Source organism: Staphylococcus sp. FSL K6-0223, from assembly GCF_038008285.1.
Genome location: NZ_JBBOYX010000002.1, coordinates 1 through 461,373, shown reverse-complemented (window position 1 = coordinate 461,373; position 461,373 = coordinate 1). Strand labels below are relative to the sequence as shown.

Here is a 461,373-nt window from a genome sequence, read left to right as displayed (position 1 = left end):
GCATTAAATGATAAAATAAAGTTTAATAATATTAACTAAAGTAAGCGCAAGGGATTTATGTCTATTTAAAAGAATCAAAATAGGACTTAATGATTTAAATTAGTATATTTATTAAGTTTTTAGATTCTAAATGGGAACATAAATCTCTTGATGCGTTAAAGAGAATAAATTTATTAAGATGAGAGGGATTCAATTTGCAAGATTTCGATAATTTGATTCCTGGCTGGTTTAAATCTTTTGTTCAGGTCGGGAATGATTTGATTTGGTCGCAATATCTAATTGGACTTTTATTAACTGCAGGCTTTTTCTTTACTATAAGTTCTAAATTTGTTCAATTAAGAATGTTACCTGAAATGTTTAGAGCGCTCACTGAGAAACCTGAAACGCTAAGTAGTGGTAAAAAAGGTATTTCGCCTTTCCAAGCATTTGCTATTAGTGCTGGATCTCGTGTAGGTACTGGTAATATTGCCGGAGTATCTACAGCTATTGTATTAGGTGGACCTGGTGCAGTATTTTGGATGTGGATTATAGCTTTTATTGGTGCGGCTAGTGCATTTATGGAAGCAACATTAGCTCAAGTATATAAAGTGCATGATAAAGAAGGTGGTTTCCGTGGGGGACCAGCATACTATATTACTAAGGGTCTCAACCAGAAATGGTTAGGTATCGTATTCGCAACATTAATCACCATCACATTTGCATTTGTATTTAATACTGTTCAATCTAATACAATTGCAGAGTCATTAAACACACAATATCATGTTAGCCCAGTTATCACTGGTATTATATTAGCTGTAATTACTGCAATTATTATTTTTGGTGGCGTAAGAAGCATCGCAACATTATCATCACTTATAGTACCTATTATGGCAATCATTTACATAGGAATGGTTTTAGTTATCTTGTTATTAAATATAGATCAAATAGTTCCAATGATTGGTACTATCATTAAAAGTGCTTTCGGTTTACAACAAGTGACTGGTGGTGCTGTTGGTGCAGCGATTCTTCAAGGTATTAAACGTGGCTTATTCTCAAATGAAGCAGGTATGGGTTCTGCACCTAATGCTGCAGCTACTGCTGCTGTCCCACACCCTGTTAAACAAGGTTTAATACAGTCACTAGGAGTATTCTTTGATACTATGTTAGTTTGTACAGCAACAGCTATCATGATTCTTCTATACTCTGGATTAAAATTTGGTGAAAGTGCACCTCAAGGTGTAGCTGTAACTCAATCAGCTTTAAATGAACATTTAGGTTCAGCAGGTGGTATTTTCTTAACAGTGGCTATAACTTTATTTGCTTTTTCATCAGTTGTAGGTAACTATTATTACGGACAATCAAATATTGAGTTCTTATCTAAAAACAAAGCCATTTTGTTTGTATTTAGATGTTTAGTAGTTGTGTTAGTATTCATTGGAGCAGTTGCAAAAACTGAAACAGTTTGGAGTACTGCAGACTTATTTATGGGTCTAATGGCCATAGTTAATATTATATCTATTATAGGATTGTCCAATATCGCTTTCGCTGTAATGAAAGATTATCAACAGCAACGTAAAGAAGGTAAGAAACCTGTATTTAAACCTGAAAATCTAGAAATTAATTTATTTGGTATTGAATCTTGGGGATCTCAAGCTAAAATACCACGTAATGATAAATAATATAGTTAGAGTAACGACTTGACGCAAGATTGCCTCTCAAGTCGTCTTTTTTTAAATTACATGATTTATATTCGTTAGTATGAATGTAAATATCAACACTTTAGTAACTCGCTTTTCATTTTTAAAAAATAGAATTATAATCTTACTAATGATAAGAGAAAGGTGATTATAATGGGGAATTACGAAATAACGAAAACACTAAATAACAACGTCCTCATATGTAAAAGTAATAATCATGAAGTTGTGTTAATTGGCAAGGGTATTGGTTTTAATAAAAAAGTGGGAATGATGCTTGATGAGAATGCTTCAATTGAGAAAGTATATAAATTAGAACAGCAACAGCAGAAAGAACATTATAAAACGTTGGTCGAGATGGGGGAAGACCATGTTGTCCAAGCTGTTATCGAATCGGTCAATATGATTTCTGAGACCTCGATTCGAACTGATGATAAAAGCTTAGTTGTTGCTCTTACAGATCACATTATCTTTGCATATAAAAGACTTAAGCAGAATCAAGTTATTTCTAACCCATTTGCAATAGAGACGCAACATCTATATAGTGATGCATATCAAATTGCTAAGCGTGTCATTGATAAATTGAATCAGACGTTAGATGTTCGATTCCCTGAAGATGAAATTGGTTTTATAGCTTTACATATTGCTTCTAATTCTGAAGATTTATCAATACATGATATATCAGTTATCAATAAATTAATTAATAAAAGTATGACGATTATTGAAACAGATCTTAATCATGAAATTGATAAAACAACAACGCAATACCAACGTTTTATCAGACATATACAGTTTTTAATATATAGATTAACTAAAGGGGAAAATGTGGATGCGCAAGACAATTTTATCTTAATGGTTAAAAATCTTTATCCACAATGTTTTAATACGGCTTATAAAATTTTAAAAATGATACAACGTCAGTTTGAAGTAATTATCAATGAGTCCGAAATTGTATATCTTGCGATACATATACACCATTTTGAAGCTCAAATTAAAATTGAATAATATGTAACGTTTATTATTCGATTGTGTTTGGGTAAAAATGATTAACTTTATTCATTTTGTGTTATCATAAATATTGTATTTTTAAATATTTTGTTTATGAGTCTAAATTATTTTAAATCATAATTTTATTTGATTTATAAATGTGAGGTATGGTGATCTTGATGTCAAACGAAAATAAATCTAGTGAAAAGAAAAAACATATATTTAGTTTTTCTGAAACAAGATTTATGAGATTTTTAGGTGGCAATGATCTTATATATGGTTTAGTTGCACTTGTTTTATTAGGTATTGTAATCTTTATTTTCGATAAAGTTTCCTATGTATTTGAACCATTTATTATTATATTTAATACAATTGCTGCACCTATTATTGTTTCATTAATCTTATTCTATCTATTTAATCCATTAGTTAACTTAATGGAGCGTTATCGAATTCCAAGACTGTTAGGTATTACGATTATTTATGTAGCAGTTGTGGGAATCATTACATTAATTGTTAATTTACTTATTCCTATCATTGGTTCACAAATTGAAGGATTAATTAAAAACTCTCCGCATTATTTAAATAAAATTACTCAATCAATTGAGAAGATAACTACTAACTCTTTCTTATCTAGTTATATGAGTCAAGTTAATGACTGGTTAGAATCAGCTCAGAAAAAAATTCCTTCGATGTTATCAGAGTACTTTGATGGATTTGGGCCTAAGCTTGCATCTTTCGCTGAAGCCGTTTCAAATGTTGGTGTTGTCATAGTAACGACGCCATTCATATTATTCTTTATGCTAAAAGATGGTCATCGTTTTAAAGATTATACAACAAAAATTATGCCACCTAAATTTAGAAAGGATTTTCATGATTTACTTGAAAAAATGAGTGTTCAAGTAGGTTCTTACATTCAAGGTCAAATCATCGTTTCTTTCTGTATAGGTGTATTACTATTAATTGGATATTCAGTTATCGGTCTTAAATATCCTTTAGTATTAGCGAGTATTGCAGCAGTCACAAGTGTTGTTCCATACTTAGGACCAACGATTGCAATTTCACCAGCTATTGTAATTGCGATTATCACATCACCTTGGATGTTACTTAAATTAGTTATCGTTTGGACACTTGTTCAGTTCTTTGAAGGGCACTTTATTTCTCCAAACGTTATGGGTAAAACACTCAAAATACATCCATTAACAATTATCTTCATTTTGCTATGTGCTGGTAATTTAATGAATGTCGTGGGTGTAATTATTGGTATTCCATTATATGCGGTACTTAAAGTACTAGTATCTCATATATTCTTACTATTTAAACGAAGATATAATCGTTACTATGGTGAAGATGCTGGAGATTATAGTATTAAACAAGAAGAAGAAATTACAGATTAATATTTATAGAATCCCCTTGAATAGGGGATTTTTTTTGAATATTTTTGTTTTAAGTTAATATTCAATAAATAGCTCTCATTTATGCTTACATTTCCCATAAATGAGAGCTAAAATTATGTGTCTAAGTCAGAGAAATATTTTTAGCATTACAATAATGTTAGGTACTTATCTATCAATATATATTCTATAAAACCTTTCTTTATGATATATTTTTGTCATGTAATAGATTTAAATTAGAATTGAAGTGAAAAAATGACGCAAGAAGTGAAAAGTAAATTATTATCTATTTTGAAATTTATCTTTGCCACAGCGTTATTTATTTTTGTCATTTTCACATTGTATCGTGAATTAGCTCATATTAATTTTAAAGACACTTTGATGCAATTTGGCAAAATAAATAGATTGTGGCTTGTTTTATTATTTGCAGGTGGGGGAGCATCGCTCATTCTTTTGTCACTATATGACATTATTTTAGTGAAATCGTTAAAGCTTAACATGTCAGTGACTAAAGTATTAAGAGTTAGTTATATTATCAATGCTCTCAATGCTATCGTAGGTTTTGGTGGCTTTATCGGTGCAGGAGTCAGAGCCTTCGTTTATAAAAATTATACAGATGATATTAAGAAACTCGTACATTATATTTCGATTATCTTGATTTCAATGCTCACTGGACTTAGTCTCTTGTCCATATTAGTTGTTCTACACGTTTTTAACGCTTCTCATATGATGGATAAAATTACATGGGTACGCTGGATTTTATATGTTGTAGCACTATTTTTACCTGTATTTATCATTTATACTGTCGCTAAACCAGCGGATAAATCTAATCGTTATATGGGAGTGTATTGTACACTCGTATCTTGTATCGAGTGGATGGCAGCAGCTACTGTTCTTTACTTTGCAGCACTTATCGTAGGTATTCATGTATCATTTATGACATTTATCGGCATCTTCGTGATCGCGGCGTTATCAGGGTTAGTTAGTTTTATTCCTGGTGGTTTTGGTGCCTTCGATTTAGTTGTTTTACTAGGACTTAAATCTTTAGATGTTTCAGAAGAAAAAATATTATTAGCATTACTTCTATATCGATTTGCATATTACTTTGTTCCAGTCATTATTGCACTTATACTATCTACATTTGAGTTTGGAACAACTGCTAAAAAATATCTTGAAGGTTCGAAATATTATGTTCCTGCTAAGGACTTTACATCATTCTTGATGTCCTATCAAAAAGACATTTTAGCTAAAATACCTTCATTTTCACTCGCAATATTAATATTTTTAACTAGCATCATTTTCTTCATTAATAATTTAACGATTGTTTATGATGGACTATATGATGGAAATCACTTTGCTTATTATTTAACTTTATCTATCCATACGAGTGCTTGTTTATTATTAATTTTGAATGTGAGAGGTATTTTTAAACAGAGTCGTCGTGCGATTATTTATGCGATGATTTCTATTATTTTAATTGCGGGAGCTACAATTTATACTTACGCATCTTTCTTATTGTTAACTTGGCTTGTAGTCATGTTTATTTTATTAGTTTTAGCTTATCGTCGTGCTCAAGTGCTTAAGCGTCCGTTCCGTTTTAGAAAATTAGTTCTCATGCTTATACTCAGCGTGATTGTTTTATATCTAAATCATATTTTAATTGCGGAAACATTATACGCATTAGATATTTATCACATTGAAGTAGATACATCATTATTAAGATATTACTTCTGGGTTACTATTTTAATTGTGATTATTCTGGTTGGTCTCATTGCATGGTTATTTGATTACAAATTTGACCGTCCTCATCAAATTACAGATTTATCAATATGTGAAGCTATTATTCATGAATATGGTGGTAATTACTTGAGCCATCTTGTTTATAGTGGTGATAAAGATTGTTTTATCCATGAAAATGAAAAATCATTCCTCATGTATCGTTATAAATCTAATGCCTTAGTTGTATTAGGAGATCCTATAGGCGATGCAAATACGTTTGAATCATTGTTAGAATCATTCTATCAATATGCAGAATATAGAGGTTACGACATTATTTTCTATCAAGTTAGTGATAATTATATGCCTTTATATCATCATTTCGGGAATCAATTTTTCAAACTAGGTGAGGAAGCTATTATTGATTTAACATCATTCACTACTTCAGGTAAAAAGCGTCGTGGCTTTAGAGCTACACTCAATAAATTTAATGATTTAAATATTTCTTTTGAAATTATTGAGCCACCATTTTCACAAGATTTCTTTAACGAACTCAAATATGTTAGTGATAGATGGTTAGATGGTAGAAATGAAATGCACTTCTCTGTAGGTCAATTTACACAACCATATCTTTCTAAAGCGCCTATAGGTGTAATGAGAGATGAACATGGTAAGATGATTGCATTCTGTAGTTTAATGCCTACGCACTTTAATGATGCAATTTCTGTCGATTTAATTCGATGGTTACCAGAGCTCGATCTACCTTTAATGGATGGACTGTATTTACACATGTTGTTATGGGGTCAGGAAAAAGAATATAAAGCCTTTAACATGGGAATGGCCACACTCTCTAATGTTGGTACTTTACATTACTCTTATTTAAGAGAACGTTTAGCAGGGCGAGTCTTTGAACATTTTAATGGATTATATCGTTTCCAAGGTTTAAGACGTTATAAAGAAAAGTATAGTCCTAACTGGGAACCAAGATTTTTAGTTTATCGTAAAGATAGCTCTCTATGGGAGAGTATGTTGAAAGTGATGAGAGTCATTCGACATAAATAAAAATAATAGCGATAGTACTGAATTGCAACATTCAGCACTATCGCTATTTTTTGTCCATTATTTATAATAATTCGCTCTATCTTGTTGTTCTTTAGCGTAACGTTCGGGATTCTTTTTATAGAAATCTTGATGGTATTCTTCAGCTTCAAAGAAAGTTGAAGCGGGTAAGACTTTTGTAGCTATTGCTTTGTCTGCATTTAAAGTATCTTGAAGTGCTTCAATATATGATTCGGCAGATTTCTTTTGATCTTCATTAGAGTAAAAAATGGCTGTTTGATATTGGGAACCTCTATCTTGAAACTGTCCATCTTCATCTAGTGGGTCGATTACTGAAAAAAATATTTCCAATAGTTTATGATATGAAAAAAGTGCTACATCATATTCAATTTTTACTGTTTCATAATGACCAGTGTTACCACTTTTAACATCTTCATACGTTGGATTCTCTGTATGTCCCCCCATGTAACCAGAAGTTACTTTTTCGATACCGTCAAATGTATCAAAAGGTTTGGTCATACACCAAAAACAACCACCGGCAAAGTATGCCGTATTAATATTCATTTATGACATCCTTTCATTGGACCTTAGTACCATTTATTAAAAAAACTCTTGCAATTTGAATACTTTTTATATAACGTTAATACATATTAATTATAGTATATAGATATGTAATTTTGAAGATATAAGGTAGGTAAATATGACAGAACAGAAGGAACATAGAGAAACAGAGTATCGACGTCACACTGGCACAACATCGACACCTTCTAGGCGACGAAATAAAAAAAGACTACGCAAATTACCTTTTATCATTTTAATCATTCTCATCATTCTTATTTCAATAATTGTCTATATCACTCATCAATATAATAGTGGTATGAAGTATGCGAAAGAGCATGCTAAAGATGTAAAGATGCATCAATTTAATGGAGCCGTTAAAAATGATGGCAAAATATCTGTATTAGTACTTGGAGCAGATAAAGCTCAAAGCGGTAAATCTCGTACAGACTCAATTATGGTTGTACAATACGACTATATTAATAAAAAAATGAAAATGATGTCTGTAATGAGAGATATTTACGCAGATATCCCTGGTTATGATAAATACAAAATTAATGCAGCTTATTCACTTGGTGGACCTGAGTTACTAAGAAAGACACTTAATAAAAATTTAGGCATCAATCCTGAATATTATGCGGTAGTAGATTTCACTGGATTTGAGAAAATGGTTGATGAACTTGAACCTAATGGTGTACCTATAGACGTAGAGAAGGACATGTCTGAAAATATAGGTGTTTCATTGAAAAAAGGTCATCATAGATTAAATGGTAAAGAGCTATTAGGTTATGCGAGATTCCGTCACGATGCTGAAGGAGATTTCGGGCGTGTTCGCCGTCAACAACAAGTTATGCAAACTTTAAAACAAGAGTTAGTAAATTTTAATACCGTTGCAAAACTTCCAAAAGTTGCAGGTATTTTAAGAGGATACGTTAATACTGATATGCCTAATTCAGCTATTTTCCAAACTGGATTAAGCTTTGGTATTCGTGGTGATAAAGATGTTAAATCACTAACTGTACCTGTTAAAAACACGTATCAAGATATTAATACTAATAATGATGGTAGTGCGCTTCAAATTGATAAAGAAAAAAATAAAAAAGCAATTCAAGACTTTTTCGATGATTAAAACTAAGATGATTAGAAAAAATAAGTGATAAATTAATTGAATCCCTGAGATGATAGCTTCTATGGTAAATAGCTTTCATTCCAGGGATTTTGCGTTTTATTGATCTGATTTTCTTACTCCACCAACGGCGTAATGGCTCTTTTTCATTTCTTCGATTACGACGTGGATGGCCTCTTTGTTTGCTCCAGTAGTTTTTTCTACTGCATTTGTAACCTCATTCACTAAATCTTTTAATTGATCATCTGTACGTCCTTCTAATAACTTTACATTTACGATTGGCATATCATGCATCCTCCTTAATTAATTAGAAATGTCTTCTTTAGTATATCACGAAATTAACGATAGAGATTTAAATTAAATAGAACATTCGTTCTTGTTTGTATTGAATAAGAACACGTGTTCGTATATAATAGATTTCGTAAGGGAGGCATAGTTATGTATGACTATAATCTATTAGAGGATAGAGATGTATTATGCATTGATCAGAAGAGCTTTTTTGCGAGTGTGTCATGTATGGAGAAGGGCTTGGATCCTTTAGAAACCAAGTTAGCAGTAGTAGCTGATACGAAAAGGCAGGGGTCAGTAGTGTTAGCTGCTACACCGAAATTGAAAGAAATAGGTATAAAAACGGGATCTAGATTGTTTGAAATACCACACCGAAATGATATTTATATCATTAACCCAAGTATGAGAAAGTATTTAAATGTTTCTGTTGCTATTTCAAAAATTGCACTACGTTATGTACCACCTGAAGACTTACATCAATATAGTATTGATGAATTTTTTATGGATGTCACAGATAGTTATCATAGGTTTAGTTCTACAGTTTATGCGTTTTGCGAACGATTAAAAAAAGAGATACTGGAAGAGACAGGTATCCATTGCACTGTTGGTATAGGTTCTAATATGTTATTAAGCAAAATAGCAATGGATATAGAAGCAAAGCATACAGAAGATGGAATTGCAGAATGGCGTTATCAAGATGTACCTGATAAGTTATGGCCTATTCAACCGTTAAGAGATTTCTGGGGTATTAATAAACGTACTGAAGCGAAATTAAATAAGAGAGGGATATTTACAATTGGCGATTTAGCACAATATCCTTATCGCTATTTAAAGAGAGATTTTGGTATTTTAGGTGTAGATATGCATTTACATGCTAACGGTATTGATCAAAGTAAAGTAAGAGAAAAATACAAAGTAACAAATCCTTCAATATGTAAAAGTCAAATTTTGATGAGAGATTATCGATTTGAGGAATCAAAAGTAGTCATGCAAGAGCTCATTGAAGATGTAGCAAGTAGATTAAGAGCACAGAAAAAATTAGCGCGTACGATACATTTTTCATTTGGTTATGCCGATGATGGAGGTGTACACAAGCAGTATACTTTAGAAGATCCTACAAATTTAGAAAGAGATATTTTTAAAGTGATTAATTATTTTGCGAATCGATTATGTGATAAAAATGCTTTGTATAGGACACTAAGTGTATCTTTAACACAGTTTGTAGATGAACAAGATCGACAGTTAAATTTATTTATTGATGAGTATGAGCGTAAACGAGATGAAAAACTAGCTAAAACAATTGACCATTTACACCTGAAATATGGTAGAGGTATCGTTTCTAAAGCGACATCTTATACTGAAGCAGGGACTAAGCATGGTCGATTAGGACTTATGGCTGGCCACAAAATGTAGGTGATTAACGTTAAAAATTTAGAAATAATCCCCTAAAGCGATGATTGATGTGTTATTCATCACACTTTAGGGGACTTATATTATTCAATATAGGTATCGAAATTTTTTAAAGCTTTGATACCACGTTCTCGATCTTCAGGATTTTTAAAGCTTATTTGCAATGCACCATAGATATCTTCACGGACTTCTAAAATTTTAAGGTTGCTTATAGAAATATTATGTAAACTTAAAATATGTGTAACTTTGCTTATCATACCCGGTTTATCCGGAATGTCTACATATAGATCATACGCCACAGATAGGGCACCTCGTTGTTTAGCGGGTAGGCGATCACGATAATTTTTAGCTTTAGCAAAGAACTCGTAAATGTTTTCATCATTGTTAGAATTTATCATCTTTTCAAATGCTGTAATTTGATTTTTTAGTTCGTTTAACAAAGACAAAATATGCGTTTGGTTATTTAAAGTGATATCTTTCCACATTTGAGCATTACTACTGGCAATTCGCGTAATATCTCTAAAACCTCCAGCAGCTAATTTTTCTACTAATTCATGGTGATTTATATGATTGGCACTCAAGTGTACCAAGCTAGATGCGATAATATGAGGGACATGACTAACTACACCAGTTACAAAATCATGTTCATCAGCATTCGTTGTAATAAACTTAGCTAAAGTATGCTTGAATAAATTTTGTAAATATTGAGCTGCTTCTTGATTTTCTTTTTCATTAAATACAAGAATGTAATAGGCGTTTTCAAATAAATGCTTTTTAGAGTTTAATACTCCAGATTTATGACTTCCTGCCATAGGATGACCACCAACTAAATGAATATAGCTATCTAGTAGTTGTTGTTCAAAAGTTTGAATAGTAGATTTAGTGCTTCCGGTATCGGTCACTATCAAATGAGGCTTGGTTTTATAATTGGGAAGTTCTGATAAATACTTAATTGTTTGTTCTACAGGCGTTGCATAAACAATGACATCAGCTTTTTCAACTGCAGTTTTGTAATCATTTATTTTTTTATCAATAATACCAATGGACAATGCTTTATCTAACTGTGTTTCATTAGCGTCATAAGCCATAATTTGTACGTCGGAATTATAATATTTTAAATTACTAGCTAAACTACCACCAATAAGACCAAGGCCAACAAATAATATGTGTTGCATAAACAATCACCTTATTTCGAAATTTTCAGAATAGTATTATTGTAAATGAGAGAAGAAAAGTAAGCAATACTCTAAAATAGTAATCTATAATTGTTAGAGTAAGAAGGTGGTTTAGTTTAAAATAAAAAGTGATTTAAGAAAAAGGGGGATAATATGAGCGGAATTTTAGAAACTATAAAAACATTAACTGAAATCAATAGCCCATCTGGTAATGCTGACGAAGCGATTAATTATGTCAAAAACTATGTTGAAGATCTAGGTTATCATACAAAAGTTACTAATAAAGGCGGACTCCTTATTACTGTTGATGGTACAAATGAAAATAAACAGCGGTGTATAACAGCACATGTTGATACATTAGGGGCAATGGTTAAAGAGATTAAAGAAAATGGCAGATTAGCTTTAGACTTAATAGGTGGATTTCACTTCAATGCTATAGAAGGTGAGTATTGTGAAATTCAAACCCAAACCGGTCAAACATTTTCAGGAACAATTTGTCTACATGAAACGAGCGTACATGTTTACAAAGATAACCATAATATTCCAAGAGATAAAGAGCATATGGAAGTAAGAATTGATGAAATAACTCATAATGCTCAAGAAACAAAAGATTTAGGCATAGAAGTAGGTGATTTCATATCATTTGATCCTAGAACAGTTATCACTCAATCAGGATTTATTAAGTCTAGACATCTAGATGATAAAGCGAGTGTCGGAATGATTCTAGAACTTTTGAAAAAGCTCAAAAACGAAGGTACAAAATTACCACATACAACACAATTTTATATTTCTAACAATGAAGAAATAGGGTATGGTGCAAATTCAAGCATTTCAGAAGATATTGTCGAATTTATAGCTTTAGATATGGGAGCGCTAGGGGATGGTCAATCTTCTAATGAATATACTGTTTCAATTTGCGCAAAAGATGGATCTGGTCCATACCATAAAGCACTAAAAAATCATCTAATTAACCTTTGTAAAATTAATGACATACCATACAAAGTAGATATTTATCCATATTATAGTTCAGATGCTTCAGCAGCTCTAAAAGCAGGAGCTGATATTCGTCATGGTTTATTTGGAGCAGGTATTGAATCCTCACATGCAATGGAGAGAACACACTTAGATTCGATTAATGCCACTCAAGAATTACTTTATGCTTATTGTTTGTCGCCCATCAATGAATAAAAAATCAAGTTTATATTGACAAAGTTAACATTAATATGTATGATACTGAATAATTAGAAAAATCAGACAATTTGAATGAATAAGTAGTTATTGCATGTTGTAGCACTAAGAAAGCTAATGGTTGATGTAAATTAGCACAATGCAGTAAACGAATTGGGCTTTCAAATTACAATTAAATAATTTAAAAGTGAACAAATAAAATTGTTAACTAAGGTGGCACCACGGTAACGCGTCCTTATTGCGAGATAAGCGTTATTGTGGTGTTTTTTAAGCAAAATGTAGTATTTAAAGAATAGGTAGCAACAGAAAGTTAGTGGTTGATGTAAACTAACACCTACTTTGAAGAAATTGGGTTTTGTGAAATAAAAAATAAATACAAAGAGTGAGTTTTGAATATTACGAATATTCGGCTAATTAAGGTGGTACCACGCGTCAGCGTCCTTATTCATAAGGAGGCTGATTTTTTAATGGAAAGGAGAAGAAATATGGATGTAGTTTATAGAAAGTTAAATGCGCTAATGACGCCAGAAGCTTTAGCACAATTAGGAGAAGCAAAAATTATATTTGAAAGTACAAATCAAGATAAATTAAAAGGAAGATACTCCATCGTTGTCTTAGAAGACTATGGTTCAGTTACTCTTGATAATAATCAATTAATTATTAATACAAAAGAAAAAATAAAAGTGGTGAATGAACATCCGTATGATTATTTAAAAAGTTTAGTCAATCAGTACTACGCGAATATTGCAGATGATCAATTGAAGCATTTACCTTTTATTTCAGGTTTTATAGGGACATGTAGTTTTGATCTTGTAAGGCATGAGTTTCCTAAACTTCAAGAAATTGAATTAGATGATCACCGGGATCATGACGTTAAATTTTATCTGGTAGAAGATACTTATGTTTTTGATCACTATAAAGATGAGTTGTATGTGATTTCAACAAATTTATTCTCAAATACTTCTAAATCTCAGTTGGAAGCAAAAGTTAAACAAAGAATTGATGATTTAAAAAACATCAATTTAGCTCATGAAAGAATAAAGTTGAAACAACCTGAACGACAAATTGAGACAAATATAGGAGAACAAGAATTTTTAAAAATAATAACAGAATTAAAAAAGAAAATCGCAGAAGGGGATATGTTCCAAGTTGTGCCTTCAAGAATTTATTATTACAAGCATAACTTTGTAACTCATTTGCATCAATTAAGTTTTCAACTTTATCAAAAGTTAAAGAGACAAAATCCTAGTCCCTATATGTATTATATGAATAAAGATATTCCTATAGTCGTAGGCAGTTCACCTGAAAGTTTCGTTAGAGTTAAAGATGGACTGGTTTATACCAATCCAATAGCTGGAACTACTAAACGAGGTGCTAATAAAAATGAAGATAAGAAAAATAGTCACGCTTTACTAAAGGACGAAAAAGAGATAAGTGAACATAGTATGCTTGTAGATTTAGGTAGAAATGATATTCATAGAATTAGTAAAGTAGGAACTTCTAAAATCACGAAGTTAATGGAAATTGAGAAATATGAACATGTCATGCACATAGTGAGTGAAGTCGTAGGTGAATTAAAGGAGAATTTATCTCCAATGAGTGTCATTGCAAGTTTATTACCCACAGGTACAGTATCGGGGGCGCCAAAATTAAGGGCCATTCAAAGGATTTATGAAGCTTATCCGTTTAAACGAGGGATTTATAGTGGGGGAGTTGGCTACATCAATTGTAATCATAATTTAGATTTTGCGCTTGCTATACGTACTATGCTCATAGACGACAAACAAGTAAACATTGAAGCAGGTTGTGGTGTAGTTTATGATTCCATACCTGAGAAAGAACTCGAAGAAACTAAACTGAAAGCAAAGAGTTTACTGGAGGTGACTCCATGATTTTAATTATAGATAACTATGATTCTTTTACTTATAATCTCGTAGATATAGTATCAAAACAAGCAGATGTGATTGTTAAATATCCTGATGACAGTGAAATTTATGAACTCAAAAATATTTCAGGAGTTATTATTTCTCCAGGTCCAGGGAATCCATTAGATAATAATGTATTGATTGAATTAATTGAATATTTTGAAAACAAACCGATACTAGGTGTCTGCCTAGGATCACAAGCATTGACTTGTTATTACGGTGGAGAAGTTATTCAAGGACTAAGAATTATGCATGGTAAAGTGGATGATTTAGAAATAGTGAAATCAACACCTTTGTACCAAGGTTTACCTAATCATTTTAAAATAATGCGATATCACTCATTAATAAGTAATCCTAAAACATTTCCATCCGCTTTAGAAATTACTGGTCAAACGATAGATTGCATACAGTCATTTCAACATAAATACAAAAAACATTATGGAATCCAATATCATCCTGAATCCTTTGCAACAGAACATGGAGAAAAAATAATTAACAACTTTGTAAGACTAGCAATGAAAGGTAGTTAAAAAATGAAATTATTAAAAGATATTGAAGATAATAGACAGTTAACGGAAGAACATATGAAGGAATTTATCGATATTCTTCTTAATCCAAATGTGAAGGAAGACAATAAACTTAAGTTATTAAAGTCTTACACTAAAAAGGAAATGCAACAAATTGAACTAACCTATTTAGTTAAACATCTTATAAGCACAATGTATCCAGTTCAACCCTATTATGATGGAGCGATGTGCGTTTGTGGTACTGGAGGAGATGGTTCAAACAGTTTCAATATATCAACAACAGTAGCATTCATTGTAGCAAGTGCCGGCGTACCGGTAGTTAAACATGGCAATAAAAGTATCACATCGCATTCAGGTAGTACTGATGTTCTTCAAGCAATGGGGATTCAAACAAGTGAAGTAGCTAGTGTGATAAAACAATTAGATACAAAAGGTCTCTCTTTCATTAGTGCCACTGATTCTTATCCAATTATGAAATACATCCAACCCATTAGGAAGCAGATAAAGTCTCCAACAATATTTAATTTAGTAGGGCCTCTTATCAACCCATTCAAACTTACTTATCAAGTGATGGGTGTCTATGATGTTACACAACTAGGTAAGATTGCTCAAACTATCAAAGATTTAGGTAGGAAGAAAGCTATTGTCGTTCATGGTGCAAATGGTATGGATGAGGCAACGCTATCGGGAGACAATATCATTTATGAAATTAACCAAAACAAGCCAATCAAACAGTATACAATTAATGCTAAAGATTATGATTTAACTATTGCTGACAATGACGCACTCAAAGGGGGAACACCTGAGGAAAATAAAAATATAGCCATAAATATATTAAATGGAAACGATCAATCGAGTAAAAGAGATGTCGTTATACTCAATGCAGCAATTGCTTTATACGTGGCTGAAAAAGCAAAAGATATTCACTCTGGTATTAAACTAGTTCGTCATCTTATAGACAGTGGTCAGGCTATGAAACAGTATTTAAAGATGGGGGTGTGATGATGACGATACTTCATGAAATAGTTAATTATAAAAAGTCACTACTTAAAGAGGGATATTATCAACAAAAATTAGAAGAATTAGAATATGTTGATGTTTCTAGTAAGAAGAAATTAATAAATGCATTGAAAAATGAAAAAAAGTTATCGGTTATTGCTGAGATAAAGTCTAAAAGTCCAACGCTAAAACAATTACCTCATAGAAACTTAATAGATCAAGTAAAAGAATATGAATTATATGGTGCAAATGCAATTTCAATCTTAACAGATGAAAAATACTTTGGTGGTAGTTTCGAAAGATTGAGTGAACTCACCGTCGAAACATCTTTACCAGTACTGTGTAAAGATTTTATAGTAGATAAAATTCAAATTGACGTAGCTAAAAAAGCAGGTGCTTCTATTGTTTTGCTTATTGTTAACATTCTCACAGACAAAGAGTTAAAAACTTTATATGATTATGCAACAGAACTTAACTTAGAAGTTTTAGTTGAGGTACATGATAGAAATGAATTAAATAAAGCACATCAATTATCGCCAAAAATAATTGGAGTTAATAATCGAGATTTGAAACGGTTTGTTACTAACGTGGAACATACGAACCAAATTTTAAAATTTAAAAAGAAAGGATTTCATTATATTTCAGAAAGCGGTATTCATAGTACTCATGATGTTGAGCACATTTTACAGTCAGGTATAGATGGCCTACTAGTGGGTGAATCATTAATGAAATGCAACGACTTAAGTCAATTTTTACCAAGCTTAAAAATGGAGAAGATTCATCAATGATTTTAAAATTTTGCGGGTTTAAAAGTGAAGAAGATATCGAAAAGGTTAAAAATCTAAATGTTGATGCAATAGGGTTTATCCATTTTCCTAGAAGTAAACGACACGTGAGTATGAATCAATTAAAATTACTGTCCAAACGAGTTCCAGACCATATTCATCGCGTGGTAGTCTTGGTAAATCCAACATTAGACTTAGTTAAGCAAGTCTTCAATGAAACTAATATCAACGTAATACAACTTCATGGAAGGGAGTCTATTCAATTAATAAAAGCAATTAGAAAGTTAAATCCTACGATTAAAATTTTTAAAGCAATTCCTGCTGATAAATATTTAAATAGAAATATTGAAAAATATGAGAAAACCGTTGATTTATTTATTATTGATACACCATCTCAAAATTATGGTGGAACAGGTGATACATATGATTGGAATGTGCTTAGTAATATTCGGAAATCACGTTTTTTAATAGCTGGCGGGTTAGACATAAATCATATTAGTAAACTAAAATACCTTAAATTAGGTCAGAGTGGTTACGATATTGCTAGCGGGATTGAGACAGATAATATTAAAGATTTAGCAAAAATGACGCAAATTATAAAAATAATTAAAGGAGATGAAAGAAATGAACATACAAACAGAAGCTGACGAGCTAGGGTTTTTCGGTGAATATGGTGGCAAGTATGTCCCTGAAACACTGATGCCTACAATCATAGAACTCAAAAAAGCTTATCAACAGGCTAAACAAGACGAATCATTCCAAGAGGAGCTCGCAAGTTATTTAAAAGACTATGTCGGAAGAGAAACACCACTTACTTACGCTAAATCATTTACCGAAGATTTAGGAGGAGCCAAAATATATTTAAAACGTGAAGACTTAAATCATACTGGGGCACATAAAATTAATAACGCTTTAGGTCAAGCATTGTTGGCGAAGCGTATGGGAAAAACAAAATTAGTTGCTGAAACAGGTGCTGGGCAACATGGTGTGGCGAGTGCCACAGTAGCTGCTTTATTCGATATGGAGCTCATCGTTTTTATGGGAAAAGAAGATGTTAAAAGACAACAATTGAATGTATTTAGAATGGAACTTCTAGGCGCAAAAGTTGTTTCAGTAGAAGAAGGACAAGGAACATTGTCAGATGCTGTCAATAGAGCTTTAAAATATTGGGTAAGCCATGTAGAGGACACACATTATTTATTAGGTTCAGCCTTAGGACCTGATCCTTTTCCTACAATGGTTAGAGATTTCCAAAGTGTGATTGGAAACGAAATAAAAAGACAAATTAATCAAAAAGAAGGGCGTTTACCAGAGGCTATAGTTGCATGTGTAGGTGGGGGTTCTAATGCGATAGGAACCTTCCATCCATTTATTAATGATGACGTAAAACTTTACGGGGTTGAAGCTGCAGGTAAAGGAGTTAACTCAAATAAACATGCATTAGCTATAGGAAAGGGAAAACCTGGTGTTCTACATGGATCTAAAATGTATCTTATTCAAGATGAGGATGGACAGATAGAGTTAGCCCATTCAATATCTGCAGGACTAGATTACCCAGGAATAGGTCCGGAACATTCATATTATAATGATATTGGTAGAGTGAAATATGTAAATGCCTCTGATGAAGAAGCCATGGAAGCTCTAATAAGATTCTCTAGAGCTGAAGGTATTATTCCTGCAATTGAAAGTGCTCATGCGATTAGTTATGTTGAAAAGTTAGCTCCAAAAATGAGAAAAGATGAAATTATTGTTATTACTGTCTCTGGTAGAGGGGATAAAGATATGGAAACAATTAGAAAATATACTGAAAGTCGTGGTGATATAGATGAGTAAGTTATTTATTCCTTATATAATGGGAAATTTAAAGTTTATTGAGAACTTAAAGATACTAAATGAAGCAGGTGCTGATATTATAGAAATTGGTGTTCCTTTTTCAGATCCAGTAGCGGACGGTTCAACAATCATGAATGCTGGAGCAAAAGCCATTGAAGAAGGCGTGAATATTAATTTTATATTTGAACAGCTAATTAAAAATAAAGAGACTATAACTTCTAAATATGTTTTAATGACCTATTATAATATTATCTCATCATTTGGGGAGAATGAATTTTTAAATAAATGTGAGGAAGCAGGTGTATATGGTTTAATCATTCCAGATTTGCCGTTTGAACTAACCCAAAAGTTTAAAAAAGATTTCCCTAATGAGAAAGTTAAATTAATCTCACTTATAGCAATGACTACTTTTGAGGAAAGAATTAAAAATATTGCTAAAAAGGCAGAAGGTTTTATTTACACGGTTACGATGAACGCTACTACTGGAGAAAATGGTCAATTTCACCCTGAATTAAAAAGAAAAATCGAATTAATTAAAGGTGTCACAGATGTACCTGTGGTTGCTGGATTCGGTATTAGAAATCAAGAACATGTGAAAGATATTGGACGTATAGCAGATGGCGTTGTCATCGGCAGTGAAATTGTAAAAAGATTCGCTGAGAGTGATCCTAGTGAGATGTTTCAATTTTTAAGAAGCATAAGAAAGACACTCGATCAAATTTAAAATGGCAGTTAATAGGTTGGGATAAATGGGTGTTCCAACCTTTTTTAAATTTTGAGGGGATAGCTATATTAAATTTATATTTGAATATTTCATAGCTAATCAGGGTAAATTAATTTTATAACAAGTTAAAGAGGTGAAAGTGAATGAGTAAAAAAGTATTATTTGTTCTAACTAGTACGAGTCAGTATCCTGATGGTACGGAAACTGGTTTATGGTTAGAAGAAGCCGGAGAACCTTATGATATTCTTAGAAACGAAGGGATTGATGTTGATATAGCGTCAATCAAAGGTGGTAAGGTTAACTTAGACCCTAACTCCACTTCAGATGAGTTATTAAACAAATATACTTCATTTACTTCGCAGTTAAATCATACACCAAGTATTGAAGACATTGATGTTGATGAGTATGAAGCAATTTATTTACCAGGTGGTCATGGCACAGTTTTTGATTTTGCTAATAATGAAAAATTGGCAAATATTTTAGTACATTTTAGAGACCATGATAAAATTATTTCATCAGTTTGTCACGGACCAAGTGCATTTGTTGGTGTTAAAACAAGTAATGGTAAATATCTTGTTGATGGTATACGCTTAACCGCTTTTACTGATAGTGAAGAAAAAGCAATGGGACTGGAAGATAAAGTACCATTTTTAACGCAATCTAAATTAGAAGAACAAGGTGCTCATTTCATTACAAGTGATGATTTTACTTCACATTTAGAAGAGGATCGTAAGTTTATTACTGGTCAAAATCCTCAATCAAGCGAAGTCATTGGTAAAGCACTTGTAAATGCATTAAAATAAAACTGGTTACAAAATAATATGGGCTCAAACCTTTGTTTAGTCCATATTATTTTTTACATAATTATTCAAATCTAAAGTTGATTACCAATTTAGTGCAATTTTTAAATTAGTTAATATTTTAGTTTTGGGTTTAACTATTGTATACTTGTTAAGATTAGAAGTATAGATAACATATATAATCATAAAGTTACATATAATGTATATTTAACAACAATCTATCATACTTAATGTTAAATAAAGAGAGTTATAAAGAGATTAATAGGAGTTATGATAATGAAGTTTACGAATTTAACAGCCAAAGAATTTAGTGACTTTACTGATCAAATGCCTTATAGCCATTTTACTCAGATGGAAGGTAATTATGAACTTAAAGTTGCTGAAGGAACGGATTCACATCTTGTAGGAATTAAAAATAATGACAATCAAGTGATTGCTGCATGTTTATTAACTGCTGTACCTGTAATGAAAATTTTTAAATATTTTTATTCAAATCGCGGGCCAGTAATTGATTATGATAATAAAGAACTTGTTCACTTTTTCTTTAATGAACTAAGTAAATACGTAAAAAAGTATAACTGTCTTTATCTAAGGGTTGACCCTTATCTTCCATACCAATACTTAAATCATGATGGTGAAATTATTGGAAATGCTGGCCATGATTGGTTTTTCAATAAAATGGAAGAATTAGGATTTGAACATGAAGGCTTTCATAAAGGCTTCCATCCTATATTACAAGTAAGATATCATTCTGTTTTAGATTTAAAAGATAAATCATCTAAAGATATTCTTAAAGGAATGGATAGTTTAAGAAAGCGTAATACTAAAAAAGTACAAAAAAATGGTGTTAAAGTTCGTTTCTTATCCGAAGATGAATTACCTATTTTCAGATCATTTATGGAAGATACTACTGAAACGAAAGAATTCGCCGATAGAGATGATAGTTTCTATTATAATAGATTCAAGCATTTCAAAGACAGAGTGTTAGTGCCATTAGCATATATTGATTTCGATGAATATATCGAGGAACTTAATAATGAAAGAGATGTTCTCAATAAGGATTTAAATAAAGCGCTTAAAGATATTGAGAAGAGACCTGACAATAAGAAAGCTTATAACAAAAAGGATAATCTTCAACAACAATTAGATGCAAATCAACAAAAAATTGATGAAGCTAAAAATTTACAACAAGAACATGGTAATGAATTACCTATTTCAGCAGGATACTTTTTCATTAATCCTTTTGAGGTTGTATATTACGCTGGTGGTACTTCAAATCGTTATCGTCATTATGCTGGTAGTTATGCAATTCAATGGAAAATGATAAACTATGCTTTAGAACATGGTATTGATCGTTATAATTTTTATGGAGTTAGTGGGGACTTCAGTGAAGACGCTGAAGATGTAGGAGTAATTAAGTTCAAAAAAGGCTATAACGCTGATGTTATTGAATATGTAGGTGATTTTATAAAACCAATCAATAAACCTATGTATGCAATCTATAACGCACTTAAAAAGTTAAAGAAATAGATTTTTTAGGAAGGGAATTATCTAATTATGAAATTTACAGAGTTAACAGTTAAAGAATTCGAAAACTTTGTACAAAATCCATCATTAGAAAGCCATTATTTTCAGGTGAAGGAAAATATTGCTACGCGTGAAGCAGATGGATTCCAAGTTGTATTATTAGGTGTTAAAGATGATGACAATAGAGTAATTGCAGCAAGTCTTTTCTCTAAAATTCCTACAATGGGAAGTTATGTATATTATTCAAATCGTGGTCCAGTTATGGATTATTCAGATTTAGGTTTAGTTGATTTTTATTTAAGAGAATTGGAAAATTATCTACACCAACATCAATGTTTATACGTAAAATTAGATCCTTATTGGATATATCAAGTTCATGATAAAGATATCAATCCTTTAACTGAGAAGAACGATGCTTTAGTTAACCTCTTTAAATCACATGGTTATGACCACCATGGTTTCACAACTGAATATGATACTTCTAGCCAAGTACGATGGATGGGCGTTTTAGATTTAGAAGGTAAGACACCTTCTTCACTGAAAAAGGAATTTGATAGTCAACGTAAAAGAAATATTAATAAAGCGATAAACTATGGAATTAAAGTAAGGTTTCTTGAGAGAGATGAATTTGATAAATTCTTAGATTTATACCGCGAAACTGAAGCTAGAACAGGCTTTGTATCTAAAACAGATCAATATTTCTATAACTTCATTGATCACTATGGTGATAAAGTTCTTTTACCATTGGCCTATATAGACTTAGATGAATACATAGAAAAAGTTCAACATTCTTTAAATGATAAAGAGAATCGTCGTGATGATATGATGGCTAAAGAAAATAAAAATGATAAGCAATTAAGAAAAATTGCCGAATTAGATAAACAAATTGAGCATGACAAAAAAGAATTACTAAATGCTAGTGAGATTCGTCAAACTGAAGGATCCATTCTAAACTTAGCAGCAGGTGTATACTTCGCTAATGCATATGAAGTCAATTATTTCTCAGGAGGTTCTTCAGAAAAGTTCAACCAATATATGGGACCTTATGCAATGCATTGGCATATGATAAATTATTGCTTCGATAATGGTTATGCAAGATATAACTTTTATGGTTTATCTGGTGACTTTACTGAAGATAGTGAAGATTATGGCGTTTATCGCTTCAAGAGAGGATTTAATGTTCAAATTGAAGAATTAATTGGCGATTTTTATAAACCAATTAATAAAGTGAAATATTGGTTATTCACGACATTAGATCGTATACGTAGTAAGGTTAAAAAATAAATATCTATATTTGAGAGCATATTGGGATAGAGCCAATATGCTCTTTTACCATATTAGAGAAGGGTTGGAAAACTCTAACTGGTTAGTGTAGGTAGAATATAAATCTTAGTTGTCGAAATAATGTTGTTCCCTACACATTTAATAATAGCATATTATTTTTATTGCACAATAATGCTCTTAGATTAATTTTAAATAAAGTTTTTATATCTATAAGAGTTACTATTATTATAATCGTTTAAATAAAGAGAGAATGACAAATTTGAATGATGAAGTTTTTATAAAAAGCTAAAAATGAAGATTATACAACTGATCTTTTCTAAATTTTTTTAGAAGTTTGTTAATTTAATCGACAGTATACTAAAGATATTTAAAGCGAAGTATAGTATATAGGTGATTATAAAAGTATTATGTAAACTAAATATATATATTTGCTTTTAAAAACAATTAATTAAGGAGATTTCATCTAATCTAAAGCACCTCATAACAAGTGATTGAGAGGCAATTTTGGTCATACATCAATTAAAAAAGTGATATTAAAGTTTGTTTCAATTAAATACAGCAAATTTATGGTGATTATTATCCAACAATGGCTTGTAATTTAGCAAATTAAGTATATAAACAAATGTATATATGCGCGCTGGGATGTTTTTAATCTTTTAGTTTACATAATATATATTATAGGAAGTTATGTGTATTTGTTCAGGGGACCTTACCTGTTGTCTATAAAATATTACTTACTCGCGTTATTTGTTGTTTAACTATTTGTGTTATTTCTCTATTGTCTTACATTATTAATAAGCTAGATTACAATCATTACTCAATGCATATGTTTCTAAAATCTCATCCATTATGATATTAGTTAATAGAAATTGCAACTATATATTTATTCACACTTATAAATCTAATGAGTAGCTATAGTTAATCATTTTGATGTATTTTGTATGCTATACTGAATTCATTATTACTAAATTTGGAGTGACTCGATAATGAATTTTATTTTTGATATAGATGGTACAATTTGTTTTGATGGTCATCATGTTGACCAATCTATTAAACATCGGCTTGTAAAACTCAAAAATGCTCACAATAATGTAATATTCGCATCTGCACGTCCTATAAGAGATTTGCTACCAGTAATTCCTGAATTTGCGGATTATACTTTAATTGGTGGAAATGGAGCTATTATTTCTCAAAACGGACAAATCGAAATCATTTCGGAAATAGACGTTCATGATATCACGCTTATCAAACAAATCATTAAGCAATACAATTTAACGTATATCATTGATGATAAATTCAATTACTCGACAAATCTAAATGCTAATACTGAATTATATCAGCGTATAGACCCTAATCGTACGGCACAATCTTTACATATGGATGCTATAAAGGATCCGATTAAGGCTATACTTTTAAATATTAAATCTGAAGAATTTGCTACTATTGCTAATACTTTAGAAACTGAATCTAATGGAGTTGAGCTTATACACCATTACAATGAGTCATATATTGACGTTACTGCTCAAGGTATAGATAAGCATACGACGATTCAGTACATATTAGGTGCTGATGCGGATTATATCGCATTCGGCAATGATCATAATGATATACATATGTTAAATAATGCTTCTCATGGTTATTTCGTCTCAAATGCTAATGTAGAGTATCAATCTTTTTTAAAGAACCCTAATATAGAAGTTATAAATAATACTAATGAAGCAATTTGTAATGTCTTAGATAAATATCTTTAGGAGGTATTAATCGTAGAACATAAAAATCAATATAAAACTCCCCACTCAATATCAAGCATGTATTAAGCGGGGAGTTTCAATTATTCAAATGTTTCAATTAATAATTTAGTGTACTCATTACGTTCAGAATCAAACAATTCATTTGTTTTGAAATCATCAACAATTAATCCATCTTTTAAAACGATAATTCGATTTGTTAAACGTTGCAACACTGATAAATCGTGTGATATAACAATCATCGTTTGAGGTATGTCAATTTCGGATTTCAATAAGAAATCAATTACCTTTTGTTCTGCGATAACATCAAGATTTGATGTTATTTCATCGCATATCAAGATGTCTGGTTGAGCTAGTAAAGTTCTTATAATGTTTAATCTCTGTAATTGACCGCCGCTTACCTCATTGGGATACTTTTGCAACAATTGATGAGATAAGTGAAAAGCATCTAAATGATTTAAAATTTGTTCTTTTATAAATGAAGATTTAACTTTATTGTAATAAATAAGGGGCTCCTCTAATGATTGTTGAATTGTATAGTGTCTATCAAAACTTTCAAATGCATGTTGATATATAGGCAATACACGTTTGGAATCTACATTAACTTTACCTCTTATAGATTTGATTTCATTTAATATTAGTTTAACTAGGGTAGTTTTACCTGCCCCGCTCTCACCTAGAATACCTACCTTTTCATTTTCTTTAATGTCTAAATTAATACCATTAAGTACTGGATGATTTTTACTATATTCATAATAGACGTTTTGTAATCTTATCATTATTCATTTATCTCCCTTTGACTCAAGGTATTTCTGTTTTCTAATAATTGTTTCGTATAGGAATGAGATACTCTATTTTCTAAGAGGTTGCCAACTTCACCAGTCTCTACCACTTCCCCATGCTTCATAACAGTAAAATAATCTCCATAACGAAGGACATGATTCATATTATGTGTAATAAGGAGTACCGTATTATGATGATCTTTGACAATGTGTTGAAGCAGTTGCATTATTTTATGACCATTAACCACATCTAATGAAGCTACAGGTTCATCTGCGATAATGAGTTTAGGATCTAGCATTAGTACACTAGCAATATATACGCGTTCTAGCTGACCACCTGAAAGTTCAAAGCTATATTTTTTTATAATATTAGAATCATCTAAATTCACCCATTTTAATGCATTCTTTATCTTTTCTAATGCTTCAGGACGACTTGCATCATAGTGAGTACGGTATATTGCGATGAGTTGTTTTTCTAAACGAGTATGTTCGTTAAAGCTTTGAGCATAATTTTGAGAAATATAACCAATGTCCTTACCTAAAAATTTTTTTATGTCAAGAGCCTCATTATTCTCAAATTGATATTCCGTAAAACTCATATCAAGACCTTTAGGTAAATAATTTAACAGTGCTCTAGCTGTGAGACTTTTACCTGCCCCACTTTCTCCAATAATTACATTTAAGATTCCTTTGCGGACATCTAAATTTAGGTTTTTAATTAAACTTGTACCATTTAGATCGCTAATGTTAAGATTTTTAATTTTTAAAAGAGTCAAACTCGGCACCTCTCTTCTCTAATAAGCGGTCTCGAATTGCATCACCAGTAAGATTGAATAACAATATTGTGATTGAAATAAGTGTGGCTGGTGCAATAATCATAATAGGATGAGACGTGATGAAATTTCGTCCTGCTTGCAGCATAGCTCCCCATTCAGGAGAAGGCGGTTGTGCCCCTAATCCTAAGAATGATAGCGAACTAATGTATAATATATTTTTACCGAAATCAACTACCATAATGACCAAAATAGATGGTATGACCTTTGGTAATAAATGTTTAAATAAAATATTAAAAGTTGAAACATTGAATAGTTTAGCCATTTTGATATAGGAATAAATCATTTCAGAATTAACAATCCCTCTCGTTACACTTGTATAATTCATCCATTTAATAAGTGTAATCGCAATGACTAAATTCCATATACTTGGATGAAAAAAGCTTGCTAAAGCAATCATTATGACAAACTCTGGAATACTTAAACCGATATCGATAATCCTCATAATGATTGAATCAATAATCCCTTTTTTATAGCCTGCCAAAAGACCCAATGGCACACCTATTAAAATAGTAAAAAGTAACGTAAGTAATGTAATGAATAAAGTTGTACGAGCGCCTATGATAAGACGGCTAAACAAATCGCGACCATAATCGTCAGTACCTAATAAATGTTTGAAGCTTATAGGTTTAAACGTCTCTGATAAATGAACATTGAAAGCTGCGTCTGGACTTACAAATAATTGTAAGACAATGATTATAAAGATATAAATACCAAACACATAAAAAATATAATTACGGTTGGCTAGTTTACGCTTCATGACGATCACCTTCTTGTCTATGCTGGCTTTGGCGAGAGGATTTGAAAATATTTATTCCATCTTTAGAGTTATAACGTTGTTTAGGATCCATCATCAAACTTAAAATATCCGCAATCGTATTGATAATCACTACGAAACAGCCTATAAATAAAACGCAACCTTGTATTAAAGGATAGTCTCTTGATTTGATGCTATCTACTAAAATGTAACCTAAACCTGGAATATCGAATAAGTTTTCAATGACTACAGTGCCCCCTATTAAACTACCTACTGATAAACCTAATAATGGGATAATGGGAAGTAATGAAGGTTTAAAGATGTCGTTAAATAAAATATAACGTTCTGACATGCCTCGTAACCTAGAAGCTTCCACAATTGGACTTTGGTATTGTTCTAATAAATTAGATCGAATGAGTCGAATATAATATGCACACATTCCAATGCTCATTGTAAGTATAGGTAATACATATATGGCTATAGACCCCTCTTCCGATGTTGGTAAGAGATTGAGTTTTTGATTAAAAATAAATAATAAAATTAATCCAATAAAAAATGAAGGTAAGCTTACCGAAAGAGAAGTAAAAATACGTATCAAGTGATCTAAAGTTTTGTGATAGTTTAATGCCGCAAAAATACCTAATGGTATAGAAATAAGCATAGATACAATTAGAGTGCCAAAGGTAATAATCAATGTTGGGCCAATATAACCTGCGATTTCTTGTGTTACTGGTTCATTAGTTTGAAAACTTGTACCTAAATTGAAGTGTAATACATGACTCATCCAGTGCCACCACTGAACAAATATAGAGTCATTTAAACCTAATTTCTGTTCTGTTGCTTGAATTTGGGATTGAGAAACCTGAGTTGTATCAAGATGAAGGATTTTATTAACAGGATTACCTGGTGATAATTTCATCAGAATAAATGTGAGCGTTGTGATTACGAACAGAACAATCATCATTTGCAATATTTTGGAAATGATTGTTTTAAACATCATAGAAGCATCCTTCCACTTTAAATGAATTAAATATTTATATAATAAAATTTAACATTAAATTGTTTTTGTTATCATCTTTCTATTATAGTAGTGATTTTAAAAAAATAATAGTAAGAGCGTTAAATAAAAAAGACTCAACACTTTCGAATTACCAAATGTGCGGAGTCTTTAAAAAATTTTATTTACGAAAACGATGTCTCGACTTTTTAAAATCGTCATCATCTTCATATTTACGAATTTCTTTCTCAAGTTTATTTTTCTTACGCTCACGTCGCCATTTACGAGTAAAGAACCACAATAAGAAACTTATGATTAAACTCATTATAGCTAAAAAGGCAGCATAACCTAATAAAGGTTGATAAGAAATATCATGGAAATTTGGAATAAAGAATGCTAATAATGCTAAAACTACAAACGTGATGATTGCGGACGAAAACCATTTATGTAAAACAAGAGTACAGAATACTGTTAACAAAATCATTGCTAAGATAGTAATCCATAAATAATTAGGCATATCAAAAATTGTCATTATACTATCTCCTCGTTCTCTAATTAATAATAATTTTATTATACTATTGATGTGCATTAAACTACTCAGGCTCAAGTAGGAAAGTTTTATAAATCACGCTTAATTCTAACCTATTCATGATACAAGATTAAATATTTAATTCCCTGCTTATATATTAGATAAACAAACAATTAGATAACCACATGAAATGTTATTCTGAAATGAGTTTTGTATAATATAAGTAATTCTAATTTAAGGAGTGTGTGACTGATGACACAAGGTCTACCTTTAAGAAAAGATGTTCCAAAGCAAGAAACATGGGACCTCAAAGATCTTTTTATTAATGATGAAGCATTTTATGAAACTTTAAATCAAGTATTTAAGTCTTCTAAAGAGTTTAATTCTAAATATAAAAATCAACTTACTAACATTGAGAATGTCGAACGAGCGTTGAAAGATTATGAGGACATTCTAATTCAATTAGATCGCCTATATAATTATCCTGAATTAAGAGTTAGTGTTGATACTTCTAATGAAGAAGCACAAAAAGTAAATGCTAAACTTAATACGATGTCTGGAAAAATTGCTGGTTTATTATCATTTGTAGATTCAGAAATCTTGGCATTATCCGAGGAAACGTTAAATGAATTACAAGAAAAAACTAATTATCCTCACTTTATTAAGAGATTACATGATAGAAAGCCGTATCAATTATCAACTGAAGTAGAACAAGTACTTGCCACATTAACACCTACCTTAAGAAGTCCGTTTGAATTATATGGCACTACTAAAAGTTTGGATATAGACTTCGAGACATTTGAACATAATGGTGTTACCTATCCATTGGATTACGCAACTTTTGAAAATGAATACGAAGATCATCCAGATAATGAATTTAGAAGAAAGAGTTTTAAAACATTTAGTGATGCTATACGTAAATATCAAAATACAACGGCAGCTACATATAACATGCAAGTGCAACAAGAGAAAATTGAAGCGGATTTACGTGGGTATGACTCCGTAATAGATTATTTACTTCAAGAACAAGAAGTTACGCGTGATATGTTTGACCGTCAAATTGATGTCATTATGAGTGATTTAGCTCCTGTAATGCAGAAATATGCTAAACTCATTCAACGTGTACATGGTCTTGATAAAATGCGCTTTGAAGATTTGAAAATATCTATTGACCCAAGTTATGAACCTGATATATCTATTGAAACTTCAAAAGAATATATTTATGGAGCGCTTAACGTTTTAGGTGATGATTATGTAAATATGTTAGAAATTGCTTACAATAATCGTTGGATTGATTTCGCACAAAATAAAGGTAAAGAGACAGGCGCTTATTGTGCGAGCCCTTACTTTACGCACTCTTATGTGTTTATCTCTTGGACAGGCAAAATGGCTGAAACTTTCGTTCTTGCTCATGAGTTAGGTCATGCAGGACATTTTAAATTAGCACAAGACCATCAAAATTTACTGGAATCTGAGGCATCAATGTACTTTGTTGAAGCGCCTTCTACAATGAATGAAATGTTAATGGCTAACTACCTATTTAACAGTAGTAATGATCCTAAATTCAAACGTTGGGTGATTGGTTCAATTCTATCAAGAACTTATTACCACAATATGGTAACGCATTTATTAGAAGCTGCATATCAACGTAAAGTATATCAATTAGTAGATGAAGGAGAATCACTCACAGCTCCGATCTTAAATAAAATTATGCTAGATGTGTATGAAACATTCTTCGGTAATGTGGTGGAAATGACTGATGGTGTTGAACTAACATGGATGCGTCAACCACATTATTATATGGGATTATATTCATACACATACTCTGCTGGTTTAACTATTGGTACAGTTGTATCTCAAAAAATTAAAAATGAAGGTCAACCAGCTGTAGATAACTGGTTAAATACATTAAAAGCTGGCGGTAGTATGTCTCCAGTTGAATTAGCTCAAACTGCCGGTGTTGATATCACTACTGAAGCTCCATTAAAAGCTACAATAAAGTATATCTCAGAGTTGGTGGATGAATTAGAGAGATTAACAGATGAAATTGAAGCTTAATAAAGAATAATTGAATATGAAAAATCGCCCCTACAGGATATAATTTATCCAATAAGGGCGATTTTTTTATTAGTCAAATGTATCGTAATGCTCTCCGGTTAAATAATAATAGACACTTTCGGCTATATTACTAATATGATCTCCAATGCGTTCTAAGTGTCGAGCAGCTAAATGTGCTTGACCTGCAACGAATGGATCATTATCAATTAAGTATGTTGTGTTAACGATATTAATGTATAAATCATCAATGTCTTTATCTCTTTCAATAATTTCCTTAATTAATGTTAAATCCTCGGTTTTAACTGCTGTATTTAAGTCTTCTAGCATAAGCATTGCTAACTTACCCATCGTCTTTAAACGTGTAAACACATAATCATCGTTAATCTTCACTCTTAGACGTATATGTGCGATGCTTGCAGCATTGTCCCCCATTCTTTCAAAGTCAGTAGAAATTTTTAATGCTGCCATCATCATGCGTAAATCAGTAGCAATAGGTTGCTGTTTAGTGATTAACATAATGACTTTTTCATTAATCTCATAATCTAATTGATTAATTTCCTTATCTTTCTCAATGGTTTCTCTAGCAAACGTTCTTTTTTCTTCACTTAACGACACTAATGCATTTTTGATATTAAAATAAACACGAAGGCCAAGACGACGTAAATCTTTGATTAACTCATCTAGCTGACCTTCGTATTTATGTCTAATGATTGCCATATATAATTATCCGAAACGTCCTGAAATATAATCTTCTGTTTGTTTATCAGAAGGATTAGAGAAGATTTTATCAGTGTCGTCGTATTCGTTTACATAACCATTAAGGAAGAATGCTGTTTTATCAGATACACGTGCAGCTTGTTGCATGTTATGTGTAACCATAATAATTGAATAATTTTGTTTTAAGTCTTGTACTAATTCTTCAACTCTTAAAGTTGAAATTGGGTCTAATGCTGATGTTGGCTCATCCATTAAAATTACATCCGGTTCAATTGCTAGGCATCTAGCGATACAAACACGTTGTTGTTGCCCCCCTGATAAGCCATAAGCATTAGTGTGTAATCTATCTTTCAATTCATCCCATATTGCAGCGCCACGTAATGATTTCTCTACAATTTCGTCTAAAACTTTTTTATTTTTAATACCATGTGTTTTAGGACCGTAAGTAATATTATCGTAAATTGATTTAGGGAATGGGTTCGGTTGTTGGAAGACCATTCCTACATTAGTTCTTAGTTTCTCTTTAGAATATTTAGCATCAAAGATGTTTTGATCGCGATATAAGATTTTACCAGCTGTTTTAACAGAAGGTACAAGCTCAACCATACGATTTAAAGTTTTGATGTATGTTGATTTACCACAACCTGATGGTCCGATAATTGCTGTTACATTATTTTCTAAAATATCTAAGTTAATGTTTTGTAACGCATGATTTTCACCGTACCACAAATCTAAATTTTGAGTAGAATATACGATGTTTTTTTGACTATCAGGTGTCTTGTCTTTTTTATCATTTTCAGTAGTAATAATCGTAGACACAGAGCCATTATTTTTCTCTGTTTGCTCATTTAATTTATTTTTTTCTGCGACTTGTGAATTAGCCATAATTAAAAACTCCTTCTATATATAGTCGAGGCTTTATACGTATCACCCTCGACTATTTGAATAACTATTTCCCTATAAGTTTAATTAATATTTTTTACTGAATTTATTACGTAAAAGAATTGCTACTGCATTCATTGCTAATAAAATAATTAGTAAGACGATAATTCCTGCTGATGCAACATTCTGGAATTCAGCTTGAGGCATTTTAGCCCAAGTGTAAATTTGAGTTGGAAGTGCAGAGAATTGATCTAATAAGCCAGAAGGTGTAGCTAAAAGAATAGTTGGGATACCAATAACTACTAATGGTGCAGTTTCACCTAATGCACGAGATAACGATAAGATAAACCCAGTTAAGATACCAGGTAATGCTGCAGGTAATACGACTCTTCTAATCGTTTGCCATTTATTAGCACCTAATCCAAATGACGCTTCTCTCACCGAACCAGGTACAGCTCTAATAGCCTCTTGACTTGAAACGATGATAACTGGAAGAATCAATAATGACATTGCCAAGGCAGCTGCTAAGACACTATTACCCATACCTGCTGCTCCAACGAAAAGTGTGTAACCTAATAAACCAAATACGATTGAAGGTACACCAGCTAAGTTTGAAATACTTATTTTTACAATACTTGTAAAAATATTGTCCTTTGCATATTCTTCAAGATAAATCGCTGTACCAATTCCAAGAATGATAGTAATTGGAATAATAGTAACAATTAACCAAATGGATCCAACCAATGCACCTTTAATACCGGCATCTGCAGGTGTTGAGGATGAGAAATTCGTAAAGAATTCAGGTGTTAAATGTCCTGCCCCTTTAATAATTGTTTGTGCTAGTAAAGCAACTAATACTACGAGACCGATGACTGTGCATAGAAAAAATAATCCTTTAAATATTTTATTCTTAGTACCACGAGTAGAAATGTTTTTATCTACCTTATTTTTATCTATTAACGCTTTATTAGTAGGATTTGTTGTTGAACTCATATTAATACTCCTCTCTGAATCGTTTTGAAATCCATTGTGAAAGTAGATTCATTATTATAGTGAAGATAAATAGAGTAAATCCTACCGCATAAATACTGTAGTAGATATCTGAGCCAAATGGCGCGTCACCAGTTGCAACTTCAACAATATAACCAGTCATTGTTTGAATGGAACTAGTTAGACTTAATGAAGATGTAGGTGTACTACCAGCTGCTAATGAAACAATCATAGTTTCACCAATCGCTCTTGAAACACCCAATACAATTGATGCGACAACACCTGAAGTGGCTGCAGGTAAGACAACTTTAGTAGCAACTTCAAATTTAGTTGCACCAAGACCATAAGCGCCTTCACGTATTTTATTAGGTACAGAAGACATTGCATCTTCACTCAAACTTGTAATAATAGGCACGATCATAATACCAACAACTATACCGGGACTTATAGAGTTGAACTCGCCTAAACCAGGAATAATACTTCTTAAAATTGGTGTTACAAAAGTTAAGGCAAAGAAACCGAATACTATCGTAGGTATACCTGCTAATATTTCTAGGATTGGTTTGATGATACGACGTGTTCTATCACTTGCATATTCATTAAGATAAATTGCAGCGCCTAGTCCAATTGGAACTGATACGATAGTTGCAATGAAAGTAATTTTTAATGTACCTATAATCAATGCCCAAATGCCATATTCAGGATTTGAACCCGTAGGATTCCACGTTCCTGTTAAAAAGAATTTAGAAAATGGTACACGTGTAAAGAAAGTGATTGTCTCAGTGAGTAAAGTAAATAAAATAGCAATAGTGGTTAAGATTGAAATAGCTGAAATAATACCCAAAATGATAGGAACGATTTTATCACTTGCCCCACCCTTTTTAGCATTATTCTTGGCTATCATTTCTCTAACATTTGTTTGTGAAGCCATGTAAATCCCTCTTTCTAATTTCTCCCAAAATAATTTAAAAAAGATTGGGAATTACTTTAGAGAATGATGAGTTCAAATGAATCAATTGTTTATAAAAACTCAATAATCTTCCCTGAAGAAAAAAGTACAGACAAAGTGGTTGTTCTCCACTTTGTCTTATACTTTTGCAAATTCCCAACCCTTTTATATTAAGTACACTAATTTTTATTTTTTGTCGTCTGATTTTTTATCTGATTTCTTGTCAGATTTTTTATCAGATTTTTGATGTTTATCTAAAAACTTATTTAACTCTTTTAATTGAGATTTATAAGTTTTCTTAGGAGCAGCTACTTCATCTTTAGCTTCAGCAGATTTACCTTCATCTTTAAGAACGAATTTCATGAATTCAGACATTACTTTGTTATCTTTTAATGATTTATCTTTAACGTAGATGAATAATGGTCTACTTAAAGCATATGAACCATTTTTGATTGTTTTCTTAGTTGGTTCAGTTAATTTGCCGTTATCATCTTTGATCTTAACTTCTTTTAATTTGTCTTTATTTTGTTCGTAGAACGCATAACCGAAGTAACCAATACCTTCTTTGTTTTTAGTTACAGAGCTAACTAATTGGTTAGTATCAGCATTTTTCTCAGCCTTGATATCTTGTTTGTTCATTACTTCCTCTTCGAAGAAGTCGTATGTACCATGACTTGAGTTAGGTGATACAGCATTGATTTTTTTGTTTGGCCATTTAGAATTTACATCTTTCCAAGTTTTAGCTTTTCCAGAATAAATATCTTTTAATTGAGATTTAGTTAATGATTTTACGAATTTATTATCTTTATTTACTGCGATAGTAACAGCATCTTGTGCAATTTTAAATTCGTGGTATTTAATACCTTTATCTTCTAATTTTTTCTTTTCTTCGTCTTTAATAGGTCTTGAAGCGTCTGAGAAATCAGTTTCGCCAGCAATGAATTTTTGGAATCCAGCACCTGTACCAGCTTGTCCAGAAGAAATTTTAGCGTCTTTGTGATTTTTCGCCCATTTTTCATTTAATTTTTCGACGATAGGAGCTACAGTAGATGAACCTTCACCTTTTGCAGAACCTTTAAGATCACTTCCGCTACCAGAACCTCCATTATTACCGCCGCAAGCGCCAAGTAAGAATGAAGCACCTAATACAGTAGTACCGACTAATTGCCACTTTTTCATTGAAACATCCTCCTAGTATAAATAACCCTAATGTTATATGTATTTCTTACAGCTTTTATAATACATACCTTTTGTTAATTAAAAATAGAGTAATTGTAAATCTTTTGTTAAGAATGTTTAAAGGTTGGTATAACGTGCTTTATAGAGGTATAGATGAAGTTTATATTTTTGAAAAATTACTTTAACTCATAAATACAATAGTTGTTATTTAGAAAACATACGGGTGTGAGTGTGTATAGTGGCAATATCACAAATTAAAATTTGTACTTAGATAGTCAGACAGATCACAAGCCCCCCGATTATTAATGATGTTTTATACTTAATTCTCTATTTAAAATAATTCGATAAAAAAAGCTTATTCCTAGAATTTTAGGAATAAGCCTTCGCATAAGATTTGAATTTTTCTAATTCTATTCTTAAATTAACTATATTAAAGCATGTTGTGTATCAATCAGTACTGAGTAACATATACTTCTTACTCTTCTACTCTACTCCAACCTTTTTTAGTAAGCGTGATTTTACCAGTTTCAATGTTAATTATTTTCTTCTTATATAAATGACCAATAGCACGTTTGAATGAACCTTTACTCATATTGAACACTTCTTTAATGGCTTCAGGACTGGATTTATCCCAAAATGGTAATTCGCCATCATATTCTACGAGTAGATCGAAAATAACTTGTCCATCATCGTCTAAACGTTCATGAGCTAGCGGTAAGAATGAACCATTGAGTTCACCTTTATCATTATGTCCGATGATACGCACTTCAACTTTCTCTCCTAAACGAGGTTCTTGCTTACGTTCAGATTCATGGACGAAAATTTTGTAGCCATCTTCACTCAATAAGAAACTTCCTACTCTTAATAAGCGATATGCTCGAGCTTCAATCATTTCATTTTGTTTACTTTCATCTATTACTGGTGTGAACATACCTTCAACAATTGTTTCACTAGCGAGGCGTCCAAACATTTGATTGTTACTATCAATTCTTAGAGTAACAAGGAGATAATCTCCAGCTTGAGGCCATAATTCTTTGATTTTTGGTAGGTCTTCCCATGGAACTAACACTTCACGAGGAAGCCCTACATCAATACGTGCGCCGTCACGGTCAGTTTTTAAAACTTTTGCAAAATCATATTTATCTTTGGTGATATCAGGCATATTTTGAGTTGCAAATAATTCACCTGAACGGTTTGGATAGACAAAGAAGCTATACTCTTCCCCTATTTCAAATTCGTCTTCATCGGCTACTTCTGATTGATTAAGTTTAACTTGTTCCCCATTGGGCCCCTTTAATAAATAAGTTGAGCCTTGTAAGCCCTCAACTTCTAAAAATTCTATTGAACCTACGATATCTTTATCTAATGCCATTATTTTCTCCTTATACTAATGTAATTTCTAAATTTTATTATTGTTTCTTCTATATAAATAGTTATTTTCAAAATTAAAATAAATGATTCACTACGATAAAATTCCTTTTAATTATAACATGAGTCACTTATTCTATCATTACTATGTCAACGTGGTCGAAACTCCTACTATTATATGATATAATTTCTCCGTTAGAATAACGATAAAGGAGCAAATGCATGTTACAAGTAACTGATGTAAGTTTACGTTTCGGAGATCGTAAACTATTTGAAGATGTAAATATAAAATTTACTGAAGGTAATTGTTATGGCTTAATTGGTGCTAATGGTGCTGGTAAATCAACATTTCTTAAAATTTTATCTGGCGAAATTGATTCGCAAACAGGTCATGTTTCATTAGGAAAAGATGAACGTCTAGCAGTATTAAAGCAAGATCACTTCGCATACGAAGATGAACGCGTATTAGATGTCGTAATTAAAGGACATGAGCGTTTATATGAAGTTATGAAAGAAAAAGATGAGATTTATATGAAGCCAGATTTTAGTGACGAAGATGGTATTCGTGCTGCAGAACTTGAAGGTGAATTTGCAGAAATGAATGGCTGGAACGCAGAAGCCGATGCTGCTAACCTACTTTCTGGTTTAGGTATTCAAGCAGATTTACATGACAGAAAAATGTCTGAACTAGAAAACAATCAAAAAGTAAAAGTATTATTAGCGCAAAGTTTATTTGGCGATCCCGATGTACTTCTACTAGACGAGCCTACTAACGGTTTAGATATCCCTGCAATTAGCTGGTTAGAAGATTTCTTAATTAACTTTGAAAATACAGTTATTGTTGTATCCCACGACCGTCACTTCTTAAATAACGTATGTACGCACATTGCTGACTTAGATTACGGTAAGATTAAACTATATGTAGGTAACTATGATTTTTGGTATCAATCAAGTCAGTTAGCCCAAAAAATGGCTCAAGAACAAAATAAGAAAAAAGAAGAAAAAATTAAGGAATTACAAGATTTCATTGCACGATTCTCTGCGAATGCTTCTAAATCAAAACAAGCTACAAGTCGTAAGAAACAATTAGAAAAAATTGAATTAGATGATATTCAACCATCTTCAAGAAGATATCCATATGTTAAATTTACTCCTGAACGTGAAATTGGAAATGATTTATTAACTGTTGAAAATCTATCTAAAACAATTGACGGCGAAAAAGTATTAGATAATGTTTCATTCACAATGAATCCTAACGATAAAGCTATTTTAATTGGTGATAGTGAGATTGCCAAAACAACATTGCTTAAAATTTTAGCTGGTGAAATGGAACCAGATGAAGGAACATTTAAATGGGGTGTGACTACTTCCCTTAGCTACTTCCCTAAAGATAATTCAGAGTTCTTTGATGGTGTCGACATGAACTTAGTTGATTGGTTAAGACAATATGCGCCTGAAGATGAACAAACTGAAACATTTTTACGTGGTTTCTTAGGTCGTATGCTATTTAGCGGAGAAGAAGTTAAGAAGAAGGCAAGTGTTCTATCCGGTGGCGAAAAAGTTCGTTGTATGTTAAGTAAAATGATGTTATCAAGTGCTAACGTTTTATTACTAGACGAACCTACAAACCATTTAGACCTAGAAAGTATCACTGCAGTTAATGATGGATTGAAATCATTTAAAGGTTCTATCATCTTCACTTCATATGACTTCGAGTTCATCAATACAATTGCAAACCGTGTTATTGATTTAAATCAACCAGGTGGTTTATCTAAAGAAGTTCCTTATGAAGAATATCTTCAAGAAATTGGTGTTTTACAAAATAGTTAATAAATTTTCTTTTACTCTAGAGCATCTTCATGATTCTCTAGAGTTTTTCTTTTGGAAATTGATATTTAAGCAATCAATAATAAAGTTTTATTTATAATAAATCACAAATTGTGTTATCTTACTCTTAAATTTTCAGTATATTTTTAAAAATCTAACATATTGGTTTACAGAGATATACACTCTATGTATAATAAACTCATATCAATTGAATAAGATTTTGATGAGGAGCATCAATCATGAGTAAATTTTAGTATTTTGTCTGCTAACAACTAATTTTGAAAGGGTGCGATGCCGAAACAATTCATAATAGCAGTTATGAGTCGTTGGACTTTTTGGTTAAGAGCTGAAAGTTTGTCATTATTACTAAATAATGGAGTGCATCACTTGTACATAAATGTAGAGCAAGTTCGCGCATTCCGAACTTGTTCTTTTTTTATATCGTGTGAGCCTCCCCTAATTTTAGGAGGACTGAAATTGAACAGAAGTGTTTTGAAATTTGGCGGGTCTTCCGTCAGTGATTTTACAAAGATAAAAAATATTGCTGAAATGCTTAAAACACGAGTTGAACAGGGAGAAGAATTAATCGTTGTAGTTAGTGCAATGGGTAAAACAACTGATCAATTAATGGAAAATGTGTCAACGTTGACATCTACACCTAAAGATCAAGAACTTGCCCTACTACTTACTACGGGTGAACAACAGACAGTCTCCTATCTTTCAATGGTACTTAATGATATTGGTGTAAAAGCCAAAGCAATGACTGGATACCAAGCAGGTATTAAAACGATTGGTCATCATTTGAAAAGTAAAATTGCAGAGATTAATCCAGATACATTTAATCAAGCATTTGAAAATAACGATGTACTGGTAGTAGCTGGTTTCCAAGGTATAAATGATGAGTTTGAGCTTACTACTTTAGGTCGTGGAGGTTCTGATACTACTGCAGTGGCTCTAGCAGCAAGTAACCAAATCCCTTGCGAGATTTATACTGACGTTGATGGAGTTTATGCAACAGATCCAAGAATATTAAGTCATGCTAAGCGTTTAGAATACGTGTCATATGAAGAAATGATGGAAATGAGTGCGCTTGGTGCTGGAGTACTTGAAACTAGAAGTGTTGAACTTGCTAAAAACTATGAAATCCCCCTTTATTTAGGGAGAACTTTATCAAATGTGAAAGGAACGTGGATTATGTCTAGATCAGATTTATTAGAGAAAAAAGCTGTTACAGGAGTAGCTTTAGATACGCATATGATGCACGTCACAATTAGTTATCCCCTACCTGACAATCGATTATTAACTCAGTTATTTACTAAATTAGAGGAAGGTTCTGTCAATGTCGATATGATTTCGCAAATCGTTAATCTCGAAGGATTACAGCTATCATTTTCGATTAAAGATAGTGACGTTAATCAAATTTCATCTATATTGGAAAATCTATCCACTCACTTTGAAGCCTTAGATTATAAAATCAATGAAGAATACGTCAAAATTTCGTTAATTGGATCAGGTATGAGAGATATGTCTGGAGTAGCATCTAAAGCATTTATCACTTTAATCAATTCTGAAATTCCATTCTATCAAACAACGACTTCAGAAATTAGTATTTCATATGTTATTGATGCAGAAAATGGTCAAAGAGCGGTAGAAGAATTATATAACGCATTCGATATCTAAAATTGATATGATATATTTATAAAGAATTTTCTTAAAATTAACAATATTACAAATGGAGTGACTTTATTATGACAAGATTAGCAGTAGCCGGAGCAACAGGATTAGTAGGAACAAAAATGTTAGAAACATTGGATCGTAAGAATATTCCTTTCGATGAATTAGTACTCTTTTCATCAGCACGTTCAGCGGGTAAGGAAGTAGAATTCCAAGGACAAACATATACTGTTCAAGAGTTAACAGATGAAGCAGCAAGTGAACACTTCGACTACGTGTTAATGAGTGCTGGTGGAGGTACAAGTGAACATTTCGCCCCACTATTTGAACAAGCAGGTGCTATCGTCATTGATAACTCTAGTCAATGGAGAATGACCGAAGATGTAGATTTAATTGTTCCCGAAGTGAATGAACCTAAACTAACTCGTGGCATTATTGCTAATCCTAACTGTTCAACAATTCAATCCGTAGTGCCACTTAAAATTTTACAAGATGCATATGGCTTAAAACGTGTTGCTTATACAACATATCAAGCGGTTTCAGGCTCAGGTATCAAGGGTAAAAGAGATTTATCTGAGGGGCCTAATGGAAAAGTTCCTGAAGCGTACCCTCACCCTATCTATAATAATGTGTTACCACATATTGATGTTTTTCTTGAAAATGGCTACACCAAAGAAGAGCAAAAAATGATTGATGAAACAAGAAAAATTTTAAACGATAAAGACCTGAAAGTTACAGCTACTTGTGTACGTGTACCAGTGCAAGACAGTCACAGCATTGAAATTGACGTTACTTTAGATAGAGAAGCTAACGTTAAAGATATCCAAAACCTTTTCGACCAAGATAGCAGAGTTGTACTTGTAGATAACCCTGAAAACAATGAATACCCATTAGCAATTCACTCTACAGGTAAAGACGAAGTCTTTGTAGGCCGTATTCGTAGAGATGATTCATTAGATAACACTTTCCATGTATGGTGTACATCAGACAACTTACTTAAAGGTGCGGCATTAAACGCAGTTCAAGTATTAGAGCAAGTTTTAACTATGAAAGGAGAACGATAATATGACACACATGTTTGAAGGCGTTGGCGTAGCTCTAGCTACACCATTTACTAATAATGAAATTGATTTTGACGCATTAGAAAGACATGTAAAATTTTTATTAGAAAATAACACACAAGCGATTATAGTTAATGGAACAACAGCTGAAAGCCCTACTTTAACAGATCAAGAAAAAGAACAAGTACTTGAAACTGTAATTAAATTAGTTGATAAACGTGTACCTATCATTGCTGGAACTGGTACGAATAATACTCAGAAATCAATTGAAGCCTCTAAAAGAGCTAAAGAAATTGGTGCTGATGCAGTGATGCTTATTACGCCCTATTATAATAAAACAAACCAACGAGGATTAATTAAACACTTTGAGACTATCGCAAATGAAGTAAAATTACCGGTTGTACTTTATAACGTACCATCACGGACGAATATGACGATTGAAGCAGAAACTGTTGAAACATTAAGTCACAACCCTTACATTGTTGCACTTAAAGATGCAACGAATGACTTTGATTATATGGAAGAAGTTAAAAAACGCATTAATGAAGATGAATTTGCATTATATAGTGGCAATGATGACAATGTTGTTGAATTCTATCAACGTGGAGGTAAAGGTGTTATCTCAGTTATTGCAAATGTTATCCCTCAAGAATTTCAAGATTTATACGATGCTAAACAAAGTGGAGAAAATATTTCAAGTCAATTTGAACCTATTGGGCAATTATTAGACTCATTATCTGTGGATGTTAACCCTATTCCTATTAAGGCACTAACGGCACATTTAGGTTTTGGTAATTATGAATTAAGATTACCACTTATCCCATTAGATGACGCAGAGCGTAATGTATTAGAGCAAGCTTATGATCAGTTTAAAGCAGGTGAACATTAATGAAGATTTTACTTATAGGCTATGGAGCGATGAATCAACGAGTTGCTAGACTAGCTGAAGAAAAAAATCATGAGATTGTAGGAGTCATAGATAGAACTCCTAAAGATTCAACACCATACAAGCATTACAATAGTATAGTTGAAGCTCAAGACGTTGCTGATGTAGTGATTGACTTTTCAAACCCTGAATTATTAATACCATTACTAGATGAGTCATTCAATTTACCGTTAGTTATTGCTACAACTGGTGAGAAAGATACGCTCATTCAAAAGCTACAATCATTAGGTCAACATATGCCTGTATTCTTTAGTGCAAATATGAGTTATGGTATACACGCCCTTACTAAGATTTTAGAAACTGCCGTACCCCTACTACAAGACTTTGACATTGAATTAACTGAGGCTCATCACAATAAGAAAGTAGATGCTCCTAGTGGTACATTAGTTAAATTGTATGATGTGATCAAAGAACTTAGAGACCAAGTAACGCCAGTATATGATCGTCATGAGAATACTGAGAAACGTACGAAAGATGAAATTGGTATTCATGCTGTGCGTGGAGGAACAATCGTTGGTGAACATGATATTTTATTCGCTGGCACAGATGAGACAATCACTATTTCTCATAAGGCACAATCTAAAGACATTTTTGCAAATGGTGCCATTGGTGCCGCTGAAAAGTTAATTCATAAAGAAAATGGATATTATACTTTTGATAATTTATAAAAGTAAACAAAGGAGAGGTTTAAATTATGGTACAACATTTATCAGCTCAAGAGATTATTCAATATATCAGTGATGCAAAAAAATCTACACCTTTAAAAGTTTATGCGAATGGTAATTTTGAAGGCGTAACTTTCCCAGAAAGTTTTAAAGTATTTGGATCAGAACATTCTAAAGTTATCTTTTGTGAAGCGGATGACTGGAAACCCTTCTATGAAGAAAATAGAACAAAAATTGAAGATTTAGAAATTGAAATGGATCGACGTAATTCAGCGATTCCGCTTAAAGACTTAACAAATACAAACGCACGTATTGAACCGGGTGCATTCATTCGTGAACAAGCGATTATTGAAGATGGTGCTGTAGTTATGATGGGCGCTACAATAAATATTGGTGCAGTAGTTGGTGAAGGCACAATGGTTGATATGAACGCAACGCTTGGTGGTCGTGCAACAACTGGTAAGAATGTACATGTTGGTGCAGGTGCTGTATTAGCTGGAGTAATTGAGCCCCCTAGCGCCTCTCCAGTGGTAATCGAAGATAATGTCTTAATTGGTGCTAATGCAGTTATTCTTGAAGGCGTTCGCGTTGGCGAAGGTGCTATTGTTGCTGCGGGTGCTATTGTAACTCAAGATGTTCCAGCTGGTGCAGTTGTAGCTGGTACCCCTGCTAAAGTAATTAAACAAACATCTGAAGTTGAAGACTCTAAACGTGAAATTGTCTCAGCGTTAAGAAAGTTAAATGATTAATAGCTAGTATGTTTTAATCATTTTCAAATAAATGAATGTTGAAGGTTGAAGCAAATGATGATGTTGAACACTCTTATATGTAGGTTCGCACGTTTGTTTCACCTTTTTATTATAACTAAGTAAAAAAGCGTCATCATTACATAATGAATTAAAACAATTTCATATAAGGGATGATTAATATGAGTGAATTAGAATTTGTAACAAAACATAGAAGACATTTACATCAATATCCAGAATTAAGTTTACATGAGTTCGAAACAACGAAGTATATTAAAGAATTTCTTGATAAATTAGGCGTTGAATATGATTGCCCTCTTGAAACCGGTGCAATAGCCTATTTAGAAGGTCAAAGTAATCATACGATAGCATTTCGTGCTGATATCGATGCTTTACCAATATTTGAGGAAAATGATATCGACTATCGGAGTAAAACGGACAATGTGATGCATGCATGTGGTCATGATGGTCATACAACAGCATTAATGTTATTTGTAAAACGTTGCAAAGCGATGGCGGATAAAGGTGAACTTCCCCACAATGTTGTGTTTATCTTTCAGCCTGCTGAAGAAACTGGTGGTGGTGCTAATCGCTTAATTAAAGCAGGCGCCTTTGAAAAGTACCCTATCGAAGCAGTATTTGGTATTCATGTGAACCCATTCGCTGAAGAAGGTAAAGTAGTGATTCGTGATGAAGAAATCACTGCAAGTGCGACTGAGTATCGCTTTTATTTAAATGGTTTATCAAGTCATGTGGCTGATAAAGAACAAGGTCATTCATGTGGTGAAGCGTTACAACATGTCTTAGCACAAGTAGGACAAATACAACAGTACCATCTTAATGGTTTAAAACGTAATATAGTTCATATGGGACATTTTGAAGCTGGTGAAGCTATAAATACAGTGCCGAGTCATGGTTATCTTGAAGGTACAATACGCACGTATGATGTAGATGACTTAACTGTGGTTAAACAACAAATGTATAAAATAGCAGAAAGTGTCCAATTACTATTTAATGTAGATTGCCAAGTAAAATTTGAAGAAGGCTATCCTCCTACTATGAATAGTCCTGAACTTCGGGAAAGTGTAGAACAAGCCTTAAATAAGGCTAATCTAGAAGTCATTGATAAACCTACCCCATTCTTATTTGGAGAAGATTTTAGTTTTTATGGACAACAATTAGCTCCTGCATATTTTGTATTTGTAGGCACTCAGAATAAAGCTAAAGGTTATGTTACAGGTTTGCATACCTCTCATTTAAATTTTGATGAAAAGATTTTAATTGATGTAGCAAATTATTATGAAGAATTATTAAGAAATTACAAAGAGGTGTAAGTCAATTGACAGCAATTTGGTCAGTAGATACAGAAGTGTTTTATCAGAATGCTGTAAAAGTTAGAAATGAACAATCAATAATGGCAGTAGTAAAAAATAACGCTTATCATTATGGATTAGAATTTTCAGTTAAAGAGTTTTTAAAAGCAGGCATTCAAACATTTAGTACAACATCATTAAAAGAAGCTATCCGTGTGAGAGAAATCGCACCTCATGCAACCATATTCCTAATGAATGCTGTGTATGAATTTGATACAGTAAGAGAGTATGAAATTCATATGACACTACCCTCTTTAACTTATTATTATGAACACAAAGAGGATTTAAGAAATATACATGTGCATTTAGAATTTGAAAATCTTTTACATCGCTCAGGTTTCAAAGATTTAGAAGAGTTGCATGAAGTTTTAGAAGATCATGCTCAAAATAAAAGTGATAACAAAATGATTATTTCTGGTATATGGACTCACTTTGGATATGCTGATGAGTTCGATGTTCCAGAGTATGATATTGAGAGACAGGCATGGTTAAATGTTCTAAATACTTTGTTGGATGAAGGTTACTCATTTGATTTGATACATGCACAAAATAGTGCAAGTTTTTATCGTGAAGGTCAAGTAGTCCTTCCTCACCATACCCATGCACGTGTAGGTATTGCACTTTATGGTTCTAGACCTTATAGCAAATTAAAAGAATCTGAAATTCAACAATCCTTGACAGTTAAAGGTAATGTGATTCAAGTTCGTGAAGTTAATGCTGGAGATTATTGCGGATATAGCTTCGCTTATGAAGCTACTAAGAATCAAACACAATTGGCAGTGGTTGATATTGGGTATGGAGATGGCATCCTCAAATCCAGAGCTCAACATGAGGCGATTATTAATGGTAAACGTTATCCGATTAGAGCGCTAATGATGAGTCATATGTTTGTTGAAGTGGATGATGAAGTTCATGCACAAGATGAAGTAGTATTATATAATAACGATATACGCATCGATGAATTTACTTTTAAAGGTGTGGGCGCAAACTCTGAACAATTAAGCGCTATGAATCATGATTCTCTAATAAAGGAGTACATATAAATGGTAGTCAAATATAATGAGTATGGCGAATTAACAATGGGAGGTACAAGTTTAAAGACTGTAGCTCAAAGCTTTGGTACCCCTACTATCGTATATGATGAAGATCAAATTCGTAATCAAATGCGCAGATATCATAGTGCATTTGAGAAAAGTGGTTTAAAATATAATATTTCTTATGCTTCTAAAGCATTTACTTGTATTCAAATGGTTAAATTAGTGCAAGAAGAAGATTTACAATTAGATGTGGTGTCTGAAGGAGAACTTTATACTGCTCTAGAAGCTGGTTTTGATGCAAACCGTATTCACTTTCACGGTAATAATAAAACTAAGCGAGAAATTCAATACGCATTAGAAAATAATATCGGGTACTTTGTTATAGATGCATTAGAAGAAATTGATTTAATTGATAAATATGCAAGTGATGAAGTGAATATCGTATTACGTGTTAATCCTGGCGTGGAAGCACATACACACGAATTTATACAAACTGGTCAAGAAGATAGTAAGTTTGGTCTATCAATTAAACATGGATTAGCTCTAGAAGCTATTAATAAAGTAAAAGCTTCTAAACACTTACAATTAAAAGGTGTTCACTTCCATGTAGGATCTCAGATTGAAGGTACCGAAGCTATGATAGAAACTGCTAAGCTTGTGCTTCATTGGTTATCTGAAAATGAAATCAAAGTAGAATTACTTAATTTAGGTGGCGGTTTCGGTATCAAATATGTTGAAGGTGATGAAAGTTTCCCTATTGAAGAAGGCATTGCAGAAATTACTGATGCAATTAAAGAAACTGCTCATTCACTTAATTATGAAGTGCCTGAAATTGGTATAGAGCCTGGTCGTTCAATTGTTGGTGAAGCAGGAATTACTTTATATGAGGTCGGTACTATAAAGGAAATACCTGAAGTGAATAAATATGTTTCAGTTGATGGAGGTATGAGCGATCATATCCGTACAGCCTTATATGATGCTAAATATCAAGCGTTATTAGTTAATCGTAATGAGGAAGCAGATGATACTGTGACGATTGCAGGTAAACTATGTGAATCCGGTGATATTATCATTAAAAAAGCTAAGTTACCCTCCTCTATTAAGCGTGGAGACTATTTAGCAATTTTATCAACTGGTGCATATCATTATTCAATGGCATCAAATTATAATCAAATGCAGAAGCCATCAGTATTCTTCTTAAAAGATGGAAAAGCACGTGAAGTGATAAAGCGTCAGTCACTAAGACAATTAATAATTAATGATACGAAATGATAGTAAAAATGAGCAAGCGAAACTCACTTACTATAATATAATTTTAATTTAATGAAAGATGAATTTTAAAACGCCTTGGATAGATGTTATCTCAACTTTTCCAAGGCGTTTTAAGTTCTATTGAAATGAACAAGATTTAAAATTGAATTTTCCTGAATATCGTAATTGCTAAAACATTAAAAATAATTATATAAACAACAGTAATAGTGCTCATTGCTAATAAGCTGAAAATGAAATCTTTATCGGTATTTAAATTTGTAAAATTTGAAGGGAAAAACTTGATTTTATTAATATTGTCTGTAAGCTTTATGACTACATAACATAAAATCATACTGATTATAGTTATCCCAGAATTAAATTTTACAGAAAAAATAACTACATAAAAGATTAAGAATAAATCTGTTAAAAAGATTCCAAGAAGATTTAAGATTAGAGTTTGATTTAATTTATAGTTATTTAACATAAAAGAATGAGAGGAGTATTGATGGTTGTTAACATAAAACAAATAAACTACTAACGTTGATAATAGTAAAATGGATAAGAATATAAAATAACTAGAAATAATAGATGTTAATTTAGAATTAAAAATTTTGTAACGACTTTGATCCTTGTAAAATAAAAGTCTTCCGGTGCTAATTTCGCTATAAAATAATAATGAAGCTAAATATCCTACAATTATAAGTGATATCATTGCTTTTTGCTGGGTGTCATATATTGCGATAAATAGTTCTAAAAAGCTTACGCTATTTTTTTGAGTTGCTGATAATGAAAGGAAATTACTATTAAGTAATTCAGCTAGAAATATCAAAAGAGGATAAAGTCCGATGAGGTAAAGCAACCAAGTTGCACGAATTTTTGAAATATATAAGAAGTTAAATTTAAACATAATATTACCTACTCTTTATAGAAATATGAAGATAAGAGATTGTCATTACTCTCTATTTTAATTAAGGGATTTTTACCTACTAATTCGAGTAAATTTGTAAGATTTACTTCTTCATCCTTATTAATAATTGTTATTAGATTGTCCTCTATACTTTTGATGAATTTGAAATTAGCTTTTAGTTCCGAAGCATTGCTTATAGAATTCTTGAATATTAACTTTTGAGTGATTATTTTATTCTGTAAGTCAATTTCTTTAATTTTACTGTTTTCTAATAATAGAAATCTATCACAAAGACCTTCTAATTCTTTTAACTGATGGCTAGATATTAAAAATAAAGTGTTTTTTTCTTTTGAAAACTTTTCAATTATATTGTTTAATTCTCTCACGCCTAACGGATCTAGACCTAAAAATGGCTCATCTAATACAGCTACTTTTGGTTGAGTAATTAAACATATAGCTAAACAAAGCCTTTGTTTCATTCCATACGAATAATTTTTTACTTTCTTTTCATTATTTTCTAAATCTACTATATTAAGTATTGATTGAATTTCATTCATATAGTTAATCTTATTATTAATCTTTAGATAATTTTCAATATTTTGCCTTGCATTTAGCTCAGGATAATATATTTGTCCTATCATGAACGAAAAATCTTTAATCATATTGTGAGAGTTATGTATATCCATATTGTTGAAATAAACATTTCCTTTAGATGGAAATTGAGTTTTAGCTATAAGTTTCATTAATGTTGATTTTCCAGCCCCATTTGAACCTATAAGCCCCACCTTCTCACCTGCAGATAATTTGAAATTTACATCACATAATACTTCTTTTTTCTTAAAAGATTTATATACATTTTTAAATTCTAGCATTATTTTCACCTCTTTTATGTTTAATAAAAACTACAATCAATTGAGGCATTAAGTAAACAAAAAATAAGAAAATTATCTGAGATAATTCAAGCATATTTGGAGATATTTTAATTTCTATATCACTACTAGTGATTTGTGCTCTATCGATGTAGGATAAATAGCCATCAAGATGCATTATATATATACTATAAATAATGTAATAAAATAGGTTTAAAATTACATTTAACGATAAAAATAATTTCATTTTTGAAGTGAAAAAAATTAAGATAGTCGATGTAATAGTTGGTATTAAAATAATTAACAAATTTGCCAAGTAAACATCAATATGTAATTCTAAAAGGGCTAAAATTGAGAAAAACGTAAAGTTTAAAAATAAGGATAATAATATCGATTTCATGATTTTCACCTCATTACTACAGTTAAAATATTATATATCCAATGAATTATAATTGAAAAACTAATTTTGAATTTATATCTTATAAAATACAAAATTATACTTGAGGGAAATCTTATTAATAGATTAGATATCAACGACTCATTAAGATGTAAGATTAATGCAAATAGTAGAGAACCAATAAAAATAGTAATTTTTAAATTGAAGCTTTTCAGCAAAATGTTAAATATTACTTCCCTAAATAAAAATTCTTCCCCTAATGCTATAAAGAAATAAAATGCAATTAACTGATAATCACTAACATATACTAATAAAATTAATAAGACTATAAAATATGAAAGTAAATTTTTTTTAGATAACAATTTAAGGGGATTAGTTTTATAATTAAATATTGATGAAAGATAAGTAGGTATTATTATAAAACTTAATATAATAGCAAGATTCAATGATAAATATTCGAAATATTCAGATATATTCAAGTATGTTATTATACTTATGCTTATATTTAATACAATTACACTAATGATAATGATGCTTATTGATATGAATAAATTAATCAGCTTAAAATTTTCAATTTTAAGATTTACCATTTAATGAAACGACCACGGTAACCAAAATAAAAACGACCAATTGAAACTTGTAATAATTTAAAAGGATTTGGCATAATATTGTCTCCTTTCTCCTACTTATCACTTAAATTATAAAAAAAATTGATTAATAAATCAATAAAAATTATATTGCAGACTATATTATTGTAAAGATGTTTTGTTTCTTTTTGTGCATAAAAAAAGAAAGAAATTAACATCAATTTCTTTCTGAGCTACTGTATGTATTGATATAAAAAACACCCTACATCTTGGTAAGGTGTTAGTTAAAGTCAATAATTATAATCTATTTATTATAGTTTAACAACGTTTGCAGCTTGAGGACCGCGATCGCCTTCAACTACTTCAAATTCAACTGATTGACCTTCTTCTAATGATTTGTAACCATCTTGGTTGATTGCTGAGAAATGTACGAATACGTCGTTTTCTCCTTCAACTTCGATGAAGCCGAAACCTTTTTCAGCGTTAAACCATTTAACTGTACCTTGTTTCATATTTCTGAAACCTCCAAGACTAAATTCTTTCAATATGCGTTATTCGCATATTACAAAAAATACGTGTGCTTATATGTATGATAAATCCAAATATTCTTTGCAATATGGAATAAAACAATTGCTTAATAATCATTATAGTTTAGTCATAGCTAAATTGCAATACAATTATAGAAAATTATCATTTAATCAATTTTTGGAAGATTAAAATAAACCTCATTATTTTTTAAAATAATAAAACTATAAAATATTTGTAAATCTTCATCGCAATCTTCGCAAAAATTTAAGTCACAGTTGTTATAGAAAGCATAAATGTTATGTTTACCTACTACATAATTATCGAAACAATCCTTACAGTCTTGAAGAAGTTTTGTGTATTTTTCAAGCATTTCTTCGTATGTGTTGAAGTTTAGTGTTTCGATAACTCTTTCAGGCCAATCACTAAATAGCCACCAACCTTCGTAGTCAGCTCTCATTTTTGCAACTGTCCACATGTTTAAAATCCCCTTCCACGGTTAAACCTTTAAACTTAATTGTAACTTTTCAGAATTCAAAATCAAGTTTCAAGACTCATACTTTTGGCCGATAAATCATATAGCAAATATTAGTTTTTTACAACTAAAGTACGTATAATGAAGTTATGAGGTGATATTATGGAACGTAAACATATTCAAGTTTTTGGAACTGTTCAAGGTGTGGGCTTCAGATATTATACTGAACGCATTGCTAACCAATATCATATTAAAGGTACAGTCCAAAATGTTGACGATTATGTAGAAATATATGCTCAAGGTGAAGATAAGGAATTAGAACAATTTATTCAATCTGTAATTAAAGGTGCTTCACCTGCGTCATCAGTAACCGATTATAATATTAAAAATCTAGATATTGATGACTCATTAACAGAATTTAAAACTATATAGACTTTAATATAAAGGAAGATGACATTTGAGATATAACATTTCACGTTTATTTGGAGTGTTAGTAGGCATACCAGTAGCATTTATTGTTTGGATGGTTACTGTTTTCGCATGGGATTTATCATTCCTGATTGATGCTATCGTTGGTGCAGGTGGTTTTCTATTATCGTACTTCCCTACTCAAAGGCTTACTTCACGCAAATATCTTAATGAAATCGGATTGTCACGTAGAGATTATAGATATGTTAGAACTCAGCTTAATCAAGCTCAATTAAAAATTAGAACTATTTTAAAATCATTTATGAACATCAGATCTATAAAAGATTTTAGACAAGTTAATGATATTTACCGTATATCACGTTCTATATATACAAGTATCAAACAACGTCCGGGTATGTTTTTCAAAGTAGAGGGTTTCTTCTATTCTCATCTAGATAATGCTCTGAATCTAGTAGATTCTTATACTCGCCTTTCAAGGATGCCACGTAAATCAAAAGAAGAAAAACAAAAGCTTGAACAGACGCGTATTACTCTAGATGAAGTTAAACGTACACTAATTGCTGATTTAAAAAGATTAAATGAAGAAGATTATGAACGATTAGATGTTGAAATGGAATTAAACAAATTAGAACAAGAACGTCGCAAAGATGTATAAGAGAAATGGAGAGATGAATGAGATGACGCATGAAATTAATAGCAATCAATCACATCCACTCGATCAATATATTGAAGATAATACAAATACTAATCCTACAGTAGCTCAAGACTTCAACCCTCAATTTAGTGATGAGGACAAGAAAAAAATAGAAACAATTAGTCAACAAATAAAGCCTTTAGACCATGATGGCTTATTACAGTTTGGTACTAACTTACAACAAAGTATGTCTCAATTTTCACATCAAATGCTAGATGAAGTTCAATCTAAAGATATGGGGCCTGTTGGAGATTCATTAAGTCAATTAATGGGCAAATTAAAGTCAGTTAATCCTAATGATTTAGATCCAAATAAACAATCTAAACTTAAACGTATATTTAGAAGAACAAAAGCTTCAATTAATGAAGTCTTTTCAAGAATGCAATCAGTAAGCTCTCAAATTGATCGTATTACGATTCAACTAGACAAACATAAAGGGAATCTAACTAAAGATGTTGAATTATTAGACGGTTTATATGATCAAAATAAAAAATACTTTGACGATGTAACTTTATATATTGCTGCTGCACAACGTAAGAAACAACAGATTCAATCTGAAACAATACCTGAACTACAAGAGAAAGCTCATAACTCAGGAAATCAAATGGATATTCAAGCTGTGGCGGATATGGAACAATTTGTAGATCGTTTAGATAAACGTATTTATGACTTACAATTGTCTAGACAAATTGCTATTCAAACAGCTCCTCAAATTCGTATGATTCAAAACGTGAATCAAGCATTAGCTGAAAAAATTCAAAGTTCAATTCTCACAAGTATTCCTTTATGGAAAAATCAAATGGCAATTGCCTTAACCTTAATGAGACAACGTAATGCAGTTTCAGCTCAGCGTGCCGTAACAGATACTACAAATGATTTACTCACTCAAAATGCTTCAATGTTAAAGCAAAACGCTATTGAAACTGCCACTGAAAATGAGCGTGGCATCGTTGATATTGAGACTCTGAAAACAACTCAAAATGACATTATAGAAACAATTGAACAGACATTACAAATCCAACAAGATGGTCGTCAAAAGCGACAAGCAGCTGAAAAAGAGCTTAATGGCTTAGAAAACGACTTGAAGCAACATCTATTATCAATGAGAAAAGAATAATAATTGAAAAAGGCACTCGTATTCTTTAGTGATGGTTAAAATCACTTATGGTACGAGTGCCTTTATATATATTTAAGTTTTAGTTGTTATTATCTTCTTTTTGATAAACTATAAAATCTTGTTTAACGAAATATGAAATAATATAACCCAAGATGGTTGCTATTACCGCGATTGGAAACCATTCAAGTGAATGCTGTTTAAGTGGTAAATGGTCTATAAATGAAATTTTAAACCATCCTTGAGTAGTAATAAGACTTAATATAGATTCTATTGCAACAATAAGCAATGGAATTTGTTGCGCAATTGGTTTGGTCGGTATAAATCGAGCCACTAATATTAGTAAAACAACTGTTATAGCTATTGGATATACAATACTTAATACAGGTACTGACATAGATATAACTGAATTTAATCCTTGATTGGCTATGATAAAGCTTATTAATGTAAATAATATTACATAAACTTTATAAGAAATTTTAGGGAAAACTCTGTGGAAATATTGACTTACTGAAACAATAAGACCACAAGCTGTAGTGATACAAGCTAATGCAACGATAATTCCTAATAGATATTTACCGAAGGTACCAAATCCCTTCGCAGCCATAGTAGTTAGTAAGTATGTACCAACATTTTGATCATTAGCAGTGAGTTCTTTCATCTTTCCTGAAGTAATATGCATATGATTTCCAATGAATCCTAATGAAATATATATAAAGATTAAAGCTGTAGCAGCAATAAGTCCTGCTATCACTGTTTGCTTAAATATTTTATCAGAATGTTTAATTCCGGTAGCTTTAATAGCGTTAACAACAATCATTGAAAATGCAATTGCAGCGATTGCATCCATTGTTAAATAACCTTGAGTAAACCCTTGTGAAAAACCGGTAAAACTTGAATGGAATAATTTTGTATTACCTTCTCCGGGAGCATTACTTCCAAAGTCTATAAATCCTTTTATAATCATAGCTAATATAGTTATTAATAACAATGGAGTTAACAATGAACCAATGCGATCTATCATTTTATTAGGATTAAGACATAAATAAAGCACAATTAAGAAGTAAATAATAGTGAAAATTAATAATGCTATATTCCCATTAGTGTTAGCGATTGGCGTGACAGTCATTTCAAATGAAGTCGAAGCTGTACGCGGAATCGCGAACAAAGGTCCTATTGTTAAATAGATAACAATTAAAAAGATTAAAGAGAATTTTGGTGAAATTTTATTAAAAGCACCGATATATCCTTGATGATCTAGTGCCCCAACAACGACACCTAGTAATGGTAAACCAATACCAGTTAGTGCGAATGCGAGTATAGCTGGCCAAAGGAAATGTCCACTATCAAGGCCTAGATTCGTTGGAAAAATAAGGTTCCCTGCGCCAAAAAACATAGCGAACAAAGTAAAACCTATAATCCAAGTGTTTTTATTCATAATGCTGCTCCTTTTTATCTAATAATGCAACATTAAACATTCTATCATAATCAGGAATTATAAGTCTATATAATTTCAGAAAATTTAAAAACTTATACAAATTTAATTTGTGATTATTTAAAAGATAAGGTTGAATGTCATTTATCAACTATTAAATACATACAATTAATTTTGATGTTTAATTAGTGTGATTATTAAAATGATTTAAGTAAAAGTTTCTTCAATAATGGAGATAATAGACTTGGCAAGTGTTCAACGCCTTCTACAAATATTGAGAATTGTCCATAAATATTATGAATCGTTTGTTCAATATCTTCAGTAATAGCTTCTTGACTCAGAAATACATTAAAGACTTCAATACCAAATTTACGAGCAGTTTCTACGGCTTCATACGTATCTATAATGCCATCTTGGCTATAGTTAAATGCAGATGGTTCTCCATCCGAAAATACAATTAAAAAACGTTGTTGATGACTACGTTGTAGTAGTCTTTCACTAGCTATCCGAATAGCTACACCATCACGATTATCATCTTGAGGTTCTAAAGACATGATACGTGGGCCTTCTTTTTCAAAAATTGAATAATTATAATTGATAATTTCATCTATAATATTTGGTTGTTCACGATCATCTGCTTCGAATGCATCCTCATTAAAAGCTAAAATTTCGTGTTTAATGTTTAACGATTTCAAAGTTTCATGGAATAGTACAACGCCCTTAATGGTCTCATCCATTTTATCGTGCATGCTTGCAGACGCATCAACTAACAATGTGAACGTTGCATCAAATGTTTTACTTAAATCCTGCTTTTTATAAAATAATTTATATTGATCATCGATAAACCAATTGATTAAATCTTTTTGAAGACGCCCTTTAGTTAGATTATGACGTTCATCTTGATGCTCTCTATCGATTGTCTTTTTAATGATTTGAATAAGATCCTTGATTTCAAATTGAACATCATTTTTAGAATGTTGATAGTCTAAAATATGTTGCGGTTGGATGTTTGGAACCTTCCATTCAACTTTTACATTTTTATTAATTCCTTCTAGTGCAAATGCTTGATTCTGACCTATGAAACCACCTTCATCATGGTCTAAAGTATTCTGAGAGCCCTTGCCTTTCTTAGTCATCATATCTGTCATATCGTCTGTGGAATCCCCTTCACGAGCAGTATCATTATCAGCTATCACTTCGCTGTTTTCTCCTTCGTGAAGTTCCATCTCTAAGTAGGCGCCACCTTTAGTTTCGCTATCCGCTGCTTTAGTTTCAGCTTCAGCTGTTTCAGCATCTTCTTCAGATTGATGTTTATCGTTACCATCTGTATTACTCGCGTCAGTTCTTTTCAAGTCCTCAAAGGTGGTTGCTTGAATATCTTCATACAGTTTATGAGGTAAATAATAATATTCATTTAACATATCTTCTTTAAGCAAATCATCTACCTGATACATTATACGTTCAGCCAGATACATGTTATCTTCTGAGGTTTTGTTTTGGAAAATATTTGGCAAATACTGATACATATTCACTAGTACATCATCAAATGTCGGATGAATTGATGGTACGTCATAGAAGTTTTGACTAAGAAAAGCACGTTCTAAATTGAGAAATAGCAAATCTGTGAATACAGTTTTAGTTTTATAAACATTGATTTGTGAATCAGTAAAAGCTAACCGAGTATCCAAGCGTAGATCTATATACTTAGCAGTGCTAGGACGTTCTTTTCGAATAAGTTCAAGAATACGTACATCTTCAAGTAACTTAAATAATTGATGGAAAAATTTAGTATGATGAAAATCATCATTATGTAAAACATGATTAACAATGTCTATATCCATATGTTGATATCCATATGCAGCGAGTAAAACATCAGTTTTTAAGCCGGCTTGCTCAATATGATGCGGACGGTGTGACCAAAACCAACTTGTAATTAGGGTATTGCTGAAAGGATTGTAAAAAGGAAACTTTTGTATTTTCACTTGTGTTTGTTCATTTTTTAATAATAGACGAGCTAAGTCTTGTAACATCATTACCTGCTTAGCATCTAACTGTTCATCGTTGAATTTTATAAAACGATCACTCATAAGTATCCCTCTTTAAAAATTTAACTCAATCGCATTAATAATTGCTTGTTGTTCACGCTCATCTTCTAATTTATCGATAATTGTTCTTTTAATTGCACGTTCGATTGGAATCACTGTAGCTAAATCACTTAAATCTATGAGGGCACGAATACTAGCAGCTTCCTCAGAAATTTGTCCTTGTTTAGTCATTGTTCTTAAGTCCTCATTAAATTTAATGATTTGTTCAATTACTTTGTCATCCTGTAATCGACTTTGTTCTTTTATAACAGTCTTTAAAATATCTCCATCTATATAATCTACTTCTATAACGATAAAACGGTTTTTAAGTGCCTCATTCATTGGTAATGTGCCTACGTAACCTTCATTAATTGCTGCTATCACATTGAAGCCAGGTGCAGCTTTAATGACCTCACCTGTATATGGATTAGTAATTTGACGGCGATAGTCTAAGACACCATTAAGAATCGGAAGCGTTTCTGGTTTAGCCATATTAATTTCATCGATATATAAAATGTGTCCTTGTTTCATAGCTTTAATTACAGGCCCATCAATGAAGACAATTTCTTGTTGCCCCTCTTCGTTAGTTTGAATTGTCTTGAATCCAAGCAAACTTTCAGTATCTAAATCGACAGAACAGTTAACCTGATGCATTGGACGTCTAACTTCATCGCTTAACGTTTCAGCAAGTTTTGTTTTTCCTGAACCTGTAGGCCCCTTAAGTAAAATATTCTTATTTAATTCAAATAGAACTTTCGCATCTTTAAATACTGATTCATCAGAATTTTTATAAATTGATTTAGTCATAATTTCCCGTCCTTTATGTATAAAAAGAGACTAAGACAATTAAGTCATTATTGACCTGTCTTAGTCTTATTAATAATTAAATACACGTACTGTTACTTTACGTAATAAAACTTAAACTTCTTTGAAGTAATCTTTATAATAGCCACCTACTAAACCAGAATTATCAACGATTTGATAATACTCTTCGGTTTCATTAACAACATCATATTGTTTACCTACAGTCAGCATATCAGCAACTGTAAATTTCTTCGCATCTGTATTCGTAACTTCTACCTTTTTAATAGGTGTACGTTCTTTCCAAGTTTCATGTAACATTGTATAACCTTCCTCTATTTAAAAATGATTTACTTTTCAAGGGTGAAAATAAATGAAATACCACTACTTTCGGTGATTCTTAACGATTCAGATTCCTCTTGTTCCAAAGTTTGATATGGTATTCCTATTTCATCTAATTGTTCTTTGGCTTGAACAAATTCATTTCGGTGATGTGTAGAAAATTCAACTTGTTCAACTGGTCCATACTCTGAAAGTTGTATTTCCTCATGTGCTTGGTATAGGTGTAATTCTCCGCCTAAGCCACCTTCTCCAATTTTGAAAACTTGGATATTTTCATTAGCATCTTCACTTGGTAAATATTCAGCAAATAAATCTAATCCAAATACTCTCGTTAAAATTGATGTAGTGATTGATAATTCATTGACTTTAAGAATAACTGGTCCTAAACCTTGAATTTGGTGAAGAGGATTTACAGAACTATCAAAAGATGGCATACCTAGCCCGACTCCAGTATTGTGTTCATTGGAGTAGATATCATAAGTTTGATGATTATCATCTTCAAAACTAAAATGTTTATTGCCATTGAGTTCAGTAAATGAGCTATAATTAATATTATGATTTGAAAGTATGTTTTGATGCTCATCTAGCCCTAAATCAGATGGTGTACGTAGTCCTATGCTATCAATATGTTGATTGCTATAGTCCTTATTAGGTATTTCAACAAAGTGAATGCGAGTACCTGGACTTAAGTTAGCATCTCCAAATCTTAAAGCATTTTCATTTTTATCGGAATATTGTAATCCTATAATATTTCCAAAAAGTTCTTTCGTTTTAGACAGGTCACTTGTTCCTATAGTGACACTTCTAAGTCCGCTCATAAACTGACACCCCTAGTTTTTGTCTTTACAATCCTTATTATAACGTATTTTAATGTGAATGAATATGATGAACCCTCATTCTATTTGAGTTAATTTATGATTCAGTGTTGTCATTAATTTGAAAGTTATCATTTCGCATTGGATAAAATATTTGTATATATTAAAATATAATAAAAGACATGTATAAGGAGGCGTACATATGTCTAATTTGTGGATAATATTTGCGATTACAGTTTTAATAGCTGTTTATTCAGGTATACAGGTATTTACTAATTTAAATAATAAGCAGAAGCCTAGTTTTAAATATTTCACAATTGCATTTATTGTTTGTGTCATTCTTGCAATTATTGAAATCATATTCCTAGCTCGATAATTAATAATAGCGTCCTAACCTATTTGGTTAGGACGTTTGTTTTTGATCTAATTTAGAAAAGATGATGAGATTGAGTATGAATAAAATGATAATGTATATTAACGTCCATAAAGTTAGTAATAAAAGCACATCATAATTGGGGTTGTCAGAATGATACAACTTTATTAAATCACCTATTGGTGGTATGAGCCATAAAATATATTTAATAAATGGATATGATTGTATTAAAATCGGACGTAATATACTTACGACTCCAATTAGACTAATAAGCAACCACATGTATTTTTTAGAAATTACATTAAGATTTTTAATTAAAGTAGAAATTAAAATACACATCATACATACAATAAGATGCAAAAGTATGGCTAATACACCCTGTTTAAAAGAAATGTGATTTTTGAAACTGCCTAATAGTAACGGATATATTATTGAAAATACAATTAATACACAATTAATTAAAAATATAAATAACCATTTAGCTATGAGATATTTGAGTTTAGATTCTAGTTGTATAAATAATAAGTATTTTTCATTTAATGACTCTAAATTTAATATATTTAATGTTAACCAACATGTAATGATAAATAATCCTAAACAGCTAGATGCATAGCTAGATAATATAGGTTGTTCATTATATAAATATTGAAGAATAATCCAAATTACAAAAATCATCATTGGAGGTATAAATTGGTATGAGCGCAAGTAATTTTTAAACTGATATTGTATAAAAGCAATCAAAAGTGGTTCACATCCTTAATTTCAATGATCTCGCACTGATGAGTAATTAATTGCATTAGCAATTCATTTAAATGTTGCTGATGCGTTTTTATATACACCTTATTGTTTTCAGTATTAATGTTTGTAATATTTTTATAATTAGTTAAGCGTTTAGTAATATTTGAGTCATAGTTAATGACTATAACTTTAGCAGAAGTATTAGAAAGATTATTTTCTACTTTGAGATTACGAAATTTACCGGTCTCAATATTCAACGTATGAGTGATGATATGGTTGTGATGATGAAATTCATGAGAAGTCATGATAACAGTAGCAAATAATTTTAACTCAGCTAAATATTTTAATAGAAAATCTGTTGTCTCTTGATCTAATCCAGAAAATGGTTCATCTAATATATATATGTCTGCACTTTTAGTGAGGCATTGTATAATATTTACTTTCTGCTTAGTACCTTTAGAACAGTCTTTTAATTTACGATTTAAAAATGGAGTAAGATTTAAATGTTCGATAAAATAATAAACTTGCTTTCTTGACTGTTTATATGAGTTAAATTTTGATAAGAATCTCAAATATTCCCTGATAGTTAAATTTAAGTTTCCAGGAAAAACATCTATTGCATAACTGACACTTCCCGAAATGAATAATGATCCTTCATAATGATTAATTAATCCAGTAATTATTTTTAACGTGATACTTTTTCCAGAACCATTATGTCCCTCGATTAAAGTTATTGAATTCTTAGGAATATTGAAATTAATATTATGGATAATCATATGATTATTTATCTTCTTATTTATATGATGCCCTTCTATTATGTTATAAGACATATTAAACTCCCAATAATTGTGACTTATCTTTATTTCTATATATCTTAGCATTAAACATAATAAACTAAATCATACTTGAGTTATATTCAAGTAAAAAATACAACGACGGTTAACGACGTTGTACAACCAAAACAAAGTATGCAATTTAATTAGAAATATCCCTCAATGGCTTTATACATTACAGGACGTTCCCCTATTTTTTCAACAATATTTACAAAAATTAAATCATTTAATAACTTTCTTGTTGTTTGACTCGTAGTATTTAAATATTTTGAAAGCTCTTGTACCGTTATATAATCCTCTGAAGAAAAATATTGAATTTGAGCAAGAATGAACATTATAATTTTATGTTTTTCAGATAAAGTTGTTAGTTTAGAGTCTCCATTAATTTTTGTTAGCGTAGTCTAATTGAGTTTTTTTAATTTCTAAATCTTCAATCAAATTTTCTTGCCCCTCTTTAATAAAGCTTAAAAAGTTGTTAATAAAGTAATTGAGTTCGCCTTTATTTATTACACTATTCGTTTTGTCAAACATATCATAGTATGTTTTTTTATTATTTTCTATCATGCTTGATAGTGAAATTGCTGTTAACTCATCATATTCTTTGCTTAAGTACAAACTATTCATAAAGCGTGATGTACGTCCATTTCCATCGTAAAACGGATGAATATAACCAAAATAATAATGTGATATAGCAATTATTATAATAGGAATGATTCTATTAGGCATATTTAAGAAATTTAATAATGATTGCATGTGATTTACAATTTTACTATGCGGAGTAATACCTTCATGAATAACTTTATTTGTAGAGGTAACAACACTCACTGAATTATTTCTAAATAACTCGCCATCGGGTTCATCTTCAGGATTGACTTCTTCATCTGCAATCATCTCATAAATAGTTTTAATATCTTTTGGTACTTCGGGAAGGTTATTTTTACCATATAATATACCAAAATAAGAATTTAACATATTTTTAAATCTTATATCTTTTTTAGGATTTGCCTTAAATTCTCTCATACTTCTCACAATTTCTTGTTTATTACTTTTAATACCATCTATTTGATTAGTGGAATACAATTCATTAACGATGATATCTCGATGTAGTGACTCAGTAGCTACATTCGGTAAAGTGTTAAGTAAATTAGTGAAATTCGAGTTATTCTTTTCAATCGAAGAAACTAAATTTATTATTTCTGATGTAGGAACATAATATAAATTAAAGTATTCATTATGTTTATAGGGCTTAATTTTAAGATCTAAAACTTCCACATTAGGTGATTCTAATCTTTTCTGATATTCGTTCTCATGATCTTTAGAAAACTTATAAAAATTTTTATACATTAACTCCAAAATGATCACCTCATAAGTTATAGTTTCATATAATTCTATCGCTTAAATTAGTCTGATACTATAATTATATTTTGAAATGCTAAACTTTTATTCTATGTTGAAGTAAAACGCGAAATGAAATATAAAATAGCTAAAAAAATACAACGGTGTCAAACACCGTTGTATGAGTATTAATAGATTGTATTAAGTTCAGAATTATGATTCTAGTAGTAAATCTTCTGGATTTTCAATTAATTCTTTGATTGTTTTTAAGAATCCAACTGCTTCTTTACCATCAATGATTCTGTGGTCATAGCTTAACGCTAAGTACATCATTGGACGATTTTCGATAGTATCTTTGTCAATTGCAATTGGTCGAGTAATGATTGAGTGCATACCTAAGATAGCAGCTTGGCTACCGTTGATAATTGGTGTACTCATCATTGAACCGAAGATTCCACCATTAGTGATAGTAAATGAACCATTAACCATATCGTCTAGGCCTAATTTTTTATCACGTGCTTTAACTGCTAAGTTCGCAATTTCTTGTTCAATTTCAGCAAAGTTTTTCTTATCACAATCTCTAACGAATGGTACTAATAAACCATCATCAGTAGATACGGCAATACCGATATCATAGAATTGTTTTGTAATCATATCTTCGCCGTCAATTTCAGCGTTAACTTCTGGATATTTCTTAAGCGCTGCGACTGCTGCTTTAGTGAAGAATGACATGAAACCAAGTTTAGTACCGTCATGATCCTTCATAAATTGTTCTTTTTTACGTTTACGTAATTCCATAACATTAGTCATGTCAACTTCATTGAATGTAGTTAACATTGCTGTTTGGTTTGACACTTCTAATAATTTTTTAGCAGCAGTTTTCTTACGACGAGACATTTTCTCACGTATTACTGGCTTAGACGGATTATCGTTAGATTTTTTAGAGCCACTATCTTGTGATTTGCTTTCGCTTTGAGATGGTTGGCTAGCTTGTTTTTGACTGTTATCAACGTCGTCTTTTCTTAAAACGTCATTTCCTTTACCAGAAACTTCGCTTAAATTAACACCGTTTTCGCGTGCATGACGACGAGCAGAAGGTGTAGCATTTACACGTTGATTACTGCTATCTTGATCGTCTTGTTTATTATCTGAAGATGATTGTGATTGTTGTGATTTATCTTGAGATTCACTAGCATCTTTAGATTCTTCTTTTTGTGGAGTTTCATTTGAAGAACCACTTGATGCGTTACCACTGCCTTCACCAACTATCGCTACAGCTTGACCTACTTCAACTGTATCTCCTTCTTCAGCTAATTGTTCAGATAGTACGCCTGCTTCCTCTGAAACTACTTCAACGTTAACTTTATCTGTTTCTAATTCTAAGATAGCTTCACCTTTATCGACGCTATCTCCAACGTTTTTTAACCATTCTGCAATGGTACCTTCTGTGATTGATTCAGCTAATTCTGGAACTTTTACCTCTGGCATACTTTATTTCCCCCTAGTTAATTATTAATGCTACTTTCAATAATTCTGTTTTGAACAAGTTTATGAATTTCTCCATCACCTTCAGCAGGTGCTGCCCTTTGTATTCTACCATGATAGCTAAGGTCATATCTATCAGCAACAAGTGCTCTAAGATAAGGATAAACGAATAACCATGCACCTTGGTTTTTAGGCTCTTCTTGAACCCATGATACTTCTTCAAGATTTGGTAATGATTCAAGTACTTCTTGAATTTCTTCTTCAGGGAATGGATATAATCTCTCAACTGCAACAATTAAAGTAGATTCGTCTGGATTTTTCTCTAAATGTTCTTTTAAGTCTATAAACATTTTACCTGAAGCTAAAATCACTTTCTTAACTTTTTCTGCATCATGTTCTTCGGTGATAATAGGTTTGAAACCACCAGAAGTAAATTCATCGATAGGTTTAGCAACAGTTTTATTACGTAATAAACTTTTCGGTGACATGACGATTAATGGTCTCATTTCTTGAGAATCAAGACTTGCTGATTGAGCACGTAATAAGTGGAAGTAGTTACTTGAGCTAGATAAGTTCACTACTGTGCTATTATTTTCAGCGGCAAGTTGTAAGAATCTCTCTAAACGAGCTGAAGAGTGTTCAGCACCTTGACCTTCATATGAATGAGGTAAGAATAATGTTAAGCCTGAACGTTCTCCCCATTTGGCACGAGAACTAGATAAGAAGTTATCAAAAATCATTTGTGCCATGTTAGAGAAGTCGCCGTATTGTGCTTCCCAAATGTTAAAGCTATTTTTATTTTCAACATTATAGCCATATTCGAACCCAACAACTGCTGCTTCTGAAAGCGGTGAGTTGTGAATTTCAAACGTCGCTTGCTGATTTGGGACATGATGTAATGGAGTGTATGTGTCGCCATTCTCTTCATCATGCAACACAGCGTGTCTATGACTGAAAGTACCACGTTCACTATCTTGACCAGTTAAACGAATTGAAGTGCCATCTTGTAAAATAGTTGCAAAGGCAAGTTGTTCTGCTTGAGCCCAATCAACTAAGCCGCCTTCTTTTTCAAATGGTTCTCTACGTTTTTCAAGTACTTTGTTCAATTTTTTAAGAACGTGGAAATCTTCAGGATAAGTTAGCATAGCGTCATTAATCTCTTTTAAGTGATCAAATGAGAAGTCTTTGTCATCACTTTGCAATGGCAATTGAAGTGACTCAGGTTTTTCCATGTCTGGATTATCCATCTTATCAGACTTATCAATTTTATCATGCGCTGCACGCATTTCTTTTTGAACACTATCAATAACGTCATTCATTTCGTCTTCAGAAATGATGCCGTCTTCAACTAACTTTTTACCATAAAGTAATTCAACTGATTCATGTTTACGAATATTATGGTAAGGAACTGGGTTTGTAATTGAAGGCTCATCCATTTCATTATGACCATAACGACGATAACCAACTAAATCGATAACAACATCTTTATGGAACTCTTTACGGAATTCCATAGCGATATCAATCGCTTCAATTGTTGCTTCAACATCATCTGCATTAACGTGCAAGATTGGAACATCGTACCCTTTTGCAACGTCAGTAGAATATGTTGTTGAACGGCCGTCAGTAGGTTCAGTTGTGAAGCCAATTCTATTATTAGTAATAATGTGTAATGAACCACCAGTAGTATACCCTTTTAAGCTACCTAAGTTCATTGTTTCAAAGTTAATACCTTGTCCTGGGTAAGCAGCATCACCATGAATGATAATTGGCATGGCTTTATGGAAATCAGTTGAAGGAGAACCTGCTTGATGCGTCTCATCTTGTGCAGCACGTGTTCTACCTTCAACAACTGGAGCAACAATTTCCAAGTGACTTGGGTTGTTAGCTAAAGAAATACGTTGTTCAGTGCCATAAGAATCTGTTGTCTTCACGCCACCTAAGTGATATTTTACGTCTCCAGTCCAACCTGAAGTAAGTTCTAAGCTACCGTCTTCTGGTAAGAATTTCATCGGATCTGTATGCATGAATTCTGAAATCATCATTTCGTATGGTTTCTCAAGTACGTGAGTTAATACGTTTAAACGACCACGGTGAGCCATACCGATTTGTATATTTTTAATTCCCTCGTTACCCGCTAAAGTAATTGTATGCTGAAGCATTGGTACTAACGTGTCTACCCCTTCAATTGAGAAACGTTTTGCACCTACAAAGTTTTTGTGTAAGTATTTTTCAAATCCTTCAACATGTGCTAATTTTTTGAAAAGTTCTTTTTTCTGATTATTGTTTAAATTCGCTTTATAAGGCGTTTCGATACGTCTTTTCAACCAAACTCGCTCTTTGTTGTTATTAATGTGAGTGTACTCAAAAGCAATTGGTCCTTTATAGCGTTTTTCCATACGAACAATCGCTTCATAGGCATTGTCATAAATATCTTCAAAGTGTTCTGATACAATACCAGCTGATATTTGTTCCAAAGTTTGTTGATCTAAATCAAAATCTTCAATTCCTAATTTAGGGACATGTTTACGCTCTGGAGGATTAACTGGATATATGCCTGCTTTTAAATGTCCGTATTGTCGAATGTTATCAATTAAGCGCATTACACGTTTAATAGTGCTATCTCCCGCTTGTGAACCACTTCCTCCAGTGGCCGGTTTAGCCTCGACATGAGCTTCACCTGTTTTAATTGTACTAAATAAGACTTGTAAATCTTCTGGAACTGATGATGGATCTTGTAGGTAATCATCATACAAATCTAGCATTAAACCGAGATTTGCACCGAAGTTTACAGGTGCCTCTGTAACTTCTTTTTTGTCCTTAGTCATTTTTACACCCTCCACAAAAATGTTGAAACGCTTACAAGATAATAATAGCATTATTTCAAATTTTGTTAAAGTGCATTTACCTATTAATATACAAAAAGCAGAACCAAATATAGATCGGTTCTGCGTTATTTTGAAAATTGCATTGAGTTGCGTATTTGAAGTTGTATTTTATACCAATTTTTAGCAATCTAAATTCTCTAATTTCTTTTAAATTCATACGATTCTAACCTTACTTTATAAAGGGAAATTAATCTTAAATGTCGTAAATTTTTGAACTTCACTTTCTACCTGGATCGTACCACCATTTAATTGCACAATTTTCTCAGCGATTGATAAACCTAAACCATTTCCGCCCTGACTACGGGCACGAGATTTATCAACTCTGTAAAATCTATCGAAAATGAAATCTAAATCTTGTTTAGGAATACCCATGCCGTGGTCTGTAATTTCGATACTGATGACTTTGTTCTTTAGCGAGGTATTGATCATTATATATTTATTATCAGTATCATACTTCATTGCATTATCTAGGAAAATAAGTAGTAATTGTTCAAATTGATGTCTATTCATTTTCATTTGTATTGGCTTATTGGACAAGTGCGTTTCAAATTGGTAATCAGGATGTAAATGTCTTAATGACTTCACGCGTGATTGAATCTCATTGTTAATGTCTACATTTTCAGCTTCAAGAACATGACTATTCACACTATCTTTAGTCAATAAGAGTAATTCTTCGACAAGTTTAGTGATTCGATTGACTTCCTCTATAGAAATATCTAGAGATTCTTCAAGAATTTCGGGATCTTTCTTCCCCCATCTCTGAATTAAGTTGAGGTGACCTTGAATGATTTGTAAAGGTGTTCTTAATTCGTGAGAAGCGTCTTCAACAAATTGTCGTTGCTGGTTAAATGATTCTTCAATTTGGTACATCATGTCGTTAAATGTAACGATAAGATTATCTGTCTCTTCGTAATTAGTTGTTAATTCTAGTTTCTTTTGGAAACCATCGCGCCTAATTTGATTCATCTTGTTCGACATTGTCACAATGGGTTTTGTGATTTGAGATGAGAAGATATAACTAATTCCAGCAGTTATCACAGTAGCGATTAAACCAAATGCTAAAGCTACTATATATAGTGAACGTACAAGATTGTCATAATTTTGTAGAGAATGTACTAGTACACTGTATCCATTAAAATCTTTCGAATGAATGGGTTCAGTGATTACTAAGTAATTAATGCCATGACTATTATAGATGTTTATACGTTCTGGATGGTTCATATCAAATTTCTTATTGTAATTAACGATATTGTCATTTGATGTTTGAATTAACTTCTTCCCTTTTTCATCATATATAATAACTTCTTGAAAGTTTTCTAATGAAGCATTTAAATCAAGTGCTGATATTTGAGCCAAAGATTTAGAATGAAATAAATTCGCAATATCAGTAGAACTTCTCTCAGCTTCATCAAGTTCGCTATTTCTAAGAGTATCTTTTAAGAAAAAAATAATAATTAAGCAAAATAGTAATATAGTGGTAAACGTAATGAGTGTCGTTATGATCATCCATTTATATTTTAATTTACGACGTTTGATCATCTAATCACGTATCCTACGCCACGTACAGTTTCGATAGATTTCTCCTTATTAAAAGGCTTTAATTTATTGCGTAAATATCGAATGTAAACATCAACAACATTTGTTTCTACTTCGCTGTTAAATCCCCATACGTGGTCTAAAATTTGCTCACGCTGCATCACGTGATTTCTATTTTCAGCTAAAACATATAACAAATCGTACTCCGTCTTCGTCAGTTCTAGTTGAGTACCATCTACAGTCACCTTGAAGGCATCTTTATCAATAATAATGCCGTTAATATCGATAACATTTTTCTGAGGTTGTCTACGTAAAATAGCTCTTATACGAGCGAGCAACTCTTCAATATCGAATGGTTTGACGATGTAATCATCTGCACCATAATCTAATCCGGCTACTTTATCATATGTTTCACCTTTAGCAGTAATAATGATGATAGGTGTTGATTGTTCTTGGCGAATTTGTCTACAAATTTCTAAGCCATTAATATTAGGTAACATTAAATCCAATATAATAAGATCATATGATTTATTAAGTGCTTTATCTAAACCCGTGCGTCCGTCATATTCTATATCAACGTTGTAATCTTCATGTTTAAGTTCAAGTTCAATAAATCGAGCAAGATTCTGCTCATCTTCTACGATTAAAATATTTGTCATATTTGCACCTCATGCTACATCTTAACTAATCCAGTATGAATGAAAAAGATGTAATCCCTAATTGTTATGAATTGTTAATAATTAATCTATATTTACTTGATTCATTTTACCACATATCAATTGTAATTGATGAAACATTATAATGAGGTTATGGCTGAAAATGATAGCTTTCCAACATTGTTATGACAAGGGTTTTATACATTAATAAGGAATTTATAGAAAAAGTTTATATTTCTAATTGACAATGATTCTCAATCGTGTATAATACTAGTTGAAAATGATTATCAATACCGAATAGAACATTCCCCCCCCACATACATTTCGTTCTTATTGGATTGGTCATTTTCAATTATCCCCTTTTATATGCCCGTAAAAGACTAACGTTGAGAAACAACGTTTCAATAAAGCAGTAAACCTTTGACACTTGAGGTTTACTGCTTTTTAGTTGCTCTTTCGCTTTAGCGATTAGAGCAACTTATACTTGAGCAAAGCCTCAAGTGTTACAAAAGATATTATCGCTTTAGCGATTAGAGCAACTTATACTTGAGCAAAGCCTCAAGTGTTACAAAAAATATTATCGCTTTAGCGATAAGCTTAACTAATATTTTAAATTTGTAACCATGATTTATGATTAAAATGCTCCATATCCTGTGGCTTAGCGTAATCAGAAATCATATAATCAATCTCACTAAATTCACTAATACGATACGATGCACGAGCATCTCGTTTACTACTATCTGCTAATAAATAACTTAATTGACTTTGTTGAATCATAATTTGACTGACGTGTGCTTCCTCTAAATCAAATTCATAACAATCGTTCTTATCAAATGAACCACATGAAATAAAGGCTTTATCAAATTTGAAACGTTGTAATAACTCGTTTGTTAAATGCCCCTTCACTACATCTTGCTCAGTATTTGTCTTACCTGCGAGCATAATAATTTCGCCTTGAATACGTTGCTCCTCTATTGCACGATTCAATTCATTTGCAATCTTTAGGGAATTAGTGATTATAGTAGTTTGTATAATATCATTTAAATACTGAGGAATTCGACCTGTTGTCGTCCCACCATCTATAACCACGATTTCTCCAGATTGAATTTGTGAAGCTGCTTTTTTTGCTATTCTTTCTTTCACATTTGATTGTTTCTGCCATTTATTCGCGTATGATTTCTCCTTGTTAATATGATTATATTTAACTGCCCCACCGTGCGTGCGATTAATAAGTTTGTCATATTCTAATGTTTCTAAGTCTTTTCTCACAGTTTCAGGTGTGACTTGTAAAAATAATGCTAAATCTTTAACAGCAACCTCACCGTACTGATCAACACGTTTACGTATAAGGTTTAATCGTTCTTTTCTCTTGTACATTGTTATCTATACTCCTATCTGCTTCATGCGTGCGTGCCATTTATCATTTCGCCATCTGAAATACATGATGATAAATCGCAGCGCTTCATCTGCAATACTCACTAGAATAATACCGGTGTAACCAAACCCCAAATGAATGCCTAATAGAAAGCTTCCAGGCAACAGTAACAACCAAGTAGTTATGATATTGACTGTAACAGGAAAACGCACATCCCCAGCTACATTTAATAAATCTACGATTAAATTATTAATTGCACGAATCGGTTCCAATCCTATAAGAATAACTAGATAGTAGATAATTAAATGGTATGTTTGAACATCATGTGTAAGCCATCTACCGACAGCGACGAAACCTACTAAAACGCATACCATGATAATTAAGGATTGAATCACATTAAACCATATACTTCTTAACACAGTTTTCTTTAGTACACTATAGCGATGTCTAGCTATAAAATGGCCTAAATAAATTTGGCATGCAGCGCTAAATGCCATCGCACAACTGAAAGATAAACCACTTAACACAGTTGCAACAGATTTAGCTGAAATAACTTGTGTTCCTAACATTGCTATAAATGCTGTCGTAAATGTTTGTGCAAAGTTATATGAAATTTGCTCGCCAGCACTAGGTATACCTAATGTTGAAACTTGATAAAGTATTTTAAAATTAATTTTAAAGTAATGCAGTTTCGGTCTGTAAATTTTTAAAAGTGCTATGAATGCTAAGAGACAACCAAGCAGACGGCTAATGGCTGTAGCATAAGCAACTGCTAATACAGGATTACCTACCAAATCTGGAATTATAAAAAGTACGAAAGCATTTAGAATGATATTAGTCAAATTACTAATTACTGTGATGCGTGTAGCAATCGCAGCATAATTCATAACACGAAGTACGGTGCCTATATACATTTGAGTTGAGGTCAAAGTTAAGACACTCAATATAACTAAACCAAATTGATAAGTTAGATTAAATATGTCCTTAGGTACTTGAAAAAGATGTAATAATGGTGAAAACACCATACCTACAACTAATGTAAATACAATCGAAACGATGATATTGAAAAGAAGATTGTGATAAATTTCTTTTGAAATCATTGATGTTTGGTGTGCTTTTAAATGAACAATACGAATATTAGTTCCCACGTGAATGATTGTAATAAGAAACGTAATGAGCATTAATATTTGACTCGTCATTCCAGATGCTGCAACTGCATTCGTACTATAACTGTTGAGCATTAATGTGTCAGCTTGCCCCATGAGAAGTATGAAAAGTTGTTCAATAAGTATAGGTACATATAAAGATCTAAATGCGCCTTTAGTAACGATCATCAAATTCTAATACTTTCGATTTAAATATTTCATGAGGTTGTAATTCTATTAATCGTGCACCACGTTGTAAGTCACCATAAGTGTTATAGCCGCCGACGCGACCAAAACTTAGACGAATTCCATATAAGTTAATAGTGAAATCATTATCATGATCGTGACCACAGAACATCCCTTCAATATCTCCATTTAATAGCATTTGACTAAATAATCCAGAATTAATTTTTGAGCAAGCAATAGGTTCATTAAATATGCCATGGAATTCCTTGATATTCTCTACTTCTCGATATTCCTGTAGAGGAATGTGTGTAAATAGTAAATTATGTTGAAAGCTACGTTTGTATTGTGACTGATACGCTTCATAAGTCTCTTTAAGCCAGTTAACGTGCTCAGGTCTGATAAAGTCGTAATCACCTATGCCAAATGGGTTATAATCCCCTCCGTCAATCACATAAAGAACGTGTGTAAGTGTATCTTGAGAGCTTACTTCAATAGTATAAGCTTCTTTATCATCAATAATTAAACTATGATGTTTTTGAACATAATTTTTAGAATATTGTTCTTCTATGGCGCGTAAATCACCCCGTTTAAGATGTCCTTCAGTGTCATGATTACCAAATGTTGTTGCAATTTGAGTATCAAATTGATTTAAATATTCGATAAGTTCTTTATAAACTCGACCAGAATCAATGACTCCTTCAGACCATATTTGATCACCAGTTAATACAGTGATATCGGGACGATAATGTGTCATCATATGTTGAATCAAATCATATGTTTTTTGATCTTTGGCGTCATTATGTGGGCCAATGTGTAAGTCACTTAATTGTAGGATTTTCGTCATTTTTTAAATCTCCTTTACTCCTTAGTTGAACCTATATTGATTCCTTTTACAAAATGTTTTTGAACAAATGGGAACAAGAATAATACTGGAATTGTTAACAACACTATCATTGCCATTTGCATAGAATCACCAGTAATTGTTACTTTATCCAACATTGCATAAGAACCTGATTTCTGTTTAAGTGCTTCAGCAATTGCGGCTTGCTTAGTGAGCATATCCTGTAATACTGTTGCTAAAGGTTTTAAATTTGGGTTGCGTACGAAGAATGCGCCTGTAAACCAGTCATTCCATTGACTCACAGCATTAAATAAAGTAATTGATGCGACAACCGGTTTACTCATTGGAAGGACTATTTTCCAAAAGATTTGAAAGTCATTACAACCATCTACCCTCGCAGCTTCGATAACACTTGTTGGTAACTGATTAAAAAATGTACGCATGATTAAAATGTTATAAACACTATAGAGTGAAGGTAAAATATAGACCCAGAAAGTGTCTGTTAAATGTAATTGATTTAATAAAATGTATAGTGGAACTACTCCAGCACTAAATAACATCGTAAATACTAAGAAGAATGAAATGATTCTTCGGAATGGCAGTGTTTTTATTGTTAAGACATACGCTGCCATGGCGGTTAATATCACGCTTAAGATTGTACCTATGACAGTTTTAGCTACACTAATAAACAATGCATTCAATAATGTTCCTTGTTTAAATATTTCTTTAAAATTATCTAGCGAAAACTTACGAGGAAAGAATGTGATACCACCTTTTTGCGCATCTACACCGGAATTAAATGCTAAGGCAAAGATATTGATTAGTGGTAATATAATAGTAATAACTAAACCTATTATGATAATTAATGAAATGATGCGAATGACAATAGCACTTTTATCTTGGGATATTTTCATTGTCTAATACACCTCTTAGTAAATAATTTGCGTTCCTTTTTTATCTCTTTGATTTTCTACATAACGTTCAAACTGATTTAAACCAGCTTCGTTCAAGCGTTGTTTCGCACTATCGATTATTTGCTTGGCTTCTTTGTCAGTTCTTGAATAATAAGCGCGTTTAATTGCGTCGCTATAATCATCAAGTGCTACCTCTAAATCTTCACCATACTCATATTTAGATAAGAAAGATTTTACTGTTAGACCATTAACAATTTTTGCGTGCTTTTGGCGTTCGTCATAATGCCACATATCAGCAATCTTTTCAGGTGTGGTTTTGCTTGTTTTAGTATTATCGCCGTATTCGATTTCACCAAAGTCAGCTTTATTATCTATATCTGTATAACCAAGATGATCAGCCCAGTATGAACCTGCGCCTCTGAAACCACGTTTTTTCGCTTTGTCAGGGTCGTTTTTGACTTCTTTTAATACTTCTGGTTTGACGTGTGGGTTGCCTTTTTTATCTAATGTGTAATCACGACCTTTAATGCCATATTGTCCTAATAATTTACCTTCACGACTAGCTAAGAAATCAGCAAGTTTAACTACGTCCTCTGGATGTTCAGTCGTACTTGGGACAGCCCATCCGTTTGCACCAGATTTATAAGGTTTCTCAACTCTAAATTTACCTTTGACTGTATTGAGTGGGCCAAGAGGTACATATTTCATGTTTTGATTTTCAGTGACGTAATTATGTAAATCTGAAACTATGCCCCATGAACCATTAACAAGTCCTTCTTTCGCTTTGTTCTCTTCCATTGTGTAAAATTCTTTCGTCATGAGTCCTTTTTGCATTAATTCTTTGACATATCTTACTCTTTTAAGTGGATAATCAGTTTGAGATTCGTGAACAATCTTTTTCCCTTTGTTTAAAAATTTCTCATCTGACTGTCCAGTCCATACGAGGTCGTTGTAGAATTTAGTGCGATCGTCGCCTCCCCAAGCTGTAGGACCAATTGGTGTAATTTCTTTACCATTATCATCTTTAAAGTGATGATCCTTCATTTTTTGTGCTAGCTTTTCTACATCTTCGGAAGTTTTAATTGATGAAGGCTTAATATGAAGTTTATCCATAATATCTTTACGAACGTAGGGGCCTCCTACTGTGCGACGTTCTTCTTGACCTGGATGACGATTGATACCCATATGTACAAGGTAAGTGCCATCCATTTCTTTGTTGAACATAATATTATCTTTTGTATCTTTAGGAAGGTAGCCTTTCTTAAAATATTTACTATAGATTTTTGTGTTTTTAAGCATCTTTGTAAGATCAGTGAGTCGACCTTGTTTAGCTGCTTTATTTAGAACTTTCATTTCAGGGCGTCCACTATCGTCTAAGTAATAAACGATGAAGTCAGGTAAATCACCAGAAGCGAGACCTGATGTTAAGGCTTCAGTCGAATCTTCATTTGAAACTGTCTGTAATTCTAAAGTGATTCCGGTTTTTTTCTTTAGTTCTTTAGCAACCTCTTTATTCATCTTCGGAGAGGCATCATTATCACTTTGGAAGACTAAACCTTTTAATTTTCTATCAGCAATCCATGTATCTGGCTTCCCTTTGGCATCTGCTTTTCTCTTTGCTTCATCTTGTGATTTATCTTTGCCACACGCCGATGTGAGTATCATTACCGCAATAAGTAAGATGAGTATTGATTTTCTAAACATGTACATTCTCCTTAATATAATGAAGTATCCAGTTTTTTATCGGCAAATCTATTGATAATGACGACCGCGATTAGACCAATAACACCTTGTAAAAGTCCTATAGCTATGGCGTAACTGAAGTCTCCCTGTTCGATTCCCGTGCGTATTACAAAGGTGTCTAATATTTCTGATACACTCGCATTTCCAGGTGTCTTGAGTAAATAGATTTGATCAAAGCCAGCTTTTAAAATATCTCCTAATGAAATAATAAATAGAATAACTATTGTAGGCGTGAGCATTGGTAAAGTAATATGTATAATTTGTTTGAAGCGGTTCGCCCCATCTATTGCTGCTGATTCGTAAATTTCAGGGTTGATGCTCATGATTGCAGCAAAATAAATGATGGAGTCCCAGCCGACATTTTTCCAAATATAACTAGAAAACATGATGGTATGGAAATATTCAGGGTTCATCATAAAATAAGTTGAGCCATCACCACCGAATTTGTGAATAAGTTGATTCATTAAACCATCATCTGGTGCGAGTAACTTCTTGAATATACCTATCACAACGACCCATGATAAAAAGTGAGGTATATATAATATTCCTTGGAATAGTCCTCTGATTTTACCTAATTTAGAATCTTTAATTTCATTAAACATAATGGCTAAAATGATAGGAAAAGGAAGAGCTAGAATGAGCTTCATTCCACTGATAACAAGTGTATTTATAATGATTTGTACACATCTTGAATCAGTGAAGAATCTTTGGAAGTAGTGTAGCCCTTTCCAATCACCACCAATAATACCCGTATCAAAACGGAAATCTTTAAACGCTAAAATTAGACTTGTCATAGGTATATAATTGAAAATAAGGAAAAAAAGTAAGCAAGGTAAAATCATAAGATATAAAACTTTATGTTCCCACATTCTTTTGAGCAAAGATTTTTGATAAGTGGATTGAATTCCATGTTGCTTGATTTTACTCACGATACAACCTCCTCTTTCATTCGTTCACCTGACTCAGAATGGAAATAATGTGCATCTTTCGAATGAATGCCGAAAGATACGTTTTGTCCTAATTCAAAATTAAGGTTACTATCTACAGCGGCTACAATTTTATGATCGTCATGATGACAATGGAGTAATTTGTAAGAGCCCGTCAATTCGACTAAATCGATTTTTAAATTTGTGAGTTGAATAGGATATGCACGCGTATCATCGTTAGTAATGAGATGCAAACCTTCAGGACGAATACCAAGTCTACATTGTGAATGTGACGAAAGTTGTACTACAGATTGATCAGCAACTTTTTGAGCGTCGAAATACCATGCGTCCATATGATAAGTTAACGGGATAATATTCATCGAAGGGCTACCTATAAATGTTGCAACAAATTCATTCACTGGGTGACGGTAGATTTCTTCTGGCGTGCCAATTTGTTGAATTTCACCTTGATTTAGTATCACAATGCGTGAGGCCATCGTCATTGCTTCCGTTTGATCATGTGTGACATAGATTGTTGTTGCATTCATTTCTTTATGTATTTTAATGATTTCGCTTCTCATGTTACTTCTTAATTTGGCATCTAAATTTGAAAGTGGCTCATCCATTAAAAAGATTTGGGCGTCTCTCACTATTGCTCGTCCTAACGCTACACGTTGACGTTGGCCTCCGGATAATGCTTTAGGTTTACGTTGAAGAAGATTTTCTATTTCTAATATTTTGGCAGCATCTTGAATTTTCTTATCATAAACTCTCTTCTTAATACCACGCATTTTTAATCCAAATGCTAAGTTTTTATAAACAGTCATATGAGGATAAAGTGCATAATTTTGAAACACCATAGCTATATTACGATCTTTAGGTTGTAAATCATTAATCACTTTATCGTCGATGCTAATTGTTCCCTTACTAATATCTTCTAGACCTGCTATCATACGTAAGGTCGTAGACTTCCCACATCCCGATGGTCCAACAAATACAACAAATTCGTTGTCATGAATATCTAGATTAAAATCTTTAACTGCGTGACTACCATTTTCATAAACTTTGTTTAAATCCTTGATTTGTATCATGTCTTTGCTCCTTTGAAGATGTAATCGCAAATTCAGTATAAGAGTTTTCTATTAAAGGAAACTTTTTTCAAAATTAAGTTTTCGTAAATCAAAAATTTTTGTTTATTATTTTTCAAAAACAAAAAGACTATAAACACTTATATAAAAGCATTTATAGTCTATATTGATTCAAAAATAAAACAAAGATATTTATATTAGATAAATATTATTTACATTAAAATTACATTCAAGAAGGCATAAATAAATTCTCATTCAAACACAAAAAAACCACTGAAATCTTCTTTTTAAGAATCATTTCAGTGGTTAGGTTATTATTTGTCGTGCAAGGTTTATATGGCGAGTTGTTTCTTTAGGATAAGTGTCGATAGTACAATACAAAAGGCGCCACCAATAATACCTGCAATAATATCAGTAGGATAATGAACGCCTAAATAGACTCTTGATGTTGAAATTAATAATATGAATAATGCACTTAATCCTATTAACACACCTTTAGAAATACCTGAATCATGGCGATTTAAAATGTAAATGATGCTTCCAAAGTATGAGGTTGCGCCCATTGCGTGACCACTAGGAAAGCTAAATCCAGAAATATCAATTAAACGTAGGAGTGTTGGACGTTCTCTGTCGAAGATATTTTTAAGGACAGGATTAAGTATGCTTGAAAGACCCATTGCTATAGCAAAGAATAATGTTTCAATTTGATAACGTTTTAACATCAAATATGCCACAAGTGTGAGTGATAGACATAACATGGCCCAAACTTCACCAATTTTAGTCGCACCTAGCATAATTGATGTAGTGATAAAACTCTCTGATGCATAAATAAAATCATAAACCTCATTATCAATCCACTTTCCTAGACGAGATTCATGGAAAAATGCGATTATCCCAAAAACGAGTGTGAAAACAATGAGTAATGAAATGCGCGTCCAACGGTTCATGCTTGGTGCCCCCTACTTATTTAATGCATCATGTACAATTTTATCAAATAAATCTTCTTTAGTATAACTTTCTTTATATGTTTTCATTTGTTTAATGATATCTTCACGATTTGTTTCAATATCATTTAACTCTTGTAATAAACCTACTTGAGTTAGTTCATCTTCAAGTGTATATCGGCCATAGCCTTTCGATGAAAAGTTTTTAGCGTTATCTATTTGGTCTCCACGAGATTGATCTAAACCTAATGGGATTAATAACATAGGTATTCTTAATGTTAAGAATTCATAAATCGCATTTGCACCGGCACGACTTACTACTGTATCTGTTATAGCTAATAAATCAGTTAAATCATCTTTAACAAACTCATATTGAACATAACCTTTTTTATCAATAGTGTTATCAACCAGTCCTTTACCAGTTAAATGGATAATTTGATAATCATGTAATAAGGCCTCTAGATTTTCACGAATTGTTTCATTGAGTTTCTTACTACCAAGACTACCACCCATGACGAGTAAGACCTTTTTATCTGTGTTAAAACCGGTTAATTGATAACCACGTTCTTTATTACCTTGTTTCAAATCCTCACGAACGGTTGCGCCAACAAAGTCAGCTTTGTCTTTAGGAAGATATTGAAGTGTATCTTCAAATGTCGTATAAATTTTTTTAGCGAATTTAAGTGCGATTTTATTCGCAAGTCCTGGTGTTAGATCAGATTCGTGGATGATTGTAGGTATTTTTAGTGAGCGGGCTGCAATGACCACAGGAACGCTTACGAATCCGCCCTTTGAAAATAATAAATCAGGTTTATGTTTTTTTAGAATTTTACGTGCATCTAACACGCCTTTTAATACTTTAAAAACGTCTTTAGCATTTTCAAATGATAAATAACGACGTAATTTACCACTAGAAATAGGATAGTATTTTATATCTGGTAGTTGAGATTCAATCATCTCTCTTTCAATTCCTTGTTTAGAACCGATATAAAACGCTTCATGACCTTTTTCCACAGCAGTAGGAATAAGACTCAAGTTAACAGATACGTGTCCTACTGTTCCTCCACCGGTAAATGCAATTTTCGACATAGTTACAACCTCTATTCCTATATTTTTTTATAATAAGCGTAAAATGGTGCGCCTCTATCGAAAGGATGATAATCCATTTCTGCTTCTCCAGCTTTAGTAAATCCAAATTTCTCAAAAAGATTTTGCGCGGGTTTATTTAGCGCAAACGTGTCAGTAAGAATAACATGTATGCCATGTTCCTCTGTTAAATCTACCGCAAATTGGAAAAGTTCAGTTGCTGCACCTTTATAATCTTTTGATCCAGCTAATCTATGGATAACATAAGCACCTTCACGATTAACTGGCCATTCAATGTCATCATACCACTCTGATTGTGTTTGGTCGATAACAATAAAACCGTAAATTTTACTATCTACATCCAATACAAAAAGTGTTTCGGTTTCGATGTCTTTCTCAAAATGTTCGGTTACAGGGTATTTATCGTCCCATTGATTATTATTAAATTCTTTCATTTTTTCTTTTGCTTCATCAACGAGTTTTTCAATTACAGGTAAATCATTTTTTGTTGCTGTTCTAATCATCTTGCCAAAACACCTCTTTTTTATAGTATTAAAAAAATGATACGCCCCATTTCTTATATAATTTAACAAATGAGGCGTATTTTAAACTTATATAACTAAAGTCGCTAACTATTATATAGATTGTGTTAAATAAATGAGCGATACATTCTCTCTAATAGTACTTTAAGTCATATAAATAAGATTTAATCAAACCTATATTTACTTTTCAAACAATATCTTACTTAAGTTTTTTAAGTAATTTGTCTAATACAGTATCATGTTTATTTGACTTTTCAACTAATTCTTGAGTGAATTTATCATTTGTCGTTTTATCAAATTTTCCAGTTACTTCCAAATGATTGTCTTTCTGGAAGGATTTAATTGCAGATTCTAATTCTGAATCAAATTGGTTAGACTCATTATTCACTTTATAACCTAAGGCTGTGAGTCCAATTTTCATCGTTTTAACATTCTTATTCTCGTCACCTAAATGATAAGTTTTATTATTAGGTATGACGTTAAGAGATTGATATTTAGGTGTAGCTATTTTAGTGTCCGGTTGAATACCTTTACCATGAATATAATGGCCATCAGGTGTTAACCATTTCATTTCAGTATATTTTAGTAATGAACCATCACCGAATTCACGTGTAGTTTGTACAATTCCTTTACCAAATGTTTTAGAGCCATAAACCTTAGCTTTATGATAATCTTTCATAGCACCTGTAAAGACTTCTGATGCACTTGCTGAACCATCATTTACTAAGATAGAAACATCCATATCTTTTGCTTGTTTCAACGAATCATTTGATGTTTTCAATTGCTCCTTATCATCGCCTTTTTCTAATTGAACAACTGTTTTTCCTTTATCAATAAAGATGTTGGCCATTTTAACAGCTTCGTCTAGAAGACCACCTGGATTGTTACGTAAATCTAATACTATTTTACGTACACCTTGTTTGTGTGCCTTGATAATTGCAGATTTTAATTCTCCAGATGTATTACTTTGGAATTTATTAATAGTAAAGACACCAACGTTGCCTTTTTTCTCGTATTCGACACTCTTAACATGAATCGTATCACGTTTAATTTTAATGTCTTTTTCTTGAGAACCTCGTTTGATAGTTAAAGTTACTTTAGTACCTTTTTTACCTCTGACTAGTTTTACGACTTGGTCTAATGGTTTGCCTTCAACAGATTTACCATTAACTTTCGTTACGACATCTTTCGGTTGTATTCCTGCTTTTTCAGCTGGTGAGTCTTTCATTGGACTGGTAATACTAATTTGATCATTTTTCTTCTGCATTTCTGCGCCAATACCAACGAAATCTCCTGACACACCTTCATTGAATTGTTTAGTTTCCTCAGAAGTCATATATTCTGAATATGGATCCTTTAATTCTTTAACCATTCCATCAATTGCTGATTGTGTTAATTTATCTGAATCTTGCTTTTTATAATAATCTTTATTTAGCGTCTTATATACATATTCTATCTTTTTTAAATCTGCACGTTGATCTTTATTGAGTCCGCTCATCTTATGACTAATCAATATCGTCGCGGCCACAGTGATTCCTGCTGTTATTAAAATAACTCCAAGAAGAATCAACAGAAACTGCCAAAGTTTAAATCTCACTTGTTTGTTTTTATTTTGAGAATTTGATTGACTTTCGTCGTCTTGTTGTTGTGCATCATTACGTTCTGAATCATTACTCACTTTATCACATCCCTTGTACTTGTTAATTTTATATTAATCATTATGTATATGCTCTTAGTTCTCCCTTTTTTATGAAAATGAAGTTAGAAAATATATAAAATAGACAACTTCTCCAACTGTGAAGCAAATTAAGCGAGGACTACTCTTCATTATTATATAACTATGTTTCATATACATGAGTCGTAAGATGTATCTTAAATTAATTTGAAAAATTGAGAATCATGCTAACATATGTAAATGATGGCTTTAATTTATATACAAAATCAAACAAAAATGTGGGAGTGAAATAGTATTCAACTTTAATCGTTTGAACACAAAGTTCACTCCCTTTTTTTATTAGTAAAAACTTTGTTTAATTTTAAAATTTTAACCATTCAGTATACTCTTCGTATAAATCATCAAAGACATACATGGGTACAGTAAACTCACTTTGAGTTTCAATGTACTCTGAAAGGACGTTGAAGTCATCTTCATGTTTAGGAAATGCAAGGTCATCAAAGATTTGCTCAGCTAATTCCCCTTTATCGTCTTTACGACCACGAACAGTCATAACAAATTGATAGAATGAGTAATTTTTAACCATTAGCTTACAGTCACATCAATAACTTGAGTCTCGCCTTTAACAACTGCTTCTACATCTTCTAAATGAATAGACTCAGTTTGGTCAGAATTTGTGATAATAATTGGTGAAATGACTGATTTAGCATTATTTTTAATATATTCTAAATCAAAACGAATAAGTGGGTCGCCTACCTTCACAGTGTCACCACTTTCGACTAATACTTCAAAGCTTTCACCATCAAGTTGAACAGTATCTAGACCAATGTGTACGAGTAGTTCTAATCCATTGTCTGCTTTAAGTCCTACAGCGTGCTTAGTTGGGAAGACATTGTCGACCTTGCCTTCAATTGGTGCAACGACTTCACCTTCTGTAGGATTAATACCAAAACCCTCACCCATCATTTTTTGTGCAAATACAGGGTCAGGAATATCTTCAATTTTCACATATTCACCTGTTAACGGTGCGTATATTTTAATATCTTTATTGATTTCTTTGCCTTTTCCGAATAATTTTTTAAACATTGTTGTTCACTCCTATTTTTCAAAGTGTGGAATTAAATCACCATATCCAAGTTCTTCTAACTTTTCATATGGAATAAATTGAATAGCTGCTGAATTAATACAATAGCGTAGACCACCGGTTTCCTTCGGACCGTCATTGAATACATGTCCTAAATGACTATTAGCATCTTCAGAACGTACTTCAGTTCTTATCATACCAAAAGATTTATCAACGAGTTCAATGATTTCATCATCATTTAATGCTTTGGAGAAACTTGGCCAACCACAGTTAGATTCAAATTTTTCTTCTGATGTGAATAAAGGTTTACCAGATAATTTATCAACATAAATACCCTTATCAAAATGATTCCAATATTCATTTTGGAATGGTGGTTCTGTGCCATTTTCTTGAGTGACAAGATATTCCATTTCATTCAATTCATCTTTATTTTTCTTAATCATTTTGAGGCCCCCAATGTGATTCTATAAATGCTTTTCTGCCAGATCCACGTTGGTATTGCTCATAATGCAATGGATTTTTCTCATAATAGTCTTGGTGATAATCTTCAGCAGGATAGAAGTTTTTATAAGGTTTGATTGGTGTGATGACAGGTTTATTAAATATACCTTGCTCATCAATTTGTTGTTTTTTCAATTCAGCTGCCTTTTTCTGATTATCATCATGATAAAAGATTACTGGCTGATAACTTTCACCCCTATCGAAGAACTGACCACCATCATCTGTGGGGTCGAATGTTTTAAAGTAAACATCTAATATATTTTCGAAGGAAGTAATTTCAGGATCGTATTCAATTTGTACAGCTTCAACGTGACCAGTTTGATTCGTACAGACTTGTTCATAAGTGGGATTCTCAACGTGACCACCACTATATCCTGAAACGACAGATTTTATTCCTGGGTAAGAAATAAATGGTTTTACCATACACCAGAAACAACCTCCTGCAAGCGTTGCATATGCCATAGTAGTACCTCCTTAAGTTGTCTCTTTTTTAATAATTTACGCTAAACACCATGTAATTTAAAGTATTTTACTCAACATTAAATAGCTAGAGTTTATCCTAAAGAATTAATCTCTAAGTACAACTAGACCAATAGCACCTTGACCTGTGTGAGTTGAAATAACTGGAGTTGTGACGTTGACATCAAATTGATCAAAATGAAAAGCATCGCTAAATGACTTTTTGAGTTTATCAACAAATTCAATCACATTCGCATGAGCAACACCTATTGATTTAACATTATGATTTTCAATAAATTCAGTTATTTCTTTCTTTAAATATTGAATGCTAGATTTTTGAGTTCTAGCATTATGAACAAGTTCTAATTTTCCCTCATTTAATGTACCTATGGGTTTGATCTTCATAATATTCCCTATTAAACCTTTAGTTTTACTTATACGTCCTCCCTTAATAAGTTGATTCAATTGTCCTATGACTACGAAAAGTTGAATATTATCGCGTAGTTTGTCGACACTTTCAATAATGTTAGTTGTAGGTGTTCCCTTTTCAACTAAATCAACGATGTGCTCAATTTGATAACCTAAGCCATATGAGATTGATTTAGAATCGATAACAGTAATTTTACCGCCTACCATTTGACTAGCTTGAACGGCAGTATTATAAGTACCACTCAGACCTGAAGATAGATGTATGCTAATAATCTCTACATCCTCTTTAATTAACTCTTCATATTTTTCTATAAATTTACCGATGGGCGGTTGACTCGTTTTGACGTCTGCATCTGCCTCGATATATTCAATATATTCTTTAGAAGAAATGTCTACTTGATCAGTATAAGAATTACCATCAATAGTGATACTTAAAGGAATAACGTGAATGTCATGTTTCTTTAAGTATTCATGTGATAAATCAGAGGTGGAATCCGTGACGATAACTTGTTTAGTCATAAATAGCCTCCTATTGGTCATTTCTGCGCACTAAATGTAAAAATGTATGCGGAATAGTATTTTTTTCGTCTAATTGTCCTTCAACAGAACTCTCAACTTCCCAATCTTCAAATGTATAAGGAGGGAAGAATGTATCTCCTTGGAACTTACCGTCGATAACAGTGATATACATGTCATCAACTTTATCTATCATTTCTTCGAAAAGTGTTTGTCCACCAAAAATAAATACTTGTCCAGGAATATCATTAATTTCTTCAATAGAATGAATGACATCGACACCTTCGTGTTTAAATGAAGGATTATTTGTTAATACAACATTTCGTCTATTAGGTAAAGGTTTCCCAATAGATTCGAAAGTTTTTCTACCCATTACCAATATGTGACCAGTTGATAATTGTTTAACGTGTTTTAAATCATTTGGAAGGTGCCAAGGTAATTGATTTTGATATCCGATAACTCTTTGTTTGTCATGTGCGACGAGGATGGATAAAGTCATCGTCTTCCCCCTTTCTTATGGTAAATATGATTAGATTTCTATATCTTTATTTATAAAGTAAGTCAATCTATACCGCTATAGGTGCTTTGATAGCAGGGTGTGATTCATAATCCACAATTTCTAAATCTTCATAGTTGATATCGAAAATGGATTTGTCTGAATTTATCTGTAAAGTCGGTGCTTTGTAACTCTCACGAGAAAGTTGAGTTTCAATAGCTGACATATGGTTTGAATAAATATGTGCATCTCCGAAGGTATGAACAAATTCACCTACTTCAAGTTCACATTCTTTTGCGATGAGATGAGTAAGTAAGGCGTAGCTCGCAATATTGAAAGGTACACCTAAGAAAATGTCAGCACTACGTTGATAAAGTTGGCAACTTAACTTACCATCTTGGACGTAAAATTGGAACATAGTGTGACATGGTGGTAGTGCCATGGTCTCAATCTCTGTAGGATTCCACGCAGACACAATATGACGGCGAGAATTAGGATTTGTTTTAATTTGCTCAATTACTGTTTTTAGCTGATCGAAGTGATTACCATCTTTATCTTCCCAGTCTCTCCATTGTTTACCGTAAACATTACCTAAATCACCATATTGACGAGCAAATTCATCATCATTTAGAATACGTTCTTTAAATTTTTTCATCTCTTCTTTATATTGCTCATTAAATTCTGGATCTTCTTGAGAACGATGTCCAAAGTTAGTCATGTCAGGTCCTTGATAGTCTTCAGAATTAACGTAATTTTCGAAGGCCCACTCGTTCCATATATTATTATTATATTTAAGTAAATATTGTATGTTTGTATCACCTTTAATAAACCACAACAATTCTGTAGCTACTAATTTAAATGAAACTTTTTTAGTTGTTAATAAAGGGAACCCCTTTGATAAATCAAATCTTAATTGATGACCAAACTTAGAAATTGTACCAGTATGAGTACGATCATCACGTTGATTACCTATTTCTAATACCTCTTCGCATAAGCTATGATACGCTTTGTCGAATGGATTATACATATGTACAGCTCCTTTAAGTAAATCACTTTATTTTAGTTATTATTAATAAATTATATTACTGAATATTATACTAGAAATCATTAACTGTTGATAGGGAGAGCTATTTAAGATGACAAATTTCTTTTTTTGGATAAAAAAACCGAGTTACATTGTGAAATGCTGTAACTCGGGTATGTATAATTAAAAATTACTGGCAATGGTCATCAAAAGCGTCTTTTAAATCCATTGCGATATCGTTAATATCTCTGCCTTCAATATGTTCACGTGGAATAAAATGAACTAAGTTTTGCCCTTTAAACAAGGCATATGAAGGACTAGAAGGCACTTGTTGGATGTATTCACGCATTGTTTGCGTTGCTTCTTTATCCTGACCTGCAAAAACAGTTACTTTATTTGTGGGTTTCACTTCGTTTTGTTCAGCAACCGCTACAGCAGCTGGTCTAGCTAATCCTGCTGCACAACCACATGTTGAATTAATAACAACAAAAGTTGTTTCATCATCTTTTACGTTATTCATGTAACCCTTCACATCGTCACTAGTTTCTAAACTTTTGAAACCATTTTCAGTAAGTTCAGAACGCATTTGTTGCGCTAATTCTCTCATATAAGACTCATAGCCGTTCATATTAACACTCCTTGATACTTCTTTTGTCATTTATTATTAAACATTAAATAAGTTATCTTTTCCGATTAGCAATTTGTTTCCAAACTGAACCTAAAGCCTCATCTCCGTTTTCTATTCTAGAGATAGCCATTTCTATTTGAAGTTTGACTTCATATGCTGAATCGTCTGCATGTGCTTTTAGTGATGCCAATTGTTCCTCATTACCCTCATCAAAAATAAACATCGCTGCACGCCATCTTACAATTTTTTGAGGGTCATCAAGCGCTTTTACCATTTCTGGTAAAGCTTCTTTGAAACCTAAGTCACTAAGGCAATCGCCAGCAGTTCTTCTTACAGCTGGACTTTTGTCGTGAAGACCTTGATAAATATAAGGTAAAATTTTAGGATCTTCAATCATCCCTAGTAGCACAACAGCTTCACGTCTTAAAGGGATTTTCTCTTCATTAAGTGCTGTTTCTAACAAAGGGATATCATCAAATGTAGGTGTTGGAAATGCCTTAAGCATTCTGAGACGTGCTTTCCAATCTTGTGCTGACTCATACTCATCCAATGTGACATGTTGATAATGTTGTTCTGGAACTATAATATCAGTTTCAAGTGCTTCTTTAACTAGCGAATCAAGGCGTTCTTCGGGATAAAGTGCGATAACTTCTTCGTAAACGCTCTCCATTACTTCTTCCACATTACCATATCGAATGCCGAAATCTTCCCATTTTCTCAAGAATACTACATTATCATTTTCTTTTTGGGCTTCTAGCATTTTATCGATATAAATTTCTGGTAATTGTTTACGTTGTTCATCTTTATTTGTTGTAATCTTAAGTTGATAAGGTATCCCTTTAAACATTAGAACTTCCGCACGAACTTCACCATAATGTTCGTCTGGTTGAGGTTCTTGATTATAGCTTGATTCATTATTAAGTGTTGAAGTGATTTGAGGTAAGACGTCTTCCCAATTGGCCTTTGGTTGTTTGTCTATTGCTAGGAAATCCATCACATAAAAGATGGATTTTACGCCTTCAAGTTTGAGAAGATCGTTAATAAATTGTGGTTGATTTTCTCTTACTTCAGTATAAGTATTGGATTGATTATCTTCTCTTTTTTCAGATAATACAATTTTCATTGTATTAGGACTAGGAGTAGGTTCTACACGAACAATCTCCATTTTTTAGCCCCCCTTTTAAATAAAACGTTTATATTAATGATTAAAAGCTGCTTGAATTTGTGGTAATAAATCATCCCAGTTTGCGTCATCTTCTTTGTCAACTGAGATGAAGTCCATCACATAAAAAAATAGATTTGACGCCATCGATATCGAATAATCGATTAATAAATTCTGGTTGCCCTTCTTTAGCAGAAGTATAAGTTGTTGAAGAATTATCTTGACGTGGTTCACTTAAAGAAATTTTCATAGTGTTGTGATTTGGTGTTTCTGAAATTGCTACGATTTCCATATTGGTGTCCTCCTATTGTAGCTCGTTCCCTATTTGTTTGATTTGTTTACCTACTGAACACTCATTAATGCAAAAATGATGCGCTTGTGTTTTACCTTGCGTTTTTCTGTTGTGCGCTTTTAGTGGGCATTGGTAACAATAAGTGTTCATGAGCTCGTCGATTTTAATAATCGCTTTTTGTTCTGAATAAGTGAGTATAGCCTCCACTTCCTTTAGCTATATACTTTATTAATGTTACATCTCTTATTTCACATGTTTGTATTATAGCATTGTTAGGGACGTATTTTAAAATAATCAATTTATATTTAATTATTGGAAGTTTGTTGCAAATGGTACTGAGAAAGAATGCTGATTGAGTTGTATGTATTATGTAAATTTTAGTAATGCTATTGCATATTTTTGTTTTTTAAAGTAAACTAATTAGGTTGTTTTTTCGCGGTTTCTAAACACCCGCTTTAACAAAATTTAGGAGGATGTAAGATGTTTAATGAGATTTTTGGTGTAGCTTCGTTTATAGTTACATTTATTTTAATGGTTCTCATGTATCGCTTTTTTGGGAAGCATGGTTTAATTGCATGGGTAGCAATGGGAACAATTATAGCGAATATTCAAGTCATAAAGACAGTTCATATATTTGGCATTTCGGCGACATTAGGGAATGTTATGTTCGCCTCTATCTATCTTGCAACAGATATATTGAATGATATTTACGGCAGAAAAGTAGCAAAACGTGCCGTTTGGTTAGGTTTTTCTTCAACATTAGTAATGATAATTGTAATGCAAATGTCTTTACACTTTATTCCTGCACCTGAAGATACTGCTCAAGGTGCGCTTAAAACAATCTTTGATTTAGTGCCTAGAATTGCTTTAGGTTCAATCGTTGCATATATTATCGGGCAACATGTAGATGTGTTTATCTTTTCAATGATTAAAAAGATTTTTAGCTCAGATAAAACGTTCATTATACGTGCTTATGGTAGTACGATTTTAAGTTCAATTATAGATACAGCATTATTTGTTATCATTGCATTTGCAGGTACTTTACCTAATATGGCTGTGTTCGAAATATTTATAACAACTTACCTACTAAAACTTATTTCAACTATATTCAATGTGCCTTTCGGTTACATTGCTAAATCTTTCTATCGCAAAGGTAAGATTCAAAAACTTGATGAAGGCTATTAATTCTTAGTCAACTTATTAAAGAACTAAGTTAATTGAGACTGTCGATAAAGTCTGCGGACTTTGTTGACAGTTTTTTATGTGCGCGTTTTTTCAGGATCTTGTCTCAAGATACAGATATAAAACAAGTCTTTAAAGGTAATCATTTTCAAGAAAAAAGTCAGGAAAGAAATGATTTGACCTGTCTATTTATAAATTTGCTACAATATAGTCAAACTTACAAACGAAGGTGTATATGAGATGGCAAAAATATACTTTGATTCGGCAACTAAAGGTAATCCGGGTAGAAGTGCATGTGCAGTTGTAATTAAAGAAGAATCTGAACGTCACGTTTTTACTCATGATTTAGGAGAGTTAGATAATCATAGTGCGGAATGGGCAGCAATGATTTATGCGTTAGAACATGCAAGAGAGCTCAATGTTAGAAACGCCCTACTTCATACTGATTCAAAATTAATTGAAGATAGTGTTAATAGTGGTCGTGTAAAAAATGCTAAATTTAAACCTTATTATGATAATATGGAAATTCTCGAACAAAGTTTTGATTTAATGTTTGTTAAATGGGTTCCTAGAGATAAAAATAAAGAAGCAAACCAGCATGCACAACAAGCTTTATATAAATTGATTAAATAAAAAAGAACAGGCTATAGGATTTCCTATAACCTGTTCTTACTTTAGAAGCGGTTATTTATTTTTTACTTTTTTGAACGCTTTTTGTTTTTAGTAGTACCTTTTTTTGACTTAGTATTTGAAGAAGGACGTTGGGTTTTATTTGTTTTTGCTTTTTTCGAAGAACATGTCTCTCTTTTTATCTGTTTATTCTCCTCTTTTTCTCTTTTATTTTTCACTACAGGAATTGCTTTTTTATTGTCTTCTTCAATAATAGTTTCTTCTTCTTTATCTTTTTTTCGTTTAGCTATAATCAATGGATCTACTTTTTTAGAATCGGAAATATGAAGGTTCTTCTTACCATTTAGTTTTTCTTCTTCCTCTTCTTTCTTACGTCTCTTAGCAAGCACTAGCCAGAATCCTGAAAGTAAACCAGTTAAAGTGATGAAGCCTACTGCTTTGCCAAAGTCATCAATTACTCGATTGAAGAAATTGTCACCGTGATGTTTAAGTTGTTTAGGGTCATCGTCATTATGTTTGTTTGTACCTGGTTTTATACCTGAGTGACTTAATACTTCTTTGTAAGATTCCGTTTGACCTATATGACTTTGTACATCTTTTTCTCTTAGACGGACGTCTTGTTTATAAGCGTTGTTAGCAGCGCGTTGTTGATTTGAAATTGAATCAAATGAACCTTCTAAACCTACTTCCATGATTTTACGAATACCATTCAGTAACGCGTCTTGGACTTCTTTGATTGTTTTAGCACGATGAATTGCATCCATAGTATCTAATTCTATTTGTCTAATACGATTGATTGCTAATTGTCTTTGGTATTGACTTGCTGACATATCATTAATAATTTGTTGAGTTCTATTATTAACAACGTTATTGAGTCTACGTTCAGCTTTATGTTTTTCACCGAGTAAATGAGCTTGTGCAATGATGTGATCGCGTTGCGCTTTGAAATCTTTGAGAATGCGTTTGAGTTCGTCTAGATCTTTTGCATTTTTAATCATGTTATTAACTTTAGATTCAAGATCTTTTAGTTGATGATTGAATTGAGCTTGTTCTTCAGGTGATAAATCAGAAATATGTTTAATTTCTTGTACACCTTCTTGTGTAAGTTTATTAACTTCAGCTTTATTAGCTTCTTTAGCTTTGTCCAATGTAAATTGTCTAGGATCAAAATGATTAATATCATTTAAATCTTTATTTTGATTATTTTCAACATCTTTTACATTAGTTGAATTGTTAATTTTATCAATAGCTTGATCTTTAAGTTTTTGAACTTCAGCTTTAGCTTGTTCTTTTTGCTGTTCGGTTAAAATTTTATCTTTATCAATTTCATCTAACTTTTGTTTAGTAGCTTGATCAATTTGTTGTGATGCTTCATCTTTTGCAACTTGAAGTTCTTTTTCAATAACATCTACAGGGACATCGACAATAACTGATGTATCGTTCGCAAGAGTCACTTCAACTTTCGCAGTTAGGTTATCTGCAACTTTATCTGTGTTAGGTAATGAAATGATTCTAACTTTAAGACCATCAGCTAAAGTCATGGCACTTTCAATTTCACTAAGTGTAATCGTAGCACCTCTATGCACGATGACTTTTCCTGTAACTAACGCATCTTGTAAGCTTAAATCAGGACGATGAAGTATTGATGGCTGTTGATCAGTATCCCATATTACAATTTTCGCAATGTGGTTAAGACTATCATCTTTAACTTTGTTAATTTGATCTACAGAATTAGAGTTCTCTATTTGTTTAATAGCCTCTTTTTCCGCTTTATTGATTTCAGCAAGTGCGTGTGCTTTTTGCTGGTCAGTCAAATCAGGATTGTTATTGATTGCATCTCGCTTACGTTGTGCTAAATCTTTAATTGATTGTTTAGCTTGTTCTTTTGCAGATATGATATCTTGAGTACCTTTCATTAATTGATCTGCTTTAGCTTTTTCATCTGCAACAGCTTGTTTATTAGTAGCACGATCAATCTCGTTTTTAATGTTCTCGATTGCATGATTTAAATCATCTTTGAGTTTCTCTTTTTCTTGATTAGATAAATTAGGGTTTTGATCAATATTATTCAATAAACCTTTTAATTTTTGATCGATATCATTATTAGCATCAATTTTAGCTTTTGGTAGTTCATCAGCATGCGTATGTTTAATAGCTGTTGTTCCTTCATTTTCAGCGTTATAAACGCCTATATTAGAACTTGCATGATCGATATCAGCATTAGCATGTTTAGCTGCATTCTCTACAGATTTAATAGCTTGTGCTTTTGATTCATCTGTAGCATTAGCATGATTGATTTCATCAAGTTGATGTTAAAGTGCATCGTCAATAGCTTTATGTGCAGCTTGTTGAGCATTTTTAAGGCGTTGTTCGCCATTAAGTGCGTCCTTAGCATCTTTAATCGCTTGAGTCATACCTTTAATAACAGTGATATCTAAGTTGTCGCCATCTTTTTTGTTTAAAACATTATTAGCTATATTTATCGCATTATCAAATTGTAATTTTAAATCTTCGTCTGCATTTTGATAATTAATACTATCTTTAGTAGATTGGTTTAATTGTGCAACGGTATCTCTAAGGTCTTTCATTGCATCATTTAGACTTGAAGCATTATCTACTATGTTTGTTATATCTTTAATATTATCAGATTTATTAATCTCATTTGTTAAATAATTGTTTTGAGCATTATTAAGAGTATCAAGTTGTTTTATAAATTGTTTAGATTTCTCTTTAGCTTCGGCAAGACGTTGTTCACCATTTAATGCATCTTTAGTGCTATCAATTGCTTGAGATAATCCTTGAATATCTCTTTCGTTGAGGTTGGCGCCTTTAGTTTTACTTAATGCTTCTCTAGCGTCTTTAACTGCTTTATTAAATTGACGTTTTAAATCATAGTCGGCATTAATGTAATTGATGCTTGATTTAACAGGATTAACTGTTTCTTTTAATTTGACTTTTAATTCTGACATAGAATTATTTAAATCTGATGCAGTAGAAACGATTTGCGATAAATCTTTTAGATTATCAGTATCATTTGCTTGTTTAATTGAGTCTACACGTTGAGCATTATTTAAATCTTTTAATTGATTAATAAATGTTTCAGCTTTAAATTTAGCTTTAGCAAGACGTTGATCACCATTTAATGCTTCTTTAGTATCTTTAATAGACTGAATGAAGCCTTGAACTTCTTCAATTGAAGCAGGTTTACCTGTAGCTTTAGACAATGTATTTCTTGCTTGTTGAAGCGCTTGATCAAATTGATTTTGTAAATCCTCGTCTGCATTGATGTAGTTAACACTCGCATGAACAGGTGTTGCATTACTTATTAAAGCATTGTGTAAATCTTCCATAGCTTTATTTAATTCAGTAACTTTCGAGATTGATTCAGCTAGTGAATTAAGATCTTCTGAATTAGTGATACTATTTTCAGCAACTTTACGTTGAGCATTATTTAAATTTGATAATGTTTGAACGTATTCTTGAGCTTTAGCTTTCGCTTTAGCAAGACGTTGTTCCCCATTGAGAGCATCTTTCGTATCTATAATTGCTTGTTTTAAACCGTCTACTTGATTTTCATCTAAGTCTTTACCTGTTGATTTGGCTAGGGCTTTTCTAGCGTTATTCAATGCTTCATCAAATTGATTTTTAAGATCGTTATCAGCATTAATATAATTTGAGCTCGCTTGAACAGGTGCAGCATTATTGATTAAGCTATCTTTTAATGCTTTCATAGCGTCGTCTAAGTTCATAGATTTGTTAATTAGACGAGATAATTTAGTTAATGAATCTGTACTTGCTACATCTTTGAGTCCATGAGTTAATTGAGCTTTATTAATGTGATTTAAACCTTCTATAAATTTATCTGCTTTCAGTTTTGCAGCTTTCAAACGTTCAATACCATTTAAAGCGTCTTTAGTTTCTGAAATTGCATCTTTAAGTGCGTCAACAGCTTCGAAATCTAGGTTTTGACCTTTAGTTTTATTAAGAACATTTCTAGCATTGTTAATCGCTTGTTTAAAGTTATCTCTTAATTGTGTATCTGCATTAATATAGTTGATGCTCGCCTTAGTTGGTGCATAGTTATCGATAATTGATTGAGCTAACTCGTGCATGATGTCGTTTAAGTTTGTTCCATCATCAACGATGTGATTAATTTCAATCAGATCATGAGATTGATTGATCTTATCTACTAAAGCGGTTCTTTGAGCATCATTAATTTTATCTAATGAATTAATGTAAGCTAAAGCTTTAGGTCTAGCCTCCACTAATCTAGCGATACCATTTAAGTCATTTTTAGCGTGGCTAATTTGATGAATTGCTTCTTCTATTTCTTGTTGTGTTGCATTTGTTTTAATTACGTTTTGAGCGTGCTCTAAAGCATCATCATATGCAGTGATTCTATCATCATCTGCTTGACGATAATTATCTCCATGCTCAACAGAATCAGCATCATCGATAAATTGTTTTAATTGTCCCATTGCTTTATTTAGAGCTTGGGCATTTGCTTTAGCAGTTGCTATTTCATCAAGTTTAGTAGCTTGTTGAACGTTATCTCTGGCTGTTTGTTGTTGACTCGCATTTAAATATTTAAGTTGATCGATATTATTATTTGCGTCAGTTTTAGCTTCTTGCACACGTTGATCACCATTAAGGTTTTCAGAAGCTTGATTAAGTTGATTTAGAACTTGCTCTACTTGTTCTTTATTAGCATCTGTACCATTAGTTTTATTAATTATAGCTTCTGCATTATTAAGTGATTGATTAAGTGTTTCTTTTCTATCATCTGAAGACTCAGTATAGTTAGGTGACGCTTTATCTATAATCACTTGTTGGGTTTTATCCTTAAGAGCTTTCATGTCGTTATCAAGATCTTTAGCTTGTTGGAGCAATTGTTTTACTTCTGTTCTTAAAGGCGCATTTTTAATCGCTTTAACAATTGATTGTTTTTGTGCGTCATTAAGGTTTTTCATATCATCAATGTCATATTGTGCTTTAGCTTTATCGTAGGCTAATTTTTCAGCGCCAAGTAGATTGTTCTCAGCAGCCAATACTCTATTTTTTATAATATCAACTTTATTAGGTTCTAATGTTGGATTAGTAGTTTGATTAATCAAATCTTTAGCTTCTGTTACTTTTTGATCATACTGGTCTTGGAATTTAGAATCCTCGTTTAAGTACTTACTACTATTTTTCACATTATTACTTTCAGCTACGACATTTTCTAAAGATTTCATTGCTTGATCAAGTGCTTGCGCGTTATTTAAGTTTTCTGCTACTTCACTACGAGTTTTAGAATTAGTATTTTTGTTAATGATTTGTTCGCGTTGTGCTGTATTAAGATGAGTTAAACCATTAATTGTGTTTGCAGCATCTTGTTTTGCTTGGGCAAGTTTTTGATCACAGGTTGCTTTGAGCAGCTTCAAGTCCATGCGTTAAGTTATTTATTACAGTTGGATCCATTTCAGGGTTATCCTGTCTATAAATAACTTTTTCTATGTTTTGAAGTGCTTGTTTATAAGCATCTTATTCAGGTTGATCTTCATTAATAAATTGGCTACTATTCAAGACATTTGTACTTTGATCGAAGACATTGTTAAGTGCATTCATAGCTTTATTTAATGCTTTCGCTTTATCTAGAGCTTGAGTCACTTCAGCTCTTGTATCTGCGCCATAGATTTGTTTAGCAATGTCGCCACTTTGAGGTGAAGTTAAACTTGATAATTTACGTAATTGTTTAGCAGCTTCGTCTTTGGCAATGTTAAGTTTATTTAGGCCATGAAGGTTATTTTTCGCATTTCGAACATTATCAATGGCACTTTGGATGTCGCTAACAGACATTGTTGGTTGAGTCATTTGATGCAATATATTCTCTACGTTTGTGACAGCATTATCATACGCCTGTTGTTCGGCAGGGTCTTCATTAATATAATCACTAGAATTTTTAACTTGATCTTTATCTTTGATACTATTTTCCAAAGCTTTCATCATGTTATTTAAAACATCTGCTTGTCCTATGATTTGTTGAACCTCAGCTCTAGTTGGTGCATTGTCAATTTGTTCATTAAATGCTTGTTGTTGAGCTGTGTTTAAATGATTCAATGTAGAAATAGTTTGATGAGCAGTTTGTTTATCTTCGTTTAGTAATTTTACACCATTTAAGGCGTCTTTAGCCTGATTAACTTGTTGAGTCAACTGTTCAATTGTGTCTTTATTTAATGTTGGATTGTGCTCATTGATAACACTTTCTGCATCAGTTACAGCATGATTATAAGCTTGTTGTTTATCTTCGTTTTCATTGATGTATCTACTTTCTTGTCTTACAGTCGCTTGATCTTGAATACTGTTTCTTAGTTTACCCATTGCATCATTAAGTTCTTGTGCAATATGCATTTGCTGAGTAACGTTATCTCTGGTTGTAGCTTTATTAATAAGTGCTTTTTCAGCATTTTTCTGAGGAGTGTTTAAATTACTTAAGCTATCGATAACGTTATTGGCATTTTCTTTAGCTACTTGTAATTTATGTTCTCCCTCAAGAGCAGCAACTTTTTGTTGTATTTTATTAATCGTATTTTCGATTTCGTCATTTGACATAGTAGGTTGTGTCGTTTGATCAATGATTGCTTGGCCCTGTGCAATAGCATCGTTATACGCTTGTTGCGCTGTACTATCTTCATTAACATAATTGCTAGTTTTTCTTACGCTATCTTGTTGTCCCACAATGTCTTTAAGTTTTTGCATTTCGGAATCTAAAGCTCTAGCTTTGTTGTAGACATTATTAACATCAGAAACTCTAGTTGCTTGTTGTATTTCATGTGTTAAAGCTTCTTTTTGAGCTTGGTTAAGATTATCTAAATGATTTACTGCATATGTTTGTGTGCGTTTATCATCATTAAGTACATGTTCGCCGTGAAGGTTATTCTTAGTTGTTTGAACATTTGAAGTATCACGCTCTATTACTAAAGGATCCATAGTTGGATTAGAAGTTTGATTAATAATTTGTTGAGCATGATCTACAGCATTGTCATAAGCATTTTGAATACTTGGTACTTCATTGATGTAATTGCTTGTTTGTTTAATATCATTAGCATCAGCAATACTGTCTCTTAATTTTTTCATTGCTGTATCTAATGGTTTAGCTTTATTAACTGTAGCAACGATGTCTGGTCGTGTTTGGGCTTGTTGAATTTCATGATTTAGCTCGTCTTTTTGAGCTTGGTTCAAGCTCTTCATTTGATTAATACGTTCAGTTGCTTGTTGTTTATCTTGTTCTAATTTTTGTTCTCCATGAAGATCATTTTTAGCAGCGTCTAGTTTTTGAGTAACTTCATTAATATTTTCTGGAGACATATTAGGGTTATCTTGTTGATCTACAATTTGTTTAGCTTGGTTTACATAGTTATCATAGTTTCCTTTTTGAGCTGTATCTTCATTAATGTAATTACTAGTTTGTTTTACAGTTTCATTGCCAGCTAATGCGTCTTCTAATTTTTTCATCGCATCGTTAAGTTGGTTGGCTAATTTAGCTACACTTTGAACACCAGGTCTCGTAGTTGCATCACGAATTTCTTCCTCAAGTTCTTGTCTTTGCGCATGGTTTAAATGCGTTAAATGATCTAAAGTATCTTTTGCATTTGTCTTATCAGTCGCAAGTTTTTGATCTCCATGTAAATTGTCTTTAGCTTGAGTAACTTCATTTACAATATTTTGAACATCACTATTGGATAATGTAGGGTCAGGATTGTCGTTGATAATGTTCTTAGCTTTTGTTACCGCTTGATTATAAGCAGCTTGTTGTTCAGGGTCTTCATTAATATATTTGCTACTATGAAGAACCTGTTCATTATCAGCAATTGAATCTCTCAGTGCTTTCATTGTGTTGTTAAGTTGTTTTGCATTTTCCAATACTTGAGCAACTTGAGTTTTAGTCGGTGCATTGAAAATGTCATCAACTAGCTTGCCATGTTGACCGTTAGTCAAATTGTTAAAGTTGTTTAATTGTGATGAGGCCTCTTTTTGGGCTTCAAGCAATTTATCGCTACCATGTAAATTATTAAGTGCTTGATTAACATTTGCTAAAGCTTTATCTATTTCCCCTTTGTCCATAGTAGGAGGTTGAGCATTGATTAAATCTTTAGCAGCTTGAATTGCTTTATCGTAGGCATCTTTTTGAGTAGGATCTTCATTAATATAATCACTACTTTGTTTAACGTTACTAGCGTTGTTGATAGCTTGTTGCAATTGTTTCATTGAGTCATTTAATTGATTAGCGTCGTTAATGATGTTATTCACTTGTGCTTTAGTTGACGCTTGATTAATCAATTCACGTTCTTTATCCTTTTGAGCCTCTGTTAGTCCATCTAATTTATCAATAGCTTGATTACCAGTTGTTTTAGCTTCAGTTAACTTAGCTTCCCCATTTAAGTTGTTTTGAGCATTAATGATAGTCTGAGTCGTTTTATTAATTACATCTTTGTTAAGCTCTGGTGGTTGTGATGTTGTAATAATTTGAGTACCTTGGTTGATGGCAGAATCATAGTTAACTTGATTAGTGTGATCAGCATTAATGTATTTACTTTCTGTTTTGACTTGATTTTCTTTATCTACTTCAGCTCTAAGAGATTTCATGGCTTCATTTAGTTCTTTCGCTTTTTGAAGTGCCTCTTGAACACCAGGTATAGTTTGAGATTGATTAACTAATGTTTTTTCTGCTAATACTTGTCCAGGATTAAGTGATTCTAATCGATCAATTTGACTATTAGCTTGATCTTTCGATTCTTGTAGTTTTTGTTCACCATGTAAAGCTTCACTTGCACTTTGTAATTGATTTAATGCTTGCTCAATTGTAGTTTTATCTAAAGTTTTATCAGGTACTGCATTAATGATATTCTTCGCTTTTTGTAAAGCATCATTATATGCATTTTGAGAGGCTGGGTCTTCATTAATATAGTTACTTGATTGTTTAATGCTATTCTCTAGATGAACTTCGTTCTCTAACTGATGCATCGCTTCATTTAATGCTTTAGCGTTATTTAAATCACTTTGAACTTCTGTTCTTGAAGGTGCACTATTAATTTCATTGTGCTCTGCTTGTCTTTGAGGGTCATTCAAGTTTCTTAATTGATCTATTTCGTTATTAGCATCTTGTTGAGCTTTTTGTAATTTTTGTTCTCCATGAAGATCGCCTTTTGCTAGTTCTATATTTTGAATAGCATTACTAATATCATTTTTACTTAATACATCAGTAGTATTTCCAATGATGATGTCTTGTCCGCTTTGAATAGCTTTATCATATATTCTTTGAATTTCAGGGTCTTCATTCAAATAATTGCTTTGCTTATGAACGCTAGGTTGTTGTTCAACTAATGATTTGAGTTTGCCCATTTCGCTATTAAGTTCATTTGCTTGGTTAACAATTTCTGCTACTTTTTGTTTAGTTGTAGCTTGATTAATTAAATTATTTAGAGCTTGTTTTTGTTTATCATTTAAGTTCGGTAAATGATTTATAGTTTCATTAGATTCATTTTGGCTTTGAGTTAATTTATCTGCACCATGTAATGCATCTTTAGTTTCTTTTACTTTTTGAGCAGCAGCATTAATTTCTCTTGGATCCATCGTTGGATCATTTTGTTGATTTAACAAATGTTCAGCATTACTCAAAGCATTATCATAAGCTATTTTCTTATCTGGATCTTCGTTAATGTAGTTACTAGAGTTAAGCGTATCGTTTTTGTCGGCAATACTTTGTTTCAATTCTTTCATTGCTTGATTTAAAACTTTAGCTTGTTCTAATTGATGTTCCACAGCTGTTCTAGTTTCAGATGCTTGAATATCCTGAACTTCTTTGGCAGTTTGAGCACGATTTAAGTTATTCAAACCATAAACATCATTTATTGCGTTGTTTTTGGCTTGTTGTAATTTTTGTTCTCCATGTAATCCATGTTCAGCGCTATTAATTTGTTGAATAACATTACTAATGTCACTTCCATTCATTGTTGGATCGTTATGTGCATCAATAATTGCTTGTCCTTTTTTAATAGCATTATCATAAGCTTCTTTTTGAGGTGTATCCTCGTTGATATAGTCACTAGTTTGTCTAATATTAGGAGCTTTTGCGACAGCTGCTTTTAATTCTTCCATTTCATTATTAAGGAATTTAGCTTCTTTTAATTTTTTACTTATCTCAGTTCTATGTGTTAACTGATCAATAGCTTCATCTAAGGCGTGTTTTTGAGAATCAGTTAAACCTGTTAAGTTTCCAATTTCTTGTTTAGCATTATTTTTATCGTCTTGAAGTTTTTGAGCTCCATTTAAAGCATGTTTTGCGTTCTCTAATGCTTGAGTAGCTTGATTAACACTTTGAGGATCCATAGTCGCATTAGTTTCAGTAATAATATTGTTGATATTATTAACAGCATTATCATAAGCGTGTTGTTGAGTAGAATCTGCATTTGTATAATCACTACTTTGTCGTACTTGATCTTGATCCTTAATACTAACTCTCATAGCCTTCATAGCGTTATTAAGCTCTTTAGCTTTTTGTAATTCTTGAGATAATCCATCTAATGTCGTTGCATTGTTTAAATTATCTTCAAGTTTTTTACGTTGCGGTTGATTAAGGCTATTTAATGTACCAAGTTCTTTGAGTGCCTCTTTTTGAGCAGCGTCAAATCTTGATTGACCATTTAATGCGTTTTGAGCATCATCAATTTTATTAATCAATTTTTGAAGTTTAAGATGATCTAATGTATCAGGATGATTATCTATTAATTCTTTAGCTTCTTTAATAGCATTATCATAAGCCTGTTTAGTAGCATCGTCAGCATTAACATAATTACCTGATTGGTGTACTATGCTTTGTTTTGCAATTTGATCTTTAATGTCTGACATATCACTATTTAATTGTTTAGCGATATCTAGTTGTTTTTTAACTTCGGCTCTAGTATCAGCGTTATCAATTAATGGTTTAAAGTGAGCTTTTTGTTCATTAGTTAAATCATTTAAATGATTTAATTGATCATTTGCTTCTTGTTTAGCTTGTTCTAATTTTTGCTCGCCGTGTAAATGATTAACAGCATTCTGGATGTTGTGAAGCGCATCATCAATTTTATTTTTATCTAATGTTGGATTAGAAGTTTGATTGATAATATCTTTAGCAGCGTTTATAGCGTTGTTATATGCTTTTTGTTGTTCAGTATCTTCATTCTCAAACTTACTACTAGATGTAATTGCTGGATCTTGATTAACTTGATCTTCAAGTTGTTTCATGGCATTATCCAGTGCTTTCGCTTCTTTAAGTTTTTCTGCTACTTGCTCTCTAGTTGTAGCGCCATCGATAGCTTGTTTTAAAGCATCTTTTTGTGGTTGATTAAGATGCGTCATATGATCAATTGAATTATTAGAAGTGTCTTTTTCATTTTGTAGACGTTGCTCACCATGTAAATTATCTGTTGCTGTTTTAATATTATTTAATGCTTTAATGATATCTTGTGGATTGATATTTGGATCATTAGTATTTTTGATAATGTCTTCAGCATGTTTAATCGCGTCGTCATATGCTTGTTTTTGAGCAGAATCTTCATTGAAATAGTTACTACTTGAATGAACGCTATCCTTAAGGGCAACTTGATTTTTAAGTTGTTCCATTGTGTTATTAAGTTGCTTAGCTTGTTCAAGTTCTTGTTTGATATCATCTCTACTATCAGAATGGTTAATTAATTCTTTAAGTTTCTCACGTTGGGCATCTGTTAAGTTAGTCAAATTATTTAGCTCTTTTGAAGCAGTAGTTTTATCTTGATTTATTTTTTCTACTCCATGAAGGGCTTGTTCAGCATTTTGTACAGCCTGAGTAGCTTGTTCTATAGTGCCTTTATTGAGTTCTGGATTTTGAGTCGCATTAATAATATCTTCAGCACGTTGAACAGCTTGATCATAATTTGCTTTTACAGTTGGATCTTCATTTAAATATTTGCTTTCGGATTTAACTTGATCTTGGTTAGCGATACTTTGTCTTAAAGCTCCCATAGCACGATCTAAATCTTGAGCAGTTTGCAAGTTTTGTTGAACTTGCTCAAGTGTAGGTGATTGATTAACTAATTGTTTCTCAGCAGTTTTTTGAGCGTTATTTAAATTAGTTAAGTTAGTTATGGTTTGATTCGCAGTATTTTGAGCTTCTTCTAATCTATGATCACCATCTAATGCAACTTTGGTATTATTTACTGTTTGTGTTGCTCTTGAAACATCGTCTTTATTAATAGTTGGCTGATTTGTACCATTAATGATGTCTTTAGCATGCTGAACAGCTAGATCATATGCTTGTTTTTTTGTTGGTTCAGCATTAATGTAGTTACCATTTGAAATAATTGTGGCATTATCTTTAATACTCTCTTTTAAAGCACCCATTAAACCATTTAATTCTTGAGCTGCTGTTACATCTTGATTCACATTCGTACGTGTATCTTGACTATCTATTATTGAATCTTCCATGTGTTTCTGAGCATCATTGAGATTTGGTAATTGAGAGATAGCTTGTTTAGCACGATCTTTATCTTGTTGTAACTTAGTATCACCATGCAAATTCGACTCAGCTCGTGTAACGGCGTTAGTTAAATTATTAATAGCGTTTGTATCTAATGTTGCTTGAGTTTCATCGATAACCTGTTGTGCATTGGTAACAGCGTTATCATATGCTTGTTGTTCAGGTTGATCTTCGTTTATATACTTACTACTATTTTTAATCTCTGCTTTATCTTTTATGCTTTCTCTTAAACCATGCATAGCAGTATTTAAAGTTTTTGAAGATTCAAGTAATTGATTAACCTCTGTACGAGTTGTTGCAGCTTTAACTTTTGCAATTTCCGCAGTTTTTTGTGGGTCATTAAGACTCGTTAAACCACTTATCTCAGTTTCTGCTGATTGTTGATCTTTTTTGAGTTTTTGAATACCATGTAAAGCATTTTCCGTATTATTAACAGTGTGAGTTAATTGTTCTATTTCTGCTTTATCTAAGACTGGATGAGTATTGTTATTAATAGTACTTTCAGCATTATTAACTGCATTATTATAATCACGTTGTTGAGTTGGATCTTCATTGATATAATTACTACCTTGTTTGACTTGGTTTGTATTTTGAATGCTATCTCTTAAAGCTTTCATCGCAGTATTTAATCCATTAGCTTGAGTTAATAGTTCTTGAACTTTAGGTCGAGTTTCTGCATTAGAAATGAGTTTATTTATTTCGCGTTTTTGACCATCGTTAAGACTAGTTAAACCATTTACATCCTGAGTTGCAGATTGTTTAGCTGAAGCTAATTGACTTACACCATCGAGTGCTTGTTGAGTTTGTTGAACACGTGTTAACGCTTGTTGAATTTTATCTTTATTTAATTCAACTTGAGGTGCGGCGTCAATGATGTTTTCAGCATTTTGTAGAGCTTGGTCGTAGGCGGAGATCTTTGTAGGATCAGCATTGATATAAGCACTACTATGTCTTACTTCATCTTTATTGTTAATACCATCTCTTAAGGCTTTCATTGCATCATTTAACGCTTTAGCAGATGCTAAATCTTGTGCAACGTCAGTTCTTGTTGTTGCTTGATTTACTTGATTCTTTTCAGCACTTATTTGTTGAGGATTTAAGCTCGTTAATCCCTCTATCTCCCTATTAGCATTTTGTTGATCAGTGTGTAATTTATTTTCACCATCTAATGCATTTTTAGTTGTGTTGATTTGGTTAGTTGCTTGTTCAATTTCACTTTTATTCATTACTGGATCGTGTGTTTTATTAATAATGTTTTGTCCAGCTCGAATAGCTGCATCGTAATTATTTTTAGGTTGTTGATCTTCATTGAAATAGTTACTTTGTTGATGAACTTGATTTTGTTGATTAACAGCATCTCTTAACAATTTCATAGCATTATTTAATTCTTTATCAGTAGTTAATTGTTGATTAACATCTGGAATTGTGGTTTGTGCTTGAATATTTTGGATTGCTTTTTGACGTTGTGCATCGTTTAATCCTGAGAGTTTATTAATTTCACTAATAGCATTATTTTTAGCATTGTCAAGAAGACGTGCTCCATGTAATGCATTTTGAGCATTAGTTAAGTTTTGAACTTTTTGTTCAATTACTGTTTTATCTAAAGTAGGCTTACTACTTTCATTAATGATTGATTGTGCTTGTTGAAGCGCTTGATCGTATGCGCTTTTATGTTCAGGAATCTCATTAATATAATCACTACTTTGTTTTACTCTAGTACTTTCGGCAACTTTATCTCTCAACTGTTTCATTGAGTTATTCAAAGCTTTAGCTTCGTTAAGTTGATTTGCAACGTCAGTTCTAGTAGTTGAACTATTTACAAGAGCCTCTTCTCCAGTTTTTTGAGGATCATTTAAATAACCTAATTGATTGATAGTTTGATTAGCTTCATTTTTAGCTTGTTGTAATTTATTAGCACCATGTAAAGCATTTTTAGCGTTATTGATTTGATTAATAGCTTGGTCAATTGTTGTTTTATTCATAATTGGATTTTGTTGACCGCTAATAATGTCTTCGCCATTATCAATTGCATTATTATAAGCATTTTGTTGAGCTGTATCTTCATTAATATAGTCACTTGAATGGTGAACTTGATCTTTAGCGTTGACCAAATTACGCAAAGTTTTCATAGATTGATCTAATGCTTGAGCTGCACTTAAAGTGCTAGAAACTTGGTCTCTAGTTTTAGCTGAACTTATAGTGTTATTTTCGTTGGATTTTTGGGCATTAGTTAAACCATTGAGATTGTTAATTGTTGCTTGAGCGTCTTGTTTAGCTTTAGCTAATTTAGTTTCTCCATTTAAGTTATTAATCGCTGAATTAATTTGATTAATAGCTTGTTGAATTGAATTTTTATCTAATTCAGGGTTCTGAGTTTTATCTTTAATTGCTTCAGCATTCGCTATGGCAGAAGTATAAGCGTTTTGTTGAGCTGTATCTTCATTTATATACTTACTACTACTTAAAACATTATTCTTATCATTTATAAGATTATTAAGTTGTTCCATCACTTTATTAAGTTCTTTAGCTTTACTTAATTGTGATGCAACCTCTGGTCTTTTTTGAACTCCATTAATCAATTCTTTTTCTTTAGTTCTCTGAGCATCTGTAAGTTGATTTAATGAATTTATCGTATTATCCGCATCTTCTTTAGCTTTACGAAGCTGAGATTCACCATCTAAGGCATTTTTGGTAGTTATAATAGCTTGTGCTTTTTGATTAATAATATTTGGATCTAAAGTCGCTTGTTTTTCATCAATAATACCTTTAGCTGTATTAATAGCATCTGTATAAGCTTGTTGTTTATCTGGTTCAGCATTAATGTAATTACTTTGAGTCGTTACATTAGCGTTATCAGTAATGTTTTGTCTTAGCGTATGCATTGCATTGTTAATAGTTTTAGCTTTTTCCAACTCTGATGATATCTCAGTTCGTGTATTAGAGCTATCTAATACGCCTTTAATAGCCTCTTTTTGAGGTGTGTTTAAATTAGATAATTTATTTAAAGAATTATTTGCACTAGTTTTATCAGCTTCTAATTTTTGTTCACCATGAAGTTCTGATTTCTTAGTATTAATATTATTTATTGCTTGTATAACAGTATTGTTATTTAATATTGGATCAGAAGTTTTATCAATGATAGTTTGTCCCTTAGTAATAGCGTTGTTATAGGCAGTTTTCTGAGGTTGATCTTCATTAATGTAGTTACTTGTTGATTGAACTTGACTTTGATCATTAACTAATGATTTTAAAGAGCCCATTGAACTATCTAGAGTTTTAGCATCATCAAGTTGTGTTTGAACTTCTGTGCGAGTGTTTTTGTTATTGATTAATGCTTTTTCAGCTGATTTTTGTGCTGGTGTTAAGTGAGTTAAATTATCTATTTCAGTGTCTGCATTATGTTGTGCTTCTTGTAATTTTTGTTGACCATGTAAATTATTTTGAGCTGTAGTCACAGCTTGAGCTTTTTCATTTACAGTGTTTACGTTCATAACAGGATTGCTTGATGCATTTATTAATGTCTGAGCATTTGTTACAGCTTGGTTATATGCTTCTTTAGGTTCATTATCTTCGTTGATATAATTACTACTTGCTTTAATATGATTAACATTATTTACGCTCTCGCGTAACGATTTCATAGCATTATTCAAGTTAGCGTAGTCTTGTAATTGGCTAGTAATATTTGATCTAGTAGTAGCATGCTCAACATTCTCTTTAGCTTTAGCACGTTGTGCATCATTCAAATATGTTAAACCATCAATTGCATTCTTAGCATTAGTTTTAGCTTCAGCTAGTTTATTATTACCGTTCAAATCATTTTTAGTTGAGTTAACTTTTTCAGTAATTTTACTTATCTCACTAGGGTTTAGTTGAGCATTATTTTTATTGGATTCATTAATGATTTGTTTAGCTTGATTAACTGCACTATTATAAGCGTCTTGTTTATCTTTATCCGCATTTATATAGTTGCCTTGTTGAATTTCACTATTGTTGTCTGCGACACTTTGTTTTAATCCGGTCATTGCTGTATTAACGACATTTGCATTGTCTTTAATATGATTAACTGATGTTATGTTATCTGAATGATTAATTTGATCAGTTAAAGCTTGGCGTTGAGCGTTATTCAAATCATGTAAATCACTTAGATGATTAATAGCTTGTTCTTTAGCTTCAGCTAATCTTTGTTGACCGTCTAACGCGTCTTTAGTTTGTTGTACCTTTTGAGCTTTTTGATTTACTACATCACTACTCATTGTTGGGTTATGAGTTTGAGTTAAAATCTCATTAGCTGAATTAACAGCGTCATCATAAGCTAGACGTTTATCATTTGATGCATCGATATAATTTTCAGTTTGTTTAACATTTTGATAATTAGAAATGCTGTCAGCTAAAGTTTTCATAGCTTGATTTAATATGTCAGCGTTATTTTGAATAGCTTTTAAGTCACGATAATTACCAGCGCTATTAATTTGTTGAATAAAGTCCTCTTTTTGTGGTGCGTTAAGATTTCCTTCACCATTGATATGTGTAATAAATGGCTGTCTATCTAAAACTAATTGGGATCTTGCGTTATCTAAAGCCTGTTGAATTTTACTTGTCTCACGTGCGGCTGCTCTAATCTCTGCTACTGTAGGACTTCCGCTTAATATACCTTTATCTTTATTTAATTCTTGTTTAGCGGCTTCTAATTTTTCATTATAGTTTTGTAAAGTTTGTGTAGTCATGCCCTCTGTATCAGTTTGCTGAGTGATGCTATTTTCAAGTGCTTGCTTAGCTATTTCGAGTGGATCTTTGTCAGGTATTAACGAATCACGAGCGTGATTTAGATTCTTAATGACTTGATTAGCATCTGCCACTGCTTGGTTGACTTGTTCTACTGTTAGAGTATCTGGGTGTCTTGTTAATTTATTGATTTTTGTTTTTTCACTAAGTGCTTCACTCAACGAATCATTAAAATCTTCAACTGAGTCGGATGTCATACCGTCAGTGTTAGTACCTGCGTCAATTGCTGTTTGAATATTTTTCATAGCTGTTTTTAAAGGTTGTATATCAACTTTAAGCGCTTGTTTAGCTTGAGTTAATTCATTATTAATTCGCTCTGCGGTTGCTTTATTAGTGTTAATAGCTTCAACATTAGGGTTGTTAGCAAGTACGTTATTAATAGTATTGATTTCATCTTTTGCTGCTTGTAGTTTTTGATTGTAGACTTGAACAGACTGCTTTGTCATACCCACAGTACTAGGGGCAGAATCGATATTGTTTTGTAATTGTTGTTTTGCTGATTCTAGAGGTTCTTTATTAACAGTTAAACCATTTATCGCTGATGATAAATTATCAAGTTTTTGGTTTACTTTTTCTATTTCTGTTGAAATCTCTTGATCAGTAGCATTACCATTATTAATTAAAGCTTGAGCTAAATTTGACTCAGTTTGAGCTTCTTGTTTGGCATGTTGATAGGCATTTACAGACTGTTGCGTCATACCTTCCGTATGAACAATTTCATTTATTTTATCTTCAAGTTTAGTTCTCGCTACTTTCAGTGCTTCATTATTTGCTAAAGGTTGAAGTTTATTAATCGCTTCAGTTAATTGTTGGTTAACTTGATTTACTTCTTGTAAAGCTTGATCCACTTCATTTACAGTGCGAATAGCCTTTTGAATTACTGTATTTGCATTATTTTTAGCAGCAGTAATTTGAGATTGTAATGCTTGCATCGCTTTATTATAAGATTCAATACTATTTGGTTTTTTATTGTTAGTATCACCTGTTCTATTCAATCCATTCAATGCATTTTGTAATCTACTTGTATCAGCAGTTAAATGTTGCTTAGCATCATTAAGTGCTTGCAATGCTTGATTAACTTTAGATTTTTCATCCGCAATTTGTTGAGCAGTAGCATCGCCATTATCAATTATTGAGTTTGCTTGGTTAATGGCACTTTGTGCATCAGCTCTTTTAGCATTGTAATTATTAATAGAGTCTTGAGTCATACCTGTAGTGCTAGGTTGATTATTAATCGCTTCCTGTAATTGATTTCTAGCAGTAACTAACTCACTATTATTAGCCTTGTTTTCTAGTAAATGTATTGCTTTATTCAACTCAGGTTGAACTGTATCAATTTCATTTAACGCATGATTCACTTGTTCTACTGACGGGTTTTCATTATCTAAAACTTGTTTTGCTTCATTTTGAGCTGCATTAATCTGATTTTGAATCTTAGCTTTAGCGTCTTGATACTTTTTAATGCTTGCAGGCGTTTTACCCTCAGTACTCACTTGTTCAGTTAATGTATTGTAAGCGGTTTGAAGTTCTGACTTATCAGCTCTCAAATCATTTTTAGCACTATTCAATGCTTGTAAAGCTTGATCAACTTTATCTTTTTCTGCTGAAATTTGTTGAGCAGTAGCATCGCCATTATTAATTACTTGATCAGCTTTTTGAAGTTCAGCTTGTGCCGCTTGTTTTTTGGCATTGTAATTTGTAATTGTTTGAGGAGTCATACCATGTGTTGGATCAGGTTGATTTAAAGCTGCTTGTAATTGATCTTTAGCAGTAACTAACTCACTATTATTAGCCTTGTTTTCTAATAAATGAATTGCACTGTCTAACTTGGGTTGAACAGCTTTAATGTTGTTTAATGCGTTATTAACTTGCGAAACGGTTGGGTTACTGTTATCTAAAACTTGTTTAGCTTCATTTTGAGCTGCATTAATCTGATTTTGAATCTTAGCTTTAGCGTCTTGATACTTTTTAATGCTTGCAGGCGTTTTACCATTAGTATCTATATTTTTGATTAACTGTTGATAAGCGGTTTGAAGTTCTGACTTATCAGCTCTCAAATCATTTTTAGCACTATTCAATGCTTGTAAAGCTTGTTCAACTTTATCTTTTTCAGCTGAAATTTGTTGAGCAGTAGCATCACCGTTAGTAATTACTTGCTCAGATTTTTGAAGTTCAGCTTGTGCCGCTTGTTTTTTTACATTGTAATTTTGAACAGATTGTTGAGTCATTCCAGTAGTTGAAGGAGTTGAATCAACAGCTTGTTGTAATCGTTGTTTAGCGTTAACTAGTTCGCTATTGTCTGCTTTTTGATGTAATAAGTTGACTGCTTTAGTAACTTCAGGTTGAATAGCTTGGATTTTTCTAAGAGCTTCCTTGACAGCATTAACTGTAGGGTTATCATTCTGAAGTATTGAATTAGCTTCACTTTTAGCATTGTTTATTTGTGAATTAATTTGTGCTATCGCTTTATTATATTCTTTAATACTAGCTGGTGTTTTATCAGAAGTATTAACAGGTTTTGTTAATTCATTATAAGCAGCTTGTAATTGAGATTTATCAGCTCTCAAATCATTTTTGGCTTTATTTAAAGCTGTAGTAGCCTCTTCAACTTTTGTTTTTTCATTAGAAATTTCACTGGCTGATGCATCGCCGTTTGCAATTACTTGATTAGCTTTTTGAAGTTCAGTTTGTGCCGCTTGTTTTTTGGCATTGTAATTAGCTATTGACTGCTCAGTCATACCTTCTGTTGAAGGGACTTGGTTTATAGCGTTTTCTAGTAGTTGTTTTGCATTTACAAGTGCAGAATTATTTTCTTTAGGTTGCAATAAAGCTTCAGCTTGATTTACTTTTGTTTGGACTGCATTAACCTTATTAAGTGCATTTCTAACTTGTTCAACTGAAGGATTATTATTATTAATTACACTATTTGCCTCAGCTTTAGCACTGTCTAGTTCATTTTTAAAGCCATTTAATTCTCGTTCATATCTTTCAACTGATGATGGTTTTTTATCTGTTAAGTTAACTGATTGATTTAAATGATTATAAGCATTTTCTAATTGAGTTTTATCTGCTCTTAAATTATTTTTAGCTTCTGTATACTCTCTTTCGGCTTGGTCAACTCTATTTTTAGCTTCAGTAATTTGTTGAGCAGTTGCATCCCCATTATTAATAACATTAGTGGCATTTTGAATCGCTTGTTCAGCTGCTTGATGTTTATTATTGAAGTTTTGAGTACTTTGTGCTGTCATACCATCAGTTGATACAGTTGTTTGTAATGTTCGTTGTAGTTGATTTTTAGCAGAAACTAATTCACTATTATCTGCTTTATTTTCTAGCAAGTTATTGGCACTAGTTATTTTAGGTTGAACAGCTTTAATTTTATTTAAAGCATCATTAACTTGCGAAACTGTTGGGTTACTGCTATCTAATACTTGTTTTGCCTCATTTTTAGCAGAATCAATTTGTGATTGAATTTTAGCAATAGCATCATTGTATTTATGAATACTAGCTGGTGTTTTACCCTCTGTGCTAATATGTTCAGTTAATTTGTTGTAAGCAGTTTGCAATTGAGATTTATCGGCTCTTAAACCATCTTTTGCATTATTTAAAGCTTGTAACGCTTGATCGACTTTAGTTTTTTCTGCAGCAATTTGTTGAGCACTAGCATTACCATCATCTATTACATGTTGAGCATTATTGAGTTCTGAACGAGCTGCTGCTTGTTTAGCGTTATAAATGTCTACAGTTTGTTGAGTCATTCCTGTAGTTGAAGGAACTTGATTTACGGCATTTTGTAATTGCTGTTTAGCTTGAACTAATGCAGTATTGTTTTCTTTATTTTGTAATAAAGCTTTTGCTTCATTAACTTTAGTTTGCATTTCTCTAACTTTACTTAATGCGTTTCTTACATCTGCTACGCTTGGGTTACTAGCTTTGAGAACATTATCTGCCTGTGCTTTTACATTATTATATTCATTTTTAAACTGATTAAATTTATTATTATAAGCTTCTATTGAAGCAGGTTTTTTATTATTTGTATCTGCCGGTTGAATTAATTGATTATAAGCGCTTTGTAATTCTTCTTTATTAGCTCTCAAACCACTTTTAGCGTCGTTTAGAGCTTGTAAAGCCTGCTCGACTTTAGTTTTTTCTGCAGCAATTTGTTGAGCAGTAGCATCGCCATTATTAATTACATTCTGAGCTTCTTGTATTTCGTTTTGAGCAGCTTGTTGTTTTGCTCTATATACATTAATACTTTCTTGAGTCATTCCTGTAGTAGAAGGAACTTGATTTACGGCATTTTGCAATTGTTGTTTAGCATTTACAAGTGCAGAATTATTCTCTTTATTTTGTAATAAAGCTTCAGCTTGATTAACTTTTGTTTGAACAGCATTAACTTTATCCAAAGCGTTTTTAACTTGTGAGACTGTAGGATTGTTATTGTTAAGTACACCATTAGCTTCAGATTTTGCAGCGTTTAATTCATTTTTAAAACCTTCTAAGGCTTGTTTATATCTTGTAACAGAAGACGGTGTTTTATCTGTTAAGTTCACTTGTTGATTTAAGTGATTATAAGCTGTTTCTAATTGAGTTTTATCTGCTCTTAAATTATTTTTAGCTTCTGTATACTCTCTTTCGGCTTGGTCAACTCTATTTTTAGCTTCAGTAATTTGTTGAGCAGTTGCATCCCCATTATTAATTACATTAGCAGCATTTTGGATCGCTTGTTCAGCTGCTTGACGTTTAGCATTATAATTTTGAGCACTTTGTTGAGTCATTCCATTCGTAGAGGCAGCTGGTTGTAAAACTTGTTGTAAATGATCTTTAGCTCTTACTAATTGACTATTATCAGCTCTATTTTGTAGTAAACTTTTAGCTTCATTAATCTTTGCTTGTGCTGCTTTAACTTGGCTCAAAGCGTTATTTACTTGTTGAGGTGTTGCAAATTCTGTATTAATAACTTTATCAGCTTCATTTTTAGCTTGATTAATTTGAGCTTGAGCTCGAGCCATAGCTTGGTCAAAGTTTCTAATACTAGCCGGTGTTTTATTTTCTTTACTGATAGTATCATCTAAGTGATTACGAGCATTAATTAATTCAGTTTTATTAACTTTTGTTCTAATAGTTTCTGTGATCTCTTGCGTACTACCATCATTATAGTTAATGGTTACAGGTATTTGAGTTGTACTTCCTCCTGCAAGGTGAGTGGGAAGTGTTGCACCCCTTTTAATTACTGCATTACGTTTATTGGCTACTTGAACAGCATTATTCACATCCTCATTACTTACATTTTGACCTTGTTCTTTAATGATTTCATTAATAACTACGGTGTGAAGTGGAGGTGCAGCTACTGTGTTAGTACTGCTGCTCTCAGTGTTTCCGCTTCCTGCTCTAGAGATAATTGTTACTTGTGATTCAGGTTTAATGCTATTGGCATTGAAAATAATTATTCCGTTGCTTTGATTGAAGGAAACATAGCTAGGTTTGTTAGTAATTGACCAAGTGCCATTATTATTATGAGTAACTGTAAATGATTTAGATAACTCATGGCTATTTTCTAATTTTTCTGTATAAGTAACTTCTACTTTAGCAGTTGGATTATTAGAATGAGCTCTATTATCTGGTGTTATTTCAAATGTACCGTTTTCCCATACTTTAGCACTTGCTTGCTCTGGCTGAGGAGCTTTTACAGTGAATAACCCGCTCTCTGCTGTTGGACTAATAGTTTCCCCAGATCCTTCAGTAGCTAATGCTTGAAGTGTGTCTCCTGTCGCGATAGCAGGTCTATTTATTAATATTGAACTACCATTATCGCTAGCCAATACTCCTCTTACATTTGGCTCCCCATTTTGAACAATCCATCGACCTTCATTATTTTTAATAAATGTTGTTAGTTTGTGGCCGTTTTTATTAATTACAATCTTATCTGCAATCGATTGAGTGTGAGAAGTTGTGCCTTCAATTGGTACTTCTATCACTGCACCTGGAGTTATGGTAACTTCTCCTGAATTAGATTCAGTGATAATTGCATTGTTAGGCTGAGCACTCGTTACTATGAATGTACCAGGTTGTGATTCTTGCCAAGGGTGACCACCAGCATCTAATACATCGTAAGTACCTGTCTTTACAAACGTTTGACTAGTATAAGCTAAACTTTGCCATTGTGAAGTATTTGAACCTGTAGTTTTAGGGTTCCAGTAAAATAAAAAGCCGTTTGTAGGTAAGTCGTCTCCATTTTCTAAATGTACATATTTTTTAACCCAAGTACCTCCAGGGAAGGTTTGGCCGATTTGAATTTTATATACTGAATTAGCAAAGTCAAATTTATACACCCATACTTTTACTGGTACTTCTACTGGTGTGTCAATACCTGGATAATGAATTAAAGCAGTTAAGTTTTGTATACCTGCAACATTTTTGTCTGGTTGGCGATTATCCTTCCAAGATGTTGTTGCTCCATATCTATTATTACCTTCAAAAGTTATATAGTTGTTTACATCAGTTCCTCGACTTAAATCAATGCCAAATTTATCTCTATTTGGTGTAACAGCAGATACTGTTGGATAAACCATTACTGGAATATTAACTGTTCGTGTACCTTGATGATTCGGTAAAGTGACATTTATAACTTTTTCTGATTCACCGATAGTATTTTTCCAAGTGTCAGGACTGTCGACCCAAGAGAACTGTGAACCTGATGGAGCATTACTTATAAAGTTATTAAAGTTATTAAAATTGAAATTAGAACCTTTTACAAATTTAATACCACCATTTTTAGCATGCATACCTTCTGTAACATTAACAGGATTACTAGCATCAGAGGTAACAGTAATATTCTCAGTCACATTATTTACACCATTACTAGTGACTTTTGCGTAAGTTAAATTATTTTCAGTAATTGAGACTTTTGCTGTTATATTACCTGTAGGTAATATGCCTTGAATAGTTACAGTAGCCACACCATTAGAATCTACTGTTTGCGTTGTATTTTGAATAATTGAACCATTAGATTGGTATAGAGATACATTAGCATTATTTGGTACGTTTCTAACTAAAATTTGCTGATGAGTTAATCCGCCTCTATAAATAACGCTATTACTATCTATGACTGGTTTGTTAGGTTTAACTTCGTAAAGTACTTTCACATTTTCTCTTTCGCCATTAGGATAAATGACTGTTGCAACTCGAGTAAATGCCCCAGGAGTTCTTGAACTTGGTGTTCCTAGGTTGTCTCCCCATTCAAAGTTCATACCTTGTGCCCATGAATGATTGAATGGTTGCACATATGAACCAGCAAAATCAGCATTATCTGGACGAAAAACAAATTGTCCATTTATCGTCGTTTCAAAAATCCTTTTAGGTTGAGATTTGACAATTTTATAGGAAGTACTTTTACGTATTGGCGTAGATTCTCCGTCAAATAAAATATCTGCTTCTAAATTTTGTTCGACGCCAATTTGATTACTATTTATATTTGGACCTCTATTATTAACCCAAGTTACTCTAGCTTCTATAGGACTACCATTTTTTTGTTTAAAGAAGTCTTTAGGGTTAGCACCTTTTCCTTCAGGGAAATTTTGGCCCTGTACAGTGTATCTAGGTTCTGCAAATATTTCCGGTATGATTTGTTTAATTAATACATTTATTTGAGAAGTCGTATTATCTGCATAAGTGATTGTAACTGTAACACTTGAATTATTATTTGTATTTGTGACGTTACTGACTTCTTTAGAACGAATTTCATTTTTTGGAGCTGTGACATAAGTTCTATTAGGTTCATTATTAGTAATTGTTAATGAATTAATTACAGTATTCTTTTCAGTTTGAGTTAAAGTGGTACCATTTCGTATACTACTAATTCTAATAGGGTTCTGAATTGTTGAACTACTAGTAACATGATATTTATCTTTTAAAGGTTTAATAAGCACATTAAATGATTGTTCTGTCTGATTATTACTTTTATCAGTGGCAATAACTTTTACTGCCTTAGTAGTTTGACTCGTTACATTAGGAGCTGTGCCTGTTATTTCTGTATTGCTGTTATTTTTTGACACTGCGATATCGCTAGTTTGCGGAATTGAGACTGATTGTACTCCATAATTATCTGTTACAGTCATATTATTTCTAAATGTTTCACCAGAAAAAACGACGTGGTTATTATAATTACCAAAGCTTATTACAGGTTTGACGTTATCACTTGGCACGAAATAAACATCTATTACATTATTAGTGACCTCCATGAGATTAGCAGAGTCATCTGTTGAATCTGTAATGTTATCAATATATTGTTTAGCTCCATATGGCGTTAGGACAAGTTGAGCTTTGTATATAACACCCATAACTCCATTGTTAGACCCATTTGCTTTAATAACTTTGTCGACATTGAATGCTTGAGCACCATTAGCAGCAGGTACTTCCCCACTTGAAACTTGAGAGTTTCTTTCATTATAAATGCTATTAGAGTGACTTACTTCAGCATTTTCAATTCCAGTACTAGCCTGAACTAAATCTAATACTTGTATTACTTGACCATCTTTAGTATAAAAACGCAAGTTATCTAAAGTATTGAGTTTAGTTGAGAAACCAGTGGTTTTATATTTAGGTGTCCCTCCAGCAATTGCTAAAGCCTTATCGTCACCTGATATGTCGTTTCTCAATGAAGGTATGCTTGTGCGAGCAGTTAATAAAGGCAATATTTGATTTAAAGTAATTGATGATCCTTTAGTTGCATCGTATCTATAAATAATCGATTTGTGATCTGGAGACCATGATAAACCTCCATCTGTATCACGGTGAGCTATTTTATCATTCGACCATGAGATAGTATAATCATCTCGAATATTTGTCCAACGTAAAAAGTTCATATCACCTGGATGTGATGTAAAAGTTTTATTATATTTATCTTTTCGAACTACAACATTTACAGTACTTGCACCACCACTAGTTGGGTTATTTACAGTAATATCACTAAGTTGGATGTCTAATCTTCGATTGGCTTCAACAAAAGCTTGTTTAACCTTGTTAACCTCTTCATCACTTAGTGTTGATGGATTTAATCGATAAACTCGTAAATTACCAGATGGCGCTATAACATCCACAGCTTTAACACGCAATGTAAGTGTTGTTGCATTTTGATTATATGCATTGACCGCTGTAATACTATAACTATGCGTTTCATTTCCAAAGTGAGCTATCTGATCGCCTGTTGGTAATGTGTCATTAGGGTACATAACTGTAAATGTCGTATTTGTTGGAATATCTTGACCATTACTCAATGAGAAGTACTTTCTCAAATCTCTTCCTATTTCATATCTTGAGCCTTTAGGTACGAATATTGTTGCAATTTTAGGGTCAGTGACATCTGTATCAGCATATATGTCTTTACGAATTGGATCATATGTGTAGATGTTACCAGCATTCACTGTCCCTTGAGACCCATCTTTATAATTCACAAGAATGTTACCGTTATCTTGAGGAACTAAAGGATTTGAGCTTGCTAAGTAAGTCGATTTGTTAGTATTTAGTCTTTGTAGTTTATCTTTACCTTGATTTTTTTCTTGTGTAGTAAAATTAGTAGGATTTACTACAAGAATTCTATTACCAGCAGACAAAGGAGTAAGTGGATAGTCAGTCGCTAAGCTCCCAACATTTACATTGATAGTTTTAGTTTGTTGGTTATTATCATTATCAGTAGCTGTTAATCTAAGAGAAATAACACTATTTAGAGCTTGACTATGACTGATAGTACCTGAAACTGTTAAAGTACCAGTTTCGTTATTAGAATTCTTAACAAAGGTCTGAGTCCATCCAGATGGTAATCCCTCTACACGTACTTGATTAAGTCCAGAACCTCCGTGATTTTCAGTTACAGGTATAGAGAATGAGACATGATTATCTCTATAATATTTTGCGTTTAATCCTACAGGTTCTCCAAATGTCGGAGGCGTGCTATCACTTGATAAAGTAATGATATTACTAAAGTTAGATTGAACATTCTCGTTAAAATAAGTGATAGCTTTTAATTCAGCAGCTCTTGGAAGACCTTGTATATAATCGCTAGCTGTAAAAGTAACCGTTCCAGTATGCGTAGCATCTGCACTTGCTATCACTGTATAGTTCTCAGGTTTAGTATAAGGATCTGAGAAAGGATCAGTTGAACCGTTTTGTCCTCCAACAACAAGTAAAACTTTAGCATTAGTTTCGTGTGGCACATTAGTAACTATAATTTCTGGTTTTTGACCTGCTTTGCCTCTAAGTTGCATTTCAGTTGTTTCAATTGTCGGAGGATTAGGTTTAGCACGTACTTCGAATTGTTCTTCTCTATCTCCTAATCTTACTGTAATAAAATAATCTCCAGGTGCTAATGTTCCGACTAAAGAGAAGTTTTTCTCGTTGGCATTATTAGTTTGACCTTTAGATTCTTCTAATCTCAATGTATTTGGGTAGCCATATACCGACCAAGTATTATCTCTAATAGGTTCATTACTTGTTAGTTGAACACGTATATCTTGTTGTTTAGGCGAATTATTATGCATATTTCCAGCCATAACTTCGTATACTGGATGACCAGCTTTTTTAGATTCTGAATAACTTTCAATACTTTGTCCTTCATTGTTATGCCAATAAGAAATCTTTTGTTTAAGAGCTGGTTTAACATACAAATTTACTGGAACTAGAGTTTCTGGGTTATGGTGACGATCTCGCGCGTTAAATCCAATCATTAGCTTAATTGGATTTCCTGTGCGAGCAGCTTCCTCCAGATTATTCTTTGAGAATGTACTCTAGATTTCAACTGGATTTAATTCATCTGCACCGAAAATGCGTACTTGGTCGTAAGCATCATTATATCGCATAAAACCAAAGATAGATCTACTTATATGTTTTACATAACTTAAAGGATCGTCGGCATAATCAATAGTATGATCTCCATCAGAGTCCAATATAGCTCGATCGGTATTTTTACCTATAGATGGATCATATACATACTTAGTATTACCTAAATGCATAGTACGATTTTTAACTTCTACGAGAGATTGAATACGATTTTGATATTCTTTCATTGGTTCAACATATAATTGGTTGTAATTAAATAATTGTCTAAATTCTAGTGCACGACCGCCTGCTGCATAATAAAGACGTTCTGTTGGGAGACCATTAGTTTTAAAGGAAATTCTATAACTTACGTCCCCTTTACCAATAAAGCTATATATTGAATCTAGACCTTGTCCTTGTTCAGGTTTCTCACCATTTAAGAAAGCAAAGTTTTCGTCACCATAATAGCGCGCTGTAGATGATGCACCATTTCGATTGAAATAAGAATTACGATCATATTTGTTGCTACCTCGAGCAAAATCCCAAAAGCTATTTATATGAACGGTAGGCGTATTATAAAATGGGTAACCATGAGCGGCACCATGTCTAAAATAATTAGCCACAGATGGTTTAATTCCATCAGCGGTTTGCCAAAATTTAGGCAGAGGTGCGCCTGAACCTGAGCCCACACCACCATAAGCTGTGCTTGTTCCATTTTTGTTTATGATAGAAAATGTAACTTGACCTACTGGTGTTTGGTCACGTGGGATTCCAAACCAATAAATCATATTTTCATGATTTGAGTGTCCTTTGTTAAATAGTATATCCCACTCGTAACCATCTTTAACCCTTTTAGCAGTTATATAAGCGATACCTTTGACATCTGATGCATGTAATGTGTTATAAGGTGTTGATGGTAATAGATAAGGCGCCCCTTTATTAGAAGCGTGTAAAAATGTTCCTATTGGATATCCTGAACCATCATCATCGCTCGATACATAATATTCAGTCCATGCATCTAAATAAGCTGAATTAGATTTACTACTAGCCCGATCTTTATTAACACTTCTAGTAGAACGGTTGTTTTTATTTATTTTAGTTGTACGCGTGGGTAGTGTACGAGCTAATTCAATCGCTTGTTCTAATTGTTGGTACATCAAATCAAGCTGTTTTGATTCAGGATTATCATTATTACCAAGAAAATCATTAAGTTTGTCAAAAGTAGCTTTAACTTTATTATATTCAATTGTATTAGCTTTATCAGTATCTATCATTCTATATTCATGATATGACGCATCATATAAAGCTTGTAGTCTAGTCTTATCTAAAGGCGGTTGAACAAGTTTTGGTTTGTTAGTATCTTCAACTTGTTTATTTTTTGAATCTTCTTTAGTAGATTGTTTATTGGTAATTGATTTTTCTTTTAAATTATCTTTTTGTTTTTCTTTATCATTTATTAAAGATTTTACAGCTTCTGTTTTTACCTTATGACTGTTTTTATCATTAGGATAGTTGGATGGTGAGTTCTTAGTATTTTCTTTCGCGCTCTTTTGAGTTTCATCACTATTGCTAATAGATGTTTGTACATTTGTTAAAAGCTCAGTATTATTTTCTGAAATTGTATAGACATCATTTTTATTTTGGTCAATTTTAGAGTTAGTTTGTTGTTTTGCAGTGGAGTCGTCTTCATCTCCATTTAGTGCTGTTTTTTTAACTATTGTAGCAGGTTGATCTGATTCATTTGCTTGAGCTTGATCCGTATTAAAACCAATAAATACCAGGGTTGCGATTACAGTCGAAAATGTTCCAATGGCATATTTTCTGATACTAAATTTCTGTAATTTATCTCGATTATTCAAAGCTATTGTTCACTCCTATTCTAGATGTTATGTCTTTGTTGTTTGATGTGATTTAATATATCGTGTGCTTGAAATTGACCATATTGACGATATTTAAAAAATGAAATGAATACCATTCAAAATGAGTTTAATAAAATTTAGAGCTAATGTCGTATTATCAAAATCATAATTTGAATGCGGCATGCTCACTCATCTATCGCAATAGAGTTTCGAACAATATTTTATTTGTTCTAAACAATAATATCACTTTATATAAAGAAAGTGAAATTAATTCACAATATTTATATAAAATAAATTTTATGTTGCGTAGATGATGGGTATAAAATGAAAAAAATAAACCAAATGGCTTTACGAATTAATTTCGATAAGTCCATTTGGTTTAATGATTAAAAGTTGCTTGCTAGATATTTTCCTGAAACATACAACTCATGTTCGTTACAAATTGAAAGTATTTCATTTAGTTCATGTGCGTATGCCATTTCATTAAAGAGCTGTTCTGATTTGAGTGGCACTTGAGTGTGAATTTCAGCTAATGATTTTGATAATTGTAAATTGTTCATGTTATCGTTAATTTTCTTTTGTTGCGCTGGTGTCAATGTAGATATATTTTGGATTACGTTTTCAACGCTATGATGATTTTGAATTAATTTGATAGCTGTTTTCTCGCCGATACCTTTTACTCCAGGATAACCATCTGCCGTATCTCCCATAAATGCTTTCACATCTATTAATTGTTTGGGTTCTAATCCGTATTCGTCTTTAAATCGATCTAGAGTATAGCGATTATAAATAGTAAATCCTTTTTTAGTAAGCCAAACTTCTACATTCTCATTTATACATTGGAGAATATCTCTATCTCCTGTAATGATAAAAACTTCATTGTTATCAGAATAACTGTGAGCGAGGCTCCCAATCACATCATCAGCTTCATAATTAGTTACACCAATATTTACAAATCCAAATTGTTGTGAGATTTCTTTAACGTAATCAAATTGTGGTATAAGTTCTGCTGGTGGTTCTGGCCTATTTTGTTTATACCCTTCAAACATTTCGTTGCGAAAGGTTTGTTGCCCCATATCCCAACATACTGCAACATGTGTAGGATTAATTTCTTTAATTGCACTGAAGATATGTCTTACAAAGCCTTGAACGCCATTTGTAGGAATACCTTTAGAGTTATACATAAATTGATTGTGTAGACTCGTTGCATAAAAATGTCTAAATAGTAGAGCCATTCCGTCCACGAGTAATACTCTATTTGTCATGATAGCGTCCTTCTTTCTTCTTATATGATTTCATCAAGTTGTTTAGATTTTGTTTCCAGTTGTTGGATGAGCGTATCATCTAATTTGAATGATAGTAATTCATCAATTTGTTCTTGAATTTGTTGCTCTAGTTGTTTGAATTGCGTTTCAGCTTGACGTGACATCTGCTGCACATAGTCGTTTAGTTCTTGTTTTAATTCACTCAAACCATCTTGTAACAATTCTAATGTTACATTTGAAATTTGTTCTTGGATATCACGCTGTGAATTAGGATTTAGTATTTTACGTTTTGTTAATTGCTTCGGTAAGGCTGCAATCATATCATTTAAATCTATTTTTAAAAATGGTGTTTCCTTTACATCAGGTTCTACATCGAATTGTGCTTTAACTAGAACGTGTATGTGATTCAATTTCTTGATAATTGGTGCGATTTGCTCTTCTAATTGTGAATTAAAATACTTTTTGATTCTTTCAGTAATTAATGATTGTTCTAAATATAATCGTTGATGAATTTGATCAAGATAAGTTTTAGTAGAAATCTTTTTCTCTTCATTAAAATCACTATTTTGAGTCATTTGACTGTTATAAACTGATTTCACTTCGTCTAATAATTGAAGATTGAGTCTATTGTTTAAATGATAGATTTGTTCATCAACTTCGTTATTAGTATGTTGCGATGTAGTATTGATCAATTGGCTATTAAGTCTATCTTGGTCTTTAATGTTTAATAATTTTTCTTGTCTAGCTTGTATTTGTTCCTTATTATTATGGAACTCTTCAATCATTTCTTTATAGGAATCATTCATTTGTTGAATTTGATGAACCATCTGTTGTTCTAAAATGGTTTTAGATTCGACATCAGCAAATCGCTGAACGCTATCGAGCAATTGATCTATACCTTGATCGCCCTCTTTTAAGCTTTTACGACTTGAAACGCTAAATATCTCAGAATGAAGGTTAACTTGTCCAAGTGCATCTGCAACATAATCACGCACTGCGTTGAGGTCGTCTTCGTTTTCAGCTAAATCTACTGCATTAATAACCATCTTGAATGCTTGATTCTCATTTAATTGATTCATCGCTTTCATGTGCTCGATAAACGCTTTATCGTTATCCGTGAATGAATGATTAAAATAACTTACGTAGAGGATTAAATCTGAAGAAGTAAGAATCTGCTCAGTTTCGTTAGTGTGTCGTTGATTATTAGAGTGAAGACCTAATGAATCGACGATAATTTTACCTTTTAACCATTCAAGTGGAAGGTTAAGATGCACGGTCTTAACGAATGTAGCGTATTCATCTTCTGCACTCCATTTTTTAACGTCTTCTTGAGAGACGGTATGCACTTCTCCCTCATTTAACATGTCTAGATACATATCATAATGTTTCTCAATGGCATCAATAAATGCGAGTTGATTCTTTTCAAGTTGTGTCTTAAGTTTCTTCAAATCACTGTTAATAAATGATTCTAGTGAATCATATGACGCATTGTAATATTCAAGAACATTGTTGACTTCATCTAGTAATTGCTCAGATGATTTTAAGGTGATTTGGCTGTCTTCACCGTATGATAATTCAGTTGTCGCTGCTGTTGTAGGATTTGGTGAACTTACTAAATATTGACCGCCTAATAAAGCATTGATTAAACTACTTTTTCCTGCACTGAAAGTTCCGAATACACCAATTTTAGTGATTTGATTATTGAGGCGATGCATTGTGTCTTTGATGTCCTTTTTCGTACGATCAAATAGAGGGACATCTTCGACTACTTGAAGTGCATTCTGAATATCAACTTGATTTGCTGTTTCTGCTTCATCATGGTTGACCTGTTCATGTTTGTGGTGGTAAGCCGTTGAATTTTCTTCTTTAAGTTCGAAATTTGCTTCAGTTCTTCCGATTAATTTATCCAGTGAATCATCTAAATGGATATAATAATGTTGATAATTATGAGTAGTTAACGATTCTCTTAAATTTTTCAACTCAATGAATTTTTCATATTCCTGTTTATCCTCATTATCTTCTGTTGTTAACTCGCTTGCTTGAGCGTGATTCACAGCATCTTTAAAGATAGGGTTTGATTCATGTTCAATATGTTTATTTAAAGCTTTCACTACTTCATCAGAGAATGTAAGAACATACGTATTGCTAATACTTGTCTGAGGTTGATATAAATCAGAAATTAATGATGGCTTTATAAGGTAATCTTGGTTTAGGATTTGATTATTAACTTCACTGTCATTTATAAAGCGTGTTAAGAATGACATGTCTTCTCGAAGTGGCTGACGTATTTGTTGGTTCACTTTATCTTGTAACGCGTCAGTAGCTTGATTCAGTCGTTGTTCCTGTTCTTCTTCTTTTTTCTTTTTCTTATTGAAAAGCCCGCCTACTTTAAAGTCTTCAGATTTACTTTCAAGATAAGATCTTAACTGTTCTCGCATATCATGTGTCATGATATAAGCGTTATCTAAAATATCTTTACGTTTCTGCTTTAAATAATTTAGTAATTTATCAGAGTCGTTTAATAGTTGAGCTTCTTCGCTTACTTCTTGATTTTGTTGAAACTTCATGTAAGCTTGCTCAAAGTCTTCCTCTTCGATATCAAGTGTATCGAGGATGTCTTGGATTTCATTTTGGATATAAGCAAGTTGTGCTTCAGTAATAAAATCGATAGTACGATTCACGTAATCTTCGACAGATTCTCGGTGATTATCCATTTGAACGAGGTAATCAGATAATTCATTAATTTGGTTCTCTGGATGCTCAAATTTAGATACATAATAAGTATCTGTTAATTCAATACCCCAATCTTTAATTGATTTCTCTACGCGTGATTTAAATGTATCAAATGATATTTCATCCTCATTATGTTTATCGATTTGATTAATGACAAACACGATAGGAATACCTACTTCATTAATACGTCGCATGAATTTAAAGTTTAATGCAGATTGCACGTGATTGTAATCTACAGTATAGAAGAGAATGTTGCTCGTATACATAAATTGTTCAGTACTAGACTGGTGTGTGGCAACATTTGAGTCTACGCCAGGTGTATCTTGTAGTGTGAAACCGTTGTTGAATTTATTTGATGGGAAGTTAATTTCTACTGATTCAACATCCACATTTTGACGATTCATTTGTTTCACATCATCATAAGTTTTTAATTTAGTGTATTGTTGGTCAGGTAAATTCGCGATGATTCCTGGTTCTTCAGCGACTGACACGACTGCAGTATTACTTGTTGTAGGTACTGGTGAGCTAGGTAAAATATTTTGTTCAAGTAATAGATTAATTAACGTTGATTTCCCAGCTGAAAAGTGACCTACGAAAGAAGCGGTAAATTGATTAAGATATACTTTTTTTATTACTTGGTTAATAGTGTTAACTAAAGCATAGTTGTTCGATTTCTCAACTTCTTTTTTCAACTTATATAAAATATCTAATTGTTCAGTGTTATCCATGTGTTTTGAATCCCCTTTAACTCCCTCAATATGTGATAGAGGTTTTTACTCTGATCATTATCAAAAGTGTAAGAAATTTATGTATATCAACTTCAAAAAAATTAAAAAAATTAGGTTAGTCTAGATGACAAACCCTAATTTTCAAAAGTTATGATATTTTAAATTTTATCACATAGACAAAGTAAAACCTATGTTTAAATAGCATATTTATTAATCAAACCATGCAGGTTTATCGCCTTCTGTTCCAGGTTTATTAACACCAATATTTTCTTTAGAATGTAGCTCTGGATTTTTAGCGATTTGAACAGCTAATGAAGCAACACTTTTACGTGAAACTTCTGTACCTTTGAATGTCTCATCTTTAGTAGTAACTTCAAAAACATTTTCATTTTTATCAGTTAACCAACCTGGACGGATGATAGTATAATCTAAATTTGAATTTTCAATAATGTCAGATGCTTTGCGATATAGATTTAATTTATCTCCAAATTGTTCTTTATTCCATTCGTTAAATTGTTCAGGTAATTCATTATAGATACCAGGTGCTGCCACAAATATTAAACGTTTAACATTCTTATTAGCCATAGCTTCAACAATTGTCTTAGCTTGTCTATCAAGTGATCCAGATAAACTTGCAAAGACTACATCAACTTCATCTAATGCTTGCTCAAGATCTTCTAAGTTTTTTGCATCGCCTTCATATACTGTTACACGGTTAGAAGCATAGTCAGGGATACGGTGCGCATTTCTTAAGAATAAATCTACATTAAAACTAGAGTTTTCAAGGAAAATTTTAGTTGCTTCGATAGACACTCTACCGTTAGCTCCGATGATTAATACTGTTTTCATATTTATAATCCCCTTTCTAAACATCTTCAATATTATATTTTTTAGTATTTTTAAAATTAAAACACTCCTATTCAACTGTACTATAGTCGAGATAAGAGTGCGAATGAATTGAATATTTAGGTTACTACTATTACACGGAAATAATAAAAAGTAAACCTTAATTTTTAAAATCGGGTTTTTTACCCCAATATTGATAATACGTACATTCAATATAACCGTTGAATAATTTACGACGTTTAGTTGCTTTACGGTTAACTAAGTACTCAAATTCCTTATTACTAGTTAAAATATATGTTGATAGGTAAGGGTGTTGCTTCATTAGTGAACCAATATAGCGATACATTTCTTCTACTTCTTCACGATCACCAATACGTTCACCATATGGCGGATTTCCTACTAATGCTACTGGTCCTTCTGAATCAATAGTTAAAGTATTAACGTCTTTAACATTAAATTGAATAATATCGCCCAGTCCAACTTCTTCAGCATTACGTTTAGCAATTTCTACCATTTCAGGGTCAATATCAGATGCATAAACTTCAATTTCTTTATCATAATCTGCCATTCTATCTGCTTCATCACGCAATTCATCATAAATATTTGGAGGCATAATATTCCATTCTTCAGATACGAAATCTCTATTAAATCCAGGGGCAATGTTTTGTGCAATTAAACATGCTTCAATCGCAATCGTACCAGAACCACAGAATGGATCAATTAGTGGAGAATCACCTTTCCAATTTGCTAAACGAATTAAACTAGCAGCTAATGTTTCCTTGATTGGTGCTTCCCCTTGTGCTAGACGATAACCACGTTTGTTTAATCCTGAACCTGATGTATCAATAGTTAATAAAACATTATCTTTGTGTATTGCAACTTCTACAGGATATTTTGCACCAGTCTCATTTAACCAACCTTTTTCATCGTATGCCTTTTTAAGTCTCTCGACGATGGCTTTTTTAGTAATTGCTTGGCAATCAGGTACACTGTGCAATGTAGATTTTACGCTTCGACCTTGAACGGGGAAATTACCTTCTTTATCGATAATTGTTTCCCAAGGTAGAGCTTTCGTTTGTTCGAATAAATCATCAAATGTTTTAGCATCAAAGCGCCCCATTACTATCTTAATGCGGTCAGCTGTACGTAACCATAAGTTGCATTTAACGATGGCTGCTTCATCACCTTCAAAGAAGATGCGCCCATTTTCAACCTGTGTTTCATAACCAAGTTCTTGTATTTCTTTAGCCACGACTGCTTCCAGTCCCATTGGACAGACTGCTAATAATTGAAACATTTCATTGCTCCTTTATTCGTATTGTGTTTATTTTACCAAATTCATCATCTTTTTTTAATATAAAGATAAACTCATTTTTATTTTTAGAAAATGATTAAACAAATAGCTTTCATGAGAGCATTTGCGCCCATAAATATAAACAATAAAAAAGCTCTCCATATATAAGGGAGAGCTAAACTAGTCGTAATATTTCTGTAAGCCATGTTCTGTACCGTTGTACTCATCACGTGTACTAGTTACACTGGTACGTCGGTGGTAACCATCTGTCTACATACTTTCACGCTCGTGTGAAAGTCGTCTCGTTTATACGTTGAATTCCGCTAAACAAGTGCTCCTACCAAATTTGGATTGCTCACTCGAGGGGTTTACCGCGTTCCACCTTTTATATTTCTATAAAAGCTACGTCACTGTGGCACTTTCAAACTATTCTAACCATATCATGTGACTTAGGTTATTTCGTTGCCGTCAAATTAATGCCTTGATTTATTGTTTCATCAAGCACGAACACTACAATCATCTCAGACTGTGTGAGCATGGACTTTCCTCTATATTGCTATAGCGATTACCCGAAATATCACTTTTGCGATTATAACACAATTTCATGTGAATAAGTAACAAAAATTTTTATTACTTACCGAAAACTGCTTTTTCTAAATTAGAAATACGTTTTAAAATATCCACATTGTTTGATGAGTTGTTGCCATTATTAGAAGAAAAGTTTTTATTTTCCTGTGGTCTTGTTGTAGCAACGCGAAGTCTTAACTCTTCAAGTTCTTTTTTTAATTTATGATTTTCTTCTGATAGCTTAACAACTTCATTATTCATGTCCGCCATTTTTTGATAATCTATAATAATATCGTCTAAAAAAGCGTCTACTTCTTCTCTTCTATAGCCACGAGCCATAGTTTTTTCGAAATCTTTCTCATAAATATCTTTTGCTGATAATTTTAATGAAACATCTGACATCTTTTATCCACCTCATTCGAAACTTTGATCTTGAGACCACTGCAAGTCGTTGATGAAGTCAGTGAGTTCATCAAACGTCACAATATCACAAGTATAGTTTGTTTTATCCATAAATTCAACTAACATAGTCTTGAAGAATTTAGGGCTTGCCTCTTGTTCTTCATCATAAATTAGAATGGTATAGTCGGTATGATCTAGCATGAATTGATCTGCTTGTTTAAACTGAAAAGGCCCTTGATAATCAGTATGATGAATACTCTCCGTAAAATCTGCTTGTTGAGCGATTGAAGCGTATTTAGCTTGGTTCTGTTCATTCCAACGATGCGTATGACCTAAGAAAGGTGTGATAATCCCTAATTTTAATTCTGGATAATCTTTCTTTAAGTCTAAAACAACCTCAGCTGTCCATAACTCAATACCCATTTGCCCTTGAATCAGTACCCATTCTAGACCTTCATCTAATAATTGTTCTAATTTATGAGATATAAACTTCTTTAAATATGAAACTTCTGGTGCATCATCTTTGAATATATTTAATTCAAAAGATTTGTATCCAGTAACATATACAGTTTTAACCATATTCTCCCTCATTAAACATGATACGTTAAAATATTTTTTAAATCATACTGTACGCTTTTTATTTTTTCTGTGAAAAGCTTTCTACTCGTACGTTTAAAATGACATTCTACAGATAGCGATTGAATGTTTGATATAAGTAAATTAAATTTTAATGGTGTCATATACGGCGTATTAATGATTTGTTGATAATAATTGTTTAATTCATTAAGTTTTGAATCAATCGAATGTGCATAAGGTTTTACTACCTTATAAAAGTCATAATCAACTTCTGAAGATTTTACCCTTTCAAAACGATGATTCATTTCATCAATATCCGAGATAAGTTGTTCTATTAGTTTTCGCATTAGGATGCCTCCTACAAAGTTAATTTAACACAATAAGAAAGCTTAAGTCATGCAAAGTATCATTCTTTCATTGATTAGACATGATTAAATTTATAAAGATTTTGTTATCGGTAAATTTGTTTTGAAAGATTTATGTTACTTTTATCATTTAAGTCTCGTTTAAATAACTATAATTTTAATAAATAATAAATTATAGATTACGTTTATCTTTCATTTATGAAAGAAATCGTGACAGAATAGGCTAATCACGTTAAAATAATGAATGATGTATGTTTGTTAAATAACATATACATTCAAATACTAGAGTTTGATTGAGTTTTTTCATTTACATATCTGAAGTTTTCTCATCAAACTTGTGTGGTGAATATTATGAATTATCCCAATGGTAAGCCATACTCAAAAAATAAGTCTTCGGACGGACGAAAGCCTTCACCCTTTTCAAGTAACATTGAATATGGTGGACGCGGAATGTCGCTTGAAAAAGATATAGAACAATCCAATACGTTCTATTTAAAAAGTGGCATAGCAGTCATTCACAAGAAGCCTACTCCCGTTCAGATAGTCAATGTTCACTATCCTAAACGTAGTAAGGCTGTGATTAATGAAGCTTATTTTCGTACACCTTCAACTACCGATTATAACGGCGTTTATAATGGGTATTATATCGATTTCGAGGCAAAGGAAACGAAGAATAAAACTTCTTTTCCCCTTAATAATATACATGCACATCAAGTTGAACATATGAAAAATACATATCTTCAAAAGGGAATTGTTTTTCTTATGATACGTTTCAAAACACTTGATGAAGTCTATATATTGCCATATTCTAAGTTTGAATTTTTCTGGGAAAGATATACTCAAGAAATCAAAAAATCGATTACAGTTGAAGAAATTCGGAAAAATGGTTACCATATTCCTTATCAATATCAACCAAGATTGAATTACCTCAAGGCAGTTGATAAGTTGATATTAGATGAAAGTGAGGACCGCGTATGACGGAAAATAAAGGGTCTTCCCAACCTAAAAAAAATAATAGTAAAAATGGTGGGAAGTCCGACGAACAAAAGAATAGGAATGTTAAGAGAACGATTATCAAGATAATCGGCTTTATGATTATCGCCTTTTTCGTTCTGTTGTTACTTGGTATCTTGTTGTTTGCTTACTATGCATGGAAAGCGCCAGCATTTACTGAGTCGAAACTAGAAGACCCAATTCCGGCTAAGATTTATGATAAGAATGGGGATCTAGTTAAAACGTTAGATAACGGTCAACGTCATGAACACGTCAACATTAAAGACGTACCAAAACACATGAAATATGCCGTTTTAGCAACAGAGGATAATCGATTCTATCATCACGGTGCGCTAGACTATAAACGCTTATTTGGTGCTATTGGGAAGAACTTAACTGGTGGATTTGGTGCTCAGGGTGCGTCAACTTTAACACAACAAGTTGTTAAAGATTCATTCTTAACACAACAAAAATCTATCGGTCGTAAAGCTCAAGAAGCTTACCTTTCATACCGTCTTGAACAAGAATATAGTAAAGATGAAATATTCCAAGTTTACTTGAATAAAATTTACTATTCTGATGGTGTTACTGGTGTCAAAGCTGCAGCTAAATATTACTTCAACAAGGACTTGAAGGACTTAAACTTAGCTGAAGAAGCTTATCTTGCAGGTTTACCACAGGTTCCTAACTTATATAACATCTACAATAACCCTAAAGAAGCGAATAGCCGTAAAGACACAGTGCTCTATTTAATGCATAAACATCACAGAATAACTGATAAAGAATATGCTGATGCTAAGAAACTTGATCTAAAAGCGAACTTAGTAGAACGCTCTAAGAAAGATCGTCAAGTGAACGCTAATAATAATGATTCAGAGTATGATTCTTACGTTAACTTCGTTGAATCAGAATTAATGAATAATAAATACTTCAAAGACAAGAACTTAGGCAACGTCCTACAAAGTGGTATTAAAATTTACACTAACATGGACAAAGACGTTCAAAAAACGCTTCAAGATCGTGTTAATAATGGTGGTTCTAACTACTATAAAAATGATGACCAACAAGTTGGTGCTACGATCTTAGATAGTAAAACTGGTGGTCTTGTAGCTATTTCAGGCGGACGTGACTACAAAAATGTCGTAGAACGTAACCAAGCTACAGATGCTCACCCTACTGGTTCATCATTAAAACCATTCTTAGCTTATGGTCCAGCTATTGAAAATATGCAATGGGCTACTAACCACGCAATCCAAGACGAATCTTCATATTGGGTTGATGGTTCAGAATTCAAAAACTATGACACTAAAAGTCATGGTAAAGTTTCTGCTTATGATGCTTTACGTCAAAGTTTCAATATTCCTGCTCTTAAAACTTGGCAACAAGTTAAGAAACAAGCAGGTAACGATGCGCCTAAGAAATTCGCTTCTAAGGTTGGCTTAGATTACAACAGTAAAATAGGTCCATCTGAAGTACTTGGTGGTTCATCTTCTGAATTCTCACCTACTCAATTAGCTTCAGCGTTCGCTGCAATTGCTAATGGTGGTACTTATAACAATGCTCACTCTATTCAAAAAGTAGTCACTAATGATGGTGACACTATTGAATATGATCATACTAGTCACAAAGCGATGAAAGATTATACAGCTTATATGTTAGCTGAAATCTTGAAAGGTACATTCAAAGCATACGGTTCAGCCTATGGACACGGTGTTTCAGGAGTTAATATGGGTGCTAAAACTGGTACTGGTACTTATGGTTCTGAAATTTATCAAAAATATAACTTACCAGACAGTGCAGCTAAAGACGTATGGATTAACGGATTCAGCCCTCAATATTCAATGTCAATTTGGATGGGCTTCAATAAAGTTAAACAATACGGTACTAACTCATTTGTAGGACATACTGAGCAAGAATATCCGCAACATTTATTCGAAGATGTAATGTCTGATATCTCTTCTAAAGATGGTGAAGACTTCAAGAAACCTAATGATGTTAATGGTAGTGATGCGGAAAACTTATCTGTTAAAGGTCACCCAGACAACGACACTACTAACCGTAGTGTTCACGGAGATAGTGATTCGTCATCAGGCAATAGCTCATCTTCAAACTCAGGCAATAGTTCTAGCAATAACAGTAGCTCTTCTCAAAGTAGCTCTGGTAACGCACTAACTCGTTTATTTAACTTAAATGCTATATTTGATAACAAAGCATCATAATTGATATAGCAAAGGTCCCAATTTCATGTTTTGAAATTGGGACTCTTTTTATATATTAAAAGAGTCAAATTGCATTGTTTGGGGAACTTCTTCCCTTTCATAACAATACAATTTGACTCTTATATTTTTAAATAGGCTTATTTAACGATTGCGCTTCTTCCTTATTTGATAAGAGGCATTCATTTTAATTAACTCACTTTTTAACGTTTTCATTTGTCTATATCCCATAAAATGATATTTTCTAGCAATCATATAATGATACCGTTCATCAAAATTCATAGGTACTACGGGATACTCATTTAAGTGATCAAAATTGATTTCACTGATTTCATTAATTTGTTTAAAGTAATTAAGTATCATCTCAAAATAATCATCAATAATAGGTCGAGCCTCTTGAGATTTTAACTTCTTCTGACTCGCTAACTTATCGAGTAGTGTTTCTAATTGTTCGAAATCATCTTTCTTAATCACTATAAATCACGCTTCCTTCAAACTAGCTTTATAACGTTTCTGACCTTCTCTACAATCATCTAATAAAGGACATATATCACATTTAGGTTTTCTAGCTAAACAATGATATCTTCCAAAGAAAATAAGTTGATGATGACTTCTATTCCATCTTTCGCGTGGGATGATATCACAAAGACGATCCTCAACTTGTCTAACATTGTCTTTCCATCGATTAATGCCTAGACGTTTAGAAACTCTTTCAACATGCGTGTCCACAGCTAAAGAAGGTTCTCCAAATGCTACACTCATCACCACATTTGCAGTTTTTCGTCCGACACCTGCTAAACTTTCTAATTCTTTGTGAGTCTCTGGTATACGTCCATCAAATTGATCGAGTAATGAACGACATAATTTTTTTATATTTTTCGCTTTATTACGATATAGTCCTATTGAACGTATATCATTTTGAAGCTCTTCATCGCTAACATTAAGGTAATCTTCCGGTGTTTTATACTTTTCAAAGAGTGAACGTGTCACACGGTTGACTAAATTATCCGTACATTGAGCTGACAGTAATACAGCAATAGTGAGTTCGAATGCATTATCATGCTTTAATTCACACTCTGCGTCTGGAAACATATTCGCAATGACATCTATCATTTCTAATGCTTTCTTTTTACTTATCATCTGGTTTCTCTCCATTTAACCAATCAAATTTAGGAACTTGTTTGACTACATGTTTCATTTTAGGTTGCTTCTGATTAAATTGTTCTCTTATTTTTTTGGAGTCATCTACTGTTTTAACATTGTTCTTCTTCCAATTTAACAGTATGCGATCTATATATTTAAAACTTAATTTGTTTTGACTCAGTGCTTCGTCTAATGCTGCTTGAATGACGGATAAATCATGTTGATCCACATCTATCCATTGGTTTAATGTTTCTATTTCGTAGGGTGAAAGTGGTCTCCCAAAGGATTGTTCCATCAATTGAAATAGCTGTTTAAATTGCTCTTTACTATCTTGCTCTTGGTTATTTAAATTTTGTTTCTTTAGTATTAGGCTTAATTTCTCATAAAAAGAGTCTAAATTCATATACTCAGTGAATTTACCTTCTTCGTCTTTACTCACATTTAATTCTAATAATTCGTGTTGTATTAAATTTTGTATGACGGCAGTGATTTCACGAGGTTGCATATGAGACCCTTTTTGAAGCAATTCTATAGAGGGCTGCTTATTAGATGTTTCTGATGCGTAAATCAATTTAATCAGAATCACTAAATCTTGTTCATCTATACCTAATTCCGCATAATGATCTAATAATTCTCTTCGAATTACGACAGGACGTGTTTTAAGTTGAAACAAATCCAAGTGTTTTCCCCTCCTATTTAAAATGAACGCCCAGCCGTATCAATTGACTGGACGTTTTGGCATCATTTGAAAATGAAGTTCTTATTTCACCTCTATTATGGGTATAAACGATTTAATAAACGTGGGAATGGTGAAGTTTCACGCACGTGTTCTACTCCTGAAATCCACGCAACTGTTCTTTCTAAACCAAGACCAAAACCACTATGTGGTACACTGCCATAACGACGAAGATCTAAATAATAACTGTAACTTTCTTCATCTAATTCATGTTCTTTAATACGTTGTTCTAATAAATCTAAATCATTAATACGTTCTGAACCGCCGATGATTTCGCCATAGCCTTCTGGTGCAATTAAATCAGCACATAATACTGTATCTTCATTGTCAGGGTTAGGTTGCATATAGAACGGCTTAATTTGAGTTGGGTAATTAGTTATAAATACTGGTAAATCATAATGATTAGCGATTGCAGTTTCATGAGGTGCTCCGAAATCTTCGCCCCACTCAATATCATCAAAGCCTTGTTCTTTTAAGAATTCAATCGCATCATCATATGAAATTCTTGGGAATGGTGTTGCTACTTTTTCTAACTTAGTCGTATCACGGTCAAGGGCTTTAAGTTCTAATTCACAATTTTTAAGTACTGATTGTACAACGTGAGTGACATATTGTTCTTGTACCTCTAAACTCTCAGCATGATTCGTAAATGCCATTTCTGGTTCAATCATCCAAAATTCAATTAAATGGCGGCGTGTTTTAGATTTTTCAGCACGGAATGTTGGGCCAAATGAAAATACGCGACCATGTGCCATCGCTGCAGCTTCCATATATAATTGACCACTTTGAGATAAGAATGCATCTTGGTCAAAGTATTTAGTATGGAACAACTCGCTTGTACCTTCAGGTGCACTTGCAGTTAAAATTGGTGGATCAATTTTAGTAAAGCCATTGTCGTTAAAGAATTCATATGTTGCACGAATAATTTCATTTCTAATTTTCATCACGGCATGTTGTTTCTTAGAACGTAACCATAAATGACGGTGATCCATTAAGAATTCAGTACCGTGATTCTTAGGTGTGATTGGGTAATCATGCGCTTCATGAATGACTTCAATTGATTTTACTTGCATTTCATAGCCTAAATCAGAACGATTATCTTCAGTGATTGTTCCTGTTACATATAATGAAGATTCTTGAGTAATCTCTTTAGCTAATTGGAAGGTCTCTTCATCAACTTCTGATTTCACTACCACGCCTTGCATAAATCCAGTACCATCACGTAATTGTAAGAACGCGATTTTACCGCTAGAACGTTTATTTGTTAACCAAGCACCAATAGTTACTTCTTGGTTTAGATGTTGTTTCGCCTGTTTAATCGTAGTCTTCATAACCAAACTCCTATTTTTCTATTCTTTTTAATACTTATTTATTTTAACAAAATCTTCTATTAACTTCTACATGTTGACTTCTGTGATTGCTTTCTTGAAAATGACTTCGCTACGTCAAATTAAACTCTATTTTCCTTTTTTAATTGATTTCTGAATGTGCCCTAGTAATTTATTGAATTGTTGAATATCCCCTTTTTTCTGGCGATAATTTTCCAAGGTTTGAGCAAAGAAATTCTTAAAATTACTATTGATTAAACGATCATCGAATGACACTATAAGCCCTTTATCATCCTCATTACGTATTAATCGACCTAAACCTTGTCTAAAGCGAGTGACAGCGTCTGGAAGGACGTAATCTTTGAATGTTGACGTAAATTCAGTGTCCATAAGCCAATATTTCGTATTGTGTTTATTCATAAATGGTAGCTTAGCTATCATGACACACTTAATACCATCAGCTTGAAAGTCGAAGCCTTCAAAGAATGTTGATGTACCTAACAAGATAGATTTTTCAAAGTTATTAAATTGTTGAACAATTTTATAATTTTGATTCTGTTGTTGAGTGAGTATCACGTAGTCCTCAAATGGTGGTAATTCGTTTAACATATCTTGAACCATATGCATCATCTTGTAACTTGTAAATAAGACGAGACATTTTGATTGAGTCATAGTGACATATTCGACAAGATAATCCACAATTGATGCCACGTAGTCTTCAATATTCTTATAATTATAAGAAGCTACATCAGTAGGAATAAAAACGCTCGTATTTTTAGAGGCTTTCATCGATGTCGATACTTCAAATGTATTAAATTCGGTATGATCGTTAAACCAATTCTTAAAGTTATCAAATGAATGATTGAAAGTTAACGTACCGGAAATAAAAGTGAGCGAATTAAATTTATCAAGAACTTGAGTTGTTAAAATATCTTTTACTGCTAAGTCTTTAACAAGCAAACGAATTGTAGACTTTTGAGTTAGATTTTTGATTGAAATATAACTTGTATGATTATCTTTTAAACTTTGCTCTATTTGTTTAAATCTATCGTTGAGATAAAGTAACTGTTTACGAATCGATTTAATTGTTTTATGGCTAATGCCATTAAAAATTTCCAACGTTTTATTTAGTTTATCAATGAGAGCGTGTAAATCTTTTAATATATTATCAGTCTCAAATTGGTAAACATAATGATACTTATGAACTTCATCGTCATAGACTTCAGATGACTGAATAATTTCATAAATCGTTGTAAATAAACGCTCATTCAAGTCATGGATGTCATTGATGTTTGATTTAAGTCCGAATACATCAATAGGTGCTATATCTAATTTCTCAAGAATACGTTGTTGTTCTAATTTGTCTATAGCTTTAAGTAGTTTTTCATTTTCGTTTCTACCGATTAAGCCTAATTGATATTTAATATCAGAATAGTTCAATTCATTAGTGACTTGATTTAGGGCATAATCTGGTAATCGGTGTGCTTCATCAATGATACAATCGTCGAATAATTGATATATTGAATTTTCTGCATCCGAATGAATTAAATGTGCGTGATTCGTAATACCGATTTGAATATTTTGAGCGTTACGTTTTATAAAATTGTAGTAATGGATGTCATGACGTACAGGAACGTAAGTTTCAATCTTTTGATCAAAATACATTTTCTGTCCGCCTTTTAAGTTTAATTCTTGGATATCACCTGTAGTTGTTTCTGTAATCCAAATTAATAATTGCATTTTTAGAATGCTAACTTCATAGTTATTAGTATCATCTTTTAAGATTTGACTAATTAAACCAAGTGAAATGTAATCATTTTTACTTTTAATCAGAGATGCGTTGATTTTAAATTTTAATGCCTCGTTTAATGCAGGAATATCTTTTTCAAGTAACTGACTCTGCAGTATTTTAGTATTTGTAGATATCATCACGTGTCGCCCAGTCTCAATATTGTACATGAGTGCTGCAAGTAAATATGCAAGGGACTTACCACTTCCTAGAGGCGCTTCAATCATTGCTTTATCACTATGCATCAGTTGATCAAGAATAATTTCTGAAAGATAAAGTTGTTGAGGACGATAAGTCATATTTAGAGCTTTCGTAGCTTTTTTATAAAGTGTTTTAAGAGAACCTTCAAACTTTGTTTGTGGACCTTTTAAATCTACTTGTTTACGATATATGATTTGTTCGAATTGACCAAATTGGTCATCCAAGGGTTTCGATTGATTTGTTCTTACCATTTCGAAAAGGATATTGTATAAATCATATTTAAGATTTTTACTTAAATAATAAAGTTGCTTTTGAGTATCTAAAGGTAAACTTTCAAACTTTTTGAAGGCCTTAATCATTAACTTTGCAGTCGTGGTAGCATCTTCATCGGCACGATGTGCTTTGTCTAAGGGTATATCATGTGCTTGAGCGAGCTCGCTTAATTGGTAACTTTTATCTGTTGGGAACGCGATTTTAAACAATTCAAGTGTATCCATCACTTTCTTAGGTTTGAATTGAATGTCACAGTTATTGAAAGCATTTTTAATGAAATTAAGATCAAAAGAAATATTATGTGCCACGAAAATGCAATCTTTAATTTGGTCGTAAATATCCTCAGCAACTTCATTGAAATAAGGTGCTTGAGCGAGCATATCCTCTTCAATAGATGTCAAAGCTTGAATAAATGGAGGAATTTCTAAATCAGTGCGAATCATTGAATGATAAGTATCAATAATTTTATGATTGCGTACGAAAGTAATGCCTATTTGAATAATTTCATCATAATCTAGTTGATTACCAGTTGTTTCTAAATCAACAACTGCATAGGTTGCAATTCCCATAACGCCCTCTCTCCTTGTCTTCAGTGTTTATAAATCTATATCTGCACTCATTAGTCGATGTAAATTCCCTTCGTCATCTTTCACAAGTAAGAAACCATCTTGGTCGATATCAAATGCCTCACCTATAAATTGGTGACCATTCTCGGTAAATCTTAATTGACGATTCCACATATTGGTTGCTGCAATATATTCTTCTCGAATCGTCTCAAATGGTTGCTCTAAGAATTGTTTATAACGTTTATTAATCTCATAGAGTAGTGTTTTTAGAAAATCATAACGATTTATTTTATCATCAGCATGCAACCTCATACTTGTTGCAATGTGACGTATTTCATCATTAAAGTCGTCCTCAACATGATTCATATTAATACCTATACCACATATAATTGCTTCTATAGCATCATAATTAGCTACCATTTCAGTTAAAAAACCACAAATTTTCTTTTTCCCAATGTAAATATCATTAGGCCATTTAATTGCTACACGATCATTAGAGAATTGTTGAATGGCATCCCTAATTCCCAATGCGATAAATAAATTAAATTTAGGAATCATTGCAAATGGAACATTTGGTCTTAATACTAGAGACATCCACAGACCTTTACCCTTAGATGAACTCCAATTGCGATTAAAGCGTCCTCGTCCTTCTGTTTGTTCATCACTTAAAATTAAAAATGATGATTTGTTGCCTACTAATGCTTTTTTAGCTTTAGTTTGTGTTGAATCAACTGAGTTATAAACTTCTATCTGATCAATTGAATCAAAATCTTTTACGATAGGTTGAACAATGCCACTGTACCATTGATCGGGGAGTGCATTGAGCTGATGACCTTTATGATTGACGGATTCGATGTCACAACCATCGTTTTTTAATTGATCGATAATTTTTTTAACGCCTGCTCGTGATATATTAAGCTGATCAGCTATAAATTGCCCTGAGATGTAATTTGGTTGATTCTCATATAACATTCTTACTACGTCTTGACTATACTTTGACATTCGCATCCACCCATTCTAGTATTTCAACTTTAGTATTCTTAATTTGTTGTGTGATAATTGCCACTTCAATTTGTCTTAACACATCTTTTAACCACGGTCCTGATTTCGTATTAAGGTGTTGGATAATATCACCACCATTGATAGCCATTTCCTTTCGATGATGGATAGGTAGCTGGTTATAAACTTCTTCAATAGAACGTTCATTTAAGATTAAAGGATTAGGTGTGTTAAGATTGTTTTTCTTGAGTGTTTCCTTAGTAGCTAATACATTTTTAATATTTTTTATGTCATTATCATAAATCACAATAATTAAATCCTGCTTAGATTGTACCTGTGGTAATGTTTTAATTAAATTCGCTAAGGTGTGAATTTTCGATTTTTCGTTATTGCTAATCTTTAGTAATTTAAGTGTATCAGTAATCGGTTGCTGAGCTAGCATGATAGCGATCCACATTTCAAATTCTAATGGTTCATCGATATGAACGCGTTGCATATTAAATGAATTAAAAAATGGAATGTGCTTAAAGGCATCTATCTCTTTCATTTGATTAAAACTTTGAGCAACATTGATACCCTTAATGAGTTTTTTTAGTTCAATAACAATGCGTTCTACAGATAGGTATTGAATATCAGCAATTTGCTTGCGCATCGCATCAAATGTATTGTCTACAATCTTAAAATTGAGTTGAGCTTGAAAACGTAGTCCTCGAATGATACGTAACGCATCCTCTTCAAATCGTTCACGAGGTTCACCTACTGTACGAATCAGCCGTTCTTTTAAATCGCGTTCACCCTCAAAATAATCATATGTTTTATAATTAGAATCCATTGCAATGGCATTAACAGTGAAATCTCGACGTTGTACGTCTTGGTATAAATCACGTACGAAGTGTACTTCGCTCGGTCTACGATGATCCACATAATCTTCTTCAGCACGAAATGTTGTTACTTCATAATTTTCATGATGATAAACGACATTGATAGTACCATGTTCCTTACCTATTGGAATGGTCTTCTCAAAAATATCTTCAATTTCATTAGGCGTTGCACTGGTAGTAATATCAATATCATGGATGTCTCGTCCCATGAGATAATCACGAACTGAACCCCCAACGAAGTATGCTTCAAATCCATGATGCTTAATATGATCTAATATTGGTTTGGCACGTTCAAATAACTCGTTACTCATCTTAATTTTCACCTTGTTCTAACATTTTTTTATAATAATGTTCATACTGATCAGTAATCAATTCTGAAGCAAAGCGATCACGAATATCTTCAAGCATTTTTGATTGCATTTGTTTATATAAATTGGGATCTTCTAAGAGCTGAATCGCATATTGCGCTGCTTGTTCACTGTCACCAATATTTACTATAAAGCCCGTCTCTTCATGCTTAATTACCTCTTTGATACCTCCAGCATTTGTACCAATTGGTAATACACCTGTCTTCATTGCCTCTAATAGAGTTAAACCAAAACTTTCTTTTTCACTTAAAAGTAGCACGAGATCTGATAGTTGATAAAATGCACTTACATCATTTTGTTTACCTAAAAATAGTACATGCTCTTCTACATTGAGTTCGCGAGCTTTTTGGCGCATATCTAGTAATTCTGGACCGTCTCCAAGTAATATTAGTTTACTAGGAATTCGTTCATGTACTTTGGCGAATGTTTCAATGATTGTATCAATACGTTTTACTCTTCGAAAGTTTGATACATGAATGAGTACCTTCTCTTCAGGTAATATGCCGTAACAATCCTTTAACTCTTCATTATGTCGTGTTGGGAATTCATTTTCACGAACAAAATTATAAATAGGTACAATTTCTTTATTTGTATCAATAATTTCATATGTTTGTTGTGCAAGAGAATGACTCACACTGGTAACAATGTCACTCTGTTCGATACCAAATTTAATAGCATTCTTAAGCGAATGATCATAACCAAGCACTGTAATATCTGTGCCGTGAAGTGTTGTCATGATCTTTACATCTTTGCCGGACATTTGCTTTGCTAAAATGCCACAAACCGCGTGTGGTACGGCGTAATGCATATGTAAAACGTCTAAATCGTATTCTTTAATGACGTCAGATATTTTAGTACTTAATGTGATATCATATGGCGGATATTGAAATACTGCATATTGATTCACTTCAACTTGATGGAAAGTAATATTCGGTAAAGGTTTACGTATTCTAAAAGGAATATTCGAGGTAATAAAATGAACGTCGTGTCCGCGTTCAGCCATCTTTATACCAAGCTCTGTTGCAATGATTCCAGAGCCGCCCATGGACGGGTAACAAGTAATACCGATTTTCATCTGTGCCCATCCTTTCTATATATTATTTTCTTTCGAAACGATATTTATCTCGTGTATTAAATTTCTCCATCGTTTCATTAAAACTTTCAGTCATATCTATATCTAGTGAATTAGCGATACATAATAATACAAATAAGTTATCCCCTAATTCAGCTTTGATGGTATTGTCAGCTTCAGAATCTTTTTTCTTCTTTTCACCATAATGATGATTAATTTCTCTTGCTAACTCTCCTACTTCTTCAGTCATTCTAGCGAGATTTGCTAGTGGTGAGAAGTAGCCTGCTTTGAATTGACCAATATATTCGTCAACTTCTTTTTGCATTTGTTCCATCGATTTCATTTTATGATATTCTCCTTTAATGCGTTTCTCATATAGTATATTACAATTTGTTAGTTGATGCATTTCAAGTGCAATAATAGAAACTGTAGATTTATGTTGAAAATAAAAAACCTGGTAAGTATTACATCTACATGTAATCTTAACCAGGTTTATAAAAAGTATTTATTAAATTATTCGCTTGATCTTGCAAGTAAAATGATACGTGCAAGTTCAGCTAATGCTACTGCTGTTGAAGCAACATAAGTCATTGCTGCTGCAGATAACACTTTCTTAGCGTGTTTGTATTCTTTCTCATTTACGATATTTAAAGCAGTGATTTGCTTCATTGCTCTTGAACTAGCATTAAACTCAACAGGTAATGTCACGATTGAGAATAATACCGCAAGTGACATTAATCCAGCACCAATCCATAATGCAGTTGAACCAAATGCACTTCCGAAAGCAGTTAACACGATACCTAACATGATAACCATGTAACTTAAAGAACTACCGATATTAGCAAGTGGTACAAGTGCACTTCTAAATCTTAATGGTGCATAACCTTGTTGGTGTTGAATTGCGTGCCCAACTTCATGGGCTGCAATTGCTGTACCAGCAACTGAAGGTCTATCGTAGTTTGCAGGAGATAAACAAACAACTTTTTTACTAGGGTCATAGTGGTCTGTTAAGAATCCGTCACCTTTAACGACATCAACATCGTAAATACCATTTGCATGTAGTATTTCTTCAGCAACTTCTCTACCTGTTTTACCACTAGTGGATCTCACTTGTGAATACTTTTCATAATTAGATTTAACTTTATGTTGAGCCCACATTGGGATGACCATTAATATTACGAAATATATAATCATAGATATTAAAGACATTAAACTCACTCTCCTCTAATATTATTTTACTGACAAAATAATGTTTAATCAAATGTTTTAACTTTCATAAAACGTTGTAAAACTAAGTATAAAATTAAGGCGCTTATACTCAGACATACTGATAATACTCCGATTTGAAATGTATGTGAAGCAATAAAGTCATAATAAGGAAATTGACCGAAACCATAATCGATTATGTCATTAATCAATACCCATATTAAAGCGACTAAGAACCCAGTCATTGTTACTTTGAAGCGTGGATAAAAATAGATAGCTTCAACGGCCATAATACCGTGGGATACAATTAACATAATACCGTTAATTGTCACTTCACCCTGCTCAACAAACATAAGAATATTCATGATAACTGCCCACACGCCATACTTAATTAAAGTTACAAAGGCTAGAGCATTTAAAATTGCGGAACGTTTGTTAAACAACATGAGCATGATAGATAAGCTTAGAAAAAGTGATGCTGTGGGGCTATCAGGTACAAATGGTTTAAAATAACATGGAGTAATATATAGTTGTCCACTATACCAATCATAGCCGTAAATCGTTCCTGCCACATTACATATAAGTAAGAAAATAAGCACCCATTTCCTATAAAGTGTCATTTCCCATATCCATTTATAGTCACTCATTGTTCTTCCTCGTACATAGCATCAACGTCTTTCATTTTCAATGCATTTAATATTTGTGTAAGTTGATAAAATCTTTCTGGTTCATTCATTTGTAAACTCAAATCAATATTTTCTTGTAAATTTTCAATCAAAGAAGATTGCTTTCTTTGATTCATTGAAATCGCATATAAATCTTGAACGTATGCGGAATAACTTGGTGAATGGATCAACTGTGCCAAGATTAAATCGTCGTAGCGAGGTTCATTCTTATGATTATCCGCAAAATGTATTTGAATATCTAGACGAATTGTATTATTAGCGATATATTCAAAGATTTCATTCGTGTTAATGTATGTTTGATCGTCTTTAGTAAATTGAATTGCAGAAGCATGTGCGTTTACTTCTGCAATTTCTAAAGTATGATGTTGTTTAATTTTTCCACTTACGAAATGAACAAGGTTCAGTTTGTCATGATTTGCTTTTAAGTAATTAAGTACCCAAACGGTAATGCGTGATTTGAAACGGTATTGAAATAGTAAATACTCCAAAAAGCTTTGCTTCATTCGTATGAGCGATTCATTCATTAGTATTCACCCACTTAAGATTGGATTCTCATAGCTTCATCATGCCAAGTTTCATTACTAGGGTCAATTTCTAATAATTTATCTAAAATTGATTTTGCTTTGTCTTTATGTCCAATTTCTAATAGATAGAAATAATAATCGCTTAAAAATTCAGACTGTGTATTTAATGTCGGGTATGCTAATTCGAAGAAATGTTGAGCTTCTTTATCGCGTTCTTCATGACCATAAGCATATGCTAAATGCCACATAAACACAGGGTCTAAGTCCTCCTCATCTACAAAGGTAAGAAGTTGAATAATTGCTTCATAATCTTCTTCATTTCGGTATAAATCACTTAATATTAGCAAAGGTTCATGATAGGCATTGTCGACTTCAAGTGCTTGTTTTAATAATTCAACACCTTCGTTCGCATCGCCATGCTCTATTTCTAAGCTACCTGTAGACACCATAAGCTCTTTGTAGAACTGACTTAGTCTAAGCCCTTCTTTACCTGTTTCAATCGCATCTGGGTAGTTCTTTTCATTTTCATATAATGATTGTAAGTAGAAATAACCTTGAATAAAGTCAGGATCTTTAGACAATAATGTCTTCATGATTTTTATCGCTTCTTGCGTTAAATCGTTCTTTTCATAGGCAATAGCCTTCTTAAAATAATCCTCAGAGTTCATTTCATCTTCACTGATTTCATCAAATAGTCCAATAGAATCTGTATAATTACCACTTTGTAAACTACAGTCGGCCATTCTTGAAAATAAATTAACGCCATTCACTTGATATTCGCCTGTCTCTAGTACTGTCTCATACTCAGTTGTAGCGCGTAAATATTGTCCATCAAAGTATAGTAATTCAGCTAAAGCGAAATGAATAATTGGGTCGTTAGGTTCAATTTCTAACGCTTCTTGAAGCTTATCAATGGCAACTTCCAACATATTAATTTGTTGATATAAATCAGCTTCTAGCATTAACTTTTCAGTTGATGTTTCAACTTCAGCTAAATATTCTAATGCTTCATCAGTTTGATTCTCAGACATTAATCCTTCAATAAAGTAAATAAGTAATTCACTTTCATCAGGATATTTATGATATAGCGTTCTAAACACTTCTAAACCTTGAGGTGTTAAACCGAAATTATATAATGTTTCGCCTAAGATAAATAACGCGTCATCGTTATTTGAACTTAATGCTTCGTTTACACGAGAGTCTAAATTCTCTAATTTTTGTAGATTGATATCGTCTATTAATTTATAGATATCTTCCATAATTTATTTTCCCTCATTTTCTAAAAGCTTTAATTTTGGTAAGAAACCTGGGAAAGATACATTAACAGCGTCAAATTGCTCTATTGTTAAAGGTTCAGAACTTAGTAACGAAGCTACAGCTAACATCATACCTATACGATGATCCGTTTGACTATCTACTGTTGCATTTGCTTTAAATTCAGAAGGATGTATAATCAATCCATCGTTTGTTGGTTGTAGGCTGAAACCTAGCATATTGAGCATATCAGCAGTTGTATCTATTCGATTCGTTTCTTTTACCTTTAATTCTTCTGCATCTTTGATAATACAAGTACTTGAAGCTTGAGTGCACAATAATGCGACCACAGGAAGTTCGTCAATCGCTTTAGGTACTATATCACCTTCAATAGTAATTGGCTTTAAAGTGGGGGTGTATTTAACTCGAATAGAAGCTGTAGGTTCAGCGTCGTGAGTCACGTTGTTTAATTCAATATTCCCCCCCATAAGTTCAACGATGTCTATGATACCTGAACGTGTCGGGTTAATGCCAACATTATGAATTGTAATATCGCTTCCAGGTGTAATTAGCGCGGCTACAATAAAGAACGCTGCTGACGAAATATCTCCAGGCACATGGAAATCCTGTGCTTTGATGTGTTGAATTGCATGAGGTGAAGTTCGAATCGTCTTACCCTCAATCTCTATTGGAATATTAAAATGTTCAAACATTGTCTCTGTATGATTTCTACTCACATCAATTTCAGTGACGGTTGTTGCTTCCTCTGAAAAGATACTCGCAAATAAAATTGCACTTTTTACTTGAGCACTAGCAACCTCCATTTGATATTCTATACCTTTAATAATAGATGGCTTAATAATTAAAGGGGTATAATTTCCTTCAATACCTGAAATATGAGCATTCATTTGTAACAATGGCTTTAGAACACGATCCATAGGTCTTTTACCAATAGAAACATCACCAGATAGTACGCTTTCAATTCCTAAACCACTAAGTAGTCCCGCCAATAAACGTGTTGTTGTTCCAGAATTCCCCGTATACAACACTTGGTGTGGTGTCTTAAATTGTTGATAACCAGGTGAATCAATAATGATTGTCTCTTCATGTTCAGTTATTTTAACACCTAATAACTCAAATATTTCCATAGTACGGCGACAATCTTCTCCAAGTAAAGGCTTATAAATTGTAGTTTGACCTGTCGCTAGAGATGCAAGCATGATTGCTCGGTGTGTCATGGACTTGTCTCCCGGAACTTCTATTTCACCCTTTAAAGGGCCATTGATGTCGATAACTTCACTATTAGTCATGTTTATCACCTACCTAAAATATGACTGTAATTGATTAAATGCTTTAAGATGTCTCGTTTTATCAACATGAAGTACAATAGGACTACCCCAATCTTGAAGTAAGACCATTTGAATACCTTCACTGTTATTTTTCTTATCAAGTAACATAAATTGATATGTGTCTTCAAAATTAAGCTTAGGGATAATCTCTAAAGGATAATTTAAACATTGAAGATAATTAATGAAATGTTGAATATCATATTCGGTATGCAACATTTGATTAGCTACAATAAATTGATAGAGTATGCCTATCATTACTGCATGACCATGTGGTATTTTATGTTCATATTCCACAGCATGACCAAAAGTGTGACCTAAGTTAAGAAATTTTCTCATACCTTTTTCTTTTTCGTCTTCAACAACGATGTGCAATTTCGTTTCTATGCCTTTAAATAAGTAGTAGTCTAGTTGATCTAAAGATTTTAACTGTTTATCAGAACTAAAATGTGCCTCTATATTTTGCGTAGCTTCCTTACCATTCAATAATGCATGTTTATAGACCTCAGCATAACCACTCAAAACTTCAGTATAAGGAAGCGTTTCTAAGAAATTTAAATCATAGATGACGGCTTTAGGTCGATAAAAGGCACCGATAAGATTTTTACCATTTTCTGAATTAATACCTACTTTTCCGCCAACACTTGAATCATGCGCGAGAATCGTTGTAGGAACTTGGATAAATCCTACACCTCTTAATAGAGTTGAAGCAATGAAACCGGCGAAATCACCTGTTGCCCCTCCACCTAAAGCGATAATACATGTTTGACGTGTTAATTGATGACTTAATAATGACTCCATTGTTTGATTGTACTGGGCAAATGTTTTAGTTTGTTCGCCAGCAGGAATGATAATTTTTTGCGCATGATGCTTTTTAGTTAAGGTATCTATTTTCTCTGAAAATTGGTGATACACATTAGCGTCAATAATGAAGAATACTTTGTCATAATCTTTGGTAAAAGAATCCAAGTATTCAATTGCATCGTGCTCCACAATAATTGGATAGTTGTTATTTTCATAAGTTGTTTCAAGTTTCATGTTATCACCTCTTAAGGATGGTGTATTTAAAATTCAATGTTTAACTGACGACGTTCTTCGATTTGTGATTTTAATTGATCGATGTGATTAGATTGGAATTCTTCCAGTAATGCTTTTGCCAATTCAAAAGCTACAACATGTTCACATACCACACTTGCAGCAGGAACCGCGCAACTATCAGAACGTTCAATCGTCGCTTTGAAGTCCTCTTTAGTATTGATATCTACTGAGTTTAAAGGTTTATAGAGTGTTGGAATAGGTTTCATTACTCCATTTACAATGATTGGCATCCCATTACTCATACCACCCTCAAATCCTCCAAGGTGATTCGTAGCTCTATAATAACCACTATCGCTATCGTAATGAATTTCATCTTGAATCTCACTACCTGGTTTTTCAGCGGCTTTAAATCCTTCGCCAAAACTAACACCTTTAAAAGCATTAATACTTACAACGCCTTGCGCGATGCGACCATCTAATTTACGATCGTAGTGAACATAACTCCCTACGCCAACAGGCATATTCTCTGCCATAACTTGAACTACACCACCAATTGAGTCGCCTTCTTTTTTTGCTTCATCAATTTTATCGCGCATTTGTTGTGCGATATCTTCATTAATTACACGTACATCGTTTTTGTCAATATTGGCTTTGAAAGTTTCAGTATCATAAAGGCCTTCATCTTTAACGCCACCTATTTCAACCACACGACTGTACATATGAATATCTAGTTGTTCTAAGAGTATTTTAGAGACAGCCCCTACAGCGACGCGTGCTGCGGTTTCTCTAGCAGATGAACGCTCTAATACATTTCTTAAATCACGATGATTATATTTCATTCCTCCAACCAAATCAGCATGTCCAGGTCTAGGTTTTGTAATGGTACGCTTCATGTATTCTCTTTCTTCATCGCTTATTGGTGCTACGCCCATAATTTTTCTCCAATGCGTAAAGTCATCGTTAGTCACGACTAAAGTAATTGGGCTCCCAAGCGTATAACCATTTCTTACTCCAGAAACAATTTCAATTGCATCCTTCTCGATTTGCATACGACGTCCTCGACCATATCCGCCTTGACGTTTAAACATTTCCTTATTAATATCTTCAGCTTTAATTTCTAAATTAGCTGGTACACCTTCAATGATGACTGTAAGTTGTGGACCATGTGATTCACCTGAAGTGAGGTATCTCATGAGCGCACACTCCTTTCTCTTCTTTAATGCATTAAATTGTAATATGTTTAATATATTATCATATTCATACACACAACATAAGTCTTGAACTTTAGCGTCATGTAACTTCATTGGTGAAAATAAAGAGAACCGATTTAACTTTCGCTAAATCGGTTCTTAGTGGATAAAATGAAATTCATTTATTTATATTTTTTATTCGTATAACCAGTCTTCTCTTGGTGATGTATAATCAGCAATTTCATTGCTATTAAACCATAAACTAATTTCACGTTGCGCTGATTCTACAGAGTCAGAACCATGAATAATGTTTCTTCCAACTGTTAAACCAAGATCGCCTCTAATCGTACCAGGTGCGGCTTCAGAAGGATTAGTACTACCGATAATGTGACGAGATACTGCGACAGCATCTTCTCCTTCTACAACCATCGCAAAAACAGGAGCTGAAGTTATAAATGAAATTAATTTCTCATAGAAAGGTTTACCTTCATGTTCACTGTAATGTTTCTCAGCTAATTCAGTAGGTACTTGCATCAATTTACCACCAACAAGTTTTAACCCTTTGTTTTCAATTCTTGAAATAATTTCTCCAATTAAATTTCTTTGTACTGCATCTGGTTTGATCATTAAAAATGTACGTTCCACTTTGCGTGTCCCCCCCGTGAGTTGTGTTTCATTCATTTTCCGAAATATGTATAGGCTTATTTCCTATCGAACAAGATAAGCTTTTATCCTGCCACCATTTCATAGTAACAGGATAGTGAAGCGCTTTCAATACTTTTCACAGAACTTACTTATTTCTACTGCCCATTTTTTTAATAAGTTTTTTAAATAAAGTTTTATTAGGACCTTCTTCTAATTCCTCAATTAAAGCAATTGCTTTATTTAAATACTTCTCACTTATTGCTTTAGATTCTTCAATGTTATCGGATTTTCGAATAGTTTGAATACATGTATCGAAATCAGATTGAGGACTTTGAGCATTTAAGTTAGTGATTTTTTGTTTGAAATCCTTATTCTTTCTCATTTCTAAAAGTACTGGCAAAGTAATATGACCGTTCATCAAATCGCTACCTACAGGTTTGCCCAATTTCTTTTCTGAGCTTGTGAAATCCAAAACATCATCAATGATTTGGAAACTCATTCCAATATAATGACCAATAAGTTTCAATTTGCGTATAGTTTCTTTAGAAGCACCAGAAGTAATTGCACCTACTTCAGTAGCTAATTGAATCAGTAAAGCAGTTTTACGATTAATACGACGCAAATAATTTGTAATATTTTGTTCGCTATTAAATTGATCTTGAAATTGAAATAACTCTCCCCTACATACGTCTACAATAGAGTTAGAAATAATAGAGTGAACGCGAGCATCTTTAATCTCAGATAGATGTTGAAGACCTAATGCAAGTAGGAAGTTTCCTGTTAATATAGCAGTGGTTTGATCCCATTTTTTAGAAATTGTGGGACGTCCTCGACGCTTGTCACTCTTATCAATAACATCATCATGGACGAGTGTAGCCATATGAATGAGTTCTAGTGCTACAGCCACACGATAGGTATCTTCTGAAGTACCTTCACTTGTGCCAAACTGACTGCTTAAAATTACAAAAACAGGACGTACTCTTTTACCACCTGAAGATAATAAGTGGAAAGAAGCCTCTTCTAGAGTTTGATCCGTACTTTGAATCGCACGTTCCAAACGTTCTTCAACTTTTTTTATTTCATTATTAATGTTTAACTTTGCCACGTTAATCACCTTTGGTAGAATCTTTTTCTTTATAGCCAAGGTGCATTGCAGCAACGCCACCTGTGAAGCTACGTACTGTTATATCATTAAATCCTGCTTCAAAGAATAAACGTTTTAACGTTTGCTTATCAGGAAAATTAAATGTTGATTGCTGTAACCATTCATACTCTTCTTTAGACTTAGCGAACATTTTACCGAATATAGGCATTACAAACTTGAAGTATAAGCTATAAACTTGTTTGAATAATGGTAAAGTAGGTTGACTTGTTTCAAGGCATACTACCATACCACCTGGTTTTAGTACACGGTGCATTTCTTGTAATGCAACAAGATAATCTGGTACATTTCTAAGTCCAAATCCAACTGTCACATAATCAAATGTATTATCATCAAATGGTAAGTTCATAGCATCACCATGAACAAGTTTCACATTGTTTAATGAAGATGTTTTTTCTTTTCCAACTTCTAGCATGTTCTCGCTAAAATCTAATCCAGTCACATGTCCCTTGTTGCCGACTGCTTTACTTAATGCGATTGTCCAATCAGCAGTGCCACAACAAACATCTAATGCTTGACTACCTTCTTTAACACGCATGTGTTTCATCACGTGTTTTCTCCAAACTTTGTGTTGTTCAAAGCTAATAATATTATTTAAACGATCATATTTCTGAGAAATATTTTGGAATACAGTATGTACTTGTTCTTTTTTTGCTTGATTTTCACCCATGTTAATTACCTCTTCTTTTTATATAGCTTTGATTAATTGTATTGAAATATTGGTCGATTGCTTGTTCATCATATTGATTTAAATATGAAGGATAATAGCCATCATCATTTTTAGTTAATTCATAGAATAAAGCGTACTTATCAACTTTCTTTCCAAAATGAGCAAGCGTAATATAAGGGAAAAGTACTTCAATATCAATGATAGCTTCACTTATCTCGTATTCTGACAATGTTTGCTGATGAAGTGAAGATTTTAATTCGTTTACTTTTACAATAGCTTCACTCATTGATAATTGATAAGAAAGATCATTAATTTCTGCTAATAACGTATAATAATGAGCACTTAGCAAATCTCCAATTAAAATTCCATTTTTAGATAAGTTATTCTTAGCAATATCATCTAGATGACTCATTGAAGTGTCAATAGTGAGGCAAGCAAGCTTAGCTTTTTCAGGAATAGAATATGAATCAAGTAAATTTCCTAAAGAAGAATTAATATGAATTGATTCGTAATCGTTTATACCTTTAAGCCTTTGTTCTATTTGTTTATTTAGTTTGCTTATTGTCGTTTCCATGTTCACACCTCACGATATTATCATAATAATATTAACATTATATGTATGAAATTAAAATCTATAGGAGTTGTTCTTTTATGTAAAACTCCATTTGTTTAAAAGTGTTAATGTAAATATTACTCTTAATGTTATATATGTAAAAAATTGGGGGGTAGAATAAAAAACTAATTCCTTTGTTAGGTTCATTATCCTACCCCTATTTAGTCAATTTATTTTATTTAAAAAGAAAATTAAGTATGTAAAAAAGAATACCTACTATTAAATAATATAAGGAATACATTAGTCTTCAACTAATGCATAAAACCAACTAATAACAACACAGTTGTAAAATGAACGCCTTAGTCTTTGACTAATGCATAAGAACACCTATTTATTTATAAAAAAGTAAAAGGATTACATTAGTCTTTGACTAATGCATAAAACCAACTAATAACAACAGAGTTGTTAAAGTTGGTCTAAAAAATAAAAAAAGCCCCTGTGGGGCTTTTTGTAAGTAAAATTATTTAACAGCATCTTTTAATGCTTTACCAGCTTTGAATGCTGGTACTTTACTTGCAGGAATGTCAATTTCTTTACCTGTTTGAGGGTTACGACCTTTACGAGCAGCACGTTCACGTACTTCGAAGTTACCGAAACCGATTAATTGTACTTTTTCACCTTTAGCAAGTGATTTTTGGATTGATTCGAATACAGCGTCAACTGCTGAACCAGCTTCTTTTTTAGTTAAGTCAGCTTGTTCTGCAACTGCATTGATTAAATCTGTCTTATTCATTATGAATTCACCTCCTGAGGTTTTATAATGATATATTAAATATCATTATGTTTTGACTTTAACACACTGATTACTGTCATCGCAACGATTTATGCGTCAGAAACATTGATTTTACGCGTTTCATGATGAATTTTTTGAATATTCCTTCTAAAAGTGTAATTATACACTTGTTATTCAGCTTTTTTATCTCTACCCATAAGCTCTTTAACGCTCTCATTAACAGGTACATCTTCAAATAGTACACGATATAATGCACTTGTAATAGGCATATCTACATGTTCTTTTTTAGCTAAATGATAAACAGATTTAGTCGTATAAACGCCTTCAACTACCATTTTCATTTCTTGTAAAGCTTCATCCATTGTTTTTCCTTGTCCTAATTTAAAGCCAAGCGTATAGTTTCGTGAATGTGTTGAGGTACATGTCACGATTAAATCCCCAATACCTCCTAATCCTAAGAAAGTCATTGGATCAGCACCTAATTTTTCTCCTAAACGACTAATTTCTGCTAAACCACGCGTCATTAGCGCAGCTTTAGCATTATCACCGAAGCCCATACCTGCTACAATACCGCTAGCAACGGCTATAATATTTTTAAGTGCGCCTCCAAGTTCAACACCCACCAAGTCATTATTAGTATAAACACGTAAATAATCATTCATAAATAGATCTTGGATTAAAGCACTGATTTTCTCATCCTTAGAAGATGCTGCTACAGTAGTGGGTTGTTTAATAACTACTTCTTCTGCATGACTTGGACCTGAAAGAACACCAATACCCGCATTGTGTTCTGATGAAATAGAATCATCTATCATTTCAGACACACGTTTAAATGTACCATTTTCAATTCCCTTAGCAACGTGTATAAATGTTTTTTTAGAAGTAAGCAGTTTATCAATATTAGTAGCTACTTCTCTCATTGCTTTCGTAGGTAGAGCCATTAGATAAACATCTGCATGTTGTGTTGCTTCTTCAAGATGAGTTGTTGCTTGAATCGTTTCATCTAATTTAGTATCTTTTAAATAATTTTTATTCATATGGTGCGTATTTAATTCGTTAACACTATCGTTGTTTTTTCCCCACATTAATACGTCGTGACCATTTTGGGCTAAAACATTAGCAAGTGCAGTACCGAAACTACCCATGCCAAAAACTGTTATTTTTGTCATAATTAAATCCCCTTTTTTAATTAATTTCTCTTTCTAGGAATAATATGGATTGGCGTTCCTTCGAAACCAAACGCATTTCTAATTTGATTCTCTAGATAACGTTTATATGAGAAGTGCATTAATTCTACATCATTAACAAAAACTACAAAGGTAGGTGGTTCTATTGCAACTTGTGTCGTATAGAATACATTTAATCTTCGCCCTTTGTCTGTTGGTGTTGGATTCATTGAAATTGCATCCGTTACGACTTCATTAAGTGTTGAGCTTTGAACACGTTTTTTATGATTTTCACTTGCCTCAGTTATGTATGGGAAAAGTGTTCTTAAACGTAAGCTCTCTTTAGCTGATACAAATGCAATTTGAGCATAATCCAAGAATTGAAATTCATTTCTAACATCTTCAGTGAACTTTTTCATTGTTTTGCTATCTTTTTCAACGGTGTCCCATTTATTTACAACAATAACAATTGCTTTACCTTCTTCATGAGCATATCCAGCTACACGTTTATCTTGTTCAATAATACCTTGTTCAGCATCGATGATGACAAGTACGACATTAGAACGTTCGATTGCTTTTAAAGCGCGTAATACTGAATACTTTTCAGTGGATTCATAGACTTTCCCCTTTTTACGCATACCTGCAGTATCAATAAGAACATAATCCTGTCCTTCATATGAATATTCAGTATCCACAGCATCTCTAGTTGTACCTGCAACATTTGAAACGATAACACGCTCTTCCCCTAGAATTGCATTAACTAAACTAGATTTACCAACATTTGGTCTACCTATAATAGAAAGTCTAATTGTATCTTCATCATAAGGATCTTCGGTTTCTTCACCAAAGTTCTCAACTACGGCATCAAGTAAATCCCCAAGTCCTAAGCCATGTGACCCAGATATTGGATAAGGATCCCCAAAACCTAATGAATAGAAATCATAAATATCATTACGCATTTCAGGATTATCTACTTTATTTACTGCTAATACAACAGGTTTCTTAGATTTATATAACATTTGTGCAACCATTTCATCACTTTGTGTAAGTCCTTCTCTTACATTCACCATGAAAATGATAACATCCGCTTCATCGATAGCAATTTCTGCTTGTGCACGTATTTGAGTTTGGAAAGGTGCATCCCCAATTTCAATACCACCCGTATCAATGATATTAAATTCATGAGTTAACCATTCACCAGAAGAATAGATACGGTCACGTGTTACGCCTGGGGTATCTTCAACAATCGATACACGTTCGCCCACTACTCTATTAAAAATTGTAGATTTACCAACATTAGGTTTGCCTACAATTGCAACTATCGGTTTAGTCATAAGGTAACTTCCTCTCTTTCTTAATCTCTATAATTTTATCACATGAATGCGCTTATTCAAAACTTCATTAGATGTTTATCGTCATGTATAAAGGGCTTTTTACAATTTTCATAAAAAATAAAACTCCAATTAATGTTCTAAGAACTACTTAAAGTTCTAAGACTTAATTGGAGTTTATAATATAAAATATACAAGAAAATTAATCGATAATATTAAAATTTAAGGTCTTTAAATTTATCTCCGAAAACATCCCCTAAAGTTGGGTTATCTTCATCATTATCATTTTCTAAATAAGATTGTGTTGTAGATTCATCACTTTCGATAACATCTTCTTTAGGTAATGTAGCTTTAATTGATAAAGAAATTCTTTCATTTTCTTCATCTATTCCTAAGATTTTAACGTTAACTTGTTGACCTGGTTCTAATTTTTCACTAGGTGAACCAATATGTTTATGGTCGATTTCAGAAATATGAACTAAACCTTGTACGGCAGGTGCAATTTCTACAAATGCACCGAAGTTAGCTAAACGTACAACTGTACCTTCAATAACGTCATCTTCGTGGAATTTACCTTTAATATTTTCGAAAGGTGTTGGTAAAGTGTCTTTAATTGATAATGAGATACGCTCAGAATCTTTTTCGACTGATTTGACTTTGACTTTTACATTATCACCTACAGATACAACTTGTTCAGGTGATTCAACATGTTCGTGTGATAGTTCTGAAACGTGAACTAAACCATCTACACCACCGATATCAATGAAAGCACCAAAGTTAGTTAAGCGAGCTACTTTACCGTCAATAACGTCACCTTCGCTTAATGAATCTAATAATGATGCTTTTTTAACATCATTTTCAGCTTGTTCTACAGCTTTACGGCTTAAAATGACTCTATTGTTTTCAGGATCTAACTCTTCCACTTTAATGCGGATAGTTTGTCCATCAAATACAGAGAAATCTTCAATGAAATCAGTTGAAATTAGTGAAGCTGGTACGAATCCTCTTTGACCAACATCTACGACTAATCCACCTTTTACTACTTCAGTAACTTCAGCTTCAATCACTTCATCATTATCAAGTTTTTCTTGTAAGAATTCATATGATTTTTCAGTTTCAAGCTGTCTCTTAGATAAAATATACGCGCCTGAGTCGTTTTCTTCATCGAACTCAATTTTAGTGACATAAGCTTCAACCTCATCACCGACTTTAACTACTTCACTTGGATTTTCGATGTGGTGAGTAGAAAGTTGGCTGATTGGGATGATACCATTAAATTTACCACCGTTGATGTGCACAACAACTTGTTTATCTTCAACTTGTTGAACCTCACCAGTGACTTTGTCACCTTCTTTAATATCATTAATCATTGATTCATTGAATTCTTCAGTCATCTTGTTTGCCTCCTTATACACTACATAATTATAACATCTTATAAACTGACAGAATTGTCAAGAAATTCTACTTTAAATATACTTTCTTATTCAAGTTAATCACTTAAGAAAGTTGACTGTCAGTCATAAGCCAACCACTTCATTTAATATTATGGCTTAGATTATGATTTAAATCTTTTAAATGCATCCATCAATTCCTTAATATTATTTCAATGATATCTACTTATTAAGATATGTTAAATTATAAATTTGAAAAAATATAGTTTGTAACTATTCACGGATGCAAATCTTATTTTCCAAGTTAATTATATAGAACATTAATACTTAGTTAAACTGATATGCTTAATAAAAAGACTATAATCATATACCAAGTGGTACATCAATTATAGTCATTAATAACTTATACTTATTTAAGATGATCTACCATAGATAAAATTTCGTTAGTTACTACTTCAATAGACTTTCCAGTTGTATCTAATGTGATTGCATCGTCAGCTTTCTTTAATGGTGAAATCTCTCTATTCATGTCGTAGTTATCACGATCTTCAATTTCTTGTTTTAATTGCTCTAGATTAGATTCAATACCACGTAATTCATTTTCCTTTTGACGACGTTCTGCTCTCTCTTCAACGGAAGCAATCATGTAAACTTTAAGTTCAGCATTAGGCAATACAACCGTACCTATATCTCTTCCATCCATAACAATCCCTTTTTTGGCTGCTAGATCTTTTTGAATTTGTACTGCAAATGAACGAACAGGTTCTTTTGAAGCAACGTAAGAAACATGATTAGTGACGTCATTTTCTCTCAAATAATCAGTCACATCTTTCCCATCTAAAATAATTCTTTGTCCTTTTTCTTTATCATAAGTTAATTCTAACTCAGTACTTTGAATTAACTCGTCAAAATTACTCGGTTTGCCATTTTGTAAGTATTTATATGTTATGGCACGATACATTGCTCCTGTATCAACATATATCATAGTTAAACGGCTAGCAACTTGCTTAGCAATGGTACTTTTCCCTGCAGCTGCTGGACCGTCTAATGCAATATTGATTGAACTCATTATTCATTAACCTTCCTTGTTGTTTTGTAAATATTATTTTATCATAAAAAAGTAAAAGATTAATAGGAGGAAAGACAATGAAAAAACTCCTTGTTATACATACTGGTGGCACTATTAGTATGTCACAAGATGCTTCAAATAAAGTTGTAACCAATGATGATAATCCTATATCAAAACATCAAGATATCATTGGTCAATACGCTCAAGTGGAAGAAACACATTTATTTAATGTTCCTTCTCCCCACATGACTATAGAAAAAGTTACTCAACTTCAACATAAAATTATTCAATGCGTTGAAATAAGTGAATATGATGGTTATGTTATTACTCATGGAACCGATACTTTGGAAGAAACAGCATTTCTACTCGACTTATTACTTGAAATTGAAGAACCTGTTGTTATTACTGGAGCCATGAGATCCTCTAATGAAATTGGTTCTGACGGTTTATATAATTTCATTTCTGCAATAAGAGTTGCTTCTTCTAATGATGCCTCAGGAAAAGGCGTAATGGTGGTCTTTAATGATGAAATACATACCGCTCGAAATGTAACCAAAACCCACACTTCTAATATCAATACATTTCAAAGCCCTAACCATGGACCTCTTGGGGTTTTAACAAAAGATAGAGTACAATTTCATCATCATCCCTATCGTCAATCTTCTTTTAAGATGATAAACCATCAATTGTATGTGCCCCTTATTAAGTCCTATATGGGAATGGGTAGTGACCTTTTAGAGTTTTATGCGAACCAAGGTGTCGACGGTATAGTCGTAGAAGCTCTCGGGCAAGGTAACTTACCCACTACATGTTTACATGGACTTAAGCAAATCCTTGATAATGACATCCCTATCGTTCTTGTTTCAAGATCGTTTAACGGTATTGTAAGTCCTGTCTATGCTTATGAAGGTGGCGGTGCTGATTTGTTTGAAAAGGGTGTCATATTTTCAAATGGATTAAATGGACCTAAAGCAAGACTTAAATTATTAGTTGGTCTAAGTCAAAACATGAATCATCAAAAATTAAAAAATTATTTTGAAGAATAATTTATAAAAAACGAGTTGTATGCCTCTAAGTCAAGGTATACAACTCGTTTATTTTATTATGACTCAAGTGGTGTTTGTTTTTTACTAAGTATACTTTGTGTAATAATGCCACCGTGGTATTTACCGTTTTCAATGAAGATAGTATTAGCATCATTACCCGCGGCAATGACTCCTGCGATATAGCAATTTTCAACGTTTGTTTCATACGTTTCACGATTGTAAACAGGTGCTGTACCATATTCATTAGTATTGATTTCTATACCAATAGATTCTAGGAAATTGTAATCAGGATGGTAACCAATCATTGCGAACACGTAATCATTTGCAATCTCAATTGTACGTCTATCCTTTTCATAAGTGACTGTATCTTCAGTAATTTGTGTTACATTAGCGTTAAATTCCATAGTTATTTTTTCATGGTTAACGAGTGATTCAAAATTTGGTAATATCCATGGTTTAATCGCTTTTGGATATCTTTCACCACGATAAATGACTGTTACATTTGCTCCAGCTTTTTCTAACTCTAAAGCTGCGTCTACTGCAGAATTTTTACCACCAATAATTACCACATTTTGATTGAAGTATGGGTGTGCTTCTTTAAAGTAATGAAATACTTTAGGTAATTCAGCGCCCTCAACCTCTAATTTATTATGTTGACCGTAATAACCTGTCGCGACAGTTAAAAATTTGCATTCATAAACATCTTTAGTTGTTGTAATGGTAAACTTATTATCAATTTTTTTAACTGTTAAAACTTCTTCAAATGGATGTATGTTTAATTGATGATGTTTAACAACTTCTCTGTAATAGACGAGCGCTTGATTTCGTCTCGGTTTACTTTCTTCGACAATAAATGGAATATCTCCGATACTCAACTTATCACTTGATGAAAAGAAAGTTTGATGAGTTGGATAATTGTAAATTGATTCTACAACATTCCCTTTTTCTATTACTAAAGTTTCAATCCCTTTTTTCTTCTGCTCTATAGCAGCGCTTAAACCGCATGGGCCACCACCAATTATAATGCTTTCAACTCTTTGCATGATTTGCCCTCCTTTAATCACCAAATTATTATATCAGTTATTAATGATTTTAGCTAAGCATGAAAAGAATAAAATTAAAAAAATTGAGTATATTCATGTGAATATAAATATAAAAAGATGAAGTTAAATTAAAAAACGTTCTCTTGGCAATTGCCGAGAGAACGTTTTTTATAGTGTGCTTTATGGTTTCTATTGAGGAATAACTAACGTTTGACCGTTATGAATGTCATTACTACTTAAACCATTAGCACGTTTGATTTTATCAACATTTTGCTGAGTACCCTCACCGTAATACTGGATTGCGATACGGTATAGGTTTTCTTTACCGTTTACAGTATGAGATTGTTGACCTTGGGTATTTTGTTGATTGTTATTGTTACCTTGTGTAGAGTTACCATTATTTTGTTGATTATTTTGTGTACCTTGGTTTTGGTTGTTAGCAGTACCGTTTTGGTTAGATGAATTATCTGTGCTATTTGCATTTTGATCTGAACCAGCAGCACCACCGTTAGCACTATTACCATTTTCATCTGAATTTGAAGCGCTATTATTTGAAGAAGCTTTATCTTTGTCGCTGTCTTTATTGCCATCTTTATTTTTATCTTTGTCTTTGTCTGAAGAAGCTTTATCTTTATCATTTGCCTTTTTATCAGAATCTTTCTTACTTTGGTCAGAAACTTTATTATCATCGTTTTTACTATTATTATGATTGTTTAATGCCATTCCACCAAAGATAGCAATTGCACCAAGTATAAGCACTGCAGCAATCAGTGGTAATAATATCTTCATAATTCCACCTTTTTTCTTATTGTCACGGTTATCATTTCTACGGTCATAATTGCGGTCGTCTCTATTGTTGTTTCTATCGTCTCTACGCCCATGGTCATGTTGATTGCGATTATCTTTATGTTTGTCATGTTCATGTTTTGCTAATCCAGCAGCTCCAGCGGCACCTGCAGCGCCAGTTCCAACAGCAGCAGCTTTTTTACCTTTACCAGATTTCTTATCATAATCTTTATTATCATTGTTACGTCGTTCATGATCGAAATCTTTGTCATGTTGGTTATTGCGTTTGTCATTAGTGTCATGATGTTGATCATGACTAGCATGTTTGTCTTCATGATTTTTATTTTTCTCATCATGGTGATGTTTAGCAACACCGGCAGCACCCGCAGCGCCAGCAACACCTGCACCTGCGGCAGCAGCTTTTTTACCTTTACCAGATTTCTTATCATGACGTTCTCTATCTTCATCAAAGTCTCGCTCTTCGTGGTCTTGTTGACGACGATGATTGTCATCAGTTAGATCATTATTATGACCTTCATTAACTTTAGGTCCAGGACGAGCACCTGCTTTTTTATTAGAATGTTGAGCAGCGTTACCAGTAGCTCCAGCACCTGCAGCTCCACCAGCTATAGTTGCATCTTTTCCGCTACCTAATCTATCATCTTGTGCACCTTGGTCTTCACGCACGTTATTACTTGAACGGTTTAAATTTTCATCATGATCGTGTTGACCGTGGTCTGTGCGAGATGCTGTGTCGTAATTATCGTTTTCACCATTATGTAATGATGCTTCATCATAGCGATCATCTAGTGAATTATTTTCATTCGAGTTGTCGTTACGGTCATCTTGTTGTTTATTATGATTAGTAGCAACATCACGACGTCTCTTACGACGTTGTGCGTTTCTAGGAGGAAATTGTTGATTTGATTTATCCTCAATATTTTCTTTTGATTCATCTTGCTGTTCATCGTTTACACGATTGTTGTGTTCTTCTGGATCAATAGATTGACGATTTTTTTCAAAATCATCTTTGAAACTATTATTAGACACAAACATCATCCTTTCTTTGTTTAAGTGAATTTAATAACGTTACATTTAATATACCCACGAATAAGTGTGAATATGTATGAAATTTAAAAATATTTAATACATTTAAATAAGTCTTACATTTTAATTATAGCTTGATAAAATTCTTTAAGTAAAGCGATAGCTAGCCTGAGAATGAAGATTGCCAATTTAGTCAGAAATAAATGATGCTTCATAATCATTTTAACTAGATATAATTATCTGAAGTTAATCTTCAAATAAGTTTTGCAATTTTTCTTTATAATTCATTTTCCTTTTTACTTTTTTGCGATTAAAAGTTTTTATTTCTTCCAATTCAGTATCATTGTCGCAACATCTTACAGGTTTATCCGGATGTTCACCAAAAAACTCGAGTAAATAATTACGGCGACATTGATCTAAATTTTTATAGCCTAGTATGCGCATGTATCCTAAACGTTTACGTTGAAATGATTTTTTAAATATTGATTTAAGGTCATTAATTGTAAACTGACGATATAACGTATCTAGAATATCCTTTTTAACGGGTGGTAAAAATTCACCTAATTCAAACATAGAGATATCCTCTTCAGTCATCATATCTGCAAACAATAAGGTTTCTAAAATGAAGCTATCATCGGGTTGATACAAACTAATGGCTTGACTCGGTTTACCATCTCTTCCTGCGCGACCAATTTCTTGTAAATAATTGGAAGGACTTGAAGATAAATGAAAGTGAATGACAGTTCGGATATCTTTTTTATTTATTCCCATCCCAAAAGCACTTGTGGCTACGATAATAGGTATATCATTATTTAAAAATTGTTGTTGAACAGTTTGACGTTCTTGATAACTCAAATCACCATGATAAATGCCCGTTAAGAATCCCGCCTCATAAATTAATTTAGCTAATTCTAGACATCTTTTCTTAGAGGAAATATATATAATCGTGGGTCCTGAATAGCTTAAAAAAGGTATGAGCCACTTTATTTTATCGTCATCATCGTTAAAATTCTTATGTTGTAAAGAAATGTTATCTCTATTCATACTCGTTTTAATGACATTTAAATCAATACTAAGAATATGTGATAAATCTTCTTCTAAATGTGGTGGAGCTGTCGCAGTTAACGCAAGTATACGCGCATTTTTGAAGTGAGAAGTGATTTGTCCAATAAGGGCATAATGTGGTCTAAAGTCATAACCCCATTCTGATAGACAATGAGCTTCATCTAGAACTATTAAACCAAAGTCTAAATGTGATATTAACTTGAAATTCTGTGGCTGTAATAAAAATTCGGGACTTAAATAAATGAATCGACTTTGTGAAATTTGATTAATATGGTTTCTCTTTTCGATTTCATCCATACCTGAATGTATATATGAGACGTGAGATTCACCATTAAGTTTCATTTGCATCACTTGATCATCCATTAAAGAAATTAACGGTGATATGACTAACGTTGGTTTCTCAATTAAATATGTAGGAAGTTGGTAACATAAACTTTTCCCGCTTCCTGTAGGTAAAATACCTAAGGTGTGTTTACCTGCTAATATGCTTTCAATAATCTCCTTTTGGCCACGTTTGAAAGTCTCAAATCCAAACCATTCTTTAAGTTTATCTTCTAACACGTAAGTCACCTCGCTCAATACCTACGATGATTAATTTTATTTGAAAATAAGTTAAGTCTTCAAATGCTTGTTTGTATTCTCTTAATCTTAGGCCTATGTGATGATCATAATATTGAATAAATTGATCAATTTCTTTTTGATTGACATAAGTGTTGTAATCATTCTGATAACCTTTAATAAATATTTCCAATACATGATCTTCAATAGTATTTATTTTAACGTTTTGATGTTCTGCTATTTCGTTCATATTCATACCGTGTAGTAATTTTTGATAACTTAGAAAAGTTTGATTTAACAACTGAGGTAAGATAATTGTGTGAGATAGTATAGGATAATTAGATTCGTCTTCAATCTCATCTAATAAATCTATCAGTTGATTCATCTCTAATTCAAATAGTTCAGATTGCTTTATATCCTCTATCAAACTAATTTGCTGACGAGTATACATAGGTTCCTCATACCCTTGTAGATAGTAATGTAGCACATTCTTATTATTGCGACGTTCTATTGCGTCGAATAGTGAATATATTTCTGATATAAATGACGCTTCCAATTGAGAGAGTTTGATATGATTATATAGCTGTTTCACTTTCTGTTGTACGTAAGTATTTTGAACTACTGGAATAAATTTAAAAGAATCTTCACGAGTATTCGATAATGTTTGGATAAGTAGTTGTATACAACTAAATGTTCGGGTTAAACTATCATATGTATATCGAGGATGCGTTTTGATATCTAATTTATGATTAAAATCATCCTTTTGTAGTATAAATCGCTCAAAAGTAGGATATTTTAAATTGGGTAAACTATGATATAATGACAAAAGTTGTTGGCTCGAAGCGTCAAAAAAAGTTTGATGAGACTTCTTGCCTATTAAAATATTATAAATACTTTTATTTGTTTTGTAGTTAAATGCATGATCAATAGCATAAGATAATATATCGTACAAATTAAACCCTCACTCTATAAAACGAATATATTGAAATGAAAAATGTCGATGTCTACAATTGTATTAGTAATACTAGTGTAGCATTTTTATCAAAGGAGGCGAATGAAAATGGCTAAATATACAATCGTTGATATGGATACTTGTATAGCATGCGGTGCATGTGGTGCAGCAGCTCCAGATATTTATGATTACGACGACGAAGGTATTGCTTTCGTAATCCTTGATGATAACCAAGGTACTGCAGAAGTGCCTGAAGAGTTATACGAAGATATGGAAGATGCACTAGAAGGTTGTCCTACTGATTCAATTAAAATTGAAGACGAACCATTTGATGGTGACGCGCTTAAATTTGAATAATAAATTGACTCGAATTCTTAATTATAATTGTTAGGAATTCGAGTTTTTATTTTTGATTACTACTTGCCTCATTTTTATTTAAGAATGATATCAAAAACGCTCTTGATACTAAGATATTTTGAGATAACTTAGAATCAAGAGCATTTATTTATTTTAAAATATTTTTTAGTCTTTTATATAGTAAAACAAAGATAATTGAAATGATGATACCTTTGATAATGTTAAACGGTATTACACCGGAAACAATTACAATTTTAAGATTCTTAACGACATCTCCTAAATTAAATATCATTCCATATAATGGAAGTAATACAAAGTAATTTAAGATACTAAGTACAATAGTCATTACAATCGTACCAACTATTAGACCATAAATTAAAGTGCGTGTTGAGCGTTTGTTTTTATATACATAATAAGCTGATAATAAGAAACTTGTCCCGGCTAAAAAGTTTGCTACAGGCCCAACAGGGTCTCCCATGTTAAATAAAAAGTTTAAGATATTTTTAATGAATGCGACAATAATACCTGCAATGGGACCTAATAAAAAAGTAGCAAGTAACGTTGGCACATCACTTAAATCTAACGTTAAGTATGGTGGTAAGAATGGTAGCGGAAACTTTATAAATGTTAATACAAACGCAACCGCACTTAACATACTTATAGTTATAAGACGTTTATTTTGTTGCATATTTAATTTTCTCCTTCCATTCATCTTGCTTAGAAAAGGAGGAAATTTGCACAACAAAAAACCTCCATCTTCTCCCATCCAGACTATACTGTCGGCTTCAGAATCTCACTGAATCAAGAAATAATATGACAACTACGTGTGTTATCGAATTATTTCGTCGCAGGCTTAAATTTACTGCCGGTTGGGAATTGCACCCTACCCCGAAGATGAATATTGATAATGTTTTTATTTAATTTTTATATTACACGATAAAGGTGATAAACTCAATGACTCTGCTTTCTTATCAAAAAATAAAATCGTTAGTATAAAGTACTTAGTTATTTATTATCAAAAAGATATTCGATCAATATAAAAGTGCTTCCTTTCATCAAATCATTCAATTGACCTAATTTTCTATAAACCAAAAATGAAACTTTAACGTTGATGTGAAGTTAGAACATATTAGAAACACAAAAATGCACCCCAAAAGTTAGAGTATATCTCCGACTTAATGAGATGCACATCGAATTCGTATTTTAAAATTTTGTTTACTCTGCTTCATTATTTTTAGGTTGAGGGAGCTTAATTATAAATGTGGTACCTTTACCGAGCTCACTTTTTACATCAATTTGTCCACCATGCTCTTCAATAATCATCTTACAAATAAAGAGACCTAAACCAGTTCCCTGCTTACCACGTTTACGTGAGGCATCAACTTTATAGAAGCGGTCAAACACTTGTTGTAAATGTTCTGGAGCAATACCTGTACCTGTATCGCTAATATATAAAATATTATATTGCTCATCTTTACTTGCAGTTACTGCAATTGTGTCACCTGGTTGTGTATATCTTGATGCATTATCAATGAGATTAGTTAAAACTTGATCCATTCGATCCATGTCATAATCCCATAGAAGATGATCATTGCCAGAGTTAAATTCCATCGTTAATCCTAAATCGTCTGCTTGCATACGGTATTTAGCTTTCATTTTATCTAAAAGATTTTTTATTGGTTGTACTTCTTTCTCAACAGATAGACCTTCAGCATCCATTCGTGCAACATTTAATAATTCATTAACTAGACGATTTAATCGCTTAGATTCATCTAATACAACACCAAGCGAATCACGAATTTCATCTGGTTCAGTGACTATACCATCAACAATTGATTCTGTATAACCTTGTAATAAGGAAATGGGTGTGCGTAATTCATGTGATACATTAGCGATAAAGTCTTTTTTCATTTGATCTAAATTATGTTCATTTGTCATATCACGAATAATCACTACAATACCACTTCTGCCATTCGGCTGAATACGATTGATATAACTTGTGATAAAGACGTAATAACGCGTACTAATTTCTATTTCGAGAAATTCAGTTCCTTTGGATTCAAACGTTTTTTCGATTTGTTGTTCGATTGATTCTTTTGAAAAATCATCAATAAAATGGATGATATCATCAGCCATTTTATTAGAAAAGATAACGACTCTTTGATCGTTTATACCTAATACACCTTCGACCATGGAGTTTAATAAACTGTCACGAATACTTTTAGATGATGATAAAGCGTCAATATGTTCTTGAATCTCGTAATTCATATTATTGAAAGCTCTTGATAAGTCGCCAATTTCATCTTTAGTAGAGACGGAAGATATTTGACTATAATCACCTTCAGAAACTTTTTGTGCTTGTGTCTTTAATTGTCTCAAGGGTTTCGTAATTCTGTTAGATAAGAAGAATGCAAATACTGTACTAGCTGCTATAAATATAATTGCAGTAATCAAAATGATAATAGTTATAGCATTATTTGTATCTTCAATAGATTTTAAGTCTTTATAAATAAACACGCCACTATGCTTACTACTAGCATCTTCTTGTGGTTTCATTGGATAACCTAATAGTATATATGATTGTGTATTACCGTTATTTTTAATTGTGACGTTTTGAGTTTCAAATTCGCCGTTATTGAAGACTCTTTTAAATTTAGGGCTCTTTTTAATTTCATTGAGCATTTGAGTTTTCGTATTATTATATGATGCGTGTGGTTTATCATTAAAATTATTCATAATGATTAAACCACCAGGGCCATCTACAAGTTTTTGACTGTTTTGAATAGCAAGTGATTTATTGTGAGATTTCTCAACGAGTGAACTAATTCTTTTGGCATCTTCTTTAATAGAATTTTCAGTTTCTTGCGTAAAATAATATTGAATAAAGGTAATTAAGGATACACTTAATAAAATTAAAACTGTCGCTACTATTAAAATAATAGTTAACCACAGTTTTATAACTACGCTATTTAGTCGGTTCATCACTGGCTTTGACCTCGAACTTATAGCCTACACCCCAAACAGTTTGAATCATTTGAGCTGCATCGTTAGATACACGATTTAATTTCTCTCTTAAACGTTTTACATGTGTATCTACTGTTCGCAAGTCGCCATAAAATTCATAATGCCATACTTCTTTAAGTAATTGTTCACGATCGAACACCTTATTAGGTGTCTTAGCTAGATATATGAGTAATTCATATTCTTTAGGTGTTAAATTAACTTGCTCGTTATCTGCAAGTACTCTATGTGCATCATTATCAATCACTAAATGATTGAATTCAATAATATCACGTGCATGTGGTTCGCTTTGTTCTGAGTTTGCAGATTGAGTACGTCTTAATAAAGCTTTAACTCTTAATACAACTTCTCTAGGTGAAAAAGGCTTAACAATATAGTCATCGGCACCGGATTCAAATCCTTCAACTCGGTTAGTTTCTTCTCCTTTTGCCGTAAGCATAATAATAGGTGTATCTTTGTGTTCTCTTAGTTTAGATGCGACTTCTATACCATCCATTTCTGGTAGCATTAAATCTAAAAGAATGCACGCATAGTTATTATCCATCGCAAGCTGATAAGCTTCCTTACCATCACTAGCTTCATGGATTTCAAAAGATTCTCTTTCTAAGTATAATTTAAGCAATCTTCTGATTCTGTCTTCATCATCAACGATTAAAATTTCGTTAGCCATATTACTTTTTACCTCCTACACATGCTGTTCAAATTCATTTGTTATTATAGCACAGGTTGAACATATTAAGTGACTGATAGTTAAAACTATGTGAAAAAAATCTCAATCTTATTGGTAAAAACATATTTTTTGTGTTTATTTACCATTTTCTGCTAAATGTCTTAACGTTTTCACCTCATGAGGGGTCAACACACGACCTTCTCCGGCATTTAAACCTTTCAAGTCTAAAGGACCAAATTGAATACGTGTTAATTTATTCACTTCATGACCAAAATATTCAAACATACGGCGCACTTGACGATTTCTACCTTCACTAATAGTAATTTCGACTAATGTAGTGTTTTTCTCTTTATCTTGTCTTTTTATTTTTACTTGAGCCGGTTGAGTGAAACCATCTTCTAATTCAATGCCTTGTTCTAATTCTTTAACTTGTTCTCTCATTAAATAGCCTTTTAATTTAGCAACATATTTCTTTTTAATGTGATAACGTGGATGAGTCATTAAGTTAGTGAATTCTCCGTCGTTTGTTAACAATAAAACACCTGATGTATCATAATCTAAACGTCCAACTGGATATATACGAGTTTCAATATCTTCAAAATAATCTGTCACAACTTTACGACCACGATCATCAGATACACTCGTAATAACTTGAGTAGGTTTATAAAATAAGATATACATTTTATCTTCTTGTTCTATTTTAATGCCCTCTACTTCAACTGTGTCTGAGTGAGACACTTTTGTTCCTAATTCAGTCACAACTTGTCCATTAACTTTGACTTTTCCTTCGGTTATGAGTGTTTCAGCTTTGCGTCGTGATGTATAACCACTATTCGCAATTCTTTTTTGTAGTCTCTCTAATTCTTTACTCATTTGAATCTCCTTTTTGATTAACTAAATTACTAAAGAATTCATCCATTTCAGCATCATCCTCTTCAGTCGTTGGTAATGACTCAAGACTTTCTATACCAAATACATTTAAAAATAAATCAGTGGTTATTAAATGATGACTTCTAGAATGATCGACATCTTTAGCTTCTACTAAACCTCTAGCTATAAGTGTTTTAACAGCGCCATCGGAATTAATCCCTCTTATCATTTCTATATCGCTACGAGTGAGTGGTTGATTATAAGCGATAATAGAAAGTGTCTCCATAGCTGCCTGAGATAACTTCATTTTAGATTTTTGTTCGATGAGCTGTTCAATATAAGACGATGCGTCTTTTTTCGTTGTTAAAACATATGTTGTACCAAATTTTTGGATAACCAAACCAGGAGATTGATAGGTATCGATTAACTGGTCGAGTTCATTTACATTCAACTCCAAAATTTCCAATAATTGCTTCTGCTCTAATCCTTCATCACCAGAAGTATATAATAAAGCCTCTAATATTCCTTGGTTATCCAATGTTGTAATTCACTCCTCTAATGATATCGATGTCCTCAAATTGATTGTTTTGATTAATATTGACGATACCAGATTTAGACATTTCTAATATAGCTAGAAAATGTGTTACTACTTGTTCTACTGGTTCGTGGAAAGTAAATAAACTAAAGAAATTAAATGATTCGTGCTCTTTTAGACGATTTGTAACTTGTTCGGTTGCTTGTTGAATTGTAAATGTCTCTTTTTTAATTTCTACAGATTTAGGAGTATTGAGTTCTACTCGATTTTTAACTCTTTGATAAGCTACGATGAGTTCTGTTAAATCTATAGTCTGATTTGGATCCCATGATTCATCAGTTTCCAAATGTGATAAATCAGTAGGATACTTCGTATAATAAAGTTCTCGTTGATCTTTCATATCATTAAGTATTTCAGTATATTCTTTATAGTTTTGATATTCAATTAAACGCCCTACTAAATCTTCACGGGGATCTTCTTCAATGTCATCTTCTACACTCGTTTGAGGTAGCAATAATTTACTTTTAATCATTAAAAGTTCAGAAGCCATGACTAAATATTCACTAGCAATATTAATTTCAAGTTGATTCATCGCATGAACATATTGCATATATTGCTCAGTTAAAGCTTTCATGGGAATATCATAAATATCTATTTCAAATTTCTGTATTAAATGCAATAACAAGTCTAATGGTCCGTTAAACGCATCTAGTTTTACTTCATACATCCTATCTACCTCAATCTCGTGTTGCATCTTTAGTGCATATTTCACACAAATATTATAGCATGAATACATATAACTTTTAAATTTTGGGTGGATTGCCATGGATGACGCGTTAATTCATTTCTATTATCAATTTCATAAGCATCAACATTATTTTTTATGTCATGATATTTTAGAAGAAGCTTGGAAATTAAATCCCTCTTTCTCTAAAAATGACGCGGTAGTGAGTTTAATACTATTTGCCACAGCTTGTTATCATTACCGCCGTGATAATATTAAAGGTGCTTTAAAATCATATAAAAAGTCACTGTCTGTTATTAAACAAGCAAAAGATAAAACTCAATTACATTTAAATATAGATGAGTATCAAAGCATGATTTTACATCAAATAAATTCTATTAAAGATCATCATGCATTTGTACCTGTCAAACTACCTATACACACATCATTTGAGAAAGTTATTAAACGTGTATATCAAGATTACAGTTTTACTCAATTTGTAATATCAGAGCCTTACATTGTTCATCATCATATAAAACGTGATCGAACAGAAGTTATACAAGCCCGTGAAGAAGCAAGACAATTACGTCGTTCACATACTCAACGGCCTTATAATACATTAAAAGACCAATAAACGTATGATAGCTACATTAAATCACTACGTTTATTGGTCTTTTAAATTACAATTAAGCTCTAGGATGAAATTGATTATACATTTTTCGAATTTGAGATTTTGATACATGTGTATATAATTGTGTCGTAGATATATCAGAATGGCCTAACATTTCTTGGACAGCCCTTAAATCAGCGCCATTTTCAAGTAGATGTGTAGCAAAGGAATGTCTTAACGTGTGAGGTGTTAATGTCTTGTTAATGTTCGCTTTAATACCATTCTGTTTAATCATCTTCCATATACCTTGTCGTGATAAAGGTTTACCATGCATATTAAGAAATAATACATGTGTGACAGTTTGTTTTAATAATTGAGGGCGAACTGTTTCAATGTATGTAGTTAAATACTCAATAACAGCATCACCTAAAGGAACAATACGTTCTTTATTTCCTTTACCAAAAACTCTGACAAAACCCATCATTAAATTGACATCTTCGACTTCTAATTGAATAATTTCAGAAACGCGCATACCTGTAGCATATAAAAGCTCTAACATCGTCCGATCACGATAACCATTATTCTTACTCAAATCCGGTGTTTCTAATAAATCCAAAACTTCCTGAACCTCTAATACGTCAGGTAGTTTTTTTTCGTATTTTGGCGTTTCAATTAACACTGTCGGATCTTTCGCTGCATATCTTTCTCTTAATGCGAACTGATGAAAGCTTCTAATTGTAGATATAAAACGTGCAAGTGATTTTGAGGATTGACCCAAATCTATTAAATGACCTAGACACTCTTGAATCACTTGACGATCCACGAAATCAATATGGGAAATTTTTCTTTCTTCAAGATATTCTTCATATTTTTTTAAATCCCTACGATAAGCGCCAATGGTATTACTACTCAAACCCTTCTCGATTTGAATAAAATTCAAATATTCTTCAATGATTGTATTCATATAAGCACCTCTATTGAAGCGGTGGCTTCTTTAAACTTATTAGATTGCGTTAGAATTTTTAAGTATATTTGTGAAAATAAACCCCTAATTAGCCTTTACCTTTCGCTTGGCAATCAGAACAAACGCCATGGAAAGTTAAACGATGGTCAAGTATTTTAAAGTTAAATTCATTTTCAACACGATTTTCAACTTCAGGTAGTAAATCTTCATCAATTTCATCTACCTTACCACATTCCATGCATACAAGATGATGATGGAAATGTTTAGCCCCTTCTTTACGTAAATCGAAACGAGCTACTCCGTCACCAAAGTTTATTTTATCAACGACTTTGAGTTCAGCTAACAACTCTAAGGTTCTGTATACCGTAGCTAAACCAATTTCAGGCGCTTTATCTTTCACTTTTAAATACACATCTTCAGCACTAAGATGATCTTTTTCATTCTCTATTAAAACTCTAACTGTAGCCTCTCGTTGTGGAGTTAATTTATAAGATGATTGTTGTAATTGTTGCTTCACGCGATTGAGACGTTCTTCCACGGAAGCCTCACTCCTCTACTAAGAATTATAATCATTTTAATTTAATCTATGATTCACTAAATAAAATATCAATATTCTCAATAAAAAGCAAGAGTTTACGCTAGTTATTTAGAATGATTATAATTTAATAATAGGTGCTGTAGAGCGATAATTGTTTTAGCATCCTCGAGTTCCTTGTTTTCTAACATAGATTTTACATTCTCAATAGATACCTTATGTAGTTCTACAAATTCGTCATCATCTAAATTCATTTCACCTTCAGACAACTGATCTGTAAAATAAATTGATAATTTCTCACTTGAAAAACCTGGAGATCCATACATATCTGTTACAAATTCTAGATTTGAAGCAATATATCCTGTCTCCTCTTGTAATTCACGTTTCGCAGCTTCTTCACGCTCTTCACCTTTTTCAAGTTTGCCTGCTGGTATTTCAAGCAAAGGTTTTTCAGCTGGCTTTCTAAATTGTTTAACTAATAGGACTTCGTCTTCAGGTGTTACTGCACACACTGCTACGGCACCATTATGATAAACTAATTCACGTTTAGATGTACTGCCGTCGGGTAATTCAACATCATGTAGTTCTAGGTCAATAATTTTTCCATTGTAAATGACTGTGCGGTCAATCGTTTTTTCGTTTAATCTCATATGTAAACACGTCCCTTTTATTTATATTTATAAATTGATAAACTGAATGCGTCAGTTAAAGTGTATCGAAAGGAGAATGGACATGCAAAAAAATATTTTAAAAAGTGGCATCGAAATTTCTGAACTTGGTTTGGGTTGCATGAGTTTAGGTACAGATTTTAATAAAGCGCAACCTATCATTGAAAGTGCAATCGAACAGGGTATTACATATTTTGATACTGCAGATATGTATGATCAAGGAATTAATGAGGAAATTGTAGGAAAAGCTTTAAAGAAATATCAAAATCGTGATGACATCGTAATCGGTACGAAAGTCGGCAATCGACTAACTGACGATGGAAACGTAACATGGGATCCCTCTAAGAAACACATTAAAGAAGGTGTGAAAGGATCTTTAAAACGTTTAGGACTAGACCATTTAGATTTATATCAATTGCATGGTGGAACAATTGATGATCCACTAGATGAAACTATCGGTGCTTTTGATGAATTAAAACAAGAAGGTATTATTAGAGCTTATGGTATTTCATCCATCCGTCCAAACGTTATTGATTACTATTTAAAACATAGTCAAATCGAAACTTTAATGTCTCAATTTAATTTAATAGATAATAGACCTGAAAGTCTTTTAGATACTATTCATGAGCAACAAGTTAAAGTGTTAGCGCGTGGACCAGTGTTTAAGGGATTATTAACCTCTAATAGTGTCGACGCATTAGATAAAAAGTTTAAAGATGGTATTTTTGAATATACTCGTGATGAGTTAGGTGAAACCATTGCATCAGTTAAAGAAATTGAAAGTAATTTAAGTGCCCTTTCATTTAAATATTTAACTTCTCATGATGCTCTTGGTTCAATCATCGTCGGCGCAAGTAGTGTAGAACAATTAGAAGAAAATGTGCGTAACTATTATAAGGATGTAAGTTTAGATCAAATTAAATCTGCGCGTGAACGTGTGAAGAATTTAGAATATACTCAACATCTAAAATAATGTATAAGAGAGTTTAAAATATAAAAGCTTTAAGATGATTTCAACATACTTGAAATGGTCTTAAAGCTTATTTTTGTTTACTCTGAAGCAAAAGTAGTATGAGTAGTCTCATTATAGATTTCTTGAAACCAATAAACATGTTCTTAATAAAAAGCCACCCATCTCAAAATAAGTTTCGGTCATTAAAATTGTTTGATGTAAACATGGGTCTTTTGAGTCGTCTTCGCATTCACTTCTATTCCAAGAATCTGATGTTGAATTACAAGTTGATAAAATTTTGCCTCAATATATTCAATTTCAGCATCACTAAGCGTGTTATAAAATTCAGTTCCAACTAAATATTCTAAAGTAAAACTTCTATTAATTGGTAGTCGTTTAGAATTAGCGATTGCTTTATTAATAATACCATCAATGCTACATATCATTTATAGCCCTCCCTTTTAAAAGGACTTATAGCAAGCCTGCTTCATAATTAATCACTATTCTTTGTTTTTAAATAAATTCGGTAAACAATTTTCCAGTGTTCTCGGTGCAAGTTGATATAATTTTAAAATATTATGCATCCAACCAGGTTGATTGATTTCTTTTTTATTCTTTAAAATTCCTAAAATGATGCGCTCGGCAAGTTGCTCAGCATCAATCATTATAAATTTATATTTATTAAAAAAAGCAAGTGACGGGTCTGCCTTTTTATGAAATGGTGTATCGATAGGTCCAGGATGTACTGCCATAATATGAAATTCAGGTTCTTCTAATCTCAATGCGTTAAGAACGGCAGTCAATGCAGCTTTAGAAGCTCCATAGTGTGCCGCGTTAGCTTGCGTAACAAAGGCCGCTTGACTTGAAATGCCGATAATATGTGCATGTTTTACTAACTTTGGTCGTAGAATTTGGTACATTAAATTAAAACTTACGAGATTAACGTCATATGTTTCAATGACTTCGTCTAAAGTATGGTTATTTATGGATTTAAAATAACCTAAACCTGAACTGTATATGAAACCATTGACTGGCGCTTTTATTTTTTCTGAGAGTTGGTAAATATCTTCTCGTTGTTGTAAGTCACATTGAATAACATTTATATTTTTAGAATGGCTTCTGAAATCAATTTGATTAAATTTAGAAATGTTTCTAGCTAAAACAGTGACATGAGCGCCTCTTTTAAGAAGTTGGTGAACGAGGGATAATCCAAGACCACTCGTTCCTCCTGTCACGATATAATGTTGTCCTATCATATTTAACATCCTTTTTGTACTAACAATGCATTTTATAAGGAAAATGAAGTAATATCATGCGTTTTTACGAGTTATATTACTTCTTATAGATATGTGTTACTATGTATTTATAATCTTAAGGCAATATAAATGATTAATCAAAAGAGATGAAGGTGATGTGGTTAAAATGAAACTTGTATTCTATGGTGCAGGTAATATGGCACAAGCTATTTTTACAGGAATTATTAATTCTAATAATTTAGATCCCAATGACATTTATTTAACAAATAAATCAAATGAACAAGCTCTGAAAGATTTCGCGGAAAGATTGGGAGTTAATTATAGTTATGACGATAAAGAATTATTGAAAAATGCTGACTACGTTTTTCTTGGAACGAAGCCACATGATTTTGAAGCATTAGCAGAAAGAATTAAAGATGATATTACTGATGATAATCGCTTTATTTCTATTATGGCTGGCCTATCGATTGATTATATTAGACAGCAATTAGATACGAATAACCCATTAGCACGTATTATGCCAAATACTAATGCGCAAGTGGGACATTCTGTAACAGGAATTAGCTTTTCAAATAATTTTGGACCTAAATCTAAAGATGAAGTTAATGAATTAATTAACGCATTTGGATCGGTTATAGAGGTTTCTGAAGATCATTTACATCAAGTGACTGCGATTACAGGTAGTGGTCCTGCATTTTTATATCATGTATTTGAGCAGTATGTTAAGGCAGGTACTGAACTAGGATTAGAAAGAGATCAAGTAGAAGAATCTATTCGTAATTTAATTATCGGGACAAGCAAGATGATAGAACGCTCTGATTTAAGTATGGAACAATTAAGAAAGAATATTACTTCTAAAGGTGGAACTACTCAAGCAGGCTTAGATGCCCTATCTCAATATGATATAGTATCAATGTTTGAAGACTGTTTAAGTTCTGCTGTTAATCGTAGTGTAGAATTATCAAATAAAGAATCTGAATAAATATGCTAAAACGCTTTTTCCCTTTCCCGGCTTGAAGGGTAAGGAAAAAAGCGTTTTTTTATATTCTATATGTCTCGAAATCTTTAACGAAATAAAATTGTGGAATCTGAGATTGATTGTTAATTTCTTTATAAATGGATTCTACATCTTCTAAGTTGTATCGATTGCTAATATGAGTAATAAGACTTTTACCAACATTAGCGTTCTTAATCAATTGAAAGACATCATCTATGTGGCTGTGATGATAATTGTTGGCAAGTGTCTTTTCACCTTCTATATAAGTAGCTTCGTGTACCATGACATCTGCGTTTTTAGCTAATACATATTCATTATCACAAGGTTTCGTATCTCCAAATATAGCAATGATTGGACCAGGTTTCGCTTCTCCTTTAAAGTCATCAGATTGGTACATCAAACCATTATGTTCAAATGTATCTTGTATTTTTACTTCTTGATATTTTGGACCAGGTTCTAACCCAATAGCTTTTAGAGCTTCCACATTAATTGTTCCTGGTGTGGTTGGTGCTTCTATACGATAGCCATAAGATGTAATACCATGATTTAACACTTCTGCTTGTACCGTAAAACCCTCATGATGATATGTAAATTGTTGATTAATTTCAATATATGTAATTGGGTAATTAAGATGTGATTCCGATAACTTCAAAGACGTTTCAATATAATTTTGAATTCCTTTAGGACCAATTAGAGTTAAAGGTTTATTCTCTCCGCCTTGGAAAGAGCGACTTGTAAGTAATCCAGGAAGACCAAATATATGATCGCCATGCATATGAGTAATAAAGATGTGATCAACTTTTCCTAACTTTATTGAATGATGTAGGATTTGGTGTTGCGTTCCCTCGCCAACGTCAAATAACCATACTGAATTTGAATATGGTTCTAAATTTAAAGCGATGGATTGTGTGTTTCTCTCTTTAGTCGGTAACCCTGCACTCGTACCGAAAAATGTAACTTCCATGCATGATCCTCCTCTTCTTTCATATATTCTATCATATGTCATCATATTTTCTATATGAAGAAATAAAATATAATCAATACATTGTGTTTAATCCTTATACTTGCTAATCACTTATATGTATTTGTATGGTAAAGATATATGGTTAAATAGGATATAATCATGATATGATTTTGTTAACATTAAAACAATGTACTTCATAGTGTTAGTGCTATTGGAATAATCATTTTCGAAAAAATAAATTGTGCTTAATTTCAAGCATATTTGATGACCATAAGTAATGATTATCATATAATATAATAATCTAGTATAATGATATATTTATTAAAAATGAAAGCATTGATACTAATATAAATCGGTGAGTCAATTGATATTCATCATATATCTATTTAAGAATTGAGGTTTTGATCTTGAGTACTAAAAGTAAACACATCCCTTGTTTAATAACAATATTCGGTGCCACTGGTGACCTTAGTCACAGAAAGCTATTCCCTTCTATATTTCATTTGTTCCAACAAGATAATTTAGATGAGCATATTGCTATCATTGGTATAGGTCGTCGTGATTATTCAAATGAGGAGTTTCGTGATCAAGTTAAATCATCAATTCAGAAACATGTTAAAGACACGAATAGAATTGATGAATTTATGAATCATGTCTTCTATCATAAGACGGATGTAAGTGATGAAAGAAGTTATGAATCCTTACTACAATTTAGCAATCAATTGGATAAAGAATTAGGTTTACAAGGTAATCGTTTATTCTATTTAGCGATGGCACCTCAATTCTTTGGAGTTATCTCTGATTTCTTAAAATCATCTGGCCTTACTAATACAAAAGGTTTTAAACGATTAGTGATTGAGAAACCATTTGGTAGTGATTTAAAATCAGCGGAATCATTGAATAACCAAATTAGACGTTCATTTAAAGAAGAAGAAATTTATCGTATTGATCATTATTTAGGTAAAGATATGGTGCAAAACATTGAAGTACTACGCTTTGCGAATGCCATGTTCGAACCCCTATGGAACAACAAATACATTTCTAATATTCAAGTTACGTCTTCTGAAATTTTAGGTGTTGAAGATCGTGGTGGTTATTATGAATCAAGCGGTGCTTTAAAAGATATGGTGCAAAATCACATGCTACAAATGGTTGCCTTATTAGCGATGGAAGCACCTATTAGCTTGAACAGTGAAGACATTCGTGCTGAAAAAGTTAAAGTTCTTAAATCATTACGTCAATTTAAACCTGAAGAAGTTAGAAAGAACTTCGTACGAGGTCAATATGGTAAAGGAACTATAGAAGGTAAAGAAGTTAAGTCTTATCGTGAAGAAGATCGTGTGGCTGAGGATTCTAATACACCTACATTTGTATCAGGAAAATTAACAATTGATAACTTTAGATGGGCTGGTGTTCCTTTCTACATTAGAACTGGTAAACGCATGAAATCGAAATCGATTCAAGTTGTTGTTGAATTTAAAGAGGTTCCTATGAACTTGTATTATGAAACAGATAAATTATTAGATTCTAATTTACTAGTCATTAATATTCAGCCTAATGAAGGCGTTTCGTTACATTTAAACGCTAAGAAAAATATTCAAGGCATCGATACTGAACCAGTTCAATTATCTTATGCTATGAGTGCACAAGATAAAATGAATACGGTTGATGCATATGAGAACTTGTTATTTGATTGTCTTAAAGGTGATGCTACTAACTTTACGCATTGGGAAGAATTGAAATCAACTTGGAAATTTGTAGACGCTATTCAAGATGAGTGGACTATGGTTGAACCATGCTTCCCTAACTATGAAGCGGGTACTAATGGTCCTCTTGAAAGTGATTTATTATTAAGTCGTGATGGAAATCACTGGTGGGACGATATTCATTAATTTACTGTGATAACGTAATAGATTTTTAATGATTGTTTAGAAAGTAATGTAAATTTAAGTGAATGATGGCGAACTTATTTATAGTATTGCACATAAGGTGTTCTTATCTAATGAATACTTAGCAAGCTATACCTTCAAGTCCGTTGTTGTTCACTTTTTTGATTTTAATTTTAAAATACTAAGGCTTTCAGATGTATCTTAGGTCAAAATAATGTACAATAATGATTATGATTCAAAGTAATTGGAGTGAAAGTTTTGGACGTTATCAAGCAAATACAACAGGCAATCGTATACATTGAAGATCGTCTATTAGAGCCTTTTAATTTGCAAGAACTCAGTGATTACGTTGGTCTTTCGCCATATCATTTGGAACAATCATTCAAAATGATTGTTGGTCAATCGCCAGAACAATATGCTCGCGCTCGTAGAATGACGATTGCAGCAACAGACGTCATGCACGGCGCAAGTCGTTTAATGGATGTAGCTAAAAAGTATAGATATGCTAATTCTAATGAATTTGCTAATGACTTTAGTGATTTTCATGGCATTTCACCTATCCAAGCCTCAACAAAAAAAGATGAACTTAAATTTCAAGAAAGATTATATATAAAATTGTCAACGACAGAAAGAGCTCCGTATACATACAGGCTTCAAGAAACAGAGGATATTTCGCTTGTTGGATACTCTAGGTTCATCCCTACTAAGGACTTATCTAATCCTTTTAATGTCCCTGATTTTTTAGAGGATTTACTGGTTGAGGGTCTTATTAAAGAACTTAGACGATATAATGATGTGAGTCCATATGAATTATTTGTCGTTAGTTGTCCGCTTGACCAAGGTTTAGAACTTTTCGTTGGTGTTCCTAGCGAACGTTATCCAGCTCACTTAGAAAGTAGATTCTTACCAGGACGGCACTATGCGACATTTAATTTACAAGGCGAAATTGATTACGCTACGAATGAAGCGTGGTACTATATTGAATCGAGCTTACAACTCACGTTACCTTATGAACGAAATAGTTTGTATGTTGAGGTTTATCCATTCGATATTTCATTTGACGACCCATTCACTAAAATACAATTATGGTTGCCTATTAAACAAGAAGCTTACGATTTTGATGAACTAGATTAAATTTGAAAATGACAAAAGGTAAAGTGATGTAAACTTTGAATGATACATCACTTTACCTTTTCTTTATGTGGAAGACTGTTGTTGCTCGTCTTCTCAAGTGGTGTTTAGACTTTAATGACAAACGCTTCATATGGCTGTATTTTGTCAAAGTCTATAACATGGCTACTATAGTTGTGAAGCATGACTTGCTGTTCATTTTCAATGAGATAAGGGACATTGAGTTTTGAAACTTGATCAGTAAGATTTCCTACTACAAGTACCTTCTTGCTATTCAATGTACGAGTGTATGCAAAGAGATTAGGATTGTCTTCATCCACTAAATTAAACTGTCCATAAGTGTATATTTCATCAGATTTTTTTAATTGAATTAAATCTTTATAGAATTGTAGTATTGATTGAGGATCATGGATTTGTTGTTCAACATTGATTGTTTTATAGTTAGGATTGACTGGGAACCACGGTGTGCCATTGGTAAAACCTCCGTTCGTTGATTGATCCCATTGCATAGGTGTTCTCGAATTATCACGATTTTCCATTTTATATTTATTTAAAAGCGCATTAACATCGCCACCCTGAGCTTTAACGATGTTGTATTCGTTTTTTACTGCAACGTCATTGAAGGTTTCTATACTATCAAATGGATAATTAGTCATACCTATTTCTTGCCCTTGATATATAAATGGTGTGCCTTGCTGTAAAAAGTATGTTACAGCATGACTAGTAGCAGATTCGTACCAATACTGTTTGTCATCTCCCCATGTTGATACACGACGTGGTTGGTCATGGTTTTCGATAAATAATGCATTCCAACCAACATCTTCTAAGCTTTTTTGCCAACGATTTAAAATAGTTTTGTAAGATTTTACATCAAATTTTGAATCTCCTGTACTCCATAAACCTAAGTGTTCAAATTGAAAAATCATATTAAATTTGCCTTCTTCTTCGCCAACCCATTCTTTAGCGTTATCAGGGTTTACACCATTAGCTTCACCTACTGTCATAATATCGTATTGACTTAGTGATTTATCCTTCATTTCTTGAAGCCATGGTTGGATACCAGGTTGATTCATATCAACATCAAAGGCTGGCGCATATGATTTTCCCTCTGGCAAAGGTAAATCTCCAGCTTCAAATGTCTTTTTGATATGAGTGATTGCATCAACTCTAAAGCCATCAATACCTTTATCAAACCACCAGTTCATCATTTCAAATACAGCATTGCGTACTTCTGGATTATCCCAATTCAAGTCGGGTTGTTTTTTACTAAATAAGTGGAAATAGTATTGGTTTGTTAATTCATCAAATTCCCAAGCTGATCCATTGAAGATACTCTCCCAATTGTTAGGCTCAGAACCATCCTCTTTAGGATCTTTCCAAATGTACCACTCTCTTTTAGGGTTATCCTTACTTGATTTAGACTCTATAAACCACGGATGTTCATCTGATGTATGATTTACAACTAAATCTAAGATTAATCTCATACCTTTATGATGGACTTCTTTAAGTAAACGATCAAAATCTTCCATGGTGCCAAATTCGTCCATGATAGCTCTATAGTCGCTAATATCATAACCATTATCATCATTAGGAGATTGATACATCGGGCTTAACCAAATCACGTCGATACCTAAATCTTTAAGGTAATCTAATTTTTCGATAACACCAGGCAAATCACCGATACCATCATTGTTACTATCATTGAAACTCCTAGGATACACTTGGTAAGCTACTGCTTCTTTCCACCATTTTCTGTTCATTTGGTTCACTCCTCATTCGTTATTGTCGTTTGTCTCTCTATAAAGTGGGTTGGATTGATACTTTCTTTTAATATACATTTGTAGTTTAACAATTTTATTATTCTTTGTGTGCATTTATGCAAGCGCTTGCATAGATATTGTAAATAGAGCCTCACTCCTTAAAATTAAAGTTTTGAGTGAGGCTAGTATCTTTATTTATTCAATATTGATAATTATTCTTCAACCCATTGTGTGTGGAATACACCTTCACGATCTTTACGTTCATAAGTATGTGCACCGAAGTAGTCACGTTGAGCTTGAATTAAATTTGCAGGTAAGTCTTCTGAACGATAACTATCGTAGTAGTTAATACTTGCTGAGAAACCAGGTGTAGGAACGCCATTTTGAACACCTGTTGCAACAACATCACGTAGTGCATCTTGATATTCAGTTACAATATTTTTGAAGTAAGGATCTAGTAATAAGTTTTGTAATTCTGAGTTATTATCATAAGCGTCTTTAATTTTTTGTAAGAATTGAGCACGAATGATACAACCCTCTCTCCATATCATAGCTAATTCGCCCAGTTTTAAATTCCATTCATGATCTTCACTTGCTTTACGCATTTGAGCAAAACCTTGTGCATATGAACAAATTTTACTCATATATAATGCTTTGCGAATCTTTTCTAAGAATTCTTCTTTATTACCTTCAAAAGAAGCTTTAGGACCATTCAATGTTTTAGAAGCATTAACACGTTCTTGTTTAATTGATGAAATAAAACGCGCAAATACTGATTCTGTAATAATTGTCAACGGTATACCTAATTCAAGTGCATTGATTGAAGTCCACTTACCAGTACCTTTTTGCCCTGCAGTATCAAGAATTTTTTCAACTAGTGCTTCCTTATCATCGTCTAATTTTGTAAAAATATCACCAGTGATTTCGATTAGATAACTTTCTAATTCACCAGCATTCCATTCTTTAAAGGTATTAGAAATTTCTTCATGAGACATTCCTAATAAGTCTTTCATCATCGCGTAGCTCTCTGCGATAAGTTGCATGTCAGCATATTCAATTCCATTATGAACCATTTTGACGTAATGTCCTGCGCCATTTGGCCCAATATAAGTCACACATGATGCACCATCTTTAGCTTTTGCAGCGATTGCATCAAGAATATCACTTACTTTATTATATGCGTCTTCTTGGCCACCTGGCATTAATGAAGGTCCAGTTAATGCACCTACTTCTCCACCAGACACTCCCATTCCGATGAAATTAACGCCACTTTCAGCAAGTGCTTTATTACGACGGATTGTGTCTTGATAGTTTGTGTTGCCTCCGTCGATTAATATATCATCATCATCTAGTAAAGGTAATAAGCCATCAATTGTTGCATCAGTAGCAGGTCCAGCTTTGACCATTAGTAAAATTTTACGGGGCTTTTCGAGTGAATTAACAAATTCTTCTAAAGAGTAAGTTGGGTGAATTTGTTTACCTTGTGATTCTTCAATCATTTCATCTGTTTTTTGTCTTGAGCGGTTATATACTGAAACACTATATCCTCGAGATTCAATGTTCCAAGCAAGGTTTTTACCCATTACAGCTAAACCTACTACTCCTATTTGTTGTGTCATATTACTTACCTCTCTTGTTCAAAATTTTCAATAATATTGTAACATAAAACGCATATTAACAATTACTAAAAGACTGTATTATTCGCTAACAAGTTCTATAATTTTTAAAATTTGACTTGCTAACATACATAAATCTTTAGTAGCGATACGTTCAGATGTTGTGTGGATGTTTTCATAACCTACTCCTAAAATAACTGAAGGAATTCCATATCTATTCATTATATTTCCATCAGAACCACCGCCAGCAATACAAGTATCACCTTTAAGTCCTAAAGCAACTGCGCTTGCTATTGCATATTTTGTCACGTCTTCATGATCTTCCACCTTAAATCCTGGATAACTTGTTTCTATTTCTACATGAGCTTCACCACCAAATTCTTTAGCAGTGCTCTCAAAGGTATCTTTCATATGTTGAACTTGTACTTCAATACTTTGGTCATTGTGAGATCGTGCTTCAGCTTCAAGAACAACTTCATCAGCAACAATATTCGTTGCTGAGCCACCATGGAATTTACCAATATTTGCAGTTGTTAAATCATCGATTTGGCCTAAATTCATTCTACTAATCGCTTTAGCAGCGATATTAATCGCACTAATACCTTTAGTTGGGGTACTCGCGTGAGCCGTTTTACCTTTAATGGTAGTATAAATCTTCATTTGTGTAGGGGCACCGACAACAGTTGTACCTACCTCTTTACTTGCATCAACGGCATAGCCAAAGTCTGCATCTAGTAATTGCGTATCTAATGCCTTAGCTCCCAATAAACCTGATTCTTCACCAACTGTAATGACAAATTGAATTTGTCCATGAGGTAAATTATGCTCATTTATCTGTTCGATTGTTTCGAGTATAGCAGCTAAGCCTGCTTTATCATCTGCGCCTAGAATAGTTGTACCATCAGAGTAAATGTAACCATCGTCTTTCACTTGAGGTCGTATATTTACACCAGGTACTACTGTATCCATATGACTAGTGAAATAAAGCTTTGGTATCTGTTTGTTTGATAAATTACTAGGTAAAGTACATATTAGGTTGTTAGCGCCTAATCCTTCTTGTTCTGAAGCGTTATCCTCCTTGACGATTAGCCCTAGATTTTCAAATTTTTCTTTAAGTATAGGTTGAATAGTTTGTTCATAACCTGTTTCTGAATTAATTTTTACTAATTCTAGAAAAGTATTCAATATACGTTCTTTGTTAATCATGAGTGCAAGTCCCCTTTCGTATATAAATATATTTTAACTGACTTTCAAGTTTATCAAAAATAAATTGATTGCTTTTTAGAATTAAATCATATAAGGTTACGATATATAGACGTATTTAAGTCGTTGTTAAACGATTTATATAAATATACGGAGGAATTAAGAATTGAATAATAAAGTTTTACGTATCATTATTATTGTTATGCTTGTAGCCGTAGTACTTGCATTACTACTTACAAGCTTGGCACCAGTTATGAACTAATAAATAAACCGTTACATTAAACTTATTTTGAAAAAAGTTCGATGTAACGGTTTGTTTTTCATATTTCACTATGCAATTTTAACGAACCAAATTGTGATTTGATATTTAAGTATTCTTCTAATTCATTTAATATCTGTATAACATTTGCTCGTGAATTTAATGCTTGATGTGTAGTTGGTAACGGTAATTGATCTAAGGATAGTCGAATCTCATAAAGTGAGTGAAGTCGCAATGCTGTATAATCGTTACTATTAACGTTGCTGCCTATTTCTGACATTAATTGAGATATTTTTTCAAGGATAGGGTCATCAGTAGAAATACTCTCTATAAGATGCGTCATTCTTTTTAATAACTCTACTTGTTCTTCTCTCATATCAAAGTAGTGATAGTAGGAGTTTTCATTTCTGACAAAATGATTTTTAACATCCCTAAAAGCTAAGGACTTTGCTTTCTTGATGTTCAATAGTAGTGCGTCGAATTTAATATCTAGTTGATCTTTGCGCATTGTACAAGCATGACTAAAAATAGTGAAAATATCTGTAATTTGATGTTCAATATCATTTTTATAACGTTTTAAATTTTTGTCTAAACTTGGCATCATGAGATTCATAATAAAGGCAATACCTAAACCTACTGTTAAAAGTAGTATTTCATTAATCATCAAGTGCCCATTAATTTCTTTAGCATTAAAAACATGTAATAAAATGACGCAACTCGTTATTACGCCTTCTTGAGCATTGAGAACAACTGTTAAAGGAATAAATAAAAGGACAATTAAACCTAAAACTAATGCATGTTGACCTAATAAACTAAAAATAGCTGAGCCTAAAAACAAAATTAATAAACATGAGACTAGGCGTGAAATAATAGCTTGTACAGAATGCATTTTAGTATGCTTGATACATAATACGACTAAAATCGCACTAGAAGCATAATTATCCAAACCTAGTAACTTACAAATTATGACTCCTAGCGTCATTCCTACTGCAGTTTTGAGAGTTCTAAATCCAATCTTATAAGGATTTAACTTTAACATGTGTTTTAGGCCTCTTATCTTTCTTCACAATATTTTTCGAATAAGCCTTGTAATTGGTTGATTACATCCATAACATCATGACCTTCAATTTGATGACGTTCTATCATTTCAGTAATTTTACCGTCTTTAATTAATGCAAAAGAAGGACTTGAAGGTGCATATCCTTCAAAATAATCTCTTGCTTGTTGAGTTGCTTCTTTATCTTGTCCTGCAAAAACTGTGACTAGTCGATCTGGTAATTTATCATAGTGTAATGCGTGAGAGGCTGCTGGACGTGCAATACCACCAGCACAACCACAAACTGAATTGACCATAACTAAAGAAGTGCCATCTTGTTTTAAAACACTATCTACTTCATCAGCAGTTGTTAATTGTTCATAACCTGCTTCTTCAATTTCATTACGTGCTTGTTCAACAACCCCGTTCATATATAAATCGAAATTTAAATCCATATTAGGTCACCTTTCATTTCATTGTTAATTTTAACTTCTTTTATTCTACTAATTAAAAGTATATTGTTCAACAAGCTTGATTAAGTATTCTCACTCATTTTCAAATAAAATAAACTGTCGACAATATCAATGAAGTTGTCGACAGTAATATATGGATATGTGAGATTGAAATCTTAATAGATATTTGTATTCTCAATAGAATATTGTTCAATACGTTTTTTAATATGATTCATAAATTGACCTGTTTGTAGTCCGTCAAGGATACGATGATCGATCGAAATACATAAATTAACCATACTTCTAATTGCAATCATATCATCTATAACAACAGGCTTTTTAACCACAGATTCCACTTGTAATATTGCGGCTTGAGGATGGTTAATAATTCCCATTGAAGACACTGAGCCAAATGAACCAGTATTATTTACTGTAAATGTGCCACCCTCCATATCTGCTTGAGTGAGTTGGCCATTGCGAGCTTTTGTAGCTAAGTCATTGATTTCTCTAGCAATACCCTTAATAGATTTTTCATCAGCATGTTTAATGACCGGCACATATAATTTATCTTTATCGGCTACAGCAATTGAAATATTAATATCTTTATGAATAATTATTTCATCACCTTGCCATGTGCTATTTAGTAAAGGATGTGCTTTCAAGGCATCAGCTACAGCTTTTACAAAGAATGCAAAGAATGTCAGATTATAACCTTCGTTTTGTTTAAATGTGTTTTTGTGATGATTTCTTGTTTTAACTAAATTCGTTGCATCAGCTTCTATCATCATCCAACCATGAGGAATTTCAGTAACACTTGTCACCATATTTTGAGCAATTGCTTTACGAACCCCTTTAACAGGAATTGTACTTCCTTGATTGTATGTTACACCGGACTCAGATTGACTTTGAGATTGTAAAGTTTGTTGAGATGATTGGTTGTTTTGACTCTGATTACTAGTGGAATTGCTAGTTGTATTTTCAATCATTTCAGGATTATTAATTACTTTTTCAATATCTTTTTTAGTGACACGTCCACTGAAACCTGTACCCACTACTTGAGTTAAATCGATGTTGTTTTCAGAAGCTAATTTGAAGACAACAGGTGAAAAACGACCATTATTTTTAGGTTGTAAAGATGAATCATTAGTATTTTCATTTATTTTAGATTGAGACAAATCATTTTTATGACTAGAAGATTGTTCTTCATAAGAATGATTTGCTTCTGTCTCACTATCTATATCATCTCTTTCTTCCCCTGTATCGATTTTACAAATTACTGCATCAACGCTTACTGTTTCTCCTTCATTAACTATAAGTTCGGTAACTTTACCTGAAACTGTAGAAGGTACTTCAGCGGTAACTTTATCTGTAATTACTTCACATAAAGGTTCATATTCTCCTACCTCATCGCCTACAGCAACTAACCATTGTTCTATTGTACCTTCATGAACACTTTCACCTAATTTAGGCATTTTAATTTCCAATTGATACCCTCCTTAGAATTCCGCTAATTCGCGCATTTTTTCTTGTATCTTTTCAGGACTCATCATTATTTCATTTTCTAGGACAGGTGAAAATGGCATAGATGGAACGTCGGGTGCAGCTAAACGCATAATCGGTGCATCTAGTTCAAATAAGCAATGTTCTGCTATAATTGCCGAAACCTCTGACATAACGCTACCTTCTAAATTATCTTCTGTAACGAGTAAAACCTTGCCGGTTTGTTTAGCACGATCAATAATAGTTTCTTTATCTAATGGATATACAGTTCTTAAGTCTACAACTTCAACATTAATACCGTCTTCAGCTAAAATATCAGCTGCTTGTAAACAATAATTAACCATTAAACCATAAGTGAAAACAGTGATATCATCGCCTTCTCTTTTTACATCTGCTTTTCCTAAAGGTACTGTATAGTAATCTTCTGGAACTTCTTCTTTTAAAAATCGATAAGCTTTTTTGTGTTCAAAGAATAAAACTGGATCATTAGATTCAATTGATGATAATAATAATCCTTTTGCATCATAAGGTGAAGAAGGAATTACTATTTTTAATCCTGGGGTTGAAGCGAAAATGCTTTCAATACTTTGTGAGTGATACAAACCACCATGAACACCTCCACCAAAAGGTGCTCTAATAGTTATAGGACAGCCCCAATCATTGTTAGAACGGTATCTCATCTTAGCAGCTTCACTTATTATTTGATTAGTCGCTGGTAGAATGAAATCCGCGAATTGAATTTCTGCGATAGGACGTTTACCCATCATTGCTGCGCCTATTGCAGTTCCTATAATATTTGACTCTGCAAGTGGGGTATCAATTACACGTTCTTTTCCATATTTTTCTTGTAAGCCTTGTGTAACGCCAAATACGCCACCCTTTTTACCTACATCTTCACCTAAGATGAAAGTATTTTTATTTTTTTCAAGTGCTAAATCATGAGCTTGGCGAATTGCTTCTAAATAGGATAATTTAGTCATTTTGTTGGCCCCCTTCATCATAAACGTGTGTATATGCTTCTTCGATTGAAGGATATGGAGCCTCTTCAGCGGCCTTCGTCGCTTTATTAATTAATTCTTTGTGTTCTTGTTCTAAATCAGAAAGCCATTGTTCATCTATAATCTCATTTTCAAGTAAGAAGGATTTAAATTTAATATTACAGTCTCCTTCTTTAAGACTATCACGTTCTTCTTGAGTACGATATTTATCATCGTCATCTGAAGAATGTGGTGTCATTCGAGAAGTAACAGCTTCTATTAAAGTAGCGCCTTCTCCATTTAAAGCACGATTTCGTGCTTCTTTCATAGCTTTATAAACAGCAATAGGATCATTTCCATCTACTTGTTCACCATACATACCATAACCTAAAGCACGATCAGAGAGTTTTTCAGCAGCATATTGTAATGAATCTGGTACTGATATAGCATATTTATTATTAATAATCACGCAGACAAAAGGTAAATCGTGCACACCTGCAAAGTTAAGACCTTCATGAAAGTCGCCTTGATTTGAACTTCCTTCCCCAACAGTTGCGGTAGCAATATTTTGTTTATTATCCATTTTTAATGCAAGGGCAGCACCTACTGAATGCGGAATCTGAGTTGCTACTGGAGAACTCTGAGATAAGATGCCTTTATCTTTATGACTAAAGTGAGATGGCATCTGTTTACCGCCGGAATTGATATCATCTCTTTTACCGAAAGCAGATAACATCGTGTCTAAAGGTGTTATTCCCATATAAGTAACAAATGCTAAGTCACGATAATATGGAGAAGAAATATCCCCTTCTTCCATAGCGTATGCCATACCAATTTGAGTGGCTTCCTGTCCTTGACCACTTACAACGAAAGGAATTTTACCTGCGCGGTTAAGAAGCCATAATCTCTCGTCTACCTTTCTTCCTAAGTCCATCCATTTATACATCATCTTGAGGTCTTCTTCAGTAAGGCCTGCTGACTTATAATCAATCATTATTTTACCTCCTACTATACGTGAATCGCTCTACCTTCAACTTTTAATCCTAATTCCATCAAAACTTCAGATAAAGATGGATGAGCATGTGTAGTTAATCCAAGTTCTAAAGATGAGCCATTCATAAATTGCAATAATGAAACTTCATTAATCAGTTCAGTCACATGAGGTCCAATCATGTTAAGACCAATGATTTCATCATTTTCTTTATTAATAATCACTTCGCAAAAACCATTTTGCTCACCAATATCATCAATCATCGCTTTCCCAATTGCTTTAAATGATACTTTATAAGCACGCGCTTTAATGTTTTGAGCTTTGGCTTCTTCAATATTTTTACCAATTGAAGCGATTTCTGGATATGTGTAAACACATTTTGGTACCAGGTCATAATTAACGGGTATAGGACGCCCATCAAACATGTGTTCAACTGCAACTAAACCTTCTTTTGAACCTACATGAGCAAGCTGAAGTTTACCTATGCAATCTCCTGCAGCATAAATATGCTTATCTTCAGTTTGTTGATATTCATTAGTGATAATATGTCCTGCTTTATTTGTTTTGATTTTTGTATTATTAAGACCAATATCTTGTGTATTTGGTGTTCTACCAACAGATATTAAAACTTTATCTACTTTAATTGCATTATTTTCAAAATAAATTGTAACACTATCATCATCTTTTTTAATACTATTTTCATCTAATTGGATATTCTCGTAGAAAGTTACACCTCTATGGGATAATTCTTTTTTTAATGATGAAGCGATTTGAGTACTTTCAGTTGGTAAAATACGTTCATTTGCTTCGATAACAGTAACTGAAGTTCCTAGGTCATTCATTAGTGAAGCAAATTCTAATCCGATGACACCACCACCTATAATCGCCAAATGTTCTGGTAAAGACTCAATTGAAAGGATATCGTCACTTGATAAAATACGTTCATGATCAAATTCAATAAATGGTAATGATTTCGGTGTAGAGCCAGTAGCAATTAATACAAATTGATTTGGTATTAAATCAGACTCACCATCTTCGTATTCCACTGAAATCGTACCACTTTGAGGTGAAAATATAGATGTTCCTAATATTCTACCAGTTCCATTATATATATCTATGTGATGGTGTTGCATTAACTGGTTTACACCTGTATGCATTTGATTCACAATATCATTTTTACGTTTTAAAATATTTTCAAAATTAACATTAAAATTACTTACATCAATACCAAAAGTACTAGCATTTTTAATAGTATGATGTATTTCAGCAGATTTTAATAAAGATTTAGTAGGTATACACCCTTTATGTAAACATGTGCCACCTAATAAAGATTTTTCAACTATTGCTACTTTCTTACCTAATTGCGAAGCTCTGATAGCAGCTACATAACCAGCAGTTCCTCCACCAAGGACGACTAAATCATATTGTTTTTCTGACATGGTCTTACTCCTTAAATATTTAGAAGACTAAATATGTCTGACATATATAATCAAGACATCTTAGTCCTCTAATAAAATTACTTATTTTAATATTGAATTACATATTGAACTAAAGGTGATGTAATTCAAGATGTTCTTATAAATTAATACTTTCCTATTTTACATCAATTCGGATAGTTATTAAATTTAAAAATTAATGACAAATTTTTAAGAATCGATTCATTATACTCTTTTATAGAAAAATTTTAAATGTGCTACTACTAAAATGGATAAAGATTAATCCCTGTGATTTTGAGCAATCATTTCTTTAGCGTTTTCTCTTGTTAAATCAGTAACACTAGCTCCGGAAATCATTCGCGCTACCTCGTTAATTCTATCGTCATCTAATAACTCTTTAACTTGAGTAGTTGTCCTGTCATCATGTGAGGCTTTACTTATTAGAAGATGATAATCACTCATTGAAGCAACTTGAGGTAAATGAGAAATACATATGACTTGTATGAATTGAGCTATGTCTCTCATTTTTTCAGCCATTTTCTGTGCTGCCTGTCCAGAAACACCTGAATCCACTTCATCAAATAGAATTGCTGTTTGGCCACGTGATTTAACAAATATGCTTTTTAATGCAAGCATTATTCGAGATAATTCCCCTCCTGAAGCAATTTTATTCAAGCTTTTTAAAGGCTCTCCTTTATTAGGGCTAATTAAAAATTCTACAAATTCGATTCCTTCGTAGTTAGGTTCATCAAGAGGTTTGAAAGATATTTCTAAATTTGCATCTTTCATTTGTAAATTTTGAATTTCAGAAACAATATGGTCACGTAATTCCCTAGCGACGCGTCGCCGTTCTTTTGATAATGCTTTACCTATATCAATTACTTCTTGATAAAGTTGGTTAATTTCTTCTCTTAATTGTGATGAACTTTGTTCATAGTTTTCAATTTTATTAATCTCATTCTCTAACTTACTTTGATAAGCAATGAGTTCAGGAACATCTTTTCCATATTTTCGTTTTAGGTTATTTAATAGATTCATCCTTGATTCAAGTTCATTTAATACTTGTTCATCAAATTCGGTGTTTGCCATTTCATCATATATATCATGTTTTGCGTCTTCAAGAACATAGTAGAATTGGTCAATATCTTCTTTCAATTTTTCGTATTTTTCAGGAACAATATCATTGATAGATTGAAGATGATTACTTAATTCGTATAATCGATCCGGAATAGCATTCTCATCTGTTAGTACTTGATGCGCATTATTCAATGCTAGGCTCAATTTTTCAGAATTCTGAATACGTTTAATATCAACTTCTAGTTGTTCTACTTCATCTTCTTTTAAAGAAGCTTCTGTAAGTTCTTCGAATTGAAATTTCATCAAATCAAGACGCTGTAGCAATGCTTGATCGGCTGATTCCAAATCTTCTAATTCTTTTCTTTTATCTTTATATTGATTGAAAATATTTTTATATTGTTGTAGCAAATCAGAATATTGATTTTCTGCATAATCATCGAGTAATTGAAGATGATATTTTTGCTTGAGTAATGATTGAGTTTCATGTTGTCCATGAATATCTAATAATTCTTGCATCACTTTTCTTAAATCTTGAAGTGTGACGATTTGATTATTAATACGACAAATGCTCTTACCAGAACTAAAGATTTCTCTCTTAACTAATAAAAAGTCTTCATCAATATCAATGGATAAATCTTCTAGAATAGATATTGCATCTTTGCTTTCATCTATATCGAATATACCTTCAATGATAGCTTTTTTCTCGCCATGACGCACATAATCAGAAGAAGCGCGCATTCCTATTAGCTGTCCAATTGCATCAATGATGATAGATTTACCTGAGCCTGTTTCGCCACTTAGAACTGTTAATCCATCTGAAAATTGTATTTCAAGTTTATCAATGATAGCAAACTGTTTTATTGATAAGGTTTGTAACATAAATTCATCGCATCCTTATAATAAATTAAAAATTCTAGTTTTTATCTCTTCACTTGCTTCTTCATTTCTACAAATAAGTAGACATGTATCATCGCCACAAATGGTACCAAGTACTTCATCCCAATCAATTTGATCAAGTATCGCTCCAATTGATTGTGCGTTACCTGGAAGTGTTTTAAGTACAAGTAAGTTTCCAGTTCCCTCTATATTTACAAAAGAATCCATTAAATATCGTCCTAATTTTTCTAAAGGATGATATTTTCTATCATTCGGTAAACTATAAACATATTGACCTGAAGGTGCGGGAACTTTAATTAATTGTAATTCTTTTATATCTCTTGAAACTGTTGCTTGTGTCACGTTTAAATCATATTCATTTAATCGTTTTACCAATTCATCTTGTGTCTCTATTTGTTCGTTCGAAATAATTTCTCTAATTTTTATATGTCTAACTGATTTTTTTGGCACAATAAACACCTCTAGTTACGAATATTTATACAATGATTTTAACACAAGCGACTCGTAACTACTACTAAACACTATTTAACTTTAACATTATTATTTTTTATCTTTGGCATGATAAAGGCATTTATTATAAAAATCCAAACTTTAACATGATAAATTAATTAATTGAATAAAAATTAGCGAATGAATATTTTTTGTATATGGAAAACAAAATATATATCAAATAATAAGGATTTGTATCTAAGGTTTCAAAATGAAAATGTAATAGCTAAAACAAATCTAAAATTTAGCCTATAAATGAACTAGAACTCATCCATTTATAGGCTATAAATTAAAATCTAAATATCTTTATTAAATTTAATGATCTCTATTGTAAAATAAATCAACAATTTTTATTAATTCTGAAGTTTGATATTGTGAAGATATATTATTCAGACATTCCAAAGCTTGATTCTTATGATATTCCAGTTTGTCTTCAGCACCCTCTTTACCTAATAAGGAAACATAAGTACTTTTATTATTCGATTCATCACTACCTACCGCTTTACCTATTTTTTTCTCATCGCCATAAACATCTAATAAATCGTCTTTAATCTGAAACATAAGTCCTAAATGTTTGCTGAATTCATTTAGATTGTGAGACGTCTTCTGATCTACTTGTGCAATATCTACAGCAGCCATTACTGCAAAAGTAAGAAGAGCACCTGTCTTTGCTTTATGAATAGACTCTAAAGTTTTTAAATCAACTGTTTGATTTTCGCTTTGCATATCTAATGTTTGTCCGCCAACCATACCGATATGTCCGCTTGCTTTAGATAATCGTTGTAAGACTTTTACTTTAACATTATCTTCAATTAAATCGTCATTTGAGACTAATTCAAATGCCTTTGTTAAAAGTGCATCTCCAGCTAATATTGCTTTCCATTCACCATAGACTTTGTGATTAGTTAGTTTACCGCGACGGTAATCGTCATCATCCATTGCAGGTAAATCGTCATGAATGAGTGAGTATGTATGAATCATTTCTAAAGCTAAAGCACTTTGAAATCCTTTATGATAATCTTCATTTAGCATATTTAATGTAAGTAATAATAATACAGGTCGAATTCTTTTTCCGCCGGCCTGAAGTGAGTACATCATGCTCTCTTCTAAATCGGTATTTAGATGAGATTCGGGAATTGCCTGCTTAAGATTAGTATTAACTTCTTCGATTAAATTACTCATTGTTAGCTTCTTCATTTTCTTGTTCCTCAGCTTCTTCTTGCATTAATTTGTTCACTTTTTTCTCTGCATCTTTTAAAGTTGTATCACAAGCAGTTGATAATTTCATTCCTCTTTGATATAAGTCTAGTGATTCCTCTAATGAAACAGTTTCATTATCTAATTTTTGAACGATATTTTCTAGTTCTTGCATCATTTCTTCAAAGCTTTGCTTTTCTTTACTCATCATTACACCTTACTTTCTTTACAGTAGCATCAACGTTGCCATCTTTCATGGTTAAAGTGATTGTATCATTCTCAGAAATATCATGTGTACTTGTAACTACTTTATCATCCTTATTTACAATCGCATAGCCACGTAACATTGTATTAGTAGGACTCAAATTATTTAGATTTTCAATTTTATTTTTTAAATCTGTTTTTAATTTTGATAATTCATTTGTTATTGCTTGAGTCATACGTTCACGATATTGGGACACATGCATTTTATCTTGAGAAATGTTGTTATTGAGTGTTTTTAAATTGAAATGTTGTTTCAATAGCTTGAGGTTTTGAGTATGCTTTTCAAGATATGTCGACATCAATTGCTTAAGTTGTTTTTCAAGGTCATCACGCTTTTGAATTTGTTGATCATACAATAGTGAAGGTTGCTTAAATTTATAATAAGAATTTAGATGATTTAATTGTTTCTTCTGTTGTTCGACATATTGTTTAATAAACCTAGTTAATGAAAATTGATATTGTTTAATTTGTTGCATTAATTCATATTGGTCGGGTGTTGCGATTACAGCAGCTTGTGTAGGAGTAGCTGCTCTAACATCAGCTACAAAATCACTTAAGGTAAAGTCAGTTTCGTGTCCTACAGCTGAAATAATTGGTGTATTACAACTATATATTGCTTTAACTACTTCTTCCTCATTAAAGTTCCATAAATCTTCAATAGAACCACCACCACGCCCAACTATGATGGTGTCTACATCAAGTGTGTCAGCATGTTCAATTTTCTCTATAATATCTTGTTTTGCTTGCGTACCTTGTACCAATGTACTGATGTGTATTTGTTCAACTAAAGGATATCGACTGTTAATTGTTGAATGAATATCTCTAATTGCAGCACCAGTACTAGCTGTTAGGACCGCAATTCTTTTGGGAAATTTGGGTATAGGTTTCTTAACGCTGCTATCGAAATAACCTTCTTTTGTAAGTTTCTTCTTAAGTTCTTCTAACTTTTGATATAAATTTCCAATTCCGTCAAGTTGCATCTTATTTACATAAATTTGATAGTTGCCCCTTCTTTCATAAACGGAGACACGAGCTTCGAGTAGAACTTCATCACCTTCTTTAGGTTCAAAGCCTAATTTAGAAGCATTACCTTTAAACATCATAGCGCTAATCACACTCTCTTTATCTTTAACGTTAAAGTATAAGTGTCCGCTTGAATGTTTCTTAAAGTTTGATAATTCTCCCTTTATTAAAACAGATTGCAAATGAGGATCTTGATCAAATTTATATTTAATGTATTTAGTTAAAGTAGTAACACTTAAATATTCAGTCATACATATCACTCATTTTAATTATTTATATTACTTAAAACACCATTAATAAATTTATAATGACCATCATCACTAAATTGTTTAGTAAGTTCAACAGCTTCATTGATGATAACTTTTTCAGGAGTGTCACTGTGTAACATTTCAAATGTAGCCATTCTTAAGATAATACGGTCAGATTTTAGTAAACGTTCAATTGACCAATCTTTTAAATATGGTTTAAACTTCTCATCTAATACAGCTTCATGATCTTTTACTCCTGTAACTAACCAGTTAATAAAATCAAAGTCTAAATCTGGATAATCATCTTTTATAAAGTTGATTGCTTCAGTGATACTTAAATCAGATTCTTTCATTTCTAATTGAAATAAAGTTTGAAAAGCTTGAATTCTTGATTCTTTACGACTCATATTTTACTCCTTCAAACGTATTTATATAATTAATGAGGCTGAAACATAAAACATTGTCTCAGCCATAATTAGCATATTGGTGAAAATGACTGAATTAAAATTTTTTAAGTTTTTTTCAATTCAAATCAGTCTAACCAGTAGGAATATCATAGAGTGTACTACATTTATAAGTGACGCTTTATTTTGAATTAGAATTTTAATAAATGCTACTTCTATAATACCTCTACTTTGTATTATTTATTTTTCTACTATAATTTGTGTAATATGAATGTTAATTTGTTTTGGTTCAATTGCTGTCATAGTTGTTATTGAATTAAAAATTGCAGATTGAATATTATTGGCTGTTTTAGAAATATTTACTCCGTGCTTTAAAGCACAATAAATATCAATGTATATACCATCATCTTTAGCCTCAATTTTTACATCTCTATAGAGGTTTTTTCGACTAATTTTCTCTAAATTCGTCTTGCTTAATTCAGCAAAATGGCCTGTGATTCCATCGATTTCTGACGTGGCAATACTAGCAATAACAGATAAAACTTCTGGCGCAATTTCAATTTTACCTAAATTCGATTGAGAATAATCTGCTACATAGACCATCCGATAACCTCCTATTGATCATCATCCATAATATTGTATTTTTCTAAGAATTTTGTATTAAATTCACCACTTCTAAAGATTTCATTATTTAGTAGTCTAAGGTGGAACGGAATAGTAGTATCTATTCCTAATACAAGATACTCACTTAGTGAACGAATACCAGTCATAATGGCTTCATCCCTAGTAGGTTCATGTACAATAAGTTTAGCTACCATAGAATCATAATATGGAGGGATTGTATAGTTAGTATAACATGCTGATTCTATTCTCACTCCAAAACCACCTGGTGCTAAATATTGAGTAATCTTACCTGGTGAAGGCATAAAGTCTTTATATGGATTCTCAGCATTTATACGGAATTCTATAGCATGGCCATTAATTGAAATATCCTCTTGTTTGAATGGTAAAGCTTCACCCATAGCTACTTTAAGTTGTAATTTAACTAAATCCACACCAGTGACCATTTCTGTAACAGGATGTTCTACTTGAATACGAGTGTTCATTTCCATGAAATAGAAATTATCATCATCAAGATCGTAAATGAATTCTATCGTACCAGCGTTCTCATAGTTAACTGCTTTAGCTGCTCTAACAGCCGCATTTCCCATTTCTTGACGTTTTTCTTCACTTAAAATGGGAGAAGGCGCTTCCTCAACTAATTTTTGCATTCTACGTTGAATCGTACAATCACGCTCACCTAAATGTATGACATTACCATAACTATCTCCGACAATTTGAATCTCAATATGTCTAAAGTTCTCAATAAACTTCTCTAGGTATAAACCACCGTTACCAAAGGCAGTTTCTGCTTCTTGTTGAGTCATACGAATACCTGTTTCAAGCTCTTTCTCGTCACGTGCAACACGAATACCTTTACCGCCACCACCTGCAGTAGCTTTAATTATTACAGGATAACCAATTTTTTTAGCTACTTTCTTAGCATCATCGATACTTTGGATAAGCCCTTCACTACCAGGTACGACAGGTACATTAGCTTTAATCATTTCTGCTTTAGCTACGTCTTTAATCCCCATTTTTTGAATAGATTCATAACCTGGACCAATGAATTTAAGTTGACATGCTTCACATAATTCTGCAAAGTCGCCATTTTCAGCTAAAAATCCATAACCAGGATGTACTCCGTCACAACCAGTAGAAGTCGCAATAGATAATATATTAGGTATGTTCAAATAAGAGTCCTTAGATAAAGTTGGACCGACGCAATATGCTTCATCAGCAATTTGAGTATGTAATGCATCTTTGTCCCCTTCAGAATATATAGCTACTGTTTGGATACCTAAATCGTGAGCAGCTCTGATTATTCGAACAGCTATCTCCCCACGGTTTGCGATTAATATCTTATTCATTATTTCACCTTAAATAACGGCTGGCCATACTCTACCATTTGTCCGTCTTCTACTAAGATTTCCACGATCTCACCTGATGTTTCAGCTTGAATCTCATTAAATAATTTCATTGCTTCAAGAATACATACAGTTGTGTCGTTTGAAACTTTATCCCCTACTTGAACATAAGCATCTTCCTCTGGCGAAGGTGATTTATAGAATGTACCAACCATTGGCGCATTAATCGTTTCGTAATTATCACTAGCAGATTCTTGAGTTTCTTCCCCTGATTGAGTAGTTGATTGAGGTTGTGGCGCTGCTTGTGGTTGAGAAATCTGTTGTGCAGGTTGTTGAGCTACTTGAGGTGTAATGATTTCAGTTTCTTTCTCTTTTTTAAGATTAACAACGCTACCTTTGTTATCCTCAATGTTAATTTCAGTTAAATTAGATTGATCAAGAATTTCAATTAATTCTTTTATTTCTTTAAAGTTCATTTCGTACTGACTCCTTAGGTTTGTTTTCATCTACCCGTCTATTTTACTTGAGTCATCCACTCAATTCAAGCATGTTCATATGATGAAACATAGATAACAGGCTTAGTGACTAATAATTTATAAAACAAAAATTGCAACAAACGGGTTTAGTAATGATTATTAATTAAATCAAGAAATATACTCAAATATAGATGCCATTATATTTCCCAGTAAGTTTGTAGCGATAATGATGCGAAGACGTTTGATTGCTTATCAAAATGATTCTGAGGTTGGGTAAATAGTGGTTCAGATTAATAATTCTAAGTTAAATTAAACTACTACATGAATTAAAATGTTCAGTGATGGATAAATTTTGATTTAATGTTACTTTTATTGAAGTAAAAGTCCAAAAAATATAACCCCCCTTAAGAATGCACACCAATTTCAATGTACACTTTAAGGGGGGATAGTTAATAAGTATAATTTGTCTAGCCTCTAGAAATGTAACTTCCGTCGCCAGTATTAATTACTAAAATATCTCCTTCATTAACGAATAAAGGCACGTTTAAAGTATATCCAGTTTCTACAGTAGCAGATTTTGTTGCGCCTGTTGCTGTATCACCTTTAATACCTGGTTCAGTTTCAGTTACTTCTAATTCAACTGTTTTAGGTAATTCAACTCCAATAATTTCTCCTTCATATGATTGAACTTGAACTTCCATATTTGCTTTTAAATAGTTTAATTCATCTTTTAAATAATCACCAGGTAATTCGATTTGATCGAAAGTTTCATTATCCATGAAAATATGATTATCTCCATCAGCATATAAATATTGCATGCGACGGTTTTCAATCATCGCCTGTTCAACTTTCTCTCCTGCTCGGAATGTTTTTTCTTGGATAGCACCTGTTCTTAAGTTTCTTAATTTAGAACGAACAAATGCAGAACCTTTTCCTGGTTTTACGTGTTGGAAATCAATAACTTTCCAAATTCCATTATCTACAGAAATTGTTAAGCCTGTTTTAAAATCATTTACTGAAATCATTCAGTCTCCTCCTCAATTATACGCGCTTACTCTAAAATAATAAGGTCTTTTGTGCATTTAGTAAAGACATCACAGCCATTTTCTGTGATTAATATATCGTCTTCTATTCTAACGCCACCAAGTCCATCGACATATATACCTGGTTCAATTGTTACACAATTATTAACTTTCAATTCACCTTCGCTATTCTTAGATAGCAATGGTCCTTCATGAATATCTAAACCTATACCATGTCCAAGAGAATGACCAAATTCCTTTCCATAACCATGAGACTCGATATAATCTCTTGATAAAGCGTCAGCTTGTTGAACAGTCATACCAGGTTTTATTTCTTCGATTGCCTTAATTTGAGATTGTAGCACGATTTCATATATTTCTTTCATCTTTGGATCAGGTTCACCTATAGCGAAAGTACGCGTTATATCGGAAAAATAACCACGATAGTACGCTCCAAAATCTAAAGTAATCATATCACCTTTTTCGATGCGTTTGTCACTAGCTACCCCGTGAGGTAATGCGCCTCTATAACCTGATGCTACAATTGTATCAAAAGATGGACCATCGGCACCTAATTCTAACATTTTACTTTCTAGGCGCGCTTTGATTTCTCTTTCACTCATACCCACTTTTGCTATTGATAAAATATATTCATATGTTTTATCTACAATTTCTGCTGCTTTTTTTATAAGTTGAATTTCTTCTTTATTTTTCACTTCTCTTATCTTATCAATAGCATCCCTAATACTAATCAAAGTAATTATACCTTTATTGAGTTCAACATATGTATCATAACTAATTAAATGTCCTTCAAAACCAACATTAGTTAACTTTTTACTTTCTAATATTTGTTTTATTTCTGAAATTAACCCACTTTGACGATTAATAATTTCAAATTCAGTTGCTTGATTAGTCGCTTGTTCAATATATCTAAAATCAGTTACAAGATAATTTTTATCAGGGGTTATTATCAAAGCGCCACTTGTTCCCGTAAATCCTGAAAGATATCTTCGATTAAAATCAGATAGAACAATAAGTGCATCCAAACGTTTATGTTCCAAGATTTCATGAACTTGTTTTAATTTATTCATTTGCATCACTCCTATGATAACGTTTGTACATTTTTATTTTATACATTAAAATGATAGCATAATTAATAACGATTATAATAGTTTTTGGTTTAGGGAGAATACAATGAAAAAATTTATATTAGTGCTAGGAGCATCTTGTTTGTTAGCAGGTTGTGGAAGTCAAAACTTGGCTCCATTAGAGGATAAGACTACTAAATTACGAGATGATAATCACCAACTTAAGTTAGATATACAGCAACTTAATCAAGATATAAGTAACCAAAAATCAAAAATTGCTGGATTAAAACAAGATAAAGAAAATAGTAAAAAGACATCCTCTAACAAATTGAAAATCAAAAATTTAAAAGCATCGTCCAATTATTATGATAAAGTAGCTGAGGCTATAGGAGATTATAAGAATATAGAGGCAGATGTTACAAAGAACAAAGGTAAAAAAGATATTCAAGATAAGTTAGATAAAATTACGAATAAAATTAATGAAGCCTTTTCAACTTATAAAAGTTCGGTTGACAATGATTCTGATTCTGAAGAAGATAAACAGAAAAGAAAAGAGATTAGCAAATTTGATAAAGATTTATCAGGTGCGATGGATAAAATAAGAAACGGCTATCAATCAAAAGACGCTAAACAAATTAAAAAAGGTCAACAAAAACTTACTACCGTAAGTTCAAATATTAGTAGTTAATAGGAGTTTTTAGATGCGTTATATCATCTTTTATATTATATTGGCTATTGCTGCTTTTGGATTAATAATGAATTTAGATGAATTTCTTTTTTCAATAATTAAGACTTTAATAAGTTTTGCAGTAGTAGCTTTAATCATTTATCTCATTTATTATTTCTTTTTCTTAACTGAAGATCAAAGGAAGTATAAGAGAGCTGCTCGAAAGTACAAACGAAAAAATAGAAAGCATTAAACAAAAATAGCATTGAAGTATGCGAATTAAACTTGACTTCAATGCTATTTTTATATTATTTACGAAACATCCAATCGTCAGAACGATATTTTTCTTCAAGTTCTTTTACCTCAGCAAGCTGTTGTTCTGATAATTCTAAAGGTTTGAACTCAATATTTAATCCAGTCTTGAACCCTTCTTCAAAGGCTTTTTCCATTTCACTTAAAGTAATATGAGTGTCAGAAATGTCATTAATTGCCACTGCTTTTTCAACGAAAGCTTCCTTCATTTTAGCTTTAAGTCTATCATTTTTGAAAATAAACATATCAAATAGTTCATCAATATCAATATCTTGTAAAATTGAACCATGTTGTAAAATGACGCCTTTTTGTCTTGTTTGAGCACTTCCTGCTATTTTTCTACCTTCAACGACTAATTCATACCAACTCGGAGCATCAAAACATACTGAACTTCTAGGTTGTTTTAACTTTTCTCGCTCTTCCTTTGAACGAGGAACGGCAAAGTATGTCTCAAACCCTAAATTTTTAAACCCTTCTAATAAACCTTGAGAAATCACTCTATAGGCTTCTGTAATTGTTGAAGGCATATTTGGATGGGACTCAGGAACTATCACGCTATAAGTTAATTCTTTATCATGTAAGACGCCTCTCCCCCCTGTTTGACGTCGAACTAAACCGAATCCTTTTTCATTAACCTTTTCAATATCTATTTCTTTTTGTAATCTTTGAAAATATCCAATGGAAAGTGTCGCAGGATTCCAAGTATAAAATCTTATAACAGGATCAATCTCTCCTCTAGAAACAAAATTAAGTAATGCTTCATCCATAGCCATATTATAGTATGGATCTTGACTTCCTGTATTAATAAAGTTCCAAGTTTCAGTCATAAAAAAACCCCTAACAAAATGTTTAAAGACTTAACTATTAAGTATATTTGTATATATCTAGTTTATATGATTTAAACATAAACTAACCCGAAAAAATATTTTGATAAATTGTCCTAACAGTCTTATAATTATAATATCGGTTAATTAGGGAGGATGCAAGATGGGTATCTCTTTGTACATTGCAATTGGAATCATCGTGATTATCATTGCGTATATGGTCATCCAACAAATTCTTAATAAACGAGCTGTTAAAGAATTAGACCAAAATGAATTTCACAAAGGCTTGAGAAAAGCTCAAGTTATAGATGTTAGAGAAAAAGTGGATTATGATTATGGTCATATTAATGGTGCGCGTAACATTCCAATCACAACTTTTAAACAACGTTACCAAGGTTTAAGAAAAGACCAACCAATTTATTTGTGTGATGCTAATGGAATAGCGAGTTATCGTGCTGCTCGTATATTAAGAAAAAATGGCTATAAAGATTTATACATGCTTAAAGGCGGATATAAAAAATGGACAGGTAAAATTAAATCTAAGAAATAATTTTACGACCATATCGTTTCGCCTAGTAATTTTCACCCTTGAAATGTTGTAATTTGAATTATAACTTTTTAAGGGTATTTATTATTGCAATAAAAAATAATATTTAGGCTTTAAAGATAATCTTTTGAAAAATAAGTTATTTATCTTAATAAGAGAAAAAAGCTCAATGATGTATTATAGCTTAAACATCATTGAGCTTTACTATTTTAAGTATAATTAATTTTCAATATTAATGTTCAATTGTTTTTTCTTGTTTTAAATCTTCGAATTTAAGAATTGGCTTACGTGCTGCAGTTGTTTCGTCTAATCTATCTATAATGGTTGTGTGCGGTGCTTCAAGCACTACATCAGGATTATCTTTCGCTTCATTAGAAATTTGTATTAGTGAATCTACGAAATGATCTAATGTTTCTTTAGATTCAGTTTCTGTAGGTTCGATCATCATTCCCTCTTCAACATTAAGTGGGAAATAAATAGTTGGAGGATGAACTCCAAAATCTAAAAGTCTTTTTGCCATATCTAATGTACGGACGCCAAATTGTTTTTGTTTCGTTCCGCTCAAAACAAACTCATGTTTACAATATTGGTCATATGGGATTTCAAAATGATCTTTTAGACGTGCTTTAATATAATTAGCATTCAGCACAGCAGCCTCTGAAACTTCTTTAAGTCCTTCAGCACCCATAGTTCTAATATACGTATAGGCTCTTAAATAAATACCAAAGTTACCATAGAATGGTTTAACTCTTCCAATTGAGTTTTCAATGTTATTATCATACTTATAGAACTCGCCATCTTTAATGACCATCGGCTTAGGTAAGTAGCTAGATAACTCTTTTACCACACCTACTGGTCCTGAACCAGGGCCACCGCCACCATGAGGTCCAGTAAACGTTTTGTGTAAGTTCAGATGAACTGCATCAAAGCCCATATCTCCAGGTCTAACTTTATCCATTATTGCGTTTAAATTTGCGCCATCGTAATAAAGTAGACCACCAGCTTCATGAACGATTTCTCTAATTTCCATAATATTCTTCTCAAATATACCTAATGTATTTGGATTAGTTAGCATGATAGCAGCTGTATTCTCATTTACAACTCTTCTTAAATCATCAATATCTACTTCTCCGCGCTCATTAGATTTAACAGTGACTGATTTAAATCCGGCAAATGAGGCTGAAGCAGGGTTTGTACCGTGAGCAGAATCAGGTACAATAACCTCATCTCTATGTCCTTGTCCATTATTCTCATGATAAGCTTTGAAAATCATGAGAGCTGTCCATTCACCGTGCGCGCCTGCTGCTGGTTGAAGTGTTACTTCATCCATACCTGTAATTTCTTTTAGCTCTTCTTGCAAACTATAAATAATTTCAAGTGAACCTTGAATGTGTTCTTCCTCTTGCAATGGATGAGATTCACTAAATCCAGGTATTCTAGCAACTTTTTCATTAACTTTAGGATTATATTTCATCGTGCATGATCCCAATGGATAAAAACCAGTGTCTACACCAAAATTTTTATTGGAGAGTTCTGTGTAATGTCGAACTAAATCTAGTTCAGCTACCTCAGGAAACTCGGCTTTATCTTTACGAATATATTTGTCATCTAATACAGAGGAAATTGTAATGTCCTCAATATCACTTTGAGGTAAAGAATACGCATATCTACCTTTTTTGGATCTTTCAAAGATTAATGGACTTGATTTACTAACCATTTAATTCACCAGCTTTCTGAACAAAATTATCAATTTCTTCTTTAGTTCTTAATTCAGTTACGGCAACTAGCATATGATTGTTGAAGTCATCAGAAACTTCACTTAAATCAAAACCACCAATAATACCTTGGTCAGCTAATTTTAAATTTACTTCTTTAATAGGTTCATCAAATTTAACTACAAATTCATTAAATGAATTACCATCTAATACCTCAAAGCCTTTATGTTTAAATAGTTGTTTAGCATAATTAGCATGTTTTAAATTTTGAACAGCAATATCATATATACCTTGTTTACCAAGAGCTGACATAGCAATTGAAGATGCAAGTGCATTAAGTGCTTGGTTAGAACATATATTTGAAGTCGCTTTATCTCTTCTAATATGCTGCTCTCTAGCTTGTAAAGTTAGTACAAATCCACGATTGCCTTCATCATCCTGAGTTTGACCTACTAAACGGCCAGGTACTTTACGCATTAACTTTTTAGTTGTAGCAAAATAGCCGCAATGAGGTCCACCAAATTGTGTAGGTATACCGAACGGTTGAGTATCTCCAACAACTATATCCGCTCCAAAAGTACCTGGTGGTGTTAAAAGACCTAAAGCTAGAGGGTTAGCATATACTATAAATAATGCTTTTTTATCTGCAATAAAACTATTTATTTTTTCAAGATCTTCAATTGAACCATAAAAATTTGGATATTGTACTGCAACTGCGGCAGTATCATCATCAATTGCTTGTTCTAATTTTTGTAAATCAGTTATTGTTCCATTTAAATCGATTTCAACTACTTCAAACTCTTTACGTGTTTTAGCGTAAGTATGTAAAACTTGTAAAGCTTGATAGTGTAAACCTTTTGAAACAACAACTTTTTTCTTTTTAGTCTGACTGAAAGCTAAAATACAAGCCTCAGCAAAACTAGTCATACCATCATACATAGATGAATTTGCAACATCCATATCTGTTAGTTCACAGATTAAAGTTTGAAATTCAAAAATTGCTTGTAACTCACCTTGAGAAATCTCAGGTTGATAAGGTGTGTACGCAGTATAAAATTCTGATCTAGAAATCATGGCATCTACAACTGCAGGAGCATAATGATCATATACACCAGCACCTAAAAATGAAGCGTGAGTTTCTTTTGTGATATTTCTATTGGCAAGAAGATTAAGTCTTCTTACTAAACTAGTTTCTGCCTCTCCCTTAGCAATATTTAAATTTCGATTTAATAAAATATCGGCTGGGACATCACCAAATAATTCTGAAATTGATTTTGCTCCAATAGTATCTAGCATTTCTTGTTTATCTTGATCTGTTAAAGGTATATAACGATGACTCACTATTTACACCCCTCCGTATTATTTAGTAATTTGATTTTTCTTAACAATTTTTGCTTTAACTTGGCGCTTACGAACTTGTATAAGCACTTCTTTACCCATTTCGAATGCATCTCTATTTATAATAGCTAGTGCGATAGATTTACCTGAAGAGGGAGATTGAGTTCCGGATGTTACCTCTCCAATGTGGTTACCTTCTAAATCAAATACTTCGTAACCTGTTCTAGCAATACCTTTACCTATTATCTCTAATCCAACAGTTCTTTTAGTGGAACCATTTTCTTTTTGATCTTTAAGAACAGATTTGCCAATAAATTCTTCTTCAATAAGAGGTTTAGCAGCAAAAGCAATACCTCCTTCATAAGGAGTAATAGATTCTGTTAAATCTTGACCATGTAGAGGTAAACCTGCCTCAAGGCGTAAAGTATCACGAGCACCTAAACCACAAGGAACAACGTCATATTCTAATAATTGATTCCAAATGTCTACTGTGTCTTCAGATTTACAATAGATTTCGAAACCATCTTCCCCTGTATAGCCTGATTGTGAAAGAATGATATTTTTATCAAAAAACTTCACATCTTGTTTAAATTCAAACATACTCATGTCACTAACATCCACATCAGTATGTTCATTCACAAGATGTCTAGCTTTTGGGCCTTGAATAGCAAGTTGACCATATATATTTGAAGAATTATTCACATTAACATCAAAATTACTACTTTGCTTAGAAATCCAATTAAAATCTTTATCAGTATTTGCCGCATTTACTATTAATAAAAAGTGGTTTTCTGCTAACTTGTATGTAACTAAGTCATCTATAATACCACCTTCTTCATTACATAAAGCTGTATACATTGCTTTAGTATCTGTAAGATTGTTAGCATCATTTGATAAAATATACTGAACAAAGTTAAATGCTTCATTACCAGTAATTTCTATCTCTCCCATGTGGCTTACATCAAAAAGACCAATTTCATATCTCACAGCGTTATGTTCTTTTTTAATACTAGTGAATTGAACAGGCATAGCCCATCCACCGAATTCAACTATTTTCGCACCATTATCAACGTAGTTTTGATATAAAGGTGTCTTTTTAAGTTCAGTTGTCATTAGAAAACCCCCTATTTTTAATAAAAAACAGGATAGCATAGAGCTACCCTGTTAAAATAATTCATCCAGGAACGCGTTACAGTATTATCCTTTTGCCTGAGAGTTTCGTTAAATAACTTGCACCTTCGGCGATAAAGCTAAATATTTACAATATTCTTAAATTAATTATTATGTAGATATGTTTTAGCTTTATTCTCTCTAATACTGATCAATCGCAAAATAATTTTTGTAAAATCTTTTCATATATTTCAGAAACAGTGAGTGCGCTATCCACCTTCATGAATGCGGTTTCATTATATCTTGAAACCCTTGAACAATACAAGGTATTTAATTGTTCTAGAGATTTATCTTTAGCATTGGGTCTATGAGGATCACTAACTATACGTCGATAAATAACATTGATATCACAATCAAGCCATATAACATTCTTTTCATTTTTAAGTAGTTTCAAAGAATCTTTATTTTCGATTATTCCTCCACCAGTAGATATAATTTCGAATGTATTCAAACACTTTTTTAAATACTTAAATTCTAAATCACGGAATTTTTGTTCTCCATGTTCCTGAAATATATCGGGAATTGATTTGTTTTCATTTCTCTCGATATATTCATCTAAGTCTACATAACTTAAATTTTGTAAATCAGAAAGATATCGTCCAATCGTCGTTTTACCAGTACCCATGAAGCCAACAAATATAATAGGTGCTTTACTTTTAATCAATCTAATCTACCTCTTTTTTAATGTTTTAACAATAACATCATCATAGTAAATATCTAAGTTATGTAATGTCTTTAATTTTAAACCATATTGAGTAATATAAAAAGATATAATTGATAAATAAAATGAAAAAATTACTACTAAATATAAACTAATGAACGCTTTTTGGCTATAAATGGAGGTTTTTCTTTTTATAATAGTTCGTATCTCCTTGCTTTATTTTTATTTTTAAAATATTATTGTTCGTCTTTATTATTTTGAAAGAAACTACATTGTTTAATAGAGTGATGTTACCTCTCTGATTGATATTTTTATATATTTTTTTATTATTATAGATATATCTAATTTCCTCATCCTTTTTTCTAATTTTGATTGTTGAATCATTATCTTTACTTGGCGAATACTTGGAAGTTTGTACATCTTTAAGAATATCTCTACAAAAAAATTCAAAGTCTAAATCATCATTATTTTTAGCTAAATGTAGGTAGTAAGAAGTGAGATTAATAATATTAGGTGTTAAAGAAAGACATAATAAGGTTACTGATAATGCGAAGAGTATTTCAACGAAAGTAAAGGCTTTAATTTTCAAATGAAACACATGTTTTAATGTTAAAGTCTCTATCTTTTCCACATATTTTCTTTTGATATAGTTGTATTTCATATTGATCCATTACAACTCCTTGTTTAAGTTGTTCCTTACTATATTTATTCAAGCTGGTAATAATAGACTTTTTAATTTCTATGGTTTTTAAATTATTATTATAGTTATTATTCATTGTGGAGAGTGTTGGTATCAAAATAAGTGTGATTAATCCGATGATTAGTAAACCTAATAAACTATCGAGTAATAATGAAGCTCTTAGTTTAAATTTTGACATATCTAATACGTCCTTTTTCAATATGTAAAATAATTTTATAGGTAGCTTTATTCATTGCAATTGTTAGAGAACCAAAACGGTTAATATTTCCTTCTCTATTGAAATTCAACGTATTAATTCTAGCAATATTAGTGATTTTACCGTGAGGGACTTTAAATTTATATTTGCTCCCTTTTTCTTCTACAACTTGGATAACATTTGAATTATTTGTAAAAACTAAGGCTATCGATCTTTGAGATGCAATTGCTTTAGATTTAAAGTAATTAAGTCTAGTAATGAATTGTTTAATTTCATGTTCTTCATTAATCATTTGTACGTTCATAAAACTTCTTGACCATAAAGTTGTCATTAATAAAACGCTAATGGTAAATAAGACCAACATCATTTCAATTAGAGTGAATGCACTATATTGTTTAGTTCGCAACAGCCTCACCATTTGAAATACTAATAGTTTGTCCGGATTTACAATTTTTCTGTCCTTCTTTTATAAAACCTTCAGCAATTAATTCTTCAATATTATTAGGGTTACGATTATGCTTTAATGTATATGCTTCAATTTGACTATTTACCATTTTTACTTGAGCATCACAACCAGTAGATTGGATATGTGCTGTTTGTTTGGCAATATTAGGTATAATTAAAATAAGTAATAAACTAATAATTAATAAAACAAGTAACATTTCAATTAAAGTGAAAGCTTTAGATTTTTTTAGTTTTTTTAATATTTTCATTAAGAGTCCTCCCTATTTGATGGTTTGCATTAGTTCAAACATAGGTAACATGATTACAAGATATAAAGAAACTATAAATAGACCTAATATAAAGAAAATGACTGGTTGAATAAATTTAGTTTGCTTGAGAACTTTATCTTCAAAATGATGTAGTAACATTTGGCTATATAACTTTAATTCAATATCTAGTTTTCCGCTTTTTTCACCTTGCTCAATAAATTTGATTAGATCAGGTTGAAAGCATTTTAAGCTATTTAATATAGACGGTAGTGACATCCCTTTATCAATACTTTTTAATAAGTAGTCACCTAAATATTTAAAAAATTCATTGTTTTGCTCATTTCTATATATATGAACAATATGTTGAAGGCTTATACCGTTTTTATAAAAAAGAGAAAGTTCATTAGATATTTGATAAGTTCTGAATATTTTATAGTAAGAATTGACAAAGGGGATTTTAACTATATATTTTATTTTTTTATTTATGGGAATTTTGTTTAGGAGTTTATAAATAATTATATATATCACAATTGAACAAAATGTAAGCAATAATACAAAAGCAGGCAACTTTGTAATGAAAACGGTAAGTATATTTTGTAAAGTAGATAGTTGAACATTCATAGTCGCGTATAATTGTTGAAATTGAGGTATCACAGTCATATTTAACACGATTAGCATGATTAGAAATATACTTATCAGCACTATTGGATATTGAATAGTTTTTAGAAATGCCTTTTTAGCCTTCAAGTTTCTTCTCATATATTCAATGGCGTCTGCCATTGCAACTTCTAAATTTCCATACTGTTCTGCAAATTTTACTTGAGTAAGTATAATTTCGGGGTAACCAATCATCTTCAATACTTCATAACATGTTCCACCTGCTTGAATAGATTCTATTATTATTTTACTAATGTTTTTATCTCTATATATAAAGTGTAAATTTAGAAATTGAAAGCTTTCATACAATGTGAATCCATGTTCAAATAAATGTTTTAGTCGTTGAAGTAGTTCAATGGATTGAGCTTCGGTAAGATTCTTTTTTCTGTTAGGTTTAAGTATACTTATTAACAACCTCTTCACAAATTACCCCTTCCTTAGATAGATTAGTTAGATGTGTAGCCAGCTTAGTGAAGCTATTTGGTAGTTCATGATTGTGTTCAAAAAAGTATTCTACTTGATTTTGGTTCATTACTTCACAAACTAATTCACGCGTATTAGTTTGTGTGGTGATAAGTCTTTGATTAGATATTAAATTTATAGATTGACATAATTCTTGCACTGTAACACCTATTTCTAGTAGACGAAGTAAAGCCCCTTTACAATCATTAGCATGTAAAGTTGTAAGCACTAAATGACCACTTAGACTTGCTTGTATAACACATTTAGCAATATAAGCATCACGAATTTCTCCAATCAAAATGACATCAGGGTCACATCTAAGTATGGCTTTAAAAGAGTTAGTATAATTTATCCCGGCCTTTTCATTAACTGAAATTTGAGTTATCCCATCTAATAATTGCTCAACAGGATCTTCAATTGAAATAACATTTAAATTTAAATTTTGATGGGCATGCATTACCATTTGATACATTAAAGTGCTTTTCCCAGAGCCAGTTGGACCACTAAAAAGTAATAATCCTTGTTTTTTATTCATTAAGTGCTTAAAATCTTTAAATTCATATGAGTCACGTCTTTGTTGGAAATATTGAGGTACGATTCTTATAACGCAACTTTCATTACCTAAAGATAAAGGTAGCGTAGAGATTCTTAAGTAATACATATTTTGCAATTTATAAGTATATCTTCCACTTTGGGCTAGCTGTTGGGTCGAAACATCTAAGCCTGATTTGAACTTCATATAAACAAGTAACTTTTTGTAAATAGCATGTGTCAGTGTATCGTAATTAATAAGTTGATCGTTGATTCTTAGTTTAATTAAAGTATGGTGCTCAGTAGGAATAAAATGTATATCACTTGCAGCGTGCTTTATAGCATAATTAACTATCTCTTGGAATAACATTTTCATAAAAATTCACCTCCTACATATATCAACGTAGGAGGTGAAATAATTACTTTATTTAATTAACCATTTAAAAAAGGGTTTAATTGTTCATCATCAACAGTAGTATATGGACCGTGACCAGGGAATAACGGTAAATCGCCTTCAAGTTCAAATATCTTATCTTTAATAGAATCAACTAATGTTTCGTAGTCCCCTCTATAAAGATCAGTTCTACCAATGCCATTATTAAATAAAGTGTCACCCACTACAGCAAATTCATCAAAAACGTAAGTTAAACTACCTGGAGAATGTCCTGAAGTGTGTAATACGTCAAATTTGAAGCCCTCAATCTCTTTTGATCCTTCTTCTAATTTTGAAGGTTTAGCATAGCTTATAACTTGAGGCATACCATATTGTTTAAATTTAGATGCACCATTTTTTTCTGGATCTTGTAAAAAATCAAATTCCTCTTGATGCATATAAACAGGAACGTCGTATTTAGAAATAATGTCATCTAAAGCACCAATGTGATCGTAGTGAGCATGAGTTAATAGAATCGCTTTCAATGGCTTATTAATTTGATTTAATTTTTTAATGATTTTATCACTTTCACTTGAAGGATCTATTAATATAACACTTTCTTCATTTTCAATGAAATATGCGTTTGTATCCACTAAACCTAAAGTTAGATTTGAAATTCTCATTATTGTTCACCACTATTATTTAAATGTTTTTGAACAGATTTGAGTTTATCATTCATCTTTCTTGATTTATCGCGACGATCATCAATTCGAATATTTGTACATACTCTGTCTAACCCTTTGTTGAAAGGTAATTCATGTATTGCTTGAATGACTTCGAATAGGTCCTTTAGATCACCTTCGATAAGTGTGTTCATTGGTGTTAGTTGGTAATCAATTTTACCTTCTTCTTTAAATTCATTAAGTTTAGTTTGTATTTCTGCTATATATTTGCTTACGCTAGGACCTTCTGTTCCTACTGGAATAACTACGACATCTACAATTGCCATTACTTAACACCCTCTTTATCTAGTACATATGTTTTAATTAATCCTGCGGCACCTGTGATTCCAGCATCATTTCCAAGTTGTGCTTGTACAATTTCTGTTTCAAATTGAGCTGGAGTAAATGTTAAATTGCGATATTCAGTTTTAATATTTTCAATTAGAATTGGTCCAGCTGTAGACATGCCACCACCTAGTACAATATATTTAGGATTACTAGTAACACTTATAATGCTACATAAATAACCAATATAATTTGCAACTTTTTCTGTAATAAATATACAGAATTGATCACCAGCTTTAGCAGCATCAAAAACAGCTTTAGCCGTTACTTTATTATCTTTTATTAATTGTAAAATTGAAGATTTAAAAGTAAGTTTAGGATAATAGAAATTTACTAAATTAACTACCCCAGTTGCGGATGCTACAGTTTCTATACAACCAGCTTTACCACAATTACAATTAAAACGTTGATCAAAATCTGCACGCATGTGGCCGATTTCAGCTCCTGATCCATTGTGACCATGTACAATTTCTCCATTTGAAATGATACCGCCGCCTAGTCCAGTACCTAATGTAATAGCAACAACATCATCTGAACCTTCGCCAGCACCTTTATGCTTTTCGCCTAACGCTGCAACATTTGCATCATTATCAACATAGACTGGGCAATCTACATATTTTTGGAATATTTCTCTAACATTAACGTTTCCTGTCCAATGCAAGTTTACTGCACCATTCACTACTCCAGTTTTGAAATTAACTGGTCCGGGCACCCCAATTCCTACTCCTTGAACATTAGTAAAATCATAGTTAAATTCTTTTACTTTCTCTACAAAAGAATCATAAATATTTTTCAGCAATAATTCACCTGTATGATCACTAGTATCTGTATGAATTGACCATTTATGTAATTGTTCTAGATGAGTATCAAAAATTCCCAATTTACAAGTTGTTCCGCCAATATCGGCCGCTAAAATAATATTTGTCATTTATGTTCATTCCTTCTCTGATTAATTATCAAAATACATTTTAGATATTCATCTTTAGATAATAGTTGAAAGTTATATAAAGATTTTACCTCTTGTAACATCATTTCATACATATCTTCTGGATCTTTAAAGTAAATGATGAAACCATATTTTTTTAGTAACTGTAAAACATCATAAAAGTTATTTATCTTTCGAGTCACTTGATTCACTCAACTCTTTTTGTAAATTTTTATAATTTGTATTACTAGGATCGCTCTTTGCAGCTTTTTTAGCATATTTCAATGCTTTTTTGTCATCACTTAATGAGCGATTTGCGATGGCTAATTCATAATTGAGTATACCAGAATTAGGATATTTTTTTATTCCTCTTTCCCATTCTGCGATAGCCTCAGATTGTGAGTCTTCAGTTGCTGTAATTAAACCGCTCAAATAATAGGTTTCATCATCAGCATAATTTTTATTTAATGTTTGGTTAACCACGTTTCTCGCTTCTCCGTAGTGACCACCTAGCATTTGATCTTTAATAAGTTTGTCATAAATATTGTCTTCTTTAATAGTAAATATTCTGATTTGTAATATAACAAATATTAATAGTAAAACAATTAATAATATCCAAAACAAATTACGATTTACATTAAAGTAATATCCTATAAGTGTAATTAAAAGTCCACCAATAAATCCACCTAAGTGAGCCATAATATTAATATTAGACATGAAAAGTGATAAACATATTAAAATTAGTAAGGCTATAAGTAATTGGCCAATAACTTTTCTATCAAAAGTCTTACTTAAGTACATTATTGCGAAAATTGAACCTATTAATCCAAATATTGCCCCACTCGCTCCTACTGAAATTGTGGAGGTATTAAATGATAAGGATACAAAATTACCAAATAATCCTGACACAAAATATATAACTAACATTCTCCAAGAACCCACTATTGATTCAACAATCTTCCCAAAAATGAATAAGGAAAGCATATTCATCAATATGTGTTCAAAATTAAAATGTAAAAACATCGAAGAAATAAGCCTATACCATTCTCCATGAACAACATTAAAATGTACAAGCCCACCTACTTCTAGTAATTTAACATCTGAGAATCGATTAAGATATAAAATCATACATAACCATATGATTACATTTGTGATAATTAAGACATATGTAGCCGGTGTGAATCTTTGCATGTGTCTATCAAGAGGATTATTGGTTAAAACTTTTCTTTTATAGTGAGAATAAGTCTTTTTATCCTCGTTGTTTACAAGCATTTTGTAAAGTACAAAATGTGGGGTAATTGCTTTTATATCTTTAACATTTCTAATAATGTGAAATTGAATTTTTATAGGATGACTCTCATTATTTTTTTCTTCTAGAAAGTCTTTATCAGTGAAATAATAAAAATTGAATGACTTTGGTTTAAAACCTATAGTTTGTTCTAATTGGTTAAAATTCTCTTTAACTTTAGACTTATCAAATCTGATTTCTTGTGAGGTAGTAACATCTCTTCTAAAAACCACTACAGATTTTTTTCTTTTATGTACTAGCCAAATTTCATTATTATCCTTTTCACTGCTTAACAAATCATAATTTAAATATCTAATCCAGTAGTATAAGGTTTTCCAATAAAGTTTATCGATAATCATTTATTCCTCCACTACATTATTGTTATATATAATTAGTTGATCAACGGGTTGATCGAATGATTCTTTATCAAATGTAGTAAGTTGAAAATCATATAGCAAGCTAACAGTTCGAGTTTTAAATTGAGTTAAAAATTTATCGTAGTAACCGCCACCGTAACCGATACGATAGCCATTCTCTTCAAAGGCAACACCTGGGACTACTAATAAATCCATGTCATTAGTAAGTTCAGTATTTGAAACAGCATGATAGATTCCTTTTTCATCTTTTTCAATATCATTAAGAGATAATAAGCGTTTGAATGTCATACGCTTATTTTTATAATCTGTCTCAGGTACGTAAACTTTCTTATCATTCATTATAGAGGACTCTATTAAGTGATAAGTGTCGACCTCATGTGGCATTGATAACACAAAACCTATTGATTTAGCATCTTGATAAGCTTGTGTATTAAATAATTCATTAGCTAACCATTGATCTGCAATACTTTTTTTATCTTTATTAAAACCTTTAAGCTTTTCAATTGTTGCTCGTCTTATATGTTTTTTACTCAACATTTTCACCCACTTTGTTCACCTCATATTATAACGTTAATCAATTATGATGTCATTAAGTTGAGATGTATTCTCAGCTATAAAAAAAGAAACCTCATGATTGAGGTTTCTTGATTAGTTAGATTAAGTTTACTTTAGATAAACCTAATTATTTAGTTTCACGGTGTAAAGTTTGTTTATTATCACGTGCACAGTATTTTTTCATTTCAATACGTTCAGGGTTGTTTCTTTTGTTTTTAGTTGAGATGTAGTTTCTATCTCCACATTCAGTACAAGCTAATGTAACGTTTACGCGCATGATTATTCCTCCTTACCTTTTCTAAATACGACCTTATCATTATACCAATTACATAAGTAATTGCAAAGAAGATTTTATTAATAATTTATTATCAAATCTAATTATCATTGTTATCAGCGTTGCTATTTTCATTAGTGCTTTCGTTTTGTTGTTTATTGTCAGAGTGAGATTCATCTTTATCATCTTTTTTGTCTCTGTCTCTGAAATAATAGTTGATAACATCTCGGCCTAGGTCTCCGCCATTTAACCAAGGCGGTGGTACAGGTTGGTTAGTATAAACAATAGAGAATGATAATTTAGGATCTTTAATTGGTGCATAACCAATATATGTTGAGTTAACTCTAGATTCTCCGTTTTGGAATACCTCTGCTGTACCTGTTTTACCTGCCGAAGGAACCACAGTATTTTTGAAACTAGCGTAACCAGTACCGTCTTTCTCATTAAACGCCATTTTAAATCCATCTTGTACTTCTTTAATTTCGTTTTCGGAGTTGTTCACTTTATTTAAGACGTTTCCTTTAATTTTTCGTTTTAATGGACCTAAATCATCTTTATTTGTAGATTCATGTATTGCAAGACCGATATGTGGTTGAATTCTATACCCATTATTAGCAATCGTTGATACGTATTGTGATAGTTGTAATGGCGTATATGTGTCATATTGTCCAATAGACAAGTCTAGGTAATTACCTGGATTATTAGTCAATGGTTCGATTTGTCCAGGAGTCTCGTTAGGTAAATCAACACCTGTTTTAACACCTAGGCCCACTTGATTTAATCCTTTACGCAATTTTTGTCCAGCTATCGCTATATTATTAGGTAGTGGCATACCTGAGAAATAAGGGTCTCCAGCTAATTTTAATGCTGTCTTAAACATATATACGTTTGAAGAGTGCATTAGGGCTTCTTTATCATTTATTGTGACTCTGCCATTTTTATTAAAGTATGATCGCTTAGTAAGACCTCCTTGGAATTTTAAAGGTTCATCAACCATTGTTTCTCCAACTTTAATTGCATGGTTTTGGTAGCCAGCTAATAAAGTTCCACCTTTGACTGAGGAGCCTACTGCATACTGAGCTGTAAAGTTACCAATATCAAAATCTTTTAACTTACCTTGTTTATTAATTTGTTTACCAGCCATGGCTAATATGTCACCATTCTTAGGATTTTGAACTACTATAAGTGCATTATCCATATCTTTAGCGCCTTGGCTTCTTAAAGTTGAAATTTCTTTTTCAAGTAAAGATTCAACTTTCTTCTGTAAATCGATATCAATAGTTAATTGTAAGTCATGACCTCTTGAACCTGGATTAATGACCTCTGAGTTTATAACTTTGCCTGATTTATCTGTCGTATATTTCATTTGTTTTTTAGTGCCTTTTAGAACATCTTCATATTGATATTCTAAATATGATTTACCTACTCTATCATTTCTTGAATATCCTTTAGATAAATACTGTTCTGTTAGTTCTTTAGGGATACCTTCTGTTGAAGTAGATACATCACCAAAAATTCCTCTTAGTGAGTCTCCATATGGATATTTTCTATCCCAATCCATTGAAGTATTTACCCCAGGTAATTTTGAAAGTTGCTGGGATACAGCAGCATATTCTTTTTCTGTAACGTCTTCATTTTTTATAGTTTGTGGATCTAAAGTAGATCCTGCGTTCATTTCACGATAAATGGCTAAAACTTGTAAATCTTTTTTACTAAGTTCATCTAATTGTTTTTTACCAATTTTGTCTCTTTGTTGATTATCATATTGTTCTTGAGTGATATTACCACTCTCTAACAATGACTGTTCTTTCTTCATTAATCGTTTTGCTTTCTCAGGATGTATTTGTACCCAGAAATCTTTTTTATCTCGTTCAGTAATTTTATCTGTATCCATTTTAATAAGTTCAGATAATTTTTTAGCAGTATCTAACATTTCTTGTTGAGTTGTTTTTCGATTTCGAGTATATGTAATTGCCATTTTTGAAGCATTGTCTACAAGGACTTTGCCATTTCTATCTAATATGCGGCCCCTCGGCACTGATTCGTTAACAGTTATGTTTTCATCATTCTTTATTAATTGTTTATAATGTGATCCTTGTGCTATTTGCAAATAACCTAACCTTAACACTAAAATTGCGAAGATTAACACGATAAAACCGAATACGAAATTAATCCTCTTATTCATGGTGTTTCTGGTTCTCTCATCATTTGATTTTTCTTTTAATCTTTTCAGCAAAACAACCTACCTCTATTCAACGTGTCTCATACAAATGATATATTATATTAGATTATTTTTCTATCATTTTGACAAAAAAATAACGGTCTCTAGATGAGACCGTAAACAAATGTGCAAAATTATTTTGCTGCTTTGTATAATTCGTCAACTTTTTCCCAGTTAACAACGTTCCAGAATGCACTAATATAATCTGGACGTTTATTTTGATATTTAAGGTAATAAGCATGTTCCCAAACATCTAAACCTAAGATTGGAGTTTTACCTTCAGTTAATGGGTTATCTTGGTTTGGAGTAGTAACGATTTCTAATTGACCGTTATTTACTACTAACCATGCCCAACCAGATCCAAAGCGTGCAGCAGCTTTATCTGCAAATTCTTTTTTGAATTCATCTAAAGAACCCCATTGTTCTTTAATTTTGTCTACTACTTCACCTTTTTCTTCAGAATTTGGTGATAATAATTCCCAGAATAATGAGTGGTTTAAGTGACCGCCACCATTATTACGTACTGCAGTTTGAATATCTGAAGGTACGCTATCTAAATTAGCAACAATTTCTTCGATTGATTTAGCTTCTAAATCTGTTCCTTCAACTGCTGAGTTTAATTTAGTTACATATGTGTTATGGTGTTTGTCGTGGTGAATTTCCATAGTTTGTTTATCAATGTGTGGTTCTAATGCATCATATGCATAAGGTAATTTTGGTAATTCAAAAGCCATAAATAATCATCCTCCTAAATTGTCTGTACAATTATCATAACAAGTAGCTTTAATAGCAACAATGAATATGCTTACATAGTAATTATGATATATAGCTACTAATTATTTTGTTACATCATTAGTATATCTCAGTTTAAAGCCATTTAAACATGAAAATTCTTAGAAACTAATTTTTCAGACCATTGGCCTATGTTTTAATAATCAAGTTTTTTGAAAATAAAAAAGCAACCCTTCTAAGGTTGCTGTGATATTTAAATCATAATTTATTCTATATTTAAGCATTTTTTTGACATGATTCACATACACCATACACTTCTAATTTGTGGGTATGAATTGCTACATTAGGTAAATATTGCTTTATTTGTTCAATTGGACAAAAGTCTATGACTTTAGTATCTCCACAATTTTCACAAATAAAATGATGATGGTGGTGGTTTGTGCAAGCTATTCTAAACTTCATTTCACCTTCTAACTCAGTACTCTCTATAATACCCAAATCTTTAAAAAGATGAAGATTACGGTATACAGTATCAAAAGATATACCGGGATAATCTTTATCCATTTTTTGTTGAATGTGCTTAGCGTTAAGATACTTATCCTCTTCAACGAATATATCTAACATGTCTTTACGTTTATCTGTATATTTTAATCCATTATCTTTTAAAATTTTAATAGCATCATTTGTATTCATTTGAAATTGCTCCCTTTTTAAACTTAACTTTTAACTTTTGGTAAGCCATAGTGATTATAAGCATGATTACTAATAATACTACAATAACACCACCAGGTGAAATGTTCATATAAAATGCAAGTACTAATCCCATTATTACGGATAACTCACCTAGCGCAACACTTAGTGCTATGAGCTGTTTAAAACCTTTAGTTATTCTCATTGAGATTGCTATAGGCAAAGTAATCAATGCACTAACTAGCAGAATTCCTACAACTCTCATTGAAGCAGATATAACCATTGCAACAATAATAATAAATAAGAATTGTATCCATTTTGGAATACCAATGACTTTACTATATTCTTCATCGAAAGATAAGATAAATAATTCTTTATAAAATAATATTATAAAAAATACAACTATAATTGCGATTACAATAATGGTAGTTAAATCACTTAAATTAACAGCGCTAATTGATCCAAAAAGTAATCCGACAATTTCTTGATTAAATCCATCTGCTAATGAAATAAAGATGGCACTCAGTGCGATGCCTGCACTCATAATAATAGGTATTGCTATTTCTTGATAATTTGAAAAAGATGTTCTTAGCTTTTCAATTAAAAGTGCACCTATAACAGCAAAAAGTATTCCAAACCACATGGGATTAACAAATGAAAGTGTAGGTAATATTGTAAGTAAAAACATACCAAAGGATATACCGCCTAAAGTGACATGGCTTAAAGCGTCAGCAATAAGAGATAGTCTTCTAACAACAATAAAAGCGCCAATTAAAGGTGCGATAAAGCCAATTAAAATACCGCTAATAAGAGAATATCTCATAAAATCAAAATTTAATAACGCATCAATCACAAGTTACACTCCTCAATAAATAATATATTTTTATCCAGTTTCAACATTTTCATTACAACAGTCACGATTGTGTTGATGATCAACAAATTGTATTGGATGACCATATATTTTTGAAATTTCAACTTCATCTAAAGATTTAAAATCTTCAGTTGTACCATGGAAATGAAGATGTTTGTTTAAGCAAGCAACTTCAGTAGCAGTATCAGCTACAACTCCGATATCATGCGTTACTAAAATAATAGTAATACCCTCTTTTTTTAGCGTATCTAATGTAGCATAAAACTCACTAACATGTTTGGCATCAATGCCATTTGTCGGTTCGTCTAAAACTAATACACTTGGATTAGATATTAATGCTCTAGCAATTAAAACACGCTGTTGTTGGCCACCTGATAACTCTGCAATGTTTTTGTTAATTAAATGTGCAATATTTAATTTTTTCAGCACTTGTTCAACTTTCTTATTATCTTCTTTATTAAATCTTTGAAACAGTCTTTTAGTCTTTGTTAGTCCGCTCAGAACAACCTCTTTCACACTTGCTGGGAACCCCGCATTAAAAGCTGTTGCTTTTTGAGAAACATAACTAATTTTCAATGAAGTTTTATTCCCTCTATACATTTTTCCTTCAACGAAAATCTCGCCTTTTTGTAAAGGTAATAGTCCAAGTATCACTTTCAATAAGGTGGATTTTCCCGCTCCATTAGGACCAACGATGGCTAGAAACTCACCTTTGTTGATTTTAATATTAATATTTTCAAGTACATGTTTATTATCAAAATAGTAGTTTATATTTCGTAATTCGAAAACTGGCGTTGTCATGTTTTCACCTCGCATAATACTATACAACTTCGTGAAAGTTATGTAAATAGTAATGTTTACGACTAAATAAAAGAAACGAGACAAAAATCATTCCAATTAATAGATGATTTTGTCTCGCCCTATTTATTTTTACCTAAAAGGTAAAAACGATTTATTGATTTAAAATTTTATTCTTAAGATCTGAATCAAATTTTTGTGCTTTTAACATTTCAATTTCGAATTTATACGGTGGTTTTTTATTTTTCTTATCCTCACCTACATATGGTGTTTCTAAAATTTTAGGTATATCTTTAAATGCGTCATGGTGGACAACATAATTTAGCGCATCGAATCCAATATGACCAAATCCTATATTTTCATGACGGTCTTTATGTGCACCGATTTCATTTTTACTATCATTCACATGTACAACTTTAATACGGTCTACACCAATAACTTTATCAAATTCATTTAACACACCATCGAAGTCTTCTTTGACATTATAACCAGCGTCATGGGTATGACATGTGTCAAAACAAATTGATAAACGATCATTATGTGTAACGCCATCAATAATTTGAGCGATTTCCTCGAACGAACGGCCTACTTCTGAACCCTTACCAGCCATTGTTTCAAGGGCAATTTGTACATCATTGTCATGAGTTAATACTTCATTAAGTCCTTCAATAATTTTTTTAATACCTACGTCGGCACCAGCTCCAACATGAGAACCAGGATGAAGAACAATATCTTTTGCGCCAATTGCTTGCGTGCGTTCAATTTCGTTTTGTAAAAAATCGACACCTAAGTTGAATACTTCAGGTTTAGTCGTATTTGCGATGTTGATAATATAGGGTGCATGAACAATGATATTAGATAAACCATATTCTTTCATGGCCTCATGTCCTTTTTCTATATTTAAATCTTCGATGCTTTTTCTTCTCGTATTCTGAGGAGCTCCTGTGTATATCATAAACGTAGATTCTCCAAATTTATGGGCTTCTTCTGCAGAGCCTTGTAACATCTTCTTACCACTCATTGAAACATGAGAACCTAATAGCATGTCATTCACCTATCCTTTATTGTTTTTACGTTTTTGTTTATTTTGTCTCTTACTATAAATCTTTCTTTCTTGGCGTTTCATTTTTTCTACTTCTTGCTTAAACTTTTTCTTATATCCTGGTTTAACTTTTCTTTTCGATTTACTTCGAACTTTATGCTTAACTTCATTTGTTAAGTGATCATCTTTTCGTTGTCTAGTGCGTCTTGTGTCGTGTGCTTTAATCGGTTTAAGTTCTCCATTTTTAATGTCCACATTTTCAAAATGATAGCCTTTATCTTCGATTAATGAAATATTGTGCTCTTCATCAGGGCTATAAAGAGTAATTGCTACTCCTTTATAATTACCCCTTCCTGTACGACCTACACGATGTGTAAAGAAATCAATATCATTAGGTACGTCGAAATTTATGACGTGACTTACCCCTTCAATATCGATACCTCTCGAAGCGAGATCACTTGCAATAACGTATTGGAAGTCTAAGTTTCTAATACGTTTCATTTGTTGTTTACGTTCTCTAGGTGTCAAACCACCGTGAATCATACCTACTTTAATACCTTCTTTATTTAGAGAATCTGCAAGTTCGTTTGCATTTTCTCTACTATTACAGAAAATAATACAAAGATATGGATTCAAAATATCTATTAGATTTAGCGTTTTATCTACTTTAGCAGTCCCTTTTGTAGGTATTAAATAAAATTCAATGTTCTTTTTATTATGAGACTTATGATCAACCTCAACGAATTCAGGTTGGCTTAAATATTTATTTAAAAATGGTTGCAATGATTTAGGAATCGTTGCACTAAATACAGCAATGTGCGCTTCATCATTTAATCTAGCTGCTATATAATCTACATCCTCGATTAATCCTAAATCAATCATTAAGTCAGCCTCATCAACAATTAAATTGCTGGCAAGGTGTGCATGAAGATGTCCGCCTTGAGCAAGGTCATTAATACGTGTAGGTGTACCAATAATTAATTGAGGTTGTCTATTACAGCGTTGTTTGTCTTTTTCAATATCTGTACCACCTATAAACAATTTAACGTTCACTTCTTGTTTAAATTTGCACAGGTGACTCGCTGCTTGGAATAATTGTTGAGCAAGCTCTCGTGTTGGTGCAACTACAATGGCTTGGGGTTCTTGAAGATCAACATCAATCATTTGTATTAAAGGTAATAAGAAAGAATGCGTCTTTCCTGTACCAGTTTGTGATTGACCTATTAAGTTAGTGCCTTTTAATATTCTTGGGATAATTCTATTTTGTATTTCTGTAGGTTTTTCAAAATTAAGATCTTGAACCGCTTTAATTAAACTTTCGTCTAAATTAAAATGCTCAAATGGATGTTTTGCCATGTTATGGCCTCCTTTAAAGTCTAATAAGCAATTTGTTATTTATAAGTAAAAGGATCAGTATCAATATTTGAGGCTTCGATAGGGAACATATCTTTATACTCAAATAACCAATCTTCTAGTAACAATTTTAACCCTTGCTTCATTACATATTCGCTGTAGTGGTTGATATCAAGTAGATTGACTCCTTGTATTTTAGCGTCTAATGCATCGTGATGTTTGATATCTCCAGTAACAAATACATCTGCACCATTACTGTGAGCTTCATACTCGAAACCTATACCTGAACCACCAATCATTGCAACTTTATTAATCACCGCGTCAGAATTACCAGTATATCTTAAACTATTAATATTTAATTTCTCTTTAGCGTAACTAGAAAACTCATCTAAAGTCATAGTATGAGGAAGTTCACCTATAATACCTAATCCAAATTCGCTTTGTTTTTGTAGTTTAATAAAATCATAAACAGGTGTTTCATAAGGATGATAGTTTATAATTGCTTGTTCTGAAATTTGCTTTTCATTTTCAGAAATCATAAATTCAAGTTTAATCTCATCTACATATTCTATACTATCAAGTTGACCAAGGTAAGGGTTAGCTTCTCCAACAGGTTTGAACTGTCCCTTTCCAGCACTTTCGAAGAAACAATATTCGTAATTCCCTTCTTTAGCTAAGCCGAGTTGGTTTAATTGGTCTTTAAAGTTTTCAACATTTTCTTTAGGAATAAAAGTTTGAACCTTATAATATGTCGTGTAACGTTGGTTAATCTGGTTAATGTTATTTAAATCAAGTGTATCTGCCAACATTTTATTGACGCCACTAGGATTTACATCTAAATTTGTATGCATTGCGATAAGATTAATATCATTTTGAATCAATTTGCGTATAATTTTGCCATAACCAGTTTGAACAATATTTTTTATACCTTTAAAGATGAGTGGATGATGTGCAATGATTGTATTGATATTTTTATCTATCGCTTGATTGACAACCTCTTCAGTACAATCTAAAGCGGTTAATATACCATTTACTTGTTGATTCTCATCACCGATTAATAATCCGACATTATCCCATGATTCTGCAGTGGAAAATGGGACATGATAATCTAAAATGGACATGAGTTTACTCAATTTCATTATCTAACACCTCTAGTATGAGATTTATTTCACTGTCAATTTCTTTTAGTCTCTCATGATGCGTTGATGAATTCAATTGTGACTTAATGTGATAAAGTGCTTCAAGTTCTCTATTCCATTTCTTGTAGAAATGTTCATTTTTTTCCTCTAATAAATACGGGCCAAATTTTTCTTCTTTTGTAGAAAGTGGCATTATAGATTGGTTAAATTCAGCAACTACAATTTCATAAATATGCCCTTTTTCTTCAAGGATAACCTCGTTTGTAACTTCATAATTCAGTGAAGTTAATACATTTCTTAAAACTTGTGTTTGGATGTTGCTCTGTAAAATAAGTCTTGGGTGATGTGCTAATTTTTCTTGACCTTCTTTTAAAATTTTAGCAATGAGAGGTCCTCCCATACCACAAATCGTTATATTATCAATTTCATCATCATGATTGATAACTGCTAAACCGTCTCCTAAGCGAACTTCAATCGAATCACCTAAGTTATTTTCAGCTACATTATTTAGCGCAGCTTTGTACGGTCCTTTGATGACTTCTCCAGCAATTGCACTGTTACATATCTTATTTTGGATGGCATAAATAGGTAGATATGCGTGGTCCGAACCAATATCAGCTAGCGTCCCTTCTTTTAAAAATGAACACACACGCAATAATCTTTGGTTTAAATTAATCATTTTTAAACTCCTCATATGTATTAAAAAAGAGCGGGATTGAATTCAGTATATTAAAAGTTGAATTCATTATCCCACCCTCTCAAGTGTGATGATCCAATTGGGCGAGGTAAAATTAATATGCATTAATTCATAGCTACTTCCCCAACATTATTATTTTAATCCATGAAATCTTTTAGTCTCTTACTACGACTAGGATGTCTTAGTTTTCTTAAAGCTTTAGCTTCGATTTGACGTATACGTTCACGTGTTACGCCAAATACTTTACCTACTTCTTCAAGTGTTCTTGTACGTCCATCATCTAAACCAAATCTTAAACGTAATACATTTTCTTCTCTATCAGTTAATGTGTCAAGAACATCTTCAAGTTGTTCTTTTAACAATTCGTAAGCTGCATGGTCTGATGGGCTTTGAGCTTCTTGGTCTTCAATGAAGTCACCTAAATGACTGTCATCTTCTTCACCAATTGGCGTTTCAAGAGATACAGGCTCTTGAGCAATTTTCAAGATTTCACGTACTTTTTCAGGTGGTAAATCCATTTCTTCACCAATTTCTTCTGGTGCAGGATCTCGGCCTAAGTCTTGTAAAAGTTGGCGTTGAACACGTATTAATTTATTAATTGTTTCAACCATATGCACAGGAATACGGATAGTACGTGCTTGGTCAGCAATGGCTCTAGTGATTGCTTGTCTAATCCACCAAGTCGCATATGTTGAAAATTTAAACCCTTTACTAAAGTCAAATTTTTCTACAGCTTTAATCAAGCCCATGTTACCCTCTTGAATTAAATCAAGGAATAACATACCTCTTCCTACATATCTTTTAGCAATACTAACAACAAGACGTAAGTTGGCTTCAGCTAGACGAGATTTTGCTACTTCATCGCCTTGTTCAATTTTTTTAGCTAACTCTATTTCTTCTTGAGCGCTTAATAAGTTAACTCTACCAATCTCTTTAAGATACATACGAACTGGGTCGTTAATTTTGACACCAGGAGGGGCACTTAAATCATTTGGATTTAATTTCTCATCTGTATCTGAACTATCTTTTTCATTAACAAGCGTTATATCATTATCATTCAGTTGATCGAAGAAATCATCCATCTGGTCAGAATCCATTTCGAAATTCTGAAGCTTCTCAGCAATTTCTTCATGACTTAAATGACCTTCTTTTTTACCCTTGTCAATTAATTGTTTTTTAACATCTTCTAATGTTAAAGTCGGATCAATTGTTTGCTTTTTAATTTTCACTTGGTTATCAGACATGAAAAGGCCTCCCGATTTTGATAAATACTGATAATCTCTCAATAACTATATATTATATCAATTAAATATGATTTGTATATTGTAAATTTTAAATTTATCACTTTCAATTAAGTCATTTAAACACTTTCAATAATGTGTAGTTATATTATTATTTTAATCTAAGTTTACTATTAAAGTTGTGACAATAATTTTCTACCCGTTCAACCTCTCTAGTAACCATTAGTTCAAATCTAATCATTAATTGTAAAAGTCTGACCTACTAAATTCTAATTAATAGATTTAGCTTAAAATTACATTCTATTTTTGTTTTTATCGACAATAAGTTGTAAGTAATACTTTTGTAATTCAACATCACCAATGCGAGATGCTTCCCTTAGTTTGTGATTTAATGATTCAATTGACTCATCATCATTATTATTAATAATTAGTATGTAGTCCTCTATTTCATTCTCGTAAGGTTCATCATTGAGGGTATATTGTTCAAGTTCAATAAATGCCTCTCTAAGCTCATTGGAATCAATGTATTGCATAACATCACTAATACTATAATTATCATGTTCTGAAAAATAGTCATGCAAAATATTAAATATACTCTTAAAATATTTATTTGTAAAGTCTTCATCACTAATTTTTTGATAATAATTTATAAAGGTATCCTTATCTTTCATAAAATGCTTCAATAGAGCTCTTTCAGCTTTTTCATGTTTAGTTAAATTATTAAACAATTGTGAATCAGATTGCGGAGAATATCCATATTCTGCTGGTGCTACTTGTGGCATATTGTTAGAACCAACTTCATGATAGATCATTTCTGGGCTCATATTGAATATATTAGCAACATCTTGTATTAACTTATTACGTAAAATTGTTGATTGAACTTGAGCGATGTCATGAGTTGCTTCTCTAAAATGTCTTTCATAAGCTAAATCATTATTATTAATTTCATCTTGATGTGACTCCACTTTAAACAGCACAAATGCCTTTTTATCCTTAGCAACAAAGTTTAAAAAAGCCTCATTTCCATATTTGCCAATGTATTCATCAGGATCCATACCGGATGGTAATTGAATCACATATACATTTAGACCTTGTTGTAATAAAGCTTGACCCGTTTTTAAAGTAGCCTCTCTACCAGCGTAATCTCCATCAAACATTAATGTAATGTTATTTGTTAATTTTTTTAGAAACGTCATATGTTCTTGGGACAACTGTGTACCCATACTCGCTACAACCTGTTTTAAACCAGCGTAATCTGATTTAATAACATCCATAAATCCTTCTAATAATACAATTTCGTCGTTTTGGCGAATCGATTTACGTGCTTTATCTAAATTATATAAGAGTCTACGTTTTTGAAAGATGGGTGTTTCAGGGCTATTCAAATATTTAGGTTCTTGGTTATTATATGTTCTTCCAGAATATCCAACTATTCTACCTTGAGCATTCTTCAAAGGAAACATGATTCGGTTTCTAAATCTATCATAGTAACTAAAATTTTCTTCATTTCGAGACAATAGACCCGCTTCGTAAGCTAATTCTATGTCATATCCTTTCTTCTCTAGAAAATCATGACAAAAATGAGAGCTATCTGGCGCATATCCAATTTGTCTCTGCTTGATGAGTTCGTCAGTAAAACCACGCTGACGCAAGTAGTTTAAAGCCTCTTCACCCTCAACAGTTTTCATCAAGGCATAATGATAGTAATCTTGAATTAACTCATGCATTTCTATCATTTTCAAATCGTCTGAAGCCATTTGAGATTGTTGATTATATTGAGTTTGCCCCACATCAACTTTAATATTTACACGTTCGCCAAGTTCTTTAACAGCTTCTACGAAAGGTATATCTTTAATCTCCTGTGTAAATTGAAAGACATTGCCCCCTTTTTTACAACCAAAACAGTGACAAATTTGTTTATCTTCAGATACTGTGAACGAAGGTGTCTTTTCATCATGAAAAGGACACAAGCCGATATAATTGCGTCCTCTTTTTTCTAATTTTACATATTCGCTTACTAAATCTAATATATCTGTTTTATCTTTAATTTCATTAATGACCGATTGATCTATACGCAAATGGAATCACCTATCAAATATTAGTCATATAATTATATCTTTTTTCTACGGAAAATGAAATCATTTCGATTTAGTTTCTTCAATTAAATGTATGATATCATTCGCTGTTTCTTCAATAGCTTTGTCAGTAACATCTATGACCGGACAACCTACTTTATTTACTAATTCATCAAAATAATTCAATTCTTCTTGAATACGTGCCTCTGTGGCATACCTAGCCTTATCTCCTAAACCTAATTGTTTTAATCTTTCCTTACGTATGCGATTTAGTTTCTCTTCACTTATTTTTAAAGCAATACATTTAGAGGTATCAATATCAAATAATGCATCAGGTGGAGTTACTTCAGGAACTATAGGTATATTCATCACTTTATAACTTTTATGTGCTAAATACTGAGATAATGGAGTTTTAGAAGTTCTAGAAATACCTAACAGAACGATGTCGGCTTTTGGTAATCCTTTTGGATCTTTTCCGTCATCATATTTCACAGCAAATTCAATTGCATCAATTTTTTTAAAATACGCATCGTCTAGCCTGTGAACTATTCCTGGTTCATAATATGGTGTTTCATCAATCGAATCCGATAACAAATCCATTAGAGGTCCCATAATATCGACAGATTTTAATGAAAATTCTTCGACTTTTGCAAGCATATATTTTTTAATTTCAGGTTTAACCAAAGTGTATACAATAATTGCATTGGTATCTCTAGCAACTTGAATAACTTCATCTACATGTTCAAATGATTCAATATAAGGATATCGAAGAAATTCATGTTTACATTGTTTAGGGTTAAATTGAGATACTCCTGCTCTTGCAACTAACTCTGCAGTTTCACCAATTGAATCTGAGGCTACAATTATCTTTATAATGTCCATGTATTTACCACCTATTCTTTGAATAATGATACGAATAATTTAGTTATAGTTGTTTTAGAGATTCGACCAATTACCTCGTATTTTTTATTGTCTTTCTTCCTTACAATTGGTAGTGAGTCAATCTCGTTATCTATCATTTGATTGGCAGCGTATATCACAAGTTCTTCCTCTTCTAAATATGTCACATGTGGCATTCTAGTCATATTTACACTGATAGGCATTGTATGTATATCCTCACCAATCATAGATGCTCTTAATAAATCTTTTCTAGAACATACGCCTACGAAGTCATTGTCATTATTAGTGATAAATAATGTCCCTGCATCTTCTAAAAATATAGTACATATTGCATCATAAACTGACATTTCTTCCTTAATGACAACTGGTTGAGACATATAATCTTTAACCACATATTGTCTCAATTGTTCATTAATAATTTTATTTTTCGATTTACCTGAATAGTAATAACCTACTCTAGGTCTCGCTTCTATAAAACCAGACATAGTAAGTATAGCTAAGTCCGGTCTTAACGTAGCTCTGGTTAAATTTAATTTTTCAGCGATATGCTCACCTGTGATCGGTCCTTTAGATTTGACAATCTCAATTATTAGTTCCTGTCTTTTACTAAGTTCTATAGGTCTTCACCCCTCTTGAATACTTTCTATTATAACTTTTATTATAAATTGCTACAAATACATATAAATACTTGCTATTAAAAATTCTTTCAATTAGAATAAAGTTAAAGCGAGTTAAGGATGGTGCGAGCTTAACAACTTATATTGGCGAATGACTTATTAATGAAATAAAAGCGAGTGTCTGCACTAATTTGGGTGGAACCGCGGGTTAAAAATTGTAAGTAACCATATTGTATTATGACAATACATATGATTAAAAATACTTTTTAAAACTCGTCCCAAGATAATAATACATTACTAATATGTATATATTGTCTTGGGGCGTTTTTTATGTCTAAGGAGAGTTAATTTATGGCAAAAGATATGGAAACAATTGTTCAATTAGCAAAACATAGAGGGTTCGTATTCCCCGGTAGTGACATTTACGGTGGTTTATCAAATACATGGGATTACGGACCATTAGGCGTTGAACTTAAAAATAATATTAAAAAAGCTTGGTGGCAAAAGTTCATCACACAATCTCCATATAATGTGGGTATTGATGCAGCTATTTTAATGAATCCAAAAACTTGGGAAGCTTCAGGTCACTTAGGCAACTTTAATGACCCTATGATTGATAATAAAGATAGTAAAATTCGTTATCGTGCGGATAAATTAATTGAAGATTACATGCAAAAAGAAAAAGGTGATGAAAACTTCATCGCTGATGGATTAAGCTTTGATGAAATGAAACAAATTATTGATGATGAAGGTATCGTATGTCCTGTAAGTGGCACTGCAAATTGGACTGATATTCGTCAATTTAATTTAATGTTTAAAACTTTCCAAGGTGTAACTGAAGATTCCACTAACGAATTGTTCTTACGTCCTGAAACAGCTCAAGGTATTTTCGTTAACTATAAAAATGTACAACGTTCAATGCGTAAAAAATTACCGTTCGGTATTGGTCAAATCGGTAAATCTTTCCGTAACGAGATTACACCTGGTAACTTCATTTTCAGAACAAGAGAATTTGAACAAATGGAGTTAGAATTCTTCTGCAAACCTGGTGAAGAAATTGAATGGCAAAACTTCTGGAAAACATTTGCAAGTCAATGGTTAAAAGATTTAAATATTAATGAAGAAAATATGCGTTTAAGAGACCATGATGCAGATGAGTTATCTCACTACTCTAACGCTACAACTGATATTGAATACAAATTCCCATTTGGTTGGGGCGAATTATGGGGTATCGCAAGCCGTACAGACTTCGATTTACAAAAGCATAGCGAACACTCTGGTGAAGACTTTAAATATCACGATCCAGAAACAAATGAAAAATATGTTCCGTATTGTATCGAACCTTCATTAGGTGCTGATCGTGTAACGTTAGCATTCTTATGTGACGCATATGAAGAAGAAGGTGTTGAAGGAAGTAAAGATGCACGTACTGTAATGCATTTCCACCCTGCCTTAGCACCATATAAAGCTGCGGTATTACCTTTAAGTAAAAAATTATCAAGCGAAGCGATTAAAATCTTTGAACAATTAAGTCAAAGCTTCTCTATTGATTTCGACGAATCACAATCAATTGGTAAACGTTACCGTAGACAAGACGAAATCGGTACACCATATTGTATTACATTCGACTTTGATTCATTAGAAGATAATCAAGTAACTGTACGTGACAGAGATTCAATGGAACAAGTACGTATGCCAATTTCAGAATTAGAAACATTCTTAGCAGAGAAAGTTAAATTTTAATAACTTATTACCTAATAATACTCTTACTTTGACACAATAAGTGTTTAGGTAAGAGTATTTTTATTACATAAAAAATCCACACTATTCCGTTTATCGAAATAAAACGGTTTAGTGTGGATCACTTTCTAATCTTTTAAGTTGATTAATTAATTTTTGACTCTTAAAAAACATACCAGCATATTCTCTATAGAGCATGATAATAAGTTCTGACATCTCATCTAAGATTTCTTTATGAATACTCAGTGAATTCATTTTATTGATAGGTAGTTTTTGTAGTATATCTAATAGATAAAGCGAGCGATTTGTTAATTTGAAAGCGTGTGAATCTTGATATAATACTTCTTCAGAGATTGCTCCATCGAATTTGAAACTATAACCTACTAATTTAGATTGATCTTCATTTCCAGTAATCACACACTGATTAAATGAAGCTGTAAATCCAAATTTAGACATACACTTCAATAGTACTACGATAGACATGAGTTGTGCTGATGTGCCCTCTGCTATCTTACTAAGTACAAAATATAGTAAGTCATAATTGTACTTCGAAACTTCATTTTCTTCCATAGATCTTTCAATAGTCTCTGTGCATAACGATGCATAACTACTTTCAAATAAATCAAGCTGTAATTCATAATGTTGATCAATCACATCTACAGAATTGAGTGTTCCCATGCCACGCCATTTATTATAAATAAATAAGCCATACACAAACATTTGTGTATGAGCTTGTAATCCAGATTTAACTTTTTTCGCACGTCGAGCCATCAAAGGTATTTTAGCGCCATATTCATTTAAAATTGTGATGATTTTATCAGATTCACCATAATCTACTGATTTGATTATGATGCCTTTTTGTTTCATTAACATGACTCATTCACCGACTCTCTATCAATCAATCTTGGTCTTCTACATAACCAATTTGTCGTATAAAGTTTACTTTATTTCTCCAATCACGTTGTACCTTGACCCAGAGTTCTAAGTAAACTTTAGATCCTAATAGCATCTCTATATCATGACGTGCACGTTTACCTACCTCTTTAAGTTTTTTACCACCTTTACCGATGACTATACCCTTTTGAGAATCACGCTCAACGTAAATTGTTGCTTCAACTCTAACTCTGTCTTCATCTTCTTTAATCATTCTATCAACATTAACGCCTATTGCATGAGGTATCTCTTCACTTGTTAAATGTAATATCTTTTCACGGATAATTTCGCTAACAACAAATTGTTCTGGGTGGTCAGAAATTTGGTCGTCAGGATAGTATTTCGGACCTACAGGTAAATAAGATTTCAACACATCTATAAAGTGATCTACATTCAATCCCTCAAGTGCTGAGATTGGTATAATTTCTGTGAAGTCCATATATTCTTTATATTTTTCAATTCTAGGCATCAAAGCATCCGGATGCACAAGGTCAATCTTATTTAATACTAAAAAGATAGGCGTTTTAACATTTTTAAGCATTTCCATGATATATTCATCGCCACGACCAATATCTTCGTTTACGTTAACCATAAACATAATTGCATCTATTTCTGATAGTGTATTCTTTGCAACTCTCATCATATAATCACCAAGTTTATGTTTAGGTTTGTGAATACCTGGCGTATCAATGAAGATGATTTGTGCATCGTCTCTTGTCATGACGCCTTGAATTTTATTACGTGTTGTCTGTGCTTTATCTGACATAATCGCAATTTTATGCCCTATTACTCTATTTACAAATGTAGATTTACCAACATTAGGTCGACCAATGATGGATACAAATCCTGATTTATGTTCTTCTGTCATTAATTTAAATCCTTTCCTGAAAATCCTAATGGTAATAATTCGTTTACAGTAGACTTAATCATTTCTCCTTTATGATTAGTCATATACACAGGCATATCATCATCGCAAAGTTCTTTAAGTACTTGTCTACAAGCCCCGCATGGTGAGGAGGGTTTATCCGAATCAACAGTAACGGTTATCGATTCAAAATCCCCTGGTTTGTATCCTTCTGAAATTGCTGCAACAAGACTTGAACGTTCAGCACAAATTGCCATGGAATATGCAGCATTTTCTACATTTGCTCCATGAAAAGTACGTCCGTCCTTAGTTCTTAAATAGGCACCAACTTTGAAGCGACTATATGGAGCATAAGCTTTACTTTGTGCCTCCCTAACTTCCTTAAAGTAATGCGATTGATAACTCATTTATTTTCCTCCCAAAAATAAACTTAAAATATGTGGTACAAAAACTATTAATCCAATACATAATGCTAAAACAGACACAATCACAACACTAAAAGCAGCGATATCTTTAGCGTGTTTAGCATATTCATGATAATCGGTTGTTACCAAATCAACCACAAATTCAATTGATGTATTGATAGCTTCTAGACTCAATACTAAAGCTATTGAGAATAATATAAACATCCACTCAGATTGATTGATATGAAAAATAAATCCCATAATAATAGCGATAATTCCTGCTAATATGTGAAGTAAGAAATTTTGGTCTTTTTTCAAAATGGCTGTAAAGCCATCATAAGCGTACTTGAAACGTCTCATTATTATGATTCTCTTGTTAAACCGTATGCATTAAGAATTGCATCTTGTCGACCAAACATTTCTTTTTCATCTTCATCTGTCATATGATCATATCCCAATAAATGTAAAAAACCATGTAAAGCTAAGAAACCTAATTCACGTTCAAAAGAATGTCCGTAATTTTCAGCTTGTTCATGTGCTACATCTGTACATATAATAATATCGCCTAAAACTCGAGGTATATCAAGTTCATTCATATCGATTTCTGGCTCGTCTTCTTCTAAAGCGAATGAGATGACGTCAGTGACTTTATCTTTATCTCTATACATTTTATTGATATTTTGAATTTCATCTTTATCTACAAATGTTACTGAAAGTTCAGCCTCACTATCAATATGTTCTTGTTTTTTAGCAAAGGTAAGTAATGAATCTATTTGTTCATACCATTCATTCTTTACTAAATCGGTATGGTCACTAAAGTCAATTGTAAACATTTACTCAACTCCTTCATAACGATCTATAATTTTACTTACAAGTGGATGCCTTACAACGTCACTTTGATCTAATTTCATAATACTAATTCCATTGACCCCATATAATTTTTTAATTGCTTCTTTTAAGCCACTTTTTACGCCTTTTGGTAGGTCGATTTGAGTTTGGTCACCTGTAACTACCATTTTTGAACCAAAACCTAAACGAGTTAGGAACATTTTCATTTGTGCGTGCGTTGTATTTTGAGCTTCATCTAAAATAACAAACGCATCATCTAATGTTCTACCTCTCATATAAGCAAGTGGCGCAATCTCAATAATACCCCTCTCTATGAATCTTTCAGTTTGCTCTCTGCCTAAAACTGTATTTAAGCCATCATATAGAGGACGTAAATATGGATCTACTTTTTCTTTTAGGTCACCTGGTAAGAAACCTAAAGATTCTCCTGCTTCAACGGCTGGCCTAGTCAATACGATACGTTTAACTGAACCTTTACGTAATTGTTTAGCTGCATATACAACTGCTAAAAATGTTTTACCAGTACCAGCAGGACCTATTCCAAATACTAAGTCATTTCTCTTCATAGCATTGATATACATACGTTGTCCCATTGTTTTAGCACGAATCGTTTTACCAAATGCATCTTTAGTAATCTCTTCATCATACAAATCAAGTAAATGTTGAATTGTATTATTGTCTGCCATTTTAATAGCAGCCTCTACGTCTTTAAGTGTAATTGTATTACCTAATTCTATAACTTTAAGTAAATTGGTGAGAACTAATTCTGCTTTTTCAACATGCTCTAATTTTTCGCCTTTAACAGCTATTTCTTGACCTCTAGCATGTATCACGACATCAAAATTTTCTTCAATAGTTTTTAAATGCTCATCATTATTTCCCATTAAAGCTTGTGATTGATTAATGTCGTCAATTTGAATTATTCCTGGCATAAACGCGCTCCTTTACAAGTTACAATAATAAGTTTTATTAGCTAAAAATTTTAGACTAATTTGTTATTTTTAATAAAAACAATATCCAAACACATTATATCATTCTTATTCATCTTAATGATGTGATTATGCTTTGCTTCAAAATTATTGAACAAATACTACTGAATATATATTATTTCTTACTAAAATTTTACTAAACTCATACTAATTAGACAAACTAAAAAGAGAGTAAAACAGTATTCAATATTTAAGCATGAATACATAGTTTTACCCTCTAATGTTAATATAATAGCTAATTCTTTAATTTTATTAAAAAATTTAAAGTTGCTTTGGTTTACTTAAAACTTCTGACCAAATCAGACCATTTATTACTTCATCTTTATCAAATTGAAAAGCAGAATGAGACATATTACGTTCAATGTTTTGAGAATTAAGTAATTGTTTTAAGCGATAACGTTTAGTTCTCTCTGATAAATACTTATCCTCAATGATGTCTCTTGCTTTTTTCTCAATCAATTCGAGTTGTTTTTCTTTTTCTCTATCAATTTCGTTGCGAACATTTTTTAAATCCTGAGTCAAATTGGACTCAAGTTCTTTTCTTAATTTTTCTGCACTTTCATCTCGTGAAGTTGAAGTAACAGGTTGAGGTCTAGGATTATCCTGGTTATATGGTGTTGGGTCAGGTTTAGGATGATTTTTGACTTCCGATTGTTTATGCGTTTCTTTAGACGATTTATTTTCTGTTTGAGAGTCAGCATCTTCATCTTCAAGGTTTTTACTTAAAGGTGGAAGCGTCTCTTCAAATTCTCTTCGTTGCTTTTTCTCGGGTTCATCATTTAACTCATCGTTAATTTCTTTAAATGTTTTTTCTAATTCTTCAAAGAAACCACCTTTTTTGGGTTGATTATCACCTTGCGTATTTTGAGGTGGCTTTTGATTTTGTCTGCTTTCATGACTTTTATCACGTAGCGCGCTAATACCGGTTACAATAACAGATATTATAAATATGATAATACCGATATTCATTTAATCACCTCATTATTTATTGTTCTGGTGATTCGTCATCATTCTGATCAGTACGTTTGTTAATAGCATTTCTCATGCCAGTATCTGCTTCAATATTTTTAAGATTATAATAATCCTTAACTCCAATATTACCTGATCTAAGAGCTTCAGCCATTGCTAATGGTACTTCTGATTCAGCTTCAACTACTTTCGCTCTCATTTCTTGTACTCGAGCTTTCATTTCCTGTTCAGAAGCTACTGCCATAGCACGGCGCTCTTCAGCTTTCGCTTGAGCAATATTTTTATCTGCAAGAGCTTGCTCAGTTTGTAAATCAGCACCGATATTTTTGCTAATATCTACATCTGCAATATCAATAGATAAAATTTCAAAAGCAGTACCTGAATCTAAACCTTTACTTAACACAGTTTTAGAAATATTGTCTGGATTTTCTAGAACCTCAGTGTGATGCTCACTTGAACCAATTGTAGAAACAATACCTTCACCTACACGGGCAATAATTGTTTCCTCTCCAGCACCACCGACTAATCTTGCTATATTTGCGCGAACAGTAATACGAGCTTTTGCTTTAACTTCAATACCGTTCATCGCTACACCAGCAATAAATGGTGTTTCAATAACTTTAGGGTTAACTGACATTTGAACTGCTTCGAGTACATCACGACCAGCTAAATCAATTGCCGCTCCTCGTTCAAATGGTAAATCAATATCTGCACGTTGTGCTGCGATATTTGCATCAACAACTCTATCAACATTACCACCAGCTAGGTAGTGTGACTCCAATTGATTTGTTGTTAATTTTAAACCTGCTTTATGTGCTTTAATTAAAGGTGCAATGACCTTTCTAGGTGAAACTCTTCTTAAACGCATACCTACAAGGGTACCAATACCTACGTGAACGCCTGCTGCTATAGCAGAAATCCATAATCCTATAGGTACAAAAGAAAATAGTATGAGTAAAGCTACTACAATAATTACAGCAATGATTATAAAACCAATACCAAACATTAAATCGCTCCTTAATTTTATTCTATTTCTCTCACAACTACACGCGTACCTTCAACCTCAAGAATTTTTACTTGTCTATTTCTTAAAATAAATGTGCCGTCTGAAACCGCATCTATTCTTTCATCGTCACAAGTAATAATCCCAGCAGGTCTAAGGTCAGTGATTGTTTGAGCAGTTTTACCTACAAGGTGAGAGCGGTCGTCATGTGAACGATAACCAGCCTCTGAATTTGTTGAATCTTTTAAGATCACTTTATCAAGAAATGGTATTTTCTTGTTGAAAATTTTCACTAATATCACCCATTCAATTATTGATAAAATTAACGCAACTATTACATTACCAAGCATGAGTATAATATTATTTCCTAGCATGATGATACTGAGAGTTATGAGTAGCATACCAATAATACCTATCACGGCACCAATGATAAACAGTTCTATAATAACTAGTATGACACCAATAGTAAACAATAATACTGATAAAACATTTACATCTCCATTGATAAGGAATCCTAAAAATAAAAGTAATAATGCTAGAGAAGCAATAATTCCAATCAAGTTAATGCGTTTTGAATATAATTGATACAAAAAGCCTAGGAAGATTATACACGTAAGAATTAGTGAAATAAAAGGTTGCGTAATAAAACTTGATAGATTATCAGCCCAACTATTTTCACTAGTGAATCTTGTAAAAAGCAACGTATGTATTAGATAGGAGTAATTCACTATTTCACCTCGCCCTCATATTAATTATACATGAAAACGCACCCATTATATAGTATTTCACTAATATATAAATTGGTAATTTGTAGCTTAACAATTTAATTTTATTAATTTTAATAATATTTGTTTATTTATCTGAAAAATGAAAAAGATTTAATTAATTGAGCAATACGTTTAAATAATTTTACGAGAATAATTAAAGTAGTTAGCATAGTATAAAAAAATACCCTAGTTCTAATAACTAGGGTATCTATTATATATAATTAACATTCGTGTTGAGGGAGTCAACAGAGCTATTAATTATTTGAATTTACGTTTACGTGCAGCTTCTGATTTCTTTTTACGTTTAACGCTTGGTTTTTCGTAAAATTCACGTTTACGTACTTCTTGAATTGTTCCACTTTTTGATACTGAACGTTTAAATCTACGTAAAGCATCTTCTAGTGATTCGTTTTTACGTACTACTGTTTTAGACATCTGTATTTCCCTCCCTCCAAATATCAACGGAACTTTATAGTCATCACATAGTAAAAACTATGCAACTATTAGTATAATATAACTCAAATAGGTGGTCAATTAGTAAAATTTACATTTTTTAAATATTTAGACAAGTACTTCTTCTTCAGATTTATTCGTAGCATGCTCAACTACTCTAATGGCTTTACCATCATTTAGAGGATAGTCAGCCTTAAGAATTTTTACTTTAACAATTTGTCCAATTAGTGATTCATCACCTTCAAATTGAACTTTCATATAGTTATCTGCATAACCTACCAATGTATTCGGTTCTTCGCCTTTTTCTTCAGGTATTACTTCAAGCACTTCATTTTCAAATTTAGAGGCATACTCTTTAGCAAGTTGGTCACTTAAAGCAATCAATTTATGCACACGTTCATTCTTAACAGATTCATCGATTTGATCGTCCATTCGAGCTGCTGGTGTACCGATTCTTGGTGAATATGGGAACACATGTAATTCAGAGAATTGATGTTTAACAATAAAATCGTACGTTTCTTGAAATTCTTCTTCAGTTTCTCCAGGGAATCCTACTATTACATCACTTGTTACAGCTAAGTCAGGCAATGCTTTGTGTAATTCTGTTAATCTCTCAGAGAAATGTTCCATAGTATATTTACGTCTCATACGTTTTAAAACTGAATCTGAACCAGATTGTAATGGAACATGTAAATGTCTTACTACTTTGTTTGAATTGCCAATAACCTCTATTACTTCATCAGTTAATTGACTCGCTTCGATAGATGAGATTCGGATACGCTCTAAGCCTTCAATTTCATCTAAATCTCTTAACAATTGCGCTAGATTATAATTTTTTAAATCTTGACCATAACCACCAGTATGAATACCAGTTAAAACAATCTCTTTATAGCCAGAGTTTACTAATTGTGAAGCTTGTTCTACAACTTTCTCAGGATCACGTGATCTCATCAAGCCGCGTGCCCAAGGTATAATACAAAACGTACAAAAATTGTTGCATCCTTCTTGGATTTTTAAAGAGGCTCTAGTTCTATCGGTAAAGTAAGGAACTTCTAGCTCCTCATATGTACGATTCTTCATTATATTACCAACACCGTTAATTGGTTGTCTCTCTTCTTGGAATTGATCAATATAGTCTAATAATTTATGACGGTCTTGAGTACCGACAACTACATCCACGCCAGGAATTTCCATAATTTCAGCTGAAGATGTTTGTGCATAACAACCTGTAACGCATACAACTGCTTCAGGATTTTGTCTGATCGCACGTCTAATAATTTGTCTACTTTTTTTATCTCCAGTATTCGTAACAGTACAAGTATTGATAACAAATACATCTGCATTTGTTTCAAAATCTACTCTATCGTAATCTGCTTCTTTAAATAATTGCCATATTGCTTCGGTTTCATAGTGATTGACTTTACAACCTAATGTATGAAATGCAACTGTTGACATCGTCTTCACCCCAATAATTCTTTTTCAAAACTCACTGCACTCAAAGCATATAGAGGTGCAGTTTCTGCCCGTAAAATACGTGGACCTAAGCCTACTAAAGTACTATTTTCACTGAATAAAGACACTTCTTTATCAGATAAACCGCCTTCAGGTCCAAATATCATTAAAACACGATCTTGTGTTTTAAATTGCTTTATAATTTGTTTAAAATGACTTAAATCACCATGTTTAGCCTGTTCTTCATATGCTATAAGAACATAGTCATAATGACTTATAATATCATAAATTTCCTGTAAATTCGACTTAAAATAAATATTAGGAATTGTTAAACGATAACTTTGTTCTGCAGCTTCTTTTATAATTTTTTGCCATCTTTCTAACTTTTTAGCAACTTTAGATTCATTCAATTTAACTACTGAACGGTCCATACCAACTGCAATAAATTCATTAGCGCCCATTTCAGTTGCTTTTTGAATCATCCATTCATACTTATCAGCCTTAATCAATCCGCTACAAATAGTGATATGTTGAGGTAATTCTGTATCAATGTTTTGTTTATCTTTTAACTCTAGTTCAACATAATTATCGTTTAAAGCTTTTATTTGACACTTGTACACTGTTTGATCTAGAAATGTAACGATAACTGAATCACCTTCACTATAACGCATGACATTTTTTATATGATGAATATCTTCTTTATTTTCAATAAAAAAGCGCTGAAGTTTATCAGCGCTTTGATTAATAAAATATCTTTGCAAATTAATCACTCACTTTCTGACCAACGATGCAGACCCAACCGTTGTCATGTTCTACAGAAATGATATTAAAACCAACACGCTTCATATGAGATTCTATCTCTTCATATTTTTCTTCTATAATACCTGAAGTAATAAAATATCCTTCTTCAAATAATGTATTATAAGCATCTTCTATCATTTCTTCAATAATGTGAGCAAGAATATTTGCAATAACGATATTATATTTCTCTTTTTCTTCTTTTAATAAATTACCGGGAACAGCTTCAATTGCGTCTTCACAACGATTCTTTTTGAAGTTCTCCTTAGCAACATTTACTGCCATTTCATCAATGTCTAATGCTTTAATTCTTTTAACACCAACGAGATGACTGGCAATACTTAATATACCTGAACCTGTTCCAACATCAATAATTGAATCAGTTGGTTGAACATATTCTTCAATAGCTTTTAAACACATACTAGTAGTTGGGTGGTCACCTGTACCGAAAGCCATACCCGGATCAAGTTCAATACATAACTCATCACTGTTTTCTTTTGTGTAAGTTTCCCAACTTGGAACTATGGTAAATCGATTAGAAGCTTTAAAGGGATGGAAATAATTTTTCCATTCATTCGCCCAATCCTTCTCCGCAATTTCCTTTTCTGAAAATGTAAGTACTTTTTTATCTAAATTTGATACATTTAAAATATTATTCTTAATACTATTTCTGAGTTCATCATTGAATGTAAGTTCATTAAAATAAGCTTTTAAACGAACACCACTACTAGGATAATCTTCAGGGTTTAATTCATAAATCTCACCAAATTTATCTGATGGTGGTGTTTCTAAGTCTCTTGAATCTTCAATGACTACACCATTAGAACCATGATCTTCAAGTATATCAGTTACTTCAAATTCAACATCGTGATTAACTACAATTGAGAGTTCCGTCCAATTCATTCTCTATTCTCCTTTGAAGAATCTTTTTGCTCTATCTTTAAAATTAGAAGGTTGTTCACTCACGTCTTCGCCATTAATTTCAGCAAATTCTTTCATAATTTCTTTTTGTCTATCGTTCATTTTAGTTGGAGTAACTACTTTAATATTAACGAATAAATCTCCATAACCATAACCGTGAACGTTCTTAATACCTTTATCTTTAAGACGGAATTGCTTTCCTGTTTGTGTACCTGCAGGTATTGTTAGTACTACATTACTATTTAAAGTTGGTATTTTGATTTCATCGCCTAAGGCAGCTTGAGGGAAGCTCACATTTAAATTGTAGTAAATGTCATCTCCATCACGTTCAAATGTATCGGAAGGTTGAACTCTAAACACTACATATAAATCACCGTGGGGACCACCGTTTACACCTGGTGAACCTTCACCAGCTAAACGAATTTGTTGTTCAGTATCTACACCTTCTGGAACTGTAACTTCTAATTTAACAGTTTTATTTTCAGTTCCTTTACCGTGACAAGTAGGACATGGCTCTTCAAATTCTTGACCACTACCTTCACATTTAGGGCAAACTTGTTCAGTTCTGACTCTACCTAAAATAGTATTTTGTTCGACGGAAACATGACCAGCTCCATTACAATAGCTACAAGTTTTTTTACTTGTTCCAGGTTTCGCGCCTTCACCATCGCACGTATGACATGTTACATCTTTTCTAATAGAAATTTCTTTTTTAGTACCAAAAACAGCTTCTTCAAAGGTAACAGTCATAGTATATTGTAAATCATCACCTTTACGTGGCGCATTAGGATCACGTTGTCTTGAACCACCACCGAAGAATGAACTGAAGATGTCTTCAAATCCACCTCCGCTAAATCCGCCAAAGTCTCCGCCACCGAAACCTTGACTACCGAATCCTCCTTGTGGGCCTTCATGTCCAAACTGGTCATAATTTGCACGTTTATTATCATCACTTAAAACTTCATAAGCTTCGGAGATTTCTTTGAATTTTTCGTCTGCGCCTTCTTCTTTATTAATGTCTGGATGATATTTTTTTGATAATTTACGATAAGCTTTTTTAATTTCGTCCTTAGAAGCGCTTTTACTTACGCCTAAGACTTCATAATAGTCTCTTTTGGCCACAACTATCTCTCCTTTTATACGTTTAACAAGATTAGTTTATCTGATTAATTCTTACTATCCAAATAAAAAGCCAAAGCCAATGTTCAATTGACTTTGACTTTTTTGGCTTAGTCATAAATTAAACTTATATACTAACTCAACCTAGAATTATTTTTTATCTTCGTCATCTTTTACTTCTTTAAAGTCCGCATCTTCTACAGTGCTGTCTTGAGAACCTTGTTCTCCTTGAGCTTGTTGCTGTGCTTGTTGAGCTTGTTCGTATACTTTAGCTGATAAATCTTGAACAACTTTTTCAAGTTCTTCTTTTTTAGATTTGATGTCTTCCATATCTTCACCTTCAAGTGCAGATTTAAGCGCATCTTTTTTCTCTTCAGCATTTTTCTTATCATCTTCACTAATATTGTCGCCTAAATCAGTGATAGTTTTTTCAACTTGGAATACTAAGCTATCAGCTTCGTTACGTAAGTCCACTTCTTCGCGACGTTTTTTATCTGCTTCAGCGTTTTCTTCAGCATCTTTAACCATGCGATCAATTTCTTCATCAGATAATGCTGAGCTTGATTGAATAGTGATATTTTGTTCTTTGTTAGTTCCTAAATCTTTAGCAGTTACATTAACGATACCATTTTTATCAATATCAAATGTTACTTCGATTTGAGGTACACCACGTGGAGCAGGTGGAATATCAGTTAATTGGAAACGACCAAGAGTTTTGTTATCTGAAGCCATTGGACGTTCACCTTGTAACACGTGAATATCAACTGCTGGTTGGTTATCAGCTGCTGTTGAATAAACTTGTGATTTAGATGTTGGAATAGTAGTGTTACGTTCAATTAATGTGTTCATGCGTCCGCCCATGATTTCAATACCTAGTGATAATGGTGTTACGTCTAGTAATACCACATCTTTAACATCACCAGTGATGACACCACCTTGGATCGCAGCACCCATAGCTACTACTTCATCAGGGTTTACACCTTTATGAGGGTCTTTACCTACTTCTTTTTTAACAGCTTCTTGTACTGCTGGAATACGAGTAGAACCACCAACAAGGATAACTTCATCAATATCAGAAGTTGATAACCCAGCATCTTTTAGTGCTTGACGAGTTGGTTCCATTGTTTTTCTAATTAATGAATCTGCTAATTCTTCAAATTTAGAACGAGTTAAGCTAATTTCTAAATGTAATGGACCACTTTCTCCAGCTGAAATAAATGGAAGTGAAATTTGAGTTTGAGATACACCTGATAAGTCTTTTTTAGCTTTTTCAGCAGCATCTTTTAATCTTTGTAGTGCCATTTTATCTTGAGATAAATCTACGCCATTTTCTTTTTTAAATTCTGAAACTAAGTAATCAATAATTACTTGGTCGAAATCGTCACCGCCAAGTTTATTGTCACCTGCAGTAGATAATACTTCAAATACTCCGTCACCTAATTCAAGGATTGACACGTCGAAAGTACCGCCACCTAAGTCAAATACAAGAACTTTTTGATCTTGTTCAGTTTTGTCTAAACCGTAAGCTAAAGCAGCTGCAGTAGGTTCGTTGATAATACGTTCAACTTCTAGTCCAGCGATTTTACCAGCATCTTTAGTAGCTTGACGTTCAGCATCATTGAAGTAAGCTGGAACAGTGATAACTGCTTTATCAACTGTATCTCCTAAATAACTTTCAGCAGTACTTTTTAAGTTTTGTAAAATCATAGCTGAAATCTCTTGTGGAGTGTATGATTTATCTTCAATATCTACTTTGTAGTCTGTACCCATATGACGTTTAATTGATTGAACTGTATTAGGGTTAGTGATTGCTTGACGTTTAGCAACTTCACCTACTTGAGTTTCACCATTTTTAAAAGCAACTACTGAAGGAGTAGTGCGTGCGCCTTCTGGATTTTGAATTACTTTTGGTTCGTCACCTTCTAATACGGCAACGCAAGAGTTTGTTGTACCTAAGTCGATTCCGATTACTTTACTCATAATAAAATTCCTCCAATATCATTTTGTAATTTTATACAATGTTTTTTCAATCAGTTTATTGATTTACTTTTACCATTGATGGTCTCAAGACGCGATCTTTTAGTTTGTAACCTTTTTGAAGTTCTTGAGTGATTTCCCCCGATTTAAAATCAGGATTATCATCTTGAACCACCGCTTGATGAAGATTAGGGTCAAATTCTTGACCTTCAGCTTCAATTTCTTCAAGACCATTATCTTTTAAAGCTCTAAGTAAACTTTCATGAACCATTTGGACACCTTTTTGTAGTGATTTAAATGATTCATCATCACCTTCAATTTGTAATGCACGTTCAATATTATCTATTGACGGAAGGATGTCAGTTAAAACACCTTGAGCTTGATAAGTTTTGTTAATTTGATTTTCATTTTGAATTCGACGCTTATAATTTTCAAATTCAGCGTACAATCTTAAATATTTCTCTTCATTATCATTTGCTAGCTTTTCTAATTCTTGAATTTTCTCATCTTTAGGATCTACATCCTCAGCTTGAACTTCTTCCTGAGAATCTTCTTGCAAATGATCTTCATTTACTTCACTATTGTCAGTATTTCCAGCTGAGTCTTGAGAATTATCAACCTTTTGAGTTTCTACATTCTCTTCTGAATTAACTTCTTCCTCAGTGTTATTCACTGATTGATCTTTTTCTGTCATTTTCTGACCTCCAATACAATTCTAATTACTACCATATTTGGTTAAGTAATTGAATTACATTTTGATAATGCATCGCAGTTGGTCCTATGACCGCAATTTGTCCTTTAAGTGATTCATCAACATGATACTGACTAGTAACTATGGAGATATCACTTAAGCTCTCATCAATTTCCTTTCCTATTCGAACATTGATTTGAGAAGTAGAAATATCATCTAAAAGTTCAGTTATTCTATTTGATTCAATGTACTGCAATATAGGTTGAATCGATGATACGTTAGTTTCGTTTAACGCATCAATAAGTTTAACCTTTCCACCCATGTAAATGCTATTACTTTGATTATTAATATGAATATTAATTAATTCAATCATCTCATTTACTAACTCTTGTTCATCACTAGAATTAACAAAACTTTTAATCTCGTGTTGCATATCTTGGTTATGTTTATTGAAATAAACAGTTAAAAAGTTAGCTATTCTGTTTAGATTGAGATGATTAAGTTGTATTTGAGTTACAACATGAATATTTTCGACATGTCCGGATGAAAAGACCATAACTAATATAACCAAATGACTATTGGCTTGAATCAAATGAATATTATTAATAATATCTTGATTGTGATTTGGACGTACAACCAACGTTGCATATTGAGATTTCATAGATAGTTCATTAGCAAAGTATGTCAATGCTGTAGAAATATCATAGTGATTCTCAATCAATAATTGATTTAAACGTTGAATTTTGTTTTGATTTTGATGAGATGTTTGTTCTAATAAACGATTGACATAGTATCTAAAACCTAATTCTGAGGGAGTCCTGCCAGATGAAGTATGCGTCTTCTCAATGAAGTTCATATCTTCAAGCTGTTTCATTTCATTTCTAATAGTTGCTGGGCTTACCTCTAAATTATGTCGGTGAATTAATGTTTTAGAACCAATCGGTTGTCCAAAATCAACATAATCTTCAACAATTGCATTAAGAATGCTTAATTGTCTTTCTGTAATCATGTTTTCACCTCATTAGCACTCTTTTCTCTCAAGTGCTAATTATAATTTATCAAAAAGGTCAAAGTAAGTCAATGTTAAAGCATTAAAATATCAAATTTTTTATACGTTGAGTAAAAAAGCCTCGAAAACCTCATTCCCAATGACTTTACCACGTTCAGTTAATGATATATAACCGCATTTATTTTCTAATAAATTTCGACTTATTAAATCCGTAATTGTTTGACCAAATACTTCTTCAATATTTATACCAAATTTTCTCTTAAATCTTGATATGCTAACACCTTGGTTCATTCTTAAGCCAAGAAACATCTCCTCTTCCATTCTCTCTTCAAAAGTTGGGGTGTTCTTTGTAAGTATAGGTTCTTCATTGTTATAAATAGCTTTAATATAATGATTAACTGGATTGAGATTGGTATATCTTACACCATCCACATAACCACTTGCTCCTGCACCAAAACCATAATATTCTTCATTAAGCCAATAGACTTTGTTATGAGTTGATTCGTGACCTTTTTTCCCGAAATTAGAAATCTCATACTGATTTAAATTAGAATCCTCTAATCGTTTCATCAAATATTGGTACATATCTGCCCCTAAATCCTCATTAGGAAGCTTTAAATGTCCTTTTCTATACATGTTGTAAAATTGAGTTTTTGGTTCAAGAATAAGACCATAGCTCGAAATATGATCAATATCCATTTCTAAAGCTAATTCTAAACTTTGTTTAAAATCTTCTAATGATTGCTGTGGTAAATGATACATTAAATCAAGGCTAATTGAATTAATACCTGCCTTGCGAGCGTTGTTTACAGCGCTATAGATATCATTAGTTTTATGAGTTCGTCCAAGAATTTCTAACAACTCCGGCTTAAACGTTTGTACTCCCATCGAAATTCTATTAACACCATATTTTTTTAAAAGTGCTACTTTCTCATAAGTTAATTCATCGGGATTAGCTTCAAATGAATATTCTCCATGAATAGTAAACGTGTTATTAATAGCTTTTAGTAGTTTTTCAAGTTGTACAATATTCAATGCAGTGGGTGTCCCTCCGCCAACATACATTGTCTCAAGCTTTCTATTATTTTCAACTTGCATTTCTTTAATGAGCGCATCTAAATATTCATCTACTGGCTGCTTATCTATAAAATACTTATTAAAATCACAATAAGTACAGATTCTTACACAAAATGGTATATGTATATAAGCACTTTTAACTGTCAAAAAATCCCCCCCAATTCACTAACGTAAAAAGAGCGGAAGTGAAATCAATTTCTTTATACAACGATTTCAACATCCCGCTTCAATGTTATTTAAATTATTATAAACTATTCATCTTCCATTTTAAGCACAGCTAGGAAAGCATCTTGAGGAATTTCAACATTTCCTACAGCTTTCATTTTTGCTTTACCTGCTTTTTGTTTTTCTAAAAGCTTACGTTTACGACTAATATCGCCACCATAACATTTAGATAAAACATTTTTACCCATAGATTTAATATTTGTACGGGCTATAATTTTTTGACCTATAGCTGCTTGAACAGGTACTTCGAACTGTTGTCTAGGTATAAGTGTTTTTAATTTTTCAACAAGTGCTTTACCTCTTTCATATGCAAAGTCTCTATGGACGATGAAACTTAAGGCATCCACTTTATCTCCATTAAGTAAGATATCCATTTTAACTAGATTACTTTCTTTATTTTCAATGAATTCATAATCAAATGAAGCATAACCTTTAGTATTAGACTTTAGTTGGTCAAAGAAGTCAAACACAACTTCAGATAATGGAATTTCATAAACAATATTTACTCTTATATCATCTAAATAATCCATATTTACAAATTGACCTCGCTTACGTTGGCATAGTTCCATCACTGCACCAACATAATCATTAGGTACCATCATTGTAGCTCTTACAAATGGTTCATAGATATGTTCTATTTTGTCTCTTTCTGGCATCTGAGCTGGATTGTCAACAGTAACTTCAGTTCCATCCTTTAAAATACATTCGTATATTACTGAAGGAGCCGTTGCAATTAATTCAATACCGAACTCTCTCTCAATTCTTTCTTGAATAATTTCCATATGCAACATGCCTAAGAAACCAGTTCTATATCCGAACCCTAACGCTTGTGAAGACTCAGGCTCAAAATCGAGTGAAGCATCATTGAGTTGTAATTTTTCTAACGCTTCACGTAAATCATTGTAATCTTTATTGTCTATTGGGAATAGACCACAATAAACCATTGGATTCATTTTTTTATAACCTTTGAGTGGCTTATCTGCAGGACGATTAGCTAATGTGATAGTATCACCTACACGTGAATCATCTACATTTTTAATACTTGCAATGATATATCCTACGTCTCCTACTGTTAATTCTTCAACAGGAAGCTGTTTAGGTGTATTAATGCCTACTTCTGTCACTTCAAATTCTTTACCTGTAGCCATCATTTTAATCTTATCCCCGGCTTTAACTACACCATCAATGATTCTAATAGATGAGATAACGCCTCTATAAGGATCATACTCTGAATCAAATATTAGAGCTTTTAAAGGTGCATCAGGATCTCCATCAGGAGCTGGTACAACTTCCACTATTTTTTCTAAAATTTCTTCTATACCGATATTTGATTTGGCACTAGCAAGTACTACATCATCTTGGTCTAAACCAATAACATCCTCTAATTCTTGTTTAACTCTTTCAGGTTCAGCTGCAGGTAAATCAATTTTGTTAACAACTGGTAATAACTCTAAGTCATTATCAAGAGCTAAATATACATTTGCTAAAGTTTGAGCTTCAATACCTTGAGCGGCATCTACAACTAAAATCGCGCCTTCACATGCAGCTAATGAACGCGACACTTCATATGTAAAGTCGACATGTCCTGGTGTATCTATAAGATGGAAAGTATATGTTTGACCATCTTTAGCATCATATTTCAAACGAACAGCATTTAACTTTATAGTAATACCGCGTTCTCTTTCAAGGTCCATGGAATCAAGTAGTTGATCTTGCATTTCACGTGTTTCAACTGATTTTGTATTTTCAAGGATTCTATCCGCTAACGTTGATTTCCCATGATCTATGTGTGCAATGATAGAGAAATTTCTGATATTTTCTCTTCTATTATAGCGTTCTTGCTTATCCATCTTATCCTTCTCACTTTCATAATATTAACCCGATATATGTATACATCTTTGATATGATAACGTTTTTAGAGGGTAATTGCAAACACTCTATCAAAGAGGTTAAGTTTTCATTTTCTATCGATTCTTATTTACCCTAACAATTTTAATTATATAGAGTTAAAACACACTTTCCAATAGTTAAAGTTACTAAACATGATTAATATTACGCATAAATAAATGATTGCACAAAGGTAAGACATTTGATAAAATATTTCTTGTTGTAATCAAATAAATTTTGATAAGTTAAGCTCATTTTTAGGAGGTGACAGAAATGCCAAACATTAAATCTGCAGTTAAACGTGTTAGAACAACTGAAACAGCTGAAGCACGTAATATCTCTAAAAAGAATGCAATGCGTACAGCAGTTAAACGCGCTAAAACAGCTATCTCTACTGATGCTGAAAACAAAAATGAATTATTAAGTTTTGCAATTAAACAAGTTGATAAAGCTGCGCAAAGCAACTTAATTCACTCAAACAAAGCTGATCGTATTAAATCTCAACTTATGACAGCTAACAAATAATTCAGTTTATTAAAAAAGATCAAGCATAGTGCTTGATCTTTTTTGTTTAATCATTAATCTATAAAGATAAAATTAATAATTCTAAAATTAACTGTTTGTCCATATAAGAAGATTTTAATTTATAATCGGTTTCTGCACATGAATCAATAATGTTTAATAAATCATTTAATTGATAGTATCGTGCTTGGTTTAGAGCAAGTTTCACTCTATACGGATGCGCACTAACTGTCTTCGCAATCTGCTGGCCACTGTACCCTTTTTGTTCTAAAATCTTAGATTGATAATATAATCTATAATTACTAGTTATTAAAGCTAAAAGTTTTATAGGTTCCTCTTTCATAGTAATTAAGTCATTCAATAATTGTATAGCCTTATCTTTTTTTCCTTTTTGAATATATTCAGTTAAAAGAAAAACGTTTTGCTCTAAGCTTCTATTTATAATTTGATTAACATCATCTTTATTAACTGTAGGTCTATCTCCTATATACAGCATAAGTTTCGAAAGCTCCTGTGAAACAATGTTGAAATTAATTCCTGTTAGTTCAATAAATAGATTTAAAGCATCTTGTTTAATATCTTTATAATTTTCGTGTAATTTATTTTGAATCCATTTTTTTATTTCTTCTTCAGACATTTGTTCAACTTTTTTGAGTTGCGCATTTTTTTTAAGTGATTTTGTTAATTTTTTACGTTCATCTAACTTATTTTGATAAACCTCAAAAAGAATCAGATTATCCCCGTCATATTTTTCTATAAATTCCATTAACTGCTCTGGATTATGATTGAGTTCCTTTGCACCTTTTTCACCTGTAAATATGTATGCATTTTTTACTACAATTGCTTTTTTATCAGAAAAAAAAGGCATAGTTAATGTTTCTTCAATGATGGGCGTTAGATCATTTTCATACATATTAAATTTAACGTAGTTAAAATCATCTTTTTCTTGTCCGAGATAATTATTTACTATTTCTGAACTTTTCTTCTCAACAAGTTCAGGTACTTCGCCATAGATAGTTACGATATTGTCGCTCATAAGTGCATCCTTCCTCTATATCTCATACTTTTAAATTATATCATTTTATTGAGTGACTTCTCTAGCGATAGTTTTTAGATGATCTTTAACATTCATCACATTTAAATGGTGTTTATCTATATTAATCGTCATTTCACCGTTTTGTTGCGTGTCATACACTAAGCTTCCATATCTCTTTAAACGTTCAATAACTTCGTCATTAGGTAATTTATATTTATTATGTTTTCCACTTGAAATCAAACTTAACCTTGGTTGAATTTTCTTAATAAATTCTTCAGAGCTACTTGTTCGACTACCATGATGTCCTACTTTTAAAATATCTATTGTAGGCAAATGATATTTCTTCAATAAAATATCCTCATTGTTTTTAGTGGCATCACCCATAAGTAAAATATTTCTATTGTTATATTTTATTAATGTAATGATTGAATACTCATTTTTATCGGAACTTGAGGATATAAATGTATCGTAAATTTCTAATTCAGTATCATCAATCTTTATTTGAGGTATATTTTTAGCTTCAATTATATTTATCCTTTTTTTCTTGCATTCTTTGTGAACTTGATTTAATAAATGCTTAGGAAAACCATCACTGTTTAATATTAAATTTTTAATTTTAACATGGTCTATGATATAAGGAAGTTCCCCCATATGATCCGCATGTGGATGAGTAATAATTAAATAATCAATCGTAGTAATTCCTCTTCGCTTCAAACTTGGGAGAATTTTGTATTTAGCAATATTATGATGTTTAAATTCAAAGTTTTCTTCTCCTTTCCCTCCAGTATCTATTAATACAGTTTTATTTGTATTACTTTTGAAAAGTATGCTATCCCCCTGGCCTACATCAAAAATTGTTAACTCTGCGTTTGAAGGTTTACTCAATGTAGATATTATTACTAAGGTAATTAAAAAGTATATTAGGGATTTAAAAATCTTTTTGTACGCTAATAAATAATAAGCAATCAATATATTTATTAACAATATTAGTAGATAAATTTCGCTTAAAGAAGGTATAAACCACTTATAATTATTAAATTTCAAAAAGAAGTGGAGTAATAAATCATGTATTTCATAAATTTTATTCATGTAAACATTTAGAATTTCAAAATTTGATACAATGTGAGTCATAATAAAAAAGAAAATTATTGAAGGAAAAAGTATGAAACTGTAGAAAGGCACAAAAACTAAATTCGAGAGGAAACCAATCCATTGAAATTGATTAAAATGATATGTACTTATAATAATAGAACTATATTGAGCTATACATGTAATGGCTAATATGCTTTGAAATGAAGTTAACTTTTTTAAATAAGGTTGTGATAGTAAAATAAAAAAGCAAATTAAGAAAGAAAATTGAAAACCTATATTATATACATAACCTGGATTGCTTATAAACATCATAATAAATATGATAGAAAGCAAATCAATAGAAGATTTTCTGAATCTTTTAGGAAGGATTAAAACTAATATTGCGATTGAAATTGCTCTTACTGCGCTGGGAACAAAGTCAGTATAAACAGCATATAGTACTAATACACTAATAATCATTGTTTTAATAATGACAAGCGGCGTGTTAAATCTCACTAAAAGTTGATGAATGAGAAGTATAATTGCTGCTACATGAGTCCCACTCACTGCTAGTAAATGATATATACCTATATCCTTCACTTTATCTCTATAATCAGCATTGATTAATAACGGATTACCTGTAATCAGTGCTAAAATTCGATTGGGATAATTTACACCTGAATGTTGAATCTTATCGATTATATAGTCTTGATGGAGATAAATGAATTTAAACCTATCATTAAAAGTACAAGAAGTTGTGTGAATTTCATTCAGTGTAATTGATGGAGGAACTTTATCAAACTTGAATTCCCCATTTATACTACAAGTGTGATGTTTGAGGGAGGTAATGTTTGTCTTATTATTGTTATTATAAAAGAAATTATAATTTTTACCTTTATAAACTAATATTCCAGTAATAAAATTATTTTGAACTTTAAGTGTTTTAAATTTTACGTAATCATTAACTTTTGGATTATACATTAGTATGCGTTGTTCATGGTCAACACGTTGGTTATATGTTTGAGTAATATAATTTGAAAAGAAAGGACACACAACAATAAGTAAGATTATTGGAAGTTTAAGTTTTTTGATGAAGATTAATAAGATTAAAAGGAAAAATAAAGAGATAGAGATAACTTTGAAATTCATCCAAAGTATCCCTACTAAAAATGATAGTGCTATGTATATCATTGATTACCCCTGTGTTAGATATTGAGCTACATATTCCGGTGTAAATGGAATTTTTTTATATTCAATACCAGATTGATTTAGTAACTTAATCGCATAATTATGATTGTGGTAATCTTCAGCATAATAAATTGTTTTAATCCCTGCTTGAATAATAGATTTAGTACAATTTAAACAAGGGAAATGTGTAACATATATTGTCGCTCCCTCTGTTGAAACGCCTTGTTTAGCACACTGAAGTAATGCATTCATTTCTGCATGAATTGTTCTGATACAATGTCCATCTTCTATTAGGCAACCTTCATCTATGCAGTGAACTTCACCGGCGACTGAACCATTGTAGCCTCCTGCTATAATTCGATTATCTTTAACAATAGTAGCTCCTACAGATAGTCTCTGACATGTTGATCTCAAAGCAAGTAAATGACTTTGAGCCATAAAATATTCTTCCCATTTAATTCGTTCCATGTAAAGGTGCCTCCTTATCTTGAATAACAATTAACATTTATAGCTTAATCATTTATAATTATAAATGCAATCATTGACCAGTTAAACAACAAGATGTTCTTTAAGTTTCTCAAATGTTTTTTCGCCAAATCCTTTAATTTTTTTCAAATCTTCTATATTCTTGAACCCTCCATTTTGCTCTCTATAATTAATTATTTCTCTTGCTTTAGAAGGCCCGACGCCTGGAATGCTTTTTAAATCCGTTTCAGTGGCATTATTCAAATTAATTTGTTTATTTCCCTCGTTTTGATTGATATTATTATTTGAAATATTATTTACCGTATTATATTGACTGTGTTCTCCCTTTTTGGGAACATAAATTAGCTTTTGATCTATTAACCTTTCAGATAAATTTATTTGTGATAAGTCTGCATCTTTATAGGGTTTAGCTTTATTAATTGCATCTATGACTCTTTCAGTGTTTGTCATCTGATAAACATTTGGATGTTCTACTGCGCCTTTAATATCTATAAAAATTTTTTCATTGTTGTTTCCTCTTTGAGATTGCCTTTCTTTTTCATTATTATCTTTGTTAGTTGAACTATATCTCTTGGAATTAATCTGTTTGCTATTAATCTCTTTGTTAAATTCATCCTCTTTGCTATTGTCTTCATAATGATTAAATAGACTTAAAACTACCATTGCTAAAACTACTAGACCTATAATTAAATAAATTTTCCATTTAATAATAAATTCAATATACTTATTTCCTTTGTTAAACAAAAAAATCACCCCTTCACACTTAATAACGTATGAACGAGTGATTTTACTTCTATTTATTTCATAATCTATTTTTTTACAACGAAAAATAATCGATCAGCATCTTCTTCTTTTTGATTAAAATCAAAATCGGTGAAAGTTTTAACTTCTTTAAAACCAGCCTCATTGAGTAACCGTTTATAAACATCTTCTTCATATGTGCGTTGATAATGGGATTCGTCAAAGCGTCGATAACTTCCATTATTATTTTGAATGAAAAAAGTCATTTCATGATAAACACTTAATGGTTCATTACCTTGAATTGCTTCCCAACCTAAGAAAACATTTTCGGTTTCATCAATATAACTTTGATTATTAAATAAAGTATTCATCTTATGTACAGTATGCACATCAAATAGAAATACTCCATCATCGGTTAAATGCTGGTAAACTTTATTAAAGGTTTCTTTAACTTCTTTACTTGAAGATAAATAATTCAGTGAATCACAAAATATTGTAATGATATTGAATTTTTGGTTCAACTCAAAACTTGTCATATCTCCTTCTAACCATCTAACCTCACTAGATTTCTGATTAGCGATAGTTAACATATCAACACTTAAATCCATTCCAATAACGTTGCCTAATGGAACCAACATATGCGTTAAATTTCCTGTACCGCAACCTAAATCTAGAATGTCATTAGATTCTCTCTTTGAAAAGGTTTGAACTATATTGAACCAAGCATCATATGGTTGGTCTTGAGTAAGCTGGTCATAGACCAAACTCATATCTTCGTATTGACTCATCTTTTAATAAGCAACCTGACCATATGACTCATACGGAGCATCTTGATATAATTTCTCGATATTATAATAATTTCGCTCATCCTTATGGAAAATATGAACCACAACATTAGCTAAATCAATTAATACCCATCTTGCGTCGTTATAACCTTCCATACGTTTAACATCAATACCTTGCTCATGAACAGCTTCTTTAACAGCTCTTGCAATGGATTGTACTTGTCGCTCATTGTTACCATGACACACAACAAAGTAATCAGTCATATCGCTGATACCTTGCATATTAAGAGAAATTACATCTTCTGCTTTTTTGTTTTCTGTCGCTTCGACAGCAATATTTAATAATTCTTCTGAACTCATTTAATCATCCTTTATTCTTTCGTCACTATAATTATAATAATTCAAGCATGCAATCGTAGCGCCATATACCGTAATGTCTTTACCGATTAAAAATAAAACTGTTCGCTTAGAAATTTCATAAATTGTTTTATCTAAGCTACCTTGATTGTATGCCATATCTCTAATTTCTTCAACTCCTGGGGTTTTTCTACCAGGTTCAATATAATCAGCAATAAAAATTAGCTTTTCTGTTTTAGTCATTTGCTGACGCCCAGTTGTATGATATTTTATAGCTAGTAAAACCTCTTCATCCTCAATGTGATAATCATGTTCCATGATTGCAGCGCAAACAGGTCCATGTAAGATTTCACTTCCATAACTAAGTAAGTCACTCTCTAATTCACATTGTCTAACAATCTGGTACATTGAACTTAAATCATCATATTTACAATAGTCATGTAAAACACCAGCTAATTCTGCTTTATCTTTATCTCCATCATATATTTCTGCTAATTTTACAGCTGTCTCAGCAACTCTAAGCGAGTGATTATAACGCTTCTCGGGCAATTTTTCTTTCACTAGCTTTTTAGCTTCACTAATTTCCATAAAGTCCTTCCTCCTCAATATAGTCCTCCACTTTATTAGGGACGAGTGCTTGTATAGATTTATGATTTTTAACACGGTCTCGAATCATTGTTGAACTAATATCAATACGAGGTATTTTAACCGATATCATACCAGTTTCCACACTTTGATAATCTGACTCACGATTAACTATAACGAAGGTGATCAACTTTTTTAATTCGTCAATTTTAAACCACTTATCAAGTTGCTCATATTGATCAGTTCCTATTACAAAATAAAATTCATCTTTAGGATTGTTACGCTTTATTTCAGACAACGTGTCATAAGTATAGCTTTGTCCTTTTCTATCTAATTCACTAGTACAAATTTTTCCAAAACCTAATTCCTCAATGACAAATTCAATCATCTTCATACGATAAGAAGCATCTAGGAAATCTTGATGTTCTTTCAACGGAGCCATGTAACTAGGTAAGAAATAAAATTCATCAGGTTGTAATGCATGGAACACCTCGCTAGCTACCACCATATGAGCGGTATGAATCGGGTTAAATTGACCGCCGTATAATACAATCTTTTTAGACATTAGGGTAAAACGATGTCTTTATTTTCTTGAGATTCTTTATAAAGTACAATCATTGACCCGATTACTTGTACTAATTCACTTTTAGTTGCTTGACTAAGTTCATTAGCTAATTCATTTTTATCATCAAAATTATTTTGTAATACATGTATTTTAATGAGTTCTCTTTTCTCTAACGTTTCATCAATTTGAGAAATCATATTTTCGTTAATTCCACCTTTACCTATTTGGAAAGTTGGATCAGTATTATGAGCTAAACTACGTAAGTATCTCTTTTGTTTTCCAGTTAACATTATAAATCTCCTTTTAATTTATCTAATACAGTATTTTTCATGATTTGAATATTAGGTTGTTCTCCTGTCCAAATTTTAAAGCTTTCAGCACCTTGATACACAAACATATCTAAACCATTATAAATGGGGTTACCTTTACTTTCAGCTTCTAATAAGATTGGTGTCTTATAAGGAATGTACACTATATCACTTACTAACGTATGAGGAGATAAATTTCTTAGATTTATCACACTATCATTGTTTTTATCCATCCCAGCAGGTGTTGTATTAATAACGATATCAAATTCATCCAAATACTTCTCAGCGTCATTTAGAGAAATAGCATTAATATCTAAATTCCAATCTTCAAATCTTGACATTGTACGATTAGCAATCGTTAATTTAGGTTCAACAAATTTAGTTAATTCGTTAGCAATTCCTTTACTTGCACCACCAGCACCTAATATGAGTATATAAGCATTCTTTAAATCATCATAAATTTGCTTTAAGCCAGTTACATAACCTATACCATCTGTATTATAGCCTATCCACTTACCATCTCTAATTAAAACAGTATTTACCGCACCAACTGTTTTAGATTGCTCATCTACCTCGTCTAGATAAGGTATTATCCGCTCTTTATGAGGGATAGTGACGTTAAATCCACTAAGTTTCTTTTCAGTAATGATGTCTCTAAGTAAGTGGAATTCGTCAATAGGAATGTCTAGTGGTTCATAGGTGTAATTTAAACTTAAATTTGAAAAGTTAGCACTATGCATTATAGGTGATAAAGAATGAGAAATCGGATGGCCAATTACTGCAAATTTCATTCTCAACCACTCCCTTTTATAAAATAGAATTTCTTAAAATGACGTCTACATTTTTGGGTACACGCACGATCACTTTTGCACCTTCGTCAATTGTGATAAACCCTAAGCCTGATATCATTACATCACGTTTAGCTTTACCAGTTTCTAATCTAACAGCTTTTACGTCATTTAAATCAAATTGACTTGCGTCATGTGGTGGTGTTAAAAGTGAACCCAATTGATTTTTCCATAATTCATTAGCTTTTTCAGTTTTTGTTCTATGGATATTTAAATCATTGGAGAAGAAACATACTAATGATCTTTTACCTCCAGATACATAATCAATTCTAGCTAAACCACCAAAAAATAATGTTTGTTCTTCATTTAGTTGATATACGCGTTGTTTTATTTCCTTTTTAGGCATAATAGTTTTTAATTCTTTATCAGAGACATAGTTTGTCATTTGATGCTCTTGTATAATACCAGGTGTATCATACATAAACGTAGTTTCATCAAGCGGAATATCAATCATGTCCAAAGTAGTACCTGGAAATCTTGAAGTAGTTACTACATCTTTTTCACCAACACTAATTTCAATTAATTTATTAATAAAAGTAGATTTCCCTACATTAGTCGTACCTACGACATAAACGTCCTCATTATTTCTTACTTGATTAATTGACTGCATCAACTCTTCAATGCCCCAACCTTTATCAGCTGAAATAAGTACAACATCATCGGCTTCTAAGCCGTATTTTCTAGCAGTTTTCTTTAACCACTCTTTTACACGACGCTGATTGATTTGTTTAGGTAGTAGATCAAGTTTGTTTGCAGCTAAAATGATTTTTTTATTACCTACAATACGCTTAATTGCATTAATAAATGAACCTTCAAAGTCAAAAACATCCACAACATTAACTACAATACCAGATTTATTAGAAAGACCAGTTAATAAATTTAAGAAATCCTCACTGTCCATCCCAACATCTTGAACTTCATTATAATTTTTTAATCTAAAACATCTTTGACATATAACATCTTCACGGAACATATTATGTTCAGGTACATAGCCTGGAGCATTTTTATCTTCTGATTGTAGTGGAGCGCCACAACCAATACATTTTAGTAATTCACTCAAACACTATTCCTCCCATTTGATATAACCTTTTTTTCTAAAATGATTTAATAAGCGTCTTTCAATTAGACGATTAAATTTAGTCACAAAGCCATCAGTTCTTTTAACTGGAACGACCATAATAGTATATAGTCCATTGCGATTACCACCGAAAACATCTGTAAGCATTTGATCTCCAATAACAACAGTTTCTTTAGCTTGTATATTCATTTGCTTAATAGCTTTTATAAAAGCTTTACCCATTGGTTTACGTGCTTTGAATATAAAATCTACTTCTAAATCTTTAGAAAAACTAGATACACGTTCTTCATTATTGTTCGACACAATTGTAATTGTAATACCAAGCTCACGCGCTTTAGAGAACCACTCTTTAATTCTCTCGGTAGGCTCTTTAACGTCCCAACCAACAAGGGTGTTATCTAGGTCTGTAATGATTCCTTTAACTCCCATACTCGCTAATTTTTCTATATCTATATCGAATACAGATTGTACGTATGCATTTGGCATAAATAAATTTTTAATAATACCCATTTTATAAATTCACCTTTACTTTTATAATGATTTAACTAACAATTCAACTGTCTCACTAGAAGAAATCGCAGCTTGACCTAAAAATTCTTCAAATGAAATATCTGCTTCTCCATTAGCTAAATCTGAAACTGCTCTCGTCACAATAAATGGAACGTTAAATTGGAAACATGTTTGTGCAATAGCTGTCGCTTCCATTTCTACTGCCATTGCATCTGGAAATTGTGATTTAATTTTATTTCGTTGTTGAGCACTACCAATAAAACTATCGCCACTAGCAATCATGCCAACTTTACCATTTAGCTGTTGCTGTTTTAATATATCAATTGTTTTTTCTAATAATTTTTCACCAGACTCATAACGCTCTGGCATTTGCGGGATTTGACCATAAGCATAACCAAATGCTGTTGCATCTGCATCATGATAAATGACTTCATTACTAACTAATACGTCACCCACTTTTAAACTCTCATCAAGAGCGCCAGCAGAACCTGTATTAATTACTATATCTGGATTGAATTTTTCAATTAATAAAGTCGTAGATATAGTAGCATTCACTTTACCTATTCCACTTTGAGTTAAAACAATGTCTTTATTATTAAGAGTACCAGTATAGAATTTTACGTGTGCCACACTAATTTCACTTAAGTCGACAATTTTATCTTTGAGTATACCTACTTCTTCTTCCATAGCTCCAATTATGCCTATCATTTCTATTTACACCTCATTTAAAAAGTCCTAGCACTACGTATTTTATCACATTTTAAAATTCATCACGATAGGATAAGTTAATTATCAATAGGGAGTTAAATAATTAAATTTTTAAGACTTTTTAATAAAAAAATACTTCACATCTTAACGACGTGAAGTAATAAAAAATATTTAACCTTTCCATAAGCTTGCTAAATCTTGTAGAGAGAAAATACCAGTGATAATCGTAACTATAACTGCTATGATTCCGAAAACAAGCATCCAAGTAGGATGTTTATAATCTCCAACAATAGATTTTTTACGACTAGCAATTAAGATAGCCCCTAGTGTGATTGGTAAAATCCAACCATTGATTGCTCCCGCAATTATAAGTAAACTTACAGGTTTACCAATGAATAAGAAAATTAATGTTGAGATAACTATAAACATAATGACTATTAAATTATTTTTATTAAATAAAGACTTATGTAATGTCTTTAAAAAGGTTGCACTTGTATATGCTGAACCGATAACAGATGACATCGCTGCTGCAAAAATAACTACACCAAATATATTTTTTCCTATTGGACCAATAGCGTGTTCAAACACTGAAGCAGGTGGATTTTCTGCACTTAACGTAACTCCAGTAACAACCACACCTAAAACTGCTAAGAAAAGTAAAGTTCTCATAACTCCTGTTGTTAAAATACCTGCAATCGCAGATCTGTTAACGAAAGGTAAAAACTCTTTACCTTTCATGCCAGAGTCTAATAATCGGTGTGCTCCTGCAAAAGTTATATAACCACCTACAGTGCCTCCGACTAATGTAATTATAGGTAAAATAAGTTTGATTGGATGTTCAGGTGCAACCATGTGTACTAATGCATCACCGTATGGAGGATTAGAAACTACCATCACATATGCAACGACCAAAATCATTACTACCCCTAGAATCATAGATACTACATCCATTATTTTTTGGCCACTTTTACTTACAAAGATTAAGATAGAGAATATTGCAGTTATAGCTGCACCCCATTTAACATCTAAACCAAACATTGCATTGAGTCCAAGACCTGCACCTGCAATATTACCTATATTAAATGCAAGTCCCCCAAATGCTATTAATATTGATATCACTGTGCCTAATCCAGGTACAACTTTATTTGAAACTTCTTGACCACGCAATCCAGTAACTACTAAAACACGCCAAATATTAATTTGAGCACCAATATCAATTAATATTGATATTAAAATAGCGAATGCAAAACTAGCATAAAATTGTGCTGTGAAAACAGCCGTTTGAGTAAGAAATGCCGGACCAATGGCAGAAGTAGCCATCAAAAATACTGAACCATATAATAAACGTCTATGACCTTTTGTAAATTTAAATTCTTTCCCACTTTGTTTTGTTTCTTGATTGTTGCTTTGTTTAAAATTTTCTCCCATCTCTGGTACCCCCTATAAGGATTGAATATCAATGCCTTCTTTCGTTAATTTTTTTCTGATTTGAGTTACAAAATCAAGTGCATGAGCACCATCACCATGGACACATATTGTATCGGCTTGTAAATCAATTTCTTTACCATTTTTACTAACAACTTTATTTTCAGTAACCATTTTTAACACTTGCTGTAATGCTTCATCCGTATTTGTAATTGTCGCATCTGATTCTTGACGACTTACAAGCTGACCATCATCTTCATAACGACGATCTGCAAAAACTTCTGAAGCAGTACGTAAACCAAGCGCTTCAGCTTCTGAAATTAACAATGTATTAGATAGTCCAACTAGCACTAAGGATTTATCGAAATCATAAACCGCTTGTGCAATAGCTTGAGCAATTTCTTTATTTTTAGCGCCCATGTTATATAAAGCACCATGAGGTTTAACATGATTTATACGAGTTCCATGAATTTTACAAAAACCATTCAAAGCACCTAATTGATAGACAACTAAATTGTAGATTTCTTTAGGTTTAATATCCATTTTGCGTCTGCCGAAACCTTGTAAATCAGGTAAACCTGGATGTGCTCCTATGCCTACACTATTTTCTTTAGCAAGTTGTATTGTCTCATTCATTACATTTTCATCACCGGCGTGAAAACCACAAGCAATGTTTGCCGAAGTAATTAATGGAATAATATCTTTGTCGCCACCAAATGAATAATTTCCAAATGCTTCACCTAAATCACAATTCAAATCGATTTGCATTATAAATCCACCCCTTTAATGATTTGATGCTTCTCTAAGAATTTAATATCAACTTCACTTGCATCACCATCTGCATATAACGGATAACTTAATACTGCGTATAAGAAATCTGCTGTTGTAGTGAAACCTTCAATAACCATTTCATCTAATGCTACTTTCAATTTATTGATAGCTGTTTGTCTATTTGAGTCTTTTACAATTACTTTTGCTACAAGTGAGTCATAATATGGTGATACTTGATAACCGGAATATAATAAAGAATCAACTCGAATATTAAATCCTTGTGGTAAATGTAATTTCTTCACTTTACCTGGAGTGGGCTGGAATTTCTTTTCTGGATTTTCAGCATTAATACGTGCTTCAATTACATGTCCGTTAAACACTATATCTTCTTGTTGGAACGGTAATTCACCATATTGCAATAAATATAATTGTGCTTGTAAAAGATCTCTATCTGCTCGCATTTCAGTAACTGTATGTTCGACTTGGATACGTGCATTCATCTCAATAAAGTAGTGAGCATCCTCTGTTACTAAAAATTCAATTGTACCAGCACTTCTATAATTAGATGCCTTTGCTACTTTAACAGCATCATTACAAATCCGTTCTCGTCTTTCATCTGTTAATGCAGCACAAGGTGATTCTTCAATAAGTTTTTGATTTTTTCGTTGCACTGAACAATCACGTTCACCTAAATGAACATAGTTATTTTTACCATCACCGATGACTTGAACCTCTACATGCTTTGCAACGGGAATAAAAGCTTCAACGTATACACGATCATCATTAAAATATTTTTGACCTTCACTTTTAGCTTCTTTTAATGATTTTTCTAATTGTTCAGGTTCTTTAACGATACGGATACCCTTACCTCCACCGCCACTTGCAGCTTTAAGAACAAGGGGGTATCCTATTTCTTCCGCGAGTTTTTTAATTTCATCAACAGATTCAACCTCGCCGTCAGATCCAGGGATTACTGGAACATTTGCAGCATGAACGGTCTGACGAGCTGTAATTTTATCCCCCATCATTTCCATTGTCTTTTTATTAGGGCCAATGAAGTGGATATCATTTTCTTCAACAGCTTCAGCAAAAGTAGTTGATTCAGATAAGAAACCGTAACCAGGGTGTATCGCATTTGCTCCGGTAATTTCTGCTGCTGAGATAATACGTTCTATATTTAAATAGCTATCTAAAGGATTAGCTTCTCCAATACAAATCGCTTGATCAGCTAAACTTACATGCAGACTATCTTCGTCGCCTTTGGCATAGATGGCTACTGTTTCGATTTTCATCTCTCTACATGCGCGAATAATCCTTACGGCTATTTCCCCTCTGTTTGCAATCAAACAACGATACATAAGTCTATTCCCCCTTACTTCACTTTGACTAATACTTGATCATATTCAACATTAGTACCATGTTCTACAACAATTTCAGTAACCTCACCACTCACGTCACTAGTGATTTCGTTCATTACCTTCATTGCTTCTATGTAACCAATGATATCTCCTTCTTTAACTTGATCACCAACTTTAATTTGGGGATCCGTTAATTCTTTACTATCTTGTAAGAAAAACGTACCAACCATAGAAGATTTAATTTCTTTGTCATCACTAGAATCTTGCGTTTGGTTGTTAGTATCTTGAGTTTCATTATTAGTTTGTGTCATTTTATTTGATTGTACATTTGCAGTTTGAGATAAACCTTGTGATGAATTACCCTCTGTGAAATCAAGTTCAATTTCATTCTCAAAGTCTTTATATTTAAACTTTTTTACATCATTTGATTTTACTAAATTTATAATTTCTTCTATTCTTTCAAGATTCATTATTATTTGTCCTCCTTAATTAGTGATGCTAATTTCTTAGAAGTGTTTCTTACATTGCTTAAATTAAATAATGGTTGTTCTGACACGTTTTTTAATTTTTGATCAAAATCATTTTCAAATTCTATTAATTGTTTAAACGCTTCTTCTGTAGATATCCATTCAAATCGAATAGTTTCTCCCGGTTTAAGTTGCGCTAATTTTTTTAAATCTAATTGAGTAACTGTAGCAATTTTAGTATAACCACCTACAGTTTGTTTATCATTTAAAAGAATAATTGGGTTTCCGTCATTAGGAACTTGGATGCTTCCTAAAGCTACAGGTTCAGAAATAATGTCAGCCGTTTTCAAAGGTGAAACGGATGGACCAACTAATCTGTAACCCATACGATCCGACTGATCTGAAACCTTAAATTCAGAATTGATAAATGTATCTACTGCTTCCTCTGAAAATGAACTAAATTGAGGACCTTTAATAACATGAATAGTATTATCCTCTACTAATGGTTTATAGTCGGTTGCTTTACCTAAATTCTCATTATAAGATGCATTACTTTGAGTAGGTATAATGTCATGCTTTTTAAGCGCTCGTCCTTCAAAACCACCAAGTCCACTTCTAGTATGAGTAGAATAACTCTCTGCAATCCTTTCTATTTTTAACGGATGACCAAACACAAGATATCCTCTCGCACCTTCAGTAACCTGACCGATTTCTAATACATCGTTAGTCTGTACTTTATATACTACTTGTGAATCAATGGAATTACCGTTTAATTTTGCATTGGATGTTCCACCGATAAATGCAAAAGTATTTTCTTTAAGAAACTGTACTTTAGGGCCAATAACAGTGTATTCAATCGCAGGTCCATCATTACCAATTAATTTTTGAGCCATTTTAAAACTATAAAAGTCTAAAGCACCAGCTCCGGAAAATCCTAAATCTTGATAACCTATACGTCCTTCGTCTTGGATTGTTGAAAATAAGCCAGGTTGTAAAATTCTAATACTCATCTTTATTTGTCACCCACTTATCTATATCAAATTTTCCATTTTCAATTTCCTCAGATATATTGTTATATTCATGTTGATCAATCTCATAAAACTGAATATAATCTCCAGCTTCATACATTGTCATCGGAGTTCGATTGAGATCAAAAACCTTAAGAGGTGTACGACCAATAATTTGCCACCCTCCTGGAGAGTCCATTGGATATAATCCCGTTTGATTATTGGCTATTCCAACAGAACCAGCCTCAATCTTAAGTCTTGGCTCAGAACGTCTTGGTGTATGTAAACGTTCGTCAAGCCCCCCTAAATAAGGAAATCCTGGCATAAAGCCTAACATATAAATAAGGTATGGCTGACGAGTGTGAATCTGTTTGACTTCTTCTTTAGTTAAATGATTATGTTCTGCAACTTCAGCCAAGTCAGGTCCATATTCCTCACCATATAAAACAGGAATTTGAATAATACGCTTATTTCGAGTTCTAGCATCTGACTCGTTTTGTAAGCGGTTAAGTTCTAAATTTTCTAACAATTCATTTCCTTCTATCCTCTTATTATCGAAGTATATTAGAATTGCTCTATAAGATGGAATGATTTCTGTTATCTCTGAATGATTCTGTTTCTTTATGTATTGTACTGTTGATTGAACGAGTTGGTAAGTGCTTTCACTAATTTCATTATCAAAATAAATCATCACAGTTTGTTCATTTATAATTTGAGTTTCCAACTTTAAAATCCCTCCCCTTTAAATTTTTAAGGATTTATTTGCTGTAACTATTTAATTGTATCATTGCAATAAAATGTTTGTTTAATAATTAATTCAAATTGTTAGTGATAATTACTAATAATTTGATATATAGAAATTAAGGTCTTTCAAAAAATATAGCATTTCTATTTCAAAAAATCGCTAATATTTATTTAATCATACATATTATTTTTTGTCATGATAAAAATGATGAATAACAAAAGGATTTTATCCTACTCATCTATTAAGAACTACATTTAATGGTGTAATGTTTCTTTAAAGCTAAAATTTCTATAATAATAACATAAAAAAGTCCAAGTCATAAAATATGACTCGGACTTAATACTAGAATTCATTAGTACTAGCAATTTTAAAATAAAATAATTAATTATTTGATATCAACGATTTTAACGTTCATTTCTCCGCCGTTAGGAAGAGGAACACGAACTTCGTCATTTAATCCTTTACCTATTAAAGCATTTGCCATAGGAGATTCATTTGAAATTTTTCCTTTGAATGCGTCAGCTTCAGCAGAACCTACTATTTGATAACTTTCTTCTTCATCACCTGGTAATTCAACAAAAGTGACTGTTTTACCAATTTGAACAACGTTATTATCACCATTATCTTCAATGATAAGCGCATTTCTAATCATATGTTCAATACGTTGAATATCTTGTTCGATAAATCCTTGTTCATCTTTTGCTGCATCGTACTCAGAGTTCTCTGATAAGTCACCAAAAGAACGAGCTACTTTAATTTTTTCAACAACTTCTGGTCTTTTAACCGTTTTTAATTCTTCTAATTCTTGCTCAAGTTGTTCATAACCTTCTTGAGTCATTGGGTATTGTTTTTGGTTTTCCATAATGTCATCTTCCTTTACTATAAGTTACTATTTTTTGCTAACGAGTGATTGAATCTTCGTAGTCATAATATCAATTGCGACCTTATTACTGCCACCTTCAGGTATGATTATATCTGCATGTTTTTTTGTTGGTTCAATAAATTGTTCATGCATTGGTCTGACTACATTTAAATATTGATTAATTACAGACTCCATAGAACGTCCACGTTCTTGAGTATCACGTGTAAGTCTACGTAAAATTCTTAAATCTGCATCTGTATCAACATAAATTTTTACATCCATCATATCTCGTAAAGTTTTATTTTCTAAAGCAAAGATACCTTCTACGATAATAACATCTTTTGGTTCAAATGCAATCGTTTCATCACTACGAGTATGTTTCGAATAATCATAAGTAGGAACTTCGATGGCCACACCATTTCTTAAATCTTTTAGATTTTGTATAAGTAAATCATTATCGAATGCGAATGGATGATCATAATTTGTCTCAAGTCTTTCTTCAAAAGTTAAATGAGACTGGTCTTTATAATAGTAATCTTGAGCTAAAAGTGCAACACTGTGGCCTTCAAGATTCTTCATAATTTCATTAGTAACAGTGGTTTTACCTGAACCAGAGCCACCAGCAATACCAATAATTGTCGTTTGATTCATTAGCCGATTTCCTTTCTCATCATGTTATTAGCATAAATAGGTTTGTCGACTTTAATTTGAACAATTTGCAGTGGATGACGTGCGGCATCTAAACTATTACCTTCCTCATCATAAATAGCATCAACAATTTGCCTGAAACTATCAATTTCAGGACCAAAGAATTCAATTTCTTGTCCTGGTTTGAAATGGTTTCGCTGTTGTATGGTAGCAAGTTGCGTTTGTTCATCATAGTCGAGTACTAGTCCGCAAAAATCGTAAGCTGATTTCTTAGATTGTTCTTCTCCAAACATTTGCTCTTCATATCCAGGTGTCCCTTGGAAGAAAGCTGGCGCTGTATCACGATTTGCGCATTTATCCAGTTCTTTGAGCCATTCAGGTTTAATCTTAAAATTCTCAGGATCCATAGCATAAGCGTCTATGACTTTTCGATAAACTGATACGACTGTTGCAATATAATGAATAGATTTCATCCTACCCTCAATTTTTAAAGAGTCGATTCCTAATTCCATCATTTGTGGTATAGATTCAATTAATTTTAAATCTTTTGGACTCATTGCAAACGGTGTAACATCTCCATCTTCATAAAATAAATCAAGTTCTCCATCATTATCTACTTGAAGTAAATCATAGTCCCAACGGCAACTTTGACAACAACCTCCACGGTTTGAATCACGAGCTGTCATATGATTACTTAATGTACAACGTCCTGAATATGCTATACACATTGCACCATGAATAAAAGCTTCAATTTCAATATCAACTTTTTCCTTCATTTCTTTCATTTCCATAGCGCCTGTCTCACGTGCTAACACAACACGGTCTAAACCTTCTTCTTTCCAAAATTCAACAGCTTTATAATTTGAAAGAGATTGCTGAGTAGATAAATGAATTTCAAGTCTTGGTGCGACCTCTTTGCATGTTTCTATGATTAATGGATCTGCTACAATAATTCCAGTTGCGCCTGTTTTATCTAATTGACGTAGATAGTCCTCTAATCCATCCATATTTTCATCATGTGCAATAATATTTGTTGTAACGTAGATTTTAGCACCATAACGATTTGCAAATTCTACGCCTTCAGCAATTTCATCCATAGTAAAATTATCTGCATTTGAACGTAAACCATACTCTTGACCACCTAAAAATACTGCATCAGCGCCATAATGTACAGCTATTTTAAGTTTCTCTAAATTTCCTGCTGGAGCAAGTAATTCTGGCTTTTTCATTTTTGGTTTCGAACTTGATTGAACTTCTTCTAGAGTTTTCATTATTAATGATAAGCCTCCCTTAGTAAACCGTTTGTTTATATAAGAAACCTTCATCGAATGGACGATGTTCAGGTTGAATTTCCTCTATAGGATCGACTAACATGAATTTTTCATCATCATATGCTTCAGGGTCTTCATTAAATAAGTCAATTGCTTCTCTATATTGCTCTGTTACTACATTGATATAGTCTTCTGATTGTAGAACGCCATCGATTTTGAATGCGTCAATTCCCGCTTCAAAAAATGGTTCTAATTCCTCGATTAAACAAATATCATTCGGAGACATAATATGCGTTCCATTATAATCTTCAAAAACTGGATATTTGTTATCGCGTTCTTCATCATATAAAAGTAAATCTTGTTGTGCATTATTGCGCTCAATCTTCATTTGTCTGTCTTGGAATGTATAGTAATTACCTAACAACATTCGTTTCGATTGAAACATGCATGTCATTCCATGTACTTGAACTTCGATTTCAACATTAGCATTCTTTTTAATATTAATCATCTCTTCTAAGCTAAGCTCTTTAGCTAAAACAGCTCTTGATGCACCCTTTTTCCCCCAATAATTACATTGGAAATAATTTGTTACTAATGCTCCAGCATCCCAATGTAAAGGGATAGGATTTGATTGTTTTTTAACAAACATTACTACTGCTGGATCACCGAAAATAATTCGATCCACTTGAATTTGATGTAAAAAATGTATGTAATCTTCTAAAGCATCTAAATGATAATTATGAAACAAACCATTGACCGCAGCATAAACTTTTTTATTGTTTCTATGTGCTATTTCAACAGCTTCTTTCATCATTTCACGATTAAATTCTCCTGGAAGTCTTAAACCAAATTTTTGTTCACCAATAACAAATGCATCTGCACCTTTTTCTATTAGTGTTTCCATATGAGTTATTGACTTAGGAGTAACTAATAATTCAACCATAGTCATTCTCCTTTAATTGATATTGCTATACCATCATCTATATTTAAAAAGTTAGTTGTATACCCTGATTGCTCCATTAACCACTGGTTATATTGTTGTACCTTTTTAACCATTTGACGAACATTTCTAGATCTCACAATGTCTATATTCGATACAAAACCGTGGTATAAGACATTGTCAGTTACTACAATCCCACCTTTTCTTAAAAGAGGCGTATATAACTCAAAGAACTTTTTGGATTGGGCTTTGGCTGCATCGATAAATATCATATCATATTCTCTATCATTGACTTGTTGGTATGTTTCTAGCGCATTACCTTCAATCAATCTTATTTGTTCATTGTAACCATATTCTTGAAAATAATTTCGCGCCAAAGCAATCATATCTTCGTTACGTTCAATGGTAGTTACATGTATATCATTTGCTACTGAAGAAAATTGCATTGAACTATAGCCAATAGCAGTACCAATTTCTAGAATGTTTTTGGTATGATTCATTCTTATTAATTGTTTAATCATATCTAAAGTTAATTTATCTACAATAGGAACTTGATTGTCTTCTGCATAAGGTCTTAAATTCTCTATGTTTGTATCTAACTTTTGATGTAATTGAGTTAAATAGTTTTGGTTCAAATCCATTTTGAAATAACTTCCTTTATTATAAAAACTAAAAAGATTTGTAGACATAAAATAAATCAGTCCAAAATTGATTATCATTTTAATCAATATAAATGACTGATTTCTATAATGGTGCTTCTATTTCTTTCATATTAGAAGTGAATGATCGTTTCATAGAAATTAACTTTACATATTTTACCATAAATTATTAATAAATATAAGTGCGAAATATGTGATTCAATTTATTTTAGTATGTTATTAAAGTAATTATAGTTTGAGTTTTTAATTTCGATATTACTAACTCGATTAAATAACAATAAATTAACTCATTTTTAATCAAAAAAGCTCTAAGATGTATACTAAAAACTTACATCTTAGAGCTATGAGTTTTAAACAATTAAAGCTTACATATTAATAATGAGATACTATTCATTAATCTCAGTATTTACAACCTCTTCAATCATATCCCATTCTTCATCTGTTTCGATAGGTACTAATTTACCACCATCTCCAGATTCATCAGGTTCATTAATCATAGGTACGAGTTCAATCATATCATCTTCATCAGATTGAGCACCTTCTTCGGCTAATACAACATATTCCTTTTTGAATTCAGGATGGTAAAATTCTAACATTTTACGATATAAAACTTCATTGCCGTCTTCATCGAATAAAGTTAATAATTCTTCTTCGTTATTAATGCTTAAATCTGATTCATGATTTTGTTCGTGGTTATGTTCTGTCATTTTTATATCTCCTTTATTGGATAGAGTCTAAATAGCCTTGTAATATAAACACAGCTGCCATTTTATCTATAACTTTCTTTCTCTTTTGCCTAGAAACATCTGCTTCTAGTAATGAACGTTCAGCAGCCATCGTACTTAATCGCTCATCCCACATTATAATTTCTATGGAAGGCAAGGCTTCTTGAAGTTTCTCTTTGTATTGTAACGAAGCCTCTCCTCGAAATCCAATAGAATTGTTCATATTTTTAGGTAATCCTATAACTACAGTACCGACTTGATTTTTTTTAATAATATCGACTAATTCTTCTATGCCTAATTCGTTTTGTTCTTCGTTGATACGGAGTGTGTCTAAACCTTGGGCAGTCCATCCCATTAGGTCACTTATAGCAATGCCAACAGTTTTGCTTCCTACGTCTAAACCTATAATTTTATGTTGTAACATTTTAATGGTCAGACTCTTTTAAATAATAAGAAACAAGTTCTTCCATAATCACATCTCTATCAATATGACGAATTTGATTTCTCGCTTCATTTTGGCGAGGAATATAGGCAGGATCACCAGAGAGTAAATAACCTACAATTTGATTTACTGCGTTATATCCTCTTTCTTCTAATGTACGGTGCACATTGTTAAGTACTGATTTGACATCTTCTTTTGGAATCTCTTCATAGTCAAATTTCATCGTTTTATCAAAGTTTTCCATATGTGACACTCCTTTTAATGCATATTATTATTCAAGTTAATTCTACAATATTATGAAATTAAGTTATAGATTTTTAATGTAATCTTTAATGAAGTGTAATGCTTCTGTTATGTTTTCAGGTTGTGTGCCGCCACCTTGAGCCATATCCGGACGACCACCGCCTTTACCACCTACGATAGGTGCCATGTTTTTTATAATGTCTCCTGCTTTAACTTGATCTGTAAGTGATTTAGGAACAGTAGCTATTATGGAAACTTTACCATCAACATTACTTGCTAACACAATAATCGTGTCTTGTAACTTAGATTTAAAATCATCCATCGTTGAGCGTATCGCTTTAGCGTTTGGAACTTCAACTTCAGTTGCTAATACTTTCAAGTCATTGATAACTTCAACTTGGTCTTCAACATTTCCCATTTTAAGAGAGGTGATTTCTTTGTTACGTTGTTCTAATTGTTTAAGTAATGATTTTTCTTCTTCTTGTAACTGAGTTACTTTACCAACTACTTGTTCATCTGATTTGACTTTAACATGATTTTTAATGGTATTAAATTTAGACTGAATATCTTCGAGATAAAGGAAAGCAGATTTTCCTGTTAACGCTTCGATACGTCTAACTCCTGCACCAGTACCAGATTCACTTACAATTTTAAATAAACCAATTTCTGCAGTATTACTTACATGAATACCGCCACATAATTCGATAGAAAATGGAGCCATATTTACTACTCGAACAATATCACCATATTTTTCACCGAAGAGAGCCATTGCCCCCATAGATTTGGCTTCATCTATACCCATTTCTTGAATACGAACATCAATGCCTCTCCATATTTCTTCATTCACTCTTCGTTCAACTTGATCTAATTCTTCTTGCGTCATTGGGCCGAAGTGCGAGAAGTCAAAACGTAATCGATCTGCTTCTACTAATGAACCTGCTTGGTTTACGTGATCACCTAATACTTCTTTTAAAGCAGCATGTAATAAATGCGTAGCACTATGATTCTTTTGAATTGCACGACGGTCTTCTTTATTAACACTAGCATCCACTTCTGCTCCAACTGTAGCTTGTCCATATTGCACAATACCTTTGTGTAGATTCTGACCATTTGGTGCTTTCGTCACTTCAGATACTGCAATTTCAAATTTATCATTTCCAATTGTACCTTCGTCTGCTACTTGGCCGCCACTGACAGCATAAAATGGCGTAGCTTTTAGTGTGAAATAAACAGTCTCTCCAGCTTCCACTGACTCGACTTCTTCACCATTGTATATTAAATGCGTGATTATAGATTGGTAATCAGTTGTTTCATATCCAACAAATGTACTATCATCAGTAATATTTTTTAGCACTTCACTTTGTATTTGCATAGATTGAGAGCTTTGACGTGCTTGTCTAGCACGGTCTCTTTGCTGTTGCATTTCATTTTCAAAAGTAGTCATATCAACTGATAAACCTTCTTGAGTTGCTAATTCTTCGGTTAATTCTACAGGGAAACCATAAGTATCATATAGTTTAAATGCATCTTCCCCTTTAATTTCATGATTGTCTTTTTTAGCTTTTTCAATTAACTGATTTAGAATTGATAAGCCTTCCTCGAGTGTCTCATGGAATCGTTCTTCTTCTGACTTAATCACTCGTTTTATAAAATCGGCTTTTTCTTTGACATTTGGATAATATGGTTCCATAATTTCAGCAACAATATCCACAAGTTTATACATAAATGGTTCATTAATACCTAGTGATTGACTAAATCTAACTGCACGACGTAATAAACGACGTAGGACATATCCACGCCCTTCATTTGCAGGTAATGCACCATCAGCAATTGCAAACGCAATGGTTCTAATATGATCTGCAATAACTTTAAATGCTACGTCTTGCTCTTCAACTTCTAAATATTTCTTTCCTGAAACATTTTCAACTTCATTTATAATAGGCATAAATAAATCTGTTTCATAATTTGTTCTGACATTTTGTGAGATTGAAGCCATACGCTCTAATCCCATGCCAGTATCAATATTTTTATTAGGAAGTGGTGTATACGTATTGTCTTTATTATGATTAAATTCACTAAATACTAAATTCCATACTTCTAAATATCTTTCATTTTCTCCGCCAGGGTACATTTCTTCAGCAGGATCATTCTGACCATATTCGTCACCACGATCATAGAAAATTTCTGTATTAGGTCCCGATGGCCCTTCGCCAATATCCCAGAAGTTACCTTCGATTCGAATAATACGAGTTTCATCTAAACCAATATCTTCATTCCAAATTTTATAAGCACCCGTATCTTCTGGATGAATTGTTACATATAATTTTTCTGGTTCCATACCCATCCATTTCTCACTAGTTAAGAATTCCCAAGCGAATTCAATTGCTTCTTGTTTAAAATAATCTCCAATTGAGAAATTTCCAAGCATTTCAAAAAATGTATGATGTCTCGCTGTAAAGCCAACATTTTCAATATCATTAGTACGAATGGCTTTTTGTGAGTTTACAATTCTTGGCTTTCTTGGCGTCTCGCGACCATCAAAGTATTTTTTTAGTGTTGCTACACCTGAGTTAATCCATAGTAATGAATCATCATCAATAGGTACAAGTGGTGCAGAAGGTTCAATCATATGACCTTTTTCAACGAAGAAATCTAAATATTTTTGTCTAATTTCACTAGCTTTTAAATTTTTCATCTATAGAACACTCCCTTGGGAAATAAGTATTTAATAAAGAAATACGAATTTTAACTTAATGATAATCACACGAAAAAAAAAACGTTCATCCACAAAGGGACGAACGTTATCGCGGTACCACCCTAGTTATAAGAAAAATAATAGTAGCTATAAAAGAAACTATTTATAACTTAATTAAATTTCTTACCACTTAAAATTACGTATTCTCTATGACATAAAGTAGCGTTCGGTAACATTGATTGTACTTTACACCAGCCAGTACATCTCTAAAATCAACATGTTACTTACTCATCTTTATGTGAACTTAAGTTTATTTTATTTATTTTAATGACGAATGTCAATGCTCGGCAAAATCGTAAGGCGTCATTTCTCCCATATTAATCATAGGATCAATTTTAAATATAGTGGTTTCACTAAGAACAATGTCATTATGTGGTGCGTCAGTTGTTGCGTTCTCTTCTTCAGTTTGTGTAGTATCATGTTTTTCAGTGCTATTTACAGATGAATGACCTGAACTACCTATAACTTCTTGCTCATCACCAAAATAAGATTTTAATAAGTGATTCAACTGAGTTAAACGTTCTTGGCCTTTTGTCTTCAGTCCTATATCAAATGCTTGGGGATCCCCAAGTAAAACAAGTGATTGCTTAGCACGGGTCAGACCCGTATAAAGGATAGGTCTTTGTAACATACGAAAGTATTGTTTAACTATAGGCATAATAACAATTGGAAATTCTGACCCTTGAGATTTATGAATAGATGTACAATAAGCATGAGTAAGTTCAAGTAAATCTTGTCGAGTAAAGGTAATTTCATTTCCTTCAAAATCTACTACTATTACATCTTTATTAAGAGCATTTTCTTTAGCCCAAAATATACCTACAATTACACCAATATCACCATTAAATATATTGTCATTAGGTCTATTGACCAACTGAAGTACTTTATCTCCTTTACGAAATACAACATCTCCGAATTCAATTTCACGACTATCTTTTTCCTTTGGATTTAAAATAGATTGTAATACTTGATTGAGACGTTTTATTCCTGCATTACCTTTATACATAGGAGCAAGGACTTGAATATCACTCATATTATACCCTTTACTCACTGCACTTTTAACTACTTTATCTACTACATCAGGTATTTGGTCTGAAGTACAGTTAATGAAACTGCGATCGTGAAAACGTTGAGTTATATCTATGGGTTCGCCTACTTTCATACGATGTGCTAAATCAACAATACTTGAGCCATCTTGTTGGCGATACACTTCCGTAAGATTAACACGCGGAATTCTTTTAGAATCAATGAGGTCTTTAAACACTTGACCCGGTCCAACTGAAGGGAGTTGGTCTTCATCTCCTACAAATACAATTTGAGCATCTAATGGAACAGCACTTAAAAATTGATGAAATAACCATGTATCTACCATAGACATTTCATCTATAATGATAAGCCGTGCATTAATTTCATTATCTAAAATATCTTCAGGTTGTGTTTCTTGATTCCAACCTATTAAACGGTGAATTGTCATTGCTTCTAATTCAGTAGATTCCTGAAGTCTTTTAGATGCGCGTCCAGTTGGTGCAGCAAGTACAACTGGATAATCATCCTCGTTGTAATCATCATAATCCAATGATAATCCATGTATTTCCGCATAAAGCTCTACGATGCCTTTAATGACAGTAGTTTTACCAGTACCGGGACCACCTGTAAGAAGCATCACTTTTGAATTGATTGCCGTCTCTAAAGCCTCTTTCTGTGAAGTTGCATAATTTACTTGATTTAGTGACTCAATTTCACCAATATGCATTTGTAAATCTGATTGTTCGATTTCTTTTAACTTTTTATTATTAGCTTGAATCCGATAAAGATTTTGAACACTCTTTAATTCCGAATAATACAAACTTGGAATTGAAACTTGTTCTTCGCTTTGAATCAATTTTTTCTCTTCAGAGAGTTGCTCAATCTTTTGCTCTAGCATTTTAGTAGAAATAACAACTTCAGAGCTATCGTTAAGCATAGTTTGCGTTGATTCAATCACATATGAATTAGGCAAATATGTATGTCCTTGTTTGATACATTCTTCTTCAAGTGTATAAAGCAATCCTGCTTTTAAACGCTCTTCAGAATCTGCTGCAATACCAATGTTTCGCGCTAATTGATCAGCTTTATTAAAACCTATTCCTTTAATATCATAAACGAGTTGATAAGGATTTTCGTCTAGTATTTTCAATGTATCTCCCATATAAAACTGATAAATTGCCATTGAAAGTTTAGGACCAAATCCTAAATCATGTAACCGAATCATTATTTTTTCTGATTCTTGATTCGAACTTATTTGTTCCGCAATCTGCTTTTGCTTTTTCTTAGGTAAACTAGGGACTTTTTCTAACACTTCAGGATTATTTAATATATCATTGATTGCATTCTCGCCTAATGCATTAACAATATTTTGAGCTGTTTTCTTTCCTATTCCTTTAAATAAATCACTAGATAAATAACTAATAATTGCATCTTTGGTTTGTGGAAGTTCCTTTTCAAAAGTTTCAGCTTCTAATTGTTTACCATAACGTGGGTGTTCGACAATTTGCCCTTTAAACGTATAGACGTCTCCTTCAACTACATTTGGAAGAAACCCTACAACAGTTGGCATGCTATCAAAGGACTCATTCGTTTCAATCGTGTCAACTTTAAGAACTGTATAGAAATTATCATTATTTTGAAATAATATAGCATCTACAGTACCTTTGATCATTGATTTATCAAAAAGTGTAGGGTCAGACATGTTACTCATCCTCTTTCATCGTCTTAAACGTTTTTAAAGCGTGTTGACTTAATAAATGCTGTTCATCAATAGAAACTGCTTGTTCAAAATAAGCAATAGCTTCATCAACATCTTCTTTTTTCATATAGCTTGCTAGGCCGAGATTATATATAGCATCTACATGTTTAGGGTCAATTTTTAATACGTGATTTAACTGATTAATGGCTTGTTCAAACATTTCGAGCTGGCATAAGACAAGTCCATATTGAAATTGAATCTCAACATCATCGTTATCGTCTTTTTCAGCTGCTGTCATCAAGAATGGTAATGCTTCTTTAAAAGCTTCTAATTGGTTAAATGACATTCCAATCATATAATTACAATCTACAGTAGCTACATTGTTTTTTAATGCCTTTTGATATAATTTAATTGCTTCTTTAAAGCGACCTTGATTATAGTAAACATTCGCTAAATTATAATATACAGCACCATTAGACGGATCAATAGTAATCGCTTTTTGGAAGAAACGCTCGGCTTTTTCTATTTCTCCTGCATCAGATAACACAATTCCTGCATTAATGTAGTTTTCAACTGCATTAGGATTTTCTTCAATATTTTCGAAAAGCGCTTTTAAAGCATCTTCGAACTTACCATCTTTAATATATTGATAAATCTGATTCTGTTCATGCATCATTCGTACCTCGTTTCTAAATAATTATAACATGTTAAAAAAATAAAAACCGTTAACCCAAAGATAGTCATCTTATGAATTAACGGTATTCAAGTTCACGGTTTAAACTACGTAACTAAGTTGACCTTCATTTTTGTATACATCATCTATAGTAGCTCCACCTAAGCAGACTTCTTCATTGTAAAAGACAACCGCTTGTCCAGGAGTAATTGCGCGTACAGGTTGATCGAAAGTTACACGAATTGAAGATTCATCCTCTTTTTTAACGAATACTTTTGTATCTTTCTGACGATAACGGAATTTCGCAGTACATTCGAAACCATGCTCTAAGTCAATTTCATTTTCATTAACAAATGAGAAATCTGAAGCGATTAAGTAATCACTATATAAAGCATCATGATGGAAGCCTTGCTCAACATATAATAAATTGTCATCTAAATTTTTACCTACAACAAACCATGGATCTCCATCTCCACCTATTCCTAAGCCATGACGTTGTCCTATTGTATAATACATTAAACCGCTATGTTGTCCCATTTTTTTACCATCTAATGTTACCATGTCACCTGATTGTGCTGGTAAATATTGCGATAAAAATTCCTTGAAGTTTCTTTCACCAATGAAACAGATTCCTGTAGAATCTTTTTTCTTAGCTGTAGCTAAATCTTGTTCTTCTGCGATTCGTCTAACTTCACTTTTTTCAATGTCACCAATTGGGAACATAACTTTAGAAAGTTGTTCTTGTGATAGTTGGTTTAAAAAGTAAGTTTGATCTTTATTATTATCTACACCACGTAACATTTCTACATGCCCATCCTCATGTCGACGTATACGAGCATAATGTCCAGTTGCGACATAGTCAGCACCTAATTTCAAAGCATGCTCTAAGAATGCTTTGAATTTAATTTCTTTATTACACATTACATCAGGATTTGGTGTGCGTCCTTTTTTATATTCATCTAAAAAGTAAGTAAATACTTTGTCCCAATATTCTTCTTCAAAGTTAACTGCGTAATATGGTATACCAATTTGGTTACATACTGCAATGACATCATTGTAATCTTCTGTGGCGGTACATACACCATTTTCATCAGTGTCATCCCAGTTCTTCATAAAAATACCTATAACGTCATAACCTTGCTCTTTTAATAGGTGTGCAGTTACTGAACTATCAACACCTCCAGACATACCAACGACTACGCGTATATCTTTATTTGACACTATGATTCCTCCTTAAATTTATGATAAATTTTATGAATTTCGGCTACTATATATTTAATTTGTTGTTCGTTCATTTGTTCATTAAAGCTAAATCTAACAGAATGTTTTGCACGTTCTTCATCTTCAAACATTGCTGCTAAAACATGTGACGGTGTTGTAGAACCTGCTGTGCAAGCTGACCCAGATGATACGTATACATTAGAAAGGTCTAGTAAAGTTAACATTGTTTCAACATCAATAAATGGGAAATAAAGATTTAAAATATGACCTGTTGAGTCTGTCATAGAACCATTAAGTTCGAACGGGATCGCACGTTCTTGCAAACTAACTAAGAATAATTCTTTTAAATTCATTAAATGAACATTATTTGCGTCACGATGTTGAACTGCTAATTCCAAAGCTTTAGTAAGTCCAACTATTTGAGGAACATTCTCAGTACCAGCTCGACGTTTCGTTTCTTGTTCCCCACCTAGCTGATTAAATTCAAGCGGAGTATGGTCCTTTACTAAGAGTATACCAGCTCCTTTAGGGCCCCCAAATTTATGTCCAGTTACACTCATAGTATCAATTTTGAAATCATGAAAGTCAATTTCTAAATGACCAATAGCTTGTACAGCGTCAACATGGAATAACGCATTAGTTTCAGCAATAATGTCCTCAATGTCATACATATTTTGAACAGTACCAACTTCATTATTAACAAACATAATTGATACAAGAATTGTTTTATCTGTGATTGTTTCACGTAATTGATCTAAATCAACCGCTCCAGTATCATCTACATCTAAATATGTTACGTCATAGCCTTCTCGTTCAAGTTGCTCAAATACATGTAAAACGGAATGATGTTCAATTTTAGAAGTAATAATATGATTTCCTAATTGTTCATTCGCTTTTACTAATCCTTTGATTGCAGTATTATTAGATTCCGTAGCACCACTTGTAAATATCACTTCATGAGGTTTTGCACCTAATAGTTGTGCAACTTTACGGCGTGATTGATCTAAATATTTACGTGCATCTCTACCTATTGAGTGAATAGAAGATGGATTACCATAATGTTCTTTATAGATTTCCATCATTGCATCAACGACTTCTGTTTTTACTGGTGTGGTCGCGGCATAATCTGCATAAACTTCCATGTGTGGACACTCCTCGTCATGTTATCAATGTTCCTATAATAGCACCAATACTTGCTTTTTTCTACCTTTCTGTTTATGGAAAGAATTCTTATTTCTATAATATTTTAACATCTTAAATAGTAATTTTTCGATGATTAATCTTTAATGAAACTCATTTTCCAAAAAGATGAAATCTTTCTATGCATGAGCATATAAATGTTGCATTCAATATTCAGTTGTTATACTTCAACTATTAAATTGTCATGAAAGGAAGCTATAAAATGAAAGATATTAAATTATCAGCATTAAATCTTGTACCTATTAGAGAAGGTCAAGAAGATAAAGACGCTATTAATGACATGGTTAAATTAGCTCAAGGTTTAGATGAATTAGGTTACGAACGTTATTGGATAGCTGAACATCACAACGCTCCGAATTTAGTTAGTTCTGCTACGGCATTACTTATTCAACATACTTTAGAACATACGGAAAGAATTAAAGTAGGTTCAGGTGGAATTATGTTACCTAATCACGCACCACTTATAGTGGCCGAACAATTTGGCACGATGGAAACACTTTTCCCACATCGCGTTGATTTAGGTTTAGGTCGCGCGCCTGGTACAGATATGATGACTGCTAGTGCATTAAGACGTGACCAACATAATGGTGTATACCAATTTCCTGAAGAAGTCGAACAACTAGAGAAATACTTCGGACCGGGGAATCAACAAGCATATGTAAGAGCTTACCCTGCTGTAGGTAAAAATGTTCCTCTATATATACTAGGCTCTTCAACTGATTCTGCTCATGTGGCTGCTAGAAGAGGATTGCCATATGTATTTGCCGGACATTTTGCACCTCAACAAATGAAAGAAGCTATTCAAATATATAAAGAGTTATTTGAACCTTCTGATGTGTTAAGCGAACCTTATGTCATTGTATGTTTAAATGTGATTGTTTCAGATACAGATACGCATGCAGAATATTTAGCAAGCACAATGGCTCAAGTAATGGTGAGTATTACAAGAGGCAGAATGCAACCTGTTCAACCACCAACTGATGATTTAAAAGGATTACTTACTCCGAGAGAATATGAACTAGCTAAACAACGTTTCAGTGGCTCTTTAATTGGCTCAGAGGATTCTGTTAAGCGTCAACTTGAAGGCTTTATAAAGGAATATGGAGAAATTGATGAGCTAATGGCAATAAGTTACATTTATGACCAAGATAAACAACTTGAATCTTATCAAAGATTACAAAAAGTAATTCAGTCATAATATAAAATAAAGGGAGGGCGTCTGCCCTCCCTTTATAACTGTATGGTTAAGACTTATTTGTCGTCTTTGTCTTTTTTGTCGTCGTCTCCGCCACCAGTGTATTCGTTAATTTTATCTTTTGCTTTGTTAACTTGTTCGTTATCGCTATCCTTGAATTTTTCTGCTGCTTCTTTTGCTTTATCCATGAAACTCATAAATAATAGCTCCTTTCGAATTTGAAAAATTATTTTTTGCTTATTAATAAGGTCACTCGCTTTATCTTTGACATTTACAACGAATTCATTCGTTTCGCCATAAGCACTATTTTACGGACCTTCACTTTCAAGTTCTCGGTTGATGGTAGCATTTCCAATTGACTCTTTGCATTAGCTTAAGTTTATTTAAACTTTATTTCGTCTGCCATACTTACTACCTCTTCGATGTATTAATTGTTATACCACTTGAAAATGAGGATAAACATTATTAATTAAATTTTTCTATAAAAATTTAGGATTTATGCGATTAATGAGTATAATTCTAACTTAAATAGATTACTAAAATGTTAAATATAGAACATATAGCCATCTAAATCTTCATTGGTTTCTTTATAATCAGCAAGATATTTTAAAGTTGTGTTATCTAACACGTCTCGAACTGAATCTCTCATTCTCAACCATAATTGTTTCTGTGCAGGTGGTTCAGATTCAATACTTTCTACAAACGTAATCGGACCTTCAAGTAAGCGAATAATATCGCCTGCTGTGATTTCATCAGCTGGTACTCTAAGTTGATAACCACCTTTAGCACCACGCACACTTCGAATTAATCCAGCATTTCTTAAAGGGCCGACTAATTGTTCAAGATATAAATCACTTAGTTTATTTTCTTCAGCAATAGACTTTAAAGATACACAACCTTGACCTTCTCTTTTAGCAAGAGAAATCATCAATGTTAATCCGTATCTCCCTTTTGTTGATATTTTCATTGTATAACCTCACTTAATTCGAATTATATATTCCCATTCTATCATTTTTTACGTTAAGATAATATTAGAAAGGTGTGACAAATGTGAGTACAGAACCTCTAGCGTCTCGAATGAGGCCTATGAATATAGATGAGATTATATCACAACAGCATCTCGTTGGTCCTAAAGGTATTATTAGAAGAATGGTTGAGACTAAACGACTTTCTTCAATGATATTTTATGGACCTCCAGGTATTGGTAAAACGAGTATTGCCAAAGCCATTTCTGGAAGTACACAGTTTAAATTTAGACAATTAAATGCTGTAACAAATACTAAAAAGGATATGCAAATGGTTGTTGAAGAAGCCAAAATGTCTGGCCAAGTCATCTTGCTACTTGATGAGATACATCGTTTAGATAAAGCAAAGCAAGACTTTCTTTTGCCTCATTTAGAAAATGGCAAAATTGTCTTGATAGGAGCCACAACGTCTAATCCATATCATGCGATTAACCCAGCTATTCGTTCTAGAGCTCAAATTTTTGAACTTTATCCTTTAGATGACCATGATGTAAGAATTGCACTTGATCGTGCAATTGAGGATAGTGATAGAGGTCTTAAAAGTTATCATCCTATTGTAGACGAAGATGCTATGGAGTACTTTTCCACTCAAAGCCAAGGTGATGTAAGAAGTGCTCTAAATGCTTTAGAGTTAGCAGTTCTCAGTGCAGAAGTAGTTAAAAACCAACGTCACATTACATTAGATGATGCTAAAGATTGTTTACAAAAAGGTGCTTTTGTGAGCGATAAAGATGGCGATATGCACTATGATGTAATGAGTGCTTTTCAGAAATCAATTCGAGGTAGTGACGTTAATGCAGCATTACATTATTTAGCACGACTTATTGAAGCTGGAGACTTACCTACAATTGTAAGGCGTTTATTAGTCATTAGTTACGAAGATGTTGGCCTAGCTTCACCCTCTGCGGGGCAACGAACATTAGCGGCAATTCAGTCAGCTGAACGTCTTGGATTTCCTGAAGCTAGAATTCCACTTAGCCAAGCTGTGATAGAACTGTGTTTATCACCTAAATCTAATTCAGGAATCACAGCTATAGATAGTGCTTTGAGTGATATCAGAAAAGGTTTAGTAGGACAAATACCAGACTATTTAAAAGATGGTCATTACTCTGGCGCTAAAGACTTAGGAAGATCAATAGGCTATAAATATCCTCACAATTATGAAAATGGTCACGTCGTGCAACAATATTTACCAGACAAACTTAAAAATAGAATTTACTATGAACCTAAAACAACGTCTAAGAGTGAGCAACAATTTAAAGATGTTTATGAAAATTTATTAAACAAAAAATAAAAGTTAGCTATATTCCAATAATAAGATAGTTGAATAGTAGTTATGTGCAACTTCTGTTCAATCTATCCTATGGAATATAAGCTAACTTTTTTGAGGTTACTGACCTTTATCTTTAATACGTCTAACTGGAATATCTTTTAAAATATCATTAATAACATAGCTTGCACATATGAGTCCGACCACACTTGGTACAAAGGCGTTAGATGAAGGTGGCATTTGACCTTTACGATTAATCGCATTTTTATCGCCAACAGTTTCTTTTACATCCTCACGAATCACAATTGGACTCTCATCAGAGAATACGACTTTGACTCCTTTTCTAATGCCTTGTCTTTTTAATCTATTTCTAATCACCTTGGCCATTGGATCTGTATGCGTTTTAGAAATATCTGCAATTTCAAAACGTGTAGGATCCGTTTTATTTGCTGCACCCATACTTGAAATCATATCAATTCCACGCTCTAGACATTCTTTCATAAGGTGTACTTTATAAATAATGGTATCACTCGCATCAATAAAGTAGTCTATATGATAATTATTAAAAATTTGTTCATAAGTTTCTTCTGTATAAAACATATGAAGCGACGTTACTTTACAATCTGGATTAATCAATTTAATTCGCTCTTCCATAAGCGTGACCTTACTTTGACCTATCGTAGATGTTAATGCATGAATTTGTCTATTAACGTTTGTAATATCAACATCATCTTTGTCAATAAGTATAATATGACCAATATTTGTTCTAGCAAGTGCTTCTGCAGCGAAAGATCCGACTCCTCCGATACCAAGAACTGCTACAGTTTTATTTTTTAATAAATCTAAGCCTTCTTGACCAATTGCCAATTCATTTCTGGAAAATTGATGTTTCATTCTGTACTCCTTTATCAAACTAAACCTTAATTAGCTTTTCATTTATATATGTATATTCATCATTGTAAAAATTCACATAAAAATACGCAAGACCGAAGTCTTGCGTATCGATAGAGTCCGTAGGTGCCGTAGTTGTAAATAGCTTGATCATTCGGCCTGCTATATACAGCTGGGTGCCCTGTTTCTCGTTTTGCAAGTCCTCCTATAGAGGCGTGTGCGCTGCGAGAAAACCTATTGGGCTCCCTGATCAAAGAGTGTTAGGCCCAAATAAAAAGCAAACTTACGTACACCACAGATGACTATCTTATGAAATAATCTTACCACAAATTCGAATTTAAAGAAATTTTTAAACTCAAAGTACCAACTTTTTTATGTCTAAATTTTTAACTTTAGTAAGCGGTATTGAGTTTTCATTTAGGTCCACATTGCTCGTAGAATTTCTTTTTGAAATTCTCTATGTTGGGGCCCCTTTGTCCCGACTTGCATTGCCCGAGGGATTTCTTATCGAAATCCTTTGTGTCGGGAGCCTAACCCCAACTTGCATTGCTCGTAGAATTTCTTTTTGAAATTCTTTATGTTGGGGCCCCTAGTGTCTGATTCGTAGTGAGAGTTCTTCTAGTTGTTTGTCTGATACTTCTCCTGGTGCATCTGTTAATAGGCATGTTGCTGATGCTGTTTTAGGGAATGCGATTGTATCTCTTAGGTTTGTTCTGTTAGTGAGTAACATCACTAGTCTGTCTAATCCTAATGCTATACCGCCGTGTGGTGGTGCACCGTATTTAAATGCATCAAGTAAGAAGCCGAATTGTTCTTTTGCTTGTTCAGTAGAGAACCCTAAAACTTCGAACATTTTTTGTTGTAATTCACCATCATGTATTCTTATTGATCCCCCACCAAGCTCATAACCATTTAATACGATATCGTATGCGTTTGCTTGAACATTTTCAGGTTCAGAATCTAGTTTCGAAATATCTTCTTGTTTAGGAGATGTGAATGGATGGTGTGCAGCAACATAACGTTTAGCATCTTCATCATATTCAAGTAATGGCCAATCAGTTACCCATAAGAAGTTTAATTTAGACTCATCGATTAATCCTAATTCTTTGGCCAATTTAATACGTAATGCTCCTAAACTTTGAGCAACCACACTAGGTTTATCGGCTACAAACATAACTAAATCACCAGGTTTAGCTCCAGTTAATGTTTTTAATGTTTCTACATTAGCATCTTCAAAGAATCTAGCGATTGGACCACTTAAGCCATCTTCGACTACTTTAACCCAAGCCAATCCTTTGGCACCGTAAATATTTACAAATTCAGTTAGTGAATCCATATCTTTACGTGTATATTGATCCGCAGCACCTTCAGCAACAATTGCTTTAATTTCGCCTTCATTTTCAACAGTATCTTTAAAGACTTTGAAATCCATGTCTTTACCTAATTGAGATACATTAATGAGTTCCATATCAAAGCGTGTATCAGGTTTATCTGAACCATATCGGTCCATAGCTTCAGCGTATGTCATACGTGGGAACGGTCCCTCTACATCGATACCTTTAACATCTTTAACAACTTTACGTAACATCTCTTCGCCCATTGAAATAACATCTTCTTGATCAACAAAACTCATTTCAATATCTACTTGCGTAAACTCAGGTTGACGGTCTGCACGTAAATCTTCATCACGGAAACACTTAACGATTTGATAATATTTATCAAAACCACTTATCATTAATAATTGTTTAAACAGCTGAGGTGATTGAGGTAAAGCGTAAAATTCACCTTCATGAACACGTGAAGGTACTAAATAGTCACGAGCACCTTCTGGTGTAGATTTAGTTAATACTGGCGTTTCTATATCGAAGAAGCCATTATCATCTAAATATTGACGAATTGAACGTGTTGTTTGATGTCTCATTTTGAAAGTTTGAGCTAATTCTTGTCTACGTAAATCTAAATATCTATATTTTAAGCGGATGTTCTCGTCTACATTGACGTTTTCTTCGTTAATTGCAAACGGAGGCGTTTCTGACTTATTAATAATCTCTATATTTGAAACTTGAACTTCTACTTGCCCTGTTTTAATTTTAGGATTAATTGTTTCTGGGTCACGTTTAGTAACAACACCTTGTACTTCTACAACATACTCAGAACGTACTGTTTCAGCTACTTTTAAGGCCTCTTCTGAAAAGTCCGGATTGAAAACGATTTGAACAATACCTTCACGATCTCTTAAATCTACGAAAATTAATCCTCCGAGATCACGGCGATTGTGTACCCATCCTTTTAAAGTTACCTTTTCATCTAATAAATCTTCTGTGACTAAACCACAATATGTTGTTCTCTTACTCAAAGTTATACTCCCTTTCTACTTTTTAAAATAATTAATTAACTGATCAAGTTGTATATTTTCTGACTCGCCTGTAGTCATATTTTTAATTGCAATGGAATTATTCTCAAGTTCTTGATCGCCAATAACAATTGTATATTTTGCATTTAATCTATCGGCTTGTTTCATTTGTCCTTTAATTTTTCTATTGAGATAATCTTTATCAGCTTTCACATCATTTTTTCTTAAGTCATTTAAAAGCTTCACTGCATAACGATCAGCTTCCTCACCCATCGTTACGATAAATAAATCAAAGTTTTCTTCAATATCTAACTCAATACCTTCTTCTTCTAGTGCAAGTAAGAGTCTTTCAATACTTAAAGCAAATCCAATACCTGTTTCACTTGGTCCATCTAATAACTGTAGTAAACCATTATAACGACCGCCACCGCATAATGTAGTGATAGCTCCATCATAGTTTGGATTATCCATCATAAGTTCAAATGCTGTGTGAGTATAATAATCCAGGCCTCTTACTAGATTTGGGTCTTCTACGTAAGGAATATTTAAGTCATCTAAATGATGTTTTACTTGTTCATAGTATGCTTTAGAATCGTCATTAAGATAATCTGTTATACGAGGTGCGGTTTTGATTGCTTCTTTGTCTCTGTCAATTTTACAATCTAAAATACGCATCGGATTTGTGTGCAAACGAGATTGGCAGTCTGAACAAAACGTATCAATAACAGGTTCAAAATGGTTAACAAGCGCTTTGTTATATTCTTTTCGTGATTCACTATCACCGATACTATTAATAACGAGTTTAAGATGTTTTAAACCAAACGATTCGTAAATGTGCATTACCATAGCTAAAACTTCAGCATCTATACTCGGATTTTCAGCACCAATCGCCTCTACACCAAATTGATTAAATTGACGATAACGTCCTTTTTGTTTACGTTCATATCTGAACATAGGACCGTTATAATATAATTTAACAGGTTGATTAGGATTACCTTGCATTTTATGTTCTATATAAGAACGAACAACCGCTGCAGTACCTTCAGGTCGTAAAGTTAAACTACGATCTCCTTTGTCTTTAAAGGTATACATCTCTTTTTGAACTACATCGGTAGAATCGCCAACACCTCTTGCGAATAGTTCAGTACTTTCAAATATAGGTGTGCGAATTTCTTTATAATTATATAATTCCATGAGTTCATCTAATTTATTCTCAATGTGGCGCCATTTGATTGAATCTTCAGGTAAGATATCTTGCGTGCCTCTTGGAATCTTTATCATATCATTGTCTCCTTTGTCGTTAGTTTCAGAATAGGTCATCATGACGACTAAGGTGATGATTATCCCCAATTAAGAAAATAAAAAGTCCCTTGTATAGTTTAAAACTATACAAGGGACGTAATAACCGTGTTGCCACCCTAATTGATCAGTCTCTTAATAAGAGCTTGACCCACTCAATACGCTTAACGTGCGTAAGCCGACATTAGTTTCCTAAAGTACCTCTTCTTGTGTTCAAGAATTAAACTACTCAGTACAATCTTACAGCCTAGGATTGTATTTCTGCGCAATACTTTGCTACCTTTTTCGTTTAATCTTCCAAGAATAATAATGGTTTTATTTATAAAGTTCATTAATTATGATAACGAGTTTTATTTTAATTTGCAAGTTCTATGATGAGAAATATTGTTTAAGACCATCAACTACTGCTTGCTCTACGACATGACGATGTAGTTGGTCTTTAATCATATTTTCATCGGTTGGATTACTAATATATCCGAGTTCTAACAATACAGCTGGCACATCAGTTTGTCGGAGTACTTGATAATTCTGTTGTCGCGCACCTCTATTAGTAAGCAAGGCTTTTTTTTGGATATTAGAATTTAATGTTTGAGCGAGCGATTCTTGATTATCTTGTAACCAATAAACGGTTGCACCGTTAGCATTAGAGGAATCTAAAGAGTCATTATGTATACTGATAAATGCGTCGCCTTTAATATTTCTATCATCTAAAGACACATATTTATCTGTGGTGCGAGTCATTTTGACTTTGGCACCTTCTTTTTCAAGTAATTTTTTAAGTTCTTTAGCAGTTTTCAAAGTGTAATTCTTTTCTAAACTTTTAGAGGGGGTGTTACTTGATGCACCCTGGTCACTACCACCATGACCAGGATCAAGTACAATTGTTTTACCTTTAAGAGGATTAGAAGCTTTAGAGTTGTCAGCATGTATATTTAAGTTAGTATGCCAACCGGCAACCCAGCCTTTTTCTGTTCCAGCCCGATTTTGGACTTCTATCCATTTACCTTGTTTATCTACTTTCTTAAAGCTATCACCTTTTTCAATTTTGTAAATGATAGGATAGGCTGCATTAGGACCTGTTCTTAATTCAGCATTTTCAGTGATTGTAATCTGACCAGTATCCTCATCACCTTGATTGAGAAACATAAATAACAAGATAATAAATAGAATGAAAGCTATGACTACTACAAGTGTAAGCCAATTTTTTAGGCCATGTCGTGTTAACCAAGCATCTATTTTGTTCATAGAATTTTTCCATCCTGTGATTCATAGATTATAGTAACAGGACCATCGTTGTTAATTTCAACATTCATGTGTGTACCAAATTCGCCTGTTTTAACAGTTAAACCGTATGATTCTAATTCCTCATTAAATCTTTCATAAAGTTGTTTCGCTTCTTCAGGGCTTTTTGAATTTGAAAATCCAGGACGATTACCTTTCTTAACATCTGCATAAAGTGTGAATTGAGATACAGATAAGATTTGTCCATCAACTTGTTGAATATTAAGGTTTAATTTGTCATTTTCATCTTCAAATAATCGAGCGTTGGCAATTTTTTTTGCAACGATTTTGATATCTTCTTCAGTAGAATCTTTGCCTACACCTACTAGTAAACAAAATCCTCTCTCGATTTCATTATCGATAGAATCATTTATTACTCTTGCATGTTTAACTCTTTGTACAATTATCTTCATTTCTTTTGCACCTCTAGTTCCAAACTCTCGATACTGTATATACGTCACCTAGTTGTTTTATCTTTTCAACGACGCGATAAACATCGTTAACATTTTTCACCATCACGCTAATATTTATCACAGCATTTTTGTCTACATCAGAACGACCTGAAACTTTAATTAAACTACCTGCTGTCGAATTAACAGCTTGTAGCACTTCATTAAGTAAACCATTTCTATCGTATGCTGTCACTTCTAAATCAACTTGATAACGTTGAGTTGAATCTTTTGATTTAACCCACTCTACAGAAATCAACCGGTCTGTCTCGTTTTTTATATTTGGACAATCTGTACGGTGAACTTTTATACCGTGACCTTTGGTGATATATCCTACAATATCATCACCAGGTATAGGATTACAACATTTTGACAGTTTGATAAGGACGTTTTCTAATCCTTCAACATAAACACCACTGTCAGTAATAATATCTTCTTTAATAGGAACTGATTTTGTAACTTCTTGGGCTTCATTTAAAGCTTTCTGTTTATCTAATATTCGTTGTTTTTCAGTTAGTTTATTAACAATTTGTACGGAAGTTACGCCACCAAATCCTACAGCCGCAAATAAATCCTCGTCGTTTGCAAAATGATACTTATCATTTACAACCTCTAAATTCTTTTCGGTTAAAACATCTTCAACACGGAATCCCTGTTCCTTAATTTCTGCTTCAACCATAAATTTACCTTTTTCAATATTTGAGGAGCGGTCTTGTTTTTTAAAGAAACTTTTAATCTTACTTTTCGCACTTGAAGATTTTACGATTTTCAACCAATCACGACTCGGTCCATATGAGTGTTTACTGGTACGTATTTCAATGATATCACCTGTTTGTAGTACATAATCAATAGGTACAATTTTGCCATTTACTTTTGCACCGATCATTTTATTACCTACTTCACTATGTATGGCATAAGCGAAATCAATAGGCACTGCTCCATATGGCAATTCAATAACGTCACTCGCAGGTGTAAACGCATAAACTTTGTCGCTTTGTAAATCGTATTTTAAAGACTCCATAAATTCTTGAGCATCAGTGGAGGTATGATCTGTTTCAGCTAGTTCTTTTAACCAATTAAGTTTGTTTTGGAAATCTTGAGTTTTCTCATTAACCGTTTTTCCCTCTTTATAAGCCCAGTGAGCCGCTACACCGTGTTCGGCAATTTCATGCATTTCATATGTTCTAATTTGTATCTCGAGTGGATCGCCATTAGGACCTACAACTGTAGTATGAAGAGATTGATACATATTTTGTTTTGGCATAGCTATATAATCTTTAAACCTACCCGGCATAGGTTTCCATAATGTATGAACAAGTCCTAAAATGGCGTAACAATCATTAATTGAATTAACAATGATACGTATTGCTAATAAATCAAAAATTTGATCAAATTGTTTTTTCTGTTTCATCATTTTACGGTAAATACTATAAATATGTTTAGGTCTACCATTAATCTCACCAGAAAGGTTCATTTTTTCCATTTCTGCTTCAATTTTGTTTATCGCATTATCTATATATGCTTCACGTTCACTACGTTTTTTCTTCATTAGATTTACAATACGGAAGTATTGGACGCTATCAATATATCTTAATGCTGTATCTTCTAATTCCCATTTGATTGTGTTAATACCTAAACGATGTGCAAGTGGAGCATATATCTCCAAAGTTTCCTTTGAAATTCTGACTTGTTTCTCTCTAGGCATTGCTTTCAATGTTCTCATATTATGCAGACGGTCTGCTAACTTCACTAAAATAACTCGAACATCTTTAGCGATGGCTATAAATAGTTTTCTATGGTTTTCAGCTTGTTGCTCTTCTTTAGAGCGATATTTAACTTTTTTAAGTTTTGTTACACCATCTACAATACGAGCAACCTCTTCATTGAACATATCTTTAACATCTTCAAATGTATAAGGCGTGTCTTCTATGACATCATGTAGGAAGCCGGCTACGATTGTAGGCCCATCGAGTCTCATCTCAGTTAATATACCTGCAACTTGAATAGGATGCATGATATAAGGTAAGCCATTTTTTCTAAACTGACCCTGATGGGCTTCATAAGCGATATGATAACTTTTAAGTACATATTCATATTCACTTGCCGATAAATATGATTTAGCTTTATGAAGAACCTCATCCGCACTATATGGATATTCGTTGTTCAAAATATGACACCCCACTCAAATTTATTACTATTTCATACCTTAGTATTTAAACGCTAAATAAGCGAGTTAATTTATTTGCTTTTATAGGTTTTTGATTTCGAAAATTAAAATATAATATATTTGTAAAATTCTGATTATATTAAATCTATGCCCTTATCTATACAATAAGTAATACTTACTTCCACTTTACTATAACTTTTACCCTAACTTAAATAAGGTAGTTCACTTTAATTTAAATAATAGTTCTATGATACTACAATTTTTTAAATAAATAAACGTGGGTAGACTTTAAAGCTTACAATCTATTTATTAAATTCCGCTAAAATAAGGTTACTTTCGCAAATATAAAAAAGCTATATCCTGTAATAAATTTTAAATAATACAAGATATAGCTTTGAACATAACTTTAGTTATTCATCATATGAAATAAGACTCATGACATCATAATCTTTTATCTTTTCAATACCATGTAGATATTTTAATTCGATAATAAATGCAATACCTACAACGATGCCACCTAATTTCTCTACAAGTTTAATTGCCGCTACAATTGTACCACCCGTAGCGAGTAAATCGTCTGTAATCAACACACGTTGACCTGGTTTAATCGCATCTTTGTGCATAGTTAAAATGTTTGTACCGTACTCTAAACTATATTCGTAACGAATAACCTCTCTAGGTAATTTACCTTCTTTACGCACAGGAGCAAATCCAATCCCCATAGAGTATGCCACTGGACAACCAATAATAAATCCTCTAGCTTCTGGCCCTACTACAACATCAACATCTCTTTCTCTCGCATACTCCACGATTTGATCAGTCGCGTATCCATATGCTTTACCATTATCCATAATTGTAGTTATATCTTTAAAACTTACTCCCGGTTTTGGCCAATCTTGAACTTCTGAGACATATTGTTTTAAATCCATTAAATTTCCTCCTAAATTTTAACTCAATTGAGACTTTATCCATTTCTTAATATTTGAAAAGTCATCGTACAGTAATCTTTTTTCTACTTCTATTCGAGATTGTCTTAATTGGTAAAGACGACTCGTCTCGATATCTTTTTTACTAGAGTGTGAATTTATTTTAATAAGACCATCCTTGTTGTAAATAAAATTAAGCTCATTAAAAACTTTAAGCATAAACTTTAATATTTCTGGCTTAACTTTTAAAAACTCACACAACATCATACCCTCTTTAGCTAAATTTGTTTCTTGTTTGTTAATTAAAGCTTTAAAACATTCTTTAAACAATGCTTTGCTTGGCATACCTTCAAAATAAATTGATTGATCATGTTGTAAAACAAGATAAAGCTGGGAAAATTGTAATTGTTTAAGCGTTTCTTCAATTTCATTCATTGTTGTAGGTAAATCTCTGAGAACTACTTTATCATATTGTGATTCTATAGTTTCACCATAATAATAATGATGCTCATTGGTTTTATCCTTTTTAGGATGAATCACATATGCTGTATTAGAATTATTTTCAGTGAATTGAAGATGCTTGCGTTTGCTTCGATAATCTAAGATTTGTATTGTTTCTGTAGCAATATCTTGAATAATTAACTGGGGTGATTGATTTCCATTCCATTCATTGATTTGAAGGTTACCTATTAAATTAAGGGGTTGCCCCATTTCGATTTCTTTAGCAAAATGTCCATAACTCCAGTAAAGTGCCGCTAATTGATTCTCTCCAAGTGCCACTTTTAAATGTTTACCTTCTTGGCCAATAGCTTTAATCGATTTAACATTTAAATCATTAACTTCAAATGTAGGACTATTAAAGTCTGTACCAAATGGACGCAATTTTTGTATATCTTGAATATTTTTAACAGTAATTTCACTTTCATTGAGCAGTACATCTACATGTTTACGTGGTGCTAAAGATGTTGATTCTGAAAGTTGCTTCATCCATTCGTTAAGACCTTTTCGTAGTTCATCAATATTTTCTATATCCATAGTCATACCAGCAGCCATATGATGACCACCAAATTTAGTAATTAAATCCTGATGAGCATTTAAAATTTCAAACATTGACACCTGGTCTATCGAGCGTGCAGAGCCTTTAGCATGATTCTGCTCTAAATCAATATTCAAGATTAGAGTTGGCAGAGCATAAGTTTCAACAATCTTAGATGCTACAATACCGAGTACTCCTTCATGCCAATTCTCTTTAGCTAATAATAAAAATAAATTTCCTTGTTGAACTTGTTCCTCAGCTAATGAAAGTGCCTCTTCAGTAATTTCTGCTACAATATCTTTTCTTTCTTGATTGAAATGCTCCACTTGTTCAGCTAAAAATTCTGCTTCCTCAAACTCATCTACCATTAATAATTCAGCAGCTAGTGATGCATCTTCTAATCTTCCTACTGCATTGAGTCGAGGTCCAATGATAAACCCAATCGTTTCTTCATTAATTTGATCATTATAACCTGCTTGTTTCAATATAGCATTGATAGAAACAGGCGTCTGTTCATTTAATATTTTCAATCCTCTTTTAACTATTGAACGGTTTTCATCTGTTAATGAAACTAAATCTGCAATCGTTCCTATAGCTGCTAATGCTATAAATTGCTGAGGTGGATGACTTAATAAAGCTTGCGATAGCTTATATGCCACACCAGCACCACAAAGATATTTAAACGGATAGTCAAAATCCGGGTGCATAGGATGTACAATGGCTAATGCTTCTGGTAAAGTACGTCCAATCTCATGATGATCTGTCACAATGACATCCACACCGAGGTCTTGAACCATTTTAATTTCATCATGACCTTGTATTCCATTATCCACTGTAATGATTAGTGAGATCCCCTCATCATATGCATTACGAAAGGCAAGTTCATTAGGTCCATAACCTTCAGAGAACCGATTAGGAATATACCATCCTACTTGAGCACCCAATTGCTGTAATGTATTAACAAGAATAGTTGTTGAAGTGACACCATCAGCATCATAATCGCCATAGACTAAAATACGTTCATTTTTATCAATAGCTAAATTTATGCGATCAATTGCTTTTTGCATATCACTTAATAACCAAGGATCATGGTCAAGTACTTTGTCTTCTAATACATCTAAAATATTATTTTCTTGAACTAGATTCTTGCTTTCCAAAACTTTTTTTACAATAGGTGAAAGTTTAAGTTTCTTAGCAAGATCATCTGTTATGTATTCAGTTGGCTGGGCTAAATCCCAATGATATCTTGATTTGATCATAACAATCGTCCTCATTTCCAAAAGTCATTATACCGAACTTTATTTAAAATAAAAAGTACAACCCGTTAAGGATTAAATAATTTCAACAAAAAACTGTCAATCAAGTATTAAATACTTAATTGACAGTTAACTAATAGATTAAACTAAGATTTTTTCATCATTTGATTTTTTCTCTTTATAAACCGTTAATTTACTGTTTGGAGATTTCTTCAATTGACGTTTTTTCATGATACCCCAAAGCGGTACGGCGATAAATACAGATGAGAACACTCCTGAGATTAAACCAATTAATAACGCTAATGAGAAGTTAAATATAGTTGGTGCACCAAAGATGAGTATAGCAACAACTACAACTACAACCGTTAAGACCGTATTAATTGAACGTGTCATTGTTTGTCTAATTGATCTATTAACAATATCGTCAATTTGCTCAGGTGACGTAACCACCTTAACTTTATGCAAGTTTTCTCGAACACGGTCGAAAGTAACAATTGTATCATTAATAGAATAACCTACAATTGTTAATACAGCTGCGATAAATGTTAAGTCAACTTCTAATCTAAATAAACTAAATACTGCTACGATTATAAATACGTCATGTAATAACGCAAGTACTGCAGATAAGCCCATTCGCCATTCAAATCGAAGTGATACATAAATAATAATACCTATTGAAGCTAGGATTAACGCTGTCATAGCATTTTTAGCGAGTTCTTGACCGATTAATGGTGATACTGAGTTAATTTGTGGTGTATCACCAAACTCTGATTTAATTTTATCACTTAGCTTATTATCTTCTGCTCTTGATAAATTTTTCTTGAATTGTACAGTAGCATTTTTATGACCGCTGCCATTAATTTGAACTTGATCTGGCGATAAGCCGACATCTTTAACAGCTTTTTCGACTTTACCTTGAGTGAGTGATTGATTTGTCTCAATATCTGCTCTTGTACCAGAAGAGAAATCAATACCTAAATTAAGTTTAAAAATTGATAAAATAACTAAACCAACTATGACGATTAAAATACTTAACGCGATAAGCGGTTTTGCTAACTTAACGAAATTCCACTTTTCAAATGATGTTTTAAGGTCATGAACATCTTTACCTTCATTAATGTCATGGCGATCTTTCTTCTTAACTCCAAATAACCAATATTTTTTCTTAAAGAAGTTAGATGATACTAATAATGATAATAGTCCACGTGACAAGAAGACAGCTGTAACGAATATCATTAGAATACCTAATAGTAACATCGTCGCGAAACCTTTAACTGAGCTCTCACCGAAGAAGAACAGCACAGCTGCAGCAATAACAGTTGTTAAGTTTGAGTCAAAGATCGTTAGGAATGAACTTTTGTTTGCTTTAGAATATGCCTGCTTGAGCGTTCGACCTATTCTTAGTTCGTCTTTAATCCGCTCATACATAATAATGTTAGCATCAACAGCCATACCTACACCAAGCACAAGTGCGGCAAGTCCCGGTAATGTTAACACACCAGAAATAAAGTTAAATGCAACTAATGTTAGGTAAATGTAAGTAGTCAATGCAATAATTGCTACTAAACCTGGTAATCTGTAGAAGCCTAGCATAAATAGATAAATTATTCCTACACCGATAAATGAAGCGAATATTGTTTTATCTAGAGCATCTTGACCAAATTGTGCGCCAACTGAATTAGAATAAATTTCTTTAAGATCTACAGGTAACGAACCGGCATTTAGTAATTCAGCGATTTGTTTAGCTTCTTTAACACCTTTTTTACCATTGAAACCACCGGAAATTTCGACGCTATCTGAATTAATTGGCTGATCTACGTTTGCGGCAGAAACATATTTAGGGTCTTTACCTTCTTGTTGCTTCTTAGCCTCTTTCTTGTAACTATCACCCTTTTTATAGTCCATCCAGACAACCATAACATTGTCACGTTTTTTTGAAATCTTTTCAGTAACCTTTTTGAATTTTTCTTTGCTTTTAACCTTAAATGTTACTGTTGGTTGATTAGTTTCTTGTTTAAATTCTTGTTTGGCTGAACCTTGTTTGATATCTGAACCAGACATTAAAACATGGTCTTGAGCGTCCCTAATTGTTAAATTCGCTTGCGTAGATAACAATTTACGTGCTTGAGCTTGGTCCTTAATACCAGCTAATTGAACACGTATACGGTTAGGATCTTCAATTTGAATTTTAGGTTCTGAAACACCTAGAACATTAACTCGGTTTTCGAGTGTTCTTGATGTTGCTTGAAGTGCTTTCTTGTCTATCTTTTCTCCTTTATCTAAAGGATTAACTTGATAAAGTACTTCGAAACCACCTTGTAAATCAAGTCCTAAATTAACATTTTTAACTACATTCTTATATGTAAGTCCCATTCCTGTAAAAAGAAGAGCCACAAGTAGTATGAATGCAATTAATCTACTAGTTTTCTTCACATGAACACCTCATTATTTACTTATGTATTTAGCATACTCGATGATTATTTTATCATGCAAGTTAAAATGATATTACGTTCACTTTAACGACCTATCTATATTAACATACTACACTCAATAGTGAAATTATTGGCTTAATTTATAACTATTAAACAAATTTAACATAATGATTTGTATATAAAAAAAGTGGAACTCCTTTTAAAGAGTCCCACTTTTAATTAAAACTGACCTCATATTATGAAGGGTCAACTTGTTTGATGGCTGGTTTCTCGAAAGTCATTTCCGTACCATGACCATTTACTGTAATGACAACTGTCGTTTCATCAACAGATTTAACAGTACCTTTAATACCGCCTATTGTAGTAACCTTTTGTCCTGATTCTACACGGCTAATCATTTCACGATGCTCTTTAGCACGTTTTTGTTGTGGTCTGATTAAAAAGAACCACATTAATACCAATAATAAAATTGGTAAAATCAATGATGTGAATTGGCCCATTGTTAAATTCTCCTTTTAAAAGTTCTTAGGGTTCTCTACATTTAATCCATACTGTTCAAAGAACGCATCTTTAAAGTCTAAAAGACGGTCTTCTCGAATGGCTTGTCTTATATCTTCCATTAATTTTAGCAGAAAATGTAAATTATGAATAGTAGTAAGACGGATACCAAAAGTTTCTTCCGCTTTGATTAAATGTCTAATATATGCTCTTGAATAATTACGACAAGTATAACAGTCACAATTATCATCTAATGGTCCAAGGTCATCTGCATATTTTGCATTTTTGATAACTACACGACCTTTTGAAGTCATACATGTACCATTTCGAGCGATTCTAGTAGGAAGCACGCAATCAAACATATCCATGCCTCTGATGCTACACTCTATTAATGCATCAGGTGAGCCTACCCCCATAAGATATCTAGGTTTATCTTTCGGCATAAATTGTTCGGTATGTTCAACCATGTCATACATAACTGGCTTCGGTTCTCCCACAGACAGACCTCCGATAGCATAACCAGGAAAATCAAGGTCAACAAGCTCTTTCGCACTTTGCTCACGTAAATCTTTGTATTCTCCACCTTGAATAATACCGAACAATGCTTGATCTTCGGGACGTTGATGCGCTTTTAAACATCTTTCTGCCCAGCGTGTGGTTCTTTCAATTGAGTTTTTAACATAATCGTATTCAGATGGCATGGGCGGACATTCATCAAACGCCATCATGATATCTGAACCTAAATCATTTTGTATTTGCATAGACTTTTCAGGGCTAAGGAAAAGTTTAGAACCGTTAGTATGATGTCTAAATTCAACGCCCTCTTCAGTTATTTTACGCAAATTACTCAAACTGAAAACTTGAAATCCACCAGAGTCTGTTAAAATCGGACCATCCCAATTCATGAATTGATGTAGGCCCCCAGCATGCTTGATGATATCATTTCCAGGTTGTAGCCACAAATGATATGTGTTGCCCAAAATGATTTTTGCTTCAATATCTTTAAGTTCTTCAGGGCTCATCGTTTTAACTGTAGCTTTTGTTCCCACAGGCATAAACATCGGTGTCTCAAATGAACCATGTGGTGTATGTACAATACCTAATCTTGCCCCTGATTGTTTACATGTTTTAATATGCTCATATGTTACCGCAGGCATACTTTAAACCTCACATTCTTCTTTAAATAATTAACATTGCATCTCCAAAACTGAAGAATCTGTACTCCATTTCTACCGCTTTATGATATGCATTTAAAATATTTTCTCTAGTACTAAATGCTGAAACTAGCATTACTAATGTAGATTTAGGTAGATGAAAATTAGTAATTAATCCATCAATCGCTTTATATTCAAATCCAGGATAAATAAATATATCCGTCCAGCCACTTTTTTCAACAAATTGCTCGTGGTCTCTTCTAATAGTTTCTAAAGTACGTGTAGATGTTGTTCCCACCGAAATTATTCTTTTACCTTTGGCCTTTGTTTGATTAAGTAAATCAGCAGTTTCTTGAGTCATTTGATAATATTCGCTATGCATTTCGTGATCATCAATGTTATCAACGCTAACTGGTCTGAACGTGCCTAACCCTACATGCAATGTTATAAAAGCGATATTGACCCCTTTTTGCTTAATTTGATTTAATAAATCATCCGTAAAATGTAACCCTGCAGTTGGAGCTGCAGCAGAACCACTTTCTTTAGCGTATACAGTTTGATACCTATCTGGATCATCAAGACGTTCTTTAATGTATGGAGGTAAAGGCATCTCACCAAGCTCATCAAGGCGTTCTTGTAAAATACCATCATAGTGTAGACGCATAATACGTCCACCTTGTTCTAATTCTTTAATACATTCAGCAACAATTTTTCCGTCGCCAAATGATAAGCGATTACCCACCTTGATTCTTTTAGCAGGTTTTAGCAATACTTCCCAATCGTTTCCCTCAATTTGAGTAAGCATAAGCATTTCTACTTTAGCGCCAGTTTCCTCTTTTAAGCCAAATAGTCTTGCGGGCATCACTCGCGTATCATTTAAAACCAGTGTATCTCCAGGATTTAAATAATCAATGACATCTTTAAAATGGAGGTGAGTCATTTTACCAGTCTCTCTTTGAAGCACAAGCAAACGACTTTGGTCTCTATTTTTTAAAGGTGTTTGAGCTATTAAAGATTCTGGCAAATGATAGTCAAATTCTTCAATATTCAACTTACTCCCTCTTTTCATTCGTATTATTAAAATGCTCGTAAGCGAAAGGCGTCGCTTTTCGTCCACGTGGTGTTCGCTCTAAAAAGCCTTTTTGTATTAAAAATGGTTCATAAACATCTTCAATAGTAATGCGCTCTTCACCTATAGATACAGCAATTGTATCTAAACCAACAGGGCCACCATTATATTGATTGATAATACAGTTCATCATTTTATGATCTATATAATCTAAACCTTCTTTATCAACTTGAAGTAATTGTAATGCTCTTTTTGTTGTTTCAATATAAATTTGATCATCTTCATTGACTTGCTGAAAGTCTCTAACACGTTTCAATAAACGATTTGCTACTCTTGGTGTACCACGAGAACGTCGAGCTAATTCTAAAGCACTCTCTTCATCAATACCAGTACCAAGTACATCTGCAGTTCGAGTAATTATTTCTTTGAGATCATTTTCGTTATAATACTCAAGTCTCAAGTGCACCCCAAATCTATCTCTTAACGGTCCTGTTAAACTACCTGCTCTGGTTGTAGCACCGACTAGTGTAAATGGTGGTAAATCTATTCTAATACTACGTGCCTCGTCACCTTTACCAATAATAATATCTAAAAAGAAATCCTCCATTGCTGGATAGAGTACCTCTTCAACGACACTACTTAATCTATGAATTTCATCTATGAAAAGCACATCACCTGGCTGTAGTCCTGATAGAATTGCAGCTAAATCTCCAGGTCTTTCTAATGAAGGACCTGAGATTGTACGTATATTAACTTCCATTTCATTAGCTATAATATTTGAAAGTGTTGTTTTACCTAATCCTGGTGGCCCGAATAAAAGCACATGATCGAGTGGTTCTTCTCTTAATTTAGCAGCTTTAATGAACACTTCTAAATTACTTTTAATAGAGGTTTGACCAATATATTGTTTGAGTTTAGTTGGTCTCAATGATAATTCGAAATCTGAATCTTCATTATGAAATTGTTGATCGACCATTCTTTTATCCATATTCGTGCCTCCATAAGATACATACTCTATTTATTAAGAAACTAACGTTTGTAAGCCTAATTTTACAGCTTCGTCTACACTAGATACACTTTGCTTGTTTAACACTTTTTCAACCTTAGAAAGTTCACGTTTTGAGTATCCTAATGCTTCTAATGCTAACATAGCTTCTTTAACAACTTGACTTTGTTCATTATTATTAACATCGACTTGAAGCAATGATTCTGAATCTTCCTCAGTAATGGTGACTTTACCTTTTAAATCTAATACGATTTGTCTGGCCGTTTTTTTACCAATGCCAGGGAACTGAGTTAGATAAGCATCATTTTCATTTTCAATTGCCCTTTTCACTTCATTTGGAGAACTAGCTGCTAAAATAGCTAAAGCTGACTTGGGACCAATTCCCGTAACTTTAATTAAACTATGAAACATATCTTTCTCTTCTTCACTAATGAATCCATACAACAATTGTGCATCTTCTCTAACAATCAAAGAAGTGAAAATTTGTACATCTTGATTTAAATATTTTTGAAAACGATAAGAATTAGGTGTTTGAATTTCATAACCTATTCCTGAAGTTTCAACCACTACATGAGTTGGAAATAATTGCGTTAATGTTCCTTTTACATAAGCATACATGTTGGCACTCCCTTTACATACTCATACTAATTAACTCAACTTTTGAAACATGTTCTATTTCTCTAAGTGTATTGACTACATCATCTATTGAGAGATAGGATGATTGAGCGTTAAGTGATAAAGTAATCGTAGCTTTATCTTCCATAGGTACACTTTGGTGTATCGTTAATACAGATAATTGAAGTCTTGAAATTGTATTTAGTACTTGTGCTAACATTCCTACTATATCATTAACATATAAAATGAGTGTAAACTCCCTATGATCTAGCATCTTTTCATCTACAGGAAATATAGTTTCCCTATATTTATAAAAGGCACTACGGGATAAGTTGAACTGTTTAACTGCATCATAAATGGACAATTCAGGATTGTTTTTTAAAGCATCTTTAACTTTCAAAGTTTTAACAACAGATTCTGGTAATACATCTTCTCTAATTAAATAAAACTTTCTATAGTCTTTATTGTCCATAGTCTACACTCCTATTCGACAAATTCAAATTCCCCACCTAGAATTCTAACGATATCTCCATTGCTACATCCTCTTTCTCTTAATGCATCATCAATACCCATTGAACGCATTTGTCTTGCAAATCGACGTACGGCAGGATCACTATTGAAATCAGTCATTTTGAACATTCTTTCAATTGCATTACCACTTACTACATAAGCACCATCGTCGTCTCTAGTAATTGTAAATGCATCTTGGGAAGGCGTGTGTTTATATAAAACACGATTGACGCCTATATTTTCATCTTCTTCAACTGAGAAGTCAACATCTTTAACTTCTTCTAGTTTATCAGCAATGAGATACAACAATTGATCTATGTTATCTCGTGTGATAGTTGATACCGGAACAATTGTAATATCTTCGCCAACTTCTTCTTTAAAAAGTTCTAAATTATCTTTAGCGTCAGGAATGTCCATTTTATTAGCCACTACAATCTGTGGGCGATCTTCAAGTCGTTGCTTATAATTAACAAGTTCTTGATTGATGATTTTATAGTCTTCAATAGGATCTCTTCCTTCAGAACCACTCATATCTATCATGTGAACAATCACTTTAGTTCGTTCTACATGTCTTAAAAATTGTTGACCTAGACCAACGCCATCTGAAGCACCTTCTATAAGACCAGGTAAATCAGCCATAACAAAACTTCTACTGTCTGGCGTAGAAACTACACCTAAGTTTGGCTTAATCGTAGTAAAATGATAAGCTCCGATTTTAGGTTTTGCTTTTGAAACAATAGATAATAACGTAGATTTACCAACACTAGGGAAACCAACTAAACCGACATCCGCTAATAATTTAAGTTCTAAGGTTACATCTAGTTCCTCACCGGGCTCACCATTTTCGCTGAAATCAGGTGCTGGATTACGTGGAGTAGCAAAACGTGAGTTACCACGACCACCACGGCCCCCTCGTGCAACGATAGCTCTTTGACCGTCTTCAACTAAGTCAGCTAAAACCTCTTCAGTTTCTACACTTTTAATAATTGTACCTGGGGGTACTTTTAATACTAAATCTTCAGCATTTTTACCATGCATATTGCTACTTTGCCCATTTTCACCTTTTTTAGCTTTAAAGTGTCTTTGATATCTAAAGTCTAAAAGTGTTCTTAAACCTTCATCTACTTCAAATACAACTGAGGCACCTTTACCACCGTCACCTCCAGCTGGTCCACCAAAAGGTACATATTTTTCTCTTCGATAAGCAGTGATTCCATTGCCTCCATCACCTGCTTTGAGAGATATTTTGACTTGATCGACAAACATACATCTCACCTCTTTTACTCTGGATTTTTCATCCTTATAATTATATCATTATCCCTATTTATAGAAAAATTTTTAATGTGTATATCAATTTAAACAAAAATAAAACACCAGAAGCATTCACTTCTGGTGTTAACTAGACAAAATTATTCAGCAACTGCGTATACAGAAACTTGTTTTTTGTCGCGACCTTTGCGTTCAAATTTAACAACGCCGTCGATTTTAGCGAATAATGTATCATCGCCACCACGACCTACATTTTCACCAGGGTAGATTTTAGTACCACGTTGGCGATAAAGAATTGAACCACCTGATACATATTGACCGTCAGCACGTTTAGCACCTAAACGTTTGGATTCAGAGTCACGTCCGTTTTTAGTAGAACTTACCCCTTTTTTAGATGCGAAGAATTGTAAGTTTAATTTTAACATCGGGATACACCTCACTTATAATTTAATCTGATATTCTCATTATATTCTTCTTCAATTGTTTGTAAAGAAACTAACATCGCTTGAAGAATTAATTGCGCTTCTTTGTTATTAGTATCAACACTTCTTATATGAAAATGACCACCATCATCATCGTAATCGATGTCAGGCTTTTCTGATGTCAATCCCATAATTGCGTTCACACTACCAAATAAAACTGCTGAGGCACCAGCACAGACAATGTCATGACCATATTCACCATGATTCGCATGACCATCCATGATCACATCTGTGACTTTGCCTTCATCATCAACTGTAATATCAACAGTAATCATAAAATTATGCGTTAATTTTATCGATAGTTAATTTAGTAAATGGTTGACGATGGCCTTTTTTACGTTTTGAGTCTTTACGACGTCTGTAAGTGAATACAGTGATTTTTTTGCCACGTCCTTGTTTGTTAACAGTAGCAGTAACTGACGCACCTTCAACAGTTGGCGCACCAACTTTGACTGAATCTCCACCTACAAATAATACTTTATCAAAAGTGAATGAGTCACCTTCATTTACGTCTAATTTTTCAACGAAGATTTCTTGACCTTCTTCTACTTTGATTTGTTTTCCACCTGTTTCAATAATAGCAAACATACTTTGCACCTCCTATATAATAAGTCACGCCATATACAGGTGACACCTTCATGAGCTATACAATGAAGCTAGCTTGAATAGACAAACAAAATAATATATTTGCCTTCGTACTTAAACCTGTATTTGAGCGGTTGTATGTAGCCTGAAACTACTCAACTACTGCATCTTACCATCACTAAGCTTTACTGTCAATTGCGTTTTGCATTTTTCGCGTAAATTTTATGATGATAGGATATAAAATTAATAATAAGATAAAATTAATTATAAACGTTGGGATTAATCTGAATAAAATAAAATCAATAAAATCAAATTGAATAAATCCAATTACTGCATATATGGCTGCTACATAAATCTCAAGTATCACTGTACTTAACAACACGATGCTAAATAGCATTGTATGGTCTCGATAAAACACTTTAAAGAATTTATCTACAATCACAACTAATATAATGTAACCAAACATATATAAACCGTATATACTTCCAAAATATAAATCTGTAACTATCCCGAAAAAGATAGCAAGAACAATTGATACACCAAAACCTCTATATACAGTCATTATCAATATGTACATTAAAGTTAAATGAGGAACAAAGATAATGTCGATTTTACCGAAATGCAATGGAATAACTAATCCTATAGCCGTATCTATATAAAATAAAAGTACTCCAATTAGTAAATAATAAAGCGTTCGCATTAGTTATCCCTGCTTTCATCATCGGTAATCGTGCTCACATCACGTTTTGCAACATATACATGATTTAAGTCAGCTAAATCAGCACCAGTCTTAACTCTTACCTCTTTGGCAAGTCCGTATTGATCATTTTCAACATCTGTAACTTCACCTATGTAAAGATCACTTGGTAATTGGTCAGCTAAGCCACTGGTTACTACCTTATCCCCTTTTTTCACACTATCTTTGTTGTTAATATCACTAATCACTAATTCTTCGTTTTTAGCATCATAATGATCAATCAAACCAAAAACATTTTTAGAACCGTGTTGTACGTTAACTGAAAGTTTACCTGCTCTCGTATGAGTGGAAATCAGATCGACTTGAGCAGAAAATTGATTTACCTTTGTGACTCTACCAACTAAACCTTCAGAAGTCATAACCGCCATATTATTTTTAATGCCAGATTTAGAACCCTTGTCTATCACAATTGTATTCATCCACTGATCTGGGTTTCTAGCAATCACTGTTGTTGAAATAGGCTCATATTTTGATAAATCTTTAACGTCTAATTCTTTTTTAAACTTTTTATTTTCAGTTTCTAACTTTTGATTCTTTGCCTCAAGTTGTTTAATTTTATTTTTATCTTCTTTCGATCCACCATTATTGAAAATATTTCCAATAGCTCCAGTTACAAAATGAATGGGATAACTCACAACTCTTTGTCCTAAAGAAACTGAGTCTCCTACATATTGTTCTGGAGGTGATTGGTTTTGGGAACGAATGGATAAACCAATTAACGCTATAAAAACGATAATTGCACATAAAACAACAATGAGCTTGTTATTTTTGAAAAAATTAAGCACCCAGAACACCTCTATAAGACTAAATTTATTATCCTTTTATATTTTATATTACTCACTACATGAAATAAAGCACTAACTAATCTAAAAGGTAAAATTTATAATAAGTAATGTTAAACTTTTTAAAAACATTATGCCTAAATACATAAAAAAACTACTAACCTTATCGTTAGTAGTTTAATAAAATATGACTTTAAATTTATTTAGTTTCATCTTCGCTATCATTTTTATCTTTCTTTTCGTCTTCGCTATATAGTGTTTCTTCTTTTCTCCAACGAGCAAAAAGATTTTGTGCTTTTGCTTGTTCGTTAGCTTGTTTTTCTTTTGATTGTTCAGCCATTAGAAATCACACCAACCTTTAATGTATTTATCTATATATAAAGGTTAACTTATTTAAAAATACATTTCAAATTCATAGTTTACAGTTTTTACTTAAAAGCTTCTGATGGTTTTAACTCTATATGTTGTCCTAATTTATTTAGATCCTGTTGCATTTCAAACTCTGTGTTATATACTCTTATAGAATCTGAACCAAATTTATATATTATAAATTCGTCCCCTCTTTGGCCTGCTAAGTATTTATTATTATAGCCCATTCTACCTATACCAGATACTGACATAAATTCTTTCTTATCAATCATATTAAATACATTTTTAATTTGACTAGAAGGGACATTATTGATGATGTCGTTTTCTTTTAATGAATAACTTTTGCCGTTTTGTGGCTGAGCAGGTAGTCTGTTATTTGCCGGAGTATCATGCATATTTTGTTGAATATAATTAGTACTTTCATGTAAAGGATTCCATTCTTGATCTCTAAGGAAAGGGGCATACTTCAATGCTATATAAATAATAGCAATAATAGCTAGCACAGCAATAATATTCTTAACTATACTAAATATAAATCTCATATTCGCCCTCCTTATCATATTTAATTAAGTATATGTTAAATGTTTTTAGTTTACATCAGACTATAGGTGTAGAAATATTATATCTGTAGACGGATGCTAACATTCATTAAATGAATTATAATAAGCAATATAACATGCATACGTGATGAGGAGGGACAGCGTTTGATAAGTATCTTAACTATTATTTTGATAGTATTATTAGTCGTACTTCTCTTTAGAGTTGGTCTATCTATACTACGTTTCTTAATATCTGTAGGGATTGTTTTACTATGTATTTATTTGGCGTATCAAGGAGTAATTTGGCTATTAGATAACTATCAAAACTTGATATCTTATGTTAATTAATTTAAGAGTTAGCTATACATTGTGAGTGAAATTTTCAAAACCTCTTCAATGTTTTTTAGCTAACTTTTTATTATTTTTTAATTAATTTAGATAACCAATTTATTAATATATAACTCCCCACTAGAAGTAATCCCCACAATACACCTGTTATTATAGCTCCAATGATTATAAAAATTAATTCATTCAATTGCTTTGTTACTATACTACCTAACAAAGATGCTGTAACTATACCTATAATCGATAAAATAATCGTTATGAAACCACGTCTAATAGTCATTATATTATCTTGGATATTAAGTCTTATTACGTAAACCACTGGCATGATCATACCTAAAATTAGAAATAAACTCATATAAAATATCTCCTTATTTTTAATAAAAAAATTATACACTATGTGACTGATATAAACTAATTGATTTCAATGCTCCTCAAAATAGCCTGCTTCAACCAAACTTGTAAATTGATTATCTCCAATGATGATGTGATCAAGTACATCAATTCCTAAAATAGCACCACACTCTTTTAAACGTAAAGTCGTAGTAATGTCTTCTCTAGAAGGTGTTACATCACCTGAAGGATGGTTGTGCACAATAATGATAGCATTAGAGGATTCTCTAATTGCAATATTAAATACCTCACGTGGATGAATAATTGAACTATTTAGTGTTCCTTTAAAGATCCAAGATTGTTTTATAACGATATTTTTTGAATTAAGTAATAATACTAAAAAATGTTCCTGATCTAAATCTTTCATAGAAGACATCATCAAATCAGCCACGTCACTCGGATGAGTAATTTTAACTTTATCTATCGTGCTTGATGCATTTAGCCTTTCTCCTAACTCAAAAGCTGCTTGCAATATAATTGCTTTATACAATCCAATCCCTTTTACTTTTAATAAATCATTGATAGATAATTTTTTTAAATCTCTAATAGAATGATGACTTTTTATAAGTTCATTAGCAATATCTATGCTAGAGAAGCCTTTTCTACCAGTATTAATAAGTATTGCCAGCAATTCCACATTTGATAAGCTTTTTGCACCGTAATTCATAAGACGCTCTCTAGGTTTCTCGGAAATTGCCATTTCATTTATTTTCAATAATATGTTCCTCCTAATACAATATTTAAATCATTATAGAAAAGCGAAGTGAAAATGAAAGAGAGGAAGACAAAAGGAATTAATGGAATATATTTTAAATCTTTATTAATCAAAAGTTTTATAAAAATGGATATAAAACCGCCAAAAATAAAAGTAAACATACATAAATAAATAAGAAAATTTAAAGGTAAGAATAAAGACAGCATGTTAAAAATTACGATATCTCCGTAACCTATATATTTGCGTAGAATTAGATATAGCAATTGGGAAAGTAAAAAAGTAATTATAAAAGTATGAAGATATAAATGTGAACAAAAGAAGGCTACTATAACATAGATTGAGGACAATCTTATGTCGATCGATAGATTGTTAATATCGTATATAGAGAAACTGAGTAAAAAAAGAAAAGTTAATAAGAAATGAGAAAAATTGATATTACCATGTGAAAAGTAATACAAAAATATTGGTATAAGCGCTAAAACTTCCCCTATCAAATAATATATTTGTAATTTCTTGTGACAACAGCGAGCGCGCCCTTTTAGTAATATGTAGCTCATAATCGGTAATAAGTCATAAGGCTTAACATTTTGATTACAATGATCACAAACGGATCTTGAAAAGAAATAATTAAATTTTAATGTACCCTTGTGACTAAATTGGTATAAAAAACTAAATATCACACTACATGAATAAGCCAGTAAAGCCATTTATCATCCTCCTTTAAAATAATTATAAGTAATTTCTTTTGAATGTAAATAGTTGCATAATTAGAGAAATTTTATCATTGGAGTACTTATTTATTGGCTATGTTTAATTTCCATATTTTAATGGCTTTCATATAAAAAAAGAGTAAAACAAGTTAGTATAACTACTCATTTTACTCTTTCTTAATTTAGTTAAATTTAATTTTTGCTTTTATTTCGCTTATAAAATACAAACTACCCGTGATGATTAAACCTTCACCAGTGTAATTTTCAATAAACTGTACATAATCTTCTACAAGTTCTACATTATCTAAATTAGTTTCATCAGCAATTTCTTCTTTAGTTAAAGCTTTAGGAAAATCGAAATCCGCTAAATAAAACTGCGAGGCAATTTCACTTAAATTATGAATCATCGAATTAATTGGTTTGCCTTTAATTGCTGAGAAGAGTACATCAATTTTATCTCTACCATAGTAATGTTTAATAGTATCGATTAAAGCTTCTACACTTTCATTATTATGTGCACCATCGATAACCATAAGCGGCTGTTCTTTCACTTGTTCAATACGTCCAGTCCAATTTACAGATTCAATACCATCAATCATCTTATTAAAATCTAAATCAATAATATCCGCTTCATTAAGTTCAATAAGCGCCGTAATTGCTAAGGAAGCATTTTCTTTCTGATGTTCACCCATCATATTTAAAATAATAGTTTCTAGTTCATAATCTTTATATCGGTAAGTAAACTCATCATCTTGTGAAATGATTGTTACTTCTCTATCTAACTCAATTGGTTTAGCGTTTTGTTCTAAAGCATAGTCTCTCACATACTTAAGAGCTTCATCGTTTTTCACAGCATAGATAACTGGTGTATATGGTTTAATTATTGCTGATTTATCTTTTGCTATATCTAGATAAGTTGACCCAAGAATATCAGTATGATCCAATCCAATACTAGTTAAAATTGATAAAATTGGTTTAAATACATTTGTTGAATCGTGTTTAATTCCTAAACCAGCTTCTATGATAACGAAATCAACTGGATGGATTTCACCGAAGTAAAGGAACATCATAGTAGTAATAATTTCGAACTCTGTTGCTCCACCAAGTTCTGTTTCATTTTCTAAAGCTTCACTAACTGGCTTAACACGCTCAACTAAATCTACAATTTCATCATTAGTAATTGGTGTGCCATTTAAACTAATGCGTTCATTAAAACTTTCTATAAACGGAGATGTAAAGGTTCCGACATCATAACCATTTTCAACCAAAGCAGTTCTTAGATATGCTACCGTAGACCCTTTACCATTGGTGCCGCCAACATGTATACCTCTAATTTTATCTTGAGGATTATTAAATTGTTCTAACATCCATTCCATACGTTTGACACCTGGTTTAATACCAAATTTCGATCTTTCATGTATCCAATACAAGCTGTCTAGGTAATTCATGATCATACTCCTATGCTTTTAATTGTTCAATTCGTGATTTAACACCATTATACTTCTCTTGATAATGTTGTTGTTTTTCTTTTTCTTCATTAATTATTTTCTCAGGTGCTTTATTTACAAAGTTTTCGTTTGATAATTTTTTGTCTACTCTATCTAATTCACTTTGAAGTTTATCTAGTTCTTTTTCTAAGCGAGCGATTTCTTTATCCATATCAATAAGTCCTTCAAGCGGTAACACAACTTTACCCGCTACAACTACTGATGTCATAGCTTTTTCAGGAATTTCAACTTCTGTATCAATAGTGAGTTCGCTTGGGTTACAGAATTTGTGTAAATAACTCGCATTATCTTTCAATGTTTGCTTAACGTTATCATCTTTAGTTTGAATTAAAATTGGTATTGATTTAGAAAGTGGCGTATTCACTTCAACTCTTGATTGACGAACAGATTTAATGATTTCAACAAGTTGCTGCATTGTTTGCTTACTTTCGTCAAACATATATTCAGAGTTAACAGTTGGCCAATCTGCGTTAACTATAGTTTCACCTTCATGAGGTAAACTTTGCCAGATTGTTTCTGTAACAAAAGGCATAAATGGATGTAACATCTTCATAATTTTATCAAGAACATAACTTAACACTGAACGTGTAGTTTGTTTCTGAGCTTCATCATCACCATTCATTGGTATCTTACTCATTTCAATATACCAATCACAGAATTCGTCCCAAATAAAGTTATAAAGCGCACGCCCTACTTCACCAAACTCATATTTGTCACTTAAATCTGTTACGGTTTTAATTGTTTCATTTAGGCGAGTTAAAATCCATTTATCAGCCAGCGATAAGTTTCCAGATAAATCGATATCTTCTACTTTAAACTCTTCACCAATATTCATTAAACTAAAGCGCGCAGCGTTCCAAATTTTGTTTATAAAATTCCATACAGATTCAACTTTTTCAGTCGAATAGCGTAAGTCATGACCTGGTGATGAACCAGTAGCTAAGAAGTATCTCAAGCTATCTGCACCATATTCATCAATTACATCCATAGGGTCTACACCATTACCTAATGACTTACTCATTTTACGTCCATCTTCAGCTCTTACTAAACCGTGTAGTAAAACATCATTAAATGGTCTTCTATCTGTGAATTCTAATCCTTGGAATATCATTCTTGCTACCCAGAAGAAAATAATGTCATAACCAGTAACTAAAGCATTCGTTGGATAATAACGTTTAAAGTCTTCAGATTCAGTATCTGGCCAACCTAAAGTAGAAAATGGCCATAAAGCACTTGAGAACCAAGTATCTAATACATCAGCATCTTGCTCCCAATTGTCAATGTCATTTGGTGCTTCTTCCCCTACGTAGATTTCACCAGTTTCTTTATGATACCAAGCAGGAATCTGATGTCCCCACCATAATTGACGAGAAATAGTCCAATCTCTTATTTCTTCCATCCAACGATTAAATGTGTTTTCGAAACGACCTGGGAAGAAATCAATTCTGTCGTCTGTTTTTTGATTATCTAGTGCTCTTTGAGCTAAAGGTTTCATTTTAACAAACCATTGTGTTGATAAATAAGGTTCGACGATTGCACCTGTTCTTTCTGAGTGACCTACAGAATGCGTATGCTCTTCGATTTTAATAACTAAATCTTGATCTTTTAAATCTTGAACAAGTTGTTTACGACATTCGAAACGATCCATACCTTCATATTTACCAGATCTCTCATTCATTTTACCGTATTCATCCATTACGATGATATTTTCTAAATCATGTCTTTGCCCAATTTCAAAGTCGTTTGGATCATGCGCAGGTGTGACTTTCATTGCACCTGAACCAAATTCTATATCAACATATTCATCAGCTAAGATAGGCAATTCTCTACCAACAATTGGTAAAATTACTTTTTTACCAATAACATCTTTATAACGTTCATCGTTAGGGTTAACAACAATCGCTGTATCACCTAACATTGTCTCGGGACGGGTAGTCGCAATTTCAATATAACCTTCACCGTCTGCGTAAGGATATTTAAAGTGATAAAATGCACCTTGCACATCTTCATGAATAACTTCAATGTCAGATAAAGCCGTTCTAGCTTGAGGATCCCAGTTAATAATTCTTTCGCCTCTATAAATTATATCCTTGTTATATAAATCAACAAATACTTTTCTAACAGCTTTACTTAGACCGTCATCAAGAGTAAAACGCTCTCTACTATAATCCAATCCTAAGCCTAGTTTAGCCCATTGTTGTCTAATAAATGAAGCGTATTCCTCTTTCCAATCCCAAGCTTGTTCTAGAAATTTTTCTCGACCTAATTCATGTCTTGAAATACCTTGTTCATTTAATTTTGCTTCTACTTTCGCTTGTGTAGCTATCCCAGCATGATCCATACCTGGAAGATACAAAGTATCGTATCCTTGCATTCTCTTCATACGAGTAATTATATCTTGTAACGTTGTGTCCCACGCATGTCCTAAATGTAATTTTCCCGTCACATTTGGCGGCGGAATAACAATAGTATATGTATCTTTCGATTTATCTTCTGATGGTTTAAAATAACCATTTTTTACCCATTCTTCATAACGACCAGCTTCTACTTCTCTTGGGTCGTATTTCGGTTTCATTTCCATGTAAAAACCTCCTAATAAAATAAAAAAACATCCACCCTAAAAATAGGACGGATGTTCCGTGGTACCACCTATATTCAAGAAAAATAAAGCCTTTTAACATAAACATACTTTATTCTTCGAGCACTTAAGTATAAGATTAACGCTCTCACACGCTTTCACCTACTGAATATTTGTTCAGTGAAAGTTTCATTTTGGGCTACCTTCAATTAAAATCATCTACATATTCACACCAAACATATGCTCTCTTTGAAATGATTAGAATTTACTCTTCCCTATCATTATATTCATTTACTTATTTATAGTATAATGGATACATCAATAAGTCAATGTATTGGAGGTAAAATTTATGAATGAGTGCGCCTTTGGTACTAAAGATGAAACTTATTTAGAATATCATGATAATTTTTGGGGTCAACCTTTATATGATAGTAAAGAACTTTTTAAGTTAATCGCCTTAGAATCCCAACATGCCGGTTTATCATGGCTTACTATCTTAAAGAAAAAAGAATCCTATGAAGAAGCATTCTATAACTTCGAACCAAAAAAGGTTGCCAAAATGTCTGATAAAGATATTGATCGCCTAATGGAATTTCCTAATATAGTTCATAATAGAAAAAAGTTAGAAGCTATTGTTAGCCAAGCACGAGGTTACTTACAAATTGAAAAAGATTATAAAAGTTTTAGTGATTTTCTTTGGTCATATGTTAATCATCAACCTATTAATATGGGTTATAAAAAACCCAGAGATCGTAAAACAGTAGATGATAGAGCTACACAACTTTCTAAAGATTTAAAAAAATATGGTTTTAAATTTTTAGGTCCTGTCACTGTATTTTCATTTCTTGAGGCTGCAGGAATATACGATTCACATCTTGAAGGATGCCCTGTTAAACCGAGTCATTCTTAGATAGAAATAAACGCATTTCCTATTAACTTAGGAAATGCGTTTTATTATTTATTTAACGAGATTTCGCTCTAAATTTTAGAAAGTAATTAATCACAGGTGCAACTAAGAAAAGAATGAAGAAAATTCTAAAGATGTGATAACTTGAAATCATTGCTACATCAGCACCAGTAGCTATAGCTACTAAAACTATTTGACTCATACCTCCTGGGGCTGCACCTAAGAATAATTCATTAATTGAATTATGCGTGAAAAGATGAATGATAACCACCATTATAAAAGCCGAAATAATTAACATTATATTCTGAAAAGCTATTGCTACTGCGATACGACCTTTTAAATCATTAAGTAGATGAGCAATTTGAAGGCCTATACGTATCATATAAATCACTTGCGCAGATGCGAGTAACCAATTATCTAAAGTGAAATTTAAATTTGTAGTCATATTCCAAACAATTAAGACAAATATAGGAGCTAACAATTGTTTAGTAGGAAAGTTAATTTTCGCCATCAAGAAATAAACTATTGCTACAGCTAAAAATATTATGATTATTTGCCAAAAATCAAGAGCATGTGTCAATGCTGGAGCTTTGCTTACATGTTCCCCAGTGGTATTATGGGAATCTTGGAAAAAATATGATATCAACGGAACTAATATAACCACAAATATTATACGAGATGTTTGAGTTAAACTTACAACTAAAATATTAGCTTTCTTATCTTCCTCAGCCATAATTAACATTTGGCTTAATGCACCTGGAATTACACTTAAAATAGCTGTTTCCGAATTAACTTGAGCTATTTTCTTAAAGAAATAAGCTATTAATAATGCTAAGACTAATAAAAGTACAGTTACTATGATGATTGTTAACCAATCATTTTTTATATCACCGATCACTGTTTTCGTAAAAGTAGAACCAATTTGTACGCCAAGAAATATTAAACCGATTTGACTTAACCAAAAAGGCCACTTGATCTCCAATTTAAATGCTTTCACACAAATAACCGCTGCAATAATTGGTCCAAACATGAAAGGCAACAGTATGTGAGAAATCTTTAATATTAAACTTATTATTATAGCTAATGCTAAGACAATAAAGTTATTTCTCTGTATATTATTCATCTTATCTCACTACTTTCATAAAAGAACATTAACAAAACTTAGACTGGGATAATAGCTATCACCCCAGTCATTTATCTTTTTTATTTAGTTCAATTTATCATACAATACGGCCTAGTGCGTTATCAAATGCTTGAATTGTTTTTTCAATATCCTCTTTAGTATGAGCCATTGAAAGGAAAGTACCCTCGAATTGAGATGGTGGTAAGAATACACCTTCTTTTGCCATTTCTCTATACATATTACTAAATAGTTCTAAATCACTTTTATTTGCTTCATCAAAATTAGTAACAGGACCCTCATTTAAGAAGTATCCTATCATTGAGCCTGCTCTATTTACAGTGATAGGTACATTATGTTTAGCGAACACATCTTTTAGACCTTTTTCAAGAATGTCCCCTAATTCATTAAAATATTCATAAGACTCAGGAGTTAGCTGACTTAATGTTTCATACCCACTCGTCATTGCTAAAGGATTTCCTGATAGAGTTCCAGCTTGATAAATATTTCCTACTGGAGCTATTTGATCCATGATTTCTTTTTTACCACCAAATGCACCAACTGGTAATCCGCCACCAATAACTTTTCCTAAACAAGTTAAGTCTGGAGTAACACCAAAGTAACCTTGAGCACAATTATATCCTACGCGGAAACCAGTCATTACTTCATCAAAAATAAGTAAAGAACCATATTCATTTGTAATGTCACGTAAACCTTGTAAGAATCCTTCTAAAGGCGGAACTACACCCATATTACCTGCTACTGGTTCAACAATTACACCAGCGATATCGTCACCATATTTTTCAAAAGCTAATTTTAATGATTCTAAATCATTATAAGGAACTGTTATTGTGTTTTTAGCAATTCCCTCTGGTACACCAGGAGAGTCAGGTAATCCTAATGTAGCTACGCCAGAACCAGCTTTAATTAATAAAGAATCACTATGACCATGATAGCAACCTTCAAACTTAATTATCTTACTACGACCTGTATACCCTCTAGCTAAACGTAGAGTATCAAGTGTAGCTTCAGTACCTGAAGACACCATTCTTACTTTTTCTATTGATGGCACTCTGTCAATCACGAGTTCTGCTAGTTTATTTTCTTGTAACGTTGAAGCACCAAAGCTTGTACCGTTATCAACTGCCTCATGAAGCTTTTCTATCACACGTTTATTTTTATGTCCTAAAATTAGTGGTCCCCAACTTAGTACATAATCAATGTATTCATTGCCATCTATATCATATATTTTAGAACCGTCTGCATGATCCATAAAAATAGCAGGTGTATCTACCGATTTAAATGCTCTGACAGGGCTATTAACACCTCCAGGCATTAAGTTTTCAGCTGTTTCCATAGCTTTTATAGATTTTTCATAACCCATAAATAAAATCCTCCTTAGTAGTGATTCATTACTTATCTAAATAGCGACAAATATCCTTAGCAAAGTAAGTGATGATTAAATCCGCACCAGCACGTTTCATAGAAATCATTTGTTCCATCACAATTTTTTCTTCATCAATCCAACCATTGAGGGCCGCAGCTTTAGTCATGCTATATTCACCACTGACATTGTATGCAACAACAGGAACATTAGTATTATTTTTTACGTCTCTAACAATATCTAAGTAACTTAAAGCTGGCTTAACAATCATCATATCGCAACCTTCTTTAAGATCGCTTTCTAATTCTCTTAATGCTTCTAAACGATTTGCTGGATCCATTTGATAAGTTTTTCTGTCACCGAAAGATGGAGCTGAATCTGCTGCATCACGGAACGGACCGAAGAAACTAGACGCATATTTAATACCATAACTCATAATTGGAATATTTTCGTACCCAGATTGATCTAAGCCTTCCCTAATTTCTGCAACGAAACCATCCATCATATTACTTGGAGCGATAATATCTGCGCCTGCTTCTACTTGTGATATAGCAGTTTTAACTAATAAAGGTAATGACTTATCATTGTCAACATCATGAGTATGATCATCAATAACGCCACAATGGCCGTGATCTGTATATTCACATAGACAAGTATCCGCAACAATTAACAAGTCATCATACATTTTTTTAGCAATACGCGTTGCTTCTTGTACAACACCGTTATGATCGTATGCACCTGAACCTACATCGTCTTTGTTATTAGGCACTCCAAAGAACATTATTGCTCTAATGCCTAAATCATAAGCATCTTTAATTTCTTCATGTAATAGATTTAAACTAATTTGATATACACCAGGTAGTGAATGAATTTCAGATTTAATGTCATCTTGTTCGACTACGAAAATAGGATAAATTAAATCCTCTTTTCTCACGTGTGTCTCTCTCACTAAATCTCGCATTGTATGAGAAGAACGTAGTCTTCTATGTCTATCAAATTTCATTATTCTCCCTACTTTCTAAAATTTTGGCTATTATTGATTCCGAAGTTTGTGAATCAGCAACTTGCACATTTTGATTATAATTTTTAAGAACTGTAGCTGTTTGCTTACCTATCGCATAGTAATGGTGAAACTCTGGAGTATCTCCATTTTCAAAATAATAACGAACTGCAGATGAGCTTGAGAAAGTTATAGCATCTAATTCATTATTTTTTACAAGTTGTTTAACCTCATTAATATTTTGTTGGTGAGGTATAGGTTTATATAAATCAATCTTAATCACAACATTATTATTATTCAATTGATGTGCTAATTTTGGTCGTGCAAGCTGACTAGAAGGAAGTAAGATTCGCTGATTCATAGAATTAAACTCTTTAAGAAATCCTTCTTGAGAAAAATCACTTGGAATAAAATCAACATTTATATTTAAATCCTCACAGTATTGAGCCGTTTTCTCGCCGATAACTGCTACCTTATTAACTTTAACGCTTTTTAAATACTCATAAAAGTATTTGACTGCATTTTTAGAAGAAAAAATAAGCCAGTCATAGTCATGATTAAGCAAATGCTCATTAAACGAAAGTTCTTGTATTTGAATCAATGGTTTATGAATAATATTGACTAAATTACTTTGAACTTTACTTGTTTGGGTCATAACTATAACTGGTTTCATCATTGAGTTCCACCTTTAAGACATGGTAATCTTTTTAATTATTTTCCTCATTTAACTTTCTAATAATTTCATAAGCGCCTTGTTCTTTCAATACACGACTAACTTCTTGACCTAATTCAACAGGATCTAAACCTTTGGCAGTATGTTCATAACGTTCTTTTCCATCTGGTGTCATAATTAAACCTGTGAACTCGATTTGCTTATCACCATCTATAGTGGCGTATCCACCGATGGGTACTTGGCAACTGCCATCCATCTCCGACAAGAAGGTACGTTCAGCAGTAACACATTGTGCGACATCTTGATTATGCACTTTTTTAAGCAACTCTAACAGTTCTTTATCATCGCTTCTACATTCTATACCTAGTGCTCCTTGTCCAATAGCTGGTAGAAGGACATCTTTATCTAAATAAGTTGTAACTATGTCGTCTGACCAACCCATACGTTTTAGACCTGCTGCAGCGAGTATAATTGCATCATAATCTTCTGTTTCTAATTTTTTTAAACGCGTATCTATATTACCGCGGATCCATTTAATTTCCAAATGAGGATATTTAGATAAAATCTGTGCACCTCGACGAAGTGAACTTGTACCGACTATACTACCCTCTGTTAACTCACTTAGTGGGGTGTGATTTTTCGAAATATAAGCATCGAATGGAACTTCACGATCTGGAATACATCCTAATGTAAGACCTTCGGGAATAATGCTTGGCACATCTTTCAGAGAATGAATAGCCATATCTATTTCTTTATTAAATAATTCATTTTGAATTTCTTTAACAAATAGACCTTTACCTCCAACTTTGGATAGTTGTTTATCTACAATTTGGTCCCCTTTTGTAACAATTTCTTTGATTTCGATGTCTAAATCAGGATCGACTTTTTTTAATTTATCTATAAATTGTTGACTTTGAGTCAAAGCTAGTTTACTTCTACGTGATCCAACAACGAGTTTACGCATATGTTGAATGCCTCCTAGGTACTAAAATCTATTAAATACTCGAAATAGTAAAAATTAAGCAACTTTTTAATTAAAGTGCGTTGTAAAGAATAAATTAATCATACTAAGACAGAATAGAATGATATTAAAATAAATTAAATTTCTTTGTGTAATCCATTTTCTAATACGTAACAGGATGTAAACACCATATAATAAAGTAATAATTGAAGAAAAGATAACTTTTGGATCTATAAAAATACGATTACCGATGGCAAAAACGCCCCACTGAGCACCTAAAATAATACTCAAAATAAGAACGATAAAGCCTATTAGTGTGGAGTAAAATATAATCGACTCTAAAGTAGCGACGCTACCAATTCTAAAGTAATTTTGATCAAAAATTTTCTCTTTTAAGTTTCTATATTGAATAATGTATAGCAAAGCATTCACAAATGCTACTGCAAAAAAGGCGTAACTTAACACAGCTAAACCAATATGAACAAGTAAAAGTTCATTAATCACAGCTACTTGTTGTACCTGTGTTTGATAGTGTTCAGGCTGAAACGTGTTCATCGCCATAAGTGCTAATCCTACTAAATTCAAGAAGAAAACGGAGAAATTAAGAACTTTAATTAAATTCAATATTAAAGAAAGTGAAATAATAATCCACGTAAGTGTGAAAAAGACATCAAATATCGAATTTAAAGGCACTTTTTGAGTTTGAATGATAAAAACAGATAAAGAGATTGTTTGTAATACCCAAACAATCCCTAATGAATAAACGCCTAAAGTCCTAACTTTATAACTTTTACTAATAAAATCTATAAAATAGAACACTATACTTAGAATATATATAATTAATATAATTTCATGAAATCGAATAAACAGGGTTTCTTGCATATTATCACCATATTAATATGCTTATTCAAAACTAAAAATTCGACGAGCAGAGATCTCCTGTGCTTTACTCTCTTTTTCTAGCTTAGCCTTTTCTCTAGGATCTTCGGCTTCAATGTCAAAAATGTTTTGAAATAGCTCTAATTTTTCAGTACTTTTCTTATCACTGCTTAATTCTTTAGCCTGTTTGATTGGATCTTTCAACATTTGATTAATAATACTTTTTGTATGCTTAGAAATTACTTTTCTTTCTCTTTCTGAAAGATGAGGTAATTTACGGTCAATACTATCCATCGTTTCTGATTGTATATCCATAGCTTTATCACGTAATGCTCGAATGACAGGTACGACACCTAACATATTAACCCATTCATTGTGTGAGTCAATTTCAGCTGGAATTTGTTGTGCAATCGTTTCAGCTGCAAGTTGACGTTCTCTTAAATTAGCGTCAACTAAACCTTTTAAATCATCAACATCATAGTTAAAAATATTAGTGATTGCATCGATACCTGGTTCAATATCACGCGGTACCGCTATATCAATCATAACTAATGAATCAACTTTTCTACGATCAGAAATTTGATTAATCATTTCATTAGTAATGATATAATCTTGAGAACTTGTAGAGCTGATTACAATATCAGTTTGCTCTAACAATGAAGGTAAAGCATCTAAAGAATCAAATGATACATTATGTTTATTAGCTAAAATTTCTGCTTTAGCTAGAGTACGATTGACAATAGTAATGTTTGAGATACCAGAACCTAAAAGATTTAAGAGTGATAATTCACTCATTTCCCCTGCACCAATAATGACAGCATGTTTACTTTTTAATTTACCGAATACCTTTTTAGCTAATTCAACTGCAGCGTATGAAACACTTACTGCATTATCTGCAATGTCTGTTTCACTATGTGCGCGTTTAGCAAAAGTAATTGCCTGTTTAAATAAATGATTAAATATCGTTCCAGTAGTACCTGTTTCTTGGGCAAGGAAGAATGCATCACGCATTTGACCTAAAATTTGAGTTTCACCAAGTACTATTGAATCAAGACCAGAAATCACACGCAATAAATGTTCTACTGCGTCGTCCCCCACTTTGACTTCTGACATTACTTTAATATCATCTACATCGAATCCAAATGAACGTGCTAAAAATCGTTGAATATAGTAGCGTCCTGTATGGATTTGATCAACAACGGCGTATACTTCAGTACGATTACATGTAGATAAAATGACATTTTCTAAAATAGATTTAGTTTCATATAAATCTTCATGGGCTAATCGCAAGGCATCATCTCTAAAAGCAACTTGCTCTCTTAGTGCTACATCAGCAGTTCGATGATTTATGCTAATTGCAATAAAATGCATTTATAACGCCCTCCATATACTAACAATAATCCAAGTATAACACATTTAAATACACATTTAAGTTGATTGCTCAAATAAATTAGAAATATTCTAATCTAACTTCAATTTTTTGTCAAAATCATTACAAGCATTAATATTATCTTCCATCAAATATAGTTCATATCTAAATTTGTACTCGTTTAAGCAATCTTAATCAATAATGATTATAAATAAGTTGAGATGAGATCCCAAATTTGTTGTTGCTTATTATTTTTAATAGAAGAATAACTAATAATACTGTCCTCAGGTTCTAATTCAAGTTTATCCTTAATATTTTTTAAATGCTTTTGCACTTTTCCTTTAGCGATTTTATCTTCTTTAGTGCAGATAACTAGAGTAGGTATATCAAAATGTTTGAGATAATTATACATAAGCACATCATCTTCAGTCGGATTATGTCTTAAATCAACGAGTTGTATGACAAGTCTTAGATTTTCTCGTTGAGTTAAATACTCTTCTATCATTTTTCCGAATTTTTCTCTTTGTGCTTTACTCACTTTTGCATAGCCATACCCTGGTACATCTACAAAGATAAGTTGTTCATCGATATTAAAGAAATTAAGTGTTTGAGTTTTACCAGGTTGTTGAGATGTTCGAGCCATATTTTTTCGTCCTATCATACTATTGATAAATGTTGATTTACCAACATTTGAACGACCGCTTAAAGCAACTTCTGACAAATTTGTCTCAGGATATTGAGCCTCTTGAACAGCACTAATTATTAATTCAATATTATTAGGATTAATATTCATGTTAGATCCTCTCTTTATCACTTAAATTTAACTTAACTCTAACATTATATATGATTTAGTGTCGATAAGATATATTTGATTATATATTTAAATCAACACATAAAAAAACAGTGTCACAGAAGTGTGACACTGTTTAGCTTTTAAATTAAGCAGAAGTTTTATCTTCATTAACAAGATTACCTTTTGAATCATATAATTCAGGTTCAATCTCTTCATTAATTGTATTTTCAGTTATAACAACTTTACTTACATTTTCAGTTGATGGCACGTCATACATAATATCAATAAGTGCCTCTTCAATAATAGAACGTAAACCACGAGCACCAGTCTTACGCTCAATAGCTTTTTCACTTATAGCAGATAACGCTTCTTCAGTGAATTCTAACTCAACATTATCTAACTCAAGCATTTTAGTATATTGTTTAACTAATGCATTTTTAGGTTGAGTTAAAATATTTTTAAGCGCTGCAACGTCTAATGTTTCAAGGTTTGCAACAATAGGAACACGTCCGATAAATTCCGGAATTAAACCATATGATTGTAAATCTTCAGGTCTAATTTGTTCTAATAGTGCTTCTTCATCGTATTTGTCTGCTTCATTACTAGCAAAGCCAATAACTTTTTCACCTAGACGACGTTTGATAACTTCATCAATACCATCAAAGGCACCGCCTAAAATAAATAATATATTTGTCGTATCAATTTGAATTAATTCTTGATTTGGATGTTTACGGCCACCTTGTGGAGGAACACTTGCAGTTGTACCTTCTAAAATTTTAAGTAATGCTTGTTGTACACCTTCACCTGAAACATCACGTGTAATTGAAGTATTTTCAGATTTACGAGCAATTTTATCAATCTCATCTACATAAATGATACCTTTTTCAGCTTTATCTATATCAAAGTCTGCAGCTTGGATTAAACGTAATAGTATATTTTCAACATCATCACCAACGTAACCGGCTTCAGTAAGACTTGTTGCATCAGCAATAGCAAAAGGTACATTAAGCGTTTTAGCTAATGTTTGAGCTAACAATGTTTTACCGCTACCCGTTGGACCAATTAAAGCGATGTTACTTTTCTGTAGTTCAACATCATCATCGCTTGGTCCTAATTGTTGAATTCGTTTGTAATGATTATATACAGCTACTGCTAATGATTTTTTAGCTTTTTCTTGGCCGATAACATATTCATTTAAATGATCCATTATTTCTTTAGGAGTTGGTAATTCAGTAAATCCTTCAGACGTATTTTGAGCTAATTCTTCTTCAACGATTTCAGAGCATAATTCAATACACTCATTACAAATATATACGCCACTTCCTGCGACTAATTTTTTAACTTGATCTTGATCTTTACCGCAGAAAGAACATTTTAAATTTTCTTCATCTTCATTGAATTTGAACATTCTTATATACACCCCTATTCTTTAAAGACTATACTAGATTGCATTCTACAATGCAACTTTATACATTTACAATTTATCTGCTTACATAGTTATGAGGCTGGGACATGATTCATTGTCTCAGCCTCACTCAACATATTGGCAGTAGATGTCTGAATTGGAAGCGCGCTTATACCAAGATTCTTCCAACATATTCATCTTTGTCAACAGGGCCCAACATAGTGAATTTCATGTTAGCGAAATTCTACAAGTAGGGCAAGTTGGGAGAAGGACAATGAAAATAATTTTGACAAATTATATTTCGTCCCTCTCCCACTTTATGACATTAACATAGTATACGAACAATCAGTAATTGATTAAATAGCGCAAGTTAAATTAACTTTACTTGTTAATTAGTCTTCTTTTGTTGATTCAACATATTTAGCATTATCTCTTAATAAGTCAATAACTTTTTGAATACGAACATCATTTTTAACAATGTCAGTATTACCTAATGTTGATTTAATATCTTCAACTGAAATATTAAATTGTTCACTCATTTTTTCTAATTCTTTATCGATGTCTTCGTCTGAAACTTCAACATTTTCAGCATCAGCAATAGCAGTTAAAGTTAAGTTTGTTTTAACGCGTTGCTCTGCATCGTCTTTCATTTGTTCTCTTAGTTGATCTTCATTTTGACCTGAGATTTGATAATAAGTTTGTAAATCTAAACCTTGTTGTTGAATTCTTTGGCCAAACTCTTGAATCATACGATCTAATTCAGTGTTAACCATAGCCTCTGGAATGTCGATTGTAGTGTTCTCAGTTGCTTTGTTGATGGCTTCTTCTTTTTCAGTATTTTCAGCTTCAGTAGCTTTTTGTTCAGATAAACGTTTGCGTAAGTTTTCTTTATACTCATCTACTGTTTCAGCATTAGAATCTAATTCGTTCGCAATTTCATCATTAAGCTCTGGAACGTCTTTATATTTAATTTCATTGACTTTAGTTTTGAAAGTAGCTTCCTTACCAGCTAATTCTTCAGCATGATATTCTTCTGGGAATGTAACGACTACATCTTTTTCTTCGCCAGTTTTCATACCTTCTAATTGTTCTTCAAATCCTGGAATGAATGAACCAGAACCAACTTCTAGGTCGTAACCTTCAGCTTGTCCACCTTCAAATTCTTCACCGTCAACAGAACCTGTGAAGTCGATGTTTACTGTATTGCCATTTTCAACAGCTCCATCTTCTTTAACAACCATTTCTGCTAAATGACCTAAACTATGATCAATTGATTCTTGCAATTCATCATCTGTAAGTTCAGTATCTTGTTTTTCAATTTCAAGACCTTTATAGTCGCCCAATTTAACTTCAGGTTCAACTGTTACTGTAGCATCGAAAATAAAGTCTTTACCTTTTTCAATTTGAGTAACGCTTACTTCAGGTTGCGCTACTGGGTTGATACCAGTTTCATCAATAGCTTCACCGTAAGCTTCAGGTAATAAGATATCAACTGCATCTTGGTATAATGCCTCTACACCAAAACGTTGTTCAAAAATTTGACGAGGCACTTTACCTTTACGGAAACCAGGCACATTAATTTGTTTAACTACTTTTTTGAATGCTTGATCTAATGCTTTGTCTACTTTTTCTGCTGGAACTGTAACTGTTAATACGCCTTCGTTACCTTCCCTTTTTTCCCAAGTTGCTGTCATGTATAAATACCTCCATGATTGACTAATTTATTTTTTCAACTTCCCTATTATATCATAGGTTCAAAACGTAAACAAACATTGAAAATACTGACTTTTTCATGTTTATTTGTTTTCAATAGATACTATATTAAAATTCTTTTAGCTAATTTGCAACAAATGAATTTCAGCTTTCAATATCTAAAGATTTTATAAATTCAAGTGTGTTTAAGTTTTCAACAGTTATATCTATACCAAGTAACGCTTTGAAATAAACATCATATGCATTTATCCAATCTTCTATATCATACAAATCTTCAATATTTAATGGATATAGAAGAATTGAGTGATTATTCATGATATGATGAGCTTCATCTACAATATGCAAAGCCCCATCTTCAAGCCTTTGAATTACTTGAGGAATAACTAGTTTCTTCATTATTGTATGTTCAAGTCCACATAATTTCGATGGTATAACTTCTGCACTAAGACGATATTTGTTAATATCAATTGTTCGTTGATAACCCGCAAATCTTAAATATTCTAGCATCAAGCTTTTTATATTATTAGGTAAATCTAATGTTGTTAATAAATGAGCGATACTTTCTTTAAATTGGTAATGACCGTTATCAATAAGTTGGAGGATTAGTGCTGTCTGTTCTCTACTATTGAACTCATCAAATTGAGATAAAGAAGTTGAAATCATTTTTCTATCTTGATCAAGTTTAGATTGTGCATATTCTTTCAATGGAAATAATTCCATTCTCGTTTTATGATTTTTAACTTCATCGATAATTTGATTAATTACTTCTACCGCTTGGTAATATTGACCTAACCCATTTAAACTTTTTATATAATAAATCATTAAATCGTCATAGCAATTTAATCCACGCTTTAATAATATAATTGCTTCTTCTCTTAATTCTAAAAAAGAGCTCATCTGATGAAGCATCCAACATTTTTTCAACGCTAATTCTTCACTAAGTTCAAAATGCATTTCATACTTCTCAAACAAATCATACATTAAATCAAGGTCAAGACTCGTTTGAGCTTCATTAATTTGCTTTCTTATTTTCTCCTCTGATTGTGGAAATGGAATTACATTTGACATTGATTATGCACTCCAATCTTTATAAATCTTGAAGAATTAAAGCACTCCATGTTTCAAAATCATCATACGACTCAATACTACCCTTTTCTACCCATTTAATTCTAAGGGTATCTGTCTCTTTCGCTTCAACATCAGTAGTACTTACAGTTATTTTAAAAACAATGCCCATGTGAACTTTTCCTACTTCATTATTATCATCGTTAATAAATCCAAGATATTCCATGTTTTGAGAATCTTCTTTTGCAAGGCCAACTTCTTCTTCTAATTCTCTTTGAGCATTAACTCTTAGTACTTCATTGATAGAGTCGGCTCCCATAACGTCGTTCATATGACCACCTACTCCTATAGAAGATTGACCATGCAACCTTTCTTCTCCTCCGCCAGATAAGCGCTCATATACAAGGATTTCACCTTTTTCATTTTCTAATAAACAATATGAAATAAGCTGTTTAAATGTGGAATCCTCTTCCATATCTCCACGTCTTTTTACTTCGTATTCATTTAGTGCATTAAAGATATCTTTACCTTTAATATTATTTTTATGTAAAAATCCATTAAAAGCATTTTTCTCATCATTAAAAAGTACTTTTCGTGGAACAACGATAATTTGTTCATCAAATTTAGACATATTAATCTCCTTTAGGTATATACTTTTATATCAGTCATTTTAGCAAAAATCTACTTACTTTGCGATTTACTTTATTATGAAGTTTTAATCACAAAAATCTTAATGGCAATTGATAATGATACACAACTATGAATTGCCATAAAAAAAGAGATGACACCTGAGTCATCTCTTAATCTAATATTATTTTAAAGCTTCTTTAGCTTTAGTAACTAATTCACCGAAAGCTTTGTCATCTGAAATAGCAATTTCTGATAACATTTTACGGTTAATATCAATTTCAGCTTTTTTCAAACCGTTCATTAAACGAGAATAGCTGATGTCGTGTTGACGTGCAGCAGCGTTAATACGTGTAATCCATAATTTACGGAAGTCACGTTTACGTTGACGACGGTCACGGAAAGCATATTGACCTGATTTCATTACTTGTTGTTTAGCTACTTTGTATAATGTATGTTTTGAACCGAAGTAACCTTTAGCTAATTTAATCGTTTTTTTACGACGTGCTCTTGTTACTGTTCCACCTTTAACTCGTGGCATAATAATTCCTCCTTAGATATTATCTATCTTGTAATTTCGTATTAAATATTATTTTTTGTAAGCTAATAATTGTTTTACGCGTTTCATATCACTTTTTGAAACTAATTTAGCTTTACGTAATTGACGCTTTTGTTTAGTGTTTTTGTTTGCGAATAAGTGAGATGTGAAAGCTCTTGAACGTTTTAATTGACCAGAACCAGTTCTTTTAACACGTTTAGCAGCTCCACGGTGAGTTTTCATTTTAGGCATGATTCATTTCCTCCTATTATTTAACGATTATTTTTCATTGATAGGCGCTAACATGATAAACATTTGACGCCCTTCCATTTTAGGCTTTTGTTCAACTGTTGCTATATCTTTACATTCATCTGCAAATTGTTCTAATACACGTTGACCAATTTCTTTATGCGTAATCGCACGACCTCTGAAACGAATAGAAACTTTACATTTGTCGCCTTTAGATAAGAATTTACGTCCATTTTTCAACTTAGTTTGAAAATCATGTTCCTCAATTGTTGGACTTAAACGTAATTCTTTAACATTAATGACTTTTTGTTTCTTCTTCATTTCTTTTTCTTTTTTCTGTTGTTCGAATTTATATTTACCGTAATCCATAATTCTCGCAACAGGTGGTTTCGCATTTGGTGCGACAACAACTAAATCTAAATCAACTCGTTCAGCCATTTCTAAAGCTTCACGTTTCGATTTCACACCAATTTGATCACCATCTTGGCCGATTAAACGTAGTTCTTTTGCACGAATTCTCTCATTAACTTGAGTTTGATCTTTTGCTATGGTTGACACCTCCTAGAGTTTTACGAAATTGTCCCAAACAAAAAAGAAGAGCGAGTAACAATACCCGCTCTTCTTCCACACATTTATTGTGTAACATGATTAACCTGCCAACTGCTATTGCGTCGCTACAGGTGAGAAGCGGGTGCTTCTACTTGGTTCGTTTCGTATTCAACGTTACTAATCATATCAATAATAAACATGTAAGTCAATTGTTTTTTTGTTATTTATTGTGATGTCTAATTTCATCCATCGAAACATCTTGTCTTAAATCAACTTTTTTAAGTGGAATCATTTTCGTTTTATAGCGTAGCTTATGGTAAATGAAGAATGCTAAGAAAACAGGTATTCCCATATAAGTAATAACAAAACGATTAAGATCAAAATGTCCTGTTTTTATAAAGTCTACATCTTGTCCGATGATAACAATTATACATAATATACCTGCAAATATAGGGCCAAATGGGAACAGCTTAGCCTTATATTTAAGTTTACTTTTATCATAATCTTGTTTATCAAATGCTCGTCTGAATCTATAGTGACTTATTGCTATACCTACCCAAGCGATAAACCCTGTCATACCACTAGCTGCAACAATATATTCATATGCATCTCCACTTATATGCTGTAAAGCAAAGATGATTACAACAAGTACACCAGTAGCAATTAATGATAAATAAGGTACGCCACTTTTGTTAGTCTTACCAAAAGAAGAAAATGCTAATTTGTCTTTACTCATTGAATATAACATACGAGTTGATGCATACATTCCTGAGTTACCAGCAGATAAAACAGACGTTAATATAACGGCGTTCATAAATGATGCTGCAAAAGCAAGACCAGCATTTTTGAACACAAGTGTAAATGGAGAAGTAGAAATGCTATCTCCACCGCCCATTAGAGACTTACTATCATAAGGAATTAACATACCTATAATGAATATTGCTAGAATGTAAAATAATAAGATACGCCAAAACACTTGCTTAATCGCTTTAGGGACGGCTCTTTCTGGATTTTCAGACTCACCAGCTGTGATACCTATTAATTCTGTTCCTTGAAATGAGAAACCTGCAACAAGGAATACTCCTAAAATTGATAATAGGCTACCACCTAAATTTCCACCTAGAATAGGACCATCACCTTTGGTAAATGTATCAAAACCGACGTATTTACCACCCATAATTCCAACAATTGTTAATAAACCAATGACAATAAATATAACTACAGTTATTACTTTTATTAAAGCGAACCAATATTCACTTTCACCATAAATTCTCACTGATAAAGAATTTAGGGCAAATATAATTACTAAAAAGATACAACTCCAAACCCACGCTGGTATACCTTGCATAGGTGACCAATACTGTATAACCTGTGCAGCAATGGTAACATCAGCAGCAACAGTTATTACCCAGTTAAACCAATAGTTCCAACCTAATGCAAATCCCAGTGATGGATCAACAAAGCGTGTAGCATATGTACTAAATGAACCAGAAACTGGTAAATAAGTAGCCATTTCCCCAAGAGATGTCATCAGGAAGAATACCATTGCACCAATAATTGCATAAGCAATTAAAGCACCTAACGCACCAGCATCATGAATAGCACCACCAGATGTCATGAATAGACCTGTACCAATACAACCGCCTATAGCGATCATTGAAATATGACGGTCTTTTAATCCTCTTTGGACACCGTCATTTTGATTTTCTTTTTTACTCATAGAAGCTCCCTTTCCTTGTCTTAGAGGCTAACATGTAACTATTTTTCTCTTTGTGTAATAAATATATATTTTAAATATGAAAGTTTGATTAAAAAATTTATAAGCAACAAACTTTGTAACAATAACAGCACTAAATCATTTATTAAACTAAATACTACACAATACGAAAATAAAAAGTGGTTACATACCTTTAAGATATGCAACCACTTAGGTTTTATCTATATAAGGTAGCACATCACATTCTGTGACAGTACAGCTTCTTGTCGAAAACTGTCCCAACAATTATAAATTATGGTTTTACAATTGTTTCGGCATCGTTACCTTTCACTAATTCAACACATGTCCCATACGACTTCTGACTAGTTACTAATTAAAGATGCAACCTCTAACTCTAATTTTATTTCATTCATCTGTAATATACATGATACGACCTATCTTTTCAAGGTTATCTATGTTTTTTTAAACGAATTTCATCAACCAAATTCCAAATAAATTCATCTTTTTCAAGTGTTTCTTGATCTTGGGAACCATATTGTCTTACATTGACTTCATTATTTTCTACTTCTTTATCTCCTACAACAATTTGGTATGGTATTTTTTGCATTTGCGCTTCACGAATTTTATAACCCATTTTTTCATTACGATCATCAATCTCAACACGAACGCCTTGCGATTTAAGTTCATCTTGTAATTGGCGGGCGTAATCATAATGTAAATCTACATTAACTGGAATGATTTCGACTTGTTTTGGTGCTAACCATGTTGGGAAAGCTCCTTTAGTTTCTTCAGTAAGGAATGCGACGAAACGTTCCATTGTAGAAACAACACCTCGGTGAATAACTACTGGTCTATGTTGTTCACCATCACTACCAATATAAGTGAGTTCAAAACGTTCAGGTAGTAAGAAATCAAGCTGCGCAGTAGATAAAGTTTCTTCTTTACCCATTGCAGTTTTAACTTGAACATCAAGTTTAGGACCATAAAATGCCGCTTCACCAATAGCTTCTACATATGGTAGACCCATTTCATCAACTGCTTCTTTGAGCATTGATTCAGCTTTATTCCACATTTCATCATCATCCATATATTTTTCTTTATCTTCTGGGTCTCTGTAACTTAATCTGAAAGTGTAATCCTTAAAACCGAAGTCTTCATAAACTTCTTGAATCATATTGACTACTCTTTTGAACTCTTCTTTAATTTGATCTGGTCTCACAAATATATGAGAATCGTTAAGAGTCATTCCACGAACACGTTGTAAACCTGAAACTGCACCACTTGCTTCATATCTATGCATAGTACCTAATTCCGCAATACGGATTGGTAGTTCTCGGTAAGAGTGTGGTTTATTATTATAAATCATCATATGGTGTGGACAGTTCATTGGTCTTAATACCATTTCTTCAGTTTCATCTAATTTCATAGGTGGAAACATGTCATCTTGGTAATGATCCCAGTGACCAGAAGTTTTATATAAATCAACATTTGCTAATACTGGAGTATATACATGGTCATATCCCATGCTCACTTCTTTATCTACAATATAGCGTTCAATTTCACGTCTGATTGTAGCGCCATTTGGTAACCATAAAGGTAATCCAGCACCAACAAGTTGGCTATTAGTAAATAATTCTAAATCTTTACCGATTTTGCGGTGATCTCTTTCACGACGTTCTTCAAGCATTTGTAAATGCGCTTTTAAATCCTTTTTATCAAAAAACGCAGTTCCGTATATACGTTGTAACATTTTATTGTTACTATCACCACGCCAATAAGCACCTGCAGTTGATAGTAATTTAAACTCTTTTATCTTAGAAGTCGAAGGTACATGTACACCACGACATAAATCAGTGAATTCACCTTGTGAGTATAAAGTAACGCTCTCATCTTCTGGAATTGCATCAATAAGTTCTAATTTATATGGATCATCTTTGAAGAATTCTTTCGCTTCATCCCTACTTACAACTTTTCGTTCTATTTTATAATTCTCATTAACGATTTGCTTCATCGTTTTTTCTATTTTATCAAAATCATCTGATGATACTTTTTCATCCATATCAAAGTCATAGTAAAATCCGCCTTCAACCACCGGACCTACACCAAATTTCACATCACCATATAAACGCTTCAAAGCTTGTGCCATTAAATGCGCAGTAGAATGACGTAAAACCTCTAAAGCCTCTTCACTACCTGGTGTAACAATCTCAATTGATCCATCTTCCTCAAGTGGTCTAGTTAAATCTACCATTTGACCATTAAATTTACCTGCTACAGCTTTCTTTCTTAAACCTGGGCTAATAGATTGAGCGATGTCTTCAGTAGTAGTACCTTTATCAAATTCTTTTGAATTACCATCTGGAAATTGAATATTAATTTGATCCATATTAAACCCTCCTAAATATTAAAAAGATCTGATCGTTGACTTATTGAATGATTAAGACAAATATCCACAAAACAAAAAACTCGCCCCCTATAACAAGGGACGAGTTTGTCGTGGTACCACCCTAGTTGCTCAGCTTTATAAAAATAATAACTAAGCTACTCTACATGAGATAACGGTCTCGAGCCGGATATTCATTACAAATATCATTATGAAGTAGTAATAATTTAATATATTAGCCATATTCTCATCAACTAATGACTTTCTGTGTAATAGTGATTAAATTATCTTATCTTCAATAGTTTCAACGATTAAGATTTAAGTCCATTATACACCTCATAAGATAAAATTCAATTGTTTCTATAATTTTTACCTTCTAAATAATATGGTGTAGATAGCGTTTTAACACGTTCAATAATTCTAGCTGCTTTAGTTTTCTCAGCTCCATCTCTCGTCATAGATAAATGATGCTCTAATTCACTATAGTCGAAGTTCGAACTGAAAAACGTAGGTAACTCATGAACCATTCTATAATGTAATAATGGTCCGATAATTTCATCTCTTACCCATGGTGTAACCTCTTCAGCACCTATATCATCAAGCATAAGTATATTAGCTTCACGCACACGTTCTAGTTTCTTTTCAAAACTACCGTCTTTGAAGCCACCTTTTAAAGTACGAATAAATTCAGGTAAGTAAACAATAGTGGATGAAATCTTCTTCGATTTGAGTTGATTAGCAACTGCACCTAATATAAATGACTTACCTGTTCCAAAAGGGCCATACAAATATAATCCTTTTACTTTTTCATTATTAGCTATATTTGTGCATATTTCATCTGCAGCCATCGCTACGTCCAAACGATCACGTTCAGTCATGTAAATATCTTTTAATTTTGCATCTAATGTATCACGTTGCATATGATGTGAGGTGATGAGTTGAGAGTTAAAGCGTTCTTCATCATGCTTAATTTTACATGGACATTTCAAATATCTAATCTTAATTCTTTCATTTTCAATATACAACTCAGGTACGTGCCCTTTAACAAAATTAGGACATTCTTCAAAACGATGACCATCATAATGCTTCTGTTGATCTTTATACTCTTGTAAAACATTTAAATCTTCATCAATCATTGCATTCGTAAGTTGAGATTGATGTTGCTCTAGAAACTCTTTAACATCTGGGTCTTTTATAACATTTTGCTTGATTTTCTCAATACGTTTATTTAAGTCGTCTGACGCACCCATTATGTTCTTGAAACTTTTCATTACTCATTGCCCTCCTCCCATTTTTTATTCAAACGTTCTAAGAATGCTTTTCGATCTTTTTCTAATTTTTCATCTTTTGTGGTTGAATCTTTTGTAACTGATGAATTTGATTGAGCCTCTCTATTTTCAAGCCATTTTGGAGTTTTCTCTTTTGAAATAAGTTGCTTGTTTTGTCTGGAATAGTTTCTATTCCCTTTGAAATTTTGGTCATAACTTTTAGGTTGATTAACTTGAAGTGCATAGTTGTAAGCTTGCTTAGCTGTTTTAATATCTTTTTTCTTCCAATTTGATGCAATTTCGAATATGTAAGATTTGGGTAACTTCATATCTTCTTTTAGCATAACAAATTGCAATAGTATATTAATCACACCGAAACTCATTTTTTCTCTATCAATTAATTCTTCAATCATACTTTTTTGTGATTGCGTAGGTTCAGAACCTGACCAACTCGCTAACATATCTATAGGACTAGTTTCGTCTAATAGTTGTAACCATTTATCAGTATTATCTAGAGGTGTATCTTTTTCTTGAGGTGATTTATCAAAAGACTCACCTTTCAATTGTAATTTTGGCAAATGATTTTCGTGTTCAATCAAATAATATGATCGTGCTTGCTTGCGCATTTCTTCAAATGATAATTGTTGTGCACTAGTAATTGAATTTAATATAACTTTTTTCATTCCATCGGCAGTCAAACCATATAACGTAGCCAATTGAATAATTAATTCTTTAGCATCTTTAGTTACGATTTCATTACTGATAAAGTGTTGATTTAACATATGTCTCAACATTTCGAAATCAAATGTCTCATTGGATAAATCAATACCACTATAGTGATTAGCTTGTTTAAGATTAGATAAATCTTGATTTAAAACCTTTTTGGGTACATTAAATACTTCAGTAAACTTCCTAGTCGTTTGTTGATAATGACTTAAATCCTTTTTGTCTTTTTCAAAATGATTCTTTAAAGACTGATAACGATTTTTATCTACTTCACTATATAAAAAAACAGATAACATAGGATCATTAAAAAATTGATAAGCTGTAGGAGGTTGTATTAATTGATATACAAATCGTGTTTGCTGCTCTTCATGCTTAACAAAGGTTTTAATTAACCCGATAGCTTCTAAATAATCCATCTGCTTTCTAAAGTCTAAAAGATTTATTTTTAACTCATTCATAAATATGTAATGAGTGAGCGGATAATGATGATGGTCGTCTACAAATTGATTGATAAAGTGATAAAGCCCTATAGATTGCGGACCGATTAACGGCGTAAAGAGACGGTTCAATATTTCTAAATGTTCTGTCGTTAATTGAAATTCTTTGATGACCTCGAAGCTATCTTGAGGTCTTAACCCATACTCATACGACTGTAATCCCATTTAATAATCACTCCGTTTATTATCACTCAAGATTCCTTGCATTGAAGCAAGTAATTGGTCAACGTCCTTAAACTCTTTATAGACAGATGCAAATCTAACATATGATACTTGATCAACATGCATTAGTAGTTTCATTACATGCTCCCCTATATCTCTTGAGGATATTTCAGTTTGACCTTCGTCACGTAATTGCCATTCGACTTTATTGGTAATATCTTCCAATTGTTGGTATCTTACTGGTCTCTTTTCACAAGATCTCACTAACCCATTTAATATTTTTTCTCTTAAAAATTGTTCTCGAGTACCATCTTTTTTAACAACGATAAGCGGACTTACTTCAATGTGTTCAAAAGTAGTAAACCGAGTTCCACAATTTTCACATTCTCTTCTTCGTCTTATTGCATTTGCATCATCTGCGTGTCTAGAATCAACTACTCTAGAATGTGTTGAATTACATTTTGGGCATTTCATTTATGTCACCCTCTTAAGTTTGATTAACGTACATTATACTACATAATTGTATTGTAAAAAAGAAAGGTTATTTACGCTAGAATTTAGATTTTAATACTATAAATATAGATTTTTAAATGATATTTTACTATAAAATTGAATCTTTGGATAAATGTTTAAAACAGAAATTTAAATTAAGTTAATTACGCTTTCTAATGTTTTTATTATAAAGATATAAGTCTTAATACAAATTTCCAAAAGGAAAGCTGTCAACAAAGGATAAAGATCAACCAATATGAGTTAGATGAATACTAACTTTATGATTGTTCATACTTTGTCGACAGCTTATAATTACATGTCTTATACTGTTTTTTAATTATACTGCTTTAACAGTGGCCTCTTTCTCAATCAGTTCTCCAATTTGTTCAGCTACTTCTACAACACGATTAGAGTAACCCCATTCATTATCATACCAAGCAATTACTTTTACTTTATTCTCACCCATAACCATAGTAGATTGAGAATCTAAAACTGCAGAATTAGGATTCGTATTAAAGTCTACTGATACTAAAGGTGCATCTTCAACATCTAAAATGCCATCTAAGTCCGATTGTCTAAATGCTTCATTTACTTCTTCAGCAGTGACATTCTTTTCTAAATCAACGACTAAATCAACAAGTGAGACATTCTTAGTAGGAACACGTAAAGCCATTCCATGAAGTTTCCCTTCAACTTCTGGTAACACTTCTTTAAGCGCTTTAGCGGCACCAGTTGAAGTTGGAATAATACTTTCATTGCAAGAACGTGCTCTACGTAAATCCTTATGAGGATTATCAATATTTTTTTGATCGTTAGTAATGGCATGAACAGTTGTCATTAAACCATTTACAATGCCAAACTTATCATTCAAGACCTTTGCAACTGGACCGATACAATTGGTAGTACATGAAGCATTACTAAAGATATCGTATTGATTAATATCAAGTTTGTCATCATTAACACCTTTAACAATCATTTGTACCTCTCCACCTTTTGAAGGGCCTGTGAGTAATACTTTCTTTGCACCTGCATTAATATGAGCAATGGCTTTGTCTCCATGATTAAATTTACCAGTAGCTTCAATAACAATGTCAATATCTAATTCATTCCATGGTAAATTTTCTGGATTTCTATCAGAAACAAGTTTAATTTCATGATTATCTACTTTAATACCATTTTCTGTTGCTTCAACTTTTTTATCATATGTACCATGAGTTGTATCATAATTAATTAAATGTGCAATAGTTTCAGAAGGATAACTTGCATTAATCGCTACTACATTTAAGTTTTCGTTTTTTAAAGCTATACGTAGCACCATTCTTCCAATTCTACCCATTCCATTAATCGCGATATTCGTTGACATTAAAAAGCACCCCTTGAACATTTATTTATATGTTATACTTTATGAAATTAGTATAACATATTATCTGTCTTTTGAAAGCGTTTCCTTATACTCATGTTCGAACTTTTATCTATCATTTTAAATAAGTTATACTTATTATTTAACATATAAAAATAAAAAGCGTACACAAAACAATGCTTTGTGTACGCTAACTTTATTAATCGATATAACCTTCTTTTTCAAGAAGTTGTTGTAAATTTTGTTTTAATTCAAGTTTATCACCTAGATTGTCTATGACATGATCCGCCATTCTACTTTTCTTATCAATAGATATTTGACTATACACACGTGCCTTAGCATCTTCTTGTGATAAATCATTTCTTTCCATTAAACGTTCAATTTGAATACTTTCAGAAGTGTAAACTACCCAAACTTCATCCACAGTATCTTGTAAATCATTTTCAAATAATAAAGGAATATCCATAATGACATTGTATCCCTCATTTAGGTAGTGATTCTTCTCTTCTTCCATTATTTCTCTAACAATAGGATGAACTATTTTATTAAGTTCTATTCGTTGTTCTGGATTATTAAAGACAAGTTCTCCAACATATTTACGATTCATCTCACCATTGTCGTCAATAGCTTCTTGACCAAATTTCTCTCTTATTTGATCTAATCCTTTTGAACCCTTCTTAACAGCTTTTCGAGATGCAACATCCGCATCAACAACCTTAAATCCATAAGCAGTTAATAATTCTGAGACTGTTGATTTACCAGTTGCGATTCCACCTGTTAGTCCAATAATCTTTGGCATATTTTCACGCTTCCTTTATTTCTGACAATTTGGGCAAAAATGACTATTTCTAGTGGCAATCACTTTTGTTTCTATTTCATGCCCACATGTTTTACAATATTTCTGTTTATAAACATTTAAATGCAATTGCATTTCTCCGGTTTTACCGTCAGCATGGCGATAATCAGAAATACTTGTTCCACCGTATTTAATACCCTCTTCAAGAACTTCTCGAACATAATAAAATAACATCTCTTTTTGTTGATGACTCAATGAGTTAGCAATTTTATCAGGTCGAATACCAGTTCTATAAAGTGCTTCACAAGCATAAATATTACCAGCACCAGCAATTACTTTATGATCTAAAATCATCTGTTTAATAGGTTTATTAGCGTATTTATTAATATCAAAACAACTTAGATAATGTATCATTGCTTCTTTATCAAATGGTTCTGGAGCTATTTCTAGAAAAGGAGGATAACTTTCATAATTGGCAATATTTCTAATTTCTCCAAAACGTCTAATATCTGAGTAAACTAATTTTTTACCATTGTTGAGTTCGAAAATCACTTGCCAATGTTTACGGTAATTTGGCGTTCCAATTTCTTCTAAATCATCTACTACAAAAAATCCTCCTGCCATACCTAAATGACTTATCAAAATTCTATGATCATTGTCTTTTTCAATATGAAAAACGATGTACTTACTACGCCTAAGAACTTCAGATATAACATAACCTTCAGTTAATTTTTTAAAACTATCTAACTCTATACCTTTTATAATTGTTTCTCTTTGATTATTTTTACCTTCGATTACCTTCTCTGAAAAAATAACTTTATCAATTTTTTCATTTATTACAAAAGGTTCTATACCTCTTTTAACATGTTCAACTTCTGGTAATTCTGGCATATTTTAATCCTTTCCTTATTTAGCGTCATACCATGTTGGTCCATAACTTGAATCTACCTTTAGAGGTACATCTAAATCTAGAGCTTGTTCCATAATTTCTTCAACAAACTTACTAAAATCTTCGACTTCAGATTTAGGCAACTCGAAAATCAATTCATCATGAACTTGCAATAATAATGTCGCGTGATAATTAGTATCTTTAACTTTTTCATAAAACTTAACCATAGCTAATTTAATAATATCTGCTGCGCTACCTTGTATCGGGGTATTCATTGCTGTTCTTTCTGCAAAACTTCTTAAGTTGAAATTACGACTTGTAATATCTGGAATGTAACGACGACGATGTAGAAGTGTTTCAACATATCCTTCTGCTCTAGCATCTTTAACAATGTCAGACATGTATTGTTTTACACCAGGAAAACTAGCTAAGTAATCATCTATAAAAGCTTTCGCTTTTTTACGTGTAATTCCTAAACTTTGACTTAAGCCATAATCGCTAATTCCATACACAATACCAAAGTTTACTGCTTTGGCTTGTCTACGCATTAAACTATCTACTTCATTAGCTTCTACGTTAAATACTTTCATAGCTGTCGCAGTATGAATATCGTTACCATTAATAAATGCCTCTTTCAAACTTTCATCTTGAGTAATATGTGCAAGCACACGTAACTCTATTTGTGAATAGTCAGCCGATAAGATTACGCTATCCTTATCTGTAGGTTTAAAGGCTTTTCTAATTTTTCTTCCTTCTTCTAAACGAATAGGTATATTCTGTAAGTTTGGATCTACACTTGAAAGTCTACCTGTTTGTGCTAACGTTTGATTAAAACGTGTGTGAATTCTCTGATCTTTACTAATCACTTTTTGTAATCCTTCAACATAAGTTGATTGTAATTTTGACAATTGTCTATACTCCAATATATGTTCAATAATTGGATGCTCTCCCTGCAATTGTTCTAATACGTCTACTGCTGTTGAATAGCCTGTCTTAGTTTTCTTGATAACAGGTAGTTTTAGCGTTTCAAATAAAACTACTCCTAATTGTTTAGGAGAATTAATATTAAATTCTTCTCCTGCAGCTTCATGAATGTTTTTAATTAAAACATCTAATTTTTCTTGGATTTCGTTCTCCATTTGTTTTAAGTCTTCAACATCAGTATAAATACCAATTTCTTCCATTTCACTTAAAATTTTAGCAAGTGGTAATTCTAAATCTTTGAGTAACTCAACTTGATTATACTCTTTTAATTGAGCCTCCATTTCAGGTTTAGAGTTAGCAATTGCCTCTGTGATGGAAGCTACATGTTTATTTAATACTTCTTCTTCAGGAACTTGATGTTTTTTCCCCTTACCGTAAACTGACACATTATCTTTAACATAATTCTGTCCATAAAGTGAAACTACAGATTTTACATCATCTATTGAACGAGAAGGATCAATAATATAACTAGACAACATTACATCAAACTGCACATTTTGAATATCAATATTTAAACGATGCGCAGCCACATAAGTTTTTTTTGCATCGTATACAGTTTTAGTCGTATTTTTATCTTCTAACCATTGGACTAAATCTTGATATTGCTTAATATCTTCAGCATTAATGACCACATGTGAATCATCAGCATAAAATCCGAATTTTAGGATATTATCTTTAAGATAATTTGTGCCCTCTAATTCAAAATGAATAATTGCATGCTCTAGACTTTCAAAGTTGATATGTTGAAAATCCGATTCAATTTCAAAGGTCTTTTCGTTAACTACATCGTTATTAGCTTCTTCATCAATATCTGCCAATAATTGTTTAAATTCAAGCTTTTTAAACAATTCTATTTTGTTAGTATTATCATCTTGATTTTCTAATTTTGTATCATTTAGATTAACCTCAATGGGACTTTCAACATTAATTGTAGCTAAGTCTTTACTCATCAAGGCATCATCTTTACTATTCACGAGTTTTTCTTTTAATTTTTTAGCTGTGACATCATCAATATGTTCATAAACACCTTCTACAGAAGTAAATTGTTTAAGAAGTTTGATTGCAGTCTTCTCACCAACGCCAGCAACCCCTGGAATATTATCTGAAGTATCTCCCATGAGGCCTTTCATATCAATAATTTGCTTCGGTTCTAGCCCATCATATTTTTCAGCTATAAAACTTGGCGTGTAGTGATCTACATCTGTCACACCTTTCTTAGTGTAATAAATTGTGACATTATCAGTAGCTAATTGTGTTAAATCTCGATCCCCTGTAATAATAATCGTTTCGAAACCAGCCTTATCAGCTTTTTTACTTAGCGTGCCAATAATGTCATCCGCTTCATAATTTTCTAATTCATAGTGTTTAATGTGATAAGCATCTAATAATTGACGAATATAAGGAAATTGTTCACTTAATTCTGGTGGTGTTTTTTGACGTCCACCTTTATATTCACTGTACTTAGAATGTCTGAAAGTAGTTTTACCAGCATCAAATGCAACTAAAAAGTGATTGGGTTGTTCTTCTTTAATAATTTTCTCAAGCAACATCGCAAAGCCATATATAGCATTTGTATGAATACCAGCTTTATTAGAAAGTAATGGTAAAGCATAAAACGCTCTAAAGCTTAAACTGTTACCATCTATTAACACTAATTTATCCAAAATACGTAACCTCCAGAACTGATTTACATACATTTTAGCATACATAGGAACGCTTAACGAATATAGAGTTTAGCGTTCCTTAGTGCATTTGCATCAGCAAATGTAATCCTTTACTAGCATAATTGAACATTGAAATACTTAGTACCACTTACGCATTAGTCTTTAGCTAATGTGTTCCTCTTTTTTACGCTTAACGAATTTAAGACTTCTAACATAAAGTTAAATGTATACAACAAAAAGCTTTTCAAAAGAAGAAACTGCAATGTCAAAAATGACATTGCAGTTTCTCAAATTATTCATCTATAAAAGTAACTTTGAAGGTCGAACCTTCTCCAAGTCTACTATTTATGTTGATTCGTCCGTTATGGGCTTCGACAATATGTTTAGTTATTGATAAACCTAAACCTGTACCGCCAGAATCTCTACTTCTCGCTTTATCTACTCTGTAGAAACGTTCAAAGATATGTTTTTGATCCTTGGCGCTAATACCAATTCCGAAATCTTGAATTTCTAAATTAACCTTTTTGCCCTCTCTAAATACTCGTACAATAACCTTATTATCCTCAAGAGAATAATTAATCGCATTTGAAAGTAAGTTAGTAATAACTTGAGCAATTTTATTTTCATGTGCTTCTATAATGACATCTTTTTCAATTTCAGGTTGAATTTCAATATTTTTATTTATAGCTTGAGTCTGCAAGTTATCAATCGTATTATAAGCTAATTCAGATAAATTCATATAGTTCGTTTCAATCTCGGTTTGTTGTTCGATATGCGATAAATCCAATAAATCCATAACTAACGATTCTATTCTATTAGATTCTTTCAAAATGATGTTCAAGAACATATCAAGAGATTGTTCATCATTTTTAGCACCTTCAATAAGTGTCTCTGCAAAACCTTTAATAGAAGTAATTGGTGTTTTCAATTCATGTGACACATTAGCCACAAACTCTCTTCTAAGATTTTCTAATTTTTGAAGGTTAGTAATATCATGAAGTACGACAACCATACCTTGTAATTTCTTCTTAGATTTGGACAAAATTGGGACACATGATACATCAAAGTATTTAGTATGTACATTATTAATGTCTACTTCAATTTGATCATAGATTACCTTCTCAGTTCTAAAGCTTTCTATTATTAGCTTCTCAATACTATCATCTATAAAACCAATATAATTCTTATTTTCAACCTGTTGATCCGGACTAAATACTTCATAGTAAGCATGGTTCGCAACAACTATTTCGCCATGTTTATCAATCATTAAAACAGAACTTGGAATATTCTCAAGTGTTGTTTTCAAACGATTTGATTGTATTTTTTGACTATTGTTCAATTTCTGCAATCTTCTGGCTAGCTCATTCGTTGTTACAAAAAGTGCTCGTGTTTCCTTAACATTACTTTCAGGAACACGAACATGATAATAACCATCTGCCAATAATGATGTTGCATACGTCACTTCATTAATAGGTCTTATGTATGTTCGATTGATACTTCTACTAGCTAAATAAACTGTGAATAACACTATGACGCCTATTATAGAAAGGTATTTCCACATTTCTCTTTGTAAATCTATGATTTCATCATTAATTCCACTTATGTATACGGTTTTGTTACCTATATTATCTTTAAAAGTATAGCGCGTACCGATATTAGTTTTTTTAGTAATTAAGTTAGAAGGATTTGCTGCATTATCAATTCTACTATCTATCTTTTTACTATCACCTGATGAAAAAATGATGTGTTCATCAGCTTCGTTTTTTATAACAACGATATTTTGTTGATTATCAGCAAGGTTGTCAATCTCTTCACCTTTTTTATGATTTAGTAAATTGACATAATTATGTGCTTCATTTCTTAATTCATTGATTTGATTGCTAGTTAAAGTTTGATAAATTGTGTTGTGAATAATTGCACCTAAACCAATAAAACTAATTATTGTTATAGTACTAATTAATAATAATAGACGATGATGAAACTTTAGCATTAAGCTTTAGGTCTCTCCAATTTATAACCTAATCCTCGCACTGTTTTAATTAATTTAGGTTGTTTTGGATTCTCTTCCAATTTATCTCTTAAATGACTAATATGTACATCGACGATTCGAGAGTCGCCAGCAAATTCATAATTCCAAACTGAATTGAGCATATGCTCTCGTGTAATGACACGGCCTTGTCTTTCAATTAAGTATAATAATAATTCGAATTCTTTAGGAGTTAACTCTAATAATTCTTCATCTTTATATACTTCAAAGAATTCAGGACGTATACGAATTGAGTCGATGATGATGTCTTCCTCATCTGTGTCCTCTTTCTCAATTTCATTAACAAACTTAGAACGTCTTAAAATAGCCTTAACTCTTGCAACCACTTCTCTAGGTGAAAATGGCTTTGTCATGTAATCGTCAGCACCTAGTTCAAGTCCTAAAACACGATCGAACTCATCATCTTTTGCGGTTAACATTAAAATAGGTACTAAATTTTTGTCAGATCGAATTGATTTACACACCTCAATACCATCCTTCTTAGGTAACATGACGTCCAATACAATAAGTTCAGGTTGCTCTTCTTCAACCTTTTTTAATGCTTCCTCGCCGTCATACGCGACTTCAACTATGTATCCTGCTGTTTCTAAATTATACTTTAGTAAGGTCACGATTGATTGTTCATCATCAACCACTAATACTTTTTGTGACATGGTGTGCCTCCCTATTTTGTTATTACAATTTCATTATAACTGAAGTTCAAATAAAAATAACATAGCTACACATCAATTTTACATAAACTTAACAAAACAAATATATTTGCACATATATTAAGAAAATATTTGTTTAATATTGTCTTAACATTAATTAACCTATCATCTTTTGAAGTAAAAAGATAATGATAACTTACATTTTTACATAATCTTTAAAAAAGGGTTGGCTTTCGCCAACCCAACAAAGATTAGTATCTTATTTATTTTTAACTCTAATTTAGTTTACTTTAAGTTTTTAATTAACTCGTCAGCGAACTCTGAAGTTGAAACTTCTTCAGCGCCATCCATTAAACGAGCAAAATCGTAAGTTACAATTTTAGAAGCGATAGTTGCTTCAATTGAATCAGTGATTTTATCAGCAGCTTCTTGCCAACCTAAGTGTTCTAACATTAGAACTGAACTTAAAATTTCTGATGATGGATTAACTTTATTTAATCCAGCGTATTTTGGAGCTGTACCATGAGTTGCTTCAAAGATAGCGTGGCCTGTTTCGTAGTTAATATTAGCACCTGGAGCGATACCAATACCGCCAACTTGTGCAGCTAAAGCATCTGAAATGTAGTCACCATTTAAGTTCATAGTTGCTACTACATCATGTTCAGCTGGACGAGTTAAGATTTGTTGTAAGAAGATATCAGCAATTGAATCTTTGATAATAATTTTGCCTTCTTTTTCAGCTTTATCTTGAGCTTCATTTGCTGCATCTTTACCTTCTTTTTCAACAATTTCATCATATTGTTGCCAAGTAAATACTCTATCACCAAATTCATTATGAGCTAAGTCATAACCCCATTGTTTGAATGAACCTTCAGTGAATTTCATAATGTTACCTTTATGCACTAAAGTCACAGATTTACGATTGTTATCTAAAGCATATTGAATAGCTGCTCTAACAAGACGTTCTGTACCTTCTTTAGATACAGGTTTAATACCAATACCTGAAGTTTCTGGGAAGCGGATGTTAGTAGCTCCCATCTCATTTTGTAAGAAATCAATTACTTTTTTAACTTCTGAAGTTCCTTCTTTAAATTCAATACCTGCGTAGATATCTTCAGTGTTTTCACGGAAAATAACCATATCTACATCTTCAGGACGTTTAACTGGAGATGGTACACCTTGGAACCAACGAACAGGACGTAAGCAAGTAAATAAATCTAATTCTTGTCTTAAAGCAACATTTAGTGAACGGATCCCGCCACCAATTGGCGTAGTTAAAGGTCCTTTAACAGCGATTAAATATTCTTTAATCGTGTCTAAAGTTTCTTGAGGTAACCATTCTCCTGTTTCATCATAAGCTTTTTGTCCAGCTAAAACTTCTTTCCATTCAATACGTTTTTCGCCGTTGTAAGCTTTTTCTACTGCTGCATCAATAACGCGACTTGCAGCTTTCCAAATATCTGGTCCAATTCCATCACCAATAATAAATGGAATAATTGGTTCGTTTGGTACATTTAAACCTTCATTAGTTTGAGTAATTTTTTCTGCTGACATAAATCTAACCTCCAAGTATATTTAAACTTTCACTAAATACTATATGTTATTTTATTATCTTTCTTCAATAGGAACATATTTACGATCTTTCTCACCAATATATTGAGCTCTTGGTCTCATAATTCTGTTGTCTCGATATTGTTCTAATATATGAGCAATCCAACCAGAAGTACGACTTACTGCAAAGATTGGTGTAAATAAATCATGAGGAATGTTCATACTGTGATAAACAGTTGCACTGAAGAAATCAACATTTGGAATTAAGCCTTTTTCATCTTTCATACGCTTTTCAATAGCTAATGAAATATCAAATAATTCGCTTTGACCAGTTTCTTCAGTAATTTTACGGCTCATTTCACGTAAATATTTAGCACGTGGATCACCATCTTTATATACACGGTGACCAAAGCCCATTACTTTATCTTTATTAGCGAATCTCTCATCAAGGTAACTATCAACATTATCAGTACTACCTACTTCTTTTAACATTGCCATTACACGTTCATTTGCACCACCGTGTAGAGGCCCTTTTAATGAACCTACAGCAGCAACAATACCTGAATACATATCAGAGAGTGATGAAACAGCACAACGAGCAGTGAATGCAGATGCGTTTAATTCATGATCGGCATGTAAAATTAAAGCTTTATTGAATGCTTCAACTTCAATGTCAGTTGGAAGTTCGCCTCTTAACATGTATAAGAAGTTCGCTGCATAACTTAATTCTGAATTAGGTTTAACAGGTTCTTTCCCTTCTCTTACTCTTGCGAAAGCCGTAACTAATGAAGCAATTTTTGCTTGAATACGAATTGCTCTTTCATACTTTTTATCTTCAGATTCATCTTCAGCATCTGGATCGAAATGAGCAATATAAGATACAGATGTACGTAACGCTGTCATAGGATGAACATCATCAGTTACATACTCTTCAAAGTGTTTATAAACTCTTTCGTTTAGAGTCATAAACTCAAATAATTTTTCTTTCAATTCTTTTAATTCTTCTTTATTTGGAAGTCTATAATTCCAAAGTAAGAAAATAATTTCTTCGAATTGGGCATTTTCTGCGAGATCATCAATATCATAGCCCGCATATGTTAATTGACTATCAATTATTGAGCTGATCTTAGTTTCAGCTGCAATAACCCCTTCTAAACCTCTTTGTAATTCTGCCATGATAAATTTCCCCTTTACTATTTCTTTATGAAATGGCTTTCACCTAGTATTATAGCTAAATTCAAACAATTTGTGAAACATTATAAATAACTTTAAACATGTAAAAATGGTATATTAGCTTGACCTTAATGTATGTTAACATCTTTAAAAGAGCGTGAAATTAAACTTTACATAGTATATAACTCATCAAATTTCAAAAATATTGTGATGTTTTCGTTTAGTTATCAAGAATGATTACAAAATATAAATATACATTTTAGTGAATTTTCACACTTTTTTGCGAAAAGAATTGTATAAATAGCCTTATAAGTGCATAATATAAATATCTTATAGTAAGGGAGATGTCTTATGGCTGAAAATTTACAAAGAGAATTGAGCAATCGTCATGTTCAATTAATCGCCATTGGAGGCGCTATAGGAACGGGGTTATTCCTTGGTGCCGGTCAAACAATTGCAATGACGGGTCCCTCAATATTGCTTACCTATATCATTATAGGATTTATGTTATTCATGTTTATGCGTGGATTGGGAGAAATTATTATTCAAAACACTAATTTTAAATCATTTGCGGATGTTACTAATAAATACATAGGACCATTTGCTGGATTTATTACAGGGTGGACATATTGGTTATGTTGGATTATTACTGGTATGGCTGAAGTTACAGCGGTAGCTAAATATGTTAGTTTTTGGTTCCCTGAAATACCTAACTGGATTAGTGCTTTATTTTGTGTATTAATTTTAATGTCATTTAACCTACTAAGCGCCAAATTATTTGGTGAATTAGAATTTTGGTTTGCAATCATTAAAATTGCCACGATTATTGCTTTAATCGTTGTAGGTATTGTCATGATTCTTTTTGCTTTCAAAACACAATTCGGACATACAAGTTTAACTAATTTATACAACCATGGAATATTCCCTAAAGGGGCTTCAGGGTTCTTCATGTCATTCCAGATGGCACTATTTTCATTCGTAGGAATCGAAATGATTGGTGTTACTGCTGGAGAGACGAAAGATCCTGAACAAACTATACCAAAGGCAATCAATAGTGTACCTATTAGAATATTAATTTTCTATGTTGGGGCATTAGCAGTAATTATGTCAATCATTCCTTGGTACAAAGTTGATCCAGATAACAGCCCTTTCGTTAAATTATTCGCTTTAATTGGAGTACCATTTGCAGCTGGAATAATTAACTTTGTGGTTTTAACTGCTGCTGCATCATCATGTAATAGTGGTATCTTTTCAAATAGTAGAATGCTGTACGGACTATCTAATCAAGAACAAGCTCCACCAGCCTTCTCTAAAACGAACAAAAACGGTGTACCACACACAGCTATTATAGCTTCATCAGCATTATTGCTAATTGCAGCGTTGTTAAATTATATTTTCCCTGACGCTACTAAGGTATTTACTTATGTTACAACTATTTCAACTGTACTATTTTTAGTTGTATGGGCATTGATTATTATTGCTTATATCAATTACAGTAGAAATAATCCAGAGTTACATAAAAAGGCAACTTATAAATTACCTGGTGGTCTATATATGGGATATGCAATATTAGTTTTCTTCATTTTTGTCTTCGGCTTATTATTTGTAAATGTCGATACTAGAAGAGCTATCTATTTAACACCTATTTGGTTTATTATTTTAGGTCTCATGTACTTACGATACAAAAAGGTAAGCAAACACGCGTAACAATAATAATTAATACCAGCGTTAGAATTGAAATGTCTAACGCTGGTATTTTTTTTATCACCATTCAAGTTTTAAAACACAAAAACTGAGACATTATAAATAATGCCTCAGTCATGTAAAATTACATTTAAATTATAGTACGTTAGCATAGCCTTCAAAGATTTTTCCTTGAGCTGCATCAACAGTAACTAACATATCGTTCTTAATTTCTTTAGTAGCTTTCTCAACACCAACTACTGTTGGAATACCTTTTTCTAAACCAACGATTGCACTTGGTGAAGTGATACCGTTCTCTTCAGTAATTAAACCAATAGCATTTTCGACATAAGGTACTAATGTTTCATCAACAGAGTTAGTAACAATGACTTTATCAGATAAATCTTTACCCTCTAAGTCACTTGCACTATCAGCAACAATAGCATGGCCTACTACTGATCCACGACCTACGCCTTGGCCACGAGCAATTTCATCACCTACTAAGTGAATTTTCATCATGTTTGTTGTACCTTTTTCACCAGTAGGTACACCTGCAGTAATAATGATTAAGTCTCCATTAGAAACTCTACCAGTCTCAACTGCAGTTGCTACTGCATTATTGAGTAATGCATCAGTGTTTTTACGTCCTTCTTTAACTACAGGATTAACGCCCCAAACAATCGCACATTGACGTGCAGTTTCTTCACTAGGAGTAACAGCGATAATATCAGAGTGTGGACGATATTTTGAAATCGTACGTGCAGTTGATCCACTCTCTGTTGCAGCAACAATTGCTTTAACATTTAAATTAAGCGCTGTATGTGCTACAGAAACACCAATGGCATTAACAAGAGATGTTTCAACTAACTTAGTACGGTCAGATAATAATTTTTTATAATCTTGCGCTGCTTCAGCTGAAACTGCGATATTTCTCATCGTTTTAACTGCTTCTTCTGGGTATAATCCCGCTGCAGTTTCACCTGATAACATAACTGCATCAGTACCATCATAAATGGCATTAGCAACGTCACTTGCTTCCGCACGAGTTGCACGAGGATTACGTTGCATTGAATCTAACATTTGAGTTGCAGTAATAACTGGTTTACCTAATTTATTACATTTTCTAATTAAATCTTTTTGAACCATAGGTACTTTTTCTGGTGGTATTTCAACACCCATGTCACCACGAGCAACCATTAAACCATCAGAAACTTCTAATATTTCGTCAATATTATCGATACCTTCTTGGTTTTCAATTTTAGGGAAAATTGTGATATGAGCTTTTTCTTCTTCAAGAATTTGGCGAATATCTAAAACATCACTAGGACGTCTTACGAAACTTGCTGCGATAAAATCAACATTTTCTTTGATACCAAAGCGGATATCATCAGCATCTTTATCAGTGATACCTGGTAAATTAACTTTTACTCCTGGTAAGTTAACACCTTTTTTATTTTTTAATTCTCCTGTATTTAAGATATCACATTTAACTTCGCCTTTATCTTTATTAATTTCTTTAACTTGTAGTTCAACTAAACCGTCATCTAATAAGATATAAGAACCTTCATTTACATCGTTAATTAAGTCTTCATAAGTAACCGAGAATTTCTCAGGAGTACCTTCAACTTCATTCATACTTACAATAACTTCTTTACCTTTTTCTAATTCAATAACGCCATCTTTCATATTATGCGTACGAATTTCTGGCCCTTTAGTATCTAATAATAGTGCAACAGTTTTATCTAAGCGTTTAGCAACTTTACGAATTGTATCAATTCTTGCTTTATGTTCTTCATGACTACCATGAGAGAAGTTTAAACGCGCAACGTTCATACCCGCGTTAATTAATTTTTCAAGCATTTCTTCCGATTCAGAAGCTGGTCCTATAGTACATACAATTTTAGTCTTTCTCATTATATAATCCTCCCATAATTTATATTGATAATTCTTTAGCTAATTGATACATATCTTTATCAAATTTATGATTACTTTCTCCAAAGATATCATCAAATGGTGTAGCAGTTAATTGATTATTTTTAATACCCACACCTTTAGCAGTTTCACCTTGTTTAAGTAATTCTACAGCGTGTCCACCTAACCTTGAAGCCAACACACGGTCAGCTCCAGAAGGGCTTCCTCCACGCTGAATATGACCTAAAACTGATACTCGAGTATCAATATTGATGTATTTCATTAATTCATCAGCACATTCTTGGCCACTCATACATCCTTCAGCGACCATAACGATAGAATGTTTCTTACCTCTTTTTATACCCTGTTCAATCTTTTCTGCAACATCTTTAATGTCTGTATGAACTTCGGGTACTACAATCGTCTCTGCGCCAACAGACAATCCTGCCCATAACGCTAAATCACCACAGTCTCGACCCATAACTTCTACTATAAAAGTACGAGCATGACTTGATGCAGTATCTCTAATTTTATCGACCGATTCAATAATTGTATTCAAAGCAGTGTCAAAACCTATAGTGAAATCTGTACCATTAATATCATTATCAATAGTACCAGGTATTCCAATAGTTTGAATTTCCTTACATTCTTCACTAATACGTTGAGCACCGCGATAACTACCGTCGCCCCCAATGACAACTAAGCCTTCAATACCACGTTTACGAAGGTTTTCAATACCTTTCTTACGCACATCTTCTTCTTTAAATTGAGGGCACCTAGCTGAAAATAGGAACGTACCTCCACGTTGAATTGTATCCCCTACAGAGCCTAATTCAAGCTTGTGAATATCATCGTCAAGTAAACCTTGGTAACCATGATAAATCCCATAAACTTCAATATTATTGTAAATTGCTGTACGAACGACTGCTCGAACTGCAGCATTCATACCTGGTGAATCTCCACCGCTAGTTAAAACTGCAATTTTTTTCATGACGACATACCTTTCTTTAACTAGATTTATCTTTAACTCTAAATTACCACAATTTATTTTACTGTTCCATCAAAAGAAAGCCTTTCAACGGATGTAAACGTTTTAAATAATGAATTTTTTCTAAAATCATAAAAAAGAGCTAATAGCCTTTAAATCAAGACAATTAACTCTTAATAATTTATTCTACAACTGATCCTATGTGTCTAAATTTCTCGAAACGATCATTAGCTAAATCTTCACCAGATTTTTGGTTCAATTCATTTAGATGTTTCACAAAAACTTCTTTAATTGTTGAAGCTTGTGATTCTATATCTTTATGAGCACCACCTAAAGGTTCATTAATCACTTCATCAACAATATTTAAACCTTTAAGATCATTAGCTGTAATTTTCATAGTTTCAGCAGCAATTTTAGCTAAATTACTATCTTTCCAAAGTAAAGCAGCAGCGCCTTCAGGTGAAATAACTGAATAAGTACTATTCTCAAGCATAAGTACTTTATTAGATATACCTATACCAAGCGCACCACCACTACCGCCTTCACCAATAACGATTGCGATAACAGGAACTGTCAGTGATGCCATTTCAATTAGATTTTTAGCTATTGATTCACTCTGACCACGTTCTTCAGCTGCTTTACCTGGATAAGCACCTTTTGTATCAATAAAAGTAAAGATCGGACGGTTAAACTTTTCAGCTTGTTTCATTAAACGAAGAGCTTTACGGTATCCCTCTGGATGAGCCATTCCAAAATTACGATAAATGTTATCTTTTGTATCTTTACCACGTTGCTGGCCGACTACAGTGACAGCTTGTCCGTTTAGATAACCAATTCCACCAATCATGGCAGGGTCATCTCTATAATTTCTATCTCCATGAAGCTCAATAAATGAGTCGAAAATATAAGGTATATAATCCAAAGTAGTTGGACGCTCTTGTAAGCGGGCAATCTGTACACGATCCCAAGGCTTCAAATTGGTATAAACTTTTTTAGTTTCTCTCTCAAGCGACGCTTCAAGCATATCTATTTCTTCTTGTAGATCAACTTCATTTTTCTCTTGAGATTCTTTTAACGATTCAATTTTATTTCTTATTTCAAAAAGTGGCTTTTCAAAATCTAACATTATTTACTCACCTCTTGATGGATATTTAAGATATTAGAAAGCGTTTCTTTCATATCTTTACGATGAATAACTTTGTCTAATTGACCATGCTCTAATAAAAATTCAGCCGTTTGGAAGTCATCAGGTAACTTTTCATTAATAGTTTGTTCAATGACACGTCTACCAGCAAAACCTATAAGCGCTTTAGGTTCACTTAAATTAATATCTCCTACTGAAGCAAAACTTGCTGAAACCCCTCCAGTTGTCGGGTTAGTTATATATGAGATATATAATAAGCCTGCATCAGAATGACGTTTAAGTGATACACTTGTTTTTCCCATTTGCATAAGTGAAATAATGCCTTCTTGCATTCTGGCACCACCACTTGCTGAAAAGAGAATAAATGGTAGACGGTGTTCAGTACAGTAATCTATAATTCTGCAGATTTTTTCACCTACTACTGATCCCATGCTTCCCATTCTAAAACGGGCATCCATTACGGCCACTCCATATTTAATACCATCAAGTTCAGAAGTACCAGTAACTACAGCTTCATTTAATCCTGTCTTTTGTTGATCTTTCTCTACCTTTTCAATGTAGCCAGGGAAATCTAATGGATTCGCAGAGGTCATGCCCTTGTCGAATTCTACAAATGTCCCTTCATCTGAAATAGCTTCAATTCTCTTATGTGCAGTGAGTGCGATGTGGTGATCACAATTGAAGCACACATTTAGATTTTCAGCTAATTCTTTAGTGTACATAATTTTTTTACACTTTGGGCATTTAGTCATAATCCCAGCTGGCACATCATTTTGTTTAGAATCTTGAACTGTTAAATATTTCTTTTTCTTACTTCGATTAAAAAAATCTTTAAACATTGGTAAACCTCCAAATAACCTCTGTTACTACCATTTTTTAAATTTCCTGATTCAATATGCTCATGAATAAACTATATTCTAACCAGCATAGAAATCAACTTCAAAATTATTTTAAATCTGTCACTTTCATTGTTTTATCATAAATATCTTGAGGGTTAACTTCGATTCTTGCAACCCCTGATTCCATAGCAGCTTTGGCTACGCTTCTAGCAACAGATGGCGCAACTCTTTTATCAAAAGGTCCAGGAATACAATAATCAGGATTAAGTTCATCCTCTTCAATTAAGTCTGCAATTGCTTCTACAGCTGCTTTTTTCATATCTTCATTGATGTGAGTTGCTTCAACATCTAATGCACCTCTAAAAATACCAGGGAAAGCTAAGACATTGTTAATCTGGTTAGGAAAATCTGAACGTCCTGTACCAATGACTTTAGCACCTGCTTCTTTAGCATCATCAGGTTTGATTTCAGGGTTAGGATTTGCCATAGCAAAGATAATTGGATCATCTGCCATGCTCTTAACCATATCTTTAGTTAATAAGTCTGCTACAGATACACCAATAAATACATCCGCATCTTTAATAACTTCTTCTAAAGAACCATCGATTTTATCTTTGTTTGTCCAGTTAGCAACATAAGCTTTAGTATCATTCATACCATGTTGTCGACCTTCATAAATAGCTCCTTTAGAGTCGCACATAATCATGTCTCTAACACCGTAAGAATATAAAAGTTTTACAATAGCAATTCCAGCAGCTCCAGCTCCGTTTAGTACAACTTTAATATCTGATAAATCTTTATCAACAATTCTCAAAGCATTGATTAAACCAGCCATAGTAACAATTGCTGTACCATGTTGATCGTCATGGAATACTGGGATATTAGTTTCTTTTTTCAATGTTTCTTCTATTTCAAAACATCTCGGTGCTGAAATATCTTCAAGATTAATACCACCATAATTAGGTTGTAGTAATTTCACAGTATTAACAATTTCATCAGTGTCTGTCGTATCTAATGCAATAGGTACGCCGTTGATACCAGCAAAGCTTTTAAACAATACCGCTTTACCTTCCATAACAGGAATGCTAGCTTCTGCTCCAATATTACCTAAACCAAGAACAGCAGTCCCATCAGTTACCACTGCTACTGTGTTTGCCTTTATTGTATAATCATAAACTTTTCTTGAATCTTCATGAATCTCCTTACAAGGTTCAGCAACACCAGGTGAATAAGCTAAACTAAGCTCTTCTTTATTAGTTACTTTTATATTTGGTGTAATTTCTAATTTACCTTGATTCTCTTTGTGCATCTCTAATGCATCGTCTCTTAAAGACATGAAATCAACCCCTATTTTAAATAATTTTAAAGTTAAAAAATAACTGTACTTATTAGATAAAAATCGTGAATGTTGAATCTAGTATTTCTAATATTTAAAAACCCAATATACTTCATTTTAAGAATAGTTAGAAACGCATCTCATATGTAAATGAATACGTTAATTTAAATAATTCTTCGTGATACTATTCTTATTTATTAAAATTATTTTTTCTTCCGATTATAAGTTAAACAGTGTATAACCAAAACAAAAAATAATTACAAAGAAAAACTGATGGTTATTATCTTAACCATCAGTTAACTATACCATAGTTTAAAAAATGATAAAAGTTATATAAACCTAATATCACTAGGTTTTACAGACTCGATAAGTTGATAAATTGTCTCATCATCTTTATTTATATATCCTAAGTGTTTTATATCATTATTTTGTTCATTAAACGAACTAATCTCTAAAATGTTATTTTTCTCAATTGGTGTGTCTACTATCATTTCATGCAACTTATCTGAAATCAATTGCGTATCACGTAGAATCACTTTTTTAGATGCTTTAATCTTTTGATTTTTAAATTCATTCACTTCAATTATCTGATTTATAATAAGTTGTAGTTGTTGATTTCTTTTTTCAAATTTACCGATGACTATATACATTTCTTCATTAGATATTGAAGTTTCATATTTCTTGAATTTATCAGGAAATATCACACCGTCCATTAACAACATTCCATCATTAAGTGTTACGAAAGCCATGTTCTGTCCATTCTTAGTTCTTATTTGTTTAATTGCATCAAAATGTACTAATATAGGTTGGTGATTTTGAGCATTACCTAATTTATAAATTCCTAAGTATTGCTTTTTATCAAATTCTTTCTCAACCGGATGTTTAGATATGTAGAAGCCTAAATACTCTTTTTCATAATCACTAAGCATTTTATCAGGTAACTCTTCTTTATCTTCATAAGCTTGTTTAGGAGTTAATATGTCGAATAGCATATCATCTTGCTCGACATCGGAGGCTGTATCTAAAACTTGATCAATAGTTTGTAATAGAGTAGCTCTATTTTTACCAAAATGATCAAACGCACCAACTAAAATTAAAGCTTCTAATAATTTTCTACTTTTAACCCTTTTAGGAATTCTTCGTGTAAAATCAAAAAAATCTTTAAACTTGCCATTATTATATCTTTCATCAACAATCGTTTTAACACTCTGGTATCCTACACCTTTTATAGCTCCTAGAGATAAATAAATACCTTTTGTAGTTGCTTTATAATACCAATGACTTTCATTGATATTAGGTGGTAAAATATTTAATTTTTGATGCTTCGCTTCATCTATAATGGCAGAAGTTTTCTTTTCACTACCTATAACATTACTTAGAATATTGGCATAGAAATAGTTTGGATAATACACTTTTAAATAACTCATAATGTAGGCTATTTTAGAATAGCTCACTGCGTGCGCTCTAGGGAAACCGTAATCTGCAAATTTAAGTATTAAGTCAAAAATTTGTTTACTTATTTGTTCATTGTATCCATTTTGTTTGGCGCCATTAACAAAGTGTTGACGTTCATTTTCTAATACTGCACGATTCTTCTTACTCATAGCTCTTCGTAGGATATCCGCTTCACCATAACTAAAGTTAGCGAATTTACTTGCAATTTGCATTATTTGCTCCTGATAAATAATGACACCATACGTACTTTTTAAAATGGATTCTAAATCATTATGCAAATATTCTACTTTTGAAGGGTCATGTCTACGAGTAATATATGTTGGTATCTCTTCCATAGGTCCTGGACGATATAGAGATGTTACGGCAACAATATCCTCAAAATGCTCTGGTTGAAGTCTTTTTAGCACACTTCTAACGCCTTCTGATTCTAGTTGGAAAATACCTGTAGTATCACCTTGAGATAAAAGTTTAAAAACATTTTTATCATCAAATGGAATCGCTTCGACATCTATATCAACATCTAAATCTTTCTTAACTTGATTAACTATTTGATGAATAATAGATAAGTTACGTAAACCTAAAAAATCGATTTTTAATAAACCAATACGTTCCGCTTCTGTCATAGTCCATTGTGTTAATAAACCTGTATCACCCAATGTAAGTGGCGCGTATTTATATAAAGGTTGATCGTTAATAATAATTCCTGCTGCATGTGTTGATGTATGTCTAGGTAAGCCTTCTAATTTTTTACTCATTTCAAACCATAGTTCATTTCGGTGGTTTCGGTGAACAAAAGACTTAAAGTCCTCTTCTTGATAAGCTTTATCTAGAGTAATCCCCAACTTGTGAGGAATTAATTTAGATATCTCATTTAAAGTCGTTTCATCAAAGCCCATAATTCTTCCGACATCACGCCCAACTGCTCTAGCAAGTAAATGACCAAATGTAACAATACCAGAAACATGGAGTTCACCATATTTTTCTTGAACATATTGAATCACTTTTTCACGTCTTGTATCTTCAAAGTCAATATCTATATCAGGCATAGTTACCCTCTCTGGATTTAAAAATCTTTCAAAGAGTAGGTTAAATTTAATTGGATCGATAGTTGTAATTTCTAGTAAATAACTGACTAATGAACCAGCTGAAGAACCTCGACCAGGTCCAACTATTACGTCATGTGTTTTAGCGTAATGTATAAGGTCACTAACTATAAGGAAATAATCTTCAAATCCCATTTTAGTTATAATTTCATATTCATGCTTAAGTCGATTTAAATATTGTTCATTATTCAGATTCCATTCATTCAATTTACGAATTAATACTGACCATAGATAATCTTTTGAAACTTCTCCATCAGGTGTGACATATTGAGGCAGTAACGATTGATGATATACCAATTCAGCTTTACATAAGTCTACGATGTCTTCAGTATTTTGTTTTATTTTCTCATCGATTTCTAACTCTTCAAATTCCTTCTGATCAGGAAAATGCTCACCAAAATCTTTACTATCGTTAATAATATCTAATTTAGAATTATCTTTGATGGCTTGTAAAGCAGAAATGGTATCAGCGTCTTCTCTATTCAAATATCTTGCTGACTTAAGCCATACTTTTTTTCTATTAACAATATCATTACTCGTATGATTGATATAAACATGTATTTTATCATTAAATGCTTCAATAATTTGTTTATGAGTATTATCAATATCTTTGAAGATAATAATTAGATTTTTATCGTAACGTTTTAACCATTCTAAAGGTACTTCCTCTTTTTCTTTCATCTTAATTGCAGAAGAAAGTTGATATAGCGCTTTTAAACCTTCATTATTTTGAGCTAATACTACTGTTTCAACTGTATATAAACCATCAGTTAATGATATCGTCATGCCAAAAATCGGATGAATATCTTTTGCTATACACGCATCATAAAACTTAGGAAAGCCATATAAAACATGGGTATCTGTAATTGCAAGCGCACGATAACCTTCATTTTTAGCTTTATTGACCACATCTTCAATTTTCAAACTTGCGTTCAATAAATCGTATGCAGTATGAATATTTAAATGCGCAACCATGTTTGTATACTCCTTCCAGTTATTTAATCTTTTGTTTTAATGCATTAGCTAGATTATCAAATTCAGTCCAACTATATACAGAGACACCTGAAGCATTCGGATGTCCACCACCACCAAAATCATTTGCTACATCATTAATAATGATTTTACCCTTTGAACGAATTCGACATCTAATTTGGTCTCCTTCATCTACACCAAACATCCAAATTTTCAAACCTTGAATATCAGCTATAGTATTTACAAATTGAGATGCTTCATTAGGTTGAATATTATATTCCTCTAAAATATCGCGAGTTATTTTAACCTGACAATAACCCACATTGTCTAATTCGAAATTCTGTAAAATGTAACCTTGGAAAGGTAAAAGTTTAGGATCTTTCTCTGACATTTTATTTAGTTCTGCATTAGGGTCAAAAGGAAAGGCAATTAATTTACTAGCCACTTCCATTGTGTGCGGAGTGGTATTGTTAAATAAGAATCTTCCTGTATCTCCCACAATGCCCAAATATAATACACGTGCAGTTTTTTCGCCTATAATACGCTCATCGTTAAAATGTGTAATAAAATCATAGATAATTTCACTTGTCGAAGACGCCTCTGTACTCACATAATTAATGTCGCCATATTGGTCTATCGCTGGATGATGGTCTATCTTCAATACTTTTAAACCATTCTGATAACGTTGGTCGTCAATACGCGGAGAATTTGCAGTGTCACAAACGATTACCAATGCTTCTTTATAAACTTCGTCTGAAATTTCATCAAAAGTACCTATAAATTCTAAAGATGGTTCATTTTCTCCGACTGCATAAATATGCTTATTTGGATATTTAGCCTCTAAATAATATTTAAGTCCTAATTGTGATCCATAAGCGTCAGGGTCTGGTCTAACATGACGATGGATGATGATCGTATCGTTTTGTTCAATTTCTTGCATCATATCATTCATAATATTCTTCATTTTAAATTACTCCCTTAAAATACTCATTTATTGCTCAAAAGCCTTCAAACATTTGACAAATTACTAATGCGTTTGCAACCTTTTCGTTATTATTAATCATTGTTACTTCTAACTTAGCAAAATTTCTACCAACATCTAGCATTTCATAATGAACATCGATGGATGATTCAATAGGTACAGTTTTGATATAAACTATATTTAAGTTTTCAATCATTACATTACCTTTTTTGTACTTTCTCATCTCATGTCTAATCGTTTCTTCGATAATGCCCACAAATACTGCTTTACTTAATGTGCCATAATGATTTGTTACTAAAGGAGAAACATCAACAGTAATTCCATTTGAATTAATCGTAATATGCTTAGCAATTTGATCATTAATTGTATCACCAATTTGCGGCTGTCTTCCTAAAAGTTGCATTGACTTCAATACATCCTGTCTATTAATTACACCAATAGCTTTTTTATTATTATTAGTTACAGGCAGTAATTCAATGCCTTCCCATATCATCATATGCGCACAACTAGCCACTGTATTGGTAAGCTTTACACTAAGAGGATTACGTGTCATTATTTTCCCTAACTCATCCTCTTCATTCATATTAATAATTTCTCTACTTGTAACTATTCCTACTAATTTAAAATCCTCATTCACTATAGGAAATCTAGTGTGCCCTGTATCATTTGCTAACTTTTTATAGTCATTAATTTTCATGTAATCAAATAATACTGATAACTCATTAATAGGTTTGACAATATCCTCTACGACAAGAATTTCTTTACGAATTTTTTGATTATACATTGCTCTATTAATAATATTAGCGACTAGAAATGTATCATAACTTGATGAAATAATGGGCAGTTCGTGCTCATTTGCATATTCAACGACTTCTTTAGAAGGCTGAAATCCACCAGTTATTAATATTGCAGTGTCTCGTTTTAAGGCTTCCATTTGAACATCTGCGCGGTTTCCGACTATAAGCAATGTGTGACTTCCAATATATTTTAAAATATCTTGAAGTTCCATTGCTCCTATCGCAAATTTGGATACAGTTTTCCCTAATCCCTTCTTACCACCTAAAATTTGACCTTCAACAATGTTAGCAATTTCATTAAATGTTAAATTGTCTATATTATCCCTATTACGTTTCTCAATTCTTACTGTACCTACACGATCAATTGTAGCAACAATGCCAAGTTGACCTGCATCTTTAATTGCTCTATATGCTGTACCTTCAGAAACATCTAAAACTTTTGCAATCTTTCTAACAGAAATTTTAGAACCTACAGATAGTGATTCAATGTAATTTAAAATTTGCTCGTGTTTAGTCATCAAGTTACCTCTTTATTTCTATTGAACAGTGATAGCATTATTATAACTTTTAACCTCAAAAAAATCATGGCACAACTTCACTTTAAGTAAATTGAAATTCAAAACGATATACATAATTACTTTTTTATTTAATTTTGAATAGAAAAATGAATTTAAATGGAAATTCCATTAAAACTCTATTAAAATAAAGTTGAGGAGGGATGTACTTATGTATAAACATATTTTACTTGGTGTAGACACTCAATTAAAAAATGAAAAAGCATTAAAAGAAGTGTCTCATTTAGCTGGTAAAGACACAGTTGTAACTATTCTAAATGCTATTAATGAACAAGATGCTCAAGCTTCTATCAAAGCAGGAGTTCACTTGGATGAATTAACTGAAGAAAGAAGCGAACGTTTAGAGAAAACAAGAAAAGCATTAGAGGACTACGGTATTGATTATGATCAAATCATTGTTAGAGGAAATCCTAAAGAAGAGTTATTGAAACATGCTAATAGTGGTAAATATGAAATTGTTGTTTTAAGTAACCGTAAAGCTGAAGATAAAAAGAAATTTGTACTCGGTAGCGTAAGTCACAAAGTAGCTAAACGAGCTACAATCCCTGTATTAATCGTTAAATAATTAATAGAAATTCCCGATTCTTCTTAAAAAGTTTAAGAATCGGGAATTTTTTTATAAACATTAAATTATTCAAAACATCAACTTAAAATTCAATTGATTGACCTGGCTCTAGAATTTGAACTTCACCTACATTAACAGCATCCTTAAACTGATTTGGGTCTTGTTCGATTAATGGGAAAGTATTGTAGTGAATTGGTACACTGATTTGCGGTTTAATTAATTCATTTATCGCATAACTTGCGTCATCAATGCCCATTGTAAAATTATCTCCAATAGGTACGAAGCATACATCAACAGGATGTCTATCTGCAATTAATTTCATATCACTAAATAAGCCAGTATCTCCTGTGTGATAAATCGTTTTACCTTCAGCTTCGATAACAACTCCCATAGGCATACCTAAATATACTGGAATACCATCTTCATGTGTAAAACTAGAGCTATGGAAAGCTTGAACAAATTTTACAGTACCAAAATCGAATTTAGCTTTACCACCGATATTCATACCGTGTACATTTTCAACACCGTGATAAGTTGATAAGTAACCTTGTAATTCCGCAGATCCAATAACTACAGCGTGATTTCTGTTCGCTAGTTCAACTACATCACCAAAATGATCTTCATGTCCATGAGTTAAAATAATGTAGTCTACATCTAAAGTTTGTTCATCTAAATCGCATTTGTCATTTCCAGAAATAAAAGGATCGACAATTACTTTTTTACCATTTCCTTCAAAATAGATTGTTGATTGACCATGAAATGAAAGTTTCATTTATATAGCCCTCCTCAAATTTTATCTGTAATCATTATACCCTAGCTACTCCCTCTTATAACACTGTATATCAAAATGACTACAAACATGTTTTTCATGATTCGATTTTTGAAAACTAAGACTATTTAGAATAAAATTAAATTACATTAATACTATGGAGGCAAATTAAAATGACTAAAATAGATGAAATCATTAAAGTCTTACAACAACAAAATGCAGATGCAGCCTGGATTACGACGCCACTTAATATTTACTACTTTACTGGATACCGTAGTGAACCTCATGAACGTTTATTTGCCCTACTTATTCAAGCTGATGGGGAGCCAGTACTATTTTGTCCAAAAATGGAAGTAGAAGAAGTAAAAGCTTCTCCATATGAGGGAAAAATTATTGGTTACCTAGATACTCAAAACCCCTTTGATTTATATCCTCAAACGTTTACTACATTACTGATTGAAAGTGAACATTTGACTGTTAAACGTCAACGTGAATTATCTCAAGCTTTCGATGTACAAGTTTATAATGATATAGATCAATCTATTAAAGATTTAAGAAACATAAAATCCTATGAAGAAGTAATTAAAATTAAGAAAGCTGCTGAATTAGCTGATAAGTGTATAGAAATTGGCGTCGCTTATTTAAAAGAAGGTGTTGAAGAGCGAGAAGTCGTAAATCATATTGAAAATGAAATAAAAAAATATGGTGTTAACGAAATGAGTTTTGACACTATGGTACTATTCGGAGATCATGCTGCTTCTCCTCACGGAACACCTGGTAATAGAAAGTTACAACAAAATGAGTATGTTCTCTTTGATTTAGGTGTAGTTTATGAGCATTATTGTAGTGATATGACGAGAACGGTAAAATTTGGTAACCCTAGCGAAGATGCTCAAAGTATTTATAAAACCGTATTGAAAGCTGAGCAATCTGCGATTGAGGCTATCAAACCTGGAGTAATGATTAAAGACATTGATAAAATTGCTCGAGATATTATTAGCGAAGCGGGATACGGCGACTATTTCCCTCATCGATTAGGCCACGGCTTAGGATTAGAAGAACACGAATATCAAGACGTTTCCAGTGCCAATGAGAACCCTTTAGAAGCGGGAATGGTGATAACTATAGAACCAGGCATTTATGTCCCTGATGTTGCAGGTGTTAGAATCGAAGACGATATTCTAGTGACTGAAAATGGATATGAAATCCTTACAAAATATCAAAAATAATAATTTAAGCATAATAAAACTCGGCTAAGTTAGTACCTAGCCGAGTTTCTTTTTAATTATTGATTAAGCGCATCTTCAACAGAAGTATATTCTAAGTTAAACGCTTCAGCTACACCCTTATTCGTAACATGACCTTTGTAAGTATTTAATCCTAAGGATAACGCATGATTTGATTTAAACGCTTCACGATAACCTTTATTAGCTAAAGTTTGCGCAAATGGTAATGTAGCATTATTTAAAGCTAATGTTGATGTACGTGGTACAGCGCCAGGCATATTAGCCACAGCATAGTGAACAACACCATGTTTTGTATAAGTAGGATCGTCATGTGTAGTAATTTTATCAGTTGTCTCGAAAATACCACCTTGGTCAATAGCGATATCTACTATCACTGATCCTGCTTTCATTTGCTTAATCATATCTTCAGTGACTAAGTTTGGAGCTTTAGCACCTGGAATAAGTACAGCACCAATAACTAAGTCACTATCTTTAACGAACATTTCAATATTTAGTGGATTGGACATAATTGTATGTACTCTTCCATTAAATAAGTCATCAAGTTCTTGTAAACGTTTTGGATTAACATCAAGCACAGTGACATCAGCGCCTAAGCCTAAAGCAATCTTAGCTGCGTTAGTACCGGCTTGACCTCCACCTATAATTGTTACTTTCCCTTTAGGTACACCTGGTACGCCACCGAGTAATATTCCCATGCCGCCGTTAACTTTTTGTAAGAACTCAGCTCCGATTTGAGTTGACATTCTTCCGGCAACTTCGCTCATAGGTGATAATAATGGTAATGATTTATCAGGTAATTGCACTGTTTCGTATGCAATACCAATAACTTTATTATCTACTAAAGCTTGAGTTAATTTTTCTTCATTTGCTAAATGTAAATAAGTGAAGAGAATTAACCCCTCTTTAAAGAATTGATATTCAGATTCTAATGGTTCTTTAACTTTGACTACCATATCTACATCCCATATTTTCGCCTGTTCAGATACGATTTCTGCTCCAGCTTCTTTGTAGTCAACGTCTTCAAAATATGAACCTAGTCCTGCGTTTGTTTCAACAAAGACAGTATGTCCTTGCTCTACAAGTGCATGTACGCCACTTGGTGATAAACTCACTCTGTTCTCGTTATTTTTTATCTCCTTTGGAATACCAATTTTCATTCCATCCACCTCCTCTTACATCCTAACGCGAAAGTATTGAAAGCGCAATCATAAAAAATACACAAATTTGTAATTATTGATAATTAAATATTCTGTCAATTATGTTAAAATAGAGTTAAGAAACATGAAGGGGGCACGAGCGATGATTACGTATAAAAATATTTTAATCGCAGTCGACGGTTCACACGAAGCAGAATGGGCTTTTAATAAAGCTGTAGGAGTTGCTAAACGTAACGATGCAAAATTAACAATTGTAAATGTAATCGATTCAAGAACATACTCTTCTTATGAAGTCTATGATGCTCAGTTCACTGAGAAATCTAAACATTTTTCTGAGGAGTTACTCAAAGGTTATAAAGAAGTAGCTTCAAATGCAGGAGTAAAAAATGTAGAAACACGTTTAGAATTTGGCTCACCTAAAGCGATTATCCCTAAAAAATTAGCACATGAAGTAGGTGCTGATTTAATCATGAGTGGTACTTCAGGTTTAAATGCTGTAGAACGTTTTATTGTAGGTTCAGTATCAGAAGCAATCGTACGCCACGCGCCATGTGATGTTTTAGTTGTACGTACAGAAGAAATTCCTGAAGATTTCCAACCACAAGTAGCTACACCTAGATTACGTGAAAGATATCAAGATTAAATTTAACATTTAAAAGTAAGAATATATTCATTTAATAGCCTATCAACGTCATTATAAAAGTCGTTGATAGGTTTTCTTAAATTTATTTCTCTCTAGTTAAAAATTAAAAATCGCATAACCATTTATACGGTTATGCGATCACAAGTTGTATTTCCACCTATTAATTATTAGTTTCAGTGTTAACACTTTGTTCTTCAGATGATTCCTCTTTTAGCCCACCATATTTGATGACGTCACGAGAAATCATAACTTCCTCGTCAGTTGGTACAACTAATACTTTTACTGGGGAATGGGGATAGTTAATATACCCTTCATCTCCGTGAAGACTCTCATTTTTCTTCGGATCCCAATATACACCCATAAATTCAAGTCCCTCTAGAACTTTACCTCGAATAATATGAGAATTTTCTCCTATACCAGCTGTGAATACAATAACATCAACGCCATGCATTCTAGCCGCATAAGAGCCAATGTATTTATGAATCTTCGATGCAAATAAATCAAGTGCTACACGTGCACGATGACGTCCATGTTTAGCTTCTTCAGTTAAGTCTCGTAAATCACTTGACGTACCAGTTAAACCTAGTAAACCGGATTCTTTATTCAAAATATTTAATACTTCGTCTGCATTTTTACCAGTCTTTTCCATAATAAACGGAATCAACGCTGGGTCTAGATTACCTGAACGTGTACCCATTGTTACACCTGCTAATGGGGTGAAACCCATAGATGTATCAATTGATTCTCCGCCATCAATCGCAGCTATTGACGCACCATTACCAATGTGACAAGAAATAATTCTTAAATCTTCGATCGGTCTTCCTAAAATGTCTGCCGCTCTTCTAGATACATACTTATGACTTGTACCATGGAAGCCATATTTACGAATGCCATAATCTTCATAATAATGATAAGGTAAACTGTATAAATAAGCTTGTTCAGGCATTGTTTGGTGGAAAGATGTATCAAATACAGCTACATGAGGAATATTTGGTAATAACTTTTTAAAAGCTCTTATTCCCATTAAATTAGCTGGGTTATGCAGTGGAGCTAACTCACTTAACTCCTCAATTTGAGTCTCTACCTCATCCGTTACAACTACTGATTTTGGAAATTTCTCTCCCCCATGCACTACACGGTGACCTGTTCCTTCAATTTCATTGATATCTTCAATCATGTGATGTTCTTTAAAGCTTTCTAACATAATATTAACTGCTTCTTCATGATCATTTATATCTCTAACGTCAGTAAGCTTTTCCCCTTCAACTACAATCGTGAAAATAGAATCGCTTAAACCAATACGCTCGATGACGCCTTTGGTTACTAACTTTTCTTCCGGCATTCTGATTAACTGGAATTTCAAAGATGAACTACCAGCATTTACCGCCAAAATTAATTTTGACATAGGTCATTGTCCTCCATCATTTGTTTAGTTATATTTTTCACACAGTTCATTTTATCATTATTACAGTTTGAATACTATATTGTTACAGATTATTTTTTTGTATGATTTGTGTCCATCCATTGATTTAATTCACTAATAAATCCTTGAAATTGCTGTGGATTTTTAAAATCAGGAATATTAGCTAATAAGACTTCAACAGGTTTAGTCTCTTGAGGTTGTTTTTTCTGTAAAATAAGTATAGATTTTCGTGCTTTTTCATTTTTAAATAACGTTGTTGGTAGATTTAAAAATGCTTGCATTTCAGTATCTGTAGCAATGAATTTTTCTAACTGTTTCACTTTATCTCCAGTAAAAATGTTACTTGGAACGACTAAAAACGCATAACCTGCCCCTTTTAATGCATTTATAGCTTGTTCAATTAATAAATAATGAGAGTAACTGTGCCCCTCATCAAAGCCAAGTTTCATTTCTTTACTACGCTCATCTACTGGATAATAGCCAATTGGGAAGTCTCCAATTACCACATCTGCTTCTTCTAAAGGCAGTGGCATAATAGCATCTTGAGGGTATACATCAAATGGAATTTCTAAGAAGTTAGCTAAATGTACACTTACTCTAGATAACACTGGATCTACTTCAATGAGATGATGCATCGTTGTTTTATCCGAAAGTACCTCCTTAACAGAAGCACTTAGGTGTCCAGCACCACTAGCGATATCAACAACATGCATCTCCTCTTTATCTTGCATGAATCGTTCAACTAAGAAACCAAGTATTAATCCTATTGAATCAGGAGTAATTTGGTGGTTTGCTTGAATATTCTCTTCTTGCATTAAACTTAAATATGCAAATTGAAATGCTTTTCTTCTATCTTGAAGTGTAGCTTGTTCGAGTAAATCTCTTTTATTGGTATAAATTTCCTCCATAGCTAACCCTAAATTTTCAATGAAGCTTTGTCCATTCTCTTCATTTAAGGATTTAGCTTTTACATCTAATGCATGGAATAAGCGTTCCATAATTGTATTTTCTTCAGTCATAAAAAACCCTCTCTAACCAAAAGTGCCCATTCATAATTTATAGAAATTAAACACTTTATCTAACTTTCAATTTCTTAAACAAGTATGGACACTTAGTTAATCACTGTCAATGATACGAATTCAACTTAAATGTTGCGATACGCTTCTAAAGCAGCATCAAAATCTGGGAAGTTAGTACCTTCACTAACAATTTCTTTATAAACAATTTTGTTACTTTCATCTAATACAAAAACTGAGCGAGCTAATAATCTTAATTCTTCCATGACTACCCCAAAGTTTTCACCGAAAGATAGGTCTCTGTGATCACTTAATGTAACAACATTTTCTAAACCATTAGACGCACACCATCTTTTCTGAGCGAATGGTAAATCAACAGAAATTGTTAATACTACACCATCTTCTTGAGATGCTTCTTCATTAAATTTACGTGTTTGTTGGTCACATACACCTGTATCAATAGAAGGAACTACACTAATTAATTTCTTTTTCCCTTTATAATCTTCTAATGTTATTTGATTTAAACTATTGTCTAATACAGTAAAGTCGGGTGCAATGTCACCTTCTTTTACCTGTTGACCTGACAATGTAATAGGATCATTTTTAAAAGTAATTTCAGTCATTATGATGACCTCCTATATTTTAAGTATTTAATATTATCATACGACAAATTTTAGTAGTAATTCAATTTTTTAATGTAAACAATTTAATTTTCAAATGAGCATTAAACTCATATACGTATCATTAATTACATATACATCCAAAAAAACTGACATCTAGATTAAACGAATAATCTTAACGTCAGTTACTAAAGATTAGTGCATCAACTGCATGACATAATCATATATATTTTTTAATATAAGGACTGCAGTTACTAAAATAAATAAATTTTTAACGTATCCAACGCCCTTTTTCAAAGCAAAATGAGCACCAAAATAAGAACCTACAATCATACTTAGTGCCATAATGAATCCATAAGTAAAATTGACCTGACCTAGCATGATAAAAAGTAATAACCCACCAATATTTGATGCAAAGTTCAGAACTTTTGCATTACCAGCTGCACTTAAAAAGTCAAACCCAAACATGAGTAAAGTAAATAACATGAATGAGCCCGTACCTCCACCTAAAAAGCCATCATAAAATCCTAAAATGATAAACATGATTGAAAAAATGATTGCCTTAATAAATGTAAATGAAGTGAAGCTTCTGACACTACCCCAATCTTTTTTTACAATAGTGTATACAATAACTATCGTTAAAACGACAATAATGAGTGGCTTTAATATATTCGCGGGTAAATAAGTTGCTAAGATTGCTCCTGCTCCTGATGCAATAAATACAAATGGGAAAAGCTTCCCGACTACTTTTAAATCTACTTTCCCAGAACGTATAAATTTAAAAGCACTTGTTAATGTACTAAATGAACTTGCAAATTTATTGGTTCCTAATGCCATTGAGGGTGGTAACCCTACTGCTAAAAGTGCAGGAGTAGAAATTAACCCACCGCCACCAACTACTGAATCAATAAACGAGGCTATAAACCCAAAAAACATAATAGTGACGATTACAGATAGATGCCAATCCACTTACTTCATACTCCCCTTTATTATTTGATGGTTCGCTCGCCAATACTTAAATTTTTAAAATAAATCTTCAATTAAAGCATCAGTTGATTGTTCTTTCTCACTTTTATAATTTTGATCGATAGTCATCGTTTCAATATTATCCACTGCAGTTTGAACCATATCATCAAAATTGAATACCCCTTCATATTTCTCAACTTTATCAAAGTCAGGTTCGGTTACAGGATTTTTAGGTGTAAAGATTGTACAGCAATCTTCAAATGGCTGGATAGATGTTTCATAAGTACCAATATCTCGAGCCTTTTTAATAATGTCTTCTTTATCGAGGGTTAATAATGGCCTTAAAACTGGTGTGGAAGTTACATGATTAATGGCATACATACTTTTTAGTGTTTGACTTGCAACTTGACCTAAATTTTCCCCATTAACGATGGCATTTGCACCAATTTTATGAACTAATGCATCGGAAACACGCATCATCATGCGTCGTGTTGAAGTCATTGTATATCGAGGGTGAACAACCTTATTAATTTGCTTCTGTAGTTCAGTAAAAGGAACAATGTGTAATTTAATAGGTCCTACACGCTCTGATAAAATACGTGTGAGTTCAATCACTTTATCTTTAGCTTTCTCACTTGTAAATGGTGGACTATGAAAGTGAATTGCCTCAATTGTAACCCCACGTTTCATTACTTCCATACCTGCCACCGGTGAATCGATACCGCCACTTAACATAAGTAACGTCTTGCCACCAGTTCCTACAGGTAAGCCTCCTGAACCTTGAATAATTTTTTCGAAGATATACACCGCATCCAAACGTATTTCAACTCTCACTTCATGGTCAGGTTGTTTAACATTAACCGAAACACCCTCAACATTCTTGAGTATCGCGCCACCAACTTCACGTTGTAAAGCATAGGTATCTAAATGAAAGGATTTATCTACACGTTTTACATCTATTTTAAAAGTAGAGCCTTCATCAAAATCACGAGCTAGCTGAATTGCTGCTTCATATATTGCTTCTTCTGTTTTATCGGTCTTAATCACAGGACTTATGGATTTAATTCCATAAACTTTAGTTAAACGATGAATAATTTCATTCATATCCGCATCTTGATCCATATCGATGTACATGCGATCGCGTTTACCTTTTACATGGTACCCTTGTAAGGGAATTAACGCGCGTTTTACGTTATCCTTTAATTGATTAACGAACATTTTACGATTTGTACCTTTTAACGTCAATTCACCATATCTTACGAGCAAATGATCGTAGTGCATTATTTTAACAACTCCTTAATTTCTTCATATACTTGTTCAAATACTTCTTTAAATCTTTGAATATCCTCTTCAGTTGTATGAACTCCCATAGATATTCTTATACTACCTTCTATTCTTGCATCAGGAACTCCCATTGCTAATAGCACTTCGTTAAGTTTCCCACGTTTAGATGAGCAAGCACTTGTTGTTGATATCATTACACCATGTTTTGAAAAAGCATTAACAAGCACTTCACCTTTAACACCTGGAAAGCTAACATTAATAATTTGGGGTGCACTATCCTTAGGGGAATTAATGTAAACGCCTCTAAATTCTTCTAAAAATGTTCTAACTGACTGATTCATTTTATTTAATTTACGACTGGCTTCATCTAAACGACCCATGGTAAGTTTGATTGATTTCACCATTGAAACAGCCATTGGCAAATTAACAGTGCCACTTCTCAAACCATACTCTTGACCGCCACCATGCACAACTGGCTCAATATTTTGTATATTTTTAATAATTAAAAGTCCTTGCCCTTTTAAACCATTAAATTTATGTCCGCTTAAACTCAAGCTATCAACACCATTTAAATTCATAGACACTTTCCCAAGTGCTTGTACAGCATCCACATGTAAATGTGCTCGTGGATAGTCTTTTAAGATATTAACAATATCTTGAATTGGTTGAATTTGGCCCATAATATTATTCACGTACATACATGTGACCAACCCAACTTTATCTGACATTAAAGATTTTAAATGTTCAGTATCAATTTTACCATCACTCTTAACATCAACATATTTAAGTTTAAAACCTTGTTTCTCCTCTAAATATCTCATCACTTCTAATACAGAGGGATGTTCTAGAACAGAGGTTATAATTTCATTAGCTGTTTCCCTTTTCATATAAGCGATTCCTTTAAGAGCCATATTGTTAGATTCTGTAGCACCACTTGTAAATACGATATGATACAGGTGATTTAAATTTAAAGCACTGTCTATTTCTTCTTTAGCTTGCTTCAGTACTTGTTCAGCTTGTAAGCCAGCTTGATGAGGGCTATTAGGATTGAAGTACAATGATTGATTCACTTTAACGAAGGAATCAATAACATCTTGATCAGCTTTTGTAGTGGCTGCATTGTCTAAATAAATCACTGATAACACTTCTCTTTCACTTTAATAAATTCTTTAATCGGAAAATGATTACCCCGAACGCTAATCATTTTATAAATTTGGATACTCAAGCATTATACTATTTTCTAGCAAAATTAAAAGAGAGCAAGACAGAAATGATTCACTAAGAATAAAAATTCTGTCTTGCTCTTATAAAATATGACCTATTCTTTAATAACTTGTTCTTCAATATGTTTAGTAATTCCAGGTTCTACACTTTCAAGTGCTTGTTCTGAAATTTCGATAGAACGTTTGTAGCGATTATTTTTGAATAAACGCTCCGCTTCGTTAAGACTCTTATCAACACTATTATGATCTTTACGATATCTATTACCATATTGAATTAATTTTTCAGCGTATACTGCATTGACTAATACATCATTCGCTTCATCTTCAAACGTATTCATTTGAATAACGATTTTAGCAACTTTATCTTTTAGCTGTTTAACATGTATTGGGCGTTCACTAAATTGATTATTAACTTCACGCACTTCATTATCAATTTCATTTTTCATAATGATGAAACGTTCAGGAACACTTGTTAAGTTTGAAGCTAATAAACGTCTATATACTTCTTCTTTCTTAGATTGAACTCTTAATAAATTGTCTTCTGCTTCTGCTTCATCTTCACGCAATTTAATAAGATGATTTTGAAGTTTATCTTGTTTCTCATTGATAACTGAAACGTGATCTTCAAGATATTGTAAATTATCTTGAACTTCACTATATCTAACTGCCGACTTAGACATTTCTTTTAAGATGTCATCATAAACCGCAATGAGATTTTGAATTTCATTTTCAAATTGACGGACACTTTGTGCATCAGATTCATTAATATAATAATTTTCACGCACATATTCGATTTCAGTTTGAAGTGTGTAGTTCATGTCTTTAGCTTTGAATAAATCGTCTGTAATGACATCTTTCGTTTCTTCGACTTCATTTTTAGCTTTTACTTCATGCTCTATTAGATCATACATCTCATCTAACTTATCGTTAATACTTTCAAGCTTATCATTAGCTTGATCTAATTCTAGCCGACTTATCATAGGTTCTACAAAACTTAATTCGGTTTTTAAACTTTGTAAGTTTCCATCAACTTTAACATGATCTAAATCGTATCCTTCAACTTTCAAGTCTCTACAACCATATTTTAAATCTTGGAATTGACCTGGTAATTCTTTTTGAGTTTCGCGAATTAAATCAGGTATCTCTTCCATATAAGCTTTAAGACTATTCATCTCTTCGTGTAGAGCGGCTATATGATTATGAGCTTGAACATAATTCCCTTCTGATTTAAGTGTTTCATACTCATTTAATTTCGGTTCAAATTTCTCAATTTCTTTCTCTAAAGGCTGAGCAGCTTCTCCAAATTGATGACGATTAGCCAATACATCACGTTTCATTTCACGATGATCGACCTTACATTTATCGTATAATGCTTCATTGTCTTTATGTAAAGCTAAAACTTCATCTACTTGAGATACTTGTTGATTATAATTGTTTTCATATTGATCCATAAGTTCATGCGCATCATCAATTTCAGTTTGCGCTGCAGAAAACTTAAATTTATCAAGATATTCCTCAGCATTATGAATTTTTTCTTCAACGGGAGCTAAGTATTTATTTGTACTTTCTGTGTTGTCTTTTTTCATTGCATCATACTTAGTCTTAGTTTCACCTTTTAAGTTTAAATTCTGTAATTTTTTCAAGTTGTCATCAAAAGGTAGTTTTTCAATTTCATTTTTACGCTCTTCAGCTTTTTCAATTGAATTTCTCTTATTCGAGCGCATGTAGAACATTACGCCTATCGCAATTAATATAATTACGAGTATTGCTAATATGATAAATAACACCATATACTTCTCCTCCTATTTTATCATCTTTCATTATAACGTAAATTCTCTTTTCATTAAAATAGAAAATGTATTAATTGCTAGATTATTTTCAAAACTTTATACTTATTAAAAACTTTCGTATGAAGGGGTATAGTTATGACTAACGTAAAAGAAACAAATTATTTGATGCTTACCAAGCAATTAAAGAGTTTAATCGAGGATGAACATCATTTAATTGCAATTTTAAGCAACACTTCTGCCCTAATCAATGATCATTTAGATCAAGTTAATTGGGTCGGATTCTATTTAATAGAAGATAATGAACTTATCTTAGGTCCATTTCAAGGTCATCCGGCTTGTGTGCATATCGAAATAGGTAAAGGTGTTTGTGGTACTGCTGTTTCTGAAGATGCTACACAACGTGTAAGTGATGTTCACCAATTCCCTGGGCATATCGCATGTGATGCGAATAGTAAATCAGAAATAGTAATACCTATTCATGTTAATGATAAAATTATTGGCGTTCTAGACATTGATGCACCGATAAAAGATAGATTTACTTGGGATGATCAAGAAGGCTTAGAGCAAGTCGTTCAAATTCTAGAAAAACAATTAAATCAATCATAAATAAGTGTTGACAGTTCTCAATAAACTGGTACAATGAATTTTGTGTGAATTAACGAAAATAGCAGTTGTATATTATCAAGCTCTATGTTGTTCCCGACGCGGACGTGTCACGTAACTGACGCTATAAGGTGAAGACACATAAAACAATATATCTCGATAAGCATATAACACTCTTTTTTGTTTTTTCATAACAACAAAAAAGAAAAAGGAGGAGTCTCACATGGCTCGATTCAGAGGTTCAAACTGGAAAAAATCTCGTCGTTTAGGTATCTCTTTAAGCGGTACTGGTAAAGAATTAGAAAAACGCCCTTACGCACCAGGACAACATGGTCCTAACCAACGTAAAAAATTATCAGAATATGGTTTACAATTACGTGAAAAACAAAAATTACGTTACTTATATGGAATGACTGAAAGACAATTCCGTAACACATTCGAAATTGCTGGTAAGCAATATGGTGTACACGGTGAAAACTTCATGATTTTACTTGCTAGTCGTTTAGACGCAGTAGTTTACTCATTAGGTTTAGCTCGTACACGTCGTCAAGCACGTCAATTAGTTAACCATGGTCACATTGAAGTAGATGGTGGACGCGTAGACATCCCATCTTATTCACTAAAACCTGGTCAAGTGATTACAGTACGTGAGAAATCACAAAACTTAAACATCATTAAAGAGTCTGTTGAAATCAACAACTTCGTACCAGAATATTTAGACTTCGATGCTGACAGCTTAAAAGGTACTTTCGTTCGCTTCCCAGAACGTAGCGAGTTACCAGCTGAAATCAATGAACAATTAATCGTTGAGTACTACTCAAGATAATCGATTTCTTCAAATTTTACCCCAATTCCTTTCCGGAATTGGGGTTTTTTTAACATAGAACCAGTTATGAAATTACTGGTTCTTAGTGCATGAGCTTTAGCTCATGTATTCCTTTATAATTTTGAAGTTAGTGGCATTTATGCATAAGCTTTAGCTTAAGCGTTCCTTTCTTTAACCAGTTATGAAATTACTGGTTCTTAGTGCATGAGCTTTAGCTCATGTATTCCTTTATAATTTTGAAGTTAGTGGCATTTATGCATAAGCTTTAGCTTAAGCGTTCCTTTCTTTAACCAGTTATGAAATTACTGGTTCTTAGTGCATGAGCTTTAGCTCATGTATTCCTCTATAATTTTGAGGTTAGTGGCATTTTTGCTTAAGCTTTAGCTTAGGCGTTCCTTGGTTCCCCTACAACTTAAACATTTCTTCTGATATGTCTGAAATAATTCCATCTACTCCATAATGTAAAAGTTTCTTAGCCGCCTTAGGTTTATTAACTGTGTAAGGTAATACCTTTAACATTTCTTCATGGGCATGTTTCATAAATCTTTTAGTAACTAACTTATAATTTGGATTCGCATAATCTACAATCTTCGCAATTTCTTTAAAGTCTGGTAATTTATACCAATATTTCTTTTTACTCAATAATACACCTAATTCGTATTCTAAATTCATATTTGCTAACTTCTTCACACAATCAAAATCAAATGATTGCAATATCACTTTGTGAGAAGGCATATCTTTTTCTTTTAACTTATTTACAATCATCTCTTCAATACCTGGATATTGAGATGGTGTCTTGATTTCTATAAGTAGCTTTTTTGAAAAATTATTAACTAAATCAAGCACCTCATCAAATGTAGGTATACGTTCACCTTTGAACGCATCACCTCTTTTTACACCAAAATCAAATTCTCTTAACTCTTCTAAAGTATAGTCTTTAACTTTACCTTTCCCATTAGATGTACGATCAATAGTATCATCATGAATAATAACAAGTTGTTTATCCTTAGTATAATGTACATCAATTTCTAACATATCTATATGAAGCATAAGGGCATGTTTATATGCAATAAGTGTATTTTCAGGATAATCTTCAGGCAAACCTCTATGTGCTACGATTTGAAAAGTTTGATTTGGACGTGCAATTTTCATGAAAGTCACCTTTCTTTTAATCTTTTTTAAATTACTCTAAACTTAAATTACCACAATGACACAGGAGGTCAATCTAAATGGTAAAGCATGATTTCAAAGTAGTAACTCAGTGGAAAGGTGGACGGAATGAGATAGGCACTGTTCAAGGAGATTTAATTAACGAACAGATTTCAATCCCCTATTCTTTAGGCGGTCAAGGCATAGGTACAAATCCTGATGAAATGTTAGTATCGGCAGCTTCCTCATGCTATATTATTTCACTCGCTGCAACTTTAGAGAGAGCTGGATATAAAGATATACGCATTAATCAACACTCTGTTGGCACTGCCTCCTTTGAAAATGGAAAATTCAAAATGGAGTGTATTACACACTATCCTAAAATTAATGTCGACAACAATCATAAAGATAATCTAAAGAAGAGACTGCTAAAACTCTTAAAAATTGCGGATAATAATTGTATGATTTCAAATGCTATAAAAAATAATGTTGAAGTACGTATTGAACCAACTTTAGTTTAAATTGCAAAAGCTATCACAAATTGGAAACATGTAAACGTTTTATAAGTGTGATAGCTCAATATTTAGGGTTTTAAATATTCAGAATATTTGCTAAAATAGAAAAATCTTACAGTGGGAGGAATGTTTATGCAGTATTACCAACCTTTATTATTAACTCCAGGTCCAACGCCAGTTCCAAATTCAATTATGAGCGCGATTCAATTACCTATGGTCGGACATAGATCAAAAGATTTTGAAGACATAGCTGATGAAGCATTTAAAGGTTTGAAACCTATTTTCGGTACAAAGAATGAAGTACTCATATTAACTTCTAGTGGTACAAGTGTTCTTGAAGCAAGTATGCTGAATATCGCAAATCCAGATGATCACATCGTTATTATTGTCTCAGGTGCATTTGGAAATAGATTTAAACAAATCGCTGAGACATACTATAAAAATGTGCACGTTTACGATGTTACATGGGGAGAAGCTGTTGACGTTAATGATTTCATTAAATTTTTAAAACAATTAAATCATCGTGTTACAGCGGTATTCTCTCAGTTTTGTGAAACTTCTACAGGCGTATTACATCCTGTACATGAATTAGGTCACGCTCTTAAAAATTATGACGATTCACTGTACTTTGTCGTAGATGGTGTAAGTTGTATTGGTGCAGTTGAAGTTGATTTAATTAAAGATAAAATTGACGTTCTTGTTTCAGGTAGCCAAAAAGCCATCATGTTACCTCCTGGTGTTGCTTTTGTTGCTTATAGTGACAGAGCTAAAGATCGTTTTGCTGAAGTAACTACACCTCGATTTTATTTAGATTTAAATAAATATCTTAGCTCTCAAGAACAGAATTCTACACCTTTCACTCCTAATGTTGCTTTATTTAGAGGAGTTAATGCATATGTAGAATTGGTTAAACATGAGGGATTAAATCATGTTATAAAGCGCCATTATAGCATACGTAACGCTTTACGTACTGCTTTAAAATCTCTTGATTTAGAGTTATTAGTTAAAGATGATTCATATGCCTCTCCTACTGTAACGTCTTTCGTACCTAAAGACAAAGAAGAATTAACTTATTTAAAAGATCAACTTAAATCACGTTTCAACATTACAATTGCTGGTGGTCAAGGACATTTGAAAGGTCATATATTACGCATTGGTCATATGGGGAAAGTGTCTCCATTTGATATCCTCTCTGTTGTTTCAGCAATAGAAATTCTTTTAACTGAATCTAGAAATAAAAATTATATCGGCAAAGGTATTGCTCAATTTATGGAGGTTATCAAACATGAGTCATAAAATTTTAGTATCAGATCCTATTTCTGAAGAAGGTTTAAAAAGTTTATTAGATAATAATGAATTTGAAGTGGATATTCAAACTGATTTATCGGAAGAAGAATTAATCAATATCATCGGCAATTATGAAGGATTAATTGTACGTAGTCAGACTCAAGTCACTGATAAAATTATCAACTCAGCTTCACGTCTTAAAGTTATCGCTCGAGCGGGTGTTGGGGTTGATAATATTGATATTGAAGCTGCAACGTTAAAAGGTATCTTAGTGATTAATGCCCCTGATGGTAATATAATTTCTGCAACAGAACATTCAATTGCAATGATTTTAGCAATGGCTCGCAATATCCCTCAAGCGCATCAATCATTACGTAATAAAGAATGGAATCGCAAAGCGTTTCGCGGAGTAGAACTATATGGTAAAACACTGGGTGTCATCGGAGCTGGACGTATTGGTCTAGGTGTTGCAAAACGTGCTCAAAGTTTTGGCATGAAAATTTTAGCATTCGATCCTTATTTAACTGAAGACAAAGCGAAATCTCTAGATATTCAAAATGCAACTGTTGATGAAATTGCTGAACAAGCTGACTTCGTTACAGTTCATACGCCTTTAACACCTAAAACACGTGGCATTGTTGGGGAGTCATTTTTCAACAAAGCTAAACCAAATCTCCAAATTATTAATGTTGCAAGAGGTGGAATTATTGATGAAGAAGCACTTATTCATGCTCTAGACAATAATTTGATAGATCGTGCTGCCATTGATGTCTTTGAACATGAGCCACCTACAGACTCTCCATTAATTTCTCATGATAAAATAATAGTTACTCCACATATAGGCGCTTCTACAGTTGAAGCCCAAGAAAAAGTAGCTGTTTCAGTTTCAGAGGAAATTATAGATATATTAACAAATGGAACGGTTGAACATGCAGTAAATGCTCCAAAAATGGATTTAAGTAATGTTGATGAAACAGTCAAATCATTTGTTGATTTAGGTACAACTATAGGTGAATTTGCAATTCAATTATTAGAGGGAGCTCCAAGTGAAATTAAAATTACCTTTGCTGGAGACTTAGCCACGAATGATACAAGTTTAATAACTAGAACAATTGTGACCAATATACTTAAAGAGGATTTAGGTGAGGAAGTTAATATTATTAATGCTTTAGCTCTATTGAACCAGCAAGGTGTAACATATAATATTGAAAAGCAGAAAAAACATTCTGATTTTAGTAGTTATGTTGAGCTTGAGTTAACTAATGATAAAGACCAAATTAAAATCGGAGCTACAGTTCTAGCAGGATTTGGTCCGAGAATCGTTCGAATTAATGACTTCTCACTTGATTTCAAGCCAAATGAGTATCAAATAGTAACTTGTCATAAAGATAAACCTGGCATTGTTGGTCAAACTGGTAACCTTTTAGGTAGTCATGGTATTAATATCGCCTCTATGACATTAGGTAGAAATAATGAAGGTGGCGACGCACTTATGATTCTATCAATTGATCAACAAGCCTCTTTAGATGTTATCAATATTTTACGTGAAACTGGTGGATTTAATAGAATTATTAGTACAAAACTTACAATATAATTTTTAAGGCTACAGAACATTTTAATCTCGTTCTGTAGCCAATTTTTATAATAGAATATTCCTTATTTTAGTAACATCCTCAACGATGTAATCAGCACCATATTCTTCGAGTTCTGGCTGCGCTTTATCACCTTTTAGACCTGTTAACGTCCCAATAAATGTAGCGCCAATTTTTTTCGCACTTAATAAGTCAGCAAGTGAATCACCAACTATATAGACCTCGTCTTTATTCACTATATTTTCCTGATGAGTAGCATACTCCTTGTATCTATTTCTGTCATTACCATTCAAGGTAGCTATATAACTAAATGGGTTAGGTTTACCTAAAGGTTGATACTCTGGGTAATCACTCTCAGCATCTAACACTTCACTGGCAGTAACAATATGTTCATCATCAAAATATGATTTAAGTCCTAATGATTCGAAAGGAATGATTGTTTCTGTTCTAGGACGACCTGTAGCAATCGCTAGATGATAACCCGCTTCCTTTAAATGTTGTAATAATAATTGAATTTCTTCTTGAGGTTTAAGTATCACTTCTTCATAAATGAATCCCTTTTTGAAATCTAATAATGCGGTACCCTCTTCTACTTTATTGAATAAATCCTTACCTAAATACCATTCTTGATATGTATCTTTAGCGAGTTGCCATAGATTACTTTTTAATTTAAATAATTCTGTATCATCAATTTCTAATTGGTCTTTAGCATATGATTCTAAATCTTCATATATAGCATCTTTGCCATTTCTGAAGGAATCAATAACTTTTATCGGTTTCTCGTAATCTATCTCTTTATGTAATAAATGTTTGTTCATTTCGAATGAAGTTTTTTCATTAAAAGTACTAGAATTTAAAAACTCACATCTATGTGATTGATCAAGTTGCTTAGCAAGATCAATTAAATGAATACTAAATACGATAAAAAGCATATCCCAATTAGAATTTAATCCTAATGATTTTAATTGATTCAATATTTTATCATGTTGAAATACACGTTCTCGTATTTCCTGAATCTTTTTATCATTTAAATCATTTTCAAAATCTATGTATGTTCCACAACCTAAAAAAATACCTTCACTCGTCAAAAGTTCTTCTACAGTAATTGCTGAAACATCAAAACAGCGTTCTTCACTCAAAAATACACCATCAACATCAAATAATATGGACTTCACTACTTACACCTGGCCTTTCAGAAAATTCTGATACAACTTATATTACATGTTTAATGTTAAAAGGGCAAACCTTCAATAGATTTGCCCTTCCATCAGATATTTTGATAACTATTACATTTGTTTCTCTATTTCATCCGCAACTTGTTGAACATGTGTACCAATAATAACTTGTGTTGAGTGTTTACCACTTTTAGTAACCCCTACTGCACCTGCATTTTTAATTTTCTGTTCATCTATAATAGAATTATCATTTAATTCCATTCTTAAACGCGTAGCACAGTTTGTTAAACTTGAAATATTATCACTGCCGCCTAGTCCATCTAAAATTTGTGAGGCTGTATGATAATATTTGCCTTTAGATTCTGAATATGTAGCAGAATTATTTTCAGACGTAGCGTTAGCTGTTGGATCGGCAAGTTCATTATCCCCTCGACCAATTGTATTCAAGTTAAACACTTGGATGACAAATCTAAAAATAGCGTAATATAAAATAAAGAATATGATACCTTGAACTAGTAACATCCATGGCTTATTTGACACTGGGTTAACGAGTGATAAGACAAAGTCAATCAATCCAGCACTAAATGAGAAACCAGCTGTCCAGTGAAAGATAGCCGCTATAAATAGCGATAAACCTGTTAACGCAGCATGAATGACAAATAAAACTGGTGCAACGAACATAAAAGCAAATTCAATTGGTTCAGTTACTCCAACAAAGAAAGCAGAAATAGAACTTGCTAAGAACCAAGCGTAGACTTGTTTTTTCTGACTAGATTTCGCTGTATGATACATCGCAAGCGCCGCCGCTGGTATACCAAACATCATTACAGGGAAGAACCCTGCTTGGTAGCGACCAGTAATACCTTTAACTGCATCTTTACCGCTTTGGAATTTACCTATGTCATTGATTCCGGCAGTATCAAACCAGAATACATTATTTAATGCATGATGTAATCCAGTTGGTATAAGCAAACGGTTAAAGAAACCATATAACAATGCACCAAATGGTCCCATACCTACTATCCACTTACCAAAAGTAACAATTGCATTAAATACTGGTGGCCATACAAAAAGTAAAACAATAGCTAAAAATGTACAGAAAAAAGCGGTCATGATAGGTACTAAACGTTTACCACTAAAGAATGACAGTGCCACAGGCAATTCAGTTTCACTAAATTTGTTATAGCAAAATGCTGCAATTAAACCAATTAAAATTCCTACAAAGACATTCCCATTTGTCATTTGCTCAAAAGCACTATTAACATCTGTCGTTTTTACTTGTAATAGAGGTGCTAGTTTTTTAGGCGATAGCACGACTGTGACTATGAAAAATCCTAAAGTCGCAGCTAATGCAACTGCACCATCATTTTTCTTAGCCATACCTATCGCAACACCAATTGCAAATAATATTCCTAGTTGTTCGAGTATCGTTTCCCCTACACTTGTAAAGAACATTGCAACTTGTGGCAAAATTGATAGCGCGTCTAGCACGTGACCTATCCCTACAATAATTGCTGCAGCAGGTAATACTGCAACAGGTAGCATTAACGACCTACCTAAGTTTTGAAAAAATTTGTACATGAACATCATCCCTCTAATAAAATTTCAAATTACATTAAACATTGAAATGCTTTTCATATATTAATAATTAATTTTACTTAATTAATTTACCATAAAATAAGACTTTAGAGATGCACTATTTTTAATTAATTATAACTATTTCGTGAGTTTATGCCTTTTACATGTAAACGTTTTATTTATCATCAAAAATTTAAGAACGTCAATTTTTCAAATCTAGGTTAATTGACGTTCTCATATACAAAGCATTTTTAACTTACTTAATTAGTCCTCTAAACGTTTAGCAATCTCATTGAGTTCTTTTTGTAATTGATTTGTGCGTTTTTCTATTTCTTTAGTAAGATATTCTACTTTTTCATTTCGTTTTAAATCTTTTGGAATATCAGTTGTATCAATAGGTTCACCAATTTTTATCATCGCTTGTCCTGTAATTAAGCCATGAATTTTTTTAGGACCTACATATGCAGCCGGTAAAATTGGTGCTTTACCTAACATTGCTATAGTTGCAGCACCACGTTTTAATGGTGCACCTTCCATAGCAGTACGGTGACCTGTTGGGAAGATACCAACTGTTTTATGTTCTTTAAGTAGATTGATAGGTCTTTTTAATGTGCTTGGACCTGGATTTTCTCTATCTACAGGGAAGGCATTTAAAGAGCTTAAGAATTTGCCGCCCCATTTATTACTAAATAATTCTTTTTTAGCCATATAATGAATTTGATTTGGTAGTAATGCCATACCTAACATAATCACTTCATTATAGCTTTCATGTGTACAAGTCACTACATATTTACTATCTTTAGGAATATTTTCTTTTCCAATTACATATAATGATTTAGCCATTTTGACTAAAATGACGTCTAAAATTTTACTTATAATGCTGTACATTATGTCACCCGCTTCTTGATTTTGTTTTTTAACATATAAATTTTATCATTTCCCTTAATCGAGAACAATAGACGTCCCTCTTACGTGATTAAAGTTATCATTTTTAAAATTGAACTACCTTTCAAAATACGTCTAAAGTCTGATAGCCGTTTACTAGCCAAATTCTTAAAAAAATTACATAATTAGATAGAAGAGAATATTATTTGGAGGTTACATATGTCAGATCAAACACAACAACATCAGTCACACGACAATTACCAACGTCCTTCATACAATAAAAAGCCCAAATTTCCTTGGTTTAAGACAATTATAGTTGCGCTTATTGCGGGAATTATTGGTGCACTACTTGTATTAGGTATAGGAAAGGTTCTTAATCATACTGTTCTCAATCATGATGGTGCATCTGTTCAAGAGGTATCAAATAGTAAGGGCGGTAACCAACTTGATGGTAAAAGTGATAAATACAAGTCGGTTCACGATATGATTAAGGATGTGTCACCGGCCATAGTTGGAGTTATTAATATGCAAAAATCTTCAAGCTTAGATGATTTACTAAAAGGCAAATCATCAAAACCTGAAGAAGCAGGTATTGGTTCTGGTGTTATCTATCAAATCAGCAATGGTTCAGCTTACATCGTTACGAATAATCATGTCGTCAATGGTGCATCCGAAATTAAAGTACAGTTACATAATTCCAAGCAGGTAAAAGCGAAGTTAATTGGTAAAGACGCTCTTACTGATATTGCAGTTCTTAAGATTGAGGACACTAAAGGTATTAAGTCTATCAAATTCGCTAACTCATCTAAAGTACAGACTGGAGATAGCGTCTTCGCAATGGGTAACCCACTTGGTTTAGAGTTCGCCAATTCAGTTACTTCGGGAATTATTTCAGCGAGTGAACGAACTATTGATGCCAATACATCTGCAGGTAATACTAAAGTTAATGTTTTACAAACTGATGCGGCTATTAACCCTGGTAACTCTGGTGGTGCGTTAGTTGATATCAACGGTAATTTAGTGGGTATTAATTCTATGAAAATTGCGTCCGAGCAAGTAGAAGGTATAGGGTTTGCTATACCAAGTAATGAGGTTAAAGTCACGATAGAACAACTCGTTAAACATGGTAAAATTGAACGCCCTTCTATAGGAATAGGATTAATCAACCTAAGTGAAATACCTGAATCTTATCGTAAAGAGTTGCATACAACTAAGGATTCTGGGGTTTATGTTGCTAAAGCGGATAATAGTAATAATGTTAAAAAAGGAGACATTATTACTCAAGTAGATGGTAAGAAAGTCAAAGATGATACTGATCTAAGATCATATCTTTACGAACATAAAAAACCTGGTGAAACGATTACCTTAACAGTCATTAGAGATGGCAAGACTAAAGATATTGAAGTAAAATTGAAAGAACAGACACGAACTTCATCATCACAATCTCAAAGTCAATTTGCGCAATAATTGTTTGACCTTAATAATCAAATAAGCCAAGAGACATTAACGATAGTGTCTCTTGGCTTTTCTGTATTTATAATTCAATTTCATTGGATTTATGCGTAAGAAATAACGCAGGTAAAACGATAAGTAACAATGCTATAGTTGAGACTAAGAAACCTGCATGATAAGCTCTTAAACTTTGAAAAATTGATGGATGATCGAATGTTAACATGGATGCTACTACAGTTGCGATAATGGCTGTACCTAGACTAGAACCAATATTTTCAATCATATTAATCCCTACACCCGCTTCGGCAATTTGTTTATCGTCAATGCCTTGATAAGCATCGCTTGTAAGACCAAGATTTATCCCACCTACGCTACAACCTCTTATAAAAAGTATCAAAGACAACCATACAATATGCGTGTGATTTGAAACGAACATCAATGGCACTGTACCAAACATGGCTATAATAATGCTCACTATGACTACATATTTCGCACCGATTTGGTCAATCATTTTCCCAATATAAGGTCGTGTAATTAACATCCCTAGACCTTGAGGTATTAAAGCTAAAGAAGCTTCAATAGCAGTATAATGTTTAAAGTTCTGGAAGAATAATGGAATAATTAACATTGGTCCCATAATTCCTATATTGGCAAGTAACAATCCAATAGATGACGCAGCATAGTTCTTTTGTGTAAATAAATTGATTGGCAGAACTGTATGATAATGTCTTAGACGATTATAAATACAATAAGTAATCGTTAAAAGTATTCCCATGATAATGTATATCATTGGTTTCAAAGTAAAGAATGTACCATCATCAGAAGCTTTCGTCACACCATAGATTATGCTGATACTCATAAATGATAATAATAATATTCCAATTACATCTAATTTACTATCTTTATTAAATGGTTCAAATTGAGGTACATATTTATTCATCAATGGTATTGCAATGATAACGATAAAGATATTAATAAAAAATATCCAACGCCAGCTCGCAAAATGGATAATAAATCCTCCAAGAACAGGGCCCAATATAGGGCCGAAGATCATGGGCGTACTAACCACTGCCATAACCTTACCAATATGGTCTTGCCCTGCTGTTTTCACAAGTAATGTAAACATTAAAGTTGTGATAACTCCCGCACTAAATCCTTGTAAAATTCTAAAGATATTAAATACGATAATATTCCAACTCACTCCAGCTAATATAGAAGTTAAGCCAAAAGCAGCCATTGCTAAAATAAAAACCTTCTTTCCATTAAACTGATTCATAAACCAACCGGACAATAGTACAGCAATGGCGAGCGCTAATACGTAACCTGTAATTCCCCACTGAACAATATCTAGAGAACTATTAAATGTATGATTAAGTTGTTTAATAGCTATATTTATCATTGTTGAATCTAACATTGGAGCGATGGCGCCTAAAGCAATTGCCCAAGCTGCAGTCATTACCTCTTTAGTGACACCATTGGATTGAGAATGAGATGTTGCCATTTGAATTCTCCTTCGTTCAAATTGTTTCTTCGTCAACAAAATATACGCTCATTTTGTTTCTTTGTCAACAATAATTCGGTAAAAATTTAGGATACTGCAATTTCAATGTATTTAAGAAATTACAATATCCCCATATTCAATGTAATAATCCTTTCTTTTTTATTTCATGATCAAGGTGCGCATTATATTTTTCAGCAAAACGTATCATTGATTTAAATTCGTCTTCGGTGATATTATCAAACACCTCTTGATCCCTACGTTGAAATTCTTTATGAAGTTCTTCATGGGTTTGGTAAATTTGCTGACCCGCTTCGGTCAACCGAAAATAAACTTCCTTTTTATTATTAGGATTTTTATAACTCTCTATTAAGCCTCTTTGCTCAAGACGTTTCGTAAGTTTACTTATCGCGCCTCGTGTCATAAATAATGCTTCTGTTAATCGCCTTACATTAGGTTCGTTAAGCTCTTCAATTGCTTCAATACAATGCACTTCACTTGGTTTATTTCCTTTAAGCGCTTCTTCCATTTTTCCTTTGTTTAGCCAAGCAATTTTATTAAAGATATCCCGAAAATTTTTCATCATCAATTGTTCTTTATTCACACTACGCACCTCCTATTATTGAAAATAAACCTCCCAACCAATGAGATGATTAGGAGGTCATTTTTTAACACATCACTTATTGATAATTAACCATGAAATATTTTTTCTTACCACGACGAATAATTGTAAACTCATTATCAATTTTATCATCATTGCTTAACTCATAATCAACTGACTGTTGACGTTCGCCATTGATATAGATAGCACCATTATTAACATCTTCACGTGCTTGTCGTTTAGATGTAGCAATACCTGTTTCAATTAACGCTTCAATAATATTCGTTGTTTCAGAAGATAATGAAACTTGAGGTACATCTTTGAAACCTTCTTTTAATTCTTTACCAGTTAATGATTTCAAGTCACCGCTAAATAAAGCCTTAGAAATTCTAATCGCATCATTTAGCGCTTCCTCACCATGAATAAATTTAGTTACGTTTTCTGCTAATGCTTTTTGAGCTTCACGAAGATGTGGCGCCTCTTCTTTAGATTGTTCTAAACGATCAATCTCTTCTTTATCTAAGAAAGTAAAGTATTTTAAGAATTTAATCACATCTTCATCAGATTGGTTAATCCAGAATTGATAGAATTCATATGGGCTTGTCTTTTCAGGGTCTAGCCACACCGCGCCTGACTCTGATTTACCAAATTTCTTACCGTCAGATTTAGTTACTAATGGGATTGTAAGACCAAACGCTTCAGTTTGACCGTACATACGGCGCATTAATTCGATACCACTTGTAATGTTACCCCATTGATCTGAGCCACCAACTTGAATTTTACAATTTAATTCACGATTTAAATGACCGAAATCGATAGCTTGTAAAATAGTATAAGTGAATTCCGTATAAGAAATACCGTGTTCTAAACGTGTTTGAATGGAATCTTTACCTAACATGTAGTTGACGCCTACATGTTTACCATAATCACGTAAAAAGCTAATTAAAGATATTTGTCCAAGCCAATCTTTATTGTTGACTAAAACCGCACCTTTATCTGTACCAAATTCAAATAAGCGATGCATTTGCTTTGATAATCCTTGTACATTAGCTTCCACTTGTTCTTCAGTTTGTAAAACACGTTCTTCTGATTTACCAGATGGATCACCAATCATACCTGTACCGCCACCGATAAGCACGATTGGACGATGACCATGTTCTTGGAAACGTCTTAATGTTAGGAATGGTAGTAAATGTCCAATGTGTAAACTATCTGCAGTAGGATCAGCACCACAATATAAAGTAACTTGTTCTTTATTTAATAAATCTTCAATACCTTGTTCGTCAGTTTGTTGATATATTAAACCTCTCCATTTTAAATCTTCAATTAATGCATTAGCCATTGCTGACATCCTCCCTTAATATTTTTAAAGTTATTTTTTGTTTTGAAAATGGTTACTCATGAGCGTGTAATTTAATAAAAAGTATTTGATATTGGATTTAATTTATTTTTCAAAAATAAATTTTTAATATAAATCAAATAAAAAAGCCCTTACATCTAAACATGTAAGGGCGCTTATGCACGGTACCACCATACTTTAACAAGAGTTTATGTACTCTTGAAAAACTTTATTAATGAGACGTTCATTAATGAAACGTTGAATAACTTTATAGAGGTGTATTCACATTTAAGCAAATGCTAGTTCGCAGCGACCACTAACTCTCTGTAATCTTCCTTAAATGCTACTTCTCCTCGTATCCAAAACATATTGAATTGAATTTAATTATAGATAACATTATTTTAAAAGTCAACTTCATGAATATGGTATACTAAACCTAAATTTAGGAGGTATACGATGCACAACAATAAGAATATTTCACAATCAACGGATAGATATGTGCAATTCGAACGTATTTATAAGAAAATCAAACATATTTGTGTAGGCATTTTTGTTGTATTTTCCATAATTGGAATCGCATTGATTTTAGCATTAGTGATATACTTCCATCATTTAACTAAGGAAGCGTCCTCTATTAGTGATAAAGAGTTAAAGCAGAAAGTGTTACACCTTCCAGGCGATGAACTAATAAATCATAGTAACAAACATATTTTAGAAGAATATGATCATTCTCTTAATACTCTGATTGTGGGACCTAAATCTGTAAATCCGAATGTGATAAAAGCACTTACCTCATCCGAAGATACTCTCTTCTATAAACATAATGGTATCTTACCTAAAGCATTAATGAGAGCAATGTTTCAAGATATTATTGATGCAAATGAAACATCAGGTGGTAGTACGATTACACAACAACTAATTAAAAACCAAGTTTTAACAGATAAAAAGACATATAGTAGAAAAGCAAATGAAATTATTTTGGCTATGAGACTTGAGAAACTTCTATCTAAAAATGAAATCATTTATACTTATCTGAATATTGTTCCGTTTGGTCATGATTATAATGGGGCCAATATTACTGGTATAGCATCAGCTTCATATAGCTTATTTGGTGTAGCTGCCAAAGATTTAAACATCGCTCAATCCGCTTATTTAGTAGGACTCTTACAAAGTCCTTATGGTTATACTCCATATGATAACCAAGGTAATTTAAAAAGTAATCGAATATTACATTATAGTATTCACCGTCAGCGTTATGTTTTAAAGCGTATGCTTGTGGAGGGCAAAATTTCAAAAAAACAATACATTAAAGCAAAAAAGTATCGTATTAAATCACACTTACTCACTCACCCTCCTCAACAAGGTGCGTAGTCATAATAAGTAAAAAAGCACTAGTGACTTGTAAAATCACTAGTGCTTATTATCTTTAGAAATGTATTGTTTAAAAATTAGAATAGTCCAATCGCTTGTCCATCATCAGTAACATCCATATTAAGTGCAGCGGGTTTCTTAGGTAAACCTGGCATTGTCATAATTGCACCAGTTAACGCTACAATAAATCCTGCACCTGTTTTTGCTTCTAGTTCTCTGATTGTAATTTCAAAATCTGTTGGAGCACCTAATGCTGTTTGATCATCACTGAATGAATATTGTGTTTTAGCCATGCACACTGGATAATTGTCCCATCCATTTTCTTTAAATTGCTTTAATTGCTTTTGAGCCTTACTACTGAACGTAACTTTTGAACCACCATAAATTTCTTTAACGATTGTTTCAATTTTACTTTCAAGTGGTTGTTCTAATTCATATAAGTGTTTAAATGTTTGAGGCTGATCAATGACTTCAAGTACGTGATGAGCTAAATCAACTCCACCTTTACCACCTTTTTCCCATACTTCAGTTAACGCAATGCGTACACCTTGTTCTTGAGCCCATTGTTTAACAAACTCAGTTTCTGCTTCCGTATCATGTATAAATGAATTTAAAGCAATAACAGGTTCAAGGCCATATTTCTTCACATTGTTAACGTGACGTTCAAGGTTTACAATACCCGCTTTAACCGCTTCTAGGTTTTCCTCTTTAAGTTGATCTTTAGCAACACCACCATGCATTTTTAGTGCTCGAATCGTTGCAACTACCACTACCGCTGATGGTTCAAAGCCTGCCTCGCGTGATTTAATATTGATAAACTTTTCAGCACCTAAATCTGAACCAAAGCCAGCTTCCGTAACAACGATATCTGCTAAATTCCTAGCTGTTTCAGTAGCTAATATAGAGTTACAACCATGTGCGATATTAGCAAATGGTCCACCGTGTACAAGTGCTGGTGTACCTTCTATCGTTTGAACTAAATTGGGTTTAATTGCATCTTTAAGTATTAACGCAAGTGCCCCTTCTACTTTTAAATCTTGAACTGTTACGGGTTTACGATCTCTAGTATAACCGATAGTAATACGACTAATTTTTTCTTTTAAATCCTTAATACTACGACTTAAGCATAAAATCGCCATTATCTCTGATGCCACTGTAATATTAAAACCATCTTCTCTTGGAACACCATTTGTTGACCCACCCAATCCAACATTTACATAACGAAGTGCACGATCATTCATATCTAATACACGTTTCCACTCGATACGACGTTGATCAATGCCTAATTCATTACCTTGATGTAGATGGTTATCAATAAATGCAGATAATGCATTATTTGCAGTTGTTATTGCATGAAAATCACCATTGAAATGTAGGTTAATATCTTCCATTGGTAATACTTGTGCATATCCACCACCTGTGGCACCACCTTTAATACCAAAAGTTGGTCCAAGCGCTGGTTCACGTAATGCGACCATCACGTTTTGTTTTAACTCATTAAATGCATCTGCTAAACCTACTGTAACTGTGGATTTTCCTTCTCCAGCTGGCGTAGGACTCATAGCAGTCACTAATACAACTTTACCTTTTTTCTCTCTAGGTTTAATCTGATTAATATCTATTTTAGCTTTATAGTGTCCATATTGTTCAAGTGCATCTGCAGATATACCTGCTTTATCAGCAATTTCTCCAATAGGTTTTAATTGTGATTGATTTGCAATCTCTAAATCTGATAAATGTGCCAAACAATTCAACCCCTTGATCATTATGTAGTATTAATTAATATTTAATTATTCTTGATACGTCTTATATGGTTTATGATAACCGACTTAATTTCAATTGTCGAATATTTCAAGAATTATACAAATCAATGTTCGTTCTTAAGAATGAATTTAACTTATTTGAAAATGAGAGCTAAAGCTGATACTTTAGCTCTCAATTATTAATTTTAATCCTCCATTGTACTCAAATCACCTGCATCTAAATCTAATTCCCAAGCTTTAAGCACACGTCTCATAATTTTACCTGAACGTGTTTTTGGCAACTTGTCTTTAAATTCAATTTCTCTAGGCGCAGCATGTGCTGATAACCCTTCTTTAACATATTTACGGATATCTTCTTTTAACTCATCTGATGGTTCATATCCTTGTCTTAATACAACGAAGGCTTTAATAATTTCTCCACGAACTGGATCAGGTTTACCAATAACACCTGCTTCCGCTACGGCTTCATGTTCTACTAATTTTGACTCAACCTCAAATGGTCCAACACGTTCTCCGGCTGTCATAATAACGTCATCAACTCGTCCTTGGAACCAGTAGTATCCATCCTCATCTTTATAAGCTGAGTCACCAGAAACATACCAATCTCCGATAAAGTATGAGTTAAACTTTTCAGGATTTTTCCAAATAGAATGCATCATAGAAGGCCAACCCTTCTTAATTGCTAAATTACCCATACGATTAGGTGGGAGTTCATTACCTTCATCATCTATGATTGCTGCCTCAATACCAGGTAGTGGTTTACCCATAGAACCTAGTTTAATATCCATAGTTGGGTAATTTACAATCATATGTCCACCTGTTTCAGTCATCCACCATGTATCTAAAACACGTTTATCATAGACATCTTTCGCCCATTTTATTACTTCTGGATTTAGTGGTTCTCCTACAGATAAAATTGACCGTACAGATGATAAATCGTATTTTTCAACGATATCGTCTCCAGCACTCATTAACATACGAAGTGCTGTTGGTGCGGTATACCATATCGTAACTTTAAATTCTTCTAACATGCTATACCAAGATTCAGGTGAGAATCGCCCACCTGCGATGCAATTCGTAACACCATTTAACCAAGGAGCAAAGACTCCGTAAGATGTACCAGTTACCCATCCTGGATCAGCAGTGCACCAATAAACATCATCTTCTTTTAAATCTAATACGTATTTTCCTGAGATATAATGTAATAGCATTGCTTGTTGGACGTGCAATACACCCTTAGGTTGTCCTGTAGAACCTGATGTATAGTGAAGAATTAATCCATCATCTGGCGCTAGCCACTCAATATTAAATTCCTTGCTAGCTTGTCCCATTTCTTTATTAAAATCAATGTATTCACCATCAACGTCATCATCTACAACAATGATTGTTTCTAAATGAGGTAATTTATCTTTCGGAATTCTAGGAAGTAATGCTTTATTCGTAATGACTACTTTAGCTTCACTATTAGCTAAACGATCTGCTACAGCCTTCTCCATGAACGCTTCAAATAATGGACCCACAATCGCACCAATTTTTAAAATACCTAAGAACGCAAAGTATAATTCAGGTGTACGAGACATAAAGATAAAAACACGATCTCCTTTTTTAACATCCGCCTTATCTTTAAGAACATTAGCTGCTTGATTTGATAACTTTTTTAAATCACTATAAGTGTATGATTCTTTACGTTTCTCATCTTTATAATTTAAGGCTATTTTTTCCCCTTTTCCGTTATCAACATGACGATCGATACATTCATACGCCATATTTATTTTTCCTGTTTCATACCAAGAAAATGATTTTTCTATCTCTTTCCAATCGAAATTTTGATAAGCTTCATTATAATTCTCTAAATTGTAATCCCCTGGTTCTCTTTTATACACTTCAACTTTCATAATTAAATCCCCTTGTTTATGAAATCGCTTTCTTTAAAAGTAATTATACATATAATTTTCACATTTTTCAAAAATCTTTGTATTCTATTACTATTTAATTGTTCATGTACAACCTTTTTATATATAATAAGTTTAATAACAAGTTAAGTCACCTGCATAAGGAGATGATAACGTGAGACATGTTAAAACTTATGTAACTAAGAATCTTAAACTAAGTGACACTACTTTTGTCATTGAAGGACCTATTTCGTACACTTTTTTGAAAACGCTTACTTTAGATGGCCAGCTAAATGCATTCCGCCTACCTCAGGATCAGTATGAAGCACTTTTAGAGATTACTGAACTACCTGAAGGTCGTGTCTATATCATTCGTCAAGACAAGTATATCGTTGGATATGTGACATATCATTATCCTGATGAATTCGAAAGATGGTCCGAGGGTCATTTGACCTATTTAATTGAACTAGGAGCCATAGAGATAAGTCCTACATACCGTCACTTACATTTAGGTGGCGAGCTTATTGCGACTAGTTTATCTGCGGATGAATTTGAAGATTACATTGTATTGACTACTGAATATTATTGGCATTGGGATTTGGATCAAGCACAGCTAGATGTTTTCGAGTATAAGAAATTGATGCAAAAGTTAATGTCTAAAGGTGGATTAGAAATTTTTGCTACAGATGATCCTGAAATCACTAGCCACCCTGCTAATTGTTTAATGGCACGTATTGGCAAACGTATCACTTTGTCACAACAACAAGCTTTTGACGATCTTAGATATAAAAATAAATTCTTCTTTTGACATACTACAAAAAAATCTAATTTCAAAAGTATCATAGTTAAATATCTCGCATTCAAATAAAGTTAATCAAAATAGTGAGAATGTTGTTACGGGGGGAGCATCATGCCAAATAAAAATTTAAGTACTGGTTATGTTTATTCTGAAGATCTCTTACAATACCGCTTTAGTAACGAACACCCTTTCAATCAAATGAGGCTTAAACTAACGACTGAGTTGTTAAAGGACGCGAACTTTTTAAAGAATGAGCATATCGTAATACCACGTATAGCTACAGATGAAGAACTCGCATTAATTCATCAATATGATTATATTCAAGCTATTCGTCACGCATCACATGGTATATTAAGTGAACACGAGGCAAAGAAATATGGACTCAATGGTGATGATACGCTTCAATTTAAACATATGCATCGTCATAGCGCTCGGATTGTAGGAGGAGCGCTTAATTTAGCGGATTGTATCATGGATGGAACATTTATTAATGGATGCCATCTCGGTGGTGGTTTACATCACGCACTACCCGGACGAGCGAATGGCTTTTGCATTTATAATGATGTTGCTATAACTGCAAAGTATTTAGTTGAAAAATATCATCAACGCGTCATGGTTATTGATACAGATGCACATCATGGAGATGGTACACAATGGAGCTTTTATACAGACAATAGAATTATGACTTATTCCATTCATGAGACAGGAAAATTTTTATTCCCTGGCTCTGGTCATTATACAGAACGTGGTGAAGATATAGGATATGGTTATACGGTAAATGTGCCTCTTGAACCTTATACTGAAGATGCCTCTTATATAGAGGTATTTAAAGAAACTGTAGAACCATTAGTTGCAGCTTTTAAGCCTGATATCATTTTAAGCGTTCATGGTGTAGATATCCATTATAGAGATCCACTTACACACATGAACTGTACATTAAATGGCCTATATTCTATTCCATATATAATCCAAGATTTAGCAAAACGCTATTGTAATCATAAAGTATTAATGTTCGGGGGCGGAGGTTATAATATTTGGAGAGTTGTCCCTCGAGCTTGGAGTCACGTCTTTTTAAGTTTAATCGGGGAGCCTATTCAACAAGGTTACCTCCCGTTAAATTGGATTAATAAATGGAAGTTATATAGTACCGTCAAACTACCAAAACGCTGGGAAGATCGTTTAAATGATTATGCTTATATTCCAAGAACTAAAGAAATATCTGATAAAAATCTTAGAATTGCTAAACAGGTTGCAAGTTGGTATGAACGTTATAGCGATATTTAATAATATATTAAAAAGGGTGCTCAATGTATCATGTTGAAACATTGAGTACCCTTTTAAATTTTATATTTACGTTTTCTCTTCACTTAACAACCATTTATAATTTTAATTAGTCGTTCCACGATATTCTATTCTGTGAGGAAGAATTACATTTGGTTCTTCAATTTCTTCTTCATTCATATATTTTGTCAATAATCTCATGCCTACTGCACCGATATCATATAGTGGTTGTATAACACTAGATAGTTGTGGGCGTACCATTTCGACTAAACGTGTGTTGTTAAAGCTTAAAATTTGTAAGTCTTCAGGTACATTAACCCCAGCATCTAATGCGCTGTGTAAAATACCAATTGCTTGCTCGTCACTAATTGAAAGAATAGCATCAGGCATATTATTTTGTAATTTTTCAAATGCTTTGATTCCCTCTTTATAGCTTTCTTTACCAGAAAAATGTAATGCCTCATCAAGTTCTAAATGATGTTGATTTAAAACTTTTGTTAAACCTTGTAATACATCATCTTGTGCTTTTTTAGAATAATCGCCACCTACAAGTGCAAATTTCTTAGCACCTTTTTCAATCATATGTTGAGTGGCTTCTTCAGCAGCTTGTTTGAAGTCAATATTAACTGATGCAATATGATCATCTTTACCATTTGTTCCTGATACCACAACTGGAACTGAAGATTGATTAATTAAATCTTTAATTTCTTCTGAAATAGTACCACCAAGGAAAATAATACCATCAACTTGTTTACTTAATAAATTATTAAAGATTTCTTTCTCTTTTTCAGGGTCATTATCAGAATTGGAGATGATTGAGTGATATTTATACATTGTTGCAATATCCTCAAGACCTCGCGCGAGTTGTGAATAATAAACATTTGAAATATCTGGAATTATCACACCTACAGTTGTAGTACGTTTACTTGCAAGTCCTCGTGCAACTGCGTTAGGTCTATAATTTAGCTTCTTGATGACCTCATTGACTTTGTTTCTCGTTTCAGGTTTTACGTTTTGATTGCCGTTAACTACACGTGATACAGTTGCCATCGACACACGAGCTTCTCTAGCTACATCATAAATCGTTACAGTCATAATTTCCTCCTTGTAAGCGTTTCATTGCTTATAATATCGTGTTTTCATATCATTTTCAAAGTTTATCATATTTATGGTTATTGTGAAATGATTTTGTTCTTTTGTCACATTTCTGTCAGAAAAAGCAAGTGCAATTCATTTATATTATATTCTTTCCGCTTAAAAAATTTAAATAAATAAAAATTGAAAATTTAATTTAAGTTAAATTCATTAAAAAATAAAAAGACTACATCACTATTCAAGAAAAGAATAACTGAGTAGTCAATTTAGTATAAACGATTGCAAAATGTTTATTTTAACTTTTTAGCATTATACATATCTGCAAGTGGTTTAAGTTCATTGTAGAAATCATTAAACTCGTTCAAATCCATTTGTTGTCCAGCATCACTTAATGCAACTGATGGATCAGGATGAACTTCAGCCATTACGCCATCAGCACCAACGGCTAATGCTGCTTTTGCAGTTGGTAGCATAATATCTTTTCTGCCTGTACTATGAGTTACATCAACCATTACTGGTAAGTGTGTACCTTGTTTTAAAATAGGTACTGCAGAAATATCAAGTGTATTACGAGTCGCCTTTTCATATGTACGTATTCCTCGTTCACATAAAATAATATTTCTGTTGCCTTGAGAAGCAATGTATTCAGCTGCATAAGTAAACTCTTCAATTGTTGCAGATAGACCTCGTTTTAAAAGAATTGGTTTGTTTGTGCGACCAGCTTCTTTTAACAGTTCAAAGTTCTGCATATTACGTGCACCAATTTGGAAAACATCTAAATATTCGTCTGCTACTTCAAAGTCATTAGGATTTACAATTTCACTGACTACATTAAGATTAAATTTATCTTTTACATTTTTAAGGATTTTTAATCCTTCTACACCAAGTCCTTGGAAATCATAAGGAGATGTACGTGGTTTAAATGCACCACCTCTAATAAATTTTTCTCCTCTAGATTGTAAATCTTTAGCAACAGCATCTACTTGTTCTTGTGATTCAACTGAACAAGGTCCAAATACAAATGATTTATTACCATCACCAATAATGCCACCATTATCAAATTTCACAATAGTATCTTCAGGTTTTAATTTTCGTGATACGTATAGATGTTTTTCGTTTTCAGATTTTTGTAAATCAGTAGAGGCTTTAAAAATTTCTTTAAACAACTGCTTGATTACATTATCATTAAATGGACCCTCATTTCGATCCAATAAATCATTAATCATTTCTTTTTCACGTTGAGGATCATATACTTGAGTTCCTTGTTTAATTTTTTCTTCTCCAATTTTTTGAGCTAACTCGCCTCTTTTAGATAACAAATCTAAAATTTGATAGTTTAATGAGACAATTTCCTCTCTGTATTCTTCCAATTTATTAGTCATTTCTACTCACCTCTAAGATATAATTATGTATGAAAGTATATTACTTTAAAGCGATAAAATAAAAGTATTTAGACTTAATTCTAACAATTTCATTTTTATAGTTCAAGCGCATATTTACAGAAAATAGAAAATTTTCTGTAAACGCCAAATGCAATATACATTTTGGTGAAAACTTTTCAACATTTAATTATGAATTAGAAAATAAAAAAGCTGAGACAATATGATAATGCCTCAGCTTAAATATATATTGTAAGTTAAATTAATCATTGAATGTACGTTTTTCAATCTTGCTATTTGCTTTCTCAACTTTTTGTTGATTATTATTTGATTGATTTTGTTGTTTTTGAGTTCTGTTGTTTTGTTTAGGCGTATTACTTTGTTTTTTACTTGTATTTGCCTTTTTATTAGATTTTGCGTTTGTTTTGTTACCTTTACTATTAGATTTTTGAGTACCTTTTATAGAATTCTCATGGGTAACTACGCCTTTATCGAATGTCGCACTTTCTTGTGATTTATTTACTTTATCTTCTTTAGAGGTAGAAGATTGACCTTTTTTAGAGTTTGTTGATTGCTTAGTAGTTTGAGTTACAAGATTAGGTACATTATTATTTTTCTTACCTTTAGGTAATGCTGGTTCAGCTAATAATGCTTCAGTGAGCTGTGATTCTTTAGATCCTTTAGTTAGTTTAGATTTTTTTGCTTTTGCAGCTGTAGCTAGTCGATTTGCAAATGAACCATCACTTGAACCTGTGTCATTCTCATTTTTCTTTGTAACTAAATTAGGTACCTCTTTGTCAGCAGATTTAGGTACACTTGATTCACTTGTGAGATCATTTGTATTTTTAGCAACTTGGCTGTCATTAGTGATTTTATCGTTTTTTGTTTTAGCAGCTGTAGCTAAATTTTCTGCTTGCGTTTTTTGATGGGCATCTTCATTTTTGCCTTCTTTAGTAGTAGGATCAGCTAAATCATTATCACTTGATTCTTTTTTAATAGCTGTTTGAGCAATAGCTATTTCTTCAGCTGATGGTTTTTTATCACTTTCGATATGTGATGCTTCTTGACTATCTTCCTTATGTGATTCAGCTTTAGCTTCCTGTATTTCTTGTGCTTCTGGTGACTGATCTGCTAATTTTGATTCTTGTTGAATCGCATTTTGTTGAGCTGTTAATTCTGTAGCTGATGGTTTATTTTGTTGGTCTTGTGCTTCGGCTTTAGCTTCTTGTATTTCTTGTGCTTCTGGTGACTGGTCAGCTAATTTTGATTCTTGTTGAATTGCATTTTGTTGAGCTGTTAATTCTGTAGCTGATGGTTTATTTTGTTGTTCAAAGTCGTCTTTAGTAGCTTCTAATTTAGCTTCTTGAATTTCTTGAGCCTCAGGTGATTGATCTGATAGATTATTGTCACTAACTTCTCTTTGGATTGCTACTTTTTGTGCTTGTAATTCATCAGAAGTTAAACCATCTTTAGAACGATTTCTAAAGTTCTCTACTCTATCTCTTACTGAATTAACGGTGTTTTCTGCCTGTTCTTTATAATTAAGTACTTTATTTCTTAAATCTTGTTCTTTATCTCTTAATTCATCTGTTTTTTTATATACTTTATTTTTATAAAAAAGACCTAAAGCAGAGCCAACGATTGCACTAGCAATAAAACTTACTACGAAGTCTTTACGTTTAGGCGTATTTGATGAATTGCGTGACGTACGGTTATATAAATCACGACCTGTATTATTTCTCTCAAAATTATCGCGGTTATAGTGTTCCATAACGATTCCTCCTAAAACAAAAGCACTTAAATAAGTAAAAACCTCATTTAAGTGCATTTAATTCATTCGTATTAATTATTTGTTAACACGTGTAGTGTAACTATGATCAGAACTGTATTCTGAATTTGAATAGCTATGATTTGCATCGTCAGCTACAGTGTTTGCTTTGTAGTTTGCACTTCCTCTACGGTAGTATCTATTTTGCCATTTGTCAGCAATTTCCATTGCCACGTTTGACCATTGAACTACTTGAGAAATTTTATCTTCATTTTGAGAAATATTGTGCGTAATTGAGTTAGTTACTCGGTCTACAGAACCATTTAAAGTTTGAACTGAGTCGCCGATACCTTTAACAGCATCTACAACAGAATTTAAACGATCCACTTTACCTTGAATATCTTCAGTTAAGCGATTTGCTTTATGAAGTAAATCAGTAGTTTCTCGAGTAATACCTTGAACTTGACCTTCAACACCATCAAGTGTTTTAGCCACGTAATCTAAATTTTTCTTAACAGAAATTAAAACTACAACGATACCGATACATAAAATTAAGAACGCTATCGCAGCGATAATTCCTGCAATTGGTAAAATCCAATCCATTAAAAACGCCTCCTAAATACCATAAAATAAAAGTCATTAATATTTAATACCCATGATGTTTTATTATAAACATATTAAAACTCATTTTTTACGCCTAATTTTTCTAAATAAGCTTTAAGTAACTTTTGAATGTCACCAGCGCCCATAAATAAAATGACTGCGTTATCAAATTCTTTTAATATGTCAATACTATTTTCATCTATTAGCGACGAGCCGTCAATACGTTCAATTAAATCTTGTATAGTTAATTCACCTGTATTTTCTCTAATAGAACCAAAAATTTCACATAAGAATACGCGATCTGCTTTACTTAAACTAGATGCGAATTCGTCTAGAAAAGCTTGAGTTCTAGAGAACGTGTGAGGTTGGAAGACAGCTACTACTTCTTTCTGTGGATATTTCTTTCTAGCTGATTCAATTGTAGCACTAATTTCTCTAGGATGGTGAGCGTAATCGTCTACTAATACTTGATTAGATACTTTTGTTTCGTTAAAGCGACGTTTTACACCACCAAAAGTGACTAATGCATCTTTAATGTTGTCAACATTCATCTTTTCTAAATAACTAATCGCAATAACTGAAAGCGCATTTAAAATATTATGGTCACCAAATTGTGGTGATAAGAACTGATCATAAAATTCCCCGTTAGTATAAACATCAAACTGAGTACCTTTTTCGGTGATTTGAATATTTTTAGCATAAATATCGTCAGTCTCTTTAAAACCATAATAATAAATTGGTACATCAGCCTCTAATTTACGTAAATAGTCATCATCACCCCATGCAATTATGGCCTTCTTAACGTTATGAGCCATATCTTGGAAAGCATCATAGACATCTTCAATATTTTTAAAATAATCTGGATGATCAAAATCAATATTCGTCATAATCGCATAATCTGGATGATAACTTAAGAAATGTCTACGGTACTCACAAGCTTCGAATGCAAAATAATCGCTTCCAGGTAATCCCATGCCAGTACCATCACCAATTAAGAATGATGTCTTTTTATCTCCGTTCATAACATGTGACAATAGACCAGTTGTTGAAGTTTTACCGTGAGCACCTGTAACAGCTACAGATGTATATTGATTGATAACATGACCTAGGAAGTCATGATATTTAATGACATCAAGTTTTAATTCATGAGCTTTAACTATTTCTTCATGATTGTCTGAAAATGCATTACCCTGAATGACAACCATGCCTTCTTTAATATTTTCAACATCAAAAGGTAAAATTTTGATGCCTTTGTTACGTAGAGCAACTTCGGTAAATACGTATTTTTCTATGTCTGAACCTTGGACTTCATGACCAAGATCATGCATGATTTGTGCTAATGAACTCATGCCGGAGCCTTTAATTCCGACAAAATGATAGTGCGTCATTTTAATACTCCTTACTCAATTTATTCTTTATTTAAATCCGCTTCAGTAATATAAACATCCCTTGGTTTAGAACCGTTAGCACCTGATATATAACCTAACTGCTCTAATTGATCTATAATTCTAGCTGCTCTATTGTAACCAATTTGGAAATGTCTTTGAATCAATGAAGTTGATATATGTCCTTCATTCACCATAAACTCGCACACGTCATCGAATAAATCATCTTGTGCTTGAGATTGTGTTTTCTTTAATAATTCCTTTTCTTCAAATAAGTATTCAGGTTCTCGCTGCTGTTTAATAAAGTCAACGACATCATCTATTTCCTCATCAGAAACAAATGTACCTTGAACACGAATTGGCTTATTCATTCCACTTCCTAGATATAGCATATCACCATATCCTAATAAGCGTTCCGCGCCACCACTATCTAGAATTGTTCTTGAATCCACGCTTGAAGATACCATAAAGGCAATTCTAGTAGGAATATTTGCTTTAATCAGACCCGTAATAACATTTACTGAAGGTCTTTGTGTAGCCACTAACATATGAATACCACATGCACGTGCTTTTTGAGCAATACGTGCAATTGATTGTTCTACTTCTTGAGGTGCCATCATCATCAAGTCGGCTAACTCATCAATTACTATAACAATTTTTGGCATTCTTTGCTCATAAGGTGCCTTTTTATTAAATGCAGTAATATTTCTTACGTGATATTGAGCAAATAATTTATAGCGTTTCTCCATTTCTTCTACTGCCCATTTTAAACTTTGAGTAGCAGCTTTCACATCTGTAATTACAGGAGAAACTAAATGTGGTAAATCATTGTATGGTGCTAATTCCACCATCTTAGGATCAATCAATAGTAAGCGTAATTCTTCAGGGTGATTTTTATATAATAATGACATTAAGATACTATTGATACAAACCGATTTACCTGAGCCTGTTGCTCCGGCAATAAGTGCATGAGGCGTTTTAGCGATATCCATTAATAATGGTTCATTATTAATTCGATAACCCATCGCTACAGTTAATTTAGACTCTGTATTTTTAAATTTAGGTGTTTCTATAATAGATCGTAAGTTAACCTTAGTTGGGTCTTGATTTGGTACTTCAATACCTACAAGACTTGTTCCAGGAATTGGCGCTTCAATACGTATATCTTTGGCGGCTAATGCCATTTTAATATCGTCTTGAAGTGCAGTAATCCTTGAAACTTTCACCCCTTTTTCTACAGATAATTCAAATCTTGTAACACTTGGACCTTCTGTTACATTTTTAACCTCTGCGGGCACATTGAAATAATAAAGTGCATCATTTAATTCCTGTTTCTTCTCTTCTATCCATTCTTCATCAACTTCGTGTGGTTCAGGTTCTTCTAATAAATCAAAGCTAGGCAATTTAATATTAGGTCCTTTTCTAATTCCTTGTTGCTTATCTTGAGATGACTCTTGTTGGTTTTTATAAGAATTGGACGCTTGTTCTTTTACTTCCTGATGAGTAATTCCTGTTGCAGAAGTTTTGTTATTATTTAGGTTAGTGTCATCATTATCTTTTACAGTTTCTGAAAAATGATTACCGCTACTTCTTCCACTAGTTTCATTATGAGATGTGCTTTGAGTATGCTGTTGAATATGATTATTGTTAACATTGTCACTTGTAGACACACCTGTAATACCGTCGTCGTTTGATTCAGATTGAGTTTGGTACTCATGTGAAGTTTGTTGATTTGTTTCACTTTCATTTAAATTATTTTCAGAAGTAAATTGACTCTCACTAGAATCCTCTTCAGTAGATTGATCAATTTGTTGTTCAGGTTTTAATTCGGGAACATTAACTCTACTATTGTTTTTACTATCCATCATACGTTTCTTATCTGAAGGCGTCATTACCACATTAAATGGTTTACTACCTGCAAATCGCGGTTTATGTGTTGAAACATCTTTGGAATGCGATTGAGTTGTTGGTCTATTTAATTCCGATTCTTGAGCCACACTGCTCTCTGATTGTGAAGTAACCTCACTTGTTGAAGTAAAATTATTACTATTAGTATTATTCATGAACTGGTTACTATCTAATTCTGAATGTTGCTCACTATTGGTAAAGTGATTTGAAGACTCGGCACCCTCACTATTCATTTTTGAATGATGATCATGTTCTTCTACACTTTCATTGTTACCAAATGATTGACCTTCATTAGCTGTCATACTTTGTTTTGAATCAACCGTGGAGGTCACTGTATCTTGATTTGAAGCATTTACTATCGTCGAAGAACTATCACTATTTATCTCACTTGTACTTAATGAAGAAGCTGATTCTTTAAAATCATCATCGTTTTTCTGTCTATGTTTAGCATACTCCTTCTCATTATCAACACTTTGGTTAATTGCATTATTATAGTGTTCTTGCTGTTGTGAATTTTCATTTTCAAGGTGAGAAGTCGATTTTGATGGTTGTTGGCTATCATTTAATTCTTGGAATTGAGCATCCTCTACATTATCGTTGTGTGCTTTATCAACACTAGTTTCCTCAGTAGCATTATCGCTAGAGGCATCACTTACATGCACATCTTTGTCATTTACCTTTTGAATATGTTGTTCATCATCAAGGTTGATTTCTTCATAATTGTACGACGAAGCGCCAATTTGGTCTTCTTTAAATGAAGTTGTTGTAGTACTTTCTGACACATTATTAGACTGTCCGTCATTAATATCCTCATCATTATGGTCTTCATCTAGAGAGCTTTCACCAATATATTGGTGTGCTTGTTTCGCGTACATTTCATCAATTGCTTTTTGAATTTGATCTTCTTCATTGTCTTTATTTTGTTGTCTCTTTTGTTGAAGCGCTTTTTTAAATCTTCTTTTTTGAAGGACTTTACGTTCTCTTTCACGTCTGATTTCTTCAACGATTTGTGAAGCATAGATATTTTCAATATTAACAGTGTTATCTTTTTTAGAATAATTAGGTGTTCGTCCTTCAGACTTTTGCGCTGAATGATTATTAGATTGAAGATGACTTGAAGATGTTTTCTGTGTCTGTTCTGTATCTGAAGTTTTGGCATGGTTTTCTGGTGGAGGTTGATTATCTTTAGATGATGATTCTTCAGATTGATAACCCATTTGTTTATTTATAGATTGACGATACATGTTTACATCATGTGCATTTTTAGGTTGATTCCTTTGTGATTTACTAGTTGCATTATTGCTATTTTGTAGAGAATCTTGTTTAGGTGGAATCACTCCGTTTTCTAAAGGACGTCGTTGCTTAGTTCCAAAAATAGCTGACGGAACGTCGCTCGCTTTGAAATTACCGCCATGATATGTAAGTTCAGAATTCGTAGAGGATTGGAGTTTACTATTAGATTTCAAACGTTCAGATTGTAATTTCATGCGAGAATTTGACTTATTATTATGTGAACGATAATCATTAGACTGACTGTTATTAGAACTTCTTTTAAAACGACTTGACTCGCGATGATACATTTGATCCTCATTACGATTTGAATGTTGATTAATATGATCATGCTCACGCATTTGAGATGAACGTCTACGGCGATGTCTTTTCCCAGAATTATCAACTAAATTACGTGTAGAGTCATCATCTTGTGTGTCATATGTTCTTGAACCATAATTAGCATTGTATTCAGAAGTTTCATAGTTTTTATCATTATCTAGATCGTTATATGAAGCTTCTTCAGATACATGCATAGGAAATCTAAATTTACCTCTTGGGCGATTATAAATATCATTGTTTTGAGGCAGTAATGAGTCTTGATTATTTTGTTGAGATTGAGTTCCCTGTCTTCTTTTTTTATTTCTACGTAACAGGTCGTCATTTGAATCATTATCTTCGCCAAATAATTTATCAAACCAGCTCATAATTTCACTACCTTTCTTTATTATTCAAAAAATGCTTGCCCAATTTCATAATCATCATTTAATACCATAATACCCTTCTCTTGAGGTGCATTTGGTAAATCTAATTCTTTCATTGAACAAATCATACCACTTGAATCAACACCACGTAATTTAGCATCTTTGATAACCATTCCACTTGGCATTACAGCACCTACTTTAGCTACCACTACTTTTTGTTCAGCTGCTACATTAGGTGCACCACAAACAATTTGTAAAGTTTCATTACCAACATTAACTTTTAAAACACTTAATTTATCCGCATCAGGATGTTTTTCTTTAGTTTCAACATATCCAACTACAAATTTAGGTGATAAATCAGTATCTAATTGATAGTTAAATCCAGAATTATTAATAGATTGTTGTAACGCCTCAATAATTTCTGAAGTTAATTTGATATGACCGTTTCCTTCTATTTTTATTTTATCTGATACGTTAAAGATATTGAAACCAACAACTTGCCCATCTTGAGTGATTTCGACTACATCATCTTTCTTGTTGTAATCAAATGCACCATCTGTAGGTTCAATCTGTAAAAAAGCTACATCTCCTACACCTTGTGGATTATAAAATAAGTTCATCTATAAAACTCCATTTCTATTGATTATCTTTATTATTAAATTTCTTTCTATTCGCTTCTAATCTCTGTATAACATCAGGATTACGTTTTTGTTTATTATTTTTTCCTAGAATAAATATGGGTTCTAAGTGTCCCTTGTCATAGCCAAATGATAATGAAGTAATTGGTACTAAACCTTTAGTAAAGAATTCCATTGTTAAATGAGCCATGACATCGTAACCTGTTTTATTACGTATATCAGCAATAATTAACACGTCTTGGTGAGGAACTGCAACTAACATCTCACCCTCACATTGTTCTTGGACTTCATTCAAGAATGACGTATTAAGTATGCGACTTGCATCATAGCCATCATTAGAATTGATGAAATAAAAAATATTGCCTTTAACCTCATCAGTAGAATATTTATTTTTAAGTTTTCTAACATTGAATAATGACATTTCTTTAATTTGTTGTTCAGTCATATTTAATGTTTTTAACATACTTTCATCTATTAATCTGTATGATTTACCTAAATCGAGAGCATAATAAATATTCGTTTCAGCTGTATGTTCACTATAAATAAATGAATGACCTTCTTTAGTCTTCTTGTCAAAGCTTGTTGCTCGAACAACTGGCATGATTTTTATATCTTCCATTTCTTCTAAAGAATGATCACCCATTTGGGCAATTGCTTCTTCTACATAGTAAACAATTTCATCTATAATTTTATCTTTTTGTTCTTCATATTTGGCGACAATAGCATTGAGTTTGATTGTGACACCTTTATGATTATCTGTACGATAAATTCTTAAAGTTTCTTCTTCTCTATCAAATTTAAAGTCTACGTTTAAATGAATTAAACGCGCTTTTAATTTATCTCTCATTTGGAAGACATTCATTTAAAACACTCCTATTTTCGCACCTTATAACAGTTTACAATAAATAACTGCTATATAACAGAAAAAACTAAAAATACGGTGTATAGATAACGTTATTTTCTAAATAAATTGATACTTAAATATATTTTGCTAAAAATGCATCAATTTGATCAATAGATTTTCTTTCTTTACCTATGTAGCTACCTTCAAGTTTACCATTTTTATAAACTAAGAAACTGGGTATTCCTAAGATATCGTTATCAATACATATATCAATAAATTTGTCTCTATCTACCGAAACAAAATTAAAGTCTTTATATTTATTTTCTAATTTAGGTAAATCAGGTTCTATTACTTTGCAGTCTGGGCACCAATCAGCGGTAAATTCAAAGACAGTATTACCTTTTTTTAATTCTTCAAATTGTTGTTCTGTTTCAAGTTGTTTCACTTGTTCTACACTCCTTAACCAAATTTTAGTACTTCTATTTGATGATGATTTAAATGAGTTATACATTCTTTTAATAGATGTCTAGCTGAGTAGTAATCTCTTATATCAAAAACTGCATCCGTGCTGTGTATATATCTTGCGCAAACGCCAATCACTGCTGTAGGTATGCCCTCATTTGCTTTATGGATCTCTCCCCCATCGGTACCACCTGGAGAAATATAATATTGATGTTTAATATCATTTTCTGTGGCTAACTTTAATAAATAATCTCTAAAGCGTGGCTTTAATATCATTGTACCATCTTTAATACGAATTAATGTGCCCTCCCCTAGTGCACCAGAGAGTTGTTGTTTCCCTTTTATATCATTAGCTGGGGAACAATCTACCACGAAGGCAATATCAGGTTTAATTTGCTCAGCAGCCGCTTTTGCACCTCTTAATCCAACTTCTTCTTGAACATTAGCGCCTACATACAAATCAACATCTAACTCTATATCTTTGAGCAATTCTAATATTTCTATCGCGAGGACACAACCATAACGATTATCCCATGCCTTAGCTATATAACGATACTCAGATAATTGAGTGAAAGATGTGTCAGGAACGATTGTATCTCCAATTTCAATACCTCTTTCTCTTACCTCTTCTTGTGATGAAGCACCGATATCTAACATTAAATCTTTTATTTCGGGAGCCGCTTCATTACCTGTTCTAAAGTGCTTTGGAATATTGGCAACAACACCAACAATCTCATTGCCATTTCTATTTTTAACTTTCAGCCTTTGTCCTTGCCATATATCATTAGCAACGCCACCTAAATTAGTAAACTGAATCATACCATTATCAGTTATATGAGTAATCATAAAACCTATCTCATCCATATGTGCAGCAATCATTACTTTAGGGGCATTGTTTTGTTTAGATTTCTTAACTCCATAAATTCCACCCATGTTATTTTGAATAAATTCATCAACATAAGGGGCCATTTTTTGTTTCATGTAATCTCTTACTTCATCTTCAAAACCTGGGGCTCCATGAAGCTCTGTTAATTGTTTTATGCGTTCTAAAGTTTTCGTATTATCTATCATCATACAAAATCTCACTCCTTGCACTCTATTATATCATCTTCAATATGGTAAACTAAGAATAAGAATTTAGATAAGAGGAGATTATATGATGAAGTTTTTTAATTTTAAAGGTATAGCAATAGTGATGCTTTTCGTAACATTTATAACTTCACTATGTTTAGCATTTTATTTAACAAAGCGGAAATTATATAATGCCAATGACTTATTAAAAGAAGTTAAAACGTATTTTAGAAACGTAAAAGGCTCTTATATCGTACATCAACCTATTGTCTTGAATAATGTTAATCATAACCAACCTATCTATCAAGGTGGTATTTCAGCTTATCATGATGGTAAATTAGTAGACTATGAGTTTTATGCCGATGCTAATTCTGGTCAAGTTATCGATATTATCGAGTTATAGCATTCTATAATTAAGGTTATCGTTTGAATATTTTATCAAACGATAACCTTTTTTATTGTCTAGAAATAAATGTATCTATTGTTTTGAAGTCATCTTGGTATTTTGCCGCAAAATAATTTTCATCATGATAAAACAAGAACCAATAATTATGATGCATGAAATATGGGATTAATCGTTCCTTTTCTCTAATGGATTGCATCGGATAGTCATCATAAGCTGTCACCCAAAGTGGATTAAGATGAGCGGTAGTCGGTAATATATCAGCCATATGCACAGCGTATTCATTATCACTTTCAATCGTAATAATTGAGTGACCGAAACTGTGCCCGCCTGTGTGCTTCATCTTTATACCAGGATAAGGTTCGATCTCATTTTCAAATAAAATTAACCTTTCCTTATAATCCCCTTGATTATAACTCCAATAAGTAGCTTGACTTCTTATGTTAGGTGAAAGAAATTCATGCCACTCGTCTTGCTGTATAAAATGTGTAGCTCGGTCAAAAACTGCATGCCCATCTTTATCTGTTAAACCAGAAGCGTGATCAAAGTGAAGATGGGTCATTAAGACCATATCAATATCAGAGGTTGTTAAACCTAATTGTTTTAAATCCTCATCTATTAAGCTCTCATATTCAACACCACTATTTCTTTGTTGTTTATCTGAAAGTTTACCATTACCAATACCCGTATCGATTAAAATATTCTTATCACTAGTTTGAATTAAAATAGGATGTGTCGGAGTATGAATTTGATTCTTATCATTTACTTTGTATTTTTTAGTCCATAACGGTTTGGGAACAACACCAAACATCGCCCCACCATCTATATTAGTGTTTCCACCTCTTAAATAATGGAGAGTAAATCGCCCTAATTTCAAAGATAACGCCTCCTTGACATTATTGAACTTCTCATAGAAATGATGTAAATTACATCTTTTATTAAAAATTATTATAAGTCACTATTAAAATCAAATGTAAGCATTTTATAGGAAAGTTTAAGTTCCCAGTCAATCTCATAGAAGTTTGAGTAAACAAAATTTGATTCTCATATTGAAATAGTTTATCAGGTAAAATAAAAAAGCCTACAAAGTTTGTAACTTTGTAGACGTTCTATTTAAGACAATAGTTATATTATTTTCTTCTTTAAGGACTTTATAAATTCTTGTGAAATTTTGCTTCCATACGATAGATTCTTGAGCCTTTATCAGAAAACTTTTTCTCATATTCGGTTAGAATATTATCTTCATCATCTTCGTCATGTAGGTTCAAATTCATTTTTGTAAAATACATCCCAAATTGCGACATACTCTCAAGGCTATATGCAAACAACCCACGATTGTCTGTTTTAAAGTGAATTTCTCCATCGTCCTTGAGAATCTGCTTATATAGAGCAAGGAATGTGTGATATGTAAGACGTCTTTTTGCATGACGTTTCTTTGGCCAAGGGTCTGAGAAATTAAGGTATATTCTTGAAATTTCTCCATCTTTAAAATATTCATTTAACTCAATAGCATCATTACAAATCATTTTAAGATTAGTTAAATTAAGTTCTTTTGTTTTATCAAGAACTTTATACATGACACTTTTCTCACGTTCCATTGATACAAAATTAATTTCTGGATGTTTAGAAGCCAAAGTAGTTATAAACTGCCCCATTCCTGAGCCAATTTCTATATATATTGGTTGTTCTGTGTCAAACCAATCAGACATACGGCCTGCGTGAGTACCGTCCATGTCTACTAGGTCAGGATGTTCTTTTAAATAATCTTCTGCCCAAGGTTTGTATCGAACTCTCATATTAAATTACTCCTTATATAAATAAGTTGCTATTCATAACTTCATTTAAGAATTTCAACCACATATTCATATCTTTATATCGTTTTTGTTCTTCATACCATTGAACCATACCAATGGATTGAATCACTGTATACCATTTCATACGTTTATTTAAATTGATACTCTCTTCTAGGCCATATGTATCAAACCATTTTGACCATTTAGATTGAGGAACATAGTTGTAAAGCAGCATACCTATATCTATAGCTGGGTCTGCAATCATTGCCCCTTCCCAATCAACGAGATACAATTCATCTCTATCAGACAATAACCAATTGTTATGGTTAACATCTCCATGTACTACAGTAAAAAAGCGAGAATCTAAATTTGGAATATGATCTTCTAAATAAGTTAAAGCTTTTCTAACAACATGGTGAGTTAGAACTTCTCTAGATAAAGAGGCATTAATTTTATTTAACATGATATCAGGAGTGATGGGTTCCATTTCCATACGTTTAAGCATGCTTAACAATGGTTTAGAACTGTGAATTTTATTGAGTAATTTCGCTACTCTGGTTTGATCCATTTCATCAGATTTTAATTCTCTACCGTTCTTCCAATGCTGTGCGGTAACGACTTCTCCTGTTTCAATTCTTTTCGTCCATACAAGTTTAGGTACAATTCCTTCTGCAGACAATGCAGCAATAAAAGGATTAGAATTACGTTTTAAAAATAATTTCTGTCCATCTTGTTCAGCCATATATGCTTCACCAGAAGCACCGCCAGCTGAATCAAGCGTCCACCCTAACTGATAAAACTGCTCCAACATGTTCACCTCACTTTCAATTAGAAAATGGCTCTAGAAATATATTTTCAAGAGCCATATATTCTAATTTATAGAAAAGCGCATATTTTAATTTTCTCTTACGCTCAATTGATATTTAGATAACAGTTTTTTAAGTTGGCTTTATAATATAAAATTCCCTAAATATTTTATTTAATCAGCCCGTTCATTATTTATCACTCATAGAAGATTTTATAATTTTTAAGGGTCAATTTCAACTAAAAATGAGAAACAAAATGACACATTTTACTAGTCGAAAGTACTTGTATTTTCTAAATCACTTTAATATAAATTATAACATAATTTTAGCACTAATTATTGAGAAATTAAGACAATTTTATTAAGATTTTTAAAGTTTAAATAATTTTAAAATTTAAGGTTTTAAATACTATGTGATTTAATGTACTTATTAAAGCCTTCTTGCAATTTACGAGTTACATCTCCTACTTTTCCATTGCCAATATCGTCACCATCCACTTTAATCACTGGCATGACTTCAGCGGAGGTACTAGAAATAATAACCTCATCAGCATTTTTTAAGAAATCAACTGTAAATGTCTCTTCTTTGAATGGTATACCGTAATCTTCAGCGATCCATTTTATTACACGGCGAGTAATACCATTTAAAATAAAGTTATTGATTGGATGCGTATAAATTGCACCATCTTTAATCGCATAAACGTTACTAGATGCACCTTCTGTAACAGTCTCACCTCGATGTTGAATCGCTTCTGTAGCATTATATTTAACAGCATATTCTTTTGCTAATACATTCCCTAAAAGATTTAAACTTTTTATATCACAACGTAACCAACGAATATCTTCAGTTGTCACACCATATACTCCGTTTTCTAATTGTTCATATGGTCTGTCATAACTCTTGGTAAATGCCATGATTACTGGTTTTGTTGGAGGCGTCGGGAAGGAATGTTCCCGAGGCGCTACACCTCTTGTTGCTTGAATATAAATTCCACCATTTTTCACATTATTTTCGTTTAATAATTGACGAACTAAATCAATTAACTCATCTACTGTATATCCTAAATCTAGGCCAATTTCATTTGCGCTTCTCAAAAATCGTTCAAAGTGTTCTTTAACTGTAAATAATTTTCCTTCGTAAGCACGAATATATTCATATATTCCATCGCCAAATACATAACCACGATCTTCGTAAGATACTTTAGCGTCTTTTTCGTTCAAAAATTCCCCGTTAATAAAAACTTTTGTCATCGTTTATCCCTCCACACATAAAGCATAAATTGCCTCTAAATAAATACTCGTTGCGTTAATCAATTGTTTTTTAGTCATATATTCATTTTTTTGATGCATTAAATCTTCAGTATCTTCAAACATAGCACCAAATGCGACGCCTTTGTCTAGGTTTCTAGCATAAGTCCCCCCACCAATCGTGTAAGGTTCAGTCATATCGCCAGTTTGGTTTCTATATGCTTTGACAAGTTTCTCCACGAATGGATCATCTTTATCTACATAATGTGGCTTTTGAACTTTACCAAGTTCAAGGCTAAATCCAATGTCTTTAATTTCATTAGTAAACCTTTCAACAGCCTCTTCAAATTCAAATCCCTGAGGATATCTTAAGTTCACACCGTATCTTCCAGCTTCTTTATTATCGTATTTAATAATTCCTATATTAGTAGTAACGTCTCCCATTACATCTGTATGGAATTTCATACCCATTTTTTCTCCAAAATGAGAATCAAAGAGATAACGATTATTGAATTCAACAAAATCTTTTGCACTTTTATCTAAATTTAAAGAAGACAAGAATTTAAGTAGATATAATCCAGCATTGACGCCTAGTGAAGGATCCATGCCATGAACCGCTTTACCTTCAACCGTTAAGATTAAAATACCACTATCAACGGTACTTTCTCCTTGAAGCTCATTTTGTTCAACGAAATATTCAAAGTTTTGAATCACATCTGTCATATTTTCTTTAACTAAAACACGGGCTTCAGCATGATCTGGTACCATGTTATATCTTTGACCAGATTCAAAGTTTAATAATTCATAATCTGGTTCATCTACATCTTCATTTATTTGATCTTGAATTAAATCAAATGTAGTGATTCCTTTTTCACCATGTATCGCTGGGAACTCAGCATCAGGTGCAAAACCTAATGTAGGCATTTCTTCAGTTTGGAAATATCTATCTGTACATTTCCAATCAGACTCTTCATCTGTACCTATAATCATATGAATACGTTTCTTCCAATCTACTTTCATATCATTCAATATTTTCACGGCGTAATATGCAGCAATTGTAGGTCCTTTGTCATCTAGTGTACCTCTGGCAATAATTGCATCGTCTGTTACTACAGGATCAAATGGGTCAGAATCCCATCCATCACCAGCCGGAACAACGTCTACATGACATAAGATACCTAAGACATCTTCTCCTTGGCCAGCTTCTATTCGTCCGGCTATATGATCTACATCATGTGTTGAAAACCCATCTCTCTCAGCTAATTCGTACATGTAATCTAAAGCTTGTCTTGGTCCGGGTCCGACAGGTGCATCTTCAGAGGCTTTAGAATCATCTCTTACACTTTCAATAGATAATAAGCCCTTAAGATCATCAATCATTTGATTTTCATATTCTAGAACCTTTTCTTTCCACATTTGAGATCGACTTCCTTTTTATATAAGTTAAACTCCATTTTACAATATGTTACTCAGAAACTACAGTAAGATGTCAGAAAATTACTTAATTTTTTGTAATGATGATTTTCAAGTTAAATTATATCAAGTTTCGGAGTACTAATATAATTCATATTTGCGTTTCAAATTAAATGCTTTATATATTTTTCGAGATAAAAAAGAAGCCTATAAGTGAACTTCTAGCGTTCATCTATAGGCTCTTTATTATTATGATTTAAATTGATAAATTTTATTTATTCTTTATCTTCTAAAGCATTTTTATTATTTTTTAAATCATCTTCAGAGACAACTCTTAGATTATTAGAAGTTGTTGCGCCACCTTCGTCGTCAAACTTTCCTTCTTCTAAATCATCTGCTTTTTTGTCATCTAAATCAGTAAATTTAGATTTTTCTTCTTCAAAGAATGCTTTAGGATCATTTTTAATACGATCAACATAATCTCTTGGATTATTTCTTACTTCTTGAATCGTTTCATTGGCTTTGTTTCCAATTTGGCTAGCAAAGTCTTTAGCGTTTGCTTTGTATGATTCAGGATTTTCTTTATATTTGTTATATTCATTTTTAAGTTTGTCACGACTGTCTTTGCGTGATAAAGCGACTGCTGCAACAGCGCCACCAATGCCTAATGCAATTCTAAATAAATTTGTACTTTTACCCATAATTGTACACCTTCTCCTTTGTCATTTTTTTAGATTTTCGAAATCTTGTTCATTTAAAAAACGATATTCACCAGAATTTAGAGTTTCATCTAATTCTAAATTGGCGATTTTAACACGTTTCAATTCTAATACCTCATTTTCGATACTATGAAACATTCGTTTTACTTGATGATATTTTCCTTCATAAATCGTAACATATGAAAGTCTATCATTTCCTTTAATAAGTTCTGCCGGTTTGACCTTACCATCAGAAAGTTCTACGCCTAATTTAAAAGCTTCTATATCTGACTGCTTAATAGGATATTTAGATATAACTTCATAAGTTTTAGATACATGTTTTTTGGGGCTCATTAATTCATGATTAAATTGTCCATCATTAGTTAATAAAAGTAATCCTTCTGTATCTTTATCTAACCTTCCTACAGGAAAAATCCCTAAATGTGAAAATTCAGGGATTAAATCTAAAACAGTTTGATGAGCGTTATCTTCTGTAGCTGAAATATAATCTTTAGGTTTATTTAACATCATATAGACGTTATCTACATATGAAATCTCTTCACCATCAACCACTACTTTGTCTGTTTCAGGGTCAATTTGAGATTTAGGTGTTTTAATTTTTTTCTCATTAACCTCTACAAGACCTTTTTTAAGTAATTGTTTTACTTCAGTACGAGTGCCTAAACCCATATTAGCTAGAAATTTATCTATTCTCATTTTAAAAACGTCACTTTTCGTCTAATTTTTTCAGGAACGTCACCTAAAAATTCGTCAGCCAGTCTATTCTTGATTGTAATGCCACCATAAATAAACGCACCAACAATAACACTTATAGCTATTATAATGAGGTAACCAAATCTAGTAGGATTTAGGAATAATTTAAGAATGAAGTATACAACCTCTACACCTATCATCATGATGAAGGAGTATAAGAATATTTTAGCAAATTGTATCCAACTATAGCTGAATTTGAATTTCGCATATTTTTTTAAAATATAGAAATTACAGCCAATCGCAAATAATAATGCAATTGCAGTGCTTAGTACCGCACCTGGAGTGTGTAAAAGCATAATAAGCGGATAGTTTAGTGCTAATTTAATGACTACTGAACCTAAAATAACAAAGACTGTTAATTTTTGCTTATCAATACCTTGCAACATAGAAGCAGTTACACTTAATAGTGAAATTAATATCGCTACGGGTGCATAATAGAATAGTAATCTACTTCCGTCAAAGTTAGGGTCGTGACCATGAACAATAGGATCATAACCATAGAATACAGTAAATAAAGGTTGCGCTAATGCCATAATACCTATACTAGCTGGTACTGTAATAAACATTAGGACACCAATAGACGTTCTAATTTGTCTATGCATTTCCTCTAGACGACCCTCTTCATAAGTTTTTGTAATAAATGGAATTAAACTCACCGCAAAACCAGCACTTAATGATGTTGGGATCATTACAATTTTATTTGTAGACATATTTAACATGTTAAAGAATGTATCTTGTAACTTTGGATTTACGCCAACTAAACTTAGAGCCCCGTTATGTGTAAATTGATCTACTAAATTAAATAATGGGAAATTTAAACTTACAATTACAAATGGAATACTGTAAGCAATAATCTCTTTATACATGTTTCCATAAGAAACATGCATATTAGCTGTATCAGACTCAACCATTTCTTTAATATTTCTTCTACGTTTAATCCAATAATACCAAAGCGTAATAATTCCAGCTATAGCTCCGATTGCTGCTGCGAACGTGGCAATTCCATTTGCTTGTAGAACTGTACCATTAAATACATTTAAAGCTAAGTAACTACCTACTAATATGAAAATAATTCGGGCAATTTGCTCTGTTACTTCTGAAACAGCTGTTGGGCCCATAGATTTGTATCCTTGGAATATACCTCTCCATGTAGCTAAAACTGGTATAAATATAACTACAATACTGATAATTCTTATAATCCATGTAATATCAGCAACTGACCAACCAGTTTTCGCATTATTCTTACGCGATAAAGTTAACTCTGCTATGTATGGAGCTAAAAAATATAAAATTAGAAAGCCAATTACACCCGTAATACTCATTACAATGAAACTTGACTTATAAAACTTTTGACTGACCTTATAAGCACCTAACGCATTGTACTTAGCTACATATTTAGAAGCTGCTAGTGGCACCCCTGCAGTTGCTACTGCAATTGCAATATTATAAGGAGCGTAAGCATAAGTAAAAGGAGCCATATTTTCTTGCCCGCCAATCAATGAAGTGAACGGGATAATAAACAGCACACCTAATACTTTAGTAATTAAAATACTTAATGTAATTAAAAAGGTTCCTCGAACCATTTCTTTACTCTCACTCATTACCTATCTTCCTATCTTAAAATTTTATTAAAGTTTTATATCGTGTTGTTTATATCAAAACTTATTACCTTGCATTACTTAAAAATATATCACAAAATAATAAATGTTTGTCTTTTATTTTCCACTTTTTAGACATTGTAAAAATTATGTTTTAAAAAAGCTATGTATCTGTAGAAAAAAGACACGATGTTAGTATTAATTTAAGGAGGTTCCAAGTTTCATATTATAATTATATTTTTACTCTTTGTCACCTCATACCTTAATTTTTATTAGATAATACTTAAATAGTCTTATACAATTGTAACAAGGAATATGTGGAGGTAACTCAATGTATCAAACTATTATAATTGGCGGAGGCCCCAGCGGTTCAATGGCTGCAGTCGCCGCAAGTGAAGTAAGTGATAATGTCTTATTAATTGAAAAGAAAAAGGGTTTAGGACGAAAATTGAAAATATCAGGTGGAGGTCGTTGTAATGTTACTAATCGCCTACCCTATGCAGAAATAATCAAAAACATACCTGGTAACGGTAAATTTCTTTATAGTCCTTTCTCAGTTTTTGATAATGAATCTATTATTGAATTTTTTGAAAGCCGAGGCGTGAAATTAAAAGAAGAAGATCACGGTCGGATGTTCCCTGTATCCAATAAAGCACAGGATGTTGTAAACACTTTGATTAAACAAATTAATGAAAACAAAGTTAATGTTATGGAGGAAACTCCAGTCACAGAAATTTCTCATGATAACGGTATTTTTTATGTTACAACTCAAAAAGGTGAATTCCAAAGTAAATCTTTAATCATTGCTACTGGTGGTACATCTGTTCCACAAACAGGGTCAACTGGAGACGGTTATCAATTCGCCGAATCTCTTGGCCACTCTATAACCGAACTCTTCCCTACAGAAGTTCCAATAACTTCTAGCGACGCTTTCATTAAATCAAAACGTCTTAAAGGATTAAGTTTGAAAGATGTAGAATTATCAGTTTTAAAGAAAAATGGTAAAAAAAGAATAAGCCATCAAATGGATATGATATTTACGCACTTTGGTGTAAGTGGTCCAGCTGCGCTTAGATGTAGCCAATTTGTTTATAAAGAACAAAAGAATCAAAAGAAACAGGATATTGCTATGCAATTGGACGTATTTCCAGATTTAAATCACGATCAACTCTCTCAAAAAATTAACTCCTTATTAAAGGCTGAACCAGATAAGTATATAAAAAATAGTTTGCATGGCTTAATTGAAGAACGTTACTTATTGTTTATGTTAGAACAATCCGATATTAGTGATGAAACTACATCTCATCATTTGTCTAATCAACAATTAAATCACTTTATCTCAAATTTAAAAGGATTTAGGTTTAACGTTAATGGAACACTCCCCATTGATAAAGCGTTTGTCACTGGTGGTGGTGTGTCTTTAAAAGAAATACAACCTAAAACAATGATGTCAAAGATCGTTCCAGGATTATTTCTGTGTGGAGAGGTATTAGATATACATGGTTATACTGGCGGATACAATATAACAAGTGCATTAGTGACAGGTCACGTTGCTGGATCTAATGCTGGAACTTTTAAAAATGAATCCTAATATATTTAAAACCTTCTAGGTAACGTTTTATGCTACCTAGAAGGTTTTTTGAGTAGTGAATTAAGATTTTTTATCTTTTTTATTTTTACGTGTAGATAACAATGCTAGCCCTGAAAGTAATGCTGCACCTGCTAAAGGTCCTGAATAATCTGTTTCACCTGTATAAGGCAATTCATTTATTGTATGTTGATTATTATTAGAGCCATTTACATTATCACATTTATTATTTTGTTCAGTTTGATGAGTAGATTCCATAGAGTTTAACTTATCTTCTTTAACTTTTATAGCTTCTAGTTTAGTAATTGTTTGTTTGACTACTTCATCAACAGTTTTATTATCATTAGCGTCTTCAATTTCTTTAAATGAATCATTCAAAATTTGAGAAATTAAATTTTTAGCTGCTAATTTAGCTTGATAACTAACCTTATCATTATCTTCAATATTTCGAATGATTTCATCCGCTTTGTTTTGAATGATACGTTTAGCATTAGCTTTTTTATGAGTTTGTAATTTTAATTTTTCAAATTCTACTTTAAAGTTATTCAAACTATTATCTACTTCTTCATTTGTTTCTGAGTCATTCACTTGCATATGAATACGATTGACTAAAGCTTTTAATTTGCTAATAAATTCTTGCTTCTCTTCAACTGTCGCATCACTATTTGCTTCAACAGCATGAATTTTGGCAGAAAGTTGTTGATGTAAGTATGATTTCGCATCAGATTTCTTATGTGCATTGATTTGAATTAAATCTAATTTAGCTAAACCGTCGTGAAGTGTTTTTGCTACATCAGCATTAGCCTCAGAATCTTGTATAGCAAGATTAATAGTATTAACTGTCTCAGCAAGTTTATTTAATACTTCTTGTTTTTCTTCAACAGTTGCATCGTCAAATTTCTCAAACTCATTTTTCTTCTTATTAGCTACATCTAGAATTTGCGCTTTTGCTTGAGGTTTAACTTCAGTTGTAACTTTCACCGCTTCAATTTTCGGTAAAGCAAGTGCTTTGGCTTTATCAACTTCTTCATTAGTATGAGCAGATAATATAGATTCATTTGCCTCATTTATCAATTCATCTAAAGTTTTTAAAGCTGCATTTTTCTCTTCAGTAGTAGCATCTTTATTAGAATTAATTGTAGTTTGAATTTCCTCAGCTTTCTGTTGTACTTCCAACTTAGCTTGAGGTTTCTTACTAATTAGAGAAAGTATAGATTCTATATCTTTAATACTTTGATTTTTAACTGCTTCGACTTCATCATTCGTTTTAGCATCATCAATTTTAGCAGCATATTCACTAGACGCTTCTACGAGTTTATCTATAGCTACCGCTTTCTCTTCGTCTGTAGCATCATTATTTTCACTAATAAACGCTTTTTGAGCGTCTAATTTAGCTAAAATTTGTTTTAAAGCTGCAGGTTTAATGCTATTAGTTGGTTCAATATTTAAAATTTTATTAATAATATCATTTTTAATATCTTCAACTTGTTGGTTTTTAGTCGCAGCATCTAATCGCACTTCACTCTGTTTAATTAAATCATCTACTAAAAGTATAGCTGCATCTTTTTCTTCTTTAGTCACTTCAGAGTTGTTGTTTATTTTAGTTTTTTGATTATTAGCTTGTTGTTGGATTTCATCTAAAGCAAATGGTTTTACTTGAACTTCCGGATTGATAACAGAAAGTAAAGAAATTGCATCTGTTTTAGCGACCATAACTTCACTATCTGCTTTAGCTTCACGGATTTTATTTTGGGCATCATTAACAATAGCATGAACTTTATCTAATGCATTCTGTTTTTCCTCATCCGTAGCATTAGGTGTATTGTTAATTGATAATTTAATTTCATCTGCTTTTGTATTTATAGCTTTTCTAGCAGTTGGTTTTTGAATTACATTAATAACAATATTGTTTAAATCATTTAAACCAAATACCTTTTCTTGAGCCACTTGTACATCTCTAGTATCCTTATCGATTGCACCTAAGACCGCACTTAATTGATTTTTCACATGGTTGATAGCATCATCACGTTCTTCTGTAGTAACATCAGGTGTATTTTCAAATGTTTTAATTAATTGATTAGCTAAATTGTTAAGTATAGTTCTAGCATTAGATTTACTTACAACTTCAGGGAAAATTGTTTTAATTTGCTCTGATATGTTGTTGTAAATGTCATCTACACCAGCATTATCACTTGCTAAACCGATTTCTTTTTTCGTAGCATGTAATAATTGTTCAACTTTATCTATAGCATTTTGTTTCTCATCTTCTGTTGCATCAGGAACTGCATTAATAATAGCTTCTTGAGCATCAACAATATCATAAAGTTTTAGAATTGCATTTCGCTTCTTATGATATTCTGGTTCAAATTGTTTAATCGTATTTAAAACATTATCTTTTGCTTCAGTTACTTGTGAATTTGTTTGGGCTTTATTAATTAATTCTATAGCTTTTTGAGCTTCTTCATTTACGAATTGTGATGCTTTATCTTTCTCTTCTTGTGTAGCACTGAAAGCTTGACTTATTCGGTCGATTTTTTCTTGTTTAGCATTATTAATTGCGTCAATTGCATTCTGTTTAACACCTATTACTGGTTCAAAAGTATTAATACTATTAGTACCGTTTTCTTTAGCTTGATCTACTTGAGCATTAGTTTGTGCTTGATTTATATTAGTTTTAGCTTCTTGAACAAATTGATCTAAATGATTTAACGCTTGCTGTAATTCGTCTGTAGTTGCATTAGGTAATTGATTAACCTCGTTTTGTTTTCTTTTAAGTGCTTTATCAAGCTCAACCCTAGCAGCTGGTTTTTTAACGATAATAGGTTGAATATCTTTAATAGATTCTATGCCCTTATTCTTTTCTACGTTTACTTGATCTGTATCTTGTGCTAAACCAATTGAATTATTTGTTCGATCAGTAACCTGTTGAAGCTGTTGGGAAGCCACTTCTTTCTCTTCTGTAGTTGCTTCAGTATTATTAACAATTTCATTTTGTTTTTCATTACTTTTAGCAACAACATCTGCTTTAGCTCTATCCTTAACATCAGTAGATGGTTGTATATTAGCTATAGCTTTTGAATCTTCAGATATTATATTTTGAACATCTTGATTTGTATCAGCGTGTTTTAATCTATAGTTAGATGAATTTAATTCTTGTTCAACTAATTCTTTTGCTTCTAATTTTTCTTCTGTTGTGGCATTGCGATTACTGTCAATTAAGGCGTTTTGTTCATCTGCTTTCGCTTTTAATGCTTTTCTGGCATTTGCTCTTACTTCAGTAGATGGTTGAATTAATGCAATTTTTTGTATACTTGAATTTTTAGCATTGTCAACTTCATCATTAGTTTGGGCATTTTTAATGTTAGCCTTACCTTCTTCATAAGCTTGATTAATTTTATTTAGTGCATCATTTCTCTCTTCTAAAGTCGCTTCTTTATTTTTGTCAACTTCACTATTTTGCGCATTAACTTTTGCACCAATTTCATCTATTGCTGAACGTTTCTTTCTCGCTTGAGGTGTAATAGCTTCTATTTTAGGTCTAGAATTATTTAAGATTCCGTCAACTTCACTATTATGACTTGCATTGTTAATTTGTGTAGTTGCAGTATTTAATTCATTATTAAGTCTCTCAATAGCTTCGTCTTTCTCATCCTTAGTAGCTTCAGTGTTGCTATTAATCACTTGTTTTTGATTCTCACCTAATTGTGAAAGTTGTTCTTTCACATTTTGTTTTTTAACAACTTCAGTTTGAACAGCTTTCATATCTTGAATTGCTTTTGCTTTAATTTGGTTAACTTCATCTGTTGTATTAGCTTTGCCTATGTTAGCATTTGCTTTTTCTTGGATACTATCTACTTTATTATTTGCTTCTTCCATTTCTTCAGCAGTTGCATTAGGTGTTTGATCAATTAAATCATTTTTATTTTTAGCTTCTGTTGAAAGAGCCTGAATCGCATTTGCTTTTACCGATGTATCAGGATTTATTCCTGTGATTACAATAGTTCCGCTATTTTTTGCATCTTGAACTAACTGCGTTGTCGTAGCATTAGTAATATTATTTAATGCCTCATTTTTAGCTATGTTGACTTTATTAATAGCTACTGCTTTTTCTTCAAATGTTGAATTATTATTATCATTTATTTTGTTTATTTGATTTTGAGTAGTTTGTTCAATGCCTTGTTTAGCTGCTTGTTTCACAGTTGTTTCTGGCACTATTTTTCCTATTTCTGCAACACCAGTATTTTCAGCTGCTTGAACTTCGTCATTTGTAGAAGCTTGATTAATATTTTGAAGTGCACTAGTTTTCGCAGTTTCTAATTTCGTTAAAGCTGCCTGTTTCTCTTCTGAAGTAGCTTCTTGATTATTATTAATAAGTTTTGTTTGTTCTGTTACTTTATTATTGATTACATCATTTGATGCAGGCTTTTTAACAATATTAGGCTGAATATTTTCAATACTTGCCAAGTATTGTGTTTTGGCATCATTAACATTTTGATTTGCTAAGGCTGAATCAATTGCATTATTTGCCTTCGTTTCTTCCTGTTTTAGTTGATTAAGTGCTTCATCTTTTTCCTCTGTTGTAGCCTGACGATTAATATTAATTTGTTCTCTTTTATTATTTATAGCATTTGCTACATCAGCTTTTGCAGTTGTTTTAGTTACTGTTGATACCTCAATTTGTTGGAGATTTTGTTTACCTGCTTCAAACTTTTCATCCACTACAGCATTAGTTTGAGCATTACTAATTTCTGCTTTAGCTTTAGTTAAAGCTGCTTCAATAGATTGCGTTGCCGTATTTTTTTCTTCAGTAGTAGCTTGAGAATTATTTCTTATGTCAGCTTTATTACTTTCTGCCTGAGCAATTAAACTATTGATAGCATCTTGTCTCTTATGAGGTTGGGCATTGATAGCACTTATTGCTGTGATTGCTTTAGATTTTACATTATCTACTTGAGCATTTGTATCCGCATTGTTAACATTTTGTATTTCTTCAGCTAATTTAGCATCTACTTGTGCTTGTGCTGCATTTTTTTCATCATCAGTCGCGTTGTTATTAGCTAAGATTAACTGTTTTTGTTCATTAGCTTTTTGTTTTAATTCATTAATAGCAGATTGTTTCTTGTTTACTTTTGCATGAATATCATTAATAGAGTTAATTCCATCACCTTTGGCACGTTTAACTTCCTCAGTAGAATGCGCTTGATTGATGCTTTGATTAGCCTGAGCTAATGAAGTATTAACTTCTGTGATAGCATCTTGTTTCTCTTCTTGAGTTGCATTAGGCGTGTTAGTAATTTGAGCGATCTGATCATTAGCTTTATTTTGTAATTCTTGTTTAGCGTTAGACTTAACAGTTGTAGCTGGGTGAATTTCTGCAATTTTTTGTATGCCCTTAGTTTTTTCATTATTAACATCAATAGTTGTATGGTCACTATTTATATTATTTTTAGCTTCAGTTTTAGCTTGTTCAACTAGCTCTCTTGCTTTAGCTTTCTCTTCGTCTGTTGCATCATTATTACCATTAATAATTGTATCCTGCTGTTGAGCTTTTTGATCAAGAGCTGTTTTAGCATCAGTTTTGGTAGTAGTAGCTGGGTGAATTAAACTCATCTCATCCATACCTGTGTTTTTAGCATTATCTACTTGAGCATTTGTTTGTGCTTGATTAATACTACTAATTGTTTTTATTTTGCTTGCTTCTAGAAGATTTTTTGCGACCTCTTTTTCTTCATCTGTTGCATCGTTGTTATTCGTAATTAAATCATTTTGTGATTTAACTTTCTCTTGAACAGCATGAATAGCCTCTGCTTTTTTAGTTGGATGAGCATGAATAGTTTCTAATTCATGTATTCCATTTTCTTTATTTTGATCTACTTGTGCATCCTTAGTTGCTTGACTAATTAGATTTTTACTTTCATCTTTTTTTTCAATTAAACGTTGTATAGCTTCATTTTTCTCATCTGTTGTTGCATCAGGTGTAGAATTGATAGCTTGTTTAAGTTGCTCAAACTTAGCATCAATTTCCCTATTTGCGGTTGGTTTCTTTGTTACATTAGGGATAATAGTGTTTATTGTATCAATAGTAGTAGTTTTTGCATCAATTACTTGTTGATTTGTTTGAGCTTGATCAATATTTTGATTACCTGTATTTTCTTCTGTTTTTACTCTATTTTTAGCTTCTTGCTTTTCTTCATCAGTTGCATTAGCCGTATTATCAATTACTCTATTTTGTTCAGTTACTTTGGTTTCTATATCTTGTTTAGCGGTAGGTTTTTGTTGTGCATTAGGTTCAATATTATTTATTGCACTTATGCCATTTGTCTTAGCCTGAGCAACGCCTTCGTTATCCGTTGCAGTTTGAATATTATTTTTTGCTTCATTAGCTTTTTGGTTTGCTAATTGAACAGCTGTATCTTTTTCTTCTGTTGTAGCAGTTTGATGCTGGTTAATATTTTCTATTTGTTCACTTAATTTACGATCAATATCACTCTTAGCATTTGTCTTAGTAGATGTTGACGATTGAATTAAATTAATATTATTAATACCCTCATTTTTAGCACTAGTTACGGCTTGATTCATTGTTGCACTATTAATATTGTCTAGTGCTTCTTGTTTAGCATTATTTATTCTGCCTATCGCTTCTACTTTCTCTTCCTCTGTTGAGTTATTGTTATTATTGATAACATCAGTTTGTTCATTAGCTTTTTGTTTAACTGCATCTCTAGCGGTTTCTTTCTCTATTGCTTGAGCTGTGATTTGCTCTATTGCAGTCATTGCATTTGCCTTAACACTATTAACTCCTTGAGATGTATGTTCTGTATTAATTTGTTGTTGAACTTTGGCTAGTTCACTATTAACTTTTGCAATAGCAGTTGCTTTTTCTTCATCAGTTGCATCTGGTGTCGCTTTGATTAAACCAATTTGCTCGTTTACTTTATTTTGAACAGCCTTTCTAGCTTCTGACTTAATTGTAGTAGTTGGGCTAATTTCATTAATTTTATTAAGACCGTTATCTTTTGCTTCTTTAACTTGTTCATTTGAATTTGCTATTTGAATGTTACTATTAGCTTCAGCTTTTGCTTCTTCTACTTTTGAATTAGCTTCTGCTTTTTCTTCGTCAGTAGCATCAGGTGAAGTTTGGTTTTTAGCTATGATAGACTCTGCTTTTTTAGCAATTTCATTTTTAGCATTAGTTTTTACAGTCGTAGCAGGAGTAATTGAATTTATCGTTTGAGTTCCAGTAGTCACTGCGCTATCTACTTGAGCGTCTGTATCTGCGTTGTCAATATTATTATTGATGTTAGTAATTGCTGCATTTACTAAATTCTTTGCATCATCTTTTTCTTCAGTAGTAGCGTTATTATTTAAGTCAATTTCATTTTTATGATTTTGAGCGACATGATTAATATTTTCTTTTGCTTGAGGTTTTTTATTAACTGTAGTGTTAATACCATCTAAAGTTTGAATTCCATTAGTTTGTGCTTGGTCAACATTATCATTTGATTGTGAATTACTTATTGTTTGTAATACAGCATCTTTAGCTTGCGTTAATCTTGTTAATGCTTCATTTTTCTCTTCTTGAGTAGCATTAGGGGTTTGATTGATTTGATCTTGTTTTGTTTTAAATTTCTCATTTATTTTTGCACGTGCTTGTTGTTTTTTATTAAAGACAGGATGAATATTTCCAATATTACTCAATCCAGCATTTTTAGCTTTTTCAACCTCTATATTAGTTTGAGCTTGTGAAATACCACTGTCAGCCTCAACTTTAGCTTGATTTACACTTTCTATAGCACTTTGTTTTTCTTCAGTAGTACCTTCATTATCATTCGTTATTTCTCTTTGTTTGTCATTCACTTTAGATGCGATTTCTTCTTTAGCTTGTGGTTTCTTTAGAACATCTACATTGATGTTATCGATTGTTTGTGTAGCATTTGTCTTAGCATTATCAACGTCATTATTTGATGTTGAACGATTAATTTGTTGTATACCATCATTAAGTGCCTGATCAACCTTGGTATTAGCAGCGTTTTTCTCTTCATCAGTTGCATCTGGTGTTTGGTTAAGTGTAGCTTTTCTTTCTTGTGCCTTTTGACTTAATTCCAAAATTACTTGATCTTTTTTAACCGCATTAGGTTGATCTAGATTGATAGTGTTTATACCATCTTGTTGTACATTTTTAACATCTGAATTTGAATGAGCATTAGTAACATTGTTCAAAGCTTCTTGCTTATGTGCAGATACATTATTAATTGCTGTCTCTTTTTCTTCATTAGTTGCTTTGTTATTAGCATTGATTTGTTGAATTTGAGAAGCTACTTTATTTTCAATTGCTTCTCGTGCCATTCGCTTAACTGTAGTGTTAGGATTGGCTGAATTAATAGCATTCTGACCACTTGTTTTTGCTTGGTCAACCTCATTGTTAGTAGGTGCAGAATTAATGTTTTGAGTAGCTTGAGCTAATTCTCTCTCCACTTTACTTTCAGCTTCCGTTTTTTCTTCGGTCGTAGCTTCATTATTTCTTTGAATGTTCTGTTTTTGTTGCTGCGCTACCGTGTTTAATTCATTAATAGCTTGCTTTCTTTTAACAGGGTTAACACTTAATTGATTAATTGTATTTATTGCAGCATCTTTAGCGTTAGTAACATCATTATTTGTATTAGCATTTTGAATATTTTGCAAAGCTTGTGTTTTTGCTTGATTTACATTGTTTAAAGCAATATTTCTCTCGTCTTGAGTAGCTTGAGTGTTTTGATTAATTTCAGTGATTTTATCTTGAGCTTTTTGATTGATTATTCTTCTAGCTTCGGCTTTTTGTTGAGGGTTTGGAATGTCCGAAGAAATGTTATTAATACCCTCATCTCTCGCTGCATTAACAGTACTCTCTGTTTCAGCCTCACAAATTTTTTGTAGTGATTCCGAAGAATGATTATCAACTTTTTGAATTGCGACATTTTTCTCTTCATGCGTTGCCTCATTATTTTGGTTAATTAACGCTTTTTGATCAGTAACTTTATTATTAATGGCTTCACGCGCTTTAGGTTTTATTACTGGTTGAGGAGTGTCTGCAGCCAAGGTAGTTAGTCCAGTATTTTTAACTTGCTCGACACCTTCATCAGTTGTTTGATCATCAATTTTACTGAGGATTTCATTCTTATCATTATCTATTCTCTCCGTTAGAGCTTCTTTTTCTTCAGTAGTTAATTCATTGTTAGCTTCCGCTTCATCACTCATATCTTGTGCTTTATTATTAATTTCTTGAGCTGCGTCCACCCTATTAATTAATGTATTCTGTAATTGATGTAACAAACTATCGATTTCAGCTTGGGAAACTCTCTCATTAATTGGTTTATTATTAGCTTCTTCATCAAGTATCGTTTGTGCTTGGGCTTTTAATTTTTTATAAGCGTTAAAAGAGGCTAAAGTATAATTTGAAGGTATAACTTCTTTATTCACTTGTTCTTCTAAATCGTCTTTATTCATTTTTACATCAATTGTAAATGGTGTTTGCTGCGCAGTTACAGTATTATCATTAGTATTTAAGTAATATTGAGCATAAGTTTTATATGTTATTGATTGATTAACTGTAACTTGTCTAGGCGTTGGAATATTAACAGGTCTTAATTTATATTTAATATTTAAAATTTTATTAGGTAAAAATTTAGCATCTTCTTGATTACTACTAGACTTATTCACACCATTACTTGTGAAAGTCAGTGTATTAGTTTGTTGATCGTAATTTACACTTAAAGGTTTTATTGTAGTATTTGGCATATTTCCATTAACGAACGTAGCTACAGTAGAATCATCAATATACTCAAAGTTTTCTGGTAATTTAACCGTATAAATTAATTTATTAGTATCTAACGCAGCAGCGAAATTACCATCATTCTCTATTCTAGTACTCACTTCAAATTGTTTATTATTCTTCACAGCATCATTATTTTCCTTAGGGAGCACCTTCAAATGAGATCCTGAAGCGATATCAATGGAATCTATAAGTGAGTAATATTTATATCCATCCTTTAATAGAGCCACTCGGCGAGTGTCAGTCATGATATCATTATTTGGTAAAAATTGAACTTTAACTCTATTAACATTATCTGGAATTTTAACTAATCTCCAAATCCCACCATCTTGAACATCTTGTTTCACAATTTGCTTATCATTATCTGCATTTTTAACTATTAAATATGTTCCACCTTTACCATTATTGGCAGGCATTGTATTAAATCCAAATATTAATTCTGAATTTGGATTAACAGTGAAATCTTTTTCAACTCCATTGAAACCTCCATGATCATTAACATCTGTCCCTCTTGATCTACCTAGAACCAATACATTACCACTTGCTTGATAGTTTCTAGGATCGCCACTATGAAATACATTGGTACGCTCAAGTTCACTATTAACTAACCCTACACTACCACCATTAATCATTTTGAATCCTTTTAATTCATTTAGGACTTTTACTTCAGGTTTATGTCTGTTATTACTAGTAGTAATGCCTAAATCATCAAACGTTAACGTTGTTTTTATACTGTTTGATCCTGTATTACTTAAATTAGGATCATTAATTGTCGTAGCCGTGTTTGCGTTGTTGCTATCTCCTGCTGGCAAATCTCTTCGGCTTCTTTTTTTAGGTAAATTACTTTCTTCTCTTACTACCTTTGTATCGTGTGTAATTGGATTTGACGTATTTTTAGCATCTTTAGATGACTTATCATTAGCCTTAGCTTCTACATAGTGTTGAGTTGTGTTATCAACATGTATAGCGTTCTCATCGATAGTAGAATTCGTATTAGTTGCTAAAGTATTAGTTTCATTTTCTAATTCATTTGATTCATTATTAGTTAGAGATTGTGTTTGATCTAGTGTATTGCCTGTAATTTGTGAGTTGTTCAAATTATCAGATTGTTCTAAATGAGTTGTACTTGGTTTATTATCACCTTGAATAACATCGTTGTTTAATTGTGCGCTTGATTCTTCAGTTGACACATTTTGTCCAGAGCCATTTTGCACTGTTCCTTCAGAACTTTCGGGTTGAGTTGAGTCTAGTTCTGATGCAGAGGCTTGTGATGGATGCGCTAAAAATGTAACAGTCGTAATGAGTGCCGAAAAAATTCCAATGTTAAATTTTCTAATACTAAATTTCTGTTTTCTAAATAGATTCATTAAGTTGTTCCTCCTAGATGTTGATTCTTTGATGTTAGTTTAATGTGAATAATTATTTTCATGATGTTTAGAACTTTTTAAAAATCTGACTGCTGGTTTATTGAACACAATCTTTTTAGTCTGTTTAATTTTATCATCTATAATATTTAAAATCTACTATTGTATAAAATTATTTTAACTCAATTGAAATTTATTAATAATATTTTGTTTCCTAACACATAACATATTGCAAAAATCTTTTTTTTGTACAAAAAAACACTAGCCCTTGTCGGACTAGTGTGATAAAAACATTTACTTAAGATGAGTTTAAATACTGTCGATAACAGTACCTTCATCTCCCCATTCATTCATGCCACCTTTAACATTAACAGCATGAATACCTTTATCTTCAAGATATTCAACGACTTTAGCACTTCTAGCTCCAGCAGCACAGATAATATAATATGTTTCGTCTTTATTAAACTCATTTAAGTTATCAGGAATTTGATCCATTGGAATCGTTTTAGCTCCAGGAATAACACCCATAGCAGTTTCTTCATCATTTCTAACATCTACGATATTAACTGGATTAGAATCCAACACTTTTTTCTTTAGTTCATCTACTGTAATTGATTCCATTAATAATCTCTCCTTAATATTTATTTAGCAACAATGTTAACTAATTTTTGAGGTACTGCGATAATTTTTTTAATCTCTTTACCTTCGATACTCATTTTAACATTATCATTAGCCAAAGCTAAATCTTGCATTTCCTCTTTTGATAAATCTTTTGAAATATTTAATTTAGCACGGACTTTGCCATTAACCTGAACTACAATTTCAACTTCATCGTCAACAAGTAGACTTTCATCAAATGTAGGCCATGGTTGATAAGTTATAGTTTCATTATGACCTAGTTTACTCCATAACTCTTCACCAATATGAGGAGCAATTGGCGCTAACATTTTTACAAAACCTTCAATATAAGGTTTATAAATTTCATTAGCTTTATAACAATCGTTAATAAATACCATTAATTGACTGATTGCAGTATTAAAGCTAAGCGCATCGAAATCTTCAGTTACTTTTTTAACTGTTTGATTGTAAACTTTGTCTAATGATTTATCGTTAGACTCTACAATCTTGTTATTTAATGAGCCATCTTCAGTAACGATAAGTCTCCATACACGATCAAGGAATCTTCTTGAACCATCTAAGCCGTTTTCACTCCAAGCAATTGCTGCATCAAGTGGTCCCATAAACATTTCATATAGACGTAGTGTATCCGCGCCATGTGAAGATACGATATCGTCAGGATTAATAACGTTTCCTTTAGATTTACTCATTTTTTCATTGCCTTCACCTAGAATCATCCCTTGGTTATATAATTTTTGGAATGGTTCTTTTGTAGGAACTACACCTAAATCATAAAGAACTTTATGCCAGAATCTTGCATATAATAGATGAAGTACTGCGTGTTCTACCCCACCAATATATAAATCAACTGGTAACCAGTGCTTTAATTTTTCAGGGTCAGCAATCATATTTTCATTATCTGGATCAATATAACGTAAGTAATACCAACAACTTCCTGCCCACTGAGGCATTGTATTCGTTTCACGACGTCCTTTCATGCCTGTCTTTTCATCAATCACATTTACAAATTCATCAATATTAGCTAGAGGTGATTCCCCAGTTCCAGAAGGTTTAATTTCACTAGTTTCTGGCAGTAATAAAGGTAATTCTTCTTCAGGCACAGTTGTCATTGAACCGTCTTCCCAATGAATAATTGGAATTGGTTCACCCCAGTAACGCTGTCTGCTAAATAACCAATCGCGCAGTTTGTAGTTAACTTTTTTCTCACCAGCGCCTTTATCTTCTAATAACTCAATTGCTTTACTAATGGCAGCTTCATTTTCAAGACCATTGAGTTCACCTGAATTAACGTGCTCACCTTCACCAGTGTATGCTTCTAGTTGAACATCTCCGCCTTTGATGACTTCAATGATTGGTAAATCAAATTTCTTTGCAAATTCATGATCACGTTCATCATGTCCAGGAACCGCCATAACTGCACCAGTTCCATATGTTGATAGTACATAATCAGCAATCCAAATTGGTAATTTCTCACCAGAAAGAGGATTAATTGCATATGCACCTGTGAAAACGCCTGTTTTTCCTTTAGCTAAATCAGTACGTTCTAAATCTGATTTCTTAGAAGCTTCTTCTTGGTAAGCTTTGACTTCTTCTTGTTTGTCTTCAGAAGTAATGCTATTAACAAGTGAATGTTCAGGACTTAATACTAAGAATGACGTACCAAAAATTGTATCAGGACGTGTTGTGAAGACATCAATTTTATTATCAGTGTCCTCAACATTAAAGGATACTTTCGCACCTTCAGAACGACCTATCCAATTACGTTGCATATCTTTAATTGATTCAGGCCAATCTAAGTCATCTAAATCTTCTAATAAACGATCTGCATATTCAGTAATTTTAAGTACCCATTGTTTCATTGGTTTACGATAAACTGGGTGTCCACCACGCTCTGAAACGCCATCAACGACTTCTTCGTTTGATAAAACTGTACCTAAAGCTGGGCACCAATTCACCGCAACCTCATCAACATATGCTAAACCTTTATTATAAAGTTGAATGAAAATCCATTGTGTCCATTTGTAATATTCTGGATCAGTGGTATTTACTTCTCGATCCCAATCATAACTAAAACCTAATTCTTGAATTTGACGTTTAAATGTTTGTACGTTTTTCTTAGTAAATTCACGAGGGTCATTTCCAGTATCTAACGCATATTGTTCAGCAGGTAGACCAAAGGCATCCCATCCCATAGGATGTAGCACATTATATCCTTGCATACGCTTATATCTTGAAACAATATCAGTAGCTGTGTATCCCTCAGGATGTCCTACGTGTAATCCTGCACCAGATGGATAAGGAAACATGTCTAGCGCATAAAATTTCTTTTGACCTAAATTGTCACTTGTTTTAAATGTTTTATTTTCTGCCCAATAATCTTGCCATTTTTTTTCAATTTCCTTGTGATTGTAATTCAACACATTTCCTCCTATTTCATAAAAAAGACACCTCTACTATTGTGTGTATAAAGGGACGACAGTGTTGCCGCGTTACCACCCTTATTCGCTTATCAAGCGCACTTCATTAAAATAGTTAGAGATGTCTCATTAAATTCATTTAATTATTGGAAACGATTTAGTCCTTAACACTAGTTCTCACCACTACTAGTTCTCTGTAGAAAAGCCTCTAAATGCTTCTTTCTATTCATTTTTAATCTTATGTTATCAAACGTATTATTGCAAGTAGTTAAAGCTATTTCTTCCATATTATATTTATTTAGAAGCTTTTGATTTTCTTCTCTTACGTCTTCTAGGTATAGGGGTTTCATTTTTATCTTTAGGCAAACCTCTATCAAAGATGCTTAGGAAAATGAGTCCGAAGCAAAGTAATACTATCATTCCTACAAACATCATACTCATATTCATTGCATCTACGAGTACACCACCAATAAACGGTCCAAAGGCTTTACCAACTGTAGAAGCAGAGTTTACAAAGCCTTGGTATTGACCCTGTTTACCTTCAGGTGCAAGTTTATTGGCAATAGTAGGAACTGCAGGCCATACAAACATTTCACCAAATGTAAGAATAACCATACCTACAACGAAAATAGCAAAGTGATGCGCAAAACTTGTAACAAGGAAAGAACTCATAAAGATTAAAATACCAACGAACATTTGATGTTTTAAGTTCCCTCTTAAAATTACAATAATTGGTCGAATAAGTGGTTGTGCTACTAAAATCATAATACCGTTTATTGTCCAAAGCACACTATATTGAGACATAGAGATATTGATTGATTGAGTAAAGGATGCAATTGTTGTTTCCCATTGAATATAGGCAATCCAACAAATAGCAAACATCGCACATACCAACATCATTGCTGTAAAACGTTTTCTATTTTCTTTACTTTTTAAATCAACTGCATCTTGATGCTTAACTTTAGCATGAATTTCCAAATTAAATTGTGTAATTGCAACAAGAGCAAATAAAACATACATAACTAAATTAGCTAGAAAAATAAAATTAAAGCTAAATTCAGCAACAAATCCTCCAAGTGCTGCGCCCAATGCAACACCTATATTTTGCGCTAAATAAATGGCATTAAATGTTTGTCGTCCCCCATTTGGCCATACTGCTCCGGCCATAGCATAAATTGCTGGGACAATCATACCGCCACCAAAACCTAATAACACGAGCCAAATTGCATACCATGGCCAACCATGAAATAGATTTAACAGCGTAGTACTGCACAAACATGTAATAGTACCTATAAGTATGGTTTTATAACCACCAAGTTTATCAAATAAGGTGCCCCCTAGTAAGTTACCAACAACCATGCCAAATGAATTAATCATTAAGACAATACCAGCAATTGTAAGACTTTTATGAAGTTCTTCCTTCATATAAATAGTGTTTAAAGGCCACAAAAAACTGGCGCCAGTGATATTTAAGGCCATGCCAATAACTAGCCACCAAACTGATTTAGGTATATTCATATCTTGAGTCCCTCTCTTTATGTTTTTCTCAATCTACAATAGACACTATAACACTAAAATATGTTAAAATCTGTACTTAGAACTAAAATAGAAAGGAAAATGTATTATGGGTAATTTTTTCCCGTATGCTTTTGAAAATAAACGATATCACACATGGAATTATCATTTAAAAAATAAATTTGGACGAAAAATATTTAAAGTTGCTTTAGACGGTGGATTTGACTGCCCTAATAGAGATGGTACTGTCGCACATGGAGGTTGTACTTTTTGCTCAGCTGCAGGAAGTGGTGACTTTGCTGGTAACAGAGCTGATCCCATTGAAGTACAATTCCAACAGATTAAAGAAAGAATGCATGAAAAATGGAGCGAAGGACAATACATTGCTTACTTCCAAGCCTTCACTAACACGCATGCGCCTGTAGAAGTGCTGAAAGAAAAATATGAACCAGTACTTAAAGAAGAAGGTGTTGTCGGTTTATCCATAGCCACACGTCCTGACTGTTTACCTGATGACGTAGTAGAATACTTAGCTGAACTCAATGAACGAACTTATCTTTGGGTTGAGTTGGGCTTACAAACTGTTCATCAAACTACTTCTGATTTAATTAACCGTGCACATGACATGCAAACGTATTATGAAGGCGTAGCGAAATTACGTAAACATAACATTAATGTATGTACTCACATCATCAATGGTTTACCAGGCGAAGATTACGATATGATGATGGAGACTGCTAAAGAAGTTGCGCAAATGGATGTTCAAGGCATTAAAATTCACTTACTTCATTTATTAAAAGGAACACCAATGGTAAAACAATATGAAAAAGGCATGTTAGAATTCATGAGTCAAGAAGACTATACAAATTTAGTATGTGATCAACTTGAGGTCATTCCTCCTGAAATGATTGTTCATCGTATTACAGGTGATGGCCCTATCGATTTAATGGTTGGACCAATGTGGAGTGTAAATAAATGGGAAGTCCTAAATGAAATTGATAATGAATTAGAACGTAGAGGCTCTTATCAAGGGAAAAAATTTGAGCAGAAGGTTAAATCATGAAAATCGAGCGTATTCTCCCCTTCTCAAAGTCATTGATTGATAGTCATGTTTGTGAGAGTAGTATCGTCATTGATGCTACTTGTGGTAATGGTAATGATACGCTATATCTTGCTGAAAAAGTCACTAATGGGTTTGTTTATGGATTTGATATTCAGAAAGAAGCGATAGATAATACTCAACTCAAAGTAAGTGATTTTAACAATGTTTCTTTAATTCAAGACAGTCATGAAAATGTAAAACAACACGTCTTAGAAAGACATCTAAATCTCATTGATTGCGCGATATTCAATTTAGGTTATTTACCCAAAGGAGATAAATCAATAGTTACTAAACCGGATTCAACTATTAAAGCTATTGAGGAAATATTTGATATGATGCGTGTCGAAGGTATTATTATTCTAGTTATTTATCATGGACATGATGAGGGGAAATTGGAGCGAGACGCACTTTTAAAATATCTTAAAGAACTTGATCAACAGAAAGCGCATGTTTTACAGTATCAATTTATTAATCAAAAAAATAATGCACCTTTCATATGTGCAATCGAAAAAAGAATATAAATATATAAAAGATCTTATTCTCACTTTTGAATTAAGCGTAGAATAAGATCTCTTTTAATAATAAAATATAAGACTAGTTAAACAGCTAAAATTGATTTTAAACTATTTTGCATTGGTTCTGATTTACTTCTAATTGATTGTCCAATAAAGTTAAGTAAATCTTCTTTTTGGGAATTGAGTTTCTCATTATAATGAATAATTACAGTTCGTTCATCATCTTGAGGTCTTTCTTTATAAATCCATTCAAGATTAACCAAATTGTTGTACGTTCTTGTACGTTTATATGGCTTAATGTGAACGAATTTATCCATTTGTTTAAGAGTCATTGAACCTTCTTCCCAAAGTGTAAGTAAAATTAAAACTTCTTCTTTAGACATTTTATACTCTTTTTTGATTGTATCAAAAATCGAGTTAATGTCAGAAAGTAATGCCTCTAATTGCAAAATTCCATGTACTCTCTCTTTTTCACTTTTAGTCAAAATTAACATCTCCCAAATAAAATAACTGTTAATATTTTTCTAAGTTAACCGGTTCTCCCTTAATAATTAAAACCGGTTAAATTAAAAAAATATCTAATTTTCCCTATTATTTAATTGAATGTGTTAATTTAAAATCAAATTTAGTGCCTTTGATTAGAACTAGACTAGAAGCATTAGTACATATAATAAAACATCCCAAATAATAATATAATTCTAGTTCAACTTCTAGTCTCAATACATATTAAAATTATATTATTTATACAAACAAAATATATCAAGTTCCTAATTAAAATGCAATGTTTTTGTTAAATATCTCTATTAAAATTGTAAATTGTTTTTAGTTACAATAAAATGATATTTTGAATTAAACATTCTAAAAAAAGAGCTTACATTACGCAAGCTCTTTCTTAACCTAAATATCTTCTATTTCTTCCTCTTTAACCACAAACCCCATAGTGTTAACACTATTATTTAAAAAAGTAAGAACATATCTCATAACTTGATCTCTCTCGGGTTCATTATGAATTTCATGATATAAACCATTCCAAGCCTTAAAGTACAATTCATTACTAGCTAATTTATCTTTAAGTTCTATGATAGCATCAGTTTCTAAAATTTTATCTTCAGTTCCATACATGATAAGCGCTGGTAATGGTTTAATATCTTTAATATGATCCATTGTCTCTTTCATTTTTTCAACGATTAAGTTATACCATCGATACGTTACTTTCTTCAACATGAGACCATCATTATCTGTTTCGTCAATAATTTCATCATTTCGAGTTAAATCTTGTGAAGAGATGCCCACTTTGAACCTAGTATCCTTGGACATCTTACCTAAATTAGAGATAATTTTATTCTTTCGACCTTTACCAGTTTTTCTAAGTTCTAGCATAGGAGACAATAGCATTACACCTTCAATAGGTAATTCAGCCTTTTCTAAGAGATTTAAGACAATTAAACCACCTAAACCAACACCTAAAACAAAGGTAGGAATTTTATATTCATTGGCTATTTTGATCCATTCTAATAAATTTTCATGATATGTATTAAAGTCATCGATTTGACCTTTATTTGCTCGTGAGGTTTGTCCCTGTCCAGGCAAGTCTCCCATAATAACATGATAACCATTTCTTCGTAACATGGTAATAACGTATGCATATCGTCCAGTATGTTCTAAAATATTATGAGCAATGACTACGACGCCTTTTGCGTCATTTTCTGTTTCCCACTTCCACATTCTAAGACTGCCCCTTTTTATTTATTCTTTAATAGTACAATTATATCAAAACAAACATATTTATTACCATTTTTAGCATAACTTTCACTTAAAATTAATGTAATTAAAGATATTACCACCTTGAACATAAAGTATAAAACTACTTTATTAGTGTTTTAATGCGTTATGTAAACGCTTTCTCAAACATTAGTTTCGTGATACACTATTTTTAAACATTAATGTATCAATGTATTGGAGGTATTACATATGTCACTTTTCCGAGATTTTTTTATCGCATTATCTAATAATACTTATTTAAATGAAACTGCTAAAAAGGTTGGCCCTAGAATGGGTGCTAATAAAGTAGTAGCTGGAAATACTATTCCTCAACTAATTGAAACAATTCAATATCTTAATGAATATAGAATTGCGGTCACTGTTGACTGTTTAGGCGAATTTGTTGAAACTAAAGAAGAAAGTTTACATGCAAAACAACAAATTTTAGAAATTATTGAAGCAATTCAATATTTTAATGTTGAGGCACACATGTCAGTTAAAATCAGCCAATTAGGCAGTGAATTTGATTTAGATCTTGCTTATGAGAATATGCGTGAAATACTTCTTAAAGCAGATGAGTGTGGCAAAATGCACATTAACATTGATACTGAGAAATATCATAGTTTACAACAGATACAACATGTACTTGATAAACTCAAAGGAGAATTTAAAAATGTCGGTACGGTAGTTCAAGCGTACTTATATGAAGCTGAAGATTTAATTGATAAATACCCAGACTTTCGATTGCGATTAGTTAAAGGTGCTTATAAAGAAGATGAAACTATCGCTTATCAAACCAAAGAAGACATTGATTCCAATTATATTAAAATTATAGAGAAAAGACTTTTAAACGCACGTAATTATACATCAATTGCGACTCATGATGATCAAATCATTGGTCATGTTAAACAATTTATGAAGAAAAATCACATTGAAAAAGATCAAATGGAATTTCAAATGTTATATGGCTTTCGTTCTGATCTTGCTCAATCCATTGCCAATGAAGGCTATCATTTTACAGTTTATGTTCCTTTTGGAGATGATTGGTTCGCTTATTTCATGAGAAGATTAGCTGAAAGACCTCAGAACCTGTCACTCGCATTTAAAGAATTTTCAAACCCTAAAGCACTTAAAAGGATAGCCCTCTACGGCAGCGTGGCCACAGGCTTAGCCTCTACCCTAGCCATAGCAACCAAACTACTCAAGAGGTAACAAACCAAACGACACGGAGAAGTAAACTACGCACCATTATCACTTCTCCGTGTCGCTTTGCTTTGTCTATATTTGTTTGATTAGGTTAGCCATTTCAATTGCGCTTACTGCTGCTTCAGAACCTTTGTTCCCTGCTTTTGTACCCGCTCTCTCAACAGCTTGTTCAATACTTTCGGTTGTTAAAATACCAAAAATAACTGGTACCTCTGATACTTCATTTGCCTTAGAAACACCTTTTGCAACTTCATTACAAACGTAATCATAATGAGAAGTAGCCCCTCTGATAACACATCCAAGTGTAATTACTGCATCATAGTCACCTTTTCGAGCTAATTTCTTAGCAACTAATGGAATTTCAAAAGCACCCGGTACATATGCAACATCAATTTGTTCTTCTTCGACCTCATGACGAATTAATGTATCTTTCGCGCCTTCTAATAAACGACCTGTAATAAAATCATTAAATCTGCTTACTACAATTGCAACTTTTAAATTTTTACCTACTAATTTACCTTCAAAATTCATATTTTATGTCCTCCTTAATGTGTTTACATACTCAATTCACAATTAAATTAAGTGACCCATTTTCGACTTTTTCGTTTCCATATATTTATGATTATATGCAGTCTCAGGAACAATTAATTCAATTCTATCTTCAATGTTAATACCATATTCTTTTAATCCTTCAAATTTTTTAGGATTATTACTTAATAAGTTAACTTTTTCAACGTTAAAATATTTTAAAATTTGAGCAGCTATATTATAATCTCTTAAATCTTCATCAAATCCTAAAGCGAGGTTTGCAGTTACGGTATCATAACCTTTTTCAATCAATTCATAAGCTCGTAATTTATTCATCAATCCTATACCTCGTCCTTCTTGTGGTAGATATATAATCATACCACCATGTTCATCGATGTATTTCATTGATGCTTCAAGTTGAGCACCACAATCACATCTTTGACTGTGGAATATATCACCAGTTAGACATGAAGAGTGTATACGAACATTTTCATTTGAACGAATTGATCCTTTAGCAATCACTACAATTTCTTCATCACTTAAGTCAGTTGTAAAACCGTACATATCAAATTTTCCATAATCTGTCGGCATATTAACTTTAGCATTTAACTTCACATGTGACTCAGATTGCTTACGATATTCAATTAAACTTTCAATCGTAATCATTTTTAAGTTATGGCGTTCCTTGAAACTCTGTAAGTCTTCACCTCTAGCCATTGTTCCATCATCATTCATAATTTCACATATCACACCTGCTGGTTTAGCTCCAGTTAATTTTGCTAAGTCTACAGCCGCTTCTGTGTGACCATTACGTTCTAGTACACCATTATCTTTAGCAATTAATGGGAATAAATGACCTGGGCGATTGAAGTCTTCGGCATTAGCATGATGATCTATAAGTGCTCTTGCTGTCATTGTTCTCTCATAGGCACTAATACCTGTAGTCGTATTTTTATGATCTACACTCACGGTGAAATGTGTACCATAAGCATCAGTATTATGCGGTTCCATAGCATTTAGCTCTAACCTTTTAGCAATTGAAGTATCTAAAGGTGCACATATGAGACCACGTCCTTCTTTTGCCATAAAATTAATCGTATCGTCAGCCATCCATTCAGTAATTGCGATAAGGTCACCTTCATTTTCTCTGTCTTCATCGTCTACTACAATGATACTTTCACCTTTTCGCAAAGCTTCAATAGCTAACTCAACTGTATCAAATTGCATATAAATTCCTCCTAAAAACCAAATGCACGTAATTTATCTTCTGTTAGTTCAGATTTTTGATGATTCATGATATTTTCCACATATTTAAAAAGTACATCTGTTTCTAAGTGAACTGCATCGCCCACTTTTTTATCTGATAAAATTGTAGACTTACGCGTCTCTGGAATAAGATGAATATCAAATGTGGTCTCATGAAGATCAAAGACTGTTAAACTTACACCATCAACAGTGATAGAACCTTGTTGTACCATTTGATTTAAAACATTTTTTGAAGTTTTGATTGAAATTATTTTTGAGTTAGCTGATTCATTAATTTTAGAAATCGTTCCAAGTTCATCAACATGTCCAAGAACAAAATGTCCACCGAATCTGCCATTACCACTCATCGCTCTCTCAAGATTTACTTCAGCCTGACGTTGTAAATCGGCTAGGTAGGTCTTATTTTCAGTACCTTTAATCACTTGGACTGAGAAAGCTGTATCATTAAAATCAATCACCGTTAAACATGCGCCGTTCACACTTATAGAATCACCGATATGCATATCTTCAAGAATGCGATTCGCTTTAATTTCTAAAGTTCTCACTGATTTCTCAGAACGCACGTGTTGAACGATACCAATTTCTTCAACGATACCTGTAAACATAGGCATTCACTTCTTTCGTAGTTTCAATTTTATATTTTGATTAATTAACTTGGAATAAACAATTTCAAATTGAGTTGCTTCAGGTAAATCAATGACTTGATCAGTTTTGTAAAATTGATGTTTACCTGAACCACCTATTAATTTCGGGGCTAAATAAAGAATGAGTTCATCTAAATGATGAGATTGGAGAAATTGTGAAGTAACATTTGGACCTGCCTCGACTAGCAGTTTTCCAATACCTCTTTGATATAAATCTTTTAATATAGCTGTACTATCGCATTTTTCTAAACAAATAATTTCTATATGTTTATCATTACTTTGATTTTTTAAATTTTCATTTTCAGTATAAATCCAAATAGGTGAAGCAGTATCTGCAAATAGCTGTTGCTCAAAATCAATTTGTCCTGACTTTGATAGAATAACTCTAATTGGATGCTTACCATCCTGAACTCTAGTCGTATACAATGGATCATCAGCGTCTATCGTTTTTCTACCTGTTAATACAGCATCATGCTCGTGACGCAACTTATAAACATCTTCTTTAACTTCTTTGTTAGTTATCCATTTACTCTTATCAGAATCAGTAGCTTGTTTGCCATCTAAACTTGATGAAACTTTAACAGTTAACTCTGGGATGCTATTTCTTTTAGCAGTAAAGAAGTCTTTATAAAGTTCAGCGGCATTCTCATTAAATTGAAATTCAACTTCAATACCAGCTTCTTTAAGTATTTCATCACCCTTAGAAGCTAAGGTAGTGTCTTTTACCGCATAGATAACCTTACGAATACCAAATTCAATAATTTTATTTACGCAAGGTGGTGTAGAACCATGATGAGTACAAGGTTCTAAAGAAACGTATATAGTTGCATCTTTAGCATCTTCTCCCGCCATATCTAATGCTTGTACTTCTGCGTGTTTATCACCCTTTTTCAAATGGGCGCCTAGACCGACAATCCTACCATCTTTAACCACTACAGAACCAACCGGTGGATTTATACCAGTTTGACCATCAACCATTTTAGCAAGTTGAATGGCATAATTCATAAATCGACTCAATTTATCACCTCAACAAAATAAAAAAACCTTACACCAATTTAATTAGGCATAAGGAGATTGATAATATATCTTTAAATAAGCATATTTGTTTACTATAAGACATAGTCCTACAAATTTGCTTGTCGAGTAATTATATTCTTTCTCCCATCCAGACTTTCACTGTCGGCTCTAGATTCTCACTAGATCAGCCACCAATATTATTAAATATTAGCAGGTCGCAGGCTTAATTTACTGCCGGTTGGGAATTGCACCCTGCCCCGAAAGAATTATATGAAATTGTTATTGGTTAATTGAGTGATGTAGTTAATAACTACAAATAAAATCTTACTATAATTGATTTCAAAACTCAATTTAATAGCATCAATCAAATTTTATTTATTAGTGGAATTTTATCCGTTAGTCGATAATTTACCTATTTTTCTCCATTTCTTTTTGCGTCAAATATAAGTGAGATACTGTATTCACTACTTGATCAACAATCATCTTCACACCATTACGTAATTTGTTAACACCATTTGTCATTTGACCAATGGCAATGACGTTCGTCAACGTACCATATCTTGGACTAATGACTTGATTGGTTTCAGGAATAATTTGAATGCCACCCATAGGATGTCTTTGTACAATTTGACGATTTTCAAGATTTAACATCAATTGATCATCTTCATCTAATTGTCCGAGGTGTGTTTTGGATCCTGTTGCATTAATCACTACATCAAATAATTCAGTTTCTTGATCTTCATTATTAAATTTTAAATAAAATTGATTATTGTCATGTTGAATATCTTCTAAATCTTTCTTTATTTCAAGATATCCTTCTTCAATTAACTGTATAAGTAACTTTGCAGTTCTAGGAGGCATAGGGTTTGAATTTAATTGGATCATTTTTGAGTATTTTTGATTAAATAATTCTTGATCTCTTAAACTTAAACTATTCCAAATCCAATCTAAATTCTCTTTCAAATGCTCAATGATACTTTGAAATACTCCCATTTCTGTTTCATTATTTAAATCAAATTGTAAATCTTTAATATGGTGACCAGTTCTTCTATTCACTAATTTTTGAAAATCAATTTCATAATCCTCACACTCTTTTAAAAACAAAGCAACTGCCTTATCTAGAGGTACATTACCGTAATTATTTTCCTTAATTCCATTAAAATGATCTTTAGTTAAATGAGTAAATTGTATATCTATCATCTTACCTCTTACACTAGGTAAAGAGGCTGAACGACTTGTCATTGTTATCGGCAAATTAGGATGATGTGCAGCAACATATCTCACTGCATCTAAACTCGCTAACCCAGTACCTATAATAGCAATCCTATCTGAATCATCTACATGATCTAATGTATTATATGTTGGATATGGTGTTTTGATGTATCCTTTTTTACCTTTCAAATGATAAGGATCGTGATAACTAAACGTACCAAACGTTAAAAATAAATAATCATATTCTCGCCATTCTTTATCATCTTCACATGTACATACATAATACTTTAACTTCGTATCATCTACATTTGAGTTAGTAAAGATTTCCTGAACTTTATCATTAATAATTGTTAGATTCTCGTATTGTTGGTCGTATCGAGAAAGATGTGACTTCATATAATGACCAAAAACAAACCTTGGTAAGTACTGTGGATTCGGAAAATCAAATTCGGTTTGTTGTTGATACCATTTCCAAAATTCTTCCTCATCATCTAAATTTAAACTCATTTTTTTTGAGGGCATATTTATTAATAATTCACTACTGTCATTCTGAAATGGTACACCTTGCCCCATATTTTTTGCATCATCGTACACATCCACTTTAAGTTTGGAAAAATCTTCATGTTTAACAAGTTGTCGTAAAACACTGACACCAGCTGTTCCCATACCGATTATTGCCACACGCATATTCATCATCCTTCTATTTATGTATTCAGTTATTATACCAATTAATGTGAAAGCTTAAAAAATATATACCTTATAAACATATCCTTTACTAATTGCTTTTAATCTTATATAGATATGCTAAAATCATTTTGTCGAGGTGAAATAATGAAACTACTAACAAAAATTTTAATTGTATTTATCATTCTGTTCACATGGTTATCCAGTAAAAATAAAGCAAAATAACTTAAATTAAACCGTTTATAAACTTTTGCACTACTCACAAAAAAAGCATCGCTATCGAGAAATTTCTCAAAATAGCGATGCTTTTTTAAATTCTATTTTTGATGTTCTTTATCATCTTTGTATACATATAATTTAAAGTATTTACCTTCAGTCTTCATGTTCTTGTAGAAATCTGCAATAATGCTTGCATTACTTTCAGCCCATTTAATATCTGTTGCATATTGATGTTCACCAGGATTCTTAGGGTTCCATCTCATACTATACAGCGTGTCCTGATCTTCATGAGACAAGAAATGTTTGTGAATGAAATCAGCACCACCATATATAGCTTTCTGTGGAGTATCCCAACCATGTTTCTTAGCGTATTCTGCACCTGTTTTAACAGGATCACTGTCTAAGGCACCTACACCATAAAAGTTATAATATTTTTTGCCGTCGATTTCTACACCTTTAGACAATTCACTTTTAGCTGAACCTGTCTCTAAAAGCGCATGAGAGATGAGATAAACTTCATTAACATGTTTAGCTTTAGCTGCATTTAAAAAGTCATCAGTATGTTCTAATAATACTGGTCTATCAAATAAAATACGTTTAATTCTGTTTTTATCTATACCTTGATATTTTGATAAATCTAAAAATTGATATTTTTGTTTATCATTATCAATGAATTCACTACTATCCATAGCAGTTTTAATTTCAGCATCTGATGCATCACGCCATGAATCATTATTTTTATTAGATACCTGTTGACTCGTATAGTTATGTATTTGTTTCTTTGCTGCTTTATCTAGAGTTTTATCTATTTTAATTACTTTCTTTTCTGACTTTACATGTTTAAAGAATATTTGATCAGAAATCATTGAAAAGAAAATAACAGCAGCAACAACAAATACTATTAGCAATCCTATAATAGCTAATATAGAGCCCTTTTTGTGCTTAATCATAGTCACACCTCTTAGGTCATTGTTGTTAAACTATTCAGTTTCATTACGATAATAAAGTTTAACATTATTAATTCAGATTCACAATTTTATATTGGTAATGTTACAAATTCATAAATAAATAGTAATAAAAATGAAACTAAAAAATAAAAATAGAGGTTTCACTTCTTCATCATTTTTTATTACTCGATAATAAATAAGTGTCTACATCTAATAATAGAACGTAAAACCAGCAATAAATCTCTATTAATAAGGATATTAATCATGAGAAAAAACGTTAAAAGATGATAAGCAACCTCGATTTTTTAATATATGAATTAAGACTTTTTATATTCCATCATAACAAAACTAGCCGCTTGTGAACGATTTTTATAATAATACTGATTTAAATCAATTGTCCCTTCAATTTCACCATCACGATACTTCATTTCATTAGTAAAATTATTTATCATGACGAAATCAGAACGATCTCTAATTACGTCTAAATCATCGTTACGTGCGAAAAAGTGCTCTAAATTTAAGTGTGCGTAATCCATATTAACCTCCCCTAGTGCATACCAAATTTATTTATGTTGAATTATCATTTTAATGTCAATTTTATGCTTTTTTATTTGAGTTTTAATAAGTCTATGCTTACTATTTAACACCTTATTGGAAAATTACGCAAATGATAATTTTTATAAAGTAAGTTATCTTCTTTTTATCCGGAAATAATATTTATGTACATAAATAGGAGTGCATATTTTGGAATTTGAAGAAGTTTATAAAAACTATAATAAAATTATTCATTATTTGTTAAATCACTATCACATCACTTATAATTATGATGAATTTTATCAACTCTTACTTATTAAAATGTGGCAACTCACTCTAAATTACGATGAACAAAAATCAACCTCGATAAGTACATACCTCTTCACGAGATTGAAATATCATTTAATAGACCATTTTAGGAAAGAAAATAATAGATCCAATCAAATTACTCTTGATACCCATTTTCACAATTCTTATGATTCTACTATCCTCCTCAATGATTTTAACTTAGTGTTAGAAGACTTCTCTGATCAACTCAAACCACAAGAAGCGCAATGGCTGCGTCTTCATATTCAAGGCTATAAACAATATGAGATAGCCCAGCACATGAATTTATCTCTAACTTCTATAAAGAAAATTAAAAACTCCACTAAACAAAAATGTTTAAATAATCTTAAATAACCATGAAGGAATGAACAACATGACTACTTATTCAACGAGACATTTACTTTATTTAAAAACTGCTATATCTAATGAGACAGAAACACGTATACAATACTCTGACTATCATATCACTGTCCCCTTTACACCACAGAAAATGATTCACTATCTACTTGAGTTGAATCACACTTCATTACAAGTGCAATCGTCAAAAGCTAAAAGATTACTAAATATAAATAAACTAATACCTATCTATATCAATCGAGATACAATTTTATTCCCACTAACACAAAAACGTGCATCAATAAAATATTTTATTAACGCACGTAAAATTATTGGAATTCACTCTTCTGTAGATTCTACTATTATCATTTTCGACAATACAACTCTACTTCGTACTGAAATCCCCTATACACTGGTATCCAAAAAATGGCAAGAAAGTTTAACTCTTGCTCAAATCATTGAAAAGACTAGCGCTTATTAAATTTTAATTCTAGTAATTTTTTTGTAAATAATGCTGTAATTATTTTAATTAAATAAAGGCTCAATATCATTATACAGATTGCTGCTATTAAAATGATAATTACTAATAAACTAGATAATTCAACTTTAGGATTAATAAAGTAATAAACTGAAGTTAAACTTGTTATCAAACCTGTTAAAAATAATCCAAGTAATAAAGCATATGTTACAACAATACTAAATAGTAATATAAAGGTTTTACCTGAAGTAGCACTTTTATGCTTGTATATATGACTTTTGAGATAACGATTAGAAAACTGAATGGGTTTATTAAAATCTACATTATCTTCACTATCTATCTGACTTAGCTTTTTATTCAATTGTTCTTTTTCTTTTTTATTTAAAAACCATAATTGTTTTTGAACCTTTTCTTTAAATGTCTTTTTGTCCATATATTGGAGTACGCTCCTCAAATCTAATAATTACTATAAATCATAAATTATTTATCATACTGTTGCAATCACTCTTAAATACCTTCAATGAAAAAGCAATCGATGAAGTGTTATTTCTTCAACGATTGCTTTTATAAATTAACTACAATTAAGCTTTACAAGATAGAAAGACCTGAGCTTTGAATATCTTTAGCGAAACCTTTAACTGTGTCAATTGAAAGTTCTTCAATATTACGACCCAAATTTGAATTAACTTTTTTGACCACATCAGCTGGACATGTGATGATATCTGCACCTATTTCATCAGCTTGAATAACATTAATCACTTCGCGACAACTTGCCCAAAGTAACTTAACACCTTTTTTACTATGAGTAACTTCAACAGATTCCTTCATTAAAGGTAGTGGATCTACACCAGTGTCAGCTATTCGACCAGCAAACACTGAAACATATGTAGGTACGCCTTCAGTAACAGCATTTGTAATATCTCTAACTTGTTCAATGGTATAAACTGCTGTGACATTTAATCTCACATTATCAGCTGATAATTTTTTAATTAAGGGAAGCGTTGATTCCCCTGTTGTTGTTACAATAGGTATTTTTACAAAAACATTATCACCATATTGTTTAAGGATTTCAGCTTCCTTTTCCATAGTTTCTAAATCATCCGCAAAAACTTCAAAAGAAATAGATGCATCCGGAATTGCTTTAACTACTTCTTCAGCAAATGCTTTATAATCAGTCACCCCTGCTTTAGCCATTAAACTAGGATTAGTAGTAAAACCATCAACATACTTATTATTATAAGCAGCTTTCATTTCTTCAATATCAGCGCCATCTGCAAATACTTCTACATTTAACTTCGTCATTTGTTGTTCCTCCTTAACTCAATACGTTCAATACGATAATTCATAAGTATTTTCAAACAAGATATGTATGTATATTTATAATTATAATAGAATTATAGCTTTCACGTGTTATTATTAAAACTTTATAAGATATTTATAACATGCACCGTTCACACAAGCGAATGATATGCCTTAAAATCGCTGTTTAAAAAGAGATATTAATCTTTATAATAATGATCAAATTATTTTTACTATTCTCATATTCATAAAATGTGATAGTATATTGTAATGATGTAAATCAAGGAGGCAACGTATGGCACGTTCTAAGAAATACTTTTACTTAAGTATACTTATGATTATTGTTAGTTTTTTCTTTAATACTAACAATTCTTTATTGAGTCATATTTTAGGCTCATTTATGAAATTAATGGTTGCTACATCAATAGTAAATATTATTATCTTAATTTTATCTATTATTTTTGCGGATAAATCAATTAAATATTCAAGAGAAAGTAAAGATTGGATAAAAGTAGCAAGTAAACTTCTACCCTTAATTATATTTATAGTTATTGTGATACACATTCTTTCATCACTACACACATTTGGTTTTATATTTAATTAATCAAATGTAATAAATAAAATTAAAATGTTAAAACGTTAATGAGGTGTTAATCCCATGCAGTACATATATATATTTATTGGTGGCGCTTTGGGTGCATTACTACGTTACGCTTTATCAACGCTTAATGATAGTTCGGGATTCCCTTTAGGCACCTTTTTAGTCAATCTTTTAGGTGCATTTTTGATGGGACTATTTGGCACTTTGACTATTACCTTGTTTAAAAGGTACCCTCTAGTTAAAAAAGCAATAACAACAGGGTTTTTAGGCGCCTTGACGACTTTCTCCACTTTTCAATTCGAGCTCGTCCAATTATTTGATCATCACAATTTTATGATGCTTATCATATATGGAGTGACAAGTTACATCCTAGGTATCATTTTCTGTTACTTAGGTGTTAAAATAGGAGGTCAATTATGAAATTAGCTATCCTTCTTGTTATGTTAGGTGGAGGTTTGGGCGCTGTAATTAGAGCGTTTATAACAAATATATGTAATGAAAAATTTAATTCTGCTATTCCTATAGCAACTTCAATAGTTAATATTTTAGGTAGTTTTCTAGTCGGGATAACGTTAGGTTCTTCAATTTCAAATGACTGGATATCACCATTTTTTATAACAGGAGTTCTAGGCGGATTAACTACTTTCTCTACACTTACAAATGAATTAGTTCATTTCATGACACCCAATTTTAAACTAGGTCATTTTATAGGGTATTCACTACTGCAATTTTTAATTGGATTTATAGCTTGTTATATAGGATTTCATCTTTAATACTGTTGACTATTTTAAAAAAAGGCCATAGTAAAAGCACTCTGATACATGTATCAGAGTGCTTTTTTATAATCATTATTATTTATGCCCGTTATACTCGGCAGGATGCGGTCCCATTCTTTCATCTTTATTTAAACTATCAATTTTCTCCATCTGAGCATCAGAAAGTTCAAAATCAAATACATTTAAATTTTCTTCTATACGATGCGGCGTCACTGACTTAGGAATAACAACTACCCCATGTTGAACATTCCATCTTATAATCACTTGTGCAGGTGATTTACCTATCTCATTTGCGACTTCGTTGATAGTTTCATCTTCTAAAATTTTAGCATTCATTAACGGAGACCAAGATTCCATAACGATGCTTTGTGCTTCTAAATATTTACGTAAGTCTTTTTGAATTAAATATGGATGAAATTCAACTTGATTGATAACAGGTTTTATAGATACCTGAGCGAGTAAAGCTTCAAAATTTTCAGGAGTAAAATTGCTTACACCGATGTTTTTAACTTTATTATCTTTGTATAAATCTTCCATTCCCTGCCATGTATCAATCATGACTGCTTCATTTGTTCCAGGCCAATGCATTAAATATAAATCCAAGTAATCTAAACCTAATTTATGAATGGTTGTTTCATAAGCTTGTGTAACATTATTACGACCATAATCTTCTAACCATAATTTAGAAGTTATAAATAAATCGTCACGTTGTAAACCTGTAGAAGCTAGTCCTTCTTTTATCCCTTGACCAACCATTTCTTCATTACCATATATTTTGGCTGTATCAATATTTCTATAACCATTTTCAATAGCATGTTTAACAGCATCTTTACATTGATCACTATTCTCAACTCTATAAGTCCCCAAACCTACTTTAGGCATCTCTCTACCATTATAAAATTGAACTGTTTCCATCATATTCACTCCTCATCTATGCTTTAGTGTCTATCATATTACGATTCAATCTAACTGTAAAAATATTAATATGATTTTCTCTCTTCAGATTTATATACCCTGTTCAAATAAAAAAATACAAACGTAAGAAAATGATTTTCTTACGTTTGTATTAATTAATTAAAAGACTCTATTTTATCCATAATAGTTTGTAACTCGTCCACGTTATATTGAATACGTCCATGGAATACAAATTTATTAAAGAATTCATCGAGTTGTTCAGGCCCAACTAGAACCTTAACATTAGAAGCCTGATTATAATTAGAAATTGTAACATCTCCATCATTTTTAGGATTAAAATACAAAATTGAAGTTGGTGTATATTTAGTGTTTAATTCACTTTGTAAATCACCTGCAAGATTTTGAATATGTTTAATCTTCTCAGAATAATTAACAAATGATAAAGATTGTTGATCTTCATTTTGATCTAATACTAATGTTTGAGGTGTAGATTCATCTAAATCAAGTGTTTGGAATACTTGAGACATTGTTGGTAACTCTTTGAACTGAGCACCACTAATACCATTATACACATGACCTTTTAAAAGTTGAGAATCAATGATATATAAACCAGTTCTAGTTAAAACAAGATGACTGATGCGTTCGATATTATTAAATTCATTACTTGGTAGGAAGATATTTGCCATAATGTGCATATCTTCAGGACGAATTCTCTTCTCATTAACAAGACGTTCACGAATACCAATCAATCTCATATCTGTTACATATTCACTATGATTTTTAGAAAATAGTTTTAATGCATCAATTTCTCTATCTTTACTGCTTACTGTCGCATCAAAATCTTCTTTTTGTTTTGTGACAGCCTTTTTATTTTCAACTCTTTCTTTTTCTAAGGCTTCTTCATGAGATTCTTTCATATGTTGCTCTTTTTCTTTATATTGGGCTTCTGTTTGGTTTTTAATTTTCTTTTTACTGTGATTCGCTACTAAAAAGAGAATAAAGAAAAGAATTGCCACAATAATTGCAACGATTAAGCCTATAACTATCGGTGAAGATAAACTCATCACAACAACGCTCCTTTAACCATTTCAATAACTCTCATTATAATAGAAAAAAATCAATTTTTCGACATTTAATTAATATTTATTTCTCTTAATTTTGAAAGCTATGGTTATCATTCGACCGCATCTTTAAGTAAATTAACTTTGTCTAATTTTTCCCAAGGAAGTAAAACATCAGTACGGCCAAAATGACCGTATGCAGCAGTTTGTTTGTAAATAGGATGTTTTAAATCTAACATTTTGATGATTCCAGCTGGTCTTAAGTCAAAATTATTTCTAACCGCTTCAACTAGTTTAGCTTCTGAAACTTTACCAGTACCAAATGTATCGATTGAAATAGATACTGGCTCAGCCACACCAATGGCATAGGCTAATTGCACTTCACATTGATCAGCTAACTCCGCGGCTACTATATTTTTAGCAACATAACGTGCAGCATAAGCAGCTGAGCGATCAACTTTAGTTGGGTCTTTACCACTGAAGCAACCGCCACCATGACGTGCATAACCGCCGTAAGTATCAACAATGATTTTACGTCCAGTTAATCCTGCATCCCCTTGTGGTCCTCCGATAACAAAACGACCTGTAGGGTTAATAAAGAATTTAGTATCAGCATCTAATAAATCATCAGATACTGTAGGGTAAATGACATGTTTTTTAATATCTGCTTCAATTTGTTCCAATTCAACATCTTCAGCATGTTGAGTAGATACAACAATTGTATCTATACGTTTAGGTTGATCGTTCTCATCATATTCAACTGTTACTTGTACTTTTCCATCAGGACGTAAATAATCTAAAATTTCATCTTTACGCACATCAGATAAACGTTTAGCAAGTTGATGTGATAAGAAAATTGGTAATGGCATATACGTATCTGTTTCATTAGTGGCATACCCAAACATTAACCCTTGATCTCCTGCACCAGTCGCTTCTATTTCTTCTTCTGAAATTTCATTACGGTATTCTAGCGCTTTATCAACACCTTGTGCGATGTCTGGAGATTGTTCATCAATAGCGGTTAAAACTGCCATAGTTTGGAAATCATAACCATATTTCGCTCTTGTATAACCAATATTTTTAATTGTTTCACGCACTACTTTAGGTATATCAACATATGTTGATGTTGAAATTTCACCAGAAATAAGCGCCATACCAGTCGTTACTGTTGTCTCACATGCGACACGCGCATTTGGATCGTCTTTTAAAATTTCGTCTAGAATTGCATCAGATACCTGATCTGCAATTTTATCGGGATGACCTTCAGTTACTGATTCTGAAGTAAATAATCGTTTATTATAAGTCATGTTTTGCTCCTTTAATATAAATTACGAAAATTCTCTTTTATTTGAGAGCTAAATAAAAGAGCCTTCATCACTATCAAGATAGAGAGAAGGCCCTTAAACGTCCATTCGCTCTTATCGTTCAGACGATATATGTCTGCAAACGGTTTGGCACCTTTCTTTATCATAAAAGAGGTTGCTGGGTTTCATTGGGTCCATGTCCCTCCACCACTCAGGATAAGAGAATCCGTTAAGATTAATAGTACCGAATTCAAGGTTCAATGTCAATTTATGATTTTCGTTAAATGCTTATGTTAACGGTGGATTAATAAAATTAATGTGTTATACTATTTAAATGTAAAGGCTTACATAACTACTATTGCTTTGGAGGGATTGAGTATGTCAGTAGACACATACACAGAAACAATAAAAATAAAAAATTTACTAGAGAAACCATCAACACAGTTTCAACTCTCAACAACTCAGCTATACAATAAAATTTTAGATAATAATGAAGGGAAATTAACTGAATTAGGCGCAGTGAATGCAAGCACTGGGAAATATACGGGACGCTCACCTAAAGATAAATTTATCGTAACTGAACCTTCTTATAGAGATAATGTCGATTGGGGAGACATTAACCAACCTATTGATGAGGAAACTTTTTTAAAACTTTATAATAAAGTTCTAGATTATTTAGGTAAAAAAGATGAATTATACGTATTTAATGGTTATGCAGGAAGCGACAAAGATTCACGTTTAAAATTAACTGTGATTAATGAATTGGCTTGGCATAATTTATTCGCGCACAATATGTTTATTCGTCCAGAATCTAAAGATGAAGCTAAAAATATCAAACCTAATTTCACAATTGTATCAGCACCTCACTTTAAAGCTGATCCAGAAGTAGATGGCACTAAATCAGAAACATTTGTCATCATTTCTTTCAAGCACAAAGTCATTTTAATTGGTGGCACTGAATATGCCGGAGAAATGAAAAAAGGTATTTTCTCAGTAATGAATTACCTTTTACCAATGCAAGATATCATGAGCATGCATTGTTCAGCTAATGTAGGTGAAAAAGGTGATGTCGCTTTATTCTTTGGACTATCAGGCACTGGTAAAACAACCCTTTCAGCTGATCCAGAACGAAAACTTATTGGGGATGATGAACATGGCTGGAACAAAAATGGTGTATTTAACATTGAAGGTGGATGTTATGCCAAAGCAATCAACCTCTCTAAAGAAAAAGAACCTCAAATTTATGATGCAATTAAATACGGCACTATACTAGAGAACACAGTCGTAAAAGAGGATGGTACAGTAGACTTCGATGACAATAAGTTCACTGAAAATACTCGTGCTGCTTACCCTATCGAACATATTGATAATATCGTGTTGCCTTCAAAAGCAGCTCATCCTAATACAATCATTTTCTTAACTGCTGATGCCTTTGGTGTGATCCCTCCTATTTCCAAACTAACCAAAGATCAAGCAATGTATCATTTCTTAAGTGGGTTTACTTCTAAGTTAGCCGGTACAGAACGTGGAGTAACTGAGCCTGAACCATCGTTCTCAACATGTTTTGGAGCACCATTCTTACCATTAAATCCAACTGTTTACGCTGATTTATTAGGTGAATTAATCGATAAACATGATGTTGATGTTTATTTAGTTAATACAGGATGGACTGGTGGAAAATATGGTGTAGGACGCCGAATCAGCTTACACTATACGCGTCAGATGGTAAACCAAGCTATTTCAGGAAAGTTAAAAGATGCTGAATATAAAAAAGATGAAACATTTGGTTTAAATATCCCAGTTGAAATTAAAGATGTGCCAAAGACTATCTTAGACCCAGTGAACGCTTGGAGTGATGCTAATAAATATCATGAACAAGCTCAAGACTTAATTAATCAATTTGAGGAAAACTTTAAAAAGTTTGGTTCAGAAGTAGAACATATTGCTGAAAAAGGTGCATTCAACAAATAAATTTTTCCAATTAATAAAGGGTGAGACGTTTGTCTCACCCTTTTTAATATATCTCTATCTTGATTTAAAATTTGATATCACAAATTATCTTTAGTTTCTTCAATATTGGTCATCCATTGTTGAATTTTAGATAATGTTTCTTTCATTGCTGGAGGCCGTGGCACATGACCTTCATCTAGTTGATAAAACGTTTCGTAGTACACCCTCTTAGCTCTCAACTTTTCTTCTAAATCATAAGCTTGGTGAATACCAACTTGCTTATCTTTACCTCCATGAACAATTAATATAGGAGGGCTGGTAGAATCAATGGTTTTCATCGCGTTTCTTTGTTCATAAGCGTCTTTATCTTTTTTAGGATGGCCCACCATTCGTCTTAGCATCCCTCTTAAATCAACACGTTCCTCATACATTAAATGAATATCTGAGACGCCTCCCCATATGATGAAGCTATTTACAGGTAAGTCTTGAAAGGTTAATAAACCTTGTAGTCCACCACGTGAGAATCCTATCATATGAATATATGCCGAGGGATACTTATCATGTAAAAGTCGAATTAATTGTGTTACATCATTCAAATCTCCTCGATAAAATTCATCTTTACCTTCACTACCGTTATTACCTCTATAATATGGCCCTATAACTAACGTATGTTCATTTGCAAACTGCATTAATCTTGCAGCTCTTACACGACCTACTTGCCCTTTTCCACCGCGAAGATATATAACTATACGTTGAATTACATTTTGGTCTACTGGTGTCATCATTAAAGCTTTGACATTTAATCCATCTACTTTATAGGTTACTTCATCAAAATGATGCGTATGAGCGTCGATTGGCATTTTCTTAATTTTTGTAAAATCCAAGCGCTCTCACCCTTTCTAAACATTTCAATATCGTCGCATCTTGTATTAAAAAACTTTGCTTATCCTTAGGTATGTTGGAAACATTTTCAAATAGACATGGACCATTTGTCTCATAATAAGTTGAAGTTTCAATGAAATGACTTACTTCAATGAAAAATACATCTTTAAGAAATGTACTATGATCATTTGTGTTTACTTTATATTGCGCAATATAAATACATTTCTCGGCAATTGCGCCTGTCTCTTCATATAATTCCCTTAAAACCGCATCTAATGGTGTTTCACCGGTCTCAACTTTACCCCCAGGGAATTCAATTCCACGAACTTTGTGTCTAGTAAATAAGAGTTGATGATTATATATTGGAATCGTGAGTACGTGATTACCACTAGGCGTATCCTTATTCGTTTTAAAATTTAAAGTGACCGTTCGATTGTCTTTATCACGAAACTCCACAATCCACACATCCCCTCTTACTATGTTAAAATAAATCTATTAAATAATTTGTTGGAGGCGCAATACCATGATAAAAAAGATTTTTCTAGCGCTAGTTGTATTTTATCAACGATTCATATCACCGTTGACACCACCTACTTGTCGATTTTATCCAACATGTTCGGAATATACGAGAGAAGCAATCCAATATCATGGTGCATTTAAAGGGCTTTATTTAGGTATACGCCGCATTTTGAAATGTCATCCATTTCATAAAGGTGGCTTCGATCCAGTACCATTAAAAAAAGATAAACAATCGACATCAGAACATAAACATTAAAGTTTTGTTAGTTTAGTTTTTTGTACTTTAGGGGGAATAAAATGAATCATTCCCTCTTTTAAAATGCCTGAATCTCTCACTAAATCTTCTTCAAAGTAATATCCGGAAGGTGTAACATCACCTGGATAATCTCCCTCTTTAGCTAACATTGCTGTAAAATATCTACTTAATCCAAATTCATACATGCCACCGACTACAAATTTAATATTTTTTTCTTTTAAAATATCTATTGCCTCTAAAACTTTATCAATACCACCTAATCTATACGGCTTTAAAACAACTAATTGAATAGGAAATTTTTCAATAATTGAAACAATATCTTTGATAGAAGTCGCCTTCTCATCGATAGCTATAGGTGGATATTCGCTCACATTCATTGCATTTAAATTCTCTAATGATTTAAACGGTTCTTCAATATATATGATATTCGCTTGATTAACCTCACTAATCTTTGAAAATGATTCAACATTCAGCGATTCATTCGCATCAAGTGCTAAATCACAATGAATATCATTTTGATGTATAGCATTGATATCTTCAACAAGTTGTGAAGACCACTTAAGTTTAACACGACGTGGCTGTGTTTCATAAAGCTTATGTAACTGTTCATTTGTTAAACCACTTATTGTCGCACCATAGGTTACTGAGAAAGATGATAACTCATGATACATTTGATAAACTGCCATAACGATAGCTGAACGAGTCGCTGGGGTCTCCTCAAGTTGCTCTAAATAAACAGACCACTCTCTAAATGAATTAAATTCTTTGTCAATAAGCTGAGGTATCCACTCATTGAGCGTATGAACTGCTATATCTATCGTTTCATCATCATACCAATTCGTAGTAAACGCATTACACTCACCATAAAAAGATTGATTATCTCGGGTTAAAATTTCAACAATTAAACTTTCACGTTCATAAAGTTTAACTTTAGGTGTAATAATGGGAGATTTGAAAGGTTGTTTATACGTGTATAAATGAATAGCTTTAATAATCATAATTGATTTCCTTCATATGATACTTTGCTACGTTGCAGTTTTCCTGTAGAGGTATACGGTAAATTCTCTACTTGATAGAAGGCTTTAGGCACTTTATATTTTGCTAAATTCTGTTGAAAATGGTTTAACAATTCTTCTCTATTGACTTCATTTTCAGAAACAAAATAAAGCACAGGAATTTGTCCCCAAGTATCATCAGCAACACCTACACATACTGCATCAGAAATTTCATTAAATTGTTTAGCAACTGTTTCTATTTGGTATGGATAAATGTTCTCTCCCCCACTTATAATTAAATCTTTACGACGATCATAAACCATTACGAAACCTTCTTCATCTATCTCAGCAATATCTCCAGTTTTGAAAAAGCCCTCTTCAAATGTATTTGTCAAATTCTCAGGATACAAGTAACCATTCATCACATTTTCACCTTTGATAAGAAGTTCTCCATGACCATCTTGATTAGGATTCTTAATTTTTACTTTTACATTATCACTCGGTTTACCAACTGTATCATGTTTTTGAGCTAACATTTCAGGTGAAGCTGTTAGAAATTGCGAACATGTTTCTGTCATACCGAAAGAGTTATAAATTGGTAACTGATTGGCAAGTGCTTGCTCTATCAGATTAGAAGAGAGTTTTGCTCCTCCAAGTAGAATTTTTTCAATTGAGAATGGTTGTGTAAGACCACCATCCATCAACCATTTTAATGTTTGAGGAACAAGTGAGACATGCGTCATGTTTTCATCTTTAATAATATGAAGCATCTTATCAGTATTAAATTTACCAACTAAGCGAACCGTGAATCCCTCAATGACTGATCTTAAAATAACGCTCAGACCAGAAATATGATAAATAGGTAAAACTGATAGCCACTTTGTATGTTGATCAAATCCTAAACTTTGTTTACAACCTGTGGCACTTGCTAAATGATTATGAAACGTTTGTGGCACAGCTTTCTGTGGGCCTGTCGTTCCAGAAGTGAACATGATAGATGCAATATCTTCTAAATTGAATTGTTTAAATTGGAGTTGTTGAGGTGCTAAATTTCTAAGACCTTCAATGTTGTATAAATTAAAATCCTCCATTGTTAGAGGCATCGTATGTAATATGGTATCAACACGAACTGATTTCATCTGATTTCTCATTTCTTGCTCAGTTAAACGCGTGTTGAGCATCGCTATTTCGATTTGAGCAATCCAGCAAGCATGTATAAGAATGACCGAATCTAAATCATTTTTAATAAATAAACCTACTCTTTTCTTATGAAGTGACTTAATGTAGCGTGCCAAATCATAAGCCTTCTCATACAACTCACTAAACGTTAACGATTGTTCATCAGTGGCCACTGCAATTTTATCTTTATTTAATTGTGATTGTTCTTTTAACCAATAACCCACAACGCATTCCTCCAAAATTAAATACAATACTCATTATAACGATTCACTGCATAATTATCAGTACTTTAGCTTGAAAATATATAGGGGTTAGCACGTTATTTTAGATAAACATATATTAATTATACCTTTATAAATGTTATAATATTAAATAAGATTTACTATGTTGAATTAATATATAAATATATAATTAAAATAAATTCATACAGATAAAAGGAGGAACTCATATATGGTAACGTTTGTAATGATTTTTCTTTTTGTTTACTCGCTTGTTATAACAATGATGTATTTTAATAAAGATAAGAAATGATGTTCCCTGTCGCCACAGAAAGTGATTCTTAATAAAAGAATTTGAGAACAAAGAAGATTAAGAAGTAGATAAATATTTAAATGAGATTTTCTTGTGACTAAATTAGAAAATGTTGTGACTATAATAAAGCTTAATTAGCATATTCATAGTCACAATTTGACTAAAAATTTAAAACGAATAAAAACTATTCAGAAGTAGAATTTTACAAAACTCATCCAAAGTGTTGATACAAAAGGGTTTAAAAGAATGCAAAAATTAACGCTTATAATGGATTTAAACCATTATAAGCGTTTGTACGGAGAGTGAGGGAT

General features: G+C 32.4%; 406 protein-coding genes, 2 other RNA genes, 3 pseudogenes, 6 riboswitches and 3 other annotated features. Of the genes and pseudogenes, 78 read left to right on the top strand and 333 right to left on the bottom strand.

Annotation, left to right across the window (positions count from 1 at the left end; all coding sequences use genetic code 11):
• Positions 1-194 precede the first annotated feature (194 nt).
• From MHI13_RS13165 to mprF, 4 genes are all read left to right on the top strand, one after another.
• Positions 195-1,658 (top strand): alanine/glycine:cation symporter family protein, encoded by a 1,464-nt coding sequence (locus MHI13_RS13165; RefSeq protein ID WP_340761246.1) that lies wholly within the window; start codon positions 195-197, stop codon positions 1,656-1,658.
• 171 nt (positions 1,659-1,829) lie between these two features.
• Positions 1,830-2,678 carry a glucose PTS transporter transcription antiterminator GlcT gene (gene glcT / locus MHI13_RS13160; protein WP_064210060.1) on the top strand — a complete coding sequence of 283 codons (849 nt, stop codon included), beginning with the start codon at positions 1,830-1,832 and terminating at the stop codon, positions 2,676-2,678.
• A 161-nt stretch (positions 2,679-2,839) separates the two neighbouring features.
• Positions 2,840-4,054 carry an AI-2E family transporter gene (locus MHI13_RS13155; RefSeq protein ID WP_064210061.1) on the top strand — a complete coding sequence of 405 codons (1,215 nt, stop codon included), beginning with the start codon at positions 2,840-2,842 and terminating at the stop codon, positions 4,052-4,054.
• 252 nt (positions 4,055-4,306) lie between these two features.
• Entirely contained in the window at positions 4,307-6,829 is a 2,523-nt protein-coding gene (mprF, locus tag MHI13_RS13150; protein ID WP_064210062.1) for a bifunctional lysylphosphatidylglycerol flippase/synthetase MprF, read from the top strand.
• 57 nt (positions 6,830-6,886) lie between these two features.
• Here mprF and msrA (MHI13_RS13145) read toward each other — a convergent pair whose 3' ends face one another.
• Complete coding sequence (gene msrA / locus MHI13_RS13145; RefSeq protein ID WP_023350318.1) at positions 6,887-7,390, bottom strand: peptide-methionine (S)-S-oxide reductase MsrA; 504 nt, start codon at positions 7,388-7,390, stop codon at positions 6,887-6,889.
• A 136-nt stretch (positions 7,391-7,526) separates the two neighbouring features.
• Here msrA (MHI13_RS13145) and MHI13_RS13140 point away from each other — a divergent pair, with 136 nt between their 5' ends.
• Entirely contained in the window at positions 7,527-8,513 is a 987-nt protein-coding gene (locus MHI13_RS13140; protein ID WP_002433608.1) for an LCP family protein, read from the top strand.
• Positions 8,514-8,609: 96 nt separating this feature from the next.
• On the opposite strand, the gene MHI13_RS13135 is transcribed toward MHI13_RS13140, so the two are convergent.
• Positions 8,610-8,795: a 2-hydroxymuconate tautomerase gene (locus MHI13_RS13135; protein ID WP_002433883.1), complete on the bottom strand. Its 186-nt coding sequence runs from the start codon at positions 8,793-8,795 to the stop codon at positions 8,610-8,612.
• 153 nt (positions 8,796-8,948) lie between these two features.
• Between MHI13_RS13135 and MHI13_RS13130 the strand changes: the two genes are divergently transcribed.
• Positions 8,949-10,211, top strand: coding sequence for a Y-family DNA polymerase (locus MHI13_RS13130; protein WP_030062726.1), 1,263 nt, complete (start codon positions 8,949-8,951; stop codon positions 10,209-10,211).
• Positions 10,212-10,291: 80 nt separating this feature from the next.
• On the opposite strand, the gene MHI13_RS13125 is transcribed toward MHI13_RS13130, so the two are convergent.
• Positions 10,292-11,383 (bottom strand): prephenate dehydrogenase, encoded by a 1,092-nt coding sequence (locus MHI13_RS13125; protein ID WP_064210063.1) that lies wholly within the window; start codon positions 11,381-11,383, stop codon positions 10,292-10,294.
• Positions 11,384-11,536: 153 nt separating this feature from the next.
• On the opposite strand from MHI13_RS13125, the gene MHI13_RS13120 reads away from it, so the two are divergent.
• The 12 genes from MHI13_RS13120 to MHI13_RS13065 all read left to right on the top strand — a co-directional run bounded on the left by MHI13_RS13120 (position 11,537) and on the right by MHI13_RS13065 (position 24,726).
• Positions 11,537-12,571, top strand: coding sequence for a M42 family metallopeptidase (locus tag MHI13_RS13120; RefSeq protein WP_064210064.1), 1,035 nt, complete (start codon positions 11,537-11,539; stop codon positions 12,569-12,571).
• A gap of 485 nt (positions 12,572-13,056) precedes the next feature.
• The gene (locus MHI13_RS13115; RefSeq protein WP_064210065.1) at positions 13,057-14,463 is read left to right on the top strand and encodes an anthranilate synthase component I; all 1,407 of its coding nucleotides are present in this window, start codon (positions 13,057-13,059) and stop codon (positions 14,461-14,463) included.
• A complete protein-coding gene (locus MHI13_RS13110; protein WP_064210066.1) occupies positions 14,460-15,026 on the top strand; it encodes an anthranilate synthase component II in 567 nt (188 codons plus the stop codon). Before MHI13_RS13115 ends, MHI13_RS13110 begins: the two co-directional genes overlap by 4 nt.
• A 3-nt stretch (positions 15,027-15,029) precedes the next feature.
• Positions 15,030-16,025 carry an anthranilate phosphoribosyltransferase gene (trpD, locus tag MHI13_RS13105; RefSeq protein ID WP_064210067.1) on the top strand — a complete coding sequence of 332 codons (996 nt, stop codon included), beginning with the start codon at positions 15,030-15,032 and terminating at the stop codon, positions 16,023-16,025.
• Positions 16,026-16,027: 2 nt separating this feature from the next.
• Positions 16,028-16,810: an indole-3-glycerol phosphate synthase TrpC gene (gene trpC / locus MHI13_RS13100; RefSeq protein ID WP_064210068.1), complete on the top strand. Its 783-nt coding sequence runs from the start codon at positions 16,028-16,030 to the stop codon at positions 16,808-16,810.
• Complete coding sequence (locus MHI13_RS13095; RefSeq protein WP_064210069.1) at positions 16,807-17,454, top strand: phosphoribosylanthranilate isomerase; 648 nt, start codon at positions 16,807-16,809, stop codon at positions 17,452-17,454. The genes trpC and MHI13_RS13095 overlap by 4 nt, the downstream gene beginning before the upstream one ends.
• Positions 17,432-18,640, top strand: coding sequence for a tryptophan synthase subunit beta (gene trpB / locus MHI13_RS13090; RefSeq protein WP_064210070.1), 1,209 nt, complete (start codon positions 17,432-17,434; stop codon positions 18,638-18,640). The genes MHI13_RS13095 and trpB overlap by 23 nt, the downstream gene beginning before the upstream one ends.
• Positions 18,633-19,364, top strand: coding sequence for a tryptophan synthase subunit alpha (trpA, locus tag MHI13_RS13085; protein WP_064210071.1), 732 nt, complete (start codon positions 18,633-18,635; stop codon positions 19,362-19,364). Before trpB ends, trpA begins: the two co-directional genes overlap by 8 nt.
• Before the next feature lie 143 nt (positions 19,365-19,507).
• Positions 19,508-20,167, top strand: a complete 660-nt coding sequence (locus MHI13_RS13080) for a type 1 glutamine amidotransferase domain-containing protein (RefSeq protein WP_002433580.1) — start codon at positions 19,508-19,510, stop codon at positions 20,165-20,167.
• Between the two features lie 273 nt (positions 20,168-20,440).
• Complete coding sequence (locus MHI13_RS13075) at positions 20,441-21,694, top strand: aminoacyltransferase (protein ID WP_064210072.1); 1,254 nt, start codon at positions 20,441-20,443, stop codon at positions 21,692-21,694.
• Between the two features lie 27 nt (positions 21,695-21,721).
• Entirely contained in the window at positions 21,722-22,975 is a 1,254-nt protein-coding gene (locus tag MHI13_RS13070) for an aminoacyltransferase (protein WP_002433640.1), read from the top strand.
• A gap of 986 nt (positions 22,976-23,961) precedes the next feature.
• A complete protein-coding gene (locus MHI13_RS13065; RefSeq protein WP_064210073.1) occupies positions 23,962-24,726 on the top strand; it encodes an HAD-IIB family hydrolase in 765 nt (254 codons plus the stop codon).
• Between the two features lie 80 nt (positions 24,727-24,806).
• On the opposite strand, the gene MHI13_RS13060 is transcribed toward MHI13_RS13065, so the two are convergent.
• The 5 genes from MHI13_RS13060 to MHI13_RS13040 form a co-directional block, all read right to left on the bottom strand.
• Complete coding sequence (locus tag MHI13_RS13060) at positions 24,807-25,502, bottom strand: ATP-binding cassette domain-containing protein (protein ID WP_064210074.1); 696 nt, start codon at positions 25,500-25,502, stop codon at positions 24,807-24,809.
• Complete coding sequence (locus MHI13_RS13055) at positions 25,502-26,281, bottom strand: ABC transporter ATP-binding protein (protein ID WP_340761223.1); 780 nt, start codon at positions 26,279-26,281, stop codon at positions 25,502-25,504. Before MHI13_RS13055 ends, MHI13_RS13060 begins: the two co-directional genes overlap by 1 nt.
• On the bottom strand, positions 26,262-27,098 hold the full coding sequence (gene nikC / locus MHI13_RS13050; RefSeq protein ID WP_064210076.1) for a nickel transporter permease: 837 nt from the start codon (positions 27,096-27,098) through the stop codon (positions 26,262-26,264). Before nikC ends, MHI13_RS13055 begins: the two co-directional genes overlap by 20 nt.
• A complete protein-coding gene (gene nikB / locus MHI13_RS13045) occupies positions 27,088-28,092 on the bottom strand; it encodes a nickel ABC transporter permease (protein WP_241497414.1) in 1,005 nt (334 codons plus the stop codon). The genes nikC and nikB overlap by 11 nt, the downstream gene beginning before the upstream one ends.
• Before the next feature lie 181 nt (positions 28,093-28,273).
• A complete protein-coding gene (locus MHI13_RS13040) occupies positions 28,274-28,624 on the bottom strand; it encodes a hypothetical protein (protein WP_064210078.1) in 351 nt (116 codons plus the stop codon).
• A gap of 249 nt (positions 28,625-28,873) precedes the next feature.
• Here MHI13_RS13040 and pepF point away from each other — a divergent pair, with 249 nt between their 5' ends.
• Positions 28,874-30,679: an oligoendopeptidase F gene (gene pepF / locus MHI13_RS13035; protein WP_064210079.1), complete on the top strand. Its 1,806-nt coding sequence runs from the start codon at positions 28,874-28,876 to the stop codon at positions 30,677-30,679.
• 69 nt (positions 30,680-30,748) lie between these two features.
• Here pepF and phoU read toward each other — a convergent pair whose 3' ends face one another.
• The 6 genes from phoU to cvfB form a co-directional block, all read right to left on the bottom strand.
• Positions 30,749-31,396 (bottom strand): phosphate signaling complex protein PhoU, encoded by a 648-nt coding sequence (gene phoU / locus MHI13_RS13030; RefSeq protein WP_002453208.1) that lies wholly within the window; start codon positions 31,394-31,396, stop codon positions 30,749-30,751.
• Between the two features lie 6 nt (positions 31,397-31,402).
• Positions 31,403-32,281, bottom strand: a complete 879-nt coding sequence (gene pstB, locus MHI13_RS13025; RefSeq protein ID WP_002433584.1) for a phosphate ABC transporter ATP-binding protein PstB — start codon at positions 32,279-32,281, stop codon at positions 31,403-31,405.
• An 84-nt stretch (positions 32,282-32,365) separates the two neighbouring features.
• Positions 32,366-33,271: a phosphate ABC transporter permease PstA gene (pstA, locus tag MHI13_RS13020; protein WP_002433680.1), complete on the bottom strand. Its 906-nt coding sequence runs from the start codon at positions 33,269-33,271 to the stop codon at positions 32,366-32,368.
• A gap of 1 nt (position 33,272) precedes the next feature.
• Positions 33,273-34,199, bottom strand: a complete 927-nt coding sequence (gene pstC, locus MHI13_RS13015) for a phosphate ABC transporter permease subunit PstC (protein WP_002433906.1) — start codon at positions 34,197-34,199, stop codon at positions 33,273-33,275.
• Positions 34,200-34,403: 204 nt separating this feature from the next.
• The gene (locus MHI13_RS13010) at positions 34,404-35,396 is read right to left on the bottom strand and encodes a PstS family phosphate ABC transporter substrate-binding protein (protein ID WP_002470038.1); all 993 of its coding nucleotides are present in this window, start codon (positions 35,394-35,396) and stop codon (positions 34,404-34,406) included.
• Positions 35,397-35,871: 475 nt separating this feature from the next.
• Positions 35,872-36,768 (bottom strand): RNA-binding virulence regulatory protein CvfB, encoded by an 897-nt coding sequence (gene cvfB, locus MHI13_RS13005; RefSeq protein WP_064210080.1) that lies wholly within the window; start codon positions 36,766-36,768, stop codon positions 35,872-35,874.
• A gap of 218 nt (positions 36,769-36,986) precedes the next feature.
• Here cvfB and MHI13_RS13000 point away from each other — a divergent pair, with 218 nt between their 5' ends.
• The 9 genes from MHI13_RS13000 to lysA all read left to right on the top strand — a co-directional run bounded on the left by MHI13_RS13000 (position 36,987) and on the right by lysA (position 47,365).
• The gene (locus MHI13_RS13000) at positions 36,987-38,594 is read left to right on the top strand and encodes an ABC-F family ATP-binding cassette domain-containing protein (RefSeq protein WP_037549018.1); all 1,608 of its coding nucleotides are present in this window, start codon (positions 36,987-36,989) and stop codon (positions 38,592-38,594) included.
• A 212-nt stretch (positions 38,595-38,806) separates the two neighbouring features.
• Positions 38,807-38,983: riboswitch (Lysine riboswitch) on the top strand.
• Positions 38,984-39,068: 85 nt separating this feature from the next.
• Positions 39,069-40,271, top strand: coding sequence for an aspartate kinase (locus tag MHI13_RS12995; protein WP_064210081.1), 1,203 nt, complete (start codon positions 39,069-39,071; stop codon positions 40,269-40,271).
• 68 nt (positions 40,272-40,339) lie between these two features.
• The gene (locus tag MHI13_RS12990) at positions 40,340-41,329 is read left to right on the top strand and encodes an aspartate-semialdehyde dehydrogenase (RefSeq protein WP_064210082.1); all 990 of its coding nucleotides are present in this window, start codon (positions 40,340-40,342) and stop codon (positions 41,327-41,329) included.
• A gap of 1 nt (position 41,330) precedes the next feature.
• Entirely contained in the window at positions 41,331-42,215 is an 885-nt protein-coding gene (gene dapA, locus MHI13_RS12985) for a 4-hydroxy-tetrahydrodipicolinate synthase (RefSeq protein WP_002433548.1), read from the top strand.
• Positions 42,215-42,940, top strand: coding sequence for a 4-hydroxy-tetrahydrodipicolinate reductase (gene dapB / locus MHI13_RS12980; RefSeq protein ID WP_064210083.1), 726 nt, complete (start codon positions 42,215-42,217; stop codon positions 42,938-42,940). The genes dapA and dapB overlap by 1 nt, the downstream gene beginning before the upstream one ends.
• Positions 42,941-42,966: 26 nt before the next feature.
• The gene (dapD, locus tag MHI13_RS12975; protein ID WP_064210084.1) at positions 42,967-43,686 is read left to right on the top strand and encodes a 2,3,4,5-tetrahydropyridine-2,6-dicarboxylate N-acetyltransferase; all 720 of its coding nucleotides are present in this window, start codon (positions 42,967-42,969) and stop codon (positions 43,684-43,686) included.
• Positions 43,687-43,865: 179 nt separating this feature from the next.
• Entirely contained in the window at positions 43,866-45,017 is a 1,152-nt protein-coding gene (locus MHI13_RS12970; protein ID WP_002433587.1) for an amidohydrolase, read from the top strand.
• A 5-nt stretch (positions 45,018-45,022) separates the two neighbouring features.
• Entirely contained in the window at positions 45,023-46,099 is a 1,077-nt protein-coding gene (locus MHI13_RS12965) for an alanine racemase (protein WP_002433881.1), read from the top strand.
• Entirely contained in the window at positions 46,100-47,365 is a 1,266-nt protein-coding gene (lysA, locus tag MHI13_RS12960; protein ID WP_002433645.1) for a diaminopimelate decarboxylase, read from the top strand. It begins immediately after the preceding gene.
• 136 nt (positions 47,366-47,501) lie between these two features.
• On the opposite strand, the gene MHI13_RS12955 is transcribed toward lysA, so the two are convergent.
• The 6 genes from MHI13_RS12955 to msaA form a co-directional block, all read right to left on the bottom strand.
• Positions 47,502-48,251, bottom strand: coding sequence for a hypothetical protein (locus MHI13_RS12955; protein WP_064210085.1), 750 nt, complete (start codon positions 48,249-48,251; stop codon positions 47,502-47,504).
• Positions 48,252-48,259: 8 nt separating this feature from the next.
• Positions 48,260-49,123, bottom strand: coding sequence for an ABC transporter ATP-binding protein (locus MHI13_RS12950; RefSeq protein WP_064210086.1), 864 nt, complete (start codon positions 49,121-49,123; stop codon positions 48,260-48,262).
• The gene (locus MHI13_RS12945) at positions 49,110-49,520 is read right to left on the bottom strand and encodes an Msa family membrane protein (protein ID WP_064210087.1); all 411 of its coding nucleotides are present in this window, start codon (positions 49,518-49,520) and stop codon (positions 49,110-49,112) included. The genes MHI13_RS12950 and MHI13_RS12945 overlap by 14 nt, the downstream gene beginning before the upstream one ends.
• A gap of 5 nt (positions 49,521-49,525) precedes the next feature.
• Positions 49,526-50,107, bottom strand: a complete 582-nt coding sequence (locus tag MHI13_RS12940) for a CPBP family intramembrane glutamic endopeptidase (protein WP_081253913.1) — start codon at positions 50,105-50,107, stop codon at positions 49,526-49,528.
• Positions 50,108-50,415: 308 nt separating this feature from the next.
• Entirely contained in the window at positions 50,416-50,616 is a 201-nt protein-coding gene (cspA, locus tag MHI13_RS12935; RefSeq protein WP_002433901.1) for a cold shock protein CspA, read from the bottom strand.
• 182 nt (positions 50,617-50,798) lie between these two features.
• Positions 50,799-51,107 (bottom strand): regulatory protein MsaA, encoded by a 309-nt coding sequence (gene msaA, locus MHI13_RS12930; RefSeq protein ID WP_002433682.1) that lies wholly within the window; start codon positions 51,105-51,107, stop codon positions 50,799-50,801.
• A 159-nt stretch (positions 51,108-51,266) separates the two neighbouring features.
• Between msaA and MHI13_RS12925 the strand changes: the two genes are divergently transcribed.
• From MHI13_RS12925 to MHI13_RS12915, 3 genes are read left to right on the top strand one after another with little or no spacing between them, the layout of a single operon-like run.
• Positions 51,267-51,536, top strand: coding sequence for an acylphosphatase (locus MHI13_RS12925; RefSeq protein ID WP_002433775.1), 270 nt, complete (start codon positions 51,267-51,269; stop codon positions 51,534-51,536).
• 25 nt (positions 51,537-51,561) lie between these two features.
• The gene (locus MHI13_RS12920; protein ID WP_023350290.1) at positions 51,562-52,188 is read left to right on the top strand and encodes a 5-bromo-4-chloroindolyl phosphate hydrolysis family protein; all 627 of its coding nucleotides are present in this window, start codon (positions 51,562-51,564) and stop codon (positions 52,186-52,188) included.
• Between the two features lie 22 nt (positions 52,189-52,210).
• The gene (locus tag MHI13_RS12915; protein ID WP_030062716.1) at positions 52,211-53,344 is read left to right on the top strand and encodes a toxic anion resistance protein; all 1,134 of its coding nucleotides are present in this window, start codon (positions 52,211-52,213) and stop codon (positions 53,342-53,344) included.
• Between the two features lie 79 nt (positions 53,345-53,423).
• Here MHI13_RS12915 and brnQ3 read toward each other — a convergent pair whose 3' ends face one another.
• The 5 genes from brnQ3 to MHI13_RS12890 all read right to left on the bottom strand — a co-directional run bounded on the left by brnQ3 (position 53,424) and on the right by MHI13_RS12890 (position 58,821).
• A complete protein-coding gene (gene brnQ3, locus MHI13_RS12910) occupies positions 53,424-54,779 on the bottom strand; it encodes a branched-chain amino acid-like transporter carrier protein BrnQ3 (RefSeq protein ID WP_064210088.1) in 1,356 nt (451 codons plus the stop codon).
• Positions 54,780-54,973: 194 nt separating this feature from the next.
• Positions 54,974-56,863 (bottom strand): vWA domain-containing protein, encoded by a 1,890-nt coding sequence (locus MHI13_RS12905; protein ID WP_064210089.1) that lies wholly within the window; start codon positions 56,861-56,863, stop codon positions 54,974-54,976.
• A 12-nt stretch (positions 56,864-56,875) separates the two neighbouring features.
• A complete protein-coding gene (locus MHI13_RS12900; RefSeq protein WP_023350286.1) occupies positions 56,876-57,667 on the bottom strand; it encodes an ATP-binding protein in 792 nt (263 codons plus the stop codon).
• 111 nt (positions 57,668-57,778) lie between these two features.
• Positions 57,779-57,982, bottom strand: a complete 204-nt coding sequence (locus MHI13_RS12895; RefSeq protein ID WP_002453229.1) for a DUF6501 family protein — start codon at positions 57,980-57,982, stop codon at positions 57,779-57,781.
• Between the two features lie 29 nt (positions 57,983-58,011).
• Positions 58,012-58,821 carry a VOC family protein gene (locus MHI13_RS12890; RefSeq protein ID WP_064210090.1) on the bottom strand — a complete coding sequence of 270 codons (810 nt, stop codon included), beginning with the start codon at positions 58,819-58,821 and terminating at the stop codon, positions 58,012-58,014.
• A gap of 199 nt (positions 58,822-59,020) precedes the next feature.
• Here MHI13_RS12890 and MHI13_RS12885 point away from each other — a divergent pair, with 199 nt between their 5' ends.
• Positions 59,021-59,194, top strand: coding sequence for a hypothetical protein (locus MHI13_RS12885; RefSeq protein ID WP_064210091.1), 174 nt, complete (start codon positions 59,021-59,023; stop codon positions 59,192-59,194).
• 27 nt (positions 59,195-59,221) lie between these two features.
• On the opposite strand, the gene MHI13_RS12880 is transcribed toward MHI13_RS12885, so the two are convergent.
• The 31 genes and pseudogenes from MHI13_RS12880 to MHI13_RS12730 all read right to left on the bottom strand — a co-directional run bounded on the left by MHI13_RS12880 (position 59,222) and on the right by MHI13_RS12730 (position 87,922).
• Positions 59,222-59,869 carry a hypothetical protein gene (locus tag MHI13_RS12880; protein ID WP_340761197.1) on the bottom strand — a complete coding sequence of 216 codons (648 nt, stop codon included), beginning with the start codon at positions 59,867-59,869 and terminating at the stop codon, positions 59,222-59,224.
• A gap of 59 nt (positions 59,870-59,928) precedes the next feature.
• Positions 59,929-60,759, bottom strand: a complete 831-nt coding sequence (locus MHI13_RS12875) for an ATP-binding cassette domain-containing protein (RefSeq protein ID WP_064210093.1) — start codon at positions 60,757-60,759, stop codon at positions 59,929-59,931.
• Between the two features lie 149 nt (positions 60,760-60,908).
• Positions 60,909-61,097 carry a hypothetical protein gene (locus MHI13_RS12870; protein WP_340761194.1) on the bottom strand — a complete coding sequence of 63 codons (189 nt, stop codon included), beginning with the start codon at positions 61,095-61,097 and terminating at the stop codon, positions 60,909-60,911.
• Between the two features lie 46 nt (positions 61,098-61,143).
• The gene (locus MHI13_RS12865) at positions 61,144-62,106 is read right to left on the bottom strand and encodes a Fic family protein (protein WP_241497413.1); all 963 of its coding nucleotides are present in this window, start codon (positions 62,104-62,106) and stop codon (positions 61,144-61,146) included.
• 204 nt (positions 62,107-62,310) lie between these two features.
• A complete protein-coding gene (gene sucB, locus MHI13_RS12860; protein ID WP_064210094.1) occupies positions 62,311-63,585 on the bottom strand; it encodes a dihydrolipoyllysine-residue succinyltransferase in 1,275 nt (424 codons plus the stop codon).
• A 17-nt stretch (positions 63,586-63,602) separates the two neighbouring features.
• Complete coding sequence (locus MHI13_RS12855; protein WP_064210095.1) at positions 63,603-66,407, bottom strand: 2-oxoglutarate dehydrogenase E1 component; 2,805 nt, start codon at positions 66,405-66,407, stop codon at positions 63,603-63,605.
• A gap of 234 nt (positions 66,408-66,641) precedes the next feature.
• Positions 66,642-68,006: a HAMP domain-containing sensor histidine kinase gene (locus tag MHI13_RS12850; protein ID WP_064210096.1), complete on the bottom strand. Its 1,365-nt coding sequence runs from the start codon at positions 68,004-68,006 to the stop codon at positions 66,642-66,644.
• On the bottom strand, positions 68,003-68,662 hold the full coding sequence (locus MHI13_RS12845; protein ID WP_002433827.1) for a response regulator transcription factor: 660 nt from the start codon (positions 68,660-68,662) through the stop codon (positions 68,003-68,005). The genes MHI13_RS12850 and MHI13_RS12845 overlap by 4 nt, the downstream gene beginning before the upstream one ends.
• Positions 68,663-68,894: 232 nt before the next feature.
• A pseudogene (locus tag MHI13_RS12840) lies at positions 68,895-69,005 on the bottom strand (hypothetical protein); the annotation flags it as partial.
• Positions 69,006-69,268: 263 nt separating this feature from the next.
• The gene (locus tag MHI13_RS12835) at positions 69,269-70,036 is read right to left on the bottom strand and encodes a DeoR/GlpR family DNA-binding transcription regulator (protein ID WP_064210097.1); all 768 of its coding nucleotides are present in this window, start codon (positions 70,034-70,036) and stop codon (positions 69,269-69,271) included.
• Positions 70,037-70,042: 6 nt separating this feature from the next.
• Positions 70,043-71,368 (bottom strand): MATE family efflux transporter, encoded by a 1,326-nt coding sequence (locus MHI13_RS12830; RefSeq protein ID WP_064210098.1) that lies wholly within the window; start codon positions 71,366-71,368, stop codon positions 70,043-70,045.
• The gene (locus MHI13_RS12825; protein ID WP_002433695.1) at positions 71,355-72,209 is read right to left on the bottom strand and encodes a metallophosphoesterase family protein; all 855 of its coding nucleotides are present in this window, start codon (positions 72,207-72,209) and stop codon (positions 71,355-71,357) included. The genes MHI13_RS12830 and MHI13_RS12825 overlap by 14 nt, the downstream gene beginning before the upstream one ends.
• A 14-nt stretch (positions 72,210-72,223) precedes the next feature.
• Positions 72,224-73,120, bottom strand: a complete 897-nt coding sequence (locus MHI13_RS12820) for a carbohydrate ABC transporter permease (RefSeq protein ID WP_002433538.1) — start codon at positions 73,118-73,120, stop codon at positions 72,224-72,226.
• Positions 73,121-73,135: 15 nt separating this feature from the next.
• Complete coding sequence (locus MHI13_RS12815) at positions 73,136-74,824, bottom strand: extracellular solute-binding protein (protein WP_002433660.1); 1,689 nt, start codon at positions 74,822-74,824, stop codon at positions 73,136-73,138.
• A gap of 11 nt (positions 74,825-74,835) precedes the next feature.
• Positions 74,836-75,732 carry an ABC transporter permease gene (locus MHI13_RS12810; RefSeq protein ID WP_211181649.1) on the bottom strand — a complete coding sequence of 299 codons (897 nt, stop codon included), beginning with the start codon at positions 75,730-75,732 and terminating at the stop codon, positions 74,836-74,838.
• A gap of 56 nt (positions 75,733-75,788) precedes the next feature.
• Complete coding sequence (locus tag MHI13_RS12805; protein ID WP_064210099.1) at positions 75,789-76,880, bottom strand: ABC transporter ATP-binding protein; 1,092 nt, start codon at positions 76,878-76,880, stop codon at positions 75,789-75,791.
• Positions 76,881-77,209: 329 nt separating this feature from the next.
• A complete protein-coding gene (locus MHI13_RS12800; RefSeq protein ID WP_002433679.1) occupies positions 77,210-77,824 on the bottom strand; it encodes a phosphatase PAP2 family protein in 615 nt (204 codons plus the stop codon).
• Positions 77,825-77,836: 12 nt separating this feature from the next.
• Positions 77,837-78,910, bottom strand: a complete 1,074-nt coding sequence (locus tag MHI13_RS12795; RefSeq protein ID WP_002433989.1) for an undecaprenyldiphospho-muramoylpentapeptide beta-N-acetylglucosaminyltransferase — start codon at positions 78,908-78,910, stop codon at positions 77,837-77,839.
• A gap of 17 nt (positions 78,911-78,927) precedes the next feature.
• Positions 78,928-79,431 carry a GNAT family N-acetyltransferase gene (locus tag MHI13_RS12790; protein WP_002433955.1) on the bottom strand — a complete coding sequence of 168 codons (504 nt, stop codon included), beginning with the start codon at positions 79,429-79,431 and terminating at the stop codon, positions 78,928-78,930.
• Between the two features lie 217 nt (positions 79,432-79,648).
• Positions 79,649-81,127, bottom strand: a complete 1,479-nt coding sequence (locus MHI13_RS12785; protein WP_002433935.1) for a S41 family peptidase — start codon at positions 81,125-81,127, stop codon at positions 79,649-79,651.
• Between the two features lie 358 nt (positions 81,128-81,485).
• Positions 81,486-81,710: a YozE family protein gene (locus MHI13_RS12780; RefSeq protein ID WP_002433965.1), complete on the bottom strand. Its 225-nt coding sequence runs from the start codon at positions 81,708-81,710 to the stop codon at positions 81,486-81,488.
• Complete coding sequence (locus MHI13_RS12775) at positions 81,710-82,210, bottom strand: PTS sugar transporter subunit IIA (protein WP_002433657.1); 501 nt, start codon at positions 82,208-82,210, stop codon at positions 81,710-81,712. The genes MHI13_RS12780 and MHI13_RS12775 overlap by 1 nt, the downstream gene beginning before the upstream one ends.
• A gap of 12 nt (positions 82,211-82,222) precedes the next feature.
• Entirely contained in the window at positions 82,223-82,651 is a 429-nt protein-coding gene (msrB, locus tag MHI13_RS12770) for a peptide-methionine (R)-S-oxide reductase MsrB (protein WP_002433862.1), read from the bottom strand.
• Entirely contained in the window at positions 82,644-83,171 is a 528-nt protein-coding gene (gene msrA / locus MHI13_RS12765; protein WP_002433627.1) for a peptide-methionine (S)-S-oxide reductase MsrA, read from the bottom strand. The genes msrB and msrA (MHI13_RS12765) overlap by 8 nt, the downstream gene beginning before the upstream one ends.
• Before the next feature lie 105 nt (positions 83,172-83,276).
• Positions 83,277-84,116 (bottom strand): fatty acid kinase binding subunit FakB2, encoded by an 840-nt coding sequence (gene fakB2, locus MHI13_RS12760; protein WP_002433859.1) that lies wholly within the window; start codon positions 84,114-84,116, stop codon positions 83,277-83,279.
• A 10-nt stretch (positions 84,117-84,126) separates the two neighbouring features.
• The gene (locus MHI13_RS12755; RefSeq protein WP_002433626.1) at positions 84,127-84,612 is read right to left on the bottom strand and encodes a dihydrofolate reductase; all 486 of its coding nucleotides are present in this window, start codon (positions 84,610-84,612) and stop codon (positions 84,127-84,129) included.
• A gap of 67 nt (positions 84,613-84,679) precedes the next feature.
• On the bottom strand, positions 84,680-85,636 hold the full coding sequence (locus tag MHI13_RS12750) for a thymidylate synthase (RefSeq protein ID WP_002433615.1): 957 nt from the start codon (positions 85,634-85,636) through the stop codon (positions 84,680-84,682).
• Positions 85,637-85,823: 187 nt separating this feature from the next.
• Positions 85,824-86,261 (bottom strand): bacilliredoxin BrxA, encoded by a 438-nt coding sequence (brxA, locus tag MHI13_RS12745; RefSeq protein ID WP_002433830.1) that lies wholly within the window; start codon positions 86,259-86,261, stop codon positions 85,824-85,826.
• Positions 86,262-86,313: 52 nt separating this feature from the next.
• Complete coding sequence (locus tag MHI13_RS12740) at positions 86,314-87,426, bottom strand: conserved virulence factor C family protein (protein WP_002433887.1); 1,113 nt, start codon at positions 87,424-87,426, stop codon at positions 86,314-86,316.
• A 33-nt stretch (positions 87,427-87,459) separates the two neighbouring features.
• A pseudogene (locus MHI13_RS12735) lies at positions 87,460-87,715 on the bottom strand (NifU N-terminal domain-containing protein).
• A 12-nt stretch (positions 87,716-87,727) separates the two neighbouring features.
• Positions 87,728-87,922 (bottom strand): zinc-finger domain-containing protein, encoded by a 195-nt coding sequence (locus MHI13_RS12730; protein WP_064210100.1) that lies wholly within the window; start codon positions 87,920-87,922, stop codon positions 87,728-87,730.
• Between the two features lie 273 nt (positions 87,923-88,195).
• On the opposite strand from MHI13_RS12730, the gene MHI13_RS12725 reads away from it, so the two are divergent.
• Positions 88,196-88,900, top strand: a complete 705-nt coding sequence (locus MHI13_RS12725; RefSeq protein WP_002433951.1) for a queuosine precursor transporter — start codon at positions 88,196-88,198, stop codon at positions 88,898-88,900.
• Between the two features lie 237 nt (positions 88,901-89,137).
• Positions 89,138-89,530 carry a ribonuclease HI family protein gene (locus tag MHI13_RS12720; RefSeq protein WP_002470015.1) on the top strand — a complete coding sequence of 131 codons (393 nt, stop codon included), beginning with the start codon at positions 89,138-89,140 and terminating at the stop codon, positions 89,528-89,530.
• A gap of 62 nt (positions 89,531-89,592) precedes the next feature.
• Here the strand turns inward: MHI13_RS12720 and ebh are convergent.
• From ebh to MHI13_RS12675, 9 genes and pseudogenes are all read right to left on the bottom strand, one after another.
• A pseudogene (ebh, locus tag MHI13_RS12715) lies at positions 89,593-119,515 on the bottom strand (hyperosmolarity resistance protein Ebh).
• Between the two features lie 386 nt (positions 119,516-119,901).
• Positions 119,902-120,780 carry a 5'-3' exonuclease gene (locus MHI13_RS12710; protein ID WP_002433832.1) on the bottom strand — a complete coding sequence of 293 codons (879 nt, stop codon included), beginning with the start codon at positions 120,778-120,780 and terminating at the stop codon, positions 119,902-119,904.
• A gap of 20 nt (positions 120,781-120,800) precedes the next feature.
• Positions 120,801-124,241, bottom strand: coding sequence for a dynamin family protein (locus MHI13_RS12705; RefSeq protein ID WP_002470054.1), 3,441 nt, complete (start codon positions 124,239-124,241; stop codon positions 120,801-120,803).
• Positions 124,242-124,451: 210 nt separating this feature from the next.
• Positions 124,452-125,090 carry an SDR family oxidoreductase gene (locus MHI13_RS12700; RefSeq protein ID WP_002433634.1) on the bottom strand — a complete coding sequence of 213 codons (639 nt, stop codon included), beginning with the start codon at positions 125,088-125,090 and terminating at the stop codon, positions 124,452-124,454.
• Positions 125,091-125,247: 157 nt separating this feature from the next.
• Positions 125,248-126,384: a THUMP domain-containing class I SAM-dependent RNA methyltransferase gene (locus MHI13_RS12695; protein WP_037549159.1), complete on the bottom strand. Its 1,137-nt coding sequence runs from the start codon at positions 126,382-126,384 to the stop codon at positions 125,248-125,250.
• Positions 126,385-126,574: 190 nt separating this feature from the next.
• Positions 126,575-126,958: RNase P RNA component class B (rnpB, locus tag MHI13_RS12690), an RNA gene on the bottom strand.
• Positions 126,959-127,011: 53 nt separating this feature from the next.
• The gene (gene gpsB, locus MHI13_RS12685; protein ID WP_064210102.1) at positions 127,012-127,350 is read right to left on the bottom strand and encodes a cell division regulator GpsB; all 339 of its coding nucleotides are present in this window, start codon (positions 127,348-127,350) and stop codon (positions 127,012-127,014) included.
• Positions 127,351-127,362: 12 nt separating this feature from the next.
• Positions 127,363-127,929 carry a DUF1273 domain-containing protein gene (locus tag MHI13_RS12680; RefSeq protein WP_002433797.1) on the bottom strand — a complete coding sequence of 189 codons (567 nt, stop codon included), beginning with the start codon at positions 127,927-127,929 and terminating at the stop codon, positions 127,363-127,365.
• Between the two features lie 11 nt (positions 127,930-127,940).
• Entirely contained in the window at positions 127,941-128,273 is a 333-nt protein-coding gene (locus tag MHI13_RS12675) for a DUF1798 family protein (protein ID WP_002433589.1), read from the bottom strand.
• 369 nt (positions 128,274-128,642) lie between these two features.
• On the opposite strand from MHI13_RS12675, the gene recU reads away from it, so the two are divergent.
• The gene (recU, locus tag MHI13_RS12670) at positions 128,643-129,269 is read left to right on the top strand and encodes a Holliday junction resolvase RecU (protein ID WP_002433974.1); all 627 of its coding nucleotides are present in this window, start codon (positions 128,643-128,645) and stop codon (positions 129,267-129,269) included.
• Complete coding sequence (locus MHI13_RS12665; RefSeq protein WP_002433675.1) at positions 129,266-131,503, top strand: transglycosylase domain-containing protein; 2,238 nt, start codon at positions 129,266-129,268, stop codon at positions 131,501-131,503. Before recU ends, MHI13_RS12665 begins: the two co-directional genes overlap by 4 nt.
• A 141-nt stretch (positions 131,504-131,644) precedes the next feature.
• Here the strand turns inward: MHI13_RS12665 and MHI13_RS12660 are convergent, their stop codons facing one another.
• The 25 genes from MHI13_RS12660 to cmk all read right to left on the bottom strand — a co-directional run bounded on the left by MHI13_RS12660 (position 131,645) and on the right by cmk (position 156,880).
• Positions 131,645-131,974, bottom strand: a complete 330-nt coding sequence (locus MHI13_RS12660; protein ID WP_002433956.1) for a YpoC family protein — start codon at positions 131,972-131,974, stop codon at positions 131,645-131,647.
• Between the two features lie 6 nt (positions 131,975-131,980).
• The gene (gene nth / locus MHI13_RS12655; RefSeq protein WP_002433690.1) at positions 131,981-132,640 is read right to left on the bottom strand and encodes an endonuclease III; all 660 of its coding nucleotides are present in this window, start codon (positions 132,638-132,640) and stop codon (positions 131,981-131,983) included.
• Positions 132,630-133,322, bottom strand: a complete 693-nt coding sequence (locus MHI13_RS12650; protein WP_064210103.1) for a DnaD domain-containing protein — start codon at positions 133,320-133,322, stop codon at positions 132,630-132,632. The genes nth and MHI13_RS12650 overlap by 11 nt, the downstream gene beginning before the upstream one ends.
• 95 nt (positions 133,323-133,417) lie before the next feature.
• On the bottom strand, positions 133,418-134,710 hold the full coding sequence (gene asnS / locus MHI13_RS12645; RefSeq protein WP_002433789.1) for an asparagine--tRNA ligase: 1,293 nt from the start codon (positions 134,708-134,710) through the stop codon (positions 133,418-133,420).
• 126 nt (positions 134,711-134,836) lie between these two features.
• Positions 134,837-137,539 (bottom strand): helicase C-terminal domain-containing protein, encoded by a 2,703-nt coding sequence (locus MHI13_RS12640; RefSeq protein ID WP_002470014.1) that lies wholly within the window; start codon positions 137,537-137,539, stop codon positions 134,837-134,839.
• Between the two features lie 27 nt (positions 137,540-137,566).
• A complete protein-coding gene (locus tag MHI13_RS12635; protein WP_064210104.1) occupies positions 137,567-138,538 on the bottom strand; it encodes a biotin--[acetyl-CoA-carboxylase] ligase in 972 nt (323 codons plus the stop codon).
• Positions 138,525-139,727 (bottom strand): CCA tRNA nucleotidyltransferase, encoded by a 1,203-nt coding sequence (locus MHI13_RS12630; RefSeq protein WP_002433581.1) that lies wholly within the window; start codon positions 139,725-139,727, stop codon positions 138,525-138,527. Before MHI13_RS12630 ends, MHI13_RS12635 begins: the two co-directional genes overlap by 14 nt.
• Before the next feature lies 1 nt (position 139,728).
• Positions 139,729-140,859: an N-acetyl-alpha-D-glucosaminyl L-malate synthase BshA gene (gene bshA / locus MHI13_RS12625; RefSeq protein ID WP_064210105.1), complete on the bottom strand. Its 1,131-nt coding sequence runs from the start codon at positions 140,857-140,859 to the stop codon at positions 139,729-139,731.
• Between the two features lie 22 nt (positions 140,860-140,881).
• Positions 140,882-141,199, bottom strand: a complete 318-nt coding sequence (locus MHI13_RS12620) for a nucleotide pyrophosphohydrolase (RefSeq protein ID WP_002433843.1) — start codon at positions 141,197-141,199, stop codon at positions 140,882-140,884.
• 170 nt (positions 141,200-141,369) lie between these two features.
• Positions 141,370-142,065 carry a zinc metallopeptidase gene (locus MHI13_RS12615; protein WP_002433625.1) on the bottom strand — a complete coding sequence of 232 codons (696 nt, stop codon included), beginning with the start codon at positions 142,063-142,065 and terminating at the stop codon, positions 141,370-141,372.
• 44 nt (positions 142,066-142,109) lie between these two features.
• Positions 142,110-142,709, bottom strand: a complete 600-nt coding sequence (locus tag MHI13_RS12610) for a DUF1405 domain-containing protein (RefSeq protein WP_002433575.1) — start codon at positions 142,707-142,709, stop codon at positions 142,110-142,112.
• Positions 142,706-143,272 (bottom strand): YpiB family protein, encoded by a 567-nt coding sequence (locus MHI13_RS12605; protein ID WP_002433814.1) that lies wholly within the window; start codon positions 143,270-143,272, stop codon positions 142,706-142,708. Before MHI13_RS12605 ends, MHI13_RS12610 begins: the two co-directional genes overlap by 4 nt.
• Positions 143,273-143,286: 14 nt before the next feature.
• Entirely contained in the window at positions 143,287-144,531 is a 1,245-nt protein-coding gene (locus MHI13_RS12600) for a tetratricopeptide repeat protein (protein ID WP_002433612.1), read from the bottom strand.
• Positions 144,532-144,534: 3 nt separating this feature from the next.
• Entirely contained in the window at positions 144,535-145,836 is a 1,302-nt protein-coding gene (gene aroA / locus MHI13_RS12595) for a 3-phosphoshikimate 1-carboxyvinyltransferase (RefSeq protein ID WP_002433812.1), read from the bottom strand.
• Between the two features lie 9 nt (positions 145,837-145,845).
• A complete protein-coding gene (gene aroB / locus MHI13_RS12590; RefSeq protein ID WP_002433867.1) occupies positions 145,846-146,910 on the bottom strand; it encodes a 3-dehydroquinate synthase in 1,065 nt (354 codons plus the stop codon).
• A 26-nt stretch (positions 146,911-146,936) separates the two neighbouring features.
• A complete protein-coding gene (gene aroC / locus MHI13_RS12585; RefSeq protein ID WP_002433841.1) occupies positions 146,937-148,103 on the bottom strand; it encodes a chorismate synthase in 1,167 nt (388 codons plus the stop codon).
• Between the two features lie 192 nt (positions 148,104-148,295).
• A complete protein-coding gene (gene ndk, locus MHI13_RS12580; protein ID WP_023350242.1) occupies positions 148,296-148,745 on the bottom strand; it encodes a nucleoside-diphosphate kinase in 450 nt (149 codons plus the stop codon).
• A 145-nt stretch (positions 148,746-148,890) separates the two neighbouring features.
• Positions 148,891-149,850 carry a polyprenyl synthetase family protein gene (locus tag MHI13_RS12575; protein WP_002433857.1) on the bottom strand — a complete coding sequence of 320 codons (960 nt, stop codon included), beginning with the start codon at positions 149,848-149,850 and terminating at the stop codon, positions 148,891-148,893.
• A 1-nt stretch (position 149,851) separates the two neighbouring features.
• Positions 149,852-150,577 carry a demethylmenaquinone methyltransferase gene (locus MHI13_RS12570; RefSeq protein ID WP_002433785.1) on the bottom strand — a complete coding sequence of 242 codons (726 nt, stop codon included), beginning with the start codon at positions 150,575-150,577 and terminating at the stop codon, positions 149,852-149,854.
• A gap of 1 nt (position 150,578) precedes the next feature.
• Complete coding sequence (locus MHI13_RS12565) at positions 150,579-151,151, bottom strand: heptaprenyl pyrophosphate synthase subunit A (RefSeq protein WP_002433592.1); 573 nt, start codon at positions 151,149-151,151, stop codon at positions 150,579-150,581.
• 499 nt (positions 151,152-151,650) lie between these two features.
• Complete coding sequence (locus MHI13_RS12560) at positions 151,651-151,923, bottom strand: HU family DNA-binding protein (RefSeq protein WP_002433931.1); 273 nt, start codon at positions 151,921-151,923, stop codon at positions 151,651-151,653.
• 170 nt (positions 151,924-152,093) lie between these two features.
• Positions 152,094-153,092, bottom strand: coding sequence for an NAD(P)H-dependent glycerol-3-phosphate dehydrogenase (locus MHI13_RS12555; protein ID WP_002433668.1), 999 nt, complete (start codon positions 153,090-153,092; stop codon positions 152,094-152,096).
• Positions 153,093-153,112: 20 nt separating this feature from the next.
• The gene (gene der / locus MHI13_RS12550; protein ID WP_002470036.1) at positions 153,113-154,423 is read right to left on the bottom strand and encodes a ribosome biogenesis GTPase Der; all 1,311 of its coding nucleotides are present in this window, start codon (positions 154,421-154,423) and stop codon (positions 153,113-153,115) included.
• Between the two features lie 212 nt (positions 154,424-154,635).
• Positions 154,636-155,814: a 30S ribosomal protein S1 gene (gene rpsA / locus MHI13_RS12545; protein ID WP_002433806.1), complete on the bottom strand. Its 1,179-nt coding sequence runs from the start codon at positions 155,812-155,814 to the stop codon at positions 154,636-154,638.
• A gap of 406 nt (positions 155,815-156,220) precedes the next feature.
• Positions 156,221-156,880, bottom strand: coding sequence for a (d)CMP kinase (cmk, locus tag MHI13_RS12540; protein ID WP_002433890.1), 660 nt, complete (start codon positions 156,878-156,880; stop codon positions 156,221-156,223).
• 77 nt (positions 156,881-156,957) lie between these two features.
• Here cmk and MHI13_RS12535 point away from each other — a divergent pair, with 77 nt between their 5' ends.
• Positions 156,958-157,926 (top strand): asparaginase, encoded by a 969-nt coding sequence (locus tag MHI13_RS12535; RefSeq protein WP_002433810.1) that lies wholly within the window; start codon positions 156,958-156,960, stop codon positions 157,924-157,926.
• A gap of 56 nt (positions 157,927-157,982) precedes the next feature.
• Here MHI13_RS12535 and ypdA read toward each other — a convergent pair whose 3' ends face one another.
• The 4 genes from ypdA to MHI13_RS12515 form a co-directional block, all read right to left on the bottom strand.
• Complete coding sequence (gene ypdA, locus MHI13_RS12530) at positions 157,983-158,969, bottom strand: bacillithiol disulfide reductase YpdA (RefSeq protein WP_002433622.1); 987 nt, start codon at positions 158,967-158,969, stop codon at positions 157,983-157,985.
• 189 nt (positions 158,970-159,158) lie between these two features.
• The gene (gene ebpS, locus MHI13_RS12525) at positions 159,159-160,805 is read right to left on the bottom strand and encodes an elastin-binding protein EbpS (RefSeq protein ID WP_002433605.1); all 1,647 of its coding nucleotides are present in this window, start codon (positions 160,803-160,805) and stop codon (positions 159,159-159,161) included.
• A gap of 243 nt (positions 160,806-161,048) precedes the next feature.
• Positions 161,049-162,428: a RecQ family ATP-dependent DNA helicase gene (locus tag MHI13_RS12520; protein ID WP_064210106.1), complete on the bottom strand. Its 1,380-nt coding sequence runs from the start codon at positions 162,426-162,428 to the stop codon at positions 161,049-161,051.
• Complete coding sequence (locus MHI13_RS12515) at positions 162,415-163,377, bottom strand: helix-turn-helix domain-containing protein (RefSeq protein WP_002433963.1); 963 nt, start codon at positions 163,375-163,377, stop codon at positions 162,415-162,417. The genes MHI13_RS12520 and MHI13_RS12515 overlap by 14 nt, the downstream gene beginning before the upstream one ends.
• Before the next feature lie 108 nt (positions 163,378-163,485).
• On the opposite strand from MHI13_RS12515, the gene MHI13_RS12510 reads away from it, so the two are divergent.
• Positions 163,486-163,734 (top strand): ferredoxin, encoded by a 249-nt coding sequence (locus MHI13_RS12510; protein ID WP_002433578.1) that lies wholly within the window; start codon positions 163,486-163,488, stop codon positions 163,732-163,734.
• Positions 163,735-163,882: 148 nt separating this feature from the next.
• Here the strand turns inward: MHI13_RS12510 and MHI13_RS12505 are convergent, their stop codons facing one another.
• The 6 genes from MHI13_RS12505 to MHI13_RS12480 form a co-directional block, all read right to left on the bottom strand.
• Positions 163,883-164,422, bottom strand: coding sequence for an ECF transporter S component (locus tag MHI13_RS12505; protein WP_002433927.1), 540 nt, complete (start codon positions 164,420-164,422; stop codon positions 163,883-163,885).
• A gap of 62 nt (positions 164,423-164,484) precedes the next feature.
• A riboswitch (FMN riboswitch) is annotated at positions 164,485-164,634 on the bottom strand.
• Positions 164,635-164,949: 315 nt separating this feature from the next.
• Positions 164,950-166,716, bottom strand: coding sequence for an ATP-binding protein (locus MHI13_RS12500; RefSeq protein WP_002453297.1), 1,767 nt, complete (start codon positions 166,714-166,716; stop codon positions 164,950-164,952).
• Positions 166,700-167,425: a response regulator transcription factor gene (locus MHI13_RS12495; RefSeq protein WP_002433904.1), complete on the bottom strand. Its 726-nt coding sequence runs from the start codon at positions 167,423-167,425 to the stop codon at positions 166,700-166,702. Before MHI13_RS12495 ends, MHI13_RS12500 begins: the two co-directional genes overlap by 17 nt.
• A gap of 135 nt (positions 167,426-167,560) precedes the next feature.
• The gene (locus tag MHI13_RS12490; protein ID WP_002433632.1) at positions 167,561-168,298 is read right to left on the bottom strand and encodes a pseudouridine synthase; all 738 of its coding nucleotides are present in this window, start codon (positions 168,296-168,298) and stop codon (positions 167,561-167,563) included.
• Positions 168,291-168,833, bottom strand: a complete 543-nt coding sequence (gene scpB / locus MHI13_RS12485) for an SMC-Scp complex subunit ScpB (protein ID WP_002433908.1) — start codon at positions 168,831-168,833, stop codon at positions 168,291-168,293. The genes MHI13_RS12490 and scpB overlap by 8 nt, the downstream gene beginning before the upstream one ends.
• Positions 168,826-169,557, bottom strand: coding sequence for a segregation and condensation protein A (locus tag MHI13_RS12480; protein WP_002433782.1), 732 nt, complete (start codon positions 169,555-169,557; stop codon positions 168,826-168,828). Before MHI13_RS12480 ends, scpB begins: the two co-directional genes overlap by 8 nt.
• Positions 169,558-169,654: 97 nt before the next feature.
• Between MHI13_RS12480 and MHI13_RS12475 the strand changes: the two genes are divergently transcribed.
• Complete coding sequence (locus tag MHI13_RS12475; protein WP_002433635.1) at positions 169,655-170,188, top strand: DUF309 domain-containing protein; 534 nt, start codon at positions 169,655-169,657, stop codon at positions 170,186-170,188.
• Positions 170,189-170,240: 52 nt separating this feature from the next.
• Here MHI13_RS12475 and xerD read toward each other — a convergent pair whose 3' ends face one another.
• The 3 genes from xerD to MHI13_RS12460 form a co-directional block, all read right to left on the bottom strand.
• A complete protein-coding gene (gene xerD / locus MHI13_RS12470) occupies positions 170,241-171,128 on the bottom strand; it encodes a site-specific tyrosine recombinase XerD (protein ID WP_002433630.1) in 888 nt (295 codons plus the stop codon).
• 88 nt (positions 171,129-171,216) lie between these two features.
• Entirely contained in the window at positions 171,217-171,666 is a 450-nt protein-coding gene (gene fur / locus MHI13_RS12465; RefSeq protein ID WP_002433885.1) for a ferric iron uptake transcriptional regulator, read from the bottom strand.
• Between the two features lie 104 nt (positions 171,667-171,770).
• Positions 171,771-172,313, bottom strand: coding sequence for an NUDIX domain-containing protein (locus tag MHI13_RS12460; protein ID WP_002433666.1), 543 nt, complete (start codon positions 172,311-172,313; stop codon positions 171,771-171,773).
• A gap of 82 nt (positions 172,314-172,395) precedes the next feature.
• On the opposite strand from MHI13_RS12460, the gene MHI13_RS12455 reads away from it, so the two are divergent.
• Positions 172,396-173,304 (top strand): aldo/keto reductase, encoded by a 909-nt coding sequence (locus MHI13_RS12455; RefSeq protein WP_002433913.1) that lies wholly within the window; start codon positions 172,396-172,398, stop codon positions 173,302-173,304.
• A gap of 182 nt (positions 173,305-173,486) precedes the next feature.
• On the opposite strand, the gene MHI13_RS12450 is transcribed toward MHI13_RS12455, so the two are convergent.
• On the bottom strand, positions 173,487-173,729 hold the full coding sequence (locus MHI13_RS12450; protein ID WP_002433825.1) for a DUF1413 domain-containing protein: 243 nt from the start codon (positions 173,727-173,729) through the stop codon (positions 173,487-173,489).
• A 54-nt stretch (positions 173,730-173,783) separates the two neighbouring features.
• Positions 173,784-174,539, bottom strand: coding sequence for an SDR family NAD(P)-dependent oxidoreductase (locus MHI13_RS12445; RefSeq protein WP_002470043.1), 756 nt, complete (start codon positions 174,537-174,539; stop codon positions 173,784-173,786).
• Positions 174,540-174,705: 166 nt separating this feature from the next.
• Here MHI13_RS12445 and proC point away from each other — a divergent pair, with 166 nt between their 5' ends.
• Positions 174,706-175,521, top strand: a complete 816-nt coding sequence (gene proC / locus MHI13_RS12440; RefSeq protein WP_002433940.1) for a pyrroline-5-carboxylate reductase — start codon at positions 174,706-174,708, stop codon at positions 175,519-175,521.
• Positions 175,522-175,579: 58 nt separating this feature from the next.
• On the opposite strand, the gene rnz is transcribed toward proC, so the two are convergent.
• Positions 175,580-176,500: a ribonuclease Z gene (rnz, locus tag MHI13_RS12435; RefSeq protein ID WP_064210108.1), complete on the bottom strand. Its 921-nt coding sequence runs from the start codon at positions 176,498-176,500 to the stop codon at positions 175,580-175,582.
• Positions 176,501-176,907: 407 nt separating this feature from the next.
• On the opposite strand from rnz, the gene zwf reads away from it, so the two are divergent.
• Both zwf and MHI13_RS12425 read left to right on the top strand, forming a co-directional pair.
• On the top strand, positions 176,908-178,392 hold the full coding sequence (gene zwf / locus MHI13_RS12430) for a glucose-6-phosphate dehydrogenase (RefSeq protein ID WP_002433925.1): 1,485 nt from the start codon (positions 176,908-176,910) through the stop codon (positions 178,390-178,392).
• A gap of 255 nt (positions 178,393-178,647) precedes the next feature.
• The gene (locus MHI13_RS12425) at positions 178,648-179,523 is read left to right on the top strand and encodes an AraC family transcriptional regulator (RefSeq protein WP_002433855.1); all 876 of its coding nucleotides are present in this window, start codon (positions 178,648-178,650) and stop codon (positions 179,521-179,523) included.
• 104 nt (positions 179,524-179,627) lie between these two features.
• Here MHI13_RS12425 and MHI13_RS12420 read toward each other — a convergent pair whose 3' ends face one another.
• From MHI13_RS12420 to MHI13_RS12410, 3 genes are all read right to left on the bottom strand, one after another.
• On the bottom strand, positions 179,628-181,280 hold the full coding sequence (locus MHI13_RS12420; protein WP_064210109.1) for a glycoside hydrolase family 13 protein: 1,653 nt from the start codon (positions 181,278-181,280) through the stop codon (positions 179,628-179,630).
• Between the two features lie 212 nt (positions 181,281-181,492).
• Positions 181,493-182,899 carry an NADP-dependent phosphogluconate dehydrogenase gene (gndA, locus tag MHI13_RS12415; protein WP_002433673.1) on the bottom strand — a complete coding sequence of 469 codons (1,407 nt, stop codon included), beginning with the start codon at positions 182,897-182,899 and terminating at the stop codon, positions 181,493-181,495.
• Between the two features lie 78 nt (positions 182,900-182,977).
• The gene (locus MHI13_RS12410) at positions 182,978-184,102 is read right to left on the bottom strand and encodes a M20/M25/M40 family metallo-hydrolase (protein ID WP_002433876.1); all 1,125 of its coding nucleotides are present in this window, start codon (positions 184,100-184,102) and stop codon (positions 182,978-182,980) included.
• 163 nt (positions 184,103-184,265) lie between these two features.
• On the opposite strand from MHI13_RS12410, the gene prli42 reads away from it, so the two are divergent.
• On the top strand, positions 184,266-184,361 hold the full coding sequence (gene prli42 / locus MHI13_RS12405) for a stressosome-associated protein Prli42 (protein WP_150130644.1): 96 nt from the start codon (positions 184,266-184,268) through the stop codon (positions 184,359-184,361).
• A gap of 58 nt (positions 184,362-184,419) precedes the next feature.
• On the opposite strand, the gene MHI13_RS12400 is transcribed toward prli42, so the two are convergent.
• From MHI13_RS12400 to MHI13_RS12320, 17 genes are all read right to left on the bottom strand, one after another.
• The gene (locus tag MHI13_RS12400; protein WP_002433624.1) at positions 184,420-185,397 is read right to left on the bottom strand and encodes an aromatic acid exporter family protein; all 978 of its coding nucleotides are present in this window, start codon (positions 185,395-185,397) and stop codon (positions 184,420-184,422) included.
• A 14-nt stretch (positions 185,398-185,411) separates the two neighbouring features.
• The gene (gene brxB, locus MHI13_RS12395) at positions 185,412-185,849 is read right to left on the bottom strand and encodes a bacilliredoxin BrxB (protein WP_002433599.1); all 438 of its coding nucleotides are present in this window, start codon (positions 185,847-185,849) and stop codon (positions 185,412-185,414) included.
• A gap of 173 nt (positions 185,850-186,022) precedes the next feature.
• Entirely contained in the window at positions 186,023-187,330 is a 1,308-nt protein-coding gene (locus MHI13_RS12390; RefSeq protein ID WP_002433792.1) for a dihydrolipoamide acetyltransferase family protein, read from the bottom strand.
• 12 nt (positions 187,331-187,342) lie between these two features.
• The gene (locus MHI13_RS12385; RefSeq protein ID WP_002433659.1) at positions 187,343-188,326 is read right to left on the bottom strand and encodes an alpha-ketoacid dehydrogenase subunit beta; all 984 of its coding nucleotides are present in this window, start codon (positions 188,324-188,326) and stop codon (positions 187,343-187,345) included.
• Positions 188,319-189,317 carry a thiamine pyrophosphate-dependent dehydrogenase E1 component subunit alpha gene (locus tag MHI13_RS12380; protein ID WP_002433946.1) on the bottom strand — a complete coding sequence of 333 codons (999 nt, stop codon included), beginning with the start codon at positions 189,315-189,317 and terminating at the stop codon, positions 188,319-188,321. Before MHI13_RS12380 ends, MHI13_RS12385 begins: the two co-directional genes overlap by 8 nt.
• A 14-nt stretch (positions 189,318-189,331) precedes the next feature.
• A complete protein-coding gene (gene lpdA, locus MHI13_RS12375; protein ID WP_002433621.1) occupies positions 189,332-190,753 on the bottom strand; it encodes a dihydrolipoyl dehydrogenase in 1,422 nt (473 codons plus the stop codon).
• A gap of 276 nt (positions 190,754-191,029) precedes the next feature.
• Positions 191,030-192,706, bottom strand: a complete 1,677-nt coding sequence (gene recN, locus MHI13_RS12370; RefSeq protein WP_064210110.1) for a DNA repair protein RecN — start codon at positions 192,704-192,706, stop codon at positions 191,030-191,032.
• Between the two features lie 15 nt (positions 192,707-192,721).
• On the bottom strand, positions 192,722-193,174 hold the full coding sequence (gene ahrC, locus MHI13_RS12365) for a transcriptional regulator AhrC/ArgR (RefSeq protein ID WP_002433875.1): 453 nt from the start codon (positions 193,172-193,174) through the stop codon (positions 192,722-192,724).
• A gap of 354 nt (positions 193,175-193,528) precedes the next feature.
• Positions 193,529-194,410, bottom strand: a complete 882-nt coding sequence (locus MHI13_RS12360; protein WP_002470032.1) for a polyprenyl synthetase family protein — start codon at positions 194,408-194,410, stop codon at positions 193,529-193,531.
• Positions 194,388-194,618 (bottom strand): exodeoxyribonuclease VII small subunit, encoded by a 231-nt coding sequence (locus tag MHI13_RS12355; protein ID WP_002433880.1) that lies wholly within the window; start codon positions 194,616-194,618, stop codon positions 194,388-194,390. Before MHI13_RS12355 ends, MHI13_RS12360 begins: the two co-directional genes overlap by 23 nt.
• The gene (gene xseA / locus MHI13_RS12350; RefSeq protein WP_064210111.1) at positions 194,611-195,948 is read right to left on the bottom strand and encodes an exodeoxyribonuclease VII large subunit; all 1,338 of its coding nucleotides are present in this window, start codon (positions 195,946-195,948) and stop codon (positions 194,611-194,613) included. Before xseA ends, MHI13_RS12355 begins: the two co-directional genes overlap by 8 nt.
• A 14-nt stretch (positions 195,949-195,962) precedes the next feature.
• Complete coding sequence (gene nusB, locus MHI13_RS12345; protein ID WP_002433628.1) at positions 195,963-196,352, bottom strand: transcription antitermination factor NusB; 390 nt, start codon at positions 196,350-196,352, stop codon at positions 195,963-195,965.
• A gap of 237 nt (positions 196,353-196,589) precedes the next feature.
• Positions 196,590-196,952 carry an Asp23/Gls24 family envelope stress response protein gene (locus MHI13_RS12340; RefSeq protein WP_064210112.1) on the bottom strand — a complete coding sequence of 121 codons (363 nt, stop codon included), beginning with the start codon at positions 196,950-196,952 and terminating at the stop codon, positions 196,590-196,592.
• 11 nt (positions 196,953-196,963) lie between these two features.
• Positions 196,964-198,319: an acetyl-CoA carboxylase biotin carboxylase subunit gene (accC, locus tag MHI13_RS12335; RefSeq protein ID WP_064210113.1), complete on the bottom strand. Its 1,356-nt coding sequence runs from the start codon at positions 198,317-198,319 to the stop codon at positions 196,964-196,966.
• Positions 198,319-198,792 carry an acetyl-CoA carboxylase biotin carboxyl carrier protein gene (gene accB, locus MHI13_RS12330; protein ID WP_002433598.1) on the bottom strand — a complete coding sequence of 158 codons (474 nt, stop codon included), beginning with the start codon at positions 198,790-198,792 and terminating at the stop codon, positions 198,319-198,321. Before accB ends, accC begins: the two co-directional genes overlap by 1 nt.
• Before the next feature lie 467 nt (positions 198,793-199,259).
• The gene (gene efp, locus MHI13_RS12325) at positions 199,260-199,817 is read right to left on the bottom strand and encodes an elongation factor P (protein WP_002433618.1); all 558 of its coding nucleotides are present in this window, start codon (positions 199,815-199,817) and stop codon (positions 199,260-199,262) included.
• A gap of 26 nt (positions 199,818-199,843) precedes the next feature.
• A complete protein-coding gene (locus tag MHI13_RS12320; RefSeq protein WP_340761141.1) occupies positions 199,844-200,905 on the bottom strand; it encodes a M24 family metallopeptidase in 1,062 nt (353 codons plus the stop codon).
• A 103-nt stretch (positions 200,906-201,008) separates the two neighbouring features.
• On the opposite strand from MHI13_RS12320, the gene MHI13_RS12315 reads away from it, so the two are divergent.
• On the top strand, positions 201,009-201,590 hold the full coding sequence (locus MHI13_RS12315; protein WP_002433921.1) for a hypothetical protein: 582 nt from the start codon (positions 201,009-201,011) through the stop codon (positions 201,588-201,590).
• Between the two features lie 13 nt (positions 201,591-201,603).
• On the top strand, positions 201,604-201,822 hold the full coding sequence (locus tag MHI13_RS12310; RefSeq protein ID WP_002433847.1) for an SA1362 family protein: 219 nt from the start codon (positions 201,604-201,606) through the stop codon (positions 201,820-201,822).
• Between the two features lie 55 nt (positions 201,823-201,877).
• Here the strand turns inward: MHI13_RS12310 and MHI13_RS12305 are convergent, their stop codons facing one another.
• On the bottom strand, positions 201,878-202,708 hold the full coding sequence (locus MHI13_RS12305) for a lipoate--protein ligase family protein (protein WP_002433604.1): 831 nt from the start codon (positions 202,706-202,708) through the stop codon (positions 201,878-201,880).
• A 160-nt stretch (positions 202,709-202,868) separates the two neighbouring features.
• Between MHI13_RS12305 and MHI13_RS12300 the strand changes: the two genes are divergently transcribed.
• The gene (locus tag MHI13_RS12300) at positions 202,869-203,255 is read left to right on the top strand and encodes a rhodanese-like domain-containing protein (protein ID WP_002433796.1); all 387 of its coding nucleotides are present in this window, start codon (positions 202,869-202,871) and stop codon (positions 203,253-203,255) included.
• A 229-nt stretch (positions 203,256-203,484) separates the two neighbouring features.
• Here MHI13_RS12300 and gcvPB read toward each other — a convergent pair whose 3' ends face one another.
• The 30 genes from gcvPB to MHI13_RS12150 all read right to left on the bottom strand — a co-directional run bounded on the left by gcvPB (position 203,485) and on the right by MHI13_RS12150 (position 230,630).
• On the bottom strand, positions 203,485-204,969 hold the full coding sequence (gene gcvPB / locus MHI13_RS12295) for an aminomethyl-transferring glycine dehydrogenase subunit GcvPB (protein ID WP_023350207.1): 1,485 nt from the start codon (positions 204,967-204,969) through the stop codon (positions 203,485-203,487).
• Positions 204,962-206,308, bottom strand: a complete 1,347-nt coding sequence (gcvPA, locus tag MHI13_RS12290) for an aminomethyl-transferring glycine dehydrogenase subunit GcvPA (RefSeq protein WP_064210114.1) — start codon at positions 206,306-206,308, stop codon at positions 204,962-204,964. Before gcvPA ends, gcvPB begins: the two co-directional genes overlap by 8 nt.
• An 18-nt stretch (positions 206,309-206,326) precedes the next feature.
• The gene (gene gcvT, locus MHI13_RS12285; RefSeq protein WP_002433617.1) at positions 206,327-207,418 is read right to left on the bottom strand and encodes a glycine cleavage system aminomethyltransferase GcvT; all 1,092 of its coding nucleotides are present in this window, start codon (positions 207,416-207,418) and stop codon (positions 206,327-206,329) included.
• A 74-nt stretch (positions 207,419-207,492) separates the two neighbouring features.
• Positions 207,493-207,630: riboswitch (glycine riboswitch) on the bottom strand.
• Positions 207,627-208,139 carry a shikimate kinase gene (locus tag MHI13_RS12280; RefSeq protein ID WP_002433603.1) on the bottom strand — a complete coding sequence of 171 codons (513 nt, stop codon included), beginning with the start codon at positions 208,137-208,139 and terminating at the stop codon, positions 207,627-207,629. Its footprint overlaps the riboswitch before it by 4 nt.
• 166 nt (positions 208,140-208,305) lie before the next feature.
• Positions 208,306-208,797: a competence type IV pilus minor pilin ComGF gene (comGF, locus tag MHI13_RS12275; protein ID WP_064210115.1), complete on the bottom strand. Its 492-nt coding sequence runs from the start codon at positions 208,795-208,797 to the stop codon at positions 208,306-208,308.
• Positions 208,715-209,014, bottom strand: coding sequence for a hypothetical protein (locus MHI13_RS12270; protein WP_002433765.1), 300 nt, complete (start codon positions 209,012-209,014; stop codon positions 208,715-208,717). The genes comGF and MHI13_RS12270 overlap by 83 nt, the downstream gene beginning before the upstream one ends.
• Positions 209,001-209,450 (bottom strand): competence type IV pilus minor pilin ComGD, encoded by a 450-nt coding sequence (gene comGD / locus MHI13_RS12265; protein ID WP_162488576.1) that lies wholly within the window; start codon positions 209,448-209,450, stop codon positions 209,001-209,003. The genes MHI13_RS12270 and comGD overlap by 14 nt, the downstream gene beginning before the upstream one ends.
• A complete protein-coding gene (comGC, locus tag MHI13_RS12260) occupies positions 209,428-209,739 on the bottom strand; it encodes a competence type IV pilus major pilin ComGC (protein ID WP_029625707.1) in 312 nt (103 codons plus the stop codon). Before comGC ends, comGD begins: the two co-directional genes overlap by 23 nt.
• Positions 209,740-209,757: 18 nt before the next feature.
• Complete coding sequence (comGB, locus tag MHI13_RS12255; RefSeq protein ID WP_064210116.1) at positions 209,758-210,825, bottom strand: competence type IV pilus assembly protein ComGB; 1,068 nt, start codon at positions 210,823-210,825, stop codon at positions 209,758-209,760.
• The gene (gene comGA, locus MHI13_RS12250; protein WP_002433787.1) at positions 210,797-211,771 is read right to left on the bottom strand and encodes a competence type IV pilus ATPase ComGA; all 975 of its coding nucleotides are present in this window, start codon (positions 211,769-211,771) and stop codon (positions 210,797-210,799) included. The genes comGB and comGA overlap by 29 nt, the downstream gene beginning before the upstream one ends.
• A 56-nt stretch (positions 211,772-211,827) precedes the next feature.
• Complete coding sequence (locus MHI13_RS12245; RefSeq protein WP_340761132.1) at positions 211,828-212,451, bottom strand: MBL fold metallo-hydrolase; 624 nt, start codon at positions 212,449-212,451, stop codon at positions 211,828-211,830.
• Positions 212,451-212,777, bottom strand: a complete 327-nt coding sequence (locus MHI13_RS12240) for an MTH1187 family thiamine-binding protein (protein ID WP_002433945.1) — start codon at positions 212,775-212,777, stop codon at positions 212,451-212,453. The genes MHI13_RS12245 and MHI13_RS12240 overlap by 1 nt, the downstream gene beginning before the upstream one ends.
• Complete coding sequence (locus tag MHI13_RS12235) at positions 212,777-213,763, bottom strand: ROK family glucokinase (RefSeq protein WP_002433633.1); 987 nt, start codon at positions 213,761-213,763, stop codon at positions 212,777-212,779. The genes MHI13_RS12240 and MHI13_RS12235 overlap by 1 nt, the downstream gene beginning before the upstream one ends.
• A complete protein-coding gene (locus MHI13_RS12230; protein ID WP_002433937.1) occupies positions 213,760-213,963 on the bottom strand; it encodes a YqgQ family protein in 204 nt (67 codons plus the stop codon). Before MHI13_RS12230 ends, MHI13_RS12235 begins: the two co-directional genes overlap by 4 nt.
• Complete coding sequence (locus tag MHI13_RS12225; protein ID WP_002433611.1) at positions 213,944-215,407, bottom strand: rhomboid family intramembrane serine protease; 1,464 nt, start codon at positions 215,405-215,407, stop codon at positions 213,944-213,946. Before MHI13_RS12225 ends, MHI13_RS12230 begins: the two co-directional genes overlap by 20 nt.
• The gene (locus MHI13_RS12220) at positions 215,408-215,959 is read right to left on the bottom strand and encodes a 5-formyltetrahydrofolate cyclo-ligase (RefSeq protein ID WP_227939313.1); all 552 of its coding nucleotides are present in this window, start codon (positions 215,957-215,959) and stop codon (positions 215,408-215,410) included.
• A 148-nt stretch (positions 215,960-216,107) separates the two neighbouring features.
• Positions 216,108-216,257, bottom strand: coding sequence for a 50S ribosomal protein L33 (gene rpmG / locus MHI13_RS12215; protein WP_002433802.1), 150 nt, complete (start codon positions 216,255-216,257; stop codon positions 216,108-216,110).
• 97 nt (positions 216,258-216,354) lie between these two features.
• Entirely contained in the window at positions 216,355-218,490 is a 2,136-nt protein-coding gene (locus MHI13_RS12210; protein WP_002433988.1) for a peptidoglycan D,D-transpeptidase FtsI family protein, read from the bottom strand.
• 119 nt (positions 218,491-218,609) lie between these two features.
• Positions 218,610-219,209, bottom strand: coding sequence for a superoxide dismutase (locus MHI13_RS12205; RefSeq protein WP_002433778.1), 600 nt, complete (start codon positions 219,207-219,209; stop codon positions 218,610-218,612).
• 274 nt (positions 219,210-219,483) lie between these two features.
• A complete protein-coding gene (locus MHI13_RS12200; RefSeq protein WP_002433544.1) occupies positions 219,484-219,900 on the bottom strand; it encodes a Fur family transcriptional regulator in 417 nt (138 codons plus the stop codon).
• Positions 219,887-220,750 (bottom strand): metal ABC transporter permease, encoded by an 864-nt coding sequence (locus MHI13_RS12195; protein ID WP_002433574.1) that lies wholly within the window; start codon positions 220,748-220,750, stop codon positions 219,887-219,889. Before MHI13_RS12195 ends, MHI13_RS12200 begins: the two co-directional genes overlap by 14 nt.
• A 30-nt stretch (positions 220,751-220,780) precedes the next feature.
• On the bottom strand, positions 220,781-221,584 hold the full coding sequence (locus MHI13_RS12190) for a metal ABC transporter ATP-binding protein (protein ID WP_100066270.1): 804 nt from the start codon (positions 221,582-221,584) through the stop codon (positions 220,781-220,783).
• A gap of 136 nt (positions 221,585-221,720) precedes the next feature.
• Positions 221,721-222,611, bottom strand: coding sequence for a deoxyribonuclease IV (locus MHI13_RS12185; protein ID WP_064210117.1), 891 nt, complete (start codon positions 222,609-222,611; stop codon positions 221,721-221,723).
• Positions 222,612-222,620: 9 nt separating this feature from the next.
• Complete coding sequence (locus MHI13_RS12180) at positions 222,621-223,964, bottom strand: DEAD/DEAH box helicase (protein ID WP_002433939.1); 1,344 nt, start codon at positions 223,962-223,964, stop codon at positions 222,621-222,623.
• 35 nt (positions 223,965-223,999) lie between these two features.
• Positions 224,000-225,100: a Nif3-like dinuclear metal center hexameric protein gene (locus MHI13_RS12175; protein ID WP_064210118.1), complete on the bottom strand. Its 1,101-nt coding sequence runs from the start codon at positions 225,098-225,100 to the stop codon at positions 224,000-224,002.
• Complete coding sequence (locus tag MHI13_RS12170; protein ID WP_002436563.1) at positions 225,087-225,779, bottom strand: tRNA (adenine(22)-N(1))-methyltransferase; 693 nt, start codon at positions 225,777-225,779, stop codon at positions 225,087-225,089. The genes MHI13_RS12175 and MHI13_RS12170 overlap by 14 nt, the downstream gene beginning before the upstream one ends.
• A 155-nt stretch (positions 225,780-225,934) precedes the next feature.
• Positions 225,935-227,041: an RNA polymerase sigma factor RpoD gene (gene rpoD / locus MHI13_RS12165; RefSeq protein ID WP_002436727.1), complete on the bottom strand. Its 1,107-nt coding sequence runs from the start codon at positions 227,039-227,041 to the stop codon at positions 225,935-225,937.
• 290 nt (positions 227,042-227,331) lie between these two features.
• A complete protein-coding gene (gene dnaG, locus MHI13_RS12160; RefSeq protein WP_064210119.1) occupies positions 227,332-229,116 on the bottom strand; it encodes a DNA primase in 1,785 nt (594 codons plus the stop codon).
• Positions 229,117-229,176: 60 nt separating this feature from the next.
• Positions 229,177-229,995 (bottom strand): pyruvate, water dikinase regulatory protein, encoded by an 819-nt coding sequence (locus MHI13_RS12155; protein WP_002436748.1) that lies wholly within the window; start codon positions 229,993-229,995, stop codon positions 229,177-229,179.
• Between the two features lie 11 nt (positions 229,996-230,006).
• Positions 230,007-230,630 (bottom strand): helix-turn-helix transcriptional regulator, encoded by a 624-nt coding sequence (locus MHI13_RS12150; protein WP_072093086.1) that lies wholly within the window; start codon positions 230,628-230,630, stop codon positions 230,007-230,009.
• Between the two features lie 351 nt (positions 230,631-230,981).
• Here MHI13_RS12150 and MHI13_RS12145 point away from each other — a divergent pair, with 351 nt between their 5' ends.
• Positions 230,982-232,373 carry a glycine--tRNA ligase gene (locus tag MHI13_RS12145; RefSeq protein WP_002436742.1) on the top strand — a complete coding sequence of 464 codons (1,392 nt, stop codon included), beginning with the start codon at positions 230,982-230,984 and terminating at the stop codon, positions 232,371-232,373.
• Between the two features lie 108 nt (positions 232,374-232,481).
• Here MHI13_RS12145 and recO read toward each other — a convergent pair whose 3' ends face one another.
• The 19 genes from recO to lepA all read right to left on the bottom strand — a co-directional run bounded on the left by recO (position 232,482) and on the right by lepA (position 250,721).
• Positions 232,482-233,237 (bottom strand): DNA repair protein RecO, encoded by a 756-nt coding sequence (recO, locus tag MHI13_RS12140; RefSeq protein WP_176605646.1) that lies wholly within the window; start codon positions 233,235-233,237, stop codon positions 232,482-232,484.
• Positions 233,238-233,268: 31 nt separating this feature from the next.
• Positions 233,269-234,171 (bottom strand): GTPase Era, encoded by a 903-nt coding sequence (gene era / locus MHI13_RS12135; RefSeq protein ID WP_002436750.1) that lies wholly within the window; start codon positions 234,169-234,171, stop codon positions 233,269-233,271.
• On the bottom strand, positions 234,171-234,575 hold the full coding sequence (cdd, locus tag MHI13_RS12130) for a cytidine deaminase (protein ID WP_002436745.1): 405 nt from the start codon (positions 234,573-234,575) through the stop codon (positions 234,171-234,173). Before cdd ends, era begins: the two co-directional genes overlap by 1 nt.
• Complete coding sequence (locus MHI13_RS12125; RefSeq protein WP_002470037.1) at positions 234,576-234,932, bottom strand: diacylglycerol kinase family protein; 357 nt, start codon at positions 234,930-234,932, stop codon at positions 234,576-234,578. It abuts the gene before it with no gap.
• Between the two features lie 2 nt (positions 234,933-234,934).
• Positions 234,935-235,405, bottom strand: a complete 471-nt coding sequence (gene ybeY / locus MHI13_RS12120; RefSeq protein ID WP_002436567.1) for an rRNA maturation RNase YbeY — start codon at positions 235,403-235,405, stop codon at positions 234,935-234,937.
• On the bottom strand, positions 235,406-236,353 hold the full coding sequence (locus MHI13_RS12115; RefSeq protein ID WP_002436725.1) for a PhoH family protein: 948 nt from the start codon (positions 236,351-236,353) through the stop codon (positions 235,406-235,408). It lies immediately after the preceding gene.
• A gap of 318 nt (positions 236,354-236,671) precedes the next feature.
• Positions 236,672-237,379 (bottom strand): hypothetical protein, encoded by a 708-nt coding sequence (locus MHI13_RS12110; RefSeq protein ID WP_002436544.1) that lies wholly within the window; start codon positions 237,377-237,379, stop codon positions 236,672-236,674.
• A gap of 16 nt (positions 237,380-237,395) precedes the next feature.
• Positions 237,396-238,385, bottom strand: coding sequence for a flotillin-like protein FloA (floA, locus tag MHI13_RS12105; RefSeq protein ID WP_002436747.1), 990 nt, complete (start codon positions 238,383-238,385; stop codon positions 237,396-237,398).
• A 17-nt stretch (positions 238,386-238,402) separates the two neighbouring features.
• Positions 238,403-239,083, bottom strand: a complete 681-nt coding sequence (locus tag MHI13_RS12100) for an NfeD family protein (protein ID WP_016898195.1) — start codon at positions 239,081-239,083, stop codon at positions 238,403-238,405.
• Between the two features lie 324 nt (positions 239,084-239,407).
• The gene (rpsU, locus tag MHI13_RS12095) at positions 239,408-239,584 is read right to left on the bottom strand and encodes a 30S ribosomal protein S21 (RefSeq protein ID WP_000048060.1); all 177 of its coding nucleotides are present in this window, start codon (positions 239,582-239,584) and stop codon (positions 239,408-239,410) included.
• 126 nt (positions 239,585-239,710) lie between these two features.
• Positions 239,711-241,057, bottom strand: coding sequence for a tRNA (N(6)-L-threonylcarbamoyladenosine(37)-C(2))-methylthiotransferase MtaB (mtaB, locus tag MHI13_RS12090; protein WP_049427558.1), 1,347 nt, complete (start codon positions 241,055-241,057; stop codon positions 239,711-239,713).
• A gap of 5 nt (positions 241,058-241,062) precedes the next feature.
• Positions 241,063-241,815, bottom strand: a complete 753-nt coding sequence (locus tag MHI13_RS12085) for a 16S rRNA (uracil(1498)-N(3))-methyltransferase (RefSeq protein ID WP_002436722.1) — start codon at positions 241,813-241,815, stop codon at positions 241,063-241,065.
• A gap of 1 nt (position 241,816) precedes the next feature.
• Positions 241,817-242,755 (bottom strand): 50S ribosomal protein L11 methyltransferase, encoded by a 939-nt coding sequence (prmA, locus tag MHI13_RS12080; RefSeq protein WP_002436555.1) that lies wholly within the window; start codon positions 242,753-242,755, stop codon positions 241,817-241,819.
• 3 nt (positions 242,756-242,758) lie between these two features.
• A complete protein-coding gene (dnaJ, locus tag MHI13_RS12075; protein WP_002436548.1) occupies positions 242,759-243,895 on the bottom strand; it encodes a molecular chaperone DnaJ in 1,137 nt (378 codons plus the stop codon).
• Between the two features lie 147 nt (positions 243,896-244,042).
• Positions 244,043-245,872 carry a molecular chaperone DnaK gene (gene dnaK / locus MHI13_RS12070; RefSeq protein ID WP_002436539.1) on the bottom strand — a complete coding sequence of 610 codons (1,830 nt, stop codon included), beginning with the start codon at positions 245,870-245,872 and terminating at the stop codon, positions 244,043-244,045.
• Between the two features lie 55 nt (positions 245,873-245,927).
• The gene (gene grpE, locus MHI13_RS12065; protein WP_002436738.1) at positions 245,928-246,563 is read right to left on the bottom strand and encodes a nucleotide exchange factor GrpE; all 636 of its coding nucleotides are present in this window, start codon (positions 246,561-246,563) and stop codon (positions 245,928-245,930) included.
• Between the two features lie 28 nt (positions 246,564-246,591).
• Positions 246,592-247,569 (bottom strand): heat-inducible transcriptional repressor HrcA, encoded by a 978-nt coding sequence (hrcA, locus tag MHI13_RS12060; protein WP_002436752.1) that lies wholly within the window; start codon positions 247,567-247,569, stop codon positions 246,592-246,594.
• A gap of 99 nt (positions 247,570-247,668) precedes the next feature.
• Positions 247,669-248,793: a radical SAM family heme chaperone HemW gene (gene hemW, locus MHI13_RS12055; RefSeq protein WP_002436559.1), complete on the bottom strand. Its 1,125-nt coding sequence runs from the start codon at positions 248,791-248,793 to the stop codon at positions 247,669-247,671.
• 104 nt (positions 248,794-248,897) lie between these two features.
• The gene (gene lepA / locus MHI13_RS12050; RefSeq protein ID WP_002436542.1) at positions 248,898-250,721 is read right to left on the bottom strand and encodes a translation elongation factor 4; all 1,824 of its coding nucleotides are present in this window, start codon (positions 250,719-250,721) and stop codon (positions 248,898-248,900) included.
• 310 nt (positions 250,722-251,031) lie between these two features.
• Here lepA and rpsT point away from each other — a divergent pair, with 310 nt between their 5' ends.
• Positions 251,032-251,283 (top strand): 30S ribosomal protein S20, encoded by a 252-nt coding sequence (gene rpsT / locus MHI13_RS12045; protein WP_002436569.1) that lies wholly within the window; start codon positions 251,032-251,034, stop codon positions 251,281-251,283.
• Between the two features lie 58 nt (positions 251,284-251,341).
• Here the strand turns inward: rpsT and holA are convergent, their stop codons facing one another.
• From holA to MHI13_RS11885, 32 genes are all read right to left on the bottom strand, one after another.
• Positions 251,342-252,316 carry a DNA polymerase III subunit delta gene (gene holA, locus MHI13_RS12040; protein WP_037549295.1) on the bottom strand — a complete coding sequence of 325 codons (975 nt, stop codon included), beginning with the start codon at positions 252,314-252,316 and terminating at the stop codon, positions 251,342-251,344.
• Between the two features lie 45 nt (positions 252,317-252,361).
• The gene (locus tag MHI13_RS12035; RefSeq protein ID WP_064210120.1) at positions 252,362-254,578 is read right to left on the bottom strand and encodes a DNA internalization-related competence protein ComEC/Rec2; all 2,217 of its coding nucleotides are present in this window, start codon (positions 254,576-254,578) and stop codon (positions 252,362-252,364) included.
• Between the two features lie 3 nt (positions 254,579-254,581).
• Positions 254,582-255,043 (bottom strand): ComE operon protein 2, encoded by a 462-nt coding sequence (locus tag MHI13_RS12030; protein ID WP_002436740.1) that lies wholly within the window; start codon positions 255,041-255,043, stop codon positions 254,582-254,584.
• An 81-nt stretch (positions 255,044-255,124) separates the two neighbouring features.
• On the bottom strand, positions 255,125-255,805 hold the full coding sequence (locus MHI13_RS12025) for a helix-hairpin-helix domain-containing protein (RefSeq protein ID WP_002436571.1): 681 nt from the start codon (positions 255,803-255,805) through the stop codon (positions 255,125-255,127).
• 65 nt (positions 255,806-255,870) lie between these two features.
• Complete coding sequence (locus MHI13_RS12020) at positions 255,871-256,590, bottom strand: class I SAM-dependent DNA methyltransferase (protein WP_002436757.1); 720 nt, start codon at positions 256,588-256,590, stop codon at positions 255,871-255,873.
• A gap of 3 nt (positions 256,591-256,593) precedes the next feature.
• Positions 256,594-256,947 (bottom strand): ribosome silencing factor, encoded by a 354-nt coding sequence (gene rsfS, locus MHI13_RS12015; RefSeq protein ID WP_002436550.1) that lies wholly within the window; start codon positions 256,945-256,947, stop codon positions 256,594-256,596.
• Positions 256,948-257,532: a bis(5'-nucleosyl)-tetraphosphatase (symmetrical) YqeK gene (gene yqeK / locus MHI13_RS12010; protein ID WP_002436723.1), complete on the bottom strand. Its 585-nt coding sequence runs from the start codon at positions 257,530-257,532 to the stop codon at positions 256,948-256,950.
• On the bottom strand, positions 257,522-258,094 hold the full coding sequence (locus tag MHI13_RS12005; protein WP_002436554.1) for a nicotinate-nucleotide adenylyltransferase: 573 nt from the start codon (positions 258,092-258,094) through the stop codon (positions 257,522-257,524). Before MHI13_RS12005 ends, yqeK begins: the two co-directional genes overlap by 11 nt.
• On the bottom strand, positions 258,094-258,384 hold the full coding sequence (gene yhbY / locus MHI13_RS12000) for a ribosome assembly RNA-binding protein YhbY (protein WP_002436753.1): 291 nt from the start codon (positions 258,382-258,384) through the stop codon (positions 258,094-258,096). Before yhbY ends, MHI13_RS12005 begins: the two co-directional genes overlap by 1 nt.
• Positions 258,384-259,193 carry a shikimate dehydrogenase gene (gene aroE / locus MHI13_RS11995; RefSeq protein WP_002436759.1) on the bottom strand — a complete coding sequence of 270 codons (810 nt, stop codon included), beginning with the start codon at positions 259,191-259,193 and terminating at the stop codon, positions 258,384-258,386. The genes yhbY and aroE overlap by 1 nt, the downstream gene beginning before the upstream one ends.
• 16 nt (positions 259,194-259,209) lie before the next feature.
• The gene (yqeH, locus tag MHI13_RS11990) at positions 259,210-260,310 is read right to left on the bottom strand and encodes a ribosome biogenesis GTPase YqeH (protein ID WP_002436573.1); all 1,101 of its coding nucleotides are present in this window, start codon (positions 260,308-260,310) and stop codon (positions 259,210-259,212) included.
• 3 nt (positions 260,311-260,313) lie between these two features.
• Complete coding sequence (locus MHI13_RS11985; RefSeq protein WP_002436733.1) at positions 260,314-260,838, bottom strand: YqeG family HAD IIIA-type phosphatase; 525 nt, start codon at positions 260,836-260,838, stop codon at positions 260,314-260,316.
• Between the two features lie 21 nt (positions 260,839-260,859).
• A complete protein-coding gene (gene mtnN, locus MHI13_RS11980; RefSeq protein ID WP_002436561.1) occupies positions 260,860-261,546 on the bottom strand; it encodes a 5'-methylthioadenosine/S-adenosylhomocysteine nucleosidase in 687 nt (228 codons plus the stop codon).
• A gap of 171 nt (positions 261,547-261,717) precedes the next feature.
• Entirely contained in the window at positions 261,718-262,974 is a 1,257-nt protein-coding gene (locus MHI13_RS11975; RefSeq protein WP_002436557.1) for an NRAMP family divalent metal transporter, read from the bottom strand.
• Between the two features lie 12 nt (positions 262,975-262,986).
• Positions 262,987-263,739: a 5-oxoprolinase subunit PxpA gene (gene pxpA / locus MHI13_RS11970; RefSeq protein WP_002436731.1), complete on the bottom strand. Its 753-nt coding sequence runs from the start codon at positions 263,737-263,739 to the stop codon at positions 262,987-262,989.
• Positions 263,739-265,100: an acetyl-CoA carboxylase biotin carboxylase subunit gene (locus MHI13_RS11965; RefSeq protein ID WP_002436565.1), complete on the bottom strand. Its 1,362-nt coding sequence runs from the start codon at positions 265,098-265,100 to the stop codon at positions 263,739-263,741. Before MHI13_RS11965 ends, pxpA begins: the two co-directional genes overlap by 1 nt.
• 14 nt (positions 265,101-265,114) lie before the next feature.
• Positions 265,115-265,570 (bottom strand): acetyl-CoA carboxylase biotin carboxyl carrier protein, encoded by a 456-nt coding sequence (locus MHI13_RS11960; RefSeq protein WP_002436546.1) that lies wholly within the window; start codon positions 265,568-265,570, stop codon positions 265,115-265,117.
• 2 nt (positions 265,571-265,572) lie between these two features.
• Positions 265,573-266,577 carry a 5-oxoprolinase subunit C family protein gene (locus tag MHI13_RS11955; protein WP_002470023.1) on the bottom strand — a complete coding sequence of 335 codons (1,005 nt, stop codon included), beginning with the start codon at positions 266,575-266,577 and terminating at the stop codon, positions 265,573-265,575.
• Complete coding sequence (pxpB, locus tag MHI13_RS11950) at positions 266,567-267,298, bottom strand: 5-oxoprolinase subunit PxpB (RefSeq protein ID WP_002470041.1); 732 nt, start codon at positions 267,296-267,298, stop codon at positions 266,567-266,569. The genes MHI13_RS11955 and pxpB overlap by 11 nt, the downstream gene beginning before the upstream one ends.
• A gap of 406 nt (positions 267,299-267,704) precedes the next feature.
• Positions 267,705-268,181, bottom strand: coding sequence for a transcription elongation factor GreA (greA, locus tag MHI13_RS11945; RefSeq protein ID WP_002435980.1), 477 nt, complete (start codon positions 268,179-268,181; stop codon positions 267,705-267,707).
• 27 nt (positions 268,182-268,208) lie between these two features.
• On the bottom strand, positions 268,209-268,832 hold the full coding sequence (gene udk / locus MHI13_RS11940; protein ID WP_002436118.1) for a uridine kinase: 624 nt from the start codon (positions 268,830-268,832) through the stop codon (positions 268,209-268,211).
• Positions 268,832-270,100, bottom strand: coding sequence for a peptidase U32 family protein (locus MHI13_RS11935; protein ID WP_023350164.1), 1,269 nt, complete (start codon positions 270,098-270,100; stop codon positions 268,832-268,834). The genes udk and MHI13_RS11935 overlap by 1 nt, the downstream gene beginning before the upstream one ends.
• Before the next feature lie 19 nt (positions 270,101-270,119).
• The gene (locus MHI13_RS11930) at positions 270,120-271,043 is read right to left on the bottom strand and encodes a peptidase U32 family protein (RefSeq protein WP_064210121.1); all 924 of its coding nucleotides are present in this window, start codon (positions 271,041-271,043) and stop codon (positions 270,120-270,122) included.
• Between the two features lie 2 nt (positions 271,044-271,045).
• The gene (locus tag MHI13_RS11925) at positions 271,046-271,681 is read right to left on the bottom strand and encodes an O-methyltransferase (RefSeq protein WP_002436092.1); all 636 of its coding nucleotides are present in this window, start codon (positions 271,679-271,681) and stop codon (positions 271,046-271,048) included.
• A 404-nt stretch (positions 271,682-272,085) separates the two neighbouring features.
• Positions 272,086-272,406, bottom strand: a complete 321-nt coding sequence (locus MHI13_RS11920) for a DUF1292 domain-containing protein (RefSeq protein WP_002436074.1) — start codon at positions 272,404-272,406, stop codon at positions 272,086-272,088.
• Positions 272,407-272,419: 13 nt separating this feature from the next.
• The gene (ruvX, locus tag MHI13_RS11915; RefSeq protein WP_002435990.1) at positions 272,420-272,848 is read right to left on the bottom strand and encodes a Holliday junction resolvase RuvX; all 429 of its coding nucleotides are present in this window, start codon (positions 272,846-272,848) and stop codon (positions 272,420-272,422) included.
• A gap of 1 nt (position 272,849) precedes the next feature.
• Positions 272,850-273,110, bottom strand: a complete 261-nt coding sequence (locus MHI13_RS11910; protein WP_002435994.1) for an IreB family regulatory phosphoprotein — start codon at positions 273,108-273,110, stop codon at positions 272,850-272,852.
• A 63-nt stretch (positions 273,111-273,173) separates the two neighbouring features.
• Positions 273,174-275,804, bottom strand: coding sequence for an alanine--tRNA ligase (alaS, locus tag MHI13_RS11905; RefSeq protein ID WP_002436124.1), 2,631 nt, complete (start codon positions 275,802-275,804; stop codon positions 273,174-273,176).
• Positions 275,805-276,141: 337 nt separating this feature from the next.
• A complete protein-coding gene (gene recD2, locus MHI13_RS11900; RefSeq protein ID WP_064210122.1) occupies positions 276,142-278,592 on the bottom strand; it encodes an SF1B family DNA helicase RecD2 in 2,451 nt (816 codons plus the stop codon).
• Between the two features lies 1 nt (position 278,593).
• Positions 278,594-279,262, bottom strand: coding sequence for a tetratricopeptide repeat protein (locus tag MHI13_RS11895; RefSeq protein WP_064210123.1), 669 nt, complete (start codon positions 279,260-279,262; stop codon positions 278,594-278,596).
• Positions 279,263-279,364: 102 nt separating this feature from the next.
• Positions 279,365-280,483, bottom strand: coding sequence for a tRNA 2-thiouridine(34) synthase MnmA (mnmA, locus tag MHI13_RS11890; protein ID WP_002436098.1), 1,119 nt, complete (start codon positions 280,481-280,483; stop codon positions 279,365-279,367).
• On the bottom strand, positions 280,483-281,625 hold the full coding sequence (locus MHI13_RS11885; RefSeq protein ID WP_002436113.1) for a cysteine desulfurase family protein: 1,143 nt from the start codon (positions 281,623-281,625) through the stop codon (positions 280,483-280,485). Before MHI13_RS11885 ends, mnmA begins: the two co-directional genes overlap by 1 nt.
• Positions 281,626-281,885: 260 nt before the next feature.
• Between MHI13_RS11885 and MHI13_RS11880 the strand changes: the two genes are divergently transcribed.
• Positions 281,886-282,881: an LLM class flavin-dependent oxidoreductase gene (locus MHI13_RS11880; protein ID WP_340761107.1), complete on the top strand. Its 996-nt coding sequence runs from the start codon at positions 281,886-281,888 to the stop codon at positions 282,879-282,881.
• Between the two features lie 53 nt (positions 282,882-282,934).
• Here MHI13_RS11880 and MHI13_RS11875 read toward each other — a convergent pair whose 3' ends face one another.
• Positions 282,935-283,075 carry an SAS049 family protein gene (locus tag MHI13_RS11875; protein ID WP_002436115.1) on the bottom strand — a complete coding sequence of 47 codons (141 nt, stop codon included), beginning with the start codon at positions 283,073-283,075 and terminating at the stop codon, positions 282,935-282,937.
• 347 nt (positions 283,076-283,422) lie between these two features.
• A complete protein-coding gene (cymR, locus tag MHI13_RS11870; RefSeq protein WP_002436108.1) occupies positions 283,423-283,845 on the bottom strand; it encodes a cysteine metabolism transcriptional regulator CymR in 423 nt (140 codons plus the stop codon).
• Positions 283,846-283,928: 83 nt separating this feature from the next.
• Here cymR and MHI13_RS11865 point away from each other — a divergent pair, with 83 nt between their 5' ends.
• Positions 283,929-285,197, top strand: a complete 1,269-nt coding sequence (locus MHI13_RS11865) for a replication-associated recombination protein A (protein WP_037579430.1) — start codon at positions 283,929-283,931, stop codon at positions 285,195-285,197.
• A gap of 96 nt (positions 285,198-285,293) precedes the next feature.
• On the opposite strand, the gene MHI13_RS11860 is transcribed toward MHI13_RS11865, so the two are convergent.
• The 24 genes from MHI13_RS11860 to MHI13_RS11745 form a co-directional block, all read right to left on the bottom strand.
• The gene (locus MHI13_RS11860) at positions 285,294-286,067 is read right to left on the bottom strand and encodes a tRNA threonylcarbamoyladenosine dehydratase (RefSeq protein WP_002435982.1); all 774 of its coding nucleotides are present in this window, start codon (positions 286,065-286,067) and stop codon (positions 285,294-285,296) included.
• Positions 286,068-286,177: 110 nt separating this feature from the next.
• Positions 286,178-286,368: non-coding RNA, 6S RNA (gene ssrS, locus MHI13_RS11855), on the bottom strand.
• A gap of 285 nt (positions 286,369-286,653) precedes the next feature.
• On the bottom strand, positions 286,654-288,420 hold the full coding sequence (aspS, locus tag MHI13_RS11850; protein WP_002436088.1) for an aspartate--tRNA ligase: 1,767 nt from the start codon (positions 288,418-288,420) through the stop codon (positions 286,654-286,656).
• A 15-nt stretch (positions 288,421-288,435) separates the two neighbouring features.
• Positions 288,436-289,698: a histidine--tRNA ligase gene (gene hisS, locus MHI13_RS11845; RefSeq protein ID WP_002436016.1), complete on the bottom strand. Its 1,263-nt coding sequence runs from the start codon at positions 289,696-289,698 to the stop codon at positions 288,436-288,438.
• A gap of 387 nt (positions 289,699-290,085) precedes the next feature.
• Entirely contained in the window at positions 290,086-290,961 is an 876-nt protein-coding gene (locus MHI13_RS11840) for an N-acetylmuramoyl-L-alanine amidase (RefSeq protein WP_002436126.1), read from the bottom strand.
• On the bottom strand, positions 290,958-291,410 hold the full coding sequence (dtd, locus tag MHI13_RS11835) for a D-aminoacyl-tRNA deacylase (RefSeq protein WP_002436106.1): 453 nt from the start codon (positions 291,408-291,410) through the stop codon (positions 290,958-290,960). The genes MHI13_RS11840 and dtd overlap by 4 nt, the downstream gene beginning before the upstream one ends.
• A 13-nt stretch (positions 291,411-291,423) precedes the next feature.
• Entirely contained in the window at positions 291,424-293,613 is a 2,190-nt protein-coding gene (locus tag MHI13_RS11830; protein ID WP_002436070.1) for a RelA/SpoT family protein, read from the bottom strand.
• Positions 293,614-294,023: 410 nt separating this feature from the next.
• Positions 294,024-294,542, bottom strand: a complete 519-nt coding sequence (locus MHI13_RS11825) for an adenine phosphoribosyltransferase (protein ID WP_002435988.1) — start codon at positions 294,540-294,542, stop codon at positions 294,024-294,026.
• Positions 294,543-294,560: 18 nt separating this feature from the next.
• The gene (gene recJ, locus MHI13_RS11820; protein ID WP_002436104.1) at positions 294,561-296,834 is read right to left on the bottom strand and encodes a single-stranded-DNA-specific exonuclease RecJ; all 2,274 of its coding nucleotides are present in this window, start codon (positions 296,832-296,834) and stop codon (positions 294,561-294,563) included.
• Between the two features lie 138 nt (positions 296,835-296,972).
• Positions 296,973-299,264, bottom strand: coding sequence for a protein translocase subunit SecDF (gene secDF, locus MHI13_RS11815; protein WP_064210126.1), 2,292 nt, complete (start codon positions 299,262-299,264; stop codon positions 296,973-296,975).
• Between the two features lie 235 nt (positions 299,265-299,499).
• Positions 299,500-299,763: a preprotein translocase subunit YajC gene (gene yajC / locus MHI13_RS11810; protein ID WP_002436110.1), complete on the bottom strand. Its 264-nt coding sequence runs from the start codon at positions 299,761-299,763 to the stop codon at positions 299,500-299,502.
• Between the two features lie 15 nt (positions 299,764-299,778).
• Positions 299,779-300,918 (bottom strand): tRNA guanosine(34) transglycosylase Tgt, encoded by a 1,140-nt coding sequence (gene tgt / locus MHI13_RS11805; protein WP_002436105.1) that lies wholly within the window; start codon positions 300,916-300,918, stop codon positions 299,779-299,781.
• A gap of 22 nt (positions 300,919-300,940) precedes the next feature.
• Entirely contained in the window at positions 300,941-301,966 is a 1,026-nt protein-coding gene (gene queA / locus MHI13_RS11800) for a tRNA preQ1(34) S-adenosylmethionine ribosyltransferase-isomerase QueA (RefSeq protein ID WP_002436078.1), read from the bottom strand.
• A 1-nt stretch (position 301,967) separates the two neighbouring features.
• Positions 301,968-302,972, bottom strand: a complete 1,005-nt coding sequence (gene ruvB / locus MHI13_RS11795) for a Holliday junction branch migration DNA helicase RuvB (protein ID WP_002436053.1) — start codon at positions 302,970-302,972, stop codon at positions 301,968-301,970.
• A 33-nt stretch (positions 302,973-303,005) separates the two neighbouring features.
• Positions 303,006-303,608, bottom strand: coding sequence for a Holliday junction branch migration protein RuvA (ruvA, locus tag MHI13_RS11790; RefSeq protein WP_002436096.1), 603 nt, complete (start codon positions 303,606-303,608; stop codon positions 303,006-303,008).
• Positions 303,609-303,621: 13 nt separating this feature from the next.
• Complete coding sequence (locus MHI13_RS11785; RefSeq protein WP_002436060.1) at positions 303,622-304,077, bottom strand: ACT domain-containing protein; 456 nt, start codon at positions 304,075-304,077, stop codon at positions 303,622-303,624.
• A gap of 11 nt (positions 304,078-304,088) precedes the next feature.
• Positions 304,089-305,381, bottom strand: a complete 1,293-nt coding sequence (gene obgE, locus MHI13_RS11780) for a GTPase ObgE (RefSeq protein WP_064210127.1) — start codon at positions 305,379-305,381, stop codon at positions 304,089-304,091.
• Positions 305,382-305,524: 143 nt separating this feature from the next.
• The gene (rpmA, locus tag MHI13_RS11775; protein ID WP_001830822.1) at positions 305,525-305,809 is read right to left on the bottom strand and encodes a 50S ribosomal protein L27; all 285 of its coding nucleotides are present in this window, start codon (positions 305,807-305,809) and stop codon (positions 305,525-305,527) included.
• 11 nt (positions 305,810-305,820) lie between these two features.
• Entirely contained in the window at positions 305,821-306,141 is a 321-nt protein-coding gene (locus MHI13_RS11770; protein WP_002436010.1) for a ribosomal-processing cysteine protease Prp, read from the bottom strand.
• A gap of 4 nt (positions 306,142-306,145) precedes the next feature.
• Complete coding sequence (gene rplU / locus MHI13_RS11765; RefSeq protein ID WP_002436008.1) at positions 306,146-306,454, bottom strand: 50S ribosomal protein L21; 309 nt, start codon at positions 306,452-306,454, stop codon at positions 306,146-306,148.
• A 12-nt stretch (positions 306,455-306,466) separates the two neighbouring features.
• Positions 306,467-306,597: a sequence feature (ribosomal protein L21 leader region), on the bottom strand.
• Between the two features lie 32 nt (positions 306,598-306,629).
• Entirely contained in the window at positions 306,630-307,151 is a 522-nt protein-coding gene (mreD, locus tag MHI13_RS11760; protein WP_023350147.1) for a rod shape-determining protein MreD, read from the bottom strand.
• Positions 307,151-307,993, bottom strand: coding sequence for a rod shape-determining protein MreC (gene mreC / locus MHI13_RS11755; protein WP_002435999.1), 843 nt, complete (start codon positions 307,991-307,993; stop codon positions 307,151-307,153). The genes mreD and mreC overlap by 1 nt, the downstream gene beginning before the upstream one ends.
• Positions 307,994-308,189: 196 nt before the next feature.
• Positions 308,190-308,330, bottom strand: a complete 141-nt coding sequence (locus MHI13_RS11750) for a hypothetical protein (RefSeq protein WP_002436055.1) — start codon at positions 308,328-308,330, stop codon at positions 308,190-308,192.
• An 88-nt stretch (positions 308,331-308,418) separates the two neighbouring features.
• Positions 308,419-308,901, bottom strand: coding sequence for a DUF4930 family protein (locus MHI13_RS11745; protein WP_002436062.1), 483 nt, complete (start codon positions 308,899-308,901; stop codon positions 308,419-308,421).
• Between the two features lie 165 nt (positions 308,902-309,066).
• On the opposite strand from MHI13_RS11745, the gene MHI13_RS11740 reads away from it, so the two are divergent.
• Entirely contained in the window at positions 309,067-309,246 is a 180-nt protein-coding gene (locus MHI13_RS11740) for a hypothetical protein (protein ID WP_064210145.1), read from the top strand.
• 70 nt (positions 309,247-309,316) lie between these two features.
• Here the strand turns inward: MHI13_RS11740 and MHI13_RS11735 are convergent, their stop codons facing one another.
• The 5 genes from MHI13_RS11735 to MHI13_RS11715 form a co-directional block, all read right to left on the bottom strand.
• A complete protein-coding gene (locus MHI13_RS11735; protein WP_002436080.1) occupies positions 309,317-309,598 on the bottom strand; it encodes a hypothetical protein in 282 nt (93 codons plus the stop codon).
• 66 nt (positions 309,599-309,664) lie between these two features.
• Complete coding sequence (gene radC, locus MHI13_RS11730) at positions 309,665-310,348, bottom strand: RadC family protein (protein ID WP_002436072.1); 684 nt, start codon at positions 310,346-310,348, stop codon at positions 309,665-309,667.
• Positions 310,345-311,055 (bottom strand): prepilin peptidase, encoded by a 711-nt coding sequence (locus MHI13_RS11725; protein ID WP_064210128.1) that lies wholly within the window; start codon positions 311,053-311,055, stop codon positions 310,345-310,347. Before MHI13_RS11725 ends, radC begins: the two co-directional genes overlap by 4 nt.
• A 185-nt stretch (positions 311,056-311,240) precedes the next feature.
• Positions 311,241-312,506: a bifunctional folylpolyglutamate synthase/dihydrofolate synthase gene (locus MHI13_RS11720; protein ID WP_030061502.1), complete on the bottom strand. Its 1,266-nt coding sequence runs from the start codon at positions 312,504-312,506 to the stop codon at positions 311,241-311,243.
• 10 nt (positions 312,507-312,516) lie between these two features.
• Positions 312,517-315,147, bottom strand: coding sequence for a valine--tRNA ligase (locus MHI13_RS11715; protein WP_002469671.1), 2,631 nt, complete (start codon positions 315,145-315,147; stop codon positions 312,517-312,519).
• Positions 315,148-315,187: 40 nt separating this feature from the next.
• Positions 315,188-315,435 (bottom strand) — a binding site (T-box leader).
• Positions 315,436-315,493: 58 nt separating this feature from the next.
• On the opposite strand from MHI13_RS11715, the gene MHI13_RS11710 reads away from it, so the two are divergent.
• Positions 315,494-316,054: a DNA-3-methyladenine glycosylase I gene (locus MHI13_RS11710; protein WP_002436086.1), complete on the top strand. Its 561-nt coding sequence runs from the start codon at positions 315,494-315,496 to the stop codon at positions 316,052-316,054.
• Between the two features lie 52 nt (positions 316,055-316,106).
• On the opposite strand, the gene MHI13_RS11705 is transcribed toward MHI13_RS11710, so the two are convergent.
• From MHI13_RS11705 to MHI13_RS11570, 28 genes are all read right to left on the bottom strand, one after another.
• Complete coding sequence (locus MHI13_RS11705) at positions 316,107-317,174, bottom strand: AbrB family transcriptional regulator (protein ID WP_002436093.1); 1,068 nt, start codon at positions 317,172-317,174, stop codon at positions 316,107-316,109.
• 97 nt (positions 317,175-317,271) lie between these two features.
• Positions 317,272-318,555: a glutamate-1-semialdehyde 2,1-aminomutase gene (hemL, locus tag MHI13_RS11700; protein WP_002435979.1), complete on the bottom strand. Its 1,284-nt coding sequence runs from the start codon at positions 318,553-318,555 to the stop codon at positions 317,272-317,274.
• A 28-nt stretch (positions 318,556-318,583) separates the two neighbouring features.
• Complete coding sequence (gene hemB / locus MHI13_RS11695) at positions 318,584-319,558, bottom strand: porphobilinogen synthase (RefSeq protein ID WP_002436132.1); 975 nt, start codon at positions 319,556-319,558, stop codon at positions 318,584-318,586.
• On the bottom strand, positions 319,548-320,228 hold the full coding sequence (locus MHI13_RS11690; protein ID WP_037578960.1) for a uroporphyrinogen-III synthase: 681 nt from the start codon (positions 320,226-320,228) through the stop codon (positions 319,548-319,550). Before MHI13_RS11690 ends, hemB begins: the two co-directional genes overlap by 11 nt.
• 34 nt (positions 320,229-320,262) lie before the next feature.
• Positions 320,263-321,192 (bottom strand): hydroxymethylbilane synthase, encoded by a 930-nt coding sequence (hemC, locus tag MHI13_RS11685; protein ID WP_002436130.1) that lies wholly within the window; start codon positions 321,190-321,192, stop codon positions 320,263-320,265.
• A 66-nt stretch (positions 321,193-321,258) separates the two neighbouring features.
• Complete coding sequence (locus MHI13_RS11680; protein ID WP_002436077.1) at positions 321,259-322,071, bottom strand: cytochrome C assembly family protein; 813 nt, start codon at positions 322,069-322,071, stop codon at positions 321,259-321,261.
• Between the two features lie 21 nt (positions 322,072-322,092).
• Complete coding sequence (hemA, locus tag MHI13_RS11675; RefSeq protein WP_023350132.1) at positions 322,093-323,439, bottom strand: glutamyl-tRNA reductase; 1,347 nt, start codon at positions 323,437-323,439, stop codon at positions 322,093-322,095.
• Between the two features lie 203 nt (positions 323,440-323,642).
• Positions 323,643-324,230 carry a ribosome biogenesis GTP-binding protein YihA/YsxC gene (gene yihA / locus MHI13_RS11670; RefSeq protein ID WP_002453415.1) on the bottom strand — a complete coding sequence of 196 codons (588 nt, stop codon included), beginning with the start codon at positions 324,228-324,230 and terminating at the stop codon, positions 323,643-323,645.
• 145 nt (positions 324,231-324,375) lie between these two features.
• On the bottom strand, positions 324,376-325,638 hold the full coding sequence (clpX, locus tag MHI13_RS11665) for an ATP-dependent Clp protease ATP-binding subunit ClpX (protein ID WP_064210129.1): 1,263 nt from the start codon (positions 325,636-325,638) through the stop codon (positions 324,376-324,378).
• A gap of 389 nt (positions 325,639-326,027) precedes the next feature.
• Positions 326,028-327,329: a trigger factor gene (gene tig / locus MHI13_RS11660; protein WP_064210130.1), complete on the bottom strand. Its 1,302-nt coding sequence runs from the start codon at positions 327,327-327,329 to the stop codon at positions 326,028-326,030.
• A gap of 163 nt (positions 327,330-327,492) precedes the next feature.
• Complete coding sequence (locus MHI13_RS11655) at positions 327,493-328,416, bottom strand: hypothetical protein (RefSeq protein ID WP_002436066.1); 924 nt, start codon at positions 328,414-328,416, stop codon at positions 327,493-327,495.
• Positions 328,417-328,435: 19 nt separating this feature from the next.
• Entirely contained in the window at positions 328,436-329,044 is a 609-nt protein-coding gene (locus tag MHI13_RS11650; protein ID WP_002436122.1) for an NUDIX domain-containing protein, read from the bottom strand.
• A 180-nt stretch (positions 329,045-329,224) separates the two neighbouring features.
• A complete protein-coding gene (gene rplT, locus MHI13_RS11645; protein WP_002436058.1) occupies positions 329,225-329,581 on the bottom strand; it encodes a 50S ribosomal protein L20 in 357 nt (118 codons plus the stop codon).
• A 48-nt stretch (positions 329,582-329,629) separates the two neighbouring features.
• Positions 329,630-329,830 (bottom strand): 50S ribosomal protein L35, encoded by a 201-nt coding sequence (rpmI, locus tag MHI13_RS11640; RefSeq protein ID WP_001830767.1) that lies wholly within the window; start codon positions 329,828-329,830, stop codon positions 329,630-329,632.
• A gap of 27 nt (positions 329,831-329,857) precedes the next feature.
• Positions 329,858-330,385 carry a translation initiation factor IF-3 gene (gene infC, locus MHI13_RS11635; RefSeq protein ID WP_002436083.1) on the bottom strand — a complete coding sequence of 176 codons (528 nt, stop codon included), beginning with the start codon at positions 330,383-330,385 and terminating at the stop codon, positions 329,858-329,860.
• A 27-nt stretch (positions 330,386-330,412) separates the two neighbouring features.
• Positions 330,413-330,536: a sequence feature (ribosomal protein L20 leader region), on the bottom strand.
• A 60-nt stretch (positions 330,537-330,596) separates the two neighbouring features.
• On the bottom strand, positions 330,597-332,096 hold the full coding sequence (locus tag MHI13_RS11630; protein WP_002436014.1) for an amino acid permease: 1,500 nt from the start codon (positions 332,094-332,096) through the stop codon (positions 330,597-330,599).
• 220 nt (positions 332,097-332,316) lie between these two features.
• Positions 332,317-332,492, bottom strand: a riboswitch (Lysine riboswitch).
• A 49-nt stretch (positions 332,493-332,541) separates the two neighbouring features.
• On the bottom strand, positions 332,542-334,479 hold the full coding sequence (gene thrS / locus MHI13_RS11625) for a threonine--tRNA ligase (RefSeq protein WP_002435998.1): 1,938 nt from the start codon (positions 334,477-334,479) through the stop codon (positions 332,542-332,544).
• A gap of 347 nt (positions 334,480-334,826) precedes the next feature.
• A complete protein-coding gene (gene dnaI / locus MHI13_RS11620; protein ID WP_002469660.1) occupies positions 334,827-335,747 on the bottom strand; it encodes a primosomal protein DnaI in 921 nt (306 codons plus the stop codon).
• On the bottom strand, positions 335,747-337,132 hold the full coding sequence (locus MHI13_RS11615) for a replication initiation and membrane attachment family protein (RefSeq protein WP_002436100.1): 1,386 nt from the start codon (positions 337,130-337,132) through the stop codon (positions 335,747-335,749). The genes dnaI and MHI13_RS11615 overlap by 1 nt, the downstream gene beginning before the upstream one ends.
• A complete protein-coding gene (gene nrdR / locus MHI13_RS11610; RefSeq protein WP_002436018.1) occupies positions 337,133-337,603 on the bottom strand; it encodes a transcriptional regulator NrdR in 471 nt (156 codons plus the stop codon).
• 355 nt (positions 337,604-337,958) lie between these two features.
• Positions 337,959-338,984: a type I glyceraldehyde-3-phosphate dehydrogenase gene (gap, locus tag MHI13_RS11605; RefSeq protein ID WP_002436117.1), complete on the bottom strand. Its 1,026-nt coding sequence runs from the start codon at positions 338,982-338,984 to the stop codon at positions 337,959-337,961.
• A 196-nt stretch (positions 338,985-339,180) separates the two neighbouring features.
• Positions 339,181-339,780 carry a dephospho-CoA kinase gene (gene coaE / locus MHI13_RS11600; RefSeq protein WP_002436006.1) on the bottom strand — a complete coding sequence of 200 codons (600 nt, stop codon included), beginning with the start codon at positions 339,778-339,780 and terminating at the stop codon, positions 339,181-339,183.
• Between the two features lie 15 nt (positions 339,781-339,795).
• Positions 339,796-340,668: a bifunctional DNA-formamidopyrimidine glycosylase/DNA-(apurinic or apyrimidinic site) lyase gene (gene mutM, locus MHI13_RS11595; protein ID WP_002436128.1), complete on the bottom strand. Its 873-nt coding sequence runs from the start codon at positions 340,666-340,668 to the stop codon at positions 339,796-339,798.
• A gap of 15 nt (positions 340,669-340,683) precedes the next feature.
• Positions 340,684-343,314, bottom strand: a complete 2,631-nt coding sequence (polA, locus tag MHI13_RS11590) for a DNA polymerase I (RefSeq protein WP_340761085.1) — start codon at positions 343,312-343,314, stop codon at positions 340,684-340,686.
• Positions 343,315-343,606: 292 nt separating this feature from the next.
• On the bottom strand, positions 343,607-345,304 hold the full coding sequence (gene pnpS / locus MHI13_RS11585; RefSeq protein ID WP_002434749.1) for a two-component system histidine kinase PnpS: 1,698 nt from the start codon (positions 345,302-345,304) through the stop codon (positions 343,607-343,609).
• A complete protein-coding gene (locus MHI13_RS11580; RefSeq protein ID WP_002434702.1) occupies positions 345,304-346,014 on the bottom strand; it encodes a response regulator transcription factor in 711 nt (236 codons plus the stop codon). Before MHI13_RS11580 ends, pnpS begins: the two co-directional genes overlap by 1 nt.
• 282 nt (positions 346,015-346,296) lie before the next feature.
• Positions 346,297-347,565 (bottom strand): NADP-dependent isocitrate dehydrogenase, encoded by a 1,269-nt coding sequence (gene icd, locus MHI13_RS11575; protein ID WP_002434778.1) that lies wholly within the window; start codon positions 347,563-347,565, stop codon positions 346,297-346,299.
• Positions 347,566-347,619: 54 nt separating this feature from the next.
• Positions 347,620-348,738 (bottom strand): citrate synthase, encoded by a 1,119-nt coding sequence (locus tag MHI13_RS11570; protein WP_002434679.1) that lies wholly within the window; start codon positions 348,736-348,738, stop codon positions 347,620-347,622.
• Between the two features lie 348 nt (positions 348,739-349,086).
• On the opposite strand from MHI13_RS11570, the gene MHI13_RS11565 reads away from it, so the two are divergent.
• Entirely contained in the window at positions 349,087-350,442 is a 1,356-nt protein-coding gene (locus MHI13_RS11565) for an amino acid permease (protein ID WP_002434764.1), read from the top strand.
• A 132-nt stretch (positions 350,443-350,574) separates the two neighbouring features.
• Here the strand turns inward: MHI13_RS11565 and pyk are convergent, their stop codons facing one another.
• From pyk to MHI13_RS11525, 8 genes are all read right to left on the bottom strand, one after another.
• Positions 350,575-352,332 (bottom strand): pyruvate kinase, encoded by a 1,758-nt coding sequence (gene pyk / locus MHI13_RS11560; RefSeq protein ID WP_002434667.1) that lies wholly within the window; start codon positions 352,330-352,332, stop codon positions 350,575-350,577.
• 19 nt (positions 352,333-352,351) lie between these two features.
• Positions 352,352-353,320 (bottom strand): 6-phosphofructokinase, encoded by a 969-nt coding sequence (gene pfkA / locus MHI13_RS11555; protein WP_002434701.1) that lies wholly within the window; start codon positions 353,318-353,320, stop codon positions 352,352-352,354.
• Between the two features lie 178 nt (positions 353,321-353,498).
• Positions 353,499-354,443, bottom strand: coding sequence for an acetyl-CoA carboxylase carboxyltransferase subunit alpha (locus MHI13_RS11550; RefSeq protein ID WP_002434660.1), 945 nt, complete (start codon positions 354,441-354,443; stop codon positions 353,499-353,501).
• Positions 354,443-355,300, bottom strand: coding sequence for an acetyl-CoA carboxylase, carboxyltransferase subunit beta (gene accD, locus MHI13_RS11545; protein WP_002434776.1), 858 nt, complete (start codon positions 355,298-355,300; stop codon positions 354,443-354,445). The genes MHI13_RS11550 and accD overlap by 1 nt, the downstream gene beginning before the upstream one ends.
• 106 nt (positions 355,301-355,406) lie before the next feature.
• Complete coding sequence (locus tag MHI13_RS11540) at positions 355,407-356,636, bottom strand: NAD(P)-dependent malic enzyme (RefSeq protein WP_047796378.1); 1,230 nt, start codon at positions 356,634-356,636, stop codon at positions 355,407-355,409.
• Positions 356,637-356,965: 329 nt separating this feature from the next.
• Positions 356,966-360,169 carry a DNA polymerase III subunit alpha gene (locus MHI13_RS11535; RefSeq protein ID WP_064210133.1) on the bottom strand — a complete coding sequence of 1,068 codons (3,204 nt, stop codon included), beginning with the start codon at positions 360,167-360,169 and terminating at the stop codon, positions 356,966-356,968.
• Positions 360,170-360,188: 19 nt separating this feature from the next.
• Positions 360,189-361,130, bottom strand: coding sequence for a DHH family phosphoesterase (locus MHI13_RS11530; protein ID WP_002434827.1), 942 nt, complete (start codon positions 361,128-361,130; stop codon positions 360,189-360,191).
• Between the two features lie 34 nt (positions 361,131-361,164).
• Positions 361,165-362,463 (bottom strand): DRTGG domain-containing protein, encoded by a 1,299-nt coding sequence (locus tag MHI13_RS11525; RefSeq protein ID WP_002469663.1) that lies wholly within the window; start codon positions 362,461-362,463, stop codon positions 361,165-361,167.
• Between the two features lie 208 nt (positions 362,464-362,671).
• Between MHI13_RS11525 and MHI13_RS11520 the strand changes: the two genes are divergently transcribed.
• Complete coding sequence (locus tag MHI13_RS11520; RefSeq protein ID WP_002434753.1) at positions 362,672-363,085, top strand: universal stress protein; 414 nt, start codon at positions 362,672-362,674, stop codon at positions 363,083-363,085.
• 82 nt (positions 363,086-363,167) lie between these two features.
• On the opposite strand, the gene MHI13_RS11515 is transcribed toward MHI13_RS11520, so the two are convergent.
• Positions 363,168-363,857, bottom strand: a complete 690-nt coding sequence (locus MHI13_RS11515) for a metal-dependent hydrolase (RefSeq protein ID WP_002434867.1) — start codon at positions 363,855-363,857, stop codon at positions 363,168-363,170.
• Positions 363,858-364,027: 170 nt separating this feature from the next.
• Here MHI13_RS11515 and MHI13_RS11510 point away from each other — a divergent pair, with 170 nt between their 5' ends.
• The gene (locus tag MHI13_RS11510; protein WP_002434683.1) at positions 364,028-365,083 is read left to right on the top strand and encodes a M24 family metallopeptidase; all 1,056 of its coding nucleotides are present in this window, start codon (positions 364,028-364,030) and stop codon (positions 365,081-365,083) included.
• Between the two features lie 56 nt (positions 365,084-365,139).
• Here MHI13_RS11510 and ald read toward each other — a convergent pair whose 3' ends face one another.
• A complete protein-coding gene (ald, locus tag MHI13_RS11505) occupies positions 365,140-366,258 on the bottom strand; it encodes an alanine dehydrogenase (RefSeq protein ID WP_002469674.1) in 1,119 nt (372 codons plus the stop codon).
• Between the two features lie 142 nt (positions 366,259-366,400).
• On the opposite strand from ald, the gene MHI13_RS11500 reads away from it, so the two are divergent.
• On the top strand, positions 366,401-366,901 hold the full coding sequence (locus tag MHI13_RS11500; protein WP_002434800.1) for a universal stress protein: 501 nt from the start codon (positions 366,401-366,403) through the stop codon (positions 366,899-366,901).
• A gap of 160 nt (positions 366,902-367,061) precedes the next feature.
• On the opposite strand, the gene MHI13_RS11495 is transcribed toward MHI13_RS11500, so the two are convergent.
• The 7 genes from MHI13_RS11495 to ezrA form a co-directional block, all read right to left on the bottom strand.
• Entirely contained in the window at positions 367,062-368,306 is a 1,245-nt protein-coding gene (locus tag MHI13_RS11495; protein WP_002434682.1) for an acetate kinase, read from the bottom strand.
• A gap of 89 nt (positions 368,307-368,395) precedes the next feature.
• Positions 368,396-369,343, bottom strand: coding sequence for a class I SAM-dependent methyltransferase (locus MHI13_RS11490; RefSeq protein WP_002434760.1), 948 nt, complete (start codon positions 369,341-369,343; stop codon positions 368,396-368,398).
• A 125-nt stretch (positions 369,344-369,468) separates the two neighbouring features.
• A complete protein-coding gene (gene tpx, locus MHI13_RS11485) occupies positions 369,469-369,963 on the bottom strand; it encodes a thiol peroxidase (RefSeq protein WP_002434812.1) in 495 nt (164 codons plus the stop codon).
• 192 nt (positions 369,964-370,155) lie between these two features.
• The gene (locus tag MHI13_RS11480) at positions 370,156-370,929 is read right to left on the bottom strand and encodes a sulfite exporter TauE/SafE family protein (RefSeq protein ID WP_002434717.1); all 774 of its coding nucleotides are present in this window, start codon (positions 370,927-370,929) and stop codon (positions 370,156-370,158) included.
• A gap of 54 nt (positions 370,930-370,983) precedes the next feature.
• Positions 370,984-372,207: a tRNA uracil 4-sulfurtransferase ThiI gene (gene thiI, locus MHI13_RS11475; RefSeq protein ID WP_002434832.1), complete on the bottom strand. Its 1,224-nt coding sequence runs from the start codon at positions 372,205-372,207 to the stop codon at positions 370,984-370,986.
• Positions 372,207-373,346, bottom strand: a complete 1,140-nt coding sequence (locus MHI13_RS11470) for a cysteine desulfurase family protein (protein WP_002434657.1) — start codon at positions 373,344-373,346, stop codon at positions 372,207-372,209. Before MHI13_RS11470 ends, thiI begins: the two co-directional genes overlap by 1 nt.
• A 182-nt stretch (positions 373,347-373,528) precedes the next feature.
• Positions 373,529-375,223, bottom strand: coding sequence for a septation ring formation regulator EzrA (gene ezrA, locus MHI13_RS11465; protein ID WP_002434719.1), 1,695 nt, complete (start codon positions 375,221-375,223; stop codon positions 373,529-373,531).
• A 135-nt stretch (positions 375,224-375,358) separates the two neighbouring features.
• Between ezrA and MHI13_RS11460 the strand changes: the two genes are divergently transcribed.
• The gene (locus MHI13_RS11460) at positions 375,359-375,829 is read left to right on the top strand and encodes a GAF domain-containing protein (protein WP_002434826.1); all 471 of its coding nucleotides are present in this window, start codon (positions 375,359-375,361) and stop codon (positions 375,827-375,829) included.
• Positions 375,830-376,049: 220 nt separating this feature from the next.
• Positions 376,050-376,652: a 30S ribosomal protein S4 gene (gene rpsD, locus MHI13_RS11455; protein WP_002434877.1), complete on the top strand. Its 603-nt coding sequence runs from the start codon at positions 376,050-376,052 to the stop codon at positions 376,650-376,652.
• Between the two features lie 405 nt (positions 376,653-377,057).
• On the opposite strand, the gene MHI13_RS11450 is transcribed toward rpsD, so the two are convergent.
• Complete coding sequence (locus MHI13_RS11450) at positions 377,058-377,804, bottom strand: glycerophosphodiester phosphodiesterase (RefSeq protein WP_340761078.1); 747 nt, start codon at positions 377,802-377,804, stop codon at positions 377,058-377,060.
• 77 nt (positions 377,805-377,881) lie between these two features.
• Here MHI13_RS11450 and MHI13_RS11445 point away from each other — a divergent pair, with 77 nt between their 5' ends.
• The 3 genes from MHI13_RS11445 (at position 377,882) to serA (ending at position 381,197) form a co-directional block, all read left to right on the top strand.
• The gene (locus MHI13_RS11445; RefSeq protein WP_002434808.1) at positions 377,882-378,322 is read left to right on the top strand and encodes an SACOL1771 family peroxiredoxin; all 441 of its coding nucleotides are present in this window, start codon (positions 377,882-377,884) and stop codon (positions 378,320-378,322) included.
• A 126-nt stretch (positions 378,323-378,448) separates the two neighbouring features.
• The gene (locus MHI13_RS11440; protein ID WP_002434848.1) at positions 378,449-379,612 is read left to right on the top strand and encodes a pyridoxal-phosphate-dependent aminotransferase family protein; all 1,164 of its coding nucleotides are present in this window, start codon (positions 378,449-378,451) and stop codon (positions 379,610-379,612) included.
• Positions 379,602-381,197 carry a phosphoglycerate dehydrogenase gene (gene serA / locus MHI13_RS11435; protein ID WP_340761075.1) on the top strand — a complete coding sequence of 532 codons (1,596 nt, stop codon included), beginning with the start codon at positions 379,602-379,604 and terminating at the stop codon, positions 381,195-381,197. Before MHI13_RS11440 ends, serA begins: the two co-directional genes overlap by 11 nt.
• 45 nt (positions 381,198-381,242) lie before the next feature.
• On the opposite strand, the gene MHI13_RS11430 is transcribed toward serA, so the two are convergent.
• The 3 genes from MHI13_RS11430 to MHI13_RS11420 form a co-directional block, all read right to left on the bottom strand.
• Positions 381,243-382,370 carry an HAD family hydrolase gene (locus tag MHI13_RS11430; protein WP_064210136.1) on the bottom strand — a complete coding sequence of 376 codons (1,128 nt, stop codon included), beginning with the start codon at positions 382,368-382,370 and terminating at the stop codon, positions 381,243-381,245.
• A gap of 111 nt (positions 382,371-382,481) precedes the next feature.
• Positions 382,482-383,951, bottom strand: a complete 1,470-nt coding sequence (gene nagE, locus MHI13_RS11425) for an N-acetylglucosamine-specific PTS transporter subunit IIBC (RefSeq protein ID WP_037549463.1) — start codon at positions 383,949-383,951, stop codon at positions 382,482-382,484.
• A gap of 261 nt (positions 383,952-384,212) precedes the next feature.
• On the bottom strand, positions 384,213-384,836 hold the full coding sequence (locus MHI13_RS11420; RefSeq protein ID WP_064210137.1) for a lysophospholipid acyltransferase family protein: 624 nt from the start codon (positions 384,834-384,836) through the stop codon (positions 384,213-384,215).
• A 216-nt stretch (positions 384,837-385,052) separates the two neighbouring features.
• On the opposite strand from MHI13_RS11420, the gene MHI13_RS11415 reads away from it, so the two are divergent.
• Complete coding sequence (locus MHI13_RS11415; protein WP_002434810.1) at positions 385,053-386,300, top strand: S1C family serine protease; 1,248 nt, start codon at positions 385,053-385,055, stop codon at positions 386,298-386,300.
• 67 nt (positions 386,301-386,367) lie between these two features.
• On the opposite strand, the gene MHI13_RS11410 is transcribed toward MHI13_RS11415, so the two are convergent.
• From MHI13_RS11410 to tyrS, 3 genes are all read right to left on the bottom strand, one after another.
• Positions 386,368-387,786: a DHA2 family efflux MFS transporter permease subunit gene (locus tag MHI13_RS11410; protein ID WP_002434694.1), complete on the bottom strand. Its 1,419-nt coding sequence runs from the start codon at positions 387,784-387,786 to the stop codon at positions 386,368-386,370.
• A gap of 136 nt (positions 387,787-387,922) precedes the next feature.
• Positions 387,923-388,387 carry a MarR family transcriptional regulator gene (locus MHI13_RS11405; protein WP_064210138.1) on the bottom strand — a complete coding sequence of 155 codons (465 nt, stop codon included), beginning with the start codon at positions 388,385-388,387 and terminating at the stop codon, positions 387,923-387,925.
• A gap of 76 nt (positions 388,388-388,463) precedes the next feature.
• Entirely contained in the window at positions 388,464-389,726 is a 1,263-nt protein-coding gene (tyrS, locus tag MHI13_RS11400) for a tyrosine--tRNA ligase (RefSeq protein ID WP_002434727.1), read from the bottom strand.
• Positions 389,727-390,179: 453 nt separating this feature from the next.
• On the opposite strand from tyrS, the gene MHI13_RS11395 reads away from it, so the two are divergent.
• Positions 390,180-391,094 carry a transglycosylase domain-containing protein gene (locus tag MHI13_RS11395; protein ID WP_064210139.1) on the top strand — a complete coding sequence of 305 codons (915 nt, stop codon included), beginning with the start codon at positions 390,180-390,182 and terminating at the stop codon, positions 391,092-391,094.
• 77 nt (positions 391,095-391,171) lie between these two features.
• Here MHI13_RS11395 and MHI13_RS11390 read toward each other — a convergent pair whose 3' ends face one another.
• Entirely contained in the window at positions 391,172-392,839 is a 1,668-nt protein-coding gene (locus MHI13_RS11390; protein ID WP_002434859.1) for a formate--tetrahydrofolate ligase, read from the bottom strand.
• 203 nt (positions 392,840-393,042) lie between these two features.
• On the bottom strand, positions 393,043-394,752 hold the full coding sequence (gene acsA / locus MHI13_RS11385) for an acetate--CoA ligase (protein WP_064210140.1): 1,710 nt from the start codon (positions 394,750-394,752) through the stop codon (positions 393,043-393,045).
• A gap of 172 nt (positions 394,753-394,924) precedes the next feature.
• Here acsA and MHI13_RS11380 point away from each other — a divergent pair, with 172 nt between their 5' ends.
• Together MHI13_RS11380 and MHI13_RS11375 are read left to right on the top strand one after the other, a co-directional pair.
• Entirely contained in the window at positions 394,925-395,557 is a 633-nt protein-coding gene (locus MHI13_RS11380; protein ID WP_002434767.1) for a GNAT family N-acetyltransferase, read from the top strand.
• 102 nt (positions 395,558-395,659) lie between these two features.
• Entirely contained in the window at positions 395,660-396,832 is a 1,173-nt protein-coding gene (locus tag MHI13_RS11375; protein ID WP_002434690.1) for an acetoin utilization protein AcuC, read from the top strand.
• Positions 396,833-396,934: 102 nt separating this feature from the next.
• Here MHI13_RS11375 and ccpA read toward each other — a convergent pair whose 3' ends face one another.
• The 10 genes from ccpA to MHI13_RS11325 form a co-directional block, all read right to left on the bottom strand.
• On the bottom strand, positions 396,935-397,924 hold the full coding sequence (ccpA, locus tag MHI13_RS11370; protein WP_064210141.1) for a catabolite control protein A: 990 nt from the start codon (positions 397,922-397,924) through the stop codon (positions 396,935-396,937).
• Between the two features lie 290 nt (positions 397,925-398,214).
• Entirely contained in the window at positions 398,215-399,306 is a 1,092-nt protein-coding gene (locus tag MHI13_RS11365; protein WP_002434695.1) for a bifunctional 3-deoxy-7-phosphoheptulonate synthase/chorismate mutase, read from the bottom strand.
• Between the two features lie 259 nt (positions 399,307-399,565).
• Positions 399,566-401,074 (bottom strand): hypothetical protein, encoded by a 1,509-nt coding sequence (locus MHI13_RS11360; protein ID WP_064212380.1) that lies wholly within the window; start codon positions 401,072-401,074, stop codon positions 399,566-399,568.
• A gap of 75 nt (positions 401,075-401,149) precedes the next feature.
• Positions 401,150-401,674 carry a DUF948 domain-containing protein gene (locus MHI13_RS11355; RefSeq protein ID WP_002434851.1) on the bottom strand — a complete coding sequence of 175 codons (525 nt, stop codon included), beginning with the start codon at positions 401,672-401,674 and terminating at the stop codon, positions 401,150-401,152.
• Positions 401,675-401,748: 74 nt separating this feature from the next.
• Complete coding sequence (gene murC / locus MHI13_RS11350) at positions 401,749-403,062, bottom strand: UDP-N-acetylmuramate--L-alanine ligase (RefSeq protein WP_002434715.1); 1,314 nt, start codon at positions 403,060-403,062, stop codon at positions 401,749-401,751.
• Positions 403,063-403,082: 20 nt separating this feature from the next.
• A complete protein-coding gene (locus MHI13_RS11345) occupies positions 403,083-406,943 on the bottom strand; it encodes a DNA translocase FtsK (protein ID WP_064210635.1) in 3,861 nt (1,286 codons plus the stop codon).
• Between the two features lie 20 nt (positions 406,944-406,963).
• Positions 406,964-407,560, bottom strand: a complete 597-nt coding sequence (ytpR, locus tag MHI13_RS11340) for a YtpR family tRNA-binding protein (RefSeq protein ID WP_002434829.1) — start codon at positions 407,558-407,560, stop codon at positions 406,964-406,966.
• Positions 407,561-407,576: 16 nt separating this feature from the next.
• A complete protein-coding gene (locus MHI13_RS11335; protein WP_002434758.1) occupies positions 407,577-408,440 on the bottom strand; it encodes a DUF1444 domain-containing protein in 864 nt (287 codons plus the stop codon).
• Positions 408,441-408,555: 115 nt separating this feature from the next.
• Positions 408,556-408,867, bottom strand: a complete 312-nt coding sequence (locus MHI13_RS11330) for a thioredoxin family protein (protein WP_002434814.1) — start codon at positions 408,865-408,867, stop codon at positions 408,556-408,558.
• Between the two features lie 14 nt (positions 408,868-408,881).
• On the bottom strand, positions 408,882-409,958 hold the full coding sequence (locus tag MHI13_RS11325; protein ID WP_002434821.1) for a M42 family metallopeptidase: 1,077 nt from the start codon (positions 409,956-409,958) through the stop codon (positions 408,882-408,884).
• A gap of 85 nt (positions 409,959-410,043) precedes the next feature.
• Here MHI13_RS11325 and MHI13_RS11320 point away from each other — a divergent pair, with 85 nt between their 5' ends.
• Positions 410,044-410,358: a peptidase gene (locus MHI13_RS11320; protein WP_037578956.1), complete on the top strand. Its 315-nt coding sequence runs from the start codon at positions 410,044-410,046 to the stop codon at positions 410,356-410,358.
• Between the two features lie 52 nt (positions 410,359-410,410).
• On the opposite strand, the gene MHI13_RS11315 is transcribed toward MHI13_RS11320, so the two are convergent.
• The 8 genes from MHI13_RS11315 to MHI13_RS11280 form a co-directional block, all read right to left on the bottom strand.
• Positions 410,411-411,235 carry a YtnP family quorum-quenching lactonase gene (locus tag MHI13_RS11315; RefSeq protein ID WP_002434655.1) on the bottom strand — a complete coding sequence of 275 codons (825 nt, stop codon included), beginning with the start codon at positions 411,233-411,235 and terminating at the stop codon, positions 410,411-410,413.
• 274 nt (positions 411,236-411,509) lie between these two features.
• Positions 411,510-412,154: a tRNA (guanosine(46)-N7)-methyltransferase TrmB gene (trmB, locus tag MHI13_RS11310; RefSeq protein ID WP_002434693.1), complete on the bottom strand. Its 645-nt coding sequence runs from the start codon at positions 412,152-412,154 to the stop codon at positions 411,510-411,512.
• A gap of 13 nt (positions 412,155-412,167) precedes the next feature.
• Complete coding sequence (locus MHI13_RS11305) at positions 412,168-412,959, bottom strand: phosphotransferase family protein (RefSeq protein ID WP_002434704.1); 792 nt, start codon at positions 412,957-412,959, stop codon at positions 412,168-412,170.
• 399 nt (positions 412,960-413,358) lie between these two features.
• Positions 413,359-414,207, bottom strand: a complete 849-nt coding sequence (gene dat, locus MHI13_RS11300; RefSeq protein WP_002434747.1) for a D-amino-acid transaminase — start codon at positions 414,205-414,207, stop codon at positions 413,359-413,361.
• A 3-nt stretch (positions 414,208-414,210) separates the two neighbouring features.
• A complete protein-coding gene (pepV, locus tag MHI13_RS11295; protein WP_064210634.1) occupies positions 414,211-415,620 on the bottom strand; it encodes a dipeptidase PepV in 1,410 nt (469 codons plus the stop codon).
• Between the two features lie 272 nt (positions 415,621-415,892).
• Positions 415,893-416,318 carry a YtxH domain-containing protein gene (locus tag MHI13_RS11290; protein WP_002434662.1) on the bottom strand — a complete coding sequence of 142 codons (426 nt, stop codon included), beginning with the start codon at positions 416,316-416,318 and terminating at the stop codon, positions 415,893-415,895.
• 21 nt (positions 416,319-416,339) lie between these two features.
• Complete coding sequence (locus tag MHI13_RS11285) at positions 416,340-417,032, bottom strand: pseudouridine synthase (protein ID WP_002434686.1); 693 nt, start codon at positions 417,030-417,032, stop codon at positions 416,340-416,342.
• Complete coding sequence (locus MHI13_RS11280; RefSeq protein ID WP_064210633.1) at positions 417,029-418,690, bottom strand: putative polysaccharide biosynthesis protein; 1,662 nt, start codon at positions 418,688-418,690, stop codon at positions 417,029-417,031. The genes MHI13_RS11285 and MHI13_RS11280 overlap by 4 nt, the downstream gene beginning before the upstream one ends.
• Before the next feature lie 328 nt (positions 418,691-419,018).
• On the opposite strand from MHI13_RS11280, the gene MHI13_RS11275 reads away from it, so the two are divergent.
• Positions 419,019-420,278 (top strand): BaiN/RdsA family NAD(P)/FAD-dependent oxidoreductase, encoded by a 1,260-nt coding sequence (locus MHI13_RS11275; RefSeq protein ID WP_002434772.1) that lies wholly within the window; start codon positions 419,019-419,021, stop codon positions 420,276-420,278.
• 60 nt (positions 420,279-420,338) lie between these two features.
• Here MHI13_RS11275 and MHI13_RS11270 read toward each other — a convergent pair whose 3' ends face one another.
• The 4 genes from MHI13_RS11270 to MHI13_RS11255 form a co-directional block, all read right to left on the bottom strand.
• Entirely contained in the window at positions 420,339-431,450 is an 11,112-nt protein-coding gene (locus tag MHI13_RS11270; protein WP_064210632.1) for a SasC/FmtB family protein, read from the bottom strand.
• 306 nt (positions 431,451-431,756) lie between these two features.
• Complete coding sequence (locus MHI13_RS11265) at positions 431,757-432,068, bottom strand: rhodanese-like domain-containing protein (protein ID WP_064210631.1); 312 nt, start codon at positions 432,066-432,068, stop codon at positions 431,757-431,759.
• A 20-nt stretch (positions 432,069-432,088) separates the two neighbouring features.
• Positions 432,089-434,506, bottom strand: coding sequence for a leucine--tRNA ligase (leuS, locus tag MHI13_RS11260; RefSeq protein WP_193750978.1), 2,418 nt, complete (start codon positions 434,504-434,506; stop codon positions 432,089-432,091).
• A gap of 291 nt (positions 434,507-434,797) precedes the next feature.
• The gene (locus tag MHI13_RS11255) at positions 434,798-436,021 is read right to left on the bottom strand and encodes an MDR family MFS transporter (protein WP_002434677.1); all 1,224 of its coding nucleotides are present in this window, start codon (positions 436,019-436,021) and stop codon (positions 434,798-434,800) included.
• 106 nt (positions 436,022-436,127) lie between these two features.
• On the opposite strand from MHI13_RS11255, the gene MHI13_RS11250 reads away from it, so the two are divergent.
• Both MHI13_RS11250 and MHI13_RS11245 read left to right on the top strand, forming a co-directional pair.
• The gene (locus MHI13_RS11250; RefSeq protein ID WP_002434687.1) at positions 436,128-437,081 is read left to right on the top strand and encodes a TIGR01212 family radical SAM protein; all 954 of its coding nucleotides are present in this window, start codon (positions 436,128-436,130) and stop codon (positions 437,079-437,081) included.
• Positions 437,078-437,641 (top strand): tRNA (mnm(5)s(2)U34)-methyltransferase, encoded by a 564-nt coding sequence (locus MHI13_RS11245; protein WP_002434676.1) that lies wholly within the window; start codon positions 437,078-437,080, stop codon positions 437,639-437,641. Before MHI13_RS11250 ends, MHI13_RS11245 begins: the two co-directional genes overlap by 4 nt.
• A gap of 77 nt (positions 437,642-437,718) precedes the next feature.
• Here MHI13_RS11245 and MHI13_RS11240 read toward each other — a convergent pair whose 3' ends face one another.
• Together MHI13_RS11240 and MHI13_RS11235 are read right to left on the bottom strand one after the other, a co-directional pair.
• On the bottom strand, positions 437,719-438,120 hold the full coding sequence (locus MHI13_RS11240; RefSeq protein WP_002434669.1) for a transcriptional regulator, SarA/Rot family: 402 nt from the start codon (positions 438,118-438,120) through the stop codon (positions 437,719-437,721).
• Between the two features lie 412 nt (positions 438,121-438,532).
• Positions 438,533-439,360, bottom strand: coding sequence for an alpha/beta fold hydrolase (locus MHI13_RS11235; RefSeq protein ID WP_002434756.1), 828 nt, complete (start codon positions 439,358-439,360; stop codon positions 438,533-438,535).
• Positions 439,361-439,606: 246 nt separating this feature from the next.
• Between MHI13_RS11235 and MHI13_RS11230 the strand changes: the two genes are divergently transcribed.
• Complete coding sequence (locus MHI13_RS11230; RefSeq protein ID WP_064210629.1) at positions 439,607-440,608, top strand: proline dehydrogenase family protein; 1,002 nt, start codon at positions 439,607-439,609, stop codon at positions 440,606-440,608.
• Positions 440,609-440,674: 66 nt separating this feature from the next.
• Here MHI13_RS11230 and ribH read toward each other — a convergent pair whose 3' ends face one another.
• The 7 genes from ribH to MHI13_RS11195 form a co-directional block, all read right to left on the bottom strand.
• Positions 440,675-441,133: a 6,7-dimethyl-8-ribityllumazine synthase gene (gene ribH, locus MHI13_RS11225; RefSeq protein WP_002434688.1), complete on the bottom strand. Its 459-nt coding sequence runs from the start codon at positions 441,131-441,133 to the stop codon at positions 440,675-440,677.
• A 42-nt stretch (positions 441,134-441,175) separates the two neighbouring features.
• Positions 441,176-442,357 (bottom strand): bifunctional 3,4-dihydroxy-2-butanone-4-phosphate synthase/GTP cyclohydrolase II, encoded by a 1,182-nt coding sequence (locus tag MHI13_RS11220; RefSeq protein ID WP_064210628.1) that lies wholly within the window; start codon positions 442,355-442,357, stop codon positions 441,176-441,178.
• Between the two features lie 11 nt (positions 442,358-442,368).
• Positions 442,369-443,001 carry a riboflavin synthase gene (gene ribE / locus MHI13_RS11215; RefSeq protein ID WP_002434685.1) on the bottom strand — a complete coding sequence of 211 codons (633 nt, stop codon included), beginning with the start codon at positions 442,999-443,001 and terminating at the stop codon, positions 442,369-442,371.
• 6 nt (positions 443,002-443,007) lie between these two features.
• Positions 443,008-444,057, bottom strand: coding sequence for a bifunctional diaminohydroxyphosphoribosylaminopyrimidine deaminase/5-amino-6-(5-phosphoribosylamino)uracil reductase RibD (gene ribD, locus MHI13_RS11210; protein WP_340761061.1), 1,050 nt, complete (start codon positions 444,055-444,057; stop codon positions 443,008-443,010).
• A 132-nt stretch (positions 444,058-444,189) separates the two neighbouring features.
• A riboswitch (FMN riboswitch) is annotated at positions 444,190-444,326 on the bottom strand.
• 139 nt (positions 444,327-444,465) lie between these two features.
• Complete coding sequence (locus MHI13_RS11205; RefSeq protein WP_002469673.1) at positions 444,466-445,956, bottom strand: FAD/NAD(P)-binding protein; 1,491 nt, start codon at positions 445,954-445,956, stop codon at positions 444,466-444,468.
• 314 nt (positions 445,957-446,270) lie between these two features.
• Positions 446,271-447,122: an N-acetylglucosaminidase gene (locus MHI13_RS11200; RefSeq protein ID WP_002434844.1), complete on the bottom strand. Its 852-nt coding sequence runs from the start codon at positions 447,120-447,122 to the stop codon at positions 446,271-446,273.
• 314 nt (positions 447,123-447,436) lie between these two features.
• Positions 447,437-447,655 carry a hypothetical protein gene (locus MHI13_RS11195; RefSeq protein WP_002434817.1) on the bottom strand — a complete coding sequence of 73 codons (219 nt, stop codon included), beginning with the start codon at positions 447,653-447,655 and terminating at the stop codon, positions 447,437-447,439.
• Positions 447,656-447,863: 208 nt separating this feature from the next.
• Between MHI13_RS11195 and MHI13_RS11190 the strand changes: the two genes are divergently transcribed.
• The gene (locus MHI13_RS11190; RefSeq protein ID WP_002434725.1) at positions 447,864-448,334 is read left to right on the top strand and encodes a sigma-70 family RNA polymerase sigma factor; all 471 of its coding nucleotides are present in this window, start codon (positions 447,864-447,866) and stop codon (positions 448,332-448,334) included.
• A gap of 19 nt (positions 448,335-448,353) precedes the next feature.
• Positions 448,354-448,797 (top strand): competence protein ComK, encoded by a 444-nt coding sequence (locus tag MHI13_RS11185; protein ID WP_002434754.1) that lies wholly within the window; start codon positions 448,354-448,356, stop codon positions 448,795-448,797.
• Here the strand turns inward: MHI13_RS11185 and MHI13_RS11180 are convergent.
• Positions 448,784-449,227 carry a hypothetical protein gene (locus MHI13_RS11180; RefSeq protein WP_340761059.1) on the bottom strand — a complete coding sequence of 148 codons (444 nt, stop codon included), beginning with the start codon at positions 449,225-449,227 and terminating at the stop codon, positions 448,784-448,786. The genes MHI13_RS11185 and MHI13_RS11180 overlap by 14 nt on opposite strands.
• 155 nt (positions 449,228-449,382) lie before the next feature.
• The gene (locus MHI13_RS11175; RefSeq protein WP_002434689.1) at positions 449,383-450,096 is read right to left on the bottom strand and encodes a transaldolase; all 714 of its coding nucleotides are present in this window, start codon (positions 450,094-450,096) and stop codon (positions 449,383-449,385) included.
• Between the two features lie 292 nt (positions 450,097-450,388).
• Here MHI13_RS11175 and MHI13_RS11170 point away from each other — a divergent pair, with 292 nt between their 5' ends.
• From MHI13_RS11170 to MHI13_RS11160, 3 genes are read left to right on the top strand one after another with little or no spacing between them, the layout of a single operon-like run.
• On the top strand, positions 450,389-450,697 hold the full coding sequence (locus MHI13_RS11170; RefSeq protein WP_002434733.1) for a hypothetical protein: 309 nt from the start codon (positions 450,389-450,391) through the stop codon (positions 450,695-450,697).
• Positions 450,698-450,751: 54 nt separating this feature from the next.
• Positions 450,752-451,114 (top strand): fluoride efflux transporter CrcB, encoded by a 363-nt coding sequence (crcB, locus tag MHI13_RS11165; RefSeq protein ID WP_064210627.1) that lies wholly within the window; start codon positions 450,752-450,754, stop codon positions 451,112-451,114.
• Entirely contained in the window at positions 451,111-451,467 is a 357-nt protein-coding gene (locus MHI13_RS11160; protein WP_047796421.1) for a fluoride efflux transporter FluC, read from the top strand. Before crcB ends, MHI13_RS11160 begins: the two co-directional genes overlap by 4 nt.
• Before the next feature lie 78 nt (positions 451,468-451,545).
• On the opposite strand, the gene MHI13_RS11155 is transcribed toward MHI13_RS11160, so the two are convergent.
• From MHI13_RS11155 to metK, 3 genes are all read right to left on the bottom strand, one after another.
• Positions 451,546-452,385, bottom strand: coding sequence for an aldo/keto reductase (locus MHI13_RS11155; RefSeq protein WP_064210626.1), 840 nt, complete (start codon positions 452,383-452,385; stop codon positions 451,546-451,548).
• Between the two features lie 155 nt (positions 452,386-452,540).
• Positions 452,541-453,449: a nuclease-related domain-containing protein gene (locus tag MHI13_RS11150; protein WP_002434861.1), complete on the bottom strand. Its 909-nt coding sequence runs from the start codon at positions 453,447-453,449 to the stop codon at positions 452,541-452,543.
• Positions 453,450-453,559: 110 nt separating this feature from the next.
• Positions 453,560-454,753 (bottom strand): methionine adenosyltransferase, encoded by a 1,194-nt coding sequence (gene metK / locus MHI13_RS11145; protein WP_023350065.1) that lies wholly within the window; start codon positions 454,751-454,753, stop codon positions 453,560-453,562.
• Positions 454,754-454,861: 108 nt separating this feature from the next.
• Positions 454,862-454,973: riboswitch (SAM riboswitch) on the bottom strand.
• A gap of 155 nt (positions 454,974-455,128) precedes the next feature.
• Between metK and pckA the strand changes: the two genes are divergently transcribed.
• Positions 455,129-456,721 carry a phosphoenolpyruvate carboxykinase (ATP) gene (gene pckA, locus MHI13_RS11140; protein ID WP_002434740.1) on the top strand — a complete coding sequence of 531 codons (1,593 nt, stop codon included), beginning with the start codon at positions 455,129-455,131 and terminating at the stop codon, positions 456,719-456,721.
• A 77-nt stretch (positions 456,722-456,798) separates the two neighbouring features.
• Here pckA and MHI13_RS11135 read toward each other — a convergent pair whose 3' ends face one another.
• Positions 456,799-457,584 (bottom strand): alpha/beta hydrolase family protein, encoded by a 786-nt coding sequence (locus MHI13_RS11135; protein ID WP_064210625.1) that lies wholly within the window; start codon positions 457,582-457,584, stop codon positions 456,799-456,801.
• On the bottom strand, positions 457,565-458,038 hold the full coding sequence (gene ytkD, locus MHI13_RS11130) for an RNA deprotection pyrophosphohydrolase (RefSeq protein WP_064210624.1): 474 nt from the start codon (positions 458,036-458,038) through the stop codon (positions 457,565-457,567). Before ytkD ends, MHI13_RS11135 begins: the two co-directional genes overlap by 20 nt.
• Before the next feature lie 70 nt (positions 458,039-458,108).
• On the opposite strand from ytkD, the gene yidD reads away from it, so the two are divergent.
• A complete protein-coding gene (yidD, locus tag MHI13_RS11125) occupies positions 458,109-458,357 on the top strand; it encodes a membrane protein insertion efficiency factor YidD (protein ID WP_029625717.1) in 249 nt (82 codons plus the stop codon).
• Here yidD and menC read toward each other — a convergent pair.
• Both menC and menE read right to left on the bottom strand, forming a co-directional pair.
• The gene (gene menC, locus MHI13_RS11120; RefSeq protein ID WP_064210623.1) at positions 458,354-459,355 is read right to left on the bottom strand and encodes an o-succinylbenzoate synthase; all 1,002 of its coding nucleotides are present in this window, start codon (positions 459,353-459,355) and stop codon (positions 458,354-458,356) included. The genes yidD and menC overlap by 4 nt on opposite strands.
• On the bottom strand, positions 459,352-460,755 hold the full coding sequence (gene menE / locus MHI13_RS11115) for an o-succinylbenzoate--CoA ligase (RefSeq protein WP_064210622.1): 1,404 nt from the start codon (positions 460,753-460,755) through the stop codon (positions 459,352-459,354). The genes menC and menE overlap by 4 nt, the downstream gene beginning before the upstream one ends.
• Positions 460,756-461,373 lie beyond the last annotated feature (618 nt).

What these genes read in the sequence shown, in the direction of transcription:
- glcT (WP_064210060.1), top strand. Translation starts at nt 1,830, where the DNA reads ATGGGGAATTACGAAATAACGAAAACACTAAATAACAACGTCCTCATA.
- MHI13_RS13155 (WP_064210061.1), top strand. Translation starts at nt 2,840, where the DNA reads ATGTCAAACGAAAATAAATCTAGTGAAAAGAAAAAACATATATTTAGT.
- mprF (WP_064210062.1), top strand. Translation starts at nt 4,307, where the DNA reads ATGACGCAAGAAGTGAAAAGTAAATTATTATCTATTTTGAAATTTATC.
- msrA (WP_023350318.1), bottom strand. Translation starts at nt 7,390, where the DNA reads ATGAATATTAATACGGCATACTTTGCCGGTGGTTGTTTTTGGTGTATG.
- MHI13_RS13140 (WP_002433608.1), top strand. Translation starts at nt 7,527, where the DNA reads ATGACAGAACAGAAGGAACATAGAGAAACAGAGTATCGACGTCACACT.
- MHI13_RS13135 (WP_002433883.1), bottom strand. Translation starts at nt 8,795, where the DNA reads ATGCCAATCGTAAATGTAAAGTTATTAGAAGGACGTACAGATGATCAA.
- MHI13_RS13130 (WP_030062726.1), top strand. Translation starts at nt 8,949, where the DNA reads ATGTATGACTATAATCTATTAGAGGATAGAGATGTATTATGCATTGAT.
- MHI13_RS13125 (WP_064210063.1), bottom strand. Translation starts at nt 11,383, where the DNA reads ATGCAACACATATTATTTGTTGGCCTTGGTCTTATTGGTGGTAGTTTA.
- MHI13_RS13120 (WP_064210064.1), top strand. Translation starts at nt 11,537, where the DNA reads ATGAGCGGAATTTTAGAAACTATAAAAACATTAACTGAAATCAATAGC.
- MHI13_RS13115 (WP_064210065.1), top strand. Translation starts at nt 13,057, where the DNA reads ATGGATGTAGTTTATAGAAAGTTAAATGCGCTAATGACGCCAGAAGCT.
- MHI13_RS13110 (WP_064210066.1), top strand. Translation starts at nt 14,460, where the DNA reads ATGATTTTAATTATAGATAACTATGATTCTTTTACTTATAATCTCGTA.
- trpD (WP_064210067.1), top strand. Translation starts at nt 15,030, where the DNA reads ATGAAATTATTAAAAGATATTGAAGATAATAGACAGTTAACGGAAGAA.
- trpC (WP_064210068.1), top strand. Translation starts at nt 16,028, where the DNA reads ATGACGATACTTCATGAAATAGTTAATTATAAAAAGTCACTACTTAAA.
- MHI13_RS13095 (WP_064210069.1), top strand. Translation starts at nt 16,807, where the DNA reads ATGATTTTAAAATTTTGCGGGTTTAAAAGTGAAGAAGATATCGAAAAG.
- trpB (WP_064210070.1), top strand. Translation starts at nt 17,432, where the DNA reads ATGAACATACAAACAGAAGCTGACGAGCTAGGGTTTTTCGGTGAATAT.
- trpA (WP_064210071.1), top strand. Translation starts at nt 18,633, where the DNA reads ATGAGTAAGTTATTTATTCCTTATATAATGGGAAATTTAAAGTTTATT.
- MHI13_RS13080 (WP_002433580.1), top strand. Translation starts at nt 19,508, where the DNA reads ATGAGTAAAAAAGTATTATTTGTTCTAACTAGTACGAGTCAGTATCCT.
- MHI13_RS13075 (WP_064210072.1), top strand. Translation starts at nt 20,441, where the DNA reads ATGAAGTTTACGAATTTAACAGCCAAAGAATTTAGTGACTTTACTGAT.
- MHI13_RS13070 (WP_002433640.1), top strand. Translation starts at nt 21,722, where the DNA reads ATGAAATTTACAGAGTTAACAGTTAAAGAATTCGAAAACTTTGTACAA.
- MHI13_RS13065 (WP_064210073.1), top strand. Translation starts at nt 23,962, where the DNA reads ATGAATTTTATTTTTGATATAGATGGTACAATTTGTTTTGATGGTCAT.
- MHI13_RS13060 (WP_064210074.1), bottom strand. Translation starts at nt 25,502, where the DNA reads ATGATAAGATTACAAAACGTCTATTATGAATATAGTAAAAATCATCCA.
- nikC (WP_064210076.1), bottom strand. Translation starts at nt 27,098, where the DNA reads ATGAAGCGTAAACTAGCCAACCGTAATTATATTTTTTATGTGTTTGGT.
- nikB (WP_241497414.1), bottom strand. Translation starts at nt 28,092, where the DNA reads ATGTTTAAAACAATCATTTCCAAAATATTGCAAATGATGATTGTTCTG.
- MHI13_RS13040 (WP_064210078.1), bottom strand. Translation starts at nt 28,624, where the DNA reads ATGACAATTTTTGATATGCCTAATTATTTATGGATTACTATCTTAGCA.
- pepF (WP_064210079.1), top strand. Translation starts at nt 28,874, where the DNA reads ATGACACAAGGTCTACCTTTAAGAAAAGATGTTCCAAAGCAAGAAACA.
- phoU (WP_002453208.1), bottom strand. Translation starts at nt 31,396, where the DNA reads ATGGCAATCATTAGACATAAATACGAAGGTCAGCTAGATGAGTTAATC.
- pstB (WP_002433584.1), bottom strand. Translation starts at nt 32,281, where the DNA reads ATGGCTAATTCACAAGTCGCAGAAAAAAATAAATTAAATGAGCAAACA.
- pstA (WP_002433680.1), bottom strand. Translation starts at nt 33,271, where the DNA reads ATGAGTTCAACAACAAATCCTACTAATAAAGCGTTAATAGATAAAAAT.
- pstC (WP_002433906.1), bottom strand. Translation starts at nt 34,199, where the DNA reads ATGGCTTCACAAACAAATGTTAGAGAAATGATAGCCAAGAATAATGCT.
- MHI13_RS13010 (WP_002470038.1), bottom strand. Translation starts at nt 35,396, where the DNA reads ATGAAAAAGTGGCAATTAGTCGGTACTACTGTATTAGGTGCTTCATTC.
- cvfB (WP_064210080.1), bottom strand. Translation starts at nt 36,768, where the DNA reads ATGGCATTAGATAAAGATATCGTAGGTTCAATAGAATTTTTAGAAGTT.
- MHI13_RS13000 (WP_037549018.1), top strand. Translation starts at nt 36,987, where the DNA reads ATGTTACAAGTAACTGATGTAAGTTTACGTTTCGGAGATCGTAAACTA.
- MHI13_RS12990 (WP_064210082.1), top strand. Translation starts at nt 40,340, where the DNA reads ATGACAAGATTAGCAGTAGCCGGAGCAACAGGATTAGTAGGAACAAAA.
- dapA (WP_002433548.1), top strand. Translation starts at nt 41,331, where the DNA reads ATGACACACATGTTTGAAGGCGTTGGCGTAGCTCTAGCTACACCATTT.
- dapB (WP_064210083.1), top strand. Translation starts at nt 42,215, where the DNA reads ATGAAGATTTTACTTATAGGCTATGGAGCGATGAATCAACGAGTTGCT.
- dapD (WP_064210084.1), top strand. Translation starts at nt 42,967, where the DNA reads ATGGTACAACATTTATCAGCTCAAGAGATTATTCAATATATCAGTGAT.
- MHI13_RS12970 (WP_002433587.1), top strand. Translation starts at nt 43,866, where the DNA reads ATGAGTGAATTAGAATTTGTAACAAAACATAGAAGACATTTACATCAA.
- lysA (WP_002433645.1), top strand. Translation starts at nt 46,100, where the DNA reads ATGGTAGTCAAATATAATGAGTATGGCGAATTAACAATGGGAGGTACA.
- MHI13_RS12955 (WP_064210085.1), bottom strand. Translation starts at nt 48,251, where the DNA reads ATGTTTAAATTTAACTTCTTATATATTTCAAAAATTCGTGCAACTTGG.
- MHI13_RS12950 (WP_064210086.1), bottom strand. Translation starts at nt 49,123, where the DNA reads ATGCTAGAATTTAAAAATGTATATAAATCTTTTAAGAAAAAAGAAGTA.
- MHI13_RS12945 (WP_064210087.1), bottom strand. Translation starts at nt 49,520, where the DNA reads ATGAAATCGATATTATTATCCTTATTTTTAAACTTTACGTTTTTCTCA.
- MHI13_RS12940 (WP_081253913.1), bottom strand. Translation starts at nt 50,107, where the DNA reads ATGGTAAATCTTAAAATTGAAAATTTTAAGCTGATTAATTTATTCATA.
- cspA (WP_002433901.1), bottom strand. Translation starts at nt 50,616, where the DNA reads ATGAAACAAGGTACAGTTAAATGGTTTAACGCTGAAAAAGGTTTCGGC.
- msaA (WP_002433682.1), bottom strand. Translation starts at nt 51,107, where the DNA reads ATGTGGACAGTTGCAAAAATGAGAGCTGACTACGAAGGTTGGTGGCTA.
- MHI13_RS12925 (WP_002433775.1), top strand. Translation starts at nt 51,267, where the DNA reads ATGGAACGTAAACATATTCAAGTTTTTGGAACTGTTCAAGGTGTGGGC.
- MHI13_RS12915 (WP_030062716.1), top strand. Translation starts at nt 52,211, where the DNA reads ATGACGCATGAAATTAATAGCAATCAATCACATCCACTCGATCAATAT.
- brnQ3 (WP_064210088.1), bottom strand. Translation starts at nt 54,779, where the DNA reads ATGAATAAAAACACTTGGATTATAGGTTTTACTTTGTTCGCTATGTTT.
- MHI13_RS12905 (WP_064210089.1), bottom strand. Translation starts at nt 56,863, where the DNA reads ATGAGTGATCGTTTTATAAAATTCAACGATGAACAGTTAGATGCTAAG.
- MHI13_RS12900 (WP_023350286.1), bottom strand. Translation starts at nt 57,667, where the DNA reads ATGACTAAATCAATTTATAAAAATTCTGATGAATCAGTATTTAAAGAT.
- MHI13_RS12895 (WP_002453229.1), bottom strand. Translation starts at nt 57,982, where the DNA reads ATGTTACATGAAACTTGGAAAGAACGTACACCTATTAAAAAGGTAGAA.
- MHI13_RS12890 (WP_064210090.1), bottom strand. Translation starts at nt 58,821, where the DNA reads ATGAGCGGACTTAGAAGTGTCACTATAGGAACAAGTGACCTGTCTAAA.
- MHI13_RS12885 (WP_064210091.1), top strand. Translation starts at nt 59,021, where the DNA reads ATGTCTAATTTGTGGATAATATTTGCGATTACAGTTTTAATAGCTGTT.
- MHI13_RS12880 (WP_340761197.1), bottom strand. Translation starts at nt 59,869, where the DNA reads ATGATGATTTTTGTAATTTGGATTATTCTTCAATATTTATATAATGAA.
- MHI13_RS12875 (WP_064210093.1), bottom strand. Translation starts at nt 60,759, where the DNA reads ATGTCTTATAACATAATAGAAGGGCATCATATAAATAAGAAGATAAAT.
- MHI13_RS12870 (WP_340761194.1), bottom strand. Translation starts at nt 61,097, where the DNA reads ATGTTCATTCTTGCTCAAATTCAATATTTTTCTTCAGAGGATTATATA.
- MHI13_RS12865 (WP_241497413.1), bottom strand. Translation starts at nt 62,106, where the DNA reads ATGTATAAAAATTTTTATAAGTTTTCTAAAGATCATGAGAACGAATAT.
- sucB (WP_064210094.1), bottom strand. Translation starts at nt 63,585, where the DNA reads ATGCCAGAGGTAAAAGTTCCAGAATTAGCTGAATCAATCACAGAAGGT.
- MHI13_RS12855 (WP_064210095.1), bottom strand. Translation starts at nt 66,407, where the DNA reads ATGACTAAGGACAAAAAAGAAGTTACAGAGGCACCTGTAAACTTCGGT.
- MHI13_RS12850 (WP_064210096.1), bottom strand. Translation starts at nt 68,006, where the DNA reads ATGATCAAACGTCGTAAATTAAAATATAAATGGATGATCATAACGACA.
- MHI13_RS12845 (WP_002433827.1), bottom strand. Translation starts at nt 68,662, where the DNA reads ATGACAAATATTTTAATCGTAGAAGATGAGCAGAATCTTGCTCGATTT.
- MHI13_RS12835 (WP_064210097.1), bottom strand. Translation starts at nt 70,036, where the DNA reads ATGTACAAGAGAAAAGAACGATTAAACCTTATACGTAAACGTGTTGAT.
- MHI13_RS12830 (WP_064210098.1), bottom strand. Translation starts at nt 71,368, where the DNA reads ATGATCGTTACTAAAGGCGCATTTAGATCTTTATATGTACCTATACTT.
- MHI13_RS12825 (WP_002433695.1), bottom strand. Translation starts at nt 72,209, where the DNA reads ATGACGAAAATCCTACAATTAAGTGACTTACACATTGGCCCACATAAT.
- MHI13_RS12820 (WP_002433538.1), bottom strand. Translation starts at nt 73,120, where the DNA reads ATGAAAATATCCCAAGATAAAAGTGCTATTGTCATTCGCATCATTTCA.
- MHI13_RS12815 (WP_002433660.1), bottom strand. Translation starts at nt 74,824, where the DNA reads ATGTTTAGAAAATCAATACTCATCTTACTTATTGCGGTAATGATACTC.
- MHI13_RS12810 (WP_211181649.1), bottom strand. Translation starts at nt 75,732, where the DNA reads ATGTGGGAACATAAAGTTTTATATCTTATGATTTTACCTTGCTTACTT.
- MHI13_RS12805 (WP_064210099.1), bottom strand. Translation starts at nt 76,880, where the DNA reads ATGATACAAATCAAGGATTTAAACAAAGTTTATGAAAATGGTAGTCAC.
- MHI13_RS12800 (WP_002433679.1), bottom strand. Translation starts at nt 77,824, where the DNA reads ATGAACCGTTGGACGCGCATTTCATTACTCATTGTTTTCACACTCGTT.
- MHI13_RS12795 (WP_002433989.1), bottom strand. Translation starts at nt 78,910, where the DNA reads ATGTCGAAAATTGCATTTACCGGTGGAGGAACAGTAGGACACGTATCT.
- MHI13_RS12790 (WP_002433955.1), bottom strand. Translation starts at nt 79,431, where the DNA reads ATGATTAGAACAGCAACAAAAAATGATTTACCTGTAATTGAAAAACTC.
- MHI13_RS12780 (WP_002433965.1), bottom strand. Translation starts at nt 81,710, where the DNA reads ATGGTTAAAAATTACTCATTCTATCAATTTGTTATGACTGTTCGTGGT.
- MHI13_RS12775 (WP_002433657.1), bottom strand. Translation starts at nt 82,210, where the DNA reads ATGTTTAAAAAATTATTCGGAAAAGGCAAAGAAATCAATAAAGATATT.
- msrB (WP_002433862.1), bottom strand. Translation starts at nt 82,651, where the DNA reads ATGATTAAGAAAAATAAAGATGAATTGAATGAAATGGAATATCTTGTC.
- msrA (WP_002433627.1), bottom strand. Translation starts at nt 83,171, where the DNA reads ATGGCATATGCAACGCTTGCAGGAGGTTGTTTCTGGTGTATGGTAAAA.
- fakB2 (WP_002433859.1), bottom strand. Translation starts at nt 84,116, where the DNA reads ATGACTAAACAAGTTATCGTCACGGATTCCACCTCTGATTTATCACAT.
- MHI13_RS12755 (WP_002433626.1), bottom strand. Translation starts at nt 84,612, where the DNA reads ATGACTTTATCCATCCTCGTCGCACATGACAAACAAAGAGTTATCGGA.
- MHI13_RS12750 (WP_002433615.1), bottom strand. Translation starts at nt 85,636, where the DNA reads ATGTATAATCCATTCGACAAAGCGTATCATAGCTTATGCGAAGAGGTA.
- brxA (WP_002433830.1), bottom strand. Translation starts at nt 86,261, where the DNA reads ATGAACGGCTATGAGTCTTATATGAGAGAATTAGCGCAACAAATGCGT.
- MHI13_RS12740 (WP_002433887.1), bottom strand. Translation starts at nt 87,426, where the DNA reads ATGGAGATTGTTCGTGTAGAACCTACTCCTAGTCCTAATACAATGAAA.
- MHI13_RS12725 (WP_002433951.1), top strand. Translation starts at nt 88,196, where the DNA reads ATGTTTAATGAGATTTTTGGTGTAGCTTCGTTTATAGTTACATTTATT.
- MHI13_RS12720 (WP_002470015.1), top strand. Translation starts at nt 89,138, where the DNA reads ATGGCAAAAATATACTTTGATTCGGCAACTAAAGGTAATCCGGGTAGA.
- MHI13_RS12710 (WP_002433832.1), bottom strand. Translation starts at nt 120,780, where the DNA reads ATGACAAATAGAGTATTACTCGTGGACGGAATGGCTCTACTATTTAGA.
- MHI13_RS12705 (WP_002470054.1), bottom strand. Translation starts at nt 124,241, where the DNA reads ATGGATAACACTGAACAATTAGATATTTTATATAAGTTGAAAAAAGAA.
- MHI13_RS12700 (WP_002433634.1), bottom strand. Translation starts at nt 125,090, where the DNA reads ATGAAAACAGTATTAATCATCGGAGCTAACGGTAGAGTGTCTATCGAA.
- MHI13_RS12695 (WP_037549159.1), bottom strand. Translation starts at nt 126,384, where the DNA reads ATGTTTCAATTATTAGCAGTCTGTCCAATGGGACTGGAAGCAGTCGTG.
- gpsB (WP_064210102.1), bottom strand. Translation starts at nt 127,350, where the DNA reads ATGTCAGATGTTTCATTAAAATTATCAGCAAAAGATATTTATGAGAAA.
- MHI13_RS12680 (WP_002433797.1), bottom strand. Translation starts at nt 127,929, where the DNA reads ATGGTTAAAACTGTATATGTTACTGGATACAAATCTTTTGAATTAAAT.
- MHI13_RS12675 (WP_002433589.1), bottom strand. Translation starts at nt 128,273, where the DNA reads ATGCGAAAACTAATAGAACAACTTATCTCGGATATTGATGAAATGAAT.
- recU (WP_002433974.1), top strand. Translation starts at nt 128,643, where the DNA reads ATGAATTATCCCAATGGTAAGCCATACTCAAAAAATAAGTCTTCGGAC.
- MHI13_RS12665 (WP_002433675.1), top strand. Translation starts at nt 129,266, where the DNA reads ATGACGGAAAATAAAGGGTCTTCCCAACCTAAAAAAAATAATAGTAAA.
- nth (WP_002433690.1), bottom strand. Translation starts at nt 132,640, where the DNA reads ATGATAAGTAAAAAGAAAGCATTAGAAATGATAGATGTCATTGCGAAT.
- asnS (WP_002433789.1), bottom strand. Translation starts at nt 134,710, where the DNA reads ATGAAGACTACGATTAAACAGGCGAAACAACATCTAAACCAAGAAGTA.
- MHI13_RS12640 (WP_002470014.1), bottom strand. Translation starts at nt 137,539, where the DNA reads ATGGGAATTGCAACCTATGCAGTTGTTGATTTAGAAACAACTGGTAAT.
- MHI13_RS12635 (WP_064210104.1), bottom strand. Translation starts at nt 138,538, where the DNA reads ATGTCAAAGTATAGTCAAGACGTAGTAAGAATGTTATATGAGAATCAA.
- MHI13_RS12630 (WP_002433581.1), bottom strand. Translation starts at nt 139,727, where the DNA reads ATGAGTAACGAGTTATTTGAACGTGCCAAACCAATATTAGATCATATT.
- bshA (WP_064210105.1), bottom strand. Translation starts at nt 140,859, where the DNA reads ATGAAAATCGGTATTACTTGTTACCCGTCCATGGGCGGCTCTGGAATC.
- MHI13_RS12620 (WP_002433843.1), bottom strand. Translation starts at nt 141,199, where the DNA reads ATGAAATCGATGGAACAAATGCAAAAAGAAGTTGACGAATATATTGGT.
- MHI13_RS12615 (WP_002433625.1), bottom strand. Translation starts at nt 142,065, where the DNA reads ATGTCTTTAATATCTATGATTATATATTTCGTAATATTAATGGTCATC.
- MHI13_RS12610 (WP_002433575.1), bottom strand. Translation starts at nt 142,709, where the DNA reads ATGAGTGACTATAAATGGATATGGGAAATGACACTTTATAGGAAATGG.
- MHI13_RS12605 (WP_002433814.1), bottom strand. Translation starts at nt 143,272, where the DNA reads ATGAATGAATCGCTCATACGAATGAAGCAAAGCTTTTTGGAGTATTTA.
- MHI13_RS12600 (WP_002433612.1), bottom strand. Translation starts at nt 144,531, where the DNA reads ATGGAAGATATCTATAAATTAATAGACGATATCAATCTACAAAAATTA.
- aroA (WP_002433812.1), bottom strand. Translation starts at nt 145,836, where the DNA reads ATGACTAATAGTGAAGTTATCGACATCAATGGCCCTTTAAAGGGTGAA.
- aroB (WP_002433867.1), bottom strand. Translation starts at nt 146,910, where the DNA reads ATGAAACTTGAAACAACTTATGAAAATAACAACTATCCAATTATTGTG.
- aroC (WP_002433841.1), bottom strand. Translation starts at nt 148,103, where the DNA reads ATGAGATACCTCACTTCAGGTGAATCACATGGTCCACAACTTACAGTC.
- MHI13_RS12570 (WP_002433785.1), bottom strand. Translation starts at nt 150,577, where the DNA reads ATGGGTGAAAATCAAGCAAAAAAAGAACAAGTACATACTGTATTCCAA.
- MHI13_RS12565 (WP_002433592.1), bottom strand. Translation starts at nt 151,151, where the DNA reads ATGGAAACGACAATAAGCAAACTAAATAAACAAATAGAACAAAGGCTT.
- MHI13_RS12560 (WP_002433931.1), bottom strand. Translation starts at nt 151,923, where the DNA reads ATGAATAAGACAGATTTAATCAATGCAGTTGCAGAACAAGCTGACTTA.
- MHI13_RS12555 (WP_002433668.1), bottom strand. Translation starts at nt 153,092, where the DNA reads ATGACAAAAATAACAGTTTTTGGCATGGGTAGTTTCGGTACTGCACTT.
- der (WP_002470036.1), bottom strand. Translation starts at nt 154,423, where the DNA reads ATGACTAAACCGATAGTTGCAATTGTAGGCAAACCTAATGTTGGTAAA.
- rpsA (WP_002433806.1), bottom strand. Translation starts at nt 155,814, where the DNA reads ATGACTGAAGAATTCAATGAATCAATGATTAATGATATTAAAGAAGGT.
- cmk (WP_002433890.1), bottom strand. Translation starts at nt 156,880, where the DNA reads ATGAGTTCAATCAATATTGCATTAGACGGTCCAGCAGCTGCAGGGAAA.
- MHI13_RS12535 (WP_002433810.1), top strand. Translation starts at nt 156,958, where the DNA reads ATGAAAAAACTCCTTGTTATACATACTGGTGGCACTATTAGTATGTCA.
- ypdA (WP_002433622.1), bottom strand. Translation starts at nt 158,969, where the DNA reads ATGCAAAGAGTTGAAAGCATTATAATTGGTGGTGGCCCATGCGGTTTA.
- MHI13_RS12510 (WP_002433578.1), top strand. Translation starts at nt 163,486, where the DNA reads ATGGCTAAATATACAATCGTTGATATGGATACTTGTATAGCATGCGGT.
- MHI13_RS12505 (WP_002433927.1), bottom strand. Translation starts at nt 164,422, where the DNA reads ATGCAACAAAATAAACGTCTTATAACTATAAGTATGTTAAGTGCGGTT.
- MHI13_RS12500 (WP_002453297.1), bottom strand. Translation starts at nt 166,716, where the DNA reads ATGAACCGACTAAATAGCGTAGTTATAAAACTGTGGTTAACTATTATT.
- MHI13_RS12495 (WP_002433904.1), bottom strand. Translation starts at nt 167,425, where the DNA reads ATGGCTAACGAAATTTTAATCGTTGATGATGAAGACAGAATCAGAAGA.
- MHI13_RS12490 (WP_002433632.1), bottom strand. Translation starts at nt 168,298, where the DNA reads ATGAGTAAAGAATTAGAGAGACTACAAAAAAGAATTGCGAATAGTGGT.
- MHI13_RS12480 (WP_002433782.1), bottom strand. Translation starts at nt 169,557, where the DNA reads ATGTATGAAGTAAAACTAGATGCGTTTAACGGACCATTAGACTTGTTA.
- MHI13_RS12475 (WP_002433635.1), top strand. Translation starts at nt 169,655, where the DNA reads ATGGATGACGCGTTAATTCATTTCTATTATCAATTTCATAAGCATCAA.
- xerD (WP_002433630.1), bottom strand. Translation starts at nt 171,128, where the DNA reads ATGAATACAATCATTGAAGAATATTTGAATTTTATTCAAATCGAGAAG.
- MHI13_RS12460 (WP_002433666.1), bottom strand. Translation starts at nt 172,313, where the DNA reads ATGAGATTAAACGAAAAAACGATTGACCGCACAGTCATTTACAATGGA.
- MHI13_RS12455 (WP_002433913.1), top strand. Translation starts at nt 172,396, where the DNA reads ATGCAAAAAAATATTTTAAAAAGTGGCATCGAAATTTCTGAACTTGGT.
- MHI13_RS12450 (WP_002433825.1), bottom strand. Translation starts at nt 173,729, where the DNA reads ATGATATGTAGCATTGATGGTATTATTAATAAAGCAATCGCTAATTCT.
- MHI13_RS12445 (WP_002470043.1), bottom strand. Translation starts at nt 174,539, where the DNA reads ATGATAGGACAACATTATATCGTGACAGGAGGAACGAGTGGTCTTGGA.
- proC (WP_002433940.1), top strand. Translation starts at nt 174,706, where the DNA reads ATGAAACTTGTATTCTATGGTGCAGGTAATATGGCACAAGCTATTTTT.
- rnz (WP_064210108.1), bottom strand. Translation starts at nt 176,500, where the DNA reads ATGGAAGTTACATTTTTCGGTACGAGTGCAGGGTTACCGACTAAAGAG.
- MHI13_RS12420 (WP_064210109.1), bottom strand. Translation starts at nt 181,280, where the DNA reads ATGAACAGAAAATGGTGGAAAGAAGCAGTAGCTTACCAAGTGTATCCT.
- gndA (WP_002433673.1), bottom strand. Translation starts at nt 182,899, where the DNA reads ATGACACAACAAATAGGAGTAGTAGGTTTAGCTGTAATGGGTAAAAAC.
- MHI13_RS12410 (WP_002433876.1), bottom strand. Translation starts at nt 184,102, where the DNA reads ATGATTAACAAAGAACGTATATTGAATACTTTTCTAGAATTAGTAAAA.
- MHI13_RS12400 (WP_002433624.1), bottom strand. Translation starts at nt 185,397, where the DNA reads ATGTTAAAGTTAAATCCTTATAAGATTGGATTTAGAACTCTCAAAACT.
- brxB (WP_002433599.1), bottom strand. Translation starts at nt 185,849, where the DNA reads ATGGATTTAAATTTCGATTTATATATGAACGGGGTTGTTGAACAAGCA.
- MHI13_RS12385 (WP_002433659.1), bottom strand. Translation starts at nt 188,326, where the DNA reads ATGACTAAATTATCCTATTTAGAAGCAATTCGCCAAGCTCATGATTTA.
- MHI13_RS12380 (WP_002433946.1), bottom strand. Translation starts at nt 189,317, where the DNA reads ATGATTGATTATAAGTCAGCAGGCCTTACTGAAGAAGACCTCAAGATG.
- lpdA (WP_002433621.1), bottom strand. Translation starts at nt 190,753, where the DNA reads ATGTCAGAAAAACAATATGATTTAGTCGTCCTTGGTGGAGGAACTGCT.
- recN (WP_064210110.1), bottom strand. Translation starts at nt 192,706, where the DNA reads ATGTTACAAACCTTATCAATAAAACAGTTTGCTATCATTGATAAACTT.
- MHI13_RS12360 (WP_002470032.1), bottom strand. Translation starts at nt 194,410, where the DNA reads ATGAAGAAGCTAACAATGAGTAATTTAATCGAAGAAGTTAATACTAAT.
- MHI13_RS12355 (WP_002433880.1), bottom strand. Translation starts at nt 194,618, where the DNA reads ATGAGTAAAGAAAAGCAAAGCTTTGAAGAAATGATGCAAGAACTAGAA.
- xseA (WP_064210111.1), bottom strand. Translation starts at nt 195,948, where the DNA reads ATGACTGAATATTTAAGTGTTACTACTTTAACTAAATACATTAAATAT.
- nusB (WP_002433628.1), bottom strand. Translation starts at nt 196,352, where the DNA reads ATGAGTCGTAAAGAATCAAGAATTCAAGCTTTTCAAACTTTATTTCAA.
- MHI13_RS12340 (WP_064210112.1), bottom strand. Translation starts at nt 196,952, where the DNA reads ATGGTCTATGTAGCAGATTATTCTCAATCGAATTTAGGTAAAATTGAA.
- accC (WP_064210113.1), bottom strand. Translation starts at nt 198,319, where the DNA reads ATGAATAAGATATTAATCGCAAACCGTGGGGAGATAGCTGTTCGAATA.
- accB (WP_002433598.1), bottom strand. Translation starts at nt 198,792, where the DNA reads ATGAACTTTAAAGAAATAAAAGAATTAATTGAAATTCTTGATCAATCT.
- efp (WP_002433618.1), bottom strand. Translation starts at nt 199,817, where the DNA reads ATGATTTCAGTAAATGATTTTAAAACAGGCTTAACAATTTCTGTAGAT.
- MHI13_RS12320 (WP_340761141.1), bottom strand. Translation starts at nt 200,905, where the DNA reads ATGAATAAATTAAAACAAGTTCATGAAATCTTGGAACATAAACGTTTG.
- MHI13_RS12315 (WP_002433921.1), top strand. Translation starts at nt 201,009, where the DNA reads ATGAAAAAATTTATATTAGTGCTAGGAGCATCTTGTTTGTTAGCAGGT.
- MHI13_RS12310 (WP_002433847.1), top strand. Translation starts at nt 201,604, where the DNA reads ATGCGTTATATCATCTTTTATATTATATTGGCTATTGCTGCTTTTGGA.
- MHI13_RS12305 (WP_002433604.1), bottom strand. Translation starts at nt 202,708, where the DNA reads ATGACTGAAACTTGGAACTTTATTAATACAGGAAGTCAAGATCCATAC.
- MHI13_RS12300 (WP_002433796.1), top strand. Translation starts at nt 202,869, where the DNA reads ATGGGTATCTCTTTGTACATTGCAATTGGAATCATCGTGATTATCATT.
- gcvPB (WP_023350207.1), bottom strand. Translation starts at nt 204,969, where the DNA reads ATGGTTAGTAAATCAAGTCCATTAATCTTTGAAAGATCCAAAAAAGGT.
- gcvT (WP_002433617.1), bottom strand. Translation starts at nt 207,418, where the DNA reads ATGACAACTGAACTTAAAAAGACACCTTTATATCAAAACTACGTTGAT.
- comGF (WP_064210115.1), bottom strand. Translation starts at nt 208,797, where the DNA reads ATGAAATACAACTATATCAAAAGAAAATATGTGGAAAAGATAGAGACT.
- MHI13_RS12270 (WP_002433765.1), bottom strand. Translation starts at nt 209,014, where the DNA reads ATGTCAAAATTTAAACTAAGAGCTTCATTATTACTCGATAGTTTATTA.
- comGD (WP_162488576.1), bottom strand. Translation starts at nt 209,450, where the DNA reads ATGGTGAGGCTGTTGCGAACTAAACAATATAGTGCATTCACTCTAATT.
- comGA (WP_002433787.1), bottom strand. Translation starts at nt 211,771, where the DNA reads ATGAAAATGTTATTCCAAGAGATAGTTAATTATGCTATAAAGCACGCT.
- MHI13_RS12245 (WP_340761132.1), bottom strand. Translation starts at nt 212,451, where the DNA reads ATGAGAATTTCAAATCTAACTTTAGGTTTAGTGGATACAAACGCATAT.
- MHI13_RS12240 (WP_002433945.1), bottom strand. Translation starts at nt 212,777, where the DNA reads ATGGCAATTGTAGATGTCGTAGTTATTCCAGTAGGAACAGAAGGTCCT.
- MHI13_RS12235 (WP_002433633.1), bottom strand. Translation starts at nt 213,763, where the DNA reads ATGACAAATATTATTTTAGCGGCCGATATTGGCGGAACAACTTGTAAA.
- MHI13_RS12225 (WP_002433611.1), bottom strand. Translation starts at nt 215,407, where the DNA reads ATGATTATCGATAAACTTTATTGGAAAACCTTATACTACTGGATTAGA.
- rpmG (WP_002433802.1), bottom strand. Translation starts at nt 216,257, where the DNA reads ATGCGCGTAAACGTTACATTAGCTTGTACTGAATGTGGAGATAGAAAC.
- MHI13_RS12205 (WP_002433778.1), bottom strand. Translation starts at nt 219,209, where the DNA reads ATGGCTTTTGAATTACCAAAATTACCTTATGCATATGATGCATTAGAA.
- MHI13_RS12200 (WP_002433544.1), bottom strand. Translation starts at nt 219,900, where the DNA reads ATGAATACAAATGATGCTATTAAAATTTTAAAAGATAATGGATTAAAA.
- MHI13_RS12190 (WP_100066270.1), bottom strand. Translation starts at nt 221,584, where the DNA reads ATGCGAGGTGAAAACATGACAACGCCAGTTTTCGAATTACGAAATATA.
- MHI13_RS12185 (WP_064210117.1), bottom strand. Translation starts at nt 222,611, where the DNA reads ATGCTATTAGGTTCTCATGTTTCAATGAGTGGTAAGAAGATGTTACAA.
- MHI13_RS12180 (WP_002433939.1), bottom strand. Translation starts at nt 223,964, where the DNA reads ATGGCAAAACATCCATTTGAGCATTTTAATTTAGACGAAAGTTTAATT.
- MHI13_RS12175 (WP_064210118.1), bottom strand. Translation starts at nt 225,100, where the DNA reads ATGAAATTGAGTAAACTCATGTCCATTTTAGATTATCATGTCCCATTT.
- MHI13_RS12170 (WP_002436563.1), bottom strand. Translation starts at nt 225,779, where the DNA reads ATGATTAATTTAAACCAAAGATTATTGCGTGTGTGTTCATTTTTAAAA.
- rpoD (WP_002436727.1), bottom strand. Translation starts at nt 227,041, where the DNA reads ATGTCTGATAACCAAGTGAAAATTAAAAAGCAAACAATTGATCCGACT.
- MHI13_RS12155 (WP_002436748.1), bottom strand. Translation starts at nt 229,995, where the DNA reads ATGGACATTATAAAGATAATTGTAGCCTCAGATTCAATTGGTGAAACT.
- MHI13_RS12145 (WP_002436742.1), top strand. Translation starts at nt 230,982, where the DNA reads ATGGCAAAAGATATGGAAACAATTGTTCAATTAGCAAAACATAGAGGG.
- recO (WP_176605646.1), bottom strand. Translation starts at nt 233,237, where the DNA reads ATGAAACAAAAAGGCATCATAATCAAATCAGTAGATTATGGTGAATCT.
- era (WP_002436750.1), bottom strand. Translation starts at nt 234,171, where the DNA reads ATGACAGAAGAACATAAATCAGGATTTGTATCCATCATTGGTCGACCT.
- cdd (WP_002436745.1), bottom strand. Translation starts at nt 234,575, where the DNA reads ATGAGTTATCAATCGCATTACTTTAAGGAAGTTAGGGAGGCACAAAGT.
- MHI13_RS12125 (WP_002470037.1), bottom strand. Translation starts at nt 234,932, where the DNA reads ATGAGACGTTTCAAGTACGCTTATGATGGCTTTACAGCCATTTTGAAA.
- ybeY (WP_002436567.1), bottom strand. Translation starts at nt 235,405, where the DNA reads ATGTTTACAATTGACTTTAGTGACCATACCGATTTAGTAAAGAATGAA.
- MHI13_RS12115 (WP_002436725.1), bottom strand. Translation starts at nt 236,353, where the DNA reads ATGCCAGGAATAATTCAAATTGACGACATTAATCAATCACAAGCTTTA.
- MHI13_RS12110 (WP_002436544.1), bottom strand. Translation starts at nt 237,379, where the DNA reads ATGAATATCGGTATTATCATATTTATAATATCTGTTATTGTAACCGGT.
- floA (WP_002436747.1), bottom strand. Translation starts at nt 238,385, where the DNA reads ATGTTTGGTATTGGTTTTATAATCATTGCTGTAATTATTGTAGTAGCT.
- rpsU (WP_000048060.1), bottom strand. Translation starts at nt 239,584, where the DNA reads ATGTCTAAAACAGTAGTACGTAAAAACGAATCACTAGAAGATGCTTTA.
- mtaB (WP_049427558.1), bottom strand. Translation starts at nt 241,057, where the DNA reads ATGTCAACAGTTGCATTTCATACATTAGGTTGTAAAGTCAATCACTAT.
- prmA (WP_002436555.1), bottom strand. Translation starts at nt 242,755, where the DNA reads ATGAATTGGACGGAACTCTCAATTGTAGTTAATCACGATGTTGAATTT.
- dnaK (WP_002436539.1), bottom strand. Translation starts at nt 245,872, where the DNA reads ATGAGTAAAGTAATCGGAATCGACTTAGGTACAACAAACTCTTGCGTT.
- grpE (WP_002436738.1), bottom strand. Translation starts at nt 246,563, where the DNA reads ATGACAGAAAAAGATCAATCAGTGAATAACACTGAGGAAGAAGTTAAT.
- hrcA (WP_002436752.1), bottom strand. Translation starts at nt 247,569, where the DNA reads ATGATTACAGAAAGACAATTAAGCATTCTTAATGCAATTGTTGAAGAT.
- lepA (WP_002436542.1), bottom strand. Translation starts at nt 250,721, where the DNA reads ATGGATAAGCAAGAACGCTATAATAGAAGAGAAAATATCAGAAATTTC.
- rpsT (WP_002436569.1), top strand. Translation starts at nt 251,032, where the DNA reads ATGCCAAACATTAAATCTGCAGTTAAACGTGTTAGAACAACTGAAACA.
- holA (WP_037549295.1), bottom strand. Translation starts at nt 252,316, where the DNA reads ATGAGCGACAATATCGTAACTATCTATGGCGAAGTACCTGAACTTGTT.
- MHI13_RS12035 (WP_064210120.1), bottom strand. Translation starts at nt 254,578, where the DNA reads ATGATATACATAGCACTATCATTTTTAGTAGGGATACTTTGGATGAAT.
- MHI13_RS12030 (WP_002436740.1), bottom strand. Translation starts at nt 255,043, where the DNA reads ATGGAACGAATTAAATGGGAAGAATATTTTATGGCTCAAAGTCATTTA.
- MHI13_RS12020 (WP_002436757.1), bottom strand. Translation starts at nt 256,590, where the DNA reads ATGAGTCAATACGAAGATATGAGTTTGGTCTATGACCAGCTTACTCAA.
- rsfS (WP_002436550.1), bottom strand. Translation starts at nt 256,947, where the DNA reads ATGAGTTCAGAAGAATTATTAAATATTGCTGTCGAAGCGACAGAAAAC.
- yqeK (WP_002436723.1), bottom strand. Translation starts at nt 257,532, where the DNA reads ATGGAAATTAGTGAAGCTAAAAAGCTAGTGAAAGAAAAATTGCCCGAG.
- MHI13_RS12005 (WP_002436554.1), bottom strand. Translation starts at nt 258,094, where the DNA reads ATGTCTAAAAAGATTGTATTATACGGCGGTCAATTTAACCCGATTCAT.
- yhbY (WP_002436753.1), bottom strand. Translation starts at nt 258,384, where the DNA reads ATGTTAACTGGAAAACAAAAGAGATACTTACGTAGTTTAGCTCATAAT.
- aroE (WP_002436759.1), bottom strand. Translation starts at nt 259,193, where the DNA reads ATGAAATTTGCAGTAATTGGCCATCCGATTTCTCATTCTTTATCACCT.
- MHI13_RS11985 (WP_002436733.1), bottom strand. Translation starts at nt 260,838, where the DNA reads ATGGGTATTATTAAAAATTTATTTATGCCAAATGCATACGTACAATCT.
- mtnN (WP_002436561.1), bottom strand. Translation starts at nt 261,546, where the DNA reads ATGATAGGCATAATTGGAGCTATGGAAGAAGAAGTAGGTATACTCAAA.
- MHI13_RS11975 (WP_002436557.1), bottom strand. Translation starts at nt 262,974, where the DNA reads ATGGGAGAAAATTTTAAACAAAGCAACAATCAAGAAACAAAACAAAGT.
- pxpA (WP_002436731.1), bottom strand. Translation starts at nt 263,739, where the DNA reads ATGCAAATCGATTTGAATTGTGATTTAGGTGAAGCATTTGGAAATTAT.
- MHI13_RS11965 (WP_002436565.1), bottom strand. Translation starts at nt 265,100, where the DNA reads ATGTATCGTTGTTTGATTGCAAACAGAGGGGAAATAGCCGTAAGGATT.
- MHI13_RS11960 (WP_002436546.1), bottom strand. Translation starts at nt 265,570, where the DNA reads ATGAATCTTGAAAGAATAGAAGAAATTATAAATTTAGTAAAATCAAAT.
- MHI13_RS11955 (WP_002470023.1), bottom strand. Translation starts at nt 266,577, where the DNA reads ATGAGTATTAGAATTTTACAACCTGGCTTATTTTCAACAATCCAAGAC.
- greA (WP_002435980.1), bottom strand. Translation starts at nt 268,181, where the DNA reads ATGGAAAACCAAAAACAATACCCAATGACTCAAGAAGGTTATGAACAA.
- udk (WP_002436118.1), bottom strand. Translation starts at nt 268,832, where the DNA reads ATGAATCAAACGACAATTATTGGTATTGCTGGTGGCTCTGGTTCAGGT.
- MHI13_RS11935 (WP_023350164.1), bottom strand. Translation starts at nt 270,100, where the DNA reads ATGAAAACTCTAGAAGAAGTTCAATCAAGTTCGAAACCAAAAATGAAA.
- MHI13_RS11930 (WP_064210121.1), bottom strand. Translation starts at nt 271,043, where the DNA reads ATGGTTGAATTATTAGTTACTCCTAAGTCAATAACTCATATGGAAACA.
- MHI13_RS11925 (WP_002436092.1), bottom strand. Translation starts at nt 271,681, where the DNA reads ATGGATTTGAACCAAAACTATTTAACTCAATTACATCAAAAGTTAGAT.
- MHI13_RS11920 (WP_002436074.1), bottom strand. Translation starts at nt 272,406, where the DNA reads ATGACAGAACATAACCACGAACAAAATCATGAATCAGATTTAAGCATT.
- ruvX (WP_002435990.1), bottom strand. Translation starts at nt 272,848, where the DNA reads ATGTTACAACATAAAATTATAGGTTTAGACGTAGGAAGCAAAACTGTT.
- MHI13_RS11910 (WP_002435994.1), bottom strand. Translation starts at nt 273,110, where the DNA reads ATGGAAAACTTTGATAAAACGATGAAATTTGACTATGAAGAGATTCCA.
- alaS (WP_002436124.1), bottom strand. Translation starts at nt 275,804, where the DNA reads ATGAAAAATTTAAAAGCTAGTGAAATTAGACAAAAATATTTAGATTTC.
- recD2 (WP_064210122.1), bottom strand. Translation starts at nt 278,592, where the DNA reads ATGTCTGACCCTACACTTTTTGATAAATCAATGATCAAAGGTACTGTA.
- MHI13_RS11895 (WP_064210123.1), bottom strand. Translation starts at nt 279,262, where the DNA reads ATGCATGAACAGAATCAGATTTATCAATATATTAAAGATGGTAAGTTC.
- MHI13_RS11885 (WP_002436113.1), bottom strand. Translation starts at nt 281,625, where the DNA reads ATGGAAGTTTATGCAGATTATGCCGCGACCACACCAGTAAAAACAGAA.
- MHI13_RS11880 (WP_340761107.1), top strand. Translation starts at nt 281,886, where the DNA reads ATGAAAGATATTAAATTATCAGCATTAAATCTTGTACCTATTAGAGAA.
- MHI13_RS11875 (WP_002436115.1), bottom strand. Translation starts at nt 283,075, where the DNA reads ATGAGTTTCATGGATAAAGCAAAAGAAGCAGCAGAAAAATTCAAGGAT.
- cymR (WP_002436108.1), bottom strand. Translation starts at nt 283,845, where the DNA reads ATGAAAATATCAACAAAAGGGAGATACGGATTAACATTGATGATTTCT.
- MHI13_RS11860 (WP_002435982.1), bottom strand. Translation starts at nt 286,067, where the DNA reads ATGAAACATCAATTTTCCAGAAATGAATTGGCAATTGGTCAAGAAGGC.
- hisS (WP_002436016.1), bottom strand. Translation starts at nt 289,698, where the DNA reads ATGATAAAGATTCCAAGAGGCACGCAAGATATCTTACCTGAAGATTCA.
- MHI13_RS11840 (WP_002436126.1), bottom strand. Translation starts at nt 290,961, where the DNA reads ATGAACAAAATAGATGCTTGGTTAACACGACATGGCCTAAAAAATTGG.
- dtd (WP_002436106.1), bottom strand. Translation starts at nt 291,410, where the DNA reads ATGAAGATAATTGTACAAAGAGTTAAACATGCAAGAGTAATAAATGAT.
- MHI13_RS11825 (WP_002435988.1), bottom strand. Translation starts at nt 294,542, where the DNA reads ATGGATTTAAAACAATATGTCTCAGAAGTTCAAGATTGGCCAAAACCG.
- recJ (WP_002436104.1), bottom strand. Translation starts at nt 296,834, where the DNA reads ATGATCAAATCAAGATATCATTGGGATTTAGCCCAGCCAACTGAATAC.
- yajC (WP_002436110.1), bottom strand. Translation starts at nt 299,763, where the DNA reads ATGGGCCAATTCACATCATTGATTTTACCAATTTTATTATTGGTATTA.
- tgt (WP_002436105.1), bottom strand. Translation starts at nt 300,918, where the DNA reads ATGCCTGCGGTAACATATGAGCATATTAAAACATGTAAACAATCAGGG.
- ruvB (WP_002436053.1), bottom strand. Translation starts at nt 302,972, where the DNA reads ATGGATAAAAGAATGGTCGATCAACAATTTCATAATGAAGATTCAGAT.
- ruvA (WP_002436096.1), bottom strand. Translation starts at nt 303,608, where the DNA reads ATGTATGCTTATGTAAAAGGAACATTAACGCAATTATTTCCAACTCAT.
- MHI13_RS11785 (WP_002436060.1), bottom strand. Translation starts at nt 304,077, where the DNA reads ATGGACAATAAAGACTATAGAAAGTTTTATTTAATTAGAGAAGATGTA.
- obgE (WP_064210127.1), bottom strand. Translation starts at nt 305,381, where the DNA reads ATGTTTGTCGATCAAGTCAAAATATCTCTCAAAGCAGGTGATGGAGGC.
- rpmA (WP_001830822.1), bottom strand. Translation starts at nt 305,809, where the DNA reads ATGTTAAAATTAAACTTACAATTCTTCGCATCTAAAAAAGGGGTAAGT.
- MHI13_RS11770 (WP_002436010.1), bottom strand. Translation starts at nt 306,141, where the DNA reads ATGATTACTGTTGATATTACAGTTGATGATGAAGGCAAAGTCACAGAT.
- rplU (WP_002436008.1), bottom strand. Translation starts at nt 306,454, where the DNA reads ATGTTTGCTATTATTGAAACAGGTGGAAAACAAATCAAAGTAGAAGAA.
- mreD (WP_023350147.1), bottom strand. Translation starts at nt 307,151, where the DNA reads ATGCGAACGCTTTATTATTTACTAATTGGAGTACTTTTATTTTATATA.
- MHI13_RS11750 (WP_002436055.1), bottom strand. Translation starts at nt 308,330, where the DNA reads ATGGCTGAACAATCAAAAGAAAAACAAGCTAACGAACAAGCAAAAGCA.
- MHI13_RS11745 (WP_002436062.1), bottom strand. Translation starts at nt 308,901, where the DNA reads ATGAGATTTATATTTAGTATAGTTAAGAATATTATTGCTGTGCTAGCT.
- MHI13_RS11735 (WP_002436080.1), bottom strand. Translation starts at nt 309,598, where the DNA reads ATGAGTTTATTTCTAATTTTAGGTATGATCATGCCAGTGGTTTACGTA.
- MHI13_RS11725 (WP_064210128.1), bottom strand. Translation starts at nt 311,055, where the DNA reads ATGGCTTTACTGGCTTATTCATGTAGTGTGATATTTAGTTTTTTATAC.
- MHI13_RS11720 (WP_030061502.1), bottom strand. Translation starts at nt 312,506, where the DNA reads ATGAATTACCTAGACAGCTTGTATTGGATACATGAAAGATCGAAATTT.
- MHI13_RS11715 (WP_002469671.1), bottom strand. Translation starts at nt 315,147, where the DNA reads ATGGAAATGAAACCGAAATACGACCCAAGAGAAGTAGAAGCTGGTCGT.
- MHI13_RS11710 (WP_002436086.1), top strand. Translation starts at nt 315,494, where the DNA reads ATGAATGAGTGCGCCTTTGGTACTAAAGATGAAACTTATTTAGAATAT.
- MHI13_RS11705 (WP_002436093.1), bottom strand. Translation starts at nt 317,174, where the DNA reads ATGAATAATATACAGAGAAATAACTTTATTGTCTTAGCATTAGCTATA.
- hemL (WP_002435979.1), bottom strand. Translation starts at nt 318,555, where the DNA reads ATGGGTTATGAAAAATCTATAAAAGCTATGGAAACAGCTGAAAACTTA.
- hemB (WP_002436132.1), bottom strand. Translation starts at nt 319,558, where the DNA reads ATGAAATTTGATAGACATAGAAGACTACGTTCTTCTCATACAATGCGA.
- MHI13_RS11690 (WP_037578960.1), bottom strand. Translation starts at nt 320,228, where the DNA reads ATGAAACCAGTTATAGTTATGACCCAAACAAGTAAAGTTCAAAGTAAT.
- hemC (WP_002436130.1), bottom strand. Translation starts at nt 321,192, where the DNA reads ATGCGTAAACTCGTTGTTGGATCACGTAGAAGTAAACTAGCTTTGACT.
- MHI13_RS11680 (WP_002436077.1), bottom strand. Translation starts at nt 322,071, where the DNA reads ATGCAAGAAACCCTGTTTATTCGATTTCATGAAATTATATTAATTATA.
- hemA (WP_023350132.1), bottom strand. Translation starts at nt 323,439, where the DNA reads ATGCATTTTATTGCAATTAGCATAAATCATCGAACTGCTGATGTAGCA.
- yihA (WP_002453415.1), bottom strand. Translation starts at nt 324,230, where the DNA reads ATGAATATTAATCCTAATAATATTGAATTAATAATTAGTGCTGTTCAA.
- clpX (WP_064210129.1), bottom strand. Translation starts at nt 325,638, where the DNA reads ATGTTCAAATTCAATGAAGATGAAGAAAATTTAAAATGTTCTTTCTGC.
- tig (WP_064210130.1), bottom strand. Translation starts at nt 327,329, where the DNA reads ATGACAGCAACTTGGGAAAAAAGGGAAGGTAACGAAGGCGTATTAACA.
- MHI13_RS11655 (WP_002436066.1), bottom strand. Translation starts at nt 328,416, where the DNA reads ATGTCAAATGTAATTCCATTTCCACAATCAGAGGAGAAAATAAGAAAG.
- MHI13_RS11650 (WP_002436122.1), bottom strand. Translation starts at nt 329,044, where the DNA reads ATGTCTAAATTTGATGAACAAATTATCGTTGTTCCACGAAAAGTACTT.
- rplT (WP_002436058.1), bottom strand. Translation starts at nt 329,581, where the DNA reads ATGCCACGAGTTAAAGGTGGAACAGTAACAAGAGCACGTCGTAAAAAA.
- rpmI (WP_001830767.1), bottom strand. Translation starts at nt 329,830, where the DNA reads ATGCCTAAAATGAAAACTCACCGTGGAGCTGCTAAACGTGTTAAAAGA.
- MHI13_RS11630 (WP_002436014.1), bottom strand. Translation starts at nt 332,096, where the DNA reads ATGAGTAAAAAAGAAAATCAAAATGACGGTGTCCAAAGAGGATTAAAA.
- thrS (WP_002435998.1), bottom strand. Translation starts at nt 334,479, where the DNA reads ATGGATCAAATTAATATTCAATTTCCAGATGGTAATTCAAAAGAATTT.
- dnaI (WP_002469660.1), bottom strand. Translation starts at nt 335,747, where the DNA reads ATGAAAAGTTTCAAGAACATAATGGGTGCGTCAGACGACTTAAATAAA.
- MHI13_RS11615 (WP_002436100.1), bottom strand. Translation starts at nt 337,132, where the DNA reads ATGGGATTACAGTCGTATGAGTATGGGTTAAGACCTCAAGATAGCTTC.
- nrdR (WP_002436018.1), bottom strand. Translation starts at nt 337,603, where the DNA reads ATGAAATGCCCAAAATGTAATTCAACACATTCTAGAGTAGTTGATTCT.
- gap (WP_002436117.1), bottom strand. Translation starts at nt 338,984, where the DNA reads ATGTCAACGAATATCGCGATTAATGGAATGGGTAGAATTGGAAGAATG.
- coaE (WP_002436006.1), bottom strand. Translation starts at nt 339,780, where the DNA reads ATGCCAAAGATTATTGGACTAACAGGTGGAATCGCAACTGGTAAATCA.
- mutM (WP_002436128.1), bottom strand. Translation starts at nt 340,668, where the DNA reads ATGCCAGAATTACCAGAAGTTGAACATGTTAAAAGAGGTATAGAACCT.
- pnpS (WP_002434749.1), bottom strand. Translation starts at nt 345,304, where the DNA reads ATGCTAAAGTTTCATCATCGTCTATTATTATTAATTAGTACTATAACA.
- MHI13_RS11580 (WP_002434702.1), bottom strand. Translation starts at nt 346,014, where the DNA reads ATGTCACAAAAAGTATTAGTGGTTGATGATGAACAATCAATCGTGACC.
- icd (WP_002434778.1), bottom strand. Translation starts at nt 347,565, where the DNA reads ATGTCAGCAGAAAAAATTACTCAAACTAATGAAGGTTTAAATGTACCA.
- MHI13_RS11570 (WP_002434679.1), bottom strand. Translation starts at nt 348,738, where the DNA reads ATGGCAGAATTACAAAGAGGTTTAGAAGGGGTTATTGCAGCTGAAACT.
- MHI13_RS11565 (WP_002434764.1), top strand. Translation starts at nt 349,087, where the DNA reads ATGGCTGAAAATTTACAAAGAGAATTGAGCAATCGTCATGTTCAATTA.
- pyk (WP_002434667.1), bottom strand. Translation starts at nt 352,332, where the DNA reads ATGAGAAAGACTAAAATTGTATGTACTATAGGACCAGCTTCTGAATCG.
- pfkA (WP_002434701.1), bottom strand. Translation starts at nt 353,320, where the DNA reads ATGAAAAAAATTGCAGTTTTAACTAGCGGTGGAGATTCACCAGGTATG.
- MHI13_RS11550 (WP_002434660.1), bottom strand. Translation starts at nt 354,443, where the DNA reads ATGTTAGATTTTGAAAAGCCACTTTTTGAAATAAGAAATAAAATTGAA.
- accD (WP_002434776.1), bottom strand. Translation starts at nt 355,300, where the DNA reads ATGTTTAAAGATTTTTTTAATCGAAGTAAGAAAAAGAAATATTTAACA.
- MHI13_RS11540 (WP_047796378.1), bottom strand. Translation starts at nt 356,636, where the DNA reads ATGTCTTTAAGAGACGATGCATTAGAGATGCACAAAGAGAATCAAGGT.
- MHI13_RS11535 (WP_064210133.1), bottom strand. Translation starts at nt 360,169, where the DNA reads ATGGTTGCGCATTTAAATATTCATACTGCATACGATTTATTGAACGCA.
- MHI13_RS11530 (WP_002434827.1), bottom strand. Translation starts at nt 361,130, where the DNA reads ATGAAGAATATTATGAATGATATGATGCAAGAAATTGAACAAAACGAT.
- MHI13_RS11525 (WP_002469663.1), bottom strand. Translation starts at nt 362,463, where the DNA reads ATGACTAAACACGAGCAAATTTTAAATTACATTGAATCACTATCTGTA.
- MHI13_RS11520 (WP_002434753.1), top strand. Translation starts at nt 362,672, where the DNA reads ATGTATAAACATATTTTACTTGGTGTAGACACTCAATTAAAAAATGAA.
- MHI13_RS11515 (WP_002434867.1), bottom strand. Translation starts at nt 363,857, where the DNA reads ATGAAACTTTCATTTCATGGTCAATCAACAATCTATTTTGAAGGAAAT.
- MHI13_RS11510 (WP_002434683.1), top strand. Translation starts at nt 364,028, where the DNA reads ATGACTAAAATAGATGAAATCATTAAAGTCTTACAACAACAAAATGCA.
- ald (WP_002469674.1), bottom strand. Translation starts at nt 366,258, where the DNA reads ATGAAAATTGGTATTCCAAAGGAGATAAAAAATAACGAGAACAGAGTG.
- MHI13_RS11500 (WP_002434800.1), top strand. Translation starts at nt 366,401, where the DNA reads ATGATTACGTATAAAAATATTTTAATCGCAGTCGACGGTTCACACGAA.
- MHI13_RS11495 (WP_002434682.1), bottom strand. Translation starts at nt 368,306, where the DNA reads ATGTCAAAATTAATTTTGGCGGTAAATGCTGGTAGTTCATCTTTGAAA.
- MHI13_RS11490 (WP_002434760.1), bottom strand. Translation starts at nt 369,343, where the DNA reads ATGACTGAAGAAAATACAATTATGGAACGCTTATTCCATGCATTAGAT.
- tpx (WP_002434812.1), bottom strand. Translation starts at nt 369,963, where the DNA reads ATGACTGAAATTACTTTTAAAAATGATCCTATTACATTGTCAGGTCAA.
- thiI (WP_002434832.1), bottom strand. Translation starts at nt 372,207, where the DNA reads ATGCACTACGATCATTTGCTCGTAAGATATGGTGAATTGACGTTAAAA.
- ezrA (WP_002434719.1), bottom strand. Translation starts at nt 375,223, where the DNA reads ATGGTGTTATTTATCATATTAGCAATACTCGTAATTATATTAATTGCG.
- MHI13_RS11460 (WP_002434826.1), top strand. Translation starts at nt 375,359, where the DNA reads ATGACTAACGTAAAAGAAACAAATTATTTGATGCTTACCAAGCAATTA.
- rpsD (WP_002434877.1), top strand. Translation starts at nt 376,050, where the DNA reads ATGGCTCGATTCAGAGGTTCAAACTGGAAAAAATCTCGTCGTTTAGGT.
- MHI13_RS11450 (WP_340761078.1), bottom strand. Translation starts at nt 377,804, where the DNA reads ATGAAAATTGCACGTCCAAATCAAACTTTTCAAATCGTAGCACATAGA.
- MHI13_RS11445 (WP_002434808.1), top strand. Translation starts at nt 377,882, where the DNA reads ATGGTAAAGCATGATTTCAAAGTAGTAACTCAGTGGAAAGGTGGACGG.
- MHI13_RS11440 (WP_002434848.1), top strand. Translation starts at nt 378,449, where the DNA reads ATGCAGTATTACCAACCTTTATTATTAACTCCAGGTCCAACGCCAGTT.
- serA (WP_340761075.1), top strand. Translation starts at nt 379,602, where the DNA reads ATGAGTCATAAAATTTTAGTATCAGATCCTATTTCTGAAGAAGGTTTA.
- nagE (WP_037549463.1), bottom strand. Translation starts at nt 383,951, where the DNA reads ATGTACAAATTTTTTCAAAACTTAGGTAGGTCGTTAATGCTACCTGTT.
- MHI13_RS11420 (WP_064210137.1), bottom strand. Translation starts at nt 384,836, where the DNA reads ATGTACAGCATTATAAGTAAAATTTTAGACGTCATTTTAGTCAAAATG.
- MHI13_RS11415 (WP_002434810.1), top strand. Translation starts at nt 385,053, where the DNA reads ATGTCAGATCAAACACAACAACATCAGTCACACGACAATTACCAACGT.
- MHI13_RS11410 (WP_002434694.1), bottom strand. Translation starts at nt 387,786, where the DNA reads ATGGCAACATCTCATTCTCAATCCAATGGTGTCACTAAAGAGGTAATG.
- tyrS (WP_002434727.1), bottom strand. Translation starts at nt 389,726, where the DNA reads ATGGCTAATGCATTAATTGAAGATTTAAAATGGAGAGGTTTAATATAT.
- MHI13_RS11395 (WP_064210139.1), top strand. Translation starts at nt 390,180, where the DNA reads ATGCACAACAATAAGAATATTTCACAATCAACGGATAGATATGTGCAA.
- acsA (WP_064210140.1), bottom strand. Translation starts at nt 394,752, where the DNA reads ATGAAAGTTGAAGTGTATAAAAGAGAACCAGGGGATTACAATTTAGAG.
- MHI13_RS11375 (WP_002434690.1), top strand. Translation starts at nt 395,660, where the DNA reads ATGCCAAATAAAAATTTAAGTACTGGTTATGTTTATTCTGAAGATCTC.
- ccpA (WP_064210141.1), bottom strand. Translation starts at nt 397,924, where the DNA reads ATGACTGTAACGATTTATGATGTAGCTAGAGAAGCTCGTGTGTCGATG.
- MHI13_RS11365 (WP_002434695.1), bottom strand. Translation starts at nt 399,306, where the DNA reads ATGACTAATAAATTGGAAGAATACAGAGAGGAAATTGTCTCATTAAAC.
- MHI13_RS11360 (WP_064212380.1), bottom strand. Translation starts at nt 401,074, where the DNA reads ATGGAACACTATAACCGCGATAATTTTGAGAGAAATAATACAGGTCGT.
- MHI13_RS11355 (WP_002434851.1), bottom strand. Translation starts at nt 401,674, where the DNA reads ATGGATTGGATTTTACCAATTGCAGGAATTATCGCTGCGATAGCGTTC.
- murC (WP_002434715.1), bottom strand. Translation starts at nt 403,062, where the DNA reads ATGACGCACTATCATTTTGTCGGAATTAAAGGCTCCGGCATGAGTTCA.
- MHI13_RS11345 (WP_064210635.1), bottom strand. Translation starts at nt 406,943, where the DNA reads ATGAGCTGGTTTGATAAATTATTTGGCGAAGATAATGATTCAAATGAC.
- ytpR (WP_002434829.1), bottom strand. Translation starts at nt 407,560, where the DNA reads ATGAACTTATTTTATAATCCACAAGGTGTAGGAGATGTAGCTTTTTTA.
- MHI13_RS11335 (WP_002434758.1), bottom strand. Translation starts at nt 408,440, where the DNA reads ATGAATGTCTTCCAAATGAGAGATAAATTAAAAGCGCGTTTAATTCAT.
- MHI13_RS11325 (WP_002434821.1), bottom strand. Translation starts at nt 409,958, where the DNA reads ATGATGATAGATAATACGAAAACTTTAGAACGCATAAAACAATTAACA.
- MHI13_RS11320 (WP_037578956.1), top strand. Translation starts at nt 410,044, where the DNA reads ATGAAGTTTTTTAATTTTAAAGGTATAGCAATAGTGATGCTTTTCGTA.
- trmB (WP_002434693.1), bottom strand. Translation starts at nt 412,154, where the DNA reads ATGAGAGTTCGATACAAACCTTGGGCAGAAGATTATTTAAAAGAACAT.
- dat (WP_002434747.1), bottom strand. Translation starts at nt 414,207, where the DNA reads ATGACAAAAGTTTTTATTAACGGGGAATTTTTGAACGAAAAAGACGCT.
- pepV (WP_064210634.1), bottom strand. Translation starts at nt 415,620, where the DNA reads ATGTGGAAAGAAAAGGTTCTAGAATATGAAAATCAAATGATTGATGAT.
- MHI13_RS11290 (WP_002434662.1), bottom strand. Translation starts at nt 416,318, where the DNA reads ATGGGTAAAAGTACAAATTTATTTAGAATTGCATTAGGCATTGGTGGC.
- MHI13_RS11285 (WP_002434686.1), bottom strand. Translation starts at nt 417,032, where the DNA reads ATGAGAATAGATAAATTTCTAGCTAATATGGGTTTAGGCACTCGTACT.
- MHI13_RS11280 (WP_064210633.1), bottom strand. Translation starts at nt 418,690, where the DNA reads ATGAGTGAGAGTAAAGAAATGGTTCGAGGAACCTTTTTAATTACATTA.
- MHI13_RS11275 (WP_002434772.1), top strand. Translation starts at nt 419,019, where the DNA reads ATGTATCAAACTATTATAATTGGCGGAGGCCCCAGCGGTTCAATGGCT.
- MHI13_RS11270 (WP_064210632.1), bottom strand. Translation starts at nt 431,450, where the DNA reads ATGAATCTATTTAGAAAACAGAAATTTAGTATTAGAAAATTTAACATT.
- MHI13_RS11265 (WP_064210631.1), bottom strand. Translation starts at nt 432,068, where the DNA reads ATGGAATCAATTACAGTAGATGAACTAAAGAAAAAAGTGTTGGATTCT.
- MHI13_RS11255 (WP_002434677.1), bottom strand. Translation starts at nt 436,021, where the DNA reads ATGAATATACCTAAATCAGTTTGGTGGCTAGTTATTGGCATGGCCTTA.
- MHI13_RS11250 (WP_002434687.1), top strand. Translation starts at nt 436,128, where the DNA reads ATGGGTAATTTTTTCCCGTATGCTTTTGAAAATAAACGATATCACACA.
- MHI13_RS11245 (WP_002434676.1), top strand. Translation starts at nt 437,078, where the DNA reads ATGAAAATCGAGCGTATTCTCCCCTTCTCAAAGTCATTGATTGATAGT.
- MHI13_RS11235 (WP_002434756.1), bottom strand. Translation starts at nt 439,360, where the DNA reads ATGTGGAAGTGGGAAACAGAAAATGACGCAAAAGGCGTCGTAGTCATT.
- MHI13_RS11230 (WP_064210629.1), top strand. Translation starts at nt 439,607, where the DNA reads ATGTCACTTTTCCGAGATTTTTTTATCGCATTATCTAATAATACTTAT.
- ribH (WP_002434688.1), bottom strand. Translation starts at nt 441,133, where the DNA reads ATGAATTTTGAAGGTAAATTAGTAGGTAAAAATTTAAAAGTTGCAATT.
- MHI13_RS11220 (WP_064210628.1), bottom strand. Translation starts at nt 442,357, where the DNA reads ATGCAATTTGATACAGTTGAGTTAGCTATTGAAGCTTTGCGAAAAGGT.
- ribE (WP_002434685.1), bottom strand. Translation starts at nt 443,001, where the DNA reads ATGTTTACAGGTATCGTTGAAGAAATTGGTATCGTTCAACACGTGCGT.
- MHI13_RS11205 (WP_002469673.1), bottom strand. Translation starts at nt 445,956, where the DNA reads ATGCGTGTGGCAATAATCGGTATGGGAACAGCTGGTGTCAGTGTTTTA.
- MHI13_RS11200 (WP_002434844.1), bottom strand. Translation starts at nt 447,122, where the DNA reads ATGATTAAGCACAAAAAGGGCTCTATATTAGCTATTATAGGATTGCTA.
- MHI13_RS11195 (WP_002434817.1), bottom strand. Translation starts at nt 447,655, where the DNA reads ATGGATTACGCACACTTAAATTTAGAGCACTTTTTCGCACGTAACGAT.
- MHI13_RS11185 (WP_002434754.1), top strand. Translation starts at nt 448,354, where the DNA reads ATGACTACTTATTCAACGAGACATTTACTTTATTTAAAAACTGCTATA.
- MHI13_RS11180 (WP_340761059.1), bottom strand. Translation starts at nt 449,227, where the DNA reads ATGGACAAAAAGACATTTAAAGAAAAGGTTCAAAAACAATTATGGTTT.
- MHI13_RS11175 (WP_002434689.1), bottom strand. Translation starts at nt 450,096, where the DNA reads ATGACGAAGTTAAATGTAGAAGTATTTGCAGATGGCGCTGATATTGAA.
- MHI13_RS11170 (WP_002434733.1), top strand. Translation starts at nt 450,389, where the DNA reads ATGGCACGTTCTAAGAAATACTTTTACTTAAGTATACTTATGATTATT.
- crcB (WP_064210627.1), top strand. Translation starts at nt 450,752, where the DNA reads ATGCAGTACATATATATATTTATTGGTGGCGCTTTGGGTGCATTACTA.
- MHI13_RS11160 (WP_047796421.1), top strand. Translation starts at nt 451,111, where the DNA reads ATGAAATTAGCTATCCTTCTTGTTATGTTAGGTGGAGGTTTGGGCGCT.
- MHI13_RS11155 (WP_064210626.1), bottom strand. Translation starts at nt 452,385, where the DNA reads ATGGAAACAGTTCAATTTTATAATGGTAGAGAGATGCCTAAAGTAGGT.
- MHI13_RS11150 (WP_002434861.1), bottom strand. Translation starts at nt 453,449, where the DNA reads ATGAGTTTATCTTCACCGATAGTTATAGGCTTAATCGTTGCAATTATT.
- metK (WP_023350065.1), bottom strand. Translation starts at nt 454,753, where the DNA reads ATGACTTATAATAAACGATTATTTACTTCAGAATCAGTAACTGAAGGT.
- pckA (WP_002434740.1), top strand. Translation starts at nt 455,129, where the DNA reads ATGTCAGTAGACACATACACAGAAACAATAAAAATAAAAAATTTACTA.
- menC (WP_064210623.1), bottom strand. Translation starts at nt 459,355, where the DNA reads ATGATTATTAAAGCTATTCATTTATACACGTATAAACAACCTTTCAAA.